At 63.6% G+C, this 448,502-nt stretch carries 426 protein-coding genes, 1 tRNA gene and 6 pseudogenes (2 of these 433 only partly in view); 252 read left to right on the forward strand and 181 right to left on the reverse strand.

Annotated elements, in window-relative coordinates; translation table 11 throughout:
* The 5 genes from ACSQ3O_RS10945 to ACSQ3O_RS10965 all read left to right on the forward strand — a co-directional run.
* On the forward strand, positions 1-2,423 hold the 3' portion of the coding sequence (locus ACSQ3O_RS10945; protein WP_436138877.1) for a hypothetical protein. Its footprint begins 31 nt before the window's first position; 2,423 of the gene's 2,454 nt are visible here — the last part of the coding sequence; its start codon lies off the left edge, out of view; its stop codon occupies positions 2,421-2,423.
* Positions 2,424-2,426: 3 nt separating this feature from the next.
* Positions 2,427-4,160, forward strand: coding sequence for a hypothetical protein (locus ACSQ3O_RS10950; protein ID WP_436138878.1), 1,734 nt, complete (start codon positions 2,427-2,429; stop codon positions 4,158-4,160).
* A gap of 92 nt (positions 4,161-4,252) precedes the next feature.
* Positions 4,253-5,899: an IS21 family transposase gene (istA, locus tag ACSQ3O_RS10955; protein ID WP_374258795.1), complete on the forward strand. Its 1,647-nt coding sequence runs from the start codon at positions 4,253-4,255 to the stop codon at positions 5,897-5,899.
* Positions 5,900-5,904: 5 nt separating this feature from the next.
* Positions 5,905-6,669, forward strand: a complete 765-nt coding sequence (istB, locus tag ACSQ3O_RS10960) for an IS21-like element helper ATPase IstB (RefSeq protein WP_374258801.1) — start codon at positions 5,905-5,907, stop codon at positions 6,667-6,669.
* A 69-nt stretch (positions 6,670-6,738) separates the two neighbouring features.
* Positions 6,739-7,146 carry a hypothetical protein gene (locus ACSQ3O_RS10965; protein WP_436138879.1) on the forward strand — a complete coding sequence of 136 codons (408 nt, stop codon included), beginning with the start codon at positions 6,739-6,741 and terminating at the stop codon, positions 7,144-7,146.
* Between the two features lies 1 nt (position 7,147).
* Here the strand turns inward: ACSQ3O_RS10965 and ACSQ3O_RS10970 are convergent, their stop codons facing one another.
* The 3 genes from ACSQ3O_RS10970 to ACSQ3O_RS10980 form a co-directional block, all read right to left on the reverse strand.
* Positions 7,148-7,390, reverse strand: coding sequence for a hypothetical protein (locus ACSQ3O_RS10970; RefSeq protein ID WP_436138880.1), 243 nt, complete (start codon positions 7,388-7,390; stop codon positions 7,148-7,150).
* Between the two features lie 57 nt (positions 7,391-7,447).
* Positions 7,448-7,675, reverse strand: a complete 228-nt coding sequence (locus tag ACSQ3O_RS10975; RefSeq protein ID WP_436138881.1) for a hypothetical protein — start codon at positions 7,673-7,675, stop codon at positions 7,448-7,450.
* 182 nt (positions 7,676-7,857) lie between these two features.
* The gene (locus ACSQ3O_RS10980; RefSeq protein ID WP_436138882.1) at positions 7,858-8,295 is read right to left on the reverse strand and encodes a Panacea domain-containing protein; all 438 of its coding nucleotides are present in this window, start codon (positions 8,293-8,295) and stop codon (positions 7,858-7,860) included.
* Between the two features lie 868 nt (positions 8,296-9,163).
* Here ACSQ3O_RS10980 and ACSQ3O_RS10985 point away from each other — a divergent pair.
* A complete protein-coding gene (locus ACSQ3O_RS10985) occupies positions 9,164-9,655 on the forward strand; it encodes a hypothetical protein (protein WP_436138883.1) in 492 nt (163 codons plus the stop codon).
* Between the two features lie 238 nt (positions 9,656-9,893).
* On the opposite strand, the gene ACSQ3O_RS10990 is transcribed toward ACSQ3O_RS10985, so the two are convergent.
* Together ACSQ3O_RS10990 and ACSQ3O_RS10995 are read right to left on the reverse strand one after the other, a co-directional pair.
* Positions 9,894-10,883, reverse strand: a complete 990-nt coding sequence (locus ACSQ3O_RS10990; RefSeq protein ID WP_436138884.1) for a hypothetical protein — start codon at positions 10,881-10,883, stop codon at positions 9,894-9,896.
* Positions 10,884-10,937: 54 nt separating this feature from the next.
* Positions 10,938-11,507 (reverse strand): hypothetical protein, encoded by a 570-nt coding sequence (locus ACSQ3O_RS10995; protein ID WP_436138885.1) that lies wholly within the window; start codon positions 11,505-11,507, stop codon positions 10,938-10,940.
* Between the two features lie 356 nt (positions 11,508-11,863).
* Between ACSQ3O_RS10995 and ACSQ3O_RS11000 the strand changes: the two genes are divergently transcribed.
* The 23 genes from ACSQ3O_RS11000 (at position 11,864) to ACSQ3O_RS11110 (ending at position 32,979) form a co-directional block, all read left to right on the forward strand.
* Positions 11,864-12,448, forward strand: coding sequence for a DUF4124 domain-containing protein (locus ACSQ3O_RS11000; RefSeq protein WP_436138886.1), 585 nt, complete (start codon positions 11,864-11,866; stop codon positions 12,446-12,448).
* Between the two features lie 287 nt (positions 12,449-12,735).
* Positions 12,736-13,032: a type II toxin-antitoxin system RelE/ParE family toxin gene (locus tag ACSQ3O_RS11005; protein WP_436138887.1), complete on the forward strand. Its 297-nt coding sequence runs from the start codon at positions 12,736-12,738 to the stop codon at positions 13,030-13,032.
* A 52-nt stretch (positions 13,033-13,084) separates the two neighbouring features.
* Positions 13,085-13,417, forward strand: a complete 333-nt coding sequence (locus ACSQ3O_RS11010; RefSeq protein WP_436138888.1) for an addiction module antidote protein — start codon at positions 13,085-13,087, stop codon at positions 13,415-13,417.
* A gap of 88 nt (positions 13,418-13,505) precedes the next feature.
* On the forward strand, positions 13,506-14,417 hold the full coding sequence (locus ACSQ3O_RS11015; protein ID WP_436138889.1) for a hypothetical protein: 912 nt from the start codon (positions 13,506-13,508) through the stop codon (positions 14,415-14,417).
* Positions 14,418-14,648: 231 nt separating this feature from the next.
* On the forward strand, positions 14,649-15,449 hold the full coding sequence (locus ACSQ3O_RS11020) for a hypothetical protein (RefSeq protein WP_436138890.1): 801 nt from the start codon (positions 14,649-14,651) through the stop codon (positions 15,447-15,449).
* Between the two features lie 12 nt (positions 15,450-15,461).
* Positions 15,462-16,553 (forward strand): hypothetical protein, encoded by a 1,092-nt coding sequence (locus ACSQ3O_RS11025; protein WP_436138891.1) that lies wholly within the window; start codon positions 15,462-15,464, stop codon positions 16,551-16,553.
* Positions 16,554-16,555: 2 nt separating this feature from the next.
* Positions 16,556-17,245, forward strand: coding sequence for a hypothetical protein (locus ACSQ3O_RS11030; protein ID WP_436138892.1), 690 nt, complete (start codon positions 16,556-16,558; stop codon positions 17,243-17,245).
* Positions 17,239-18,408, forward strand: a complete 1,170-nt coding sequence (locus ACSQ3O_RS11035; RefSeq protein ID WP_436138893.1) for a hypothetical protein — start codon at positions 17,239-17,241, stop codon at positions 18,406-18,408. The genes ACSQ3O_RS11030 and ACSQ3O_RS11035 overlap by 7 nt, the downstream gene beginning before the upstream one ends.
* On the forward strand, positions 18,405-20,513 hold the full coding sequence (locus tag ACSQ3O_RS11040) for a hypothetical protein (protein ID WP_436138894.1): 2,109 nt from the start codon (positions 18,405-18,407) through the stop codon (positions 20,511-20,513). Before ACSQ3O_RS11035 ends, ACSQ3O_RS11040 begins: the two co-directional genes overlap by 4 nt.
* Positions 20,510-20,947, forward strand: a complete 438-nt coding sequence (locus ACSQ3O_RS11045) for a hypothetical protein (RefSeq protein WP_436138895.1) — start codon at positions 20,510-20,512, stop codon at positions 20,945-20,947. The genes ACSQ3O_RS11040 and ACSQ3O_RS11045 overlap by 4 nt, the downstream gene beginning before the upstream one ends.
* Positions 20,948-20,950: 3 nt before the next feature.
* The gene (locus ACSQ3O_RS11050; protein WP_436138896.1) at positions 20,951-22,756 is read left to right on the forward strand and encodes a hypothetical protein; all 1,806 of its coding nucleotides are present in this window, start codon (positions 20,951-20,953) and stop codon (positions 22,754-22,756) included.
* Positions 22,757-22,815: 59 nt separating this feature from the next.
* The gene (locus tag ACSQ3O_RS11055; protein ID WP_436138897.1) at positions 22,816-23,172 is read left to right on the forward strand and encodes an LtfC-like domain-containing protein; all 357 of its coding nucleotides are present in this window, start codon (positions 22,816-22,818) and stop codon (positions 23,170-23,172) included.
* Complete coding sequence (locus tag ACSQ3O_RS11060) at positions 23,169-23,669, forward strand: hypothetical protein (RefSeq protein ID WP_436138898.1); 501 nt, start codon at positions 23,169-23,171, stop codon at positions 23,667-23,669. The genes ACSQ3O_RS11055 and ACSQ3O_RS11060 overlap by 4 nt, the downstream gene beginning before the upstream one ends.
* Positions 23,670-23,678: 9 nt before the next feature.
* Entirely contained in the window at positions 23,679-24,185 is a 507-nt protein-coding gene (locus tag ACSQ3O_RS11065) for a hypothetical protein (RefSeq protein ID WP_436138899.1), read from the forward strand.
* Between the two features lie 4 nt (positions 24,186-24,189).
* A complete protein-coding gene (locus tag ACSQ3O_RS11070; RefSeq protein ID WP_436138900.1) occupies positions 24,190-24,789 on the forward strand; it encodes a hypothetical protein in 600 nt (199 codons plus the stop codon).
* Between the two features lie 7 nt (positions 24,790-24,796).
* Positions 24,797-25,390, forward strand: a complete 594-nt coding sequence (locus ACSQ3O_RS11075; RefSeq protein WP_436138901.1) for an SPRY domain-containing protein — start codon at positions 24,797-24,799, stop codon at positions 25,388-25,390.
* Positions 25,391-25,458: 68 nt separating this feature from the next.
* The gene (locus ACSQ3O_RS11080) at positions 25,459-25,728 is read left to right on the forward strand and encodes a hypothetical protein (RefSeq protein ID WP_436138902.1); all 270 of its coding nucleotides are present in this window, start codon (positions 25,459-25,461) and stop codon (positions 25,726-25,728) included.
* Positions 25,725-26,333, forward strand: coding sequence for a glycoside hydrolase family 108 protein (locus ACSQ3O_RS11085; RefSeq protein ID WP_436138903.1), 609 nt, complete (start codon positions 25,725-25,727; stop codon positions 26,331-26,333). The genes ACSQ3O_RS11080 and ACSQ3O_RS11085 overlap by 4 nt, the downstream gene beginning before the upstream one ends.
* On the forward strand, positions 26,330-26,695 hold the full coding sequence (locus ACSQ3O_RS11090) for a hypothetical protein (RefSeq protein ID WP_436138904.1): 366 nt from the start codon (positions 26,330-26,332) through the stop codon (positions 26,693-26,695). The genes ACSQ3O_RS11085 and ACSQ3O_RS11090 overlap by 4 nt, the downstream gene beginning before the upstream one ends.
* A complete protein-coding gene (locus ACSQ3O_RS11095) occupies positions 26,692-26,967 on the forward strand; it encodes a hypothetical protein (RefSeq protein WP_436138905.1) in 276 nt (91 codons plus the stop codon). Before ACSQ3O_RS11090 ends, ACSQ3O_RS11095 begins: the two co-directional genes overlap by 4 nt.
* Before the next feature lie 676 nt (positions 26,968-27,643).
* A complete protein-coding gene (locus ACSQ3O_RS11100; RefSeq protein ID WP_436141107.1) occupies positions 27,644-31,900 on the forward strand; it encodes an RHS repeat-associated core domain-containing protein in 4,257 nt (1,418 codons plus the stop codon).
* On the forward strand, positions 31,897-32,280 hold the full coding sequence (locus ACSQ3O_RS11105; RefSeq protein ID WP_436138906.1) for a hypothetical protein: 384 nt from the start codon (positions 31,897-31,899) through the stop codon (positions 32,278-32,280). The genes ACSQ3O_RS11100 and ACSQ3O_RS11105 overlap by 4 nt, the downstream gene beginning before the upstream one ends.
* Positions 32,281-32,676: 396 nt before the next feature.
* The gene (locus tag ACSQ3O_RS11110) at positions 32,677-32,979 is read left to right on the forward strand and encodes an HNH endonuclease (protein WP_436141108.1); all 303 of its coding nucleotides are present in this window, start codon (positions 32,677-32,679) and stop codon (positions 32,977-32,979) included.
* On the opposite strand, the gene ACSQ3O_RS11115 is transcribed toward ACSQ3O_RS11110, so the two are convergent.
* On the reverse strand, positions 32,958-33,278 hold the full coding sequence (locus ACSQ3O_RS11115) for a hypothetical protein (protein WP_436138907.1): 321 nt from the start codon (positions 33,276-33,278) through the stop codon (positions 32,958-32,960). The two genes, ACSQ3O_RS11110 and ACSQ3O_RS11115, sit on opposite strands and share 22 nt — an antisense overlap.
* Positions 33,279-33,358: 80 nt before the next feature.
* Here ACSQ3O_RS11115 and ACSQ3O_RS11120 point away from each other — a divergent pair, with 80 nt between their 5' ends.
* On the forward strand, positions 33,359-33,649 hold the full coding sequence (locus tag ACSQ3O_RS11120; RefSeq protein WP_436138908.1) for a hypothetical protein: 291 nt from the start codon (positions 33,359-33,361) through the stop codon (positions 33,647-33,649).
* Complete coding sequence (locus ACSQ3O_RS11125) at positions 33,646-33,924, forward strand: hypothetical protein (protein WP_436138909.1); 279 nt, start codon at positions 33,646-33,648, stop codon at positions 33,922-33,924. The genes ACSQ3O_RS11120 and ACSQ3O_RS11125 overlap by 4 nt, the downstream gene beginning before the upstream one ends.
* A gap of 556 nt (positions 33,925-34,480) precedes the next feature.
* Here ACSQ3O_RS11125 and ACSQ3O_RS11130 read toward each other — a convergent pair.
* Positions 34,481-35,173 carry an SOS response-associated peptidase family protein gene (locus ACSQ3O_RS11130; RefSeq protein ID WP_436138910.1) on the reverse strand — a complete coding sequence of 231 codons (693 nt, stop codon included), beginning with the start codon at positions 35,171-35,173 and terminating at the stop codon, positions 34,481-34,483.
* A gap of 36 nt (positions 35,174-35,209) precedes the next feature.
* Between ACSQ3O_RS11130 and ACSQ3O_RS11135 the strand changes: the two genes are divergently transcribed.
* Positions 35,210-35,659 carry a LexA family protein gene (locus ACSQ3O_RS11135; RefSeq protein WP_436138911.1) on the forward strand — a complete coding sequence of 150 codons (450 nt, stop codon included), beginning with the start codon at positions 35,210-35,212 and terminating at the stop codon, positions 35,657-35,659.
* Between the two features lie 27 nt (positions 35,660-35,686).
* Positions 35,687-36,484 (forward strand): annotated as a pseudogene (locus ACSQ3O_RS11140) (Y-family DNA polymerase); the annotation flags it as partial.
* A 231-nt stretch (positions 36,485-36,715) separates the two neighbouring features.
* Here ACSQ3O_RS11140 and ACSQ3O_RS11145 read toward each other — a convergent pair.
* Both ACSQ3O_RS11145 and ACSQ3O_RS11150 read right to left on the reverse strand, forming a co-directional pair.
* Positions 36,716-37,153 (reverse strand): hypothetical protein, encoded by a 438-nt coding sequence (locus tag ACSQ3O_RS11145; protein WP_436138912.1) that lies wholly within the window; start codon positions 37,151-37,153, stop codon positions 36,716-36,718.
* A 58-nt stretch (positions 37,154-37,211) separates the two neighbouring features.
* Positions 37,212-39,164 (reverse strand): hypothetical protein, encoded by a 1,953-nt coding sequence (locus tag ACSQ3O_RS11150; protein ID WP_436138913.1) that lies wholly within the window; start codon positions 39,162-39,164, stop codon positions 37,212-37,214.
* A gap of 271 nt (positions 39,165-39,435) precedes the next feature.
* Here ACSQ3O_RS11150 and ACSQ3O_RS11155 point away from each other — a divergent pair, with 271 nt between their 5' ends.
* The 6 genes from ACSQ3O_RS11155 (at position 39,436) to ACSQ3O_RS11180 (ending at position 45,681) form a co-directional block, all read left to right on the forward strand.
* Positions 39,436-39,768, forward strand: coding sequence for a hypothetical protein (locus tag ACSQ3O_RS11155; RefSeq protein WP_436138914.1), 333 nt, complete (start codon positions 39,436-39,438; stop codon positions 39,766-39,768).
* A gap of 78 nt (positions 39,769-39,846) precedes the next feature.
* Positions 39,847-40,821: a DUF932 domain-containing protein gene (locus tag ACSQ3O_RS11160; RefSeq protein ID WP_436138915.1), complete on the forward strand. Its 975-nt coding sequence runs from the start codon at positions 39,847-39,849 to the stop codon at positions 40,819-40,821.
* Positions 40,822-40,963: 142 nt separating this feature from the next.
* Complete coding sequence (locus ACSQ3O_RS11165) at positions 40,964-41,992, forward strand: YqaJ viral recombinase family protein (RefSeq protein WP_436138916.1); 1,029 nt, start codon at positions 40,964-40,966, stop codon at positions 41,990-41,992.
* 329 nt (positions 41,993-42,321) lie between these two features.
* Positions 42,322-43,968 carry an IS21 family transposase gene (istA, locus tag ACSQ3O_RS11170; protein ID WP_374258795.1) on the forward strand — a complete coding sequence of 549 codons (1,647 nt, stop codon included), beginning with the start codon at positions 42,322-42,324 and terminating at the stop codon, positions 43,966-43,968.
* 5 nt (positions 43,969-43,973) lie between these two features.
* Complete coding sequence (gene istB / locus ACSQ3O_RS11175) at positions 43,974-44,738, forward strand: IS21-like element helper ATPase IstB (protein WP_374258801.1); 765 nt, start codon at positions 43,974-43,976, stop codon at positions 44,736-44,738.
* 28 nt (positions 44,739-44,766) lie between these two features.
* Positions 44,767-45,681 carry a recombination directionality factor gene (locus ACSQ3O_RS11180; RefSeq protein WP_436141109.1) on the forward strand — a complete coding sequence of 305 codons (915 nt, stop codon included), beginning with the start codon at positions 44,767-44,769 and terminating at the stop codon, positions 45,679-45,681.
* Between the two features lie 56 nt (positions 45,682-45,737).
* Here ACSQ3O_RS11180 and ACSQ3O_RS11185 read toward each other — a convergent pair whose 3' ends face one another.
* The 11 genes from ACSQ3O_RS11185 to ACSQ3O_RS11235 form a co-directional block, all read right to left on the reverse strand.
* Positions 45,738-48,824, reverse strand: a complete 3,087-nt coding sequence (locus ACSQ3O_RS11185; RefSeq protein WP_436141110.1) for a type III restriction-modification system endonuclease — start codon at positions 48,822-48,824, stop codon at positions 45,738-45,740.
* Positions 48,825-48,897: 73 nt separating this feature from the next.
* Complete coding sequence (locus tag ACSQ3O_RS11190; RefSeq protein ID WP_436138917.1) at positions 48,898-51,897, reverse strand: ATP-binding domain-containing protein; 3,000 nt, start codon at positions 51,895-51,897, stop codon at positions 48,898-48,900.
* A 135-nt stretch (positions 51,898-52,032) separates the two neighbouring features.
* Positions 52,033-54,078 carry a site-specific DNA-methyltransferase gene (locus ACSQ3O_RS11195; protein ID WP_436138918.1) on the reverse strand — a complete coding sequence of 682 codons (2,046 nt, stop codon included), beginning with the start codon at positions 54,076-54,078 and terminating at the stop codon, positions 52,033-52,035.
* Between the two features lie 17 nt (positions 54,079-54,095).
* Positions 54,096-56,042, reverse strand: a complete 1,947-nt coding sequence (locus tag ACSQ3O_RS11200) for a GmrSD restriction endonuclease domain-containing protein (protein WP_436138919.1) — start codon at positions 56,040-56,042, stop codon at positions 54,096-54,098.
* Entirely contained in the window at positions 56,039-56,833 is a 795-nt protein-coding gene (locus ACSQ3O_RS11205; protein ID WP_436138920.1) for a DUF4391 domain-containing protein, read from the reverse strand. The genes ACSQ3O_RS11200 and ACSQ3O_RS11205 overlap by 4 nt, the downstream gene beginning before the upstream one ends.
* Positions 56,830-60,066, reverse strand: a complete 3,237-nt coding sequence (locus ACSQ3O_RS11210; RefSeq protein WP_436138921.1) for a helicase-related protein — start codon at positions 60,064-60,066, stop codon at positions 56,830-56,832. Before ACSQ3O_RS11210 ends, ACSQ3O_RS11205 begins: the two co-directional genes overlap by 4 nt.
* A gap of 45 nt (positions 60,067-60,111) precedes the next feature.
* Positions 60,112-60,498: a type II toxin-antitoxin system RelE/ParE family toxin gene (locus ACSQ3O_RS11215; protein ID WP_436138922.1), complete on the reverse strand. Its 387-nt coding sequence runs from the start codon at positions 60,496-60,498 to the stop codon at positions 60,112-60,114.
* 28 nt (positions 60,499-60,526) lie between these two features.
* Positions 60,527-60,820, reverse strand: coding sequence for a type II toxin-antitoxin system Phd/YefM family antitoxin (locus ACSQ3O_RS11220; protein WP_436138923.1), 294 nt, complete (start codon positions 60,818-60,820; stop codon positions 60,527-60,529).
* A 132-nt stretch (positions 60,821-60,952) separates the two neighbouring features.
* Positions 60,953-61,621, reverse strand: coding sequence for an inovirus Gp2 family protein (locus ACSQ3O_RS11225; protein WP_436138924.1), 669 nt, complete (start codon positions 61,619-61,621; stop codon positions 60,953-60,955).
* Positions 61,622-61,840: 219 nt separating this feature from the next.
* On the reverse strand, positions 61,841-62,023 hold the full coding sequence (locus tag ACSQ3O_RS11230; protein WP_436138925.1) for a helix-turn-helix transcriptional regulator: 183 nt from the start codon (positions 62,021-62,023) through the stop codon (positions 61,841-61,843).
* 84 nt (positions 62,024-62,107) lie between these two features.
* Positions 62,108-62,362: a hypothetical protein gene (locus ACSQ3O_RS11235; RefSeq protein ID WP_436138926.1), complete on the reverse strand. Its 255-nt coding sequence runs from the start codon at positions 62,360-62,362 to the stop codon at positions 62,108-62,110.
* A 329-nt stretch (positions 62,363-62,691) separates the two neighbouring features.
* Here ACSQ3O_RS11235 and ACSQ3O_RS11240 point away from each other — a divergent pair, with 329 nt between their 5' ends.
* The gene (locus tag ACSQ3O_RS11240) at positions 62,692-63,618 is read left to right on the forward strand and encodes a hypothetical protein (protein WP_436138927.1); all 927 of its coding nucleotides are present in this window, start codon (positions 62,692-62,694) and stop codon (positions 63,616-63,618) included.
* A gap of 73 nt (positions 63,619-63,691) precedes the next feature.
* Here ACSQ3O_RS11240 and ACSQ3O_RS11245 read toward each other — a convergent pair whose 3' ends face one another.
* Positions 63,692-64,948 carry a tyrosine-type recombinase/integrase gene (locus ACSQ3O_RS11245; RefSeq protein WP_436138928.1) on the reverse strand — a complete coding sequence of 419 codons (1,257 nt, stop codon included), beginning with the start codon at positions 64,946-64,948 and terminating at the stop codon, positions 63,692-63,694.
* Positions 64,949-65,285: 337 nt separating this feature from the next.
* On the opposite strand from ACSQ3O_RS11245, the gene ACSQ3O_RS11250 reads away from it, so the two are divergent.
* Positions 65,286-66,101: a DUF1624 domain-containing protein gene (locus ACSQ3O_RS11250; protein WP_436141111.1), complete on the forward strand. Its 816-nt coding sequence runs from the start codon at positions 65,286-65,288 to the stop codon at positions 66,099-66,101.
* 141 nt (positions 66,102-66,242) lie between these two features.
* Here ACSQ3O_RS11250 and ACSQ3O_RS11255 read toward each other — a convergent pair whose 3' ends face one another.
* The 6 genes from ACSQ3O_RS11255 to ACSQ3O_RS11280 all read right to left on the reverse strand — a co-directional run bounded on the left by ACSQ3O_RS11255 (position 66,243) and on the right by ACSQ3O_RS11280 (position 70,967).
* Positions 66,243-67,028 (reverse strand): foldase protein PrsA, encoded by a 786-nt coding sequence (locus tag ACSQ3O_RS11255; protein ID WP_436138929.1) that lies wholly within the window; start codon positions 67,026-67,028, stop codon positions 66,243-66,245.
* A gap of 69 nt (positions 67,029-67,097) precedes the next feature.
* Positions 67,098-67,364, reverse strand: coding sequence for a BolA family protein (locus ACSQ3O_RS11260; RefSeq protein ID WP_298452186.1), 267 nt, complete (start codon positions 67,362-67,364; stop codon positions 67,098-67,100).
* A 14-nt stretch (positions 67,365-67,378) separates the two neighbouring features.
* The gene (locus ACSQ3O_RS11265) at positions 67,379-67,918 is read right to left on the reverse strand and encodes a septation protein A (protein ID WP_137746530.1); all 540 of its coding nucleotides are present in this window, start codon (positions 67,916-67,918) and stop codon (positions 67,379-67,381) included.
* Positions 67,919-67,941: 23 nt separating this feature from the next.
* A complete protein-coding gene (msrB, locus tag ACSQ3O_RS11270) occupies positions 67,942-68,355 on the reverse strand; it encodes a peptide-methionine (R)-S-oxide reductase MsrB (RefSeq protein WP_436138930.1) in 414 nt (137 codons plus the stop codon).
* Positions 68,352-69,836, reverse strand: a complete 1,485-nt coding sequence (locus tag ACSQ3O_RS11275) for a protein adenylyltransferase SelO (RefSeq protein ID WP_436138931.1) — start codon at positions 69,834-69,836, stop codon at positions 68,352-68,354. The genes msrB and ACSQ3O_RS11275 overlap by 4 nt, the downstream gene beginning before the upstream one ends.
* 78 nt (positions 69,837-69,914) lie before the next feature.
* A complete protein-coding gene (locus tag ACSQ3O_RS11280; protein ID WP_249368001.1) occupies positions 69,915-70,967 on the reverse strand; it encodes an AraC family transcriptional regulator in 1,053 nt (350 codons plus the stop codon).
* A 194-nt stretch (positions 70,968-71,161) separates the two neighbouring features.
* Between ACSQ3O_RS11280 and ACSQ3O_RS11285 the strand changes: the two genes are divergently transcribed.
* A complete protein-coding gene (locus tag ACSQ3O_RS11285; protein ID WP_436138932.1) occupies positions 71,162-72,868 on the forward strand; it encodes a carboxylesterase/lipase family protein in 1,707 nt (568 codons plus the stop codon).
* A 34-nt stretch (positions 72,869-72,902) separates the two neighbouring features.
* Here ACSQ3O_RS11285 and ACSQ3O_RS11290 read toward each other — a convergent pair whose 3' ends face one another.
* A complete protein-coding gene (locus ACSQ3O_RS11290) occupies positions 72,903-73,589 on the reverse strand; it encodes a Crp/Fnr family transcriptional regulator (protein WP_436138933.1) in 687 nt (228 codons plus the stop codon).
* A gap of 276 nt (positions 73,590-73,865) precedes the next feature.
* Between ACSQ3O_RS11290 and ACSQ3O_RS11295 the strand changes: the two genes are divergently transcribed.
* From ACSQ3O_RS11295 to ACSQ3O_RS11390, 20 genes are all read left to right on the forward strand, one after another.
* Entirely contained in the window at positions 73,866-75,509 is a 1,644-nt protein-coding gene (locus ACSQ3O_RS11295; RefSeq protein ID WP_137746535.1) for a 3-(methylthio)propionyl-CoA ligase, read from the forward strand.
* A gap of 187 nt (positions 75,510-75,696) precedes the next feature.
* Positions 75,697-76,929, forward strand: a complete 1,233-nt coding sequence (locus ACSQ3O_RS11300; RefSeq protein ID WP_137746536.1) for a branched-chain amino acid ABC transporter substrate-binding protein — start codon at positions 75,697-75,699, stop codon at positions 76,927-76,929.
* Between the two features lie 70 nt (positions 76,930-76,999).
* Positions 77,000-77,953, forward strand: a complete 954-nt coding sequence (locus ACSQ3O_RS11305; RefSeq protein ID WP_137746537.1) for a branched-chain amino acid ABC transporter permease — start codon at positions 77,000-77,002, stop codon at positions 77,951-77,953.
* A gap of 4 nt (positions 77,954-77,957) precedes the next feature.
* Positions 77,958-79,280 (forward strand): branched-chain amino acid ABC transporter permease, encoded by a 1,323-nt coding sequence (locus ACSQ3O_RS11310; protein WP_436138934.1) that lies wholly within the window; start codon positions 77,958-77,960, stop codon positions 79,278-79,280.
* A 2-nt stretch (positions 79,281-79,282) separates the two neighbouring features.
* Positions 79,283-80,068 (forward strand): ABC transporter ATP-binding protein, encoded by a 786-nt coding sequence (locus ACSQ3O_RS11315; RefSeq protein ID WP_124514469.1) that lies wholly within the window; start codon positions 79,283-79,285, stop codon positions 80,066-80,068.
* A gap of 1 nt (position 80,069) precedes the next feature.
* Entirely contained in the window at positions 80,070-80,765 is a 696-nt protein-coding gene (locus ACSQ3O_RS11320) for an ABC transporter ATP-binding protein (protein WP_063460507.1), read from the forward strand.
* A gap of 190 nt (positions 80,766-80,955) precedes the next feature.
* Complete coding sequence (locus tag ACSQ3O_RS11325) at positions 80,956-83,055, forward strand: 3-hydroxyacyl-CoA dehydrogenase NAD-binding domain-containing protein (RefSeq protein ID WP_436138935.1); 2,100 nt, start codon at positions 80,956-80,958, stop codon at positions 83,053-83,055.
* 35 nt (positions 83,056-83,090) lie between these two features.
* Positions 83,091-84,266, forward strand: coding sequence for an acetyl-CoA C-acyltransferase (locus ACSQ3O_RS11330; RefSeq protein ID WP_137746540.1), 1,176 nt, complete (start codon positions 83,091-83,093; stop codon positions 84,264-84,266).
* 321 nt (positions 84,267-84,587) lie between these two features.
* A complete protein-coding gene (locus tag ACSQ3O_RS11335; protein WP_436138936.1) occupies positions 84,588-85,061 on the forward strand; it encodes a hypothetical protein in 474 nt (157 codons plus the stop codon).
* 48 nt (positions 85,062-85,109) lie between these two features.
* On the forward strand, positions 85,110-86,963 hold the full coding sequence (locus tag ACSQ3O_RS11340; RefSeq protein ID WP_436138937.1) for an acyl-CoA dehydrogenase: 1,854 nt from the start codon (positions 85,110-85,112) through the stop codon (positions 86,961-86,963).
* A 2-nt stretch (positions 86,964-86,965) separates the two neighbouring features.
* Positions 86,966-87,166, forward strand: a complete 201-nt coding sequence (locus ACSQ3O_RS11345; protein WP_436138938.1) for a hypothetical protein — start codon at positions 86,966-86,968, stop codon at positions 87,164-87,166.
* A 134-nt stretch (positions 87,167-87,300) separates the two neighbouring features.
* Positions 87,301-88,092: an SDR family oxidoreductase gene (locus ACSQ3O_RS11350; protein WP_298452153.1), complete on the forward strand. Its 792-nt coding sequence runs from the start codon at positions 87,301-87,303 to the stop codon at positions 88,090-88,092.
* A gap of 154 nt (positions 88,093-88,246) precedes the next feature.
* Positions 88,247-88,678 carry a PaaI family thioesterase gene (locus ACSQ3O_RS11355; RefSeq protein ID WP_137746545.1) on the forward strand — a complete coding sequence of 144 codons (432 nt, stop codon included), beginning with the start codon at positions 88,247-88,249 and terminating at the stop codon, positions 88,676-88,678.
* Positions 88,679-88,773: 95 nt separating this feature from the next.
* Positions 88,774-89,790, forward strand: coding sequence for an NADP-dependent oxidoreductase (locus ACSQ3O_RS11360; RefSeq protein WP_436138939.1), 1,017 nt, complete (start codon positions 88,774-88,776; stop codon positions 89,788-89,790).
* Positions 89,791-89,933: 143 nt separating this feature from the next.
* Positions 89,934-90,386: a GNAT family N-acetyltransferase gene (locus tag ACSQ3O_RS11365; RefSeq protein WP_436138940.1), complete on the forward strand. Its 453-nt coding sequence runs from the start codon at positions 89,934-89,936 to the stop codon at positions 90,384-90,386.
* Positions 90,387-90,429: 43 nt separating this feature from the next.
* The gene (locus ACSQ3O_RS11370; protein ID WP_436138941.1) at positions 90,430-92,106 is read left to right on the forward strand and encodes an isovaleryl-CoA dehydrogenase; all 1,677 of its coding nucleotides are present in this window, start codon (positions 90,430-90,432) and stop codon (positions 92,104-92,106) included.
* A 23-nt stretch (positions 92,107-92,129) separates the two neighbouring features.
* A complete protein-coding gene (locus ACSQ3O_RS11375; protein ID WP_436138942.1) occupies positions 92,130-93,065 on the forward strand; it encodes a glutathione S-transferase family protein in 936 nt (311 codons plus the stop codon).
* 255 nt (positions 93,066-93,320) lie between these two features.
* The gene (locus tag ACSQ3O_RS11380; RefSeq protein WP_436138943.1) at positions 93,321-94,226 is read left to right on the forward strand and encodes an SDR family oxidoreductase; all 906 of its coding nucleotides are present in this window, start codon (positions 93,321-93,323) and stop codon (positions 94,224-94,226) included.
* A gap of 50 nt (positions 94,227-94,276) precedes the next feature.
* Positions 94,277-94,867, forward strand: a complete 591-nt coding sequence (locus ACSQ3O_RS11385) for a methylated-DNA--[protein]-cysteine S-methyltransferase (protein WP_137746550.1) — start codon at positions 94,277-94,279, stop codon at positions 94,865-94,867.
* A 213-nt stretch (positions 94,868-95,080) separates the two neighbouring features.
* On the forward strand, positions 95,081-96,121 hold the full coding sequence (locus tag ACSQ3O_RS11390) for a diguanylate cyclase domain-containing protein (RefSeq protein WP_436138944.1): 1,041 nt from the start codon (positions 95,081-95,083) through the stop codon (positions 96,119-96,121).
* Positions 96,122-96,242: 121 nt separating this feature from the next.
* On the opposite strand, the gene ACSQ3O_RS11395 is transcribed toward ACSQ3O_RS11390, so the two are convergent.
* From ACSQ3O_RS11395 to ACSQ3O_RS11405, 3 genes are all read right to left on the reverse strand, one after another.
* Positions 96,243-97,325 (reverse strand): DUF72 domain-containing protein, encoded by a 1,083-nt coding sequence (locus tag ACSQ3O_RS11395; protein WP_436138945.1) that lies wholly within the window; start codon positions 97,323-97,325, stop codon positions 96,243-96,245.
* Between the two features lie 62 nt (positions 97,326-97,387).
* A complete protein-coding gene (locus ACSQ3O_RS11400; RefSeq protein ID WP_137746552.1) occupies positions 97,388-97,792 on the reverse strand; it encodes a hypothetical protein in 405 nt (134 codons plus the stop codon).
* A 198-nt stretch (positions 97,793-97,990) separates the two neighbouring features.
* The gene (locus ACSQ3O_RS11405; RefSeq protein ID WP_260669033.1) at positions 97,991-98,284 is read right to left on the reverse strand and encodes a DUF4148 domain-containing protein; all 294 of its coding nucleotides are present in this window, start codon (positions 98,282-98,284) and stop codon (positions 97,991-97,993) included.
* Between the two features lie 285 nt (positions 98,285-98,569).
* Between ACSQ3O_RS11405 and ACSQ3O_RS11410 the strand changes: the two genes are divergently transcribed.
* The 4 genes from ACSQ3O_RS11410 to ACSQ3O_RS11425 all read left to right on the forward strand — a co-directional run bounded on the left by ACSQ3O_RS11410 (position 98,570) and on the right by ACSQ3O_RS11425 (position 104,495).
* Positions 98,570-100,942: a Tex family protein gene (locus tag ACSQ3O_RS11410; protein WP_436138946.1), complete on the forward strand. Its 2,373-nt coding sequence runs from the start codon at positions 98,570-98,572 to the stop codon at positions 100,940-100,942.
* 72 nt (positions 100,943-101,014) lie between these two features.
* A complete protein-coding gene (locus ACSQ3O_RS11415; RefSeq protein ID WP_436138947.1) occupies positions 101,015-101,842 on the forward strand; it encodes an HDOD domain-containing protein in 828 nt (275 codons plus the stop codon).
* Positions 101,843-102,096: 254 nt separating this feature from the next.
* Positions 102,097-103,155, forward strand: a complete 1,059-nt coding sequence (locus tag ACSQ3O_RS11420; protein WP_436138948.1) for an acyltransferase family protein — start codon at positions 102,097-102,099, stop codon at positions 103,153-103,155.
* 146 nt (positions 103,156-103,301) lie between these two features.
* Complete coding sequence (locus ACSQ3O_RS11425) at positions 103,302-104,495, forward strand: patatin-like phospholipase family protein (protein WP_436138949.1); 1,194 nt, start codon at positions 103,302-103,304, stop codon at positions 104,493-104,495.
* Between the two features lie 47 nt (positions 104,496-104,542).
* Here ACSQ3O_RS11425 and ACSQ3O_RS11430 read toward each other — a convergent pair whose 3' ends face one another.
* Both ACSQ3O_RS11430 and ACSQ3O_RS11435 read right to left on the reverse strand, forming a co-directional pair.
* A complete protein-coding gene (locus ACSQ3O_RS11430) occupies positions 104,543-107,404 on the reverse strand; it encodes a bifunctional diguanylate cyclase/phosphodiesterase (protein ID WP_436138950.1) in 2,862 nt (953 codons plus the stop codon).
* Positions 107,405-107,621: 217 nt separating this feature from the next.
* Positions 107,622-108,758: an iron-containing alcohol dehydrogenase gene (locus ACSQ3O_RS11435; protein ID WP_436138951.1), complete on the reverse strand. Its 1,137-nt coding sequence runs from the start codon at positions 108,756-108,758 to the stop codon at positions 107,622-107,624.
* Positions 108,759-108,855: 97 nt separating this feature from the next.
* On the opposite strand from ACSQ3O_RS11435, the gene ACSQ3O_RS11440 reads away from it, so the two are divergent.
* The 3 genes from ACSQ3O_RS11440 to ACSQ3O_RS11450 all read left to right on the forward strand — a co-directional run bounded on the left by ACSQ3O_RS11440 (position 108,856) and on the right by ACSQ3O_RS11450 (position 111,620).
* Entirely contained in the window at positions 108,856-109,725 is an 870-nt protein-coding gene (locus tag ACSQ3O_RS11440) for a 2-keto-4-pentenoate hydratase (RefSeq protein WP_436138952.1), read from the forward strand.
* Between the two features lie 66 nt (positions 109,726-109,791).
* Positions 109,792-110,754 (forward strand): alpha/beta hydrolase, encoded by a 963-nt coding sequence (locus tag ACSQ3O_RS11445; protein WP_436138953.1) that lies wholly within the window; start codon positions 109,792-109,794, stop codon positions 110,752-110,754.
* A gap of 8 nt (positions 110,755-110,762) precedes the next feature.
* A complete protein-coding gene (locus ACSQ3O_RS11450) occupies positions 110,763-111,620 on the forward strand; it encodes a YbgC/FadM family acyl-CoA thioesterase (RefSeq protein ID WP_436138954.1) in 858 nt (285 codons plus the stop codon).
* A 73-nt stretch (positions 111,621-111,693) separates the two neighbouring features.
* Here the strand turns inward: ACSQ3O_RS11450 and ygfZ are convergent, their stop codons facing one another.
* The gene (gene ygfZ, locus ACSQ3O_RS11455; RefSeq protein ID WP_436138955.1) at positions 111,694-112,602 is read right to left on the reverse strand and encodes a CAF17-like 4Fe-4S cluster assembly/insertion protein YgfZ; all 909 of its coding nucleotides are present in this window, start codon (positions 112,600-112,602) and stop codon (positions 111,694-111,696) included.
* Positions 112,603-112,647: 45 nt separating this feature from the next.
* Between ygfZ and mltG the strand changes: the two genes are divergently transcribed.
* The 6 genes from mltG (at position 112,648) to ACSQ3O_RS11485 (ending at position 117,346) form a co-directional block, all read left to right on the forward strand.
* On the forward strand, positions 112,648-113,634 hold the full coding sequence (gene mltG / locus ACSQ3O_RS11460) for an endolytic transglycosylase MltG (RefSeq protein ID WP_436138956.1): 987 nt from the start codon (positions 112,648-112,650) through the stop codon (positions 113,632-113,634).
* A 28-nt stretch (positions 113,635-113,662) separates the two neighbouring features.
* The gene (gene tmk / locus ACSQ3O_RS11465; protein ID WP_137748003.1) at positions 113,663-114,340 is read left to right on the forward strand and encodes a dTMP kinase; all 678 of its coding nucleotides are present in this window, start codon (positions 113,663-113,665) and stop codon (positions 114,338-114,340) included.
* On the forward strand, positions 114,337-115,344 hold the full coding sequence (locus ACSQ3O_RS11470) for a DNA polymerase III subunit delta' (RefSeq protein WP_436138957.1): 1,008 nt from the start codon (positions 114,337-114,339) through the stop codon (positions 115,342-115,344). Before tmk ends, ACSQ3O_RS11470 begins: the two co-directional genes overlap by 4 nt.
* Positions 115,345-115,359: 15 nt before the next feature.
* Positions 115,360-115,719: a PilZ domain-containing protein gene (locus ACSQ3O_RS11475; RefSeq protein ID WP_015013859.1), complete on the forward strand. Its 360-nt coding sequence runs from the start codon at positions 115,360-115,362 to the stop codon at positions 115,717-115,719.
* Between the two features lie 149 nt (positions 115,720-115,868).
* Positions 115,869-116,675, forward strand: coding sequence for a TatD family hydrolase (locus ACSQ3O_RS11480; protein WP_298452101.1), 807 nt, complete (start codon positions 115,869-115,871; stop codon positions 116,673-116,675).
* A complete protein-coding gene (locus ACSQ3O_RS11485; protein WP_436138958.1) occupies positions 116,672-117,346 on the forward strand; it encodes an ankyrin repeat domain-containing protein in 675 nt (224 codons plus the stop codon). Before ACSQ3O_RS11480 ends, ACSQ3O_RS11485 begins: the two co-directional genes overlap by 4 nt.
* Before the next feature lie 27 nt (positions 117,347-117,373).
* On the opposite strand, the gene msbA is transcribed toward ACSQ3O_RS11485, so the two are convergent.
* Positions 117,374-119,179, reverse strand: a complete 1,806-nt coding sequence (msbA, locus tag ACSQ3O_RS11490) for a lipid A export permease/ATP-binding protein MsbA (RefSeq protein WP_436138959.1) — start codon at positions 119,177-119,179, stop codon at positions 117,374-117,376.
* Between the two features lie 182 nt (positions 119,180-119,361).
* On the opposite strand from msbA, the gene tolB reads away from it, so the two are divergent.
* The 5 genes from tolB (at position 119,362) to ACSQ3O_RS11515 (ending at position 123,006) form a co-directional block, all read left to right on the forward strand.
* Positions 119,362-120,681 carry a Tol-Pal system beta propeller repeat protein TolB gene (gene tolB / locus ACSQ3O_RS11495; protein WP_137747998.1) on the forward strand — a complete coding sequence of 440 codons (1,320 nt, stop codon included), beginning with the start codon at positions 119,362-119,364 and terminating at the stop codon, positions 120,679-120,681.
* A gap of 44 nt (positions 120,682-120,725) precedes the next feature.
* Positions 120,726-121,268 carry a peptidoglycan-associated lipoprotein Pal gene (gene pal / locus ACSQ3O_RS11500; protein ID WP_298452089.1) on the forward strand — a complete coding sequence of 181 codons (543 nt, stop codon included), beginning with the start codon at positions 120,726-120,728 and terminating at the stop codon, positions 121,266-121,268.
* Positions 121,268-122,059, forward strand: coding sequence for a tol-pal system protein YbgF (gene ybgF / locus ACSQ3O_RS11505; RefSeq protein WP_436138960.1), 792 nt, complete (start codon positions 121,268-121,270; stop codon positions 122,057-122,059). Before pal ends, ybgF begins: the two co-directional genes overlap by 1 nt.
* Complete coding sequence (locus tag ACSQ3O_RS11510; RefSeq protein ID WP_436138961.1) at positions 122,059-122,868, forward strand: tRNA threonylcarbamoyladenosine dehydratase; 810 nt, start codon at positions 122,059-122,061, stop codon at positions 122,866-122,868. The genes ybgF and ACSQ3O_RS11510 overlap by 1 nt, the downstream gene beginning before the upstream one ends.
* Before the next feature lie 62 nt (positions 122,869-122,930).
* Positions 122,931-123,006, forward strand: a tRNA-Lys gene (locus tag ACSQ3O_RS11515).
* A gap of 352 nt (positions 123,007-123,358) precedes the next feature.
* On the opposite strand, the gene ACSQ3O_RS11520 is transcribed toward ACSQ3O_RS11515, so the two are convergent.
* A complete protein-coding gene (locus ACSQ3O_RS11520; protein WP_436138962.1) occupies positions 123,359-123,964 on the reverse strand; it encodes a hypothetical protein in 606 nt (201 codons plus the stop codon).
* 95 nt (positions 123,965-124,059) lie between these two features.
* Between ACSQ3O_RS11520 and istA (ACSQ3O_RS11525) the strand changes: the two are divergent.
* Positions 124,060-124,701 (forward strand): annotated as a pseudogene (istA, locus tag ACSQ3O_RS11525) (IS21 family transposase); the annotation flags it as partial.
* Positions 124,702-124,760: 59 nt separating this feature from the next.
* Here istA (ACSQ3O_RS11525) and istB (ACSQ3O_RS11530) read toward each other — a convergent pair.
* A complete protein-coding gene (gene istB / locus ACSQ3O_RS11530; RefSeq protein ID WP_374258801.1) occupies positions 124,761-125,525 on the reverse strand; it encodes an IS21-like element helper ATPase IstB in 765 nt (254 codons plus the stop codon).
* Positions 125,526-125,530: 5 nt separating this feature from the next.
* Positions 125,531-127,177: an IS21 family transposase gene (gene istA / locus ACSQ3O_RS11535; RefSeq protein WP_374258795.1), complete on the reverse strand. Its 1,647-nt coding sequence runs from the start codon at positions 127,175-127,177 to the stop codon at positions 125,531-125,533.
* Between the two features lie 158 nt (positions 127,178-127,335).
* Here istA (ACSQ3O_RS11535) and ACSQ3O_RS11540 point away from each other — a divergent pair.
* The 5 genes and pseudogenes from ACSQ3O_RS11540 to ACSQ3O_RS11560 form a co-directional block, all read left to right on the forward strand.
* Positions 127,336-128,232 (forward strand): annotated as a pseudogene (locus tag ACSQ3O_RS11540) (Mu transposase domain-containing protein); the annotation flags it as partial.
* Complete coding sequence (istB, locus tag ACSQ3O_RS11545) at positions 128,222-129,025, forward strand: IS21-like element ISThsp10 family helper ATPase IstB (protein WP_436138810.1); 804 nt, start codon at positions 128,222-128,224, stop codon at positions 129,023-129,025. The pseudogene ACSQ3O_RS11540 and the gene istB (ACSQ3O_RS11545), both read left to right, overlap by 11 nt.
* Positions 129,022-129,543, forward strand: a complete 522-nt coding sequence (locus tag ACSQ3O_RS11550) for an E2/UBC family protein (RefSeq protein ID WP_436138963.1) — start codon at positions 129,022-129,024, stop codon at positions 129,541-129,543. The genes istB (ACSQ3O_RS11545) and ACSQ3O_RS11550 overlap by 4 nt, the downstream gene beginning before the upstream one ends.
* Positions 129,543-130,949 carry a ThiF family adenylyltransferase gene (locus ACSQ3O_RS11555; protein WP_436138964.1) on the forward strand — a complete coding sequence of 469 codons (1,407 nt, stop codon included), beginning with the start codon at positions 129,543-129,545 and terminating at the stop codon, positions 130,947-130,949. The genes ACSQ3O_RS11550 and ACSQ3O_RS11555 overlap by 1 nt, the downstream gene beginning before the upstream one ends.
* Positions 130,950-130,953: 4 nt before the next feature.
* Positions 130,954-131,409 carry a DUF6527 family protein gene (locus ACSQ3O_RS11560; protein WP_260668066.1) on the forward strand — a complete coding sequence of 152 codons (456 nt, stop codon included), beginning with the start codon at positions 130,954-130,956 and terminating at the stop codon, positions 131,407-131,409.
* Positions 131,410-131,669: 260 nt separating this feature from the next.
* Here ACSQ3O_RS11560 and ACSQ3O_RS11565 read toward each other — a convergent pair whose 3' ends face one another.
* From ACSQ3O_RS11565 to ACSQ3O_RS11580, 4 genes are all read right to left on the reverse strand, one after another.
* Entirely contained in the window at positions 131,670-132,098 is a 429-nt protein-coding gene (locus ACSQ3O_RS11565; protein WP_436138965.1) for a hypothetical protein, read from the reverse strand.
* Between the two features lie 24 nt (positions 132,099-132,122).
* Entirely contained in the window at positions 132,123-132,386 is a 264-nt protein-coding gene (locus tag ACSQ3O_RS11570; protein WP_436138966.1) for a hypothetical protein, read from the reverse strand.
* 142 nt (positions 132,387-132,528) lie between these two features.
* Positions 132,529-132,663 carry a hypothetical protein gene (locus ACSQ3O_RS11575; RefSeq protein ID WP_280179011.1) on the reverse strand — a complete coding sequence of 45 codons (135 nt, stop codon included), beginning with the start codon at positions 132,661-132,663 and terminating at the stop codon, positions 132,529-132,531.
* A gap of 22 nt (positions 132,664-132,685) precedes the next feature.
* Positions 132,686-132,907 (reverse strand): hypothetical protein, encoded by a 222-nt coding sequence (locus ACSQ3O_RS11580; RefSeq protein WP_436138967.1) that lies wholly within the window; start codon positions 132,905-132,907, stop codon positions 132,686-132,688.
* Between the two features lie 114 nt (positions 132,908-133,021).
* Between ACSQ3O_RS11580 and ACSQ3O_RS11585 the strand changes: the two genes are divergently transcribed.
* Positions 133,022-133,327: a helix-turn-helix domain-containing protein gene (locus tag ACSQ3O_RS11585; protein WP_295939315.1), complete on the forward strand. Its 306-nt coding sequence runs from the start codon at positions 133,022-133,024 to the stop codon at positions 133,325-133,327.
* 32 nt (positions 133,328-133,359) lie between these two features.
* Here the strand turns inward: ACSQ3O_RS11585 and ACSQ3O_RS11590 are convergent, their stop codons facing one another.
* Entirely contained in the window at positions 133,360-134,238 is an 879-nt protein-coding gene (locus ACSQ3O_RS11590) for a hypothetical protein (RefSeq protein ID WP_436138968.1), read from the reverse strand.
* 299 nt (positions 134,239-134,537) lie between these two features.
* Here ACSQ3O_RS11590 and ACSQ3O_RS11595 point away from each other — a divergent pair, with 299 nt between their 5' ends.
* Entirely contained in the window at positions 134,538-134,771 is a 234-nt protein-coding gene (locus tag ACSQ3O_RS11595) for a hypothetical protein (RefSeq protein ID WP_108499592.1), read from the forward strand.
* A 108-nt stretch (positions 134,772-134,879) separates the two neighbouring features.
* The gene (locus tag ACSQ3O_RS11600) at positions 134,880-135,161 is read left to right on the forward strand and encodes an H-NS histone family protein (protein WP_436138969.1); all 282 of its coding nucleotides are present in this window, start codon (positions 134,880-134,882) and stop codon (positions 135,159-135,161) included.
* A 755-nt stretch (positions 135,162-135,916) separates the two neighbouring features.
* On the opposite strand, the gene ACSQ3O_RS11605 is transcribed toward ACSQ3O_RS11600, so the two are convergent.
* From ACSQ3O_RS11605 to ACSQ3O_RS11620, 4 genes are all read right to left on the reverse strand, one after another.
* A complete protein-coding gene (locus ACSQ3O_RS11605; RefSeq protein WP_436138970.1) occupies positions 135,917-136,897 on the reverse strand; it encodes a recombination directionality factor in 981 nt (326 codons plus the stop codon).
* A 143-nt stretch (positions 136,898-137,040) separates the two neighbouring features.
* Positions 137,041-138,054, reverse strand: coding sequence for a YqaJ viral recombinase family protein (locus ACSQ3O_RS11610; protein WP_436138971.1), 1,014 nt, complete (start codon positions 138,052-138,054; stop codon positions 137,041-137,043).
* A 165-nt stretch (positions 138,055-138,219) separates the two neighbouring features.
* Positions 138,220-139,221 carry a DUF932 domain-containing protein gene (locus ACSQ3O_RS11615; protein ID WP_436138972.1) on the reverse strand — a complete coding sequence of 334 codons (1,002 nt, stop codon included), beginning with the start codon at positions 139,219-139,221 and terminating at the stop codon, positions 138,220-138,222.
* A 214-nt stretch (positions 139,222-139,435) separates the two neighbouring features.
* Positions 139,436-139,732, reverse strand: coding sequence for a hypothetical protein (locus ACSQ3O_RS11620; protein ID WP_436138973.1), 297 nt, complete (start codon positions 139,730-139,732; stop codon positions 139,436-139,438).
* A gap of 525 nt (positions 139,733-140,257) precedes the next feature.
* On the opposite strand from ACSQ3O_RS11620, the gene ACSQ3O_RS11625 reads away from it, so the two are divergent.
* A complete protein-coding gene (locus tag ACSQ3O_RS11625; protein ID WP_436138974.1) occupies positions 140,258-140,611 on the forward strand; it encodes a hypothetical protein in 354 nt (117 codons plus the stop codon).
* A 211-nt stretch (positions 140,612-140,822) separates the two neighbouring features.
* On the opposite strand, the gene ACSQ3O_RS11630 is transcribed toward ACSQ3O_RS11625, so the two are convergent.
* The 3 genes from ACSQ3O_RS11630 to ACSQ3O_RS11640 form a co-directional block, all read right to left on the reverse strand.
* On the reverse strand, positions 140,823-141,221 hold the full coding sequence (locus ACSQ3O_RS11630; RefSeq protein WP_436138975.1) for a hypothetical protein: 399 nt from the start codon (positions 141,219-141,221) through the stop codon (positions 140,823-140,825).
* A 76-nt stretch (positions 141,222-141,297) separates the two neighbouring features.
* Complete coding sequence (locus tag ACSQ3O_RS11635; RefSeq protein ID WP_436138976.1) at positions 141,298-141,699, reverse strand: hypothetical protein; 402 nt, start codon at positions 141,697-141,699, stop codon at positions 141,298-141,300.
* A 140-nt stretch (positions 141,700-141,839) separates the two neighbouring features.
* The gene (locus ACSQ3O_RS11640) at positions 141,840-142,178 is read right to left on the reverse strand and encodes a DUF4148 domain-containing protein (RefSeq protein WP_436138977.1); all 339 of its coding nucleotides are present in this window, start codon (positions 142,176-142,178) and stop codon (positions 141,840-141,842) included.
* A 796-nt stretch (positions 142,179-142,974) separates the two neighbouring features.
* Here ACSQ3O_RS11640 and ACSQ3O_RS11645 point away from each other — a divergent pair.
* Together ACSQ3O_RS11645 and ACSQ3O_RS11650 are read left to right on the forward strand one after the other, a co-directional pair.
* Positions 142,975-143,391 carry a disulfide bond formation protein B gene (locus tag ACSQ3O_RS11645; protein ID WP_056419932.1) on the forward strand — a complete coding sequence of 139 codons (417 nt, stop codon included), beginning with the start codon at positions 142,975-142,977 and terminating at the stop codon, positions 143,389-143,391.
* Positions 143,388-144,044 carry a DsbA family protein gene (locus tag ACSQ3O_RS11650; protein WP_116750446.1) on the forward strand — a complete coding sequence of 219 codons (657 nt, stop codon included), beginning with the start codon at positions 143,388-143,390 and terminating at the stop codon, positions 144,042-144,044. The genes ACSQ3O_RS11645 and ACSQ3O_RS11650 overlap by 4 nt, the downstream gene beginning before the upstream one ends.
* 23 nt (positions 144,045-144,067) lie before the next feature.
* Here ACSQ3O_RS11650 and ACSQ3O_RS11655 read toward each other — a convergent pair whose 3' ends face one another.
* Complete coding sequence (locus tag ACSQ3O_RS11655; protein WP_056419714.1) at positions 144,068-146,452, reverse strand: heavy metal translocating P-type ATPase; 2,385 nt, start codon at positions 146,450-146,452, stop codon at positions 144,068-144,070.
* Positions 146,453-146,681: 229 nt separating this feature from the next.
* Here ACSQ3O_RS11655 and cadR point away from each other — a divergent pair, with 229 nt between their 5' ends.
* Entirely contained in the window at positions 146,682-147,173 is a 492-nt protein-coding gene (gene cadR / locus ACSQ3O_RS11660) for a Cd(II)/Pb(II)-responsive transcriptional regulator (protein ID WP_056419711.1), read from the forward strand.
* A 3-nt stretch (positions 147,174-147,176) separates the two neighbouring features.
* On the opposite strand, the gene ACSQ3O_RS11665 is transcribed toward cadR, so the two are convergent.
* Positions 147,177-148,514 (reverse strand): heavy metal sensor histidine kinase, encoded by a 1,338-nt coding sequence (locus ACSQ3O_RS11665; protein WP_082493263.1) that lies wholly within the window; start codon positions 148,512-148,514, stop codon positions 147,177-147,179.
* Positions 148,511-149,197, reverse strand: coding sequence for a heavy metal response regulator transcription factor (locus tag ACSQ3O_RS11670; RefSeq protein ID WP_056419925.1), 687 nt, complete (start codon positions 149,195-149,197; stop codon positions 148,511-148,513). The genes ACSQ3O_RS11665 and ACSQ3O_RS11670 overlap by 4 nt, the downstream gene beginning before the upstream one ends.
* A 157-nt stretch (positions 149,198-149,354) precedes the next feature.
* Here ACSQ3O_RS11670 and ACSQ3O_RS11675 point away from each other — a divergent pair, with 157 nt between their 5' ends.
* The 7 genes from ACSQ3O_RS11675 (at position 149,355) to ACSQ3O_RS11705 (ending at position 158,225) form a co-directional block, all read left to right on the forward strand.
* A complete protein-coding gene (locus ACSQ3O_RS11675; RefSeq protein ID WP_056419708.1) occupies positions 149,355-149,693 on the forward strand; it encodes a DUF4148 domain-containing protein in 339 nt (112 codons plus the stop codon).
* Positions 149,694-149,735: 42 nt separating this feature from the next.
* Complete coding sequence (gene czcI, locus ACSQ3O_RS11680) at positions 149,736-150,095, forward strand: cation efflux protein, CzcI family (RefSeq protein WP_056419705.1); 360 nt, start codon at positions 149,736-149,738, stop codon at positions 150,093-150,095.
* Positions 150,096-150,252: 157 nt separating this feature from the next.
* Positions 150,253-151,608: a TolC family protein gene (locus ACSQ3O_RS11685; RefSeq protein ID WP_056419702.1), complete on the forward strand. Its 1,356-nt coding sequence runs from the start codon at positions 150,253-150,255 to the stop codon at positions 151,606-151,608.
* 2 nt (positions 151,609-151,610) lie between these two features.
* Entirely contained in the window at positions 151,611-153,221 is a 1,611-nt protein-coding gene (locus ACSQ3O_RS11690) for an efflux RND transporter periplasmic adaptor subunit (protein ID WP_312844638.1), read from the forward strand.
* A 15-nt stretch (positions 153,222-153,236) separates the two neighbouring features.
* Positions 153,237-156,422 carry a CusA/CzcA family heavy metal efflux RND transporter gene (locus tag ACSQ3O_RS11695; protein ID WP_436138978.1) on the forward strand — a complete coding sequence of 1,062 codons (3,186 nt, stop codon included), beginning with the start codon at positions 153,237-153,239 and terminating at the stop codon, positions 156,420-156,422.
* Between the two features lie 60 nt (positions 156,423-156,482).
* Positions 156,483-156,863, forward strand: coding sequence for a hypothetical protein (locus ACSQ3O_RS11700; RefSeq protein ID WP_056419692.1), 381 nt, complete (start codon positions 156,483-156,485; stop codon positions 156,861-156,863).
* A 429-nt stretch (positions 156,864-157,292) separates the two neighbouring features.
* Positions 157,293-158,225: a cation diffusion facilitator family transporter gene (locus ACSQ3O_RS11705; protein WP_056419686.1), complete on the forward strand. Its 933-nt coding sequence runs from the start codon at positions 157,293-157,295 to the stop codon at positions 158,223-158,225.
* A 534-nt stretch (positions 158,226-158,759) separates the two neighbouring features.
* On the opposite strand, the gene ACSQ3O_RS11710 is transcribed toward ACSQ3O_RS11705, so the two are convergent.
* The 3 genes from ACSQ3O_RS11710 to ACSQ3O_RS11720 form a co-directional block, all read right to left on the reverse strand.
* On the reverse strand, positions 158,760-159,287 hold the full coding sequence (locus ACSQ3O_RS11710; protein WP_056419680.1) for a DUF4148 domain-containing protein: 528 nt from the start codon (positions 159,285-159,287) through the stop codon (positions 158,760-158,762).
* 98 nt (positions 159,288-159,385) lie between these two features.
* Positions 159,386-159,757 carry a DUF4148 domain-containing protein gene (locus ACSQ3O_RS11715; protein ID WP_056419676.1) on the reverse strand — a complete coding sequence of 124 codons (372 nt, stop codon included), beginning with the start codon at positions 159,755-159,757 and terminating at the stop codon, positions 159,386-159,388.
* A 225-nt stretch (positions 159,758-159,982) separates the two neighbouring features.
* Positions 159,983-160,381, reverse strand: coding sequence for a YkvA family protein (locus tag ACSQ3O_RS11720; RefSeq protein ID WP_056419922.1), 399 nt, complete (start codon positions 160,379-160,381; stop codon positions 159,983-159,985).
* A gap of 707 nt (positions 160,382-161,088) precedes the next feature.
* On the opposite strand from ACSQ3O_RS11720, the gene ACSQ3O_RS11725 reads away from it, so the two are divergent.
* The 8 genes and pseudogenes from ACSQ3O_RS11725 to ACSQ3O_RS11760 all read left to right on the forward strand — a co-directional run.
* On the forward strand, positions 161,089-161,784 hold the full coding sequence (locus ACSQ3O_RS11725) for a MobA/MobL family protein (protein WP_436138979.1): 696 nt from the start codon (positions 161,089-161,091) through the stop codon (positions 161,782-161,784).
* 469 nt (positions 161,785-162,253) lie between these two features.
* Complete coding sequence (locus ACSQ3O_RS11730) at positions 162,254-163,504, forward strand: tyrosine-type recombinase/integrase (protein WP_436138980.1); 1,251 nt, start codon at positions 162,254-162,256, stop codon at positions 163,502-163,504.
* A 3-nt stretch (positions 163,505-163,507) separates the two neighbouring features.
* The gene (locus tag ACSQ3O_RS11735) at positions 163,508-164,641 is read left to right on the forward strand and encodes a hypothetical protein (protein WP_436138981.1); all 1,134 of its coding nucleotides are present in this window, start codon (positions 163,508-163,510) and stop codon (positions 164,639-164,641) included.
* 312 nt (positions 164,642-164,953) lie between these two features.
* Positions 164,954-165,247: a hypothetical protein gene (locus ACSQ3O_RS11740; RefSeq protein ID WP_056419743.1), complete on the forward strand. Its 294-nt coding sequence runs from the start codon at positions 164,954-164,956 to the stop codon at positions 165,245-165,247.
* A gap of 509 nt (positions 165,248-165,756) precedes the next feature.
* Positions 165,757-165,984: a helix-turn-helix transcriptional regulator gene (locus ACSQ3O_RS11745; RefSeq protein WP_082493275.1), complete on the forward strand. Its 228-nt coding sequence runs from the start codon at positions 165,757-165,759 to the stop codon at positions 165,982-165,984.
* Between the two features lie 325 nt (positions 165,985-166,309).
* Positions 166,310-167,581, forward strand: coding sequence for a DUF3987 domain-containing protein (locus ACSQ3O_RS11750; RefSeq protein ID WP_436141112.1), 1,272 nt, complete (start codon positions 166,310-166,312; stop codon positions 167,579-167,581).
* A 797-nt stretch (positions 167,582-168,378) separates the two neighbouring features.
* Positions 168,379-168,429, forward strand: a pseudogene (locus ACSQ3O_RS11755) (hypothetical protein); the annotation flags it as partial.
* A 261-nt stretch (positions 168,430-168,690) separates the two neighbouring features.
* Positions 168,691-168,963: pseudogene (locus ACSQ3O_RS11760) on the forward strand (DNA polymerase V subunit UmuC); the annotation flags it as partial.
* 145 nt (positions 168,964-169,108) lie between these two features.
* On the opposite strand, the gene ACSQ3O_RS11765 reads toward ACSQ3O_RS11760, so the two are convergent.
* Positions 169,109-170,218, reverse strand: coding sequence for an IS5 family transposase (locus tag ACSQ3O_RS11765; RefSeq protein WP_436138591.1), 1,110 nt, complete (start codon positions 170,216-170,218; stop codon positions 169,109-169,111).
* Between the two features lie 2 nt (positions 170,219-170,220).
* Between ACSQ3O_RS11765 and ACSQ3O_RS11770 the strand changes: the two genes are divergently transcribed.
* Together ACSQ3O_RS11770 and ACSQ3O_RS11775 are read left to right on the forward strand one after the other, a co-directional pair.
* Complete coding sequence (locus ACSQ3O_RS11770; protein ID WP_436138982.1) at positions 170,221-170,649, forward strand: hypothetical protein; 429 nt, start codon at positions 170,221-170,223, stop codon at positions 170,647-170,649.
* A 28-nt stretch (positions 170,650-170,677) separates the two neighbouring features.
* Positions 170,678-171,418, forward strand: a complete 741-nt coding sequence (locus tag ACSQ3O_RS11775; protein WP_326938734.1) for a DUF4113 domain-containing protein — start codon at positions 170,678-170,680, stop codon at positions 171,416-171,418.
* Between the two features lie 60 nt (positions 171,419-171,478).
* On the opposite strand, the gene ACSQ3O_RS11780 is transcribed toward ACSQ3O_RS11775, so the two are convergent.
* The 5 genes from ACSQ3O_RS11780 to ACSQ3O_RS11800 all read right to left on the reverse strand — a co-directional run bounded on the left by ACSQ3O_RS11780 (position 171,479) and on the right by ACSQ3O_RS11800 (position 176,803).
* The gene (locus ACSQ3O_RS11780; protein WP_436138983.1) at positions 171,479-172,537 is read right to left on the reverse strand and encodes a tyrosine-type recombinase/integrase; all 1,059 of its coding nucleotides are present in this window, start codon (positions 172,535-172,537) and stop codon (positions 171,479-171,481) included.
* Between the two features lie 91 nt (positions 172,538-172,628).
* On the reverse strand, positions 172,629-173,393 hold the full coding sequence (gene istB / locus ACSQ3O_RS11785) for an IS21-like element helper ATPase IstB (RefSeq protein WP_374258801.1): 765 nt from the start codon (positions 173,391-173,393) through the stop codon (positions 172,629-172,631).
* Positions 173,394-173,398: 5 nt separating this feature from the next.
* Positions 173,399-175,045 carry an IS21 family transposase gene (istA, locus tag ACSQ3O_RS11790; protein WP_374258795.1) on the reverse strand — a complete coding sequence of 549 codons (1,647 nt, stop codon included), beginning with the start codon at positions 175,043-175,045 and terminating at the stop codon, positions 173,399-173,401.
* 92 nt (positions 175,046-175,137) lie between these two features.
* Positions 175,138-175,416 carry a hypothetical protein gene (locus ACSQ3O_RS11795; protein WP_436138984.1) on the reverse strand — a complete coding sequence of 93 codons (279 nt, stop codon included), beginning with the start codon at positions 175,414-175,416 and terminating at the stop codon, positions 175,138-175,140.
* A gap of 319 nt (positions 175,417-175,735) precedes the next feature.
* On the reverse strand, positions 175,736-176,803 hold the full coding sequence (locus tag ACSQ3O_RS11800; protein ID WP_436141113.1) for an AI-2E family transporter: 1,068 nt from the start codon (positions 176,801-176,803) through the stop codon (positions 175,736-175,738).
* A 239-nt stretch (positions 176,804-177,042) separates the two neighbouring features.
* On the opposite strand from ACSQ3O_RS11800, the gene ACSQ3O_RS11805 reads away from it, so the two are divergent.
* The 5 genes from ACSQ3O_RS11805 to ACSQ3O_RS11825 all read left to right on the forward strand — a co-directional run bounded on the left by ACSQ3O_RS11805 (position 177,043) and on the right by ACSQ3O_RS11825 (position 184,650).
* Positions 177,043-179,922, forward strand: coding sequence for a 2-oxoglutarate dehydrogenase E1 component (locus ACSQ3O_RS11805; RefSeq protein WP_298456906.1), 2,880 nt, complete (start codon positions 177,043-177,045; stop codon positions 179,920-179,922).
* Between the two features lie 52 nt (positions 179,923-179,974).
* On the forward strand, positions 179,975-181,249 hold the full coding sequence (gene odhB, locus ACSQ3O_RS11810) for a 2-oxoglutarate dehydrogenase complex dihydrolipoyllysine-residue succinyltransferase (protein ID WP_436138985.1): 1,275 nt from the start codon (positions 179,975-179,977) through the stop codon (positions 181,247-181,249).
* Between the two features lie 90 nt (positions 181,250-181,339).
* Positions 181,340-182,767: a dihydrolipoyl dehydrogenase gene (lpdA, locus tag ACSQ3O_RS11815; RefSeq protein ID WP_436138986.1), complete on the forward strand. Its 1,428-nt coding sequence runs from the start codon at positions 181,340-181,342 to the stop codon at positions 182,765-182,767.
* Positions 182,768-182,851: 84 nt separating this feature from the next.
* Positions 182,852-183,949, forward strand: coding sequence for a cell division protein ZapE (gene zapE, locus ACSQ3O_RS11820; protein ID WP_436138987.1), 1,098 nt, complete (start codon positions 182,852-182,854; stop codon positions 183,947-183,949).
* Complete coding sequence (locus tag ACSQ3O_RS11825) at positions 183,946-184,650, forward strand: hypothetical protein (protein ID WP_436138988.1); 705 nt, start codon at positions 183,946-183,948, stop codon at positions 184,648-184,650. The genes zapE and ACSQ3O_RS11825 overlap by 4 nt, the downstream gene beginning before the upstream one ends.
* 142 nt (positions 184,651-184,792) lie before the next feature.
* On the opposite strand, the gene ACSQ3O_RS11830 is transcribed toward ACSQ3O_RS11825, so the two are convergent.
* Entirely contained in the window at positions 184,793-185,599 is an 807-nt protein-coding gene (locus tag ACSQ3O_RS11830) for a PP2C family protein-serine/threonine phosphatase (protein ID WP_436138989.1), read from the reverse strand.
* A gap of 156 nt (positions 185,600-185,755) precedes the next feature.
* Here ACSQ3O_RS11830 and ACSQ3O_RS11835 point away from each other — a divergent pair, with 156 nt between their 5' ends.
* The gene (locus tag ACSQ3O_RS11835) at positions 185,756-185,911 is read left to right on the forward strand and encodes a YdcH family protein (RefSeq protein ID WP_436141114.1); all 156 of its coding nucleotides are present in this window, start codon (positions 185,756-185,758) and stop codon (positions 185,909-185,911) included.
* Entirely contained in the window at positions 185,911-187,971 is a 2,061-nt protein-coding gene (locus tag ACSQ3O_RS11840) for an ATP-dependent DNA helicase (protein WP_436138990.1), read from the forward strand. Before ACSQ3O_RS11835 ends, ACSQ3O_RS11840 begins: the two co-directional genes overlap by 1 nt.
* Here the strand turns inward: ACSQ3O_RS11840 and ACSQ3O_RS11845 are convergent.
* Positions 187,934-188,731 carry an outer membrane protein assembly factor BamD gene (locus ACSQ3O_RS11845; protein WP_137747907.1) on the reverse strand — a complete coding sequence of 266 codons (798 nt, stop codon included), beginning with the start codon at positions 188,729-188,731 and terminating at the stop codon, positions 187,934-187,936. The genes ACSQ3O_RS11840 and ACSQ3O_RS11845 overlap by 38 nt on opposite strands.
* A gap of 195 nt (positions 188,732-188,926) precedes the next feature.
* Here ACSQ3O_RS11845 and dnaE point away from each other — a divergent pair, with 195 nt between their 5' ends.
* The 3 genes from dnaE to clpA all read left to right on the forward strand — a co-directional run bounded on the left by dnaE (position 188,927) and on the right by clpA (position 195,339).
* Positions 188,927-192,466: a DNA polymerase III subunit alpha gene (gene dnaE / locus ACSQ3O_RS11850; RefSeq protein ID WP_436138991.1), complete on the forward strand. Its 3,540-nt coding sequence runs from the start codon at positions 188,927-188,929 to the stop codon at positions 192,464-192,466.
* 98 nt (positions 192,467-192,564) lie between these two features.
* Positions 192,565-192,933, forward strand: a complete 369-nt coding sequence (gene clpS / locus ACSQ3O_RS11855) for an ATP-dependent Clp protease adapter ClpS (RefSeq protein WP_029414237.1) — start codon at positions 192,565-192,567, stop codon at positions 192,931-192,933.
* A gap of 57 nt (positions 192,934-192,990) precedes the next feature.
* Positions 192,991-195,339: an ATP-dependent Clp protease ATP-binding subunit ClpA gene (clpA, locus tag ACSQ3O_RS11860; protein ID WP_436138992.1), complete on the forward strand. Its 2,349-nt coding sequence runs from the start codon at positions 192,991-192,993 to the stop codon at positions 195,337-195,339.
* Between the two features lie 216 nt (positions 195,340-195,555).
* Here clpA and ACSQ3O_RS11865 read toward each other — a convergent pair whose 3' ends face one another.
* Complete coding sequence (locus tag ACSQ3O_RS11865; protein WP_436138993.1) at positions 195,556-196,914, reverse strand: lytic murein transglycosylase; 1,359 nt, start codon at positions 196,912-196,914, stop codon at positions 195,556-195,558.
* A 213-nt stretch (positions 196,915-197,127) separates the two neighbouring features.
* Between ACSQ3O_RS11865 and sbcB the strand changes: the two genes are divergently transcribed.
* From sbcB to ACSQ3O_RS11880, 3 genes are all read left to right on the forward strand, one after another.
* Entirely contained in the window at positions 197,128-198,573 is a 1,446-nt protein-coding gene (gene sbcB / locus ACSQ3O_RS11870; RefSeq protein WP_436138994.1) for an exodeoxyribonuclease I, read from the forward strand.
* A 160-nt stretch (positions 198,574-198,733) separates the two neighbouring features.
* On the forward strand, positions 198,734-199,981 hold the full coding sequence (locus ACSQ3O_RS11875) for a cystathionine gamma-synthase family protein (RefSeq protein ID WP_436138995.1): 1,248 nt from the start codon (positions 198,734-198,736) through the stop codon (positions 199,979-199,981).
* A gap of 40 nt (positions 199,982-200,021) precedes the next feature.
* On the forward strand, positions 200,022-201,341 hold the full coding sequence (locus ACSQ3O_RS11880) for a protein kinase domain-containing protein (protein WP_436138996.1): 1,320 nt from the start codon (positions 200,022-200,024) through the stop codon (positions 201,339-201,341).
* A 241-nt stretch (positions 201,342-201,582) separates the two neighbouring features.
* Here the strand turns inward: ACSQ3O_RS11880 and ACSQ3O_RS11885 are convergent, their stop codons facing one another.
* The gene (locus ACSQ3O_RS11885) at positions 201,583-202,323 is read right to left on the reverse strand and encodes a hypothetical protein (protein ID WP_436138997.1); all 741 of its coding nucleotides are present in this window, start codon (positions 202,321-202,323) and stop codon (positions 201,583-201,585) included.
* 234 nt (positions 202,324-202,557) lie between these two features.
* Positions 202,558-205,206, reverse strand: coding sequence for an SIR2 family protein (locus ACSQ3O_RS11890; RefSeq protein ID WP_436138998.1), 2,649 nt, complete (start codon positions 205,204-205,206; stop codon positions 202,558-202,560).
* 495 nt (positions 205,207-205,701) lie between these two features.
* On the opposite strand from ACSQ3O_RS11890, the gene ACSQ3O_RS11895 reads away from it, so the two are divergent.
* The 3 genes from ACSQ3O_RS11895 (at position 205,702) to ACSQ3O_RS11905 (ending at position 207,948) form a co-directional block, all read left to right on the forward strand.
* A complete protein-coding gene (locus ACSQ3O_RS11895) occupies positions 205,702-206,193 on the forward strand; it encodes a hypothetical protein (RefSeq protein ID WP_436138999.1) in 492 nt (163 codons plus the stop codon).
* 112 nt (positions 206,194-206,305) lie between these two features.
* On the forward strand, positions 206,306-206,929 hold the full coding sequence (locus ACSQ3O_RS11900) for a superoxide dismutase (protein ID WP_436139000.1): 624 nt from the start codon (positions 206,306-206,308) through the stop codon (positions 206,927-206,929).
* A 128-nt stretch (positions 206,930-207,057) separates the two neighbouring features.
* On the forward strand, positions 207,058-207,948 hold the full coding sequence (locus ACSQ3O_RS11905; protein ID WP_436141115.1) for a ZIP family metal transporter: 891 nt from the start codon (positions 207,058-207,060) through the stop codon (positions 207,946-207,948).
* An 80-nt stretch (positions 207,949-208,028) separates the two neighbouring features.
* Here ACSQ3O_RS11905 and ACSQ3O_RS11910 read toward each other — a convergent pair whose 3' ends face one another.
* On the reverse strand, positions 208,029-209,258 hold the full coding sequence (locus ACSQ3O_RS11910; protein ID WP_436139001.1) for a nucleoside recognition domain-containing protein: 1,230 nt from the start codon (positions 209,256-209,258) through the stop codon (positions 208,029-208,031).
* A gap of 221 nt (positions 209,259-209,479) precedes the next feature.
* Here ACSQ3O_RS11910 and ACSQ3O_RS11915 point away from each other — a divergent pair, with 221 nt between their 5' ends.
* The 10 genes from ACSQ3O_RS11915 to ACSQ3O_RS11960 all read left to right on the forward strand — a co-directional run bounded on the left by ACSQ3O_RS11915 (position 209,480) and on the right by ACSQ3O_RS11960 (position 220,813).
* Positions 209,480-210,193, forward strand: a complete 714-nt coding sequence (locus tag ACSQ3O_RS11915) for a YebC/PmpR family DNA-binding transcriptional regulator (protein ID WP_137747896.1) — start codon at positions 209,480-209,482, stop codon at positions 210,191-210,193.
* A gap of 64 nt (positions 210,194-210,257) precedes the next feature.
* Positions 210,258-210,572 (forward strand): DnaJ domain-containing protein, encoded by a 315-nt coding sequence (locus ACSQ3O_RS11920; RefSeq protein ID WP_298456865.1) that lies wholly within the window; start codon positions 210,258-210,260, stop codon positions 210,570-210,572.
* Entirely contained in the window at positions 210,569-211,144 is a 576-nt protein-coding gene (locus ACSQ3O_RS11925; protein WP_436139002.1) for a hypothetical protein, read from the forward strand. Before ACSQ3O_RS11920 ends, ACSQ3O_RS11925 begins: the two co-directional genes overlap by 4 nt.
* Positions 211,145-211,150: 6 nt before the next feature.
* Positions 211,151-211,915, forward strand: a complete 765-nt coding sequence (locus ACSQ3O_RS11930; RefSeq protein ID WP_137747893.1) for a hypothetical protein — start codon at positions 211,151-211,153, stop codon at positions 211,913-211,915.
* 165 nt (positions 211,916-212,080) lie between these two features.
* Positions 212,081-213,367: a hypothetical protein gene (locus ACSQ3O_RS11935; RefSeq protein ID WP_436139003.1), complete on the forward strand. Its 1,287-nt coding sequence runs from the start codon at positions 212,081-212,083 to the stop codon at positions 213,365-213,367.
* A 181-nt stretch (positions 213,368-213,548) separates the two neighbouring features.
* Positions 213,549-214,757, forward strand: coding sequence for a GGDEF domain-containing protein (locus ACSQ3O_RS11940; protein ID WP_436139004.1), 1,209 nt, complete (start codon positions 213,549-213,551; stop codon positions 214,755-214,757).
* 169 nt (positions 214,758-214,926) lie between these two features.
* Complete coding sequence (locus ACSQ3O_RS11945; RefSeq protein ID WP_436139005.1) at positions 214,927-215,556, forward strand: DUF1569 domain-containing protein; 630 nt, start codon at positions 214,927-214,929, stop codon at positions 215,554-215,556.
* A gap of 289 nt (positions 215,557-215,845) precedes the next feature.
* Complete coding sequence (locus ACSQ3O_RS11950; protein ID WP_436139006.1) at positions 215,846-216,940, forward strand: HlyD family secretion protein; 1,095 nt, start codon at positions 215,846-215,848, stop codon at positions 216,938-216,940.
* Positions 216,937-219,678 carry a ribosome-associated ATPase/putative transporter RbbA gene (rbbA, locus tag ACSQ3O_RS11955; protein WP_436139007.1) on the forward strand — a complete coding sequence of 914 codons (2,742 nt, stop codon included), beginning with the start codon at positions 216,937-216,939 and terminating at the stop codon, positions 219,676-219,678. Before ACSQ3O_RS11950 ends, rbbA begins: the two co-directional genes overlap by 4 nt.
* 1 nt (position 219,679) lies before the next feature.
* Entirely contained in the window at positions 219,680-220,813 is a 1,134-nt protein-coding gene (locus tag ACSQ3O_RS11960) for an ABC transporter permease (RefSeq protein WP_298456838.1), read from the forward strand.
* A gap of 152 nt (positions 220,814-220,965) precedes the next feature.
* Here ACSQ3O_RS11960 and ACSQ3O_RS11965 read toward each other — a convergent pair whose 3' ends face one another.
* The gene (locus tag ACSQ3O_RS11965) at positions 220,966-222,234 is read right to left on the reverse strand and encodes an amidohydrolase family protein (RefSeq protein WP_436141116.1); all 1,269 of its coding nucleotides are present in this window, start codon (positions 222,232-222,234) and stop codon (positions 220,966-220,968) included.
* A 128-nt stretch (positions 222,235-222,362) separates the two neighbouring features.
* Between ACSQ3O_RS11965 and ACSQ3O_RS11970 the strand changes: the two genes are divergently transcribed.
* Positions 222,363-222,755 (forward strand): VOC family protein, encoded by a 393-nt coding sequence (locus tag ACSQ3O_RS11970; protein WP_436139008.1) that lies wholly within the window; start codon positions 222,363-222,365, stop codon positions 222,753-222,755.
* A gap of 17 nt (positions 222,756-222,772) precedes the next feature.
* On the opposite strand, the gene ACSQ3O_RS11975 is transcribed toward ACSQ3O_RS11970, so the two are convergent.
* The 11 genes from ACSQ3O_RS11975 to ACSQ3O_RS12025 form a co-directional block, all read right to left on the reverse strand.
* Entirely contained in the window at positions 222,773-223,246 is a 474-nt protein-coding gene (locus tag ACSQ3O_RS11975) for a hypothetical protein (RefSeq protein WP_436139009.1), read from the reverse strand.
* A complete protein-coding gene (locus ACSQ3O_RS11980) occupies positions 223,243-224,166 on the reverse strand; it encodes an ABC transporter permease (protein WP_436139010.1) in 924 nt (307 codons plus the stop codon). The genes ACSQ3O_RS11975 and ACSQ3O_RS11980 overlap by 4 nt, the downstream gene beginning before the upstream one ends.
* Positions 224,167-224,280: 114 nt before the next feature.
* On the reverse strand, positions 224,281-225,342 hold the full coding sequence (locus ACSQ3O_RS11985) for an ABC transporter permease (RefSeq protein WP_137747884.1): 1,062 nt from the start codon (positions 225,340-225,342) through the stop codon (positions 224,281-224,283).
* A 56-nt stretch (positions 225,343-225,398) separates the two neighbouring features.
* Positions 225,399-227,009: an ABC transporter ATP-binding protein gene (locus ACSQ3O_RS11990; RefSeq protein ID WP_436139011.1), complete on the reverse strand. Its 1,611-nt coding sequence runs from the start codon at positions 227,007-227,009 to the stop codon at positions 225,399-225,401.
* Positions 227,010-227,975 (reverse strand): 5'-methylthioadenosine/S-adenosylhomocysteine nucleosidase, encoded by a 966-nt coding sequence (locus tag ACSQ3O_RS11995; RefSeq protein WP_436139012.1) that lies wholly within the window; start codon positions 227,973-227,975, stop codon positions 227,010-227,012.
* 138 nt (positions 227,976-228,113) lie between these two features.
* Positions 228,114-229,124: a BMP family protein gene (locus tag ACSQ3O_RS12000; protein ID WP_436139013.1), complete on the reverse strand. Its 1,011-nt coding sequence runs from the start codon at positions 229,122-229,124 to the stop codon at positions 228,114-228,116.
* A 226-nt stretch (positions 229,125-229,350) separates the two neighbouring features.
* Positions 229,351-229,980: a uracil phosphoribosyltransferase gene (upp, locus tag ACSQ3O_RS12005; protein WP_094291073.1), complete on the reverse strand. Its 630-nt coding sequence runs from the start codon at positions 229,978-229,980 to the stop codon at positions 229,351-229,353.
* Between the two features lie 36 nt (positions 229,981-230,016).
* Positions 230,017-231,045 carry a threo-3-hydroxy-L-aspartate ammonia-lyase gene (locus ACSQ3O_RS12010; RefSeq protein WP_436139014.1) on the reverse strand — a complete coding sequence of 343 codons (1,029 nt, stop codon included), beginning with the start codon at positions 231,043-231,045 and terminating at the stop codon, positions 230,017-230,019.
* A gap of 208 nt (positions 231,046-231,253) precedes the next feature.
* Complete coding sequence (locus ACSQ3O_RS12015; protein ID WP_436139015.1) at positions 231,254-232,099, reverse strand: enoyl-CoA hydratase-related protein; 846 nt, start codon at positions 232,097-232,099, stop codon at positions 231,254-231,256.
* A gap of 129 nt (positions 232,100-232,228) precedes the next feature.
* Entirely contained in the window at positions 232,229-233,044 is an 816-nt protein-coding gene (locus ACSQ3O_RS12020; RefSeq protein WP_436139016.1) for a glycine-rich domain-containing protein, read from the reverse strand.
* 170 nt (positions 233,045-233,214) lie between these two features.
* A complete protein-coding gene (locus ACSQ3O_RS12025) occupies positions 233,215-234,762 on the reverse strand; it encodes a helicase HerA-like domain-containing protein (RefSeq protein WP_436139017.1) in 1,548 nt (515 codons plus the stop codon).
* A 79-nt stretch (positions 234,763-234,841) separates the two neighbouring features.
* On the opposite strand from ACSQ3O_RS12025, the gene ACSQ3O_RS12030 reads away from it, so the two are divergent.
* The 7 genes from ACSQ3O_RS12030 to rng all read left to right on the forward strand — a co-directional run bounded on the left by ACSQ3O_RS12030 (position 234,842) and on the right by rng (position 241,759).
* A complete protein-coding gene (locus ACSQ3O_RS12030) occupies positions 234,842-235,561 on the forward strand; it encodes a YebC/PmpR family DNA-binding transcriptional regulator (RefSeq protein WP_137747876.1) in 720 nt (239 codons plus the stop codon).
* 114 nt (positions 235,562-235,675) lie between these two features.
* A complete protein-coding gene (gene purD, locus ACSQ3O_RS12035) occupies positions 235,676-236,956 on the forward strand; it encodes a phosphoribosylamine--glycine ligase (protein WP_137747875.1) in 1,281 nt (426 codons plus the stop codon).
* Positions 236,956-237,927, forward strand: coding sequence for an oxygen-dependent coproporphyrinogen oxidase (gene hemF / locus ACSQ3O_RS12040; protein WP_436139018.1), 972 nt, complete (start codon positions 236,956-236,958; stop codon positions 237,925-237,927). Before purD ends, hemF begins: the two co-directional genes overlap by 1 nt.
* Before the next feature lie 203 nt (positions 237,928-238,130).
* Positions 238,131-238,991, forward strand: coding sequence for a ribosome silencing factor (gene rsfS / locus ACSQ3O_RS12045; RefSeq protein ID WP_436139019.1), 861 nt, complete (start codon positions 238,131-238,133; stop codon positions 238,989-238,991).
* Between the two features lie 67 nt (positions 238,992-239,058).
* Positions 239,059-239,526 (forward strand): 23S rRNA (pseudouridine(1915)-N(3))-methyltransferase RlmH, encoded by a 468-nt coding sequence (rlmH, locus tag ACSQ3O_RS12050; RefSeq protein WP_436139020.1) that lies wholly within the window; start codon positions 239,059-239,061, stop codon positions 239,524-239,526.
* 102 nt (positions 239,527-239,628) lie between these two features.
* Positions 239,629-240,243, forward strand: a complete 615-nt coding sequence (locus ACSQ3O_RS12055) for a Maf family protein (RefSeq protein ID WP_436139021.1) — start codon at positions 239,629-239,631, stop codon at positions 240,241-240,243.
* A 25-nt stretch (positions 240,244-240,268) separates the two neighbouring features.
* The gene (gene rng, locus ACSQ3O_RS12060; RefSeq protein ID WP_137747870.1) at positions 240,269-241,759 is read left to right on the forward strand and encodes a ribonuclease G; all 1,491 of its coding nucleotides are present in this window, start codon (positions 240,269-240,271) and stop codon (positions 241,757-241,759) included.
* Positions 241,760-241,783: 24 nt separating this feature from the next.
* Here rng and ACSQ3O_RS12065 read toward each other — a convergent pair whose 3' ends face one another.
* Positions 241,784-242,392: a glutathione S-transferase family protein gene (locus ACSQ3O_RS12065; RefSeq protein ID WP_436139022.1), complete on the reverse strand. Its 609-nt coding sequence runs from the start codon at positions 242,390-242,392 to the stop codon at positions 241,784-241,786.
* A 94-nt stretch (positions 242,393-242,486) separates the two neighbouring features.
* Here ACSQ3O_RS12065 and ACSQ3O_RS12070 point away from each other — a divergent pair, with 94 nt between their 5' ends.
* On the forward strand, positions 242,487-243,440 hold the full coding sequence (locus tag ACSQ3O_RS12070; RefSeq protein WP_436139023.1) for a helix-turn-helix transcriptional regulator: 954 nt from the start codon (positions 242,487-242,489) through the stop codon (positions 243,438-243,440).
* 30 nt (positions 243,441-243,470) lie between these two features.
* Here the strand turns inward: ACSQ3O_RS12070 and ACSQ3O_RS12075 are convergent, their stop codons facing one another.
* Positions 243,471-244,202 carry a TorF family putative porin gene (locus tag ACSQ3O_RS12075; protein WP_436139024.1) on the reverse strand — a complete coding sequence of 244 codons (732 nt, stop codon included), beginning with the start codon at positions 244,200-244,202 and terminating at the stop codon, positions 243,471-243,473.
* A 362-nt stretch (positions 244,203-244,564) separates the two neighbouring features.
* On the opposite strand from ACSQ3O_RS12075, the gene ACSQ3O_RS12080 reads away from it, so the two are divergent.
* The 13 genes from ACSQ3O_RS12080 (at position 244,565) to ACSQ3O_RS12140 (ending at position 259,371) form a co-directional block, all read left to right on the forward strand.
* Positions 244,565-244,663, forward strand: a complete 99-nt coding sequence (locus tag ACSQ3O_RS12080; RefSeq protein WP_056414695.1) for a potassium-transporting ATPase subunit F — start codon at positions 244,565-244,567, stop codon at positions 244,661-244,663.
* Position 244,664: 1 nt separating this feature from the next.
* Positions 244,665-246,470: a potassium-transporting ATPase subunit KdpA gene (gene kdpA / locus ACSQ3O_RS12085; RefSeq protein WP_436139025.1), complete on the forward strand. Its 1,806-nt coding sequence runs from the start codon at positions 244,665-244,667 to the stop codon at positions 246,468-246,470.
* 9 nt (positions 246,471-246,479) lie between these two features.
* Positions 246,480-248,579, forward strand: a complete 2,100-nt coding sequence (gene kdpB, locus ACSQ3O_RS12090; RefSeq protein ID WP_436139026.1) for a potassium-transporting ATPase subunit KdpB — start codon at positions 246,480-246,482, stop codon at positions 248,577-248,579.
* 10 nt (positions 248,580-248,589) lie between these two features.
* Entirely contained in the window at positions 248,590-249,162 is a 573-nt protein-coding gene (gene kdpC / locus ACSQ3O_RS12095) for a potassium-transporting ATPase subunit KdpC (RefSeq protein ID WP_436139027.1), read from the forward strand.
* 46 nt (positions 249,163-249,208) lie between these two features.
* Positions 249,209-251,980 (forward strand): DUF4118 domain-containing protein, encoded by a 2,772-nt coding sequence (locus ACSQ3O_RS12100; RefSeq protein ID WP_436139028.1) that lies wholly within the window; start codon positions 249,209-249,211, stop codon positions 251,978-251,980.
* Positions 251,981-251,988: 8 nt separating this feature from the next.
* Positions 251,989-252,693 carry a two-component system response regulator KdpE gene (gene kdpE / locus ACSQ3O_RS12105; protein WP_298456784.1) on the forward strand — a complete coding sequence of 235 codons (705 nt, stop codon included), beginning with the start codon at positions 251,989-251,991 and terminating at the stop codon, positions 252,691-252,693.
* Between the two features lie 121 nt (positions 252,694-252,814).
* Entirely contained in the window at positions 252,815-253,207 is a 393-nt protein-coding gene (locus ACSQ3O_RS12110) for a hypothetical protein (RefSeq protein ID WP_436139029.1), read from the forward strand.
* Between the two features lie 87 nt (positions 253,208-253,294).
* Positions 253,295-253,417, forward strand: coding sequence for a hypothetical protein (locus ACSQ3O_RS12115; protein ID WP_436139030.1), 123 nt, complete (start codon positions 253,295-253,297; stop codon positions 253,415-253,417).
* Positions 253,414-254,532: a peptidase C39 family protein gene (locus ACSQ3O_RS12120; RefSeq protein ID WP_436139031.1), complete on the forward strand. Its 1,119-nt coding sequence runs from the start codon at positions 253,414-253,416 to the stop codon at positions 254,530-254,532. The genes ACSQ3O_RS12115 and ACSQ3O_RS12120 overlap by 4 nt, the downstream gene beginning before the upstream one ends.
* 1 nt (position 254,533) lies before the next feature.
* A complete protein-coding gene (locus ACSQ3O_RS12125; protein ID WP_436139032.1) occupies positions 254,534-256,069 on the forward strand; it encodes a RimK family protein in 1,536 nt (511 codons plus the stop codon).
* 342 nt (positions 256,070-256,411) lie between these two features.
* Positions 256,412-257,386, forward strand: coding sequence for a quinone oxidoreductase family protein (locus ACSQ3O_RS12130; protein WP_436139033.1), 975 nt, complete (start codon positions 256,412-256,414; stop codon positions 257,384-257,386).
* A gap of 37 nt (positions 257,387-257,423) precedes the next feature.
* Positions 257,424-258,374, forward strand: a complete 951-nt coding sequence (locus tag ACSQ3O_RS12135; RefSeq protein WP_436139034.1) for a LysR family transcriptional regulator — start codon at positions 257,424-257,426, stop codon at positions 258,372-258,374.
* Between the two features lie 94 nt (positions 258,375-258,468).
* A complete protein-coding gene (locus ACSQ3O_RS12140) occupies positions 258,469-259,371 on the forward strand; it encodes a DMT family transporter (RefSeq protein ID WP_436139035.1) in 903 nt (300 codons plus the stop codon).
* Between the two features lie 168 nt (positions 259,372-259,539).
* Here the strand turns inward: ACSQ3O_RS12140 and ACSQ3O_RS12145 are convergent, their stop codons facing one another.
* The 6 genes from ACSQ3O_RS12145 to lptF form a co-directional block, all read right to left on the reverse strand.
* Positions 259,540-259,956 carry a hypothetical protein gene (locus tag ACSQ3O_RS12145; protein WP_436139036.1) on the reverse strand — a complete coding sequence of 139 codons (417 nt, stop codon included), beginning with the start codon at positions 259,954-259,956 and terminating at the stop codon, positions 259,540-259,542.
* Between the two features lie 10 nt (positions 259,957-259,966).
* Positions 259,967-261,133 (reverse strand): pyridoxal phosphate-dependent aminotransferase, encoded by a 1,167-nt coding sequence (locus ACSQ3O_RS12150; RefSeq protein ID WP_436139037.1) that lies wholly within the window; start codon positions 261,131-261,133, stop codon positions 259,967-259,969.
* A 66-nt stretch (positions 261,134-261,199) separates the two neighbouring features.
* Positions 261,200-262,141, reverse strand: coding sequence for a CysB family HTH-type transcriptional regulator (locus ACSQ3O_RS12155; protein ID WP_056062356.1), 942 nt, complete (start codon positions 262,139-262,141; stop codon positions 261,200-261,202).
* A 74-nt stretch (positions 262,142-262,215) separates the two neighbouring features.
* Positions 262,216-262,587: a sirohydrochlorin chelatase gene (locus tag ACSQ3O_RS12160; RefSeq protein WP_436139038.1), complete on the reverse strand. Its 372-nt coding sequence runs from the start codon at positions 262,585-262,587 to the stop codon at positions 262,216-262,218.
* Positions 262,588-262,614: 27 nt separating this feature from the next.
* On the reverse strand, positions 262,615-263,733 hold the full coding sequence (gene lptG, locus ACSQ3O_RS12165) for an LPS export ABC transporter permease LptG (RefSeq protein WP_137747855.1): 1,119 nt from the start codon (positions 263,731-263,733) through the stop codon (positions 262,615-262,617).
* Positions 263,730-264,845, reverse strand: a complete 1,116-nt coding sequence (gene lptF, locus ACSQ3O_RS12170) for an LPS export ABC transporter permease LptF (RefSeq protein ID WP_436139039.1) — start codon at positions 264,843-264,845, stop codon at positions 263,730-263,732. Before lptF ends, lptG begins: the two co-directional genes overlap by 4 nt.
* Positions 264,846-264,918: 73 nt before the next feature.
* Between lptF and ACSQ3O_RS12175 the strand changes: the two genes are divergently transcribed.
* The 4 genes from ACSQ3O_RS12175 to ACSQ3O_RS12190 all read left to right on the forward strand — a co-directional run bounded on the left by ACSQ3O_RS12175 (position 264,919) and on the right by ACSQ3O_RS12190 (position 268,744).
* Entirely contained in the window at positions 264,919-266,442 is a 1,524-nt protein-coding gene (locus ACSQ3O_RS12175) for a leucyl aminopeptidase (protein ID WP_436139040.1), read from the forward strand.
* Between the two features lie 19 nt (positions 266,443-266,461).
* Entirely contained in the window at positions 266,462-266,896 is a 435-nt protein-coding gene (locus ACSQ3O_RS12180; protein WP_137747852.1) for a DNA polymerase III subunit chi, read from the forward strand.
* Positions 266,896-267,486, forward strand: a complete 591-nt coding sequence (locus tag ACSQ3O_RS12185) for a hypothetical protein (RefSeq protein WP_436139041.1) — start codon at positions 266,896-266,898, stop codon at positions 267,484-267,486. Before ACSQ3O_RS12180 ends, ACSQ3O_RS12185 begins: the two co-directional genes overlap by 1 nt.
* Before the next feature lie 130 nt (positions 267,487-267,616).
* Complete coding sequence (locus ACSQ3O_RS12190) at positions 267,617-268,744, forward strand: branched-chain amino acid ABC transporter substrate-binding protein (protein ID WP_137747850.1); 1,128 nt, start codon at positions 267,617-267,619, stop codon at positions 268,742-268,744.
* Positions 268,745-268,891: 147 nt separating this feature from the next.
* Here ACSQ3O_RS12190 and ACSQ3O_RS12195 read toward each other — a convergent pair whose 3' ends face one another.
* Both ACSQ3O_RS12195 and lexA read right to left on the reverse strand, forming a co-directional pair.
* Entirely contained in the window at positions 268,892-269,899 is a 1,008-nt protein-coding gene (locus ACSQ3O_RS12195) for a D-2-hydroxyacid dehydrogenase family protein (RefSeq protein ID WP_298456758.1), read from the reverse strand.
* Positions 269,900-271,095: 1,196 nt separating this feature from the next.
* On the reverse strand, positions 271,096-271,770 hold the full coding sequence (gene lexA, locus ACSQ3O_RS12200; RefSeq protein ID WP_137747847.1) for a transcriptional repressor LexA: 675 nt from the start codon (positions 271,768-271,770) through the stop codon (positions 271,096-271,098).
* An 83-nt stretch (positions 271,771-271,853) separates the two neighbouring features.
* Here lexA and ACSQ3O_RS12205 point away from each other — a divergent pair, with 83 nt between their 5' ends.
* From ACSQ3O_RS12205 to ACSQ3O_RS12215, 3 genes are read left to right on the forward strand one after another with little or no spacing between them, the layout of a single operon-like run.
* On the forward strand, positions 271,854-272,813 hold the full coding sequence (locus ACSQ3O_RS12205) for an asparaginase (protein ID WP_436139042.1): 960 nt from the start codon (positions 271,854-271,856) through the stop codon (positions 272,811-272,813).
* Positions 272,814-272,827: 14 nt separating this feature from the next.
* Complete coding sequence (locus tag ACSQ3O_RS12210) at positions 272,828-273,247, forward strand: hypothetical protein (RefSeq protein WP_436139043.1); 420 nt, start codon at positions 272,828-272,830, stop codon at positions 273,245-273,247.
* 35 nt (positions 273,248-273,282) lie between these two features.
* Complete coding sequence (locus tag ACSQ3O_RS12215; protein WP_436139044.1) at positions 273,283-273,753, forward strand: DUF6152 family protein; 471 nt, start codon at positions 273,283-273,285, stop codon at positions 273,751-273,753.
* 169 nt (positions 273,754-273,922) lie between these two features.
* Here the strand turns inward: ACSQ3O_RS12215 and adk are convergent, their stop codons facing one another.
* From adk to ACSQ3O_RS12245, 6 genes are all read right to left on the reverse strand, one after another.
* Positions 273,923-274,579, reverse strand: coding sequence for an adenylate kinase (adk, locus tag ACSQ3O_RS12220; protein ID WP_137747844.1), 657 nt, complete (start codon positions 274,577-274,579; stop codon positions 273,923-273,925).
* Between the two features lie 199 nt (positions 274,580-274,778).
* The gene (kdsB, locus tag ACSQ3O_RS12225) at positions 274,779-275,609 is read right to left on the reverse strand and encodes a 3-deoxy-manno-octulosonate cytidylyltransferase (RefSeq protein WP_137747843.1); all 831 of its coding nucleotides are present in this window, start codon (positions 275,607-275,609) and stop codon (positions 274,779-274,781) included.
* Positions 275,606-275,788 carry a Trm112 family protein gene (locus ACSQ3O_RS12230; protein ID WP_008905871.1) on the reverse strand — a complete coding sequence of 61 codons (183 nt, stop codon included), beginning with the start codon at positions 275,786-275,788 and terminating at the stop codon, positions 275,606-275,608. The genes kdsB and ACSQ3O_RS12230 overlap by 4 nt, the downstream gene beginning before the upstream one ends.
* 46 nt (positions 275,789-275,834) lie before the next feature.
* Positions 275,835-276,965 (reverse strand): tetraacyldisaccharide 4'-kinase, encoded by a 1,131-nt coding sequence (lpxK, locus tag ACSQ3O_RS12235; protein WP_436139045.1) that lies wholly within the window; start codon positions 276,963-276,965, stop codon positions 275,835-275,837.
* Between the two features lie 5 nt (positions 276,966-276,970).
* A complete protein-coding gene (locus tag ACSQ3O_RS12240; RefSeq protein WP_298456742.1) occupies positions 276,971-277,417 on the reverse strand; it encodes an ExbD/TolR family protein in 447 nt (148 codons plus the stop codon).
* Positions 277,418-277,434: 17 nt separating this feature from the next.
* Positions 277,435-278,082: a MotA/TolQ/ExbB proton channel family protein gene (locus tag ACSQ3O_RS12245; protein ID WP_137747840.1), complete on the reverse strand. Its 648-nt coding sequence runs from the start codon at positions 278,080-278,082 to the stop codon at positions 277,435-277,437.
* Positions 278,083-278,434: 352 nt separating this feature from the next.
* Between ACSQ3O_RS12245 and xseA the strand changes: the two genes are divergently transcribed.
* Positions 278,435-279,760, forward strand: a complete 1,326-nt coding sequence (gene xseA, locus ACSQ3O_RS12250; protein WP_436139046.1) for an exodeoxyribonuclease VII large subunit — start codon at positions 278,435-278,437, stop codon at positions 279,758-279,760.
* 191 nt (positions 279,761-279,951) lie between these two features.
* Entirely contained in the window at positions 279,952-280,533 is a 582-nt protein-coding gene (locus ACSQ3O_RS12255) for a superoxide dismutase (RefSeq protein ID WP_137747838.1), read from the forward strand.
* 165 nt (positions 280,534-280,698) lie between these two features.
* On the opposite strand, the gene ACSQ3O_RS12260 is transcribed toward ACSQ3O_RS12255, so the two are convergent.
* Together ACSQ3O_RS12260 and ACSQ3O_RS12265 are read right to left on the reverse strand one after the other, a co-directional pair.
* Complete coding sequence (locus tag ACSQ3O_RS12260; RefSeq protein WP_436141117.1) at positions 280,699-281,187, reverse strand: DUF192 domain-containing protein; 489 nt, start codon at positions 281,185-281,187, stop codon at positions 280,699-280,701.
* A 256-nt stretch (positions 281,188-281,443) separates the two neighbouring features.
* Positions 281,444-281,647: a hypothetical protein gene (locus ACSQ3O_RS12265; RefSeq protein ID WP_137747837.1), complete on the reverse strand. Its 204-nt coding sequence runs from the start codon at positions 281,645-281,647 to the stop codon at positions 281,444-281,446.
* Positions 281,648-281,874: 227 nt separating this feature from the next.
* On the opposite strand from ACSQ3O_RS12265, the gene icd reads away from it, so the two are divergent.
* Positions 281,875-283,134, forward strand: coding sequence for an NADP-dependent isocitrate dehydrogenase (gene icd, locus ACSQ3O_RS12270; RefSeq protein WP_436139047.1), 1,260 nt, complete (start codon positions 281,875-281,877; stop codon positions 283,132-283,134).
* Positions 283,135-283,225: 91 nt separating this feature from the next.
* Here icd and ACSQ3O_RS12275 read toward each other — a convergent pair whose 3' ends face one another.
* Positions 283,226-284,137, reverse strand: a complete 912-nt coding sequence (locus ACSQ3O_RS12275; RefSeq protein WP_298456731.1) for a LysR family transcriptional regulator — start codon at positions 284,135-284,137, stop codon at positions 283,226-283,228.
* Positions 284,138-284,242: 105 nt separating this feature from the next.
* Here ACSQ3O_RS12275 and gstA point away from each other — a divergent pair, with 105 nt between their 5' ends.
* The 6 genes from gstA to ACSQ3O_RS12305 all read left to right on the forward strand — a co-directional run bounded on the left by gstA (position 284,243) and on the right by ACSQ3O_RS12305 (position 291,676).
* Positions 284,243-284,863, forward strand: coding sequence for a glutathione transferase GstA (gene gstA / locus ACSQ3O_RS12280; RefSeq protein ID WP_436139048.1), 621 nt, complete (start codon positions 284,243-284,245; stop codon positions 284,861-284,863).
* Positions 284,864-284,874: 11 nt separating this feature from the next.
* On the forward strand, positions 284,875-285,093 hold the full coding sequence (locus ACSQ3O_RS12285; protein ID WP_063460376.1) for a tautomerase family protein: 219 nt from the start codon (positions 284,875-284,877) through the stop codon (positions 285,091-285,093).
* Complete coding sequence (locus ACSQ3O_RS12290; protein WP_436139049.1) at positions 285,090-285,470, forward strand: nuclear transport factor 2 family protein; 381 nt, start codon at positions 285,090-285,092, stop codon at positions 285,468-285,470. Before ACSQ3O_RS12285 ends, ACSQ3O_RS12290 begins: the two co-directional genes overlap by 4 nt.
* Positions 285,471-285,740: 270 nt before the next feature.
* A complete protein-coding gene (locus tag ACSQ3O_RS12295; RefSeq protein WP_436139050.1) occupies positions 285,741-287,594 on the forward strand; it encodes a PAS domain S-box protein in 1,854 nt (617 codons plus the stop codon).
* Positions 287,591-287,986, forward strand: a complete 396-nt coding sequence (locus tag ACSQ3O_RS12300) for a response regulator (RefSeq protein WP_137747831.1) — start codon at positions 287,591-287,593, stop codon at positions 287,984-287,986. Before ACSQ3O_RS12295 ends, ACSQ3O_RS12300 begins: the two co-directional genes overlap by 4 nt.
* 18 nt (positions 287,987-288,004) lie before the next feature.
* Positions 288,005-291,676: an EAL domain-containing protein gene (locus ACSQ3O_RS12305; protein WP_436139051.1), complete on the forward strand. Its 3,672-nt coding sequence runs from the start codon at positions 288,005-288,007 to the stop codon at positions 291,674-291,676.
* A gap of 73 nt (positions 291,677-291,749) precedes the next feature.
* On the opposite strand, the gene ACSQ3O_RS12310 is transcribed toward ACSQ3O_RS12305, so the two are convergent.
* The 7 genes from ACSQ3O_RS12310 to ACSQ3O_RS12340 form a co-directional block, all read right to left on the reverse strand.
* Positions 291,750-292,625 carry a DUF4377 domain-containing protein gene (locus tag ACSQ3O_RS12310; RefSeq protein ID WP_436139052.1) on the reverse strand — a complete coding sequence of 292 codons (876 nt, stop codon included), beginning with the start codon at positions 292,623-292,625 and terminating at the stop codon, positions 291,750-291,752.
* A 108-nt stretch (positions 292,626-292,733) separates the two neighbouring features.
* Positions 292,734-294,170 carry an ABC transporter ATP-binding protein gene (locus ACSQ3O_RS12315; RefSeq protein WP_436139053.1) on the reverse strand — a complete coding sequence of 479 codons (1,437 nt, stop codon included), beginning with the start codon at positions 294,168-294,170 and terminating at the stop codon, positions 292,734-292,736.
* Entirely contained in the window at positions 294,167-295,009 is an 843-nt protein-coding gene (locus ACSQ3O_RS12320; RefSeq protein ID WP_436139054.1) for an ABC transporter permease, read from the reverse strand. Before ACSQ3O_RS12320 ends, ACSQ3O_RS12315 begins: the two co-directional genes overlap by 4 nt.
* Positions 295,006-295,974, reverse strand: coding sequence for an ABC transporter permease (locus tag ACSQ3O_RS12325; protein WP_436139055.1), 969 nt, complete (start codon positions 295,972-295,974; stop codon positions 295,006-295,008). The genes ACSQ3O_RS12320 and ACSQ3O_RS12325 overlap by 4 nt, the downstream gene beginning before the upstream one ends.
* Complete coding sequence (locus tag ACSQ3O_RS12330) at positions 295,971-297,584, reverse strand: ABC transporter substrate-binding protein (RefSeq protein ID WP_436139056.1); 1,614 nt, start codon at positions 297,582-297,584, stop codon at positions 295,971-295,973. The genes ACSQ3O_RS12325 and ACSQ3O_RS12330 overlap by 4 nt, the downstream gene beginning before the upstream one ends.
* Positions 297,585-297,602: 18 nt before the next feature.
* Complete coding sequence (locus tag ACSQ3O_RS12335) at positions 297,603-299,783, reverse strand: TonB-dependent siderophore receptor (RefSeq protein WP_436139057.1); 2,181 nt, start codon at positions 299,781-299,783, stop codon at positions 297,603-297,605.
* A gap of 164 nt (positions 299,784-299,947) precedes the next feature.
* Positions 299,948-300,337, reverse strand: a complete 390-nt coding sequence (locus ACSQ3O_RS12340; protein ID WP_436139058.1) for a DUF2946 family protein — start codon at positions 300,335-300,337, stop codon at positions 299,948-299,950.
* Between the two features lie 226 nt (positions 300,338-300,563).
* Between ACSQ3O_RS12340 and ACSQ3O_RS12345 the strand changes: the two genes are divergently transcribed.
* Complete coding sequence (locus ACSQ3O_RS12345; RefSeq protein WP_436139059.1) at positions 300,564-301,886, forward strand: hypothetical protein; 1,323 nt, start codon at positions 300,564-300,566, stop codon at positions 301,884-301,886.
* Positions 301,887-302,080: 194 nt separating this feature from the next.
* On the opposite strand, the gene mmsB is transcribed toward ACSQ3O_RS12345, so the two are convergent.
* The 6 genes from mmsB to ACSQ3O_RS12375 form a co-directional block, all read right to left on the reverse strand.
* Positions 302,081-302,983 carry a 3-hydroxyisobutyrate dehydrogenase gene (gene mmsB, locus ACSQ3O_RS12350; RefSeq protein WP_436141118.1) on the reverse strand — a complete coding sequence of 301 codons (903 nt, stop codon included), beginning with the start codon at positions 302,981-302,983 and terminating at the stop codon, positions 302,081-302,083.
* A gap of 101 nt (positions 302,984-303,084) precedes the next feature.
* On the reverse strand, positions 303,085-303,486 hold the full coding sequence (locus tag ACSQ3O_RS12355; protein WP_436139060.1) for a DUF488 domain-containing protein: 402 nt from the start codon (positions 303,484-303,486) through the stop codon (positions 303,085-303,087).
* A gap of 34 nt (positions 303,487-303,520) precedes the next feature.
* A complete protein-coding gene (locus tag ACSQ3O_RS12360) occupies positions 303,521-303,976 on the reverse strand; it encodes a TfoX/Sxy family protein (protein ID WP_436139061.1) in 456 nt (151 codons plus the stop codon).
* A 281-nt stretch (positions 303,977-304,257) separates the two neighbouring features.
* Positions 304,258-305,424, reverse strand: a complete 1,167-nt coding sequence (locus ACSQ3O_RS12365; protein WP_436139062.1) for an acyl-CoA dehydrogenase family protein — start codon at positions 305,422-305,424, stop codon at positions 304,258-304,260.
* 42 nt (positions 305,425-305,466) lie between these two features.
* Entirely contained in the window at positions 305,467-305,883 is a 417-nt protein-coding gene (locus ACSQ3O_RS12370) for a lysozyme inhibitor LprI family protein (RefSeq protein ID WP_436139063.1), read from the reverse strand.
* A gap of 162 nt (positions 305,884-306,045) precedes the next feature.
* Positions 306,046-307,569, reverse strand: a complete 1,524-nt coding sequence (locus ACSQ3O_RS12375; protein WP_436139064.1) for a CoA-acylating methylmalonate-semialdehyde dehydrogenase — start codon at positions 307,567-307,569, stop codon at positions 306,046-306,048.
* Between the two features lie 116 nt (positions 307,570-307,685).
* Here ACSQ3O_RS12375 and ACSQ3O_RS12380 point away from each other — a divergent pair, with 116 nt between their 5' ends.
* The 4 genes from ACSQ3O_RS12380 (at position 307,686) to ACSQ3O_RS12395 (ending at position 310,914) form a co-directional block, all read left to right on the forward strand.
* Positions 307,686-308,585 carry a LysR family transcriptional regulator gene (locus tag ACSQ3O_RS12380; protein ID WP_137747814.1) on the forward strand — a complete coding sequence of 300 codons (900 nt, stop codon included), beginning with the start codon at positions 307,686-307,688 and terminating at the stop codon, positions 308,583-308,585.
* A gap of 96 nt (positions 308,586-308,681) precedes the next feature.
* Positions 308,682-309,614: a patatin-like phospholipase family protein gene (locus ACSQ3O_RS12385; protein WP_436139065.1), complete on the forward strand. Its 933-nt coding sequence runs from the start codon at positions 308,682-308,684 to the stop codon at positions 309,612-309,614.
* An 82-nt stretch (positions 309,615-309,696) separates the two neighbouring features.
* Positions 309,697-310,158 (forward strand): YiiD C-terminal domain-containing protein, encoded by a 462-nt coding sequence (locus ACSQ3O_RS12390; RefSeq protein ID WP_436139066.1) that lies wholly within the window; start codon positions 309,697-309,699, stop codon positions 310,156-310,158.
* 189 nt (positions 310,159-310,347) lie between these two features.
* Complete coding sequence (locus ACSQ3O_RS12395) at positions 310,348-310,914, forward strand: hypothetical protein (protein ID WP_436139067.1); 567 nt, start codon at positions 310,348-310,350, stop codon at positions 310,912-310,914.
* 74 nt (positions 310,915-310,988) lie between these two features.
* On the opposite strand, the gene ACSQ3O_RS12400 is transcribed toward ACSQ3O_RS12395, so the two are convergent.
* Complete coding sequence (locus ACSQ3O_RS12400; RefSeq protein ID WP_436139068.1) at positions 310,989-312,143, reverse strand: ISAs1 family transposase; 1,155 nt, start codon at positions 312,141-312,143, stop codon at positions 310,989-310,991.
* A gap of 220 nt (positions 312,144-312,363) precedes the next feature.
* Here ACSQ3O_RS12400 and ACSQ3O_RS12405 point away from each other — a divergent pair, with 220 nt between their 5' ends.
* From ACSQ3O_RS12405 to ACSQ3O_RS12420, 4 genes are all read left to right on the forward strand, one after another.
* Positions 312,364-313,254 (forward strand): sulfotransferase family protein, encoded by an 891-nt coding sequence (locus ACSQ3O_RS12405; RefSeq protein ID WP_436139069.1) that lies wholly within the window; start codon positions 312,364-312,366, stop codon positions 313,252-313,254.
* Positions 313,251-319,400: a DUF4347 domain-containing protein gene (locus tag ACSQ3O_RS12410; protein WP_436139070.1), complete on the forward strand. Its 6,150-nt coding sequence runs from the start codon at positions 313,251-313,253 to the stop codon at positions 319,398-319,400. The genes ACSQ3O_RS12405 and ACSQ3O_RS12410 overlap by 4 nt, the downstream gene beginning before the upstream one ends.
* Positions 319,401-319,465: 65 nt before the next feature.
* Positions 319,466-320,221 carry a hypothetical protein gene (locus ACSQ3O_RS12415; protein ID WP_436139071.1) on the forward strand — a complete coding sequence of 252 codons (756 nt, stop codon included), beginning with the start codon at positions 319,466-319,468 and terminating at the stop codon, positions 320,219-320,221.
* A 232-nt stretch (positions 320,222-320,453) separates the two neighbouring features.
* Entirely contained in the window at positions 320,454-321,020 is a 567-nt protein-coding gene (locus ACSQ3O_RS12420) for a hypothetical protein (RefSeq protein WP_436139072.1), read from the forward strand.
* 168 nt (positions 321,021-321,188) lie between these two features.
* On the opposite strand, the gene ACSQ3O_RS12425 is transcribed toward ACSQ3O_RS12420, so the two are convergent.
* The 6 genes from ACSQ3O_RS12425 to ACSQ3O_RS12450 all read right to left on the reverse strand — a co-directional run bounded on the left by ACSQ3O_RS12425 (position 321,189) and on the right by ACSQ3O_RS12450 (position 327,507).
* Positions 321,189-322,823 (reverse strand): DHA2 family efflux MFS transporter permease subunit, encoded by a 1,635-nt coding sequence (locus ACSQ3O_RS12425; protein ID WP_436139073.1) that lies wholly within the window; start codon positions 322,821-322,823, stop codon positions 321,189-321,191.
* A 16-nt stretch (positions 322,824-322,839) separates the two neighbouring features.
* Complete coding sequence (locus ACSQ3O_RS12430) at positions 322,840-324,162, reverse strand: efflux RND transporter periplasmic adaptor subunit (protein WP_436139074.1); 1,323 nt, start codon at positions 324,160-324,162, stop codon at positions 322,840-322,842.
* Positions 324,163-324,229: 67 nt separating this feature from the next.
* On the reverse strand, positions 324,230-325,648 hold the full coding sequence (locus tag ACSQ3O_RS12435; protein WP_436141119.1) for an efflux transporter outer membrane subunit: 1,419 nt from the start codon (positions 325,646-325,648) through the stop codon (positions 324,230-324,232).
* 132 nt (positions 325,649-325,780) lie between these two features.
* On the reverse strand, positions 325,781-326,299 hold the full coding sequence (locus ACSQ3O_RS12440; protein WP_436139075.1) for a MarR family winged helix-turn-helix transcriptional regulator: 519 nt from the start codon (positions 326,297-326,299) through the stop codon (positions 325,781-325,783).
* 212 nt (positions 326,300-326,511) lie between these two features.
* Positions 326,512-327,159 carry a zeta toxin family protein gene (locus ACSQ3O_RS12445; RefSeq protein WP_436139076.1) on the reverse strand — a complete coding sequence of 216 codons (648 nt, stop codon included), beginning with the start codon at positions 327,157-327,159 and terminating at the stop codon, positions 326,512-326,514.
* Positions 327,160-327,165: 6 nt separating this feature from the next.
* Entirely contained in the window at positions 327,166-327,507 is a 342-nt protein-coding gene (locus ACSQ3O_RS12450) for a TA system antitoxin ParD family protein (RefSeq protein ID WP_436139077.1), read from the reverse strand.
* Between the two features lie 147 nt (positions 327,508-327,654).
* Between ACSQ3O_RS12450 and ACSQ3O_RS12455 the strand changes: the two genes are divergently transcribed.
* Positions 327,655-328,608, forward strand: a complete 954-nt coding sequence (locus tag ACSQ3O_RS12455; RefSeq protein ID WP_436141120.1) for a ketopantoate reductase family protein — start codon at positions 327,655-327,657, stop codon at positions 328,606-328,608.
* Positions 328,609-328,621: 13 nt separating this feature from the next.
* On the opposite strand, the gene metE is transcribed toward ACSQ3O_RS12455, so the two are convergent.
* On the reverse strand, positions 328,622-331,015 hold the full coding sequence (metE, locus tag ACSQ3O_RS12460) for a 5-methyltetrahydropteroyltriglutamate--homocysteine S-methyltransferase (RefSeq protein WP_436139078.1): 2,394 nt from the start codon (positions 331,013-331,015) through the stop codon (positions 328,622-328,624).
* Positions 331,016-331,123: 108 nt separating this feature from the next.
* On the opposite strand from metE, the gene ACSQ3O_RS12465 reads away from it, so the two are divergent.
* A complete protein-coding gene (locus ACSQ3O_RS12465; protein WP_436139079.1) occupies positions 331,124-332,062 on the forward strand; it encodes a LysR substrate-binding domain-containing protein in 939 nt (312 codons plus the stop codon).
* Position 332,063: 1 nt separating this feature from the next.
* Here the strand turns inward: ACSQ3O_RS12465 and ACSQ3O_RS12470 are convergent, their stop codons facing one another.
* A complete protein-coding gene (locus tag ACSQ3O_RS12470) occupies positions 332,064-332,468 on the reverse strand; it encodes a nuclear transport factor 2 family protein (RefSeq protein WP_436139080.1) in 405 nt (134 codons plus the stop codon).
* A 93-nt stretch (positions 332,469-332,561) separates the two neighbouring features.
* Between ACSQ3O_RS12470 and ACSQ3O_RS12475 the strand changes: the two genes are divergently transcribed.
* Positions 332,562-333,428, forward strand: a complete 867-nt coding sequence (locus tag ACSQ3O_RS12475; protein WP_436139081.1) for a LysR family transcriptional regulator — start codon at positions 332,562-332,564, stop codon at positions 333,426-333,428.
* 111 nt (positions 333,429-333,539) lie between these two features.
* Here ACSQ3O_RS12475 and ACSQ3O_RS12480 read toward each other — a convergent pair whose 3' ends face one another.
* From ACSQ3O_RS12480 to ACSQ3O_RS12495, 4 genes are all read right to left on the reverse strand, one after another.
* Positions 333,540-334,508: a 2-hydroxyacid dehydrogenase gene (locus tag ACSQ3O_RS12480; RefSeq protein WP_436139082.1), complete on the reverse strand. Its 969-nt coding sequence runs from the start codon at positions 334,506-334,508 to the stop codon at positions 333,540-333,542.
* A gap of 73 nt (positions 334,509-334,581) precedes the next feature.
* Positions 334,582-335,046 carry a nuclear transport factor 2 family protein gene (locus tag ACSQ3O_RS12485; RefSeq protein ID WP_436139083.1) on the reverse strand — a complete coding sequence of 155 codons (465 nt, stop codon included), beginning with the start codon at positions 335,044-335,046 and terminating at the stop codon, positions 334,582-334,584.
* A 148-nt stretch (positions 335,047-335,194) separates the two neighbouring features.
* Positions 335,195-336,106, reverse strand: coding sequence for a 5-dehydro-4-deoxyglucarate dehydratase (gene kdgD, locus ACSQ3O_RS12490; protein ID WP_436139084.1), 912 nt, complete (start codon positions 336,104-336,106; stop codon positions 335,195-335,197).
* 44 nt (positions 336,107-336,150) lie between these two features.
* Positions 336,151-337,122: a Bug family tripartite tricarboxylate transporter substrate binding protein gene (locus ACSQ3O_RS12495; RefSeq protein ID WP_137749021.1), complete on the reverse strand. Its 972-nt coding sequence runs from the start codon at positions 337,120-337,122 to the stop codon at positions 336,151-336,153.
* Between the two features lie 389 nt (positions 337,123-337,511).
* On the opposite strand from ACSQ3O_RS12495, the gene ACSQ3O_RS12500 reads away from it, so the two are divergent.
* Both ACSQ3O_RS12500 and ACSQ3O_RS12505 read left to right on the forward strand, forming a co-directional pair.
* Complete coding sequence (locus ACSQ3O_RS12500; protein ID WP_436139085.1) at positions 337,512-338,639, forward strand: lactonase family protein; 1,128 nt, start codon at positions 337,512-337,514, stop codon at positions 338,637-338,639.
* A gap of 96 nt (positions 338,640-338,735) precedes the next feature.
* Entirely contained in the window at positions 338,736-339,734 is a 999-nt protein-coding gene (locus ACSQ3O_RS12505) for a Bug family tripartite tricarboxylate transporter substrate binding protein (RefSeq protein ID WP_436139086.1), read from the forward strand.
* 111 nt (positions 339,735-339,845) lie between these two features.
* Here the strand turns inward: ACSQ3O_RS12505 and ACSQ3O_RS12510 are convergent, their stop codons facing one another.
* Positions 339,846-340,121, reverse strand: coding sequence for a helix-turn-helix domain-containing protein (locus tag ACSQ3O_RS12510; protein ID WP_298455772.1), 276 nt, complete (start codon positions 340,119-340,121; stop codon positions 339,846-339,848).
* Between the two features lie 287 nt (positions 340,122-340,408).
* Here ACSQ3O_RS12510 and ACSQ3O_RS12515 point away from each other — a divergent pair, with 287 nt between their 5' ends.
* Positions 340,409-342,427, forward strand: coding sequence for a tetratricopeptide repeat protein (locus ACSQ3O_RS12515; RefSeq protein WP_436139087.1), 2,019 nt, complete (start codon positions 340,409-340,411; stop codon positions 342,425-342,427).
* A gap of 33 nt (positions 342,428-342,460) precedes the next feature.
* Here the strand turns inward: ACSQ3O_RS12515 and ACSQ3O_RS12520 are convergent, their stop codons facing one another.
* The 13 genes from ACSQ3O_RS12520 to ACSQ3O_RS12580 all read right to left on the reverse strand — a co-directional run bounded on the left by ACSQ3O_RS12520 (position 342,461) and on the right by ACSQ3O_RS12580 (position 356,183).
* The gene (locus ACSQ3O_RS12520) at positions 342,461-343,729 is read right to left on the reverse strand and encodes a hypothetical protein (protein ID WP_436139088.1); all 1,269 of its coding nucleotides are present in this window, start codon (positions 343,727-343,729) and stop codon (positions 342,461-342,463) included.
* A gap of 89 nt (positions 343,730-343,818) precedes the next feature.
* Positions 343,819-344,208 carry a hypothetical protein gene (locus ACSQ3O_RS12525; RefSeq protein ID WP_436139089.1) on the reverse strand — a complete coding sequence of 130 codons (390 nt, stop codon included), beginning with the start codon at positions 344,206-344,208 and terminating at the stop codon, positions 343,819-343,821.
* Positions 344,209-344,225: 17 nt separating this feature from the next.
* Positions 344,226-344,603: a Fur family transcriptional regulator gene (locus ACSQ3O_RS12530; protein ID WP_436139090.1), complete on the reverse strand. Its 378-nt coding sequence runs from the start codon at positions 344,601-344,603 to the stop codon at positions 344,226-344,228.
* Between the two features lie 94 nt (positions 344,604-344,697).
* Positions 344,698-345,039 carry an EthD family reductase gene (locus tag ACSQ3O_RS12535; RefSeq protein ID WP_436139091.1) on the reverse strand — a complete coding sequence of 114 codons (342 nt, stop codon included), beginning with the start codon at positions 345,037-345,039 and terminating at the stop codon, positions 344,698-344,700.
* Positions 345,040-345,150: 111 nt separating this feature from the next.
* On the reverse strand, positions 345,151-347,007 hold the full coding sequence (locus ACSQ3O_RS12540; protein WP_436139092.1) for an ABC transporter ATP-binding protein: 1,857 nt from the start codon (positions 347,005-347,007) through the stop codon (positions 345,151-345,153).
* A 124-nt stretch (positions 347,008-347,131) separates the two neighbouring features.
* Positions 347,132-347,599: a CopD family protein gene (locus ACSQ3O_RS12545; protein WP_137745382.1), complete on the reverse strand. Its 468-nt coding sequence runs from the start codon at positions 347,597-347,599 to the stop codon at positions 347,132-347,134.
* Positions 347,600-347,697: 98 nt separating this feature from the next.
* Positions 347,698-349,059 (reverse strand): sensor domain-containing protein, encoded by a 1,362-nt coding sequence (locus ACSQ3O_RS12550; protein ID WP_137745383.1) that lies wholly within the window; start codon positions 349,057-349,059, stop codon positions 347,698-347,700.
* A 158-nt stretch (positions 349,060-349,217) separates the two neighbouring features.
* Positions 349,218-350,078: an isocitrate lyase/PEP mutase family protein gene (locus ACSQ3O_RS12555; RefSeq protein WP_137745384.1), complete on the reverse strand. Its 861-nt coding sequence runs from the start codon at positions 350,076-350,078 to the stop codon at positions 349,218-349,220.
* A 68-nt stretch (positions 350,079-350,146) separates the two neighbouring features.
* A complete protein-coding gene (gene prpF, locus ACSQ3O_RS12560) occupies positions 350,147-351,343 on the reverse strand; it encodes a 2-methylaconitate cis-trans isomerase PrpF (protein WP_436139093.1) in 1,197 nt (398 codons plus the stop codon).
* A gap of 52 nt (positions 351,344-351,395) precedes the next feature.
* The gene (locus ACSQ3O_RS12565) at positions 351,396-351,866 is read right to left on the reverse strand and encodes a hypothetical protein (RefSeq protein ID WP_436139094.1); all 471 of its coding nucleotides are present in this window, start codon (positions 351,864-351,866) and stop codon (positions 351,396-351,398) included.
* A 64-nt stretch (positions 351,867-351,930) separates the two neighbouring features.
* The gene (acnD, locus tag ACSQ3O_RS12570; protein WP_436139095.1) at positions 351,931-354,600 is read right to left on the reverse strand and encodes a Fe/S-dependent 2-methylisocitrate dehydratase AcnD; all 2,670 of its coding nucleotides are present in this window, start codon (positions 354,598-354,600) and stop codon (positions 351,931-351,933) included.
* A 24-nt stretch (positions 354,601-354,624) separates the two neighbouring features.
* Positions 354,625-355,788, reverse strand: coding sequence for a bifunctional 2-methylcitrate synthase/citrate synthase (prpC, locus tag ACSQ3O_RS12575; RefSeq protein WP_436139096.1), 1,164 nt, complete (start codon positions 355,786-355,788; stop codon positions 354,625-354,627).
* A complete protein-coding gene (locus ACSQ3O_RS12580) occupies positions 355,785-356,183 on the reverse strand; it encodes an acyl-CoA thioesterase (RefSeq protein WP_137745388.1) in 399 nt (132 codons plus the stop codon). Before ACSQ3O_RS12580 ends, prpC begins: the two co-directional genes overlap by 4 nt.
* 124 nt (positions 356,184-356,307) lie before the next feature.
* Here ACSQ3O_RS12580 and ACSQ3O_RS12585 point away from each other — a divergent pair, with 124 nt between their 5' ends.
* The 7 genes from ACSQ3O_RS12585 (at position 356,308) to ACSQ3O_RS12615 (ending at position 371,253) form a co-directional block, all read left to right on the forward strand.
* Positions 356,308-357,768 (forward strand): short-chain fatty acyl-CoA regulator family protein, encoded by a 1,461-nt coding sequence (locus ACSQ3O_RS12585; RefSeq protein WP_436139097.1) that lies wholly within the window; start codon positions 356,308-356,310, stop codon positions 357,766-357,768.
* Between the two features lie 311 nt (positions 357,769-358,079).
* Entirely contained in the window at positions 358,080-361,103 is a 3,024-nt protein-coding gene (locus tag ACSQ3O_RS12590; protein WP_436139098.1) for a bifunctional diguanylate cyclase/phosphodiesterase, read from the forward strand.
* 308 nt (positions 361,104-361,411) lie between these two features.
* Complete coding sequence (gene smc / locus ACSQ3O_RS12595) at positions 361,412-364,936, forward strand: chromosome segregation protein SMC (RefSeq protein WP_436139099.1); 3,525 nt, start codon at positions 361,412-361,414, stop codon at positions 364,934-364,936.
* 151 nt (positions 364,937-365,087) lie between these two features.
* On the forward strand, positions 365,088-366,197 hold the full coding sequence (locus ACSQ3O_RS12600) for a cell division protein FtsZ (protein ID WP_436139100.1): 1,110 nt from the start codon (positions 365,088-365,090) through the stop codon (positions 366,195-366,197).
* 14 nt (positions 366,198-366,211) lie between these two features.
* Entirely contained in the window at positions 366,212-368,299 is a 2,088-nt protein-coding gene (gene ligA / locus ACSQ3O_RS12605) for an NAD-dependent DNA ligase LigA (protein ID WP_436139101.1), read from the forward strand.
* A 48-nt stretch (positions 368,300-368,347) separates the two neighbouring features.
* On the forward strand, positions 368,348-370,651 hold the full coding sequence (locus ACSQ3O_RS12610) for a penicillin-binding protein 1A (RefSeq protein WP_436139102.1): 2,304 nt from the start codon (positions 368,348-368,350) through the stop codon (positions 370,649-370,651).
* A 467-nt stretch (positions 370,652-371,118) separates the two neighbouring features.
* Positions 371,119-371,253, forward strand: coding sequence for a hypothetical protein (locus ACSQ3O_RS12615; RefSeq protein WP_436139103.1), 135 nt, complete (start codon positions 371,119-371,121; stop codon positions 371,251-371,253).
* A gap of 263 nt (positions 371,254-371,516) precedes the next feature.
* On the opposite strand, the gene ACSQ3O_RS12620 is transcribed toward ACSQ3O_RS12615, so the two are convergent.
* From ACSQ3O_RS12620 to ACSQ3O_RS12630, 3 genes are all read right to left on the reverse strand, one after another.
* Positions 371,517-372,074 carry a hypothetical protein gene (locus ACSQ3O_RS12620; protein WP_436139104.1) on the reverse strand — a complete coding sequence of 186 codons (558 nt, stop codon included), beginning with the start codon at positions 372,072-372,074 and terminating at the stop codon, positions 371,517-371,519.
* 129 nt (positions 372,075-372,203) lie between these two features.
* On the reverse strand, positions 372,204-372,755 hold the full coding sequence (locus ACSQ3O_RS12625) for an NUDIX hydrolase (RefSeq protein WP_436139105.1): 552 nt from the start codon (positions 372,753-372,755) through the stop codon (positions 372,204-372,206).
* A gap of 123 nt (positions 372,756-372,878) precedes the next feature.
* The gene (locus tag ACSQ3O_RS12630) at positions 372,879-373,574 is read right to left on the reverse strand and encodes a fumarylacetoacetate hydrolase family protein (RefSeq protein WP_436139106.1); all 696 of its coding nucleotides are present in this window, start codon (positions 373,572-373,574) and stop codon (positions 372,879-372,881) included.
* A gap of 152 nt (positions 373,575-373,726) precedes the next feature.
* Between ACSQ3O_RS12630 and ACSQ3O_RS12635 the strand changes: the two genes are divergently transcribed.
* The 3 genes from ACSQ3O_RS12635 (at position 373,727) to ACSQ3O_RS12645 (ending at position 375,814) form a co-directional block, all read left to right on the forward strand.
* Positions 373,727-374,182 (forward strand): MarR family winged helix-turn-helix transcriptional regulator, encoded by a 456-nt coding sequence (locus ACSQ3O_RS12635; protein WP_063460880.1) that lies wholly within the window; start codon positions 373,727-373,729, stop codon positions 374,180-374,182.
* A gap of 85 nt (positions 374,183-374,267) precedes the next feature.
* Positions 374,268-374,936: a maleylacetoacetate isomerase gene (gene maiA, locus ACSQ3O_RS12640; protein ID WP_436139107.1), complete on the forward strand. Its 669-nt coding sequence runs from the start codon at positions 374,268-374,270 to the stop codon at positions 374,934-374,936.
* Positions 374,936-375,814, forward strand: a complete 879-nt coding sequence (locus ACSQ3O_RS12645) for a polyphenol oxidase family protein (RefSeq protein WP_137745398.1) — start codon at positions 374,936-374,938, stop codon at positions 375,812-375,814. Before maiA ends, ACSQ3O_RS12645 begins: the two co-directional genes overlap by 1 nt.
* Here the strand turns inward: ACSQ3O_RS12645 and ACSQ3O_RS12650 are convergent.
* On the reverse strand, positions 375,734-376,075 hold the full coding sequence (locus ACSQ3O_RS12650) for a hypothetical protein (RefSeq protein ID WP_137745399.1): 342 nt from the start codon (positions 376,073-376,075) through the stop codon (positions 375,734-375,736). The genes ACSQ3O_RS12645 and ACSQ3O_RS12650 overlap by 81 nt on opposite strands.
* A 125-nt stretch (positions 376,076-376,200) precedes the next feature.
* Between ACSQ3O_RS12650 and ACSQ3O_RS12655 the strand changes: the two genes are divergently transcribed.
* From ACSQ3O_RS12655 to phbB, 3 genes are all read left to right on the forward strand, one after another.
* The gene (locus tag ACSQ3O_RS12655; RefSeq protein ID WP_436139108.1) at positions 376,201-377,901 is read left to right on the forward strand and encodes a PHA/PHB synthase family protein; all 1,701 of its coding nucleotides are present in this window, start codon (positions 376,201-376,203) and stop codon (positions 377,899-377,901) included.
* 79 nt (positions 377,902-377,980) lie between these two features.
* On the forward strand, positions 377,981-379,159 hold the full coding sequence (locus ACSQ3O_RS12660) for an acetyl-CoA C-acetyltransferase (protein ID WP_137745401.1): 1,179 nt from the start codon (positions 377,981-377,983) through the stop codon (positions 379,157-379,159).
* A 327-nt stretch (positions 379,160-379,486) separates the two neighbouring features.
* Positions 379,487-380,224, forward strand: a complete 738-nt coding sequence (gene phbB / locus ACSQ3O_RS12665) for an acetoacetyl-CoA reductase (protein ID WP_137745402.1) — start codon at positions 379,487-379,489, stop codon at positions 380,222-380,224.
* 501 nt (positions 380,225-380,725) lie between these two features.
* Here phbB and ACSQ3O_RS12670 read toward each other — a convergent pair.
* The 6 genes from ACSQ3O_RS12670 to dapC all read right to left on the reverse strand — a co-directional run bounded on the left by ACSQ3O_RS12670 (position 380,726) and on the right by dapC (position 388,480).
* On the reverse strand, positions 380,726-382,765 hold the full coding sequence (locus ACSQ3O_RS12670) for an ABC-F family ATP-binding cassette domain-containing protein (protein WP_436139109.1): 2,040 nt from the start codon (positions 382,763-382,765) through the stop codon (positions 380,726-380,728).
* 111 nt (positions 382,766-382,876) lie between these two features.
* The gene (prmB, locus tag ACSQ3O_RS12675; protein ID WP_436139110.1) at positions 382,877-383,806 is read right to left on the reverse strand and encodes a 50S ribosomal protein L3 N(5)-glutamine methyltransferase; all 930 of its coding nucleotides are present in this window, start codon (positions 383,804-383,806) and stop codon (positions 382,877-382,879) included.
* On the reverse strand, positions 383,803-384,999 hold the full coding sequence (gene dapE / locus ACSQ3O_RS12680) for a succinyl-diaminopimelate desuccinylase (RefSeq protein WP_436139111.1): 1,197 nt from the start codon (positions 384,997-384,999) through the stop codon (positions 383,803-383,805). Before dapE ends, prmB begins: the two co-directional genes overlap by 4 nt.
* A gap of 162 nt (positions 385,000-385,161) precedes the next feature.
* The gene (locus ACSQ3O_RS12685; RefSeq protein WP_137745406.1) at positions 385,162-386,325 is read right to left on the reverse strand and encodes a PilT/PilU family type 4a pilus ATPase; all 1,164 of its coding nucleotides are present in this window, start codon (positions 386,323-386,325) and stop codon (positions 385,162-385,164) included.
* Between the two features lie 70 nt (positions 386,326-386,395).
* Positions 386,396-387,229, reverse strand: a complete 834-nt coding sequence (gene dapD, locus ACSQ3O_RS12690) for a 2,3,4,5-tetrahydropyridine-2,6-dicarboxylate N-succinyltransferase (protein WP_298455880.1) — start codon at positions 387,227-387,229, stop codon at positions 386,396-386,398.
* 45 nt (positions 387,230-387,274) lie between these two features.
* A complete protein-coding gene (gene dapC, locus ACSQ3O_RS12695) occupies positions 387,275-388,480 on the reverse strand; it encodes a succinyldiaminopimelate transaminase (RefSeq protein WP_298455883.1) in 1,206 nt (401 codons plus the stop codon).
* Positions 388,481-388,647: 167 nt separating this feature from the next.
* Between dapC and ACSQ3O_RS12700 the strand changes: the two genes are divergently transcribed.
* Positions 388,648-390,132, forward strand: a complete 1,485-nt coding sequence (locus ACSQ3O_RS12700) for a methyl-accepting chemotaxis protein (RefSeq protein ID WP_436139112.1) — start codon at positions 388,648-388,650, stop codon at positions 390,130-390,132.
* Positions 390,133-390,184: 52 nt separating this feature from the next.
* On the opposite strand, the gene rsxB is transcribed toward ACSQ3O_RS12700, so the two are convergent.
* The 3 genes from rsxB to ACSQ3O_RS12715 form a co-directional block, all read right to left on the reverse strand.
* Complete coding sequence (rsxB, locus tag ACSQ3O_RS12705) at positions 390,185-390,835, reverse strand: electron transport complex subunit RsxB (protein WP_436139113.1); 651 nt, start codon at positions 390,833-390,835, stop codon at positions 390,185-390,187.
* A gap of 38 nt (positions 390,836-390,873) precedes the next feature.
* Complete coding sequence (locus tag ACSQ3O_RS12710; RefSeq protein WP_436139114.1) at positions 390,874-392,484, reverse strand: polyhydroxyalkanoate depolymerase; 1,611 nt, start codon at positions 392,482-392,484, stop codon at positions 390,874-390,876.
* Positions 392,485-392,647: 163 nt separating this feature from the next.
* Entirely contained in the window at positions 392,648-393,733 is a 1,086-nt protein-coding gene (locus tag ACSQ3O_RS12715; RefSeq protein ID WP_137745412.1) for a GTP pyrophosphokinase, read from the reverse strand.
* A 232-nt stretch (positions 393,734-393,965) separates the two neighbouring features.
* Between ACSQ3O_RS12715 and ACSQ3O_RS12720 the strand changes: the two genes are divergently transcribed.
* Positions 393,966-396,761 (forward strand): bifunctional diguanylate cyclase/phosphodiesterase, encoded by a 2,796-nt coding sequence (locus ACSQ3O_RS12720; protein WP_436139115.1) that lies wholly within the window; start codon positions 393,966-393,968, stop codon positions 396,759-396,761.
* Positions 396,762-396,782: 21 nt separating this feature from the next.
* Here the strand turns inward: ACSQ3O_RS12720 and dusA are convergent, their stop codons facing one another.
* The gene (dusA, locus tag ACSQ3O_RS12725; RefSeq protein WP_436141121.1) at positions 396,783-397,805 is read right to left on the reverse strand and encodes a tRNA dihydrouridine(20/20a) synthase DusA; all 1,023 of its coding nucleotides are present in this window, start codon (positions 397,803-397,805) and stop codon (positions 396,783-396,785) included.
* A 188-nt stretch (positions 397,806-397,993) separates the two neighbouring features.
* Between dusA and ACSQ3O_RS12730 the strand changes: the two genes are divergently transcribed.
* From ACSQ3O_RS12730 to ACSQ3O_RS12800, 15 genes are all read left to right on the forward strand, one after another.
* Entirely contained in the window at positions 397,994-399,013 is a 1,020-nt protein-coding gene (locus ACSQ3O_RS12730; RefSeq protein ID WP_436139116.1) for a tyrosine-type recombinase/integrase, read from the forward strand.
* 43 nt (positions 399,014-399,056) lie between these two features.
* Entirely contained in the window at positions 399,057-399,335 is a 279-nt protein-coding gene (locus tag ACSQ3O_RS12735; RefSeq protein ID WP_436139117.1) for a hypothetical protein, read from the forward strand.
* Positions 399,336-399,426: 91 nt separating this feature from the next.
* Positions 399,427-400,035, forward strand: coding sequence for a hypothetical protein (locus tag ACSQ3O_RS12740; RefSeq protein ID WP_436139118.1), 609 nt, complete (start codon positions 399,427-399,429; stop codon positions 400,033-400,035).
* Positions 400,036-400,167: 132 nt separating this feature from the next.
* Positions 400,168-400,434 (forward strand): helix-turn-helix transcriptional regulator, encoded by a 267-nt coding sequence (locus tag ACSQ3O_RS12745; protein WP_436139119.1) that lies wholly within the window; start codon positions 400,168-400,170, stop codon positions 400,432-400,434.
* The gene (locus tag ACSQ3O_RS12750) at positions 400,434-400,895 is read left to right on the forward strand and encodes a CHC2 zinc finger domain-containing protein (protein ID WP_436139120.1); all 462 of its coding nucleotides are present in this window, start codon (positions 400,434-400,436) and stop codon (positions 400,893-400,895) included. Before ACSQ3O_RS12745 ends, ACSQ3O_RS12750 begins: the two co-directional genes overlap by 1 nt.
* Positions 400,892-402,019, forward strand: coding sequence for an AAA family ATPase (locus tag ACSQ3O_RS12755; protein ID WP_436139121.1), 1,128 nt, complete (start codon positions 400,892-400,894; stop codon positions 402,017-402,019). The genes ACSQ3O_RS12750 and ACSQ3O_RS12755 overlap by 4 nt, the downstream gene beginning before the upstream one ends.
* Positions 402,020-402,114: 95 nt before the next feature.
* Complete coding sequence (locus ACSQ3O_RS12760) at positions 402,115-402,261, forward strand: hypothetical protein (RefSeq protein ID WP_436139122.1); 147 nt, start codon at positions 402,115-402,117, stop codon at positions 402,259-402,261.
* A 135-nt stretch (positions 402,262-402,396) separates the two neighbouring features.
* The gene (locus tag ACSQ3O_RS12765) at positions 402,397-403,629 is read left to right on the forward strand and encodes a phage major capsid protein (protein ID WP_436139123.1); all 1,233 of its coding nucleotides are present in this window, start codon (positions 402,397-402,399) and stop codon (positions 403,627-403,629) included.
* Between the two features lie 11 nt (positions 403,630-403,640).
* Positions 403,641-404,171 (forward strand): HK97 family phage prohead protease, encoded by a 531-nt coding sequence (locus tag ACSQ3O_RS12770; RefSeq protein ID WP_436139124.1) that lies wholly within the window; start codon positions 403,641-403,643, stop codon positions 404,169-404,171.
* Positions 404,168-405,391, forward strand: coding sequence for a phage portal protein (locus ACSQ3O_RS12775; protein WP_436139125.1), 1,224 nt, complete (start codon positions 404,168-404,170; stop codon positions 405,389-405,391). Before ACSQ3O_RS12770 ends, ACSQ3O_RS12775 begins: the two co-directional genes overlap by 4 nt.
* Positions 405,388-405,909 (forward strand): HNH endonuclease signature motif containing protein, encoded by a 522-nt coding sequence (locus tag ACSQ3O_RS12780; RefSeq protein ID WP_436139126.1) that lies wholly within the window; start codon positions 405,388-405,390, stop codon positions 405,907-405,909. The genes ACSQ3O_RS12775 and ACSQ3O_RS12780 overlap by 4 nt, the downstream gene beginning before the upstream one ends.
* Complete coding sequence (locus tag ACSQ3O_RS12785) at positions 405,906-406,319, forward strand: terminase (RefSeq protein WP_436139127.1); 414 nt, start codon at positions 405,906-405,908, stop codon at positions 406,317-406,319. The genes ACSQ3O_RS12780 and ACSQ3O_RS12785 overlap by 4 nt, the downstream gene beginning before the upstream one ends.
* Positions 406,316-407,818 carry a terminase large subunit gene (locus tag ACSQ3O_RS12790; protein ID WP_436139128.1) on the forward strand — a complete coding sequence of 501 codons (1,503 nt, stop codon included), beginning with the start codon at positions 406,316-406,318 and terminating at the stop codon, positions 407,816-407,818. Before ACSQ3O_RS12785 ends, ACSQ3O_RS12790 begins: the two co-directional genes overlap by 4 nt.
* 192 nt (positions 407,819-408,010) lie before the next feature.
* Positions 408,011-408,292, forward strand: a complete 282-nt coding sequence (locus ACSQ3O_RS12795) for a head-tail connector protein (RefSeq protein WP_436139129.1) — start codon at positions 408,011-408,013, stop codon at positions 408,290-408,292.
* On the forward strand, positions 408,289-408,606 hold the full coding sequence (locus ACSQ3O_RS12800) for a phage head closure protein (protein ID WP_436139130.1): 318 nt from the start codon (positions 408,289-408,291) through the stop codon (positions 408,604-408,606). The genes ACSQ3O_RS12795 and ACSQ3O_RS12800 overlap by 4 nt, the downstream gene beginning before the upstream one ends.
* Here ACSQ3O_RS12800 and ACSQ3O_RS12805 read toward each other — a convergent pair.
* Entirely contained in the window at positions 408,603-408,833 is a 231-nt protein-coding gene (locus tag ACSQ3O_RS12805) for a hypothetical protein (protein WP_436139131.1), read from the reverse strand. The genes ACSQ3O_RS12800 and ACSQ3O_RS12805 overlap by 4 nt on opposite strands.
* Before the next feature lie 177 nt (positions 408,834-409,010).
* Between ACSQ3O_RS12805 and ACSQ3O_RS12810 the strand changes: the two genes are divergently transcribed.
* A complete protein-coding gene (locus ACSQ3O_RS12810) occupies positions 409,011-410,213 on the forward strand; it encodes a tyrosine-type recombinase/integrase (RefSeq protein WP_436139132.1) in 1,203 nt (400 codons plus the stop codon).
* 22 nt (positions 410,214-410,235) lie between these two features.
* On the opposite strand, the gene ACSQ3O_RS12815 is transcribed toward ACSQ3O_RS12810, so the two are convergent.
* The 18 genes from ACSQ3O_RS12815 to ACSQ3O_RS12900 are packed head-to-tail and all read right to left on the reverse strand — an operon-like array spanning position 410,236 to position 417,351.
* Positions 410,236-410,496, reverse strand: a complete 261-nt coding sequence (locus tag ACSQ3O_RS12815) for a hypothetical protein (protein WP_436139133.1) — start codon at positions 410,494-410,496, stop codon at positions 410,236-410,238.
* Positions 410,497-410,509: 13 nt separating this feature from the next.
* Positions 410,510-410,773, reverse strand: coding sequence for a pyocin activator PrtN family protein (locus tag ACSQ3O_RS12820; protein WP_436139134.1), 264 nt, complete (start codon positions 410,771-410,773; stop codon positions 410,510-410,512).
* The gene (locus ACSQ3O_RS12825; RefSeq protein WP_436139135.1) at positions 410,770-411,132 is read right to left on the reverse strand and encodes a hypothetical protein; all 363 of its coding nucleotides are present in this window, start codon (positions 411,130-411,132) and stop codon (positions 410,770-410,772) included. The genes ACSQ3O_RS12820 and ACSQ3O_RS12825 overlap by 4 nt, the downstream gene beginning before the upstream one ends.
* Entirely contained in the window at positions 411,129-412,028 is a 900-nt protein-coding gene (locus ACSQ3O_RS12830; RefSeq protein WP_436139136.1) for a hypothetical protein, read from the reverse strand. The genes ACSQ3O_RS12825 and ACSQ3O_RS12830 overlap by 4 nt, the downstream gene beginning before the upstream one ends.
* The gene (locus ACSQ3O_RS12835; RefSeq protein WP_436139137.1) at positions 412,025-412,246 is read right to left on the reverse strand and encodes a hypothetical protein; all 222 of its coding nucleotides are present in this window, start codon (positions 412,244-412,246) and stop codon (positions 412,025-412,027) included. The genes ACSQ3O_RS12830 and ACSQ3O_RS12835 overlap by 4 nt, the downstream gene beginning before the upstream one ends.
* Before the next feature lie 5 nt (positions 412,247-412,251).
* Positions 412,252-412,470: a hypothetical protein gene (locus tag ACSQ3O_RS12840; RefSeq protein WP_436139138.1), complete on the reverse strand. Its 219-nt coding sequence runs from the start codon at positions 412,468-412,470 to the stop codon at positions 412,252-412,254.
* Complete coding sequence (locus ACSQ3O_RS12845) at positions 412,467-413,513, reverse strand: phosphoadenosine phosphosulfate reductase domain-containing protein (RefSeq protein ID WP_436139139.1); 1,047 nt, start codon at positions 413,511-413,513, stop codon at positions 412,467-412,469. Before ACSQ3O_RS12845 ends, ACSQ3O_RS12840 begins: the two co-directional genes overlap by 4 nt.
* Positions 413,510-414,049, reverse strand: coding sequence for a hypothetical protein (locus ACSQ3O_RS12850; protein WP_436139140.1), 540 nt, complete (start codon positions 414,047-414,049; stop codon positions 413,510-413,512). Before ACSQ3O_RS12850 ends, ACSQ3O_RS12845 begins: the two co-directional genes overlap by 4 nt.
* Positions 414,046-414,342 (reverse strand): hypothetical protein, encoded by a 297-nt coding sequence (locus ACSQ3O_RS12855; RefSeq protein ID WP_436139141.1) that lies wholly within the window; start codon positions 414,340-414,342, stop codon positions 414,046-414,048. The genes ACSQ3O_RS12850 and ACSQ3O_RS12855 overlap by 4 nt, the downstream gene beginning before the upstream one ends.
* Positions 414,339-414,974, reverse strand: coding sequence for a hypothetical protein (locus tag ACSQ3O_RS12860; RefSeq protein WP_436139142.1), 636 nt, complete (start codon positions 414,972-414,974; stop codon positions 414,339-414,341). Before ACSQ3O_RS12860 ends, ACSQ3O_RS12855 begins: the two co-directional genes overlap by 4 nt.
* Entirely contained in the window at positions 414,971-415,612 is a 642-nt protein-coding gene (locus ACSQ3O_RS12865) for a hypothetical protein (protein ID WP_436139143.1), read from the reverse strand. The genes ACSQ3O_RS12860 and ACSQ3O_RS12865 overlap by 4 nt, the downstream gene beginning before the upstream one ends.
* A 4-nt stretch (positions 415,613-415,616) precedes the next feature.
* The gene (locus tag ACSQ3O_RS12870) at positions 415,617-415,796 is read right to left on the reverse strand and encodes a hypothetical protein (protein ID WP_436139144.1); all 180 of its coding nucleotides are present in this window, start codon (positions 415,794-415,796) and stop codon (positions 415,617-415,619) included.
* The gene (locus tag ACSQ3O_RS12875) at positions 415,793-416,017 is read right to left on the reverse strand and encodes a hypothetical protein (RefSeq protein ID WP_436139145.1); all 225 of its coding nucleotides are present in this window, start codon (positions 416,015-416,017) and stop codon (positions 415,793-415,795) included. The genes ACSQ3O_RS12870 and ACSQ3O_RS12875 overlap by 4 nt, the downstream gene beginning before the upstream one ends.
* Positions 416,014-416,382 (reverse strand): hypothetical protein, encoded by a 369-nt coding sequence (locus ACSQ3O_RS12880; protein WP_436139146.1) that lies wholly within the window; start codon positions 416,380-416,382, stop codon positions 416,014-416,016. The genes ACSQ3O_RS12875 and ACSQ3O_RS12880 overlap by 4 nt, the downstream gene beginning before the upstream one ends.
* A gap of 36 nt (positions 416,383-416,418) precedes the next feature.
* Positions 416,419-416,685, reverse strand: coding sequence for a hypothetical protein (locus ACSQ3O_RS12885; protein WP_436139147.1), 267 nt, complete (start codon positions 416,683-416,685; stop codon positions 416,419-416,421).
* Complete coding sequence (locus tag ACSQ3O_RS12890) at positions 416,682-416,843, reverse strand: hypothetical protein (RefSeq protein ID WP_436139148.1); 162 nt, start codon at positions 416,841-416,843, stop codon at positions 416,682-416,684. Before ACSQ3O_RS12890 ends, ACSQ3O_RS12885 begins: the two co-directional genes overlap by 4 nt.
* Entirely contained in the window at positions 416,840-416,998 is a 159-nt protein-coding gene (locus ACSQ3O_RS12895) for a hypothetical protein (protein WP_436139149.1), read from the reverse strand. Before ACSQ3O_RS12895 ends, ACSQ3O_RS12890 begins: the two co-directional genes overlap by 4 nt.
* Positions 416,995-417,351, reverse strand: a complete 357-nt coding sequence (locus tag ACSQ3O_RS12900; protein ID WP_436139150.1) for a hypothetical protein — start codon at positions 417,349-417,351, stop codon at positions 416,995-416,997. The genes ACSQ3O_RS12895 and ACSQ3O_RS12900 overlap by 4 nt, the downstream gene beginning before the upstream one ends.
* A 436-nt stretch (positions 417,352-417,787) precedes the next feature.
* Here ACSQ3O_RS12900 and ACSQ3O_RS12905 point away from each other — a divergent pair, with 436 nt between their 5' ends.
* Positions 417,788-418,072 (forward strand): TM2 domain-containing protein, encoded by a 285-nt coding sequence (locus ACSQ3O_RS12905; RefSeq protein WP_436139151.1) that lies wholly within the window; start codon positions 417,788-417,790, stop codon positions 418,070-418,072.
* 90 nt (positions 418,073-418,162) lie between these two features.
* Here ACSQ3O_RS12905 and ACSQ3O_RS12910 read toward each other — a convergent pair whose 3' ends face one another.
* Entirely contained in the window at positions 418,163-418,693 is a 531-nt protein-coding gene (locus ACSQ3O_RS12910) for a helix-turn-helix domain-containing protein (protein WP_436139152.1), read from the reverse strand.
* Between ACSQ3O_RS12910 and ACSQ3O_RS12915 the strand changes: the two genes are divergently transcribed.
* Both ACSQ3O_RS12915 and ACSQ3O_RS12920 read left to right on the forward strand, forming a co-directional pair.
* Positions 418,692-419,003, forward strand: a complete 312-nt coding sequence (locus ACSQ3O_RS12915; RefSeq protein ID WP_436139153.1) for a transcriptional regulator — start codon at positions 418,692-418,694, stop codon at positions 419,001-419,003. The two genes, ACSQ3O_RS12910 and ACSQ3O_RS12915, sit on opposite strands and share 2 nt — an antisense overlap.
* Positions 418,996-419,355, forward strand: a complete 360-nt coding sequence (locus ACSQ3O_RS12920; protein ID WP_436139154.1) for a hypothetical protein — start codon at positions 418,996-418,998, stop codon at positions 419,353-419,355. The genes ACSQ3O_RS12915 and ACSQ3O_RS12920 overlap by 8 nt, the downstream gene beginning before the upstream one ends.
* Here ACSQ3O_RS12920 and ACSQ3O_RS12925 read toward each other — a convergent pair.
* Entirely contained in the window at positions 419,345-419,608 is a 264-nt protein-coding gene (locus ACSQ3O_RS12925) for a hypothetical protein (protein ID WP_436139155.1), read from the reverse strand. The two genes, ACSQ3O_RS12920 and ACSQ3O_RS12925, sit on opposite strands and share 11 nt — an antisense overlap.
* Before the next feature lie 198 nt (positions 419,609-419,806).
* The gene (locus tag ACSQ3O_RS12930; protein WP_436139156.1) at positions 419,807-420,061 is read right to left on the reverse strand and encodes a hypothetical protein; all 255 of its coding nucleotides are present in this window, start codon (positions 420,059-420,061) and stop codon (positions 419,807-419,809) included.
* Between ACSQ3O_RS12930 and ACSQ3O_RS12935 the strand changes: the two genes are divergently transcribed.
* From ACSQ3O_RS12935 to ACSQ3O_RS13070, 28 genes and pseudogenes are all read left to right on the forward strand, one after another.
* A complete protein-coding gene (locus ACSQ3O_RS12935) occupies positions 420,060-420,572 on the forward strand; it encodes a phage regulatory CII family protein (RefSeq protein WP_436139157.1) in 513 nt (170 codons plus the stop codon). The two genes, ACSQ3O_RS12930 and ACSQ3O_RS12935, sit on opposite strands and share 2 nt — an antisense overlap.
* Positions 420,573-420,923: 351 nt before the next feature.
* Positions 420,924-421,832: a hypothetical protein gene (locus ACSQ3O_RS12940; RefSeq protein ID WP_436139158.1), complete on the forward strand. Its 909-nt coding sequence runs from the start codon at positions 420,924-420,926 to the stop codon at positions 421,830-421,832.
* Positions 421,833-422,045: 213 nt separating this feature from the next.
* Positions 422,046-422,294, forward strand: a pseudogene (locus tag ACSQ3O_RS12945) (YdaU family protein); the annotation flags it as partial.
* A 276-nt stretch (positions 422,295-422,570) separates the two neighbouring features.
* Positions 422,571-423,014, forward strand: a complete 444-nt coding sequence (locus ACSQ3O_RS12950; RefSeq protein WP_436141179.1) for a hypothetical protein — start codon at positions 422,571-422,573, stop codon at positions 423,012-423,014.
* Positions 423,007-423,471 (forward strand): hypothetical protein, encoded by a 465-nt coding sequence (locus ACSQ3O_RS12955; RefSeq protein ID WP_436139159.1) that lies wholly within the window; start codon positions 423,007-423,009, stop codon positions 423,469-423,471. The genes ACSQ3O_RS12950 and ACSQ3O_RS12955 overlap by 8 nt, the downstream gene beginning before the upstream one ends.
* Positions 423,472-423,678: 207 nt before the next feature.
* Positions 423,679-424,224 carry a hypothetical protein gene (locus ACSQ3O_RS12960; RefSeq protein WP_436139160.1) on the forward strand — a complete coding sequence of 182 codons (546 nt, stop codon included), beginning with the start codon at positions 423,679-423,681 and terminating at the stop codon, positions 424,222-424,224.
* Complete coding sequence (locus tag ACSQ3O_RS12965) at positions 424,221-426,278, forward strand: phage terminase large subunit family protein (protein WP_436139161.1); 2,058 nt, start codon at positions 424,221-424,223, stop codon at positions 426,276-426,278. Before ACSQ3O_RS12960 ends, ACSQ3O_RS12965 begins: the two co-directional genes overlap by 4 nt.
* Positions 426,272-426,640, forward strand: a complete 369-nt coding sequence (locus ACSQ3O_RS12970; RefSeq protein WP_436139162.1) for a hypothetical protein — start codon at positions 426,272-426,274, stop codon at positions 426,638-426,640. Before ACSQ3O_RS12965 ends, ACSQ3O_RS12970 begins: the two co-directional genes overlap by 7 nt.
* Positions 426,641-426,705: 65 nt before the next feature.
* Positions 426,706-427,263: a hypothetical protein gene (locus ACSQ3O_RS12975; protein WP_436139163.1), complete on the forward strand. Its 558-nt coding sequence runs from the start codon at positions 426,706-426,708 to the stop codon at positions 427,261-427,263.
* Positions 427,260-428,750 (forward strand): phage portal protein, encoded by a 1,491-nt coding sequence (locus ACSQ3O_RS12980; RefSeq protein ID WP_436139164.1) that lies wholly within the window; start codon positions 427,260-427,262, stop codon positions 428,748-428,750. Before ACSQ3O_RS12975 ends, ACSQ3O_RS12980 begins: the two co-directional genes overlap by 4 nt.
* A 122-nt stretch (positions 428,751-428,872) precedes the next feature.
* A complete protein-coding gene (locus ACSQ3O_RS12985) occupies positions 428,873-430,741 on the forward strand; it encodes a phage major capsid protein (protein WP_436139165.1) in 1,869 nt (622 codons plus the stop codon).
* A gap of 43 nt (positions 430,742-430,784) precedes the next feature.
* Entirely contained in the window at positions 430,785-431,084 is a 300-nt protein-coding gene (locus ACSQ3O_RS12990) for a head-tail joining protein (protein WP_436139166.1), read from the forward strand.
* Positions 431,081-431,521 carry a hypothetical protein gene (locus ACSQ3O_RS12995; protein WP_436139167.1) on the forward strand — a complete coding sequence of 147 codons (441 nt, stop codon included), beginning with the start codon at positions 431,081-431,083 and terminating at the stop codon, positions 431,519-431,521. The genes ACSQ3O_RS12990 and ACSQ3O_RS12995 overlap by 4 nt, the downstream gene beginning before the upstream one ends.
* 25 nt (positions 431,522-431,546) lie before the next feature.
* Positions 431,547-432,197, forward strand: a complete 651-nt coding sequence (locus tag ACSQ3O_RS13000; RefSeq protein WP_436139168.1) for a phage tail tube protein — start codon at positions 431,547-431,549, stop codon at positions 432,195-432,197.
* Positions 432,198-432,340: 143 nt separating this feature from the next.
* Positions 432,341-432,676: a hypothetical protein gene (locus tag ACSQ3O_RS13005; protein WP_436139169.1), complete on the forward strand. Its 336-nt coding sequence runs from the start codon at positions 432,341-432,343 to the stop codon at positions 432,674-432,676.
* 89 nt (positions 432,677-432,765) lie between these two features.
* Complete coding sequence (locus tag ACSQ3O_RS13010) at positions 432,766-433,101, forward strand: DUF1799 domain-containing protein (protein ID WP_436139170.1); 336 nt, start codon at positions 432,766-432,768, stop codon at positions 433,099-433,101.
* A gap of 6 nt (positions 433,102-433,107) precedes the next feature.
* Positions 433,108-436,914 carry a phage tail length tape measure family protein gene (locus ACSQ3O_RS13015; RefSeq protein ID WP_436139171.1) on the forward strand — a complete coding sequence of 1,269 codons (3,807 nt, stop codon included), beginning with the start codon at positions 433,108-433,110 and terminating at the stop codon, positions 436,912-436,914.
* A 39-nt stretch (positions 436,915-436,953) separates the two neighbouring features.
* Positions 436,954-438,546, forward strand: coding sequence for a hypothetical protein (locus ACSQ3O_RS13020; protein WP_436139172.1), 1,593 nt, complete (start codon positions 436,954-436,956; stop codon positions 438,544-438,546).
* Positions 438,543-439,496 (forward strand): hypothetical protein, encoded by a 954-nt coding sequence (locus ACSQ3O_RS13025; protein WP_436139173.1) that lies wholly within the window; start codon positions 438,543-438,545, stop codon positions 439,494-439,496. The genes ACSQ3O_RS13020 and ACSQ3O_RS13025 overlap by 4 nt, the downstream gene beginning before the upstream one ends.
* Complete coding sequence (locus ACSQ3O_RS13030; protein WP_436139174.1) at positions 439,493-440,158, forward strand: hypothetical protein; 666 nt, start codon at positions 439,493-439,495, stop codon at positions 440,156-440,158. The genes ACSQ3O_RS13025 and ACSQ3O_RS13030 overlap by 4 nt, the downstream gene beginning before the upstream one ends.
* Positions 440,155-441,294, forward strand: coding sequence for a WD40/YVTN/BNR-like repeat-containing protein (locus tag ACSQ3O_RS13035; protein WP_436139175.1), 1,140 nt, complete (start codon positions 440,155-440,157; stop codon positions 441,292-441,294). Before ACSQ3O_RS13030 ends, ACSQ3O_RS13035 begins: the two co-directional genes overlap by 4 nt.
* A gap of 2 nt (positions 441,295-441,296) precedes the next feature.
* Positions 441,297-441,779 (forward strand): hypothetical protein, encoded by a 483-nt coding sequence (locus ACSQ3O_RS13040; protein ID WP_436139176.1) that lies wholly within the window; start codon positions 441,297-441,299, stop codon positions 441,777-441,779.
* A gap of 2 nt (positions 441,780-441,781) precedes the next feature.
* Positions 441,782-442,399 carry a hypothetical protein gene (locus ACSQ3O_RS13045; RefSeq protein WP_436139177.1) on the forward strand — a complete coding sequence of 206 codons (618 nt, stop codon included), beginning with the start codon at positions 441,782-441,784 and terminating at the stop codon, positions 442,397-442,399.
* Positions 442,400-442,433: 34 nt separating this feature from the next.
* Positions 442,434-442,808: a hypothetical protein gene (locus ACSQ3O_RS13050; protein ID WP_436139178.1), complete on the forward strand. Its 375-nt coding sequence runs from the start codon at positions 442,434-442,436 to the stop codon at positions 442,806-442,808.
* Positions 442,805-443,089, forward strand: a complete 285-nt coding sequence (locus tag ACSQ3O_RS13055) for a hypothetical protein (protein WP_436139179.1) — start codon at positions 442,805-442,807, stop codon at positions 443,087-443,089. Before ACSQ3O_RS13050 ends, ACSQ3O_RS13055 begins: the two co-directional genes overlap by 4 nt.
* Positions 443,083-443,631: a glycoside hydrolase family 19 protein gene (locus ACSQ3O_RS13060; RefSeq protein ID WP_436139180.1), complete on the forward strand. Its 549-nt coding sequence runs from the start codon at positions 443,083-443,085 to the stop codon at positions 443,629-443,631. The genes ACSQ3O_RS13055 and ACSQ3O_RS13060 overlap by 7 nt, the downstream gene beginning before the upstream one ends.
* Complete coding sequence (locus ACSQ3O_RS13065; RefSeq protein WP_436139181.1) at positions 443,628-444,035, forward strand: hypothetical protein; 408 nt, start codon at positions 443,628-443,630, stop codon at positions 444,033-444,035. Before ACSQ3O_RS13060 ends, ACSQ3O_RS13065 begins: the two co-directional genes overlap by 4 nt.
* A gap of 9 nt (positions 444,036-444,044) precedes the next feature.
* Positions 444,045-444,443 carry a hypothetical protein gene (locus tag ACSQ3O_RS13070; protein WP_436139182.1) on the forward strand — a complete coding sequence of 133 codons (399 nt, stop codon included), beginning with the start codon at positions 444,045-444,047 and terminating at the stop codon, positions 444,441-444,443.
* Positions 444,444-444,718: 275 nt separating this feature from the next.
* On the opposite strand, the gene ACSQ3O_RS13075 is transcribed toward ACSQ3O_RS13070, so the two are convergent.
* The 6 genes from ACSQ3O_RS13075 to ACSQ3O_RS13100 form a co-directional block, all read right to left on the reverse strand.
* Complete coding sequence (locus ACSQ3O_RS13075) at positions 444,719-445,444, reverse strand: hypothetical protein (RefSeq protein ID WP_436139183.1); 726 nt, start codon at positions 445,442-445,444, stop codon at positions 444,719-444,721.
* 30 nt (positions 445,445-445,474) lie between these two features.
* Positions 445,475-445,639, reverse strand: coding sequence for a DUF4113 domain-containing protein (locus ACSQ3O_RS13080; RefSeq protein WP_436139184.1), 165 nt, complete (start codon positions 445,637-445,639; stop codon positions 445,475-445,477).
* On the reverse strand, positions 445,636-446,061 hold the full coding sequence (locus ACSQ3O_RS13085) for a type II toxin-antitoxin system HicB family antitoxin (RefSeq protein ID WP_436139185.1): 426 nt from the start codon (positions 446,059-446,061) through the stop codon (positions 445,636-445,638). The genes ACSQ3O_RS13080 and ACSQ3O_RS13085 overlap by 4 nt, the downstream gene beginning before the upstream one ends.
* Positions 446,062-446,124: 63 nt before the next feature.
* A complete protein-coding gene (locus ACSQ3O_RS13090) occupies positions 446,125-446,358 on the reverse strand; it encodes a type II toxin-antitoxin system HicA family toxin (RefSeq protein WP_436139186.1) in 234 nt (77 codons plus the stop codon).
* Between the two features lie 34 nt (positions 446,359-446,392).
* Positions 446,393-447,691 (reverse strand): Y-family DNA polymerase, encoded by a 1,299-nt coding sequence (locus tag ACSQ3O_RS13095; protein WP_436139187.1) that lies wholly within the window; start codon positions 447,689-447,691, stop codon positions 446,393-446,395.
* A gap of 17 nt (positions 447,692-447,708) precedes the next feature.
* Positions 447,709-448,155, reverse strand: coding sequence for a LexA family protein (locus tag ACSQ3O_RS13100; protein ID WP_436139188.1), 447 nt, complete (start codon positions 448,153-448,155; stop codon positions 447,709-447,711).
* A gap of 35 nt (positions 448,156-448,190) precedes the next feature.
* Here ACSQ3O_RS13100 and ACSQ3O_RS13105 point away from each other — a divergent pair, with 35 nt between their 5' ends.
* Positions 448,191-448,502, forward strand: the 5' portion of a protein-coding gene (locus tag ACSQ3O_RS13105; protein WP_436139189.1) for an SOS response-associated peptidase. The gene runs 378 nt beyond the window's last position; only the first 312 of its 690 coding nucleotides appear in the window; the start codon lies at positions 448,191-448,193; its stop codon lies beyond the right edge, outside the window.

Consider the following 448,502-nt stretch of genomic DNA (forward strand, 5'->3'; position numbering starts at 1 on the left):
TTGCGCAACTCCCCCAACACCTCGCCGATGGTGGCTCCGTTGGCTTCGGCGGCCGTGGCCTCAGTGGCCTGCGCGACCTGATCTCCAAAATGGCCGCCATGGGCTACCAGCAGGTGGCCCCAGCTCCGGCACCGCCCCCGGCCGCCGATCCACGCAACGCCCAGCTTCAGGCCATGATCCCGCGCATGGAGGCGATGGGATACAAGCAGCAGCCCCAGTTTCTGGCCAAGGGCGGCTTGGTGCGCGGCCCAGGCACCGGCACAAGCGATTCCATCGAAACCGAGGCTGAGCCTGGCACGTTCATCATGCCGGCCGACTCCACCGAGGCCATTGGCCCGAGCGCGCTGGAGAAGATGGGCACCATGCCCGTGCGCCTGAGCGATGGCGAGTTTGAAATCCCACCGGCGCAGGTGATGGCCATCGGCGCGGCCGTGCTCAAGGCCATGAAGGACGCCACACACGCCCCCGTGCACGGTGTCGATGGTGGCCAGACCGACGAAGAGGTGGGCGAGGTTCCAACGGACCGCCTTGCGGAGCTGCCGCAGTTCGCCGATGGCGGCCTGGTCGGCAATGAAGTCACCCGCGTGGGCAACAGCTACAGCGGTGGCAGCGTCTCGGGCGGCATCGCCGTCAACGGCCAGGCCCCCGGTGGGACGGTCAGCACGTCTTCCTGGACATCGCCAGCACCGGCCCCGGCGCCCGCTCCCTCGCCAACCATCGTGGCGACGAATACCGTGGCACCTGCAGCACCTGCAGCACCTGCAGCACCTGCAGCACCTGCAGCATCGCCAGCGCCTGCGGCCCCCATGGGCTGGGCGGAGCGCAACGCCCAGCGCAGCAATGAAGTGACGGCCAGCTCCATTTTGGACAGCCCCGAGCGCCGCGCGGCACAGGCTGCCCTTACACCGCCGCCCGCGCCTGCACCCGTTGCTGCACCAGCTTCGGCGCCGCAAGAGCCAGGGGCTACGGGGTTTCAGTCCGCCACTCAGCGCCTGGGCACTCTGCCTCGGGCCGGGCAGCCTGGTGCTGGATATCAGCCCCGGCGGTATGCGGACGGAGGGGTGGTGCAGGACGATCTGCAAAAGCGCCTGGCACAGATCCCAACTGGCGGCCCTGCTGGCTGGACTGGTGGCGGCGCGCCTGCTCCCGTGGCGCCAGCTCCAGCACCCGTTCAAGTCGCGGCTGCCCCTGCGCCCCTGCACGCAGCCCCTGCAGCTCAGGCGGGCGCACTGTCGCGCGCCGCATCGATGGCCACGGCGCCAGCACCCGTGGCTCCTGCTGTGTCCGCAATGAGTGCACTGCCCGCCGCAGACCCGAGCCCACAAGGTGAAGCGGCCGCCATGGGCTTGGCTCGCCGTGGTGCAGCCGATGCCATGGCATTGATGCCGAACGCGCCAGCTCCGCTGCAGGCGCCCACCATCCGCCACAGTGGCAACGACTGGGCCGCCCGCAATGCCTTGCGCAACGCGGAGGTGTCTGCCAGCTCGATCACCACAAACGGCGGTAAATGGGACCAGACCGGGGGCAAGAATCCCGCAGCGCTCACCTACCAGGCGGCCCTGGCGAATGACAACGCCCAGCGTGCCGCAGAGCCTGCCGCTGCGCTCGCTACGATGCGCGAACAGGGTGACACCCACCGCGCAGGCCTGCAGGTAGCCGCGTCCAGCGCCAACGCAGCGGCCGACCGCATGGGCGCCATGGACCGCACTCTGGTGACGGAGCGCGGGAACAACACGCGGGCCGAGATCGCCGCCACCGGCGCAACGGAAGCCGCGCGCCTGAAGGCCCAGCAGGACAACAAGCCACCAGCGGGCTACCGCTGGGCGGCGGGCGGGAAGTTGGAGCCAATCCCCGGCGGGCCTGCTGCCGATGGCAAGCCGCTGACCGAAGACCAGGCCAAGTCGGCAGGCTATGCCCTGCGCATGGACAACGCGCTCAAGCTGATCGATGACATCGGCAAGACCAACCCTGGAGCCATCCGCCCCGGGCTACTGACGGCGGCCAATAACGCGCTTCCCGAAGGGCTGGCCAACCAGATCCGCCCCGAGTCTCGCCAGCGCGTGGAAGCCGCTCAGCTGGATGCCCTGGACGCGGCCCTGACCCTGAACACGGGCGCCGCGTACACCCGCGAGCAGCTGCAGGGCCTGAGCCGCTCGTACTTCGCCCAGCCAGGCGACGACGACAAGACCGTTGCCGACAAGGGGAATCGCCTGCAGAGCCTGATCGACACCGCCCGGTTGCGCGCCGGGGAGAAGGGCTCTGCGATGACAGACGCAGCCCAGGCCAAGAACGCGGGGCGCACGGGCGCCGCTCCGGCTGCTGGTGCGCCAGCACTGCCTAGTGGCATGACTCGCCAGGTGGGCACGTCGGGTGGGCGGCCGGTCTACGAAGACGGCCAGGGCAACCGTTTCATCGGAGGTTGATGCATGGAACTGAAGCCATTCACTGGCGAGCTGGACGCCCCATCCCCTTTGCCCGCCACAGCGCCTGCACCTGCAGGGCTGACGCCGTTCACCGGGCAACTCGACGCCGAACCCACCCCAGCACCCGCTGCGCCCACCCGCTCCGCAGCAGAGAGCGCGGCGCGCGGCTTTGGCATCGGGACACGCGGATTGGTGCAAGGTCTGGTGGACCTTCCTGCAACCGTCACCGACAATCTGGTGGCGAAGCCCGTCAACGCCGTACTCGACGCGGTGCGCGGCAAGGACAACGGTCCGCGCATGAAGATGCTGGGCGAGGCCACTGGAGTCCTGCTGACCAAGGCGGGGTTGCCCACGGCAGAGACCGCCAGCGAGCGCGTGGTGCAGGACATCAATCGGGGCGGTGGCTCAGCGGTCTCCGGCATCGGCTTGGGCGGGGCCTTGGCGCGCGGCGCAGGTGCCGCCGCGCAGTCTGCCCAAGTGGCTGGGCGGGTCTTACCACCGCCGCCGAGCACTGTGACGGAGGCCGTTGGGCGCTCTTTGGCTGCGGCCCCGCTCACTCAGGTGGCCAGTGGAGCTGCAGGGCAGGGCGCTGCTGCACTCACCCGCGAGGGTGGCGGCGGAGAGGGCGCGCAGCTCGTCGCCAATGTCGCTGGTTCGCTGGCGCCATCGGTGCTGCCTTTCGCCGCGCAAACCGCAGTGCGCGGTGCGCTTCGTGGGGGCGAGGCTGGCCGCCAGCGCGTGGCGGAGAACATCAAGGTGTTCGAGGAAGCCGCAGGCACGACGCCCACGCTGGGCCAAGCCACGCAGTCCAGAACGCTGCAGGCGGCAGAAACAGGCCTTTCCAACGTCATCGGTGGGTCGGGCCTGATGGCGCGGCGTGCCGAAGCGCAATCCAAGGCTCTCGAAGACAGCGTGCAGCGCCTGTCACAGGAACTCGCGCCCGACGCCACGGGCTGGGGCGCTGGTGAGGCCATCACGCGCGGCGTGAATGCGTTCAAGGACTCGATCAAGACCACGCAGAAGCAGCTCTACGGCAAGCTGGACGAGTTCATTCCAGCAAACACGCCGGTCAGCGTGAACCGCACCCAGGAGGCGCTGAAGGCATTGAACGAGGGCATCGAGGGCGCTCCCAACCTGTCCCAGTTCTTCCGAAACGCCAAGATCGGCAACATCGAGCGGGCCATGCTCAAAGATGTGGAGGGCGCCACCCTGGCGAACATCGCGCCGGGGATGTCTTCCACGGGCGTGGCGCCTGCGGCAGGCCAACTGCCTTACCAGGCAATCCAGAAGCTCCGCACGTTGGTGGGCCAGGAGATCTCGGAAAACTCGCTGACATCCGACGTGCCCCGCTCGAAGTGGCGCGCGCTCTATGCGGCGCTGAGCGACGACCTCGGCACGGCCGCCGAAGCCGCCGGGCCCCAGGCACAGCAAGCGTGGAGCCGCGCCAACCAGTACACCAAGGGCAGCATGCAGCGCCTCGATCAGCTGGAATCCATCGTGAACCGCGAGGCCCCGGAGCGGGTGTTCAAGGCGGCCACGAGCGGCCTGGCAGACGGGGGCACGCATATCCACCGGCTGATGAAATCCATGTCCGAGGAAAACCGCCGCGAGGTGGCCGCCGCCGTGTTGCAGCGCCTGGGCCGCGCCCGGAACAGCGCCCAGAACGAGATGGGCCCCGGCGGCCACCCAAACTGCCCCACTTATGGCCACCCAAACTGCTCCACCTGGCCGGGGTGAGTTGACCCATTGATTTCGGTGAGTCAGGCGCCTCAGCTCTGACGTGCAGGACGTAACTTCCACCCCCTTGATCACAAGGGGGGATTCACGAGGTGAACGTCTTGAAGCCACATCTACAAACCACGATCTGGACGCTCCTGCGCGCGGGTAACACCCAGCGCGAGATTGAGCGCCGCACCGGCATCTCCCGCCACACCATCCGCGCCTGGGCTAAGCGCTTTGAGGCCCAGGGCGATCCGCCGCCCCCGTCGCCTGACGATTCAAACTGCCCCGGGGTGGCCACCGACCTGGTTGTGCCCCTGGCCAGCCAAACTGCTCCACCCCGGCCACCGGCTTTACTGCTGGCGCCTGCGCCGGCGGCCACCTCGCTGTGTGAGCCCCACCGCGCCTTCATCGAAGCTCAGTTGCGCTTGGGCCGCAATGCCACGGCCATCTACCAGGACCTGGTCGATGCCCACGGCTTTGCTGCACGCTACAACTCCGTCAAACGCTTCGTGGCGCGCATCCGGGTGCGTGAGCCTGAGCAGTTCGACCGCCTGAGCTTCCTGCCCGGCGAGGAGATGCAGGTGGACTTCGGCGAAGGCGCGCCCACCCGCGTGCCCGGCACCGACCGCTGGCGCAAGCCACGCCTGTTCGTGGCCACGCTTCGGTATTCGCGCCGCAGTTTCCGCCGCGTGGTCTGGAATTCTGGCCAACAGGTCTGGGCCGAACTGCACGAACAAGCCTGGCGCTACTTTGGCGGCTCGTGCCGATACGTGGTCCTGGACAACCTCAAGGAAGGCGTGCTCAAGCCCGACCTGTACGAGCCCGAGCTCAACCCCGTGTACGCCGCCACCCTGGCACACTACGAGGTCGTGGCCGACCCGGCGCGGGTACGTGACCCCAACCGCAAGGGCAGTGTCGAGAATGCCATTGGTCACACTCAGGCCACGGCACTCAAGGGCAAGCGCTTCGAGACCATTGAAGAACAGAACACCTACCTGGAGCACTGGGAGACCAAGTGGGCGGCCTCTCGCATCCACGGCTCAGAGCGCCGCCAGGTACAGGCCATGTTCGAAGAAGAGCGGCCCCACCTGCAGCCCTTGCCCACGCTGCCCATGGCGTACTTCCGTGACGAGCAGCGCACCGTGTGCGACGACGGCTGCGTGCGCGTGGCCCATTGCAGCTACGCCGCGCGGCCGGCGCACATTGGCACCAAGGTGCTGGTGCGCATCTTCGAGCGCCGCCTGGAGATTCGCGACCTACAGACCCAGGCCCTGCTGCGCACGCACACCTTGGCCGAGCGGCCAGGCACCGTGGTGCTGCCCATGGACGAGCGCGTCTTCAACCCCTCCCGCGAGACCCTCCACATCCTCAAGCAGGCCGATGCCATCGGCGTGGACGCCGCCCGGCTGTGCCAGATGCTGTTTGCCATCGAAGGCCGTGTGGGCCAGCGCAAGCTGTGGGGCATCGTGCACCTGGCCGACCGCTATCCACGCCAGATGGTCAACACCGCCTGTGCCCAGGCCATCGACGACGGTGTGCACAGCTACCGCCACGTCAAGGCCATCACCGAACGCCTGGTGGCGCAGGCTCTGGCCCAACTCGATGCCGCCCCGACAGCGACGCAGGCCGCACCCGCGAGCACCACGCAAACGCACGACCTCATCCGCAACCCACAGGAGTACGGCGAACTCTTCGCCATGGCCACAGCGGCCACGACACCCGCCATCACACCTCAAGGAGATTTCTTCGCATGACCGCCATGACCCCCCACGACATCGAGGCCACCCTGCGCAAGCTGCGCCTGTCAGGCATGGCTGAGACCCTGCAGACGCGCCTGATGCAGGCCCAGGCCGCTCAGGAGCCCTTTCTGGATACGCTCTCAGCCTTGCTGCAAGACGAACTCGACCGACGCCACAGCAGGCTGATGGCACGTCGCTTCAAGCTCTCCGGCCTGGATGAGAAGCCCTCCCTGGCCGACTTCGACTGGCGCTTCAACCCAAAGCTGCCGCGCGCAGCCTGCTTCGAGTTGCACACCTTGAAGTTCCTCAGCGAAGGCGCCAACGCCCTGATCGTAGGCAAGCCCGGCACCGGCAAGAGCCACATCGCCAAGGCCGTGGCCTACCAAGCCACCTTGCTCGGTCATGACGTGTCCTACATCGAAGCTGACAGCGAGTTCGCTCGCTATGCGCTGGCCGACGCCGACGAGCGCGCCAGTCTGCTCAAGGGCTGGGTGGCGGCCGACTTGCTGGTGCTCGATGACCTGTTCCTGGCAAGGCGCATCAGCGAGCATGCCGCCGAGTTGCTGCAGGCCCTGGTCCACCAGCGTTACAAGCTGCGCCGCTCCATCGTCATCACCTCCAACCGCGTCGTGCAGGACTGGGGTCGCTACCTGGGCGACGCGACCATGGCCACCACCATCCTCGATCGCCTCATGCACCGCTGCGCCATGCTGGAGTTCGAGGGCAAGAGCTACAGGCTCAAAGAGGCTGCTGCACGCCTGATCATCACCTCAGACCCCGCATAATCACCCCGTCCTGCCTGGAGCAGTTTGACTGGCCAACAGTGGAGCAGTTTGGGGTGGCCATCGGGGGAGATGGGGGACGCCTTCAGCGCGGAGACCTTCCTCACCAACCTTGCCGCGATGTCGGGCCCGGCGCGCACGGCGTTGTTCGCGAACTCGGGATTCCCTGGCCTGCGCCAGAAGATTGAGACCATGGGGAAGATGGCGGCCAACCGGCGGGAGGGCTCGCACGTGTTTGCCAATCCTTCTGGCACGGCGCGTCAGATCGGCCTGGGGGCGTGGGCCAGTACGCTGATCGGTGGGCTGGCGTCCGGGAACCCGATGGTGATAGCTGGAGCGCTGTCTACCCCCGTGATTGCCAACGCTGCGGCAAGGAAAGCCACGTCACCGAAACTGGTGCGGAGTCTGGCCGAGCGTGCGCAACTCAGCAAAGCTGCAGGACCTTCAGCGCTTGCTGCAGGTGCCAGGGAGGACGAGTAAGTTACTTGCGGCCGGCGCTGGCGATGGCGCCAGTCGCGTAGGCCACGCCGACGATGCCAACAATCCAGGCCACCAAGGTGACGGACACGCTCATGAAGGTAACGAGGCCGATCCCAGCGAGAGCCAGGATGAAGACCAGCAGGCCGCCGAAAGATCGCCAGGCGTCATTCGTCGCCTCGCTTTTGGCGTGGCCGCGCAGCAGCTCTTCCGACTCAGCGAGGGTGCGGGGTGGTTTGTAGGCCATGGGCGGAATGTAGCAGGTGGGACTCAGAATGCAAAAAGTCCCCCTGGCACGGCCTAGTCAGTGCTCGTACAAGTTGAAGGCCCTGTCGAGCCAAACCACATGGAACACTTCGGCAGTTCGAAATCCGACCATTGGCGCCATTCCATTGAACCTGAAGGCGTAGATGGTCACGTCATCGGTAAGTACGCTGGGGAACGTGCCTTTGATCGACTTTCGAGCAATGGCCTCAAAACCTTGCTTGTGACGGTTGGCCTGCGAGAGTTGTTGCCAGGTCAGCTGGCTCATCTCGTGAATCCTGTCTGCAAAGGCCGCCTTTTCATCTGTTGTGCACTTCGACAGGCAGTGGTCCTTTTGGAGGTGCTCAAGACAGAACTTAGGGCGTTGCAGTTGCGAGGTCCCGGTACTTGAATCGCTCGCACGCATCCGTACGCCGACTGCCGGCTTGGGCTGCTTGATCTTCCCCACGGTCAGTGAACAAGCGTAGCAAAAAAGTCCCGCATTGCCCCGTGTTGAATAACTGTATCGGCACCACGTTCATAGGCGGCAATCCACGGAGCCTCTTCGTGCGTCATGTTGCGGAGCTTCCACGCAGAATACTGACCGTACACCTGATAGACCTCATCCAACAGGTCCTTTTCGTCCTGAGTGAGGGCGTCAAGGTCGCAATTCGTACGAGGGATGGGCGCAGATCCGTGACCCTTGTACTCATGGTAAACATCGACCACAACTGGTCCATGCGTCCACGCGCGGATTTCGTTGTTAAACAGTGGACGATTGAACAACGCAAGGTGAAAACCCTGAGCGTAGTAGAGCAGCTTCTGCAGCTTCAAATTGGACACATCATCTCCAGCCTCTTCTTCGGCAAGCGAGAGGAAGTATCGAGCGACGTTCGATACATCGGCCATAGACAAATCTCCAGTTCTGAACTTTTCCACACATTAGTCGCATGTTATCCACAGGCAACCCACAGCATATGTTGAATCATACATGGGAAGTTAGTTCAGCCGAACTACTGGATTGCTCCGAGAAACGCGTGAAAAATCCTCTTTCAAGAGCTTGTTGCATTTGGTCAACTGAGCTTTCTCGCGTTTGGGCTACGCGGCGGGTCTTAACTTGTCGGCTATGCTGGGACGGTGTCTTGCGGCGGCTCGAAGGGGCGATTGACCCGTCAGGGCACGTCACAGCAGCAGTCGCCTGACCTGCCGGTACCAATTCCAGCTCCTCGATCTTGGGGACTTGTCGCAGCATCGCTTCCGCATCCCTCTGAAGAGAACAACCAGCCTCATGCGCGCTGTCTAAAGAAGTCATCGTCGCGTCCGTACATCGGGGGCAATGGCTCAACGCGGCTCCTCGGACCCGCGCTGGGACGATGTGACGGTGTGTCCGTCTGACGCATGGCGCGCTGCCAATGGGGTAGACCTGCGGATACTTTTCCCCGATCAACAAGCGGGGACGCATTGACTACCAAAAGTCGCCAGTGTCGTCTATAGCGCCGTGAGCCTCTTGGCGCCATGGACGGAGGAGCACGGCTCTACAAAAATTGCAAAGGCACGCCAAACGTCATGTTTTTCCGTGCTTTTTGGGGGTGTTTTGAGGGGGCGGCCCTGCCAGACTTCTTCCTGAAGAAGAGTTGCTTGCAGCTTTCCTTGAGATGCGACCGAATTGGGCGTTTTTCGAGGGTGTTTTTTTGGAGCCAAGCTCTATGCTCGATCCGTATGCGAGCAAAGAAAAGTCGATGGAATCAACTTTGTTTTTTGGTACCCAGGGGCAAGAATGGACCCCAACAAGGCGAAACGGCCAAGCAGCTTGGACCCTGCTGGCCGTTTCTATGAATCAATCAATGCACTCGAAGGATTCGGTATGGATGCTACATCATTGACCCGTTCAGCGGAAGCGGTGGGGTCTCGCACGCCAAAGGAAGGGCTACCCACCTTCCAGCAGGTGGTCACATTGGCGCTGGCCAAGGCGGAGATGAGCCTCTCCGGGCTCAAAGAGATCCGCTGCAACGATGAGCGCTGGGACGACGCCGACAGCGATATCGATTTCGCCGTGTCTCTCGCGCGAGCCCACGTCCAGCGGATGATGGCCACGGAGTATCCAGACTACGACACCTTCGCTGCGGAATGGCTCCAGGTCGCCAGCGCGGTCAATCTGGGCAAGCGGCTCTTCAGCCGCCAAGACTGCTGGTACGCCCGGCGACTCCACACGGTGTGCGGAATGTTCGAGCAGGCGAGGAGCATGGTGGAGTTTGTTGCGGTCGCCTGATCCTGTCCGCAGTTCGTGGGCTTTTTCTCTCTCCTCGTGGGATTCGCTGTCCGGATTGGCTCAGGCGACCATCAGCGCCATGAACCTTGATGCGCCCTTGCGTCCGCGCAGCAGTTTTCCCGACTCAGCGAGGGGGCGGCGTGGTCTGTAGGCCATGGGCGGAATGAAGCAGGGTGATAGCGCGGGTGGGGTGATCTCTGGCTTGGCAAGCGGGAGTAGGTCTCAGGCCTTGCGTGCCTCAGCCTTCTTTTTCTCCACCAGTGCCAGCATCGTGTTGAACACCGGAAGTTGAAGTGGCGGTGGCAGTTCTGACCCCTGAAACGAGCTGTCCGGAAGGGTTGTCCCGAGGAGGTGTCCCGGAGAAAGTAACTTCTTCGTGGGAGCCTGGCTCAGCTTTGACCTCGGGAATCCGGAGTGTGTCAATGTATTCATGACATTTGATGACAGCTTGGGTGTTTGTGCGAGTGTGGTTGGCTTCAGCCTCCAAGTAAATATCCGTCAGGTGGTCAACGACGTTCGGGAAGAGTGTCATCGCCCCGCCATCTTTAACCGAGACCACTGCGACATCTGTTTCCCTGCCTACGCCCGGCGCTACTTCGGCCCTTTTCTTGGCAGCGAAAGTCAAGTAAACACCAGCGTCAATGCTGATCTCAGGGGTATGCCCGGCGAACATGAGGCTGGATTCGGCTTGGTACTGACCAACCCCTATTGCTACGAAGCCAGTGTCATTGTGGCAAGCGACCCGGCCATTCACTACGGAGTACAGGTGTGCGCGCAAATAGCCCGCGCTGGCATCGATACCTATGAAGATTGCCGAGCATCCACTCATTGGAAATGACAGCAGCTCTCGCGTGAGTTCTGTAACGATTGACTCGTTCATCAACCTTTGGTTTTGTATGAAGGTTGCCGAATTAAGCCCGAGGGGTGACAGGTAGTGCCGCTCAGCCATGCGCCGCTTCGCTTCGGTGTACGCCTGTCCATATGCATCCGCGATATTCTTGACAGTCTGCACATCAGGCTCTTCCGATGAAGCATCCACGATAGTGCGAACTTCGTTCAGCAATTCGGTGTGGAGCGCCACATCCCCCGCAATAAGCGCCACCACTTGTTTCGTCAAATAGTGGACTTTGGTGCGGGTCGTCTGGTTGTCCGGTGTTGAGATCATCCGGTCAGCGGCAGCAACCACCGCGCTTCCATCCGCGCAAATTGCGGCTACACAAACTGTCATGCTTTCCCTCGTTCTTCCAGTCCATCGGCGGGCCACTTTGGCATCCGCTGCTGCTCAAAGCATTTCGAGGATCTGAGTGCTGAATTTCTCTTTCTCAGCAGAAATTGCATTCAGCTCGTCCTGTACCTTTTTTATTTCATTCTGAAGATATGGAATAACATTACTGGTGCTACTTGCCGCCATTATTTGTTTACTCAATTCCATCGCTCGAGAGTTCAGCGCAGGTTCACGACGAGACAGGACGTCGTGCATGGCAGTGAGTGCTGCCAGTCGCACAGAATCCATGCTGGCCTTCGCTTGTGCTTGTTGTGCACTTGCTGATTCCTCAAGTGCCTTACGCGTTTCAGCCAACTCTTGCTTTTGAATGCGAATCGACCAAGCAAGCAATGCTAGAGCGGCCAACGACACTACGGGGTTGACCAGACCTCCGAAGTAATCGCCCATTTGCCCTAGTTCAGCCAGTCTAAATTTTTCGGAATCCCCGGGCAGAAAGCGTTGTGCTTTTGCAGTGACGTAAAAAAAAGCGGTTGTTGTCATGGCGGCCAACACCAAAAGAACGATTAATGCAGGTGCCCAATTGGTAAACCTACGCCACAGATCGCCTGGATTTTTCTTTGTTTCCATGGAATGTCCTCCTGATCCCCAATGTAGCACTCGCCCCAGTAGGGCGGGCCGAACATTCGTGCGGTAGCACAGTGCAGCCACGACAAATGCACTACTCCGCTACACACGTAAAGCGCGGGCCAGATACGCCAGCCGGGCGCGCACCATGTTGGATTTGACTGGAATGGGCCGTACATCGAAGCGAACGATGGAGGCCGCCCTTGCTGTGAATGCCATCTTTGCGGGCATGATCGTCGGCCTTCTGCTGTCGCTGTGGCCGCCTGGCGACGACGGGCCGCTCTGACCCCGCAACCCGCGCCGCGCGGGCTTTTTCCCGCCTAGGCTCCGCTGCTACAGTGCTTCCCAGGAGGGGACCAATGACCACAACCGAGCTCGCCATCTTCATCGCGCTCTCGCTGGCTGCCACCGTGGCCGGCGCCCAGGTGCACCGCTGCGAGGACGCCACGGGCAAGCTCATGTTCTCGGATCGCCCCTGCGATGCGGGGCAATCGGGCGGTCAGATCCTGCGGCAGCGCACGCAGGCGGAAATCCAGCAGGAGCGCCAGCAAGCCTACGAGGCCGAGAGTCGCAAGCAGGACCGCCGTTTCGCGGAGCAGGAACGGGAACTCGCTGAGCAGGAACGCCGGATGCTCATGCAGCAGACCCAGCCTCCGGTAGACGACTGGCAGACCCGCAAGAACCGCGAGAACGCTGCGACCTCGGCCGGGAGCATTGCCAACAACGGCAGCCGCTGGGACGCCAAGGCCGAAGCCGAGCGGGCGGCGCAGCGTCGCGAGGAGTCGCGCAGGCGCCAAGCCGCACAGAAAGAGTTCATGCTTACGTGCACGGGCGGTATCTGCACAGATGAATACGGAGCCTCCTACTCTGGCTCGGGTGCGACTCTCTTCAGAAGCGACGGGCGCACATGTTCCGTGACTGGAAGCGTGGCCTACTGCCAGTAGCGATGTAGCTCCCGTAGTGATCGCGACTGCGCTCCGGTGTGCCACCGCCGCAGGGAAAGGCGCCCGACCAAATGCAAAAGCCCTCGTATGAGGGCTTTTTTTCGTTTTGTTTTTGTTACGAGTGCCGCTGCGCGAGGGGTGTTGCAGAGCTTTTCGCATTCGGCTACAATGTCAACCGTGGTTCACACTTCGTGTGCCACGTTTTAGATCTATCTTTTAAACCTCAAAGGAAGCAATTATGCAAAATATAAAACCTTACAGGAGATTCGATTGTCGAATATCTTCACATGAGCAAAAAACTTGATGTAGAGCGATCAGCGAAATTCAGCGAATATGTCCATGGTCTGAAAGATCCAGTTGGAAAAGCGAAAATTCTTTCTCGACTGAAGCGATTGGAAAATGGAAACTGGGGTGACGTTGGCCCTATTGGCGACGGGCTCTCTGAGCTTGTAATTGACTATGGCCCAGGATACAGGGTTTACTGTAAGCGGGTTGGCGACAAGGTGGTGGTTCTTGGTGGTGGAACAAAGAATCGACAGCAGGCGGACATAGATGCCGCAAAAGCAGATGCAAAGCTGCTATGAACATCAGACGGGCCTTGGCCCGTCTTTTTGTACTCTTATTTAAGGAATGAAAATGCAATCCAACTTCGAGAGAGGTTTAGAACTCAAGGCGTTTGACGCCTCTGAGTTTCTAGGCTCTCCTGAAGACTGCGCAGCCTATCTTCAGGAGTTTTTAAACGATGAAGAAGACCAAGCACTACTATTCAGTGCAATCGGAGACGTTCTCAAAGCGCAGCGGAGAATGTCGCAAGCATCTAGAGAGCTGGGTTTAAGTCGAGAAGGGCTATACAAGTCCCTCAGCGAAAAAGGTAATCCTAGCTTTCACACAGTCGTTCACACGCTTAAGCTACTTGGCCTAAGCCTTTCAGTGCATCCAACAAATGCACAAGACGCCGCAACAGTCTGAGTTGACTACTCTGATTTTGTGCCCCCAATAGGTTTCGCTTCTTCGCGAAACCTTGGGCAATCTGTGCACCTCACCAAGGACCAGCACAGTGCCCCAAGACGCTCAACCGCGCCCCGCGCGCGACCAAATCCCCGCGGCCGGATATCCCCCGGCACCTTCCGCAGATCCGCCGCCACTGTCCGCCGCCGCGCGCATGAGCCAAGTGGCTGGCGTAGTGGCTGATCGCGGATTCCAATCCGATGTCGCCCGCAGCCTGTCCGATGTGGCAGGCCGCACTGCAGCCAACATCCTCGGCGGCCCTGTGGACCTGGCCGCACTGGCCCTGCGCCCGCTGGGCTACCAGCACCCAGCGCCCGTGGGTGGATCGGAGTGGATAGGGCAGGGCATGGAGGCTGCAGGCGTCGTCACGCCGGAGCGACGCCCAGCGGCCGAGGCTATGGCCACGCTGGTTTCGCCTGGTGCGATGGTCGGCGCAGCGCGAGGGCTTTCTCGCTTCGCGGACATGGGCCCGGCAGTCGCACCTTCGGCTGGGCGGATCGGAGCAGGCGCACCGGCAGTGAATCAGATGGGCGCGATCTCCCCTGAGGGCAAGGCGCGGCTGCTGGCGGACCTGCAGGCGGGGAAGGGAAGCGGTACATATCGGCTCGGGGATGTGACAGAGGGGCAGGCCAACCAATTGAGGCGCGCCGGCCTCAAATCGACTAGTAACGACGTGCTCATGACGAATGACGCGCTCCGTCATCTTCACGACAAGCGGGTGATGCTGGAAGGCTACTCGCCGGAGGAGGTGTTGCGTTTTGCGGAGCAGGCAATGGCGAAGCGCTCGCGTGTTGACTTCGATCCCGGAAAGGCGCGGCAGCAGCCGTCTTTGCTCAACGAGGGGATGCGCGATCTCGTTACGGGCAAGCGCTACGACGCCCGCATGCCACTTGGGAGCGTGGGTGATGCTTTTGACGCCAGAAGCGCGGTGCCGGACGGTTTGCCGCCCAGAAAGAAATAAGCCCCAGGTCTTGCGAACTGGGGCCTACTGGTCTGCACGGCATGGTGGGGTTGGATGCCCACTACTGGAGTTGTCCCGTCAATGCCGAGCGAACACTACCGACCGGGGGCGCCGATGCGGTAACCAAATTGTAGCGCTGAGCACTGAAATCCACAAAGTGGCGATCCCCCCTGTAGGGTTCGCGCCAACTGCCGTGCCCGGGAACACTGTGCCCTACACAGGAGTCCAGACATGGCAAACAGCGCATACCCCAAGGGTGCCCAGAGGATTCTGAGCGCCGGCATCAATTTCGCGGCCCACACCATCAAGGCGGCCCTTGTCACCACGGCCTACACCTTCAGCGCCGCCCACGAGTTCCTCTCGGAAGTGGGCACGCGCGTGGGCACCGACCAGGAGCTGCTGAACAAGAGCATCACGGGCGGCGTGCTTGATGCCGATGACTTGGATTTCGGAGCCATGGCCCCGGGGAACACCATCAAGGCGGTCATCGTCTACCGCGACACGGGCAACGCCTCGACTTCGCCGCTGCTGTTCTACTTCGATGTGGTCACAGGCCTGCCGTTCGCCACCAACGGCGGTGCTGTAACCATCCCCTGGGATACGGGGGTCAAGAAGATCGCCCGTCTCAAGCTCCCGGTCTTCCCCAAGGGCGGGGAGAAGATGTTCTCTGGCGCCATCAATTTCGAGACGGACACGATCAAGGTTGCGGCCATCCCCGAAGCCTATGTGTACGACCCCGCCGACGAGTTTCTGGCAGACCTGGGCGCCGTGATCGGCACGGCCCAGACCCTCGCTGGCAAGTCGGTCACGGGCGGCGTGTTCGACGCCACCGATATCGACTTCGGAAACCTCGCCGCTGGCTCGTCCATCGGCTCGCTGGTGTTCTACAAGGACACCGGCAGCACAGCGACCTCGCCCCTGCTGCTGCACGTCACCGACGTGACTGGCTTCCCGGTTGATACCAACGGCAGCGGCGTGTCGATGCGCTGGTCCAACGGCGCGGCCAAGATCCTCAGCCTGATCCCGGCGTAAGGGGGGCGCCCCATGCTCCACACCTTTGCCAACAACGCGACGGCCAAGATTGCTGCCGGGCTCACGAATGTGGCCACGACCTTCACGGCCGAGGACGAGCCGCCCGTGTACCGCTTCACCTACCTGAACGACCCTGCTTCTGGGCTCATTCAGGTAGCGACCCTGACGAACCCGGCCGCCCCGGGCGTGCATGAGATCGTGCACATCACCGAGCACAACGGCACGGTCTTCACCGTCGTGCGCGGGCGCGAGGGCACGTCTGCCGTGGCCTGGGCCGCCGACACCATCATTTCGGCCCGGGTGACGGCCGCCATGCTGGAGTCATTCGCCCAGAACCGGGAAAGCACCACAGGGAACAACGGCGCCTTGGCGCTTGGCACCACCGAACAGGCTGCGGCCGTGCGGGCCTACAAAGGGGTGGCCATCAACGCAATCGGCAACGGCGTTGAGGATGCATGGCTGATTGGTGGCACACCAGTTCTCCAGCGCGTGGCAGCCACCAGCGTAACCCTGATGGACCGGCACATGACCCCGGACGGCACAGGCGCTACGCCGACCGTTGACCTGGGAGTTGCGCCCACTTGGGCCACGGCCACGTCGTACAGCGACGGCGCCATCGTGCAGCCCACGACGCCTGACGGACTTCAGTACCTGCTCTGGATGACCGACCCGAGCAGCGGGCCCCTGACCTCCGGCGCCACCGAGCCTGACTTCTCCGGGCCGGGCGGATCGTCCATGGAGTTCGACCCGGGCGGCGGATTCGACAACTTCTGGACCTGCCTCAACCTGGCCACCGGCATCACGCAGAACCTGCCCATGGCGGGCGTGCGCTTCTACCCGAGCGAAGTGGGCTTTATCTGCTTCGAGCGGGGCGCAGGCGTGACCACCGACCCGGTGATTTCCATCGGCACCACGGCCACGCCCACCAAGTACGCCAATGCGGTGACGCTCACCGGCCTGGGCACGAACCAGATCCACCGCATCGCCGTGACCGACAGCGACGGCGTGGGCGGGCTGAAGTTCACGCTGGACACCCCGGCTGCCGGTGGCGTGTTCCGGGGGCGCTTCTACTTCAAGGGCACCTTCGTCCAGTCCGAGAGCTGACCATGGGCTACCCCCTCATCAACGGCGCGGAGATCAACGGCACCGACAGCGACGGCGTGCAGACCGAAGGCATTGAGCTGGTCACCGCCGGAGTGCCCGCGATCGCCTGGGCCCTTGATGTGGGTGGCGCGCAGCCGTTGGAGCTGGGCGAACACACCTTCCAGATCGGCTTCAATGTGGCCCCCTCACCGGCGGGGCTGGACCTGGTGCACACCGGGCTGCACAGCGTCTTCATGGGGCAGCCGGGCGCTGATGTCACCTTGTTCGCCCCCGGCGCGCGGGTGCTGGAGCTGGGCGGCCTGGCTATCGATGCAGGCGGCATCACCGTTGATGCGGGCAGCGCTCAGCCATTGGAGCTGGGCGGTCCAGGGTTCGGCTTCGTTGGCCTCGCCGCTGGCGCGCATGTGCTGGAGCTGGGCGAGGCGGGCACCGATTTCTTTGCCGAGGCTTCCGGTGCGGTGGCCCTGGAGTTCGGTCTTTCCGTGGCGCGCTTCCGCTTGGCGCCCAGCGGCATAGAGCTGGGCCGCAGCGGCACGCACGCGCTGGTGGCGTCGGGCGTCCTGGTCGAGGTCGGCGGCGCTCATGTTCTGGAACTCGGCGCCCCTGGTCAACCCCGCTTCACGGCTTTCGCGCGCCAGGCCTTCCCGTTGGAAATGGGGCACCACGCCGCGAGTAGAGGATCCGCATGCTGACCTTCGAGAGCTTCACCGGGATCAACAACGTTCTGCCTGCCCACCGCCTGCAGGGCGCCGACTTGATCAAGGCCACCGATGTGAACATTGGCCAGACCGGAGAAATCACACGGCGCCAGGGGTTCACCGAGGTTTCTGCGCTGTGCCACAAGAACCTGTTCGATGGCCAGGGCTTCATGCTCTCGACCGCTGGCAACCAGCTGGTGGCCACGCACCCGGGCGGCGTGCGGCATGTGGTCCATCCAGCCATCGGCCCGGAGCGTCTTTGGTACTGCAATCTGCCTGACGGGCGAACGGCGTTCAGCAATGGGCTGATCCAGGGCACCACGGACGGATTCGTCAGCCTGGACCGGAGCGTGCCTGAGCCGACTGGCCTGGGCGCGCCCGACACGGCTTTCGGCGAACTCTTCCCGGGGGCCTACCGCTACTACCTGACCCACGTTCGCCTGGCGGATGGCGCAGAAAGTCCGGCCCTTGGCTCCGCCCCCGTCACCATCGTCTCGGGTGGGCTGCGCATTGACGGCCTCCCGCAGCTGTCTGGCCATTCGCTCAGCGTGTACCTGAGCAACGAGAGCGGGGAGGGCGCCTACCTTGTGGGCGCGGGCATCACGGGCGACATGTTCCAGTTCGGCGGGAAAAATGCGCAGCTGGTGACCGCATGCAGGACCATCGGCGTGCGGCCCTTCCCGGTGGGCACGATCACAGCCTACTGGCGCGGCCGTGTGCTGGTTGCACAAGGAGACGTTCTCTGGGCCAGCCGCCCGTTCGCGCCGCACCTGGCCGACTGGCGCGACTTCAAGCCCCTGAAGGACCGCATCACGGCCATCCAGCCTGTGGACGATGGTGTTTTCGTGGGCACCGACAAAGAACTGGTGTTCCTGGCCGGGACGACCTGGGAGAGCCTGACCTACCGCAGCACCCGGCGCGGGCCCGTTGTCCTGGGCTCCGGGGTATCAGCCCCGGGCGACCAGCTCCGCGTCGGCGATGGCGCCGGCAGCGGGGACGCCATGCTCTGCATTGCAGGAGGGGAGATCGTGGCCGGGTTTGCCGGTGGGGTGACCAGCAGCCTCACGCAGAACCGCTACAAGACGACTGCGGCCGAGGTCTGCGTGACCTTTCGCGTGGTCGATGAAATCCCCCAGTACGTCGCGGTTCCGCAATGAGCCTCTGGAATGCCTACAGCTTCGACCCCAAGGGGCAGCCTGTGACCGGACGCGCACCGGATGCACTGCGCGTGCTCGGCGGGCAGGCAACGGCCGCACAGTTGACGATGGCACAGAGCGCCTTTGCGTCCTACTGCATGCGCGCACGGTTCTCCGTGGTGCCTAACCCCACGGAGCTGGGTCGCCTTCCTGACGGCACCCCTTACCGCATTGTCACCGTGGGCAACTCGACGGTGATGGAGATCCAGCCGGGCGGCGCGGACGTGGAAGACAAGAGCATTCGCGGCATCCTGGCAACCCACACAGCCGGTGACGTGTCGCGAGCCTGGCTGATCACCCCGGGCGGCAAGTTCCGCGCCCCCGACAACACCTGGAAGATCAAGCTGCTGCCGGAGATTCCGGCCTCCGGGCAGCGCTACTGGTATCCAGCGGCAGGAAACAAGGGCTTCGTGAGTGAGTTCGCGGCGCATGCCCGGGGCGGCAAGCCGCTGCTCCTTGGCGGCAACCTGGGGCCCGCCTTCACATACATCGGGGGCGGTCGGCGCTTCACCTGCACGCCCGCCTTCAACTGCGAGGAACGGCTGGACACCCAGGCCGAAAGCGACGGCGAGCCGAAGACATTCACGCAGCCGCCGATCTACAGCTACCTGCCCGCTCCCCCCGGGCACGGCGGCGGGCTCGATGAGAACATCTGCGTGCACCCAACGGGGAACCGATTCATCCGGCCGCTGACCACCGGCTACCTTCGGCGGTTCGTGCAGATTGGGATAAACCTGACGATCATGCGCGTGACCCGCGCCTTCAACAGCGCGCCACGGCAGGTGATGCTTTGGTACGAGACCTATGTCTTCACCGGCCCGGCCGCCAGCTCCGTGCCCGGCACCTTGCCGACCGTGTCCGCAGCAGAAGACCCTGTGCCTGAGCTGCAGCTCGACTGCGTGCCGCCGGACGCTGTGACGCTGACGGCCGACGGTGTGTTCGACATGACGAAGCACCGGGCGTGCCGCTTCGCCCAGACCAGCGACTACAACATCGCGGCGCCTGCGCCGCCTCCAACGCCCGGGGGCGCCATCGGGACGGAGTCGGGCTACTGGGCCTGGACGGCGCAGCAGCAGCGCAGCGTCCACTGGGAAGGCCTGGTGCTGGTCACCAAGCTCAATGACCTGGGCCAGGTCACCCACGATACCGAGAAATACGCCGAGGAGCACCGCGCCGAGCAGGTGCACCGCACCGACACCCACCGCACCTACAGCTGGGGGTTTGCTCCGACATGGTCCCGGGGCGACATGCAAACGGCCGAAGAAACGCGGGCCAGCACGATTACACGGCGAGACCGCCGCATCCTCACGCGGGTCATCGACGGCTTGGAGCTGGTGGTTCAGGACTCCCTGATCGATGAGGTTGCGACCCAGGAAACCCACTTCGAATACACGCGCCTGCCCTATGCCGAGTCGTTCACCTGGGAGCGTACGCAGAACGCCAGCATCTCTGTGACGCTGCGCCATCCCATCTTCATGAGCAGCCTGCTGCGGGCCAAGATGTACCTGGAGTACACGCTGCAGTGGACCAAGAGCGTGGCCTACGAGTCGAGTGACCTGGATACCCCGTTCCCACCTGCCGTGCCGTACGTGACACACCATCTGATCGGCGAGTCGCGCGGTACGGAGGTGCTACGCATCCCGTTCGAGAGTGCCAGGCCACCGATCATTGACGTGCTGCACAACAACCTGAACGAGCCCGGCGTTACCCCCGCCGAGGGATCAGTGTGGCTGGACACGTCGCCGCCGGGCCTGCCTAGCCTCGGTGACTACAACTACGCGATGGACCTGGACTACTCGCCCTTCGATTCGGGGATCGGAGTGGGCGTGCCATCGCAGACCAATGAGATTGGCGGGACCGATGCAGTGCGGTTCACCGTGGACGGGGAAATCACATCGTCTGTGCCCAAGGACCCCCGCACCGCAGCGGCTGTGGTGACAGTGCACATCGGCTCGGCACAGCGCCTGCACTACGTCGTGGACATGCGGGGCATCCGCCCGCTCTCCGAGCAGTTTCCCGATCTCGACCCATCGCACCCCGAATGGTTCGTGGAGAAAGTCGTATGAACGCCATCGTCTGCAACACCCTCACTGGCGCGGTGTCCGAATACACGCGCTACGCATTTAATAGCATTACCGCCACGCACGGCGGAGGCCCAACCGGGCTTTTTGAACTGGTCGGGAGCACCGACGACGGGCTGCCCATCGTCGCCGACCTGGCGCTCCCGGCAACGCTGCGCGAATCGACCCTCAAGAAGATCCCGAGCATGGTGTACCTGGCCATGCGCGGGGCGGGGAGCGCGGACCTGGTGGTGTTCGGCAATACCCAGAACTGGACCTATCGGTTTCCATTGCGCGACAGCGGGCAGACCAGGTGCCCGGTGGGCAAGGGTATTCGGGAAAACTACCTGGGGTTTGGTCTGCGCACCCCAGACGGGCAGGCATTCATGCTGGACCGGGTGGAGGTGCTGCTTCACGAGTCAAAGACACGGAGGATTTAAATCATGGCCGAATTCGATTTCAACGGTCCCGCGAGCATCGTTGAGGACAAATACACGCGCTCCATCGACCTGGCCGATGCGGCCACGGAGTCGGTGGAGGGGTTCCAGGAGGCGCTGAACAAAAGCATCTACCTGCCCCCCACCTTCAGCCTGAAGTGGGAGACGCTACCAGCACCGAGCCTGCCCGAGGTGCCGGATCTCCCAACCCTGCCGACCATCAGCCTGCAGGTGCCAGACCAGATGCCGCGCGAATTGAACACGCCCCTGCCGTCGATTGGCATTGACGACTTCGACGTGTCGCCCCCGGCGCTCAATTTCTCGGCTGCCCCCGTCCTGACCATTGGTACTGCGCCATCGCTGCCTGAAGTGCGGGATGTGGCCGTGCCCGACGCCCCGGTGGTCGTGCTGCCAGATGCACCGGCGTTTCTGTCCCTCACCACGCACACCTTCGGCGGCGTCAACCTGCATGAGGACTGGCTGGACAAGCTGGACGACATCCCCACACTCACGCTGCTGGAGCCGGTGCCGTTCTCCTATTCGCCCGGGGCGCGGTACGCATCGGATCTGCTGGACAACCTCAAGGCCACGTTGCGGGCCCGGCTGGCGGGGGGCACCGGCCTGTCGGCCGCTGTAGAACAGGCCATCTGGGACCGCGCCCGGGAGCGTGAGAACCTGGCCGGGCTGGCCCGTGAGCAGGAGGTGCTGCGCGGCGCTGAGGCGCTGGGCTTCCCGCTGCCTTCTGGGGTGCTAGCCGGGCAGCTCGCAGATGCGCGCCGCGAGACGGCGGACAAGGTTTCCAGCCTGTCGCGCGACATCGCGATCAAGCAAGCCGAGATGGAACAGCAGAACCTGGAGCGGACCATCCAGTTCGCTTCGCAGCTTGAAACCACCCTGCTGGAGGATGCCTACAAGCTGGAGATGCTGGCCTTCGAGACAGCGAAGACCGCCGCCGACAACGCCATTGCCGCGCACAACGCGCAGATCGAATACTTCAAGGCATTGCTGGTGGGCTACCAAGCGTATGCCGGTGCCTACGACACGGTCATCAAAGCCGAGCTGAACAAGGTCGAGGTCTTCAAGGCCCAGCTGCAGGCGGAGCAAACCAAGGCCGACATCAACAAGTCCCTGGTGGATCGCTACCGGGCCGAGATCGACGGGGCCATGGCCACCGTGGAGATTTACAAAGCCCGCGTGGGGGCGGCTCAGACGCTGGTCGAACTGGAGCGGTCCCGAATCCAGGCCGGCGCGGAGCAGGTGCGCGCATTCGTCGCCACGGTGAGCGCAGAGACGGCCAAGGCCGACCTGTACAAGTCCACCGTGGAGGCGGAATCTGCCAAACAGGAGGCCTACCGCTCCCAGGTGCAGGCGTACAGCTCCAAGGTGGGGGCGCAGGCCGAACGTGCCCGGGCCGAGGTGGCGCGCTACCAGGCGCTGATTTCTGCGAAGCAATTGGAGTGGGATGGCTGGCGCGCCCGCCTGGCGGCCGCCAGTGCAACGGTCGAAGCCACAGCCCGGCAATCCAGCGTTCTGCTGGATGGCTACCGCATCGGCGCTGCGGCCGTGGAAGCGCAGGCGGGCAGCTACATGCGGCGCTGGGAAGCCGACATCAAGCAGTATGAGGCGGGGCAGTCAGTCACCTATCAGGTGGCGAAGATGAACACCGACGCCGTGCTGCATACGAACGATGCCCGCATGGATGCGGCGAAGGTGGGCCTGACCACGTCGTCGCAGCGTCTGGCCAGTGCTTGGGCCATGGTGTCAGCGTCGGCGCAGATCAGCGGCAGCTCGTCCCTCACGCAGACCATTTGACCGGGGCATCCCCCCTGTAGGGTTCGACGGCGTGGCGGGGCGCCGGAACACTGCAGGGCATGCTGACCCCCGCCAAGCGAAAACTCATCATCTACAAAGGCGCCAAGTTCGATCCAGGCTGGACCTGGAAGGCTGATGGCGTGCCTGTGGACCTGACCGGCTTCACTGCGCGGATGCAGGTGCGTGCTGATGTGGACTCGCCCGATGTGCTGCTCGACCTCACCACCGAGAACGGCGGGATCGTCTTGGGCGGTGCTGCGGGCACCATCGATTTCTGGGTGGGAGCTACCGAGACCACCAGCATCACCTGGGAGGGCGGTGTGTGGGCGCTTGAGATCCAGTATTCGGCCGACCCCGACGATGTTGACCGCCTCATGGAGGGCGGGATTTCCGTTTCGGCGGAGGTGCCCCGGTGACGGACGTTCTGATCGAGCGCGAAACCCTGGTCCTTGTTGAGGAGGCCAGGCAAGGGCTTCTTGTCGAAACCCGAGAGCGCGTGGAGATCGTGACGGAGGCCAAACAGGGCCCCAGGGGCGCTCAGGGCATCCAGGGCCCGGCGGGAGGCGTCACCACCGTCACCGTCGGCGGCACGCCGTTGAGTGGCCACAGCGGAGTCGCAGTGGATGCCTCTGGCCTGCTTGTGGAGGCCGATTGCACCAACCCCGCGCACCTTGGGGCTGTGCTGGGCCTCCTGACCAGCGCCCACAGCCCCGGCGATCAAGCAGTCGTGCAAACCGCATTCACGGTAGAGCACGTAGGCTGGACGTGGACACCTGGGCCGGTGTTCGTTGGCGCGGCGGGCCAGCTCACTCAATCGATACCGGGCGGCGCAGTTTTCTCGCAAGTGGTTGCGCATGCGCTGTCCGCCACGCTTGTCCTTGTGGACGTTCAACCCCCCATCACCCTTGCATAGGAGCCCACCATGGCCGCAAAGAAATTTCTCCGCTTCATCAACGGCATCTTCACCGAGGTGTTTGGTGTGCAGACCTCGACTGGCGCAGCCAACGCTGGCGACATCGTCGCGCTGGATGACACCGGCCGACTCGACAACAGTCTGATGCCGGTGGGCATCGGCGCCGACACGAAGTCCATCACCACAAGCGAGGCCCTGGCCGCAGGCGACTGGGTGAACATCTGGAATAGCACGGGCGCCAAGGCACGCAAGGCCGACGCGACCACCGCTGGCAAAGAGGTGCACGGCTTTGTGCTGGCCGCAGCCTCCAGCGGTGCCAGCGCGCTGGTGTACTTCGAGGGCACGAACACCCAGGTCACTGGCCAGACGCCTGGCCCCGTGTTCCTGCAGACGACGGCTGGGACTGGCGGAGCGACCATTCCGAGTGCTTCTGGCAACGTGGTGCAGCGCATTGGTGTGGCCCTCAGCGCTACCGAAGTGAACTTCGAGGGCGGCCCGGCGGTCACGCTGGCGTAACGGCATGGCAGAGCGCAAGCCATTGGCTTCTGTCGGCGGCGGCATCGTTGAGATGCCCGCCATTGACACTCTGCCTGTCGCAAACATCCCTGCGGTGGTCGCGGCCCAGACCAACGCGGCAACGAGCAAGGCCACGCCTGCGACGACGGACGAAATCCCGCTGGCCGACAGTGCCGCTAGCTTCGGTCTCAAGAAGCTCACCTGGACCAACCTGCGCGCAACGGTTCTGGCCTGGATCATCACCCAGGCCAACGCCTGGACCGGCCTGCAGACCTTCCGGGACCTGCGCGAGACCATCGTTACCGCGAACACCAGCACGGCCTACACCATTAACCTGGCCAACGGCACGCTGTTCAGCCTCACGCTCACGGGCAACTGCACCTTCACGTTCCCCACGGCAACGTCGGGCAAGCAGTTCACGGTGCTGCTCAAGCAGGACGGCACGGGCAGCCGCACGGTGGCATGGCCGTCGAGCGTGCGGTGGGTGGGTGGTACAGAGCCGACCGTCACTGCCACGGCGGGTCAGACGGATGTGATTTCGTTCATCGCCGATGGCACCTACTGGCTGGCTTTTGTTGCCGGTCAGAACTACACCCGGAGCTGATCCCGCAATGTTCCTCACCACACGGGCGCTCATTTCGGTGAAAGGTGCGCCGCCGCCGGTCTCTGGCTTCGCAACGCTCGACCCCTTGCGGACTGGTGCTGCTGCGGGCCTCACGGGTGGCAACTTGAGCCTGACCACGAATCTGTTTGGCTCTTCGGTTTCAAACATCGGAAAGTCTTCGGGAAAGTGGTACTTCGAGGTCAAGTGCGTGGACGCATCTCAAAAGGCCACCTTGTTCGGGGTGGTGCGCTCATCGCTCTACGACAAAGACATCTACCCCGGCGCGCCCAACAACGGCTGGTGCTACTACTTTTATAGCGGCGACATCTACGCAAATGACGTGGTGACGGCCTATGCACCTAACCCGGACTATGAGGAATGGGTGGGTTGCTACGTGAACCTCGATGACTGGGAGATCGGCTTCATCTCGAACGGGGTGGACCGGGGCATCGCCTTCAGTGGGCTGCCCAACGATACCTATTGCGCGATCTTGGGCAATGGTTCCTCCATCACGGGCGGCATCCAGACCATCAATTTCGGCGCCACCTCGTTTGCCTTTACGCCGCCCGCTGGATTCAACGCGGGGTGGTTCAACCCATAGGAAGGATATGGTGCGATCCCCCCTGTAGGGTTCGACGGTTTTGAGGGGCGACGGAATCATCCGGGCTCATGAAAGACCAAATTCTGCACCCCGACTCGGCCATGACGGCAAAGAACATCGTCAACTGGCTGGCCGCCTTCCTTGGGCTGGGCACATTCCTCGGAGTGGTGAACCTCGCCGTGGGCGTTCTGTCGGCCGCGTGGTTGGGCGTGCAGATATATGGCTACCTCGCGCACGAACTGCCGATGAAGCGCATGCGCAAGCAAATGCTCAAGCGTGACTTGGAGCGCGGCGCCACGCAGCCAGCAGAGCTGGGCGAGCTGGGGGCCGACAAGTGAGCCGCGCAAAAGTCTGGTCTTCCCTCGGGGCCGCAGTCCTGGCAATCGTGGCGGGAGTGTTTGCGGTCGAGGGCGGCTACGTCAACAACCCCGCCGACCCGGGCGGCGAGACGAACCACGGTGTGACTGTGGCCGTGGCGCGCGATGCCGGGTACACCGGCCCCATGCGCGAGCTGCCCAAGGAATTCGCCCAGCAGCTCTATGCCAAAGACTACATCGAGCGGCCGAACTTCCACCGCGTGATCGCCATGTCCCCCGCCGTAGGTGAAAAGCTGGTGGACGCAGGCGTGAACGCTGGGCCCGGTCGCTCCGCGCGCTGGTTCCAGCAGAGCCTGAACCACCTCAGCCGGGGCGGCGCCGACTTTCCAATGGTGGCGGCAGATGGCCAGATCGGTGCCCAGACCTTGGCCGCCTACAAGGCGCTGGAGCGCAAGCGCGGCCGCATCAAGGCGTGCGAGCTGACATTGAAGCTGGTGGACGCCCAGCAGGGCGCGCACTACATGAGCCTGAACAAGCCAATGTTCAACGTGGGCTGGGCCGACCACCGCCTGGGCAATGTGCCTCTGGCACGCTGCGCTGATTCCGTGGCCGGAGGTATGCCATGAACCCCATCTTGATCGCCCTGGCCATCAGCGTTGCCGCGAATGCTGCCTTTGGCTGGGCCTACCTGAGCCAGCGCGACGACACTGCCACTGCCAAGGCTGACTTGCGCGCCATGGAGGGCCAGCGCGACGGCGCCCGCCAGACGGCCAGCGCATGCAGTGACAGCGTGGACGACCTGCGCGAGCTTGCGGACAAGCGGGCCCTCAATGCCGCCCCTGCCCGGGCCGCAGCTGCCAGCGCTGCCCAGGGGCACAACCAGCGGGCCGACCAGATTCTGTCCACGCCCGCCCCGGTGCCAGGCGACGTGTGCGCCAGCGCGCAGGCCCGGGTCGATGACTGGCTGAAGGGGAGGGCGAAGCCATGAAATTAGCTATTGCTTTGATAGCTGCTTGCGCCTTATCGGCATGCGGTACACAGGGAAATCATTTGGAAGTTCCGCGCGTGAACGTCGCCGTGCCCGTGGCCTGTCAGGAGCACACGCCAGCCCGCCCGGTGATGCCCACAGAAGCCCTGCGGCCGGGCGCCACGGTGGACCAGTATGTGCAGGCGTCAGCGGCAGAGATTGAACGCCGCGAGGGCTACGAACTGCAGCTTGTTGCTGCACTGGCGAACTGCACAAAGCCAATCAGGCCTTGAGAGCGCTATCTTCAGCTCCAAGTCGTAGCCCTTGCTGCCAGCGGGCGGGCTCGCTCTGTGCGGGAATCTGAAGCTATACAGATACATAAATTTACATGCAGCGGGGCTGAATCTCTTGCCTCGTGGCTGCGCGCTCTCTACAGTCTGGCGCACCAAAGGGAGGGAAGAATAAATGCAACGTCTTGAAAAAAGACGCGGTGGCTTGCGTGCGCTCGCAGCCATTGCAGGGGGCTATCTTGCGGTTGTGGGCGCTGTGGCGTTTGGCACGCCAGCAGCCTTTGCGCAAAACCAGCCATTCGCTGCGTCGGCCCCGCTGGGGGCGGCATCAGCGCCCATGCCGCCACGCCTTCTGACCGGCCCCGTCCGGCTAAGGAATCTCACCCGCAATGGTTCGCTTGAGGTGATTTATCCCAACACCTCCCTTACCTCCTGCCCAGCCAATGAAACACTGAAGTACTTCTACTACTGGACCGATACGCCGGAACTGCGAGGCCCGGACTGGTGCGGCGCAGCGGAAGCCAGCGTTGCATCAGGGAACAGGGACCCCTCTCAGCCAACGCACAAGCCTATTTGGCTGGTCAGCTGCTTTCCAGGAGACCACTGGATTTATGCGCACGGATACCTGGACTCACCAGGACAAGCGCCCTTTGTGAGCGACAAACAACGTGAAATCAGCATGGTCTGCACCAGAGAGCTGGACCCGCCAGAATCAACGCCACCACCGCCTTCGGAACCGCCATCACCGCCGCCGCCCACTCTGCCGGATGCCGCTGGCCCGCCTGGATCCTCGGATTCGGGGGGGTGCAAAAAAAGCTCCCACACCTACTCGGGCGGCAGCACACCCAACCCAATCATTCCTGCAACAGGCGACAAGAATCAACCCTTCAGCGACGTCATCGGTCAGGGCCCCCATGCCCTGAACTGGTCGCGCACCTACCGCAGCCTTTACGCCAACAGCCGCGCAACTTATGTACTGCCACTGGTAGGCATGTCGCCCGGGTGGGGCCACAACCACAGCGCCAAGCTCAAACCCGCCGGCAGTGCCCTCAATTGGAGCGACGGCACCGCACAGACCCTCGTCATGGGCAATGGAGACCTGCAGCGGTTCACCTATTCCGCATCCACCGCCACCTGGCAAAACCAGAACGGCAGCAAGAGGCTGCAGACCAATGCCAGCGGCTGGCTCTACACCGATCTGGACGCGGACCGCAAACTGCAGTTTTCTGCCACGGGGCTGCTGCAAAGCGTCACAGGCCGCAACGGTTGGGTGACCACCTATGGCTATGTGCAGATCAACAGCATTCCCATGCTGAAAACGGTGACCAACCAGTTTGGCCGCAAACTGCAGCTCAACTACAACACCAAGGGCCAGCTGGTCTCGGTGGCTGCGGGCAGCAAGGTGCAGGTGAGCTACGAATACGACACATCCGATCGTTTGTTGACGGCGCGCTATGCCGACAACACCACCAACACCTACCTCTACGAACACCCCAGCTACCCCCATGCCCTGACCGGCATCGTGGACGAAAACAACCAGCGTTTCGCCACCTACGCCTATGACGACGTGGGCCGGGCCGTCAGCACCGAGCATGCCGGTGCGGTCGAGCGCTACCAGGTCGGCTACCCCGCCAGCAGCGGTGGGGCCACCACCATCACCGACCCCCTGGGCACGGTGCGCTCTTTCAACTACAGCGCCAGCCTGGGCCAGCTCGCCGTTACCGGCGCAGACAAGCCCGACGGCCTGGGCCTGCGCGACGCCGCCAGCCGCGTACAAAGCCCCCTGGGCCTGGTCACCGCCGAGACGGACTTCCTGGGCACCACCACCAGCTACGCCTGGGACACCGCCCGCCGCCTGCCCACCGCCGTCACCGAAGCCGCAGGCAAACCCGAAGAGCGCACCACCGTCACCAGCTGGCACCCCCAGTGGCGCCTGCCCGTCTCTGTGAGCGAGCCCGGCCGCACCACCAGCTACACCTACGACAGCGCGGGCAACCCCCTCACCCAGACCATCACCGACACCGGTGCGGGCATGGGCAGCGGCATCGCCCGCACCACCAGCTGGACGTACCACCCCTCGGGCCTGGTCGCTACCGAAACCGCCCCCAACGGCGCCGCCACCAGCTACCAGTACGACAGTGCAGGCAACCTCACCAGCAGCACCAACGCCCTGGGCCATGTAGACACCTACACCCACGACACCAACGGCCGCGTGCTCACCCACACCGCGCCCACCGGCCTCGTGACCACCTACACCTATGACGCCCGGGGCCGCATGCTCACTGCCAACCGGGGTGGGCAGACCACCCGGCTCACCTACCGCCCCTCGGGGCAGGTGGCCACCGTCAGGTTGCCCTACGGCCACACCATCACCTACACCTACGACGCCGCCCAGCGCATGACCGGCTGGAGCGACAACCGCAACAACAGCGGCACCTACACCCTGGACGCCATGGGCAACCGCACCCGCGAAGAAGTGCGCAACGCCCAGGGCCAACTTGTGTGGCTGCTGGCGCGCAGCATCAACAGCCTGAACCGCGTGGAAAGCACCACCGTGGGCGGCCAGCAAACCACCACCCATGGCTTTGACGCCAACGGCGAGACCGTGCGCAGCACCAACGGCGCCAACGAATCCACCCACCTGGGCCTGGACGCCTTGCGCCGCATCAAGACCATCACCAACGCTGCCAACGCCACGGCATCCCTGAACTACAACGCCCTGGATGCCGTCACCCAGGCCAGCGACTTCAAAGGCGTAGGCACCACCTACGCCCGCGACGCCCTGGGCAACGCCACCGGCGAATCGAGCCCCGACAGCGGCCTGCAAAGCAGCCAGTACGACGCGCTGGGCCTGCCCAGCACGGTGACCGACGCCCTGGGCCAGGCCACCCACATCGACCGCGACCTGCTGGGCCGCCCCACGCTTATCACCCGGCCGGGCGGCACCACCACCACCCTGCGCTACGACCTGGCGGGCCCCGCCTACAACCAGACCGACCAGCCCAACGCCAGCAAAGGCGCCTTGAGCGAAGTCGTGGACGCCAGCGGCACCATCACCTACCAGCGCGACCACTTCGGCCGCGTCACCGCCAAGACCCAGACCCTGATCAGCGGCACCGCCCGCAGCGTGGGCTATGCCTACGCCGCCAGCGGCCTGCTGGCCAGCACCACCTACCCTGGTGGGCAAGTGCTGCAGCATGTCTACAACAGCACCGGCCTGCTCACCGGCCTGACCTGGGCGGGCCAGAGCCTGGTGAGCAACATCACCTGGAACCCCCTGGGCCAGCCCACCGGCTGGCGCTGGAACCTGCCCGGCGCCACGGCCGCCATCCCGGCCACCCGCAGCTACAACACCGCAGGCCAGCTCACCGCCACAGAGTTCAGCAGCTACCAGTACAACAGCGCAGGCCGCATCACCAGCCTCACGCAAAACCTCTGGAAGCCCGGCAGCACCAACCCGCTGCAAAGCACCCTGGCCCGCGCCGACACCACCTGGACCGTGCAGTACGACACCCTGGGCCGCATCACCCAAATGGGCGACAGCGTGCGCACGACCACCTACCAGTACGACGCCAACGGCAACCGCACGGCCAGCGTGCAGACCACCACAGGCACACCGGCCGCCACCAGCAGCATCAGCCGCGCCTACGGCACCGCCGCAGGCCACAACCGGCTGCTGGGCTTTGAGCAAACCGCCACCGCTGGCGGCAACAGCGCCACCACCAGCGTCAGCTACCAGTACAACGCCGCAGGCGATTTGCTGGGCGATGGCCTGCGCAGCTACGCCTACGACAGCCAGGGCCGCATGGAAAGCGCCACCACGGGCGAAGGGGCCGACGCCCCCAAAACCAAGTACGCCCACAACGCCCTGGGCCAGCGCGTGTTCAAGACCGAGCCGCTGTACAGCGCCGCAGGCAAAGCGGGCAGCGGCAAGAACCTGAACAACCTGTTGGCCGATGACGGTGACGAAGGCAAGGACCCCCAGGGCGAACAGCCCGGCCTCATCCAGCAACTGCTCAACTTCTTCTTCAGCAAACTCTGGAGCCCCGCCACCAGCGATGCCGAAAAGCTGGGCTGGACCTATGTGTACGCAGAAGACGGCAGCCTGCTGGCCGAATACGGTGAAGGCAGCGCCGCCACCTCAGGCAGCGCGCAATACCTCTGGCTGCCCACGGCCAATGGCCCCATGCCCATTGCGGCAGTGGTCAACGGCCAGACGTATGCCGTGCACAGCGACCACCTGAACACCCCCAGAAAACTCACCCAGGCCAATGGACAGGCGGTGTGGCAGTGGGCGTACAGTGCGTTTGGGGATGAGCAGCCGACCACGGCGGCCAAGCGGTTTACGAGTGAGATGACTAACCCGACGACGGGCACGACCAGCTTTCCGGATGTCACGTTCAACCTGCGGTATCCGGGGCAGTACTTTGATAAGGAGACGGGGCTCCATTACAACTACTTCCGCACGTATGCGCCGGGTACGGGGCGGTATACGCAGGGGGACCCCATCGGGCTTAACGGGGGGGGGAATCGGTTTGCCTATGTTGGGGGAAATCCGGTCAGTAGGATTGATCCCCGTGGAAAATTTGCGATTGTGCTCCCCCTTGTACCGATAGTCATTACTGGAGTAGACATTGCTATCGGTGCAGGTTTGGCGGGTGTCGGCTATGGCCTGGATTTAGTTTTTAACAAACCACGGAAGCCGGGAAATGAATCTCGCCCGATTGATGCACCTCCAGGAACTATCCCAATAGATCAAAGTGGGCTCGGCCGAGGTGATATTCACGACATCAAGGATGGCGTTGGTGCCGGTCCGCGTGACTGGACAGGCATCGCTCCAAACGGCGATGTAATAACCAGTGACCCTGACGGGAATGCAATAAACAATGGTCCAGCAGATGGTTATACACAAGGATCCACAGGGTTGTGCAAATGAAAAAAGATTTCTTTCTCTCGTTGCGCCTGAAAAAACAAGATGGTGATCTGAGTTATCTTGCCAATATTTTGGGGCTCAATATCAAAAAAATGTGGAGCAGTGGTGATAGTCTGTCGAATAATAGGGTTGCAAACTATTCCTATTGCGTTTGTGAGATCGAGCAAAGTGAAAATATTGATCTTGGGAAGGCAATTGAAAATATTGTCGTCGCGCTAGTGGCGAAAAATCATGAGATTGAAAATTTCTCGAATGCTGGGGGGTGTTTAAATTTATTTGTCAGTCTCGATTCAAAAGAATTCTCCGGTGCTACGCTTGATAGCGCTCAACTTAAATTAATGGGTGATTTGCGAATATCTTTGGATATAGATAGATTGAATTAAAGCGCAATGGGTCATGCAATGGGGGCGGGTCTTGCCTTTTCGCTAAACCACATAAACCGAAATGAGACCAGTCATCACGTCATCACGTCATCCCGCGCTGGCGCCTATGCCCATCTGCGTGACGCTAGTTGAGAACCGGAATATTGAAGAGGCCCGCACAGCGCGGGCCTTTTTCGTTAGAATTTGACCGTTCGGGTCCGCGACCCCGACCGCGTGAGCTGTATGGCTCCGCATAGCCGGTATAAAGCGTAACGCCCGGCGCCCGCGGCCGAGGCGTGTGCACCGGCGGGAATAGCTTGTTCAACCAAGTCTGTTCCTGCCATGACGAAACTGGCCTCACTTCGCCGCAAGGCATTCCAAGCTCAAAACTGCCGCTGCTACTACTGCCAGCTCCCCATGTGGGATGGTGATGGCGAAGCCGAGTTTGTGGAGCGATTCCACCTCACAGTGGCCCTGGCTCGTCTTCTGCGTGCGACCGCTGAGCACCTGGACGCTCGCCAGGATGGGGGCCGGGACACTGCGGCAAACATCGCTGCAGCGTGCCTTCACTGCAACTCCATGAGGCACAAAGGGCGTCCGTGTTCCGCGCCTTCGCCAGCGCAGTACCGCAAGCGAGTGCAGGCCAGGATCGCGGTGGGCAAGTGGCACCCCGCAATCAAGCACTTGCAGAAGGCTGTTCAGGTGGGCATCTTGTCGTAGTCAGCCAGCGTCATTTCCGTTCCGTCATGGGCCACCAGCACGCCGGCCGTCGTCGCAGACACCTCAACGGGGCGGTCGAAGAACTTGCCTTTCGTATGCGTGTAGCCGGGCAGCGAGGCGCCGCCGTAGAGCTGAGTCAGTTCGAGGTCATCGGCCTGCTTCTGGGTCAGAACCAGTTTCTGTGGGGTGGCCCCGGGGTGCGTCTTCCAGTGCACGCGGAAGGCGTTTGTCACCCGGCGGTGACTTTCAGCCATTCCGGGGTTGTGAGGGGGGAGGTCTATGATGTTTTGGGCTGCCATGTGTCCGATTTTGCCTACGCCGCAGCGGCTGACGGCTTGTTGTGATACTGGTTTTGCATCCAGTGGTGCAGAATCCCAGGATGCCCCTCGATCAGATCGTCCAAACCGCCATCGCCCTGCTGGGCCCGACTGCCATCTGGCTTTCACAGAGCCGGAGCGTGCGGTTCCAGCGCTGGGCCTGCATCGTTGGCCTGGCGAGTCAGCCGTTCTGGTTCTGGGCGGTTTGGGATAGCGGGCAATGGGGTGTTGCTGTGGTGGCGGTGGTGTGCGCTCTAGCCTGGCTCAAGGGGTTGTGGGTGCACTGGATCGCGCCACGTCCACCAGCGGGCGTGGGTACTGTGGCACTGCCACCGGAAAGCAGGCTGAAATGATCGAGTTCGGTGTGGACAACGGGATCCTGGTGAAAATTCGGGGCGACGACATTGCGGCTGGGTCCCACCTGTTGCCGCCAGCTGGCCCTGGCCAATCACCCAAGCTATCGGCCGTGGTGGACACGCCAAATTTAGGCCCCGTGCGCATCACCTACCGCCTGGGAAAGAGCCCGCGCCGAAGGGTGAATCTGTGGTTTTGGACCGCCTTCCATGCCGAGAAAGAGCCGCAGGAATCTGCGCAAATCGTGTCTAACCCAGAAAATTCACCAGAGTGAAAAAAGTACTCTTCAATATGCTCGGGCGTTAGACGATAATCGCGTAAGCTGTTGATTTTAAAGATTTGGCTAACTGCTTTGGGAGCAGAGGGTCGCGAGTTCGAATCCCGCCCTCTCCGCCAATTTTTTATATAAATCAACAACTTACGACGCTTGTTGGTTTCTGACCCACATAAAAACCCACTTAAAATTTTGGGTTGGGTCTATCACACCGTGCACAGCTTTCGCTCCAGATGTCGCGACTGGGCGGGCGATACGACCCACTTTCCTAAAGAGGTCATCGAAAACGCCCTGGCCCATCAACTCAAAGACAAGGCCGAAGGCCGCTTATGCGCGTAGCACGCAATTGGCCAAGCGACGGGAGTCGATGGAGGCTTGGGCGCTGTATTGCTCGACGCCGCAGGTCGGCGTCGAATTGAAAACTTCCAAGTACTCCGGGATCGCCGATCTGATTCGGAAGACGCTACCGCTGCCTCTCGAGCTCGGCCACATCGACCGGGTCGGCGTGTGGCTGCGACTCTAAAATGCGCTGTCAGAGGAAAAATTGCAGACCGTTTCACAAAGAAACCGGCAGTTCTGCTTCGACTGTCGGGTCCAGTGGTCCGTGCTGAAACCGCTCTATCGCAGGCAACTGAATCAACCCATCGGCCAGCTCAACAGCGCCATGTAACCAGGTATCCCAGTCGCCCTTTTCCAGGGGCACAACAGTGCGCTTGTCCTGCAGGTTCGGCGGGCGCTTGGGGTCTGGTCGGTGCATCAGGTTTAGCACCGGTGTGTGATCGCAGTTTTGGGTGATCATGGTGTAGCTGGCCAACACCTCGCCCGTGGCCGGGTCGGTCCATTCACTCCACAGGCCCGCCAGGCCCCAGGGCTCGCCATCGGCGCGTGAGAACTGCCAGGCGATGTGCTTGCCAGTGCCCCAGTACGGTTCGGCGTAGCGTTGCGCCGGGATGATGCAGCGCTGCCCCTTTCGCCATGGCCCCCCGCAAGTCCACGACTTCATCATGCCCTCGCGCCTGGCATTGACGGTGCTCAGGCGCTTGCCGTCCTTGCCCGTTGGAATGTGCGTTTTGGAGTTGGGCTGGATCATGCCCCACTGGCCTACCACCAGTTCGCGCCCTTCGCCTTTGGCACGCAGGAAGGGTCCCCGATAGAGCGGGCTCATCTTGTCGCGCCACTCCGCCTCGGGCACGTCCCCGAAGTGGAGAGCCAACTTGTCGCGGTCAGGAACCTCGTAGTAGGTACACATGGCGGCATTCTGGCAGTCGGTCGCTATACTGTAAATATGCACAGTGTTTTTGATTCCCCCATGCCCGTGCCGTTTGACACGGCGGCGCTGGTGCTCGCATTGCCCATCTGCGGAGTGAGCGTGCGGGCGGGGTTTCCATCGCCAGCAGATGACTTTGTGGTGGATCGGCTAGACATCATGCAATTGCTGGTGAAACACCCGCAGGCCACGTATTTTTGGCGCGTGCGCGGCGACTCTATGCGTGAGGCTGGCATTGATGATGGCAGCATCATCGCGGTGGACCGCGCCGTTCGTCCCAAGCACGGCTGCATAGTGGTGGCGTTGGTGGATGGCGAATGCACGGTGAAGTACCTGCACCAGCGCGCCGGACGCATGAAGCTGAAGGCTGCCAACCCCACCTATCCCGACATCATCCCGCGCGACAGTCAGACCATCGAGGTCTGGGGTGTTGTACGGGGCTGCGTGAAACTGTTCCTCACATCCTAAATTCAGGGCTCTTGCGAGTGCACTGGTATGTATGCCCTTGTTGATGGGAACAACTTCTATGTGAGCTGTGAGCGCGTGTTCCGGCCCAGTCTCAACGGGCGACCCGTGGTGGTGCTGAGCAACAACGACGGCTGCGCCATCGCCCGCAGCAATGAAGCCAAGGCCCTGGGTATCAAGATGGGGGCGCCGTGGCTCCAGATCCGCCATATGGAGGAAACCCACGGCCTGGTAGCGCTGAGTGCGAACTTCACTTTGCACGGCGACATGAGCGACCGGATGATGAGCCTGGCGGCAGGCCTGGGGCCCACGCAAGAAATCTACAGCATCGATGAATCGTTCATCGGCCTGCAGGGCGTGCACGGCGATCTGACCAAGCGCAGCCAGGCCATCCGTAACCGCATCAACCAGTGGGTGGGCATCCCTTGCAGAGTCGGCCTCGGCCAGACCAAGACCCTGGCCAAGCTGGCCAACTACATCGCCAAAACGGCAGAGCGAAAACCAGGCAGCTACCCGACTGAGCTGGCGCAGGTGTGCAACTTGGCCGCCCTGCCAGCCCAGGATCTAGACGACGTGTTGCGGGCCACGCTGGTGGAAGAGGTCTGGGGTGTGGGTCGCAAGATCGCCACGCAGTTGCATGAGGGGGGCGTGCACACCGTGTTGGACCTGGCGCGTTTGGACCCAGCCACCGTGCGCAGGCGCTGGAGCGTCGTGTTAGAGCGCACCGTACGCGAGCTGCAAGGCATGGAGTGCATCGACCTAAACGACGCGCCTGCGCTCAAGAAAGAGATCGCATGCACACGGTCGTTCGGCACGGGGCAGACCGATGGCAGATTCGTCCCGGGGCTTTCCTCCAGCCCTCACCTGGTGAAGAAACACCGCTCGGCGGTTCGGGACGGCGAGAACCACCCTCAAAACTCCTGGCGTTTCCGCGTTGTAGTCGCCTAGCAGACAGCGGCATCCATGGACGTTTGACCGGATTCAGGAAATGCGATCTCCCGACGTAGCCTGCTCGCGATCATTGACACTTTTATCCATTCATATTTTCTTGCGATAGCATTAAATATCTATAACGTCGCCTTCATTTCTATTTTTCAATTGCTGCATTACGTTCGCCGCCTGCTTAAGAGGAGACTCTTTTACAATATCGACTATTAGTGAAAGCGCCGCATCGACTTGCTTGTCATTTCCGCTTAACAACCCGGCGTCAAGCATATTAAAACAGCGATCGAAATTATCTCGCCTTTCAGAAAACGACATTATAAAATAATCGCGCAACAACTGCGATTTTTCTCGTATTTCAGCAATATCAACTTCTGCTTTTTTTTGAATGGCAGTGCGCTTTGTCAACTCTTCTTCTTTGATCTGCAAATACTGTTGCCTTGCGCGAACAACCTCCATGAATCCTTGGGCAATATTTAGCCCATCTTTGCCAGGAACTATTTTTCCGAGCCCCTTCGAAGGTTGAGAGGCAAGGAATTTAGAAGAGTTTTTCATACGCACTCCAAAAATGAACGACGCTGAAGTAGTCTATTCGTGAAAATTCCATGTTTTCTTAATTCTGACAATGCCCATTGTCAAGATCATGCCCTATTGTTAGCGAATCTAATTTCACTGCTGAGAACAAGCTTTTTGCCAATTGAGAAAATTTAGTCCGCTCGCAGTTAAATTTATTATCCGTAACCCACTCCTCACCTTCTATCGCAACCATAGCTTCGGCCCATTTATTCGCAGCCTCAAGTGCGGCATCCTCAACCATGACAACCTCTGCCATGACCTCAATGGAATCCAAAGCCCTTGGCCCACTCCAATGAGCGTAAACAGAGGGATCATATGCATTACCGCAATTTATCAGACAATTCGCTGAGTAGGACATCGTATCGCCCAGAATTTTCTCCAAATTCGCAAACGTGAGCGTATTCAATGTCGTATCAGCTGCCTCGCTCCAAACAAAATTTCCGATTTTCGCATGGCAAGCGGGAGTGATCTTCACATTCAGTGCTCGAATTGTTTTTTGATCGCCATTGTTCAAATAAGCTGCTACCTCGCACCCATCGATCTCATAGGTTCTTACCGCATCATTAGGTTGTATGTATTTTGCAGACCCAGCTATTTTCTCGAAATATGACAAAGACATTCCGATAGAAGCTTTTTGAAAAACTTGATCAATCAGGGATTTTTTACTAGAAACAGATACGGGAACTTCGACGTTTTGAACAGGGGTGGACACCGATTGCTGGAAAGATGGGATGATAGACAGATTATCGAATTTTCTCCCTACCATCCAATACACTGTCACCAGGATTAGCGCCAATGCGCCGATCAGACCAATTGCAAATATTTTTGTATTTACAGCCTCTTCTTTTACAGGGGACTGCTGGACTACTACGCTTTGAGACTCATTGCATTCCGGGCATATTCGAACAAAGGAAGAAATAGCATTGCCACAGCTGAGGCATTTCTTTTGTTCAGAATCAATATTCTCAACATTTACTATCCCTGCTATTTTCGTCTTAAAACCCGGAGAGGCTGCACCCGTACTATCCAGCAATGGCTCCCCAATGACGGCCTTTATAGATTTTCCAAGGTAAATTATTTTTTCAAGTTTTTCTTCTTTAATTTGATTTATTTTCGCCTGATAGTTTCTGCCGCGTAGTTTCACAAGCCAACTTCGCCACCCACTGTCTTTGCGCAAGTGCTTTTCGTAATCCAATTTTATAATGGCAAAACGCTGGACTAATTCAGCGAGAACATATCGAGTTTCATCAATGTTTGATTTTATTGCATCAAGGAGCAATGTTGGGGCATTAAGTTCAGCGATGGCAATATCGACTTCTGCTTTATATTCTTCAGCTTTGGTCAATGCCTCTTCAGCCTTACTAGCAAGTGCATAGCCAGCAATCGCTAGAGCGGGCCCCGCGACTAGCCCACCCAGCACCCAAGTTCCGCCTGCAACGCCCAGCCCTCCGGTTGCTAAGCTACCGCCCCCTAGCCATGCAAGTGTCGCATTTGTTGCAGCTGCGCCCGAGAGGCTCGATATTGCAGTACCAGTAGATGCGCTCGCTAGTAATCCCACAGTCCCATAAGCTCCGAAAGCTCCGGCTGTGCCAGCAGCAATACCCTGCATCGAACCATTACCAACGTCTAAAGCGGATATTCGCGTTAACTCCGTCTCAATAATTTCAACCTCGCGAACATCGATGGAAAGAATATGCTCATCAATGCCCTCAATCGAAGATCTAGCATTTCTTATCTGCTGTACAACATAGCCAAGCGTCTGCTTGAAGACTTGGGTCTTATATTGCCCAAGCCCTTCAAGCTCTGAATTAACATGCTCTCGTCTTTCATCCAACTCTTTTATTTTTTCATCGTAATGACGCTGGGCTTTTTCGCCGATTAGGCGAGCTTTTTCAAGGCTTTTCTTGGCATCAAATCCTTTTTTGAGACCTAGCGCCCCTGTCGCAAGCGAGGCAGCACCTAAAGCTAAAGGAATAAGCGGGAGAACCATTAATTTCCTCCGGGAGGATAAATTATTATTATCCTCAATTAACTTCTCATCTGGAAGCAATCGAGGTCACTGGAAAATCAGTGTAACATTCTATTTCAAAAAAACCACGAGCTCTGCATCTGGAGATTCTTCAGTTACACATATAAGCGTTGCCAACTAGGTAAACGCCCCCCTGACCAACCTCTCGTTGGTCTGATTTCACCCCACCCACAAGCCCGGTGCACGTTCGCGTGCCCCGGGCTTTTTTTGCGTCCATCGCAAGGAGCTTTTCATGACTGTTTGTCCTATCTGCAAATCCACCCACGTGACCACCCGCCAAGTCGGCCGTGATACTGGAAGAACCCTTGGCGGTGTCGCCGGAGCGGCCAGCGGAGCCGCCAGCACCTGGTCCGGTGCCCAGGTCGGCGCGTCCTTCGGGGTGGTCGGTGGACCTGTCGGCATCGCGCTCGGCGGTATCGCCGGTGCCCTGCTGGGCGGTCTGCTCGGCGCGACGGCAGGCTCGGTTGCTGGCAGCCGCTTGGGCGATGTGGTTGACGAGCACTACCTCGGCAACTGCGAATGCCAGAACTGCGGAGCTGTGTTCACCAGCCCCTCCCGTGCTTGATCTGCACCCAGACCTGCAGCTTCCGCTGGAGGCTGCTGCCTTCTCCTCTATTTCCATCTCCATTTCGAAAGAACTCCCATGTCACACCTCATCGAAACCATGGCCCATGTCGACCAGACCCCTTGGCACCAACTGGGCAATGCCCTGCCCAAGAAACAACCCATCGACGTCTGGGCCCAGGCCGCAGGCATGCAATGGCATATCCGGGAGACGCCCGTGCGCTACCTGGCCACTGACGACAGCTCCAACCTATACGGCGAAGCCATGGAGTTCCCCGACCAGAAGGTGCTGTACCGCAGCGATACCAAGGCCCCTTTGTCCGTGGTGTCGGGCCGCTACCAGGTGGTCCAGCCCAAGGAAGTGCTGGAGTTCTACCGGGATCTCACGGAGGTATCCGGCTACGAACTGGAAACCGCCGGTGTCCTCAAGGCCGGACGCAAGTTCTGGGCACTGGCCCGTACCGGGAAGACCTCGGCCCTCAAGGGCAACGATGTGGTCAACGGCTACCTGCTGCTGGCTACTTCCTGCGACGGCAGTCTCGCCACCACCGCCACGCCCACCACGATCCGGGTGGTCTGCAACAACACGCTGTCCATCGCCCTCAGTGGTGCCTCCAGCGCGATCAAGGTGCCTCACAGCACAACCTTCGATGCCCAAGCCGTGAAGAAGCAGTTGGGCATTGCAGTCGCCCAGTGGGACAGCTTCATGTACCGCATGAAGACGCTCTCGGAGCGCAAGGTCAAGAGCCACGAGTCCATGAACTACTTCCTCAAGGTGCTGTGCCAGACGGATGCCCACGCCGACCAGGCCATGGGTCTCACGAACGAGCGTGCCCTCAAGAAGGTGCAGGCCATGTACGAGGGCCAGGGCCGTGGCGCTGAACTGCAGGCAGCCAAAGGCACCGCCTGGGGCCTGTTGTGCGCCGTCACCGAATTCGTGGACCACGAGCGGCGCGCTCGCAGCCAGGAATATCGGCTCGACAGTGCCTGGTTCGGCCAGGGTGCCGCCCTCAAGCAACGCGCGCTGGAACAGGCGCTGCAGTTGGCATCGTGAGTGCCAGGTTCAACGATCCAAAGCGCCGAAGCAAAAGAGCCTTCCTTCCATTCTTTCCACTCCTTCCGCAGCAAAGCCCCGGCCCTTGAATGGGACCGGGGCTTTTTGTTGTGCGGGAGTTTCGATACCTCAAGGAGTCACCATGTCTCATCCCTCTGTTCATACGGCTTCAGTTCCTGTTCCGTCGTCCTCTGCAATCCCCAAGGCACGGCCCGCTTTGAAGCTGGTCAAGACCAACACCCTCAAGCGCGATGATTGGCTGGCAGTCCGTAAGGGCGGTATTGGCAGTTCCGATGCTGCCGCTGCGGTGGGCCTGCATCCCTACAAGTCCCAGCTGCAGCTGTGGATGGAGAAGACTGGGCGTGATGCCGGTCTGCCGGTGGTCGATCCCAATGATGACCAAAGTCCGATGTACTGGGGCACGCTCCTCGAACCCATCGTGGCGGCGCACTACACCCGGCGCACGGGCAACCGGGTGCGGCGCGTCAATGCCGTGCTGCAAAACCCTGAACATCCCTGGATGCTGGCGAACCTCGACCGTGAGGTCATCGGTGCCCCGGATGTCCAGATTCTGGAGTGCAAGACGGCGGGCATCAACGGGGCCAGGCTGTGGCGCGATGGCGTGCCCGAGTATGTGCAGCTGCAGGTCATGCACCAGCTCGCAGTGACCGGCAAACAGGCGGCGGATGTGGCCGTGCTCATGGGGGGACAGGAACTGCAGGTGTTCCGGATCGAACGGGATGCCGAGATGATCGCCCAGCTCATCCAGTTGGAGCAGCAGTTCTGGGGCTATGTGGAGCGGGACCAGGAGCCCCCGGCCGATGGCTCCGACTCTGCGGATCTGGCACTGCGTTGTCTCTATCCCCGGGACAGTGGCACCACGCTGGATCTCTCGACCGATCTGGAGATGTCGGGCGTGTTCTCTGACCTGCTGGCGGTGCGCGAGGTCATCACCACCCAGACCGCACTGGAGGCACAACTCAAGCAACGCATCCAGCAGCGCATGGGCGAAGCTACGCGGGCGGTATTCGAGACCGGGGAAGTGTCCTGGAAGCGCAGCAAGGACGGATCCGTCCTGGACACCGCGCAGTTGCTCAAAGACCGGCCCGAGCTGGCACAGGCCTATTCACTCACCAAGCCGGGCAGTCGGCGGTTTCTGGTGCAGCAGTAGTCGGGCGAGGTAGGCGCCAGAGCTCCCCCCACCATACCCATCAACCACTCACAGCGGACCTCCACCAGATCGGTGCGGGTCCGCTTCTTTTTGTCTTGAAAGGATTCACCATGCTCAAAGGTTTGGCATTGACACCCCCGGTCATTGGCCGGATATCGATTGGCAAAGTCGTGCCCCGGCGGCCACCCAAACTGCCCCACTTATGGCCACCCAAACTGCTCCACCTGGCCGGGGTGAGTTGACCCATTGATTTCGGTGAGTCAGGCGCCTCAGCTCTGACGTGCAGGACGTAACTTCCACCCCCTTGATCACAAGGGGGGATTCACGAGGTGAACGTCTTGAAGCCACATCTACAAACCACGATCTGGACGCTCCTGCGCGCGGGTAACACCCAGCGCGAGATTGAGCGCCGCACCGGCATCTCCCGCCACACCATCCGCGCCTGGGCTAAGCGCTTTGAGGCCCAGGGCGATCCGCCGCCCCCGTCGCCTGACGATTCAAACTGCCCCGGGGTGGCCACCGACCTGGTTGTGCCCCTGGCCAGCCAAACTGCTCCACCCCGGCCACCGGCTTTACTGCTGGCGCCTGCGCCGGCGGCCACCTCGCTGTGTGAGCCCCACCGCGCCTTCATCGAAGCTCAGTTGCGCTTGGGCCGCAATGCCACGGCCATCTACCAGGACCTGGTCGATGCCCACGGCTTTGCTGCACGCTACAACTCCGTCAAACGCTTCGTGGCGCGCATCCGGGTGCGTGAGCCTGAGCAGTTCGACCGCCTGAGCTTCCTGCCCGGCGAGGAGATGCAGGTGGACTTCGGCGAAGGCGCGCCCACCCGCGTGCCCGGCACCGACCGCTGGCGCAAGCCACGCCTGTTCGTGGCCACGCTTCGGTATTCGCGCCGCAGTTTCCGCCGCGTGGTCTGGAATTCTGGCCAACAGGTCTGGGCCGAACTGCACGAACAAGCCTGGCGCTACTTTGGCGGCTCGTGCCGATACGTGGTCCTGGACAACCTCAAGGAAGGCGTGCTCAAGCCCGACCTGTACGAGCCCGAGCTCAACCCCGTGTACGCCGCCACCCTGGCACACTACGAGGTCGTGGCCGACCCGGCGCGGGTACGTGACCCCAACCGCAAGGGCAGTGTCGAGAATGCCATTGGTCACACTCAGGCCACGGCACTCAAGGGCAAGCGCTTCGAGACCATTGAAGAACAGAACACCTACCTGGAGCACTGGGAGACCAAGTGGGCGGCCTCTCGCATCCACGGCTCAGAGCGCCGCCAGGTACAGGCCATGTTCGAAGAAGAGCGGCCCCACCTGCAGCCCTTGCCCACGCTGCCCATGGCGTACTTCCGTGACGAGCAGCGCACCGTGTGCGACGACGGCTGCGTGCGCGTGGCCCATTGCAGCTACGCCGCGCGGCCGGCGCACATTGGCACCAAGGTGCTGGTGCGCATCTTCGAGCGCCGCCTGGAGATTCGCGACCTACAGACCCAGGCCCTGCTGCGCACGCACACCTTGGCCGAGCGGCCAGGCACCGTGGTGCTGCCCATGGACGAGCGCGTCTTCAACCCCTCCCGCGAGACCCTCCACATCCTCAAGCAGGCCGATGCCATCGGCGTGGACGCCGCCCGGCTGTGCCAGATGCTGTTTGCCATCGAAGGCCGTGTGGGCCAGCGCAAGCTGTGGGGCATCGTGCACCTGGCCGACCGCTATCCACGCCAGATGGTCAACACCGCCTGTGCCCAGGCCATCGACGACGGTGTGCACAGCTACCGCCACGTCAAGGCCATCACCGAACGCCTGGTGGCGCAGGCTCTGGCCCAACTCGATGCCGCCCCGACAGCGACGCAGGCCGCACCCGCGAGCACCACGCAAACGCACGACCTCATCCGCAACCCACAGGAGTACGGCGAACTCTTCGCCATGGCCACAGCGGCCACGACACCCGCCATCACACCTCAAGGAGATTTCTTCGCATGACCGCCATGACCCCCCACGACATCGAGGCCACCCTGCGCAAGCTGCGCCTGTCAGGCATGGCTGAGACCCTGCAGACGCGCCTGATGCAGGCCCAGGCCGCTCAGGAGCCCTTTCTGGATACGCTCTCAGCCTTGCTGCAAGACGAACTCGACCGACGCCACAGCAGGCTGATGGCACGTCGCTTCAAGCTCTCCGGCCTGGATGAGAAGCCCTCCCTGGCCGACTTCGACTGGCGCTTCAACCCAAAGCTGCCGCGCGCAGCCTGCTTCGAGTTGCACACCTTGAAGTTCCTCAGCGAAGGCGCCAACGCCCTGATCGTAGGCAAGCCCGGCACCGGCAAGAGCCACATCGCCAAGGCCGTGGCCTACCAAGCCACCTTGCTCGGTCATGACGTGTCCTACATCGAAGCTGACAGCGAGTTCGCTCGCTATGCGCTGGCCGACGCCGACGAGCGCGCCAGTCTGCTCAAGGGCTGGGTGGCGGCCGACTTGCTGGTGCTCGATGACCTGTTCCTGGCAAGGCGCATCAGCGAGCATGCCGCCGAGTTGCTGCAGGCCCTGGTCCACCAGCGTTACAAGCTGCGCCGCTCCATCGTCATCACCTCCAACCGCGTCGTGCAGGACTGGGGTCGCTACCTGGGCGACGCGACCATGGCCACCACCATCCTCGATCGCCTCATGCACCGCTGCGCCATGCTGGAGTTCGAGGGCAAGAGCTACAGGCTCAAAGAGGCTGCTGCACGCCTGATCATCACCTCAGACCCCGCATAATCACCCCGTCCTGCCTGGAGCAGTTTGACTGGCCAACAGTGGAGCAGTTTGGGGTGGCCATCGGGGAGTCGTGGAGAAGAACGGTAAGCGCTTGCCGGAGAAGGATGACGAATTCACCATCACCAGCCAGGTGCAGAACCGCGATGGATGGGTGAACCATCCGCTCGATGAGCAGTTGCGCAAGGACAAGAGCACCAAGCTGCGCAGCATTCCGGTGCGCCTGCTGTTTGACGATCCAGACCTGAGTCTGCGGGCGAACTACACGATGTTCGACCGGTCCACCGGACGGCCCCTGTGCGTGGGCAATGGGGAGACCTGCAAGCGGGCCACCCTATCCGGGATGCAGAGCTTTGCATGCCCGTCACCACAGGCATGCCCTCTGGCCGAAGGCGGCAACTGCAAGCCCTATGGACGCCTGAATGTGCGTATCGACGTGGAGGGAGCCGGGAGTGATGAACTGGGCAGCTTTGTGCTGCGCACCACCGGGTTCAACAGCATCCGCACGCTCTCGGCCCGGCTGCGCTACTTCCATGCGGCGTCGGGTGGCTTGTTGTCCACATTGCCGCTGGAGCTACGTTTGCGCGGGAAGTCCACCACGCTGTCGCACCGCGCGCCGATCTACTACGTGGACCTGTCGCTCAGGGCGGAGACAACGCTGGCGCAGGCCATCACGAGTGCCCGGGTCGAATGGGAGGCACGCAAAGCGGCGGGGATGGACCAGGCGGCACTGGATGAAGCGGCCAGGGCCGGGTTTGCGCTTGGGGAGCTTGAGGAATCCGAGGAAGATGGGGCTGCCGTGGTGGAGGAGTTTTATCCGACCAACGTAGAAGGCCAGGACATCGGTGACTATGGTCGCGATAATCGGGGCAAGCCGGATTTGGTTGAGAAGCTGAGGATGAAGGCCACCAAGAATCAATTTCCTGCGGCTGATAGTTCAGCATGAAGAGACGCACCACACGGACCCCTTACGAGGGTCCGTGTGGTGGCAAAGAATGTTGCTTAAGTCTTTAGAGGTCGCTCGACGTCCAGCACGCCATCCACATTCCTGAACTTGCCATAGATCGCCGGGTTTTCACCCACCGCCAGCGCCTTGAAGTGCGCCGCGCCGCATTTGATCTTTCCGCTCTCCAGGTCACGCAGGTCGTCATCGAACAGGCTGCTTTTGGTTTCCACGACAAAGTACAGGCGCTCCTGACCATCGCGCTCCACCAGCACCGCCCAGTCGGGGTTGTACGTTCCCAATGGCGTAGGCACCTTGAACCAGCCTGGCAGCTTGGCATAGACCTTAATGGCCTCATTGCGCTCCAACGCCTCGGCGAAATCACGCTCGACCGTTGAGTCATACACCACGTGTTCGTAAACCGATTTCGTGGTGTCCTGCACCAGGTTCTTCAGGTAGCCCGTCAGCTCTTCGGTCTCGAAAAGCTCCTGGGCATAGAAATGCTCATCGCCAAGTCGCTGGTACTTGATGCCGTCCACCAACGCCTGCCGCTTGCACCGGTTGATGGCATCGGCAGCCAACTCGATGAACTGTTGCGGGTTGCGTTTGAAGTCGTTCAGTCGCGTGCTTTCGGTCAGGATGCGAGCAATTGTTTTGCGGGTTAGGTGTGTCCGATCCTGCAGCTCCGTCAGAACGTCAGGCAGTTCAATGTCACCCTCATTCAAGGTGATCGAATCAGACACTGAAAGCAGGGACGCATCGACGCCAGCCTTGTTAATCGCCATGCCGGCCTTTTTCCATTGCAGCCGTGTCTTGGCAACGGGAGGGACGTCGTTCAAGGCTTCAATGCAGCGTTCGATCAGCTTCTCGTTGTCAAACTGCACCCGGTACGTGGTTTTGTGTTTGATGCGATCCCACAGGGCGCGGAATTCTGGGCTGATGAGCACCGACTTACGCACGGCAATCTGCTTGCGATCATCGGCGTTCTTGACTTCCAGCTTGCCAGAAAGCTTCTTGAGCACCGCGACGACTTGTTGACGTTGTGCCTCGAACTCATTGGGCAACGACAGGGTGCCATCCTTCAGCGCAGTTTTTAACGTGTCCTGCACCTTACCCTTGTCGTTGATGTAGCCCTGTGCCTTCAGGTGTGCCCACAAGGTCTTGGAGGCCTCAAAGCCCATTGGCTGTAAGTCACCGGCAGCTTGCACCACTGCAATGCCAGCGAACTCGTGGTCTTGCACCACGCCAAACAGAATCCCGGTGTCTTTCTCGATGTCTTTCTGCAGGTTTTCGGCGAACTGCTCATAGCTTTCGGTGGCGATCACCGTCAGCGTGTTGACCTCAAATCCGCGCAACCGCTCACCCTTTTGGTTCACGCACAGCCGCAAGCCTCGGCCAATCGTCTGCCTGCGCCAACGCTCGGTTTCGCGGGTGGAGAAATTGCAAATCTGGAAGACGTTGGGGTTGTCCCAGCCTTCCTTCAGGGCAGAGTGCGAGAAGATGAACTTCAATGGCGACTCAAAGCTCAGCAGCTTTTCCTTGTCGCGCATGATGAGGTTGTAGGTGTCATCGTCAGCCGCTGTGCTGCCACTGGTGTCCTTGACCATCTCCACCGTTTTGCCACCGATCTTTTTCTTGTCGATGGAGAAGTAGCCGTTGTGCACCTCGTGGGCGGCCATGCTCAGGTCCACCTCGGTGAACAGGCTTTGGTAGTCGGGGTGACGTGCCCAGCGTTTGTATTCTTCCTCGAACATCAAGGCGTAGTCCCCCTTCACCGGGTTGCCTTGGTCGTCGTACTGCCGGTATTTCGCCACCTCGTCGATGAAGAACAGGCTCAGCACCTTCACCCCCAGCGGGCGCAGCCGTTTTTCCTTGTCCAGGTGCTCCTTGATGGTGCGGCGGATCATTTCGCGTTGGATGGCACTGGCGTCGACATCGCCCCAGGCTTCACCCACCCGCAGGTACACCTCGCTGCCAGGCACTTTCAGCTCCAGGTACTGATCGCCCTTAGCGGTACGGATCTCACCAATACGGATGTCGGCGTACAGCGGGCGGCCCGTCTCCTGTTCCAGGTCAAAACCGTCTTGCACTGTGATGACATCACGACGCACCACACCGGCTGCGTTCTCACGATCCACTTCGATGCTGGCCGTGATGACGCCGCGCTTATTGCTGACCACCAGCAGCTTGACGTAGGGCTTGTTGTTGCCCCCTTGCACCGTGGCTGCAGCCACCTCGATCTGCTTCACCAGCCGCTGCTCATACGCATCCACGGCATCCAAGCGGTACACCATGTTGTGCTTGTCAACGTGCGTAGCCGAATAGCGCAAGGTGCAAAGGGGTGACATGTGGGCCAAGGCCTTCTTGCCTTTGCCGTCAATGCCGCCGTCCACGCTCTGCGGCTCATCCACGATCAAGATGGGTTGAGTGCCGCGAATGAGGTCGATGGGGCGCTCTCCGCCCGTTTTCTCACTGGCGCGGTACATCTTGTTCTTGGACTTTTCCCGGCGTTTGGCCTCGTCCGACTCTTCTGCCAGCGCGGCAGCTTCATCCCCGAACTTATTGATGGCGCCGACCGTGATGACCATGATCTGAATGTTCGGGCTGGTCGCAAAGTTACGCACCTGGCCGAGCTTGTCCGAGTCGTACTGGAAGAACTCGTAGCCTTTGGCACCGGGGTACAGAGCCTCGAAGTGCTCACGGGTGATCTGCAGTGTCTTGTTCACCCCCTCTTTGATAGCGACCGATGGCACCACAACCACGAACTTCGTGAAGCCATACCGCTGGTTCAACTCGAACACGGTTCGCAAGTACACGTAGGTCTTGCCCGTGCCGGTCTCCATCTCCACGGTGAAGTCCAGCGGCAGGGACGCCGACAAAGGCTGAGACGGTGGCAGGCCATTGCGAAGCTGAACCTGTTGCAGGTTGGCATTCAGCTCTTCATCGACCACCAGTTGCAGCGCATTGCCAATGCCGCCACTTTCGGTGAAGTGCTTGCCCTCAAAGCTCTGCTGAGCGTCCCCACCCAGCGCCTGTGCGGTGACCGTGAAAACCGAGCGGCAGACCTCCTGACCACGGAACAGGTCACACACAGCCTCGATGGCCTCCCTTTGGTAAGGCAGGTCGGATTCAAAATGCAGCTTCATGTTCATGCCACGCTCTGGTCAACGCGTACTTGCGAGGGCCGGAGTCGAATTCTTGTGAAGATTGTCTTGCGCGTCATGGACGCCCCGCCAAGTCTTGATAGACGGCACGCACTTCGGCCAGCTGCGGCGCCAAGGTCTTGGTTCCAGACAGCAGTACAAGGTTTTGTCGTGCGCGCGTGATACCTACGTACAGACGATTGATATGCGACGCGTTACTGAGGTCGTATTGGTCAACACCAGCCAACAGCACTACGTCGAACTCCAGCCCCTTGGAGTTCGCCACATCAGCGAAATGGCGAACATGCCGCCGGGCCAGATTTACCTTCTCTGAAAGCTCCGCCTCAACCATGCGTTCACGAAGCTCTACTTCTAGGCGCTTGTAGACCTTTGCGGCTGTCACAGAGTCGGGGAACAGCACAGCCACGGTTTGGTATCGCTTAGCAGAGACCAAAGCCTCAAGAATGCGTGCGTCCATGAGTTCATCTGTCTCGCACACTTGAATACGCGGACGTATCAGGGTCGCACCTTGTTGTTTGGCCTTGTCGGCCAACGCGGGCGGCGGAGGTTCCCCGCCTTGCAAGACGGCACGGAAGCTGGCGCTGAACAGGGCCAATCCTGGCGCTTCGGCTTGGCGAAGGTTTTCGGTCAGCTTCACATGAGGCACAGGTTGGCCTGGGAAACAGGCCTTCAGATCAATGCTGCTGCCATGGTGCAGCTTTTGTGCGATATCTCCCACGACCGTTACCGCTCGGTACTTGGGGTTCGCCTGCTCGACCATCAGAAAGACCTGCTGTTCAGTGAAGTCTTGAACCTCGTCCACAAACACGGCTTGATAGAACGTGGGTTCCTGCAGCTGCCTCAATCCACCTTGTTTCAGGCCTCGGCCCATCAAATGGCTCAAGCACAGCAGGAGGTCAATGTCTTCGTCTGCCAACTTGAACTTGCTCAGCTGCGCATAGAGTCGCTGGGCAAGGTCAGCATCCGGGAACATGCCTGCGGACGACTGCAATGCAGCAAGGTATTGGTCGGCTACGCTCGCCAGCGGCTGCAGCAGTTTGCGGCGTACAACACGTCGAAATACAGCGTCTGGTGTGCTGTTTCGCGGTTGACCGGGTCCTGGCGGCTCTCCCGCGCCATCTGCTTCTTCTTCGGCCAGCTCTTCTTCGGCCTTCTCATCCATCACAGGCAACAACGGTAGCTTGGCGCGGCCCCAGCCCAGCATTCGCGGTAAGCGGTGCAAGGCTCCGTCCACGGGTGCATAAATCAGCTCCGTGGCCTCGGGCAGCAGTCGCATGAAAAGGTGATTCACGTCAGACGCCACTGCATAAACATTCTTGCCTGATGGCTCGCGGGCGATCACTTTGCCGGACGCCATCAGCGCCCTTGTCTCGTCCGACCAAGCCAAAGGCTCGCCAGTCGTCGTCAGCAATTGCAATGAGGCGTCGATAGGTCCATTTGCATCAAGGAAGACCAAACGCTGACCCGATGCAAAGTACAGCGCAGCTTTGTGCTCCACCAGCTTTCGTGCCAAGGCGTTCTCATCTGGAGCGAACAGAGTTTTGTCATCCACACGGGTCCAAATCACTTTGGCCCCCATTACCCGCTTGCGAACGTCCTCGACTTTGTTCAGTAGCCGAGTTGCGAGGCGATCCAGAGCAAATGCGCCTTGACGCGGGGGCTGAGCCAGTTCGTTTGCCACTTCTTGGAGGTCGTGTTGCAAGTGTTCAAGCGCAACTTTGGCAACCCGCACCACCTTGGCACGGACATCCGGTTCAAAGGGCTCTGCCAACTCCATTGTGTTGGGCAATGCTGCGATCAATTGAGTTGAAATTTGCCTGGCTATGGCTTGGTCTGCGGCGTGCAACCACGCCATGGTTGACGCTGCATGCGCATTGCGTGCTTCGGTGTATCCAACCCATCGTCGCCCCGGAACCGAGCTGCGGGTCAGGCTGCGATGTTCACGAAGCCGGGTCTGCAGCTCCTTGTATTCATGCACAGGAAGATTGGGCAAGTCGATACGGCGACAGGTCTCTTGCAGGTATTGAATCAACTCGCCCGTGCGAACAAAGCCGACACAACTCTCTTGCGAGAACTGCCCCGCAAAGTCTGCAGACCAGTAATCTTGGTCTTGCCCCACCACATCACGGAACAGCTGTTCATCCGTGACGCTTGCCGCGTTGAAGGTGGTCAGCATCTTCGTGCGACCCAGTGCCGCTGAAGTCTTGCCGGAGCCGGCAATACCTTCTACGAACATCGCACCCACAGGCGAACGCGCGATGATCTGGTTTTGTTCAATGGTCTGGTGAGTGAAGAAACGCTCGCTCAGGCCAAAGTACTCTTCTTGCTTGACCGGGGGTTCATCAGGATTCCAGTCTTCGTCGCCATCAATCTCCAGCTCGGTTTCAGCGTCGTCTGCTTCTTCCACAACGGTGAACTCCGCAATCTGGACTTCAGCAGGCGGCAGTTCAATGACTGGTTCTGGTGTGGCGGCGGGGGCGACTGGTCGGACTTCTGCTGGCTGCTCAGCTTCGGTCGGCACCGACGGCTTGGCTGGCTTCTTCTTGCCGATGAAGGCCCGCAAATCGGTAACAGCATCCTTGCCGTCGTCGCCCAAGATGCCCATGTGCAAGAAGTTGCGCACATTGGGCTCAAAGTCCGGGCCTCCGAAGCGGTCAAATGAACGAACTTCGATGATGCGGTAGTCGCCCCAAAGCTTGCTTCGGCCTTCGTAGCCAGGCTGAAAAATGGTGGCGACCCGCCCCACGGGGGAGTGGGGCGTACAGTAGCCAGATGCTTGGTTTGGGTAAACAGCTTCAGTGGGGCTAAGGCGAAATTCCAGCCGCCCTTTCAGCTCAGTGTCGATAACAACCGTCTTTGCATAGGCACTGCGGCGAAGCTGTTTGTACAAAGGGGCGCTAGAGTGAGAAACATATCCGCGGGTATCTGCAAAGCCGCCGAGCGCGTCAAGGTTTTGATCCTCGTAGATCATCCGGTCGGCGTAGTCGATCACGCCTTCCAAAATGGCAATCTCTTCCGCGCTGTAGGCGCGCTTATTCTTGTCGCTCAGAGCCATGTTTCTTCCCTTGCTTTAGTCTCTAGTTTTTTGTCGTCAAAAGGCCGTTCTGCGAATGGCGTCGGTGGTCCGCTACCGACCAGCGGTTGACAACCGACTCCATCAGAAGCGTATGAACAGTGGTGCGTCCATGCATCACAAGCTGCGCACGTGCTTCACGCCGTGCTGCTCCAAGACGGCGGCCAGATTGCTCTTGGCAATGTCGTTCTCGAACGCGCTGTCCCGGAAGACGGCTGTGGTGTCACCCACGGTGCCTTGCTCCTCGCGCCAGGCGGCCATACCCAGTGCCAGCGCCTCCGCTTCAGACGCCTTGATGCTTTCAGCCAGGCAAGCCATCAGCACGCCCGCGCCGACGCTGCTGACCTGCTTGCCCGCGATTTCGCGTACTTCGATGGGAACGCAGAGGTCCAAGCCCAGCTTGAGAAGGATTTCGTAAAGAATGTCGTCGCTGGAACGGCCCGCTTCGAGGTGTTCAAGGTGATCTAGCAAGGAGGACTTGAGGTCATTGGCTTTGGGGCTCCATGCACGGATGTTGGAGGTGTCGAGCTTGAAGACCCTAAACCCAACGTCACCCGAAAAAATGGGATTTTCATTCTTTACTTTCGCCCCAGACCTACGAATTCTCTCCTTGGTTAATTCGGCAATATTGCGTTTTAGCCCAAGCGCATCACAAACGTTCGCTGATGCCTTTTGTCCTTTATCAGTGGGATCAAGAGGTTCAGGCAGCTGAACACACACAAATCGCCTAGATTGCCCATCAATGGCATTTTGCTGCATGACAGCCTGAGCCGTTGAGCCCGATCCAGAGAAAAGGTCAAGAACAATATCTGTGCCGCTTGTGCCAAGCAAAATACAGGTACGCAAAAAATCAATTGACTTCGGAAAATCAAAAGACTCGCCTGGCAGCAATTCTTTTAAAGCCCTCTTGCCACTATCGGTTGAGAACTCGCCACCCAACCAGATTGATTTTGGCTTAGAAGTCCTTTCGATGCTCTCTTCATCGTCATCATCACTTTCATCGGGCTCATCATCTACTGCAATTGAGGGGTCAAGGTAAACTCGATGCTCAACATCCAAGCGACCATTTCGCGTCGATTTTTTAGGATGCATCCAGTCCAAGTGAGCTTTGACTTTTTCGATCCCCCATCTCCAGCACCCTTCCGATCCATCGCCGCGCATAGGTAAGATTTCTATATCAGTATCGGAGGATCGCTCTAATGAAACTGTCCCCTGGTTTTCGTTCCAATAAATCGGAAAAAACATCTTGGGTCGATCTTCTCGTCTATCTGGACCACCGCGTTTGCGAAGGTCACGAAGCGCGTATTTAAAACCTTTATCATCGGTATATTTGAAGGCAGCCCGCTGCTCTTCCGTCAAGGGCAACCCATTTGAAACGAAACTAGGCGCTGCATATACCACTACATATTCGTGACAGGCAGCAATATGCTTCTTATCATTTCGTCCCTTCATGTTGTTCACAACACTGATATTTGCAACAAAATTTTCTTCACCGAAAATTTCATTAGCCAATGAACGGAGATGATTTAGCTCACGGTCATCAATAGAAATGAAAACAACCCCATCTTGACTCAACAACGACCGAGCGAGTTTCAGTCTCGGATACATCATGTTTAGCCAGTCGGTATGAAAACGCCCACTGGCCTCCGTATTCTTACGAGATGCCAAAGAACTGATTCTTTCTCCACCAATGTCCCGCCACCCCATCAGCTGCTGATAGTTTTCGATGTTGTCTTGAAAGTTATCCGGGTAAACAAAGTCCTTGCCGGTGTTGTAAGGCGGGTCGATATAGATGAGTTTCACCTTGCCCGCATAGCTCTTCTGCAGCAGCTTTAGCACCTCAAGGTTGTCACCCTCGATCATCAGGTTTTGCGTCGTTTCCCAATCTACGCTTTCCTCCGGGCAAGGGCGTAGGGTGCCGGTACTCGGCGTCAGCGCAATTTGCCGCGCCTTGCGTTTGCCATGCCAGTTCAAGCCGTACTTCTCATCCCCGTCGTAGGCAGTGGCATCACCCACCAGCGCCTTCAGCACGTCCACATTGATGGCCGCAGTTCCTCCGGTTTCTGTCAACAGTTCGGGAAACATGGCCCGCAGCTTGGCAATGTTGTCGGCCACGATGTTCGCGGACTGCGCTTCAGGGCTTTGAGCTTCTATTTTTTGCATGGTCATGGTTTCGTGCGTCAGGCAGCTTTTTCCAGCGCCAGGATGTCTTTTTCGATGTAATCACGGAAGGCTGCTGCGGAGGTGAAGCAGCGGTAGCCAGCACCGCTCGCCAGCGCGATCATTTCTGCTGACTCGTCGAGTAGAACGGCCACAGGCGCTGACAGCTCTTCTTGAATGCCGTTCGGCCAGGCCAGGTCAAAGACGGCCATTTGCTCACCAGTCACCGGGTCAGCAAAGTCAAAGTTCATCTCGCCCTGCGCCAACCCCAAGCTGGCAACCCAATCGTTCAAGGCCGTCAGTTGCGCCTCTTCCGCGTCGCTGCTCACGCCTCCAGGCACCGGGGTGCTCAGCGGCTTCCTCGCAGCGGCCCCCTCCAGCCAATGCGTTTCACCATGCAGCAACTCCTCCATGCGCTTGTTGGCTTCAGCGGCTAGCAACTCTTTGCGCGCTTCCAGGAAGTCGCGGTAGTTCTTCATCTTCCAGAGTTCTGTGTCCATCGGTATCCACTGCGTAGCCAGCGCACCAGGATGGCGTTTCTCGAACTCGGCGAAGTATTCTTCGGGGAGGCGGTCGCTGATTTCCAGGTTGGTCTGTTTGGTCTGGAAGCAGAAGTTCGCCAGGGCGTTCACCTCGGCACGCTTGTGGTCGAGCTTGTAAAGCTGCGCCTTGGGGAAGATGTGATGCACTTCTAGCTTGCTCATCTTGCCCAGCAGGTTGGCTTTGAGTTCGATGCCGGTGCCCCAGTCACGGGCACCACCCATCCGGGTGAGCATGTACAGCACGGGGTAGAAGCGTGCCCCGAGGCTCCAGCCGGTGAAATGCTCGGGCTCTACGCGCAGGCCGCCACGCCAAAAGCGCAGCTTGGTCAAAAGCCCATCAATGCCGCCGCTTTCCAAGGCCGCCAGGTCTTCATCGATGGTGGATTCGGTATTGCCGGAATAGCGCCCCCACATGCCGGCCTGTGCAAACCAGAAAAGCAGCTTGTCACGCTGTTTCTCATCCAGTTGACCCTTGTTTTGGTCGAGAAAGCGCACCATGACTGGTATGGCAAAGCGGCCGAAAAGCACTTGCTCGTGGTCGAGCCCAAGACGCCCACCGATCAGGTTGAGGGCGGTGTCAATCGCTTTGGTGGAACGCTTCAAGCCGTCTTGAATGTCATCGGCAGTCTTGTCGTCGAGGTGGCTGAACTTGGCTTCGCCGGTCAGCACGGTATTCAGAGAGCGCAGCAACCAGTCGAGGTTGAAGTTGAAGTCAGCTTGTGCCCAGGCTTTCAGCTTGGTTTTCATGGTGGCGCGGGCTTCCGGCCAATCGGCACAGATCTTCGCCAGGGCCAGGTCGCCCTTGGACAACTTGGTGCCGCCGCTGTTCACCCGGTTGAAAATATCCACCACCACATCCAGGGACTTGTCGGCCCCGGTGACCTCTTCGATGTGCAGGTCCACATCGGAGATGCCCAGCAACTGGCTCAAGCGCCCTACATAGACACCGATTTTGGGCGCCAGCTCAGGCTGTTGAGTGAGCTTGGTGACAAACCCGCCCAAGCCAGCGGTGCCAGCCTGCATCAAGGCACTGACGTCAACCCAGAGCGGGTCACCTTCCATTTTCAATGGCTGGTAGAAAGCAAACGTCTCGTTCTCCAGATGAAAGTGCAGACCAGAAAATGCCTTGGCGTTGCCGTCGAAGAATCTAGGCGGTTTGCCACGGATCACGCCGTACAAAGAAGTCATCCGTTGCTGGCCGTCGAGCAGCAGTTTGACGATGCCGGAGACCACAGGGCCATCGCCGCGATGTGCTGCAGTCTTGGCCTCTGTCGCCCAAACCAGGAGCCCACCCACGGGGTGGCGGCGGTACAGGGAGTCAAACAGACCTCGCACCTGATCGCCGCTCCAAACGTAGCCGCGCTGGAACTCTGGCAAGGCCATGTGGCCGCTGTCGATGTGGTCGAGGATGGTTGAAATCTTCATGTGTTCTCCATGCCGAGCAGCCCGAGCTGTTCGGTCTTTTCTTTCTCAAGACGTTTGAGCGCCATATTCAGTTCAACCTGCCGTGACATTTGCTTTTCCTTGGCAGCAATAGCCTTGATCCGGGCAATTTCAGCCTGCAGTTTTTTAACATGCAGAAGTGCTTGATGCCGCGCAGCCGCCTGTTCGGGGGTAAGGGATGCAGAAAAGACGCCCGTGATGAGCGCAGCCTTTAATGCGATCACGGTGTCCATCCAGCCTTGATACAGCGCATGGAGGGACAGGTGAGGCTGCTGGTCGAGAGAAAGGGCACTGGTGAACCGTTGCAACAGATCTGGCTGCGATGAGGAATCCAAGCTGACTTCCAACAAATCACCGTCTAACACCGTCTTGTCGGCTTCGTTTTGTGCCCAGCGTTTATGTGCCAAGGAGATGCACAACTCGTCCTCGCAGCGGATCGTCAAAAAAGTGGGATACGGTATGGCGCGGTGAACCAGCTCAGCGATGCGGCTCGCCTTGCCCAAGGGGCGCAAGTTAATGTTCAGGACAGCGATTTCGAGGTAGTCCCGCACCGCGTCTTGGTACGCTGGGATGCCAACTGTCACGGGCTTTAGCGCGGCAAGCCAATGAATGTCTTCGATGCCGTCCGAAATCAGTCGTTTGTCGGCAGCGGTTGGTGCCCCCGATTCAATCAGCATTTTTTTTGGCACGCGCTGATTCACCATGGCAGACGGCGGAAGCCTCATGCCGGAAAGAATCTGCTCGGGAGTCAGGTGCTCAGGGGTACCGCTCACGCCTCCGCTCCCTGGGCATGGCCGGGGACAACCACCAGATAGGCCAGCACTTCAAAGTCATTCGAGCCAGCAAACTCGCCCTTCATGGCATGGGTGCCGCCAGGGGAGAACAAGCTGGCGATAGCCCGCTCTTCTGACTTGCCAACGATGGATGACACTGCGGCAGACAAGAGCTTTTGTGCGTGGCGCATGTCTTCGCCTTGCTTGGTGGCACGGTCGAACTGGGCGCACGCGGATGCGTCAGGCAGGTCTCGGCCAAGGCTCAGGCGCTTGAGCCGATCCAAGATGCGCTTGGCTTGCGTGTAGGCCAACAGCACGGTGCCGTCCTCCCCCACGTGCACCAAGTAATGCGGCGCAAGGGGGTAGCCGGGATCGATGGCTTTTTCAGCCGCCGCATCCTCTGCCCGCAGGCAAAAAATGATGCCAGGGGGTATCTCTGCATCGATGCTGGTGGTGACCGCAAAGCAACCCAATGGCAGGGACTCCAGCTTGCCGGGATGCGCTTTGACGAACTCGGCCAGGTCAATGCGGAAGTCGGTGAGTGTCAGGTCGGTGATGGCAACGCCGCTGGACAGGTCTTCCAAATCGATGACGGTTTCTTGCAGCTTGAGCAACTGGTTGCGCCGGTACTCCAGATCGTTCATCTGGTTGCCGGACTGCTGCTCGATGATGTTTTCCTCGCCTGTGGCGGAGATGTCGAGTAGCACCATGCGGCCACTGACGCGCTGCTCCAGGTTGATGTACTCCTCCAGCTCCATGTTGGGCCAGAAGTTGACCAGTTGAATGCGGCCATTGGTGGAGCCGATGCGGTCGATGCGGCCAAAACGCTGGATGATGCGAACAGGGTTCCAGTGAATGTCGTAGTTGATGAGCCAGTCGCAGTCTTGCAGGTTCTGGCCCTCGCTGATGCAGTCCGTGGCGATCAACAAGTCGATTTCGCCTTCACAGGCCAACTCCTCGGGGCGCTCTTTCGAGCGTGGCGAGAAGGCTGTCAGGATGCTCGTCAGATCACGCCGCAAGCTGGGAAGGGTGGTTTGGTTGCGACCAGACCCGGTGACCAAGGCCGTTTCAAGACGCAACTCTGCTTTGGCCCATCCAGCCAGTTGCTCGTACAGGTAGGTGGCAGTGTCGGCGAAAGCCGTGAACACCATGACCTTGCGGTTTCCGGGATTGATGGGGTTCTTGCACTTGCTGGCGATTTGCTCCCGCAGTTTCAGCAGCTTGTCGTCGCGTGCAATGCTGACTTGCTCTGCCGCCGCATACAGCGTGGCAAGGCGGTTGCGGTCCTCGATCAGGTCTTGCTTCCAGCGCAACAGATCAACATCGCCCAACAGCACCTTGACCTTGCGACCAACCAGCAAAGTTTCAAAGGCCGGGTCATCGATGTCCACGTCTTCGATGTCCAGCTCTTCGATCTCCTCACTGTGCGCTTCGATCTGTGCCAGTGTTTTTTCGACGTCCTTAAGCTGGCGATGCACCGTCAATGCAAATGACGACACCGCACTTTCCATGCGCTTGAGCACGTTGACGCGCAGCAGGTGTATCAGGCTTTCTTCTCGGTCCACCTGTCGGAAGAAGCTCTCGCCACCACGAATCTGGGTGCTGTACTTGGCGTCGTAGGCAGCCTGCTTGTGGGGCAGTACATAGCGCAGCGGAGCGTAGGCGGCGAGGTTGAGCCGCTTGATTTCCAGGTTGATGTCCCGGATCGAGCGAAACTCGCCAGCCCGGTCTACATCCGCCTTGATGTTGATTGGGGACAAGCGGTCAGGGAAGCGGCCTGTTTCGCTCGTGCCGTAGTACTTTTCAATGTGACGACGGGAGCGGGCAATGGTCAGGTGGTCGAGCAAGGCGAAGTAGTCAAAGCCAAGCATCTCCACCAGCAGCGAAGGTGTCTTTTCTTCGTTGGGTAACTCAAGCCAGCGGTTGAAGGCCTTCTGCGCCCGCCGTGTGGTGCTGTCGATGCTGGCAATGCCGTGCTCAAACAAGGCGGTGTCATCGCCTTCTGTGACGAAGGAGATCTGGTTTCGCAAATCGGCCAAACGGTTGTTGACCGGCGTGGCCGACAGCATCAGCACACGGGTCTTCACACCCTCGCGGATGATCTTTCGCATCAGCCGGTCATACCGGGTCTCGTTGCCTTGGCGGGGCGATTTCTTGTTGCGGAAGTTGTGCGACTCGTCGATCACCACCAGGTCGTAGTTGCCCCAGTTGATGTGGGACAGGTCGATGTCGCCGGAATGACCGCCGTCACGTGACAAATCGGTGTGGTTGAGCACGTCATAGTTCAGGCGATCAGGAGCTAGAACGTTGCGCCGGTCGTTGGCCTTGTAGAGCGTCCAGTTGTCCCGCAGGCGTTTCGGGCAAAGCACCAGCACTCGGTCGTTGCGTAGCTCGTGGTACTTGATGATCGCCAGCGCCTCGAACGTTTTCCCCAAGCCAACGCTGTCAGCGATGATGCAGCCGCCAAACCGCTCCAGCTTGTCAATGGCCCCCACGACGCCATCCCGCTGGAACTTGTACAGCTTCTTCCAAACCACTGTGTTGCGAATGCCTGTGGCCGATTTGACGATGCGCTCCTCGTCAAGACCGTCACCGCTGGAGGCAAACAGGCGCTGCAGCATCAACGCATACACGCTGGTGGCGTCTCGATGGGCAGAGAGGCTTTTGACCGCTGCGATCAGGTCGGCTTTAGCTTGGGGGTGTTCCTTCAGCGTGGCCCATTGCATGTCAAACCACTGGCTGAGCATTTGCGCTTCAGCAGGGGTTTCGGACGCCTGAATCAAGCTGAGAGGGTTGCCTGGGGTGACCCCCAAGCCTTCGCTGCTGAACGAAAAGGAGCCGAGTGCAGCCTGTTGTGCGGAGCCTTGTGAATCCCTCAGAACCAACGTGCCCTGGGGAATGGGACCGCTGGCGTGACGAACATCGGCTTTGCTTTCAAGCCAGGCAGCCAACTTTCTCGCAAGCCAGGGAGCTTGCAACTTGTTTCGGGAGGCTCTGTCAGCCGCCGTCCCCAACAAGCCCAGTTGCTCCTGCTCTGCGCCCTTGGTCGGGGCAGTAGAGCTTGGTGGCACCACCAGGCGTGCATTCGACAGGTGAGGCAGCTCAGTCAAGACTTCGGAGAAGGCATAGAGCGAGAAGGATGGCGACACCATGTCCATCCGATGGTTGGGCTTGAGCCACGGACGGATCAGGTCCAAAACCCGATCAGATCCAGCGTTACTGACAAACTTCATTGCGCCCCCCCTCGCTCGACATCCCGTTGATTCTTTTTGCTTCGCTCACGCACCGCCTCCCCAATGCCCCTCGAAGTCGAATGACAGTTGCTTGTGGTGCTTGATCGACAGCAGGAAAAGGGTGTCTTCAACCTGCACATACAGCACCAGGTAGTGGCTCATCACGTACTCACGCAAGCTGGTCAACGAGGTGCCCACCAGAGCAGCCAGCTTGGATTTCAGTGCGGCAGTGGCGTTGGTGGCCTCAGCAGAGCCGACAGCACGGTTGAAAAAAGGTCGGCCTAGCTCTGGAAACCGTTCCAAGTTGGGCAGCACCGTGCCGAGCAACTCGTCGATCAGTCCGTCGAATGCCTGAGGAGCTTCTGCCTCGGTCAGGAACTGTTCGATGTCGGCCAGGTTCAGCTCGAAGTTGGCGGTGAGCTTGATGGTCACGCGGTTGGTCATCTGATGCCAACGTTACTCAAGCGGCTGCGCGTCGTTTCTTGATGGCTGTCAGTGCTGCGCGCGCATCTTGGGTGCGTCCTGCCGCCACGTCATCCAGGCCCTTGGATGCTTCGTCGATCAGCAGCAGGTGGATGCGCTCGCGCTCTAGCTGGTGGTAGTAGTCGAGCCGCTTCGCGTCAATGATGGCGATGTAGGCCTCACCGTTTTTGGTGATGAGTTTTTCAGCACCACCCCTGACATCCTCAGCCAGCTCAGAAAAGTTGGCACGAGCGTGGGACAGGGGGATCACGTCGCTGACTGAGATTGCCATGGGGGCCTCCGGTTGACGAAGATGGTGCAAAATTTTGTACATCTTACACGCACCGGGCGAGGAGAACGCGTCTGCGATAGGGTGGATAAGTACTCTGTATGCAGCACCCCGTTCGTCACCGGACACTGCAACTCAGTTCCTGCTTGCCCCGTAACCGTGGCGCCCCTCCCCATACTGCTTCGTCCTTGCCTTGCAAAGATAGCTGGCACGATGAAAGAACGCAGCGAATGACTCGGGATCATCGCGCAGGATCATGTACGACGGATTCTCCGGAAAGTGCACCAGGATCTTGGACCTCTCCACGCTCTCGCCCAAAGCACTGGACCACGCTTCCCAAACTCGATGGGCCATGTTCGCTGCCGATGACTGGTAGCTACCCAGCCAGTTGAAAGCATCCCCATTCAGGAGGAAAACGACATGGTAGTGAACCCTCCCGCAGCCACCAACCTCCCTGACCCAGAAGTAACGCACCTTGGTTCCATGAGTGTAGGAGCCCGTCTTGGAAGCCACCGCACGGTTATGCCGAATCTTGGCCTTGAATGATTCGATGAACCTGGACACGACAGAGTTGCAGAACTCATCGTGACGACCCCTGGTTTCGGCAGGAAAATGCAGATCCACCCTGAAGGCAAAAACTCTTCGATACTGATGAATTGCCTTGTCCAGCACCTCATGCAATACCCGAAGATACTCCTCAATCATGGGGTAGTGCCCATTCATCACGGGCAACGACTGGTACACCCCATCAATGTACAGGCGATGATTCTTGTTTATCTCAAAATCACTGTAAAACACGTTCACCTCACATAAGCCCCCTTGACTGCGCGGTGGCTGATATATTTGCCGCGCCTGGGTGTATTACCGGCATAGGTTGTCCATATCTCTATATCTATCTATACTACCAATACCGAGGCAAAAACAGTCCAGAACAACAGCAACATGGGCACACCAAAATAGCCAATCTCTGGGGTTATTCATAAAAATCAATGGCCAATCTGCTCTGGAAAAATAGGAATCGGCTTAAGAAAGCCGCGATTCCATTTTCTGGCGCAGCCACCGATCCACCTCCTCCTGGATCCAGCCGACAGATTTGACGCCGAGCTTTATGGGCTTGGGGAAGAGGCCCTTACTCATGTACAGATACAACGTGGACCGTGGCAGTCCCGTCAATTCACTCACTGCAGGTAGTCGCAAGATACGCATGGCGTTCACTCGAAGTAGTTTGTCCAACGCATGCGTCCCATAATGATTTTTTACACTTGATGACTCCGTATTGCCATACGACCACTATCGCGTCGTGCATGAACCCCTGAGCGTGCAGCTTCCCGAAGGATCAAAGCCGCATGATGCTGACGCGTTCTCGAATACGCTCAATACTGCAAAAACCCACCAACTGCCGTACAGCTGATTTTCAAATGTGGCATCTTCCGTGACCAGATCAGGAAGATCGAATACCTCTTCCAAGAGGCCGAGCTGATAAGCCCTTTTATCAAGCGTGAGCAGATCCCCGGGATCCAGCAGGGCATTGCCGGTATCTAGCATGCTGCACCATAGTTTTATGTGTAGGAGCGCCTTGGCCGTTGTCTCCGCGTTGGGGGGTCGGCGGTGGCGTTCACATACGATGCGGCGGTGGCCTCCAAACACCTTCAATGAGGGGAGCGGCACTCGTCGCTTGGGATGCGTTCGCTAGTGGGCAAGAAGCCCCGATGAGGAACCGTGGCCAGGGCTGTGAACAACGCGTAACCCCAACGACGCCTACCAAGCTAAGGAATTCACAGCTAAAAGCATCTAGCAACCTATCTAGATGCAATCTATAATTCATCAGAAGGAAATCATCCATGTATCTAAAGAACCTCTTCCGAGAATCTTGAATGCCATTTAAAGTACACGATGAGCTTGCACGGATCATTGGCACACCCATTGAGTCAAGCAGAATTCACTCACTGCTATGGTTTGCGCTGGCGCAAAGCGATAAACAATTTATTGACATTCATTCGATATCAACATTCAATAGAGATGAGCTTGCCTCATTCATAAAAAACATTGGCACCCTTAGTGGAGGATGCCAATGGGCGCCAGTCAAATTAGTCCCCGATACACACTTAAGCTGGATTGAAGACAGTCAACGTCAATCACACTGGTTAATTTATCAACTGGTCTTGCATATTTCAGCTTTCAAAGAAAAAGCCGCGCAAGCAGGAATGCATCATCAACCATTAACCAACCCATTCCCACCTCGCCACTTGACGGGAAGAAATCTAAGCATTGCATATTTGGACTATTTTTCTGCACATTACTTTTCAACGATTGACGAAAAAATAAATTTCATTGAAAGTTTGCAATTAATTTGGCAAAATCACACCAAAACAGACCGGTATTTTTCATGGTTAAATAGGAACGATGCAAGTTCCAGAATTGAATTTTTCTGGGAGTGGCTAACAAAAAAGAATCCCGAAATAACCCAAAATCGACCGTTTTTCAAAACCTATGAAGGCGTTTTGGAATTTTTTGATAACCCTGCATTTACCGAGTCAGCCAAAGAGCTTTTCAATAAAAAAGCCAACAACATGTGGGCTCAAAAACAGCGCAGAGAAAATTCCAAGAACAAGAGACAATGCAACTTTGTCCTCGCAGAGAAAACGGTATCAAAGCTTGAAAAGCTAGCTGCAAAACATCACCTGACACGCACAGAAATAATCGAGCTAATCATCAATGCCGAAGCCGAAAAAGAAACATACATCCGTGAACGCCTCAGCCGTAGGCAATTGCTGTTAGGCTCACCCGAGCCTACCGAATAAAAAAAGCAGCCTGTGTCGTTGATCGACACAGGCTGCTTTCAGTTTCAAAACACTTGTATTTGCCGCTGGCCGCTCAGTTGGCAGGCGGTGAATTGCAATAGTTGGCCCAGTCGGACATCAACCCTGCACGCTTAGCCAAAAGGTCGCCCCGCTGGTAGGCTGCTTCAACGCCGTCAGCCAATCTATGTGCCAGAGCGTGCTCGCACACTTCACGGGGATAAGTGGTTGTCTCCCCAGCCCAGTCCCGAAAGGTGGAGCGAAATCCGTGCTGCGTTAGACCGCTTTGCCCCATGCGACGCAATACGGCCGTCAAGGACATATCGGAGAGTTGTCCTCCCCTGGGTGCGAGAAAGACGTGCTCGGTGTTTTCTTCACGCGGCAGATCCTTCAACAGCTTTATAACTTGGCTGGCGAGAGGCACTCGATGTTCTTTGCCAGCTTTCATGCGCTCGGCGGGGATTGTCCAGATTTTGTTTTGCAGGTCGATTTCTGACCACTTGGCGCCACGTACTTCGCCTGAGCGTGCTGCGGTGAGGATCGCAAATTCCAATGCGCGGGCGGAGACGCCTTCTTTGGATCGCAGCTCAGCCATGAACGCGGCCATCTCGGCATAGGGCAGTGCCGCATGGTGCTCGACCTTTTGCACTTTGTTGCGAGCGGGTAGCTCGTGTTCAAGGTGGCCTTTCCAGCGCGCCGGGTTGTCTCCCTGGCGGTATCCCCGAAATGCCGCCCAATCCAAAATGGATTCAATGCGTCCCCGCAGTCTGCTGGCCGTCTCTGTCTTGTTAAGCCACAGGGTTTCGCCGGGCTTGCCCACGGATTGCTGGAGCACGTCCAGCACCATTCCCGTATCGACCGACGCTACCGGCAGGTGGCCCAATTTCGGATAGACATAGGTCGCCAGCGTGTTGGTCCACTGCTGGACGTGCTTGTCGTTTTTCCAGGCGGCGCGATTGGCATCAATGTAAGCCGTGGCGCAGTCTTCGAAGGTCTTGGTTTTGGCGATCTCCAGGGCAGATTGGGCTTTGACAGTCTGGCGCTCCTGAACGGGGTCGATGCCATCACGCACTTGTTTTCTGAGTTCACGGGCGCGTTCGCGTGCCTCGGCCAGTGACACCTCGGGAAAGCTTCCCAGTCCAACGTCCCTGCGGTGCACCGTCGCTTGACCATCTTTGCCCAGGCGCGTGCCCACGGCGATGCGCAGCACCCATGCCCGTGATCCGCCCAGAATGCGAAGATGCAGGCCGTCCACGCCGCCAACTGCGTGACGGCCTTCGGTTTTAAGCTTGGTGACTGCCAGCGCTGACAGCTCCTTGGCTTTTCTTGGCATGGCTATCTCCGTCGAACTATCTGCCCCACATCTTATCCCACATAAAGATCTGGATTTGGTGAGAATCGGTTGGACATCGGCAGACAGACGGAATCTGCAACCTATTGATTTAAAATAGTTTTTTATTCTCAGTGGATTGTTTTAGACGTCAAAAAGACGGACGCCGCTCCGACCAATGTTTGAAGGCCTTGCAGCATATGCTGCAAGGCCTTTTTTCTTGCCTGTTGCGGTGCGGGGCAAGCAAGTGACAGGGGTAAACGTCCTTACCATTGGGGCGTCCCGGATGGAGCCGAAGCCTGGGGAGCATCCGTTCAATTGCCGTCTGATCGGTCACGCCATGAAACGTCCTCTGCCCGTCTCCCCATCTTCCGCCTCCAGCCCATGGACGGGCACCCCGACCAACACCGGCCAGCGTTATGACGCGGTGGATGCCCTGCGAGGGTTGGCGATGGTGTGGATGACCGCCTTCCACTTTTGTTTTGACCTGAGCCATTTTGGTTTTTGGCCGCAGAACTTCCGTGTGGACCCGTTCTGGACCACGCAGCGCACCTTCATCGTGAGCCTTTTTCTTTTCTGCGCTGGGCTGGGGCAGGCCATTGCTTGGCAGCAGGGGCAGGGGTGGCTGCGTTTCGGGCGCCGCTGGATGCAGATCGCGGGCTGCGCGTTGTTGGTGACGCTGGGCTCTTTTGTCATGTTTCCGCAGAGCTTCATCTACTTCGGGGTTTTGCACGGGATGGCCGTGATGCTGCTCATTGCCCGGTGCACATCTGGCTGGGGGTGGTGGCTGTGGCTGGCGGGGCTGGTGGCGGTGGCCCTGCCGCCCCTGGCGCAGCATCTGCTTACGGGCAGTTGGATTGAGGCAGCACCGTGGTTCAACGGCCGGGTCCTCAACTGGCTGGGGTTGGTATCCCGCAAGCCTTTCACTGAAGACTATGTGCCCGTTTTCCCTTGGTTGGGCGTGATGTGGTGGGGGCTGGCTGCAGGCCAGTGGGTGCTGGCCCACCACCGGCCGGTGCTGCTGTCGCGGCCGCTGCCCGGCATCGTTCGGCCCCTGTCGGTTCTGGGGCGCTGGAGCCTGAGTTACTACATGCTTCACCAACCGGTGATGATTGGACTGTTGATGGCGGTGGCCTGGTGGCTGGGTAGGTCGTAACTGCCGACTGGCTCACGGAAAGAACAAGCGGTTCTAGGGAGAACTGCCGGTGCCAGATGAATCATTTTCAGCGGGCATAAAAAAACGCGGCCTGGGCCGCGTTTTTTGAGGGGCATCCCTGCGGATGCCGGTCTGGCCTGATTACTCGACCTTGGCCTTGGCGCGCAGGTCTTCCTGGAACTTGGCCAGTTTTTGCTGTTGCAGCTGTTGGGCCACCTGGGGCTTGACTTCGTCCAGCTTGGGCAGCTGTGCTTGGCGCACGTCGTCCAGACGGATCACGTGCCAGCCAAACTGGCTCTTCACCGGGGCGTCGGTCATCTTGCCCTTTTCGAGCTTGACCAGGGCTTCAGAAAACTCGCCCACATAGCTGGATGGATTGGCCCAATCCAGATCGCCGCCCTTGGCGCCAGAACCTGGGTCCTTGGATTGCTTTTTGGCGATGTCTTCAAACTTGGCGCCCTTCTTGACGGACGCGATGATGGCCTTGGCGTCGGCTTCCTTCTCCACCAGGATGTGGCTGGCCTTGTATTCCTTGCCACCGTTGGCTGCCACGAACTTGTCGTATTCAGCCTGGATCTCGGCGTCGGTCACCGGGTTGGTCTTTTGGTAGTCGGCGAAGAGTTCGCGAATCAGGATGCTCTGTCGGGCCAGTTCCATTTGGGCCTTGTAGTCGGCCGAAGCTTCCAGGCCGCGCTTTTGGGCTTCCTGCATGAAGATTTCGCGGGTGATGACTTCGTCTTTGATCTGGCCTTCGATATCGGGCGTCACGGGGCGGCCCGAGCGCTCCACCTGCTGCTTGAGCGCCTCAACGCGCTCTTTGGGCACGGCCTTGCCGTTCACGATGGCGATGTTCTGGGCGGAAGCGGGCAGGGCTATCGTGCCCAGCACGGCAGCGGCCATGAGGCCGGACAGGAGCTGTTTCTTCATGCGAAATCCAAAAAATGAGAGGTTGTTTTGTGCCAGCTGAAATCCGGCACGGTGCTATCTGTGGCCGGTTCAGAGAACTTCAATGGCGAGGGCGTGGACGCCTTGGTCAATAAATTCTTGCAGCGCATCATACACAAGGCGATGCTGCGCCACCCGGGGCTTGCCTGTAAACAAAGGTGACGAAATCCGGACCCGAAAATGGGTGCCGAAACCGGTGCCGTTGGCCCCGGCGTGGCCCGCGTGGGCGGCACTTTCGTCCAGCACTTCGAGGCTGGTGGGCACCAGCCGCTGGGCGAGGGTCTGGTGCATCTGCTGGGCGAGGGAAAGATCGGTCATGGGAATCCTCCGGCTCAGGCTGCAGGCTCGTCGCCCTTGAGGTGCGGCGCGATGTAGATGCCCTGGCCTACCAGAAAGACCAGCGGGAAGACGTAGCCCCAGAGCTTGAAGTCCACCCAGGCCTCGGTACTGAAGTTGACCACCACATAGGCGTTGATGGCGGACATGAAAGCGCAGTAGACAATCCACGCCACATTCAGCCGCAGCCAGACGCGGTCGGGCAGGTCGAGCTGGCTGCCCAGCAGCATCTTGAGGAAGTTCTTCTTCATCGCCCACAGGGCCACGGCCAGCGCCAGGGACATGGCGCCGTACAGCACCGTGGGCTTCCACTTGATGAAACGGTCGTCCTGCAGCACCAGCGTGAGCGTGCCGAACAGCAGGATGAGCACCAGCGTGACCTTGTGCATGGTCTGCAGGCGGCGGTCCATCGCGTAGATCAGGCCCATCTGCACCACGGTGGCCGCCATGAGCACAGCTGTGCCCACGTAGATGCCATAGAACTTGTAGGCCCCGAAGAACAGCAGGATGGGGAAGAAGTCGATCAGGATTTTCATGGAGTCGGGGAAATTCTCGGCGGTCAGCCCTTGTCGGATTCGAAGTCGAGCGACGCAGAGTTCATGCAATAGCGCAGGCCGGTCGGTGCCGGGCCATCTTCAAACACATGGCCCAGATGGGCCCCGCATTGTGCACACACCGTCTCGGTGCGGACCATGCCGTGGCTGCGGTCCACGATTTCGGTGATGGCGCCGGGGATGGCTTCGGAAAAGCTGGGCCAGCCGCAGCCGGCGTCGAACTTGGTGTCCGAATCGAACAGCTTGGCATCGCAGCAGATGCAGCGGTAGCTGCCGTCGGCCCAATGTGTTTCGTACTTGCCGGTGAAGGGGCGTTCGGTGGCGGCATGGCGCGTGACCTGAAAGGCCACGGGCTCAGCCCCCTTGTCGCGCAGTACGGCTTGCCATTCGGCGTCGGTCTTTTGAACAGGGTAGGTCATGATGAGCAGCTGATCTCGATGGAAGACGCCCAGTCGGGCGGGAAAGCGGCGTAGGCCTCGTGTCCCGGGTGCTCGTCGAAGGGACGCTCCAGCAACCGCTGCAGGGTTTGGAGTTCGCTGAAGTCGCCAAGTTTCGCCGCACGGATGGCCTGTTCGCCCAGGTGGTTGCGCAGCACGAACTGGGGGTTGGTTTTGAGCATCAAATGAGCTGCTTCCGCCCGACCATCATTTCCTGATAGCTCTGAATATGATAGCAACCATGCGTCGAAGGCCGCGCGATCGGCAAACAGGTCGCGCACCGGCTCGAAGTTGTTCTGCCCCACCGCATGCGAGAGGCGGCGCCAGAAGATCGTGTAGTCCACGCCATTTTTGGCAAGCAGCAGCAGGATGCCGTCGATGAGCGCTGCGTCTTGTTCGCGCACGGCCACCAGACCCAGCTTGGCGCGCATGCGGGCCATGAACGCCTCAGGGAACACGGTCTTGTAGGATTCCAGCGCCGCCTTGGCCAGTTCCTCGTCGCCGATCAGCGGCAGCAAGGCCTGCGCCAGGCAGAAGAGGTTCCAGTACGCCACATTGGGCTGGCGGTTGTAGGCATAGCGGCCCTGTGTGTCGCTGTGGTTGCACACATGCCCGGGCACGAACGCGTCCAGAAACTGGAACGGGCCGTAGTCGATCGTGAGGCCCAGGATGCTCATGTTGTCGGTGTTCATCACCCCATGGCAAAAGCCCACGGCCTGCCACTGGGCCATGAGGCGTGCGGTGCGCTCGCTCACGGCTTGCAGCAGGGCGGCATAGGCATTGCCACTGAAGTCCGGGGTGTCCCGGCATTCGGGGTAGTAGCGGCCGATCACGTAGTCTGCGAGCGTCTGCAGCTGGGCCTCTTGGCCGCTGGCGGCAAAGTGCTCAAAGTGGCCAAAGCGCACAAAGCTCGGGGCTACGCGGGTGACGACGGCTGCGGTTTCCACTTCCTCGCGCCGCACCGGCGCAGGCGAGCCGGTGATGCACAGCGCGCGCGAGGTGGGGATGCCCAGGCCATGCATGGCCTCGCTGCACAGGAACTCGCGGATGCTGGAGCGCAGCACCGCGCGACCGTCGCCCATGCGGGAGTAGGGCGTGCGGCCCGCGCCCTTGAGCTGGACTTCGTGGCCGCCGGCTGTCTCTCCCAGCAGGATGGCCCGGCCATCGCCCAGTTGCCCTGCCCAGACGCCAAACTGGTGGCCGCTGTACACGCTGGCCAGGGGGCGCGAGCCCGCCAGCAATGTGTTGCCAGTGAAAGCCTGCAGCGCTTCATCGCTGCCCAGCCAGGATGTGTCGAGCCCGATCAGGCGGGCCACGTCGGGGCTGGAGCCCACCCAGTGCGGCGCGGGCAGCGGGGTGGGGCGCAGTTCGGTATGGAAGGCGGGGCCCAGGTCGGCAAAAGCGTGGTTCCAGGCCAGGCCCAGGTCGGTGGTGGTCTCGCTGTGGTCGGCGCTCAGATTCATGGCCCCAATTGTCTCGCACCGTGGATGGCACAAGGCGGGCAAGGCCATGCGGCGTTGTTGCTGCGAATCCTCCAGCGCTCAGGAGGTGGGCGCCGCCGCTTCGGATTCCGCCTGCGGCAGTTGCGCGCGGTACTGGCCGGGTGGCATGCCAAACCAGCGCTTGCAGGCACGGAACAGGTTGCTCTGGTCGGCAAAGCCCAGCAGGTCGGCGATTTCGGCCAGGCTGCGGCGTTCGTCGCTCAGGTGCTGGCGCGCGAGTTCGCAGCGGGTGTCATCCAGCAGTTGCTGGTAGCTCACGGACTCAGCCTGCAGGCGCCGCTGCAGGGTGCGGTCAGTGAGGTGCAGGCGTGTGGCAATGTCCTCGCGCCGGGGCTCGCCCAGGTGCAGAACGCGGGCGATTTCGGTGCGCACCCGGGTGCTGGCCAGGGTCTGGCCGAGCTGGCCCAGCTCGGTCTCGACCAGCCGCTCATGCAATGCCCACAGGCTGGGGTTGTGTGTGGGGATGGGGGCTCGCAGGTCGGCTTCCGACAGCAGAAAACGGTTGGCAGGCTGCTCAAAACGCGGCAGCAGCCCAAAGGCTGCGCGGTAGCGGCTGTCCTCGTGCGGTGGTGGCGTGGTGAGGTCCATGGCCAGGGGCACCAGATCGCGCCGGGTCAGCCAGCAGCACAGCGTGAACAGGGTGAGCACTGCAAACTCAATGCGCTGGCGTGGAATGGGCCGGGTGGCGCCGATGTGGCTGAGTGCCAGCCAGTAGCCCTGGCCGCGCGGGTCGCGCTTCATTTCAAAGGTGGTGGCGTCCGAGATCAGGGCCATTTGCCGCTGCAGATGCTCGAAGCCGATCAGCAGGTTGGGGCCGGAGGCCAGTGCGTAGCCCACCAGGTCCACATTGCCGTAGCGTGACGCCAGATCGCGCGCCAGGCCCAGGCCCGGCTGGCCGTAGCGGGTGGCTGCAGCTTCCCACAGGCGACTCACGCGGTCCACGTCCACGCGCGTCTGTGTCTGTGGCTGCTGCTGCAAGGCCTGCAGATCGATGCCTGCCTCGGCGCACAGCTCGACCGCTGGCAACCCCTCAGCGGCAAACATGTCTGCGATGCCGCGCACCCACGCAGCGGAGCTGGTGCGCTGTGTCATGGGTGGCTCATGGGTGGTGCGCCCGCTCAGGGTTTACGCGGGGATGGTGTTCTGAAGTCACTGTTTTGGCGTGGTTGCGATAGTGGGCTGGCGGCGAAGCATTCACACAATCGTCGCCGAGGTCGGGCCCTGCCGCAAGTGTGACGCTTCGCTGAGGTGCGACCCATTCCTAAAAACCCCAAAGGAGACAAGACATGATCAATTTGCGCAAGCGTGTGCCGTGGCTCGGGGCCGCAGTGGCTGTGTTGGCATTGGCTGGTTGTGGTGGTGGTTCGGGCTCTGCACCCGAAGTGCGCGAGACGGTGTATGGCACCGTGCGGGGCGTGGACGATGGTGCTGTCACAGGCACCTACGCCTGGAAGGGGCTGCCATTTGCCCAACCCCCGGTGGGTGACCTGCGCTGGCAGCCGCCTGTGGAGCCCGCCGCCTGGACTGGCGAGCGCAATGCCACGCGCTTTGGCAATGCCTGCCTGCAGATGGGGCGCCTGTACGGGCCGGGTGCCAACAACCGGTTTGATGACACCATCGGCCAGACCCTGGGCACCCCGGTAGGCCAGGAAGACTGTCTCACCCTCAACATCTGGCGCCCTGCCAACACGCAAGACAAGCTGCCCGTGTTGTTGTTCCTGCATGGCGGCAGCGCCATCTCGGGCTACACCGCAGACCCGGTGTACGACGGCGCCGCGCTGGCGCGCAAAGCGAATGCCGTGGTGGTCACGGCCAACTACCGGCTTGATGTGCTGGGTTTCTTCCAGCTGCCGCAACTGCACAGCGGCAGCCAAACGTACACGGGCAACTATGCCCTGCTGGACAACGTCGCAGCCCTGCGCTTTATCCAGCGCAACATCGCCAAGTTTGGCGGCGACGCGGGCAATGTGACGTTGATGGGGCAGTCTGCGGGCGCCATCAATGCGCTGGCGTTGCTCACGGCGCCGCAGGCTGCAGGCCTATTTCACAAGATCGTGCCCATCAGTGGCGGCATCTCGCTGGCCAGCAACCTGCCTGCGGGCTCCATTCCCACGCTCAACCCGGCGTCCAAATACGCCGCCCAGTCGGGGGCACTGCTGGCCGCCCTGGCACTCGCCGACGGCCTCGCGCCCGACGCCGCGGCCGCAGCGGCGCTGGTGGCGGGCTGGACGCCTGCCCAAACCGCAAGCTACCTGCGTGGCAAGGACGGCCGTGTGCTGCTGCAAACCGTGCTGCAGAAGGGGCTGACGGGCTCCGGGCCGATTCCGGATGGTGTGGTGGTGCCTGCCAATCCGATTGCCGAGATAGCGGCTGGCCACTACCACAAGGTGCCAGTGTTGTCAGGCTACACCCTGGACGAGGCCAAGCTTTTTGCACCGTTTCTCGCGCTGCTGGGGGGCAAGCCGGGCCTGAAGATCAGCGATGCCGAGCGTTTTGCGATGACGCAGGGTTTCAATCCAGACGCGCCGACCACGCTTTCGGTGGCCGACATCATCGACCCGTCCTACCTGCCAGTCACTGCGCCCACCACAGGCTACAACGCACGCATGAAGCTGCTGGGCAGCGTGTTTTTTGAGCCCAGCCGTGACAACCTGCTGGGCACATTGCGTGCCCAGCAAACCGAGGTGTGGAGCTACCAGTTCAACTGGGCCCAGCAGCCTGCGCCTTGGGCGGATGTGTATGGGGCGGCGCATGGCTTCGACCTGCCTTTCGTGTTTGGCAACTTCGGCCCCTCGTTGCTGGCCAAGGCGGCCAACAGCACCGCCAACCAGCCGGGGCGCCAGGCGCTCTCGGGCGTGATGATGGACAGCGTGCGCGCCTTTGTGCACACCGGCAACCCCAACCACGCAGGCCTGGGCCAGGAGTGGCAGCCTTGGCCACGCAAGTTCATCTTCGACGCCGACCAGAAGGCCGCACGCCTGAGCGTTCAGTGAAGACTCGGCGCCTGATGCTGTCTGCTATCTCTCTTCATGCTGCAGCCGTGGCCGTGAGGTATGCCCCCAGTGCCTCGTCATCCACGATGGCCACCTTGCCGAAATCCAGCGACACGATGCCCAGCTCTTCCAGCGCGCGCAGCACGCGGTTCACCGTCTGTCGCGACAGGCCCACCAGTTGGCCCAGCTCGTCCTGCGTGAGGTTGAGCCGGCGTGTGCTGCGCCAGAACAGGCGGCTCAGGTACAGCGCCACGCGGTGCTCGGGCGACTGCGTGCGGCCTGCCTCGATGATGGTCATGGCCTGTCCAAGCCGCATGTTCAGGTGCAGAACCAGAAACTGGTTGAACGCCAGGCTGCTTTCACGCAGCGTGGCAAACAGGGGCAGCGGCAGGCACAACAGCGTGGTGGGCCGCAGTGCCACCACGTTGTACTTGCGCGGCTCGGGCTTCATGGCCGAGCCTTCTCCAAACCACTCGCCATCGGGCACGCCGATGAACGCCGACGACCGTCCTTTGCTGGCAGGGCTTTGCAGCATCACCAGGCCCGACAACACGGCATGCCAGCCCTCTACCGCATTGCCTGCGGGCATCATGACGGCTCCCTTGTCGCCCTGCACGGCAAACACCTCATTGCGCAGGCGTTCCTGCAGCGCGACAGGAACGCTGGCAAACCAAGGCTGGGCCGAAATGAAACGCGGAGCAGGAGGGAGGGTGCTGAGCATGTGCGCGATTGTCGCTGCACCGTGGCACAGGGTTCAGGGTTATCCCTTGGGCTTTGTCAACGGGACGACAGGTGTTGGCAGCGGCGCATGGGCGGCGCACACTGGCGGCCTGCCGTGGGGCGTTGGGGGTTGTGCAGCCACGCTGTTGGTGAGGCGTGCAGTGCCTGGGGCGCTGGCGGGTTCCGAAAGCCTCGTTCCATGACTTTGGAGACACCTCAGGCCCGTGCCTCGCGCTACCATGATCTTTCCCTTCACTACAACATCCAAGGAGCACCCATGCTGGGTCTGATGCAGAGTCAACCGTTGCTGATCTCGTCGCTGATCGAGTTCGCAGAACGCCACCATGGCGACGCCGAGATCGTCTCCCGGCGGGTAGAGGGTGACATTCATCGCTACACCTACCGCGACCTGGCGGCACGCTCACGCCGCCTGGCCAATGCGCTGGACGATCTGCAACTGCAGTTCAGCGACCGCGTGGCCACGCTGGCCTGGAACGGCTACCGCCACATGGAGATGTACTTCGGTGTTTCCGGCTCGGGCCGTGTGCTGCACACGGTCAATCCGCGCCTGCACCCCGATCAGATCGCCTGGATCGTTAACCACGCCGAAGACCAGGTGCTGTGCTTCGATCTCACCTTCCTGCCCCTGGTGCAGGCCGTGCACGCCAAGTGCCCCACTGTGAAGAAATGGGTGGCTTTGTGCGATGCCGACAAGCTGCCTGCAGACTCTGGTGTTCCCGGCCTGTCGAGCTACGAAGATTGGATTGGCGCCCATTCGACCGACTACGCCTGGCCCGAGTTCGACGAGAACTCGGCATCGAGCATGTGCTACACCAGCGGCACCACGGGCAACCCCAAGGCGGCGCTGTACAGCCACCGCTCCACCACGCTGCACGCCTATGCGGCTGCGCTGCCCGACGTGATGTGCCTCTCGGCCCGCGACTCCGTGCTGCCGGTGGTGCCCATGTTCCACGTCAACGCCTGGGGCATTCCGTATTCGGCCGCGCTCACGGGTTGCAAGCTGGTGTTCCCCGGTCCGGCGATGGACGGCAAGTCGATCTACGAACTCATCGAAGGTGAGAAGGTTACCTACGCTGCAGGTGTGCCCACCGTGTGGCAGATGATGCTGGGCCACATGAAGCCTGCGGGGCTCAAGTTCTCCACGCTGCGCCGCACGGTCATCGGTGGATCGGCTTGCCCCCCCGCCATGATCCATGCGTTCAAGGAAGACTACGGTGTAGAGGTGCTGCACGCCTGGGGCATGACCGAAATGAGCCCGCTGGGCACGCTGTGCACGCTCAAGAACAAGCACCTGGCCATGTCCAAGGATGAGCAGATGAAGGTCCTGCAAAAGCAGGGCCGTGCGATCTATGGCGTGGACATGAAGATCGTGGGTGGCGACGGCAACGAGTTGCCCTGGGATGGCAAGACCTATGGCGATCTGTTGGTCAAAGGCCCGTGGATTGTGGGCAGCTATTTCAAGGGCGAGGGCGGCAATCCGCTCATCAAGGACGCGCAAGGTCGGGGCTGGTTCCCCACGGGCGACGTGGCGACCATCGATGCCGACGGCTTCATGCAGATCACCGACCGCAGCAAGGACGTGATCAAGTCGGGCGGCGAGTGGATCAGCTCCATCGACATCGAGAACATCGCCATGGCGCATCCTGCGATTGCCATGGCAGCCTGTGTGGGCATGCCGCACCCCAAGTGGGACGAACGCCCCATCGTGGCGGTGGTCAAGCGCCCTGGCACCGAAGTCACACGCGATGAGCTGCTGGCGTTTTATGAGGGCAAAACCGCCAAGTGGCAGATCCCGGATGACGTGGTGTTTGTGGATGCCATTCCGCTCGGTGCCACCGGCAAGATGCTCAAGACCAAACTGCGCGAGCAGCTCAAGGATTACAAGCTTCCGGGCCTGTGATCAGGGAGGGGCAATGCATGGGCGCGCATCGCTTGCGAAGGCCTTTTTTTGCACTGCCCCAGGCTGGTGCGCGCTCGGGGGAGCGCAGCGCCAGTCACGTGTGCGACGCTGGTAGGGGCAATCCCTGAGCATCGCTTTGTTGCAACGCGGTACGCTGCGTTGTGTCGATTCACTAGGAGACAAAACCATGAAATTTGCTATTAAGGCTGTAGCAGCCTCGGTAATCTTGGCGGCCGCTGGCGGGGCCTTCGCTCAAAAGGGCGAGACAGTGAAGATCGCTTGGCTGGACCCCCTTTCGGGCCTGATGGCAGCCGTCGGAACGAACCAGCTCAAGAGCTTCCAGTTCATCTCCGAAGAGTTCAACAAGAAGAACGCCGCAGGCGTCAAATTCGAGATCATCGGAATCGACAACAAACTCAGCCCACAAGAGACCACCAGCGCCCTGCGCTCGGCCATGGACCAGGGCGCACGCTACGTGGTGCAAGGCAACGGCTCTGGCCCTGCGCTTGCCATCATGGATGCGCTGGAAAAGCACAACGCACGCAATCCCGGCAAGGAAGTCCTGTTCCTGAACTACGCCGCCGTGGATCCCGATCTCACCAACAGCAAGTGCAGCTACTGGCACTTCCGCCTGGATGCAGACACGTCCATGAAGATGGAAGCGCTGACGACCTACATGAAGGACTTGCCCGAGGTCAAGAAGGTCTACCTGATCAACCAGAACTACTCGCACGGCCACCAGGTCTCGAAGTTCGCCAAGGAAATGATGCAGCGCAAGCGCCCCGATGTGCAGTTTGTCGGCGACGACCTGCACCCTCTGGCCCAGGTGCGCGACTTTGCCCCGTACATCGCCAAGATCAAGGCATCGGGTGCCGACAGCGTGATCACCGGCAACTGGGGTTCTGACCTCGCGCTGCTGATCAAGGCCGCCAATGATGCAGGCCTGAACAACGTCAATTTCTACACCTACTACGGTTCCGTCACTGGCAGCCCCACGGCCATGGGATCGGCCGCCGCAGGCCGCGTGTACATGGTGGCCTATGCCCACATGAACTTGCCCGGCGAGCTGAACAAGATCGTGCTGGACTACAAGAAGAAGTTCAACGACGACATGTACACGGGCGCCGTGTACCACGCGTTCACGATGCTGTCGGAAGGCTTTGCCAAGGCCAAGTCCACCGACCCCGTCAAGGTGGCTGCTGCGTTTGAAGGCATGAAGTTCAAGAGCTTCAATGGTGAAGTCGAAATGCGCAAGACCGACCACCAGCTGCAGCAGGGCCTGTTCATCTCCAAGTGGGAAAAGGCGGGTGGCAAGTACCCGATCGACTCTGAGAACACCGGCTACACCTTTGTGCCAGTGAAGTACTACGAGCCCTATGTGGCCAGCACGCCCACGTCGTGCCAGATGAAGCGCCCGTAACTCCTGCGTGACCGCTTCGAGGCCCGACCTGGCTCGGGCCTTTTTTTTACCCCTGCAGTGAAAAATTCCAATGAATCCTGAGTTTTTCGTGATCTCTTTGCTGAACGGAGTGAGCTACGGGCTCCTGCTGTTCATGCTGAGTTCCGGCCTCACGCTGATCTTCAGCATGATGGGCGTGCTCAACTTTGCACACACCAGCTTCTACATGCTGGGTGCCTACTTTGCGTTCACCATCTCCGGGGTGGTGGGCTTCTGGCCAGCGCTGGTGATCTCTCCACTGGTGGTGTTCGTGCTGGGGGCGGCGTTCGAGCGCTATTGCCTGCGCCGCGTGCACAAGTTTGGCCATGTGCCGGAGCTGCTGGTCACCTTCGGGCTCTCCTACCTCATTCTGGAAGTGGTGCAACTGGTGTGGGGCCGTTCCACTGTGCCCTACGGCCTGCCAGAGCAACTGCAGGGGCCCCTGTTTTCGTTGTATGGCACGCAGTTCCCCAAGTCGCGTTCGTTCGTGATGCTGGTGGCCCTGCTGATGCTGGTGTCCGTGTGGCTGCTGCTGACTCGCACGCGCATCGGCCTGGTGATTCAGGCGGCGCTCAAATACCCCGAGATGGTCGAGGCGCTCGGCCACAACGTGCCGCGTGTGTTCATGCTGGTGTTTGGCGGTGGCGCTGCCCTGGCCGGCCTGGCTGGTGTGATCGGTGGCAACACCTATGTCACCGAGCCCGCGATGGCGGCCTCGGTCGGCTCCATCATCTTTGTGGTGGTGGTGGTGGGGGGCATGGGTTCTCTGGCGGGAGCGTTCATCGCCTCGCTGCTGATCGGGGTGGTGCAGACCTTTGCGGTGGCGCTCGACTACTCGATGATCCACGTGTTCAAGGCCGTGGGCGTGGCGGTGACGGACCAGACCTTCGGCTACCCGCTGCTCAAGCTCACGATCTCCCAGGTGGCGCCCATCCTGCCGTACCTGTTCCTTGTGCTGATTCTGATCTTCCGCCCCAAGGGCTTGCTGGGTACGCGGGAGGATTGATGCCATGAATTCGACTACCAACACTGTCTCCAGTGCCACCGCGCACTACCGGTTCAAGCCCTGGAATGTGGGGAGGATCGTCATCTGGTCGCTGTTTGCGATTGCCTTGATTGTGGCGCCCATGCTGTTTCGCAGCAGCCTGGCGCTGACCATGCTCTCGCAGATCGGCTACCTCATCATCATCTGCCTGTCCTACAACATGTTGCTGGGGCAGGGCGGCATGCTGAGCTTCGGCCATGCGGTGTACACCGGCCTTGGCTCGTTCATTGCCATCCATGCCATGAACATGGCTGGCAAGGGCAGCTTCCACATCCCGCTGGTGCTGATCCCTCTGGTGGGTGGGCTGGCCGGGGCCTTTTTCGCCATCATCCTGGGCTTCGTGACCACCAAGAAGTCGGGCACGACGTTTGCCATGATCACGCTGGGCATTGGCGAGCTGGTCGCGTCGATGGCCCTGATGTTCCCCGAGTTCTTCGGTGGCGAAGGGGGCATCACCACCGACCGGGTGTATGGCAAGGCCTTCTTTGGCCTGAATTTTGGCTCGGGCATGCAGGTCTACTACCTGATCGCCGCCTACTGCTTCGTGTGCACGGCAGCGATGTTTGCCTTCACCGGCACGCCACTGGGCCGCATCCTGAACGCCGTGCGCGACAACCCCGAGCGTGTGGAGTTCATTGGCTACAACACGCAGCGGGTGCGCTACTTCGCCTTCATCATCGCGGGCTTTTTCGCCGGTATCGGCGGAGGCCTGGCCACGATCAACTTCGAGATCGTGACCGGTGCCGACAGCCTGAATGTGGTGCGCTCCGGCGGCTACCTGCTGTTCACCTTCCTGGGCGGGGCCACGTTCTTCTTTGGTCCGATCATCGGCGCCGTGCTGCTGGTGCTGGCCTCGGTGTTGCTTTCCGAGTTGTCCAAAGCCTGGCTGCTGTACCTGGGCCTGGTGTTCCTGTTCATGGTGATGTACGCCCCCGGCGGCGTGGCCAGCCTGATCATGATGAACCTGCGCCTGGCCAAGTTCGGCAAGCTGCGCCAGTTGTGGACTTCGTATCTGGCGCTGGGTGGCACGGCCCTGGTGGGGGTGCTGGGCGCGGCCTGCATGATCGAAATGACCTACCACCTGCAGCTCAATGCAGCTCTCGGGTCAGAACTCACGTTCCTGGGCGCCACGCTCAATGCCAAGGGCTTCACCAGCTGGTTTGGCGCCGTGTTCGTGATGGTGACGGGCTTCGCCTTGTTCGAGATGTGCCGACGCCAGTTTGTGCGCCAGTGGGGCCGTATCCAGGAAGAAATAGAACATGAAATCAAGCGTGGGGAGGCTCTGTAACCATGGCGGCTGACAACGCAACCTATGCGCTCGAACTGCGCGACTTGCGCAAGAGTTTTGGCAAGACCGAGATCATCCGTGGCGCCAACCTGGCGGTGGCGCCGGGCGAACGTGTGGCCATCATCGGCCCCAACGGTGCGGGCAAGTCCACGCTGTTCAATCTGATCAGCGGGCGTTTTGCGCCCACCAGCGGTGACGTGATCCTGAACGGCCAGCGCATCAATGGCATGGCGCCGTACGAGATCAACCGGCGCGGCCTCTCGCGCAGTTTCCAGATCACCAACATCTTCCCCAAGCTGTCGGTGTTCGAGAACCTGCGCTGTGGCGTGCTCTGGAGCATGGGCTACAAGTACACGTTCCTGCGCTTCCTGTCGAACCTGCACGATGCCAACGAGCGTGCCAAGCAGCTCATGGAGATGATCAAGCTCGACAAGAAGCGCGACACGCTGGCGATGAACCTCACGTATGCCGAGCAGCGCGCGCTGGAGATCGGCATCACCATCGCGGGCGGCGCCAATGTGATCCTGCTGGACGAACCCACGGCCGGTATGAGCAAGACCGAAACCACGCGCTTCATCCACCTCATCAAGGAAGTGACCGAAGGCCGCACGCTGCTCACGGTGGAGCACGACATGGGCGTGGTGTTTGGCCTGGCCGACAAGATCGCCGTGGTGGTCTATGGTGAGGTGATTGCCTTTGACACACCGGACAAGGTGCGCGCCAACCAGCGCGTGCAAGAGGCCTATCTGGGCTCGGTGGTTGCGGACGAGCAGGGGGCGGGACACTGACATGCTGAAAATCGAGAATCTCCACGCCTACTACGGCAAGAGCCATGTGCTGCATGGCGTGACCTTCGACGTGCAACCCGGTGAAATCGTGGCCCTGCTGGGGCGCAATGGCTCCGGCCGCTCCACGACTGCCAAGGCCATCATGGGCCTGGTGGACTGGGAGGGCACCCTCAACTGGAAGGGGCAGGACCTCAACGGCAAGAAGGCCTACGAAATCGCCCACCTGGGGGTAGGCTACGTGCCCGAAAGCCGCGATGTGTTCCCCAACCTCACGGTGCACCAGAACCTGATGCTCGGTCAGAAGGGCAGTGGCAAGAACAGCCGTTGGTCGTTTGACGACATGTACGATATGTTCCCCCGCCTCAAGGAGCGCCAGCACACCGAGGCGGGCGTGATGTCGGGCGGCGAGCAGCAGATGCTGACCCTGTGCCGCACGCTGATGGGCGACCCTGACCTGATCATCATCGACGAGCCCACCGAGGGCCTCGCGCCCAAGATTGTGGAGCTGGTGGGGCAGTACCTGCAGACCATCAAGTCGCGCGGCATTTCGGTGCTGCTGATTGAGCAGAAGCTGACCATCGCCATGAAGATCTCGGACCGTGCGCTGGTCATGGGGCATGGCTCGATCGTGTTCCAGGGCACACCGGACAGTTTGCGGGCCGACAACTACATCCGCAAGGAATGGCTTGAAGTCTGACGATTTCTGAAAAACCATGGCTAAAAGAGGCGCCCGATAGCTGAAGGCGCCTCTTTTTTTGCGCTACCAAATGTTGCACTGCAAACCCCCTTGTCCCGCCCGGGACAAATTGACACGCCAAATGGGTTTGAAGTCTCTACAATAAAAACGCACGATCGTTCTTTTTCACTTTCCAAGGAACAACAGCACCATGACCGCTGAATACAAAGTCCACGGCTCCGTTGCCGTGATCTCCATGGCCAACCCTCCCGTCAACGGACTCGGTCTGGCGACCCGCCAGGGCATCGTGGACGGCCTTGGCCGTGCCAATGCCGATGCAGCGGTCACGTCCATCGTGATCACCGGTGCCGGTGGTGCGTTTTCTGGCGGCGCCGACATCAAGGAGTTCGGCACCGACAAGTCGCTGCAAGAGCCCAACCTGCTGTCGGTGATTGCCGCCATCGAAAATTCGGCCAAGCCCGTCGTGGCCGCCATGCACAGCGTTGCCATGGGCGGCGGCCTGGAGCTGGCCCTGGGCTGCCACTACCGCATTGCAGCGCCTGGTTGCTCCATCGCACTGCCCGAAGTCAAGCTGGGCCTGATCCCCGGCGCAGGTGGTACGCAGCGCCTGCCGCGCGTGATCGGTGTTGAAGCCGCGCTCAACCTCATCGTGAGCGGCGAGCCCGTCAAGAGCGAAATGATTGGCGCCGTGCCCGGCCAGAAGCTGTTTGACAAGATGGCCGCGTCGGCCGAATCGCTGGCGGCAGAAGCCCTGGCATTCGCGCAAAGCGTGGCCGATGCTCGCCCGCTGCCCCTGGTGCGCAACTTTCCCTGCAAGCACCCCGAAGGCGATGCGTACTTCCAGTTCGCACGCAACATGGTCAAGGGCATGGCCAAGAACTTCCCCGCGCCCGCCAAGTGCGTGGACGCGGTCGAAGCTGCCACCAAGAAGAAGTTTGCCGAAGGCATGCTGGTCGAGCGCGAGATCTTCATCAACCTGATGTGGACGCCCGAGTCGCGCGCGCTGCGCCACCTGTTCATGGCAGAGCGTGCCGCCAGCAAGATCCCTGATGTGGCCTCCGACACCCCCAAGCGCGACATCAAGCTGGTGGGCGTGATTGGCGCGGGCACCATGGGCGGCGGCATCTCCATGAACTTCCTGAACGCGGGCATCCCCGTCAAGATCCTGGAAATGAAGCAGGAAGCCCTGGACCGTGGCGTGGCCACGATCAAGAAGAACTACGAAGCCCAGGTCAAGAAGGGCAAGCTCAAGCAGGACAAGTACGAGCAGCGCATGGCTCTGCTGAGCACCACGCTGAGCTACGACGACTTCAAGGACTGCGACCTGATCATCGAAGCCGTGTTCGAAGAAATGGGCGTCAAGGAAGCCGTGTTCAAGCAGCTCGACGCTGTGGCCAAGCCCGGCGCCATCCTGGCTTCCAACACCTCCACACTCGACGTGGACAAGATCGCTGCCTTCACCAAGCGTCCGCAGGACGTGGTGGGCATGCACTTCTTCAGCCCCGCCAACGTGATGAAGCTGCTGGAAGTGGTGCGCGGCAAGGAAACCGCCAAGGACGTGCTGGCCACCGTGATGGCCATCGGCAAGAAGATCAAGAAGACCTCCGTGGTCTCGGGCGTGTGCGATGGTTTCATCGGCAACCGCATGATCGAGCAGTACAGCCGCCAGGCCGGTTTTCTGCTGGACGAAGGCTGCACGCCCCAGCAGGTGGACAAGGCCATCGAGAAGTTCGGCTTTGCCATGGGCCCGTTCCGCATGGGAGACCTGGCCGGCAACGACATCGGCTGGGCCATCCGCAAGCGCCGCGCCACCGAGCGTGCCGACATGAAGTACAGCCGCACTGCCGACAAGCTGTGTGAACTGGGTCGCTTCGGCCAGAAGACCGGCGCAGGCTGGTACGACTACCAGGCCGGCAAGCGCGATGCGATCCCGAGCGACCTGGTCAACAAGATGATCGAAGACCACCGCAAGGAGCTGGGCATCACGCCGCGCAAGATTTCGGACGAAGAAATCGTGCAACGCCTGGTGTTCGCCCTGGTCAACGAAGGCGCGCACATCCTGGAAGACGGCATTGCCAGCAAGTCCGGCGACATCGACATGGTGTACCTGACCGGCTACGGCTTCCCCATCCACCGTGGCGGCCCCATGCACTACGCCAGCGAAGTGGGTCTGTTCAACGTGGTGCAGGCCATGGACCGTTTTGCCAAGAACCCGCTGGATGACGCAGCGTTCTGGAAGCCCGCTCCGCTGCTGGCCAAGCTGGCCGCCGAAGGCAAGGCCTTCCAGTAAGCCGCATCCACAGACACCGAATCAAAGGAATTCACATGACCTCCGCAGTGATTGTTTCCACCGCCCGCACGCCACTCGCCAAGAGCTGGAAGGGTTCGTTCAACATGACGCACGGCGCCACCCTGGGCGGCCATGCCGTGCAGCACGCCGTACAGCGCGCTGGCATCGACGGTGCTGACGTCGATGACGTCATCATGGGCTGCGCCACGCCCGAAGGCGCCACGGGCAGCAACATCGCGCGCCAGATCGCGCTGAAGGCCGGCCTGCCCATCACGGCATCGGGCGTCACCGTCAACCGTTTCTGCTCTTCGGGCCTGCAGACCATTGCCATGGCTGCCCAGCGCATCATCGCGGGCGAGGCCGATGTGTTTGTGGCTGGTGGTGTGGAAAGCATCTCCTGCGTGCAGCAAGAGATGAACCTGCACATGATCCAGGACCTGGCCCTGGCCAAGCAAAAGCCCGAGATCTACTGGAGCATGCTGCAGACCGCCGAACAAGTAGCCAAGCGCTACAACATCGGCCGCGAAGCCATGGACGAATACGGCGCTGGCAGCCAGCAAAAGGCTTGCGCTGCGCAGGCTGCCGGCCTGTTCGACGCCGAAATCGCTCCCATCACCGTGACGGCCGGTGTGGCCGACAAGACGCTGGGCCTGATCACCAAGCAAGTCACGGTGAGCAAGGACGAAGGCACCCGCGAAGGCACGACGGTGGAGGCCATCAGTGGCCTGCGCTCGGCATTGCCTGGTGGCCTGATCTCGGCGGGCAACGCCAGCCAGTTCAGTGACGGTGCTGGTGCCTGCGTGCTGACCAGCGAAGACTACGCCAGCAAGAAGGGCCTCAAGCCCCTGGGCCGTTTCCTCGGCTTTGCGGTGGCGGGTTGCGAGCCTGACGAAATGGGCATCGGCCCCGTGTTTGCCGTGCCCAAGGTGCTCAAGAAGTTGGGCCTCAAGGTCGAGGACATCGACCTGTGGGAGCTGAATGAAGCCTTTGCCGTGCAGGTGCTGTACTGCCGCGACAAGCTGGGCATCCCGGCCGATCGTCTGAACGTGAACGGCGGCGCTATCGCCCTGGGCCACCCCTATGGTGTGTCGGGCCAGCGCCTCACGGGCCACGCGCTCATCGAAGGCAAGCGCCGTGGCGCCAAGAAGGTGTGCGTGACCATGTGCATCGGCGGCGGCATGGGCGCAGCAGGCATTTTTGAAGTGTTCTGACCACTGCAGCGCCTGAGCAAGCCACCGCCCAGCGCACTGGCGGGGCCTCGCCCGAGGCCCGCACTGCGCAAGAGGGGGGCGTGCTGGGTGCTGCCGAAGGGTAGGCGGCCATGGGGTTCCCGTGTGACCGCCGGGAGGCATGTGACTGCGGCCCGGTGCCGTGATGGAGGAAGGGAAGGGCGGCAGGCTACAAATTGTTGCCTTGTGGAAATCGTCCGGTGCCTGCGGGCAGCGGTGGCGCGGGCAGAATCCGGCGCGGCCGCTGGCCTGCGCGGAGCTGATTCACGCTCCACTCCTTTCCTTCCCCAAACGGTACATCCCATGCGTTGCACGTCTTTCCTTCGTTTTTCTGCTGCACTGTCGGTGCTTGCCTTGGCCTGCGGTGCCCATGCCCAGAGCTTCAAGCTCCAGCTGCCGCTGGAGTCCGATCCGGACGTGGTACTGCAGGAAGTCGTGGTCGATGCCAAGCAGACCCGCGTCACGCTGCTGGTGAAGAACGGCACCAACGAGGCGTTCGAGGCCTGCGCGCAGCCCACGGGCTCGCCCGATGCGTTCACCCTCAAGGACCTGGGCAGCGGCACGGTGCTGCAGCAGCAGTCCATCAGCGGGCTAACGCTGTGCAATGTGAAGATGGATGTGGTCAAGCCCGGCCGCAGCAAGTTTCTCAAGATCACTTTCCCGCCGCTCCCTGCAGCTGCCACGCGCCTGCAGCTTGGAGAGGCCAGCTGCCAGCCCAGGCCCGATTCGGACATGGAGTTCTGGTGTTTCAAGAACATCGTGCTGCCCGCACGCTGACCTTCGCATCGCGCAGGAGGCCGGGTATGCAGCATCCAAGGAGACCTCATGACCCTGCGTTCCACGCTCGACTTCCTGCTCTACGACTGGCTTGATGCCCAGTCGCTCACCGTCCGCGAGCGCTTTGCGGACCATTCGCGCGAGACCTTCGATGCAGTGCTCGACACCTGCGAGCGCATCGCGCGCGAAAAGTACGCGCCCTTCAACCGCACCGTAGACACCGAGGAGCCGCATTTCGATGGCGAAAAGGTGATCCTGCCCCAGGCGACCTACGAGGCCCGCAAGGCCTATGCAGAATCCGGCCTGCTGTCGGCCGCGCAGGACTACGAGATCGGCGGCATGCAGCTGCCCTACGCGCTCGAAGCGGCGGCCAACAGCTTCTTCGCAGTGGCGTCGATCAGCATCGGCTCCAACCTGCTCACCTCGGGCAATGCCAACCTGCTGATGGCGCACGGCACGGCGTTGCAAAAAGAGGTGTTTGCACTCAATGAATTCAACGGCCGCTGGTCGGGCACCATGTGCCTGTCGGAGCCGCAGGCGGGCTCGTCGCTGTCGGACGTGGCCACGCGCGCCGTGCCCGATGGTGCCGACTTCGAATCCGACCCGCTGGGCCCGCGCTACCGCCTCACGGGCAACAAGATGTGGATCAGCTCGGGCGACCATGAGCTGACCGAGAACATCGTGCACCTGGTGCTGGCCAAGATCCCCGGGGCGGACGGCAAGCTGGTGCCGGGCACGCGCGGCATCTCGCTGTTCATCGTGCCCAAGAAGATGGTGGATGCGCAGGGCCAGTTGACCGGCGTGCGCAACGATGTGGCGCTGGCGGGCCTGAACCACAAGCTCGGCTGGCGCGGCACCACCAACACGCTGCTCAACTTTGGCGAAGGCAAGTTCCCGGTGGAGGGGCAGGCCGGCGCCGTGGGCTACCTGGTGGGCCAGCCGGGCAAGGGCCTGGCCTGCATGTTCCACATGATGAACGAGGCGCGCATCGGTATCGGCATGGCTGCCACCATGCTGGGCCTGGCGGGCTACTACGCCAGCCTGGACTACGCCAAGAACCGCCCCCAGGGCCGCCCGGTGCAGGGCCCCAAGGACGGCGCCGCGGCCGTGGTCAAGGACGCCGCGCAGCCCCAGGTGCGCATCATTGAGCACGCGGATGTCAAGCGCATGCTGCTGGCCCAGAAGTCGTATGGCGAAGGCGCGCTGGCGCTCAACCTGTTCTGCGCGAAGCTGGTGGATGAGCAGCACACGGGCGACGCGGCAGTGGCCGACGAGGCGCGGTTGCTGCTCGAAGTGCTTACCCCCATCGCCAAGAGCTGGCCCAGCGAGTTCTGCCTGGAGGCCAATTCGCTGGCCATCCAGATCCACGGCGGCTATGGCTACACGCGCGACTTTCCGGTGGAGCAGTACTGGCGCGACAACCGCCTGAACATGATCCACGAAGGCACGCACGGCATTCAGGCCATGGACCTGCTGGGCCGCAAGGTGCTGATGGAAGGCGGGCGTGGCCTGCAGCTGCTGGCCGGGCGCATCAACGCCACCATCGAGCGCGCGATCCAGGTGCCTGCGCTGGCCGCCCATGCCAACGCGCTGGGCGCCGCCCTGCAGCAGGTGGGCGCCGCCACCAAGGCCGCCTGGGCCACGGGCCAGCCGGCTGATGCGCTGGCCAATGCCGTGCCCTACATGCAGGCCTTTGGCCACACGGTGCTGGCCTGGGTGTGGCTGGACCTGGCCCTGGCCACGCTGGCCCAGGATGCCGCGCTGGCCCAGCCCGCGAGCGTCGGTCGCATGGGCGCGATGCGCTACTTCTTCCACTACGAGCTGCCGAAAATCGGCGCCTGGCTGCAGGTGGTGAGCACACGCGATGCGACCTGCGCCAGCTTTCCCGAGGATGCTTTCTGACCATGGCCGCACCCCATACGTTGCAGCGTCTGCACAAGCTGATCTGGGTACTGATCTATGGCGGCCTGCTCACGCTGGTGCTGGGCCTGGCCACAGAGCGCTCTGATGCCGCGCTGGGCTGGAGCATGGTGCTGGGCGGTGGCCTGGCGGCCGCTGTGGGCGTGGTGCTGATTGCCGTGCGCGCGCGCCTGAAGACAGACTGACCACGCCGCCCGGGCCAGGCCGACACGGGGGCGACACAATGGCCTCGCGTTGCGCCGCACAATCGGCGCTGGACACCAACGGGCGCCACGGGCGACCGATACCGAAAATAATCCGATACACCCAAGGAGACACCATGACACGCACCATCCAACAACTGTTTGACCTGACCGGCAAAACCGCCCTTGTGACGGGCGGCTCGCGCGGCCTGGGCCTGCAACTGGCCCACGCGTTGGGCGAGGCGGGCGCCAAGATCGTGCTCAGCTCGCGCAAGGCATCCGACCTGGAAGAAGCGGCTGCCGACCTGAAGGCCGCCGGCATCGAAGCCAGCTGGATCGCCGCTGACTGCGCCAAAGAAGACGATATTCGCCGCCTGGCCGACGAGACCTTGCAACGCCTGGGCCATGTGGACATCCTGGTCAACAACGCTGGTGCGGCCTGGGGCGCCCCGGCCGAGGACCACCCCGTGGACGCCTGGGACAAGGTGATGAACCTGAACGTGCGCGGCTATTTCATCCTCTCCCAGCACATCGCCAAGCACAGCATGATCGGCCGCCGCAGCGGCAGCATCATCAACGTGGCCTCCATCGCGGGCCTGGGCGGCAACCCCAAGGGCATGAACACCATCGCCTACAACACCTCCAAGGGCGCGGTGATCAACTTCACCCGCGCGCTGGCGGCCGAATGGGGCGCGTACAACATCCGTGTCAATGCGATCTGCCCCGGCTTCTTCCCCAGCAAGATGACGGTCGGCACCCTGAAGGCCATGGGCGAAGAGGCGCTGGCCGCACACGCGCCGCTGGGCCGCCTGGGCGACGACGAAGACCTGAAGGGCCTGTGCGCGCTGTACGCTTCGGATGCGGGCAAGCACATCACCGGCCAGTGGCTGGCGGTGGATGGGGGTGTGAGCATCGTTACGGGAGGGTGAACATCCCCCTGAGCGGCTGCGCCGCTTCCCCCTTCTCTCGAATCGCTGTGCGATTCGGGAAGGGGGACGACGCAATCGCTGCGGGGCGGCCCTTGCTCTGCGTCCCTCGCCTGGGCTGCGCCAGTTGCGACCTACTTTTCCAAAGGAACAAACCTTGATCAGTTTCGGTGTCGAAATCCCCTTTGTCAGCCACCTCGGCTTCACGCTGCACCGCATGGAGAAGGGCGAGTCCGAGCTGCGGTACGAGGCCAAGCCCGAGCACCTCAACTCGTTCGACGTGACCCACGGCGGCGCGTCGATGACGCTGCTGGATGTGACCATGGCCACCGCTGCGCGCAGCGAGACGCCGGACATGGGCGTGGTCACCATCGAGATGAAGACCAGCTTCATGCAACCCGCGCGCGGGCCGCTGGTGGCCAAGGGGCGGCTGATTCACCGCACCGCCACCATGGCGTTTACCGAGGGCACGGTGTACGACGCGCAGGGCCGCATCTGCAGCCACGCCACCGGCACGTTCAAGTACGTGCGGCGCCTGCCGGTGGACAACCGCAGCACCAACGGGCTCAAGGTGATTTCCACCGATTGAGCCCGTTTTTTTGAATAAAAATGGCCGTTTCCGCGCAATGGATAAGCGCTGATAGCTATTAAATTGATAGTGTTTTCACACTGAAGGAGCCTCCCATGCCACGCAATCAACAAATCGTTCTCGACAACCGCCCCCACGGCGAGGCCGTGGCCAGCAACTTCAAGCTGGTGGCGGTGGACACCCCCGCGCTCAAGGATGGCGAAGTGCTGGTGCGCCACCACTTCCTGAGCCTGGACCCCTACATGCGCGGCCGCATGAACGAGAGCAAGAGCTACGCCGCATCGCAGGCGCTGGGCGAAGTCATGATCGGCGGCACCGTGGGCGAGGTGGCCGAAAGCAACCACCCCAAGTACGCCGTGGGCGACAAGGTGGTGGGCATGGGCGGCTGGCAGGAATACAGCGTGGTCAATGCCGAGCAGCCCGGCGCGCTGCGCAAGGTCGATACCACCCATGTGCCGCTGTCGCACTACCTGGGCGCCGTGGGCATGCCGGGCGTGACGGCCTGGTATGGCCTGGTCAAGATCATCGCGCCCAAGGAGGGCGACACCGTGGTGGTGAGTGCCGCCACCGGCGCCGTGGGCAGCGCCTTTGCCGCGCTGGCCAAGGCCCGTGGTTGCCGTGCGGTGGGCATTGCGGGCGGTGCGGACAAGTGCAAGTACGCGGTGGACGAGCTGGGCTTTGACGCCTGCATCGACTACAAGGAGCACAGCGATGTGAAGGCCATGTCCAAGGCGCTCAAAGAAGCCTGCCCCAACGGCATTGATGGCTACTTCGAGAACGTGGGCGGCTGGATCATGGACGCCGTGATGCTGCGCATGAACGCCTTCAGCCGCATTGCCCTGTGCGGCATGATCGCGGGCTACGACGGCGCACCGCTGCCCATGGCCAACCCCGCGCTCATGCTCATCAACCGCATGAAGGTCGAAGGCTTCATCGTGAGCGAGCACATGGAAGTCTGGCCCGATGCGCTCAAGGAGCTGGGCACCCTGGTGGGCACGGGCAAGCTGCGTCCGCGCGAAACCATTGCGCAAGGCATCGCCGCCGCGCCCGAGGCCTTTCTCGGCCTGCTCAAGGGCAAGAACTTCGGCAAGCAACTGGTCAAGCTGGTATGAAGCCCCCCCTGAGCCGCTTCGCTTCTTCCCCCCCCAGGGGGGACGCCGCCAGTGCGGCGGGGCGGCCCTTGCACGGCGGCCCTGGCCTGGTTCGCGCCAGTTGCGCAGGCCTTGCTGAATGACCCTCTGCGAGGAATGCGCCAATGATGCTCCGTTGGGTTTGGGCCCGCTTCGACGATCTGGGCGTGCATGCGCTGCATGACGCCCTGGCGCTGCGCTGCAAGGTGTTCATCCTGGAGCAGGGCCCCTACCAGGACCCGGACGAGGCGGACAAGCAGTCCTACCACCTGCTGGGCTACGACGAGGCCGGGGTGGCGCAGGCCTGCCTGCGCGTGGTGGACCCGGGCGTGAACTACCCCGAGCCCTCCATCGGCCGCGTGGTCACTGCCCGGGAGGCGCGTGGCAATGGCACGGGCCGTGCGCTGATGCAGGAGGGCATTGCCCGCTGCAGCCAGGCATGGCCGGGCCGGGGCATCCGCATCAGTGCGCAGGCGCACCTGCAGGGCTTTTACGGCAGCCTGGGCTTTGAGGCTGTCTCTGACGAGTACCTGGAAGACGATATCCCCCACGTCGAAATGTTGAGACGCGCGGACTGACGGATTTCACCGCCCCGCGCACCCCGCTTGTGAAGGAGCCGACATGACCTTGCCGACCGTATCCCTGGCGCGTACCCATGATGTCTTCAACCAGAGCACGCCGTGGGCGGATGTGAACCTGTTCACCGCCAACCAGCCCTTGCGGGATGCGCTGCGTTTGCATGCCCCCGGCTTGCCGTTGGCGGGCCTCACGGCGCTGGGTGCCGAGATGGGTTCGGCCGAGATGCTGACCCACGCGCGTCTGGCCAACACCTACCAGCCCCAGCTGCGCACGCACGACCGCTTCGGCCACCGCACGGATGTGGTGGAGTTCCACCCCAGCTACCACGCGCTGATGGGCGCTGCGCTGCGCCATGGCCTGCACGCCACGCCCTGGTCGCGCCAGGACACGGGCCACGCGCATGTGGAGCGCGCGGCGGGCTTCATGCTGTTCACCGAAACCGAGCCCTCGGTGCTGTGCCCCGTGTCGATGAGCTACGCCGTCACACCCGCCTTGCGCGGCAATGCGGCCGTGTGGACGGACTGGAGCCAGGGCCTCGCGGCCACGCAGTACGACCCGCGCCTGGCGCTGTTCTCGCAGAAATCCGCGCTCACCATGGGCATGGGCATGACCGAGAAGCAGGGCGGATCGGACGTGCGCGCCAACACCACGCAGGCTGTGCCGGATGGCGACGATGCCTGGGGCGCGCGCTACCGCATCACCGGCCACAAGTGGTTCTTCTCGGCGCCCATGTGCGATGCGTTCCTGATCCTGGCGCAGGCGCCCGGCGGGCTCACCTGTTTCTTCCTGCCGCGTGTGTTGCCTGATGGTGGCGAAGGTGCGGTCAACACCATCCGCATCCAGCGCCTGAAAGACAAGCTGGGCAACCACGCCAACGCCAGCTCCGAGGTCGAGTTCATCGACGCGATGGCCTGGCGTGTGGGCGAGGAGGGCCGGGGCGTGGCGCAGATCCTGGAGATGGGCACCATGACGCGCCTGGACTGCGCCCTGGGCACCAGCGGCCTCATGCGCCAGGCGCTCAGCATTGCGCTGCACCACACGCGCCAGCGCTCGGCCTTTGGCAAGAAGCTCATCGAGCAACCGCTGATGCGCAATGTGCTGGCCGATCTTGCTCTTGAAAGTGAAGCGGCTACCGCACTGTCCATAAGGCTTGCGAGTGCGTTTGACAACAAAGACAAGAGTGAACATGAGGCCGTGATGGCCCGCCTGCTCACGCCCGTGGCCAAGTTCTGGGTGTGCAAACGCGGCAGCGTGTTTGCGCAAGAAGCCATGGAATGCCTGGGCGGCAACGGTTATGTGGAAGAGGGCGGCGAAGGCACCATGGCCCGCATCTACCGCGAGATGCCGCTCAATTCCATCTGGGAAGGCGCGGGCAACATCATGGCGCTGGACCTGCTGCGCGCCGTGCGCCGCGCCGACACTGCCGCGGCCCTGGCCGACGAACTGGCCCCCGCACGCGGCGCGCACCCGGCGCTGGACCGCATGGCCAGTGCGCTGCCCTTGCGTGTCGATGCGATGACGACGGAAGCCGAGGCCCGCCGCCTGGCGCAGGACGTGGCCCTGGCCGTGCAGGCCGCGCTGCTGTACCGCAGCGCGCCTGCCAGTGTGTTTGGCGCCTTCTGCGATTCGCGCCTGGGCGGCGACTGGGGCTACAGCTTCGGCACGCTGGGGGCGGGCGTGGACCTTGATCCCTTGCTGGACCGCGCCTTGCCCGCCTGACCCTATTATTTCGGAGACCCACGATGTCCCACCTCATCCTGCACCACTACCCCTCGTCCCCCTTCTCGGAAAAAATCCGCCTTGCACTGGGCTACAAACAACTGGCCTGGAAGTCCGTGATCATCCCCAGCATTGCGCCCAAGCCCGATGTGGTGGCGCTCACGGGCGGCTACCGCAAGACACCGTTTTTGCAGATCGGTGCCGACATCTATTGCGACTCGGCCCTGATTTGCGATGTGCTGGAGCACGAGCAGCCCGAGCCCGTGCTGTACCCGCCGCATCTGAAGGGGGTGGCGCGCGTGTTTGCGCAGTGGGCCGACAGCACGCTGTTCTGGGCCGCCATGGCCTACAACCTGCAGCCCAAGGGCGCCGCAGCCATGTTTGCCAACCTGCCGCCCGCTGCAGCGCAGGCCTTTGGTGAAGACCGCCGCGAGATGAGCGCAGGCATGCAGCGCCTGCGCCCGGCAGATGCCACTGCCGCCTACCGCTCGTACCTGCGCCGCATTGCGCACATGGCCGAAGAGCACGACTTTCTGTTTGGCGCTGAGCCATGCCTGGCCGACTTCGCGGCCTACCACCCGCTGTGGTTCACGCGCCAGTGTGTGCCCGTGATGGCCGACATCTTTGCCGCCACGCCCGCCGTGCTGGAGTGGATGGACCGCATGGCCGCCCTGGGCCACGGCCGCATGGAGAAGTTCAGTGCGCAGGACGCCATCACCGTGGCTGCCGGCATGGACCCGTTGCCTTTGGCGGACGATGTGTTCCAGGACGAACACGGCATCCCCCTGGGCACGCAGGTCGCCATCTCTGCCGAGAGCTTTGGCACCGAGCCCACCGAGGGCGAGCTGATCGCCGCCACCCGCACGCGCTACACGCTGCGCCGCACCGACCCGCGCGCGGGCACCGTGCATGTGCATTTCCCCCGCATCGGGTACGTGCTGCGGGCTGTGAAGGCCTGAACGGCGACGCTGCGCGACATCTTTGGCGGGGTGCTGCTAGCCAAACCTTTCCCGGTCACCCCACCTCCGCCCGTTCGGGCTGAGCCTGTCGAAGCCAGGGCGAGCCTCGCGAGCACCCTTCGACCAACTCAGGGCGAACGGTTGGGGTGGTGAGGACGACGGGGCCATGAAGACTCGGTGACCGCACGGATGCACAGACCCATGCCCAACCGCTGAACCCTCAAAAACAAACACCATTTCAAGGAGACACAAACCATGATCGACAACTTTGCTGGCAAAACCGCCGTCCTCACTGGCGCAGGCTCGGGCTTTGGCCTGGAATGCGCGCGCATTGGCGCCCGCCTGGGCATGAACCTGGTGCTGGTCGATGTGCAGCAGGACGCGCTTGACGCCGCAGCCGCCGAGGCACAGGCCGCAGGTGTGCAGGTGCTGGCGCGCAAGGTGGACGTGTCGAACGCCGCCCAGATGGAGCAACTCGCCGCCGATGTACAGCAGCGCTTTGGCGCGCCGCATCTGGTCTTCAACAACGCAGGCGTGGGTGCGGGCGGCCTGGTGTGGGAGAACTCGGTCAAGGACTGGGAATGGGTGCTGGGCGTGAACCTGATGGGCGTGGTGCACGGCGTGCGCCTGTTCACGCCCATGATGCTGGCGGCTGCCAAGGCCGACCCGGCCTGGCGTGGCCACATCATCAACACCGCCAGCATGGCCGGGCTGCTGAATGCACCCAACATGGGCATCTACAACGTGAGCAAACATGCCGTGGTGGCACTGTCCGAAACGCTGCACCAGGATTTGTCGCTCGTCACCGATCAGGTCACGGCCAGCGTGTTGTGCCCGTTCTTCGTGCCCACCGGCATCAGCCAGAGCCACCGCAACCGCCCGGGCGACCTGCCCGCCGAGAAGCCCACCAAGAGCCAGCTCATCGGCCAGGCCATGAGCGACAAGGCCGTGGGCAGCGGCAAGGTGACTGCGGCCGAAGTGGCGCAGAAGGTGTTCGACGCCGCCGCCCAGGGCCAGTTCTACATCTACAGCCACCCCAAGGCCATTGCCTCGGTGCAGACGCGCATGGAAGACGTGATGCTGGGCCGCAACCCCACCGACCCGTTTGCAGGCAAGCCCGAGGTGGGTGCGCAGCTGCGTGCAGCTTTGAGGGCTGAATAGGCACCCTCCGCGCTATCCATATGCCTTTTTTGCTATTAAATATGTAGCTTATGCCAGTGCAGGCACCCACCCCCCTTGGAGAGCAGCATGCAGCCAGTGGCTACGCGCTGTTCCCCACGGCCATCGGCCACTGCGGCATAGCGTGGCAGGGCGCGCTGCTGGTGGGCGTGCAGCTGCCCGAGGACACGGGCGAGGCTCAGACACGCGCGCGCATGCAGCGCCGGTTTCCGCAACTGGCCGAATGCGCCATGCCGCCCCAGGTTGCTGCCTGGGCCGCGCGCGTGGTGGCCACGCTGCAGGGCGCGCGCGACGACCTGTGCGACGTGCCTCTGGCCCTTGATACCGTGCCGCCCTTCAACGCCCGCGTGTACGCACTGGCCCGCCGCATCCCGCCTGGCAAGACCATGACCTATGGCGAGATGGCGGCGCAACTGGGTGAGCCCGGCGCCGCCCGTGCCGTGGGCCAAGCCCTGGGCCACAACCCGTTTGCACCCGTGGTGCCCTGCCACCGCATCCTGGCCGCCAACGGCAAAACAGGTGGCTTCTCTGCCGGTGGCGGTGCGGCCACCAAGATGCGCATGCTCGACATCGAGGGCGCCTTTGCCCACGACACCCTGGCACTGTTTGCGCCCAGGGACTGACCTTGAACAGGCTCTCAGGCCCCGCAAGCGCGGGGGCTGGAGCAGGGAAGTTCCGTAGTTTCTGTCGTCTGGGGTGGGTGTTACATTCAAACGAAGGTCTTTGAAAGCGCCTGCCACTGCGGGGACCATGTGCGCCCCACGCGTCGGTGCAATGCTTTTGAGGCTTCAACGCCTTCCCTGCACCCAACGAAGACCCGACAAGGACACCAACGCATGTCACCAGAACGCGAGCGCCTCGCCCGCATGCTCTTTGACGAGTACATCGGGATGTACGCCGCACGCGACCAGCGGTTGCTGGACCGCTTCAGCGAGAACTTCAGCGGCTTTTCGGGCAGCAGCGACAAGCTGGTCAAGACCCGTGCCGACTGGATCGAGACCACGCGGCAGGATTTTCTGCAGGTGCCCCAGCCCATCGTGATCGAGATGCTGGACCTGTTCACCCAGGACCTGGGCGCGGACCTGCTGGCCGCCACTGCCTTCTTCCACATCCACCTGCCCATCCCCGATGCACTTTTTGCGCGGGAGACGGCGCGCAAGGTCGTGCTGTTCCGGCGCGAAGGGGGGCAGGGTGGCGGTGAGGGCGATTGGAAGATCGCACATGTGAGCGTCTCCATCCCCTTCGGCACAGCCCATGGCGACGAGGTCTACCCCATCGAAGAAGTGCGCCAGCGCAACCGCGAGCTGGAGGCGCTGGTGGCCGAGCGCACCCAGGCCCTGGCCCAGGTCAACCACCGCCTGGAGCTGCTGAGCAATACCGACGGCCTCACCGGCATTGCCAACCGCCGCCACTTCGACGACGCGCTCGCGCACGAATGGGCGCGCGCCCAGCGGGCCGCTGCGCCCCTCGGCCTCATCCTGCTGGATGTGGACGTGTTCAAGCACTTCAACGACCACTATGGCCACCTGGCCGGGGACGCCTGCCTGCGCGCCCTGGCCACCACGCTCGCCCAGGTGGGCGCACGGCGCGAGGGCGAGCTGGCCGCCCGTTTTGGCGGCGAAGAGTTTGTGGTGCTGCTGCCCGGCTCCGACCTGGGCGCCGCTGCCGAGGTGGCGCGCCATATTCAGGCAGCGATCCACCAACTGGCATTGCCCCACGAAGGCGCACCGCACGGCATCGTCACCGTGAGCTTTGGCGTGGCCAGCCTGCAGCCCCAGCGCGACCAGTTGCCCGAAGAACTGGTGCGCCGCGCCGACCGCGCCATGTACCGCGCCAAGCAGGGCGGGCGCAACCGGATCGAGCTGGCGACTGCCTGATGTCCTGGCACCTCTTCGCGCCTCTTTGCGTTCACTGAGTCGGCGCAAAAACTGTTCGGGCTGAGCCTGCTGAAGCCCTGCGCTGCATGTGGGGGCTCCAGCGCCAGTGCGCCGGTAGGTCCTATTGCAGCCCCAGCTTCACGATCCCTTCTGCGACCCCCCGCACCGTCAGCGGCGCACTGCCCTCTGCATGGTTGCTGATGGTCACCAGCGCGTTCTGCCCCCGGCCCGTGATACCCGCAATCACCGCTGCCAGCGCCGCCCGCGTTTCCAGGTCCGGGTGGTGCAGCCGGTCGTAGGGTTCATACAGCCGCTCGGCATCTTCATAGCCATAAGGGCCATGCACCGGGTTCAGGTTCCAGCGGCACACCAGGGGGCCGGGCCACAGCGCACGCAGCATGGGCAGCTGGGCCTGCAGGGGCGGCATCTTGGCGTGCAGGCCCAGGCAGTAGGTAGCGCCCGCCTCGCGCAGCACGGCGGCAAAGTCGGGGGTCAGCCATTCGGGGTCGCGCACCTCCACCGCAATCACGCCATCGGGGGCCATCGGCGCGAGGGCTGGCAAGGCGAGCAGCATGGTGCGCAGGCGCTCCAGCAGCGAGGGCATGCGGTCCAGCTGCGCTAGCGGCAGGGGGCTGAGCTGAAACACCAGCGCCCCCAGCTTGTGCCCCAGGCCCTGCAGCGCAGGCTCCACACATTCGCTGCGCGCCAGCTCGGGGCTGAGGAACGCCGGGTTGGACTGGCGGCCCCGGCCATCCTCGCTGCGCACCAGTGCGTCTGTCACCACACTCGGTGCCTTCACCACAAACCGGAAGTCATCGGGCACCTGGGACGCATAGCGCTCAAACTGGCTTGCCGTGAGCGGGCGGTAAAAGCTGCGGTCAATGCTCACCGTACGCATCAGCGGGTGCTGCGCATACACAGCCAGTCCTTGTTTGGAGAGCTGTGCGTCGGAGTGTTCCCCCTCCCACACGAGCCCTTTCCAGCCGGGGTAGGTCCACGACGACGTGCCCAGCCGCAGCCGCGTGGGCAGGGCGGCGGCCAGGGCCTTCAATGCCTCGTCGGCAGCGATGGGGGCCACCACGCCAGACCGCTTGCGCCGCGCGGGAGCCTCGGCCTCCGGGGTGGGTTTTGGGGTGGACGCCTGCGCCGCAACATCTCCCACAGGGGGCTTGGGCAGCGCGTCACTAAACAGGTCGTCTTGCATGCGCAGTCAGTCAATCAGTCCGTCGGGCGTGAGGCCGGTGGGGCGTCGTGTGGCCGATGCCTTTAGAAGCCGCCAAACAACCCTCCTTCGTCAAGCAGGTCAAACGTGATCTGCGGCTGCGCATCCATGCTCTTCTTGATCGCCGCCGGAATGGCCTGCCGCGTCTTGCGGCACAGCCCCGGCTGCTCATGCACGAGGATCGCAATGCCACGCAGGCTGCGCACCTCATGCGGGCTTTGGGTGATCGACAGGCGAATGCCCAGCTGCTGCTCCATGCGCTCCTGCATCCTGCGCAGGTCTGCCAGGCTGCCCAGGTTCTCCAGCCGCTCCAGCATCTTTTTCTCTTCGGTGCGCGTGAGCATCAGGATGCGCACGTCGCCGCCCGGCGTCTGCAGCAAAGCATCCCGGTCGCAGACGCAGGTGCCGGGGGGGCATTCGGTGCGGATGGGGAAGGGGGGGAGGGACATGGGGCGTGAAAGAGCGGCTGGCCATTTTATGAAGGGCCGAAAGCGCCGTGTTCCCCACCAACAAAAAAGGCTCCCGATGGGAGCCCAGTTTGCTTGGCCAGTGTGGGGAGTGGGTGCTTGTCCAAAACACCTCCCATGGCAGCAGCACCCGCACCGCGCGAAGTGCCACCGCCATGGGAAGTCCCGCAACTGTGTCAATTACATGGCGCTGAATTCGCCGTGGGGGATCTGGCCGGTGCGCACGGCTTCGGCAGCCTGGGCACGCACTGCAGCGCGGTCGGCGTTGGACTTGTAGGTCACCACGCGCGAGCCTGCGGGTTCCATGTTGTGGGTCTTGGCTTCCACTACGGCTTCGGCTTGCACTTCAGCGCGGGTGCGGTTGGTGTCGAACTTCAGGGCGAATTGCGAGCCATCGGCTTCGTCAGCGTGGGCACCAAAAGCGGCGAAAGCGGCAACAGCAGCGACGGAGAGGAAACGGGCGGTCTTGTTCATGATGAATATCCTTGAAAGTGAAAAAAGCGTCTCAAAAAAGCCGGGTCAAAAACCATTCCTGAACCGGTTCGGTGAGTCGCCTTGCGGGTTCGGCTCATCGATGGGTTGAACTGTACGCCGATGGTGTTTACGGAAAAACTGCCCGGTCGCGAACTAACTGTTCCAGTACTGAAAACAATCGGCAGGCCGCTTGCAGGTGGGCCGGGGAATGGCCAAACCGCCTGTGGCAAACTCCCGCGCTTCGCTTTTCCATCGTTTGACCGCGTCTCAGAGAGTCCGTCCCCCATGCAGCAGATCGTTCGGCAGTTGGCCGCAGAAATCAAAGTCAGTGAATCCCAGGTGCGCGCAGCGGTGGAGCTGCTGGACGGTGGCGCCACGGTGCCCTTCATCGCCCGCTACCGCAAGGAGGTGACAGGCGGGCTGGACGACATCCAGCTGCGGGAGCTGGAGGCGCGCCTGTCGTACCTGCGCGAACTGGAAGACCGCCGCGTGGCCGTGCTCAAGGCCATCGACGAGCAGGGCAAGCTGACCGATGCGCTGCGCGCCGCAATTGCGACCGCACCCACCAAGCAGGAGCTGGAAGACATCTACCTGCCCTTCAAGCAAAAGCGCCGCACCAAGGGCCAGATCGCCCGCGAGTTCGGCATCGAGCCGCTGGCCGACAAACTGTTTGCCGACCCCACGCTGGACCCCGCTGCAGAGGCCGCAGCGTTCACGAAACCGCCGGAAGTGCTGGACGACGGCAAGCCCGGTGCCGATTTCTCCACCGTGCCCGCCGTGCTCGACGGCGTGCGCGACATCCTGAGCGAGCGCTGGGCCGAAGACCCGGCCCTGGTGCAGAACCTGCGCGAGTGGCTCTGGGCAGAAGGCCTGCTGCGCAGCAAGAAGGTGGACAGTAAGAACGAGAATGACCCCGAGGTCTCCAAGTTTCGCGATTACTTTGACTACGACGAGCCTATTGGCCGCGTGCCGTCGCACCGCGCGCTGGCGGTGTTCCGGGGCCGTGGGCTGGAGATTCTGGAAGCCAAGCTGGTGCTGCCGGTGGAGCCCGAACCTGGCAAGCCCAGCGTTGCCGAAGGCAAGATCGCCCTGCACCTGGGCTGGAGCCATGCGGGCCGCAAGGCGGACGACCTGATCCGCAAGTGTGTGGCCTGGACCTGGCGCGTGAAGCTGAGCCTCTCGACCGAGCGCGACCTGTTCGCCCGCCTGCGCGACGATGCCGAGAAGGTGGCCATCAAGGTGTTTGCCGACAACCTGCGCGACCTGCTGCTGGCCGCGCCTGCCGGGCCGCGCGTGGTGATGGGCCTGGACCCCGGCATCCGCACTGGCGTAAAGGTGGCTGTGGTGGATGCCACCGGCAAGCTGGTGGAGACCGCCACGGTGTACCCGCACGAGCCCAAGCGTGACTGGGATGGATCGCTGTTCACGCTGGCCAAACTGGTGGAAAAACACGGCGTGAACCTGATCGCCATTGGCAACGGCACGGCCAGCCGCGAGACGGATAAACTGGCCGCTGACCTGATCAAGATGGCCGCCAAGGCCGAGCGCGCTATCGAGAAGGTGGTGGTGAGCGAGGCGGGCGCTTCGGTCTATTCCGCCAGCGAATACGCCAGCCAGGAGATGCCCGATGTGGACGTGAGCCTGCGCGGCGCCGCCTCCATCGCCCGCCGCCTGCAAGACCCGCTGGCCGAGCTGGTCAAGATCGACCCCAAGAGCATCGGCGTGGGCCAGTACCAGCACGATGTGAACCAGAGCGAGCTGGCCCGCACCTTGGGCACGGTGGTGGAAGACTGCGTGAACTCCGTGGGCGTGGACCTGAACACGGCCAGCGTGCCGCTTTTGAGCCGCGTTTCGGGCCTGTCCGGCAGCGTGGCCAAGGCCGTGGTGCGCTGGCGCGAGGCCAACGGCGCCTTCAAGAGCCGCAAGCAGCTGATGGACGTGGCCGGCCTGGGCGCCAAGACGTTTGAGCAGAGCGCGGGCTTTTTGCGCATCCGGGGCGGCGAGAACCCGCTCGACATGACCGGCGTGCACCCCGAGACCTACCCCGTGGTCGAGCAGATCATGGAAAAGACGGGCAAGCCGGTGGCCGAGATCATGGGCCGCGCCGACATGCTCAAGACCCTGAAGCCGGAGCTGTTTGCCAACGAGAAGTTTGGTGTGATCACCGTCAAGGACATCCTGGGCGAGCTGGAAAAGCCCGGCCGCGATCCGCGCCCGGACTTCAAGGTAGCACGCTTCAACGACGGCGTGGAAGACATCAAGGACCTGAAGGAAGGCATGGTGCTGGAGGGCACGGTGAGCAACGTGGCCCAGTTTGGCGCCTTTGTGGACCTGGGCGTGCACCAGGACGGCCTGGTGCACGTGAGCCAGCTGGCGCACAAGTTCGTGAACGACGCGCGCGAGGTGGTCAAGACCGGCGACATCGTCAAGGTCAAGGTCATGGAAGTGGATGTAGAGCGCAAGCGCATCGGCCTGTCGATGAAGCTGGACGCAGCGCCGCGCCAGCAGGGCGACCGAGGCGACCGGGGCCCGCGCGACAACCGTTTTGAAGGGGCAGGCCGGGGCTACGCCCAGCCGCCACGCCGCGCCAACGAGGCGGCCCAGCCGTCGGCCATGGCGTCGGCATTTGCGAAGTTGCAACAGGCCAAAGGCCGGTAACTGCGGGCTGGCGGATGGGCCCTGCCGGGGGCCATAATCGCCAGCACCCCATCACAACCGGTGCCCTGTCCCATGGAGTTGAACGCACTGCTGGCCCAACCTGTGGCACTGCCCAGCCTGCCGCGCGCCGTGGCGCTGCTGATGAGCGAGCTGGCCCAGAGCGAGCCCAGCCTGCGGCGCCTGAATCAGCTGTTTGGCACCGACCCGGCCCTGGCTGCGCGCCTGCTGGAGCTGGCCAATTCCCCCACCTTCCAGTTGCCGCGCCAGATTGCGGGCATCCCCGAGGCGTTGGCGCTGCTGGGCATCGCCCAGTTGCGCACCCTGGTGTCGTCAGCCCCGCTGGGCACCACCTCGCGGTCGGTGCCGGGCGTGAACATGCAGCAGTTCTGGCGCTACAGCCTCAACACCGCCAAGCTGGCCCGCTCGCTGGCCGGTATCGTGCACCAGAACCAGATTGCCGCTTACACAGCGGGCCTGCTGCATGCAGTGGGCGAGCTGGTGATTCACCTCGTCGATCCGGAAAAAGCCCAGTCGGTCAACACCCTGGTGGCGCCGTTCGACCTGCGCCGCGACAAGATCGAGCAGCGCATCTTTGGCTACAGCTACGGCCATGTCACAGCGGGCTGCGCGCGCCGCTGGCAGCTGCCCGAGGTGGTGATCGACGCCCTGCAGTACCAGAGCGCACCGTTTGACAACAAGGCCTACGAGCCCCTGGCGGGCGTGATCCACCTCGCCGCCTGGCGCGCCCGCGCCCGAGAGGCCGAGCTGAGCGAGAAAGAGCTGGCTGTGTCCTTCCCCGGCGAGGTGGGCCTGACGCTGGGCCTGGACATCGACATGGTGTTGCAGCAGGATCCCATCGACTGGACGGCCAAGCCGGAAGTGGCAGATTTTGTGGTCTGATTTTCTGGCCTTTGACAGGCTGGAGTACTCGCCGTCGTTTCTGCATGTGTCCTTCGGTGGCGGACGTTGCGTGGTTGAGGAAAGGGCTCTCACGCTCCTTCTGTGTCTATTTCAGAAAGAATTTTGATTTTGTGATTTTGAATATTGCATGCCGCAGGTTAAAGCACTGGACTTCTCGCTGCTTGAGTTCAATAAAGTATTCTTGCTGACCCGGGTAATATTTTGATGCGTGGATAAATTGAATAAAAAGAACGATGAATAGAATTTTGGGGTGGGATTTTCTTCGCGGCCTGTGCGCGCTGGCAGTGGGCGGATACCATCTGTCGATGTGGCTGGATCTTGGGTATTTCCACTCTTTTGGTAGCTATGGCGTCTACCTTTTTTTTGTGCTCTCTGGCGCTAGCTTGATGTATGCCTATGGGGGGCAGCTGGAGGACAGAAGGTTTGATTTCAAGAAATTTCTTCTGCTGCGTTATTTTAGACTGGCACCGCTATATATTCTTTTGATGCTGCTGGTCTTGCCGTGGAAAATAATCAAAGAAGGCGCAACGCTTGCATTGTTGAAAAAATTTCTCTTGAATGGATTTTTTGCTTTTGGATTTTTTGATCCTGCGTCCAGTTCGATGCTTGTTGGTGGGTGGTCGTTAGGTATTGAGGCGATATATTATTTGATGTTTCCTCTTCTGGGGTTCTTGGTTTTAAGGGGGAAGTGGTTTTTTGTGGTGTTTCCTGTTTTGCTTCTTGTGCAAATGTGGTGGGTGACCAGTACTATCGGATCACAGGGGGGGTATCAGGAAAATATCGTTGCACTTCACCAGCCACAAGCCTTTGTTGCATATTTTTTTGGTGGGTGTTTTCTTGGATTTTTGCGGCGCAAAGAAATAACTCCCTCTCTGCCCAATCAGATGGTGGTTGCGTTGGTTGCTGGTGGATTCTTTGCAATTGCTGCGATCAATCCCGCAGATGCAGGGGACGAGTTGCTGGGTGTGCGGGGTGTTGTCGGGTTTGTTGTGTGCTTTTTTCTGGTATGGCTCATCGGAGGGTTGAGGCTCGAAAACCGATTCGCAAAGGCAGCTGAGTTTTTGGGCGATGCCACCTATGGTCTTTACCTCATTCACCCAGTTGTTTTTTTTGGAGTGGCATGGGTGATTCTTCCGAGAGCAGGCTGGGGCGATCCCTTGTCCTGGAGCCAAGGCGCGCGCTGGGGGCTGGTCTTGTTGGTTTTGGCGATGGCTGTTGTGTTGGCTTTGCTGAGTGAGAGGTTTTTTGAAAAACCGATACGGAACAGGGCGAAAGCGCTCTTTGCCAAGTGATTCCTTGCGGAGTGATGGCTGAGTTTTTTGCCCATCTCAGCGGTCGTTGATTGGCTTGGTGTTTGCAATCGGTTGTCGTTCTGACGAGGCCCCTGCAGACGCCCGTCTGACTGCTGTTGTACGGGGGCTTTGCGACAATCACCCCCATGAAAGCACTGCGCATCCACGCCGGCCCCCGCGCCCGGCAACACCTTGAGCACCACGGCCTACAACCCGGCGATGTGGGCGTGATCCCTGCTGCGGCGGGAGGGCCCAAGGGGCTGATTCTGGGGCCGCTGGACCGGTTCATTTTTGGGCAATGGCTGCCGCAGTCGCAGCAACCCGTGCACCTGGTGGGCGCATCGATTGGCGCGTGGCGCATGGCCACGGCCTGCCTGCAGCAATCGGTGGCGGCGTTTGAGCGGCTGGAGCACGACTACATCCACCAGGACTACGAGTTGCCTCCGGGCAAGAAGCGCCCTACGGCGGCCCATGTGAGCGAGCGGTTTGGGCGTAACCTGGATGCGTTTTATGGCGGGCGGGTGGATGAGGTGCTGAGCCACCCGCGTTATCGTCTGCACATCATCACCTCGCGAGGACGGCACCTGCTGGGGCGCGAGCATGGCGTGGCAACGCCGCTGGGCTACCTGGGCGCTTTCCTGACCAACACCGTCCACCGCAAGGCCATGGGGGCCTGGCTGGAGCGGGTGGTGTTCTCGTCGTCGGGTGCGGAGTTGCCCTTTGCCACAACCGACTACCGCACCCGGCAGGTCGGTCTGAGTGCGGACAACTTCATGCAGGCCCTGCAGGCCAGTTGTTCGATTCCGTTTGTGTTGCAGGCGGTGCACAACATACCGGGGGCACCCCGGGGTGCGTACTGGGACGGCGGCATTACTGACTACCACCTGCATCTGGCCTATGGCAGGTTAGGCTCTGATGCTGCGAATTTGATAGCTGAAAAGGCAATGGGGGAGCGCGGAGACGGCCTAAAAACCTTGAAAGATGAGGAGGCGCAGGCCACGGACACGGCCTTGGAGGCAGCCCCGGGTTCTGCGGGCATCGTGCTGTATCCGCACTTTCAGCACCGGGTGGTGCCGGGTTGGCTGGACAAGGGCCTGAAGTGGCGCCACCGGGCCACGCCCGCGCTGGACAACATGGTGGTGCTGTCGCCCAACCCCGACTGGGTGCGTGCGCTGCCCAATGCCAAGCTGCCAGACCGCAATGACTTCACCCACTACGGCACCGACAGCCGCGCGCGCGCCAGGGCCTGGCTGGGCGCCACCAGCGCCAGCCAGCAACTGGCGGATGAATGGGCCGAGTGGCTGCAGCGGCCGGACATGGGGGCCGTGCATCCGCTGTAGGCGGGGTGGGCGTGGACTGAGCGCTTCGCTGACCAGGTCCTAGCGCATCAAGCCGACGCAGGGCGCCGCGTGGCTGCGTCCTGCACCGCCCGGGCGGCGTGGCGGGCCGCATGGTCGCGTGCCCAGTCCAGCACCTCGTGGGCGGGCATGGGCCGCGCAATGCCGTAGCCCTGTGCCCGCTCGCAGCCCAGTTCGAGCAGCCGGGCTGCGTGTTCGGCGGTCTCCACGCCTTCGGCCACCACATGGCGGTGGAAGGCGGCAGCCAGGGCCACGATGGCCTGGACCAGGGTGAGGTCGTCGCCGTCCTCCAGAATGCCGCGCACGAAGGACTGGTCGATCTTGATCGTCTCTGCGGGCAGGCGCTTGAGGTAGGAGAGCGATGAGTAGCCGGTGCCGAAGTCGTCTAGTGCAAACCGCACGCCCAGGGCCTGGCAGCTTTGCATCATGCTGCGCATGTACTGCATGTCTTCGAGCGCGGCAGATTCGAGGATCTCCAGCTCCAGCCGGGTGGGCGACACTTCAGGGCAGGTGTGCAGGATGTCCTGGAGGCGCGGCACGAAGTTGGGCCGGTGGAAGTGGGGCGCGGCGATGTTGACACTGACCTCCCATTGCATGCCCGCGTCGGTCCATTGCCGCATCTGGGCCAGGGCCTGGCGCAGCACCCATTCGCCCAGCTCGACCTGCAGGTCGGTGTCCTCCACCAGGGGCATCACATGCTGCGGGCCCAGCAGCCCTTCCTCGGGGTGTTGCCAGCGCAGCAGGGCCTCCAGCCCGATGATCTCGCCTGTGCGCAGGTTGACCTTGGGCTGGTAGTGCAGCACCAGCTCGCCCGCGTGCAGGGCCTGCGCCACGCGGGTCTGGCGCGTGTGCTGGGTCTGCACGGCATGGTCTTGCTGCACGTCGAACACATGCAGCTGGTTGCGGCCGAAGCTCTTGGCCTGGCACATGGCCTGGTCGGCGTGGCGCAGCAGGGTGTCGGGGCTGGCGTTGTCGTGCGGGAACACGGCCACACCGATGCTCACCGTGGTGTTCACGTCGCGGTTGTCGATGGCATAGGGCGCGGCCAGCTGCTGCATGAGCACGGCCAGGCGGGCTTCGATGGCCGGGACATCGGGCTGTTCGCCCAGCAGCAGCACGAATTCGTCGCCGCCCATGCGCGCCACGGCATCGCTGGGGGTGATGAAGGCCCCCAGGCGCCGGGCAGTTTCCTTGAGCAGGCGGTCGCCCACGCGGTTGCCAAAAGCGTCGTTCACGGCCTGGAAATGGTCCAGGTCCAGCATGCACACGGCCAGCAGCAGGCCCTTGTTGCGGGCCACGAACAGCGCGTGGGTGAGGCGTTCGGCCAGGGCTGTGCGGTTGTAGAGTCCGGTCAGCGGGTCGTGCCGGGCGTGCCAGGAGATCTGGTGGCGCAGGTTGCGGGCTTCGGTCACATCGCGGAACACCAGCACGCAGCCCACGGCCAGGCCGTTGTGCTGGCGGATGGGTGAGGCGGTGTATTCGATGGCGTAGCGTTCGCCCGAGCGGTGGATCAGCACCTCGTGTGTGGCCTGCTGCAGCGCACCGGGCAGGCTGTCGCGCTCGGCGGCCGTGCTGGCGTTGCGGCTGGCGGGTTCTTCATACAGGCGGAACACATCGTCCAGCTGCCGCCCCACGGCCTGCAGGGCGGTGAAGCCGGTCATGAGCTGTGCGGCCTCGTTGATGGTGTCGATGCGCCCTGCCAGGTCGGTGGTGATGACGCCGTCGCCAATCGAGGCCAGGGTGACTTCGGCGCGTTCTTTTTCGGCCTGCAGGGCCTCTTGGGCGCGCTTGCGCTCGGTCACGTCCACCAGGGTGCCGATGGTGCCCGCCAGCGCACCGCTGGTGCTGGTGAAGGGCGCTTCGTAGTACGCCATGTACAGCGGCGGCAGGAGGGTGGCGTGGACGGGGTGGATGGCCACCACGTTGTCCTGCGCATTGGCCACCTGGGCCGAGTGTTCGGGCGCCAGGGCTTCGGGCATGGGCGAGGCGTGGTGCGCGCCGGTCGGGTCCACCGGGGCCTGGAAGAGCCGCTGCCAGGCGCGGTTGGTGTCGCCGTAGGTGCCATCCGCATGGCGCACGAACACGGGCAGGGGCAGGGCGTCGATCAGTTGCCGCGTGAAATGCAATTGCTCGCTTTGCTGGCGCTGGGTTTCGTGCAGCGACAGCACCAGCGACTGGACCTTGCCCGCCATGTCGTTGAATGCCTTTGCCATGGCCCGGGATTCGAGGGTGCCGGTCACCTCCATGCGGGTGCCCAGGTAGCCCTGGCGGAAGGCATTGGTGGCCTCGGCCAGCCGTCGCAGCATGCGCGCATTGGCCCGCAGCAGCAGGGTGAGCAGAAACAGGATGGTGAAGATGTTGAGCGCCGAGATGCGAGCCTGGACGATCACCGTGCCCCAGACCCGGTCCACCAGCGGCTGGGTTTGCAGGGCGATGGTCAGCCGGCCCGGGGTGCCATCGGCCAGACGCTGCGCGGCCTGTTGCAGGGGCTGGGGGATGTTCAGCCAGCGGGCGAACCAGGCTGGGGCCGCCGGGGCGGTGGGGGCGGGGGCGTGCACTTCGGTGGCGGGCAACGCGGGCTGCTGGGCCGACTCTGAGGGCTCCCACCGGAGCGCCTGCACGCCGGGGCTCAGGTGGGTGATGCCATCGCGCAGGATGCCTGCAATGGCATCGGCATCCGGGGTGGGCGTGGTCGCCAGGCGCGGCAGGAGGTAGTCACTGGCGCGGCGCAGCTCGGCCGCCGCGTGGCGGTGGACTTCGCTGGTTTCGGCCTGCAGCAGGTAGTGGTAGCGCACGCCACTGACCAGCAGGATGATGAGCACAACGGGGACGTAGAGCCGGGGATACGTGCCCCGCAGAAGCCAGGTGCTGAGATTTGCAGTGCGCGTCATCGGCGGTGGCCCTCTCCCCCATCCCAGGTAATGAATCGTTAATTAATGGTGAACCGGAGCGAGTCTAGCCGCTGGGGCTGCGCGGCCTGCCTTTTGATCGAAGCTTGGTGGGGGAGTGTGGCAAAGTTGTGACATTTTGTAATGATCAACACCGTGCCACCGGTGCCATAGCCCGCGCGTGGGTCGGAAGACCGGCGGCGGGCGATGCGCGATGCCGTCAGAGCGACTGCGCCAGCATGTCGCGGTATTCCTCGGGCGTGGCGATGCGCGGGTTGGTCTTGTGGCAGTGGTCGGCCATGGCGCCCTTGATGATGTCGTCGAACATGCTTTCGGTCACCCCCATGGCGGCCAGGCCCGTGGGCAGGCCCAGGCGGGCGTTCATGTCGCGGATGGCTTCGGGGATGTCGCCTGCGCTGGCCAAGCCCATGGCGTGGGCCATGCGCTCCAGGCGCTTTTCCTTCTGCACCGACTCCGCCTGCGCGTTGAAGCGCACCACGGCGGGCAAAAACATGGCGTTGAGCGTGCCGTGGTGCAGGCGCGGGTTCACGCCGCCCAGGCTGTGGCTGAGCGAATGCACGGCGCCCAGGCCCTTCTGGAAGGCCATCGCGCCCTGCATGCTGGCGCTCATCATGTGCAGGCGTGCGTCGCGGTCGCTGCCGTTTGTGGTGGCCTGCGCGATGTTCGCCCAGCCGCGTGTGAGGCCGTCCAGCGCAATGCCGTCGGCGGGCGGGTTGAACGCGGCGGACATGAAGGTTTCCATGCAGTGCGCGATCGCGTCCATGCCGGTGGCCGCCGTGAGCATGGGGGGCAGGCCAAGCGTGAGTTCCGGGTCGCAGATGGCGGTCTTGGGCACCAGGTTCCACGAGTGAAAACCGAGCTTGCGGTGGTCATCTACGATGATGATGGCGCCGCGCGCCACCTCGCTGCCGGTGCCGCTGGTGGTGGGCACGGCAATCAGCGGCGCAGCGCGGTCGGTGATGCGCGGCGAGCCGCCTTCGATGGTGGCGTAGTGGGTGAGGGGGCCTTCGTGCGTGGCGGCAATCGCGATGCCCTTGGCGCAGTCGATGGCCGAGCCACCACCCACGGCAATCAGGCCATCGCAGCCCTGGGCCTTGTACATGTCCACGGCGGCGCGCACAGCGGCTTCTGTGGGGTTGGAAGGGGTCTGGTCAAACACGGCCACCGACATGCCGGGCAGCGCATCCAGCGCCTTTTGCAGCACGCCTGCGGCCTTCACGCCAGGGTCCGTCACGATCAGCGGGCGGGTGATGCCCACACGCTCGCACTCTTGTTTCAGCAGCTGGACGGCGCCGAATTCAAACTGGATCTGGGTGACGTAGTAGATGAAAGCCATGGTGCAACAGGATGTGTGAATGGGAGTGCCAGCGATTACGATAGCTCGCCAGCCTTTGATACAGGTTTCAAACCCACTTTATAAGGAGGAGACACGCGTGAAAACGAAGCAAACCCTGATGGCGGCCCTGGTGGTCGTCGCATCTGTGACAACCGCCCAGGCCCAGTGCCTGACCGATGCGCAGGCTGCCGACCTGGTGGCCAACTACGTGGCCAAGACCCCTGCCGCCAATCCTGAGAACCTGTCTGACGCCGATGGCGCCTGCACGCGCGGCAAGGTCAACGCCTTGCTGGCCCAGCGCATGGGCAAGGTGATTGGCTACAAGGCCGGCCTGACCAACCCCGCCGTGCAAAAGCGCTTCAATACCGACAAGCCCGTGTGGGGCAAGCTCTATGAAGGCATGGTGCTGCCCAGTGGCGCCACGGTGGACCCCGCATTTGGTGCCCGCCCGCTCTACGAGGCCGACATGCTGGTGCGCGTGAAAAGTGCGGCCATCAACCAGGCCAAAACCCCCATGGACGTGCTGGACGCCGTGGACCAGATCATTCCGTTCATCGAGCTGCCCGACCTGATGGTGCAGGCCCCGCCCAAGCTCAACGGCGCAGGCGTGACCGCCATCAATGTGGGCGCGCGTCTGGGTGTGGCCGGTGCACCCATTGCGGTGCCTGTGTACCGGGCCGAACGTTTTGCGATGCTGAAGGCCCTGGCTGACATGAACGTGTCGTTGACCGATGGCACCGGCGCGCGCCTGGGTGGCGGCAAGGGCAGCGACATCCTGGACCACCCGCTCAATGCGGTGGTGTGGCTGGCAGGTGCGCTGGCGCAGGAGGGCCTGGCCATGCAGCCGGGTGATCTGATCAGCCTGGGTTCGTTCTCTGCGTTGCTGCCGCCCAAGGCTGGTTTGTCGGTGACGGCCACCTACGACGGCCTGCCCGGCGCTGCGCCCGTGCGTGTGACCTTCAAGTAAGCCCTTCCCCATGGCCCGCCGCTGCGCGGGCCATTGTTTGTCTTTCTGCCATCGAGACCCCGACCGTTGACCGACCTGCACATCCACCACACCCGCCTGACCCCGCAGATGCGCAGCGTGCTTGAACGCATGGCGCGCGCCGGGCACCCGCCGCTGCACACGCGCACGCCGCAAGAGGCACGCATTGCCTACCAGGCGGGCGCGGACGTGCTGGAGGTGCCCAAAGCCGCGTTGGCGCGGGTGGAGGACCTGCAGATCCCCACCCGCGATGGTGTGATGCTGCCCGCGCGGCTGTATGCGCCCAGCACCGACAAGGGGCTGCCCGTGCTGCTGTACACGCACGGCGGGGGCTTCACCATCGGCAACATCGCCACGCATGACATCCTGTGCCGCGAGTTGGCACGTCTGGCCGGTTGCATGGTGGTCTCGCTGGACTACCGGCTGGCACCGGAGCACCGCTTTCCCACGGCCAGCAATGACGCCTGGGATGCCTTGCAATGGCTCGCTGCCAACGCCGAGGGCCTGGGCGCTGACCCCCAGCGCCTGGCCGTGGGTGGTGACAGCGCGGGGGGCACGCTGGCTGCAGTCAACGCCATCCTGGCGCGCGATGCAGGCCTGCCTCTGGCGCTGCAGCTGCTGATCTACCCCGGCTGCGCGGCGCATCAGGACACGCCTTCGCACGCCACCTTTGCGCGCGGCCTGGTGCTGGAAGAGCCCGCCATCAGCTGGTTCTTTGGCCACTACGTGACCACGCGCGAGGAGCGTGAGGACTGGCGTTTTGCCCCGCAGCTGGCGCCGGATGTGGAAGGCGTGGCACCCGCGTGGATCGGCCTGGCCGAATGCGACCCGCTGGTGGACGAAGGCGTTGACTATGCCGACAAGCTGCGCCTTGCGGGTGTGCCGGTGGACCTGGACATCTACCGGGGCGTGACCCACGAATTCATCAAGATGGGCCGCGCCATTCCCGAGGCGCGCAAGGCCCACGCCGACGCAGCCCGTGCGCTGCGGCTGGCTTTTCACCTGGAGTAAATAGACCCATGCAACGCAGTGATTTCCGTTGTTTCCACCGCCTGCGCGTGCGCTGGGCCGAGGTGGACATGCAAAAGATCGTGTTCAACGCGCACTACCTCATGTATGTCGATACCGCCATGTCCGAGTACTGGCGTGCGCTGGCGCTGCCGTACGAGGCGAGCATGCTGGCGCTGGGCGGCGAGATGTATGTGAAGAAGGCCACGGTGGAGTACCACGCCTCGGCGCGACTGGATGACACGCTGGATGTGGGTCTGCAGTGCACGCGCATTGGTAACTCGTCGTGCCTGTTCACGGCGGGCATTTTCTGTGGCGACCGGCTGCTGATTTCGGCCGAACTGGTCTATGTGTTTGCCGACCCGGCCGCGCAGACCTCCCGCCCCGTGCCGCCCGCACTGCGCGCGATCTTTGAAGGCTTTGAAGCAGGCGCCGAGATGGCCGAGGTGCGCACCGGCGACTGGAACACCCTGGGCCGCGATGCAGGCCGCGTGCGCACCGATGTGTTTGTGCACGAGCAGGGCATCCCGGCCGAGGTCGAGGCCGACATGCACGACATCTCGGCGCGCCACGCCGTGCTGTACAACCGGCTGGGCATGCCCATTGCCGCAGGCCGCCTGCTGCAGCAGTCGCCCGGCGTGGGCCGCATCGGCCGCATGGCGGTGGACCGGTCCGTGCGCGGTGCGCAGTGGGGCCGCCAATTGTTGGATGCGCTGGTGGACGCTGCGCGTGCCCGGGGCGATGCCGAGGTGCAACTGCACGCCCAGAGCAGTGCCGAGGGCTTCTACCGCCGGGCGGGGTTCACCGTGGTGGGCGAGCCGTACGAAGAAGCGGGCATTGCGCACATTGCGATGGCGCGGCGCCTATAGGCAGTGGCAGTTGATTGCTATTGAAAAGTGAGCTGCTTGCGCATGGTGGGCGCGCGCAAAAGCCCATTTTTGTTCAAATATCTTCAAGCAAAGGGTAGGGCAGGGGCTGCAGCGACAGGGCCACGCCGCCTTCTGCGCCCACCTGCAGTGCGCCCTCTTGGGCGGCGCTGATCTGCAGCGACACGATGGCAGCAAAGCCACCGCCTGGCGCGGCGGCCACCTGCACCACGGTGCCGCAGGGTTGCTCCAGGTCGCTGGTGCTGAACACCTCGGCCCCCACCGCCACCTCGGCTGCCGCGTGGGCAATGTAGGCACGGCGCTTGAGCGTGCCCCGGAACTGGCTGCGGGCCACCACTTCCTGGCCGGGATAGCAGCCCTTCTTGAAGTTCACGCCACCCACCGATTCGTAGTTGAGCATCTGGGGCACAAAGGCTTCGACCACGGGCGTGGTCAGCGTGGCGACGCCGCTCTGGATTTCGCTCCAGAGCCACAGGGCCGTGTCCAGCACGGGGCCTTCGGGGGCCGGGTCTGATGCCGGGGCCACCCACAGTGCGCGGGGCTGGCCGCCGGCCGGATACAGGTGGACCAGCGACGCACCGCCCGCGTCCGCCTTGGCCCAGGCGGGCTGCCCGCCTGCGGGGACGGAGCCTCCTGCCAGGCCGTACAGCGCAAAGTCACCGGTGGCATCTGTCAACTTGGCCTTGGCGCGCAGCACAAACATCGACAGGCGCTTGAGCGTGGGTGGCAACAGGTCGCGGCTGCAGACCAGCAGCACCTCGGTGGCGCTGCGCTTGAAGCCGATGAAGCTGGCCTGCATGCGGCCCTTGGCCGACAAAAAGGCCGCAAGGCGGGCCTGGTCCATGCCCAGCAGGGCGAAATCCTGGGTGAGCTGGCCGTGCAGAAACTTGGCGGCGTCTTCGCCTTCCACGCGAATCACGCCGAGGTGGGACAGGGGGGCAATGCCATTCAAGGGGTAGGTCATCGCTGAATTATGATGCCCTGATTCATACATATTGGTAGCAGGGTTGTGCGACGTTTACTGGCTTTGATCGTGTTGGTGGGGATCGCACTGGGCGGCGCTGCCTATTGGTGGCTGCACCAGCCGCTGGACCTGGGACCCGAGCCGCTGGAGCTGGCCATCGAGCCCGGCACCACGCCGCGCGGCGTGGCCCGCGATGTGGTGGCGGCTGGGGTGAAGACGGATGCGCGCCTGCTCTACGCCTGGTTCCGTGTCTCAGGGCAAGACCGCGCCATCAAGGCGGGCAACTACGAAATCCCGCCCGGCACCACGCCCATCAGCCTGCTGCAAAAGCTGGCCCGGGGCGAAGAGGCGCTGCGCGCGCTCACCCTGGTCGAAGGCTGGAACTGGCGCCAAGTGCGCCAGGCGCTGGCCAAGGAAGAGCAGCTCAAGCGCGACTCCGCCACCCTGTCCGACGAAGCGCTGATGGCCCAACTGGGCCGCCCCGGCGTGGCGCCCGAGGGGCGGTTCTTCCCGGATACCTACACCTACGCCAAAGGCTCCAGCGACATTGCCTTGCTGCGCCGGGCGATGCATGCCATGGACCGCCGCCTCGAAGCCGCCTGGGCGCAGCGTGCGGCCGACACGCCGCTGAAATCGGCGGACGAAGCACTGATCCTGGCCAGCATCGTTGAAAAAGAAACTGGCAAGGCCAGCGACCGGGGCCAGATTGCGGGCGTGTTTGTCAATCGCCTGCGCGTGGGCATGCTGCTGCAGACCGATCCCACGGTGATCTACGGCCTGGGTGAGAAGTTTGATGGCAACCTGCGCAAGCGCGACCTGCAGACCGACACCCCCTGGAACACCTACACCCGCGCGGGCCTGCCGCCCACGCCCATCGCCATGCCTGGCAAGGCGGCGTTGCTGGCCGCCGTGCAGCCGCAGGCCACACGCGCGTTGTACTTTGTCGCCAAAGGCGATGGCAGCAGCCACTTCAGCGCCTCGCTGGAGGAGCACAACCGCGCCGTCAACCGCTACCAGCGCGGGCAGCAGTAATCCGATGGCTCCGTCAACCAAGGCTCCCATGTCACGACCCGGTCTGTTCATCACCTTTGAAGGTATCGACGGCGCAGGCAAGTCCTCGCACATCGAAGGCCTGGCCGCGGCGTTCCGCACCCAGGGCCGTACCGTCACCGTGAGCCGCGAGCCCGGCGGCACGCCACTGGCCGAAAAGCTGCGCGAGATGGTCCTGAACGACCCGATGGATGCGCTCACCGAGTCGCTGCTGATCTTTGCGGCCCGCCGCGATCACCTGCGCAACGTGATCGAGCCCGCACTGGCCCGTGGCGACGTGGTGCTGTGCGACCGGTTCACCGACGCCACTTTTGCCTACCAGGGCGCAGGGCGAGGCTTTGATCTGGAAGTGCTATCAATATTGGAGCGCTTGGCGCAGACGGGACTGGCGCAGGACCCTCTTTTGATGCGTGAACCCGATCTGACGGTGTGGTTTGACCTAGCCCCCGAGGTGGCGGCCGAGCGCCTGGCCGGTGCGCGTGTGCCCGACCGCTTCGAGGCCCAGCCGGTCGAGTTCTTCCGCCGCGTGGCCCAGGGCTATGCCGACCGCGCCGCTGCGGCGCCCCTGCGTTTTGCGCGCCTGGATGCTGCGCAGGAGCGCCACCGCGTGTGGCAACAGCTCACCAGCGTGTTTGTGCGCAAGGGCTGGCTGGCCATCATGGTGGCCACGCAGGGAGGGCCGCAATGAGTGAAGCTACCGTGGCTTTGGCGCCCTGGATCGCCGTGCAGCGCACCAGCCTGCTGGCCCAGCGCGGCCATGCCTGGCTGCTGCAGGGGCCGTCGGGCCTGGGGCAGTACGCCTTGGGGCTGGAGATGGTGCGCGCCTGGTTATGCGATGCGCCTACGGAGCAGGGCGCCTGCGGCCAGTGCGGCAGCTGCCACGCCATCGATGTGCGCACCCATGCCGACCTGTGTGTGCTGATGCCCGAGGTGCAGATGATGGCGTTGGGCTGGCCTCTGTCGGAAAAAGCCCAGGCCGACATCGACGACAAGAAGCGCAAGCCCAGCCGCGAGATCCGCGTGGAAGCCATGCGCGATGCGGTGGAGTTTTCGCAGCGCACCTCGGCGCGTGGCAAAGGCAAGGCCGTGCTGGTCTACCCGGCCGAGCAGATGAATCATGTGACGGCCAACGCGCTGCTCAAGACGCTGGAAGAGCCACCGGGCGACGTGCGTTTTGTGCTGGCCAGCGAGGCTGCACACCAGTTGCTGCCCACCATCCGCAGCCGCTGCCTGGGGCACACCATGGTCTGGCCGGCAGAGGCCGACAGCCTCGCGTGGTTGCAGGACCAGGGCCTGGCCCGGGATGCGGCGGCGTCGTTTCTGCGCGCGGCAGGTGGGCGGCCCGAAGATGCCCTGGCGCTGGCCCAGTCCGGCCGCAGCCCGCAGGCCTGGTCTGCCTTGCCGCAGGCGGTGGCACGGGGCGATGTGACGGCGCTGGGCGACTGGGCTCCGGCCCAGGTGATCGACGCGCTGCAAAAGCTCTGCCACGACCTGCTAGCCGCCAGCGTGGGCGCTGCACCGCGCTACTTTGCGCAGGCCGACCTGCCCAAGACGCCGCCGCTGGGCGCGCTCACGCGTTGGTCGCGCGCACTGGCCAAGGCCGCACGCACCGCAGACCATCCTTTCAATACCGGCCTCATGCTGGAGGCGCTTGTCGCCCAGGCGCGAAACACCCTACACTCCAAACACTAAGCCGCACCCCCACTCATGAGCAGTCCATCCACCGCGCCCCGTCCCAGCGTCATGCAGCTGGCCATCAAGGAAAAGGCCGCGCTCTATGCCGCCTACATTCCTTTTTTTGCCGAAGGGGGCATCTTTGTGCCCACCCAGCGCGACTACAAGCTGGGCGACGATGTGTATGTGCTGCTGACCTTGCCGGACGACACCCAGCGTTACCCCGTGGCAGGCCGTGTGGCCTGGGTGACGCCCGCCCGTGCCGCAGGCAACCGCACCCAGGGCGTGGGCATCCAGTTTCCCAAGGACGAAAAATCCCGCCAGCTCAAGGCCAAGATCGAGGAATTGCTGGGAACTGCGCTGGGCTCGGACCGTCCTACCCAGACGATCTGACCGCGCCACCGCCGCCCCCGTGCCGACCTGCGCTGGCTGGTCGGCTTTTTTGTTTAGGACTTGCGCAAACAAGGATGCACCGCCGGTTTCTATAAGGAAACCACCTTGCTGAAGCGCGTTTTGCGCAAGTCGCGTTGTTTTGTTATCCCATGTTCACCGATTCGCACTGCCACCTCAACTTCCCGGAACTGGTCAGCCAGTTGCCCGCCATCCGCCAGGCTATGGCCGAGGCGCAGGTCACCCGGGCCCTGTGCATCTGCACCACCATGGAAGAGTTCGAGGGCGTGCATGCCCTGGCCCTGGCCCATGACAACTTCTGGAGCACGGTGGGCGTGCATCCCGACAACGAGGGCGTGACGGAGCCCAGCGTGCAGGACCTGCTGGACCGCGCGGCCCTGCCGCGCGTGGTGGCGATTGGCGAAACGGGCCTGGACTACTACGGCATGGAAGACCGCAAGGGCGGGCGCAGCATTGCCGACCTGGAGTGGCAGCGCGACCGTTTCCGTACCCACATCCGAGCGGCGCGGGCCTGTGGCAAGCCGCTCATCATCCACACGCGCAGTGCCTCCGACGACACGCTGGCCATCCTGCGGGAAGAGGGCGAGGATGGCGCGGGTAACGTGGCGGGCGGTGTTTTCCACTGCTTTACCGAATCGATGCAGGTGGCGCGGGCCGCACTGGATCGCGGCTACTACATTTCCTTCTCGGGCATCGTCACCTTCAAGAGCGCGCAGGAGCTGCGCGACGTAGTGGCCTTTGTGCCGCTGGACCGCATGCTCATCGAAACCGACAGTCCCTACCTGGCCCCGGTGCCCTACCGTGGCAAGACCAACAACCCGTCGTATGTGCCCCATGTGGCCCGGCAGGTGGCAGAAACCAAGGGCTTGGGGCTGGAGGTGGTGGCTGAGGCCACCAGCCGCAATTTCGACCGCTTGTTCCCGGGGGTGATGGCATGAGCCTTCAACGACGTTCCGCCCTGGCCGCTGTGGCGCTGGGCCTGGTGTCTGCCCGTGCCTGGGCCGGTGCCTATGAAGACTTTTTTGTGGCCATCCTGCGCGATGATGGCGATGCGGTCACTGCGCTGCTGCGCCGGGGTTTTGACCCGAACACGCGCGATCCCAAGGGGCAGGTGGGACTCACGATTGCCTTGCAGAACGGCGCGAACAAGGCCTTTGCTGCACTGCTCGCATCCCGTCGGGTGAATGTGGAAGCCCGCAATGCCCAGGATGAAAGCCCGCTCATGATTGCTGCGATCAAGGGCAATGTGGACGCGGTGAAGGCGCTGATCGCGCGCGAGGCCGATGTGAACAAGACAGGCTGGGCGCCGTTGCACTACGCCGCATCGGCGGGGTCGCCGCAGCACGCGCTGATCATTGCGCTGCTGCTGGAGAACCACGCCTACATTGATGCCGCTTCGCCCAACGGCACCACGCCCCTGATGATGGCTGCGCACTATGGATCCATCGAGGCGGTGCAGTTGTTGCTGGAAGAGGGGGCCGACCCCACGCTCAAGAACCAGCTGGGTTTGACGGCGACGGACTTTGCCCTGCGCGTAAGCCGCACGGAGTCGGCAGAAAAAATTGCCGCCGCCATCCGGCGGCGCCAGCCCAACCGGGGCAAGTGGTAGCGAAAGGCGGCTAGACGCCGCCTGCACTCAGTTTGGTGCGGTTGCGCTGTCGGCGGCGGGGCGTGCCTGCAGGCGCGCATACAGCCCGCCTTGTGCCATCAGCGCGCTGTGTGTGCCTTGTTCGGCAATGCGGCCGCGTTCCATGACGACCACGCGGTCGGCGTGCTCGATGGTGGACAGGCGGTGCGCAATGACCAGCGTGGTACGGCCTTGCATCAGGCGCTGCAAGGCGTCCTGCACCAGCCGTTCGGATTCGGTGTCCAAGGCCGATGTGGCTTCGTCCAGGATCAGGATGGGCGCATCCTTGTACAGGGCCCGCGCAATGGCCAGCCGCTGGCGCTGCCCGCCTGACAACTGCGTGGCGTTGTGGCCCACGATGGTGTGGATGCCCTGCGGCAGTCCGGCGACATGCCCGGCCAGATTCGCCGCCTCCAGGCAGTCGCGCACCCGTTGCTCGTCCACCGTGCTTCCCAGTGCCACATTGGCGGCAATGGTGTCGTTGAACATGACCACGTCCTGGCTCACCATCGCAAACTGCGAGCGCAGCGACCCCAGGTCCCAGTCCTGGACGGGGTGACCATCCACCAGGATGTTGCCCTCCGCTGGCGCCATAAAACGCGGCAGAAGGTTGACGAGCGTGGTCTTGCCCGCACCGGACGGGCCGACGAGTGCCACGATCTCTCCAGGAGCCACGGTCAGGCTGATCTGGTCCAGGGCGGGGGCGTGGTCTGGCCCGAAGGACACCGTGACCCGCTCCAGCACCAGCTCGCCCCGGACCCGTTCGGTGCGGTACTGGCCGCCACTTTCGGCACCGGTGTCGCCCAGCAAGGCCAGGCCGCGCTCCAGGGCTGCCACACCGCGTGTGATGGGGCTGGCGACATCGGCCAGGCGGCGGATGGGGGCGATGAGCATGAGCATGGCCGTGATGAAAGCGGCAAAGCCACCCACGGTGACACCCTTGGCATCCACCGCGCCGCGGCTTTGCCACAGCGCAATGCAGATCACCACGGACAGCGCTGCGGCAGCCAGCAATTGGGTGAGCGGCGTCATGGCTGCGGAGGCGATCGTGGATTTGATGGCCAGCCGCCGCAGGCTGTGGCTGAGGCCTTCAAAGCGCCGGGCCTGCCCTTCTTGTGCGCCGTGCAGCCGGACCATGCGGTGGGCCAGCACGTTTTCCTCCACCACGTACGCCAGTTCGTCCGTGGCCTGCTGGCTGCTTTTGGTGAGGTGGTACAGCCGCTTGGACAGCGTTTTCATGATCCAGGCCACACCGGGCACCACCACGGCCACGATCAGGGTCAGCTGCCAGTTCAGGTAAAGAAGGTAGAACAGCAGTGCGACCAGCGTGAATCCGTCGCGAGAAATCCCCATCAGCGCCTGCACGAGCAATGTGGAACCGGTCTGGACTTCATAGACGACGGTGTTGGACAGCGCACTGGCCGACTGGCGGCTGAACAAGCCCATTTCTGCGGCCAGCACCCGCTCGAACAACGAGGTGCGCAGGGAGAGCATGCCTTCGTTGGCAATGCGCGCGAGGGCGTACTGGCCCACGAACTGGGCGAGCCCGCGCACAAAGAAAATCCCCAGAATGGCCAGCGGCACCATCCACAGCTCCAGGCTGCCTTGGGTAAATCCTTGGTCCAGCAGAGGCTGCAGCAGGGCGGGAATCAGGGGTTCGGTCACTGCCCCCACGAGGGTAGCGGCAATCGCCAGGCCCCAGGCCAGCCGTTGGCCGCCAAAGTAGACGGATAGCCGCTTCAGGCGCGTGGTCAGGCTGGGCGGCGGCGAGGAGGGGGCGTTGGCAGGCGCGGAGCCTGTGTCGGTGGCATGCATGTGGCCCGGATTCTAAGGTTGTGCTCCCTGGGGCGGGCCTGCGTTCTGGGGACAGGCCCGGCACGACGAAGTGCGCGGCATGTGAATTCCATATGTACGCACAGTTTGTCACAGGGGGTTTATCGCTGTGTGTACCATTCGGGGTTGCCCTTCGGCATTTGTTCGTCCACTGCTGGATGCCAATGACCACAGATCGAATCTCCAAACATCTTTCCTTTGCGGCTTCGCCGCTTCCTTCGCGCCGCCAGTTGTTGGCTGCGCTCATCGCAACCCCCTCTCTCCCGGCCCTGGCGCAGTTTCGCGTCGAGGTGACAGGCGTGGGCCTCACCCAGTTGCCGATAGCCATTGCCCCCTTCCGAGGCGAGGCGCAGGCTCCCCAGAAGATCGCGGCCATCATCCAGGCCGACCTGGAGCGCAGTGGGCAGTTCCGCGCCATCGATGCTGCGGGTGCGGCGCTGGACGAGACCGCCCGCCCTGATGTGGCGCTGTGGCGGCAAAAAAGCGCAGATTCACTGGCCACCGGCAGCGTGACACGCCTGGCGGATGGGCGCTTTGATGTGCGCTTTCGCCTGTGGGATGTGGTCAAGGGGCAGGATCTGGGGGGGCAAAGTTTTGTGGTCACCCAAGGCGACCTGCGCCTTGTGGCGCACCGCATTGCCGATTTCATCTACGAAAAGCTCACGGGCGAACGCGGTGTTTTCTCGACGCGCATTGCCTATGTGACCAAGACCGGCCCCCGCTACAGCCTCTGGGTGGCGGACGCCGATGGTGAAAACGCCCAGTCGGCACTGTCGAGCCCCGAGCCCATCATTTCGCCGGCATGGTCGCCCAACGGTGGCCAACTGGCTTATGTGTCCTTCGAGTCCCGCAAGCCGGTGGTGTATGTGCACGATGTGGCGTCGGGCCGCCGTCGCCTGATTGCCAATTTCCGTGGCTCCAACAGTGCGCCTGCCTGGGCCCCCGACGGGCGGTCGCTGGCGGTCACGTTGAGCCGTGACGGCGGCTCGCAGCTCTACACCATCGACGCCAACGGCGGTGAGCCGCGCCGTCTGATGCAAAGCTCCGGTATCGACACCGAGCCCGTGTTCTCGGGTGACGGCCGCAGCATTTATTTCGTGAGCGACCGTGGCGGCGCACCGCAGATCTACAAGGTGGGCGTGTCGGGCGGCAATGCAGAGCGCGTCACCTTCACGGGCACTTACAACATCTCGCCCACAGTCAGCCCGGACGGGCGCTGGCTGGCCTACGTTTCCCGCGTGGGTGGAGCTTTCAAGCTGCATGTGATGGACCTGTCCACAGGCACTGTCAACGCTGTGACCGACACCATGGCAGATGAAAATCCCAGCTTTGCGCCCAACAGCAGGCTCATCGTGTACGCGACCCAGCAGCAGGGGCGTGAAGCACTGATGACCACCACGCTCGACGGCAAGATCAAGGCCCGCCTCGCGGGGCAGGCGGGTGATCTTCGCGAACCGGACTGGGGTCCGTTTCAAAAGCAATGAACTTATCGATATTTTCAGTTATCAAGCCTTCAGGAGAAATTTGGATGATCAAACGTTTTACCCTTGCCCTTACCGTTGTTGCACTGGTGGCTGGCTGCAGTTCCGGTGTGAAGCTGGACGATGTGCCCGTCGAAGACAAGAATGCCACCTCCACCATGGGTGGCGCCAATAGCGGGGCCAATTCTGGCAATACCTCGCAGAGTGGCGTTGCCGGTGTGGACCTGGGTCAATCGGGGCGTGATGGTGCAGGCCCCGTGGGCGTGGCGCGCGTCGTCTATTTCGACTACGACAGCTATGTCATCAAGCCCGAATTCCAGTCTGTGATCGAGGCGCATTCCCGCTTCATCAAGGCAACCCCCAGCCGCAAGGTCATGATCGAAGGTCATACCGACGACCGTGGCGGCCGCGAGTACAACCTGGCGCTCGGCCAGAAACGTGCAGAAGCCGTCCGCCGTTCGCTGGGGCTGCTGGGCGTGCCGGACAGCCAGGTGGAAGCCGTGAGCTTTGGCAAGGAGAAGCCAGCTGCCCAAGGTGGTACGGAAGATGCGCACGCGAAGAATCGCCGTGCTGAACTGTCCTACCGTTGATGCGGGTCACTACTGTGGTGTTCCCTCTTCGGCTACTGGCGGTGGCCGCATTGGCGGTGACCTTGCTGCCATCGGCCCAGGCCGCCATCTTTGAAGACGGAGAGGCGCGTCGCGCCATCCTGGAAATGCGCCAACGCGTGGATGGATTACAGACGTCCAACCAGCGTTCGGCAGAAGAGTTGCGCAAGCTGGGTGAGGAAAACGCCCAGTTGCGCCGCAGTCTTCTGGATCTGCAAACGCAGATAGAAACCCTGCGGGCCGAGCAAGCCAAGCTCAACGGGCAGAACGAACAGTTGCTGCGCGACGTGGGAGACCTCCAGCGACGCCAGAAGGACATTGCCCAAGGGGTGGATGAGCGGCTTCGGCAGTTCGAGCCTGTCAAGGTGGCGGTGGACGGCAAGGAGTTCCAGGCCGACCCCGCCGAAAAGCGGGATTTCGAGGCTGCTTTGGCGGTCTTCCGGTCTGGAAAATTCCCTGAAGCCAGCACGGCGTTTGCCGGGTTTGTGCGGCAGTATCCGCGCAGCGGTTTTGTGCCGTCGGCGCGCTTCTGGCTGGGCAACGCCCAGTACGCCACCCGCGAGTACAAGGAGGCCATTGCCAACTTCAAGCAGATGCTCAGCGATGCACCTGGACACGCCCGGGCGCCCGAAGCTGCCTTGTCGATTGCCAACTGCCAGATTGAACTCAAGGACACGCGCACTGCGCGCAAGACGCTGGAAGACCTGGTCCGCGCCTACCCTCAATCTGAGGCCGCTGTGGCGGCCAAAGAGCGGCTGTCCCGCTTGAAGTAATGCCGGGCGAAGTGATGTCGTCCGGTGCGTCTGCGCCGGAGGAATTGGGGGCTGTGCTGGAGCGCCGGTTTGGCGGACTGGCGCGGCTGTATGGCGTGCAAGGTGCGGCCCAGATTCGTCGGGCGCATGTTGCCGTCATTGGTATTGGGGGCGTTGGCTCGTGGGCCGTGGAGGCGCTCGCGCGCAGCGGTGTGGCGCAGATCACTCTGGTCGATCTGGACCATGTGGCCGAGTCCAACATCAACCGCCAGATTCATGCACTCACGGACACGGTGGGGCAGGCCAAGGTGCTGGCGATGCGCGACCGTATTGCCCAGATCCACCCGGATTGCACCGTCCATTGCATTGAAGAGTTCGTTGAGCCCGCCAATTGGCCTGGATTGTTGACAGCGCCTGTGGATGCGGTGATTGACGCGTGCGATCAGGTGCGAGCCAAAGTGGCCATTGCTGCATGGGCGCAATCTGCCCGGGTGATTCACATCGTCGTCGGGGCAGCCGGGGGCAAGCGCCATGCGCACAAGGTCGATGTAGACGATCTGGCTCAGACCAGCCACGACCCTTTGCTGGCCCAGCTGCGCTACCAGATGCGCAAGCACCACCGTGCACCGCGTGAAGGCAGGAAGATCGGCGTGATCTGCGTTTTCAGCCGCGAAGCCGTGGCGCCTCCGGATGCGTCCTGCAATATCGAAGGTGATGGCACGCTGAATTGCCACGGCTATGGCTCCGTGGTGGCAGTCACGGCCACCTTTGGCCAGTGTGCCGCAGGGTGGGTGCTCGACAAACTTGCGACGACTTCCAAGTTGGGTTAAAAAAGACGCTATAATCCAAGGCTTTGCAGCAGTCTGATCAGCTTGGATTGATGCAATCGGTTGGGACGTTAGCTCAGTTGGTAGAGCAGCGGACTTTTAATCCGTTGGTCACAAGTTCGAATCTTGTACGTCCTACCACCAACACCCTGTAAACAGCGAAAAGCCTGCTATGTAAAACATAGCAGGCTTTTTTGTTTTTTGAGTCGGTGACAGTCTGGTGACAGTTTCAAAGCCAATGAGCGGCAATTCCGACTCGCGCACCATGAACCTAGAACAGGGTTAGGCCGGCTTTGGACGGGGCGTCTAGGACGAGGGCGTGAATCATGAGTTCACAGTCGCCCTGACAAATGCTAGCTACGAGATGGGTATAGCCGCCGATCCATATCACCCTGGGCTCAGACGGCAAGTGGAATGACAGGCGCTAGCCACTATCACCGGCAAACAACAACAGTGTTTGCCGGTGAGGAATCGCTGAATTCGCGATATCCACTCAAGCGGCGGCTCGTTCGAGTGGTCGTATGCAATAGGACTCCAAGCTACGAATGAGGGACTCTGGTGTATCAACAGCTTTTGGTGTGTGCGCAAAGATGTGGGCGGGTCGCTCACGGCGATCAAACCAGATGGATTCGTCAGACTTTTGCGTCGGACGCGTTTCCGCGAGCCATACGATGGTGTCTGCCCCTTGCTCATCTCTTCTGAGAACCGACTTGAGAATTGCGCGGAAGCGTGGCATAGAACGCCCAACTGCAGCGGTGTCTACCCAGCCAGGATGCATCGCGTAGAACCGAAGTTTTGAGTCGGCAAACTTCTGGCGCCAGTGCTGAGTCATAACAACTTGCGCACGTTTGGACAGTCCATAGGCGCGTACTCCAAGATACCCATCTCCAGTGATGTTCAGATCGTTCACCACCAGCATGTGGTTGTACATACCACCGGAAGACACTTCGATCACCGTGGCGTCATCGCGGAGAAGTCCACGACTCAGCATTTCTCGGGTGAAGAGGTAGTGGCTGAGGATATTGGTTGCGAAGGATGTCTCAAGCCCCTCGCCCGCAATGATCAGCGCGCCGCGGTCCTCCAGGATGTTGATTTCCACGCAGAAGTGACCCACTAACCCCCGGGATTTCCATCCAAACCTGACCCACGTACTAACCCTAACCTGCTGCTTTGTTGAGCAGCAGGAGACCAGGAGTGATAGACGTGGCAACACTGAGTGTCATCAGGCGCTGGGCCCTGCGAGAGCAGCTGTCCATCAGGGAGATCGCCCGCCGCACGGGCCTCTCGCGCAACACCATCCGCAAGTACCTGCGCGCCGGCGAGGCCGAGCCGCACTATGCCAAGCGGGTCAGTCCATCCAAGCTCGATCCCTTCGCCTTGAAGCTCGCCGGCTGGCTCAAGACGGAAGCGGGCCGGTCCCGCAAGCAGCGGCGCACCGTCAAGCAGATGTACGCCGATCTGCGGGGCCTGGGCTATACCGGCTCCTACAACCGCGTAGCGGCCTTTGCCCGCCTCTGGCACGAGCAGCGCCTTGTGGCCCAGCAGACCACCGGCCGCGGCACCTTCGTTCCCCTGGCCTTCGGTCCGGGTGAGGCTTTCCAGTTCGACTGGAGCGAGGACTGGGCTGTTCTCGCCGGCGTGCGCACCAAGCTGCAGGTGGCTCACTTCAAACTCAGTCACAGCCGGGCGTTCTACCTGCGTGCCTATCTTCTGCAGACGCACGAGATGCTGTTCGATGCCCACAACCATGCGTTCGTCGTGCTGGGCGGTGTGCCCCGCCGAGGCATCTACGACAACATGCGCACCGCCGTAGACCGCGTGCGCCGGGGCCCCGATGGCCACCCCAAACTGCTCCACTGTTGGCCAGTCAAACTGCTCCAGGCAGGACGGGGTGATTATGCGGGGTCTGAGGTGATGATCAGGCGTGCAGCAGCCTCTTTGAGCCTGTAGCTCTTGCCCTCGAACTCCAGCATGGCGCAGCGGTGCATGAGGCGATCGAGGATGGTGGTGGCCATGGTCGCGTCGCCCAGGTAGCGACCCCAGTCCTGCACGACGCGGTTGGAGGTGATGACGATGGAGCGGCGCAGCTTGTAACGCTGGTGGACCAGGGCCTGCAGCAACTCGGCGGCATGCTCGCTGATGCGCCTTGCCAGGAACAGGTCATCGAGCACCAGCAAGTCGGCCGCCACCCAGCCCTTGAGCAGACTGGCGCGCTCGTCGGCGTCGGCCAGCGCATAGCGAGCGAACTCGCTGTCAGCTTCGATGTAGGACACGTCATGACCGAGCAAGGTGGCTTGGTAGGCCACGGCCTTGGCGATGTGGCTCTTGCCGGTGCCGGGCTTGCCTACGATCAGGGCGTTGGCGCCTTCGCTGAGGAACTTCAAGGTGTGCAACTCGAAGCAGGCTGCGCGCGGCAGCTTTGGGTTGAAGCGCCAGTCGAAGTCGGCCAGGGAGGGCTTCTCATCCAGGCCGGAGAGCTTGAAGCGACGTGCCATCAGCCTGCTGTGGCGTCGGTCGAGTTCGTCTTGCAGCAAGGCTGAGAGCGTATCCAGAAAGGGCTCCTGAGCGGCCTGGGCCTGCATCAGGCGCGTCTGCAGGGTCTCAGCCATGCCTGACAGGCGCAGCTTGCGCAGGGTGGCCTCGATGTCGTGGGGGGTCATGGCGGTCATGCGAAGAAATCTCCTTGAGGTGTGATGGCGGGTGTCGTGGCCGCTGTGGCCATGGCGAAGAGTTCGCCGTACTCCTGTGGGTTGCGGATGAGGTCGTGCGTTTGCGTGGTGCTCGCGGGTGCGGCCTGCGTCGCTGTCGGGGCGGCATCGAGTTGGGCCAGAGCCTGCGCCACCAGGCGTTCGGTGATGGCCTTGACGTGGCGGTAGCTGTGCACACCGTCGTCGATGGCCTGGGCACAGGCGGTGTTGACCATCTGGCGTGGATAGCGGTCGGCCAGGTGCACGATGCCCCACAGCTTGCGCTGGCCCACACGGCCTTCGATGGCAAACAGCATCTGGCACAGCCGGGCGGCGTCCACGCCGATGGCATCGGCCTGCTTGAGGATGTGGAGGGTCTCGCGGGAGGGGTTGAAGACGCGCTCGTCCATGGGCAGCACCACGGTGCCTGGCCGCTCGGCCAAGGTGTGCGTGCGCAGCAGGGCCTGGGTCTGTAGGTCGCGAATCTCCAGGCGGCGCTCGAAGATGCGCACCAGCACCTTGGTGCCAATGTGCGCCGGCCGCGCGGCGTAGCTGCAATGGGCCACGCGCACGCAGCCGTCGTCGCACACGGTGCGCTGCTCGTCACGGAAGTACGCCATGGGCAGCGTGGGCAAGGGCTGCAGGTGGGGCCGCTCTTCTTCGAACATGGCCTGTACCTGGCGGCGCTCTGAGCCGTGGATGCGAGAGGCCGCCCACTTGGTCTCCCAGTGCTCCAGGTAGGTGTTCTGTTCTTCAATGGTCTCGAAGCGCTTGCCCTTGAGTGCCGTGGCCTGAGTGTGACCAATGGCATTCTCGACACTGCCCTTGCGGTTGGGGTCACGTACCCGCGCCGGGTCGGCCACGACCTCGTAGTGTGCCAGGGTGGCGGCGTACACGGGGTTGAGCTCGGGCTCGTACAGGTCGGGCTTGAGCACGCCTTCCTTGAGGTTGTCCAGGACCACGTATCGGCACGAGCCGCCAAAGTAGCGCCAGGCTTGTTCGTGCAGTTCGGCCCAGACCTGTTGGCCAGAATTCCAGACCACGCGGCGGAAACTGCGGCGCGAATACCGAAGCGTGGCCACGAACAGGCGTGGCTTGCGCCAGCGGTCGGTGCCGGGCACGCGGGTGGGCGCGCCTTCGCCGAAGTCCACCTGCATCTCCTCGCCGGGCAGGAAGCTCAGGCGGTCGAACTGCTCAGGCTCACGCACCCGGATGCGCGCCACGAAGCGTTTGACGGAGTTGTAGCGTGCAGCAAAGCCGTGGGCATCGACCAGGTCCTGGTAGATGGCCGTGGCATTGCGGCCCAAGCGCAACTGAGCTTCGATGAAGGCGCGGTGGGGCTCACACAGCGAGGTGGCCGCCGGCGCAGGCGCCAGCAGTAAAGCCGGTGGCCGGGGTGGAGCAGTTTGGCTGGCCAGGGGCACAACCAGGTCGGTGGCCACCCCGGGGCAGTTTGAATCGTCAGGCGACGGGGGCGGCGGATCGCCCTGGGCCTCAAAGCGCTTAGCCCAGGCGCGGATGGTGTGGCGGGAGATGCCGGTGCGGCGCTCAATCTCGCGCTGGGTGTTACCCGCGCGCAGGAGCGTCCAGATCGTGGTTTGTAGATGTGGCTTCAAGACGTTCACCTCGTGAATCCCCCCTTGTGATCAAGGGGGTGGAAGTTACGTCCTGCACGTCAGAGCTGAGGCGCCTGACTCACCGAAATCAATGGGTCAACTCACCCCGGCCAGGTGGAGCAGTTTGGGTGGCCATAAGTGGGGCAGTTTGGGTGGCCGCCGGGGGCCGGGGCAAGGAGAGAGATGTCAACGCACGCTTTGCTGCCATGGTCAGTCACTTCCTGTTCGAGGCAGAGTTCTGCAACCCGGCTTCGGGCTGGGAGAAGGGCCAGGTAGAGAAGAACGTGCGCGACGCCCGCCATCGCCTGTGGCAGGTGGTGCCGCCATTCCCGAGCCTGCCCGATCTCAATGCCTGGCTTGAGGAGCGCTGCGTGGCGCTGTGGCACGAGATCGAGCACGGCAAGCTGCCGGGCACCGTCGCGGATGTCTGGGCCGAGGAGCGGGCAGCCTTGATGCCTGTGCCAAGGCTCTTCGATGGCTTTGTGGAGCACACCAAGCGCGTCTCGCCCACCTGCCTGGTCCACTTCGAGCGCAATCGCTACAGCGTGCCGGCACCGTATGCCAATCGGCCGGTGAGCCTGCGGGTCTACGCGGATCGCCTGGTGGTCGCCGCCGAAGGCCAGATCGTGTGCGAGCACCAGCGTCTGATCGAGCGTAACCACCATGGTGCGGGACAGACCGTGTACGACTGGCGCCACTACTTGGCGGTGCTGCAGCGCAAACCAGGAGCTTTGCGCAACGGCGCTCCGTTCCTAGAACTGCCAGCGGCCTTCAAGCGACTGCACGCCACCTTGCTCAAGCAACCCGGCGGCGACCGGGAGATGGTGGAGGTTCTGGCTCTGGTGCTGCACCACGATGAACAAGCTGTGCTCGCTGCAGTGGAGTTGGCACTGGAGTCAGGGGCTGCCAGCAAGACCCACATCCTGAACGTGCTCCACCGCCTGCTGGACGGTAAGCCCGCCCCAGCACCGGTCACCTCGCCCCAGGCCCTCAAGCTGTCTGTGGAACCCCAGGCCAACGTGCTGCGCTATGACCAATTGAGGGAGGTGCGCTATGCGTCATGACCCTGCCATCGCTTCCATCGTGATCATGCTGCGCGAGCTCAAGATGCACGGCATGGCCCAGGCGGTTGCGGAACTGGCTGAGCAAGGTGCGCCGGCCTTCGAGGCAGCACAGCCCATCCTGTCCCAACTGCTCAAGGCTGAGACCGCCGAGCGGGAGGTGCGCTCGGTTGCTTACCAATTGAAGGTGGCCAGGTTCCCCGCGTACCGGGACCTGGCAGGCTTCGACTTCGGCCACAGTGAGGTGAACGAGGCACTGGTGCACCAGTTGCACCGGTGTGAGTTCCTGGAGGATGCCAACAACGTGGTGCTGGTGGGCGGGCCGGGCACAGGCAAGACCCACATTGCCACAGCCCTCGGAGTGCAAGCCATTGAACACCATCACCGAAGGGTGCGGTTCTTCTCCACGGTAGAGTTGGTCAATGCGCTGGAAGAAGAGAAGGCCCAAGGCAAGACAGGGCAGATGGCCCACCGGCTTGCATATGTGGATCTGGTGATTCTGGACGAGTTGGGCTACCTGCCGTTCAGTGCATCAGGAGGCGCCTTGCTGTTCCACCTGCTGTCCAAACTCTACGAGCGCACCAGCGTCGTGATCACCACCAACCTGAGCTTCAGCGAATGGGCCAGTGTGTTCGGGGATGCCAAGATGACCACGGCATTGCTGGACCGGCTCACGCATCACTGCCATATTCTTGAGACCGGCAATGACAGCTACCGGTTCAAGAATAGCTCCGCACAGCAACCACCACAGACCACCAAGAAGGAGAAGGCGACCAAGAACTTATCCACAACGTGAGCGCAAAGCTCACGAACCAGGGTGGGTCAAGATTCGATGGAAATGGTGGGTCAGCTTTGCGTGGAAATCAACAGCTCGACCTCAGCAAGCCGGGCATCGAGCGCTTCATCACGCTGATCCGCGACACGACGGAAGGACTCGCGGCGCTGCCGGAGGCCGATCAGCGCTATCTGGACAGCCACGGCTTCGCCGTGGAAGTGGTCGGTGACGGCATGCACACGGGTGTTGTGCTGAAGCAGATGCAACTGCCGCAAGGCAAGTTCAACCACCCTGCGGCCGACGTGTTGGTGATCCTCCCGCCCGGCTATCCCGACGTGGCACCGGATATGTTCTTCTGCGACCCCTGGTTGACGCTGGTGTCTGCTGATCGCTACCCGACATGTGCGGATCAGCCGCACGCCTTCATGGGCCGCAACTGGCAACGCTGGTCTCGCCACAACACCAGCTGGCGGCCGGGTGTCGATGGCCTGCACACGATGATCAAGCGCATCGAGCACGCACTAGCGGAGGCCAAGTGATGTCGGCCGCAGCGCTGGACATCATCTTGCTTGAATCCCATGAAGCGGCGCTGCGCACGCTGCTTCACCGGGAAAACGGCACTGAGGCAGCCGCCTATGTGCTGTTCGGCAAGGCCGAGATCGCAGCAGACCCGTGGTCCAAGCAGCCACGCATCCGCCTGATCTCGCACGAGGTGGTGCCGATCACGTCAGACGAAATGGTTTCGTCCTCCTCGACGCATGTGACGTGGTCGACGCAGGGATTCATGCGGCTGCTGGGCTTGGCGCAGCACCGCAACCTCGTTCCTGGGCTGGTTCACACACATCCTGGGGCCAAGGCGTTCTTCTCCGACCAGGACGACCGCAACGAAGCTGAGCTAGCGCGCACCACCTTCAACAAGGGCACACAGGGGCTTGCCAGCATGGTCTTCGGCCAGGACGAAGCCATCGTGGGGCGCCTGTGGACATCGGCCAAGGCATCCACGCAAGCCTCATCGATCTCCATTGTCGGAAGCCAGATCAAGATCTGGCGTGAGGATGCTGGGCACGAAGACACGGCGTTTTTGGCTCGGCAAGCAGCACTGTTCGGCAAAGGATTCAATCCGATCGTGCGGGCGCTGCGCGTCGGCGTGATCGGTTGCGGCGGTACGGGCAGTGCCGTGGCTTCGCTGCTGACTCGGCTGGGGGTCGGTCACCTGGCGTTGATGGACAACGACACGATCGACACGACCAACCTCAATCGTGTTCACGGTTCACGCGCTGCAGACGTACCTGCCAAGCTGGCCAAAGTGGACATCCTCGCACGCGAAATCGAGGCGTGCGGTTTGGGCAACCACGTAGTCACCCGGCGGGCGTGGGTGGGCGATCCATCGCTGCGTGACGTTCTGCGGTCTTGCGACGTGCTTTTCGGCTGTACCGATGACAACCAGGGGCGTCTCACGCTGAACCGGCTTTCCCACTACTACGGGATTCCGCTGATCGACGTGGGGTTGCGTATGCGGTCGGCCAAAAGCGGCGTGGACTACGACATGACGGGCCGAATCACGACCATCCGACCAGGCAACCCTTGCCTGATGTGTCTTGGCGTCGTCAACGCCCAGCGTGCTGCAGCCGAAGGTTTGCAGCGCAATGATCCTGCGGAGTTTGAGCGCCGTAAGGCTGAGGCGTATGTGGCAGGCGGTGGCGATCCAGCACCAGCAGTGGTCACATTCACCACCAGTATTGCTTGCGCTGCAGTTGATGAATTGATCCAGGGTTTGACAGGTTTTCGCGGCCCAGGCGGCATGGCGCAAAACCGCATTCGCCGATTCGACCGTGTGGAGGAACGCTCCACGACGTGCCGACCAGTTCCGACCTGCCCTGTTTGTGGAACCGAGGCCATCTGGGGCCGTGGTGACGTGAACCCCTTTCTTGGCGTGATTGGCTGATTGTATGAAGCGTCTTTTCGCATTGATGTTGCGCAGCCTCGGCCTTCTGGACTTCAACTTCCTCGTTAAACGAGTGGCTCGACACCCGGGCAAGACCGAGATTCCTGCGGGTGAGCTGTGGCTGGTGGTGGACGGCGGCGTCAAGAAATGGGCATGCTTGGGTTGCCCAGGCGGATGCGGTGTGCAGATATCACTGTCATTGAATCCCGAACGTCGTCCACGCTGGGAAGTCGATCAAGACTTTTGGCAGCGACCTACGGTCTCCCCGTCTATTCATCAGCAGAGAATGTGCCGATGTCATTTTTGGATCCGGAGTGGGTTGATTGAGTGGTGCAAGACTGAAGTTGAATTGCCGGATGCAGCCTTGCAAACGGCTCAGGCGGGTTTCCGAACGAAGCAGCCGATCGACTCAGCGGACCCCGAACGGCAGGTTTCGGCGGCGGCCGTCACTCGACGATGAAAGCTGAGCGTCTGCAACCAGCCTAAAGCAGCCGTATCGACCATTTTTCAGCTGCATTCATTCGCTTCATCACATCCAAAGCAATCACCTCCCACTGGAAGCTCTCGCTTCTTATCTTTTGTGGGACGACCATCAGCGCCACCCCCCGAGCTGCGTTCACATCTGCTCAGACCAAAAAAAAGAAGCCACAATAAAAAAGGGACCAGGCCACAGCCTAGTCCCCTTCAACAAGTAGTGGCCAACGCCACATTCGCCAGGCCTCACCCCAGCCTGCACAACTCCATGTTTACCTTGACGAGCTCTGACTCGTGAACCCACCCGAGGGTGGAGTTCGGACCAAACTCGGCGTCATGGACTCCCTTCAACTGCACCCACTCCTGAAACCGCCCCACCACCCGCAAGGTAAACCCCTTCATCAGGATCATCTTGGGCTTGGTGTCCTCGTACGGCACAGCAGTCTCAAATACCCGCGTGCCTACAAACACCGTACGGTTCTTCACCTCCTTGCTCAGCGGCCGCACGCAAGCCGAAGTCTCCGGCTGTGGTGACTGCGCCCATGCGCCTTGCACCAGCAACGTACACAAAAGGCCGCCAGCTAGCAATAGGGCAGGGCAGGTAACTCCCTGGAGGTGCCTAGGAATTGCTTTCGTTCCAACATCTTGAACCTGCTTATTTCTTGTTGTCTTCATTGCATATCTCCTTTCCGCGCCAGATCAGCGCCCGTGTTTCTGAACACACTCGATCAAAGCCTTCGCAAAATCTGCCTGCAGGGTCTGCAGCGGAATCCCGCCCCGGCTCTCCGCAAACTCATCCAGGTTCTTGAGGTCGTAGCGCTCGCCCATCTTGTCCACCGCGCACTGACAGGTCTTCTTGCTGCTGCCCCCATCAGTGCAGCCCTTGACCATCATTCGTTCCGTCTTGGAGCCAGAACACCCCACCAAAGCCAGCACGGCACCCAACGTGAATGCTGTGATCACACCCCTGGACCCACGGATCCAGCTTTGCAGACCCACTGGCTGCGCCCCGGTCATTCCGAATCGCATAACCCCTCCTTGTGTAAAAAAACGCACGCCCAGCCCTCCAGGCGCGCTCATCGTTCTGTTCCCAACTCAAAGCCCCTCACCGCTTGCCACTATTGGCCATCCCAATCAGCAGCCAGAGCACGATCACTCCCAGCCCAAACCAGAAGCCCAGCGAGGCAAAGAACAGATAGACCATCAACCCACCCAGAATCAGCTGAGCCAAGAAAGCCATGGCACTCGCTCCTTGCTGGTTCTCAACTGGCCATCACAAACGCCACCATGGCCACGATCAGCAAGCTCCCGATGAACTTGCCCAGACCCGGCAAGACCACCACCGGCCACACCAGCCCCTGACCCAGGTGGTAGGCAAAACTCCGGTAGGGCTCATCCCCCCAGTTGTTCGCATAAACCGCATACAGCAGCCCGATCAAGAAATACCCCACCAACACCCAACGACCCCAAGCAACCCGCTTCATGGCAATTCCTCCTAAAGTTGAAGCACTAAAAAAATCCCCGTTCCCACATGGAGTAGCTTCATAAGTGAAGCAAACTCCGTAGATGCAAAGAAGGCAAAACCGCATCCTCCTGCGGTGTCTGCCAAACCCACGCCCCCGACCCATCTGCCCGACCCGGGCAACGTGCGCGAAGTCCTCGCGTACTGGATTCGGCTACTGCGTGTAGAAAAAGGCTGGTCCCAAGAGCGCCTGGCTCACGAGTGCGAACTCGACCGCACCTATGTCTCGGCGGTTGAGCGCTGCCGCTGGAACATCGCCCTGGCCAACATCGAGCGCCTGGCGCAGGCCCTGGGCGTGGAGCCCTGGACACTGCTCAAACCTCCAGAGCAAGCGATCAAGCCCGCACGCAAAGCCGCCCGAAAGACCCCCGCCAAAGCTTGAACATGCGGCCGAACGCAAAGGTACAAGCTCCTTCATTGCGAAGGCACCGGCTTACCGTCCAGCGTGAGTGCCCCCTGCTGGTACACAAACTCCACTAGCTTCTGAGCAGCCTTGCGCTGCTCTTCCTCTGGCTCAAACGGCCCTGCAAACCCCAGCATCCGGATGGACAACCTGGGTGCCTGGTTCCGCTTCTCCTCGACCACCGCAAACACCCGGTCGGAGCAGGATCCAAACTTCGGAGACACCTGCACCCCCTGCGCCGACACCACCAGCACCTGGAACAGGGCAGGGCAGGCGGTGCCTGATCCGCTTTGCAGCAACAGCACATCTTCTGCACCCACCGGGGCGTTGCGCATGATGCGCATGGATTCCTCCTGAGACGGTAGAACGGTTTGCCCGTTCAAAACAACCGAAGAATCTCTCTCCTGCACAGCCACCACCCCAAACCGGGTCTTGACCTGCATCTCAGGCTCTTCGAGCGCCGACTCCACGCGGGCAGGACCCGCATCAATCATCCCCAGCCAAGCCGACGGTGACACGCTGAACCCCAGTTCCGTCAATACCGTCGTGGCAGGTGTCTGGCTGTCCATAGGTCTGGCCCGTACCCCCTCTACCAAACAGGGCATGTTCTGCACACACTGCGACAAAAGCCGCTGTCCCAGCGCACTCTTTGGATCGAACACAAACGCCACCAGATCTCCTGTCTCCGGGCTGACCTCGAACACCGCCCCCTGTTCCCCTCGGCGATCCAAGACCCCACCGATCTCCAGAAACCCCGAAACCGTTTGCACCGGCAACTCCGGCGCTTGCACTTCGGCCTCCTTGCGCTGGCACCCTGCCAGCAACCCGGCCGCACCTACCAACGACAACGCCGCCAACGTCACCACTACCCGGCTGCGCGCAAGTCGCATCCTTCCTCTCATGGACTGCATAGAACTCCCTCTCCATTGGTAAATGATATGTGATGCAAATGCATCAATTGAACGCCAGCCAGACAACTTCGGTTGACCGATTGCTGAACGGGCAGGGATGGGGAAGTGGCTGCGAGATCTTTGCCGCAGCTCAGCCGCTACCGTGTGAGATGTTCCATATGGAGCGAGAACATCCCTGCCCGTGACCAGCTTCCCCCGTGGACCTGCACAAACTCCGTTGCCTTGGTACGATCCAAAGCGCACGCAACGAAGACCCCCACCAAGAACAGATCCCCTGAGTGAAGAACCTCAGCGCCTCCATCTCGATGAACCCGTCCACCGCCAGGAACTGCTGCGGCTACTGTGGTGCCACCAGCTACCACCGCGTGCTCGCACGCGATGACGCCGGAGTCATGCGCTACACCGAAGCCCTGCGTTGCACAGGTTGCGGCCGGGAATACGCCAACCTGCAGGTATGGCGCCAGGGCGACACCCAAGACGCCACGACTCCTCCCGTTGCAACTGCCAACTGAGCATTCCTGGGCTCCGGTTCGCGTAGAGTGCTTCCTGTGCCTAAAGGGTCCTCCTTGGACCCAATCACAACACTCCAGCACTCCAGCACTCACTCCCAACGCACCCCCATGTCCAGCTACGCCGAACTCCTCGCCCAGAAAAAACTCCTCGACGAACAGATCGCCAACGCCCAAAAGGCCGAGTCCGAACAGGCCCTCCAAACCGTCCTGCAACTCGTTCAGGAATTCGGATTCACTGCCCAGCAAGTCTTCCCCTGGAAGCCGAGCAAACCCAAGAAGAAGGTAGAAGCCAAGTACCGGGATCCTGAGACCGGCGCCACGTGGACGGGCCGGGGCAAGCCGCCCCAGTGGATTGCCGGCAAGGACCGCACGCCCTTTGTGATTGCCTGATCGGGACTGCAAAAGAGCCAGGCAGCGTCTAGACACTGCCTGACGTACCGCCAGATCACTGGGCGCTCTAGCCCTTGCCGGGAGACAGTGAGATCGCCGAGAGGACGAACCCGCAGTCCAGGTTGCCCTCCACCGTCCGCGCCGACCACACGTTACGACACTCCGCCACCCGTACAGCCGCCTCGTGGTACGGATAGGCCCCTGGAACCAGGCACTGGTTGTGCCCCAATCCCCATCCGGGATGCACCTGGGTGTCCACGACGAGGAGTCCGGACGCCTTCGTGCACACCACACTGCCTGATCCATCCCCCACCGGACTCCAAGGTCCCTCCACCCCCACTACCAACCTCCATTGAGGAGGAGGGCAGGGCCGGCGAGGAGCTCCCCGCACCTCCCTGGCAATCGACTGCCACAGCAGCAGCACCAGACCACCCCGGTGAACCGCGTCGTGGCACAGCGCCAGCAAGTCTGAAGGTGCTTGCTCCCAGACGAGCTGAGCATGGAGCCCCGGCACAAGTCGCTGTGCATGGCGTAGTACCCCAGCTGCACTGGTCACAGTTGGTACTGCTACCCGCTGGCCGGTGAGCAGGGCCACTGCCTGCTGCAGTGCCACTGCCCCCGTGCGATGCGGCGGTGCTCGGTGCCTCACCAGAATCCCAGGAAGCACCTTGGCACCTGGTGCTGAATCCGGCCCACTGCGATAGCAAGGCACCGTCTCCATCACCAGTCCCACGGCATAGCGCCGAACCAGCCCTTCAGGCACCTGCATGGGAAACCCCAGGATCACCTGTTGCGATGGCACGCACTCCCAGCGCTTCCTGCTTGCGATGCAGTTTGCCGCGCAGCGAGATCGGTGCAGGTGTTTGGTCTGCTCCACCCTCTCTATCTCCCTCCGCATCGGAATCCGGATAGAACTCTTCGACGACCCCTACCCCTTCCTCTTCCGATTCCTCGAACTCCCCTAGGGCCAAACCCTGGCGTGCCGCTTCATCGAGCGCCACCTGATCCAGACCCAGCGCAGCCTGTTGCTCGCGTTCCTGCCGTGTCAATGCCACGACCTGGGCCAAGCTGCTTCCCGCTCTCAGCGTCAGATCCACGTAGTAGATCGGCGTGCGGTGTGACAGCGTCGTGGACTTGCCCCGCAGCCGAAGCTCCAAGGGCAATCCCGCCAACAATCCACCCGACACAGCAAACAGATACCGCAGCCGAGCCGACAGCGTCCGGATGCTGTTGAAGCCCGTCGTCCGAAACACAAAGCTGCCCAGTTCATCGCCACTCATACCCGCCATACCTGCTTCGGTATTCCCCTCAGCCTCCACCCGCACATGCAGCCGTCCATACGGCTTGCAGTTCCCGTCTTGGGCCAGCGGACACACCGCAGGCGAAGGGCAGGGCAGGGACTGCATCCCCGACAGGGTCACCCGCTTGCAGCTTTCTCCATCTCCAACACACAGAGGTCGTCCCGTGGCCCGATCAAACATTGTGTAGTTCGCCCTGAGGCTCAGGTCCGGATCGTCAAACAGCAGCCGCACCGGAATGCTGCGCAGCTTGGTCCCCGGCTCCTTGCGCAACTGGGCATCTACCGGATGTAGCACCCACCCCTCCTTGTTCTGCACCTGGCTGGTCAGCGTGAACTCATCGTCCTTCTCAGGCAGGCGACGTCCTGCCTTCTCCACCACCCGCCCAATCGCAATGCGCCCGATCACGGGCGGTGTCAAAGCCAAACCTTTGAGCATGTGAATCTCCTTCTTGATTGTGAAAACACCCCCCAAAACACAACGGGCCTCACCGTCACCGATGAAGCCCGTCTGGGGAATACGTGTATGAAAATGAAATGAAAGAACGAACCTGTGGCACCAATCGTCCAGTTCGCCCAGCCTCAGGTCTGCACCAGAAACCTCCGACTCCCAGGCTTGGGTACCGTGTAGGCCTTCACGATCTCCGGCTGCTCCTTGGCCAGCCGCGCGGTATCGAGCTGCGTCCCATCCCGGCTGCGTTTGAAACTGACCTCCCCGTTCTCAAACACCGCCCGGCTGGAATCCCCCATGCGCTGTTGAATCGTCTGCTTGAGCTGGGCTTCCAGCGCCGTGTTGGTAGCCAACACCTCCCGCACCACCAGCAGGTCAGAAAACACTGCCCCCATCACCAGGTCATGTTTGAGATTCAGGGTGAAGCCCGTGTCTCTTGGATACAGCGCCCGCAATGCCCGGTCTGCTGAATCCGACCCATCGGCCGGCGGCGCCTGGCCCCGCTCCACATAGCCCCAGAACTCCCGCTCCAGGGTGATGAGTTGGGCAATCAGCTCCTCATCCCGCTCGATCCGGAAAATCTGCAGTTCCTGACCCCCGAGCAGCACCGCCACATCCGCAGCCTGTTTGCCCGTCACGGCCAACTGGTGCTGCACCTGCAATTGCACGTACTCCGGCACCCCATCCCGCCAGAGCCAGGCGCCCTGAATGCCGGCTGTCTTGCACTCCAGCAATTGGACATCCGGCGCCCCCAGCACCTCCCGGTCGATGTTGGCCAGCATCCAGGAATGCTCGGGATGCTGCAGCACCGCGTTGATGCGCCGTACCCGGTTGCCCGTACGGCGGGTGTAGTGCGCAGCCACGATGGGCTCTAGAAGCGAACCCCAGTACATCGGACTGAGATCGTCCGCACCCCCATCACCCGGTGGAGCGACATGGGCACGGCCGGTCTTCTCCATCCAGAGCTCCAGCTGCGACTGGTAGGGATTGAGCCCCACAGCAGCCGCAGCATCCGAACTGCCAATGCCTCCTTGACGGACCTGCAGCCACTGATCGCGATCCAGGTCTTGGGTCTTGACCAGCCGAAGGGCAGGGCGGGGTTTGGTGAGGGATGTCCCCACCGGTGAAACAACAGGTTGAACCATGTTGACTCCTTGAATGTGAAAAAAACGAATACCAGCACCGCCCCCAGAAAAACAAAGACCCCGGTCCACTGAAGGAGCCGGGGTCTATGCCGTTAAGGGCGATGGAGGTGAATGGATAAGGCGCGAGACAAAAAACAGGATGTGCCGCCAGAACGGCAGGCACCATCACGACGCCAACTGCAAGGCCTGCTCCAGAGCCCGCTGCTTGAGCGTGGCCCCCTGACCAAACCAGGCACTGTCCAGTCGGTACTCCTGACTGCGCGCCCGGCGCTCGTGGTCCACAAACTCGGTGACGGCGCACAAGAGGCCCCAGGCCGTGCCCTTGGCGGCTGCCAACTCCGCGCCCCGGCCCTGGCCCTCGTACATGCCCTGCACCTTCTTGAGGGCACGTTCGTTGGTCAGACCTGCAGACGCATCCGCATGAGCATCCGTCTGGCACAGCACCTTGAGGAAGTAGTTCATGGACTCATGGCTCTTGACCCTGCGCTCGGACAAGGTCTTCATGCGGTACATGAAACCGTCCCACTGGGAGACGGCAATCCCCAACTGCTTCTTGACCGCCTGCGCATCAAAGCTGGTGCTGTGGGGCACCTTGATCGCGCTCGATGTTCCGGACAGCGCAATCGAGAGGGTGTTGTTGCAAACCACGCGCACCGTCGTCGGTGTGGCCGTGGTGGCCAAAGTCCCGTCGCAGGACGTGGCCAGCAGCAGATAGCCATTGACCAAATCGTTGCCCTTCAAAGCTGAGGACTTGCCAGTGCGAGCCAGAGCCCAGAACTTGCGCCCGGCCTTGAGAACCCCGGCCGTCTCCAGCTCATAACCAGAGACTTCCGTCAGATCCCGGTAGAACTCCAGTACCTGCTTGGGCTGCACCACCTGGTAGCGGGCGCTGACCACCGACAGAGGAGCTTTGGTATCGCTGCGGTACAGCACCTTCTGATCGGGGAACTCCATGGGTTCGCCATAGAGGTCCGAGACAGAAGAGGATGTACCGACTGCAGAAGCAGATTCCGTGGCCATGTAGCGCACGGGGGTCTCACGGATGGTCCAGTCCATGCCCGCTTCACGGGCCCAGACATCGATGGGTTGTTTGGCGGGCAGTTGCTGACCCAGGTTGTGCCAAGGGGTCTCACCGACATAGGCCATGGTTTGAACGAGATGTGCCATTGAAATACTCCTTGAAGAAATGGAAGAAAGAACAAGAAAACGAAAGACCGACAACACGAAAACCACCCACCCATAGCTGCGCCACTGCGTGTCTCCGAAGAGCACACGGCTGGAACAAGGAACCAGGGCAGGGGAGTGAGAGAGGAAGAGAGAAACGAAAAGCCAAAGAAGCGCGAGGCCGAGGAGTCAGCAGGACGAGGACCGCCGAAACACCTCACTCGCGTGGAGGGCCAAAGGTGTGGCCGCATTCCAGGCAGCGGTAGTTGGCGAGGCAGTTCTGATCGACGGCTTCACCGATCTTGCTGCCGACTTCGCAACCGATGGCGCCGCCCACCAGGCCACCGAGGGCGGCACCGGCGAGACCGCCAAGGACGGATCCTGCAGGACCGGCGAATGCGCCGAAAGTAGCGCCCAGTCGGGCACCGCGCAGTGCACTGGCGGCACCACTGGCAGCGCCTGCGATAGCGCCGACAGCGCCACCAGCAGTGCGACCGAGGTCGCGGGATTCCAATCGTGGGGATTGGCATTGGGGACAGGTGAGCATGGGAATCTCCTTGAAAGAACATGCGGGTGAAAGAACCAGAGAACCGAGACGGAAAGACCAACCGGCGGCACCAAAGCAAAAGCCCCGGGTGCGTGAACACACGGGGCTGAAGAGGCGGCAGATGGCCGAGCCGAGAACCCGGAAAGACAGAAAACTCTGACCAAGACGGCATAAAGCCCGGCAGCTCGAAATGAGCGTGCCGGGCTTTATGGTCGTTGAACCGCTGCCAAGGGGCAGACGTTGGTCAGGTCACAGGGGTGATATGTGACTGAAGAAATTTAGGATCGAAGGGAAAGCTTGGTACGACCGCCCACATTGCGGTCAGATGAGCCTGTTTTGGCGGCGTCCAATATTCCGCTGGCATGTCAATTCAGCACGATTTCCTGGGTTGGTGGAATGCGCGCCACATGCCTTGGGTCACATCAAACCGTAGCACAATGGACTCGCTACAACCTATGGGAGGCATTTGTGGGGATAAAACTCAGTGGATATGTGAACGTCACCTACATCAAAACTGAAGCTGTCGATGATGACGACGACCACGATGAATCCGGTCAGAGCAAAGTGGAGCGCAAAGAGTATTTGGAACAGCTAGATGCGACGGATTTTTTTGTTGAGAGTGGCGGCGAATCCGTGCGTGACAAAGAGGACGGAACTTGGTCATGCGAGGCTTTGTTCAAAGCCTTTGGCGATGGCTATGAGGTAACTTACATTCTTTCTTTTGTCGGCGACCAACCTCATGTGAAGAAGTTAGACGGTCGGCCGACGGAGGATGGTACTTCTGAGGTGAAGGTAAAGGGGTTCCTTACCGCCACACACGAAATTCCAGAAGAAGACGAAGAGTAGGTCTGACGAGCGCTGCACAAGAGATGCCACTTTCAGGTGCAGCCATGTTTGATCATGCCTTGCCGATCACTACTCAATTGCAAGCGGTTGTTCATTTGCGGTCACGACGCACTGTTTGACCGAGCGCATGATGGAAATGGCGTGGATGGACCTGTCCTGGTCCTGAATAGCAAAGCAGTGGCGCCCGTACTTTCCTTGGATCACGCGAATCTCAAAATCTGTTGTTTGAGGACTCAGAGTCGGCTGCGCGCTCGAAGCGTTCGCTGCGCAGCTGACGCTTTTGCGCGGCAGGGAGCTCCTGCATCACACCGATGCGCCGCATGGTCATGAAATCGCGCGACAGGCTCAGCCGCTCAGCCCCATTCACCGGGAGGTTGTCCACACCGAACTTGAGGACGGGGTCTGGCAACTGGCCCGCAGCGACGGCCATATTCCGCGATGCGGCCGTCGAGGCACGGTTGGCCGCGAGTTGTAGCGAGCGCGTGGCAGCCAGGGCCAACGCTTCGCGCAGGGTCAGGGGTTCATCGGGCGCACCGGCCCAGGCGGGCAGGCCCAATGCTGCCGCCATGGCAGCAGCGGCCCACCAGCGGGCCGAAATCAAACAAGACATGTCATCTCCAGACAACGAAGAACAAGCCGCCGGGGCACTCGAAGTGCCTCAGGCAACGCTCAGACGGTCTGGGATGTCAAATGCGAAAGCAGCAGTGCTGCACTGCCAAGGGCGGGGCCGTTGTGCGCTTCAAGAGCGGCGCCTGCGTGGGCGCCTCCTCTAAGATGGCAGGCGCAATGAAGGGTGTGTAGGCGATATCCGCCACGGCAGCGGATGCCAGCGCAGGCAGCTCGTACTTGTCTGCGGTTTGCTGGCTGGCTTGGCAGTGGGCCTGGCACAGATGGGGTTGCTCGTCGTCCATGCGCAGCGACATGGTCTCGGCGCAGGGCATTCCGGCTTCGGCCATGGCCGCCACCTCGGCAACCCGGGAAGACTGCGCACCCGGGCAGGCGTAGCTTGCCACCGCCAGCTGCATGAACAGCAGGCTGAACAGTGCAAGAAACACTGTGATCAGGCGAGTGCGGCGGTGGCGGACCATGGGATAAGTGTAATGGACGGCTTCGCGCTACAAAAGTTCTCTGCACGCCAGCGGCGCAAAATGCTGAGCAGGGCCGATCAAGCAAAGACTTGGATGCATTGCCGGCACACAAGAAGTGCGAGGCCGGCAAAAGAGCAAGTTCAGGGAGCCGGTACCGCAGCAACGGGCGCGCCGACACGGCGCAGGGACCAGCTCGGATGTTTTTGCGACCGCTCAAGGTCCGCCAGCACCTCGTCCCGTGTCGCAGCCTTGCCCTTCACTGGGACGGGAGCGCCAAACCGATGGTATTGCCACAGCCCGTCTTTCTTGGACTGTTCCATCTCTGCCAGGACCTGGTCGCGCGACTTGCCCGCCTGCGCGTGTTCGGGATGCGTCGTGTATCCCATCTCGGTGCTCGCGGGGTGGATCACGCTGCTGGCCAGGGCCGGGGCAGCGACCGCGGCCAGCGACAAGGCGGTCAGGAAAGTGCGGACTGTCATGTGTATCTCCTTGGGTTTGAATGAACGTGGCCCGTCATCTGCGCCGCTGTAGGGCCAGCAGACGGGCCACGTGTGACAGTTTGCTGAGCGCATGCCGACAGCTTGCGCACCGCAGGATTACAAGTTTGTTATGTTCATAGCGCCCACTCGGGCGTGCCGTGTGGCCCGCACGGCCGGCGCGCCTGCATGCTTGCGCGCGTGCCGACTGCGTTCGAGACGCCAGTACAATTTTCTGGATGCGCTCCCCACTGCTTGTTCTTTTGCTGGTGCTTTTGCCGCTGCAATTGGTCTGGGCTGCAGTGGGGCCGCACGACAGCGCGCCGGAGTACGGGGTTTCGCTCATGACAGCACGGCACTTGTGCGAACACCACCAAATGGGCCTGGCTGCGGCCGACGAGAAGCGGGCTCGGGAGTCAGCTCGAATGGGCACTGCCGCTATCGAAGTGGAGTGCGGCACATGCCACGCCCAGGGTCCAGAGGCGCTGCCCGCGCGGCGCGGCGTTTGCGCGGCCGTCGGGCAGGAGCACTTTGGCATTTCTATCAGAGCGCGCTGGTCCCCAGTGCCTGCCAGCCGTCCCGAACGTCCTCAGTGGCACGCCCTGGCCTGACCAGGGTATCGCCCAGCAATCCACTGCGATCCCTGCCAAGCGTGCCGCCCCCTGTGGGCCGGCCTTGACGCATGCCTTCGGGATCTCTTCATGTCCATAGCCATTGGGCCGCCTGGCCCGCAAACCACCGCAAGTAGTCCTGCGACACCCCCTTGCTGCACTCCCCTGAGGATGCAATGGAGGCACCGATGAAAAGGACCTCATTGCTGCTTCTAGCCGCCTGGTTGACCGCTGTTGTGGCAACTGGCTGCGCGCTGTTCATCGGCGAGGTGATGGGCATGGCCCCCTGCGTGCTGTGTTGGTATCAGCGCATTGCCATGTTCCCCTTGGCATTGGTGCTGGGCATGGCCTTTTACAGCGATGACCGCCGGGGAGCGGTCTATGCCTTGCCCCTGGCGATTGCAGGCGCGGCCGTAGCGGGGTACCACAGCCTTCTGGCTGCAGGCCTGGTTCCCAGGGCATGGGTTCCATGCGCTGTAGGAGTGTCCTGCGCCGATCAGAAGCTCGACTTTTTCTATGGCATTGAACTGCCCTGGCTTTCCTTGACGGCGTTCATTGTTATCGCCGTTTCACTCTGCCTTTATCTGCGCAAAACAGCAAAATGATCCACCGCAAATACATCATCGCCCTCGTGCTGGGCGTCGCACTTGCCGCCTTCGGGGTAGGTGCGAGTCTCTACCAGAGCCGTGTGCACAGCAAGCAAGAGCAGCAGGCCTCCGAGCAGTCTGAGCGGCTGGTGCGCATGCATTCGCCGGTCATCGGTCCCCGCGAGGCGCCCGTGACAATTGTCGAATTCTTCGATCCCGCGTGTGAAACCTGCCGCGCTTTCTATCCGGTCGTGAAAGATCTCATGAAGCAGTATCCTACCCGGGTACGGTTGGTCATTCGGTATGCGCCGTTTCACCAGGGCTCGGGAGAGGTGGTCAAGCTGCTGGAGTCCGCCCGGCGGCAGGACAAGTACCTCCTGGTCTTGGAGTCCCTGCTGGCGGCACAGCCACAGTGGGCAGACCATGGAAGTCCCAATCTGGCATTGGCCTACAGTGCGGCCGAGCAGGCAGGTCTGGACATGGCGAGAGCTCGGGCCGACATGGCATCGCCCACGCTGGAAGCGATGCTGCAGCAGGATGTGCAGGACCTGACTGCCCTCAAGGTCGACAAGACCCCGACCTTCTTTGTGAATGGGCGGCCATTGCCCAGCTTTGGCGCCAAGCAACTGGCTGAGCTGGTAGCCCAGGAGGTCTCCAAGGCGGGCAAATAGGCATCGTGCGTCCCGGGTAATCGCTAGTGGGAATGGGCATGCTCCTTGGGCTGCGCAGGCTGGGCCTTGGCGGCAGGCTCGACCCGCGTGCCGCGAAGCAGGCGCAGTCCATTGCCCACGACCAGCAAGCTGGCCCCCATGTCCGCAAAAACGGCCATCCACATGGTCGCAGTGCCCACCACCGCCATCACCAGAAAAACGCTCTTGATACCCAGCGCCAAGGTGATGTTCTGCCAGAGAACGGCATGGGTGCGCTTGGACAGGCGCACGGTCTCGGCGACGCGCTGCAGGTCATCGTTCATGATGACCACGTCGGCCGCTTCCATCGCTGTGTCGGTTCCCGCACCGCCCATGGCAAAGCCGATGTCGGCCTGCGCCAGCGCCGGCGCGTCATTGATGCCATCGCCGGTCATACCGGTGGCGCCATAGCGCTTTTGCATCTCCTTGATAGCATCAAGCTTGGCTTCGGGCAGCAGATCTCCGCGGGCATCATCAATGCCGGCCTGCGCTGCGATGGCCTTTGCAGTGGCCGTGTTATCGCCTGTCAGCATGACCGAAGTCACTCCCAGTGCCTTGAGATCGGCGATGGCCTGTTTTGAGGTCTCGCGAATGGTGTCCGCTACCGCGAAGAGCGCCAGGACGCGCGATTCGTCTGCAAGAAGGGTGACCGTGCGACCTTGCTTTTCGTGGATGGCCAGCTCCGCCTCCAGTTCCGGCCCGCACAATCCCTGCTCGTGAATCAGCCGGTGATTGCCCAGCACCAGGCGCGCACCATTGACCCAGCCCTCGACACCGCGCCCCGGCAAGGCCTTGAAGCTCTCAGCCTCTGGGCCTTGCGCCTCCAGGCCCTGAACAATCGCCTTCGAGACCGGGTGATCGGATCGGGCCGCCAGGCTGGCCGCCATCAGCTGGATTGCGGACTCATCGCCGGCACCCCACACCTGCCACTTCACCAACTTGGGTTTGCCCTCGGTGATGGTGCCCGTCTTGTCCAGCGCAACGGCCTTCAGGAGCCGGGCGTCTTCCAGGTAGGTTCCGCCCTTGATCAGGATCCCGCGGCGCGCTCCCGCGGCCAATCCGCTGACCACTGTGACGGGTGTGGAAATGACCAGAGCACATGGACAGGCGATCACCAGCAGCACCAAGGCCTTATAGAGCGCCTCCAGCCAGGTCAGGCCCATCAGGAAAGGGGTCAGCACCGCTACCGCCACGGCAATGGCGAAGACAGCCGGGGTGTAGATCGAGGCAAAGCGGTCGACGAAGCGCTGCGTCGGTGCACGCGTGCCCTGCGCCTGCTCCACGGCCTGGATGATCCTGGCCAGGGTGGTGTTGCTGGACAAGGCAGTAACCTCAAACTCCAGTTCACCAGTTTCGTTGATGGTCCCTGCGAACACCTGGTCGCCAGGCGCTTTGTCCACTGGAATGCTCTCTCCAGTCACCGGCGCCTGGTTGATGGCCCCGTTGCCCTTGGTCACCTTGCCGTCCAGGGGCACCCTCTCGCCTGGCTTGATGCGCACGGTTGCTCCAATGGCCACCGAAGCCACCGGTGTAGCAGACCACGACCCATTTGCTCCCAGAACCAGTGCCTCTTCCGGCGCCAGTTCCAGCAAGCCCTTGATGGCGTTGCGGGCCCGGTCCACTGCCTTGGCCTCGATGAGTTCGGCAATCGCATACAGGGCCATCACCATGGCGGCCTCGGGCCACTGACCGATCAGGAATGCCCCGGTGACTGCCACCGACATCAGCGCATTGATGTTGAGCTTGCCGCGCAAAAGTGCCGCAATGCCTTTTTTGTAGGTGTCGATCCCCGCCAGCCAGATCGCCACGGCGGCGATGGCCATGCCCGCCACCTTCCAGACCATTTGGTCCGGTGCAAAGAACGACAAGACCTCTGCCCCAGTCGCGAACACCAGCGCAGCCACCAACCGGGTAATGCCACCTGCAAAACCATGTCCATGGTCGTGGTCGTCGGCTGCTCCGCCCGCCTGTCCACCCTCGGAGCTGGCCACAGGCTGCGGATCGAAGCCCGCTTTCCGGATAGCGTCGAGTGCCAACGGGAAGGTGCTTTCCTCTGCGTCGATCTTCAGCGTCCGTGCGCCCAGCTGAAAACCCAGGGAGCGGATTCCACCCAGAGGTTCCAGCGCCCGGCGAATCTCCGCCTCCTCGGCACTGCAGTCCATGGTCGCTATGCGAAACACCCGGCCCTGGCCACCCTGAGTGTGTGCCGCAGTAGACACCGGCTGTGGATCGAAACCCGCCTTGCGGATGGCATCCAGCGCCAAGGGCAAGACACCATCCTCTGCATCGATCTTCAGCGTGCGCGCGCCCAGTTGGAAGCCCAATGACCGGACTCCCTCTAGAGGTTCCAGCGCCCGGCGGATCTCTGACTCCTCGGCGCTGCAGTCCATGGTGGCGATGCGCAACAGCGTGCCTTTGCCTGGGCTGCTTGCGGCGGCAGGAGGCGAGGCAACGGTACTGGAGCAGCCCGAGGAGCAGCAGGTGTCATTAACGCTAGAGGAAGTGCTGGTTTCTGATTTCATGGCCTAATTGGAAACCCTGTAGTGACCTTAAAGTCAAGCGACTCCCCAAATCTCGCCGCCTTGTCCTACGGAAACCAGATTTTGCAAAGGACGCTTTATGAAAATCGGCGAACTTGCCAAGGCCACCGGCACGCAGACTGAGACCATCCGCTACTACGAGCGCGAGAACCTGCTGCCGATCGCGATGCGCACAGAAAGCAACTACAGGGTCTACGACAGCAGTCATGTCGAGCGTCTGGCCTTCATCCGCCATTGCCGATGCCTGGATATGACCCTCGATGAGATCAGGGTGCTGTTGCATTTCAAGGACGCTCCGGATGAAAACTGCGGCGCGGTGGACGCACTTCTTCAGGAGCACATCGGGCACGTGGTGTCTCGCATCCGGGAACTCCAGGCACTGGAGTCGGAATTGCGCAGCTTGCAGCAGCAGTGCTCACCAGGCCACCTCGCCGGTGAGTGCGGCATCTTGGGCGGCTTGGCCACTGCGGCACTTCAACACAATCACATGCAGCCCAGCGAGGCCCACCCGCCAGGTGCTCATCATGATATTGGCGTGGCTCCGAGGCAGCGGGCCAACAAACGACGCTGATTTTCAGTGAGCGCGAATTTCTAACCCGACACTTGTCACCCCATTCTCTGACTTGGCCACCGGCTTGCCCTGGTGCATGCGGGCAATCGCGCCCACGATGGCCAGACCCAGGCCGTGGTTGCTCTGCCCATGGCTGCGAGCAGGATCTGCCCGGAAAAACCGGTCAAACAGCTGGGGAAGTATTTCGGGATCGATGGTGTTGCCGTAGTTGGTGACGCTGATCAACACGCGGTCCTCGTCACCAGTTCTCAAGTTGATCTGAACGATGGAGCCGGTGCTCGCGTAGCGGGTTGCGTTTCCCAGCAGGTTGGACAATGCCCGGCGCAACAACGGCACATCGAAGGTGCCATGCGCATCGCCGACCACTTTCGCGGTGAGACCCGCCTCGGCCAGCGCTGCCTCGTGGTAGTCCAGCACGTCGGCCGCCACCGATGCCAGGCTAGCCACGGGCGCGCGACGCGCTCCCACGCCCCGATCTGCCTGGGACAGGAACAACATGTCGTTGACGATACCGGTCAGGCGATGCAGCTCCTCCAGATTGGACGCCAGCACCTCGCGAATATCCGCTTGCTCGGGGCGCCGCAGCGCCAGTTCATTGTTGGCAATGAGCGTGGCCAAAGGCGTGCACAACTCGTGCGCCACGTCCGCATTGAAGCCCTCCATCTGGGAGTAGGCCTTTTCAATGCGAGCCAGGAGTGCATTGAACTGGTCGATCAGCGGCACGAGTTCAAGGGGCTGCTCCGCGCCATCGAGCCGCTGGTGGAGGTTGTCCGCCGAAACGGCGCGCGTCTGGCTGGCCAGTCTTCGAACGGGCGCCAGGCCCAGGTTGACCAGGGAGAAGCCGCCCAGCGAAACCACGACGGCCCCGCCAATGGCTGCCACCAGCAATGTGACTGCAAGACGGTGCAGCAACTGGTTGTCGGTCTGGATGTCCAGCGACAGCTGGACGCGCAAACTCTTTGAGGCCGTCTGGCCCGAAGCCAGTGCCACTTCGAACTGCCGCTGGCGCCAGACCGTCTTCGCATTCTGGTTGCGGGTATGGGCGTAGAGGATGGCCCCATCGGCCTGCGCGACTTCAAGCGAAAGATCTCCGTGCCCTACCAGGAAATCATCGAGCTTGTGAGCAAGGTCTTCCGAATCCCCGTGCTCCTTGCCGTCCACCAGCAAGTGCCGGATGACGTTTTCCTTTTGCGCCAGCGTTTCCTCCTGTCGATCTCGGAAGTTGAATTCGGTCACCAGGTAGACGGCCAGACAGACCAGCCCGAGCCCGGCAAAGCTCTGAAGTGCCAGCCACCACGACAACCGCTGGCGCAATGAGCGATGTTGGATCAGGGCCTTCATCCGTTGCGCTCTTCCATGACGTACCCCATACCGCGGATGGTGTGCAGAAGCGCGGTGTCAAAGGGCACATCGATCTTGGTACGCAGGCGCCGTATGGCGACCTCCACCACGTTGGTATCGCTGTCGAAGTTCATGTCCCAGACCTGCTCGGCGATCTCCGTGCGGGACAGCACTTCTCCCTTCCTTCTCAGAAAAAGGGTCAACAGCAGGAACTCCTTAGCAGTTAACTCCAAGCGCTGACCGCCTCGGGACGCCTTGCGCCGCACCAGGTCGACATCCAGGTCGGCCAAACGCAGTTGCGTGGGCTCTGCCGCGACCCGCGCACCTTGGGTGCGCCTGAGCAGAACCTGGATGCGGGCGCTCAACTCGGAAAACGCAAAGGGCTTGACCAGATAGTCATCCGCACCCGTCTGAAGTCCGAGCACCCGATCCTCGACACTGACCCTGGCTGTGAGCATCAAGACAGGGGTCTGCCTGGTCTTGCGAAAGGCCGTCAGCAGGCTGAAGCCGTCGATCCCTGGGAGCATCGCGTCCAGCACCAGCAGATCGTGGCCGCCTTCAAGGGCCATGTGTAGGCCGTCCACCCCGTTATGGGCGACGTCCACCACATAACCGACCTCTCCGAGGCCCTTGCGCAGGTACTCGGCCAGCTTGACCTCGTCTTCAATGAGCAGAATTTTCATGGTGCCATTCTCGAAGAATGCCGCCTGTTCGTAGATTACGAATTTGTCATCTGGCTGTTGGCGCCTTGTCGAGGTCCGATTTTTACAGTACCCCCTGTGTCGAAAGGCATAGCCGCGGTAGATCGCCGCTGGCTCATTCGAATCAAGGGACCACACCATGACCGTTCGCAAACCCCTCGCACTCTCCCTGATTGCCCTGGCCATTGCGGCCCCAGGCTTGGCATCTGCTTCGGCGCTCTACCATCCAGCCGGTGGCGAAGTGGGAATGACCACCCATCCCGACCACGTCCAAAGCAACGTGTCCCGTGGCGAAGTGCTTCAGTCTGTAGAAGCCGCGCGCAAGGACGGTACGCTGGCGATCTTGTCTCGCGGTGGTGCACTGCCTGTCAAAGCAACGGGTGGCTCCAAGACGCGTGAGCAGGTGCAGCAGGAGTACCTGAACATGTCAGCCGCTGAGAAGCAGCGCAACCAGGAACTGTACGGCGCGGGCGGCTGATCGGCACACGAAGTCTTCTTGACCGCGTGCTAGACTCAAAAAATGCGCCGCCTGATCGTCGTTTTTATGCTTGCATTGCTCCCGTTCCAGTTCAGCTGGTCCGCGGTGGCTGCTTATTGCATGCACGAGAACTCGACCGACCAGGCCCAGCACCTTGGGCATCACGAGCACAAGCACGAAGCCAAAAGCGGGGTCGGCCAAGCCGACAAGACCAGCCAAGGCACCGACATGTCCGATGTCGACTGCTCGGTTTGCCATGGTGCCGGCATCGGGGCCCTCAACTGGTCCTGCGCCAAACATCGCGTCTCCCATGACAGCCGCGTGGACTCACCGTCGGGCGAGCGCCTGGCGGCTGTAACGCCCACACCTCCCGACCGCCCACAGTGGCCCGTCCTCGCCTGATCGGCGGGGGCATCTCTCCTTCTTTCAGTCAGTCGTGACCGCCCCTTGGCGGCTGCAGTTGTGCGTGTCGCGGCTGCACTGACTGACGAGTTGCCAGGCAGCTGCACGGTTGCCACCCCGCCGATTCCCTCGTGTTTTGAAATCACTGGAGAATCGGATGTTCAAGGGTATTTACCTTCAAGGAAAGCCGCACGCATGGGGCGGCCGCACGAAATTCAGGCTCGCAGCAGGTGCCGCGGCCATATTGCTGACCTTCTCGGGCGGGGCCTCTTCTCAGGGCATGTCGCAAGGCACAGTCGGTGGAGTACAGGCGCCCCAGACTGCCGCGGTGTCTCCCGCTGAGCCTCTGTCGCTGGCCAAGGCCATCGAGTTGGCCTTGGACGGGAATCCAGAGGTGGCTGCCGCTACCCGCCAGTTGGAGGCAACAGAAGGGCAGATTCTTCAAGGGCACTCACGCCCCAATCCCGAGCTTGCCTATTCGCTGGAAGACGCACGCTCCAAAACACGTACGCAAAGCTGGCAACTCAACCTCCCCGTGGAATTGGGTGGAAAGCGCGCAGCGCGTACCAAGGCGGCCGAAAAATCACGCGAGCAGGCACAGGCCCAGCTCGCTGAGCTGAAGGCCACCGTGCGAGCCAATGTGGCCGCAGCCTACTTCGACGTCCTGACGGCGCAGGAGCGATTGGCGCTCGCCAAAGACAGCGTGGCATTGGCCAAGTCGTCAACGGATACCGTAGCCAAGCGCGTAGCCGCTGGCAAGGTATCACCTGTGGAAGAGTCCAAGGCCCGCGTTGCGGAAGCCGGCGTTCGCGTCGAGCTCGCACAGGCAGCCAGCGAACAACGCAATGCACTGTCTCGCCTGTTTGCGCTGTTGGGACAGATCAACGCGCCGTTCACCGTCCTCGAGGGCAAAGCCGACCACCTTCCCGCGGTACCGCCCCTCGCCGATCTTCAGCCCTTGATTTCTTCTTCGCCAGGCGTTGTCCTTGCGCGGATCGAGGTGGATCGGCGCCAGGCCCTGACTGCACTGGAGCAAAGCAAGCGCGTGCCCGATGTCACCGTCAGCGTCGGCATGCAGCGCAGCAACGAGACCCAACGCAACGTCCTGCTGTTTGGTGTCTCCGTGCCTCTGCCTGTGTTTGACCGCAACCAGGGCAACCTGCTGGAAGCTCTCAAGCTTGAGGACAAGGCCCGCGACGAGTTGCAAGCGGCCACGGTACGCCTGCACAGCGAAGTGGCGCAGGCGCGCGAACGCCTTTCGACCATCACTGCGGAGATCCAGTCGCTGCAACAGGACGTTCTGCCCGGCGCGAAGTCGGCCTACGACGCGGCCACCATTGGCTTCGAGAACGGAAAGTTCAACTTCCTGGAGGTGCTCGATGCCCAGCGCACCTACTTCACCGCCAAATCCCAGTACCTCAAAGCCCTGGGCGAGGCACACCGCGCGGCGGCGGATGTCGACCGCCTGCTTGGGGCCAGCACGGTTTCCGGATTGATCGCAACGCACAACTGAGCATGACAATGAACATCAGCACATCCTCCATCAGCAAAAAGCATCTCATCGCTATTGCCGTTGTCCTCGCGCTAGGGGTCGGGGCAGGAGCCTTCATCCTACAAGGCGGCGGCAAGCCCACTGCAGTCGCCGCCGAGGGCGATGGCCACGGCCACGGCAGCCATACCGAGGCCAAGGGGCACGGTGATGGAGAACACCACGGCAAAGGCGGTGAAAAAGGCCACGACGACGACAAAGGCCACGCCGATGGCGAGCACCATGAAAAGAGCCAGGCCAAGGGCCCCCACGGTGGCACAGTGTTCAAGGAAGGCGACTTCAGCCTGGAAGCATTGCTGTCCGAAGACGGTGGCGAGCCTCGGCTGCGGATCTGGCTGTCCGACAAGGACAAGCCGCTCCCCCTGAACACGGTAACGGTCACGGCAACAGTGACCCGCCCCACAGACGACAAGCAAAACCTGACGTTTGCCGCGGAAAAGGACAGCCTGGTCAGCCGCGAGATCGTCGCCGAACCCCACGCGTTCGACATCGAGATCATTGCGCAGACGGCCACCGAACCTTTCATGTTCGTGATGAGCAAGGAAGAGGGAAAGATCGAACTGACCGATGCCCAGATCAAGGCCGCCTCCATTACGGTGGACTCTGCGTCGGCAGCCAACATCAAGACGGCGCTGCTTTTGCCCGGCGAGATCCGGCTAAACGAGGACCGGACATCGCACGTGGTTCCCCGTCTGGCGGGTGTGGTGGAGAGTGTCAGCGCCAGCCTGGGCCAGGTCGTCAAAAAGGGGCAGGTTCTGGCCGCCATTGCGAGCCCGACCGCTTCGGAGCAGCGCAGCGAGCTGCAGACGGCGCAAAAGCGCCTGGCGCTGGCCAAGACCACCTACGAGCGGGAAAAGAAGCTGTGGGAGCAGAAGGTCTCCGCCGAACAGGACTACCTGCAGGCCAGGCAGGCGTTGAGCGAAGCGGAGGTCGCTGTTGCCAACGCCAATCAGAAGCTCAGTGCGCTGGGCCTGTCCACCTCGTCCGTGTCCGGACTGAACCGTATCGAACTGCGCGCGCCCTTTGACGGCATCGTCATCGAGAAGCACCTGAGTCTTGGCGAGGCCGTCAAGGAAGATGCGGCGGTGTTCACCATCTCGGACCTTGCCACGGTGTGGGCTGAGATCAATGTTCCTGCAAAGGATCTGCCGTCGGTGCGGGTGGGCGAGAAGGTCACCATCAAGGCCACCGCCTTCGATGCCTCCGCCACGGGTACTGTCGCTTTCGTGGGCGCGTTGATCGGTGAGCAGACCCGTACCGCCAAGGCCCGCGTCGTTCTTGATAACCCCAAGGGCGCCTGGCGCCCCGGCCTGTTCGTCAACGTCGAGGTGGTGTCCGAAGAAACGGCAGCGCCTGTGACCATCTCGGCCGACGCAGTCCAGAACGTCGGAGAAAAGCCCGTGGTCTTCCTCAAGGTCGACGGCGGCTTCATCGCCCAACCTGTGAAGCTGGGCCGAAGCGATGGCAAGCGCATCGAGGTCCTGTCGGGCCTCAAGCCCGGCATGCCCTACGCCTCGACAGGCAGCTTCGTCGTGAAGTCCGAACTCGGCAAGGGATCTGCCGAACACACGCACTGATCCCGGAGCCCATACATGTTTGAAAAACTTATCCGATTCTCGATCGAGCAGCGATGGCTGGTGCTGCTGGCGGCCCTGGGCATGGCGGCGCTGGGCGTCTTCAGCTACCAGAAGCTGCCCATCGACGCGGTCCCCGACATCACCAACGTCCAGGTTCAGATCAACACCCAGGCCGCCGGTTATTCGCCTCTGGAGACCGAGCAGCGGGTCACGTATCCCATCGAGACAGTCATGGCCGGCCTGCCGAACCTGGAGCAGACCAGGTCGCTGTCACGGTACGGACTGTCGCAAGTGACCGTCATCTTCAAAGACGGAACCGACATCTATTTCGCGCGCCAGTTGGTCAATGAGCGCATCCAGGAAGCCAGAGACCGGCTGCCCGCCGGCATCACGCCAGCCCTGGGGCCCATCTCAACCGGTTTGGGCGAGATCTATCTGTGGACCGTCGAAACCAAGGATGGGGCCAAGAAGCCCGATGGCAGTCCCTACACCCCGACCGACCTGCGCGAGATCCAGGACTGGATCATCAAGCCGCAGCTGCGAAACGTTCCTGGCGTGACCGAAATCAACTCCATTGGCGGCTTTGCCAAGGAGTACCAGATCGCCCCCATCCCGGAACGACTGGCCTCGCTGGGCGTGACGCTGCAAGACGTCGTCACGGCACTGGACCGCAACAACGGCAACGTGGGCGCTGGGTATATCGAAAAGCGCGGCGAGCAGTACCTGATTCGCGCCCCTGGACAGGTCAAGTCGCTGGAGGACATCGGCAACGTGATCCTCAGCAGTGCCAACGGTGTTCCTGTGCGCGTGCGCGACGTGGCCGACGTGGGCATTGGCCGGGAGCTGCGAACGGGTGCCGCAACCGACAACGGGCGCGAGGTGGTTCTCGGCACGGTGTTCATGCTGATCGGAGAAAACAGCCGGACCGTCTCGCAGGCAGTGGACAAGAAGATGCTGGAGGTCAACAAGAGCCTCCCAGAGGGCGTGCACGCGGTGACGGTCTATGACCGCACCGTGCTCGTCGACAAGGCCATCAATACCGTCAAGAAGAACTTGCTGGAAGGCGCGGTACTGGTGATCGTGATCCTGTTCCTCTTTCTGGGCAATATCCGGGCCGCAGTCATCACGGCAATGGTCATCCCCTTGTCGATGCTCTTCACGTTCACAGGGATGGTCCACTACAAGGTGAGTGCCAACCTGATGAGCCTGGGGGCCCTGGACTTCGGCATCATCATTGACGGAGCTGTGGTGATCGTGGAGAACTGCGTTCGGCGGCTCGCCCATGCGCAGGCGCACCACGGCCGGCCGTTGACGCGGGCCGAGCGCTTTCATGAAGTGTTCCTGGCATCCCAGGAGTCGCGCCGCCCATTGCTGTTCGGACAGCTCATCATCGTGGTGGTGTACCTGCCCATCTTCGCGCTGACGGGCGTGGAAGGGAAGATGTTCCACCCCATGGCCTTCACGGTGGTTGCCGCTTTGGTGGGCGCGATGATCCTTTCTGTGACCTTCATCCCGGCAGCTGTGGCCCTCTTCATCGGCAATCGGGTCAGCGAGAAGGAGAACTTTTTGCTGGGCCACGCCAAGCGCCTGTACGGCCCCATGCTTGATCGCGTGATGGGCGCCAAAACGCTGGTTCTCACCATTGCCGCGGTTGCCGTGGTCCTGTGCGGACTGATCGCGACCCGCATGGGCAGCGAGTTTGTACCCAACCTCAATGAAGGCGACTTCGCGATCCAGGCACTGCGCATTCCGGGCACCAGCCTTTCCCAGTCGGTGGCGATGCAGCAGCAGATCGAAAAGACGCTGAAAGCGAAGTTCCCCGAAATCGAGCGCATCTTCGCCAGAACCGGTACTGCGGAGATTGCTTCGGACCCCATGCCGCCGAACATTTCGGACGGGTACATCATGCTCAAGCCGATGGATGAATGGCCCGAGCCTCGAAAGACCCGTGATGAGCTGCTCGCGGCGATCCAGGAAGTCATTGGCAAGATCCCCGGCAACAACTACGAGTTCTCCCAGCCCATTCAGCTGCGATTCAACGAGCTGATCTCAGGGGTGCGCAGTGACGTGGCCGTGAAGATTTTCGGTGACGACATGGACGTGTTGAACAAGTCCGCTGAAGAAGTCTCCGCCATGCTGCAAAAGATCCAGGGCTCCTCCGAGGTCAAGGTCGAGCAGACGACGGGCCTTCCGATGCTCACGGTGAACATCGACCGCCAGAAGGCAGCGCGCTACGGGCTGAACGTTGCCGACATCCAGGACACCGTGGCCACGGCCATCGGTGGTCGTGAGGCCGGCACCATGTTCGAGGGGGACCGCCGGTTCGACATCCTGGTTCGCCTGCCTGAGGCGCTTCGCAATGACCTGGAAGGCATGAAGCGGCTACCCATACCGTTGCCGCGGTCTGCCGGTGGCACGGAAGCCAAGACGAATTTCATCCCATTGGGTGAGGTCGCATCGTTCGAGCTGGCACCCGGCCCCAACCAGGTCAGCCGAGAGAACGGCAAGCGCCGCATTGTCGTGAGCACCAACGTGCGCGGACGGGATGTGGGCTCGTTCGTTGCAGAGGCCGAGCAAGGCCTGGCGCAGATCAAGATCCCCACCGGCTACTGGACGAGCTGGGGTGGCACCTTTGAGAACCTGCAGTCAGCCACCAAGCGCCTGCAGATCGTTGTACCGGTCTCCCTGCTGCTGGTCTTCGTGCTGCTGTTCGCGATGTTCGGCAATGCCAAGGACGGTTTGCTGGTCTTCACCGGCATCCCATTCGCATTGACAGGGGGCATCCTGGCGCTGTGGCTTCGGGACATTCCGATGTCCATCTCCGCGGCCGTTGGCTTCATCGCGCTCTCTGGGGTGGCAGTGCTCAACGGCCTGGTGATGATTTCCTACATCCGCAGCCTGAGGGAAGGCGGTGTCGGCCTGGACGAAGCGATCAGGGATGGCGCCCTGACCCGCTTGCGCCCGGTGCTGATGACCGCCCTGGTGGCCTCGCTGGGATTCATTCCCATGGCCATCGCCACAGGCACCGGCGCGGAAGTCCAGCGTCCTCTGGCCACCGTGGTGATCGGTGGAATTCTTTCATCCACGCTGCTCACGCTGCTCGTGCTGCCGATTCTTTACCGGCTGGCCCACAGGCCCGATGAAGAAGCCGAGGACGTGTCTGCCGAGCCCTCCCACCCGGACGCACCGAAGCCTGTGTAGTCAAAGGCGGTCCCGCTGATCGCGGGACCTTCCCATTTCTCCAACCCCAAAGGAACTGCCATGAAACTCTCCCACCTCTTTCTCGCCCTCACGGTATCGATCTCTGGCGCAGCCATCGCGGCTGACAACCACGGCCACGACGTCAAGCCGATGCATGGTGGTGCTGTGGCGGAAGCCAAGGACGTCGAGTACGAATTCGTCGCCAGTGCCGACAAGCTGCAGCTCTTCATGCGCGACCACGGAAAACCCGTTGCCGTGGCGGGGATGACCGCCAAGGTCACCCTGCTGGCCGGCAGCGAGAAGCAGGAGGTTCAACTCCAAGCCGGTGAGGGCAAGTTGGAAGCCGCGGGTAGCTTCAAGGTCCCCGCCGGTACCAAAGCCGTGGTCGCCGTCTCGAAGGCCGGCAAGTCGGTCGCCTCGGTCCGCTTCACGCTGAAGTAACACCAACGCCGCCCGAAGCATCGCTCCAGTCCATGCGAACGACACCGCAGTGGCGGGTCCGTACCGCCCCTCGGCGCTGTGCATGTCCTTGCCCTTAGAGGCAAAAAGGAGCGATCCATGTCAATGCAGGCGGCCCAGGGTGGGCTTTTCGCCAAGCTGTTCTGGATCTGGATCAGCTTGTTGGTCTCTGTGTTTGTGTTCTGGCGGCTGCGGCACATGTGGCTCAAGCGCCATCCCCCGATGGACGTTCGAACCAAGTACAGCCGGCGACTGGCCAAGAGACTGAGGGACCGGCAAATAACGCGCTTGAAGTGCCGGACCACGGGTAAGCCTCGGCACCGGCGACGTCACTGAGCGCCAAGGCCGGACGAGGACCGCGGACTGAACGCGGTCGATGACATCACCAGACTGAATCTGAGGAGACAGACCATGGGAAAAGGTTCCGACCACGCTTTGCCAGCGGCAGGAAACGAAAAGGCTTTGCGCTACGCGCTGATGCTCACCGGCGGTTTCATGCTGGCAGAGGTCATTGGCGGCGTCATGCTCAACAGCCTGGCTCTGCTGTCCGATGCCGCACACATGTTCACCGACGTGGCGGCGCTGGCCATTGCGCTGGCGGCCATTCGGGTCGGGCGCCGGGATGTCGACGACCGGCGCACCTTTGGCTACCACCGATTTGAGATCCTGGCCGCCGCGTTCAATGCCTTACTCCTGTTTGGCGTTGCGGCGTACATCCTTTATGAGGCGTGGCAACGCTGGAGCAACCCGCCGGCAGTCCAGACCACTGGGGTGCTGGTGATCGCTGTACTGGGCACGATCGTCAACCTCGTGAGCATGCGCCTTCTGTCCTCAGGCAAGGATTCCAGCCTCAACGTCAAAGGAGCCTACCTTGAAGTCTGGAGCGACCTGCTCGGCTCGATTGGGGTCATCGTGGGGGCGCTGGTCATTCTGTTCACAGGGTGGAACTGGGTCGACACCGTCATTGCCGTGGCCATCGGCTTGTGGGTGCTGCCGCGCACCTGGATCCTCCTGAAAGAGACGCTCAACATCCTGCTCGAAGGCGTCCCCGAAGGCATCGATCTGCCTCAGCTCAAGCGTGCGCTCCTGGACCTGCCAGGGGTGGTGTCCTTGCATGAACTGCATGTCTGGGCGGTCAGCAGCGCCAAGACCAGCCTGAGCGCTCACGTCGTGTACAACCCGCAAGCGGCAGACCCTGGCACCATGCTGGCCGCCGTCAACCAGTTGCTGGCGAAGCAATTCGAGATCACCCACACCACCATTCAGTTGGAAACCCAAGCCTGCGGTACGGCTGCCGCCGGCACTTCGAATGCTGGTGCGGATCACTGGAAAGCACCCGTGTGATTTCCGCGTGGACGACCACCCTCCGTTCCTGCTTTGCACAGCGCTGGGCAAACAGGTGGCGCCTGCCAGCGCTGTGTGTCGTGGCCATGCTCGCCGCCGGCTGCGCCACCCCCGTGTATGAAAACTCCCTACCGTGGGCGGAGGGTTGGCGCGTGGGCAAAGTCAGCAGGGTTGAAGCCACTGCTCAGGACCTGGCGTTCTACAAGCGCCGGTGCAAGGCCGATCAGTTAGATCGTGCGCAAGAGCGGTTCGCCATTGTTCAGTGGAGAGAGGTGGGTCGGTCGCGCTGGACCGTTGCGCGTCTGCCTGCAGATGTAGCCGTGGTTGCTGGAGAGCCGGTCTACGTCAAGGTTTGGGATTGCTCGGCAGCCCTCGTCAAACGTGAGATGAACTAGAGCACAGGCGAGCTCAAGTCGGCCGATTCAGATACCTCACCGGTCGCACCCGGTGTGCACGAGTGAACGGCGCTGGTGCCCACCACCACGGAGCGTGAGGGCGGGCCAGCCCAGCGCGACTGGGCTCTGGATCTGATGTTCAGAGATCGCGGCCATTGGAGTGGCCCGATTGCGCGGCCGTCGAGCCCGCGTGGTGCTGGTGGTATTGGCCAGGGTAGATTTCATTGAGCTTGCGGCCGTCCTCGCCGGCGGCCATCAGGTCCCCGGTGTGGATAGCCTCTGCCAGTTCCTCCTTGACCTGCTCGCGTGTCTTGCCTGCTTGCGCCATCTTGGACGGATACAGGTTGGGCTGCAGTTCATTGAGCCGTGATCCGGATTCCCCGGCGGCAAGCATGTCACCGCTGCGAACAGCCTGCTCCAGTTCCGCGCGCACCTGGTCCCGGGTCTTGCCCAGCACCGGGGTCTTCAACTGGTAGCCACCGGAGTTGAGCTCACTGACTTTGGCGCCGATTTCCCCGCCGGCCATGATGTCGCCGCTGCGCAGGGCTTGCGAGAGCTCGGCTTTGACCTCCTCGCGTGTCTTGGACTGGGCGCCATGGCTGGCATCGAAAGCGAATGCAGGGGCTGCGCTCAGCGCGAGGATGATGAGGGTGGTCTTGAGTTTCATGTTGGTCCTTAAGGTCAATGGTTGGAAGCGAAAATTTGTGCCTTGGATGGGCGGAGTCGATTGCATTGCGTGTGCCAGGCCCGAGGGCCCTCAGCCGGTCACGGCGCCTGGTGGGCTTCGACCCAGCCGATCTCGCCGCCCAGGTCGCGCACGCCATTCGTAGTGGCGGGGCCCTTTTGAGCAGCTTGAAGTTCATCCAGAACCTGTTGCCTGCTCTTGTTTGACACCGGTGCTTTGACCAGTGGATAGGTGGCGGGGTAGCCGCGGCTGATCCAGTGCAACGAACCGTTTTGCTGCGCAACGAGCACGTTTTGCTGGACGTCTTCACGGCTGACGGTGCGGCCCAGGTGAGATGGCACGAAAGTGGCACCTTCTTCCTGGCTAGGACTGGTGTGAAACGCGGTCGAAGCGAAAGACGCCGTAGCAGTGGCTGCCAGGCTGAATGCGATGAGGGCGAAACGAGCTTTCATGGGGTCTCCTTGAGCACTGAACGCCCGGGTGGGAATTCAGGAGGCACAACCTTCTTGCACCTCGGAGACAAGTCTAGAAATCCGGCACCCACATGCCGCTGACCGCAGCATTACAGTTTTGACAGCACTGTGTCTAAGCGTAGCCACGGAGGTTCACAAAGGCCTATGCCGCAAAGCCTGCGGCGGAGAAGCGCCTTCCCGAGGCGATTCGCGCAAGTCCGTCCCTCAGCCAGTCATGCCCGACTTCCACCAATACCAGGCGCCCAAGCAGGCAGCGAGCCACAGTAGTACAACAACGACTGCGCCGACTTTGCTGGTCGGCTTTGCTGCTTTGGAAGCCATCCACTCATCGGCTTGTGTTCTGCATTCAGCCAGGACGTCCGCCGGCAAAAGTTTGATAGCGACCCATATCAGGCCGGGGAGCAGCAATACATCATCCAAGTACCCCAGCACTGGTATGAAATCCGGAATCAGGTCGATCGGGCTGAGCGCGTACGCCACGACAAACACTCCAAGGGCCTTTGCGTACCAGGGGGTGCGTGGATTCTTTCCTGCAAACCACAGCGTCACTCCATCGCGTTTGATCCGCCTTGCCCAGGTTCTTAGATCGCATGTGATGCTCATATCGATAGCATGCCATTCAAACCTAGCTAAGAGAAGCTATGTCAGCCCAAAGACACCAAGCTAGATTTGTTCGATCTCGCTTGGTACTTCAGCGCATGTATCGTTGACGATGGAATGATTGACGACCTGGAAGTTTTGATGGTAAAGAGCTTCGCGAACAACCTGCTCAACGTGCGTATGGAGACATTTGCTCACTCCAAGCATAGGTTTTAGAAAGCATCAAAATCAGTACATACTCATTTATCTGATTATAAAATCCACAAGACTTTCAAGAGCATGTAATAACCCGGCACCGAGCCTTTATAAAGGCAGCGGTATAGAGCACCCACACCTGTGACCTCATTGCCATAACAGAGAGCCTTATCACCCAATAGGGGTTCTAGCATCTAGGCTTGGTTGCTCTCATCTAGCGAATGCTTGTTCGCTGTGTAACAGCCTATCAGTAATTTTTTACTGTGAATCTCCCTATGTTATGGATAAGAACAAGGTAGGTGTAGCAAGGTGCATGTAGGAGTGGATGACTCATTGGACCTACGGTCATGTAATCTCTCTCTCAAATAGCACAGGAATAAACACGCGCACTTACCGTTTCTCACCGTAGTGAGTAATCAGCGCGCCTAAACGCACTGCATTTCCTCCTTGTTTATATCTAAAGCACGCCCCTTTGAGGGGCATTTTTACTTTTGGCAGTGAGAAAGGGTATCACCATGACCTACCACCTGAGCGTGAAGACGGGAGGCAAGGGCGCTGCAGCGCGCCATGCAAAATACATAGGACGTCGCGGAGCCTTTGAGAGCAAAAGCGAAGACCTCGTGGACACGTTCTCCGGCAACCTTCCGGGTTGGACCAGTGGCGATACCACCAAGTTCTGGCAGACCGCCGACAAGTACGAGCGTAGCAACGCTGCCGTGTACCGCGAGTACGAGGGCGCCTTGCCAGCCGAACTAACCCATGCACAAATGCGCGAGGCTCTCGAGGAGTGGATGCAGCACGTCGCACCCAATAAACCCTATGAAGTTGCCATCCATGAGCCCGTTGCCGCCCTTGGTGGAGTGCCACAACCGCATTTCCATGCGATGGTTTCGGATCGGGTACTCGATGGAATCGACCGCCCGGCGGAGCTGCATTTTCGACGCTACAACCCCAAGAAGCCGGAAGCAGGGGGCAGCAAAAAAGACAGCGGTGGCCGCACACCCTTGGCCTTACGCAACGAGTTGAAGGAAACACGCAAAGCGTTTGCCGATCTCTTGAATCGGCATTTGACAGCGAATGGACATGCCCCGCGGCTCGATCATCGAAGCCACCAGGAGCGAGGACTCTCCGCCGAGCCGGGGCGGCACCTCGGACCTGCCAGGGTCCAGCGACTGCGGACGGCACAAGCGCAGGCTGCGACATCGCCGTAGGCTAAAAACACGGAATTTCTGCTGACCTGACAGCAGAAATTCCGTGTTTTGAGACACAGAGGCCTTCAATTTTCGCTCGAAGAACGCCGTGAGCCGAGGTGACTAAAAAGCTCTTGGCGGTCTTGGCTGCGCAAACTGCACCAGATCGATCTGCGCCTCACGTCCAAGGTTTTCCAAGAAGCGCCGTCACACGCCAAAGGACTAAAGGTAGGTGGATTGGTAGAACGGCGAACACCACCGCAAGCAACCTAGCTGCAGGTCGGCGGAGAAAAGCCTGCCGCCTCAGTGGTCCAGCGGCATCCTGCAGAGTGCATTGGGCGCCACGTGTCACTGTCCAACCAATCGCCACAATGGTAGTGTGGGTTCAGTTGATGTCCATTGGAATCCTAAAACGTCCAACCTGATCCAGTGTTCATTGGTAGAAAGGATGGAGCTCAGGTCCCTGGCAAAATCCGCTGCCCAACTCGTGGTGAAGGCGATCATGGCTCGGAAAGCGAAGGACTTAACTGCCCTTGAAGTGTCACGACTGACCTGCCAGGGCCACCATGCCGTGGGAGGCGTTGCAGGGCTTTACTTGTATGTCACGGGCTCTGGTGCGAGATCCTGGGTGCTGCGCATCATGATCGGCGATAGGCGGCGGCACATGGGCCTTGGGAGTTTTCCAGAAGTCACACTCGCGCAAGCCAGATCAAAAGCCCGTGAAGCCAAAGACTGGCAGGATCAAGGGGTCGATCCGATTGAGCGTCGGACCGCACTCATGACCTCTTTGAAAGCACAGCAGGTGCTACCCATGACGTTCGAGCAGGCAGCCAATGCCTACATCGCAACACGCGAGAGTGAATGGAAGAACCTCAAGCACCGCAGTCAGTGGTCTTCCACTCTCAAGATCTACGCATATCCTCATATTGGAAATACGGCAGTTCAGGACGTATCGACTGAGCAGGTACTGTCCATCCTCAAACCGATATGGACCACCAAAGCAGAGACAGCTTCGCGCCTTCGGGGGCGGATTGAAGCAGTACTGGATTGGACGACCATTGGGGGACAGCGTAGTGGCGACAATCCAGCTCGATGGAGAGGGCACCTAGACGCGTTGCTGCCTCGACCATCCAAAGCCCGGGAGATCCAACTCCACGGCGGACATCCGGTCACCAACATGCCAGAGTTCATGTGCAACCTCCGCCGTCGCCCAGGAACTGCAGCACGTGCCCTCGAGTTTTGCATTCTCACTGCAGTCCCTAGCGATTGGGTGCTCATGGCCCGATGGGGTGAGATTGATTTGAGAGCTGGTGTCTGGACGGTGCCCGCTGAGCGTGCGGCGTTGGATGAACCGTATCGAATCCCACTTAGTAGCAGTGCGATATCTGTACTGAAGTCAGAGGTGCTTCACATTCCGCCAGACACTCGCTTGGTCTTTGCAAAGGACAAAGAATCATCCCTCTCAGAGGCGATACTGGTTGACGTATTGAAACGGTTGAGTCTGGAGCTCTATCCCGACGACTTCAGGCGCACTTTCCGAGACTGGGCTGTTAATAAGGCCCGGTACCCCCAGAAACTCGTAGATATTTCATTGGCGAGTGCTGCCAAGAGAAATGAAAAATCATTAAAACCTGATGACGTTGAATTGGGGCAGAGAAGGGAAATGATGAACGAATGGGACCAATTTATCATGCAAAAAGCGTCGAAGATCGCTTTTCCGTTTGCTTTGAGAGCCTTTTGATCTATGAGCTCAGCCTATAAAGATGCCTCTAGTCGCTTAGAAAACATCGCTGGAAAATTCGGCTTTGCCCCTAAAAAGGTGCTCGCCAATTTATTGGAGCACGGTTTCAAGTTTTATGTTCAGATTCCGAGTGACCTTGTTGCGGTAGCTGTTAATAAACAGATCTTCGATGGCCATGGTGTGGATAACCGGCAAGCGTATGCAGTGCTGAATCACATCAGGCCATTCGTTCTGAAGTCAGCTCGGATGCTTGAGATTGATGCCGCAGGATTGCTGAACGCCAAGGATTTTTGGTGCACGGATTTTGCAATCGCTCTTCAACTCGAGGCGAAGCGCTGGGCTGCCTGCGATATTTTTTCAAGTTCATCTGAAACTGGCCGCCGCCTCACATTGGGTGGTGCAAATATCATTTTGCAACTCCGCCCATCCTCTGAAGAGTATTTTGGGGAGCGTTACAGTGATCTCCGGACTGCGGAGCCAATTCAGATAACCATTGATAATCTTCATGTGCATCCAGAGAAGGTGGGTGATGCGGAAGCTTTATTGCATGTTGACGGCAAAGAAGTCGATCCTCTATTGGATTTGAGTGCGCCTCACTTTTCAGAGGCTTTGATCGTACTGTGGGATATTTTTAGGGAGACCTGGTTCCTTCGAGACCTAACAGTTCAGGAAGTCCGTGATTGGAAACGCTCAGCCATCGTTGAATTGAAAGCCAGGTCGGAAGTTTTTAATTCGGCAAATTCAAGTGAAACAGCATTAAAATTTATTACTCCCCGTGACCTTGATTTGTATAAACGAAAGTGGACGGATGGCATTGTAAAGCCCGCCGAGAACGGCGAGATTGATCCTCGTTTCGATTGTCTATTAAAAGCCTCGGATCATTTTTGGAAGCCGTATTTTGAAAAATCCGCTAAAAGTAATGGGCAAGTAAAAATTAAGAAGGCGAGCCAGAAAAATATTGCTCAGTACATTCTGGATTCCAATGGTGAACTGTTCACTCAGGTTGAGAGTAAAGTGGCGGCTATGATTATTAATCCTTTTCCTGATCTTGCAAAGCGGAAGAATCGCAAGAAGCCTTTGGAGGTAATCAAGCAGAATAAAACAATATTTGGTCCTAAGGTGCTGTCCGATTTATGATGCCTGTATTGCCAGAAATTTTCTGATCTCATCAGCCTCGCAGTGGAAAATTGTGGTTGAGCGCAATGTCTGCAACTCCATTGTCAATGTTCTGCCTAAACGACAAACAGACCAAGAGCCTATTGAGCCAAAACTGATGAATTCGCGTGAGAGGGTCTTTACACCACGCGCCGAGGCGAGACTTGATGTGCTCGATTAGGATCATGCCGACCTCACATGCCGATTGGGGCTAGCGCCGAGTTCGCCTCGTTTTGATGTCCTGTTGTTGCCTGCCGACGTACTCCCCGCATCTGTCGTACCGAGGCGCGCGGCGTGTTCTACACATTGGGCAAAGTCCAACAGCTTGCGAAGTGTTCCAGGGATCTTGACGAGGTCACGGTGGCGAGCCTTGCTATGCCCGGACTTGTTATTGATCAATTGAAACGCGCGTTCGACTTTGAAACCGATGGGGGCGTTGACCAGCACAGATTGTCTTGGATTTGCGGTTCGCGCGCTTGTGTGCTGCATCTTGCGCTTGCCGTACTGTTTGACTGCATGCCCGTTGACTTCGATGCCCTACTGGTCATCGCGCTAGCTCATTCCCTGCTGGTTCACGTCGGCCACTAAATCTGTAGGTCTCCACGCACAAACACATGCGCTTGTGTCACGTCCTTGAAGTTGGCCGCTTTACTCACAGCCGAGCATGAGCCCCAAGCCCGGGTCTCCCCTTGTGCGCCTGCTATTTCTGAGATCCCAGTGGCTGCCCTATTGGTCAGGTACTTCGTTGGGGACTCGTCGGATTCAATTGCTTAGATTGCTTCTTCGTCACATCTCACCCGGGGTGCCAGAGTTGTGCAATTCCCCCTTGGTGACAAGCCTGACCGGGGTCATTGAGCGCATGCGGTCCTCTATGTATGACTAGCCGTTTGCTGACCTCTTCAGCTCATCTCCTCGTTATATGGCGGCAGAGATCTTTAGTTGCCAGGAAAGCAGAGTAAGAACCAAGAAGTTGTATGCCCGGCTCGTAGGCTTACGTGGCCTATGCTCACAGTGCTGGTATTTTATACAGTGAAAATTCCGAAGATGACGCTAAGTTGAGCTTTGGCGACCATTGAGTCTCTTTGAAAGGAGTCGCAATGACCACAACAACTTCCGGCATCTGCCGGTTAAACGAGCTAAAGGCTCTCACCGGCTTAGGCCGTTCCACGATCTATGCCAAGGGAAACCCCCGCAGTCGTCAGTATGACGAGAAGTTCCCGCGGAGAGTGCGCTTGGGGACCGCCAATAGCCGATCTGTTGGCTGGCCTCGGGCAGAGGTTCTCGCGTGGCTTGATCTGACGGCTACAACGCGACGTGTGGTGTGACTATGCACAAACCGCAAACCCCTAACGCGCTAGTTACTAGACGCTACATCACGACCGCCGACAATCAGGTCTTTGAACCTGGGCCGTATCCCGTTGAGCAATTTCCAGATCTCTTACGTGAAGTCTTAATTGAAATTTCCCAACGGCGGGGCTTGAAGCCCCAGCTTATCGGAGGAGCACTCCTTGCTGCTTGCGCCGCTGCGCATCAACCTGCCATCAAGGTGCAAGGGTCCAATGCCCAAACTGTCGGATTGAACTTGAGTGTCCTGACAATCGGGATTCGCGGAGCGGGTAAGACGACCGTCGATGATTTGCTTTTTTTTTCCTGAGAGAGTATCAGAGTGAGCAAGATAAAATTCATGAAAAGGCGTTGAAGACGCACGAAATTAAAATTCGAATTCATAAAATAAAGGTTCGCTTAATCGATAAATTCATTAATCAATGCGTCAATCAAGGTAAGGACTATGATGATTATGAAAGAGATCAGGAGGAACTCCAGGAAAAAGAGCCGCGACTGCCAAAGGAGGAAAATGTATTAATTCAGGATGCAACTCTTGCTGGAATTCTTGAGGTTTTGAACAAAGGAATTCCTGTAACTACCATCAGTATTGCGGAGGCAGAGAGATTTTTTTCTGGTAAATCCAAAGGAGACTTGGCGACGCTCAATGATCTTCACGATCCTTCCTCACATATGTCTGTTCTTCGGAAGGGATGTAAAATGGTATTTGAGGAGCCTGTCGTAACTCAAAACTACTCGATCCAACATGATGCAGTAAAAAAGTACATTCAGCGGTCTCGTGAAATGGGCAATGTTGGGCGTGCCCTCATTTGTGAAATTTCCGAGATCCCTGAGACAGTTGCAGAATCCAATGCTCCCTTTAAGGCTCTGCCATTGCTTCAGGCCAAGCTAGCAGATTTTTTAAGTATTGGAATGAGGAGAAGGCATGATGATAATTTTAAATTTGATGTTATCATGACTTCTCCGAGCGCCGACATGATGTTTGTTGAGTATTTCGCAAAGCTGCGTGAGTCCATCAAACCGGGAGGGCGCTTTAGCGATGTTGATGATGCTGTCGCGAAGATGAGAGCTAATGCCCTAAAAATCGCAGGGATTTTTCATCTGATGGAGGGAAAAACTGGATTCATCGAAGGCGACACCATGAAAGCAGCGCTCCACGTTTGTACTTGGTATCTGCTCGAGTTCCAACGCCTCTTTGGCCGAATCGGTGAACTGAGCGACGAGCAAACCTACGCACGAGTGCTTGAGGAATGGCTATGGGCTCGCTTCAAAGTAAAAAGGGCCATGTTCAACGTCAGAGTGGGGGAGGTCAGGGACATGGGGCCTAATTGTTTCAGGCCACCGAAGCGAGAGAATTTGGACTTGGCGATCCGCGCGCTGGAAAAGAAAGGTGTTGTTGAGGTGCAGGATATTAGGGGGGAAATGCAATTGAAAATTAATCGCGAGTATTTTCTGACAAATCCAGCCCCTGGCAATGTGCTGAATCTGATGAAGGATTTTGCTTACTTGGACAGTCCGAACGGACGGTATGGCCTTGGATCCAGAAGTTACCAGCCGCCGACGATTGGGAGGGGCTGATATGTGGGTAGGGGCAACTGTAGATGGTTGCCTCCTTCCCTCGGTGCTCTTCAGCCTAGGATTGAGTTGCAATGGACCGCAGTTGTTGCTGGCGATGCCGACGATGACACTCCCAAAGCCGCCTTGTCAGGCGGCTTTGTCATTGTGGGGCGCTCATCTTTTCTATCGCTCTAAGTATGGAGGCAATGTTGCGTCCGATGGCTCACCAAGCGTCCTTGCGAAGCTAGTTGATGCTGCGCCCGCCGAGGTGTTGATAGCAACGCACGAGTGTCCCGCGTGCACGACCCGGTCCAGATTCAATAGCAGCCAACAGGGTGCGATCAGATAAAGGGAAAGGGTCTCAGGCCACTGATAGGTTAGGCTGAGATGGAACTGGCTGAAAACACAGTGTTTCTGTATACTGGATAAACAATCAGTATTTCATCCAGCCTTATCCGGAGCATGCCATGACCGTCCAGCAAAAGTACCGCCAGTACAGTACGCCTCCTCGCGTGTCTTCGCCCACATGGCTGCGAAAGGTCTGGGGCTGGCTGTGAGCATTGGCCATACGGTGTGGCAGATGCATCGGGCCGACATCCACGTGAACTCGTGGATGGGTCCGCGACAGTGTTCAGTCTGTGCGGGATCCGCATCGACTTGGCCAGGACTGACTCATGTAAGGTGAGGTTCCATGGCCACTGGTAGGCCGGGGGGCTGACTCCAGCGTTCCGATATTGGTCGGCGATTTGCGTCCTAGCTCCGTCCAGGCCGGGTTCCCATCGCCCGCAGAAGACAATATGGTTCAGCGTGTGGATCTGATGGCCGAACTGATTAAACATCCACAAGCCAGCTTCCTGCTGCGCATCCGTGGGGAGTCCATGCGTGATGTCGGCATCTTTGACGGGGACGTGGTGTTGGTAGATCGCGCCATCACCCCCCCGCTCTGGTCATGTGGTCGTCGCTGTTGTCGAAAACGAATTCGTCTGCAAAACCTTGCAGATAAGGGCAGGGCGCATCAAACTCAAAGCCGCCAACCCCACGTACCCCGACCTCGTTCCCAAAGAAAGCCAGACTGTTCAGGTGTGGGGCGTCGTGGTAGCCGCCATCAAACAGTTCAAGGCCTGACCAACGTGTACGCCCTGATCGATGGCAATAATTTCTACGTGTCCTGCGAACGCGTATTCAGACCGGACCTTAACGACCGTCCCGTCGTGGTGCTGTCCAACAATGACGGCTGCGCCATCGCCCGCAGCAACGAAGCCAAAGCGCTGGGTATCAAGATGGGGGCCCCCTGGTTCCAGATCAAACATCTGGAAGAAGAAGCTGGTCTGGTAGCCCCGTCAGCCAACTTCTCTCTCTACGGAGATATGAGCGACCGCATGATGAGTCTCGTGGCGGGATTAGCAGGCTGCTGAAATACTCCCCTTGCCCACGAGTATCTTCCTCGACCCTCGCGCATTTCTCGCGCCAGTTTTCCGTATCTTGAAATTCAGCGCTCCATACTGGCGCTTTTTACCCTCGCACGCCCGATTTTTTGCCCTTTTGCCCTCATGCCTGCCCCTGCAGGCGGATTTGCCCCAGGCTGCGCAATCGCGTGAGGTTGTAGCCCGCCATCGTCAGCACAAACATCTGGTCCACTTTTTTGATCCCGCGCACCAGCACCTGACGCATGTGCCCCACCGTCTTGGCCCAGCCAAAGCCTTGTTCGATCAGCTTTCTCTTTTGCTGCGAGATGGCGTAGCCTTCGCTGTCTGCAATCGCGTCAGTAACTGCCGACTGGCGCCCCGACTTGTTCTGCGCTACATGGGGCAGCACGTTCATCTCCTGCAGGGCTTCGATGAATTCCTTGGCGTCGTAGCCTTTGTCTGCCCCCAGGGTGATGGTGATGGGTTCATCGCCGGGCAGCGCCTGGCGGGCATCGTTGATCATGGCCTTGGCCGCTTCACGTTCTGCATACCCGTCAGCCTGGGTGACCACGGCACTGACCACCAGGCCGTGGCGGTTGTCGGTGAGTGTGTGGCCCATGAAGCGCAACTCGCTGGCCGTCTTGCCCTTGCGGTACAGCCTTGCATCCCCATCCGTAGTGGATTCATGGGTGTCGTTGCTGCGCTTTTGGTCTTTGAAGTTGCCCGCGTTGGCGTTGCCGTCATCGTCCGTGCGGTCTTTGCGCACGAAGCTCTTGTGGCCCGCCCAGGCCTGGATCAGGGTGCCATCCACGCTGAAGTGCTCGCCCGAGAGCAGTTCCTGCTCCTGGGCTTGTTGCACGATCTGGTTGAAGAACTCGATGACGGCATCGTGCTCGATCAGGCGCTCCCGGTTCTTGCTGAACACGGTAGGAACCCAGACTGCGTCGTCCATGGCCAGGCCGATGAACCAGCGAAACAGCAGGTTGTATTGGGTCTGCTCCATGAGTTGGCGTTCTGAGCGCACGCTGTAGAGCACTTGAATGAGCATGGCCCGCAGCAGCTTCTCGGGGGCAATGCTGGGACGCCCGCCTTTGATGTCGGCCGCGTACATCTGACCAAACAGGTTGTCCATGTTCGCCAGGGCCTTGTTGACCATCACGCGGATCATGCGCAGGGGGTGATCAAGGGGCACGAAGTCATCGAGGTGGCGCATGGTGAACAGGCTCTCGGTGAAGGTGTCGGCTCCGCGCATGGATGGCTCTTTCTTCTATCTCATCGGTGGGGTGTGCCTCGATTGTCCTGGCAAGGCGGCAGCTGGGCAGTGACGTTGGGGAGTATTTCAGCAGCCTGTTAGGCCACCAGCAGGAGGTCTATTCCATCGACGAGAGCTTTATCGATCTCGCAGGCATTCGGGGAGACATGATCCGAAGAAGCCGACTCATCAGGCAGAGGCTATTGCAATGGACCGGCATCCCCACCTGCATCGGTATCGGCCCCACAAAAACCCTGGCCAAACTGGCCAACCACATCGCCAAAACTGCCGAACGCAAACCCGGTGTCTATCCCGAGCGCTTTCCAGGTCATGGTCCAGACGGCTCCATCGCCCAGATTTGCCACCTGGGGATACTCAGTGACGACGACAAACGAACCTTGTTCGAACGCACCGCTGTGACTGAAGTCTGAGGGGGTGAGGCCACAAATCGGCAGACAGTTGAAAGACATCGACATCGCCACCGTTCAAGATCTGGTGCAACTCGACCCAGTGGTGGTTGCCAGACGTTGGTCAGTAGTTCTGGAACGCACCGTGCGAGAGCTGCAAGGCATACTCTGCATAGACTTGGAAAACGCCCCCTTGCCTATACAGCAGATCGCCTGCACCCGCAGCTTCGGTCACCCTGTGACTGAACAGGCAGAACTGGCGCAGGCGATTACAGAGTTCGCGTCGCGTGCTGCTGAAAAGCTCCGGCGCCAAAAGCAGCAGGCCAGCCAGATTCTCACCTTCGTGAGAACCAGCCCGTTCAGGCGTCAGGACGATCAATACTCCCTTTCCATGGCCTTGGCTCTGGTGCGTCCCACGCTGAACACCGGTGTGCCGGTCAACGCCCCATTGGAAACCCTCAAGGCCATCTATCGCCCAGGCTTCAACTACGCAAAAGCCGGAGTATTGCTGTTGGACCTCATGCCGGAAGGATTTGTGCAGGGTGAACTGGCCTGGGGTGAGCCTTCATCCGCAACGGGCCGAGACACCAAAGACCGCAGTCGAGTGATGAGTGCTATCGACAACCTGAACACCCGCTATGGCCGAGGAACTGTCAAACTGGCAAGTGGTGGTATCGAACATGGCCGCTTGCTCCAACTAGGAGCCGTACAATCCAGCTGGAAGATGAAGCAGGAGAGGCGCACGCCGCGCTACACCACCCACTGGCAGGAGTTGGCTGTCGTTAAAGGCTGACTGACCTGCTTCGGTCCGGACGAATCAATTCCGCCAGAAGGCAGAACAGCGGATACTCCTTCATGCGGAACTACCCTCAGGTGCATCCAGTAGGAGGAACAAGGTTTCAAGCGCTTGCCGCTTCTCTTCCATATAGTCATGCCCGTCATAGTGACGGTTCTGTACCCCGCTGATACCGTGCGACTGCAAGCGGCCACGATCATCTGAGCTGATACGAGCGCGGGCAAGAATGGTCTCCACACCTGAACGAATACGCTTTGCTTGGAAGTCGGCCAGCGTGGTGGCATCGACTGCCCACGCGCTCAGTGTGGTCGCGGCAAGGTGAGTAACGCCGTTGTCGGTGCTCAAGGCATAGGTGCCTTGTGGCTCGCACTCCTGCAGCGCAGTCGCTGCTTGAGGAATCAGCGGCACCGTATGTGGGCGGGGAGGCTTGCCAGGTCTACCCTTGCCATCGAAGAGCACGATGCTTTCAGCCGTTACGTTTTCCGTACGCAGTTTCACCAGTTGCGCGATGCGTTGCCCACCAGTTAGGAGATGTAGCCTCAGGACCGCACCCCGAAATCCTGGCAGGAGCTTGATGGCTTGCCAGTAGGAACGAAGCTCCTCAGTTGTCAGGGGGTGCTTGTCAGCCTTGTTGGCGCTTTCGTCGGGTTCTGTGTCTGCCGCAGGGTTGTGGGTGACGTTGTAGCTTTTGAACTTCACCGGAATGCTGGGTTTGGAGCGTGCAGCCTTCGCGGTCTGGTATGCAGCCCTGATATAGCTGCGCAGCTTGTTACTTGTGCGAGCTTTTCCCTGCTCAATTACCTGGCGCATCATGTCTGCTATCTGTTCTCCAGTCACTTCATTGGCAGGCAGGGCAGCGATCTTGGGCCATGCCTCCAGCACATGCAGCTTGAAGATGCTTCGGGCGTCACTGTGCGAATCGCGTTCCAGGGCTTTCAGGTGGTCGCAGTAGTCAGTCAACAGCGCCTGCAATGTGAACTTTGCAGCTTCCAGCTTTGCTGTTTCGGCCTTGTCCTTCGCCTCCTGCTCCGCCGCCTTCACGCCAGCGAATCCACCGTTGGCTAGATTGGCATGGTGCTGCTCTGCAAGGGCCTCCGCAGCACGCATTGCGGCCAAGACAGAAAACCCCTTGCCTGTCGGCCCCCGATGGCCACCCCAAACTGCTCCACTGTTGGCCAGTCAAACTGCTCCAGGCAGGACGGGGTGATTATGCGGGGTCTGAGGTGATGATCAGGCGTGCAGCAGCCTCTTTGAGCCTGTAGCTCTTGCCCTCGAACTCCAGCATGGCGCAGCGGTGCATGAGGCGATCGAGGATGGTGGTGGCCATGGTCGCGTCGCCCAGGTAGCGACCCCAGTCCTGCACGACGCGGTTGGAGGTGATGACGATGGAGCGGCGCAGCTTGTAACGCTGGTGGACCAGGGCCTGCAGCAACTCGGCGGCATGCTCGCTGATGCGCCTTGCCAGGAACAGGTCATCGAGCACCAGCAAGTCGGCCGCCACCCAGCCCTTGAGCAGACTGGCGCGCTCGTCGGCGTCGGCCAGCGCATAGCGAGCGAACTCGCTGTCAGCTTCGATGTAGGACACGTCATGACCGAGCAAGGTGGCTTGGTAGGCCACGGCCTTGGCGATGTGGCTCTTGCCGGTGCCGGGCTTGCCTACGATCAGGGCGTTGGCGCCTTCGCTGAGGAACTTCAAGGTGTGCAACTCGAAGCAGGCTGCGCGCGGCAGCTTTGGGTTGAAGCGCCAGTCGAAGTCGGCCAGGGAGGGCTTCTCATCCAGGCCGGAGAGCTTGAAGCGACGTGCCATCAGCCTGCTGTGGCGTCGGTCGAGTTCGTCTTGCAGCAAGGCTGAGAGCGTATCCAGAAAGGGCTCCTGAGCGGCCTGGGCCTGCATCAGGCGCGTCTGCAGGGTCTCAGCCATGCCTGACAGGCGCAGCTTGCGCAGGGTGGCCTCGATGTCGTGGGGGGTCATGGCGGTCATGCGAAGAAATCTCCTTGAGGTGTGATGGCGGGTGTCGTGGCCGCTGTGGCCATGGCGAAGAGTTCGCCGTACTCCTGTGGGTTGCGGATGAGGTCGTGCGTTTGCGTGGTGCTCGCGGGTGCGGCCTGCGTCGCTGTCGGGGCGGCATCGAGTTGGGCCAGAGCCTGCGCCACCAGGCGTTCGGTGATGGCCTTGACGTGGCGGTAGCTGTGCACACCGTCGTCGATGGCCTGGGCACAGGCGGTGTTGACCATCTGGCGTGGATAGCGGTCGGCCAGGTGCACGATGCCCCACAGCTTGCGCTGGCCCACACGGCCTTCGATGGCAAACAGCATCTGGCACAGCCGGGCGGCGTCCACGCCGATGGCATCGGCCTGCTTGAGGATGTGGAGGGTCTCGCGGGAGGGGTTGAAGACGCGCTCGTCCATGGGCAGCACCACGGTGCCTGGCCGCTCGGCCAAGGTGTGCGTGCGCAGCAGGGCCTGGGTCTGTAGGTCGCGAATCTCCAGGCGGCGCTCGAAGATGCGCACCAGCACCTTGGTGCCAATGTGCGCCGGCCGCGCGGCGTAGCTGCAATGGGCCACGCGCACGCAGCCGTCGTCGCACACGGTGCGCTGCTCGTCACGGAAGTACGCCATGGGCAGCGTGGGCAAGGGCTGCAGGTGGGGCCGCTCTTCTTCGAACATGGCCTGTACCTGGCGGCGCTCTGAGCCGTGGATGCGAGAGGCCGCCCACTTGGTCTCCCAGTGCTCCAGGTAGGTGTTCTGTTCTTCAATGGTCTCGAAGCGCTTGCCCTTGAGTGCCGTGGCCTGAGTGTGACCAATGGCATTCTCGACACTGCCCTTGCGGTTGGGGTCACGTACCCGCGCCGGGTCGGCCACGACCTCGTAGTGTGCCAGGGTGGCGGCGTACACGGGGTTGAGCTCGGGCTCGTACAGGTCGGGCTTGAGCACGCCTTCCTTGAGGTTGTCCAGGACCACGTATCGGCACGAGCCGCCAAAGTAGCGCCAGGCTTGTTCGTGCAGTTCGGCCCAGACCTGTTGGCCAGAATTCCAGACCACGCGGCGGAAACTGCGGCGCGAATACCGAAGCGTGGCCACGAACAGGCGTGGCTTGCGCCAGCGGTCGGTGCCGGGCACGCGGGTGGGCGCGCCTTCGCCGAAGTCCACCTGCATCTCCTCGCCGGGCAGGAAGCTCAGGCGGTCGAACTGCTCAGGCTCACGCACCCGGATGCGCGCCACGAAGCGTTTGACGGAGTTGTAGCGTGCAGCAAAGCCGTGGGCATCGACCAGGTCCTGGTAGATGGCCGTGGCATTGCGGCCCAAGCGCAACTGAGCTTCGATGAAGGCGCGGTGGGGCTCACACAGCGAGGTGGCCGCCGGCGCAGGCGCCAGCAGTAAAGCCGGTGGCCGGGGTGGAGCAGTTTGGCTGGCCAGGGGCACAACCAGGTCGGTGGCCACCCCGGGGCAGTTTGAATCGTCAGGCGACGGGGGCGGCGGATCGCCCTGGGCCTCAAAGCGCTTAGCCCAGGCGCGGATGGTGTGGCGGGAGATGCCGGTGCGGCGCTCAATCTCGCGCTGGGTGTTACCCGCGCGCAGGAGCGTCCAGATCGTGGTTTGTAGATGTGGCTTCAAGACGTTCACCTCGTGAATCCCCCCTTGTGATCAAGGGGGTGGAAGTTACGTCCTGCACGTCAGAGCTGAGGCGCCTGACTCACCGAAATCAATGGGTCAACTCACCCCGGCCAGGTGGAGCAGTTTGGGTGGCCATAAGTGGGGCAGTTTGGGTGGCCGCCGGGGGTCGGCTTCAGGCTTTTGGGCGGTGCGCTCGGGTCGTATATGCCGATCACTTCGCGAGCAGTCTTGCCGTTGATCGTGACGCGCCAGTAGAAGGTGACGGCACCAGATGCTAGTTTTCGTACCTCCAACGATCCTGACGGGATCACTTTGCCCATTTTCAGGAACTGCCCTGGCGACAGTTCGTTGATACTTTGTCCGCTGGTTTTCGTAGCCATGATCTAAGTCCGTTTGCCACCCTGGTGACAGTCTGGTGACAGTTTGAGCGTGAATGGTATCACCCACTAACGGACTGATTTGGACAATAAATCTATTAAAAACAAAGGTTTATGGTGCTGGTGACAGTCCAGCAATGTCCATTGTTGTCTAGCTTTTAGGGACTTTTAATCCGTTGGTCACTGGTTCGAATCCAGTACGTCCTACCACCAATTCATTGCACGCTGTAAGCGTGTGCAATTTCAAAGGCCTCCCTGTGGAGGCCTTTGTTTTTTCGGCTGGGCTGATTGCAAGCGCCGCCGAAGGTGGCGGCGTTTTGCGTTACGGGCTGCTCATGGAGTCGGTGTGGCTCGGGGCAAAAAGGTCCCAACTGGCCATGAACAGCGCGGCGATAACGGGGCCGATCACAAAACCTGTCAGGCCGAAAAGTCCCATGCCTCCCAGGGTGGAGATGAGAACGATGTAGTCGGGCATCTTGGTGTCCTTGCCGACCAGGATGGGGCGCAGGATGTTGTCCACCAAGCCAATCACGCCGATGCCGAATGCGGTCAGCACGGCACCTTGCCACACAGCGCCGGTTGCCAGGAAGTAGATGGCAACCGGCACCCAGATCAGGCCTGCACCCACGGCGGGCAACAGCGATAGGAAAGCCATCAGCACGCCCCAGAGGACGGGGCCCTGAATGCCCAGTGCCCAGAAGATCAGGCCGCCCAGCGCGCCTTGGGAGGCGGCCACCACAATGTTGCCCTTCACCGTGGCACGGATCACGGTAGTGAATTTGCTGACCAGTTGCCGTTTGTGGGCGTCGTCCAGTGGCGTGGCCTGGCCAATTCGCTGCGCCAGGCTCGCGCCATCACGCAGCAGGAAAAACAGGAGATACAGCATGATGCCGAAGCCAACGAGGAATTCCAGGGTGTTCTGGCCAATGCTCAGTGCTTGTGTTGCCACGAATTGGCTGGCCTGGACGGCGACGGAGGAGAGCTTTTGCTGCAACTCCCCGATGCTGGTGAGATTCAACCGGTCCAGCAGATTGGCGGCCCATGCAGGCAGGGCTGCAATCACTTGCTGTAGATACAGTCCGAAATTGAGCTGGCCTGAGCGTACCCGCTCGTAGATGACGCTGGCTTCCTGGACCAGCGAAACGGTGATGGCTGTCATCGGCAGGATCACGATCACCAGGCAAAGCCCCAGTGTGCACAAAGCCGCCAGGGTAGGGCGCTTGGGCATGCGCTTGAGCAGCTTGCGGTGCAGTGGGGCAAACAGGATGGCCAGTATGACGCCCCAAAAGACGGCGCCGTGAAACTGCCAGAGGATGGCCCCGAAGGCGATGGTCACGGCAATCAGCAACAGCAGGAAGGCTTTGTCTTGGAGGTGGTTGGGTGTCGTCATGTCGCTTTGAAGCAATGGGGTACCCGGAATGTACGCGAGGCCCGAAAGCGTCAACTTGCCCATGCCGGCGGAGATGCGCATGTCCCCTTGGTTGGGCGATTGCCCGTTCGGTGGCACAATACCGCCCGTACCAAGGCCCTTCCCCAGCCACAGTCGCATCCGCCAATCGGTTCAGCCGTGTCGCGGAAGGTTTCTCAACCAGCTAATGCTTTCCCAAGGAAAGCGGAGGTCAGCGGAATATGAGCGATACGACATCCGTCTATCAAGCCTACCAAGGCAACACCTACCTCTTCGGCGGCAATGCGCCCTATGTCGAAGAGATGTACGAAAACTACCTTGCCAATCCAGGTAGCGTGCCAGACAACTGGCGCGAGTACTTTGATGCCCTTCAGCATGTGCCCGCAGTGGACGGCAGCAATGCCAAGGACGTCCCCCACCTGCCAGTCATCAATGCCTTTGCAGAGCGCGCGAAGCAGGGCGGCACCAAGGTTGTTGTTGCCACTGGCGCGGACTCTGAGCTGGGCCGCAAGCGCACCGCAGTTCAGCAGCTGATCGCCGCTTACCGCAATGTGGGCCAACGCTGGGCCGACCTGGATCCGCTCAAGCGCACCGAGCGCCCCGCGATCCCCGAACTCGAACCGTCTTTCTACGGTTTTAGCGACTCTGACCAGGAAGTGGTGTTCAACACCAGCAACACGTTCTTTGGCAAGGAATCGATGCCGTTGCGCGAGCTGATCAATGCCCTGCGCGAAACATATTGCGGCTCCATCGGTGCCGAGTACATGTATGCCACCGACCAGAACCAGAAGCGCTGGTGGCAGGAAAAACTCGAAAAAATCCGCAGCAAGCCCAGCTTTGGTGTGGAAAAGAAAAAGCAGATTCTCGACCGCCTGACGGCTGCCGAGGGTCTTGAGCGTTTCTTGCACACCAAGTACGTTGGCCAGAAGCGTTTCTCCCTTGAAGGGGGCGAAAGCTTCATCGCCGCGATGGACGAGCTGATCCAGTCTGCGGGCGCCAAGGGCGTGCAGGAAATCGTGATCGGCATGGCCCACCGCGGCCGCCTGAACGTGCTGGTGAACTCCCTGGGCAAGATGCCTGCGGACCTGTTTGCCGAATTCGACCACACGGCCCCTGAAGACCTGCCATCGGGCGACGTGAAGTACCACCAGGGCTTTAGCTCGGATGTGACCACCCCCGGCGGCCCGGTCCACCTGTCGCTGGCGTTCAACCCCTCCCACCTGGAAATTGTGAACCCCGTGGTCGAAGGCTCGGTGCGCGCCCGCATGGACCGCCGTGCCGACCCCCAGGGCAAGCAAGTGCTGCCCGTGCTGGTGCACGGCGACGCGGCCTTTGCCGGCCAGGGCGTGAACCAGGAAACCCTGGCGCTGGCCCAGACCCGTGGCTATTCCACAGGCGGCACGGTGCACATCATCATCAACAACCAGATCGGCTTCACGACCTCCGATCCGCGCGACGCACGCTCCACGCTGTATTGCACCGACATCGTGAAGATGGTCGAGTCGCCCGTGCTGCACGTCAACGGCGACGATCCTGAAGCCGTGGTGTTGGCCACCCAGCTCGCCTTGGAGTTCCGCATGGAATTCCAGAAGGACGTGGTTGTGGACATCATCTGCTTCCGCAAGCTGGGCCACAACGAGCAGGACACGCCTGCCCTGACGCAGCCGCTGATGTACAAGAAGATCGGCCAGCATCCTGGCACGCGCAAGCTGTATGCCGACAAGCTGGCCGCACAAGGCCTGGGCGAGTCGCTGGGCGACGACATGGTCAAGGCCTACCGCGCTGCCATGGACGCGGGCAAGCACACGGTCGATCCGGTGCTGACCAACTTCAAGAGCAAGTATGCCGTGGACTGGAGCCCCTTCCTGGGCAAGAAATGGACGGACGCTGGCGATACGGCCATCCCCTTGGCCGAATGGAAGCGCCTGGCCGAGAAGATCACCACGATCCCCGAAAGCGTGACGCCGCACCAGCTGGTCAAGAAGGTGTACGACGACCGCGCTGCGATGGGTCGTGGCGAGATTCCCGTGGATTGGGGCATGGGCGAGCACATGGCGTTTGCTTCGCTGGTGGCCAGCGGCTACCCCGTGCGCCTGTCGGGCGAAGACTGCGGCCGTGGCACATTCACGCACCGTCATTCGGTCATCCATGACCAGAAGCGCGAAAAGTGGGACATCGGCACCTACACGCCCCTGCAGAACGTGGCCGAGAACCAAGCGCCGTTCGTTGTCATCGACTCCATCCTGTCCGAAGAAGCCGTGCTGGGCTTTGAGTACGGCTACGCATCGAACGATCCCAACACCCTGGTGATCTGGGAAGCCCAGTTCGGCGACTTTGCCAATGGTGCGCAGGTCGTGATCGACCAGTTCATCGCCTCGGGTGAAGTGAAGTGGGGCCGTGTCAACGGCATCACGCTGATGCTGCCTCACGGCTACGAAGGCCAGGGCCCCGAGCACAGCTCGGCACGCCTGGAGCGTTTCATGCAGCTGTCGGCCGATGCCAACATGCAAGTGGTGCAGCCCACCACGGCCAGCCAGATCTTCCACGTGCTGCGCCGCCAGATGGTGCGCGATCTGCGCAAGCCGCTGATCATCATGACGCCCAAGTCGCTGCTGCGTAACAAGGATGCGACATCGCCGCTGTCCGAGTTCACGAAGGGTGCTTTCCAGACGGTGATCCCTGAGCAAAACGACGCCATCGTGAAGAAGGCCGCCAAGGTCAAGCGCGTGATCGCTTGTTCGGGCAAGGTGTACTACGACCTCGTGAAGAAGCGCACCGAGCGTGAAGACGACGACGTGGCCATCATCCGCGTGGAGCAGCTCTACCCCTTCCCCCACAAGGCGTTTGCTGCAGAACTCAAGAAGTACCCCAACGCCACCGACGTGGTGTGGTGCCAGGACGAGCCACAGAACCAGGGCGCCTGGTTCTTCATCCAGCACAACATCCACGAGAACATGCTGGACGGCCAGAAGCTGGGCTACTCCGGCCGTGCCGCTTCGGCATCGCCTGCCGTGGGTTACTCGCATCTGCACCAGGAACAGCAAAAGGCGCTGGTCGATGGCGCGTTTGCCAAGCTCAAGGGTTTTGTCCTGACCAAGTAAGGCCAGCACCCCCTACCGAACACAGAACAGAACCCTACTGAAAGAATTCAAAATGGCTATCGTAGAAGTCAAAGTCCCCCAGCTGTCCGAATCCGTGGCCGAAGCCACCATGCTGACCTGGAAGAAGAAGGCCGGTGAAGCCGTGGCCGTGGACGAAATCCTGATCGAGATCGAAACCGACAAGGTCGTGCTCGAAGTGCCCGCACCGTCGGCCGGCGTGCTGGCAGAAATCATCCAGGGCGACGGCGCCACGGTGGTGGCCGACCAACTGATTGCCAAAATCGATACCGAAGGCAAGGCCGGTGCGGCCGCTCCTGCCGCCGCTGCTGCAGCACCCGCTGCTGCCACGGCGTCGGCTCCTGCCCCCGCACCAGCGGCTGTTGGTGGCTCCAAGGGCGACGTGGCGATGCCCGCTGCTGCCAAGCTGCTGGCTGAGAACAACCTGTCCGCATCTGCCGTGGCCGGCAGCGGCAAGGATGGCCGCGTGACCAAGGGCGATGTGCTCAGCGCCGTCGCTGGCGGTGCAGCCAAGGCTGCTGTGGCTGCTCCAAGCGCCATCCCCACGGGCGTGCCCACCAAGGCACTGCCTCAGGTGTCGGCCCCGGCCGCCAAGGAAGACCTGGGCGATCGTCCTGAGCAGCGCGTGCCCATGAGCCGTCTGCGCGCCCGCGTGGCCGAGCGTCTGCTGCAATCTCAATCGACCAACGCCATCCTGACCACGTTCAACGAAGTGAACATGGCGCCAGTGATGGACATGCGCAAGAAGTTCCAGGACACCTTCACCAAAGAACATGGCGTGAAGATCGGCTTTATGAGCTTCTTCGTGAAAGCTGCCGTGCACGCCTTGAAGAAGTACCCCGTGCTGAACGCCTCGGTCGATGGCAATGACATCGTCTACCACGGCTACTTCGACATCGGTATCGCCGTGGGCTCGCCCCGTGGCCTGGTGGTGCCCATCCTGCGCAACGCAGACCAGATGAGCTTTGCCGATATCGAGAAGAAGATCGCCGAGTTCGGCAAGAAGGCCGCTGAAGGCAAGCTGGGCATTGAAGAAATGACCGGCGGCACGTTCTCGATTTCCAACGGCGGCACCTTCGGCTCGATGATGTCCACGCCCATCATCAACCCGCCCCAGTCGGCCATCCTGGGCGTGCACGCCACCAAAGACCGCGCCGTGGTTGAGAACGGCCAGATCGTGATCCGCCCGATGAACTACCTGGCCATGTCTTATGACCACCGCATCATCGACGGCCGCGAAGCCGTGCTGGGCCTGGTGGCGATGAAGGACGCGCTGGAAGACCCATCGCGCCTGCTGTTCGACATCTGATCCCCTGATCGCATTGACCCACCCGCGTGGCCCGGCCTCTGGTCCTGCCCGCCGGTGGGTCTTTCTCCAACTGACTGAACGAGATTTCCCATGAGCAAACAATTTGATGTGATCGTCATCGGTGGCGGCCCTGGCGGCTACATCGCAGCAATCCGCGCCGCCCAGCTAGGCTTCAACGTCGCCTGTATCGACGAATGGAAGAACGACAAGGGCGGCCCCGCGCCCGGCGGCACCTGCACCAACGTGGGCTGCATCCCTTCCAAGGCGCTGCTGCAGTCGTCCGAGCATTTCGAGCATGCCAACAAGCACTTTGCCGAGCACGGCATCACGGCCACCGGCGTCAAGATGGACGTGGCCAAGATGATTGCCCGCAAGGACACCGTCGTGAAGCAGAACAACGACGGCATCCTGTACCTGTTCAAGAAGAACAAGGTCAGCTTCTTCCATGGCCGTGGCTCGTTTGCCAAGGCCGTCGAAGGTGGCTACGAGATCAAGGTGGCGGGCGCCGCCGAAGAAACGCTGACTGGCAAGCAGATCATCATCGCCACCGGCTCCAACGCCCGTGCGTTGCCCGGCACTCCGTTTGATGAAGAACTGGTGCTGTCCAATGACGGCGCGCTGCGCGTCGGCGCGGTGCCCAAGAAGCTCGGCCTGATCGGCTCGGGTGTGATCGGCCTGGAAATGGGCTCGGTGTGGCGCCGCCTGGGCGCTGAAGTCACCATCCTCGAAGGCCTGCCGACCTTCCTGGGTGCGGTGGACGAGCAGATCGCGAAGGAAGCCAAGAAGGCGTTTGACAAGCAGGGCCTGAAGATCGAGCTGGGCGTGAAGGTCGGCGAGATCAAGACCGGCAAGAAGGGCGTCTCCATCGCCTACACCAGTGCCAAGGGCGAAGCCCAGACACTGGATGTGGACAAGCTCATCGTCTCCATCGGCCGCGTGCCCAATACCATCGGCCTGAACACCGAAGCCGTGGGCCTCGCCCTGGACGAGCGCGGTGCCATCGTGGTGGACGGCGACTGCAAGACCAACCTGCCCGGCGTCTGGGCGGTGGGCGACGTGGTGCGTGGCCCGATGCTGGCGCACAAGGCCGAAGAAGAAGGCGTTGCCGTGGCCGAGCGCATCGCCGGTCAGCATGGCCACGTCAACTTCAACACCATCCCCTGGGTCATCTACACCAGCCCCGAGATCGCATGGGTGGGCCGCACCGAGCAGCAGCTCAAGGCCGACGGCGTCAAGTACAAGGCGGGCAGCTTCCCGTTCCTGGCCAACGGCCGCGCACGCGCACTGGGCGACACCACCGGCATGGTCAAGATGCTGGCCGATGCCGAGACCGATGAGATCCTGGGCGTGCACATCGTGGGCCCGCAGGCCAGCGAGCTGATCTCTGAAGCCGTGGTTGCCATGGAGTTCAAGGCCAGCAGCGAAGACATCGCACGCATCTGCCACGCACATCCATCGCTCTCTGAAGCCACCAAGGAAGCGGCCCTGGCCGTGGACAAGCGCACCCTCAACTTCTGATATCTGAATAAAAAACGGCTCCTGCGCCTGCTGGTCAAGCGCGGGTAGCTATCAAATTCATAGTATCGGAAGGGCGTCCATCCCGTGACAGTCAAACAGGCTTACCTGGCCGAGCTGGCCGCTAAAGGCTACCAAAGCGACCCGGCCCAACTGCGGGCTGTGGATGCGCTGCAGCGCTGCGCCGATGAGTGGGCCGCCTACAAGGCGCGGCGCTCCAACGCGCTCAAGAAGCTGATCAACCGGCCCGACATTCCGCGCGGCGTGTACATGTACGGCGGGGTGGGGCGGGGCAAGAGCTTCCTGATGGAATGCTTTTTTGATGCCGTGCCCCTGAAGCGCAAGGTGCGTCTGCACTTCCACGAGTTCATGCGCGAGGTGCACCGCGAGCTGGTGGCTCTGCAGGGCACACAGAACCCGCTGGATGTGCTGGGTGAGCGCATCTCCAAGCGCTACAAGCTCATCTGCTTCGATGAGTTCCACGTGGCAGACATCACCGACGCGATGATCCTGCACCGTTTGCTGGTAGCGCTGTTCGATAACGGCGTGGGTTTTGTCACCACCTCCAATTTCAAGCCGGACGATCTGTACCCCGGCGGCCTGCACCGCGACCGCATCCTGCCCGCCATTGCACTGCTCAACGAGAAGCTGGAAGTGGTGAACGTGGACAACGGCACTGACTACCGCCGCCGCACACTGGAGCATGTGAAGCTGTACCACACGCCCCTGGGCCCCGAGGCCGATGCCGAGATGGGGCAGGCGTTCGACCAGTTGGCCGAAGTGCACGATGAAGACCCGGTGCTGCACATCGAGCAGCGCGAGATCCGCGCGCGGCGCAAGGCGGGTGGCGTGGTGTGGTTCGACTTCAAGACGCTCTGCGGCGGTCCGCGTTCGCAGAACGACTACCTGGAGATTGCCACGCAGTTCCACACCGTGTTGCTTTCGGACGTGCCCTACATGCCCGTGAGCATGGCATCGCCCGCGCGGCGTTTTACCTGGCTGGTGGATGTGCTGTACGACCGGCGCGTCAAGCTCATCCTGTCGGCCGCCGTGCCGCCCGAGCAGCTCTACACCGAGGGGCCGCTGGCGCACGAGTTTCCGCGCACGGTGTCGCGCCTCAACGAAATGCAATCCAAGGAGTTCCTGGACCTGGAGCGCCGCATGGTGGATACGGGGCTCACATGATGATGCAGCGTGGATGTTTTGCAGCGGCGCTTACCGCCTTGTTGGTGCTGCCAGCGGCTCCTGCCTGGGCCCAGGCCACCGATGGAACGCCGGACAGCACACTGACCGCTGAGGTTGCGCACCGCAGGGTGGAGCACGACCGCATCCGCCACGAACGCGAGGCGCTGGCCACCGCGCGCCAGAGAGATGAAGCCGCCTGCTACAAACAGTTTGCGGTGGAAGATTGCCTGCGTGGCGTTCGCACCAAAGCACGCGAAGCGGGCGACCGGCTCCGCGCCCAAGAGGTGGAGTTGAATGACGCCGAGCGCAGGGAGAAAGCAGCCGAGCGCCTGCGTTCCATCGAGGAAAAGCAGAAGGCTGTGCCGCCCCCGGCATCCAGAGGGCAGGGCACGGACGCCACGGTCCGCAAGACCCCGGCAGACCCCGCAAATACCAAGGCACAGCGGGAGCACGATGCAGAGCAACGCGCGCAGTTGCAACGCAACCGGGCCCAGCAGCATGACAGCGAGCAGGCTGCTCGAGCAGCCGTTCAGGCAGACCGCGCAAGCCAGGCACGTGTCCGCCATGCGGAAACCTTGAAGGCGGCGGACGAGCGCCGTGCGCGGGTCGAGAAATCCCAGGCCGATGCCGCAGCAAAGGGGCACCCACCTGCCGCACCGCTGCCAGCACCGACGCGGGCTGCATCCAGCCCGGCGCGTTGAGCGCCTGGCAAGGATGCGGGGCCAGTGGCGGCCCGCTGGCCCGTCGATTGATGGAGGTGGCTATTGCCCCCGTAGGTAACTTGGCTGCCCGGTGGCCTGTGCAGCCCTCACAACAGTGCGTAGTGGTCTTTAGAGCGTTGGGTTAGGCGCGGCCTGTGTCGATGGGCATGAGGCGTGCGATCTTCTTTTCTTCGACCAGGGCTTCTATCTTCACGATGACCAGCGACAGGTTGTCGCCACCGCCCCGGGCCCGGGAGCGCGCTTTTTCAATCAGGAACTCGGTGGCTTCGCGGGGGGACAAGGAGTCCACCACCGAGGCCAGTTCGGTGGGCGAGAAGTAGTGCCACACCCCGTCGCTGCAGGCCAGCAGCACATCGCCCGGTTGCAGCTGGGGAATCACATGGGTGGTGATGGGCGGATCGCTCTCGGTGCCCAGGCAGCCGACCAGGATGTTCGAGTGGGGGTGGTTGTTGGCCTCGGCCTCGGTCAGCTCGCCCCGGTCCACCAGCGCCTGGACATAGGAGTGGTCGCTGGTGCGGAACACCATGCGGGGCCCCTGGAAGTGGTAGATGCGCGAGTCGCCTGCATGCACCCAGTGGCAGTCGCCCCGGGGGTTGATGAGGAAAGCGGCAATCGTGCTGTGGGGTTCCTGTTCCGCCGAAATGGCCGTCAGCCGGATGACAATGTGGGCCTCTTCAACCATGTTCTTGAGCATGGACACCGCATCGTCGGTGTCGGGCGAGTAGCGCTCGAACAGCTGCCGCGCGGTCATCATGACCTGATCCGATGCCTTGCGGCCACCGCTGCGGCCGCCCATGCCGTCGGCGATCACGCCCAGCACGCAGCCATTGTGCCGGTCGTGGGAGATCAGGGCGACCTGGTCTTGCTGGTATTCCCGGTCGCCCTTGTGGATGCCGGTGGACGCGATGAGGCGAAACGCTTTGGTCATGCTGGTGATTGTGGGGGCGCGCGCACAAACGCTCGTCGTGGAAAACGGGCCAAGCGCGTATTATCCGCCCGCCTGTGGCATTTTCGCCATGCTTGCGGCGCTCTTGCCTTGAAACCCAGTCTTCACTCTCCCCACCGACAACTGATCGAATTGCGCATGGAGCACGCGGATCTGAATGCGTTGATCGATCGTTGCGCACCCGAGGCGGCGCCCGATGAGCTGACGTTGCGGCGGCTGAAAAAGCGCAGGCTGGCGTTGCGCGACGCCATGGACCGGCTGGAGCGCGACCTCCAGCCGCAAGAGCCAGCCTGATGGCGCTCATGGACATGGTGTCGGAGGTGTTTGCCTCCGGTGGCGTCTTGCAGCGGGCGGACACGCATTTCCAGCCCCGCGAAGGGCAGACCCAGATGGCCTGTGCCGTGGCGCGGACCATCGAAGCGGGGGGCGCCCTCGTCGTGGAGGCTGGCACCGGGGTGGGCAAGACCTTCTCTTACCTGGTTCCGGCGTTGCTCAGTGGCGAGCGTGTGCTGCTGTCCACCGCCACCAAGGCACTGCAAGACCAGCTTTTTGCACGCGACCTGCCCTGGTTGGTGGACACGCTGGGCATGCCGGTGCGCATGGCGTTGCTCAAGGGGCGCTCCAGCTACCTGTGCCTGTACCGCATGGAACTGGCGCGCCAGGACGTGCAGGCACAGGACCGGGGCGTGGCGCGTGTGCTGGCCAAGGTGGAGGGCTGGTCGCACCACACCCAGTCTGGCGACCTGGCCGAGCTGACGGGGCTGGATGATCGCTCGCCCGTGATTCCCCTGGTCACCTCCACCCGCGAGAACTGCCTGGGATCGCAGTGCCCCCGGTTCCGTGAATGCCATGTGCACAAGGCGCGGCGCGAGGCGCTGGCGGCCGACATTGTGGTCATCAACCACCATCTGTTTTTTGCTGATGTGGCGGTGCGCGAGTCGGGCATGGCAGAGCTGTTGCCCACGGTGCGCGTGGTGGTGTTTGACGAGGCGCACCAGATCAATGAGACAGGGGTGCAGTTTTTAGGCACCCAGTTGTCCACGGGGCAGGTGATAGATTTCAGCCGGGACCTGCTGGCCGCAGGCCTGCAGCACGCCCGCGGTCTGGCGGACTGGGTGGGGCTGTCTCGCCTGGTGGAGTTGTCGGCGCGGGACCTGCGCCTGGTGGCCGGTGCGGCGCCCGGTGGCGCCAAACTGCGGTGGGCGGACGAAACCCCGGAGGGGATTCCCGAATGCGACTGGCGCGATGCCCTGCGCAGCGTGGCGCTGGCTTGTGTGCAGGCCCAGGAGGCGCTGGACACGGTCAGTGAGATTGCGCCGGACTTTGTGCGGCTCTATGAGCGAGGCTCGGAGCTGCTGGCGCGGCTGGCCCGGTTTTCAGCCCCTGCCGATTCTGAGGGGGTGCGGTGGGTTGATGTGGGGGCGCAACTGCGGCTGGTGGCGTCCCCGCTGGACATTGCCGATGCCATGCGCACGCGCCTGTTGGCGGCGCCTGCAGAGGCTTCGGAGAACGAGGAGGGCGACGGCTGGCCCGAGGCCCCTGCCGCCGGCCCGGGGCGGGCGTGGATCTTCACGTCGGCCACCCTGGGCGATGACGAACGCCTGAGCTGGTTCACCGAGCGGGCCGGGCTGCAGGAGGCTGAAATCCTGCGGGTGACCAGCCCCTTTGACTATCCCGCCCAGGCCGCGCTGTATGTGCCCCGCCAGCTGCCTGCGCCGGCCGACCCTGCGCACAGCCCGGTGCTGGCGAAATGGGTGGGCGATGCTGCAGAGCGGCTGGGGGGGCGCACCCTGGTGCTCACCACTACCTTGAAGGCTTTGCGCACCGTGGGCGAAGCCCTCCAGAAGCGGTTTGCATCGTCAGGCGCCCTGGAGGTGCTGGTGCAGGGCGAATGGCCCAAGCGCAGGCTGATGGAGCGTTTTCGTGAGGGCGCCGGGCATGGTCAGCCGGGGTGTGTGCTGGTGGCGTCCGCCACCTTTTGGGAAGGGTTTGATGTGCCCGGGGATGCGCTGCAGCTCGTGGTCATCGACAAGCTGCCTTTCCCGCCACCCGGCGACCCATTGGTCGAAGCGCGCACCCAGCGCATTGAAAAGACCGGGGGGAAAGCCTTCAAGGCCTATGCATTGCCGGAAGCGGCCGTAGCGCTCAAGCAGGGGGCCGGGCGCCTGATCCGGCGGGAGTCGGACCGGGGCATTCTGGTGGTGGGGGACACCCGCCTTGTCACCATGGGCTACGGCAAGCGCCTGCTGGCTGCATTGCCGCCCATGCGGCGGCTGGAATCTGAAGAGGCTTTTGGCGAAGCCCTTCAGGCGTTGCTTACCAGACCTTCCACCACGGATCCGACTTTCCCTTGAAGCCGCCGCTCAGGTAGGGGCTCTGGGGGTAGGACTTGTCCATGACGCGGCGCGCATCGTCACGCAGCTGGGTCATGCCCAGGGCATCATATGACTGAATGAGGATGTACAGCGCTTCTTCCAGCGCTGGCACGCCCTGGTAGTCGGCCACGGCCACCTGGGCGCGGCTGATGGCGGCCACATACGCACCACGCTGAAAGTAATAGCGGGCCACATGCACTTCGTACTGCGCGAGCGAGTTGACGATGTAGGTCATGCGCTGGCGCGAGTCCTGCGCGTAGCGCGAGTCAGGGAAGCGGGTGACCAGTTCGCTGAAGGCCTCGAACGAGTCCTTGGCGGCTTTCTGGTCGCGCTCGGACAGGTCCTGGCGGGAGATGAACGAGAACAGCCCCAGGTTGTCGTTGAAGTTCACCAGGCCCTTGAGGTACAGCGCGTAGTCGAGCGCAGGGCTGGCGGGGTGCAGCTTCATGAAGCGGTCCAGCGTGGCGATGGCCTGGGCTTTTTCGCCAGCCTTGTAGTGCGCGTAGGCCTTGTCGATCTGGGCCTGCTGGGCCAGAGGCGTGCCTGCGGCACGGCCTTCGAGCTTTTCGAGCAGGGGAACCGCCTTGTCATAGGCGCCGCTGCTCATTTCGTCCTTGGCTTCCGAGTGGATGCGGTTGGGGCTCCAGCCAGCCGTTTTGTCTTCGGTGGTGCTGGAGCAGCCTGCCAGCAGACCAGCAAGCAGCAGGGCGGAAACGAGGGGCAGAGGGGCACGCAGCATCGCAAGCAGCTTTCAGCAAATGAGGGAACAGGTGCACGCAGGGCTTTGTGGGGCCAGGGCGTGTGTTGCGCTTCCGGCCCAAGGCCCACGGGCATCTTGAACAGAAAAGGCATTGTACTGGTGGCTGTTGTCGCCCAGCGGCGCCGTGAGCCTGGCTTTCGGCCAGGCAGGTGCGGGGCTTTCTACAATGGCTCCATGTTTGTTCACTTGCGCCTGCACACCGAATTTTCCGTCGTGGACGGTACCAATCGAATCGATGAGGTGGCCAAGGCGGCCGCCAAGGACGGCCAGCCAGCCTTGGCCATCACCGATCTCAACAACCTTTTTGGCGCGATCAAGTTCTACAAGGAAGCCCGTGGCAAGGGCGTCAAGCCCATCCTGGGGGCTGAAATCTTCCTGGAAGGCGAAGCAGGGGCCGCACCGTCGCGCATGATCGTGCTGGTGCAAAGCCGCCAGGGCTACCTCAACCTGTCGGAGTTGCTGGCCCGTGCCTGGACGCGCAACGTGGTCAAGAACCTGGCGCTGTGTACCTGGGCCTGGCTGGAGGAATTGTCCGAGGGGCTGATTGCGCTTTCGGGTGCCCAGGCGGGCCCGGTGGGGCAGGCCCTGCTCAAGGGCGATGAGTCCGGCGCGGCCGACCTCGCACTGCGCCTGGCAGGGATTTTCCCGCACCGCTTTTACATGGAGTTGCAGCGCGCCGGCCGCGTTGACGACGAAAGCCATGTCGCGGCTGCAGCCCAGCTGGCGGCTCGCCTGAACCTGCCGGTGGTGGCCACACACCCGGTGCAATTTGCCACGGCAGACGACTACGAAGCCCATGAGGCCCGCATCTGCATTGCTGAAGGCGAAATCCTGGCCAATCCGCGCCGGGTGCGCAAGTTCACCCGCGACCAGTATTTCAAGTCCTCGGCCGAGATGCAGGCCCTGTTCGCCGATGTGCCCTCGGCCCTGGCGAACACGGTGGAAATCGCCCAGCGCTGCAACCTCACGCTGGTGCTGGGCAAGCCGCAACTCCCGGACTTCCCCACGCCCAATGGAATACCCATCGATGAGCATTTCCGCAATGCTTCCTTCGCAGGGCTGGAGGAGCGCCTCAAGTTGCTCTTCCCCAAGGAGGCCGAGCGCGACCAGCAGCGTCCGCGTTATGTGGAGCGGCTGGAGTTCGAGATCGGCACCATCCTCAAGATGGGCTTCCCGGGCTACTTCCTGATCGTGGGCGACTTCATCCAGTGGGCCAAGGAAAACGGCTGTCCCGTGGGGCCGGGTCGGGGCTCGGGTGCAGGCTCACTCGTAGCCTATGCGCTCAAGATCACCGACTTGGATCCGCTCGAATACAACTTGCTGTTCGAGCGTTTCCTGAACCCTGAGCGGGTCTCGATGCCCGACTTCGACATCGACTTCTGCCAGGGCAACCGCGACCGCGTGATCGACTACGTGAAGGAGAAGTACGGCAAGAACGCTGTGAGCCAGATTGCCACCTTCGGCACGATGGCGGCCAAGGCGGCCATCCGCGATGTGGGCCGTGTCATGGACATGAGCTACACCTTCTGCGACGGTATCTCCAAGCTGGTGCCGGGCAAACCGGGCATGTCGTACACCTTGCAGTACCCGCCCGAGGTGAAGAAAGAGGGCGATAAGAACAACTACGCGCTGGAGCTGGAGCCCATGCTCTACGAGCGCGTGCGCAAGGAAGAAGACGTCAAGACCGTCATCGAGATGGCGCAAAAGCTAGAAGGCATGACGCGCAACATCGGCATGCACGCCGGGGGCGTGCTGATTGCGCCGGGCAAGCTCACCGACTTCTGCCCGCTGTATCAGCAGCCGGGCAGCGAATCGGCCGTGAGCCAGTACGACAAGGACGACGTGGAGGCTATTGGCCTCGTGAAGTTCGACTTCTTGGGCTTGGCCACGCTCACCATCCTGGAGATTGCGCGCGAGTTCATCATGAAGCGCCACAAGGGCCAGGAGAACTTTGCGTTCGAAACCATTCCGCTGGATGACGGCCCCACCTACCGGCTGTTCTCCGAGGGCAAGACCGAGGCCGTGTTCCAGTTTGAAAGCCGGGGCATGCAGGGCATGCTCAAGGAGGCCAAACCCAGCCGCCTTGAAGACCTGATTGCTCTGAACGCGCTCTACCGTCCAGGCCCCATGGACCTGATCCCCACCTTCGTGAACCGCAAGCACGGCAAGGAACCGGTGGAGTACCCACACCCGCTGGTCGAGCCCGTGCTGTCGGAGACCTACGGGATCATGGTGTACCAGGAGCAGGTGATGCAGACCGCCCAGGTGCTGGGCGGCTACAGCCTGGGCGGCGCCGACATGCTGCGCCGGGCCATGGGCAAGAAAAAGGCCGAGGAGATGGCCGAGCACCGCGAGATCTTCCGCAAGGGGGCGGCCGAAAAGGGCATCAACCAGGAGAAGGCCGACGAGGTGTTCGACCTGATGGAGAAGTTCGCGGGTTACGGCTTCAACAAGTCGCATGCCGCCGCGTACTCTCTGCTGGCGTACCACACGGGCTGGCTCAAGGTGCATTTCACCGCTGAGTTCTTCTGCGCCAACATGACCGTGGAAATGGACGACACCGACAAGCTCAAGGTGTTGTACGAGGACGCGGTCAAGCACTTCGGCATGACCTTCGAACCACCGGACGTGAACCGGGGCAAGTACCGGTTCGAGCCGGTCACGGACAAGATCATCCGCTATGGCCTCGGCGCCGTGAAAGGCACGGGCCAGCAGGCCATCGAAGCCATGGTGGCGGCGCGCGAAGGGCGGGGCGAGGGCCCCAACGGCTCCACCACCGGCCCCTTCAAGAGCCTGTTCGATTTCTGCCTGCGCGTGGACAAGGCGCGCATGAACAAACGCACTGTGGAAGCGCTGATCAAGGCGGGTGCGTTCGATTCGATCAACATGAACCGCGCCGCGATGGTGGCATCCATCGACCGGGCTTTTGACTTTGCAGCAGCCACGCTGGCCAATGCGAACCAGGGCGGGTTGTTCGACATGATGGGCGACGATGCCCATGGCTCCAGCACGCAAGAGCCAGACCTGGTGGAAGCACTCCCCTGGGGCATCAAGGAGCGGCTCACGCTGGAAAAAACGGCGGTGGGCTTTTATCTCTCCGGCCATCTTTTTGACGAGGTGGTCACCGAGGTGCGCCGCTTTGTGCGCACCCAGATCGATGAACTGCTCGACAGCCGCGAACCCCAGGTGCTGGCCGGGATCATCAGCGACTTTCGGGTGATCAATGGACAGCGGGGCAAGCTGGCCTTGTTCAAGCTGGATGACAAGTCCGCCGTCATCGAAGCATCGGCCGACGAGGCCTTGATCAACACCTACCGCAACCAGCTCAAGGAAGACGAGTTCGTGGTGATGATGGGGCGCCTGCAACTGGACCACTTCAGTGGTGGCCTGCGCGTGAAGGTGCAGCAGGTGTGGGATCTGGCGGGCGCACGCTGCCGGTTTGGAAAGTACCTGCATGTGGCGGTGGGCGACAAGCTGCCTGATGTCCCGCGTCTGGTGCAGGAGTTTCCGGCCCGGCGCGAGGAAAGTGCCGAGGGCGAAGTCGCCGTGCATGGCCTGCGGGTGCGCATGGGGGTGCGCTGCAAGGCCGAGGACGCGGCGGCAGTGGCCGAGCTGCAACTGGGCGAAAACGCACGGTTTTTCCCGTCGGATGCAGCCTTGGCGGCATGGACTGCGCAGGCGGGCCCGGGGGCGGCGAGCGTGGTGTACGAATAACGCGGGGGAAGTGGCTGCCTCTGTGGCAGCCATGGCTTGAAAAATACCGGGTCAACTCCCAACTTCTTCTGCGGCAGCCCCCTGCGCGGGTCGCTAGAATGATTTTCATGGCAACAAAACCACCCTCACCCCCCACCGCGCCGCCCGTCACACGGCCAGCGCGGGATGATGGCGGTTCGGTCGTGCTCGAAAGGCGCACCCAGAAGACCCAGCCGCCCCAGATGTACCAGGTGGTCATGCTAAATGACGACTACACCCCCATGGAGTTCGTCATCGTGGTCCTGCAGGAGTTCTTCAGCAAGGACCGTGAGCAAGCCACCCAGATCATGTTGAAAATCCATCTGGATGGCAAAGGCGTCTGCGGGGTGTATTCCCGCGACGTCGCCGCTACCAAGGTGGAACAAGTGCTTGACGCCGCCCTCAAGGCTGGCCACCCACTGCAATGTGTCAGTGAACCTGTTGAATAACAGGTCTTTTGTCCCGATCTAAAGTTATCCCTTCCACGCAAGCACAAAGGAGTTCACATGATTGCCCAGGAACTGGAAGTCAGCTTGCACATGGCCTTTGTTGAGGCCCGCCAGCAGCGCCACGAGTTCATCACCGTGGAGCATCTGTTGCTTGCATTGCTCGATAACCCCAGCGCAGCGGAAGTGCTGCGCGCATGTTCGGCCAACATCGATGATCTGCGTTCATCGCTGTCGAACTTCATCAAAGACAACACCCCCCAGGTCGCCGGGACCGATGAGGTGGACACACAACCCACGCTGGGCTTCCAGCGCGTGATCCAGCGCGCCATCATGCACGTGCAGTCCACGGGCAATGGCAAGAAAGAGGTGACGGGTGCCAACGTGCTCGTGGCCATCTTCGGCGAGAAGGACTCGCACGCCGTGTACTACCTGCACCAGCAGGGCGTGACGCGCCTGGACGTGGTCAACTTCATCGCCCACGGCATCAAGAAGGGCGAGCCACCAGAACCCGCCAAGGCTGAGAACCAGGCTGAGGGCGAAGAAGGCGGTGGTGGTGAGCGCAGCGAAAAGGCCTCGCCCCTGGAACAGTTCACCCAGAACCTGAACCTGGCGGCCAAGGACGGCAAGATCGACCCGCTGATCGGCCGCCACTACGAGGTCGAGCGCACCATCCAGATCCTCTGCCGCCGCCGCAAGAACAACCCGCTGCTGGTGGGCGAGGCTGGCGTGGGCAAGACGGCGATTGCCGAGGGCCTGGCCTGGCGCATCACGCAGAACGACGTGCCCGAGATCCTGGCCGAGGCCACGGTGTATTCGCTCGACATGGGCGCGCTGCTGGCGGGTACCAAGTACCGGGGGGATTTCGAGCAGCGCCTCAAGGGCGTGCTCAAGTCGCTCAAGGACAAGCCCAATGCCATCCTGTTCATCGATGAGATCCACACCCTGATCGGTGCGGGCGCAGCCTCGGGCGGCACGCTGGATGCGTCCAACCTGCTCAAGCCGGCGCTCTCCAGCGGCCAGCTCAAGTGCATCGGCGCAACCACTTTCACGGAATACCGTGGCATCTTCGAAAAGGATGCTGCCTTGTCCCGCCGCTTCCAGAAGGTGGACGTGGTTGAGCCCAGCGTGGCCGAGACCATCGACATCCTCAAGGGCCTCAAGAGCCGCTTCGAAGAGCACCACAGCGTGAAGTACGCCGCTGCGGCCCTGCAGGCTGCGGCTGAGTTGAGCGCCAAGTACATCAACGACCGCCACCTGCCCGACAAGGCCATTGACGTGATCGACGAGGCCGGTGCCGCCCAGCGCATCCTGGTGCCCAGCAAGCGCAAGAAGACCATCGGCAAGGCAGAGATCGAAGAGATCGTGGCCAAGATTGCGCGCATTCCGCCCGCCAATGTCAGCAACGACGACCGCAGCAAGCTGCAGACGCTGGAGCGTGACCTCAAGAGCGTGGTGTTCGGCCAGGACAAGGCGCTCGAAGTGCTCGCTTCTTCCGTGAAGATGGCACGCTCGGGCCTGGGCAAGGGCGACAAGCCGATTGGCTCCTTCCTGTTCAGCGGCCCCACGGGCGTGGGCAAGACCGAAGCGGCCAAGCAGCTCGCCTACATCATGGGCATCGAGCTCATCCGCTTCGACATGTCGGAGTACATGGAGCGCCACGCTGTGAGCCGCCTGATTGGCGCGCCCCCCGGCTATGTGGGTTTTGACCAGGGTGGCCTGCTGACCGAAGCCATCACGAAGAAGCCGCACGCGGTGCTGCTGCTCGACGAGATCGAGAAGGCACACCCGGACATTTTCAACGTGTTGCTGCAGGTCATGGACCATGGCACGCTGACGGACAACAACGGCCGCAAGGCCGACTTCCGCAACGTGCTCATCATCATGACCACGAATGCCGGCGCCGAGACCATGAACAAGGCGACCATTGGCTTCACCAACCCGCGCCAGGCGGGCGACGAGATGGGCGACATCAAGCGCCTGTTCACGCCCGAGTTCCGCAACCGGCTGGATGCCATCGTCAACTTCAAGGCCCTGGACGAGCAGATCATCCTGCGCGTGGTGGACAAGTTCCTGCTGCAGCTGGAAACGCAACTGGCCGAGAAGAAGGTGGAAGTCACCTTCACCGACCAACTGCGCAAGCACCTGGCCAAGAAGGGCTTCGATCCGCTCATGGGCGCACGCCCGATGCAGCGCCTGATCCAGGACACCATCCGCCGCGCGTTGGCCGACGAGCTGCTGTTTGGCCGCCTGACCGAAGGTGGCCGCCTGACGGTGGACATCGAGATGAAGACCGATGACAAGGGCTTGGAGACGCCCGAGGTGTTGCTCGACATCCAGCCGCTGCCCAAGAAGGAGCGTTCTGCCAAGTCGGAGCCTGCCGAGCCAGAAGAGGCCACGGCAGACTGACCCGGCGGTCACCGCCAGTGTCGAGCGCCTTTCGGGGCACCGCCTGACAAACAAAAAACCCACGGTGAATGCCGTGGGTTTTTTGTTTTCTGGCCCCGTAGGTGGCCCTTGGGCCTTCCAATCCTGCTGTTGGGCCCCACGGGACCCGCTGCTAGCCACTGCATCCATCCTGAGGCCCAGGAGGCGTGTGCTCCAGACCCGTGGATCAGCGCAGTATCAAGGGGTTTGCAGCCGCTGCAACAGCTCCACCGTCGGATAGCCGTCTGCCGCCATGCCCAGGCTGCGCTGATAGCCGCGCAGCCCGGCGCGCGTGGCAGGGCCCATCACACCGTCGGGCGTGCCCGCTGCAAAACCTTTGCGGTTCAGTGCCTCCTGCAGCGCCTGCATCTGCGTGCGGGACAAGGGCTCCAGGTCGCGCGGCCAGGCGCCGATGACCGGAGCACCGCCGCCAATCTGGCGGGACAGCAGGGCCACTGCCAGCGCGTAGTTCACCGAGTTGTTGTAGCGCAGGATGGCCCGGAAGTTCGCTCCCACCACAAAGGCCGGGCCGCGTGCGCCCGCCGGGGCGGTGATGGAGGCTGCACCCAGGGCAGGCAGTGGCTGGCCGTCGGCTGAGCGCACGCCTTCTGCCTCCCACTGCGCCGTGGTCTGCCGCACGGCGGGGTCGGCCCGGGCGTGGTCGAAGTGGGGCGGCAGCACCACTTCGGCGCCCCAGGTCTCGCTGGCCTGCCAGCCAGAGCGTGCAAGGAAGTGCGCGGTAGAGGTCAGCACATCGGGGATGCTGCCCCAGATGTCGCGCCGCCCGTCGCCATCGGCATCCACGGCGTAGGCCAGAAACACCGATGGCAGAAACTGCGTGTGCCCCATGGCGCCCGCCCACGAGCCCAGCATGCGCTCGGCTGCAATGTCGCCCCGGTCCACGATGCGCAGCGCCGCCAGCAGCTCGCCCTGGGCCCAGGCGCGGCGGCGCCCTTCGTAGGCCAGGGTGGCCAGCGCGTCCACGGTGCGGAAGCTGCCAAAGTTGCTGCCGTAGTTGCTCTCCATGCCCCAGATGGCGGTGACCACTGTGGCAGGCACGCCGTAGCGCGCGGCAGCGGCCTCCAGCGTGGGGCCGTGTTCGGCCAGCTTGGCCTGGCCCTGGGCTACGCGCTGGGCCGATACAGCGCTGTCGAGGTAAGCCCAGGGCGTGCGCGAGAACTCGGGCTGGGCCCGGTCCAGCTCCACCACACGCGGCTGCCACTGCGCCTGGCCCAGCACATCGCGCACCGTGTTCGGCTGGATGCCCGCCGCCAGGGCCTGGGCCGCAAACTCGATGCGCCAGGCTGCAAAACCTGCGGTGTGGTCATTGGAATCGGTCACCGATGGGGCCGCGCCTGTGGGCGCAGGGGCCGACGCAGGCACTGGATGGGGGGGCGCGGAAGGTGTGGGGGAGGGCGCGGGGACTGCAGAACAACCCGCCAGCGCCAGGCCCGCGAGCCAGACCGCCAGCGGCGTGGACCCTGCAGGCAGCGGGCGGTGGGGCGAGGCGATGGTGGGGCGGGAGTTGGTGTTGGAGTTGGGGAGGGGGCAATGCATGGCGCCATTGTCCCGCGCGGCCACGCTGCGGCCGGGCCGCAGGTGTATCACCTAGTGAGCGCCATGCAGCCACGGGTTATGATTTGCTATTATTTGTATAGCTATAAAGGCATGATGGACAGGCGGTAGGGGCCTAAAAAGCCTGCAAATCCGGTTACAGTTGCGCCTCCACCCCGCCGACATCCCCGTCCCGCCCCTGTTTGCTGACCGACCATGGCTGCCCACACCTTCCTCTGGCACGACTACGAAACCTTCGGGGCCAACACGCGCCGCGACCGCCCGGCGCAGTTTGCAGCCATCCGCACGGATGCCGACCTCAACGAGATCAGCGAGCCGCTGATGATCTACTGCCAGCCGGCCAACGACTACCTGCCCGATCCGCAGTCCTGCCTCATCACCGGCATCACCCCCCAGCTCTGCCTGGAAAAAGGCCTGCCCGAGCGCGAGTTTGCCAACCGCATCGAGGCCGAGTTCGCCCAGCCCGGCACCATCGGAGTGGGCTACAACACCATCCGGTTCGACGACGAGATCACGCGCTTCATGTTCTGGCGCAACCTCATCGACCCCTATGCGCGCGAATGGCAAAACCAGTGCGGCCGCTGGGACTTGCTGGACGTAGTGCGCATGACCTATGCGCTGCGGCCCGAAGGCATCGCCTGGCCCAAGAAGGAAGACGGCGCGCCCAGCTTCAAGCTCGAGCACCTCTCCAAAGCCAATGGCCTGCTGCACGAGGCCGCGCACGATGCGCTGTCGGACGTGCGCGCCACCATTGCGCTGGCGCGGCTGATTCGCCAGCACAACGCCAAGCTGTTTGACTTTGCCCTGGCACTGCACAAAAAAGACCGCGTGGCCGCTGAGCTGCGCTTGCCCGCCACGGCCATCACGGCGCGGCCGTTCTTGCATGTGTCAGGCATGTTCCCCACCGAGCGCGGCTGCCTGGGCGTGATGTGGCCGCTGGCCAGCCACCCCACCAACAAGAACGAGCTGATCGCCTGGGACCTGGCCCACGACCCGCGCGAACTGGCCGCGCTGAATGTGGAGGACATCCGCTTGCGCATGTTCACCCGCTCGGCCGACCTGCCCGAGGGCGTCACACGCCTGCCCATCAAGACCATCCACCTCAACAAATCGCCCATGGTGGTGGGCAATGTGAACACCCTCACGCCCGCGCTGGCGCAGCGCTGGGGCATCGACCTGACCCAGGCCGCGCAGCACGCCGAGGTGGCGCGCAGCCTGCCCGACATGAGCGGCATCTGGCCCGCCGTGTTCGCCCGGCCCGCTGAGCCCGCCCCCGATGTGGACCAGGACCTGTACGGCGGCTTCGTGGGGAACAACGATCGCCGCTATCTGAACGACCTGCGCAGCATGTCCGGCGCCAAGCTGGCCACCGCCCGAACGGGTTTTGACGACCCGCGCCTGACCGAGCTGGTCTGGCGCTACCGGGCGCGCAACTTTCCGCAGACCCTCACGCCTGAGGAGCAAGAGCGCTGGGAGGCCCACCGCGCCGCCTGCCTGTTCGACGGGCAGGGCGGGGCGCGCACGGTGGAGCAGCTGTTCACCGAAATCGATACCCTGTCGGAGACCGCTGACGACGAGCGCACGCAGGACATCCTGGGGGCCTTGTACGATTACGCCGAGCACATCGCACCGGAGCGGTAGCTCCCCCTGAGGCGCTGGCGCGCCTTCCCCCCAGAGGGGGGACGCACCCCGGTGGCCTGGCAAAGCCAGCTCCACGGGGGCGCTGGCGTAGAGATCGCGCCAGTGTTAGTTGCCCCGCCTTGCACGTAGACCAGTAGAAACAGAGCAGCCGCAGATTTTTATGACGACACCGCAAAACCGCAGCTTCACCACCCAGATCGTGCACGCCGACCGCCTGGGCGGCGCCGAGCAGGGCGCCATCCACCAGCCCATCCACACCTCGGTGCAATATGGCTATGAGAAGGTCGAAGACCTGATCGCCGTCTTCCAGGGCACGGCCAAGGGCGGCTTCAACTACGCGCGCCAGGGCACGCCCACCACGGCGGCGCTGGAGGCCAAGATCACCAAGATGGAGCGCGGCCACGGCACCATCGTTTTCTCCACCGGCATGGCGGGCATCTGCGCCGTGTTCCTCACGCTGCTCAAGGCGGGCGACCACCTGGTGGCCAGCCAGTTCGTGTTTGGCAACACCAACAGCGTGCTGGGCACGCTGGCCGATCTGGGCATTGAAGTCACCACGGTGGATGTGACCGACGCCGCCAACGTGGCCGCCGCGCTGCGCCCCAACACCCGCATGGTGTTTGTCGAAACCATCGCCAACCCCGGCACCCAAGTCCCCGACCTGGAAGGCATTGGCGCGCTGTGCCAGCAGCATGGCGTGCTGTACGTGGTGGACAACACCGTGGCCTCGCCCTACCTGTTCCGCGCCGCCACGGTGGGCGCGGGGCTGGTGGTCAACTCGCTCACCAAAAGCATCGGCGGCCTGGGCGACGCGCTGGGCGGTGCGATCACCGACACCGGCCTGTACGACTGGTCGCGCTACCCCAACATTTTTGCCGCCTACCGCAAGGGCGACGCCAAGGGCTGGGGCCTGCAGCAGCTGCGCAAAAAGGGCCTGCGCGACATGGGCGGCACGCTGTCGTCCCACGCCGCCCACCAGCTCGCCCTGGGCGCCGAAACCCTGGCCCTGCGCATGGACCGCACCAGCGCCACAGCCCTGGCGCTGGCGCAGTGGCTAGAGGCCCACCCGGCCATCGCGCGCGTGCTGTACCCCCTGCTGCCCTCGCACCCGCAGCATGCCTTTGCCAAAAAGCACCTCAAGGCAGGCTCGTGGCTCATGTCGTTCGAGCTGCGCAACCCCGACCAATGCCTGCCCGTGTGCAACCGCCTGCAGCTGCCCATCAAGGCCACAGGCCTGGCCGACACCCGCACGCTCATCATCCCGGTGGCGCACACCATCTTCTGGGAGGCCGGCCCCGCCGTGCGCGCCACCATGGGCATTGCCGACAGCATGATCCGCCTGTCGGTGGGCCTGGAAGAGGTGGAAGACCTGCTGGCCGATTTCGAGCAGGCGCTCGCCGGAGCCTGATCCGCCGCCTTCACCGCCCACCCACGCCGGGAGCCCCGCCATGGCCACTGTCACCTCTGCACCACCCGCCAGCATCGGCAAATACCGCATCGAGCGCGAACTGGGGCGGGGCGCCAGTGGCATTGTGTATCTGGGGCTGGACGGCTTCCGGGGCCGCAAGGTGGCTATCAAGCAAACCCACTCACACCTGCTCAAGGTGCCCGAACAGGCCGAGCGCTACCGCAAGCTGCTGCGCAACGAGGCCGCGCTGTCGGGCCGCCTGCGCCACCCCAACATCGTGCGCCTGCTGGATGCAGACGAGGAAGCGCTGCCGCCCTACCTGGTGCTCGAATACGTGGACGGCCAGCCGCTGTCCGACTTTGCAACGCCTGATGCGCTGTTGCCCGTGCCCCAGGTGCTCGACATCGCATTCAAGTGCTGCAACGCCCTGGACTACGCCTGCCGCGAAGGCCTGGTGCACCGGGACATCAAGCCTGCCAACCTCATGCTGGCGCGCGATGGGGATGTGAAGCTGACTGACTTCGGCGCGGCGCTGTCGCTGCGCAGCGATGCCACGCAGCTGTCGGGCCTGGTGGGCTCGCCGTCGTACATGTCGCCCGAACAGGTGCGCGAGCAGGACCTCACCCACCACAGCGACATGTTCTCGCTGGCCGTGGTGGTGTACGAGCTGCTCACCGGCCGCCGCCCGTTTGATGGCGACACCGATTTCGCCACCCTCTACAAGATCAGCAACGACGCCCCCACGCCCCCCAGCCTGCTGCGCGCGTCGCTGCCCCCGCATGTGGACGAAGTCCTGCTCCGCGCCCTGGCCAAGCAGCCCGCCGACCGTTTTGCCACCTGGCCCGACTTTGCCCAGGCCCTGCTCGCCGCCCACCGGGGCCTGCCCCGTCAGCGCTCGCAAGACACCGAGGCCGAACGCTTCGCCCGCCTGCGCGCACTGCCGTTTTTTGCCGATTTTCACGACGTCGCCCTGTGGGAGCTGATGCGCCTGGGCAGCTGGCGCCGCCTGGAGCAGGGCACCGTGCTGATGCGCGAGAACACGCCGGGCGATTCGTTCTGCATCCTCATCGAAGGCCAGGTCGCCATTAGCCGCCAGGGCTGGAACCTCAGCACCCTGGGCCCCGGCGTCACCCTGGGCGAAATGACCTACCTGCGCCCCGAAAACAAAATGCGCACCGCCTCCGCCGTGGCCGAGACCGAAGTGCTGGTGCTCAAGGTCCGCAACCCGGCGCTGCGCGAGGCGTCGGAGGATTTGCAGTCGCGGTTTGACAAAGCCTTTATCAAGCTGCTGGTGGGGCGGTTGATTGCCACCAATGAACAGTTGGCGGAGTGGGAGCAGGGGTTGAGTGAGCCGGAGTGAGTGGGTGGGCGAGTTGCCCCGGCTTCGGTGATGTGGAACTATGAAATTTATAGCTGCTAGCGCTTGACGGATAAGCGATAGAGGCCCAAAAAGACGAAATTTAAGAGTGAATGAAGAGTTTTTGCAGGAGCGAATACAAATTTATCGAAATGCTAATCGTCGAGCAGTTCGTTAGCACTACCAACGTCGGGTAGTAATCGCCGGATTCCCCGCCGCGCCCGCGCGAAGGTCGGCTGGCACCTCAATCTAGAAGATAACGACGGCCATGCCGAGAACCTGCCTGTCGAAGAACTGTCTGAAGATTCTTCAAAAGGGTATGCTTTGCTGCGGAAACCAGAGGCAACAGTCGTTCAGAGACAAACTGTTCGGTTGCTGTTCTTCCCAAAATATGGCCGTACCATGAATAACTACTCTCAATGCGACCTAAATCAGCCAACAAGAATGAAACCGCATCTGCGCTAAAGTCGTCAGTCGTAAGGCCATCCTGGTGTCGGAGAATTGAATTGGATAGTACAAATCGATACTTCGAGCCAGATTGATTGAACTCTTTCACGAAGGCTTGCTGCGCTTCTTTGCTCAAACAAGCAGAGAACAACCAAGAAATTCGATCAAAAAATATAGGGTGCGTCTCACGATCAATTTCGTCAGCGAGCCAATCCAGCCACCATTCGATTGGGCCAATCTCAATGCGTCCGAGTGGACAATTCACCGCACTATAAATCTGGTTGAGAAGAGCCAAGGCGAGATTTGCATCACGCAATTTCAGTAGTTGAACAAAAAGTACCTCGTTTCCGGCCCAGTCGACATCAATCTGTTCAAGAAGACTTGTCTGCTCCTCCCTGCGTTGTTCGAGGCTCATACTGGAGATTTCACGCAAAGCCTCGAACAATAAGGCACTCGTCGTTTCTGCCGTGCAATACAGTAGGCACGCCTTCAAAATACCGGATCTCTCTGCCGCCCGAGTTTTAACAATCTCTGCCATATCTGCCCGGCCAGAACAGAGAAATTTGAGTGCCTTTAGTGCCCAAGAGTCATTATCGGGATTTTCTACGAAAGAAATAAGTCGATCTAGATGCTCGGAAGTGAATGAAGTCCATGATAGATCGTGTGTAGTTTCACCATGGCCAGCGATAAAATAAATCGCAGTGGCGGATTTTTCAACGCCGCGGAGCAGCAGATCGCCCGCTAGCTCAAGTGCCGCAGTAGAACGATGCTTTCACAGAATATTGCATAAAACACGCGCATGAATCTCTGGCACGGGCGTGGAAAGCTCATTCGGCAGAAATTCATTCTTAATGATGGAAATGTCAATATCTGCGAGAAATTCGGCGACGCCGCTCGTGAAACCATGGAAGGCGTGCTCGTCAGAGTCGGGTGTGCACTCTTCCGAAATGGAGTTGGCCAATTTGAGGAGCTTTGTAACGTCCTCTGGCGCCGAAAATGGTTTGAGGGCCTTTGCAAGACCATTGCAGCAATAGTTGTAGTCGGATCGAGCCTCAACAAACTCGTGAAAAAGTTCATTCTTAATTCCTGGACCTTTCATGGCGATGAGCCGCTTAACGGCCGCCCCGCCAATTGTGTTCCGAAGCTTCATCAGTGACCGCAACTGCGGCTCATGGACTTTTGAAAGCGGAAGGCTTGACTCAAAAATCCACTCAATCCGGCTTTCAAATGGCCCAAGGCGCTTATTTCTTTCGGGGATAAGGGAGAGAAGCTTTGACACGACATCATCACGCCCGTCTTCAAGATATTTCGCGGCATTCATGGCAAGGGCGAGGTCAGCATCGACTACGTCATTGAAGAACGCCTCAGCGTGCGATGGTGGTAAGAGGCTGAGGGCGAGGAACAATGCCTGATCCCACCTCGTTAATGTCAACTTTTCCCTGAGGATTTGTGGAGTTGTTCGATAGCGGCGAGCAAGCTCTTTGGCTGCGAGGTATTCAGTAACTGATTGATGAACGAATGCAATCCTGGCGCCAGCGTGTGGAATCAGAACCGAAACTGAGATGAGCCAATTAGCAATATCTAGAGCATCAATACCGACTAATCCTGCCGCTTCTGAATTCGTCTTTAGTACCCGGATAAGATCCGATAAAGGGTAGGCTTCTTCTCCGCGATTAATCGCATCGTATGCGACGATAGAAAGAATTTCTTCAATTTCAAAGCATCTGCCAAATCTCTTCGCAGATGCTTCCTCAATATTTGAAAAAAACGATTGGTAGAAATCCTTGGGATGCGCCTCCTTTGGCAAGCTTACGACACCGCTTTTGACAAGCTGAAAATAGAAGGGTTTCTGCAGCAGTCGTCTAAACTCGCGGTCAAAACGACCATCGGTGTTAATCCCTATATTTTTTAGTTCGACAGAAACAATTGCTTCATCAATTTCGTCGAGGCAGTAGGCTGGGAAGCCCAATTTTCCTAGGCCATCATTCGTTCTTGAGCTGATTATCATGGAGGACAGCCCCACGCTTTCCGTGAATTTGGCGAAGTCTCCTTCGTAGCTGCCGCTCTCCCAATACTCTCTGGGCATCTCGTTGAATGAGTCCAAGAATAACTTTACCCTAAAGCGTTGCGCCATCTCAAAAAATTGCAAACTCGGCGGCAGCGTTTGGTTAACTAAATCCGCGAGGTCTCCGCGATAAAGTTTAAGGTCAACGAAGATGGGAACGACTGCGGAAGACTTGTCGAACGGTTCAGAGAGGCACACTTCATGAAGTTCTTCGGCTAATCGGGCTGCAGCTTGCCGAAGCGCATATGTCTTTCCTGCTCCTGGCAATCCAACTAGAACAGCTCGCTTGGGTCCATCATCCAAGAAATTTTCAACTGCGCAGTGATCGAATTTATCAGGTCGGCGGTACATACCATACCTCGTCTGATTTGCGGATTCAACATGCACTCGAATGGGCAACTCTGGACTCATTTTCGTTGTGCGTGCCAAGCGCGCTGCGTGTCGCGCCAATGAAAGAACCATATCAGGAGTGCATTCCTTATTGCTTACTTCAACAAGGGCTGGATTAAGTACAGCTGGCGCAGGTTCGAGGAGTGAATCAAGAAGCGCGAGCAGACCGGTATGATCTTTCTTGCCGTCAGGGCGTGTGTTTGTAGGGTAATTGGTAAGGTGGATGCCGTAGTTTCGTCTCCAGTAGTCACACTCTGCTTCAGCTACATCGGCCATAATTGCGTAGTGGTCACGAGTTCCGCCCTTGTACGTATTAGCAAGAAGGTCACGGATATAAATAAAATCCGGGTCTCGTAACCCAAACCCTAGATAAACGACTGGGCGACTCGCTAGCAGCATTCTTAGAGATTCCAGTGCGTTCTGGCGTTCTCCTTGGGGGAGCAACTGCCGGTACTGCTCTCGAGTCAGAATAATGCTGTCGCTGTCCGCCGCGTCTCCGTGAGGCTTAAACACAAAGTCAATAGCGCGGGCATGAACGATCTCGGCAGTTTCAGTGAGATGCCGATTTGTAATCGCTGGGCGGTAAAACCGATCTGGCTGCCATTGCCTTAGAGCCTCCTCAAGAAGGTTATCGTAATTCGTCGTGACAAAGCAACGCGTTCCCAGAGAGACGATCTTGCGGTGAATTTCATGGGGCTTAGCTACGCCATATCGACACGTAGCTCGAATGAAATCACCGATCTGTTGCTTGGTTAACTTATCGAATCCGTAGCTAGCTGCTTGTAAAAGGTCACCTCGCTCCGCCTCGGCTCGAATAAGGTCTGCTTGCGCACCCGCCGTTTCCACGAACTTCGCGAGTTCTTCAATCAGGCCTGACCACGACGGTAGCCCTGACCACAACGATATCCCCGATCCAATGAATAGGACAGTATCTTCCTGAGTAAGTATCTGCTTCAGTTTTTGCATATTTCAGCTCTGGGGATGATTCACTTGTAGCGTCAGCGTTTTCGGTCTTCGCGAGAGCGAAGGAGACGGGAATCTGTTGGTCTTGGAAAGGGTGGCCACGCGGTTCACGAGGACGGCCTCAATGCCCTCACGGCGAAGAGCATAGCCGGGCGCTTCTGCTCCTTGAGCCGATAGTCCTTGCTGTTGATCGAGTGACAGCACCTGACCGCAAGCGGTCGCAGGACCGCTCGACGATAAGCCTTTGGTTTAACACGCCAGAACGTCGCAATAAGCCGCGCGCCATCATGTCTTGCATCCACAGTCCTAATTTACTATTAAAAGTATAGCTACTACCGCTTTATATATAAGCGCTAGACCCCAAAAACACTCGAAAATACAGCATAAATCACAATCTGCGCCTTAGGGCTAGACAAAACGAATGAGAATTAATATCATTTGATCGCCTGAGTACGCACACCCCGTCCACCGCAAAAGGCTCCTCCAAGGAGTTTTGCCATGGACCTGGGCACATCGCAGCCAAACCAATCCACCCCTGTCAGCAGTTTTCCGCCCGCACCGGCCACCTTGCCGTTGTGGGAGCGCACCATGCAGCGCGCGCGTGGCGCAGCGCGCTTGGGCCAGATGGCGATGGCCCTGGCGTATCAGCAGCAGGCGCTGGCGCTGTCGTTGCGCGTGCTGCAGCAGGTTCCCCCGGCGGGGCGTGAGGACGATTGCGTTGCCGCGCTGGTGGTCTCCCACCTGAACGTTGCCGACCTGCAGGCGCAGGCTGCCGAGCTGGATGCGGCTGCGCATCTACGGTGCCGGGCGCATGCACTGGTATCGGGGTTGCTGGCCGATGGCCGCCACAGCCCGGCGCTGCGCCAGGCGGCCGTGCGGCACAGCCGCGAAACCCTGGCCGCCTTGTTGGCCCATGTGGCCCACCACGGCTCGCACCCTGCCATTGCCCAAGCGCTGGCCAGCCAGCGTGGCGTGGGGCTGCAGCATTGACTGAGCAGCTGCGGGCACCGCAACTGCCGGTCGCAACGATTGCATTCGCCTGTTTGTTCGTTCGTTCCTTTCGTCCTTCCTTCCCTCGTTCTTACCTCTGCCTGAAAGCACCATGCCCTACACGCTGCCCGCCTTGCCCTATGCCTATGACGCGCTGGAGCCCCACATCGATGCCCGCACGATGGAGATCCACCACACGAAGCACCACCAGACTTACATCAACAACCTGAACGCCGCGCTGGCGGGCACGGCGCATGCCGATCTGCCCGTTGATGAACTGGTGGCGGGTCTGTCGCTGTTGCCCGAGAACCTGCAAGGCCCGGTGCGCAACAACGGCGGCGGGCATGCAAACCACAGCCTGTTCTGGAGCGTGATGTCGCCGCAGGGCGGCGGCCAGCCGCAGGGCGATCTGGCGCGGGCAATCGACACGGATCTGGGGGGCTTTGATGCGTTCAAGGGCGCGTTCACCAAGGCGGCGCTCACGCGGTTTGGCAGCGGCTGGGCCTGGCTGTGTGTGGGCGCGGCGGGCCAGCTGGTGGTGGAGAGCACGGGCAACCAGGACAGCCCGCTGATGGCGGGGGCGATGTCGGGCAACACGCCCCTCCTGGGGCTGGATGTGTGGGAGCACGCCTATTACCTGCAGTACCAGAACCGCCGCCCCGAGTACATCGCGGCCTTCTACAACGTGATTGACTGGGCCGAGGTGGCCCGTCGCTTTGCGCTGGCCCGGGCGTGACGGCTTCGCCCAGCGATTCCTGTCCCTGGACCCACCTTTTGCCCACACCCGGAGCCGACGCCATGCAGATGCCGCCCACTTCGCCCGACACCGTTCTGGAACCCGCTGCGCCCACCACCGTGCCCACCATGCCGCCTGCAGGGCGCGGCGTGGCTTTGCGCGGGCGGCAGTGGCTGGGCCTGGGCATTGTGCTGCTGGGCATCGTGGCCGCTGCGGCCCAGGCGTGGCAGTGGATTGTGGGCCAGCCCGCTGTGGAAGCAGCCTGGTGGGGCGGCCTGGCGGCTGCGCTGGCCACGGCGCTGGGCACTGTGCCGGTGCTGCTGGCGCAAAGGTTGTCCGAGCGCACGCAGGACACGCTGTTTGGCTTTGGCGCGGGCGTGATGCTGGCTGCCTGTTCGTTCTCGCTCATCATCCCGGGCATCCACGCGGCACGCGCGGGTGGGGCCAGCGCCTGGGGGGCCGGGGGCACGGTGGGCGCGGCCATTTTGCTGGGCGCGCTGGTGCTGCTGTGGATGGAGCGCCTGCTGCCGCACGAGCATTTCATCAAGGGCGTGGAGGGCGCCCCGGCGTCGCGTACGCTGCAGCGCACCTGGCTGTTTGTGTTTGCGATTGCGCTGCACAACCTGCCCGAAGGGCTGGCCATTGGCGTGGCGCATGCGGGCGGCGACCCCTTGCGCGCCAACGCGTTGGCCACCGGCATCGCCATCCAGGATGTGCCCGAGGGCCTGGTGGTGGCCATGGCGCTGCTGGCTGCTGGCTACCGGCGCGCGCTGGCGGTGGGGCTGGGCATGGCCTCAGGCCTGGTCGAGCCCCTGGGCGCCGTGCTGGGGGCGGCGGTGGTTAGCGCATCGGCCAGCCTGCTGCCCTGGGGCCTGGGGTTTGCGGCCGGGGCCATGCTGTTTGTGATCAGCCACGAGATCATCCCCGAGTCGCACCGCAAGGGCCACGAGGCCTGGGCCACGGGCGGGTTGATGCTGGGGTTCGTCATCATGATGCTGCTGGATACTGCGCTCGGGTAGATTGAGATTGCTATTAAATTAATAGCTGGTAGCGCTTTATGGATAAGCGATAGGGGCCAATTTGACCCCTATTTAGGCACTCAGCCGAAGAATGCGTAGCAGACCGCGATGGCGGCCACCACGCCCGCCAGCTCGGCCAGCAAGGCGCAGCCCACGGCGTGCCGCGCACGCTGTATGCCCACCGCGCCAAAGTACACGGCCAGCACATAAAACGTGGTTTCGGTGCTGCCCTGGATGGTGGCGGCGGCCAGGGCGGCAAAGCTGTCCACGCCCTGGGTCTGCATGGTTTCGATGAGCATGGCACGCGCCGCGCTGCCCGAGAACGGCTTGACCAGGGCGGTGGGCAGGGCGTCCACAAACCGGGCGTCCGCGCCCAGCGTGGTCACGCACCAGCGGATGCCGTCGAGCACATAGCCCAGCGCGCCCGAGGCGCGGAACACGCCCACCGCGCACAGCATGGCCACCAGGTAGGGCAGCAGGCCCTTGGCCACATCAAAGCCTTCGCGCGCGCCTTCGATGAAGGCCTCGTACACCGGCACCTTGCGCCACGCGCCCAGCGCCACAAACAGCACGACCAGCGCAAACAGCGTGAGGTTGCCCAGCAGCGACGACAGCGAGGCCAGGGCCGCAGCGCTGAGTGTGGTGAGCAGCGCCATGAAGCCGCCCAGCACCAGCGCCACGGGCAGCAGGTAGGCCAGCACCACGGGGCTCCACAGCGGCAGGCGCTGCACCACGGCCACGCTCAGCAGCCCCACCAGGGTGGACGCGGATGTCGCCAGCAGGATGGGCAAAAAGACCAGCGTCGAGTCGGGCGCGCCCTGTTGCATGCGGTACATGAAGATGGTCACTGGCAGCAGCGTGAGCGAGGACGCGTTGAGCACCAGAAACAGGATCTGCGCGTTGGTGGCGGTGTCGGGCTGGGGGTTCAGCTCTTGCAGCGCCTTCATGGCCTTGAGGCCCATGGGCGTGGCGGCGTTGTCCAGCCCCAGCGCATTGGCCGCAAAGTTCAGCGTGATCAGCCCCAGCGACGGGTGGCCGCGTGGCACCCCGGGCATGAGCTTGGCAAACAGCGGTGCCAGCCAACGCGCCAGGGCGTCCACCAGGCCCGCCTTCTCGGCAATGCGCAAAAAGCCCAGCCACAGCGTGAGCGTGCCAAACAGCAGCACCATCACCTCGACCGAGAGCTTGGCCATCTGGAACAGTGCCTGCACCATGGCCGAAAAGATATCGGCATTGCCGCCCACCAGCCACTGGGCCAGCGCGGCGACCGCCGCCGTCAGGAAGAAGCCGAGCCACAGGGTGTTGAGCATGGGAGGGGAGCGCTGAGGGGCGGGTGAGGGTGGGCGTGTGGCCGAGGTTACACGCTGCTGAGGGCAGGGCGGGGCCGTTGGCAGCCGGTTTGGCGTCGCCACGACAGCGCCAGGGTTGTGTGCCTGGGGGGATTTTGGGGCGCCGGGTAAACTATAGGGTTTTTGCCGCGCGGGATGGCCCCCGGCAAACACCCCCCAACCCACACACAAAGGTAACCCCCATGGGCGCGCAGTGGAAAGCAAAAGGCAAGGCTCTGGTAGCCGATGCCAAGGGCAAGCTGTTTGGCAAGCTGGTCAAGGAAATCACCGTGGCCGCACGCGGCGGCGCCGACCCGGCCAGCAACTCGCGCCTGCGCCTGGTGGTCGAGCAGGCCCGCAAGGCATCGATGCCCAAGGACACACTGGAGCGCGCCATCAAGAAGGGCTCGGGCACCGGCGCTGATGCCGTGAACTACGAGCGCGTGATCTATGAAGGGTATGCACCGCACCAGGTGGCGGTGATGGTGGAATGCCTCACCGACAACGTCAAACGCACGGCGCCTGAGATGCGCGTGCTGTTTCGCAAGGGCCAGTTGGGCACCTCGGGCTCGGTGGCATGGGATTTCGACCACGTCGGCATGATCGAGGCCGAGCCTGCCGTGGCAGGCGCTGACCCTGAAGAGGCCGCCATTGAAGCGGGCGCGCAAGACTGCGAGCCAGGCGATGAAGAGGGCACGACCACTTTTTGGACCGACCCGGCTGAACTGGACCTGGTGAGCCGTGCGCTGCCCGCCCACGGTTTCAACGTGCTGTCGGTCAAGCTGGGCTACAAGCCCAAGAACCCGGTCAACCCCGCCAACCTCACGGCCGAGCAGCTCGAAGAGGTGGAGAGCTTCCTGGCCGCCATCGACGGCAACGACGACGTGCAGAACGTGTTTGTGAGCCTGGGCGGCTGATACACGGCCGCAGGCCCGTACGGCCTGCGCCACCGCCACCGGCTTTCACGCAACCTACCTTTTCATGACTGCAGACCACTACGCCGCCCTCGGGCTGGCGGCCAATGCGTCGCTGGCCGACATCAAGAAGGCCTTTCGGCAGAAGGCCTCGTTCTATCACCCCGACCGCAACGACGCGCCCGACGCTGCCCAGCGTTTTGCCCAGGTGCAAAAGGCCTACGAGGTGCTGTCGGATGACGAAGCACGCCAGGCCTACGACGACAACCGCCGCCGCAACCTGCTGGACGACCCGCTGCAGACCGCACAAGAGATCTGGCAGGCCTACAGCGCGCGCATTCTTTCTTCTTCCTCTACGTCTTCTCCTTCCTCTCCCCTGTGAAACTTTCTCCCTACTTTCATGACCTGCGCTCCGCCTACCAGGCCGAGCTGGACGACCTGGTGTCCGACTCCGAAGGCAACGATGTGCTTCGCAAGCGCCTGGCAGAAAAGCGCAACGAAATCGCCTTTCTGGTGCAGATGATGGAGCTGGCCCCCGAGATGGTGGCCGTGGTGTTTCACCGGGGCTTTCGCTTCACCAAGCCCGCTGCGGTCGAGCACCTGCTGGGCCAGCCCGTGGATGCCTTGCCCGACTGGCACAGCCTGACCCACGCTGTGGCGCTGGAGCCCTGGGCGCAAAGCCTGGCGCAGACCGTGCTGCGCGAGCCCCAGGGCGCGCGTTTTCTGGCCGTGGCTGTCGGGCTGGAGTACCTGCAGCAACACGCCCGCATGGCCCCCGCCGCCGCAGTGCATGGCGACGCCGATGCCGAGGACGACGGTGAAGACGCCGCCGAACACGACGACGACTACAACGCCTTGAGCGCCGACGACGCGGTGGACCCGCACAACAGCCGTACGCGCGAAGAGTCCAGCGCCAACTGGCTGGCCGACGCAGGCTTTGAGCGCAAGGAGTGACCGACCATGAGCAGCAGTAACCAACATCTCGCCCTGATCACCAAGACCACCAGCCTGATCGCGGCCGGTGACATCGTGGGCGCCGAGTCGGCCCTTGCCGAGCTGGCCGACACCGACGGCGACGGCGCGCTGATGGTGGTGCTGGACCAGCTCGCGCCCAAGGACATCCTGGCCGTGATGCGCGAGTACGACGACTCCAAGGCGTCCGTGGTCAACATGCTGGTCACGCCCGAGCAGTTTGCGCGAGCCATGGTGCTGGAAAAGCAGTACAAGGACCTCACCCACACCCACCTGCGCAACATGGTCAACGCCGTGGTGTTTCGCGACGATGCCGACCCGGTGGAATTCCTCACCGCGATTGGCGATCTGGAAGGCGGCGCCGAGGCCCTGGCCAACTACTTTGCCGAGAAGTGGAGCCGCATCGAAGCCTTTGCCCGCACCGGCACGTTCGACGCGGTGGAAGACTACGGTGTGACGCTGACGGACGACGAGCTGCTCGCCTCCGGCTATGTGCAGCCGCGTGTGGACCAGGACGAAGTGGCCGACCGCGACTGGATGCAGATGGCCTGGCTGCTGCGCTACGAATGCCGCGACCTGTTCATCGAAATGCTGCTGGTGCTGCGCGCCAAGGCGCGTGCGTTTGACCTGGGCCTGGAGGAGGGCGACGACGCGCCCGCCGAAGAGGACGACGGCAAGTTCGAAACCAGCGAGACCGACCGGGGCAAGGCCACGCCCGCGGCCCGCGCCTCTGACGAAGAATCCGCGATCTAGAGAACATCCCCCTGTGGCGCTGCGCGCCTTCCCCCTTCTCTCGAATCACTGCGTGATTCGAGAGAAGGGGGACACCGCCCTTGCTGCGGGGCGGCCCTTGCTCGGCGGTCCTGGCTTGGGCCGCGACAGTTGCAAAGAGCGTGAGCAACGCGATGGAGTACCTGCATGACCTTGCCCCCTACGACTGCTTCTGATTCGCCAACGGGCACTAACGCCCTGCAACTCCACGACGCGCGCCCTTTCTTTGAAAAGGCGCTGGTCTACGGCGTGCAGCACGGCATCCTGGGTGCAGACCGGCTCGCGGCCATCCACACCGATGCGCCCAAGGGGATGGTGCAGATTGCGCGCTACTTTGGCAGCGAGTTTCTGCGGCCCGAGCTGGAAAAAGCGCGGGACCGCATGGTCAACCTGATCAGCCTGTACCTGCTGGAGACCACAGGCGGCGACCTGGCCGAGGCGGCGGTCTCGCTGCGCGACAACTCCTTTCTGTCGCGCTCCAAGGGCGGCTCGGACATGCTCAAGCGGCTGATCGCCATGCCCGAGAGCAGCAACTTCGGCATGGCCGGGTATGCCGATGCCGAAACCCCGCTGCTGGCCGCCTGGTCGCTGCGCAGCCATGCCGACTACCGCGCCGAGCTGGCACGGCGCAGTCAGATTGCCCAGTCGATTGCGGCTGCCGAGTGGCTGGCCGCGCAATATGACCTGGACACCGACGAGCTGGAATCCGCCGGTGCCGACGCCGAGGCCGTGGTCCGCACTGGCCTGCTGATGCAGGCCCTGGCCCCGCAGGCCATGGCGGCGGGCGAATGGCCCAGCGCACCTGCATTTGAAAAACTGGTGACGGGCCTGCGCAAGAAAAAGTTGCCCGTGCTCACGGCACTGCGCCTGCCTCCCGGCCTGCCCGCAGAGCTGCACGATGCTGTGGCGGCGCACTGCAGCGCCGTGCTGGCCGACCTGCCCAAGCTGCTGCAATCCACCACGCCGCTGCGCACACTGCTGCGGCCCATGGGCACGTTTCGCGCCCGCTACTTTTTGCTGGACGACCCGCTGGCCGAGGTCGAAGCCTTCCACCACAGCCTCGACGCGCTGGAAGAAGACGCCGAACCGCCGCAACCCGCCAGCAAGACCTGGCTCAAGACCACCGACGGCAACGACGACGAACATTCGCTGCTCACGCTGTTCCTGTGCCTGGCCGCCGGTGTGCCCAAGAAGACCTTGCTGACCGAAAAAGCCGCCGCCAGCCTGGTGCGCAAGGCGCGCAAATCCGGCCTGCAGCCCGCGCTGGCGGCCGACTTCATCCGCGCCCATGCGTCCGGGGTGCACCAGCAGGACTACCTGACGCTGTGGGCCAGTTTTGTGCAGGACGCCGAGAAAACCTTGCTCAGCGACATGGACTACCAGATGCATGACGCCCTGGCGCTGCTGCGCCGGGAGTGCAATGTGGCCGGGTAGCCTGCCCGGTCGATTGGTGCGGGGCCGTGGAGCTGCCGCGCTACATGTGCATGCTCCGGGGCCCGTAGGACGTGAATACGTCCTTAACCCAGGTCAAGGAACCCTGCCCGCGCCCGCAACCCGGGGCAGTGCGCGGCGGCGACGCGGTTAACATGCAGGGCGCCTGCCCGCTTTTCACCCCGTGCACACCCCCACACTCACCGTCCTTGCGGCGCTCTTGACCGCACTCGTCACCGCCGTGCTCTACGCCGTGTGGCATTTCAACAAGAACATTCCGGGCCTGCGCCTGTGGGTGTTGTCTTTCCTGTGCAGCTCGGTTTTTACCGTGAGCCTGCTGCTGCGCAGCTGGCTGCCCGAGGTGCTGGGGGTTGTCATCTCGCAGGGGTTTGTAGCGCTGGGGGCCTATCTGTGCCTGCTGGCTGGCCGCATGTACATGGGGCGGCGGCCGTTTTCGCACCTGTATGCGGTTGCTGCTTTGGGGGCACTGCTTGCGTTGTCGGTGGTGTTCACGGAGGTGTATCCGCACGTGGGCATGCGCTTTGTTCTGATGGGACTGGGATCGGGTGTCTGCTACCTGCTGACAGCGCGCACCCTGACTGCGGGGGGCATTCACCGCGTGCCAGCGCGTTATTTGTTGGCTGGTGTGCTGTGCCTGCACGGGCTGTTCGTTCTACTGAGGCCCGCATTGTTCACGTTGGGGGGGACTGCGTCCGACGACGGGGGGCTGGGTGGTGGGCTGATGGCGTCTGTGCCTCAGTTCATTCTTCTGGAGGCTATCGTCGCTACCGTCCTGCTGGGCTTTGGAGCGCTGATCCTTACGAACGAGTTCATCACCAACGAGCTGCGCCACCTGGCCGAGGTGGACCCGCTCACCAGCGTCTTCAACCGCCGCGCATTTCTGACGCTGCTGGACAAGGCCGTGAGCAGCGCCCAGCGCACTCAGACGCCAGTGCCCGTGCTGGTGCTGGACCTGGACCACTTCAAGACCATCAACGACACCTGGGGCCACCGTGCGGGTGACGATGTGCTGCGCCACTTTGTGGCTCTGGCCATCCGCTGCCTGCGCAAGGAGGACGTGATGGGCCGGCTGGGGGGCGAAGAGTTCGCCATCTTTCTGCCTAACGCGGGGGCCGAAGGCGCGCATGCCGTGGCCGAGCGCCTGCGGGTGCTGGTGGAGTCCCAGCCCGCAGCGGCGGGGCCGCAGTCCATTGCGCTCACCGTGAGCATTGGCATCGCCCTGTGTGGCCAGGGCGATTCGGCAGGTGCGGTGCTGCAGCGGGCCGATGAAGCCATGTACCTGGCCAAGCAGCGCGGCCGCAACCGGGTGGAGATGGCGGCACCGCCAGGGCTTGCCGCCCGCGCTGCGGCGGCCCCGGCGGCAGCCACCTGAACGGCGTCTCGGCGCCTCCACGACAAACCTCAGCGGCCCCGCCACAAAGCGGCGCCAGTGTCGGCTGTCCGACCTTCGGGGGCCCCTGCGCAGCCAGGGCCTGCCGCAAAATTGCGGGTGTTTTCGTGCGATCCGCCCGTTCCACCCCCTTCACCCCAGCGCAAACCCCATGGCAGCCACACCCCCCAGCCACCCCACGGGCCCCCACAGCACGGGCGCCCGTCCGCCCGCCGCGCCCCGCAGGGCATTTCTCAAGACCGGCGCGGGCCTGGCCACCGTGGGGGTGGCGGCAGCGGCCGCTGCCGGGGCTGGCTGGTTGCTGCACAAGCCGGGTAACGACCGGCAACTGGTCTATGCCACCGTGGCCGACGCCATGCGGGAGGTGGAGCGCCTGGCCAGCGCTGCGGTGCAGCCGCTGCCCCCCGCCACGGCCTGGAACTGGTCGGAAACCCTGGTGCACTGCGCACAGAGCATCGAGTTTTCGCTGCAGGGTTTTCCGGCGCCCAAGTCGGCCCTGTTCCAGAACACGCTGGGCGCCGCAGCCTTCACGCTGTTTACCCAGCGCGGGCGCATGAGCCACAACCTGGCCGAACCCATCCCCGGCGCCCCTGCGCTGGACGCAGCAGCCGAGGCCCAGGCCGCCCTGGCCCGGCTGCGCCAGGCGGCCCAGGACTTTGCCGCCCACACCGGCCCCTTGCAGCCCCACTTTGCCTACGGCGCCCTCAACAAGGCGCAGTACGAACAGGCCCATGCCATGCACCTGGCCAACCACCTGTCGGCATTTGATGTGGTGGCGTAGCTATATTTTTGATAGCTATCAAGGCATATCAGGCAGGCGGAAAGGTCGATTTTTGCCTGTACTTCTCCGGTGATGACCCATGGCAGGCCCTGCAACCCAGGTGCCTGCAGACCGGTGGGCGCCCGAGGCCCTGGAGGCGGCCTGTGGGGGCCTCTGTGCAGGGATTGATGCAGGTCAAGAGACCGCGTGGCAGGGCTTGGGGCAGCCCGGGAGGTAGGGCTACCATCCTTTAACGGGTCTGGCCCCGCGCGCAGCGCGGGTTTGCACCAGCACCCCGCAAGGATGACCCATGACCAAGCGATGGACGATAGTTGCGGCCCTGGCCGTTGTGCTGGCGGGGGGCGCTGTGCTGCTGCGCTGGGCGCCTTGGCAGCCCCAGGGCCCCGGCCCCGGTTTTTTCAGCGGCAATGGTCGCATCGAGGCCACCGAGGTGGCCGTGGCCACCAAGCTCGCGGGGCGGGTGCAGGAGATGCTGGTGGACGAGGGCGCCTTCGTCTCGGCGGGCCAGCCCGTGGCCCGCATGCAGATCGACAGCCTGCAGGCCCAGCGCGACGAAGCCGTGGCGCGGCTGCAGCAGGCGCAACTGGCCATCGACAGCGCCCGTGTGCAGGTGGCCCAGCGCGAAAGCGACCACCAGGCCGCTCTGGCCGTGGTGGCCCAACGCGAGAGTGACCTGGACACCGCCCAGCGGCGCCTGCCGCGCTCCGAAAAGCTGGCGCGCGAAGGCTTCTTCTCCAGCCAGCTGCTGGACGACGACCGCGCCAAGGTGCACAGCCTGCAGGCGGCATTGACGGCCGCACGCTCCCAGGCCAAGGCCGCGCAAGCGAGCATTGGCGCCGCGCGCACGCAGGTGACCAGCGCCGAGGCCAATGTGCGCGCGCTGCAGGCCACGCTGGCGCGCATCGACGTGGAGCTGGCCGACAGCGAACTCAAGGCTCCGCGCGACGGGCGCGTGCAGTTTCGTGTGGTGCAGCCGGGCGAAGTGGTGGGCGCGGGTGCACGCGTGCTGCAGCTGGCCGACCTGACCGACGTGTACATGACCTTCTTCTTACCCGAGACCGTGGCGGGCCGCGTGGCGCTGGGCAGCGAGGTGCGCATCGTGCTCGACGCCGCCCCCGGCTTTGTGATCCCCGCCAGCGCGTCGTTTGTGGCCAGCACCGCGCAGTTCACCCCCAAGACGGTGGAGACCGCCAGCGAGCGGCAAAAGCTCATGTTCCGCGTGCGGGCGCACATTCCCAGGGATCTGCTGGTGCGCCACCGCGAACAGGTCAAGACCGGCCTGCCCGGTGTGGCCTGGCTGCGCATGGACCCGAACGCCCCTTGGCCGCCGCAACTGGCGGTCAAAGAAAGCATGCAACCAGCAGCCCCCCAGGCCGCACAGTGACCGCACCTGTTGTCACCCTCACAGGCGTGGGCCAGCGCTACCGCCGCACCGTGGCGCTGGAGGGCATCGACCTGCAGCTGCCCGCCGCCTGCATGGTGGGTTTGATCGGGCCGGACGGGGTGGGCAAATCCAGCCTGCTGGCGCTGGTGGCCGGGGCCAGGGCGGTGCAGCAGGGGCAGGTGATGGTGCTGGGCGGCGACATGGCCGACAGCCGCCATCGCAACGCCGTGTGCCCGCGCATTGCCTACATGCCGCAGGGCCTGGGCAAGAACCTGTACCCCACGCTGTCGGTGGAAGAAAACCTGCAGTTCTTTGGCCGCCTGTTTGGCCACGACACGGCCGAGCGCCGCCGCCGCATTGACGACCTGACCCGCAGCACCGGGCTGCACCCGTTTCTGGCGCGGCCTGCAGGCAAGCTCTCGGGCGGCATGAAGCAAAAGCTGGCCCTGTGCTGCGCGCTTATCCACGACCCCGACTTGCTCATCCTGGACGAGCCCACCACCGGCGTGGACCCGCTGGCCCGTGCCCAGTTCTGGGATTTGATCGCCCGCATCCGCGCCAGCCGCCCCGGCATGAGCGTGCTGGTGGCCACGGCTTACATGGAAGAAGCCCAGCGCTTTGACTGGCTTGTGGCCATGGACGAAGGCCGCATTCTGGCCACGGGCACGCCTGCCGAGCTGATGCAGCGCACCGGCCACGCCAGCCTGGAGGCCGCCTTTGTGGCCCTGCTGCCCGAGGCCAAGCGGCGCGGGCACCAGCCGGTGGTCATCACGCCTTTGCAAGCCGACGCTGCAGCAGAGATCGCCATCGAGGCCCAGGGCCTGACCATGCAGTTTGGCGACTTTGTGGCGGTGGACCATGTGAGCTTTCGCATCCAGCGCGGCGAGATTTTTGGCTTTTTGGGCAGCAATGGGTGCGGCAAGTCCACCACCATGAAAATGCTCACCGGCCTGCTGCCCGCCACCGACGGCAAGGCCTGGCTGTTTGGCCAGCCCGTGGACCCCAAGGACATGGCCACGCGCCGCCGCGTGGGCTACATGTCGCAGGCGTTTTCGCTGTACAGCGAATTGTCGGTAGAGCAAAACCTGGTGCTGCACGCCCGGCTGTTCCATGTGCCAGAGGCCGAGGTGCCCCGGCGCGTGCAGACCATGCTGGAGCGGTTTGACCTGCAGGCCGCCCGCAGCACGCTGCCCATGCAGCTGCCGCTGGGCATGCGCCAGCGCCTGTCATTGGCCGTGGCCATGGTGCACCAGCCCGAGCTGCTGATCCTGGACGAGCCCACCTCGGGCGTGGACCCGATAGCGCGCGACAACTTTTGGCGGTTGATGGTGGAGCTGGCACGACGCGACAAGGTCACCATCTTCATCTCCACCCACTTCATGAACGAGGCCGAGCGCTGCGACCGCATCTCGCTCATGCACGCGGGCCGTGTGCTGGCCAGTGCGGCCCCGACCGACATCGTGGCCCGGCGCGGTGCCGCCACGCTCGAAGAAGCGTTCATCGGCTACCTGGTGGACGCGGGCGGTGGCGCGGCTGGCCCGCCGAATGTCGAACCGGCTCCGTCGGCCCCGGTGGACGCCGCCCCGGCACGCCCGACCTGGGCGCAGCGCCTGCGCCAGAGCCTTGGGCGCATCCACAGCACGCAGTGGCGCGAGGCGCTGGAGCTGCGGCGCGACCCGGTGCGCGGCGCGCTGGCGCTGCTGGGCTCGCTGATCCTGATGTTTGTGATGGGCTATGGCATCAGCATGGATGTGGAGAAGCTGCGCTTTGCGGTGCTGGACCGCGACCAGTCGGCCGCCAGCCGTGCCTACACCCTGAACTTGGCGGGCTCGCGCTATTTTGTGGAGCGCCCGCCCATCACCAGCCACGCAGAGCTGGACCAGCGCATGCGCTCGGGCGAAATCTCGCTCGCGCTCGAAATCCCGCCCGGTTTTGCGCGCGACCTGGAGCGCGGCCAGCCTGTGCAGATCGGTGCCTGGGTGGACGGCGCCATGCCCCAGCGCGCCGAGACGGCCATGGGCTATGCGCTGGGCATGCACCAGGACTGGCTGGCCCAGGCCATCCAGAGCCGCACGGGCATGACCCCGCGAAGCCTGGTCGAGGTGGAAACCCGCTACCGCTACAACCCCGATGTGCGCAGCCTGCCCGCCATGGTGCCCGCCGTGATCCCGCTGCTGCTGCTCATGCTGCCCGCCATGCTCACCGCCTTGGCCGTGGTGCGCGAGAAGGAGCTGGGCTCCATCATCAACCTGTACGTCACGCCCACCACGCGCACCGAGTTCATGCTGGGCAAGCAGTTGCCCTATGTGCTGCTGGCGCTGTTCAACTTCGGGCTCATGTGCCTGGCGGCTGTCACGGTGTTTGGCGTGCCCATGACGGGCAGTTTTGGCACGCTGGCGCTGGCGGCGCTCATCTTCAGCTTCTGCTCCACGGGCATGGGCCTGCTGGCGTCCACGGTCACGCGCAGCCAGATTGCAGCCATGTTTTTTGCCATGGTGGGCACGCTGATCCCGGCGGTGCAGTTTGCGGGCCTCATCAACCCCGTCTCCGCCATGACGGGCTTTGCGCGCTGGGTGGGCGAGGTTTACCCGGCCAGCCACATGTTCACCATCAGCCGGGGCGTGTTCAACAAGGCCCTCACGCTGCAGGACTTGCAGGCCGAGTTCTGGCCCATGCTGGTGGCGGTGCCGGTCATCGTCGGCGCGGCGATCTTGCTTTTGCGCAAGCAGGAGACCTGACATGGCACTGCGTGGACGCTGGTCGAACATTTTCCGCCTCGGCATCAAGGAGCTGTGGAGCCTGTGGCGCGACCCGGCCATGCTGTTCCTCATCGTCTACACCACCACGCTGGCGGTGTATTCCGCTGGCAAGGCGCAGCCTGAGACGCTGTACCACGTGCCCATCGCCATCGTGGACGAGGACGGCTCGGCCCTGTCGCAACGCATCGCCAGCGCCTTCTACCCGCCCCAGTTCACCCGACCGGCCATGGTCGGCATGCACGAGGTGGACCCGGGCCTGGACGCGGGGCGCTTCACGCTGGTGCTGCACCTTCCCGCCCATTTCCAGCGCGACGTGCTGGCGGGCAGGGCACCCTCGGTGCAGCTCAATGTGGACGCCACGCGCAACGGCCAGGCGTTTGCCGCCAACGGCGCGGTGGCGCAGATCGTGCAGCTGGAGGCCGCCGAGTTCGTGCAGGGCCACCGCAGCGTGCCCACCCAGCCGGTGGAGCTGGCGGTGCGTGCGCGCTTCAACCCGGCGCTGACCCCGGCGTGGTTCGGCTCGCTCATGGAACTGATCAACATCGTGACCATGCTCTCCATCATCCTCACCGGTGCCGCGCTGATCCGCGAGCGCGAGCATGGCACGGTGGAGCACCTGCTGGTCATGCCCGTCACCCCCGGCGAAATCATGCTGGCCAAGGTCTGGGCCATGGCGCTGGTGGTGCTGGTCGCTACCTGGGTGTCGCTCACGGCGGTGATCCGCTGGGCGATTGGGGTGCCCATCGAGGGCTCGGTGCCACTGTTCTTGCTGGGCGCCACGCTGCACCTGTTTGCCACCACGTCCATGGGCATCTTCATGGCCACGGTGGCGCGCAGCATGCCGCAGTTTGGCTTGCTGATGGTGCTCATCATGATGCCGCTGCAGATGCTGTCGGGCGGAGTTACCCCACGCGAGAGCATGCCGCTGTGGGTGCAGTACGGCATGGCGCTGGCGCCCACCACGCACTTCACCGAGCTGGCCCAGGCCATCCTCTACCGGGGGGCGGGCTGGGCGGTGGTGTGGCCGTCGCTGGTGTGGCTGCTGGGGATTGGGGCCGTGCTGTTCAGCCTGGCGCTGGCGCGGTTTCGCAAGACCATTGCGCGCATGGCTTGATGACTATGCTCTCATTTGCGTAGCTGTCAGTGCATGACAGACGCGCGGTAGAGGCCAATTTTTCGTCAAACCGCAGGTTGGTTTGCGCCCTTCGGGCTCACCCGACCTGCGGGCGGGCGCGTGCACCACCGCTGTGGGTGCGGCAGCCGCTGCTACAAAAAGCTCACGCTGCCCGGCCGTCCCGGCAGGTGCAGTTCGGCCGCCGGCCTGGGCTGGCTGGCCACCCGCTGGCCGCGCCGCCACACCCCCAGGCGCGCTGCGCGCAGGCGGATCGCGTCCACGGGGTTGCGCGCATGCAGCAGCACCAGGTCTGCATGGCAGCCGGGCGCAATGCCATAGCCCTCCAGCCCCAGCAGGCGCGCGGGGTTCACTGTCACCGCATCAAAACACTGGCGCATCGCCGCCTGGCTGGTCATCTGGCCCACATGCAGGCCCATGTGCGCGGCCTCCAGCATGTCGCCGCTGCCGCCGCTGTACCAGGGGTCGAGCACGCAGTCGTGGCCAAACGCCACCGTCAGGCCTGCGGCCATCAGCTCGGGCACGCGGGTCATGCCCCGGCGCTTGGGGTAGGTGTCGTGACGACCCTGCAGCGTGATGTTGATGAGCGGGTTGGCCACCACACCCAGGTCGGCCTCGGCCATCAGCGCCATCAGCTTGCTCACGTAGTAGTTGTCCATGCTGTGCATGGAGGTGAGGTGCGAGCCCGTCACGCGGCCGTGCAGGCCCAGGCGCTGGGTTTCAAACGCCAGGGTTTCGACATGGCGCGAGTGCGGGTCGTCGGATTCGTCGCAGTGCATGTCCACGCGTTTGCCGCGCTCGGCCGCCAGTTCGCAGAGGATCTTTACGCTCTCAGCCCCCTGGGCCATGGTGCGCTCGAAGTGCGGAATGCCGCCCACCACGTCCACACCCATATCGAGCGCGCGCTGGATATTGGCTAGCCCGCCAGGCGCGCGTAACACGCCGTCTTGCGGAAAGGCCACCAGCTGCAGGTCCACGTAGGGCGCTACGCGCTGCTTCACATCCAGCAGCGCCTGCACCGGCAGCAGGCTGGGGTGGCTGGTGTCCACATGGCTGCGGATGGCCAGCAGTCCGCGCGCCACGGCCATGTCGCAGTACTGCAGGGCGCGTTGCACGATGGCGTCGTGCGTCAGTGTGGGCTTGAGTTCGCCCCACAGCGCAATGCCTTCGAGCAAGGTGCCGCTCTCGTTCACGCGCGGCTGGCCGTAGCTCAGGGTCGAATCCATGTGGAAATGCGCGTCCACAAACGGAGGGCTGACCAGCAGACCATCTGCATCCACCGTTTCATGCGCGGGGGCTTGCAGGCCTTCGGTCACTTCGGTGATGCGGCCGCCCTGCACGGCGATGGACATGTTCTGGCGGCCGTCGGGCAGGGTGGCGTGGGTGATGAGCAGGTCAAGCATGGCGTGGGCGGTGGGCGTGGGGGTGTTGGTTTTTTTCAAGACCGGGGCCGGTTCTGTGCCTAAGCTCTGGGTCTTGCTGTGCGCATTCGTCAATGTGTCAGCGCATCCATTTTTACAAAGGCGGTTTTATGCAGTTTGGCTACACGATCCTGTACGTGGAAGACGTTCCCAAGACCATTGCTTTTTACGAACGAGCTTTTGGCTTGGTCCGCCGCTTTGTGCACGAGGCAGGCGACTTTGGCGAGCTGGACACAGGCGCCACAGCGCTGGCGTTCTCGTCGCTGCGGCTGATGGCCGAGCTGGGCAAGAACCCGCAGCGTGCATCGGCCGATGCGCCCAGTTTCGAGATCGCATTCACCACCGCCGACGTGGCCGCTGCCGTGCAGCGTGCGGTGGGGGCCGGTGCGCGGCTGGTGCAGGCGCCCGCGCAGATGCCCTGGGGCCAGACCGTGGCCTATGTGGCAGACATCAACGGCGCGCTGGTGGAGTTGTGCACGCCCATGGGCGCACCCAGTGCTTGATTCACGGCGCCTGCGCATCAGCGCCTCTGGCGGGTGCGAAAACGCACTTCGCCCGGTGGGTGCCCCGCATCGATGGTGATGCGCGACACGCTGTTGTCATGGCCCGACTCCGCCCGCGCCGTGAAGCGAATGCCCCGGCGCGTGGCCAGGCAGTTCATCTGGCTCAGGCTGATGGAGGCATGGTCGTTGTTGATGGCGGCAAAGCCTTCGGTGTGAACGGCGGTGGCGCTGTCGGTGCTGTCACGCACGATCCACTGCAGGTACAGGAACGACTGCGCATGGCGCGTGGCATGCACGATGCGGTACACGCCATCCCCTTGGCCCGGCTGCGCAGGCGCAGGCCACTGGCCGCAGACCTTGATCCAGTCCACGTCGGGCGAGGTGGCGAAGGATTCGTAGGGCAGGTCCATGCCCAGCGCATGGGCGTGGCCTGCGCAGGCCAGCAGCGCACCGGCCAGCCAGCGCCCCATGCCGTGGCGGATGTGCTTCACCGTTCCCCCTTGCGATACGGCTTCATCAGCGCCTGCGGATACGCCGCCTTGCGCGCCACCAGCACCAGCGCCAGGATGGACAGCAGGTAGGGCAGCATCAAATACACCTGGTACGGCAGCCACGCATCACCCGCCTGCTGAAGGCGCAGCTGCAGGGCATCAAAAAAGGCAAACAGCAGCGCACCCAGCAGCGCCTTGCCGGGCCGCCACGATGCAAACACCACCAGCGCCACGCAGATCCAGCCGCGCCCGTTGATCATGTTGAAGAAAAACGCGTTGAACGCCGACAGCGTGAGGAACGACCCCGCCACACCCATCAGTGCCGAGCCTGCCACGATGGAACCCGTGCGTGTAGCCGCCACCGAAATGCCCTGGCCCTCGGCCGCCTGCGGGTTCTCGCCCACCATGCGCACCGCCAGGCCCAGCGGGGTGCGCATCAGCACCCAGGCCAAGAGCGGCACCAGCAGCAGCGCCAGCAGCGTGAGGGGTGTCTGGGCAGAGAGGATGGGAATGCCCAACCATTCCATCGGCGCAAAGGGCTCAATGGTGGGCGGCGTGTTCACCTTGGGGAAGCTCACCCGGTAACCGTAGTAACTGAGCGCCGTGGCCAGCAGCGTGATGCCGAGGCCAGACACATGCTGCGACAGCGCCAGCCCCACGGTGAGCCACGCGTGCAGCAGGCCAAACACGGCGCCGGTGAGCGCTGCCACCAGCACACCCGTCCACAGCCCGTAGCCCGCATACACCGTGAGCCAGCCGGTGAAGGCGCCCGCCACCATGATCCCTTCAATGCCCAGGTTGAGTACGCCCGCGCGTTCGCACAGCAGCACGCCCAATGTGCCGAGGATGAGCGGGGTGGCCACGCGCAGGGTGGCGATCCAGAACGCGGGGTTGGCGAGGATGTCGAGCAGTTCGGTCATGCGGCTGCTCCGGCATGGTTTGCTTTGTTTTTGATAGCTAAAAAGGCATGGTGGACGCGCGGTAACAGCCTATTTTTTTTGCATTTTTGGTGCACGTGCTTGTTCATGGCGTCCTCACTTCCAGCGCACGCGGTACTGCGTCAGCAGCCCGGCCACCAGCACCGCAATCAGCGACGTTGCCACGATCACATCCGCAATGTAGGTGGGCACACCCACCGCGCGGCTCATGCTGTCGGCCCCCACCAGCACGCCCGCCACAAAGGTGCCCGCCGCGATCACGCCCAGCGGGTGCAGCCCCGCCAGCATGGCAATCACGATACCGCTGTAGCCGTAGCCGGGCGACATGTCGAGCGTCACATAACTCGTGCGGCCCGCCACCTCAATCGCGCCCGCCAGCCCGGCCAGCCCGCCCGAGAGCAGGGCGACCAGAACGACCGTGCGGGTGATCGGCACACCCGCAAAGGCGGCAGCGCGTGCATTGGCCCCCGCAGCGCGAATATCAAAGCCCGGCACCGTGCGCGCCAACAGCGCCCACAGCATCACCGCCAGCGACACGGCCCACAGCAGCCCCGTGTGCAGCCGCGTCTGCGGCACCAGCTTTGCGAGTTCCAGATCGCCCTGCAGCGCCACGCTCTGCGGCCAGCCCATGGAGAGCGGGTCTTTCATCGGCCCGTCGAGCAGGGCCGACACCAGCAACAGCATGATGAAGTTGAGCAGCAGCGTGGTGACCACCTCGTCCACCCCCAGCCGTGCCTTCATCAGCGCCGGGCCCAGCAGCAGCGCGGCGCCCGCCAGTGCTGCCGCCAGCATCATGAGTGGGAAAAGTACATAGGGCGACCATTCCAGCCCTGTGCCGCCATGCATGCCACCCACGGCCACAGCGGCCAGCGCACCGGCGTAGAGCTGCCCCTCGGCGCCAATGTTGAACAGCCGCGCCCGGAAGGCCACGGCCGCTGCCAGCCCGGTCAAGATCAGCGGCGTGGCGCGGGTGAGGGTTTCGGTCAGTGCGAACACCGAGCCGAATGCGCCCTGCAGCAGGAGCGCATAGGTCTGCCCCACGGGCGCGCCAGCCCACAGCACCAGCAGTGCGCTGACGAGCAAAGTGAACACCACGGCGCCTACCGGCGCTAGCACGTAGGCGGCGGGGGAGGTGTGGTTGCGTTTTTCGAGTCTCATGGGTTTTGTCGCTCTTCTCGTGACTTCACCGATTCAGGTCCACTCGCACGAACCGTTCACGCTGAGCTTGTCGAAGCGCCGCGCAAGGCTTCGACAGGCTCAGTCCGAACGGCAGGGGGAGCGCCCGCCATGGCCAGTCCAATGGCTTCGCGTGTCCAGTCTTCCGTGGGCCGGGCCTCGCTCAAATGCCCGTCATGCATCACCGCCACGCGGTCGCCCAGCGCCAGCACTTCGTCCAGGTCGTCAGAAATCAGCAGTACGGCGGCTCCCGCATCGCGGGCGTTGATGAGCTGCTGCTGCACAAACATCACCGCGCCAATGTCCAGCCCCCAGGTGGGCTGGTGGGCCACGATGAGTTGGGGCGCGGGAGCCGAATTACCCGCCGCGTCCTGCGGCGGCATCAGCGCCCGGCCCAGGATGAGCTTTTGCATGTTGCCGCCCGACAGCGACCGAGCAGGCGCATCGGCTCCGCCGCCACGCACGTCAAAGGTCGCGGCCACGCGCTGCGCATGTTGGCGGGCCGCCCGGCGCTTGACCCAGAAGGCGCGGAACCACGGGTGCGCAAACCAGGGGCCGCGCAGGCGTTCGGCCACAGCGTTCTCCCACACGGGCAGGTCACCCACCACGCCCACGGCGTGACGGTCTTCGGGGATGCGGGCCACGCCCTGGCTGACCAGCCATGCGGGGCGGGCTTGAAACGGTGCGCCGCGCAGGGTGACCTGGCCGGTGGTGGCTGCGCGCACGCCACACAACACATCGGCCAGTGCCACCTGGCCGTTGCCGCTCACGCCCGCAATCGCCACGATCTCGCCTGCGCGCAGGGTGAGGGAGACATCGTTCAACCGGTCGCGCCCAGCGGGTGCGGTGCTGACGTTGGTCAGGGTGCAGATGGGATCGCCCACGTTCTTGGCGGGGCGGCGTTCGGCCGCCTCAATCGCATGGCCCACCATCCATTGCGCCAACAGCCCCTGCGTGGTGCCATGCGCAGGCGCCTCGGCCACCAGCTTGCCTTGGCGCAGCACGGCCACTCGGTGCGATACGCGCAGCACCTCGCCCAGCTTGTGGCTGATGAAGATGATGGACAGGCCCTGCGCCACCATCTGCGCCAGGGTGTCGAACAGCGCCTCGCTCTCCTGCGGGGTGAGCACGGCGGTGGGTTCATCCAGGATGAGGATGCGGGCGCCCCTATAGAGCGCCTTGAGGATTTCAACGCGTTGGCGTTCGCCCACCGAGAGGTTGCCCACCTTCGCATCGGGGCTGACCGGCAGGCCAAACTGCTGCGATACGGCCAGCAGCTTGGCGCGTGCCTCGCTGCGGCGCGAGAACGGCTGCCACAGCGGCTCGCTGCCCAGCAGCACGTTGTCCAGCACCGTGAGGTTGTCGGCCAGCGTGAAGTGCTGGTGCACCATGCCAATGCCCGCCGCCAGCGCCGCGCGCGGCTGGCCGGGCGGCAGGGGCTGGCCGAAGACTTCAATGTGACCTTCGTCGGCCACGTAGTGCCCGAACAGGATGGACATTAGCGTGGACTTGCCCGCACCGTTTTCGCCCAGCAGGGCCAGCACTTCGCCGCGTGCCAAGGTCAGGTTGATGCCGTCGTTGGCGACGAGCTTGCCGAAGCGCTTGGTGATGCCCGACAGGCGCAGGACAGGGGCGGTGGACTCTGCCATTTACTTCCAGTTGGCTAAAAATGCCCGCAGCACCTTGGCCGAATTGGCGGCCGCCACGCCCATGAAGGTGCCCATCTCGTTCTCGCCCTCGCCACCACCGGCCAGATCGCTCAGCGACCTAAAGGCGATGTAGGGCACGCCGTTGCTGTGCGCCACCATGGCGGTGGCGGCGGTTTCCATGTCGAGCACGTTGGCCTCGAAGGTCTTGAACGCGTATTCACGGAAGGCCTTGTTGTCTACAAACGCCTGGCCCGAGACGCCGTTGCCACCCACCACCAGTTGCGGGCGCTGCTTGAGGCAGGTGGCGGCCAGGCAGTGCTCCAGGCCCACGTTCTGCAGGCTGCGGGCGGTGGCCAACATCTTGGGGTCGGCTTCAAACCAGAACTTTTTGGAGAGCTTGGGCTGGGCGGCCGAGCGCACTTCCACGGGGCGCGGGTGCATCATGCCGAAGGCGGGCATCGTCAGCTCGCTTTTCATCCAGGCGGGGGCGCTGTACTGGCCGGGCTTGTCTTCGCGCGCCATCAGCCATTCCATGTACTGGCCCCACTGCGCGGGCACCGTCACGTCGCCAATGTGCAGGCTGGGGTTCACGCCGCCCGCAATGCCGCTGAACACCACATGGCTCACGTTGAAGCGGTCCAGCACCAGCTGGGTGTTCATGGCTGCGTTGGTCATGCTGATGCCGGAGAGGAACACCACCACGGGCTTGCCTTCCAGCGTGCCGGTGGTGAACTCCACGCCGTTGACGCTGTGCTTGGCGGGTTGCTGCACCTGGGGTAGCAGCACGGTCAGCTCGGGCGCAAAGGCAGAGATGACGGCGATGCGGGGCGTGTCGTCCAGCCGCACAGCCGTCTTGCCGGGCGCGGTGGTGGTACAGCCTGCCACCACGGCGGCGAGGGCGAGGGCGCCCAGCAGGCGTGTGCACCGGGCGATCAGGGAGGGCTTGGCCGTGGGGATGGATTGCATGGGGGTGGTGCCTCGTCAAAGAAAACAGCGGTGCGTGCAGTCAACGCTTCAAAACAAACAGGCCACCGCTTTGCCGGGGTGGCCTGTGCACAGACTGGAACAGGGGCGGGCAGGGGGGAGCGCCCGCACGTTCAGTGCTTACTTGGCCGTCGATTTGGGCTGGCTGTCGTCCACCTTCACGGTGAACTTGCCCGCCAGGATGTCGGCCTGCTTGGCCTTGACCTTGGCCACGATGTCGGCGGGCACCTTTTTCTCGAACGTGCCCAGGGGCGCGAGTTCAGAGCCCTTGTGTTTCATCATCGAGTACGGGCCGTAGTCCTCGGCGGTGAACTTGCCGTCCTTCACCAGCTTGAGCGCGCGGTCGATGCTGGGCTCCATGTGCCAGATGGCGGACGCGACCACCGTGTCGGGGTACTGTGGCTGGGTGTCGATCACGTTGCCGATGGCGAGCTTGCCTTTTTCCTTGGCCGCGTCGCTCACGCCAAAGCGTTCGGCGTAGAGCACGTCGGCACCCTTGTCGATCATGGCAAAGGTGGCTTCCTTGGCCTTGGGTGGGTCGAACCAGCTGTTGATGAAGGTGATGGTGAACTCGACCTTGGGATTGGTCTCTTTGGCGCCCGCCATGAAGGCGTGCATCAGGCGATTCACCTCGGGGATGGGGAAGCCGCCCACCATGCCGATCTTGTTGGACTTGGTCATGCCGCCAGCCACCATGCCGCTGAGGTAGGCAGGCTCCTGGATGTAGTTGTCGAACACGCTGAAGTTGGGTGCCTGCGGCTTGCCGGAGGAGCCAAGCAGGAAGGAGGTCTTGGGGAAGTCCTTGGCCACCTTGCGGGCGGCGGCTTCCACCGCAAAGGCTTCGCCCACGATGAGCTGGTTGCCACCGGTGGCGTACTCGCGCATCACGCGCTCGTAGTCGGCGTTGCTCACGTTTTCGCTGGCCTTGTATTCGATCTCGCCGCGCGCTTCGGCGGCCTTGAGCGCCTTGTGGATGCGGCTGACCCATTGCTGCTCAAAAGGCACCGTGTAGATCGCCGCGACCTTGAGCTTGGACTGCGCTGTGGCCAGCGACGGCGCCATCGCCATGGCGGCCGAGAGGGCCAGGGAGGTGCAGAGCAAGCGTCCGGTGAAAAGGCGGCGAGTGGTCATGGTGGGGTTCCTTCAGACAAATGAACAAAGGGATTGGAGGTGCCTTTGTCAAGCAAGGAGCGCGCCAGTAGGCCCCTCGGACTGCGGCAAACCGCTGGCAAGTCTGCCAGAGGAAAGCCACCAGGTGGTAAAAATCTGCGGAGGTAGATGAGCCACCATGAAAAAAAGCCACCGCCGGGCTTCATGGCCCTGCGGTGGCTGGTGCACGCCCTGGCGCGCTGCGCTCTTATTTGGTGCCAAAAATCCGGTCGCCCGCATCCCCCAGCCCCGGCAGGATGTAGCCGTGGTCGTTCAGCTCGCGGTCGATGGCGGCGGTGAAGATCGGCACATCGGGGTGCGCCTTCTGCAGCGTGGCCACGCCTTCGGGGGCGGCCAGCAGGCAGACGAACTTGATGGAGCGGGGGTTGAGTTTCTTGAGCCGGTCCACGCAGGCGGCCGCCGAGTTGCCGGTGGCCAGCATGGGGTCCACTACGATGATGTCGCGCTCGTCCATTTCAGACGGCATCTTGAAGTAGTACTCCACGGGCTGCAGCGTGGCCGGGTCGCGGTACAGGCCAATGTGGCCCACGCGCGCGCCGGGCACCACGTTGAGCATGCCGTCCAGAAAACCGTTGCCTGCGCGCAGGATGGAGACCAGCACCAGCTTCTTGCCGTCGATGACCTTGCCGGTCATGGTCTCCAGCGGGGTTTCGATCTCGATGTCCTGCAGCGGCATGTCGCGCGTGACTTCGTAGGCCATCAGGGTGGAGAGCTCGCCCAGCAGGCGGCGGAAGCTGTTGGTGCTGGCGTCCTTTTTGCGCATCAGCGTGAGCTTGTGCTGGACGAGGGGGTGGGTGATGACGGTGACGTTGCTCATGGCTGGAAGTAGGGTTTTGCTTTTTTGAAACGGGCGTCAGTCTGCCAGAAACCGCGAGTAGCGCGGCAGATCGACGTTGCCGCCGCTCACGATCACACCCACGCGCTCGCCTTGCAGCAGCTTGGCGCCGTTGTCTTCCCCCGAGAACGCCTGCGCGCCCGCAAAGGCCAGAGCGCCCGTGGGTTCGACGACCAGCTTCATGCGCTGGGCAAAAAAGCGCAGGGCTTCGATGAGCTGCTGGTCGCTCACGGTGACGATGTCTTCGACATGCTCGCGGATGATGGGGTAGGTGAGTTCTCCCAGGCTCGGGGCCTGCGCACCATCGGCAATGGTGTGTGGGTTGGGGATGCGCACGAGGTGGCCCGCGCGCAGCGACTGCTGGGCGTCGTTGGCCGTCTCGGGCTCGACGCCGATCACCTTGCACCGGGGCGCGAGCGCTTGTGCTGCCAGCAGGCTGCCCGAAAGCAGGCCCCCGCCGCCCAGGCAGACAAACAGGTAGTCGAGGTCGGGCACCTCCTGCAGCAGCTCCAGGGCGGCCGTGCCCTGGCCTGCAATCACATGGGGGTGGTCGAACGGCGGGATCAGCGTCATGCCCCGCTCGTTCGCCAGCTGGCGGCTGATGGCCTCGCGGTCTTCGGTGTAGCGGTTGTAGGTGACCACCTGGGCACCGTATTCGCGCGTGGCGGCCATCTTGGAGGAGGCGGCGTCTTCGGGCATGACCACCAGGGCGGGCATGTCCAGCAGCCGGGCCGACAATGCAATGGCCTGCGCATGGTTGCCGGCCGAGAAAGTGAGCACGCCATGTTCGCGCTGCGCATCGCTGAACTGGGCGAGGGCGTTGTAGGCGCCCCGGAACTTGAAGGCGCCGGTGCGCTGCAGGTTCTCGCACTTGAAGAACAGCTTGGCGCCCAGCCGCTCGTCGATGGTGTTGCAGCGCATCACCGGCGTGTGGTGCGCCACGCCCGCCAGCCGCCGGGCAGCAGCGGCCACGTCGTCATGGGTGGGCAGGCTCACAGGAGGGGGCATGCTGGGCACGGTCATGGTGGCGTCCTCGCTGCGGGGCATGGGCCGCCCCGGGTTGCCACATGATAGCCCTATGGGCCCGATTTGGGCATAAAAATAGCTGCTAGCGTCTGATGGGTAAGCGCTGGCAGCTATGAATTTGGTAGTGAGCGAGGCGTTTCTGTGTCTTCTTCTGCCTTGCCCCTCGGCCCCAGGAGATAGGGCGATCGGTGGTCCTTGGGGCTGTCTCTGCGCCGGCCCCCCTGTTTCGTCAGCCCAGGTCGTTGAACCGGATCAGCGGCGTGAGCGAAGGGAACTCGCCCGCCCGTTTTTGCTTCATGGCCGTGACGGCCTCCATCACGTGCCGGTTGCTCCAGATGGCGCCCTGCAGCCAGCCCATCTGGCGCAGGCTGTCTTCCACGCTGTGGTCGCGCGCGTAGTTCACGGCCTGCTTGGTGCCCCAGATGGCGACGGGGGGCTTGCTGGCAATCTCTTGCGCGCATTGCAGCGCGGCGGCCAGCATGGCCTCAGGGGTGTCGAAGACTTCGTTGACCAGGCCGTAGCCCTGTGCCTTTTGTGCGCCCAGGCGGCGGCCTGTGTAGGCCAGCTCTTTGACCACGCCCAGCGGGATGAGCTTGGGCAGGCGCTGCAGCGTGCCCACGTCGGCCACCATGCCGATGTTGATTTCCTGGATGCAGAAGAACGCGTCGGCCGTGGCGTAGCGCACGCAGGCCGTGGTCACCATGTCCACCGCGCCGCCGATGCAGCCGCCCTGGATGGCCATGATCACGGGGATGCGCAGGCTTTCGATGCGGGTGAAGGTGGCCTGCATGTCGGTGAGCAGGTCAAAGATGGCGGCGCGGCCTTCGGGGCTCTGGTCGTCCATGGTGATGGCGCCGCCAAAGGTTTCGAGCGCCATGCCCGCGCTGAAGTGTTTGCCGGTGCTGCTGACGACCAGCGCACGCGCCTCGCCGCTTTTGTTCAGCTGGGCCAGCACCTCGTCCAGCTCGCGCCAGAAGGTGGGGTGCATGGTGTTCATGGCCTCCGGGCGGTTCAGCACCAGGTGGGCCACATGGTCGGTGATGCTGAGGGAGAAGCAGGTGAGGGTGGTGTTCATGGGCCGTCACTGTAGACCCGCTGGCCGCTGGCGGGTCGTCGCCTGGGTGACTTGGATCGTTTTTGGCCGTCTCCGCCTGTCTGTATTGGGTTGATTGCTATGAAAAGAGGAGCATTTTTAGTGGCCGAGTCAGTCTCCCCCCCCGCCGCAGCCACCACCGCCATCTCCCCCGCCGTCCCCTCCATCCCCGCCACCACCGTCCGAGCTTTCGGCGCCGCCAAAGTCGCCTGAGCTGCCGCTGTAGCTGCCGTCCGAAAAGCTGGTGCCGCAGTAGCTGTCGCCACCGCTGCCGCCCGCGTCGCTCTTGCGGGCAATGTCGGAGCAGTCGGGCACGTAGGTGAAGCCCCCGGCAATGGCGAACTTGGCATCCAGCGCAAACAGCAGGGGCAGGCGGCTGGGGGCCTTGGGGTCAATGGATTCCTCCTTGCACACCCAGTACCAGCAGCGGCGCAGGCCGTCGTTGTGGCGGGCCTTTTTACCCAGGGCCTCGGCCGGGGTGTGGTGCAAGAAGAAGCCCAGGGCGTTGTGGCACCACAGTTTGTAGGCCTGGGTGTGCAGGATGAACTCATGCCACAGCGCATCCACGGCCTTCGATGGCATGGCCACAAAGTCCTTGTTGCTGCGCAGGCAGGCCATGAAGAACTGGCGCAGGCCGCGTTCAACCAGGTCGCAGTCGCGGGGGCTCAGGTGGGGGTAGGTCTCGCGCAGCTTGCGCTGCAGAAAGCGGGGCAGGGGGGCTTCGCGGATGTAGCGCTCGCGCACGGCGGTGGTCCAGCGGATGAGGATCACGGTGACCAGCACCGTGGCAAACACATACAGCAGCCAGATCCACTGGAGCTTCCACACCCCGGCAAACACCCCGATGAAAGCCAGCACCCACAAAATGATGGCCGCCTGGACCACTTTGTTGCCCCAGCGCACCAGGGCGTGTTCGACTCGTTGCATTGTGTCCCTCCTTGTTGTTGTGTGTTTTGGCCATTGCACGGCCGCAATGTGACCGAATCGTGACAAACGCATGGCATTGTCGCCAGCCTGTCACAAGGCCACCACACCTGGGGAGGGTTGGGGCGGCAACGGGCGGGGGCTGCAGGGCCCCGTCGCGCCGCCCCTTCTCTTCAGCGGCGCTTGCTGCCGCCGCCGAAGATGCCGCCCAGCACGCCGCGCAGGATCTCCTTGCCCACGTTGGTGCCCACCGTGCGCACGGCCGACTTGGCCATGGTCTGCACCAGCCCGTCCTTGCGCCCGCCACGCGGTCCGGTGGTGCCAAAGAGCAGGTCGTTGAGGAAGCTGCTCTCCTGCGGCTGGGCTCCGCCTGGCGCCGTGCCGATGGGGCTGGCGCCGCCTGTTGTGCGGCTGGCAGGCGTGCCCGCGGGTGCGGGCGGCGCGTTTTCGGCACGGCCCTTGAGCTTTTCATAGGCGGATTCGCGGTCCACGGTGGTTTCGTACACACCGGCCACCAGGGAGCTGGCCATCAGCGCCTGGCGCTGCTGCGGGGTGATGGGGCCGAGCTGGCTGCCCGGGGGCAGCACGAACACCCGCTCAGTCACGCTGGGGCGGCCCTTGGCGTCCAGAAAGCTCACCAGGGCCTCGCCCACGGCCAGCTCGGTGATGGCGGTCTCGATGTCCAGGCCCGGCTTTTGCCGCATGGTGGTGGCCGTGGCTTTCACGGCTTTCTGGTCGCGCGGCGTGAAGGCGCGCAGCGCGTGCTGCACCCGGTTGCCCAGCTGGGCGAGCACGCTGTCGGGAATGTCGAGCGGGTTCTGCGTGACGAAATACACCCCCACGCCCTTGGAGCGCACCAGGCGCACCACCAGCTCAATGCGCTCGATGAGCACCTTGGGAGCTTCGTTGAACAGCAGGTGGGCCTCGTCGAAGAAGAACACCAGTTTGGGCTGGTCGGGGTCACCGATCTCGGGCAGTTGCTCGAACAGCTCCGACAGCATCCACAACAGGAAGGTGGCGTACAGGCGCGGCGAATTCATGAGCTTGTCGGCCGCCAGGATGTTGACCACCCCGTGGCCGTCCACCGTCTGCATGAAGTCCTGGATGTTGAGCATGGGCTCACCAAAGAACTCGCTGCCGCCTTGCTGCTCGATCTGCAGCAGGCCGCGCTGGATGGCGCCCACGCTGGCGGCGCTCACGTTGCCGTATTCGGTCGTGAACTCCTTGGCGTTGTCGCCCACGAAGGTGAGCATGGCGCGCAGGTCCTTCAGGTCCAGCAGCAGCAGGCCGTTGTCGTCAGCAATCTTGAACACCAGGTTGAGCACGCCCAGCTGGGTCTCGTTCAGATTGAGCATGCGGCCCAGCAGCAGCGGGCCCATGTCCGACACCGTGGCGCGCACCGGGTGGCCCTGTTCGCCAAACACGTCCCACAGCGTGGTGGGGCAGGCCAGGGGGGTGGGCAGCTCCAGGCCGCGTTCCTTGAGCACGCCAGCCAGTTTGTCGCCAATCTTGCCCGGCTGGCTGGCGCCGGTGAGGTCACCCTTTACGTCGGCCATGAACACCGGCACGCCAATGCGCGAGAAGTTTTCGGCCAGGGTCTGCAGCGTCACGGTCTTGCCTGTGCCGGTGGCCCCGGTGATGAGCCCGTGGCGGTTGGCCAGGCCGGGAAGCAGGTGGCATTCGGTGGTGTCGTGCTTGGCAATCAGCAGGGGTTCGGCCATTTCGGGTTTCCTCGGGGGTACAGGTTCGGCAAAAAGTAAAATCCGCCAGCTAGATTAAATCAATACAAAAGGACTTCTCGTGGCAGGACACAGCAAATGGGCGAATATCCAGCACCGCAAAGGGCGGCAGGATGAAAAACGCGGCAAGATCTGGACCCGCATCATTCGCGAAATCACCGTGGCTGCCCGTGCGGGTGGCGGTGATCTGTCTGCCAACCCCCGCCTGCGCCTGGCGGTGGACAAGGCCAAGGCGGCCAACATGCCCGCCGACCGCATCAAATACAACATCGATAAGGCCACGGGCAACGCCGAAGGCCTGACCTACGAAGAAATCCGCTACGAAGGCTACGGCATTGGCGGCGCCGCCATCATGATCGACACCATGACCGACAACCGCGTGCGCACCGTGGCCGAAGTGCGCCACGCGTTCAGCAAGCACGGCGGCAACATGGGCACCGAAGGCTCGGTGGTGTTCCAGTTCAAGCACTGTGGCCAGCTGATTTTTGCCCCCGGCACCAACGAAGACAAGGTGATGGAAGTGGCGCTGGAAGCGGGCGCCGAAGACGTGGTGACCGACGAAGACGGCGCAGTGGAGGTGCTGACCGCCCCAGCAGACTTTGAGGCCGTGAAGAACGCACTGGAGGCCGCAGGCCTGACGGCCGAGGTTGCGGGCGTGACCATGCGGCCTGAAAACACCATCGAGCTGACCGGCGAAGATGCTGCCAAGATGCAAAAGCTGCTGGACGTACTGGAAGACCTGGACGACACCCAGGAGGTCTACCACAACGCGGCGCTGTGACTTTGCACCCGTAGATCACCGCTTTTTTCTTGCCCTGACCTGTTTTCCGACTGATATTCCCCCGAACCCTGCCCGGCAGCGCATCGCTGCGGGCCAGGTTCACCAAAGGTTCCTATGAAAGTACTTGTGATTGGTGGCGGCGGCCGTGAACACGCGATGGCGTGGAAACTGAGCCAGTCCCCCAAGGTGACCAAGGTGTTTGTGGCACCCGGCAACGGTGGCACGGCCTTGAACCCCAAGCTCGAAAACGTGGCGATCTCTGACGTGCGCGAACTGCGTACCTGGGCCCAGGCCGAGAAGATCGCTCTGACCGTGGTGGGCCCTGAGGCCCCCCTGGCCGCCGGTGTGGTGGACGAGTTCCGCGCCCATGGCCTGCGCATCTTCGGCCCCACCAAGGCTGCGGCCCAGTTGGAAAGCTCCAAAGCGTTCAGCAAGGCCTTCATGCGCCGCCATGGCATCCCCACGGCCGACTACGACACCTTCACCGACCCCGCTGCGGCCCACGCCTTTGTGGACCGTTTGGGTGCGCCCATCGTCATCAAGGCCGACGGCCTGGCTGCGGGCAAGGGCGTTGTGGTGGCGATGACGCTTCAGGAAGCCCACGACGCCGTGGACTTCATGCTGGTGGACAACAAATACGGCGTGACGCACAACGAAGGCGGCGCGCGGGTCGTGATTGAGGAATTCCTCGAAGGTGAAGAAGCCAGTTTCATCGTGCTGTGCGATGGCAAGAACGTGCTGGCCCTGGCCACCAGCCAGGACCACAAGCGCCTGAAGGACGGCGACGAAGGCCCCAACACCGGTGGCATGGGCGCCTACTCGCCCGCACCCGTGGTCACGGCCGACGTGCACGCCCGTGCCATGCGCGAGATCATCCTGCCCACCATCCGTGGCATGGAAAAGGACGGCATTCCTTACACCGGCTTCCTGTACGCCGGGCTGATGATCGACGCGAAGGGCCATCCCAAGACGCTCGAATTCAACTGCCGCATGGGTGACCCCGAAACCCAGCCCATCCTGATGCGCCTGAAAAGCGATTTCAGTGATGTGATGGGCGCTGCGGCCGACGGCAAGCTCGACCAGATGGAACTGCAATGGGACCGTCGCACCGCGCTGGGCGTGGTGATGGCCGCCCACGGTTACCCCGAGGCTCCGCGCAAAGGTGACCCCATCACCGGCCTGCCTGCTGAGGCGGACGATGCCGTGGTGTTCCACGCGGGCACGCAGCTCAAGGACGGCGTGGTCAGCGTGACGGGCGGCCGGGTGCTGTGCGTCACCGTGCTGGCCGACAGCGTCAAGCAAGCGCAGCAACGTGCGTACGACGTGGCGCGTGGCATCCAGTTCGATGGCGCGCAGTACCGTCGTGACATCGGCTTCCGTGCCCTGAAAAGCTGATGGCAGACGCGCAAAGCCTGAACGCAGCCGACACGGTGGCCCATGTGCGTGGCTACCTGCAGGGCCTGCAGTCCCGCATCACCGATGCGCTCGAAGCTGTCGAAGGCGAGGGCGGTGCCCGCTTTCTGGCCGACGCCTGGAGCAAGCTGCCGGGTGAGCCGCTGCAAGGCGATGGCATCACCAAGATCCTCGAAAACGGCAGGGTGTTCGAGCGCGCCGGGTGCGGCTTCAGCCATGTGCGCGGCCCGCAGCTGCCGCCCTCGGCCACGCAGCACCGGCCCGAGTTGGCGGGGGCGCCCTTCGAGGCCATGGGCGTTTCGCTGGTGTTCCACCCGCGCAACCCGTATGTGCCCACGGTGCACATGAACGTGCGCATGATCGCCGCCGGTCACCCCGGCCAGGCGCCCACCTGCTGGTTTGGCGGTGGCATGGACCTCACGCCTTACTACGGGTTTGAAGAAGACGCAGTGCACTTTCACCGCACCTGCCGCGACGCGCTGGAGCCGTTTGGCGATGACAAGTACCCGCGCTTCAAACAATGGTGCGATGAATACTTTTACCTGAAGCACCGCAGCGAACAGCGCGGCGTGGGTGGTGTGTTCTATGACGACTTCTCGGAGCTGGGCTTTGAGCAGAGCCTGGCGATGACCCAGTCGGTGGGCGACGCTTTCCTGAGCGCCTACCTGCCCATCGTCGAGAAACGCCAGGGCATGCCCCATGGCGAGCGCGAGCGCGACTTCCAGCTCTACCGCCGGGGCCGCTATGTCGAGTTCAACCTGGTCTGGGACCGGGGTACGCACTTCGGCCTGCAGTCGGGTGGTCGCACCGAGTCCATCCTGCTGTCGATGCCACCGCTGGTGTCTTGGTCGTACCAGCGCGCTGACGCTGCCGATTCGGCCGAGGCCGCATTGCTGCAGCGTTTTCTGGTGCGCCGCGACTGGCTGGACAGCGGGGCTGCGACAGCGCCCTGACGGGGTAAAAAGCGCAAAAGCTATAATTTCAATAGCTGTCCGCGCTTTTTACACAGGCGCAAGAGGCCAAAAACACTCCAAACCGACGCTGCGCCAGGGTGCAACACCCGCGCAACAACACGCAATATCCAAGGCGCAGCCCTATTGGTTGCACGCCATGTTGCGCGCTATATTGATTCCATTCCCTCTCTAACCACCGCCTGATGACCACCTCCACCAAATCGGAAACCGCCGCCAAAAAAGACGTCACCAAACTCCAGCGCGCCATTGTTGATGGCCTGGAGGACGTCAAGGCGCAAGACATCCAGGTCTTCAACACCGAGCATCTCTCGCCGCTGTTTGAACGGGTGATCGTGGCATCGGGCACCTCCAACCGCCAGACCAAGGCCCTGGCCGCCAGCGTGCGCGATGCGGTCAAGGAAGCGGGCTTCTCCAAGCCCCGCATCGAAGGCGAAGACAACGGTGAATGGATCATCGTGGACTGCGGCGCGGCCGTGGCGCACATCATGCAGCCCGCCATACGCCAGTACTACCGTCTGGAAGAGCTGTGGGGCGACACCCCTGTGCGCCTGAAGCTGGGTGCTGCCAAGCCCCAGTCCAGCGCCGCCACCGAGCTGGCCGAGAAGAAGTCGGCCCAGAAGGCCGCCAAGTCCGGCGCGAAGGCTTCTGCCAAGGCGCCCGCCAAGAAGACCGCAGCCCCCACGGTAGCCGCCCGTTCGGGCAAGGCCACGGTCAAGGCCGTCGCCAAGACCGCTGCGAAGACTGCCGCCAAAACGCCAGTCAAAGCAGCACCCAAGCCAGCGGCAAAAACAATGGCCAAAGCGGCACCCGCCAAGACGGCAGCCAAAACCACCGGTACGGTGGCTGCCAAGAAGCCCGCAGCCACCAAGACGCCTGTCAAGACGGTGGTGGTCAAGCCCGTGGGCGCCAAAAAGCCCGCAGCCAAGAAGTCGTCACCTGCTGCCAAGGCCCCCGCACGCGCAGCAGCCAAGCCTGCTTCCGCACCGGCCAGCAAGGCGGCGGCCAAGCCTGTTGCCAAGAAGGCCCCGGCCCGCAAGGGTTGATACGCGGCCGCAGAGCGCCCAGGTGGGTGCGCTGCGGCAACCATCCCCCACGCATCCAGGTTGATCCATGAAGCTGCTTATCGTGGCGGTCGGGCAGCGGGTGCCCGATTGGGCACAAACGGCTTATGACGACTACGCCAAACGTTTTCCGCCCGAACTCAAGGTCGAACTCAAGGCCGTCAAGACCGAGCCACGTGGCTCCAAGACCCTGGAGACGCTGTACGCGGCCGAGCGCGAGCGCATCGAAGCGGCCATCCCGCGTGGCACGCGCGTGGTGGCGCTGGACGAGCGTGGCACCAACCTCACCACCAAGGCCCTGGCCGAACGCCTCAAGGGCTGGCAGCTGGGGGGCGACGATGTGGCGCTGGTGATTGGCGGCCCCGACGGGCTTGACCCTGCCTTTCGCCAGACTGCACATGAGCGCATCCGCCTGTCGGACCTGACCCTGCCCCATGCCATGGTGCGCGTGTTGCTCATCGAGCAGCTGTATCGGGCCTGGTCGGTGAATGCCGGGCATCCTTACCACCGCGAATGATGCGGGACAGGGTGGTTGTGCTACTTCCAAATGCTATTATTTTTATAGCTTCTGGCGCTTGATGGGCAGGCGCAGGGGCCGATTTTTATTCAAAATCTGTTCATGCCAGACTTCATCTACCTCGCCTCCCAAAGCCCGCGCCGTCGTCAGCTGCTCGAACAGCTGGGTGTGCGCCATGAGTTGCTGCTGCCCAATGTGGAGGGCGACGAAGCCGAAGACACCGAAGCCATCGAGGTGGTGCTGCCCGGCGAAGCGCCCACGGCCTATGTGGAGCGTGTCACGGCGCTCAAGCTGGATGCCGCCGTGGCCCGCCGTGGCCGCCGTGGCCTGCCGGATGCGCCCATCCTTTGCTCCGACACCACCGTGGCCCTGGGCCGCACCATCTACGGCAAGCCCGACGATGCCGCCCATGCCGCGCGGATGCTGGCCGAGCTGGCAGGCCACGAGCACCGCGTGCTCACGGCCGTGGCTTTGCAGGTGGGTGCCAAACGCCTCACGGCGCTGTCGGTGTCGCGCGTGACCTTTGCTGCCATGACGCCCGCACAGATCGATGCCTATGTGGCCACGGGCGAGCCTCTGGGCAAGGCCGGGGCCTATGGCATCCAAGGCCGGGCGGCTGCCTATGTGGAGCACCTGGCGGGCAGTTATTCGGGCATCATGGGGCTGCCCATGTACGAGACGGCACAACTGCTGCGCGCGGCGGGCTTCCCTCTATAAGCAAAAATAACACGGTTACCCTGCCATGCAACAAGACATCCTGATCAACTGGTCACCGCAGGAGACGCGCGTGGCCGTGGTGGAGCACGGCGCCGTGCAGGAGCTGCACATCGAGCGCACGCTGGAGCGGGGCCTGGTGGGCAACGTCTATCTGGGCAAGGTCTCGCGCGTGCTGCCTGGCATGCAGTCGGCCTTTATCGACATCGGTCTGGAGCGCGCGGCGTTTCTGCATGTGGCCGATGTGTGGCAGCGCCAGCCCGATGGCGAGCCGCCCGCCTTTGCGCGCAAGACCGAACCCCAGGTGCCCATCGAAAAGCAGGTGTTCGAGGGCCAGGCGCTCATGGTGCAGGTCATCAAGGACCCCATCGGCACCAAGGGCGCGCGCCTGTCCACGCAGATCAGCATTGCAGGCCGCCTGCTGGTGTTTCTGCCGCAGGACGACCATGTGGGCGTGTCGCAGAAGATTCCGCCTGCCGAGCGCGACGCACTGCGCGCGCGCCTGCAGGCGCTGGTGGGTGACAAGGCCTCGGGCGGCGGAGGGGGCTTCATCCTGCGCACCAACGGCGAAGACTCTACGGACGAAGAGCTGGCCGAAGACATTGCCTACCTGCGCAAGACCTGGGCGCGCATCAAGGAGGCATCGCTCAAGCTGCCCGCGATGTCGCTCTTGCACCAGGATCTGGACCTGCTGCAGCGCGTGCTGCGCGATCTGGTGGGTGACCACACGCAGACCATCCGGCTCGATTCGATGGAGCAGTTCCAGCGCCTGCGCGCGTTTGGGCAGGAGTTCATGCCCGCAGCTGCTGGCAAGCTGCAGCACTACAAGGGTGAGCGCCCCATCTTCGACCTGTACTCCATCGACGAAGAAGTGGCCAAGGCCCTGGGGCGCCGGGTGGAGCTGAAGTCCGGCGGCTACCTGATCGTGGACCAGACCGAAGCGCTGACCACCATCGACGTGAACACCGGCGGCTACGTGGGTGCGCGCAATTTCGACGACACCATCTTCAAGACCAACCTGGAGGCCGCGCAGGCCATTGCGCGCCAGCTGCGGCTGCGCAACCTGGGCGGCATCATCATCGTGGACTTCATCGACATGGTGCGCGAGGACCATCAGCAGGCCGTGTTGTCGGAGTTCAAGAAGCAGCTCGCGCGGGACCGGGTCAAGACCATGTCGTCCGGCACCTTCTCGCAGCTTGGCCTGGTGGAGATGACACGCAAGCGCACGCGAGAATCCCTGGCCCACATGCTGTGCGAGCCCTGCGAGGCCTGCCAGGGCAAGGGCAGCGTGAAGACTGCGCGCAGCGTGTGCTACGACATCCTGCGCGAGATCCTGCGTGAAGCGCGCCAGTTCAACCCGCGCGAATTCCGCGTGGTGGCGTCGGCGCGGGTGGTCGAACTCTTTCTTGACGAAGAAAGCCAACACCTGGCCGGCCTCTCGGATTTCATCAAGAAGCCCATCTCGCTGCAGGCCGAAAGCGCGATGGGGCAGGAGCAGTACGACATCGTGCTGCTATAGCCGCACCTTGATCGACTGAGGGCGTCAGGCCTCGATCTGCATCGCCGGGCGGGCCTGTACCCGGGCCAGCCAGGCTTGCACATGCGGGTGTGCGTTGACGGGGGCGCCCAGGTACAGGCTGTAGCCCACCACTGAGCCCACCACCAGATCCACCAATGAGTAGTTGGCACCCAGCATCCAGGGTTGCTGGGCCAGCCGCGCGTCCAGCAAGGCAAGCAGCTCGCTCAGCTGGCGCAGAACGGCTTCGGCCTGGGCGGCGTTGCGCCAAACCTCCTCGCCCTGGGTTGCAACATGCAGGCGCCCCACCAGCGCGCCATAAGTCACATACGACCAAGTGCACCAGGACAGGGCCTGCAACGTCTCGGGCGTGCCGCCAGCAGGCCACAGACCGCGCTCCACGCCAAAGCGGTGGCCCAGCCAGAGGTGGATGGCCAGGGCCTCGAACATGGGGGCGCCATCCACCGTCAGGGTGGGCACCTTGCCGTTGGGGTTCAGGGCCAGGTACTCGGGGCGGCGCTGCTCGCCGGTGCGGATGTCGATCTTGATGCGTTCGTGGGGCACACCCAGCTCTGCCAGGGCACAGGCGATGGGGGTGGCGCTGGACATGGGGTGCCAGTACAGGACGATGGACATGAGAACTCCTTGGTGGTGGAAGAAAGAAAAGGTGTTGCCACTGTAAGAACCATTGGGGACAATTTCAGTCCTCAATAAAAAGTACAGTGGCCCCATGCTCAGTTCATCGACCCGCCTGCTGCGCCTGCTCTCGCTGCTGCAAACCCGCAGCCACTGGATGGGTCCCGAGCTGGCCGAGCGCCTGGAAGTGCATCCGCGTACGCTGCGGCGCGACATCGATCGCCTGCGCCAGCTGGGCTACCCCGTGCATGCCAGCAGCGGCGTGGCGGGGGGTTACGCCTTTCGCGCAGGGCAAGCGCTGCCGCCGCTGCTGCTGGACGATGACGAGGCTCTGGCCGTGTCGATTGCGCTGCGCACCGCCACCGCCGGTGCGGTGGGGGGCATTGAAGAGCCCGCATTGCGGGCGTTGGTCAAGCTGGAGCAGGCCATGCCGGCACGCCTGCGCAAGCGTGTGGACGCTTTGCGTTCGGCCATCCTGCCGCTGGACCGCACGGGGCCGGTGGTCGAGGTGTCGTTGTTGGGCACGCTCGCATCGGCCTGCCGCGACCAGTTGCGCATTGAATTCCATTACGAAGACGGCCAGGGCCGCAGCGCGCAGCGTTCCGTGGAACCGCAGGGCGTGGTGCACACCGGCCAGCGCTGGTACCTGGTGGCATGGGATCGGGTGCGCAACGACTGGCGCACCTTCCGCATCGACCGCATCGTGGGCGACCCGCAGGTGGGAGCGCATTTTGCGCCCCGGGCCGCGCCTGATGGGGGTGATCTGAAGGGCTATGTGTCGCGCTCCATCTCCGCTCCGCGCCATGCCGAACAGGCGCAGGTGGTGCTGCACGCGCCCTATGCGGTGATGTCGCGCCGCATCCCGCAGTCCGCTGGTGTGGTATCTACCCTGGACCAGGGGCAGCGCTGCCAGCTGGAATGCGCAGCCAACGATTCGCTGGTGTATTGGCTGATGGCCCTCGATGTTGAGTTTGAGGTGCTGGCACCCGCGTCGCTCAAAGAGCGGTTGCGGGTGGCGGGGGAGCGGGCGCTGCGGTGCGCGCTGTGAAAGTCCGTTGCTTGTCCGTGGAGGACGGGGTTACAGGGTTTTGGTCAGCGTGACGATCACGCGCGACTTGTTGACATGGCCGAAGAAGGCCTTCTTGTTGGCGCCGACCACAGCCGCACCCAGCGACAGGCCGCCGCCGAAGTCGTAGGCACCGCCCACGCTGTAGTCCATGTAGTTGGGCACGCCCAGGTCCTTGATGTCGCTGGCAAAACGCGTGAAACCCACCGAGGCCTTCACGGTGACGCTGGGCGCCACTTCCTGCGCAAAGCCGAAGTTCAGGTAGCCGGTGTTGCGGCCCTTCAGGCCCGAGCCGGACTTGGCACCGGCAAAGCCGAAGTAGTCCTTGGAGAGGGTGTGCGAGTACTTGGCGGTGAAGGGGCCCAGGGTGGCCGCGCCATACAGCTCGGTGGTGTTGCCGTTGCTGTTGCCGGGGTAGATGTAGGTCAGTGCGCCCACATCGAAGTCGGCGCCTGCGGCCTTGAACTTGTAGCCGCCGTACAGGTCGGATTCGAGCGAATTGTTCGCCAGCCAGTCCACGCTGGAGTTCCAGTTGCCCACGTACCAGCCGGAGTCACCGAAGGCGTAGTCAAAGCCGCCTTGCAGGGCGGGCTTGACGGCCTTGGCCTTGGTGGCGTCCTGGTCCTGGCCACGGAACTTGTAGTTGGTGGTCAGGCTGACGTTGCCGGTGAGCTGGGCACTGGCCAGCAGGGGCAGTGCGGCCAGCAGGGCGGCGGTGATGGCTTTGTAAGAAGAGGCGTTCATGGCAGCAATGTTTGAGAAAAGAACAAGAGCGCAAGCGTAGAAAAACCCGCGTATAAAGTTCGCAAAAATTGCGCCCCTTCGCGTCAATGTTGCGCAAGTCAGCAGCCGCCGGGCGCGTTGGCTTGTGAGCTGCATCCCCCGACGACGCCCTCGCCAGGCCCGCGTTTTTACGCCGTTTTTACGGCGTCCCCCACAGTCTGTGCACACTTTTTACGGCCTCCTTCTCAGAATCAAACACCTGTTCTGATGCAGGAGTTGTCGATGGACGTGATATGGATGGCCGCGCTGGCGGCGTTGTGGGTGGTCATGGCTGAGGCCGTGGTTTTGCTGGGCAAGTTCGGCCCGGCCAAGGGGGAGCGTTCATGATCGGCATGGAAATGCTCTATGGCTTTGGCGCCATCGTGGCCTTGGTGCTGCTGGCCTACCTGGTGTTTGCGCTGATCTGCGCGGAGGAGTTCTGAGATGGATACCTCTGCCTGGAGCCTGCTGGGGCTCTTCCTGATCGTGCTGGGCGTGCTGGCGTGGCCGCTTGGCAAATGGCTGGCTGCAGTCTGTGATGGCCGCCTGCCAAGGTGGATGCATGCCATCGAAAAACCCTTGTACAAGCTGGCCGGGGTCGCGCCGGATCAGATGATGCACTGGCGCAGCTATGCGCTGGCGCTGCTGGCTTTCAATGCCATCGGTGCTTCTGCGGTGTATGGCCTGCAGCGTTTGCAGCACCTGCTGCCGCTCAATCCGCAGGGCATGGCCGCAGTGTCGGGCGATTCTTCGTTCAACACCGCCATCAGCTTTGTTTCCAACACCAACTGGCAGGGCTATGGGGGCGAGTCCACCATGAGCTACCTCACGCAGATGCTGGGCCTGTCGGTGCAGAACTTCTTCTCGGCGGCCACCGGCATCGCCGTGGCGTTTGCGCTGGCGCGCGGTTTTGCAGCGCGCCGCACCGATGGCCAAGGCTTTGTGGGCAACTTCTGGGCCGATGTCACGCGCATCACGGCATGGGTGCTGGTGCCCATCGCGTTTGTGATTTCCATCGTGCTGGTCGGGCAGGGCGTGATCCAGAACTTTGACGCCTACAAGGATGTGGCGACGCTGGAGACTACGGCCTATGAAGTGCCCAAGCTCGACGCATCGGGCCAGCCGGTGGTGGGCAGCAATGGTGCGCCGGTGATGGAAGCCAAGACCAGCAACACCCAGACCCTGGCCATGGGCCCGGTGGCATCCCAGGAAGCCATCAAGATGCTGGGTACCAACGGCGGTGGCTTTTTCAATGCCAACTCCGCCCATCCCTATGAGAACCCGACGGCCCTGACCAACTTCGTGCAGATGCTGGCGATTTTTCTGATTCCCGCTGCACTGTGTTTTGCATTCGGCCGCGTGGTGGGCGACCAGCGCCAGGGCTTTGCGATCCTGGCGGCCATGACGGTGATGTTTGTGGTGGCCGTGATCGCTGTGGTTTCCGCTGAGAAAGTCGGTAATCCGCAATGGGTGGGCCTGGGCGTGGAGCAAACCGCCAGTGCCCTGCAAGCGGGGGGCAACATGGAAGGCAAGGAGGTACGGTTTGGCATCAATGCGTCGGCACTGTTCGCTGCAGTGACCACTGCCGCCTCATGTGGTGCCGTGAACTCCATGCACGACTCCTTCACGCCCCTGGGCGGCATGGTGCCGCTGGTGCTGATGCAACTGGGCGAAGTGGTGTTTGGTGGCGTTGGCACGGGCCTCTACGGCATGCTGGTGTTTGCCATCCTCGCCGTCTTCATGGCGGGCCTCATGATTGGCCGCACACCGGAGTACCTGGGCAAGAAGATCGAGGTGCGTGAGATGAAGCTCACCTCGGCGGCCATCCTGGTCACGCCCATTCTGGTGCTGGTGGGCACGGCGATTGCCGTGGCCACGGACGCGGGCAGGGCGGGTATTGCCAACCCGGGTGCGCACGGGTTCTCTGAAATTCTGTATGCGCTGACGTCTGCCGCCAACAACAACGGCAGCGCCTTTGCGGGCCTGTCGGCCAACACGCCGTTCTACAACGTGCTGCTGGGGCTGGCGATGTGGCTGGGCCGTTTCGGCGTGATCGTGCCGGTGCTGGCGATTGCGGGTTCGCTGGCGGCCAAGAAGCGCTTGCCTGTCACGGCGGGCACCATGCCCACACACGGTCCCTTGTTTGTCACGCTGCTGATCGGCACCGTGCTTCTGGTGGGGCTTCTCAACTATGTGCCCTCCCTGGCTCTGGGGCCGATGGTGGAGCACCTGATGCTCCGGGTTCAGTGAGGTATGGCAATGACCAAGAAAAAAACTTCTTCCGTTTCGCTGCTGGATGCAGCGTTGATCAAGACCGCGCTCTGGGGCGCGCTGGCCAAGCTCAGTCCGTTTGTGCAGTGGCGCAACCCGGTGATGTTCATCGTGTACATCGGCAGCATCTTCACCACGCTGCTGTGGCTGCATGCACTCAATGCGCCTGAGGATGCGAGCATGCGCCCAGCGTTTGTACTGGCCATCACGGTCTGGCTGTGGTTCACCGTGCTGTTTGCCAACTTTGCCGAAGCGCTGGCCGAAGGGCGCAGCAAGGCGCAAGCCGCATCGCTGCGCGGGCTGCGCAAGGAAACCTGGGCCAAGAAGCTCAAGGAGCCTGTGCACGGTGCTGCGTTTTTGCCCGAGCTGGCCACCAACCTGCGCCGGGGCGATGTGGTGCTGGTGGAGGCGGGCGATGTGATCCCGCTGGACGGCGAGGTGATCGAGGGCGTGGCCTCGGTGGACGAGAGCGCCATCACCGGCGAATCGGCCCCCGTGGTGCGCGAGTCCGGCGGCGATTTTTCTGCCGTGACCGGCGGCACCCGGGTGTTGTCCGACTGGCTGGTGGTGCGCGTGGCGGTGAATCCGGGCGAGTCGTTCCTCGACCGGATGATCGGCATGGTGGAAGCCGCCAAGCGCCAGAAAACGCCCAACGAGATCGCGCTGACCATCTTGCTGGTGGCGCTGACCATCGTGTTCCTGGTCGTTACCGTGACCCTGCTGCCGTTTTCGATTTTCAGCGTGCAGGCGTCGGGCGCGGGCACGGTGGTCTCGCTGACCGCGCTGGTGGCCCTGCTGGTGTGCCTGATCCCCACCACCATTGGCGGCCTGCTGTCTGCCGTGGGGGTGGCTGGCATGAGCCGCATGATGCAGGCCAATGTGATCGCCACCTCGGGCCGGGCCGTGGAGGCCGCAGGCGACGTGGACGTGCTGTTGCTGGACAAGACCGGCACCATCACCCACGGCAACCGCCAGGCCAGCGCATTTCTGCCTGCGCCGGGTGTGTCCAAGGAGCGGCTTGCGCGCGCCGCCTTGCTGGCGTCGCTGGCAGATGAAACGCCTGAAGGCCGCAGCATTGTGGAGCTGGCCCGCCGCGCTGGCGTGGATGGCCAGAACCCGCAGGGCGTCAAGCTGGTGCCCTTCACAGCCCAGACCCGCATGAGCGGCGTGGACTTGCCCGCAGGAGAGGGACAGCCGGAATCTGCGGGCACCATGCTGCGCAAGGGCGCCGTGCTGGCACTGGCCAAGCATGTGGAAGCCCTGGGCGGCAAGATGCCTCAGGATGTCATGAGCGCGGCCGACCAGGTGGCCTTGCGCGGCAGCACGCCCCTGGCGGTGGCCGAGGGCAGCCATGTGCTGGGCATCGTCGAGCTCAAGGACATCGTCAAGGCGGGCATCAAGGAGCGCTTCATCGAGCTGCGCCGCATGGGCATCAAGACCGTGATGATCACCGGCGACAACAAGCTCACGGCAGCGGCCATCGCGGCCGAGGCGGGGGTGGACGACTTCCTGGCCGAAGCCACGCCCGAAGACAAGCTGGAGCTGATCCGCAAGTACCAGGCCGAAGGCCGCCTGGTCGCCATGACCGGCGACGGCACCAACGACGCCCCTGCGCTGGCCCAGGCCGACGTGGCCGTGGCCATGGGCAGCGGCACACAGGCCGCCAAGGAGGCGGGCAACATGGTGGACCTGGACTCCAACCCCACCAAGTTGCTGGAGGTGGTGGAGACCGGCAAGGCGCTCTTAATGACACGCGGCTCGCTCACCACGTTCTCGATTGCGAACGACGTGGCGAAATACTTCGCCATCGTGCCTGCCATCTTCGTGTCCACCTACCCGCAGCTGTCCGCGCTCAACGTCATGCAGCTGGCAAGCCCTTCGTCCGCCATCCTGTCGGCTGTGATCTTCAATGCGCTGGTGATCGTGTTCCTGATTCCCCTGGCCTTGCGCGGTGTGCGCTACCGCCCGGTGGGTGCGGCTGCGCTGCTGCGTCGCAACCTGGCCATCTATGGGCTGGGCGGGCTGCTGGTGCCGTTTGTGGGCATCAAGCTGATTGACTGGATACTTGTGGCCGTCGGGCTGATCTGAGGAGATTCTGATGAAAAACATTCTTCGCCCCGCGCTGGTGCTGTTTGCCTTGTTGAGCGTGCTGACCGGGCTGCTGTATCCGCTGGTGGTGACGGGCGCCGCCCAGGCGGTGTTCCCCCAGCAGGCGGCGGGCAGCCTGGTGCAGCGCAATGGACAGACCGTCGGTTCGTCGCTGATTGGCCAGAACTTTTCCGACCCCGGGCATTTCTGGGGCCGCCCATCGGCCACGGCGCCCATGCCGTACAACGCGGCGGCGTCCAGCGGTTCCAACCAGGGGCCGCTCAATCCGGCGCTGGCCGATGCCGTGAAAGCGCGCGTGGAAGCCCTGCGCGCGGCCGACCCCGGCAACACGGCCCCCGTGCCGGTGGATCTGGTCACGGCCTCGGCCAGTGGCCTGGACCCACACATCAGCCTGGCTGCGGCGCAGTACCAGGCAGGGCGCGTGGCGCGGGCCCGCAGCCTGCCGGTGGCCAGCGTGAATGCCGTGATTGGCAAGCATGCGGAGCAGCCGCTGTGGGGGCTGCTGGGTGAACCCCGGGTGAACGTGCTGGCACTGAACCTGGCGCTCGACGGCTTGCGCTGACGTGCGCTGACATGCTCTGGCTTTTGGCACCGATACTCGTTGATGCATGACTGACATCCAGCGCCCCGACCCCGATGCTTTGATTGCGCAACTGCGCGCCCAGGAAGAGCAGACCCAGCGGGGCAAGCTGCGCATCTACTTTGGTGCCAATGCCGGGGTCGGCAAGACCTGGGCCATGCTCAGCGCCGCGCAGCGCGAGCGGCGCGCCGGGCGCGACATCCTCATCGGCGTGGTGGAAACCCATGGCCGGGCCGAAACGGCTGCGCTGCTGGAGGGGCTGGAGTCGCTGCCCCTGAAGCAGGTGGAGTACCGGGGCCGGATGCTTTCCGAGTTCGATCTGGATGCGGCCCTGGCCCGCAAGCCTGCCATCTTGCTGGTGGATGAACTCGCGCATTCCAACGTGCAGGGTTCCCGCCACGCCAAGCGCTGGCAGGATGTGCAGGAGCTGCTGGCCGCTGGCATCGACGTGTGGACCGCGCTCAATGTTCAGCATCTGGAGAGCCTGAACGGCACGGTGGGGGCCATCACCGGTGTGCGTGTGCACGAAACGGTGCCCGACACCGTTCTGGACAACGCCGATGAAGTGGTGCTGGTTGATGCCACGCCCGACGAGCTGATCGCCCGCCTGGGCGCTGGCAAGGTCTACGTGCCCCAGCAGGCCGAACGCGCGGCGCAGAGCTTTTTCCGCAAGGGTAACCTGATCGCCCTGCGGGAGATTGCGCTGCGGCGCACGGCGGAGCATGTGGAAGACGATGTGCTGGGCTGGCGGGTGGAGCAGTCGGGCGCTTCCGGCAGCCGCGTGGCCAGTGCCTGGAACACCTCGGGCAGCATCCTGGCCTGTGTCGGGCCCCATGAAGACGCGGCACAGACGGTGCGCACAGCCGCCCGCCTGGCGGGGCAGCTCAATGTGAAATGGCATGCCGCTTATGTTGAAACGCCAAGGCTGCAGCGCTTGGGCGCAGTCCAGCGCGACAAGATTCTGGCCGTGCTGCAACTGGCGCAGGAGCTGGGAGCCGAAACGGCCGTGCTCACCGGCGACCGCGTGGCGCCCGCCTTGGCGGCCCAGGCGCTGCATCTGAACTGCGCCACCCTGGTGCTGGGGCGCCCCGCCGCGCGGGCGGGGTGGCGCAAACTTCTCGCATCCAAAGGTGTTGCGCGCGAGTTGGCCGAACGGGCGCCATCACTCGACATCGTCGAGGCAGCGCATGCGGGTAGCTCGCGGCGCCTGCCCCGGGCGCTGTGGGACCGCCATGTGGGACTGGAAGATGACGGGGATGTGGGCGAGCCCGGCGCAGGGCGCTATCGCTGGCAGGGGTTTTTGTGGGCGCTGGGCGCCAGCGTTGCCGTTACGTTGCTGGCGACACCGCTGCATGGTTTGCTGGAGCTGACCAACATCGTGATGCTTTACCTGGTGGGGGTGGTCGCGGTGGCCATGCGCTTTGGGCGCGTGCCCGCAGCGATGGCGGCGTTGCTGAACGTGCTGGCGTTCGACTTCTTCTTCGTCTCGCCGCGCCTGTCGTTCGCGGTGAGCGATGTGCAGTACATCGTCACCTTTGCGGTGATGCTGGGCGTGGGGCTGCTGGTGGGGCAGCTCACAGCCGGGTTGCGGTTTGCCGCCGGGGTGTCGATCAGCCGGGAGCGGCGGGCCCAGTCGCTGTTTGAGTTGACGCGCGAGCTGTCTGCGGCGCTGGAGACCAGCCAGGTCATCGAGATCGGCGCGGCGGCCGTGCAGGGGCACTTCGGGGGCCGCGCCGTGGTGGTGGCGCTGGACGCGTCGGACCGCCTTCAGTACCCCGACGATTTGCCGCCGGGCTTCGACAAAAGCGTGGCGGACTGGACGCTGCGCCAGGGCCAGAGCGCCGGGCTGGCAACCAGCACCCTGGCCGCGCAGGCCTGGCGCTACGTGCCGTTGAAGGCCCCCATGCGCGTGCGTGGTGTGCTGGCGCTGGAACCCGCCCAGCCCCGCTGGCTGCTGATCCCCGAACAGGCGCAGCAACTCGACACCCTGGCCCGGCAGATCGCCATTGCCCTGGAGCGTGTGCACTACGTGGACATTGCGCAGCAGGCCGTGGTGGACATGGAGTCTGAACGGCTGCGCAATGCCCTGCTGGGCGCGGTGTCGCACGATGTGCGCACCCCCCTCACGGCTCTGATCACGCTCGCCGAATCGCTGCGGAGCGCGCCGCCGCAAGAAACCGGCGCCGTGGCCAAGGCCATCGTGCACCAGGCGCACCAGCTCAATGCGCTGGTCAGCAACCTGCTGGACATGGCGCGCCTGGAGAGCGATGTGTCGGGGCTGAGCGTCCATCTGCGGCGGGACTGGCAGTCGGTGGAAGAGGTGGTTGGCTCTGCCATCCGGGCCGCCCGACCCGCGCTGGGCGACATGCCTGTGCGCACCGAGGTGCCCGCCGACTTGCCGCTGGTGGAGTTCGACCCTGTGCTCATCGAGCGCGTGCTGGTCAATCTTCTGGAGAATGCGGCCAAATACGGCGCGGGGCCGGTGGTGGTGAAAGCATCCACCACAGACAACATGCTGGTGCTGAAGGTGCGGGACCATGGCCCGGGCCTGCCCGCCTCGGTGCGTGGCAAAGAGCACACCCTGTTTGAAAAATTCACCCGGGGCCAGGCGGAATCCGCGACCCCGGGCGTGGGCCTGGGGCTGGCGATCTGCAAGGCCGTCGTGCAAGCGCATGGGGGCACAATTTCTGCCGCCAGCGTGGAAGGGGGCGGGGCAGAATTCACGGTGACCCTGGCGCGGCGCGAGCCGCCGCCCGACCCCGGTTTGAGTGAGATGGAGCGGGGCGTTTCTGCCCCCTGAAGAAAACAATGCAGATACGTACCGTTTTGGTGATCGAGGACGAGCCGCAGATCCGGCGCTTTGTGCGCAGCGCGCTGGAGGCCGAGGGCTGGCAGGTGCACGAGGCGGGAACCCTGCGCGAGGGGCTGTCGGCTGCTGGCACCCGCCACCCCGACCTGCTGGTGCTGGACCTGGGGCTGCCCGATGGCGACGGGGTAGAGCTGATCCGCGACGTGCGGGGCTGGTCCGCCGTGCCCATCATCGTGCTGTCTGCACGCACCGATGAGACCGACAAGATCGCCGCACTCGATGCCGGTGCAGACGACTACCTCACAAAACCCTTTGGCACCGGCGAGTTGCTGGCGCGGGTGCGGGCCAACCTGCGCAGGCCCCGCGCCGCCACCGGCAACGGGCTGGTGCAGGAGGCGGCGGAGCCCCTGTTCCATTTCGGCGATGTCGAGGTGGACCGCAGTGCGCGCCTGGTGCGCAAGGCGGGTGCGGAGGTGCACCTGACCCCCACCGAGTACCGCATGCTCATGGTGCTGGTGGCCAATGCGGGGCGGGTCATCACCCAAAAGCAGCTGCTGCGCGAGGTGTGGGGGCCCATGCGGTCGGACCAGAGTCACTACCTGCGCATCTACATGGGTCATCTGCGCCAAAAGCTGGAGGCCGACCCCGCCCAGCCCCGCCATCTGCTCACCGAGTCTGGGGTGGGATACCGCCTGGCGGTGTAGGGCAGGCGGCAGCCTGCGTTCCCGCGCACGTGCTGGCTAGCCCCGCTGGATTGACAGCGATTTGATGTTGACCCCCGCATTTTTTACGAACGATTTACGCCGGATTTCCTAGACTGAAAGCATGTTCAACACCGGCCACAAGTGCCCCCTGCCGGGGGCTCCGTGTGGTGAAAACATGCTGATGAAGAGTTGTCCCAGTATGGGCTTGCACCGGGTTTACCTGTTGCCTCTGGGGGAGAGTGATGGCGATCCCACCGGGTTGGTGCTGGTTCCGTTCATCACGCCGTATGCCGATGGGCAAAGCCTGCGTGCAAGGCTGCAGGCTGTGCTGGGGCGGCAGCTGCGCGGATACAGCCTGGCGTTCGACGTGCCCCGTCACACGGCCAAAGGCACTCTGTACATTCACCGGCGCGACCTGGAGAGTGCCAAGCGTTGCCTGGCCTCTGGCCTGCCGCAACTCGAAATCGGTTGTGCGGCCAGCGTTTCTTGCGCGGGGGCGCTTTCATGCCATTGAACCATTGCAGCGCGCAAAGGTGCCAAACCATTGAGGCTGGCTCTATGCGCTGCGCCCTGCGTGGCGTGGGCCCGGAGCTGCTGCGCCATGGCTGATTGGATCGCATTGCTGATGGCCGTGCTGGTGCTCGTGGTTCCGATCGGGGTGGGGTGGGTGGCATTGAAGCTGTCTGACCGCAAGGCGCAGCGGCCCCGTGGGGACTGCCCGTGAAGCGACAACCATCGACGGATGCGCGGGGCGTCGCAACGGCGGGTCCTGCAGATTTGCCCGCACTGGAGCAGCTGGAAAACACCGCGTTCGCCAGCGATCGGATTTCGCGCAGGAGCTGGGGGCGTCTGTTGTTGAGCCCCTCGGCCCGCGTGCTGGTGGTCCGATCCGGACAGACATTGGGTGGGGCCTGCGTGGTATTGCGCCGCGAAGGGTCGTCTGTGGCACGCCTGTATTCCATTGCGGTGGCGCCGTCCGTGCGGCGCGCGGGCGTGGCCAGCGGGCTGCTGGCGGCGGCAATCCAGGATGCGCGTGATGCGGGCTGCGCGGTGCTGCGCCTGGAGAGCAGGGCCGGCAACTTGGCGGCACACCGTCTGTTCGCGCGCCACGGTTTTGTGCACACCGGTTGCAAAACCGCTTACTACGAGGATGGCGAACAGGCCCTGCGCTTTCAGAAGGACCTGTTCGATGGCGCATTGGCCCAGGCAGCGGCGTCGTACCAGGTGCGCCACTATACGCAGACGCTGGACTTCACCTGCGGCCCCTGTGCCCTGCTGATGGCGATGTCCGCCATGGACCCGGCCATGCCGGTGAATCAGGCGGCCGAGATCCGCCTGTGGCGCGAGGCCACCACGGTGTTCATGGCCGCAGGCCATGGCGGGTGTGGGCCTTTTGGGTTGGCGCATGCCGCGCTGGCCCACGGCTTTGAGGTGTCGGTGTATGCGGCTGCCGGTGCCTCGCTGTTCATGGACAGCGTGCGCGACCCCCGCAAGAAGGACGTGATCCAGTTGGTGGAGAACGACTTCAGGGCAGCGCTGGAGGCGCGCCAGGTGCCTATCCATGCGCGGCCCGTGTCGCCCGACAGCGTGATCGAGCAGCTGCGGGCGGGGCGTCTGCCCATTGTGCTCATCAGCTTGTGGCGCCTGCACCGGCAGAAGACGCCGCACTGGGTGGTCATCACAGGCTTTGATGGTGCGGTGTTTCGCCTGCTGGATCCCATGACACGTTCCGGTGATCCGGACGGCGGTGTGTCCATCAGCTGGAGCGAATTCAAGAAAGTCGCAAGGTATGGGCGCCGTGGGCGCACTGCGGCCGTCATCCTTTCTGGAAAGAAATAAATTGTCCTCAGAACATGTCATCGTGGTGGAGAAGCTGGCCGACTTTCGATGGAGCCAGCCCGACATCAAGGTCATCACGGCAGAGCAATTCGTTGCCGAGCAGCCGCTGCACCGTGGGCGCGTGCGCAAGGTCACCAACCTGTGCAGGAGCTACTGCTACCTCAGCATGGGCTATTACTGCTCGCTGCTGGCCGAGGCGCGTGGTGACCGCGTAACGCCCAGCGTGGACACCATCCTGAGCCTGCAGCGCAAACGCATCGAGCCATCGGCGCTGGCGCAGCTGAACCGGCTGATTGGCCCGCTCAAGGAGATCCCGCGCTCGGTGAACACACTGACGCTGCATGTCTTCTTCGGGATCATGGACGACCCGTCACTGGCTGCGCTGGCTCGCAAAAGCTTCGAGCTGTTCCGTTGCCCGCTGATGGAGGTCACGCTGGAGAGGCAGGAGCAGTCGGCCCATTGGCAGATCGGTGGCCTGCAGGCGCTGGACCTGCGCGATGTCGATGCCGCGCGCGACGAGGTCTTCGTACAAGCCCTGCTCCAGTACACACGGCGTAGCTGGCGCCCCATGATCGCAATGCCCCAGCCGCGCATGGACCTGGCGGTGCTGCACGACCCGCACGATCGCTTGCCGCCGTCCAACCTCAAGACCCTGCGCAAGCTGGTCGATGTGGGGCAGGAGATGGGCATTGCCGTGGAGCTGATCGAGAAAAAGGACTTGGCGCGGTTGACCCAGTTTGATGCACTCTTCATCCGCGAGACCACGGCCGTGACCCACCACACCTTCCAGTTTGCGCGCAAAGCCATGGCGGAGGGCATGCCGGTCATCGACGACCCCGCGTCCATCCTGCGCTGCACCAACAAGGCTTTTCTGGCTGAACTGCTGCGCGAGCATGCCATCGCCACCCCGCTCACGCACATGGTCAGCCGCCGCACGCTGGCCGACATGCAGCACCGGCTGGCCTACCCGGTGGTGGTGAAGGTGCCGGACGGTGCGTTCAGCCGCAGTGTGAAAAAGGCGGAGAACTTTGAACAGCTGCATGGCATCGCCCGGGACATGCTCAAGGAGTCGGAAATCATCCTCGTGCAGGAGTTCATGTACACCGACTTCGACTGGCGCATCGGCGTGCTGGCAGGCCAGGCCATCTTTGCAGCGAAGTACTTCATGTGCGACGGCCACTGGCAGATCCTGCAACACACGGCCAACGGCAAATACACCGAAGGCCGGGTGCAGGCCGTACCGCTGGACCAGGTGCCTCCGCAGGTGCTGGCGGCGGCAGTCAGCTCTGCCCGTCTGGTAGGCAATGGTTTTTATGGCGTGGATCTGAAGGCCACGGCGTCCGGGGTGTACGTGATCGAGATCAACGACAACCCGAACCTGGATGTGGGGGTGGAGGACGCCGCCCTGGGCGATGGCTTGTACCGCTTGCTGCTCACGCATTTCCTCCGGCAGGTGGAGCAGCGCTTCAGCACCAACCGGGTGGTGGGCGGCTTGGATCACCAGCCCGCCTTGGGCCTGGCGGTGGCTGCGGGCTAGTGCGCGTTTTCCGTGGGCGCGTCGGCACCTGACGTTGGCCTGTTTGCTAAGGGAGGGTGTGGGCAGATGGTGGGGCTGCTCACACCCGCTCTTTCTATCGCGACGGAGTGAATCCATGATTTGCTATTAATTGGATAGCTTAAAGCGCATGATGGATGCGCGGAGGGCCGCATTTTTCTTGTGTTTTTGCGCTGGCCTGCGCTGCGCTCACCAACGGGCTTCCCACCTGTGCCTTGGGGTTTCGTGCAGCCGATGCAGGAGTCAACTGCAGGCCAGCGGATTGATCAGCCCGGCGGCAAAACCTACGCTCGGGGCATGAAATTCATCCCCAAGGAAAGCCCCATGGCAGTGAGCGTTCGGATCAATGCGGCAGGTGGGCCAGAGGCCCTGCGACTGGAGGCGGTTGAGCCTCAGGTGCCCGGCCCCGGGCAGGTGTGGCTCGAACAGGCGGCCATTGGCGTGAACCCGCTGGACGCGGGCCAGCGCAAGGGGGCGGTAGCCATCCCGTTCCCGTCCGGCCTGGGGCTGGAGGGCGCAGGGCGGGTGGTGGCCGTGGGCCCTGGGGTGCTGAATGTGGCGGTGGGCGATCGTGTGGGCTATGCCACCGGGCCGCTGGGGGCCTATGCCAGCGCCCGCCTGTTCCCGGCCGAGCGGCTGGTCAAGCTGCCCGATGCGCTGGGTTTTGATGAGGCGGCGGCGGTGCTGTTCAAAGGCATCACCGCGCAATACCTGCTCAAGACAACCTATGCCGTCGTGCCCGGAACCAAGGTGCTGATCTATGGGGCGGGCGGGGCGCTGGGGCAGCTCATGTGCGCCTGGGCCCGGCACCTGGGTGCGTTGGTGATGGGAGTAGTCTCCAAACCCGAGAGCGTGGAGCGGGCCCGGGTGGCAGGGTGCGACGCTGTGTTTGTCTTTGACCCCGCCACCTTGCCCGCGCAGGTGCTGGAGGCCACGCAGGGGCACAAGGCGGACGTGGTGTATGACCCCATGGGGCGGGTCACGCTCAACGCGTCGCTGGACTGCCTGCGTCCGCGTGGCCTGCTGGTGTCGTTTGGCGCCACCTCGGGCCTGCCCGCCCCCATCGAGGTGGGCACGCTCAATGCCAAGGGCTCGCTGTTCCTCACCCGCCCGTCGCTGGCCGCGCACACGGCCACGGCGGCGGAGTACCAGGAGCGCGCCCAGGACGTTCTGCAGGCCGTGGCCAGCGGCATCATCACGCCGCACATCTGGCGCCGCTATGCGCTGGCCGATGTGGCGGTGGCCCACGCCGACCTGGAGCAGGGGCGATCGCAAGGTGCGATCATCCTTACCCCGTGACCTTGTGTGGTGCCACGCCGTGGCGCCTTGATCTTTGATGGACCTGCTCGACAGCCAGCATGCCGATGAGTTGGCGACCCTTCTTGCCCTGAGCGATGCGGGCTCGTTCGCTGCCGCGGGCCGCGCCCTGCAGCGCCACCCCTCGGTGCTGTCCAAGCGGCTGAACGCGCTGGAGCGCCGCCTGGGCGTGCGGCTGGTGGAGCGCACCACCCGCCAGCTACAGCTCACGCACGCAGGGCTTCAGCTGGTGGAGAAAGTGCGCGAGGCCATGGGCCTGATCGCACAGGCGCAGACAGAGGCGGCCGAGGGCGCACAGCAGGTGCGCGGGCGATTGCGCGTGTCGGTGCCAGCGGCCATGGGGCGGCGGCTGCTCAGCGCCATGCTGGCGGAGTTTGCGCTGGCCCATCCGCAGGTCACGCTGGAGGTGGAATACGCCGACCGGCTGGTGGACATCGTGGGCGAGCGCTTTGACGCCGCCATCCGCATTGGCAAGCTGGCCGACAGCGGGCTGGTGGCCACGCGGCTGTGCAGCCACCGGCGCATCATGGCCGCAGCGCCGTCCTATCTGCAGCAGCATGGCATGCCGCAGGCGCCCGCCGACCTGATGCAGCACCAGTGCCTGGGTTTCACGGGCCTGGCGTCATACCCCGAATGGCAGCTCACCTCACGCGCGGGCGCCAGCCACACGGTGGTGGTGCACAGCAGCCTGGTGAGCAATGACAACGAAGCGCTGCTCACTGCCGCCACGCTCGGCGCGGGCATCCTGGCCGGGGGCGACTGGCTGATCCAGCCTTGTATCGACGCAGGCCAACTGGTGCGTGTGCTGCCCCAGTGGCAGCTCAATGCCGATGCAGGCATCTACCTGGTGCGGCCCTCGGGCCGGTTCAGCACGGCGGCCATGGCGGCGTTTCGTGCGTGGGTGGTGGACTGGTTTGCGGCCAGGGCACGTGCGGACGAAGCACCGGGCGCCGGGCAGACGCTGCGATGATCGGCCGCGTCCTCTCTCTGTCTTGCCCACCGCCTCGGGCCTTTCTTCCTGTCTGGCCTGGCTGCCGCAGCCAGGCGCTTTGTTTCCACACTCCATGACCCAGGCAACACACCATCCATCCCCCGTGTCGAATCCGCTGGATTCACTCGTCCCATTGCTGTTTGTCGCACTTTGGAGCACGGGTTTCATCGGTGCCAAGCTGGGGCTGCCGTATGTGGAGCCGCTGACCTTTCTAGCGCTGCGCTTTGCCATCGTCACCGTGCTCATGCTGGCCGTGGTGGCGGTGGTGCGTGCGCCCTGGCCACCGGCGGGCAGCGCCTGGGGCCACATCGCGGTGTCGGGCCTGCTGGTGCATGGCGTGTACCTGGGCGGGGTGTTTATGGCCATTGGGCACGGGCTGCCGTCGGGCATCACGGCACTGGTGGTGGGCTTGCAGCCGCTGTTGACTGCACTGGTGGCGGGCGCCTTGCTGGGCGAGAAGGTGCGGCCCGCGCAGTGGGCGGGGCTGGGGCTGGGGTTCGGCGGCGTGGCGCTGGTGGTGGCGGGCAAGGTGGCCACAGTTCCGGCGGGCGCTCTGGTGGGCATGCTGCTGCCTGCCGTGGTGGCGTTGCTGGGCATCACGGCGGGCACGCTGTACCAAAAGCGCTTTTGTCCTTCGTTCGATCTGCGCACGGGCTCGGTCATCCAGTACCTGCCCTGCGCCATCGCCATGGCTGCACTGGCCTATGCCACCGAGTCCATGGCCATCACATGGACGGGTGAGTTTGTGTTTGCGCTGGGCTGGCTGGTGCTGGTGTTGTCGCTCGGCGCGGTGAGCCTGTTGAACCTGCTGATTCGCCGGGGCGGCGCGGTGAACGTGGCCAGCTTGTTCTACCTGACACCGCCCACCACGGCCCTGATCGCCTGGGCCATGTTTGGCGAGACGCTCACCGGTTGGGCGCTGGTGGGGATGGCGTTGGCGGCGGCGGGTGTGTGGCTGGCGCGGCAGACGAGATGAGGGGAGGGCACTGCCATGCCACTCTGTAGAAAACGCAGGGTTGGTGTGGCAGCCTGGGTGACGTGTAGCGAGTTTGCTATTGTATTTGTAGCTGTTTGCGCTTTGTGGATGCGCGCAAAGGCCACTTTTTCTTGAATTTTTGCTTGCTGCTGAATGATATGGGCCCTGTCAGGCAGCGGGGTGCACGGCAACGATGTTCAGTGGCCCCGAAATGGAGAGCCCGCTGAAACCCATGGAGGATTCCAGCGCAGACACATGGCCGCCCTCCGCCCACACATCCACCAGCGCATCTTTCGCTCCAAACTGGCAGGCAATGGTGGCGACGCGGAATGTGTCCGTGCGAGCAAAGAGAAGCGGTGCCGGCCATCGGACCTGAAACCAGCGTTTGCACTGGAATTCGATGCGCTTCCAGTCGGATGGGCGGCGAATGTGGTTGATGCAGTCCACCTGCTTCGCCAGCAACACCGCCTCAGCCGGTGGCAGCGCGGAAGCGGTGGCTTGGAGCAGCGCTTTCTCGAACGGCAGCAGCTGGTTGGTGGGCGTCGGCGCGACGATGGGCCGGAGAGACCCGGTCAGTGCAACCATGGCACTGGCCTCAGAGTTTGCGCAGCCGTTCCAGCGCCGCCCGCAGCGTCTCGTCCTTCTTGGCGAAGCAGAACCGCACAACACGCTGGTCAAACCCGTCGCCATAAAACGCCGACAACGGAATCGCCGCCACGCCCACCTCGCGGGTCAGCCACTGGCAGAAATCGGCCTCGTTCAAGTCGCTGATGGCCGAGATGTCCACGCACTGGAAGTAGCTGCCGGTGCTGGGCAGCAGCTTGAAGCGTGAGCCTGCCAGCCCTTCGCGGAACAGCTCGCGCTTGGCCTGGTAGAACGCGGGCAGTTGCAGGTAGGGCGTGGGGTCTTGCAGGTAGGCGGCCAGCCCGTGCTGCACGGGGGTGTTGACAGTGAACACATTGAACTGGTGCACCTTGCGGAACTCGGCCGTCAGCGCGGCAGGGGCCGCCACGGTGCCGACCTTCCAGCCGGTGACGTGGAAGGTTTTTCCAAAGCTGGAGACGATGAACGCGCGGGCGGCCAGGCCTGCAAAGCGCGCGGCGCTCTGGTGCTCGGCGCCGTCGAACACCATGTGTTCGTACACCTCGTCGCTGATGAGCAGGATGTCGGTAGGGGCGAGCAGGTCTTCGAGCTGGCGCATTTCCTCGGCCGTCCAAATGGTGGCGCTGGGGTTGTGCGGGCTGTTGATGATGATGGCGCGGGTGCGGGGCGTGATGGCCGCGCTGATCTTGGCAAAGTCAGGGCGGAAGGTGCCGGGCGTGAGCGGCACGCGCACCGCCTTGCCACCGGCCAGCTCGATGTTGGGCACGTAGCTGTCGTAGCAGGGGTCGAGCACGATCACTTCGTCGCCCGCGTGCACGATGGCCAGGATGGCGGTGATGATGGCCTGCGTGGCGCCTGCGGTGATGGTGATTTCGGTGTTGGGGTTGTAGGCGCGGCCGTGCAGCGCCTCGATCTTGCGGGCAACGGCTTCGCGCAGGGCGGGCACGCCGGGCATGGGCGGGTACTGGTTGTGCCCAGCCTGCATAGCGGCGGTGACGGCGTTCACCAGTTCGGGGGCGCACTCAAAGTCGGGGAAGCCCTGGCCCAGGTTGACGGCCTTGTGTTCGGTGGCCAGGGCGGACATCACGGTGAAGATGGTGGTGCCGACGTTGGGCAGCTTGCTGGGGAAGGCGGGTGTGCGGGCGGTGGTGGAGGTCATGGCGCAGCAGCTTGAAATGCGGGGAAATTCGGGAAGAGTGAGGGGGCTTCTGGTGGGGAGCGCAGGTCAGAGTTCGTAGTCGTTGACATGGCCCGTCATCGCGCGGGCAATCAGCTCGCGGCTCAGGCGGTCGCTGAGCAACTCGGCAAACTTGTAGACAAAGTTGCGCAGGTAGGCGCCGCGTTTGAAGGCCACGCGGGCCACGCTCTGGCCGAACAAGTGGCCCACGGGGCGCACGGCCAGGTCGCCCACCGGGTCATCGCGCATGGCCATCTCGGCCACGATGCCGATGCCCAGGCCCAGGCGCACATAGGTCTTGATCACGTCGGAGTCGATGGCTTCGAGCACGATGCGGGGCGTGAGCTTGCGCGCCGCGAAGGCGTGGTCGATCTTGCCCCGGCCGGTGAAAGAAGGGTGGTAGGTGATGAGGGCCTCATGGGCCAGGTCATCCAAACCAATGCGTTCCTTTTGCGCCAGCGGGTGGTCGTTGGGCACGACCAGCACGTGCTGCCATTCGTAGCAGGGCAGGGTGACGAGTTCGGGGTAGTCGGCCAGCGACTCGGTGGCCATGCCGATCTCGGCCACCTCGTCGATGATCATGCGGGCCACTTCGTGAGGCGTGGCCTGGTGCAGGCTCACGTTGACCTTGGGATAGGCCTCGCGCAGGCGGGCCACGGGCACCGGCAGCACATAGCGCGCCTGGGTGTGCGTGGTGGCGATGCTAAGGGTGCCGCTGTCTTGCGCGCTGAACTGCTCGCCAATGCGCTTCAGGTTGCCGACCTCGCGCATGATGACTTCGATGCTCTTGAGCACATGCTGGCCGGGCTCGGTGATGCGCTTGAGGCGCTTGCCGTGGCGGGCAAAGATGTCCACGCCCAGTTCTTCTTCCAGCTCAATGATGGCTTTGGAGACGCCCGGCTGCGAGGTGTGCAGGGCCTTGGCGGCTTCGGTCAGGTTGAGGTTGCGGCGCGCCGCCTCTTGAACGAAGCGGAATTGGTGCAGGTTCATATCTGATATCGCCTAAAGATTTGCATCATTATGCTGCAATCGTCTAAGCGCTATCGGGCACCTTCACAGAATTTTCAGTCCCCCGGAGCCTCGCAGGCAATGTCCGCCATCAGGGCCGTCATGCGTGGGTCTTCGCCGATCGCGGCCTGGACGTGGAACTGCACGCCGGGGTGGGCGGCATGGAGTTCCTGCACCAGCACGGGCAGGTCTTCGCGTGCATGTTTGCCCGTGCCGAGGAACATGGGCACCACGGTGACGTGGGTGGCGCCCAGGCTGACGAGCTGCTGGGTAGCATCTGCCAGGCTAGGGGTGCACAGCTCCAGATAGGCGCACGCCACGGGGCGTGTGGGGTGCTGCGCTGCAATGCGCGCGGCCACGGCTTCGATGGGCGCGCGCCACAGCGGGTCGCGGGAGCCGTGGGAGAACAGGACGATGGCGTTGTGCATGGGGTGTGGAATGGCGTGCTGCCGCAGTCAGCGCCGCAGCACCAGCCAGCCGAAGGCGGCCAGGGAGAGCACGGAATAGATCAGCCCCGGCGCCGCCGCCGTGAGCATGGGCGACCAGTTCTGCAGATTGCCTGCGTAGCCGAACACGTTATTGAGCAGGAAGAAGCTGATGCCCGCCATCACGCCGCCAAACACATAGCCCGCAATGCCGCCCGAGCGGAAATGCAGATAGGCAAAGGGCAGGGCCAGCACCACCATCACCAGGCAGGAGAGGGGGTAGAACACCTTGCGCCAGAACTCGATCTCGTACTTCTGGGCCGATTGGCCGTTGGCGTTCAGGTGCCGGATGAACTGGAAAAGGTCCAGCGTGGCCATGCGGTCGGGCTTGAGCAGGGAGGCGGCCACCATGTCGGCACTGATGCGCGTGGGCCACTGCAGGCTGGGGGTGTCGAGGTGTTCGACGCGTGCTTCACCCTTGTCGTCGGTGGCGCTGCGGTGTTCGAAGCGGCTGCGTTGCACTTTCTCCAGTGCCCAGGCGCCATCCGAGCCGAACTGGCCCGACGCGGCCCGGGTCTGCGAGGCGAGGCGCCCTTTGTCGTCAAACTCGAAAATGCGCACATCCAGCATGCCGCCATTGGGGGTTAGCGCGCGCACGTTGACGGCAAAGGAGTGGTTGTCCTGCCGTTCCTTGAGCCACGCTCCTGTGGCGCCAGTAGTCAGCTTGCCGAGATAGCGCACCTTGATGAGCTGGGCGGTGCGGTCCGTCAGCGGTGCCAGGTAGTCGCCCACGGCAAAGGTCAGCACCACAAACACCCCGCCCAGGGTGACCAGGGTGCGCAGTGCGCGCCAGGGCCCCATGCCGCTGGTGCGCATGATGGTGAATTCGGAGCTTTGGGCCAGCCGCGCCATCACAAAGATGGTGCCGATGAGCACGGTGATGGGGAGCAACTCGTAGAGGTGGCTGGGAATGCTGAGCACCACAAACAGGAGCGCGTGCGATAGCTGGTAGCCCTCGGACCCTGTGCGTCCCACCCAGCGCAACTCATCGACCAGGTCAAAGAAGAAGAACAGTGCCAGGAATCCGACCGTGACGAAGGTGACGGCGGACAGGGCTTCGCGGTGGATCAGGCGGCGGATGGTCTTCATGCGGGCTGCCCTCCTGACGCCTGTGCAGGCCGTGGCGACAGCAGGCGCCGCACGGTCCACTGGTTGTGTCGCACGGCCAGCACCAGCAGCGACACGGCCAGCATGCCGCCATGCAGCAGAACCATGAAGCTCACCAGGCCCAGCCGCCCCGCACCCACCCAGCTTTGGCCCAGGGTCATGAGGTTGTAGTAGACGATGAACGCGAACAGTGCAAACACCAGGCTGGTGCTGCGTGCGGCGCGCGGGTTGGCGCTGGCCACGGCCAGGCCCAGCAGCACAAAGTTGAGGGCGGCCAGTGCCAGGCCCAGGCGCCAGCCCAGTTCAGCCTGGTAGGCGGGCAGAGGGCGCATGAGCAGTTCGAAGGTGGTGCGTGTCTTCACCGCCAGCTCTTCGGCGGAGCCCGGTGATGCGGTGCCAATGCGGGTCCCGTATTCGGAGAAATCACTGATCTTGACGCCAGGCTTGTCGCGCGAGGTCTCCAGCCGCTGGCCGTTGCTCAGCAGCACCATGCGCTCGCCTGCCTGGGTCTCCAGCCGTGCGCTGCGGGCCGAGGTGACGGATTCACGTGTGCCGTCGTTGGCTGCAATGAAGACGTTGTTGGCGGCCTGGGTGTCGGGGCTGTCCTTGTCAATGAAAAACACCCGGCTACCGTTGGATGACTCCTGGAATTCACCGGGTGCGATGCGGTCGATGTCGCTGCGCTGCTCGTAGCGGGTCTTGAGTTCCTGGATCTGCGAGTTGGCCCAGGGCCAGACCAGGAGGGACAGCACGGCAATCACCACCATCACGGGCCAGGCAAACCGCAGCAGCGGCTTGACCAGGCTCATCAGGCCCCGGCCGCTGGCAAACCAGATCACCATTTCGCTGTCGCGGTACATGCGCGAGAGGGTGCCGACCACGGCAATGAACAGACTCAGGCTGAGGATGATGGGCAATTGCCCCAGGACGGTGAAGCCCATGACCAGCATCACGTCGGAGGGGCTCACACTGCCTTTGGAGGCCTGGCCGAGCGTGCGGATGAGCATCATGGTCATGACCACGGTCACCAGCACCACAAGCGTCGCGCCGAAGCTGCGTGCCAGCTCTTTGCGAAGGGATGAATCGAATAACATTGGCTCAGCGCGTGCTATGCATTTTTGCGAGCGCATCAAAGCGCATGGCCCGCTCAAAAGGAAAACACCGATTATGAACTTTGATCTCAAGACCCTGGATTTGACGGCGGCTGCTTCGGAAAAATGCGACCTGCTGGTGGTGCTGATTCCGGAAGGTTTCAAACCGGGGGCGGATGCCCTGTCTGCCCTGGTGGCGCTGGCGCTCAAGAACGGAGATCTTTCGCTGAAGGCTGGCAAACAGCTGCAGCTGTACCAAGTGCCCGCTGTGGCTGCGCGCCGCGTGGTTCTGGTGGGTGGCGGCGATGGCGCTGCGCGTGCGGTGCGGCAGGCCGTGCTGGCAGCGGGCGGCGCAATCAAGGCCCCACACACCAAGCGGGTGGTGTTGTGCTGGGCAGGCGCTGCTGCGGCGGATGCCGTGGGCGCCGCCGTGCAGGCGGTGGCCGAGGCCAGCTACGTCTACACCACCACCAAATCGAAGGCCGAGGCCCGCAGCCTGGGGCGTTGTGTGATCGGTGTCGCCAGTCCCGCCGATGTGCGAGAGGGTTTTGACAGCGGTGTGGCGTTGGTGGCGGGGGTGGAGTTTGCCCGCGAATGGGGCAACCGCCCGGCCAACCATGCAACGCCCAGCCTGCTGGCCGATGCCGCCAAGACGCTGGCCAAGCTGCCACGCATCCAGTGCAAGGTGCATGGCCCGGCAGAGGTCAGCCGCTTGGGCATGGGCGCCTTCATGGCCGTGGCCCGTGGTTCCGAAGAGCCTCTGCGGTTTATCGAGCTGCGCTACAACGGTGCTGCCAAGGACAAGGCGCCGGTGGTGCTGGTGGGCAAGGGCATCACTTTTGACACGGGTGGCATCTCGATCAAGCCCGCGCCCGAAATGGACGAGATGAAGTTCGACATGTGTGGTGCGGCCAGCGTGCTGGGCACGTTCCGCGCGCTGGGCGAACTGCAGCCCGCCATCAACGTGGTGGGACTGATACCCGCCTGCGAGAACATGCCCGATGGCCGTGCGGTGAAGCCCGGGGATGTGGTCACCAGCATGAGCGGCCAGACCATCGAGATATTGAACACCGACGCGGAAGGGCGCCTGGTGCTGTGCGATGCATTGACCTATGCAGCCCGCTTCAAGCCTGCCGCAGTGGTGGACATTGCCACCCTGACCGGTGCCTGTGTGATTGCGCTGGGCGGTGTTCGCAGCGGCCTGTTCGCCAACAACGATGGCCTGGCTGCAGCGCTGCAGCAGGCGGGTGAATCCGCGCAAGATCCCTGCTGGCGCATGCCCCTGGACGACGACTACGCCGATGGCCTCAAGAGCAACTTTGCCGACATGGGCAATGTGGCCGGGCGTGCGGGTGGTTCGATCACGGCCGCCAAGTTTTTGCAGAAGTTTGTGGGCGACATGCCCTGGGCGCATCTGGACATTGCTGGCACGGCCTGGCGTGGCGGTGCCGCCAAGGGGGCCACGGGTCGCCCTGTGGGGTTGCTGGTGCACTACCTGCTCGGCCAGGCGCAAGCAAAGGCGGCCGGCAAAGCAGCATCCGTGCCGCGCGCGGCTGCCAAGCCGACGGCGAAGCGCACGCCCCGCTCCAAAGCGGCTTGATGGGTTGCCTGGGCTCACCATGACCGAGGTTGCCTTCCACTTCAATGCGCCCGACAAGCTGGCCTATGCGTGCCGTTTTGCGCGCAAGGTACAGCGCAGCGGGGCGCGCCTGGTGATCACGGCCCCCACTGAGGCGCTGGAGACCCTGGATCGCATGCTCTGGGCCCTGGCGCCGCAGGACTTTGTGGCCCACTGCCGCAGCGATGCGGACGAAGAGCTGGTTCTGGCATCTCCGGTGTTGTTGGCGGTCGATGTGCGTTCGGCGGCGCACCATGAGGTGCTGCTGAATCTCCACGCCGAGGTTCCGGAAGGTTTTGGTCGGTTTGACCGGCTGGTGGAAGTGGTCAGCGCCCATGATGAAGCCGACCGTGCCGGAGCGCGTACGCGCTGGCGCCACTATGCCTCGCGGGGTTACGCCATCACGCGCCACGATCTGGTGCTGAAAGGCGGCTGATGGCTACGCCGCCCAAAGGTCCCCCCCGTTTTGTGCCCACCCTCACCGAAGTGGTGCAGGTGCCGGGCACACCGCCGGCGTCCAAGCCGGTGGAGCCCCGGGCGCGTACCACCGTCATGCCACCGCCGCACACCCCTGCGCCCGCAGGCGTTGTGCGGCAGCCCGGTGGTGTTTCATTGCCTGCCATGCCCCGGCACGGGAGCGCACCGGTGGCTGCAACTGCCGGTGGGTTGAGTGGTGTGCGGATACATGCCAGCGGCGCTCAGGTGCCGGGAAATCCGCCCCATCCACCGCATCCGCCGGGTATCCAGGCGCGTGCACCAGACACCACCCCGCCGCCAGTGGCTGCGGTGGTGGCACGGCCCATGCCCGAAGGCATGGAGGAATACATGGTGCACCGTGTCATGCAGCGTGTGGACGTTGTGCTGGATCAACGTCTGCGCGAAGCGATCGCCACGGTGGTGCAAGAACAGACAAGATCGGTGCTGCCCAGGCTGCGGGAAGAGATTGAATCGGTGGTCCGCCACGCGGTGTACGAGGCCGTGGCGGAGGAGCTGGCCAGCGGCGCGCCCAAGGCTGGCAAGGGATGACAGGGTATTCCCTTGTGGTTTCCCCCGCATTTAATCGTGTTCCCTAATGATCTGGCCCGTAAATTGCGATATGTTCGCCTGCGTTGAGACACAAGAACATTCTCAGCGTTTATCTTTACTGGAGATTGATATGCAATTGAAGTTGAAACTGACCGTGGTTGCTGCTATCGCAGCTGCAGCTGGTGTGGCCTCTGCACAAGAGCAGGTGGTCAAGATCGGCCACGTGGCTCCGGTTTCCGGCGCCCAAGCCCACTACGGCAAGGACAACGAAAATGGCGCCCGCATGGCCATTGAAGAGCTGAACGCTCAAGGTGTCACCATCGGTGGCAAGAAGATCAAGTTCGAACTGGTCGCTGAAGACGACGCTGCTGATCCAAAGCAAGGCACCGCTGCCGCACAGAAACTGTGCGATGCCAAGGTGGCTGGCGTGGTTGGCCACCTCAACTCCGGTACCACCATCCCCGCTTCCAAGGTCTACAACGACTGCGGCATTCCCCACGTCACCGGTGCTGCCACCAACCCCAACCTGACCAAGCCCGGCTACAAGACCACCTTCCGTATCATCGCCAACGACAACGCCCTGGGCGCTGGTCTGGCGTTCTACGCTGTGGACACGCTGAAGCTGAAGACCGTCGCCATTATCGACGACCGTACCGCTTACGGCCAAGGCGTGGCAGACGTGTTCAAGAAGACTGCTGCAGCCAAGGGCATGAAGGTGGTGGACGAGCAGTTCACGACCGACAAGGCCACCGACTTCATGGCGATCCTGACCGCCATCAAGGCCAAGAACCCCGACGCCATCTTCTACGGCGGTATGGACCCCCAAGGCGGCCCAATGCTGCGCCAGATGGAACAACTGGGCATGGGCAACGTGAAGTATTTCGGTGGTGACGGCATCTGCACCTCTGAAATCGCCAAGCTGGCTGCCGGTGCCAAGACCCTGGGCAACGTGATCTGCGCCGAAGGTGGTTCTTCGCTGGCCAAGATGCCTGGCGGTACGGCCTGGAAGGCCAAGTACGACGCCAAGTATCCCAACCAGTTCCAGGTGTACAGCCCCTACACCTACGACGCCACGTTCCTGATCGTGGACGCCATGAAGCGTGCCAACTCGGTGGACCCCAAGGTCTACACGCCTGAGCTGGCCAAATCCAACTTCAAGGGCGTGACCTCCACGATCGCCTTCGAACCCAACGGCGAAATGAAGAACCCAGCGATCACGCTGTACGTTTACAAGGACGGCAAGAAGACCCCTCTGTAATGGAGCGTCTTCATTCTGCGGGGCGCTGAGGCGCCTTGTAGACAACAAAAAAGGCTTCCTTCGGGAAGCCTTTTTGTTGGAATGAACGGATATGCGGACCCTCGGTCTGCGCCCCTGTCTTTAGCGGAGTAGTGGGCTGCTGTGGTCCTACCGGCGAACTTGCAGTGAGCCAGGGTTAACGATGTTGGTTGGTGTGCCCTTGATGAAGTTCACCACGTTGTCGAAGGCCGCACCAAAGTAGAGCTCGTAGCTGTCTTGTTCGACATACCCGATGTGGGGCGTGCAGATGCAGTTCTCCAGGCGCAGCAAGGCGTGGCCTTGCAGGATGGGTTCGCTTTCGAAGACATCGACGGCAGCCATGCCGGGGCGTCCCCGGTTGAGGGCTGCAATCAATGCGTCGGGTTCAATGAGTTCGGCGCGCGAGGTGTTGACCAGCAGGGACGTGGGCTTCATGCACGACAGGTCTTCCAGCGAAATGATGCCCCGGGTCTCGTCATTCAGACGCAGATGCAATGAGATGACGTCGCACTGTGAAAAGAACTCCTCGCGTGTGGTGGCGGCTTGGTAGCCATCTGTGAGTGCCTGTGCGCGCGAACCCTCGCGGCCCCAGACGCGCACATTCATGCCGAAAGCCCGGCCGTAACCCGCCACCAGTTGCCCGATACGTCCGTAGCCCCAGATGCCGAGTGTTTTTCCACGCAGCACATTGCCCAGCCCAAAATTGGCAGGCATGGACGCGGTCTTCAATCCGGACTGCTGCCAGGCGCCATGTTTGAGGTTGGAGATGTACTGCGGCAGCCTGCGCATGGAGGCCATCACAAGTGCCCATGTCAGCTCGGCAGGCGCCACAGGCGATCCCACACCTTCTGCCACGGCGATCCCGCGCTCGGTGCAGGCTGCCACATCAATGTGACTACCGATCTTGCCTGTTTGGGCAATGAGTTTGAGGCGGGGCAGCTTCTCGACGAGCTGGCGCGTGATCTGCGTGCGCTCCCTCACCAGCACGATGATGTCTGCGTCTTTGAGCCGCACAGAGAGCTGGCCCAGTCCCTTGACGGTGTTGGTGTAAACCTTGGCGGTGTACGCGTCGAGCCGGGAAGCGCAATGCAGCTTGCGCACTGCATCCTGGTAGTCGTCGAGGATCACAATGTTCATCCCGACATTGTGCCTTGGCGGGAACTGCGCACCGCACCGGGTGGCCGCTTGGCGCACCAAAATCCCCGGCTTTTGGTGACGGAGTGTTGGTGCGCCACGGTGGTGCTCACGCAGGCGCCTGTGGCCCGGTGGATCTGCTATCCAGGCTGGTGCACCGCCTGGTAGGGCGGCGTTGACGAGGTGTCTGCTCCAAGGGGCTGCTGTACCTGATGGATTGTCAGGGTCCGTTCAAGGGCTGTTCTTGGGGGCCGAGTGATAGCAAGCGTTCATCCTTCAGGCATGCGCTGCATCCCATTTGGCGGCACGAGCAAGGCGGGCAACAACGAGCGCAGCCACCAGCTGCCATGCCCTTGAGATCGCGCTGTAAAGAGCCGAGCTTGCGGGGGGGGGGGCAGCCCATCTTCGCTTCTGATCGGTGCAGCTTGCGGTGTGCGTCCCGCATACACCGCCTGGGTGGCGCAGCGAGTTCCATGAACGGGTTTTGGACAGGCGCTAAGCCCGCATGGCCTCAGAGGCCACCATGCGATCCAGCTCTGCACATACGTCGGCCATCCGGCCTGCAATCACCAGGCGACCTGTGCCAGCGTCAGACACTCGCCGCACGACTTTGGGCGACCGCAGGCTGCTGGCATGGGGATCGGTGGGCAGTGCTGAAAAAAATGCGTGGCGGTGGCTGCCCATGGGGGTGGCCATGGGCAGAAAAGATCTGCCTGCTGGCGCAGGCTGTCGATTGGGGGTCTCGGATGGGCGAAGTGGAGGCTTCACCGTGAAAGGCCAGTTGCCACGCAATGGCCGTGGGCCCTGCTGCGGGGTAGGTGGGCGCGGGCGTCCTACTACTGCGACGTTTGCGTCCACTGCGGTATCTGCACGCGCAGGGTGTACCAACAGGCGCTTCAGGCCGCGCAGCGGATTTTGCAAGGCGGTAAGGGTAAACAAGGCAATTCCCATGTGAAAACTCCGAAGGTCGGGGGTTGAACACAGGCAGGATTGCAAAGTGATTTCATGCCATGCTTTTTTGCCGATGGCTGGAGGGCGCGATGACCCCTGCGGCGCGCGGGAGTGGCACCACAAGGCAAATCAACAGCGCCGCTTTTGCATCGGCTGGTGGCATGGCATGGGGTCTGCACCGCAGGGCTGGTGTGCTGTTTCAGCCCACCAAACGCCCGCCACCCGCAGTGCAGCCCAAAAGGATGGGGCTACATCAGCATGGTGTTGCGGATGAGCCCCACGGCCAGGCCTTCGATTTCGAAGGGCTCGCCGGGCTGGACCACGATGACCGGGTAGTCGGGGTTTTCGGGCAGCAGCTCGATGGCCGTGGCCGTGCGGCGCAGGCGCTTGACGGTGACATCGTCACCCAGCCGGGCCACGATGATCTGCCCGTTGCGGGCTTCGCGGGTGGACTGCACGGCCAGCAGGTCGCCGTCCATGATGCCGGCATCGCGCATGGACATGCCGCGCACCTTGAGCAGGTAGTCGGGCTTGTGCTGGAAAAGGCTGTTCTCCACGCTGTAGGTCTGGTCCACATGTTCCTGCGCGAGAATGGGCGACCCTGCTGCCACGCGCCCCACCAGGGGCAGCACCAGTTGCGACAGGCCTGGAATAGGCAAGTTGAACTGGCTGCCACGTGCAGCGTTGATGGAGCGCACCGTATCGCCACGCAGGCGAATGCCCCGCGATGTGCCGCTGACCAGTTCGATCACACCTTTGCGGGCCAGGGCCTGAAGGTGTTCTTCGGCCGCATTGGCCGATTTGAAACCCAGCTCGGCCGCGATTTCTGCGCGGGTAGGGGGTGCACCGGTGCGTGCAATGGCGGTCTGGATGAGGTCCAGAATCTGCTGCTGGCGGGCGGTGAGTTTGGGGTTGTCGAGCATGGTGGTTTCCGGTGGCGGCGGTTACAGTGGCGAACAACTGTTTTTTAATCCAGTAACTGTATTTTTCACCAGTTTTTCGGAGTATGCAAGTGAGTGGGCAAAAAATTGTGGTTTTGGGCACCGGGGGCACCATTGCAGGCACCTCGGCGCAGGCAGGAGACAACATCGGCTACACCGCCGCCCAGGTCGGTGTGGAACAACTGCTGGCCGCCGTGCCGGGCCTGCAGGCGCTGGCTGGGGGCATGCTGGTGGCCGAGCAGGTGGCCCAGGTGGACAGCAAGGACATGGATGACGGCGTATGGCGGGCGTTGGCCCAGCGCTGCGCACACCATTTGGCAGACCCGGATGTGCGGGGGCTGGTTATTACCCACGGCACTGACACGCTCGAAGAGACTGCCTGGTTTCTGCAAGAGGTGCTGAGCACCAATAAGCCCGTGGTACTGACCTGCGCCATGCGCCCTGCGACGGCTCTGACACCCGATGGTCCGCAGAACCTGCTGGACGCCGTGGCCGTGGTGCTGGCCCCTGATGCCACCGGTGTGGTGGCGGTGGCAGCCGGAGAAGTGCATGCCGCACGGCATGTCCAGAAGGTCCACCCCTACCGGGTGCATGCATTTACCTCTGGCGATGCGGGCCCGGTGGGCTGGGTGGAAGAGGGGCGGGTGCGTCTTATGCAAAATTGGCCTCTACCGCCTGTTGGACGTGCTTCTTCTGCTATCAAAAGAGGAATGGAAGCTACCGAATGGCCTTGGGTGGAGGTGGTGCTGAGCCACGCAGGGGCACGGGCCCAGACTGTGGATGCGCTGGTGCATGCCGGTGTGCGAGGCCTGGTGGTGGCCTGCACCGGTAACGGGACCATTCACCATGCGCTGGAAGCCGCCTTGCTGAGCGCGCAGCAGGCCGGTGTGCGGGTGGTGCGGGCCACCCGGTGCGCCGAGGGCCAGGTGCTGCCCAAGCCTGGCGACCAATTGCCGGATTCTCAGGGGTTGTCGCCGGTGAAGGCGCGGGTGGCGCTGCTGCTCGACTTGCTGCAGGCAGGCTGACGGGACGGCTGTCGATGTTTGCGGCACTCAAGACGCATGCCTGGGCCTACCCGGCGCTGGAAGTCGTGCACATCGTGGGCATCGCGCTGCTGCTGGGCAACCTGGTGCTGCTGGAGCTGCGGGTGTTTGGCCGGGGGGCAGCGCTGCCGGTGAAGGACCTGGCGCGGCTGAGCCTGTCGCTGGCGCTGTGTGGTTTCGGGCTGGCGGCCGCCTCGGGTCTGCTGATGTTTGCCACTCAGCCCGCCGAGCTGCTCAGCAGCCGGGCATTCACCTTGAAGATGCTGTTGTTAATGCTTGCCGGGTGCAATGCGGCATGGTTTCATGGGCGCGGCTCGCTCACGCGGCTGGATGGCCTGGCCCGCGCGCAGATGCTGGCTTCCACGGTGGTCTGGTTGGCCGTGGTGGTGTGTGGCCGCTGGATCGCCTATTTGTGAAGCCTGTCCGGTTCCTTTTTCCTTGAGGAGTCCCTATGAACTTGCCGCGCCGCCACCTGCTGCTTGCCGCCTCCGTCTGGCCCCTGGGGGCGCAGGCGCACCATGGCTGGAGCAGTTTTGACCCGGACCGCCCCATCTATCTGGAAGGCACCGCGCGCAAGGTGCGCTGGCAGAACCCCCACGCTGAACTGTCGCTGGAGCTTGCTGCCAACCTGAAGCTGCCTGCCGATCTGGCGCAGCGCCCGGTGCCAGCGCAGACTGCGCCGGTGGATGGCCGGGCGCTGTTGGCCAAAGCCGTGCTGCCCAACCGCAAGGACCGGCTCTGGGAGGTCGAGCTGGCGCCCCTCACACGCATGCAGGCATGGCAGGTGCAGGAGATTCGGCCAGGCGCCCTGGTGTCGGTGGTGGGGTTCACCTTGCGCGAAGAGAAGGGGGATCCGGTGCTGCGTGCCGAATACCTGTATGTCGATGGCAAGGCCTATGGCCTGCGGTCCAGTCCGGCCTGACGGGACCGCGATACAAGACTGGTGAGATGCCGCGCCGGTGAGCGCCTTGGCACCATGAAAAAAGCGACGCCCTTGCGCAGGGCGTCGCCGGGACCGCTCTATCAGCGCGGTGGATCTGTGAGGCGGCGGCAGGCGGTGTGTTGCGTCTGCCTTCCCCCGCCGGTGCGTCTTAGCTGGCCAGGGCCTGCAGTGCGCGTGCCGTGATTTCGTCCACGCTGCCCGTGCCGCTGATGGCGCGGTACTTGGGGGCTGCGGCGGGTTCGGCCTTGGCCCAGTTGCTGTAGTAGTCCACCAGCGGGCGCGTCTGGTCGCTGTAGACCTGCAGGCGCTTCTTGACGGTTTCTTCCTTGTCGTCCTCGCGCTGGATCAGCTCTTCGCCCGTGATGTCGTCCTTGCCTTCGACCTTGGGGGGATTGAACTTGACATGGTAGGTGCGGCCGCTGGCGGGGTGTGAGCGGCGGCCGCTCATGCGTTCGATGATGGCGTCAAAGGGCACGTCGATTTCGAGCACATAGTCGAGCTTGACGCCTGCCGCCTTCATGGCGTCGGCCTGGGGGATGGTGCGGGGGAAGCCGTCGAAGAGGAAGCCCTTGGCGCAGTCGGGCTGCGTGATGCGTTCCTTGACCAGACCGATGATGATGTCGTCACTGACCAGGGCGCCCGAGTCCATCACGGCCTTGGCCTGCAGGCCCAGGGGGGTGCCGGCCTTGACGGCGGCACGCAGCATGTCGCCGGTGGAGATTTGCGGGATGCCGTACTTCTGGCAGATGAACGTGGCTTGCGTGCCCTTTCCGGCGCCAGGCGCGCCCAACAGAATCAGTCTCATGGAAGTCCTCGAAGGTTAGAAATCGGGTGGCGCCGCTGGCGGGGACGTTCGAAGGGCGCCTGTAGCCGTTCTGTGCGCCCGGGATGCGGTGCTCTCGTTGCGGTCGAGGATAGCATGCGACCACCTTGCGCTGACTTACATGGGCGACTGTCTTCCCGCCGCCGCACCACAGCGGGGCGGTGCGGGTGGGGCGAGGTGCTCAGCGGAACAGGCTGCGCACCCGCTCCAGGTCTTCGGGCGTGTCCACGCCCGGGCCTGGGGCCGTTTCGGCCAAGTGCACGGCAATGCGGTGGCCATGCCAGAGGGCACGCAGTTGCTCCAGCGCCTCGACCGCCTCGGTCGGTGCCGGGGCCAGTTGCGGGAACTGCCGCAAGAAACCGGCGCGGTAGCTGTAGATGCCGATGTGCCGCAGCGGTGCAAACCCCGCCAGCGCCGCCACACCCGGGGCCGCAGCTTGCGCAGCGCCCTGCCACCAGGCGGTGCCCACATGGTCGCGCGCAAAGGGGATGGGCGCGCGGCTGAAGTAGTGCGCCAGGCCCCGTGCGTCCAGCACCACCTTCACCACATTGGGGTTGGTCACGTCGGTCAGTGAGGCAATGGCATGGGCTGCCGTGCCCATGCTGGCTTCGGGCCGCTGCGCGTCGCTGTCCTGCAGCAGGCCCGCCACGGCGTTGATGAGCGCCGGGTCCATCAAGGGTTCGTCGCCCTGCACGTTGACCACGATGTCGTCGCCGTCCAGACCCAGCTGCGTGCAGGCCTCTGCCAGGCGGTCGCTGCCGCTGGCGTGGTCGGGGCGGGTCATGATGGCCTGCACGCCATGGGCTGCGCAGGCCTGCAGGATGCGGGCATCGTCAGCGGCCACCACCACGCGGGAGGCGGCACTCCGCGCTGCGCGCTGGGCCACACGCACCACCATGGGCAGCCCGGCGATGTCGGCCAGCGGCTTGTCGGGCAGGCGGCTTGACGCCATGCGCGCCGGGATCAGCACCGTGAAGGGGCTGGCGGCTGCCGGGGTGGCTGTGGCGCTCACTGCTCCAGTTCCTCGTCGGTGAGGGTGCGGGCTTCGTTTTCCAGCAGCACCGGAATGCCGTCACGCACGGGGTAGGCCAGCCGCGCGCTGCGCGAGACGAGTTCCTGCGCCTCGCGGTTGTAGGTCAGGGGGCCTTTGGTGACGGGGCAGACCAGCAGTTCAAGCAGTTTGGGGTCCATGGGGCAGGGCTTTCCGGGAGGGTTCAGCAGGGTGGGGCAGGCCCATTCAGGCAGGGGGGGATGATAGCGGCGGCCTGTGTGCTGCGGCCTTGGCGATCAGTGCCGACAGCTTGGCATCCAGCGCGGCAAAAAAGCGGGGGTCGATGTGCACGGCCAAGGGCACGGCCAGCACGTTGGGGTGCAAGGCCCATAGCTTGACGGCATCTTTTTCGGTGCAAATCACGGCCTTCCGCGCATTCAGTGGGCGCTTCCAGCTATTGAAATCATAGTGATCCGGGAGAGCCTCGGTGTGTTCCAGGGTCAGTCCTTCGGACTGCAGCATGGCAAAGAAGTCACCGGGCCGCGCCACGGCTGCCAGCGCGTGCAGAGGCTGGCCGCGCAGTTGCGCCAGCGGCACCTGGCTGCCATCGGACCGCACCGCCCAGGGCACCAGGCGGCGCTGCAGGCCGAAGACTGCGGTTGGGGCGGGGGCGGATGATCCAACGGGCGCTGCGTCGCCCGCATGCAGCACAAAGTCCACGGGGCGTGGCCAGGGCTCGCGCAGCGGACCTGCGGGCAGCAGCCAGCCGTTGCCTACGCCCTGGTCGTTGAAGATGCAGATTTCCAGGTCGCGCTTCAGCGCCAGGTGCTGCAGGCCGTCGTCGCAGACGATCACATCGGTGCCAGGATGTGCCGCCAGCAGTGCGCGCGCGGCCGCGATGCGGTGCGGCGCCACAAACACCGGCACGGCGGCATCGCCCGCGAAGCTGCGTGCGATCAGCGCGGGCTCGTCGCCCACTTCAGCGGCCGGGCTGTTAGGCAGTACCGCTCGGCAGTCCTGGGTGCTGCGACCATAGCCGCGTGAGATCACACCCACCCGCAGGCCCTGTGCCTGCAGATGTGTCACCAGCGCGATGACCACCGGGGTCTTGCCTGCGCCCCCGGCAATCACGTTGCCCACGACGATCACGGGGCGGCCTGGGTGCTCAGCGTGCAGCAGGCCGATGCGGTAGAGCGTGCGGCGCAGCGCCACCAGGGCGCCATACAGCAGCGAGATGGGCCACAAGGCCCAGGCGGCCCAGCCGCGCTTTTGCCAGATTTGTTGCAGGCCTTGTTCGGCGGTGGCGCGCCCGGCAGGCGGGCGGGAGGAGGATGAAGGGGGCGCTGCCGGGGGCGGCTGTGGCCCGGGGGCGCCCATGCGCGTCAGCGGCTGGCCGCGCCGGTCGCGCGTGCGGACGCAGACGACGACTGTGTGGCAAAGGTGATTTGCGTGAGGCCCACGCGGCGCGCTGCCTCCATCACCGTGACCACGGACTGGTGCGGAGCCATGGCGTCGGCGCTGATGATGACCACGCTGCCAGGGCCCGCCGTGGCTGCACCGCGCAGGGCTTGGGCGATGGAGTCCACACCCTTGCCGTCCACGCCGTTCTTGTTGACCGCATAACGGCCATCGGCCGCCACGGCGACGATGATTTCCTTGGGGTGGTCGCGCTGCTGCTCGGCGTCGGCCACGGGCAGGGTGAGCTGCAGCTCGGTGAACTTGCTGTAGGTGGTGGTCAGCATCAGAAAGATGAGGATCACCAGCAGCACGTCGATGAACGGGATCAGGTTGATCTCCGGCTCTTCCTTGGCGCGGGGGCGGAAGTTCATGGGGCTTGGGGTTGGCTTTACTTGGCTTTGCGCAGACGCAGGATGTGGCGCACGAATTGCTCCGAAGCCAGCTCCAGCGTGAGCAGATACGCATCCACGCGGGCGCGGAAGTAGCGCCAGAAGATCAGCGCCGGGATGGCCACGATGAGGCCAAACGCCGTGTTGTAGAGCGCAATCGAGATGCCATGCGCCAGCTGGGCCGGGTTACCGCCTCCCATGGCCTGGCCCACGCCACCGCCGCCCGACTGCGAGCCAAAGATCTCGATCATGCCGATCACGGTGCCCAGCAGGCCCAGCAGGGGCGCGGCCGAGGCGATGGTGGCCAGGGCCGAGAGGTACTTCTCCAGCCGGTGCGCCACCGCGCGGCCCGTGCCTTCCATGGCGGCGCGCAGGTCGGTTTCGCTGCACTGGGGGTTGCTGTTGAGGGTGCGCAGGCCGCTGGCCAGCACTTCGCCCAGGGCCGAGTTCTGCGCCAGCTGGTTCACCACATCGGGGGTGGGCAGGGCCTTGGACGACACGGTGATCGCTTCATCCAGCAATTTCGGGGGGGCGACGCGGGCCGTCTTGAGGGCCACAAAACGTTCGAAAATCAGCGCCATTCCCAGGACGGAACACGCAATCAGGGGCCAGATCGGCCAGCCTGCGGCTTGTATGATGGACAGCAAATCTCTCTCCGCGCAGATGAAAGCAATCGGCGATTATGGCCCAGCTTGCGGGGGCTGCCGAGTCACAAACCGTTACCTTGCTGCGCATGCCCCCCGCCGCCCCGCTCACCCACAAAATCTGTGGATAACTTTGTGGGCAACCCCTGTTTCAGGCCTTGCAAAGTGGCTCCACGCCGTGCTTGCAACAGATTGATGAAAAATTGCGCAATGAAAAGTCCTTATAAATCAATGACTTGTACGTCCGCTGGTGTTTTGCGGGCAATTTTTGGTTATGTGCCTGTGGTAACCGCCGTTGGCCAGATTCTGTGGAGTACTTGCGCGGCGCGCGCGGCGCAAACGCCCGCCGTTTCTCATGTTTGAGCGCACCAACCCAGGCGTGGCGCCGCGTGTGTGGGAAGTTGGCGCGCTGTGCCGCGCCATTGCTGATGCGCTGGAGGCCCGCTTCAATCCTGTGGCGGTGCGCGGCGAGATAACGGGCTTCTCGCGCGCATCCAGCGGGCATTGTTATTTTTCGATCAAGGACGCCAACGGCCAGCTGCGCTGCGCCATGTTCCGACGTGCCGCCAGCCTGCTTGACTTTTCGCCGCGCGATGGTGAATTGGTGGAGGTGCGGGGGCGCCTCGGTGTGTACGAGGCGCGCGGCGACCTTCAGTTCATCGTGGAGAGCATGCAGCGCGCGGGGCAGGGCGCGCTGTTTGAGCAGTTCCTGCGCCTGAAGGCCCAGCTGGATGCCGAAGGCTTGTTCGACACCGCCCGCAAGCGCCCGCTGCCGCTGCAGCCACGGGGCATTGGCCTCGTCACCTCGACCGGTGCAGCTGCATTGCACGATGTGGTGACTGCGTTGCGCCGCCGGGTGCCGCACATTCCGGTGGTGCTGGTGCCAGCGCAGGTCCAGGGGGCGGCCGCGCCGCCATCGATTGTTGCGGCGCTATCAAAACTGTATCTGCTTGCGCAAGCGGGGCGGGCGGAAGAGGGCAGTTTGCCTTCCCATCCGCCCATCGATGTGATCCTGCTGGTGCGCGGTGGCGGCTCCATCGAAGACCTGTGGGCCTTCAACGACGAACAGCTGGCCCGCACCATCGTGCAAAGCCCCGTGCCCCTCATCAGCGGCGTGGGGCACGAGACCGACTTCACCATTGCCGACTTCTGCGCCGACCTGCGCGCGCCCACGCCCACGGCTGCGGCCGAGCTGGTGGCGCAGCCGCGCGATGTGTGGCTGGGTGCATTGGGCTTGCTGGCTGGGCGCCTGGCCGATGGCGTGGAACGCCAGCTTGACGCGCGCCACCAGCGGCTGGACCAGGCCGCCGCGCGGCTGGGCCGCCCCTCAGGCCTGGTCGCGCGCGAGCAACTGCAGCTGGCCCGCCTGGCCCAGCGCATGCGCCATGGTGTGCTCCTGAAAATGCAGCGCATGGGCCAATCCCAACAGGCGCTAGAGGCCGATTTGCCCCAAAAACTGCAGCGCGCCGTGGCGCAGCACAGCGAACGGCTGGAGCGCGCCGCCCTGCGCCTGGACCTGCTGGACCCGCGCCTGGTGCTGCAGCGCGGCTATGCGCTGCTGGCCGACACCGATGGGCGGGCGGTGACCAGCGTGCGGCAGGCGCCGCTGGGTGCTGCACTGCGCGCCACGCTGGCCGATGGGGCGGTGGATCTGACGGTGGCGCCCCCGCGCTTGTTGTGAGCGTGCAGGGGCAGGAGGACCCAGGCAGCCGAATTTTTCGGGGCATTGGGGTCCATCGATGTCTCCCTGAGCCTGCACAGGTCACCTGATGTTCCTACAATGCCCCCTCGCGCTGTGTCCGACTGCATTGCTCAGGAAAGAACCTGCGGCAGACGGCATCCCAGAATTTCAAACCACGAGGAAACACCACCATGGAACACACCCTTCCCCCGCTGCCCTACGCCATCGACGCCCTGGCTCCGAACTACAGCCAGGAAACCCTGGAGTACCACCACGGCAAGCACCACAACGCCTACGTGGTGAACCTCAACAACCTGCAAAAGGGCACCGAGTTCGAATCCATGACGCTCGAAGAGATCGTCAAGAAGTCGAGCGGCGGCATCTACAACAACGCTGCGCAGATCTGGAACCACACCTTCTTCTGGAACTGCATGGCCCCCCAGGGTGGCGGCGAGCCTTCGGGCGCACTGGCTGCAGCCATCAACGCCAAGTGGGGCAGCTACGCCGCCTTCAAGGAAGCCTTTGTGAAGTCTGCCGTGGGCAACTTCGGTTCGGGCTGGACCTGGCTGGTGAAGAAGGCCGATGGCAGCGTGGACATCGTCAACACCGGCGCCGCCGGCACGCCCCTGACCACGGCCGACAAGGCCCTGCTGACGGTGGACGTGTGGGAACACGCGTACTACATCGACTACCGCAATATGCGTCCCAAGTTTGTCGAGACCTTCCTCGACAAGCTGGTGAATTGGAAGTTTGCTGAAGCCAACTTCGCCTGATCCAGAGCGTCAGGCTGCCGGGTTGTGTGCCCGGCGGCTGAGCAACAAAAAACGGCCCTCGGGCCGTTTTTTTGTTGGTGCTTTAAAAATTTTTAGGCCGTTTGCACGCGTCCATCAAGCGATATTTGCTATTCAAATAATAGCAATTGAGGCGCCGCGGAATGGTCATTTGCGGCTGAACGGCGCACCGGCCAGTTTGGCGCCTGCCTTGATGCCCTTCTTGGCAAACCAGCCCTGGTTCATCTCCAGCACAAACCGCACGGGCTTGGCCGAGCAGTGGGAGTCCAGCGTCTGGGGCTTCATGTCGGCCAGGTTGACGATGGTGCCGTCGTCATCCACAAACGCGGCTGTGAGCGGCAGCAGCGTGTTTTTCATCCAGAAGCATTGCTGCGCAGGCTGTTCAAACACAAACAGCATGCCCTCGTGCTGGGGCATCTCCTTGCGGTGCATGAGCCCTGTCTGGCGCTCCTGGGGGGTTGCGGCCACCTGGGCGTCGATGCGGTGCATGCCAGCGGTCAGCTCCACGCGCTGCAGATTCAGCTGCGGGCCTTCCTGGGCCTGGACGGCGGTGGTGGGGGTGGCCACCAGGGCACCAGCCACCAGCAAGGCACCCCAGGCCCCGGCCACGTGGCGGGCGAGGCGGGGAATGCCCATGGCTGCGCGCAGGGCGCCAAACGGAAGGGTGGGGGTAGCGCGTGAGGCGGTCATGGGCGAGGCTTTCTGGTCAACGGAAAACAAGGCAAAACAGCGGGCGGGGCCAGGAGGGGACTGCACGGGGAGCAGAAAGTTCTGGCTGTGCAGGCAGGGAGGGGCTGCCGCACCAAAGAAAACGCCCGCAGATGCGGGCGATTTTGAATCAGTGAAGGCCCGAAAACCCGGGGGCGGGTGGCTCAGGCCTTGCGGGACTGCTTCAGGCGGCCTTGTGGGCGGTCTTTTTCTTGGCGACCTTCTTGGTGGCCTTTTTCTTGGCGACCTTCTTGGTGGCCGGAGCCGTGGCCTGGGCCGTCATGGGGGCTGCAGCAGGAGCGGTGGTGGTGGGGGCGGCCGCAGGTGCCTGTGCAAAAGCACCAGCAGTGAACAGACCGGCCACGAGGACAGCGAGGAGTTTTTTCATATATGCCGATTCCAGTGTGAACGAAGGTTGAAGGGCCGTGCGAAAACCGCACGGCTCCACTCGCAACGATAGCAGCGCCCAGCGCGTTGACAGGGTCTTGGATGAAAAATTTTGTCATTAGAATGGTTTGAAACCACACCGCCGCGCCGTTGGCGGTGCTCCCTTTTCTTGCTTTTTCCCCTTCATCGACCGAATTCCATTCGGCGCATACCGGAGACTCCCCACCCATGACCACCTACCAGCACATCGTGGTGCCTGCCGCAGGCCAGAAAATCACCGTCAACGCCGACATGTCCCTGAATGTGCCGGACGAACCCATCATTCCCTTCATCGAAGGCGATGGCACCGGCCTCGACATCACGCCGGTGATGATCAAGGTGGTGGATGCCGCTGTGGCCAAGGCCTATGGCGGCAAGAAGAAGATCCACTGGATGGAGGTGTACGCGGGTGAAAAATCCACCAAGGTCTATGGCCCTGACGTGTGGCTGCCCGAAGAAACCCTCGCGGTGCTGCGCGAGTATGTGGTGTCCATCAAAGGGCCGCTGACCACGCCCGTGGGCGGCGGCATTCGTTCGCTCAACGTGGCGCTGCGCCAGGAGCTGGACCTGTATGTCTGCCTGCGCCCGGTGCAGTACTTCAAGGGCGTGCCTTCGCCGCTCAAGGAGCCCGAGAAGACCAACATGGTGATCTTCCGCGAGAACTCGGAAGACATCTACGCCGGCATCGAGTTCGAAGCCGAGTCCGACAAGGCCAAGAAGCTCATCAAGTTCCTGCAGGACGAGATGGGAGTGAAGAAGATCCGCTTCCCCAACACTTCCGGCCTGGGCGTGAAGCCCGTGTCCATCGAAGGCACCGAGCGTCTGGTGCGCAAGGCCATCCAGTACGCCATCGACAACGACAAGCCCAGTGTGACCATCGTGCACAAGGGCAACATCATGAAGTTCACCGAAGGTGGCTTTCGCGACTGGGCCTATGCGCTGGCGCAGAAGGAGTTTGGCGCCGAGCTGATCGACGGCGGCCCCTGGTGCAAGCTCAAGAATCCCAAGACGGGCAAGGACATCACCGTCAAAGACAGCATTGCCGACGCCTTCCTGCAGCAGATCCTGCTGCGCCCGGCCGAATATTCGGTGGTGGCCACGCTCAACCTCAATGGCGACTACATCTCCGACGCGCTGGCGGCCCAGGTGGGCGGCATCGGCATTGCGCCCGGCGCCAACATGTCCGACTCGGTGGCCTGCTTTGAAGCCACCCACGGCACCGCGCCCAAGTACGCGGGCAAGGACTATGTGAACCCCGGCTCCGAAATCCTCTCGGCCGAGATGATGCTGCGCCACATGGGTTGGACCGCCGCCGCCGACCTGATCATCAGCTCGCTGGAAAAGTCGATCGCCTCCAAGAAGGTGACCTACGACTTCGCCCGCCTGATGGACGGCGCCACGCAGGTCAGCTGCTCGGGCTTTGGGCAGGTCATGATTGCCAACATGTAGTCCTGGCTTCGGGGCGGCTCAAAACGCCTCATAAAAAGAACCCTGGTACGTTGATCGGACCAGGGTTTTTTGTTGGTGCAGCCTCAACGCCTCAGTGCCCCAGCGCACGCACCAGGTAGTCAATGAGCACCCGCACCCGCAGGGGCATGTGCCGATTGCCGGGGTAAATCAGTGAAAACGGCCGCGAGGCGCCCGCGTGCGCGGTCAGCACCTCGACCAGCTGGCCGCTGCGCAGATCGTCCTCGACCAGGAAGCGGTAGGTCTGTACCAGCCCTGCGCCCGCGCGGGCCAGCGTAACCTGGCCCAGGATGTCGTCGGCGCAGCGCAGCTTGCCTTGCGTGGGCCATTCGACGGTCTGACCGTCGCGCAGCAGCAGCCAGGGCACGACCTGCCCGCTGCTGGGCAGCACAAACTGCACACATTCATGCTGTGCCAGTTCCTCGGGCGCGTGGGGTGCGCGGTAGCGCTGGAGGTAGGCCGGCGCAGCAACCACAACCAGGTCAGCGTCCTCCAGCTTGCGGGCCACCAGGCTCGAATCGGGGGGCGTGCGGCCCCGGATGGCGAGGTCAAAGCCTTCTTCGGTGAAGTCCACATTGCGGTTGGACAGCTGCAGCTCGATCTCGATGTCGGGGTACTTGGTGCTGAAGGCCGGCAGCAGCGGCAGCACGCGGTGGTGCCCATACGAGGTGGGCAGGCTCATGCGCACCAGGCCTGCGGGCTTGAGCTGCTGGCCCGATGCCTCGCGCTCGGCCTCGCTGAGTTGGGTGAGCGCCTGGCGGCACTGATCGTAGTAGCGCTGACCGACCTCCGTCAGCCTCACCTGGCGTGTGGTGCGCATGAGCAGGCGCACGCCCATGCGCTCCTCCAGCCGTGCTACGGACCGGCTCACGGCCGCTGCCGTGAGGCCCGTGGCCTTGGCCGCCGCCGTGAACCCCTGGTGCTGCGCCGTGAGGCAGAACAACTCGATGCTGCCCAGGCGGAGATTGTCGAATTGCCGGTCCATTATTGATTTCTGTGTAATTTGTGATTTGAAATTAATCTAGTTTATTGTCAATTTCATCACAAATACAGTCACTGCATCACCAACCCAGGACATAAGGAGTCCCCGATGCAGACCTCTATCAAGCTCTATTACGCCCCCGGCGCATGCTCGCTGGCCACACACATTCTTCTGCGTGAAACCGGCACCCCCTTCACGCTGGAGAAGGTCGATACCGGCAAGCACACCACCAGCGGCGGCGGTGACTTCTATGCCATCAGCCCCAAAGGCCAGGTGCCGGTGATCGAACTCCCGGACGGGACGCGGATCACCGAAGGGCCGGTGGTCGCCCAGTACGTCGCCGACCGTGCGGGTGCCCACACCCTGATGCCGCCTGCGGGCACCCTGGAGCGATATCGCGTCATGGAATGGCAAAACTACGTGACGGCCGAGCTGCACAAGTCCTTCACGCCGCTGTTCCACAGCGATGTGGATGCCACAGCCAAGAAGGCCCTGGCTGGGGTGCTTTACAAAAAGCTGGTCTGGCTTGACGGGCAGCTGGCGGGCAAGAGCTACCTCACGGGTGACGCCTTTACCGCTGCCGACGCCTATCTGTTTGTGGTGCTCGGTTGGGCCAAGTTTGTGCAGATCGACCTGGGCGACCTGCAGCACATCGGCAGATTCATGGCACGCGTGGCGGCCCGCCCCGAGGTCCGTGCAGCGATGCAAACCGAAGGCCTGGTGGGCTGAGGACGCGAGCCATGCCCTATATCAACATCCAGATCACCCGCGAGGGCGCATCGCGTGAACAAAAAGCCCAGCTGATCCGTGGCGCGACCGACCTGGTGGTGCAGGTGCTGGGCAAGAACCCGGCCACCACCTTTGTTGTGATCGAAGAGGTGGACACCGACCACTGGGGCATCGCGGGTGAAACCGTGACCGTGCTGCGCGAGCGGGCCAGACAAGGCGGCGCGCAATGAACAGCGCCGCCGACTTTGCCGCCATCCACGCGGTGCTGGAGCTGTACCTCGACGGCCTGTACCACAGCGACACAAAGCGACTGGCCCAGGTGTTCCATCCGCAGGCTCTGTATGCCACGGCGGTGGGTGAGCAACCCATCTTCTGGCGCATGCACGAATACTTCCCAGTGGTGGATGCACGCCCAGCGCCGTCTGCAAGCGGCCAGGTGCGCACGGACCGCGTGCTCTCCATTGACCTCGTGGGCCCCGTGACGGCGCTGGCCAAGCTGCAGTGCTCCATTGCGCCCAAGCACTTCATTGACCTGCTCACGCTGCTCTGGCTGGACGGGCGCTGGCAGATCGTCTCCAAGGTCTTTCACTACGACATACGGAATTGAGTCACCAAGAGCCTGTTTGCGATCCCCTGGGAGATCGTAAACAGGCTCTAAGGACGCCCCGGCATCCCTCGACATCGCCCCTGAGGCCCTTGCGGCATCAGGGGCTTTTCGGTGGCTGAAGCCCTGTGGTGCAACGGCTTGTGCCCGGGGCCTTGGGCTGGCACTTCTGTGTTGGTGTTTTCATGCGTTCCCACCTAATATGGTTTGGCACCCTGGCAGTGCGGTGCGGGGAAGGAACACCACTTGGAACAAAAGGCACAAGAGGGCGGCATGGGATCCAAACTTTCTGTCGCGTACTGGGAGCAAAACCCCGACGCCCTGCTGGTACTGTCCCCGGAGGGGCTGGTGCTGGAGTGGAACCCGGCCGCTGAATCGATCTTTGGCTACCGGCAGGCCGATGTGCAAGGGCGCTCCCTGCTCGATCTCATCGTGCCCAAGGACCGGGCCCATGAAGAAGACCTCATGCGGGCAGAGGCCGTGCGCCTGGGGAGTTCGGTGCGAGAGACGGTGCGCCGCCGCCAGGATGGCACGCTGGTCCACATCAATGTGTCTACCAAGGCGGTTCTCGATGCCAGCGGCCAGTTGCTGTACTTCCTGTCGAGCAAGAAGGACGTGACCCAGCTCAAGGTGGAGCGCGAGGCCAAGCTGCTGGAGGCGCGCTTTCGCGATCTGCTCGAATCCACGCCCGACGCCATTGTGATGGTCAATGTGACGGGGCGCATCGTGCTCGTCAATTCGCAGGCCGAGCGGGTGTTTGGCTACGCCCGCACCGAATTGCTGGGCCAGGCGGTAGAGATGCTGTTGCCCCATCGCTACCGGGGCGCCCACCTGGGCCACCGCAGCGGTTTTTTTGGCCAGCCGCGCACGCGCACCATGGGCGCGGGGCTGGAGCTGCATGGCCTGCACAAGGACCGGGGCGAGTTCCCGGTAGAGATCAGCCTGAGCCCCATCGATACCGAAGAGGGCACCATGGTGATGAGCGCCATCCGCGACATCACCGACCGCAAGCGGGCCGACCAGAAGTTCAAGGACCTGCTCGAAGCCGCGCCCGACGCCATGGTCATCGTCAACCGCGAGGGGCGCATCGTGCTCGTCAACTCGCAGGCCGTGAAGCTGTTTGGCTGGAGCCGCGACGAGCTGCTGGGCCAGCCCATCGAGCTGCTGGTGCCCGAGCGCTTTGGGGCCCGCCACCCTGACCACCGGCACCGTTTTTTTGCCGAGCCGCGCTCGCGTTCCATGGGCGCGGGGCTGGACCTGTATGGCCTGCGCAAGGACAAATCCGAGTTCCCGGTCGAGATCAGCCTGAGCCCGCTGGAGACCGAAGAAGGGCTGTTTGTATCGAGCGCCATCCGCGATGTGACCGAGCGCAAGCGCATCGAGCAGGTGCTGCGCGACAAGAACCTGGAGCTGGAGAACGCGGCCCTGGTCAAGGACCGGTTTTTGGCGAGCATGTCGCACGAGCTGCGCACCCCGCTCAATGCCATCATCGGCTTCACCGGCACGCTGCTCATGAAGCTGCCGGGGCCCCTCAATCCCGAGCAGGAAAAACAGCTGCGCATCGTGCAGACGGGCGCCAAGCACCTGCTGTCCCTCATCAACGACCTGCTCGATGTGGCCAAGCTCAGCGCCAACAAGGTGACGCTGAACCTGGAGCTGGTGGACTGCAAGGCCCTGATCGAGGAGGTGTCGGCCACCCTGGAGCAGGAAGCCCGGCGCAAGGGGCTGGCGTTTGCGGTCCAGGTGCCGACGCAGGCCGTGGCCCTGCAGACCGACCGGCGGGCGCTGAGCCAGATCCTCATCAACCTGGTGGGCAATGCCATCAAGTTCACGCAGGAGGGCCGGGTCGATGTGGTGCTGCACGAGCTGCCCATGCCCGACGGCGGCCGCAGCGTGCAACTGCGCGTGCAGGACACCGGCCCCGGCATTGCGCTGCAGGAGCAGCCGCGCCTGTTCGAGGCCTTCTCGCGCGTGGAGAGCGCCGACCGCCGCCACCACGAAGGCACGGGCCTGGGCCTGCACCTGAGCCGCAAGCTGGCCGAAGCCCTGGGGGGCACCCTGGGCTTTGACAGCGAAGAAGGGCGCGGCAGCACCTTTGTCCTTGAACTCCAGGAGCGCAGCGCATGACCCGAGCCACCATCCTGGTCATTGAAGACGACGACGCCAGCCGGCAGCTGGTGACCTATCTGCTGGAAGCTGCAGGCCACCGCGTGCTGGCCGCCGAGAACGGTGCCGTGGGCGTGCGCATTGCGCTGGCAGAGAGCCCGGACATCATCCTGTGCGATTTGCAGATGCCCGTGATGAACGGCTACGAGGTGGCGCGCAGCCTGCGCACCAGCATGCTGTGGCGCGTGGTGCCGCTGGTGGCGGTCACGGCGTTCTCGATGCCGGGCGACCGCGAAAAGGCGCTGGATGTGGGTTTTAATGACCATCTGTCCAAGCCCATCACGCCCGAAACCTTCGTCCAGCAGGTCGAGGCGTTTCTGGGGCCCCCTTTCAATCCCCCCGCCGAGGGCTGACACTGGAGCAGGCGTTGCATGGCCAAGATCCTCGTCGTTGACGACCTTCCTGCCAACCGGGCGCTGGTGGTCACGCTCATCGGGCACAGCGGCCACCAGGCCCTGGAAGCCTCCGATGGCGCCGAGGCGCTGGAGCGGGTACGCGCCGAGCGGCCCGACCTGGTGATCTCCGACATCCTGATGCCGACCATGGACGGCTACGAGTTTGTGCGCCAGTTGCGGGCCGACCACCACCTGTCGGCCACGCAGGTGATCTTCTACAGCGTGCACTACCGCGAACAAGAGGCGCGCAGCCTGGCACTGGCCTGCGGGGTCACGCAGGTGCTGGTCAAGCCCTGCGAGCCGCAGGACATCCTGGCCGCCATCGAGCAGGCGCTCACGCAGATTGCACCCCGGCCCTCGGTGGAGCTGGAGCATGGCTTCCAGACCCGGCACCTGCAGCTCATGACCGACAAGCTCACCGGCAACATGGCCGAGCTGGAGGCCATGAACCGGCGCCTGGCGGCGCTGACCGACCTGAACCTGCAGCTTGCCTCCGAGCGCGACCCGCAGGTGCTGCTGGCCAACGTGTGCAGGGGGGCACGTGCACTGGTGGGCGCGCAGTATGCGGTGCTGTGTGTGGTGCGCAAGCACAGCGACAGCACCATCGCCTGCTCCAGCGGCATCGAGTCGGCCCACCCCGGTCCGCAGGACACACCGCTGGACCTGCCCGTCGTCTCGCACGGCCTGCTCGGGCAACTGCGCGCCGAGCGCCGCTCCGAGCGCGTGACCAACCCCAGCGGCAACCCCAGCGTGATCGGCTTGCCTGAGGGCTACCCACCGCTGCACACGGGGCTGATCGCGCCCATCACCTCGCTGTCGTTCTCGTACGGCTGGATCTGCCTGGCCAACAAGGAGGGGGCCGAAGCCTTCAGTGCCGACGATGAAAAAGTCCTGGCCATCCTGGGCGCGCAGGTGGGGCGCATCTATGAAAACGGCAGCCTCTACATGGAGATCCAGAAACACGCCGAGCAACTGCAGGTCGAAGTGTTCGAGCGCCAGCGCGCCATGGAAGAGCTGCGCGCCAGCAAGGCCAGCCTGCGCCGGGCGCAGGCCCTGGCCAAGATCACCCACGTGATCAGCGGGCGCGACGGCGCGTTCGAGAGCTGGCAGGACACCTTGCCCGACATTCTGGGCCTGCCCGCCGACCGCGTGCCCCGGTCTGCGCGCGACTGGCTGGAGCTGGTGCACCCCCACGACCGGGGAACCTTCCGCCACCACGCGTTGTTGGCTGCGCGCCAGCAAATGCGGGTGGACTTCACCTACCGCGTGCTGACCCCATCCGGTGGGCTGCAGTACCTGCGGCAGGTGATGGAGCCGCTGGAGGACGAGGCGGGCCGGGGCGAGGGCGGGCGCTGGTTCAACACCATCCAGGACGTGACCAAGGAAAAACGCGCCGAGGAAGAACTGCACGAAAGCGACCGGCGCTTCAACACCATGCTCGACAAGGTCGAGATGATCTCGCTGATGCTCGATTGCGAAGGCCAGATCACCTACTGCAACGACTACCTGCTGCGCCTGACGGGCTGGCAGCGCGAAGAAGTGTTTGGCCGCAACTGGTTTGAGCTGTTTGTGCCGCCCGAGACCGCCCATGTGCGCGACGTGTTTGCCGACCTGCTGGCCGACCGGCCCTCGGCCTGGCACTACGACAACGAAATCCTCACCCGCTCGGGCGAGCGGCGCCTGGTGCATTGGAACAACACTGTGCTGCGCTCGGTGGGCGGGCAGGTCACCGGTGTGGCCAGCCTGGGCGAAGACATCACCGAGCGGCGCGATGCCGAGCGCAAGATCAAGCGCCTGAACCGCGTGTACGCCATGCTCAGCGGCATCAACACCCTGATCGTGCGCGTGCGCCAGCGCGACGAGCTGTTCCGCGAGGCCTGCCGGATCGCTGTGGACCATGGCCACTTCCGCATCGCCTGGATTGGCCGCGTGGACCGCGCTGCGCGGCGGGTGCTGCCGGTGGGCGTGTCAGGGGCCGAGGCCGACTTTATCCACAACATCCACGACCGGTTGGGCCTGTTCGACGTGCCCACGCCCGGCGAAAGCCTGGCCTCCGCCGTGGTGCGGTCGGGGCGGCCGGTGCTGTGCGACGACATCACCGGCGACCCGAGTGTGATGCTGCGCGACCAGCTGCAGGCGCGCGGGGTGGCCAGCATTGCGGTGCTGCCCATCCTGGTGGGGCAAGAGGTGGTGGCCGTGCTGGCCCTGCTGGCGGACGAGGTGGGCTTTTTCGACGACACCGAGATGAAGCTGCTGCAGGAGCTGACCGGGGACATCGGCTTTGCCATGGACCACCTCGACAAGGAAGACCGCCTGAGCTACCTGGCCTACTACGACGAAATCACCGGCCTGCCCAACCGCACGCTGTTCCTCGAACGCACCGGGCAGCACCTGCGGACCCGCGAATCCGCCAAGGCGCTGCAAGGCGTGGCGCTGATGGACATCAGCCGGTTTCGCATCGTCAACGACACCCTGGGGCGCCAGGTGGGCGACGAACTGCTCCAGCAGGTGGCCTTGCGGCTGCAGCATGCAGCGGGCAACCTGTACGACGTGGCGCGCATCGGCATCAACAGCTTTGGCATCGCCGTGACCGAGGCCCGCGACGCGGGTGCCGTGGCCGTGGCGGTGGATCTGCTCATGCGGGCCTGCTTCGACACCCCGTTTGTGGTGGGTGGCACCGAGCTGCGCATGGCCGCCAAGGCCGGGGTGGCCCTGTATCCCATGGATGGCGCCGACGCTGAAACACTGCTGCGCAACGCCGAAGCCGCAGTCAACAAGGCCAAGGCCGCGGCCGACAGCCTGTTGTTCTACACCTCCGAGATGAACACCCGCGTGGCCGAGGCGCTGAGCCTGGAAGGGCGGCTGCGTGCGGCGCTGGAACAAGGCCAGTTTGTGCTGCACTACCAGCCCAAGCAGCACCTGGCCAGTGGCGCCATCGCGGGGGCCGAAGCCCTGATCCGCTGGAACGACCCACGCAGGGGCCTGGTGCCCCCCGCGCAGTTCATCCCCATCCTGGAAGAAACCGGCCTGATCTACGACGTGGGCCGCTGGGCGCTGCGGCAGGCGCTGGCCGACAACTTGCGCTGGCGCCAGGCGGGCCTGGCCCCGCTGCGGGTGGCCGTGAATGTCTCCATCCTGCAGCTGCGGCACCAGGGCTTCATTGCCGAGGTGCGTGACGCCGTGGCCCACGACGCCCTGGCCGCCCAGGGGCTGGAGCTGGAGATCACCGAAAGCATGGTGATGGACGACGTGGAGCGCAGCATACGCAGCCTGCACGCCCTGCGGGAGATGGGCATCAGCATCGCCATCGACGACTTCGGCACCGGGTTCTCGTCGCTGAGCTACCTGGCCCGGCTGCCGGTGGACACGCTCAAGATTGATCGCTCCTTCATCATGGGCATGGCCTCGGGGCCCCAGGGGCAGTCGCTGGTGTCCACCATCATCAACCTCGGGCATGCCCTGCGCCTGAAGGTGGTAGCCGAAGGGGTGGAGACCGAAGACCAGTCGCGGCGGCTGGCGCAGCTGGGCTGCGACGAGATGCAGGGCTATCTGCTCAGCAAGCCGCTGCCTGCCGGCCTGTTCGAGCAGCGCTTTCTGCGCGCGGCAGCGCCCTCGGCGGTACCTGCTTCAGTGCCTGTTTCGCCGTAGTGCTATTTATTTAATAGCATAAATGGCATGCTGATAGCGCGGTAACGGCATTTTTTGCTTGAAGTTTGAGGCTTCAGCGCACCCGTTCGGTCTCTACCACCATGTCCAGCAGATAGGCATGGCTGGGGGCATCGGCAGGCAACTGCCCATTGCGTGCCAGCGAGTAGCGCTGCACGCGCACCACATTGCGCATGCCTGGCTCGTGGCGGTAGCCCTCGATCTCGCCCTGGAAGATGCGCCACTCGCCCACCCCTTGCCGCACGCCGTTGTCGGCATAGCGCACATCACGCACGCGCAGGCACTGGGCCTGGGGCATCAGCGGGTGGTTGCAGGCCACGCGCTCGGGGGCCACTTCCAGAAACAGGCGTTCGCCTGCCGTGCCAAAACGCGTGGCGGGCGTGGGGGCGCCTGCCAGCTCCCAGCGGCTGCCGTCGGCAAACCACAGGGTCAGCTGCGGCGCGCTGGTGGCGGTGGCGCCCCGCAGTTCCAAACGCTGGGCCTGGGGCAGCAGGCTGGCCACACGCTGCTCCAGATCCATCAAGTCGCGCTCGGCGCAAGCGCGTTTGGTGGACACGAACTGCCCCACCTGCAGGTTCGGGCCGCTCAGCATATAGCCCGCGCCCATCATGTTGCACAGGTTCTGCACCGACAGCCGCTGCCCCTCAAAGTGCAGGCGCAGCGCCCGCTTGCCCGCCAGCAGCCAGCCGGGTGCCGCCTTGCCCCGGGCATCGAGGGCAGAGACCAGGTCCCAGTCGTAGGCCTGCAGCGTGTGGGCGGAAGACGATGGGGAGGATGTGGAAGAAGGGGAAGGAGAGGGGGGCTGCGTCATGGGGGCTCCCTGGGGCTGGCTGCTGCAGGCCGCCAGCAGGGTTGCAAGGGTGGCGGCCGCCAGGGCCTTGCCAAAGGCGGGGCGCCCGCCGCTGAGGGTGTGGGGTCGTTTCAGATGCATCCCACCACCTTAGCGGAAAAGCGCCCCGGCCTGGGTAGGAGGAGGGCGCTTGGGGGCGAGCGCCTGGGGCGTTTCCTGCCTGGCCTCCTGCCTACCCTCTGCATGGAGTCACGCAGCGCAGGTCAGTGTGTCGCCCTGCGCAAAATCCAGCGTGCGCGTGCCCACGGCGGCGGCCAGGTGTGGGTCGTGGGTCACCAGCATCAGCGCGGCGCCCGTCTCTTGCACGGTGCCCATCAGCACCTGGATGGCCTCCTGCTGCGTGATCGGGTCCAGGCGCGAGGTGGGCTCGTCGGCAAACAGCAGGGCCGGTTGCGCCACCAGCACCCGCGCCAGCGCAATCCGCTGCAGCTCGCCGCCAGACACCTGATCGGGCCTGCGGGCCAGCAGGTCTTCGGGCACGCGCAGCTGTGCCAGGCGCTGCTGCACGGCCTTCCATTCGCAGCGGTGCAGCCGGGCGGCATCGCGCAGCGACTGGGCCAGGCTGATGTGCGGGGCGAACGAACTGACCGGGTCCTGGTACAGCTTCTGAAACGCATGCGGGCGTAGCCTGGCGCTGCGCTCCACACGGCCCGTGTCGGGCGCCACCAGGCCCAGCAGCACATTGCCGAGCGTGCTTTTGCCGGTGCCACTGGGGCCCTGCACGGCCAGGCGTTCGCCGCTGCGCAAGTCCAGGTCCAGCGGCGCAAACAGCTTTTGTGTGCCATAGGCTTTGGAGATGCCCCGCGCCTGTACGACGGGCTCGCCCGTCACGGAGTCGGCAAAGGGCAGCCAGCGGGCCGGGTCCGCCTGCAGCAGCTGGCGCGTAAACGCGTGCTGCGGCGCTGCGGCCACGGTGTGGATGTCGCCTTGCTCCACCGCCTGCCCGTGGCGCAGCACGATGACCTGGCCGCCCAGTGCCTGGGCCACCTCCATGTCGTGGGTGATGGTGAGCAGGCAGCCGCCCGCCTGCAGCACGCCCCGGAACAGCTCCACCATGCGGCCGCGCCAATGAGCGTCGAGCCCCTTGGTGGGCTCGTCCACCATCAGCACCGGCGCGCCACCGGCCAGGGTGATGGCGGCCACGGCGCGCTGGGCCATGCCGCCCGACAGTTGCCAGGGGTAGTGGCTGCCTGCGCTGCCCAGGCCCGCAGCGCTCAGCGCCTGTTTGGCCTGTGCGCTGGCGGAGTCAGTGGATTGCTGGTGCAGCACGCGGTACACCTCGGCCAACTGCGGGGCCACGCGGGCCAGGGGGTTGAGAGCCAGCGAGGGTTCTTGCGGCAGCAGCGCCAGCTTGCGGCCCCACAGGGCGCGGCGGGCGGCGGCGTCTTCGGCGCGGGTGGTGGCGCCATCCAGCGTGATCTGGCCCCTGGCCTGCAGCGCGGGCGGCAGGTTGCCCATGATGGCCTGGGCCAGCAGCGATTTGCCCGCGCCGCTTTCGCCTACCAGCGTGAGCGCCTCGCCCGCACGCAGGCTGAAGCCGATGTCGCGCAGCAGCCGCTTGCCGCCCACCTGGATGCCCAGGCCTTCCACAGCCAGCAGGGCGTCGGATTTCAAAGGCGTGGTCATGCGGTCTCCCGGTCGGGGTTGAGCAGCATCATCGCTGCCACCAGCCACACCAGCAGGGTGGTGGGGGCAGCAATAAGCCAGGGGGCTTCTTCGTAGTAGGGCATGGCCTCGGTCATCATCAGGCCCAGCTCGGGCGTGGGCGGCTGCATGCCCACGCCCACAAAGCCCAGCGCCGCCAGCGCCAGCACGGCTTGGGATGTAGTGAAGGCCAGCAGCGTGCCCAGTGTGGGCGCCAGCGCGGGCAGCAGGTGGCGGCGGAGCACATAGCCGCGCCCAAAACCCAGCAGGCGCGATGCCTGCACCGCGTCGCCCGCCAGCACGGGCCGGGCCACTGCACGGCTCACGCGGAAGTACTCAACCCACAGCGCAGCCGACAGGCCCGCATACAGCGCCCACAATGCACCGGGCGCCAGGGCGGCCACCAGCAACACCAGCAGCAGACCAGGGATGGCCAGCACCGAGTCCGACAGCATGAGCAGCGCACGCTCGGTGCGCCCACCGCGCCACGCGGCGACGATGCCCAGCAGCGTGCCGGGCACGGCGGCGCTCACGGCCGCCAGCAGCGCCATGCCCAGCGACAGCTGCGCCGCATGCGCCAGCCGCGCCAGCGCCGAGCGGCCCAGCACATCGGTGCCCAGCCAGTGCTGGGCGCTGGGGGGCGCCAGGGTGTTGCGCAGGTCTTGCACCACCGGGCTGGCGCCCACCAGCCAGGGGCCGAGCAGGGCAAACAGCGCCAGCAGGCCGAGCAGGGCCAGGCCCAGTGTGGTGCGCAGCGGCCAGCGGGGCTGGGCCACCACGTCGCCCACGGGCGATGAAAGAGTGGAAGTCATGGCGTTCATGCGGCCACCTTTTGCGCATGCCGGGGGTCCAGCGCCAAACACGCCGTATCCACCAACAGGTTAAAAGCCACAAACAGCACACCCATGCACAAGGCCGTGCCTTGCACCACAGGGATGTCGCGCCCGAACACGGCATGCACCAGCGCATGGCCGATGCCGGGCCAGGCAAACAGTGTCTCCACCACCAGCGCGCCCTCCACCAAAAACAGCGCCTGCACGCCCAGGTAGGCCGTCACCGGCACGGCCGCATTGCGCAGGCCGTGGCTCACCAGTGCCTGCCAGTCGCTCAGGCCCTTGGTGCGCGCAAACTCAAAAAAGGGCGACACCACCACCTCGCGCATCGCAGCGCGGGTCACCCGCGCCAGCCCGGCAGCCAGGCCCAGCCCCAGCGTGAGTGCGGGCAGCACCAGGCTGGCCTGGCTCTCGTCACCGCCCGCAGGCAAAAAGCCCCACTGCACCGCCACCAGCAGGATGAGCAGCACTGACAGCAAAAACGGCGGCAGCGCGCGCAGCACCACGGCCATCAGCCAGCTGGCCTTGTCCACCCAGCCCTGGGGGCGTAGCCCGGCCCACACGCCCACCGGCACGCCCACGGCAAAGGCAATCGCCAGCGCGGCGGCCGACAGGCGCAGCGTGGCGCCCAGGTGGTGCGTGACCTCGTGCCACACCGAGCGCTGCGACACCAGCGACTGCCCCAGGTTGAAGGTGGCCATGTCGCGCCACCAGTGCAGCAGCGCCAGCCAGCCGGGGCGGTCCAGCCCCAGCTCTGCGCGCACGGCATCGGCGGCGGCGTTGCTCACCAGGTCGTAGCCATAGCGGCCCGCCGCCACGCGCATGGCCAGGTCGCCCGGCAGGGCGCGCACCATCAAAAAACACAGCGTGCCGATCAGCAGGGACACGGCCAGCACCTGCACCAGCCTGCGGCCGACCAAGGCGGCCCAGGGTTTTGAAGTCAAAGGGTTCATGGGTTGTTCCACTCCATGCCGGTCAGGCGGTAAGAACGCTCCAGCGGGTCCAGCGTGACGCCCGCCAGCCGGGGCGCCACGGCCACATGCTGGCGGTACCACGCCACGGGGATCACGGGCAGCTCGGTTTGCAGGGTGTGCGTAATGGTTTGCCGCAGCGCGCGCGTGCGCTCGGGCGTGGTCTGGGTGCGCGCCAGCGCTTGCAGGGCCTGCACCACGGCATCGCTGTGCCAGCCCATGGCGCCCCAGTCGCCGCCCTGGGCGGCAAAGTCGGCCGCCAGCGTGCCCGTGGGGTCGGGCACGTTGGCGTAGTTGCGCGCAGCCAGCGCCAGTTGCAGGCTGCCGTCGCGGTGGCCCCGGGGCACGTCGCCTGAGTTGCCGATGCTCACCTTCACCGCAATGCCCGCCAGGCGCCACTGCTCCTGCAGGGCCGTGGCAATCAGCGGCAGCTCGGGCCGGTCCACAAAGGTGCGGATCACCAGATGCAGCGGCTGGCCCTGGGCATCGCGCAGGCCGTCGCCGTGGCGCTGCCAGCCTGCGGCGTGCAGTAGGCGCGCGGCGGCTTCGGGGTCGTGCTGCAGCGGGGGCATGTCGGGGTTGTGCCACGCGCCCAGCGTGGGCGGCAGCAGCTGCGTGGCGGCCAGCGCCTCGTCGCCCATCAGCGCCAGCGCAATGCCCGCGCGGTCGATGGCCAGGCTCAGTGCCTGGCGCACGCGCACATCGCGCAGCGCTGGCAGGCCCGCATTCAGCTTGACGATGACGGTGCGCGGCAGCGTGACCGAGGCAATGCGCACCGGCGTGCGGCGCGCCAGTGCGGGGTTTTGTGCATGGCGCTGCAGCCGCCGCAGGCTGGCCGGGTCCAGCCCATAGGCCAGGTCGGCCTGGCCGCTTTCGGCCATCAGCGCGCGGGTTTCGGCGCGGCTGGCGGCCAGGTAGCGCACGGCGGCAATGGCAGGGCGCGGGCCGTCGTAGGCGTCAAACACCACGGTCTCGACCTGCTGCGGTGGCACCAGCGCCGCAATGCGGTAGGGGCCGCTGCCAATGATGCTGCGCACCTTGCCATCGGCCCCATAGCTGGCCGGGGCCAGCACCATGGTGCTGGAATGCGCCAGCAGCGCGGGCAGGGCGGTGTAGGGGCGTTGCAGGCGAATCAGCACCGTGCCTTCGTCGGGCGCGGTGATGGACTCGATGGGCGCCTGGCTCAGCAGCGCGGGCGCCACCTGCGCGGCCTGCAGGCTGCGCACCACGGCGGCGGCGGTCACCGGCGTGCCGTCATGAAAACGCGCCCCGGGCCGCAGCTCAAACTGCCACACCAGCCCATCCGCCGACCGGCGCCAGAGCCGTGCCAGCGCGGGCCGTGGCTGGCCGTCGTCGGCCGCGTCCAGCAGGGTTTCGGTGACCTGCATGCGCGTGAACACATAGCCGCTGCTGGCGGGCGCCAGGCCGCTGATCTCCCACGGGCCGACCATTTGCAGCGGTGCGGGGGCGGAGGCGGGTGGTGTGCCCTGCGCCCAAGTGGCGGGCAGGGCGCCCGCCGCCAGCGCGGCCACAGGGGCCTGCAGGGCGCTGCGGCGCGTCAAGGGTTTGGGGACGGCTGAAAGTGTTGTCATGCAGTTCACCGGCACCACTCAAAACTTCGCTTGCAAACCCACCGTGACCGTGCGCGCCGCCCCCGGCGCCACCCACACGCGGCTGTACGAGCTGGTGTAGTGCACCTTGTCAAACACGTTGTCCACGTCCAGCGACAGGTTCAGCGTGGGGCTCAGGCGCCAGTACGCCATCAGCTTGGCCGTGGTGTAGCTGGGCAGCTCAAACGCGGCGGTGCCCGCATTGGCCTCGGCCTGCGTGCGGGCCTGGCCCAGGCGTTTGCCCATGTGTGTCACGCCACCGCCCACGCCGTAGCGCTGGCCGTTGGCCAGTGCGTTTTCGTACACCGCCAGCACACTGCCGTTGACCTTGGGCACGTTCAGCAGGCGGCCGCCCACTTCCAGCGTGTTGTCGCGGGTCACTTCCACGTCGTTGAACACCAGGCTGGCGTTCACCCGCCAATGCGCGCTCACGCGGCCCGACAAGTCCAGCTCCAGCCCCCGGCTGCGCACCTCGCCAGCGGCGGCCGAAAAGCCTGCGTTCAGTGGGTCGCTGGTCAGGGCGTTGCGTTTTTTGATGTCAAACAGCGCAGCGGTGGCGCCCAGGCGCTGGTCGGCGCTTTCCCACTTGGCGCCCAGTTCCAGCGCACGGGCTTTTTCGGGGTCGAAGGCGTTGCCTGCGGCGTCGCTGCCCGTGTTGGGGCGGAACGACGTGCCCGCGTTGGCATACACCGTCACACTCTGCAGCGGCAGCCAGCTCACGCCCAGGCGCGGAGACACGGCCGAGGGGCTTTGCGCCGTGGTGCGGTTGGTGATGCGGTTTTGCAGGCTCTGGTCGTAGTGGTCGGCCCGCAGCCCGGCCATCACGCGCCACTGCTCACCCAGCTTCAGGGTGTCTTGCACATACAGCGCGGTGTTGCGCTGCTTCTCCAGCGTGTCGGTGTTGCGCCCCGGCGTGGGCTGCGCCTGGCCGTAGACGGGGTTGAAGATGTCGATGGCATACGGCGCGGCAGCGCTGGGGTTCACCCGCAACATCACCGAATCCATGCTGAACCGGAAGCTCTCCACCCCCATCAGCAGCTCATGCTCCAGCCCGCCCGTGCGCAGGTTGCCCTGCAGCTCGGCCTGCACCGCTACGTCGTCCGACTGGTAGTCGCGAAAGCGCCGCTGGCGCGTCAGCGTGCGGCCATTGGCCTGCAGCGCCGTGGCCTCGGTCGAGAAGCCCTCCAGCCCCGTCTCGCGGTATGACAGCCCCACGCGGCTGCGCCAGTCGGGGTTCCACTCGTGCGACAGCACCAGCTGGTGCGTCTGGTTGGTCACCTTCACATCGCCATCGGCGGGCTCGCCCAAGAAGCGGCTGGCAGGCACCGCGCCCAGGCGGTTGTTGACCGCCACCACGCCCCGGTCCAGCGGCGTGGCGTGGCGCAGGTATTCAGAGGTGTATTCGAGCACCGTGTCGGGCGAGAGCTTCCAGGTAAAGGCCGGGGCCACCACCTGCCGCTGCGCGCGCACATGGTCGCGAAAGCTGCCCTTGTCTTCCACCGCCACATTGAGGCGGTAGGCCAGCCGGTCGTTGATGGGGCCGGTGGTGTCCAGCGCCGCGCGGCCCAGGTTATTGCTGCCGGCATAGGCCTCCACCGAATGCGCGGCCTTCCACAGCGGCTTCTTGCTCACGATATTGAGCGTGCCGCCGGGCTCGCTGCTGCCATACAGCGCCGCGGCCGGGCCTTTCAAAAACTCGATGCGCTCCACCCCCGCCAGATCGCGCGGCGCGTTGAACCCCCGGTTGGACGAAAACCCGTTAAGCAGCGTCGCCATGCCCGTGTTCTCGTTGCCCGGCAGGCCGCGAATGGCGATGTTGTCCCACAGGCCGCCAAAGTTGTTCTGGCGCGAGACCCCGCCCACATAGTCCAGCACATCATCCAGCCGCGTGGCGCCCAGGTCGTCCAGCGTCTGGCGCGACATCACGCGCACGGATTGCGGCAGCTCGCGCAGCGGCAGGCTGGTCTTGGCGCCCTCGGCCTCGTCGGCGTAGTAGGTGCCCGAGGCACTGCGGCCCACCACGTCCACGGCAGACAGGGTGGGCGGAGTGACCACATCGCCGTCTGCAGCCCAGGCGGGGTGGAGGGAAGCCAGCAGGGCAGCCGCCGCCAAGGCCGTCAAGGTGGGGCGGGGCAGGGGCACAGGGCGTGAAGAAGAAACAGAGGAAGAGGGGGAGCGCATGGCAAACCAGTCCAAAAAAGCAGATGAGCGCAAAAACGGGGCCCGGCGCGCCTGGAGATGGGGCGCACAAGGTTGCGTGCCCGCACACAGCCACGGGGCGGTGCAGGGGCGAGAACGAGAGGGGGTGCGCTGAAGAGCGCAGGCTGGCTGAGGCCTGACGCGTGTCAGGCCCGCTGGGCTGGCGGGGGATCGCGTGCTGCAAACGGCCAGCGCACCTGCTGGGCCGTGAAGGGGTCTGCGCCTTGCGGCGCGATGGCGCCAGGTTCAGCGGGGAGTTGCAGGCGCGCCGGTGCATGCGCCAGCCCCGCCTCCAGCGCGTGGGTCAGGCACCAGGCGCAGGTGGTGTGTGTCTCTTCGCTGTGTTCGTCGCTGGCTGCGGAGCGGGTTGCCGCGTAGGCATCCACATCGCCTGCGGTTGCCGAGGCCGTGGCGCTGCGCACCAGCTCCTGAATGTGCCGCGCCTCATGCAAGGGCGCACCCGCCAGCGCGTTGAACAACGCCACCAGCAGAAGCATGATCTGGAAAGGCAGGGCGGGGGTGTTGCGGCGCAGCATGAGGGGATGCGAATCATACTCAAGTGCGGGCAGAGGGGGTGAGCTGCCATGTCTTGGAGTTTGGGAGGGGCGTTTGGGGGCAAACTTGAGCTTGCCATCTGCGAGCACTGTTGTTATCAACGAGGTATTGCGCCTGCACGCCAAAAAGCGGAACTTCTTACGCAACCGAGGCTATTTGGCAAGTTTGCGGGATATATTTAACATATTTCTAGGGAGATAATAATTCATGCCAAAAAAGCAAGAACTCGTTGTGGTCGAGCCATCAAAGCTTGATCTCCTGACCAAGGAAGAAGCCGCGCTGGTCTCGAAAGAGATACTGAACGTTCGCGAGGAGGTGCAGGATTGTCCGTACTTGGGAGAGGCGCTCAAAGTACTACCAGTGCGCGGCTACCGTAGTGCGATAGGTGCATACTGGAATGCGGTCGTCGATGACCTTCGTCAGAAAATAATCCATCGCAGCCTAGATTTGTTCAACAAAGAGATCAACCCCAAGAAGAAGATCGAGAAATACGAAGATTTTCAAGACTACGTTATTGATAATGATCTGATCGAGGGGGCATACAAGATTGGAGTCCTCAGTTGGGAAGCTCGTAAGTTAATGCATCAGGCTCGCGAGACAAGAAATCTCTTTGATGGGCATCCAAAGAGTTCCGACCCCGGTTTGCTCAAAGTTCTGAATCTTATATCAGATTGCAACAAGTATGTCCTATCCCAGGAGTTTCCGCCGTCAATAATAGATATATCCACGTATCTACAGATGATGGATTCGGCAGACTTTGCGCGTAATCACGTGGCGGTTGATCAGGCATTCATAGATCTGCCAGCCGTTTATAAGACTGAACTGTCGAATCGACTGTATACAACGTACTGTAGTGAAAGTATTTCCACTGACCTTCGTGGAAATATCGAATTCTGTGCACCAATCCTATGGTCTTCGTTGACGAAGGATGATAAAAAGCAGATCGGCAAGCGATTTGACAAAGACATACTTGAGGCGAATTCAAGCAAGATTGAGCGTGGGCTTGGCTTTATAAAGCTTGTAGGTGGTTTGATGTACATCAATTCAGCAAGTCGCAAGGTGATCATTGCACCATTAATCAAGTCGCTTGAAAGTGCACTTGATGATTGGGAGGAAGAGGGAACCCTTGCGCGACAGCTACAGCCGCTTGCCCGGTTTATTCCTGACGATCTTCGTCAGTCCTTTGTTCAGGCGATCACCCGAACATATGTAGGGTACAAAGGAAGCAGTTCCAGCTTTTCTCGGACGAACTTCTATTCAAATGCCGCAGCCTCCCATATTAGAGAGATGTTTCAGTCATTCGACTCAGCATCGACGGATTGCTTTGTTGAAACAGTTAAACAAGACTCTTTGCTTCGTCGGCGAATTAAGGAGAAAGGACAATTGAATCGACTGCGGATACTCGGAAATATTCTGTTGGAGAGTGAAATCGCATCAGATGATGCCTCATATTTTCTTGAGGCACTGTGTGATGAAGACGCGACTGAGGAGTTCTTTACGCATGTTTTGCCGAAGCTCAAGAAAAATTAGCCACTAATTTCGGAAAACCTAAAATAATCTCCGCGATTTGCCCGCTCAATTCAATCGTCAGGAAAAAACTATGTGGCGATGAGAAATTATTGAGTACCAGTTGTTCTTTGTTGCTACAGCAGCTTTCGCCACTCTGATCAGTCCATGCTAAAAACGCCAGCAAGCGCTGGCGTTTTTCTGTGACGGAAGAGCGATTACCCCTTCTGCACCATCTTGATAATGCTGGAAAAATCCAGCGCCCCATGCCCCGCCAGGCTGTGTGCCGCATACAGATTGCGCGCCATGCCCCCCAGCGGCGTGGCGGCCTTCACCGCCATCGCGTTCTCCTGCGCCAGGCCTAAATCCTTGAGCATCAGGTCCGTCCCAAACCCGCCCGCGTAGCCCTTGCTGGCAGGCGCCGTTTCCATCACGCCAGGGAAGGGGTTGTACTTCTCCAGCGCCCAGTTGCCGCCCGAGCTGCGGCGCATGATTTCGCTCAGTACCTTGGGGTCCAGGCCGTTGGCTACGCCCAGGGCGATGGCTTCGCTGGTGCCGGCCATCAGGATGCCCAGCAGCATGTTGTTGCAGATCTTGGCCGTCTGGCCTGCGCCCACGCTGCCTGCGTGGAAGATGTTGGCGCCCATTTTTTCGAGCACGGGGCGGGCGCGTTCCAGGTCGGCGGCGTCGCCACCCACCATGAAGGTGAGGGTGCCTGCAATGGCGCCGCCGGTGCCGCCCGACACGGGCGCGTCGATAAAGGCGACGCCCTTGGCCTTGGCGGCGTCGGCCACCTTGCGGGAGGTGGCGGCTGCGATGGTGGAGCAGTCGATGATCAACGTGCCTGCGGGCAGCTGGGTCAGCAGGTCGCCCGCACCCAGGAACAGGCCGTCCACGTGCTGGCTGGCGGGCAGCATGCTGATGACGACTTCGGCGCCTTGCACGGCGGCCTTGGCATCAGCGGCGATGGGCACGCCGTCTGCGGCCAGCTTGTCGCGCGCGGGTTGCGAGAGGTCGAACGCGCGCACTTCGTGGCCTGCCTTGTGCAGGTTGTGTGCCATGGGGCCGCCCATGTTGCCGAGGCCGATGAATGCGATTTTCATGGTGTGTTGCTCCTGGATGTCGTTGTGATGGTGAAAGGGAATGGGGTACGGGTTTGGTATGAATTTGATAGCTAGAAAGGCATATCCATTGCGCGGTAACGGCCTAAAAAGCTTGAAATCTAGGGGCTGATGTCGGCCCCACGGCTTGCCAGCTCGGCGCGCAGCACCGACCGGTGGCAGCGCGCTTCGTCCTCGCAGTAGCAGCCCAGCGACATCGCGCTGTGGTGCGACAGCGCGGCTAGCAGGTCCAGCGTGCGGCTGGCTTCGGGCAGGGCCAGTTCCTTGCGGAACTGTTTGACGAAAGCCTCCCACGCCTTGTCGCCTTCTTGGCCGGTGGGCACCTGCTGGCCCTGGGCCATGAGGTCGGCGCTGGGGGAGAGCAGGGGGTACCACACGTCGTAGTAGTCGCGGCTCGCAAACTCGGCCTTGGGCACACCACGCGGCGGGCGGCGCACGGTGCCGATGCGGGTACCTTCCCCGGCGGCGCGCGGGGTGCCAAGGCGGACGATGCGTAGGGGCATGGTGGGGCTCCGGGTAGTAGTAGGTGAGGGCGGCTCAGTCGTCGGCTTCGAAGATGCTGTGCTTCTTTGCAGCGGTTTTTTTCGGCGTCTTGCGGGCGGCGGATGGCGCTTTTTTGCCCGCCGCTGGGGAGCCGGTCTTCTTGCGTGGCGATGCTTTGGCCAGCGGGTTGTAGGCCAGGGCTTCTTCCAGCCAGTAGTTCCATTGCGCGCGGGTGGCGTAGCCGTTGGGCTCCACCCAGAAGTAGCCCTGCATGCCGCCGCCGGGCGAGAGTTCGCGGGTGTTCTGCATCTCCTGCAACTCGCCATGGCGCTCGGGCGGCAGGCGCACCAGCAGGTCTTCGCCCTTGATGCCGATGCACAGCTTGCCGTCCACGAAGAAGCAGTAGCAGCCGAACATGGTCCGCTCGTCCACATCGCTGCGGTGCGCGAGCGCGCTGCGTACGGCGTCGATCAGGTGCAGGGTTTCGTCGGAGAGGGGGCGGGCGGGCATGGTGGCTGGTTCAAATGGCGCTGGCTAGATACCTGTCTCAGAGGGCTGTCGCTCCCTCTCCCCTTGTGGGAGAGGGCCGGGGAGAGGGGGGGGAAACCGGCGCGGTGTTGGTGCGGCCCCCTCTCCCCAACCCTCTCCCGCGAGGGGAGAGGGGGTAACTCCCGGCGCTGCTGTGGGGGCGTGGACTGGTTTTTCCATCTGAGACATGTATTTCATGAAGAAAATTGGCCGTTACCGCCCGTTGGATAAGCGCTGGTAGCTATGAAAACAGGAGTAAATGCTCAGCGGATCACCTCCGTCGCATCCCCATCCAGCATGCGCCGCGCAATGATGACCCGCATGATTTCGTTGGTGCCTTCCAGGATCTGGTGCACGCGCGCGTCGCGCAGCAGGCGCTCCAGCGGGTACTCACGGATGTAGCCGTAGCCGCCGTGCAGTTGCAGGGCGTCGTTGATGACAGTGAAGCCTGCGTCGGTGGCAAAACGCTTGGCCATGGCGCAGTAGGTGGAGGCGTCGCGCGCACCGGCGTCCAGTTTGCTCGCGGCCAGGCGCACCATCTGGCGGGCGGCCACCAGCTCGGTCGCCATGTCGGCCAGCTTGAACTGCAGGGCCTGGAAGCTGGCGATGGGTTTGCCGAACTGCTTGCGGTCTTGGATGTATTGCTGGGCGGCGTTGAGCGCGCCTTGTGCGGCGCCCACTGAGCAGGTGGCGATGTTGATGCGGCCGCCGTCCAGGCCCTTCATGGCAATCTTGAAGCCTTCACCCTCGCGGCCCAGCAGGTGGTCGGCGGGGATGCGCACGTTGTCGAAGCTGATGGTGCGCGTGGGCTGGCTGTTCCAGCCCATCTTCTGTTCCTTTTTGCCGTAGCTGATGCCGGGCGTATCGGCGGGCACGGCAAAGGCGCTGATGCCGCCCGCGCCCGATGCTGCATCCCCAGTGCGGGCCATGAGCACCAGCACGTCGGTGCTGCCCGCGCCGCTGATGAAGGCCTTGGCGCCGTTGATGACGTATTCGTGGCCCACCAGCTCGGCGCGGGTCTTGAGCGAGGCGGCATCGGAGCCCGCGCCGGGTTCGGTCAGGCAGTAGCTGGCGAGTTTTTCGCCGGTGGTGAGCAGCGGGCCCCAGTGGTCGCGCACGGCGGGCGTGGCCCAGGTGCCCAGCATCCAGGTGGCCATGTTGTGGATGGTGATGAAGGCGGTGGTGCTGGGGTCCACGGCCGCCATTTCTTCAAAGACCAGCGTGGCATCGAGCCGGGGCAGGGCGAGGCCACCGGCGGCTTCGGGGGCATACAGGCCACAAAAGCCCAGCTCGCCCGCCTTGGCGATGGCTTCTTTGGGGAAGATGCCTTCCTCGTCCCAGTGCGCGGCGTGGGGGGCGAACTCAGCTTGTGCAAAGTCGCGGGCCGTCTGGGCAAAGGCGCGTTGTTCTTCGGTGAGTTCAAAGTCCATGGTGTTCTGTCTCTTGGCTTTTTGTTGTTCTGGTGGCCTTGCTCAGGGCTTGGCGGACGGGTGGTCCAGCGTCAGCCAGCGCATCAGGCCCTTGCGGCGCGCCTGGGTCTCGGCCGTGAGGCACTCGTGGTACAGGCGCGGCCACTGGGGTTGCGACTCGTTGCTGCGCTGGGCCTGTTTGCAGCGGGTAGTGCGCTCGCGCTGCCAGGCGGTGTGCTCCTGCCGCAGCTGGGGCCGCTCGTGGGCCGACAGTGCGCGCATCACGTCGCCGTAAAGGACTGCGATCTCGGTATCGGCCGCCTGGAAGGCTTGCACGGCGCAGGCGTTGGTCTCTTCGACGGTGCCACTGGGTTTGCAGACGGCGCCGGCCTGCGCGTGGGCATCTGCACCCACCAGCATCACGCACGCAGCACCGAAGACCATGGCCCATCCCCGCATCGTTGTCTGAAAAGTTTGCATGCCCCGCTTTTACCACCGCGCGCAGTCGTTGAAACCGGCGCGGCCCAGGCCAGTGCCACCGTGCAAGAGCCGCCATCCAGCGATTCAGGCACGGGTGGCGTCCCCCTTCCGCATCGCGCAGCGATGCAGAGAAAGGGGGAAGCGGCGCAGCCGCTCAGGGGGTTACTTCAAGCTAATCGTGGTATTGACACCATGCGAGATGGTGCTGTCATCAAACCAGCGCGCCGTCACGGTCTTGGTCTGCGTGTAGAACAACACGACCTGCTTGCCGTAGGGGCCCAGGTCGCCCAGCTTGGAAGCGCGCGAGCCCGAGAACGAGAACAGCGGCACTGGCACAGGGATTGGCACGTTGATGCCGACCTGGCCCACGTCGATCTCTTCCTGGAACTTGCGCGCGGCCGCACCCGACTGGGTGAAGATGGCGGTGCCGTTGCCGTTGGGGTTGCTGTTGATGAACTCGATGGCTTCGTCAATGTCGGCAGCGGCCGACAGGCACAGCACGGGGCCAAAGATTTCCTGGTCGTAGATGCTCATGCCGGGCTTGACGCCGCTGAACACCGTGGGGCCCACGAAGTTGCCCTTTTCGTAGCCAGCCACCTCCGGGTTGCGGCCGTCCAGCTCCAGCGTGGCGCCGTCGGCAATACCGCGCTCGATCAGGCTTTGCACGCGGTCCTTGGCGGCGCAAGACACCACGGGGCCCACGTCCGTGCCCTTTTCGACACCGGCGCTCACCTTCAGGGTCTTGGCCTTGGCGACCAGCTCGGGGATCCACTTTTGCGCTTCACCCACCAGCACCACCACCGACAGCGCCATGCAGCGCTGGCCTGCGGCACCGAAGGCGGCACCAGCCAGAGCGTTCAGGGTTTGTTCCTTGTTGGCGTCGGGCATCACGATGGCGTGGTTCTTGGCGCCCATCATGCATTGCACGCGCTTGCCGTTGAGGCTGGCGCGGTTGTAGACATGCGTGCCCACCTTGGTGGAGCCCACAAAGCTGATCGCCTTGATGTCCTTGTGGTCGCAGATGGCGTTCACAGCGGCTTCGCCACCGTGGATCACGTTGAGCACGCCAGGGGGGATGCCGGCTTCGAGCGCCAGCTCGACCAGGCGCATGGTCACCATGGGGTCTTGTTCAGACGGCTTGAGCACGAAGGTGTTGCCCGTGGCGATGGCCATGGGGAACATCCACAGCGGGATCATGGCCGGGAAGTTGAAGGGGGTGATGCCAGCGCACACGCCCAGGGGCTGCATCAGCGTGTAGGTGTCTACGCCACCGGCCACGTTGTTGGCCAGCTCGCCCAGTTGCAGGTTGCCGATGCTGGCAGCGTGTTCGACCACTTCGAGGCCACGGAACACATCGCCTTCGGCATCGGGCAAGGTCTTGCCTTGCTCGGCCGTCAGGATGGCAGCCAGTTCGGCCATGTTTTCGCGGATGAGTTGCTGGTACTTCAGGAAGATGCGGGCGCGGGCGCCGATGGGGGTCTTCTTCCAGGTCTTGAAAGCCTCTTGGGCTGAGGCCACTGCGGCGTCGATTTCTTCAGGGGTGGCAAAGGGCACGCGGGCCAGCACTTCTTGTGTGGCGGGGTTCACCACATCACGCCACTGCGTGGTCTTGGACTCGACGAACTTGCCGCCGATCAGCAGTTTGACGGTGGGGGCCAGTGCGGCCACGTTGGTGGGTGCGTTCATGCGTTTGTCTCCTGGGTTGGCACGCGGCGGTTTGCCGACGAATGGCGCATCGTATCTGTGCAAAATTGCTGAAGCAATAGACAATGCTGCACTTTGGTTTTGCAAATTTGCACATCATGGATTGGGACAACCTGCGTTACTTCCTGGAGCTGGCCCGCTCTGGCACCCTGGCCGCCGCCGCCCGCCGCGCGGGGGTGGAGCACACCACCGTGGCCCGCCGCATCCAGGCGCTGGAAAAGCAGATGGGCGCCGCCCTGTTTGCGCGCGAGGCGGGCGGCCACCGGCTGACCGAGGCCGGGCGCCAGCTGCTGCCCGCCGTGGAGGCCATGGAAACCGCCGTGCTGGGCGTGGAGCGCGCTGCCCCGGCGCAGGCGGGGGCGGGGCCCTCGGGCCTGGTGCGCGTGGGGGCGACCGAGGGGTTTGGCACGCTGATCCTGGCGGCGCACCTGGCGCGGCTCACGCAAAAGCACCCGCATCTGTCCATCGACCTGCTGGCGTTGCCGCGCATGCTGCACCTGTCGCGGCGCGAGGCGGACATCGTCATCTCGCTGGAGCGGCCCACGCGCGGCTCGGTCATCGTCACCAAGCTGGCGGACTACACGCTGCACCTGTACGGCCAGCGCGAATACCTGGCCCGCCGCCCCCTGGTCGCCACGCGCGAGGACCTGCGCCACCACGCGTTTGTGAGCTACGTGGACGACCTGCTGTTCACCAAGGAGCTGCAGTTTCTCGACCAGCTCTACCCACCCGAGCGTTTTGCCATGCGCAGCACCAGCGTCACGGCCCAGTACGAGGCCGTGCGCGCCGGGGCCGGGCTGGCCGTGCTGCCCGCGTTTCTGGCCGACACCGACCCGGTGCTGGCCCGCGTGCTGCCGCAGGAGGCGCGCTTTACCCGCACCTTCTGGATGAGCATGCCCGCCGAGGCCAAGCACCTGGCGCGCATGCAGGCGGTGTGGAGTTTTTTGAAGGAAGTGGGGCAGGGGGAGAGCGGGCGGCTGCGGCCGGACCGGCGGTAGGTTCTGGACGGTTACCCATCGCCCGCAAATTTTTCTTGGCATGTGTTGGAGCGCCGCCTAGCATCCGAGCCACCTATCCGCACACAGGAGGCGCCCATGACCAAGTACCGAATCCTCAGCCTGGACGGCGGCGGCCTGCGCGGCCTGATCACGGCGCGGCTGCTGGCCCGGCTCAATGCCGATCCGCAGGTGCCGGGGTGGCTCGACACCGTGGACCTGTTTGCAGGCACCTCCACCGGCGGCATCTTGGCGCTGGGCCTGGCCTCGGGCAAGACCCCTGAGGAAATCTGCACCGTCTACAAGGAGCGCGGCGGCGTCATCTTTGACGACAGCTTCTGGGACAACGTGCGTGACCTGGGCAAGACGGTGGGGGCCGACTACTCCAGCAAGGGACTCAAGGCAGAGTTGAAAACCGTATTTGGCGATTTGAAGCTGCGCGACCTGGCCCGCAAGGTGGCCATCCCCACCTTTGACCTCGACAACGAGGAAGTGCCCGCCAAACGCACCTGGAAGCCCAAGATTTTTCACAACTTCAAGGGCGCGGACTCCGACGGCGAGCAACTGGTGGCCCACATCGCCCAATACACCAGCTCGGCGCCCACCTACTTCCCCTCGGCCGACGGCTACATTGACGGCGGCGTGTATGCCAACAACCCCAGCATCGTCGCACTGGCCCAGGCGATTTCGCGCCACAACCAGCCCGCCGAACGCGCCGCGCTGGACGAGGTGGTGATGCTGTCGCTGGGCACGGGCGTGAGCCTCACCTACATCAAGGGCCAGACGCTGGACTGGGGCTATGCGCAATGGGCACAGCCGCTCATCAATGTGCTGATGGACGGCGTGGCGGGCATCTCGGACTACCAGGCCCGGCAGCTGCTGGACGACCGCTATCACCGCCTGCAGATCGTCTTCCAACCCAGCGAGACCATTGCGCTGGACGCCGTGGACAAGCTGGGCCGCATGGACGAAATTGCCATGGGGCACCCGCTGCAGGGCACGGTGGATTGGCTGCGGGACGTGTGGCTCTGAGCCTGGGGGAGGCGGTGAGGGGTTCGGTGTGTCTGTATCAAAATCGCGCCACCACAACTCACCGGCTCCCCCGGCGCGCACCGTGAATGCTTCTGAACTCCAGGCCTATCTGCACCAGCACATTCCCCTGTCTCACGCGATGGAGGTGAGTGTGGTCGAGGCGTCGCCCCATCAGGTGGCGCTGAGCGCGCCCCTGGCGCCCAACATCAACCACCGCGACACGGTGTTTGGCGGCAGTGCCTCGGCCGTGGCCATTCTGGCGGCATGGTCCATGTTGCACCTGCGGCTGTCGGCCGAGGGGCTGGGCAGTCGGCTGGTGATCCAGCGCAACACCATGGATTACCTGGCGCCGATGGCGGGCACCTTCACGGCCGTGGCGCAGGCGCCGTCTGCACAGGTGTGGCAGCCCTTTGCGCGCATGCTGCAGCGCAAGGGCATCGGGCGCATCGTGCAGGCGTCGGTGCTGCATTACCAGGGGCAGCCTGCGGGGCAATTGGAGGGGGAATTTGTGGCCTTCGGGCCTGGCTACCTGTCACCGGCCTGAGGGGGCACACGCCCCGGGCGCCACGGCGCCTGCCTCGGGTGATCCCGCAAAGTGGGCCCAGGAGCCCCGTTTTATCGCGCCACCACCCGCCTGCTGCGCCGCACACGCTCCGATCACAGGGCGAAGCGGTGGCTTGCGGGATGTTTCCCGGCACGGCACCGGAATATCGCCGCGCAGGAGTTCAAGGCGATGTCACCTCTTCTTTCCGGTCTTGCATCCGTAGCCTCGCTGGTCTTCAATGCTGCGTCCAGCGGGGCGGCCAAGTCTGCGGCGCCCCGGCGCGGCAGCGATGCGGAGCAGGCCCAGCCCTCGGCGGTGGTCACGCTCAGCCCCCAGGCCGAGGCGCTGGCGGGGTTTGCGGGCAAGGGCATCCTGGTGTCGCAAGGCAAGCTGGATGGGGCCCTGGGCGCCGTGCAGCGGGGCAGTGGCGGTGGCCTGGTGCGGCAGCCTTCGGCGGGGGGATCGGTGTCCACGCAGGACTTCAAGGCGCTGCTCAGCGAGTTTGGTGCGGACGATGCCCAGAAGGAGCAGATTGCCGCCGGGTTCGACACCAGCAAGGACGGCCGCATTTCGCACGAGGAGTTTCTGCAGGGGCTCGCCAGCACGTCGATCACCCGGCAGGGCAATGATTTTTCGCAGGCCGTGCTGCAGCTGATGGACCGCAGCGGCATTGCCGACGGTGTGGTGAGCCAGAGCGAGTTTGCCGCGCTGGCCACGGCGTTTGCCAACGCAGAAAAGCGGGTGGGGGCTGCATAGGCCCATTGCGGGCCGTGTGGCGCATCCTCAATACAAAAGCGGCTCCGAGGAGCCGCTTTTGTTATCGATGATATTTAAAAGATAGCTAACTCTTTTTTACAGGGCAATCGCATCAAAACAGCGATGCCCAAGAGTCGCTCCAAATAGCCCAGACTCCACCCCGCCCGCTTGCGCTTGGCCTGCAGGCCGATCTTCACCGAGGTGTCATTCTTGAGCACCTGCAGCGCCATGCGTCGCAGCACCGTTTGGTTGTGCGGACTTTGATCCTTGTATGACTGCGCCGCATCCTCGCGCATCGCTGCGTCCAAGCTCCAGTGCAACTGGTTCTCCACGCTCCAGTGCGCGCGGATGCTGTTCGCCAGCACATGTGCCTGGGTGTGTGCAGGCAGGCTGCTGATGTAGTAGCTCACCTCTTCGCTGTCCGGCTGGCACGCCTGCTGGCGCTGGCGCACGACCTGCACCACGCTTGCCAGCCCCGGCCAGTGGGCTGCCGCTCGCTGCAACCCCTCGGGCACAGGGCTGAGCCGGTAGCTGCGTAGTTCCCGGCGCCCGTGCCCGCTGCAGCTCTCGGTATAGGTGTTCTCCTCGAGCCGCTCCTGGCTACCCTTGTCTTCAAAGTGCTTTTGCACCACTTGGTTCATGTGCCGCTGATTGCCCTTGAGCGACAGCACATAGTCCGCGCCATGCTCATGTAGTTGCTGGGCGATGCTCTTTTGGCAGCTGATGGCATCAATGGTGACGATGCAGCCTTTGAGGTGCAGCAAGCGCAGCAACTCGGGGATGGCTGTGATCTCGTTGCTCTTGCCATCGACCTTGCACTGGCCCAATAGCAATCCCATGTCTGCTGCCCAGGCGCTGACCATGTGCAGTGGCCTGCGAGCATCTCCTTTGCTGCTGCCACGCACGCTTTTACCGTCAATGGCCACCGTGCCGTGAACCCTGCCTGCCACCTGGGCGAGCCATTGTTGGCTGGCCAGCTCCAACTTGTTGGCATCGAGCAGGCGAAGCACCCGTGCAAAGGTATCGTGCGAGGCAATGCCCGAGGGCCGTGGCACCAAGCGCTCAAACCAGTCTTGGTGCTGCTGACCGAACTCGGCCATCTCTACGCAGTTCTCTGCGCCTGCAATGGTGGCGCACAGCGCCACTACCAAGATCGATTGCAATTCGTGGCGGCGTGTGCGCTGCACGCGGGGATCGGGGATGTTTTGCAGGTATTGCAGCAGGCTCATCTCTACAGCGTTTGGCAAATGACTCAAGCGCTGCAGTGTCGCCGGGTTTAAGGCGCACTTTTAGATGCGATTGCCCTGCCGATGACACCTGTTTGCAATAGAAAATATAGCGGCTTCCATGCCTGGTTACGGGAGGAGCGCTGACCATCAAACAAAACGGCTGGGCTACAACTGCTGGGGCAGTTTGCCCATGACTTAAGTAAGGTTACAGTCTGTTCCCATGAATGATTTTTCCGTAAAGGCCGCTGCTGCCCCGCCGAAATCTCCCCGATACCATTTCATTTCCGGGTTGCCGCGCGCGGGTTCTACGCTGTTGGCAGCAATCTTGCGTCAAAACCCTCGCTTTCAGGCGGGAATGTCCAGTCCGGTTGGGGCCTTTGTGAACTCCATCCTCACGCAAGTCAGTGCGGGTAGCGAATTCGCCACGCTGGTCGACAACACACAAAGAAAAGACCTGCTCACCGGCTTGTTTGATTCCTACTACCGCCAAGACCGTGACAAGGGCGTCATCTTTGACACCAACCGCATGTGGTGTGCCAAGCTGCCCACGCTTCTGGATCTGTTTCCCGATGCGAAGGTCATTGCCTGTGCACGCAATGTGGCCTGGGTGATGGACAGCATCGAACGGCAATACCGTGGCAACCCGTACGAAAACACCAAGCTATTTGGCAACAACATGGGGCGCAGCACCGTGTACCAGCGGCTGGAGGGGCTGGCGCAACACGACCAGTTGGTGGGTTTTGCCTGGGCTGCCTTGCGCGAGGCGTTTTATGGTGAACATGCCAAGTCGCTGCTGATCATCGACTATGACTTACTGGTGCAGGCCCCGGACAAAGTCATGGAATTACTTTACCAGTTCATTGGTGAAGATCCGTTCGAGCATGATTTCAATTCCGTTGAATACGATGCCCAAGCCTTTGACGAGCAACTGGGTGTGCCGGGTTTACACCGCGTTAAGCCTAAGGTGGAGTACACGGAGCGGCGCACCATCATTCCGCCTGACCTGTTCGATAAATACGCCAAATTGTCTTTCTGGACTGATCCCTCCGGCAGCGCGGCCAACGTTATCGCGCCCCGATCCACGAACACTGCGAAAGAAAGCCAAGCATGAGCACGCACAATACAACACTTGATCTGGCTATTCGCAGCGGTCTGGACACGCAAGCAGGCGCTGGCGTGAACGACGGGCACGCAGCGTTGAATGCAGCCAGCCTGGCTATCGTGACGGACCCCTTGCTCGGAGCACCGCTTCCTTCGCTTGACGTGCCGGGCGCGACGCGCGTCGAGGTGGTTTTCATCGAGAGCAACGTTGGCGACCTGGAAACCCTGCTCAAGGGCATCGACCCCAGCAGGGAGGTGCACGTACTCGATGCGAGCCAGGATGGCTTACAGCAGATGGCGTCCATTCTGGCAGGACGCTCGGGTATCGACGCACTGCACATTATTTCGCATGGCCGGGAAGGCGCTGTCAACCTGGGGGCGCTCGCGTTGGATGCTGGCGCGGTGGGCGAGCATGCCGGCCAGTTGCAGGCTATTGGCAAGAGCTTGAACCACGGCGCGGACATATTGCTCTACGGCTGCGATGTGGGTGCTGGGCAGGGCAAGGAATTGGTCAATGAACTGGCGACCATCACGGGCGCGGACGTTGCGGCATCGACCAACCTGACCGGTAACGCCAAACTGAATGGGGATTGGGACCTAGAGCTCAAGACGGGCAACGTTGAAACACAGTCAGTAGTCAGCCCGGAGTTGTCAGCTCTTTATGCCGGTGTGTTGAGCATTGCAAGCGCAACCCTTGTCTTTACCAGTGGCTCCTCGAATTTCGCCGATGCGGGCGGAACAGGCAATGCGACGAAAAACGTCATATATAAAGTCAGTGGCAACTCGAGCTACCAGTTGGTCATTGATGGTGCCAACACAGGTGTTTACGCGGATCCGACCAGCAGCTATGTGAACATCGATTTCACCAACACCCAGGCCGAAACGCTGGTGACCTTCTCGTTCCAGGGAGGGCAGATGTTTTCGACCACCGGGCTGAAGGTGCAATCGAACTATGCGCAGACCCTGATATTCAAAGGGTATGACAGCGGTGGTTCGCAAATTGGGACCACGCAAAATTTTGCGTTCGCTGGGGGCCAAACCCAGACGCTCAGCTTTACTGGATTGACGAACATCTCAACGCTGAAGATGACGTCCACGGGAAGCAGTGGGCACGTTCGGTATCTGACGCTGGATGATTTTGTGCTGGCCAATATACAGTTGGCGTCGCCCACGATCGCCAGCGCCACTTACGACGCCAGCACAGGAACCCTGTTGGTCACGGGCGTCAACATGGTCACCGGCGACACCATCGACGTGAGCAAGCTGAGTGTGGCCGGCCAGGGCGGCAGCTACACCCTCACCAGCCCCAACGTCACCGCCTCCAGCGCCACCTCGTTCACCGTCACACTCAACGCCACAGACAAAATCAACGTCAACGGTATCCTGAACAAGAACGGCACCTCGGCGGTGGACACCACCACCTTCAATCTGGCGGCGGCGGCCAACTGGGACTCTACGCAGAGCGCTGCAGCCGACCTGACCGGCAACGCTGTCACGGTCAGCAACGTTGCAGCCCCCACCATCACCAGCGCCACCTTCGACGGCGCCACCAACGTGCTGGTGGTCACCGGCACGGGCCTGGTCAAGACGATCGGCGCCACCAACGACATCACCGTCGGCAAACTGACTATCACCGGCGAAGGCGGCGCCACCTACACCCTGTCCACCACGGGCAACGTAGAGGTCACCTCGGCCACCAGCTTCTCCATCACCCTTTCTGGCGCAGACATCGCTGGAGTCGGTGCCCTTCTCAACAAGAACGGCACCTCGGCACTCAGCAGCACCACCTACAACCTGGCGGCGGCCGACGACTGGGACAGTGTCATCACCGGCGGCAACATCGCCGACCTCACGGGCAACGGCATCACCGTCTCCAACGCCGCTCCCCTTGTTACCAGCGCCACCTACGACGCCTCTACAGGCTCCTTGGTGGTCACCGGCGCCAACATGGTCACCGGCGACACCATCGACGTGAGCAAGCTGAGTCTTGCAGGCCAGGGCGGCAGCTACACCCTGACCAGCCCCAACGTGACGGCCGCCAGCGCCACCTCGTTCACCGTCACGCTCAACGCCGCCGACCAAGTCAATATCAACGGCATTCTGAACAAGAACGGCACCTCGGCGGTGGACACCACCACCTTCAATCTGGCCGCCGCCGCTTCGTGGGATGCCAGCCGCACGACATCCGCCGACCTCACCGGCAACGCCGTGACGGTCTCCAACGTTGGCGCCCCCACCATCACCAGCGCCACCTTCGACGGCACGACCAACGTGCTCGTGGTCACCGGCACCGGCCTGGTCAAGACGATCGGCGCCACCAACGACATCACCGTCAGCAAACTGACGATCACCGGCGAAGGCGGCGCCACCTACACCCTGTCCACCACGGGCAACGTAGAGGTCACCTCGGCCACCAGCTTCTCCATCACCCTTTCTGGCGCAGACATCGCTGGAGTCGGTGCCCTTCTCAACAAGAACGGCACCTCGGCACTCAGCAGCACCACCTACAACCTGGCGGCGGCCGACGACTGGGACAGCGTCATCACCGGCGGCAACATCGCCGACCTCACGGGCAACGGCATCACCGTCGCCAACGCCGCTCCCCTTGTTACCAGCGCCACCTACGACGCCTCTACAGGCTCCTTGGTGGTCACCGGCGCCAACATGGTCACCGGCGACACCATCGACGTCTCCAAGCTCAGCCTCACCGGCCAGGGCGGTAGCTACACCCTCACCAGCGCCAACGTCACGGCCGCCAGCTCCACCAGCTTCACGGTCACCCTGAACGCAGCCGACCAGCGCAACGTCAACGGCATCTTGAACACCAACGGCACCACGGCCGTGGACACCACGACGTTCAACTTGGCGGCAGCCGCCAGCTGGGATGCCAGCCGCACCAGCAGCGCCGACCTCACGGGCAATGGCGTCACCGTCTCCAACGTGGCAGCCCCCACTATCACCAGCGCCTCCTACAACGTTGCCACCAATGTCCTGACGGTCACCGGCACGGGCCTGGTCAAGACCATCGGTGCCACCAACGACATCACCGTCAGCAAGCTCACCATCACCGGCGAGGGCGGTGCCACCTACACCCTGTCCACCACGGGCAACGTAGAGGTCACCTCGGCCACCAGCTTCTCCGTCACCTTGGTTGGTGCAGACATCTCTGGCGTGAACGCCCTGCTCAACAAGAACGGCACCTCCTCGGCCGGCAGCTCAACCACCTACAACATCGCTGCCGCCGACGACTGGAACAGCGTCATCACCGGCGGCAACATCGCCGACCTCACAGGCAACGGCATCACCGTCAGCAACGCCGCGCCCACCGTCATCAGCTCCACCTACGACGCGAGCACAGGAACCCTGGTGGTCACTGGCGCCAACATGGTCGCCGGCGACATCATCGACGTGAGCAAGTTGAGTCTTGCAGGCCAAGGCGGCAGCTACACCCTCACCAGCCCCAATGTCACCGCAGCCAGTGCGACCAGCTTCACGGTCACGCTCAACGCCGCCGACAAATTGGCCATTAACGGCATCCTGAACAACAACGGCACCAGCGCGGTGGACACCACCACCTTCAACCTGGCGGCAGCCGCCAACTGGGATGCGAGCACCACATCGAGTGCAGACCTCACCGGCAACGGCGTGACGGTATCGAACGTTGCGGCCCCCACCATCACCAGCGCCACCTACGATGCCAGCACCCACGTGCTGACCGTGACCGGCACCAACCTGGTCAAGACCGTGGGCGCCACCAACGACATTACCGTCAGCAAACTCACCATCGTTGGCGAAGGCGCAGCCACCCGCACCCTGAGCACCACAGGCAATGTGGAAGTCACCTCGGCCACCAGCTTCAGCGTCACCCTCTCGGGTGCAGACATCGCAGCCGTAGAAGCCCTGCTCAACAAGAACGGCACCACGTCCACAGGCGGCAGCACCTACAACCTGGTTGCTGCGGACGACTGGAACAGCGTGATCACAGGCAGCGACATCGCTGATGGCACCAACGCACTCACCGTCAGCAACGTTGCAGTACCGGCCATCACATCTGCCACCTACGACGCCAGCACCGGAGCGCTTGTCGTGACGGGCACCGGGTTCTCCAGCCTGGCGGGGGCCATCAATGACATCGTGGCCAACAAATTCAGCCTGCAAGGCGAAGGAGGTGCCAGCTACACACTGACCACCACGGCCAACGTGGAGATCACCTCTGCCACCAGCTTCACCCTGAGCCTGAGCGCGGCGGACAGGGCGGCTGCCAACCTGATCCTGAACAAGAACGGCACCAGCTCCACCAGTGCCAACACCTACAACCTCATCGCCGCAGAAGACTGGAGCGCGGGTGCAGACGCTGCGGTGGTCATCGCCGACCTCACCGGCAACGGCGTTACGGTCAGCAACGTCGCAGTCCCCACCGTCACCAGCGCCACCTACAACGTAGGCACAGGCGTGCTGGTCGTGACCGGCACAGGACTCACCTCCGCGGCAGGAGCCTTGAACGACATCATTGCCAACAAGCTCACCTTGCTGGGCCAGGGGGGCGCGACCTATGTCTTGACCGATACCGGCAACGTCGATATCACCTCAGCCACCAGCTTCACCCTGACCTTGTCGGCCACCGACAAGGCCGCAGTCGCCCTGCTGTTCAACAAAGACGGCACAGCCTCCCTGGGTGGGACCACCTACAACCTGGCCTTCGCCGAAGACTGGGCAGCAGGCGCCGACCCTGCCGTGGCCATCGCCGACCTCACAGGCAACGGCGTCACTGTGGCCGGCAACGACCCGAACGCCCCCGTATTCGCATCAGCCAGCGCCAACGGCGCCAGCCTGGTGCTGACCTACACCGACGCCAGCGACCTGGACGCCGTCAACCCGCCAGCTACAGGCGCCTTCGCCGTGGTCTCCGGTGGAATCGCCAACACCGTGACCGGCGTGGCCGTGAACGCTGCCGCTAAAACCGTCACCCTGACCCTGGGCACCCCGGTGGATTATGGCCAGAGCGTCACCGTCGCCTACACCGACCCCACGGCAGGCAACGACGCCAACGCCATCCAGGACATCCAGGGCAACGACGCCGCCAGCCTGGGCGTGACACCGGTCACCAACAACACACTGGACACCACCCCCCCGGTGGTGAGCACAGCCACCGTCACCGCCAACCAGCTGGTCCTGAGCTACACCGAAGCGACCACACTGGACGCCGTGAACACCGCGCCCATTGGCGCCTTTGCGGTGACGGCGGGAGGCTCTGCCAACGCCGTCACTGCCGTAGCGGTCAACGCAGCCGCTAAAACCGTCACTCTGACCCTGACCTATGTAGTAGGCGCCGGCCAGACCGTCACCGTCGCCTACACCGATCCCACAGGCGGCAACGACGCCAATGCTGTCCAGGACGCAGCAGGCAATGACGCAGCGAGCTTCGCCGCGCGGCCCGTGACCAACCTCACCCCCGCAGACCCTGACCCGACCCCGGTCCCCCCTGTGCCCACGCCTGACCCGGTACCCGGAGTGCCGGACAACGACGGAGTACCTAACGCCATAGAAGACCTGACCCCAGGGATCCCTGGCCCCGGTGGCACCACAACCCCCGGGGACGGCAACGGAGACGGCGTCAGGGACAGCGAACAGCCGGGAGTGGCCTCGACAGGCTTCGTGCTCAGCCCCACAGGGCAGAGCAACCCCGGAAGTGCGCCACCCACCTTCACGACACTGGTGGCCAGCAGCACCAATGGCAAGGTGGGCAGCGGCAACGACAATGCACGCATCACGAGCCTGGTGCAAAAGGATGCACCGACGGGGCTGCCAGCGGGCCTGCAAATGCCGATAGGGCTGGTGAGCTTCACGGTGCAGCTTGGAGCGGGCAAGACAGGAGAGAACTTCAGCCTGTACGTAGACCCGGCGCTGGGGGTGAACGGCTACTGGAAGCAGGACAGCCACGGGCAATGGGTGAACCTTGCGAGCGAGCCGTATGGGGGCAAGATGGTGATGGAAGGGGGGCGGGTAAGGCTGGACTTCCACATCGAGGACGGAGGGCAGTTCGATGCGGACGGCAAGGCGGACGGCATCATCACGGACCCAGGGGCGCCAGGGCACATGGCGCTGTCGATTGTGGGGCTGGCGCCGGATGTGGGATCCCATCCTTTCTGGTTCTGAGTAGCCCCGCATACTGGCAATAGCCTCGTCCTGACAGATCTGACAACATGAAACGGAGAACATCGATGACAACCAACACGCCCATGGCGGCACCTCGGCGCGCTTTGCGCAAGCTGCCTGCAGCAGCACTCGTCCTGAGCAGCCTGCTGGCGGCTTGCGGAGGCGGTGGTGGGGGCGATGCTTCCGGCCCCACCATCGACCCCGCCCAGCTCAAGGGACGCTGGGTCACCGCTGCAGGCGTGGCACCGGCCACGACCGCCGTGGTGGTGCCCGAGGCCAACGGAACCGCCAGCGCCTGGCTGCTGGCCCAGGACGCCAGCCGGCTGGTCAAGCTGGTGGTGCGCAGTGACAGCAGCGCCAACGGGAAAAGCTACGCGCTGGGGCAAGCCAACGCCACAGGCCAGGCGGTGACAGGCCAGGTCAACGCGGCACTTGCGGCCAGCCCCAAGACGATTGCATTCACGGGCCTGAACACGGGGACCTTGACCCAGAGCGATGCACTGGCGACCCCTGCAGTCCAGGCAGAAGTGCAGGGCAACTGGAGTGCCACATTGGGAGGCAATGCCCAGACTGTGCAGTGGAGTCTTGCGGCGACCGGCAGCATGACAGGGAGCTCGACCACGGGGTGTTCTTACACGGGCAACGTAGCGGCGATGGCCAGCACGGCTGCGTACAGCGTCAGCTTCAACGAAAGCTGCGCGGACGGGAGCAAGACTGCATTCAATGGGGTGGGTACGCTCAACGTGGCCAAGAATGGGCTGACGGTGGTGGTGACGAGCGCGGACGAGACCCGAGGGACTGCGGTCTTCTTCGCAAAGTAGGGGCTTGAACGCTAGCGTTTCAGTTCTAGCAAGGAACAATCTGGCGCCCTTGCCCATTGTTTGACACCCAGCGATACGGGCTTCTATGCATCGAGGTGGTAGGCAAAGCGATGCTTTATCGGGTCATTGCTTTGGGAGCAGCCCGTTACTCTGAGCACACTGGGCGAGAAATGGTGACTGCTGATCTGTGTATTGCAGTGGGCCGGATGTCGCCGCGCAGGAGTTCAAGGCGATGTCACCTCTTCTTTCCGGTCTTGCATCCGTAGCCTCGCTGGTTTTCAACGCTGCATCGAGCGGGGCGGCCAAGCCTGCAGCGCCCCGGCGCGGCAGCGATGCGGAGCAGGCCCAGCCCTCGGCGGTGGTCACGCTCAGCCCCCAGGCCGAGGCGCTGGCGGGGTTTGCGGGCAAGGGCATTCTGGTGTTGCAAGGCAAGCTGGATGGGGCCCTGGGCGCCGTGCAGCGGGGCAGTGGCGGTGGCCTAGTGGGGCAGCCTTCGGCGGGGGGATCGGTGTCCACGCAGGACTTCAAGGCGCTGCTCAGCGAGTTTGGTGCGGACGATGCCCAGAAGGAGCAGATTGCCGCCGGGTTCGACACCAGCAAGGACGGCCGCATTTCGCACGAGGAGTTTCTGCAGGGGCTCGCCAGCACGTCGATCACCCGGCAGGGCAATGATTTTTCGCAGGCCGTGCTGCAGCTGATGGACCGCAGCGGCATTGCCGACGGTGTGGTGAGCCAGAGCGAGTTTGCCGCGCTGGCCACGGCGTTTGCCAACGCAGAAAAGCGGGTGGGGGCTGCATAGGCCCATTGCGGGCCGTGTGGCGCATCCTCAATACAAAAGCGGCTCCGAAGAGCCGCTTTTGTTATCGATGCTATGCAAAAGATAGCGAACTTTTGTTTTCTATAGCGCGGAGAGGGCGGTTTTTCCTCTTGAAACGCTCTGGTTCACCTCGGCTCGCACTGGTTTGCGCTAGTGCGCACCACCCGCATCGGCAGCACCACCGCCACCCGCTGTCCTCGCCGGGCGCTTGGTGAGCCAGATCAGCCCGATCAGCAGCAGGAACAAGCCCGCCGAGCCCAGGAAGATGTCGTTGGCCGCGCGCGTGAACGCCTGCTGGTCGATCAGCCGGTTGATCTGTGCCAGCGCCTGCATCTGCGTGAGGCCGGACGCGGTGAGGTTGTCCAGCGTTTGCGCAAACACTCCCTGGCCCTGCACCAGCCCTTCAGTCAGGTGGGCATGGTGCATGGCGGCGCGGCTTTCCCACAGCGTGGTGGCAATCGACGTGCCCATGGCCCCGGCGGTGATCCGCACGAAGTTGCTCAGGCCCGCAGCGGCCGGGATGCGCTCTGGCGCAATGCCTGCCAGCGTCAGCGTGGTGAGCGGGATGAAGAAAAACGCCATGGCCGCGCCTTGCAGCAGGGTGGGGATCAGGATGTGGATGAAGTCCGTCTGCACTGTGAACTGCGAGCGCATCCACAGCACCGTGCTGAACACGATGAACGCCCCGGTCGCCATGCGGCGAGGATCCCACTGTCCCACCTTTTTGCCCACCAGCGGGGTGAGCAAAATGGCGAAGATGCCCACCGGCGCCAGCGCCATGCCGGCCGAGGTGGCGGTGTAGCCCATCCACTGCTGCAGCCACAGCGGCAGCAGCACCACGTTGCCAAAGAAGAGGGCGTAGGCCACCGACAGCGCCAGCGCGCCAAAGGTGAAGTTGCGGCCCTTGAAGAGCTTGAGGTCCACCACCGGGTGCTTTTCGGTCAGCTCCCACACCAGGAAGACTGCGAACGCCACCACCGCCACCACGGCCATGGTGATGATCTCGCCCGAGGCGAACCAGTCCAGCTCCTTGCCCTTGTCGAGCATGAGCTGCAGCGCACCCACCCACAGCACCAGCAGGCTGAGGCCCACGGTGTCGATGGGCAGCTTGCGGATGGGCGTTTCGCGCTGGCGGTAGATGCCCCAGGTGAGCAGCCCGGCCAGCAGGCCCACCGGCACGTTGATGTAGAAGATCCACGGCCAGGAGATGTTGTCGGTGATCCACCCGCCCAGCAGCGGCCCCACCACGGGTGCGACTAGCGTGGTCACGCCCCACAGCGCCAGAGCCGTGCCCGCGAGGGCCTTGGGGTAGCTGGCCAGCAGCAGGGTTTGGCTGAGCGGAATCATCGGCCCTGCAACCAGGCCCTGCAGCACGCGGAAGAACACCAGCGCCTCCAGCGACGAGGCAAAGCCGCACAGCCAGGAGGTGAGCACAAAGAGCAGCACGCTCATGGTGAACAGCCGCACCGCGCCGAAGCGCTGCGTGAGCCAGCCGGTGAGCGGCACCGAGATGGCGTTGGCCACGCCAAAGCTGGTGATGACCCAGGTGCCCTGGCCGGGGCTCACGCCCAGGTCACCGGCAATGGCGGGGATGGAGACGTTGGCGATGGACGAATCCAGCACGTTCATGAACGTGGCCAGCGACAGGGACAGCGTGCCCAGCAGCAAGGCGGTGCCCTGCAGCGGTGGGTAGGCCGCAGGGGGCCCGGGCGGGGCAGGGGTTTGTGTTGCAGCAGGCGCCGAACGGGCGGGCGCCTGGTCTGCAGTGGGGTTGGCGGCAGTCATGCTCTACGCACCCTGTTCACTGCACCACAGGCGACTGCACTGCCGAGGCCACAGGGGCCGAGGCATGTTGCTGGCTTTGTGCGGGCGCTTTGCCCACCTTGGGCGATGCCACGGCCACGGCCGCCTTGCCGCTGCGGCCCAGGTTGGCGGCGATGATGTGCGCCACTTCGTCGTCGGCGGCCTTGAACTGCGCATCAAACACTGCAGTGGCGGCCACGGGCGTGGTGCGCTGGGTGTCGGCCAGGGTCTTGCCGCTCTGGTCGGCCGTGTTCACCTTGACTTCCATCGACAGGCCCACACGCAGCGGATGCTCGGCGACCTCCTTGGGGTCCAGGGCAATGCGCACGGGCACGCGCTGCACCACCTTGATCCAGTTGCCGGTGGCGTTTTGTGCGGGCAGCAGTGCAAACGCAGCGCCGGTGCCCGCGCCCAGGCCCGTCACGGTGCCGTGGTAGGTGACCTTGGTGCCGTACACATCGGCTTCCAACTCGGCCGGTTGGCCGATGCGCAGGGTCTTGAGCTGGCTTTCCTTGAAGTTCGCGTCCACCCACAGGTCGTTCAGAGCGACCAGCGTCATCAGCGGAGCACCGGCTTGCACGCGCTGGCCCACCTGCACGCCGCGCTTGGCCACGTGGCCGTCCAGCGGGGCGACCAGCTGGGCGCGCTGCACGGCCAGGTAGGCCTCGCGCACGCGGGCCGAAGCGCGCTGCACGTTGGGGTGCTGTTCGATGGAGGTGCCTTCGGTCTGCGTCTGGCTGGCGGCCAGTTGTTCTTGCGCGGCCAGCACGGCCGACTGGGCTGCGGCTACGGTGCTCTTGGCGGCGGCCAGCTGCGCGGTGGCGTGCTGGAACTCTTCCTTGCCCACGGCGCCGCTGGCCATCAGCGGGGTGCGGCGGTTCACATCGTCTTGCGCACGGGCGGCATCGGCCTGGGCGCGGGCCAGATCGGCGCTGCGCAGGCTGACCTGCGCCTTCAGTGTGGAGTTGTTGGCGTACAGGGTGCGCACTTCGCGCACCGTCTGCGCCAGCTGGGCCTCGGCCTGTTCCAGCGCCACGCGGGCGTCAGCGGGGTCCAGCTTGACCAGCAACTGGCCGGCCTTCACAAAGTCGGTGTCGTCTGCGCCGATGGACACCACGGTGCCACCGATCTGCGGCGTGATCTGCACCGCGTTGCCCGCCACGTAGGCGTTGTCGGTGGTCTCGACATGGCGGCCATTGGCCCAGTGCCAGCCGCCCCAGCCAATGGCCACCAGCGCGACGGCGGCGGCGATCAGGGTGAGGCCGCGGCGGCGGGCGGTGTTGGACTCGTTGGCGGTGAGGGGTTCGCTGTTGGCGGTCATGGCAATGGTCTTTCTGGAATGTGTTGTTATGTGTTTTTGAATAGGGCGGTGGGGCGTTCTGGGCCGGTCAGTGCGCGGCGGCGGTGTGCAGCACGGCCGTGTCGTCCGTCCAGCCGCCCCCCAGGGCCTTCATCAGCACCAGGCGGGTGTCGAGCTGGCGGGCGCGCAGGTCCACGGCCAAGCGGCGCTGGGCCAGTACCTGGCTTTCGGTGGAGAGCACCACCAGGTAGTTGCCCAGGCCCGCGCGGTAGCGCTCCTGCGCAAAGCGGTAGGCCTTTTCGGCACTGGCCACGGCTTCGTCCTGCAGCGCCTGCTGGCGGGTGAGCGACTGGATGGAGGCCACGGCGTCGCCCGCTTCCTTCACCGCATCGAGCACGGCGCCGTTGTACTGGGCGATGGCAGCGTCCAGCTCGGCCGCGCGGCCGCCCAGCTGGGCGCGCAGACGGCCGCCGTCAAAGATCGGCAGGCGCAGTGCGGGTGTCACGCCCATCTGGCGTGAGCTGCCGTTGAACAGCCGGTCCAGCCCCAGCGAGTTCAGGCCAATGAACGCGCCGATGTTGATGTTGGGATAGAACTCGCTGCGCGCGCTGTTGACGCCTTGCGTTGCCGCCTCCACGCGCCAGCGGGCGGCCACCACATCAGGGCGGCGGCCCAGCAGGTCGGCGCCCAGCACCTCGGGCACAGCGGTGGGTTGCAGCGCGGTGAGTCGGGGCGTGAGCTGAGGCAGGGCGTCGGGCGCCTGGCCGGTCAGCACGGCCAGCTGGCGGCGGCCCAGGGTGATCTGCTCGTCGAGTGCCTCGATCTGGGTGCGGGCGTCGGGCACGGCGGCTTGGGCCTGGGTCAGTTCGACCTGACTGTCCAGGCCTGCTGCGGTGCGCTCTTGCGTGAGCTTGCGTTGTTCTTCGCGCTGCTCCAGCGCGCGCGTGGCCACGTCGCGCTGGGCCACCAGCCGGGCCAGGGCCACGTAGCTACGGCCTACCTGGGAGGCCAGCGTGTTGGCGGCGGCGGCCGCATCGGCCTGGGCGGCACGGGCTTGGCCCAGCGCGGCCTGCAGCTCGGCGGCATGCTGGCCGAAGAAGTCGGGCGACCAGCTCAATGTGGCTTGCACGGTGCCGCTGTTGTAGGTGTTGCCTGCTACCGGCGCGGGCACCAGGCCGTTGGCGGTGTAGCGCTGGCGGGTGGCGTCCACGCCCAGGGTGGCTTGGGGGCCGTTGGCGGCTTCGCGCACCTGGCTCAGGGCGATGGCCTGCTCCAGCCGGGCACGGCTCACGGCCAGGCTGGGGTTGCCTTGCAGGGCGGTGTCGATCAGGGTGTTGAGCTGCACATCGCCCAGCGTGGTCCACCACTGGCTGGGGGCCACGGTGTCGGTGGCTGCGGCATTCAGGCCCACGGCCGACGGGGTGGTTTGTGCGAGTGGGGTGTGGGCCGGGCCGGGGCTGGCGCAGCCCACCAGCACCAGGGCGGCGGCCAGGGCCAGGGCCGACATGGCGAAATGCGCGGCCAGGGCCGAATGGGCGGAGGGCTGGGGAGTGGCTGAGTTCACGGGGTTCTCCAGATTGGTTTTGGGGTGTTGTGTGGAGGAGCGGATGGGTGGAGGACGGCGGCGCCGGGTGCTGGTTCAGTCGGCGTTGGCTTCGGCGCCGCGCTGCTGGCGCAGCGCCTCGCCGTTGGCCAGCATGCGGCGCAGCAGGCGCAGCAGCAGTTGCCATTCGTCGGGGCTGAAATCGCTCAGGTGGCCGTTGAGCACATCGGCCAGCACGGGCGGCACCTTGGCGGCGGCGGCCTGGCCTTCGGGCGTGAGCGCCAGTTGCACCACGCGGCGGTCGGTGGTGGAGCGCTGGCGCGCCACCAGGCCCTTGGCCTCCAGCCGGTCGAGCGCGCGGGTCATGGAGGCCGGGTCGGTCTCCAGGTCGCGCGCCAGGCTGGCCACTGTCGTCTGGGAGCACAGCGAAATCTTGAACAGCGGCAGCCACTGCGCATAGGTCAGGTCGTGCAGCGCCAGTTGTGCATCGGCCTGGGTGCGGATGGAGGTCATCACCTTGCGCATCAGGTAGCCCACGCTGTTTTCGGGCTCAAGCTGGCTGGCGCTGTAAAAGCCCGTGCCGGTGGGCGAAGGTGGGGAGGCTGGGGAAGTCATGGGCGTGAATTTAATTGACTAGACAATGATTGTCTTGGCAATCAGTTAACGACCGTGACAAGGGCAGGGTTTTTACTGAGATGAATTGCTATATAAAATATAGCTAACTGTGAATGCTGGCGGGCGGTGGGGCCACATTTGGCACATGAATGTGGCTGTGGAGGGGCGCTGTTGCCGCAGCAGCCGCTCGGGAGCTGGCGCAACCCTGTCGGTTATTTCCCGGTCAGGCGCTGCGCCCAGGTGGGCAGCGGCTGGGCCAGAGGAGTGACGTTGGTGGGCGAGCACACGGCCACCAGTTGCGGCCCGGTGCTGGTGCCGGTCGCCTCGGCGGCGTCATACAGATAGGACACATCTGCTTGCCGCACGGCCTGGGCCAGGTTGTCCATGGTGCGCGGGTAGCGGGCCAGGATGCGTTCGGGCGGCACGGTGTGCCCGCCTTCGCGCACGCGTTGCGCCACGCGGGCCAGCAGCCGCGCCGGGTCGTCCAGCGCCACGATGTAGAGCGCCACTGTGTAGCCGCAGCGCTGGGCTTCTTCGATAAGCGCCAGTTTGGAAGGGTGCGAAAACACGGTTTCGCTGGCGAAGTCGGCGCCTTCGCGCAGCAGGGTGGCACGGCGGTCGTCGGCCCATTGGCGGGCGGCTTCGGACCGGGCCTCGGGATCGGCGATGTGCTGCAGCTGCGCCTGTTCGTACAGATCGGCGTTCACAAACTCCAGCGGCGGGCCCAGGATGCCTTCGCGCACCAGCGCGCGGTAGAGCGTGGATTTACCCGCTCCGTTCGGACCCGCCAGCAGATGGAACCAGCGGGGTGGCGTGTTCTGGCGGGACGGCGGAGAAGGCTGCCGTGCGGAGGCCACCATGCAGTGTCAGGCGATGGATGTAGCCGCTTTGGCCTGGTTTTCCTGCACCACCTCGCGCACTCGCTGCGCCAGGGTGCCGCGTGTCTGTGCGGCCAGCAGACGGGCGGTGAGGGCGTCTACCGACGTGGGTGCCGCCAGGGTGGCCGTGCGCGCGGCAGCGGCTTCGTACTGCTCGATGGCGCTGCGTGCCTCTTGCACGCTCAGGCCCGTGTGTTCCACGATCTGGCCCAGCGTGGCCCAGTATTCAATCTGGCTGGCCACCGAACGGCGCATGGGCTGCGCGGCCTGGCGGGCCTGCTCCACCAAGTGGGCGGGCAGCTTGACGGAAGAAAAGGCGGTGGCTGACATGGCGATCTCCTGATTGGCGCATTTTGCGCCAATCAGGGTGGGTCTGCAACGGTGGCAGATGAGCGAGGCCCCTCGCCGCAGGGTTTTTGGGGCGATACCATGCGTTCACCGTTGTTCCTCCTGCTGCATCTACCTGCAGAGCGCGCCATGACCGAGTTCGCCCCAATCCCTGACCCTGATTCAACCACCCCAGCCTTGCGTTTTGCCGTGATGGGCGCGGGCGCCGTGGGCTGTTACTTTGGTGCCTTGCTGGCCCGTGCTGGCCATGCGGTCACGCTCATCGGGCGGCCCGCCCATGTGCTGGCTGTGCGCGACCATGGGCTGCGGCTGCAGACGGCGACGATGGATGTGCAGGTGCCCCTGGCCGCCAGCACCGAGGCCAGTGCCGTGCAGGGCGCAGACGTAGTGCTGTTCTGCGTGAAGTCGTCCGACTCGGAAGACGCCGCGCAGCAGATGCGCCCCCACCTGGGCCCCGGCACGCTGGTGCTGACCTTGCAAAACGGCGTGGACAACGACGAGCGCGTGCGCGCCGTGCTGGACGGCAGCACCCCCGTGGCTGCCGCAGTGGTCTATGTGGCCACCGCCATGGGCGGCCCAGGGCATGTGGTGCACCATGGCCGGGGCGAGCTGGTGATTGCACCTTCGCCACGCAGCGACGCGGTGGCCCGCCAGCTCACGGCAGCGGGCATCCCTACCCAGGTGTCAGACAACGTGCGCGGTGCGCTCTGGGCCAAGCTGGTGCTCAACAGCGCCTACAACGCGCTGTCGGCCCTGTCGCAGCAGCCCTACGGCCCGCTGGTGCAGGTGCCCGGCGTGACGCAGGTGATTGCCGACATCGTGGCCGAGTGCCTGGCCGTGGCTGTGGCCGATGGGGTGACGATTCCGGGCGATGTGCAGGCGGCGGTGCGTGGCATTGCCAGCACCATGCCCAGCCAGTATTCGTCCACCGCGCAGGACCTTGCGCGGGGCAAGCCCACCGAGATTGACCACCTGAACGGGTATGTGGTCAAGCGCGGCGCCGCACTGGGGGTGCCGACGCCGCTGAACCACGCGCTGCAGGTGCTGGTGAAACTGGCCGAGATGAAGCGCGCTGCAGGCTGAGTTTCGGACGCGGTCAGGCCAGCGCCGCTTCTTCCAGCAGCCGCTCACGCACTGCCTGCGCCGCCTGCACCATGTGGTGCAGGGCAGCCTCGGTCTCGGGCCAGCCCCGGGTTTTGAGACCACAGTCGGGGTTCACCCACAGGTGTTCCACGGGCACGACCTCGGCGGCTTTTTCCAGCAGCGCGGCCATCTCCTGCACGCCGGGCACGCGGGGCGAATGGATGTCGTACACGCCGGGGCCGATCTCGTTCGGATACTTGAAGTCACCAAAGCCCTGCAGCAGTTCCATGTCCGATCGGCTCGTTTCAATCGTGATCACATCGGCATCCATGGCCGCGATGGCAGGCAGGATGTCGTTGAACTCGCTGTAGCACATGTGGGTGTGGATCTGCGTGTCGTTGCGCACGCCGCTGGCACTGATGCGGAAGGCGCGCGTGGCGCGGTCCAGATAGCTCTTCCAGCCCGCGCGGCGCAGCGGCAGGCCTTCGCGGATGGCTGGCTCGTCGATCTGGATGATGGCGATGCCTGCGGTCTCCAGGTCGCACACCTCGTCGCGGATCGCCCAGGCGATCTGGTCGGCCGTGGTGGCGCGGGGCTGGTCGTCGCGCACAAAGCTCCATTGCAGGATGGTGATGGGGCCGGTGAGCATGCCTTTCATGGGTTTGGCGGTGAGGCTTTGCGCATACTGCGTCCAGGCCACCGTCATGGGCGCGGGGCGGGCCACGTCGCCGTAGATGATGGGCGGCTTCACGCAGCGTGAGCCATAGCTTTGCACCCAGCCGTTGGCGGTGAAGGCAAAGCCGTCGAGCTGCTCGCCAAAGTATTCGACCATGTCGTTGCGCTCGGCTTCGCCGTGCACCAGCACGTCAATGCCCAGGGCTTCCTGCTTACGCACGGCCAATTCGATTTCGGCCTGCATCTTCTGTTGGTAGTGGGCCGCATCCAGTGCCCCGCGCTTGAAGGCGGCGCGTGCAGCACGGATCTCTGCCGTCTGCGGGAACGAGCCAATGGTGGTGGTGGGCAACAGCGGCAGCTTGAGCCGCGCACGCTGGGCCTTTTGCCGGGCAGGGAAGGCGCTGGCGCGCTGGTCGGCGCCTGGCGCGGCGGCAGCAATGCGGGCCGCCATGGTGGCGCGGTGCACGCGCGGGCTGGCGCGGCGGGCGGCCAGGGCGGTGCGGGCCGCGTGCAGTTCGTCATCCACTGCCGCCTCGCCCTGCGACAAGGCGGTGGCGAGCACGCGCAGCTCATCGAGTTTTTCCACCGCAAACGCCAGCCAGGACTTCACCTCGGTGTCCAGTTGCGTTTCGGCATGCAGGCTGAACGGCACATGCAGCAGCGAGCACGACGGCGCCAGCCACAGCTCGCCTTGGTGCTTGTCGGCCACGGGGCGAAGTTTTTGCAGCGCCGCATCCAGGTCGGTGCGCCAGATGTTGCGACCGTCCACAACGCCCACCGACAGCACCTTGTGCGAGGGCAGCCAGTCGGCCACGCCCACCAGTTCGTCGGGTGCGCGCAGGGCATCCACATGCAGCCCGGCCACGGGCAGCTGGCAGGCCAGGCGCAGGTTTTCGGCCAGGGGCGAGAAGTAGGTGGCCAGCAGCAGCTTGGGCGCGCTGCGGGCCAGTTGCCAGTAGCTGGGCTCAAAGGCGTGGCGCCACGCATCGGGCAAGTCCAGGCCCAGGATGGGCTCGTCGATCTGCACCCATTCCACACCCTGGGCCTTCAGGCGTGCCAGCACGGTTTCGTACACCGGCAGCAGCGACTCCAGCAGGCTGAAGCGGTCAAAGCCCGCCGTCTTGGATTTGCCCAGCCACAAAAAGCTCAGCGGCCCCAGCAGCACGGCCTTGACGCGGTGGCCCAGCGCCTGGGCCTCGGTCACTTCGGCAAACAGGCGCTCGCTGGCCAGGTGGAACTGGGTGTGGGCGCTAAATTCGGGCACGAGGTAGTGGTAGTTGGTGTCGAACCACTTGGTCATCTCCAGCGCGGGCTGGCCGGTGGTGTGGTGTTTTGCAGTGCAACCGGTGCTGCAGCCCGCGTGGTCGTCGGCCGCCTGAGCAGACACGCCCCGCGCCATCGCAAAGTAGCGGGCCAGTTCGGGCGTGTGGGCGTCAAAGCCAAAGCGGGCAGGCTCGCAGCCTAGCAGCTGGATGTGGTTGGCCACATGGTCGTACAGCGCAAAGTCGCCCACGGTCACAAATCCCAGGCCCGCATCGGCCTGCGCCTGCCAGTGAAGCTGGCGCAACTGAGCGGCGGTGGCTTGCAGCTCGGCCTCGGTGCTGTCGCCGCGCCAGAAGGATTCGAGCGCGAATTTCAGCGCGCGCTGCGCCCCCATGCGCGGAAAGCCCAGGGTGTGCGTGAGCACGGGGCGGTGGGTGGCGGCGGTTACGGCAACTGCGGCGAGCGACATGGTGATTTCCTTCTTCTGAATGGAGCAATGCAATGAAGGCACCGATGGTCGCGCGGGCTCGTTTATTATTCAAACGAAAGTTTTAGTCGATCAACTTGAAAATTAATAATGAACCAGTCGATTCTGGAAGTGCGCCACCTGCGCACGCTGGTCGCCCTGCGCGACAGCGGCAGCCTGGTGCGGGCCGCGCAGCTGCTCAACCTCACGCAGTCGGCGCTGTCGCACCAGATCAAGCTGCTGGAAGACCGCTACGGCCAGCCGCTGTTTGAGCGCAAATCGGTGCCGCCGCAGTTCACCGCCGTGGGTGAGCGGCTGCTGGCGCTGGCCGATGCCGTGCTGCCGCAGGTGGAAGGGGCCGAGCGCGACATCGCCCGCCTGGTGCTGGGGCAGGGCGGGCAGATGCGCATTGCGGTGGAATGCCACACGTGTTTTGACTGGCTGATGCCCGCGATGGACGCCTTTCGCACCCGCTGGCCCGAGGTGGAGCTGGACATCGTGAGCGGCTTCCATGCCGACCCCGTGGGCCTGCTGCACCAGGGCCGGGCCGATGTGGCCATCGTGTCGGAGGTGGATGGTGACGAGGCGGGCGTGGACTACCACGCGCTGTTTGGTTTCGAGATCCGCGCGCTGCTGGCCAACACGCACCCGCTGGTCGGCAAGCCGCACCTGGTGGCGCAGGACTTTGCCGACCAGACCATCATCACCTACCCCGTGCCCGACGAGATGCTGGACCTGATCCGCCAGGTGCTGGAGCCCGCCGGGGTGCGCCCCCCGCGCCGCACCACCGAGCTGACGGTGGCCATGCTGCAGCTGGTGGCCAGCGGGCGCGGCTTGGCGGCGCTGCCCCTGTGGGCGGTGCAGAGCTATCTGGACCGGGGGTATGTGACGGCGCGGCCCATTGCGACAGGGCCTGGCGACAAAGGCCTGCGCGGCGAGCTGCATGCTGCCTGCCTGCCCAGCCTGTCGGCCAAGCCGTACCTGCAGGATTTTGTGCAGGTGACGCGGGAGACGAGTTTTGTGACGCTCAAGGGCGTAGAACTTTTGTAGCCTAGTCCGGCGCGTACTTGTCGCCCACCTCTTCGCGCAGCGGGTCGGTGTCATAGACGATGTTCATGTCCCGGATGCGGGTGCTGCCCGCATCAAACGTGAACACATCCACGCAGGTGAAGGTCACCTCGCGGCCGTCGTTCAAGGTCCAGTCGTAGCGGAAGTAGGCGGCGGCCCGCACGGCGCCGCCGTTGTCGGGTTGGGCGGAGACGAACAGATCCAGCACCGTGATCACGCTGCCGCTGGAGGCCTGGGCCAGCTTCTTGAAAAAGTCGCTCGCGCGTATCGTGCCAAGGAAGGGCGAATGCACCACGCCATCGTCCTCAAAACAGGCAATCAGCCCGTCGGTGTGGCTGGCGTGCAGGTGGGCGAGGTAAGTGCGGACGGTGTCGAGTGGTGTGGTCATGGGCAGGAGCGTGGTGGAGAAAGATGCCCAGAGCTTCGCCGCGCCTGGCGGCTGCGGCAAGAGACAATGGCGCCTCATACATAAAAGCTGCTTATGTATTTGCGCTACCTGCACTACCTCCAATCCGTCATCGACCAGGGCTCGTTTGCGCGCGCGGCGCAGGCCTGTGGGGTGTCGCAGCCCGCCATCAGCCAGGGAATGAAGGCGCTGCAGGCGCAGTTCGACACGCCCCTGCTGGTGCGGGACGGGCGCCGTTATGTGCCCACCGACCTGGCCCGGCGTGTGGTGGCCGAAGGCGCGCCGCTGGCCCAGCGCATCGACGCCTTGCCGCAGGCCCGCCGGGCCGCCGTGGACCCCAAGCGGTTGCGCGTGGGGCTCACGGCGTCCGCCGCGCTGGTCTGTGGGCCGCTGCTGTACGAGACCTGGTGTCTGCCGCAGCCCCAGCGTTCACTGGAGATGACCACCACCGACGAGGGGAGCCTGCTGACGGGCCTGCTGCATGGCAGTTTCGACGCCGTGATTGCGCCCCGGCCGCGCCAGTTTGCCCACCCGGATGTAGTGCAGTGGCGCTTGTACGAGCTGCAGCCGCAAATTTATGCACGGCGGCGCCACCCGCTGGCGCAGGCCCGGTCACTGGCCGATTTGCAAGGCGCCGGCTGGGGCTGTGTGGGCCCCAGCGTGAGTGGCCCGGTGGACGTATTGACCGAGGCACACCGCGTGCGGCGCATGTCCGCACCGCGCATGGCTGTTCGCTGCCCGGACTTTGCCAGCCTGCTGAACCTGGTGGTGGGCTCCGACCTGCTGGCGGTGGTGCCACACCCCGCGCTGCTGGGGGCTGCGGCAGAGCAGGTCGCCCCGCTGCAATTGGCCGAGGCGCTGCCGCTGTATGGCATGTGGCTGTTCGAGCGCAAGGCGCGCAAGCCCCGCCTGGGGCCGGAGGTGTTTGCGGGGCGGGTATGAGGCCTGGTGGGGCAGGGCGCCTGGGTGCCTCGCCTGAGGCTATTTATTTGATAGCTATTCAGGCATGATGGACGCGCGCAAGCGGCCAAAAAAGCTTGAAAAAATCAATGATCAGCCAGCCACCGTGCCTGGCACGGGCACCCGCACTGCGCCCGAGGTGTAGAACGCATGCAGGTTCTCCAGCACCAGGTCGGCCATGGCGCGGCGGGTTTCGTGGGTGGCGCTGGCGGTGTGGGGGGTGAGCACCACGTTGTCCAGCGCCATCAGCGCGGCGGGCACATGGGGTTCGTTGTCGAACACATCCAGGCCCGCCCCGGCGATGCGGCGTTCGGCCAGCGCTTCGATCAGCGCCGCCTCATCCACCACGCTGCCACGCGCCACGTTGATGAGGTAGCCGTTTGGCCCCAGGGCGGCCAGCACCTCGCGGTTGACCAGGTGGCGCGTGCCCGCGCCGCCCGCCACCGTCAGCACCAGGTAGTCGGCCCATTGCGCCAGGGCGGTCAGCGACTCGAAGTAGGAGAGGGCGCAACCCTCGGCCGGGCGGCGGTTGTGGTAGCCCACCTCCATGCGGAAGCCCGCCGCGCGCTCGGCCACGGCCTGGCCGATGCGGCCCATGCCCACGATGCCCAGGCGCTTGCCCGACACCTGCGTGCCCAGCGCAAACCGGGCCTTCGGCCATTGGCCCTGGCGCACAAAACGGTCGCTGGCGGCAATACCGCGCGACACATCCAGCATCAGCGCAAACGCCATGTCGGCCACGCAGTCGTTGAGCACGCCGGGCGTGTAGCCCACCTGCACTTCGCGCGCCTTGGCTGCATCGATGTCCAGCGCGTCGAAGCCCACGCCAAAGCTGCTGATGACCTGAAGGCGTGGCAGGGCCGCGATGACCTCACCCTTCAGGCCAATGGCTGCGGTGGTCACCACCCCGGTGAATTCCGCACCGTGCGCCGCCAGAAAGCCCGCTGGGTCGGCCTGGTCGGCCAGGCAGGCCACGCTGTAGCGGGCGGCGAGTTCGGCTTCAAGGGCAGGCAAAGGCAGGCGGCCGATTTGCAGGATGCGGGGCTGGGAGGTGGTGGTCATGGGGGCTGTGATGGATTTCGGGGTGCGGCGTTATCAAAACAAAGGGCCGCGCGCGGCGGCCCTGCTGGCTACATCATGCCGCCGTTCGCACGGCCTGGCGGGCCAGCAGCTTCCACTGGCCGCCTTGCTGTTGCCACACACCCAGGATCTTGATCTGCACCTTGCCGGGCTTGCCCGAGTCGTTGGTGTCGGCCGTGAGGGTGTGGCGCACGATGGCAGAGCTGCCCACGACCTTGATGGACTGGTCGGTGATGGCGATGGTCACGAAGTCGGACTTGCCTGCCACCAGGTCGCCGATGAAGCTGTCCTTGGTGTCCACGCGGCCACCCGAGTGGCCGTAGCTCAGTTCGTCGGCGACGAGGGCAGACAGTGCTGCGGGCGTGGGGTCGATCATGGCCACGCGCAGTTTTTCTGCGGCCGCAGCCACTGCCTGTTCGGCCGATGCCGAGGACGCGGGCGCCTGTGCATTGGCGGCGCAGCCTGCCAGCGTGGCAATGGTGACGGCGGCGGCCGCTGCGAGAACGATTTGCTTGAACATCTTGTCTGTCTCCGTTGTTGTGTTGGGTTTTGGGAATGGGCGTGCCACGACTGCCCCCGGGCCTGTGCACGGCCAGGCACGGGGTGTTGGTTTTCACTGGGAGCAAAAAAAGAGGGCCTGGAAAACCAGGCCCTGCGCCAGCCGGTTGTTACTGCGGGCCGAGCTTCTTGATGAGCGCAGCCAGCTCTTCCACCTCATGGGGCTTGAGGTCCGTCAGCGGCGCGCGCACCGGCCCGCCGTCATGGCCCACGATGCGTGCACCCGCCTTGATGATGGACACGCCATAACCCTCCACCCGGTTGCGGATGGCCAGGTACGGCATGAAGAACTCCTTGAGCAGCCGGTGCTGCGTGGCCGTGTCGTCTGCCGCCACCGCCTTGTAGAACTCCATGGCCGTCTTCGGGATGAAGTTGAAGACGGCTGACGAATACACCGGTGTGCCCAGCGCCTTGTAGGCCGCCGCATACACCTCGGCGGTGGGCAGGCCGCCCAGGTACGAGAAGCGGTCACCCATCTTCATGTAGATGGAGGACATGGTCTCGATGTTGCCCACGCCGTCCTTGAAACCGATCAGGTTGGGGCAGCGCTCGGCCAGGATGGCCAAAGAGTCGGCCGTGAGCTTGGTGCGGTCGCGGTTGTAGACGATCACACCGAACTTCACGCTGTTGCAGACCTGGGCCACATGCTCGATCAGGCCCTCCTGGCCCGCTTCGGTCAGGTAGTGGGGCAGCAGCAGGATGCCGTGGGCGCCCAGGCGCTCGGCCTCTTGCGCATGGGCAATGGCCGTGCGGGTGGGGCCACCGGCACCGGCAATGATGGGCACCTTGCCCCGGCAGGTGTCCACGGCCGTCTTGATGACTTCGCTGTACTCGGGGCCCGACAGGGAGAAGTACTCACCCGTGCCACCGGCGGCAAACAGGGCGCTGGCACCGTAGGGGGCCAGCCACTCCAGGCGCTCGATGTAGGACTTGGGGCGGAAGTTGCCTTGCGCGTCGAAGTCCGTGATGGGGAAAGACAGCAGGCCGGAGCCCATGATGGTTTTGAGGTCTTGGGGGGTCATGTCAGTGCGGGGCGATGAGAAGAAAAAGAGGGTGGCGCGAAGAATCAGTCGAGCTTGATGTTGGCGGCCGTCACCACGCTGGCCCAGCGTGCGCGTTCCTTGGCGAAGAACTGGTCCTGCTCGGTGGGGGTCATGGTCACCACCTCGGCGCCCTGGCCTGCGAGGCGCGAGCGGATCTCGGGCGCGCGGATGGCGGTGATGAGGGCCTTGTTGAGCTTTTGCACCACGGCCTCGGGCGTGCCGCGTGGCAGCAGCACACCTTGCCAGGTGCCGGATTCGTAGCCGGTCACGCCTTGCTCGGCAATGGTGGGCACGTTGCCGATCAGCGGCATGCGGGTGGACTTGGACACGCCCAGCACCTTGAGCTTGCCGTTCTGCACCTGGGGCAGGGTGGCCAGCATGCCGTTCATCAGCACCTGGGTCTGGCCCGCCACGGTGTCCTGGATGGCGGTCACGCCGCCCTTGTAGGGGATGTACTGCCAGCGTGCGCCGCTGGCGCGCTCCAGCGCCACACCGGCCAGGTGGGGCGCGCTGCCCGTGGCCGTCACGGCAAAGTTCAGGTCGTTCTTCTTGGAGTAGGCGATCAGCTCCTTGAGGTTGTTGACCGGCACCGAGGGGTGCACCACCAGCAGGTGCGGGGAGTAGGCCAGCATGGTCACGCCGCGCAGGTCCTTGGAGGGGTCGAACGACAGCTTGGTGTAGACCGAGGGGCTGATGGCCAGTGCGCCCACGTCGCACAGCAGCATGGTGTAGCCGTCCGGATCTGCCTTAGCCACGAAGTCAGCGCCCAGGTTGCCGTTGGCGCCGGGCTTGTTCTCGACGATCACGCTTTGCTTGAGCGATTCGGACAGCACCTGGCTGATGGAGCGCGCAATGATGTCCGAGCTGCCGCCGGGCGGGTAGGGCACCACGATGCGCAGGGTCTTGGCGGGCCAGTCGGCCGTCTGGGCGGTGGCAGAGGCGGCAGCCAGTGCGGCGGTGCAGGCCAGGAGGACGGCGCGGCGGTTCAGGGTCATGGAATGTCTCCGTTGGTTCAGGTTGTTAGTCATCGTACAACTGTCGTCATCAAAAGACAACCGGCATAGAAGAAAAGAAGCCGAATCTGCCCAAAAATCAGGGTAACTACTGATCTTTCGAGGCCGTGTCAGGCGTGGATTGCCTTTGAAACAGAGCATCAGGCGCTCACAAAAACTGCGGGTAATCCCTTTACTGGATTCAAGCCAGTTGGATCCACAATTGCCTTTATGTTGTATGACGACATATAACAAATGGGCCTCGAAAGCCTCTGGCCTTGGGTCGGAAGGGCCACCGGCCTGCACCAAGGGCACACCACCCCACACCGAGACATCGCATGTCTGGGGCCCCCGGCCCGCAGGCATTGCCCCACCAGAAGAAGGAAAACCGCATGACCGCTGCACATCGCACCTGCCCACGCACCGGGCACCTCGCACGGCTAGGACGCTTGGCACTGCTGGCCCCCTTGGCCCTGGCAGCGGCGCTGGCTGCACCCAGCGCCGGGGCAGCCACCTGGGTCTATGTGTCCAACGCCGACAGCCAGGATGTGTCGGTGTTCGAGCTGGACCGTAGCGCGGGCGCCCTGAAGCCGGTGGACACCACGGCGCTGGGTGGCATGGCCATGCCCATGGCCGTGAGCCCGGACAAGAAGGTGTTGTATGTGGCGCTGCGCTCGCAGCCGTTTCGGGTGGTGAGCCTGGCCATCGACCCGGCCAGCGGCAAGCTGCGCAAGCTGGGCGAGGCCCCGCTGGCCGACAGCATGGCTAACATCGACACCGACGCCACCGGCCGCTGGCTGTTTGCGGCCTCGTACCCCGGCCACAAGATCACGGTCAACAGCATTGGCAAGGATGGGGCGGTGGGCGCAGTGCAGCAGCTCATCCCCACGGCGCCCAATGCACACGCCATCCACGCCGATGCGGCCAACCGCCATGTGCTGGCCACCAGCCTGGGGGGCGACAACCTCTCTGCCTGGCGCTTTGATGCCGAGACCGGCAAGCTCACGGCCAACGAGCCCGCGCTGACCACCGTCACCCCCGAAAAATCGGGCCCGCGCCACTTTGTGTGGGACAAGGCCCAGCGCAGCCTGTACCTGCTCAACGAGCTGGATGCCTCGGTGCATGTGATGGCCTACGACAAGGAGCGCGGCACGCTGCGCTCGGTGCAGCGCACCACCACGCTGCCCGCAGGTTTTGCAGGCAAGCCCTGGGCGGCCGACCTGCACCTGTCGCCCGACGGCCGCACGCTCTATGCGTCCGAACGCACCTCCAGCACGCTGAGCAGCTTCCGTGTTGATGCGGCCACCGGCCAGCTGCAGCCGCTGGGCCAGGTGCCCACTGAAAAAACCCCGCGCGGCTTTGCGGTGGATGCGTCAGGCCGCTTCCTGATTGCGGCGGGGCAGGACTCGCACCACGTCGCGCTGCACCCCATCGACCCCGCCACCGGCATCCCGGGCGCCGCCACGCGACTGCCTGCGGGCAAGAACCCCAACTGGGTCGCGATTGTTGACCTGCCATGAACCTGCACTGATACGGACTGGACGCCAGTCGCCATGCCACGGCGGCCCCGTCCTCCCGCCCCCATTCACCATTGACACACCAGGAGACTTTTGACCATGCAACAACGACGCAGACACCTCATCCACACGGCGGCCCTCGCCGCTGCCGTGGGCCTCATCGGCCTGCCTGCCGCCGCCCAGGGCACCTGGCCCACGGGCAAGACCATCAGCTATGTGGTGCCCTTTGCCGCAGGCGGCACCACCGACACGCTGGGTCGCCTGATCGGCCAGCAACTGGGCACAGCCCTGGGGACCACCGTGGTGGTCGAGAACAAGGGCGGCGCAGCGGGCAGCATCGGATCGGAAGCCGCCGCACGCGCGGCGCCCGATGGCTACACGCTGCTGGGCGGTACCGTCAGCTCGCATGCCATCAATGTCAGCCTGTACCCCAAGCTGGGCTACGACCCGATCAAGTCCTTCAGCCCGGTCACGCTGATCGGCACCAACCCCGTGGTGCTGGTGGTGTCGGCCAACAGCCCGCACAAGACGCTCAAGGACGTCCTGGCCGCTGCCAAGGGCAAGGAAGGTGGCCTGTCGTCCGCGTCCGCCGGCACCGGCAGCTCGCAGCATCTGGCCGTGGAATTGCTGGCCTACAAGTCGGGCGTGAAGTTCACCCACATCCCCTACAAGGGCAGCGGCCCGGCCATCCAGGACGTGATCAGCGGCCAGGTGGACATGATGTTCGACACCACCGTGGTCGCCGCGCCGCACATCCAGAGCGGCAAGCTGCGCGCCATTGCTGTGACCTCGCCCAAGCGCCTGGCATCGATGCCCGACGTGCCCACCGTGGCCGAGTCGGGCGTGAACGGCCTGGCCGACTTCCAGGTGCAGTCGTGGCAGGCCATCTTCGTGCCCGCCTCCACGCCAGCACCCATCATCTCGCGCCTGCATGACGAGATCCGCAAGATCCTTGCCCAGCCCGACATGCAGAACCGCCTGAAGGGTTTTGGCATGGAGCCTGCCGACCTCAACACCACGCAGATCGCCGCCTTCCAGAAGGCCGAGGTGGAGAAGTGGGCCCAGGTGATCAAGGCGGCCAATATCAAGGTGGATTGACCCCACAGCTGCGCGCCATCACGCGCAGTCCTTTTTATCTCCCTGTGAAGACTTTGCGGAACTGCCTTCGGGCCGTTCCGCTTTTTTATGGTGTCAGCGCCTGTGCGCTGGTCAGTCGGTGGTGGCGGTGCTGCCGCCGCTGCCTGTCGGGCGCGCCGCCAGCACAAAGTCGGGGTGCTGGCCCGTTAGCAGCAGAAACATCGCAAACACCGGGCCCTGCATGTTGCGCTCGTCGCTCATGCTCTCCAGCGCCTGCCAGGTGCGCGACTGCACTCCGCCCCGGCTGCCGGTCTGCAGCGGGTAGCCCATGAGTTCGGCTGCCTGGGCCTGGCTCAGCCCGGCGGCGGTGCGGGCGGCCTTGAGCTGGTCACCGGTGGGCACGGGCATGGCGAGGGAGAGGGCTGGAAGTGGTGGCTGGGACATAGATTTGCTATGAAAATGGGAGCTATTTGGGCATGATGGACGCGCGGAGAAGCCCATTTTTACCCAAAACTGCGTGCTGACCTCCCGGTGTGGCGCTGGTGCGTCACTGGACAAAACGGAGGGGTGCGCTGGTGCGTCACGGCAGGAGGTCGCTTCTAGAATTCGTTCGCCCTTGACGCAAGGCAAACAAATGGCAAGCGAAGGGCAAGACGACAACAAGCCGCACCTCAGCGGCATCCGAGGAGGGACCTGTGAGTTACACCATCCAGATCTGGGAAAAGCCCGCCGATTGGCCCTGGCCCACCACCAAGGCCGAGGCGGACGCGCAGTACGAGCGTGCGGAGGCGGGCCCCCAGGTGCCGATGAACCCCAAGTTCGTTGCCTGGGCACAGGCTGTCGAGCAGCGCTCTCCCGGGTTCTGGGACGTCTACCTTGGCGGCCCGGAAATGACCGACCCCACCTTTGGCGTGGGCATCAACACCCGCGCTTCGGAATGGGGCCCGCCGTTCGACGATGGCTGGGAGCAGGCCGTGCGCCTGGGCCTGAACCTGTATGACCCGCAAAGCGGCGTGCATTACCTGGCCAACGGCGATGCGCCCGAAGAGCCCGACCTGCCGGTGCAGCGTGCAGCGCGCGCCCGCAAGGCGGGCGAGGATGCCACCGCCTGGGCCGAGTACCGCCGCTGGGCCGCGCGCGGCAACCCCCACGCCCTCTATGCCCTGGGCCGCGCCTTGCGTTTTGGCACCATGGGCCAGCGCAGGCACTTTGACCTGGCGGCCGCGCTGCAGCTGATGGGCGCCCACGATGCCGAGACCCGCAAAGATGCCCAGGCGTTCTTCCAGCGGTTTCCCGACGAGGCCAAGGCCCGCATCCAGGTGCTGATGGCGCGCCTGAAGTCGGCTCCGGGCGAGCAGCTGCTGCAGATCATCGACAACGACCGCAAGGCGGTGGACGACGCCGTGGCCCGCAGCGAGCAAATGGCGCTGTATTCGCGCAAACGCATCGAAGCCACCGATGCCCTGGAGCCCGCCGCAGCGCAGGGGCACGAGGTCGCGGCCTTCCTGCACGCGCTGGATGTCGTGATCGGCTGGGAGCAGCCCAACTTCGAAAACGCCCGCACCTGGTGCCAGCGCGCGGCCGAATGGGACCACGAGCCCGCCAAGCGCCTGCTGGCCGTGATGCACGAGCGGGGCTGGGGCGGCACTGTGGACGCGCAAGAAGCCGCGAAGTGGAACGCCGCCGCACAAGAGCAACGGCAGCGGGCCCAGAAAAAGCAGCAGGCACGGGAAGAGGCTGAATCGCCCGGTGGCCTGAGCCTGGCGCCCATGTCGTCAGCCTCGCCAGGCTCGCATGCATTGGCAGCGGCTGCGCCGGTGGCCTGGACGGGCAACCCCCTGCGCGACCTGCCCGGCTGGTATGCCCGCGAGGGCGACCCGCACGCCGCCTTCCACCTGGGCACCAGCGACGAACACGGCCGCTATGGCGGCCCGGTGAACCTGGCCCAGGCCCGCGCCTGGTACGCCCAGGCGGCAGAGGCGGGCCACGCCGACGCCACCTACAACCTGGGCACCTTCATCGAAAGCGGCAAGGGCGGCCCCAAGGATGCGCAGGTGGCCAAGGCGCTGTTCATGCTGGCCAACACGCGTGGCACCACCATGCAGGTGGCCGACCTGCGCATCAAGCCCGAGGAGCAGAGCCCCGTGCGCGCCCTGGTGGCCGCCTTGCGCGAGCCAGGGCGCCTGCGCGAGGTGCTGCAGCAGCGTGGGCTGGCGGCCGCCGTGGCAGCAGGGGGCAGGGCACCCGCCGCAGCGGTGGGGGCGGTGGCCACCGCCGGGCTGTCGGCATCGGACTGGGGCCGGGCGGGCGGTGCGGCGCCGCAACCCGCTCGCCCTGCGCCATCCGCCCCGCGCCCGGCGCCCGGCCGCACAGGCACCCCACGGGGCGATGACGACGATGAGGACGAAGAAGCAGATGCGGGCCGTGGGGGCTCCGGTGCTCGCACCGGCTTCTCACTGCACCTGGGCCATGTGGCGCTGGTGGTGGGGGTGGCCAACGTGCTGCTGCTGATGGCCTTCTTCAAGCCCGGGACGAGTTTCCGCATGGGCATGTTCGGTCTGGGCCTGGTGGCTGCTTTTGGCGCCTGGCGCACCGCGCGCGACTTTGACTGGTCGCCCCTGGGGCGCGCCGTGGCGGCGCTGCTTGCCGCCATCCCGCTGCTGGGCATGGCGGTGTGCCTGGGGCTGCTGTTCAAGGCCGCGCGCGAACGGTAGGTGCTGGGGCCTCTGCGGCCTTGGCCCCTGCACCTACCGCGCGATGCCCAGCCAGGCCAGGTAGGTGGGGCGGAAGTCCAGGGCTATGCGGCGCGCCACGTCGAGCGTGGTGTTGTTGATGGCCACCAGCTGGCGCGCGCCGGGGTCGGAGAGGTAGACCTCGTCACGCGCCTCGTTGGTCGCAAACGCCGGGAACGGCGCCGCCGTGGGCATGGCCGCAATGGCGCCCGCGATCGACTTCTTCACCACCCAGCCGCTTGCACCCCGCTCCAGCGCATGCAGGGTGCCGGTGTCATCCAGCACAAAGAAGGTGCGCCCCGCGCGGTCAAACCCGTGCGCGCGGCGCAGGCGCCCGTCGGCCCACCCGGGGATGGCAATGGTGGTGGCTTTGCCGGCCGCCGCATCGATGTCGTAGAAGCGGGTGGTGGAAGGCGTCCCGGCGTTGCCGATGCCGATGAACCGTGCCCCCAGCTGGGGGTGGCCCGCGATGGTGCCCACGCCCGTGGGGGTGGCGATCTTGGTGGCTGCGGCAGCGCCCGCAGCCTGGGGCGACACGGCCAGCACGCCGTCCGAGCAGCCGCTCACGGTGGTGCCACCGCTGGTGAAGCTGCCATGCATGCCGGGGCACTGCGTATCCAGGCGCCGCACAAGGGTGTACTGCGTGCCCTGGCGGCTGTAGATCTCGGCCTGGGTGGGGCCGGTGGCTTCGGGTGCGCGGTAGGTGGCAATCAGGAAGCTGCCATAGGGCTCGGCAAAACCGTGCATGGGCTGTGCAAAGCTGATGCTCGCGCCTACGCGGCCCGCGCCCAGGTCGGCATCCTTGAAAACGCTGGCCGAGGCCACGGCCGATGGCGCACGGCCGTCCATGAAGATGCTGGCCTGGCCTGCACGGTCGTCGTAGTGGGTGGGCTGCGGGCCGTTGATGCGGAAACTCAACAGCTTGGGCGCGGCCTGGTAGTCGTGCAGGTGGTCGCCGTGGTCTTCCTGCCAGAGCCCGGCATCGGCGATCTGCACCGTGTCCTGCGTCCGCTGGAAGGCCAGCGCGTAGCGCCGACCGGGGCTGGCATACACGGCAGACGGTGGGTTGGCGAGGGGGAAGTTCGCCACCACGGCGCTGCTGTCCAGGTCGTAGATGCGCAGCGCGGTGGCGGCGTCCTCGGCCATGGCCAGGCGGCCTGCGGTGTCGATGCGGGTGTTGTCGTGCGGGGCTTCGCTGCTGCTGCCGCCACTGCCGCCGCCGCAGGCGGCCAATGCCAAAACGAGGGACAGCGCCAGGCCGCCCTGAAGGGATGAATGTTTCATGGTTTTTCTCACTGAATGGGTCGATGTGGCCCGGCGGGGCGCTTGCACGCCGGTGCATGCCCGCTGGCCACCAATTTGCGGACAAGGGATCAGTGAAAAAGGGGCGGCCCGCGTGCGTCAAACAGCGTGGCCCAGCGCGCCACACAGGCACCCTCCAGCCGCCGCAGCCGGGGCATGGACGGGGGCAGCACGGGCGGGTAGGCAGGCCCGGCCGCCACGGTGCCTGGCTGCTGGCCCAGGGCGTCGAACAGGCGGCAGTCCCCGGCGTCTTCGTGGGAGTCGAACAAGGGCTCCAGCACATTCTGGGGGTGCGCCAGGCCCTGTGCCGTTGCGTGGGCCCGTGCGCCTGTATCGGCATGCGCGGGGTGGGTGTTGGCATGGGCGAAGCTGTGCACCACGCCCAATGTTTGCGCGCCCAGCACACACAGCAGCACGAAGGCCAGCCACCAGGGGGCCCCCGGCTTCTGTGTGCGGGTCATTGCGCGGGCTCTGGTGTTCATGCCCTGGGCGTGCAATCCGCGCACAGGCCGTACAGCGTCAACTCATGGCGTTGCACGGTGAACCCCCGGGGCGCCAGGCCCTGCAAATCGCCCGGGCAGGCGTGCACATCAAAAACACGCGCGCACTGCGTGCACTGGAAGTGGTGGTGGTGCGATTGGCCCGCAGGCTCGTAGCGCGGGCTTTCGCCGGGCAGCGACACCGCCTCGATGCTGCCATCCTCCAGCAGCGCCTTGAGGTTGCGGTACACCGTGGCCAGGCCCAGGCCTTCCACTGATGCCCGGGCGTTGTCCAGCACCTCCTGTGGCGACAGGGGGCGCTGCGCGCCAGCGATCACCGCGTAGATCGCTGTGCGTTGCCGGGTGAATCGTTCCATGGTTGGGCTGCAGGTTGCTCTTAATGAGAATGAATTATCAATCAAATCCAAGGCACCGCAGCCATCACCTGCCGCGCAGGCAGGCAAGCCGAGGCTATGCCGCCACGGCAGGGCCAGACACATCGTGTGCCAGCATCTGGGCGAAGTACGACTCGGGCACGATGTTGGTGTAGTTGGGGATGTCGGCCGAAAGCTCGGCCATGGTCTGCTTGGCCGCCACCTGGGCCTGTTTCAGGTCGCTGAAGAACGCATTGGTCAGCGCCACCACCTGGCCCGGACGCGGTTCGCCGGGGTAGAGCACGCGGTCGCTCTCCAGCCGCACCAAGCCCAGGGGCTGCAGCGCCGCGCGGGCAATGCGCATGTGCTCGCTGTGGTAGTAGTCGTGGTTGAAAGTGGCGCCCTCGCGCCAGCGGTACACCGCTGTGACCTTGATCATCGGACCATCTCCTGGGGGTTCCGGGCCACCATGGCCCGGGCGTGGCCGCAACGGTAGGCGCGGCAGGGGCCGCGCACAGCCGCGTGGGCGACACGGTGTCACCCAGGCGGCTCAGTCCTCGTCTGACTCGCCCAGGAACCCGCCGCTCTGGTGCCCCCACAGCCGCGCATACACGCCGCCCTGGGCCAGCAGCTGTGCGTGGGTGCCTTCCTCGACGATGCGGCCCGCGTCCAGCACGATGAGCCGGTCCATCGCCGCAATGGTGGACAGGCGGTGCGCGATGGCGATCACGGTCTTGCCTTCCATCAGGCCGTCCAGGCTTTGCTGGATGGCGGCCTCGACCTCGGAGTCGAGCGCGCTGGTGGCTTCGTCCAGCAGCAGGATGGGTGCGTCTTTCAGCATCACGCGGGCGATGGCCACACGCTGGCGCTGGCCGCCCGAGAGCTTGACGCCGCGCTCGCCCACCTGGGCGTCGTAGCCGGTGCGGCCGTGCAGGTCGCTCAGGGTTTCGATGAATTCGGTGGCCTCGGCGCGGCGCGCGGCGGCGTGCATGTCTTCCTCGCTTGCATCCGGGCGGCCGTAGAGGATGTTGTCGCGCATGGAGCGGTGCAGCAGCGAGGTGTCCTGCGTGACCATGCCGATGTTGCGGCGCAGGCTGTCTTGCGTGACCTGGGCGATGTCCTGCCCGTCGATGAGGATGCGGCCCGCGTGCACGTCGTGAAAACGCAGCAGCAGGTTGACCAGCGTGGACTTGCCCGCGCCCGAGCGTCCAATCAGGCCAATCTTTTCGCCGGGGCGGATGGTGAGCTGCAGCGCATCGATGACGGGGCGCCCCTTGCCCGAGGCGCCGCCCTGGCTCTCGTAGGCAAAGCTCACGTTATCAAAGCGCACCTCGCCGTGGGTGACCTGCAGGGGCTTGGCATCGGGCACATCGACCACCATGCGGGGCTTGGTCAGCGTGTTGATGCCGTCCTGGATGGTGCCCACGCTTTCGAACAGCGTGGTCATCTCCCACATCACCCAGTGGGCGTGGCCCGATACGCGCAGCGTCATGGCAATGACGGCGGCCACCGCCCCTGCACCCACTTCGCCCAGTGACCAGAGCCACAGCGCCGTGCCGCAGGCGCCCAGGATCATCGCCACCACCAGGGCCTGGTTCACGATTTCGAACAGGCTCACGAGGCGCATCTGTGCGTAGCCGGTGAGCTTGAACGCATCCATGGCAGCGCGCGCAAACTCGGATTCGCGCCGCGTGTGCGAGAACAGCTTGACGGTGGCGATGTTGGTGTAGGCATCGGTGATGCGCCCAGTCATCACCGAGCGCGCGTCGGCCTGCGCCTTGCCCACCTTGCCCAGGCGTGGCACAAAGTACCAGCAGGCCAGGCCATAGGCCACGATCCAGAGCGCAAACGGCACGATCAGCCGCGCATCGAAGCCCGCCAGCAGCACAAGGATGGTGACGAGGTAGATGCCCATGCCGATCACCACATCGGTGGTGGTGAAGATCATGTCGCGCACGGCCAGGGCTGTCTGCATGATCTTGGTGGTGATGCGGCCCGCGAACTCGTCGGCATAAAACGCCATGCTCTGGCCCAGCATCAGACGGTGGAAGTTCCAGCGCAGGCGCAGCGGGAAGTTGATGGCCAGCACCTGGTGCTTGAGGCTGGTCTGCCAGGAGACCAGCACCAGCGTGCCCATCAGCAGCGCAACAATGCCCAGGATGGAGCCTTTGCGCTCTGCCCACAGCGCATGGGGCGCCACGGAAGACAGCCAATCGACCACGTGGCCGAGCACTGCAAACAGCAGGGCCTCGAACACTGCAATGGCGGCAGACAGTGCCGCCATGGCGACCACGTAGCCGCGCAGGCCACGGGTGCAGTCCCACACAAAGGCCATGAAGTCCTTCGGGGGCAGATGGGGTTCGGCAGGGGGATAGGGGGGCAGGCGGCTTTCGAAATACTTGAACACGTAGCAAGGCTCCTTGTTACCCGATGGTAGAGGAGCCGCAGGACCAGGGTGTGTCAGCAGCGACTTGCCCGCGCCTGGAGTGGGTGCACTGTGGCCCCCAGCATGCGCAATGCGTTGCCGTGGGCTACATCAGCAGGGTAACGACCACGATGGCCACGCCCAGGCCCAGGTTCACAGCCACCCATTGGCGTATGGCGGCCATGGCCTGGCCGCCCGCAGGCCAGTCGGATGCGGCCACTGCCCGCTGCAGGCGTCTAAAGAGCGCAAAGCGGATATGGCCGAAGATGGCCATCATCAAGATGCCCAGCGTGGCCATGACAGTCCAGTCCAGCGGCATCGTAAAACTTCCGCCTGATTGCGCCGCCTGCCGCGCGACGTTGCCGATCATCCACAGCCCGCTGACCAGCACCACCACCACCGCCACGCTGACCGCGCCCAGAAAACGCTGCAGCACGTCATGCATCAACCGCAGGCGTTGTGGTGGCTCCAGCGACTGCGCCGCTGGGCGCAGGAAGAAATGGGCAAACACCATGCCGCCGATCCACACGATGATGGACAGGACATGGGCGAGCTTGAGGGCGTTGTAGAGCATGGGTGAACCTTGTGGGGGGCCGGGGGCCGCAGCGCCTGCTGCGGGCGGGCCCGGATTGTGCCGCGAACAATTGCTGCGCGGGTGCTTGGCCTTGCCCGTCAGAGGGGCTGGGCCTCTGCCTGCTGCGCCACCCGCACCTGGTTGCCGCCGCTTTTTTTCGATAGGTACATGGCCTCGTCGGCGTGGCCCAGCAGGTGGTGTTCCTCGCCCCCGTGTTCTGGGTAGATGGCGACGCCAATGCTGGGCTGGATGTTCAGGCGAATGCCTTCCAGATCGAACGGCTGGGCAAAGGCCGACAGGATCTTGTCGGCCACGGTGGCGGCGTGGTCGCGCGCCAGGCCGCTTTCGAGCAGCACCACAAACTCGTCGCCCCCCAGGCGGGCCACGGTGTCGGAGCCGCGCACGCATTCGAGCAGGCGCTGCGCCACGCGCTGCAGCAGCAGGTCGCCCATGGCGTGGCCCAGGGTGTCGTTGACGTCTTTGAATCGGTCCAGGTCGATGAACAGCAGCGACAGCAGGCGCTGGTCGCGCCGGGCCCTCGCCAGGGCGGTCTTGAGGCGGTCCAGAAACAGCTGGCGGTTGGGCAGGTGGGTGAGCTGGTCGTACTGGGCCATGTGCTCCAGGCGCTCGTGCATCTGCTTGCGCTCGATGGCTGCAGCCACCTGGGTGGAGACGAACTGCAGCAGGTCCTTGTCCTTGTCGGTGTAGCGGCCCTGTTCGGTGTAGCTCTGCAGCACCAGCGCACCGATGGCGCCTTTCTGGGTTTGCAGGGGCACGCCCAGCCAGTACAGGGGCGGGCGCTGCTGCGGGGCGGGCGGTGGGTGGGCCGTGCGGTTCTCAGGGGTCAGCAGCAAGGTGCAGCCATTGCTGATGACTTCGGCACACAGCGCATCTTGGGCCAGCGCCATGGGGGAGGGGGCAGGCAATGACTCGTTGACGTGGTAGGGGAAGCTCAGCGAGTCGGCCTGCGGGTCGTACAGCGCCACCGCGAAGTTGGTGGCGGGCAGCAGCCGCCCGATGATCTGGTGGATGTGCTGGAACAGCGCCTGCAGGTTCTGTGTGGTGTGGGCCGCCTCGGAGATCGCATAGATCACGGCCTGCATGGATTCGGTGAGGCGGCGCTCGGTGATGTCGTGCGCCACGGCCAGCCGCACCTGCTGCTCGGGCAGCCAGCGGGCCGTCCAGCGGATGTGGGCAATGGTGCCGTCCTTGCGCAGGTAGCGGTTCTCGAACTGCAGCTGCAGGTTGCCTTCGGTCACGCTCCTGGCCTGGCGCTGGGTGATGGCGAGGTCATCGGGGTGAACCATGTCCAGCATGCGCTTGCCAACAACTTCTTCGGGGCGGTAGCCAAAAATGCGTTCAAACGCGGGGCTCACAAAAACGATGGTGCTGTCTGCATTGACGAGGCAGACGGCATCGAGCATCAGGTCCACCACGTTCAAAGAAGGAATGCTGTGCATGGGCGGCGCGCGCAAGGTGCTGGGAAGAGAACACCCATTGTGCCGCGCGCATTGCGTTTGTCGCCGCTTTTGTGGCGCTGTGTGGATAAACAAATACGCCCCATTCCGTCTGCCGTGCCGTCCCCGTCCCGTTGGAGACAGGGCACAGGCGCCGGATCTCAGGTGTACCTGGCTTCTAGCGCATCCCACTCGGTCTTGCGCACCAGCCGCTGGCGCTCGGCAAAAGGTGCCACCAGGGCGGGGTCTTCGTCGATGCGCTGGTTGTCGCGCAGCACCGTGAGCGCCTTTTGCATGCCCGCCACTGCGCCCTGCAGCGCCGCGTTGGCGTAGAGCACCAAGCCATAGCCCAGGGTGGCCAGTTCGTCGGCGCTGGTGATGGGCGTCTTGCCGCCGATCACCATGTTCATGAGCTGGGGCGCTGCCAGCCGCTGGGGCAGGGCGCGGATCTCGTCCAGCGTGGTGACGGCTTCGACAAACAGGATATCGGCGCCAGCCTCCTCAAAGCGCCGGGCACGCTCCACCGCCGCCTCGAAGCCTTGTGTGGCGCAGGCGTCGGTGCGGGCCAGGATGAGGGTGCCCGCGTCACGGCGCGCATCCACGGCGGCCTTGATCTTGCCCAGCATTTCATCGGTGCTGATCACCTCTTTGCCGTTGAAGTGCCCACAGCGCTTGGGGCTGACCTGGTCTTCGAGCTGGATGCAATCCGCCCCCGCGCGCTCCAGCACACGCACCGCGTGGTAAGTGTTGAGCGCGTTGCCAAAGCCGGTGTCTGCATCGACGATGAGCGGCAGCTCTACCGCGTCGCGGATGCGCGCCGTGTGGTCGGCAATGTCGGTGAGGCCCATGAAGGCCTGGTCAGGCAGGCCGAACCACATGTTGGTCACGCCCGCGCCGGTTACGTAGAGGGCTTCAAAGCCCAAGTCGGCTACTACGCGGGCCGAGAGGGCGTTGAACGCGCCCGGCACGATGACGCCCCGACGGGCCTGGGCCAGGGCTTTGAGTTGTTGTTTGGTGTTCATGAATTGCTGGAGAATTGATTTGCTATATTTTTGATAGCTATAAAGGCATGATGGACAGGCGGAAGAGGCTAAAAATTCTTAGAAAATTCGCCGGGCACCCTCACCCAACCCTCCATCAGGATGCGTGCGCTGCGGCTCATCAGGGCCTTGGTCACCTTCCACTGGCCCTTGATTTGCGCAGCCTCGGCTCCCACGCGCAGGGTGCCCGAGGGATGGCCAAACCGCACGCTGCTGCGCACGCCACCGCCTGCCGCGAGGTTGACCAGCGTGCCGGGGATGGCTGCCGCCGTGCCAATGGCCACCGCCGCCGTGCCCATCATGGCGTGGTGCAACTGGCCCATGGAGAGCGCGCGCACCAGCAGGTCGATGTCTTTGGCGTCAATGGTTTTGCCGCTGGAGGCTGTGTAGCTCGCAGGCGGCGCAACGAACGCGATCTTGGGCGTGTGTTGGCGGGTGGCGGCCTCGCCCAGTGCATGGATCAGCCCCATGCGCAAGGCGCCGTGGGCGCGGATGGCCTCGAAGCGCGCGATTGCCGCCGCATCGCCATTGATCGCGCCTTGCAGCTCGGTGCCGGTGTAGCCCAGCTCCTGTGCGTTGAGAAAAATGGTGGGGATGCCCGAGTTGATCAGCGTGGCGGCGAAGCTGCCGACGCCGGGGACCTCCAAGGTGTCCACCACATTCCCGGTGGGGAACATGGCGCCCCCTGCGTCGCCATCGTCCGCCGGGTCCATGAACTCCAGTGCCACCTCGGCGGCTGCAAAAGTCACGCCGTCCAGCTCGAAGTCGCCCGTCTCCTGCACCTGTCCGTGGGCCATGGGCACATGCGCCACGATGGTCTTGCCGATGTTGGCCTGCCAGATGCGGACGGGGAAGGTGCCGTCCTGCGGAAGGCTCGCCGCATCGATCAGCCCCATGTGGATGGCGCAGGGCCCCACCGCCGCCGAGAGGTTGCCGCAGTTGCCACTCCAGTCCACAAAGGGCTGGTCGATGGACACCTGGCCAAACAGGTAGTCCACGTCGTGCCCCGGCCGCGTGCTGCGCGACAGGATCACTGCCTTGCTGGTGCTCGACGACGCATTGCCCATGCCGTCGATTTGCTTGCCATACGGGTCGGGGCTGCCCAGCACGCGCAGCAGCAGAGCGTCGCGCGCGGGGCCGGGTTGCTGGGCCGGTGCAGGCAGGTCGTCAAGGCAGAAGAACACGCCTTTGCTGGTGCCGCCGCGCAGGTAGGTGGCGGGGATTCGGATTTGAGAGGCAGTAAGCATGGTTAGAAAAACTTAGGCAGGCCGCCGTCGCCGGATGGTGGGTGCGGTTGGGTCAAAAGAGCGGCAGTTGTGTGCTGGACGGGTCGGGCGGCGCGGGCTGCAATGGCCAACGGCCGATGGTTTCGTAGCTGTAGCTGCCGCTCTCGTCGTTGCGGCCCACCACCAGCAGGATTTCGTCGATGGTCCAGACAATCGGGTTCATCTGTGTAGGGCCCAGGCGTGTTGGCGCCCAGTAGCTAATGGTGGTGTGTGGCGTGTGGCCTGTTTTCGTCGCCAGCCCTTCTGTGCTCAGCGCGTGCCGGACTGCCGCTAGCAAGGCATCGAAGCAGTGCGGCCTTCCACGGGCCCGGAAGGACCATTGGATGGTTGTTTTGCCCTGATCTTTGTACACCCCGTCTCGAATGCGATTGAGCACCAGCGTGCATGCGCGCGCCTTCACACCGGCGCCTGCGCGCAGCATTTTCTGGCGCATTTCCGGGGTGTCCCCATAGCGGTCCGACAGAGTCTGGTGCCAGTTGTCCATGGGAGACAAGGTACTTTGCTCCAGCCCATTGCGTGCAATGGCGATCCACATCGCTGCAGTCACCTCAGGCGGTGGCTTGGCCATGAAAATCAGCCGGGAGCCTCTCATGGCCGCTGCCTCGCTCCACGTTGCTGGCGGCCAGAAAGTCCTGCGCAAAGCGCTGTAGGACTCCCCCGGCTTCGTAGATGGAAACCTCCTCGGCCGTGTCCAGGCGGCAAGTCACGGGTACTTTGGCGCATGCCCCATTTTGACGGCGGATGAGCAGCGTGAGGCAGGCGCCTGGCGCGCGGTGGCCCTCCACGCCATACACCTCCGTCCCATCCAGCCCCAGCGTGGTGCGGTTCACCCCCGCCCCAAACTCCAGCGGTAGCACCCCCATGCCGATCAGGTTGGTGCGGTGGATGCGTTCAAACCCCTCGGCCACCACCACCTCCACCCCCGCCAGCCGCACGCCCTTGGCGGCCCAGTCGCGGCTGGACCCTTGGCCGTAGTCGGCGCCCGCGATGATGATGAGCGGCTGGCGGCGGTGCAGGTAGGTTTCGATGGCCTCCCACATGCGCATCACCTGGCCCTCGGGCTCCACGCGGGCCAGCGATCCTTTTTGGACCTTGCCATCAACCACAGCCATCTCATTGACCAGTTGTGGGTTGGCAAACGTGGCGCGCAGGGCTGTGAGGTGGTCGCCCCGGTGGGTGGCGTAGGAGTTGAAGTCCTCCTCCGGCACGCCCATGCGCGCCAGGTATTCGCCCGCCGCGCTGCCGGGCAGGATGGCGTTGGACGGTGAGAGGTGGTCGGTGGTGATGTTGTCGGGCAGGATGGCCAGCGGGCGCATGCCCTGCAGGGTGCGCGGCTGGGCAGCCAGCGCGCCGATGCCCTCGGTGTCCCAGTAGGGCGGGCGGCGGATGTAGGTGGACTGTGGGCGCCAGTCGTACTGCGGCGACACGCGCTCGCCATCATCCTGCTGGATGGCAAACATGGGTTCGTACACGGCGCGGTAGTGCGCGGGTTGTACTGCCGCTTGCACCACGGCGTCGATTTCTGCATCGCTGGGCCACAGGTCCTTGAGCCGGATGGGGTGGCCGTCCACCACCGCCAGCACATCCTTTTCGATGTCAAACCGCACCGTTCCCGCAATGGCGTAGGCCACCACCAAGGGGGGCGAGGCCAGAAACGCCTGTTTGGCGTACGGGTGGATGCGCCCGTCAAAGTTACGGTTACCTGAGAGCACGGCGGTGGCGTACAGGTCGCGGTCGATGATCTCCTGCTGGATCGCAGGGTCCAGCGCACCGCTCATGCCGTTGCAGGTGGTGCAGGCAAAGGCCACGATGCCAAAACCCAGCGCCTCCAGGTCGGCCAGCAGACCGGCTTCTTTCAGGTAAAGCTCCACCGCCCGGGAGCCCGGCGCGAGCGAGGTCTTGACCCAGGGCTTGCGCGTGAGGCCCAGCCGGTGCGCGTTGCGCGCCAGCAGCGCGGCCGCGATCACGTTGCGCGGGTTGCTGGTGTTGGTGCAGCTGGTGATGGCGGCGATGACCACGGCTCCATCGGGCATCGTGCCTTCGCCCGGCGAGGGCATAGCCCAGGGGCCTGCAATGCCCCGGGAGGCCAGGTCGGACGTGGCCACGCGCGCATGTGGGTTGGAGGGGCCAGCCAGGTTGCGCACCACGGTAGACAGGTCAAAGCGCAGGGTGCGGTCGTACATGGCGCCGTTGAGCGCATCCGCCCGCAAGCCAGCGGCTTTTGCATAGGTCTCGACCAGCTTCACTTGGCTGGCCTCGCGGCCGGTCAGCCGCAGGTAGTCCAGCGTCTGCTCATCGATGCTGAACAGCGCCGCCGTGGCGCCATATTCCGGCGCCATGTTGGAGATGGTGGCGCGGTCGCCAATGGTGAGCCTGGCGGCGCCCTCACCAAAGAACTCCAGGTAGGCGCCCACCACCTTTGCCTTGCGCAAAAACTCGGTGAGCGCCAGCACCACATCGGTGGCGGTGATGCCGTCCTGGCGCTGGCCGGTCAGCTCCACGCCCACGATCTCGGGCAGCCGCATCATCGATGCGCGGCCCAGCATCACGTTCTCGGCCTCCAGGCCGCCCACGCCGATGGCGATCACGCCCAGCGCATCCACATGCGGCGTGTGGCTGTCGGTGCCCACGCAGGTGTCGGGGTAGGCCACGCCCTGGTCGGCATGGACCACGGGCGACATCTTTTCCAGATTGATCTGGTGCATGATCCCGTTCCCCGCCGGGATCACATCCACGTTGGCAAAGGCCTTTTTCGTCCACTCGATGAAGTGAAAGCGGTCTTCATTGCGGCGGTCTTCAATGGCGCGGTTCTTGGCAAACGCATCGGGGTCGAACCCGCCACATTCCACGGCCAGCGAATGGTCCACGATGAGCTGAACCGGCACCACGGGGTTCACCTGGGCCGGGTCGCCGCCCTCCTTGGCAATCGCATCGCGCAGGCCCGCCAGGTCCACCAGCGCCGTCTGGCCCAGGATGTCGTGGCACACCACGCGCGCGGGGTACCAGGGGAAGTCGCGGTCGCGCTTGCGCTCGATGAGCTGGCGCAGGCAGTCGTTGACGATGGCCGGGTCGGCGCGGCGCACGATGTTCTCGGCGTGGACCCGGGCGGTGTAGGGCAGGGTGGCCCAGGCGTCAGGCTGCAGGGCTTCGACAGCGGCGCGGGCGTCGAAGTAGTCCAACTGCGTGCCGGGCAGCTGCTTGCGATACAGGGTGTTCATGGGCGTGGGGCTGGGGGCGTTGTTTTACTTGCGGTCTTGAATGGGCACAAACACCAGGTCTTCGGGCCCGGTGTAGTTCGCGCTCGGCCGGATGATCTTGTTGTCGATGCGCTGCTCAATGATGTGCGCCGCCCAGCCGCTGGTGCGTGCAATGACGAACAGGGGCGTGAACATGGCGGTGGGCACGCCCATCATGTGGTAGCTCACGGCGCTGAACCAGTCGAGGTTGGGGAACATCTTTTTCACCTCCCACATCACCGATTCCAGCCGCTCGGCAATGTCGAACATCTTGGTGCTGCCCACCGCGTGCGACAGGCTGCGTGCCACGCCCTTGATGACCACGTTGCGTGGGTCGCTCACCGTGTAGACCGGGTGGCCGAAGCCGATCACGACCTCCTTGGCCTCCACGCGGCGGCGGATGTCGGCCTCGGCTTCGTCGGGGCTGTCGTAGCGCTTCTGGATCTCGAAGGCCACCTCGTTCGCGCCGCCATGCTTGGGGCCGCGCAGCGCACCGATGGCGCCGGTGATGGCCGAATACATGTCGCTGCCCGTGCCTGCCACCACGCGGGCGGTGAAGGTGGAGGCATTGAACTCATGCTCGGCGTACAGGTTGAGCGAGGTGTGCATGGCGCGCTCCCAGGCCGCACTGGGTGCTGTACCGTGCAGCAGGTGCAAAAAGTGCGCGCCGATGGAGTCGTCATCCGTCTCCACCTCGATGCGGCGGCCCGAGCTGGCCCAGTGGTACCAGTAGAGCAGCATGGAGCCCAGCGATGCCATCAACCGGTCTGCAATGTCACGGGCGCCGGGCAGGTTGTGGTCGTCCTTTTCGGGCAGCGCGCAGCCCAGGGCCGAGACCCCCGTGCGCATCACGTCCATCGGGTGGCTGGCGGCGGGCAGTTGCTCCAGCGCCTGCTTCACACTCATCGGCAGGCCGCGCAGGGCCTTGAGCTTGGCCTTGTAGGCACGCAGCTCGGCGCGTGTGGGCAGCTTGCCGTGCACCAGCAGGTGGGCAATCTCTTCAAACTCGCAGACCTCGGCAATGTCCAGGATGTCGTAGCCCCGGTAGTGCAGGTCGTTGCCCGTGCGGCCCACGGTGCACAGGGCGGTGTTGCCCGCTGTCACGCCCGACAGGGCCACGGATTTCTTGGGCTTGAAGCCCGGGGTTTCAACGGTGGTGGGGGTGGTCATGGGGTCTCCTCCGGGTTCAGATAGGCGTTGGCGATGGGCGTGGGGCGGCCTTTGGCGTCCACGGCCACCATGTCGAAAACCCCTTGCAGCACGGCCTCTGGCGGCGAGCCCAGCGTGGCGGCCAAGCCGTTCACGCACACGGTGAGCGAGCTGCGGCCCATGCGGCTGACCCAGGCGCGCAGCGTGAGCACATGGCCCACGGGCACGGGGGCCAGAAAACGCACATCGGTCACGCCCGCCATCACCACGTCGCGCGCTGCGGCACCGCGTGCCGCCAGAAACGCCGCCTTGGCCATGAGCTGCAGGGCGTTGCCGCCAAACAGCGTGCCGTAGTGGTTGGCTTCGGCGGGGAAGACGATTTCCGTCAGCTCGACGGTGCCGTGAGGGGTTGTCATGATTCGCAATTTACGCACAATGGCACCCATCTGTAAGGGCTGAATTGGCGAATGATTGCGAAGGCGGCATCTGTGATTTGCAAAGTTTGCGAATTTTTGAGACCGCTCCGTTGCGAAAGAATCAATGAAAAAAACCTTCATGGGGGTGCGCCTGCGCCGCCTGCGCGAAGAGCGCGGCATGACCCAGGTGGCGCTGGCGCGCGCGCTGGACCTGTCGGCCAGCTACCTGAACCAGCTGGAGCAGAACCAGCGTCCGCTCACCGTGCCGGTGCTGCTCAAGATCAACGCCGTGTTCGGCGTGGATGTGCAGCGGTTCTCCGACGACGACGAGGCGCGCCTCATCACCGGCCTGCGCGAGGTGCTGGCCGACCTGCCCGCAGGTGTGGGCGGGGAGGGCGCGGGCGATGCTGTGTCGCTCGCCGAAATCCGCGAGCTGGCCGCCGGCATGCCCGCCGTGGCGCGCACACTGCTCGCGCTGCACCAGCGGCACCGCCAGGCGCTCGAACGCCTGGCCGCCCTGGGCAACGACCGGGGCGGGGAGGGCGCCATGGCCCACCACCCACCCATGGCCTATGAAGAAGTGCGCGACTTCTTCTTTGCACGCCAGAACCACATTGCCGAGCTGGACGACGCGGCCGAGCAGTGCGCCGCCGACTGGGGCCTGCTGCCCGGTCGTACGGACGAGGCGCTGGCCCAGCGCCTGCTGGCCGCCCATGGCGTGCGGGTGGTGGACGTGGCCGACCTGCCGGGGCAGGCGCAGCGCGTGTTCCAGGCCGACACCGGCGTGCTGCAACTGGCCGTGGGGCTGGAGCGGGGGCAGCGGGCGTTTCAGATGGCGACGCAGCTGGCGTTTCTGGAACAGGGCGCCGCGCTGCAGCATTTGGCCGACGCGGCCGGGCTGTCGAGCGACCAGGCCCGCGCGCTGGCGCGCATTGGCCTGGCCAACTACTTTGCGGGGGCGCTGGTGCTGCCCTACACCGCCTTTTTGCAGGCGGCAGAGGCCGCGCAGTACGACATCGACCGGCTGGGCCAGCAGTTTGGCGTGGGTTTCGAGACCGTGTGCCACCGCCTGTCCACCCTGCAGCGGCCCAGCGCGCGGGGGGTGCCGTTCTTCTTCATCCGCGTGGACCGGGCGGGCAACATCAGCAAGCGGCAGTCGGCCACCCACTTTCACTTCAGCAAGATTGGTGGTACCTGCCCACTGTGGAACGTGTACGAGGCCTTTGCCCAGCCAGGCCGCATCGTGCCGCAGGTGGCGCGCATGCCCGACGGACGGGCCTACCTGTGGGTGGCGCGCACCGTGTCGCGCAGCGGGGGCGGTTGGGGTGTGCCGGGCAAGGAGTTCTCGGTGGCGCTGGGCTGCGACATCCGCCATGCGCCGCAACTGGTGTATTCCCGGGGGCTCCATCTCGCCAACCCCGAGGCCGCCGTGCCAATCGGCATGGGCTGCAAGGTGTGCGAGCGCGATGCCTGCCCGCAGCGCGCGTTTCCGCCCATCGGGCGCGCGCTGGACGTGAACGAGAACCGCAGCCGGTTTGCGCCTTACCCGGTGGCCACAGGGCCCGCCGTGACTGCCCGGTCATGAAAAACGCTCATCATTTCATAGCTTGCAAGGCATGACAGTGTTGCGGCAGCAGCACTTTTTTCTTGAAAAATGCGCCGTAACAAAATGTTGGTCCCGCTGGGCCGGGATTGCCGCTATCCTGCGCACTTTCCATCGGGCCGGGGCATGTACCGGCCAGGCATCTCAAAGGCACTTTTCTGAATCTCCTGGGTTCTTCCCCTTCGATTGCATCGCCCCCACCAGGCCGCTATAGGCATTGGCTGTATGGCTTGGCCGTGGCCGTGTTGGGGTTGGGGCTGAGCCTCTGGCTGGGCAGGCACCAGGCGGATTCGATGGCACAAATCAACGATGCCCGCTTCACGCAGGAGACGCGGGCGTTCTCCGACGCTCTGGGCCAGCGCATCACCGGGCACACCGAGGTGGTCAACGGCCTGCGCGGCCTGTTCACCGCCAACCCGCATCTGTCGCGCCTGGACTTCGAGCGCGCTGCCAGCGAGATGGAGGTGGGCCAGCGCTACCCCGGGGTGCGCAACCTGTCGTTCACGCGCTGGGTGCCGGGGCCGGAGCGCGAGGCCTACGAAGCCCGTGTGCGGGTGGACACCTCGCTCTCGCCCGATGGGTTCCCTGATTTCAAAATCCACCCGCCGGGCGAGCGCGCCGAATACTTTGTGGCCGAGTACCTGTGGCCCATGGTGGGCAACGAAGGGGTGCTGGGCCTTGACATCAGCGCCCAGCCCACCAATCTGGCGGCCATGCGCTACAGCCGCGACAGCGGGCAGACCGTGGTGTCGGCGCCGTTCGACCTGATCCAGGAAGAAAAATACCGCCAGGGCATCGTGATCCGCGTGCCGGTGTTCGACCCCACGGCGGGCACAGCCGAGCAGCGTTTTGTGGGGGCCGTGGCCTCTACGCTGCGGGTGTACGACCTGGTGCAGGGCCTGGGCAGCCAGGGGTTTTTGAATGGCATTGCCGTGGCCATGACCGACCAGGGCCCGGTGCGCACGGATTCGAACGAGACCACCGTGCGCCAGTTGCTGGAGCAGACCGCGCCCGGCCTGCTCGGCGCCCAGCCCCTGGTGCGCGATCTGGTGGTGCACGACCGGCGCTGGCAGCTCACGTTCTACCCCACACGCTCGTTCCTGGCGCCGCCCGAGGCGCGGCTGCCGCTGCTGGCGGGGCTGGCCGGGGTGCTGGTGTCGCTGCTGCTGGCGTCCACGGTGGGGCTGCTGGTGCGCCAGCGCACGCTGGCGCTGGTGCGCGCCCAGGTGTCCGATGCGGCGCGGCGCGAGAGCGAGGAGCGTTTTCGCGCGCTGTTCAACCAGGCCACCGTGGGCGTGGCACAGGTGGATTCCGACACCGGGCAGTTCCTGCGCCTGAACCAGCGCTATGCCGACATCCTTGGCTACAGCATGGACGAGATGGTGGGCAAGACCTTCCAGAGCCTCACGCACCCCGACGACCTGGCTGCCGACATGGCCCAGGTGCGGCGCCTCAAGAGTGGCGAGTTGCCCGAGTACCGTCTGGAAAAACGCTACATCCACAAGGACGGGCATGTGGTCTGGGGCGACCTCACCGTGTCGTCCATGTGGATCACCGGCCACCACATCGCCGTGGTGCAGGACATCACCTCGCGCAAGAGCATGGAAGAAACCCTGCGCGCCAACGAACAGCGCCTGCGCAGCATCCTGGAGCGCCTGCCCATGGGCCTGTGTGTGGTGCAGGACGACGGCCTCATCAGCTTCCGCAACGAACGGTATGTGCAGATCTGCGGCTACACCCAGGAAGAAGTCCCCGACGTCAACACCTGGTGGCAGCGCGCCTACCCGGACGCTGCGGAGCGCGATGCCATTCGGCAAAAGCTGATCGATGCCCGAAACCAGGGCGTGATCCCCGCCGCCGAGTACACCATCCGCTGCGCCGACGGCAAGCTCAAACCGGTGGAGATCTCCGGGATCTTTGTGGAGGGCGGGCGCCTGATCACCATGCAGGACCTGAGCCAGCACAAGGCCGCCGAGGAAGAGATCAACACCCTGGCGTACTACGACCCGCTCACCCGCCTGCCCAACCGGCGCCTGTTGATGGACCGCCTGCAGCAGGCGCTGGCCACCAGCGCACGCCACCACCGCAGCGGTGCGCTGCTGATGCTGGACCTGGACAACTTCAAGACCCTCAACGAAACCCGGGGCCATGACAGGGGCGATGCTTTGCTTTCGCAGGTGGCGCACCGCCTGCGCGGCTGTGTGCACGAGGATGACACCGTGGCCCGCCAGGGCGGCGACGAGTTTGTGGTGGTGCTGGAAGACCTCGGGGGCAGCCCCGAAGAGGCCGCCGCGCGCGGCGAAGAAGTGGGCCAGCGCATCCTGTCCGTGCTGCGCGAGCCTTACCAGCTCGATGGCGACACGCACCACAGCTCGCTGAGCATGGGCGTCACCGTCTTCAGCGGCATGCATGAGACGGCGGACGAGCTGCTCAAGCGGGCCGACCTGGCGCTCTACCAGGCCAAGGACGCGGGCCGCGACACCCTGCGCTTTTACGACCCCCGCATGCAGGCCGCCGTGAGCGCGCGGGCCGCCCTGGAGCTGGACATGCGCACCGGCCTGGCCCAGGGGCAGTTCGAGCTGTACTACCAGCCGCAGATCGACCACGGCCACATCATTGGCGCCGAGGCCCTGCTGCGCTGGCGCCACCCGCGCGACGGGTTTGTCTCGCCCGCCCACTTCATCCCGCTGGCCGAAGAGACCGGCCTCATCCTGCCGCTGGGCGAGTGGGTGCTGAAGACCGCCTGCCAGTGCCTGGCCACGTGGGCCCAGCAGCCCGCGCTGGCGCCGCTGAGCCTGGCAGTGAACGTGAGCCCGCGCCAGTTCCACCAGAGCGGCTTTGTGGCCCAGGTGCTGGCGGCCCTGGCAGGTGCCGGGGCCGACGGCCGCCAGCTCAAGCTGGAGATGACCGAAGGCCTGCTGCTGGAGGACGTGGAAGACACGATCGACAAGATGGGCCAGCTCAAGGGCTATGGCGTGGGCTTCTCGCTCGATGACTTCGGCACCGGTTATTCGTCGCTGAGCTACCTCAAGCGCCTGCCGCTGGACCAGCTCAAAATCGACCAGAGCTTTGTGCGCGATGTGCTCACCGACCCCAACGACGCTGCCATTGCCCGCACCGTGGTGGCCCTGGGCACCAGCCTGGGCCTGCGCGTGATCGCCGAAGGGGTAGAAACCGAGGCCCAGCGCGAGTTTCTGGAGCGGCACAACTGCCACGCCTGGCAAGGCTACCTGCTCAGCCCGCCGTTGCCCCTGGCCGAGTTCGAGGCCTTGGTGCACCGCACCAATATTGCAGGCGGGGCGTTACCCCCGGTTTGACGACCGTGCCGGGCCTGGGGCAGGGCGCGGGGCTTTTATGGCGCCCGGCCCGCCAAGTTTGGGGCATATGGTTGATTCAAAATTGATAGCTAAAAAGTCATAATGGTCGCGCGCAGAGGCATGTTTTAACCAAATGTTTCCGCCGCCAGCGGCGTAGGGAGGCCTCCCAACCCGCCAGGCACCGGATGCAGGCAGGCGGCGCGGTATCATTCCGCCGTGGCTGCGCCCGCGTGTTCCCTGCCCGGAGCGCCCGCCCGGCGCCCCTTTCTGTCCCCGCTTCCCCCCAATTTTTGCCCGCCTCCTGACCCGTGCGTCTTACCTCCATCAAGCTTTCCGGCTTCAAGTCGTTCGCTGAACCCACCAACTTCATGCTGCCCGGCCAACTGGTGGGCGTGGTGGGCCCCAACGGCTGCGGCAAGTCCAACATCATGGACGCGGTGCGCTGGGTGCTGGGCGAGAGCAAGGCCAGCGAGCTGCGCGGCGAGAGCATGCAGGACGTGATCTTCAGCGGCACCACCACGCGCAAGCAGGCCAGCCGCGCGAGTGTGGAGCTGGTGTTCGACAACTCCGACCACCGCGCGGGCGGCCAGTGGAGCCAGTACGGCGAAGTGGCCGTGCGCCGCGTGCTCACGCGCGATGGCACCAGCAGCTACTACCTCAACAACCAGCCCGTGCGCCGCCGCGACGTGCAGGACGTGTTCCTGGGCACGGGCCTGGGGCCCCGCGCCTACGCCATCATCGGCCAGGGCACCATCAGCCGCATCATTGAAAGCCGCCCCGAGGAGCTGCGCCTGTTCCTCGAAGAGGCTGCCGGTGTCTCCAAATACAAAGAGCGTCGCCGCGAGACCGAAAACCGCCTGCACGACACGCGCGAGAACCTCACGCGGGTCGAAGACATCCTGCGCGAGCTGAACGCCAATCTCGAAAAGCTCGAAAAGCAGGCCGAAGTCGCCGCCAAATACAACGCGCTGAACTCCGATGCCACGCTCAAGCAGCACCAGCTGTGGTTCCTGAAGCGGGCCGACGCCGAGGCCGACCAGACCAAGGTGCGCCTCGATGGCCTGCAGGCCGTGAACGACCTTGAATCGCGCATGGCCGACCTGCGCGCGGTCGAGTCCGACCTCGAAACCATCCGCCAGGCCCACTACGCCGCCGGTGACCAGGTCAACCAGGCCCAAGGCAAGCTCTACGAAGCGACCGCCGAAGTGGGCAAGCTTGAAGCCGAGATCCGCTATGTGGTCGAAGGCCGCCAGCGCGTGGAGCAGCGCCTGGTGCAGCTGGCCGAGCAGATTGCCCAGTGGCAGGCCCGCAAGGAAGACGCCGACGTGGAGCTGGAAAACCTGGCTGGCGCCGGTGTGGACGCCGAAGAACGCGCCGAGCTGCTGGCTGCCCAGGTCGAAGAGCAGGCCATGCAACTGCCCGACCTGGAAGAAGCCCTGCGCCAGGCCCAAAGCCGCACGGCCGAGCAGCGCAGCAGCGTGGTGCAGGTGCAGCAGCAGATTGGCGTGCTGGCCGCCGAGCAGCGCAGCTTTGACGAGCAAAGCCGCCAGCTCGATGCCCGTTTTGAACGCCTGCGCACCGACCGCAATGCCCTGGCCGCACCCGACGAAGCCCGCCTGACCAACCTGCGCGAGCAGCTCGATGAGGCGCAGGAAATCGCCGAAACCACCGAGGCCCGCCTGCACGAGCTGCAGGAGTCTGTACCCCAGCTCGACGACGACCGCCGCACCCGCCAGCAGGCCGTGAACAGCGAAAGCGCGCGCCAGGCCGAGCTGTCTGCCCGCATGGAGGCGCTCAAGGCGCTGCAGGAAAAGGTCAAAATCGACGGCAAGCTGCGCCCCTGGCTCGCCAAACACGGCCTCGACGGCCTGCAAGGCCTGTGGAGCCGCATCCACATCGAACCCGGCTGGGAGAACGCACTCGAAGCCGCTTTGCGTGAACGCCTGGGCGCACTCGAAGTCGGGCGCCTGGACATGGTGCGCGGCTTTCTGGGATCAGGCGGCACCGATGCGCCCCCCGCGCGCCTGGCCTTCTACAGCGCCCCGGCTGCAGGCCAAGCCGAAACCCCGTCCCAGCACCAGCGTCTGTCCGACCTGCTGCGCCTGAACGATGCCGGCCTGCGTGCCGTGCTCACCGACTGGCTGCAGGGCTGCACCACCGCCCCCACGCTCGATGAAGCCCTGGCCCGTCGCAGCCAGCTGCAGCCCGGCGAAGTGGTTTACGTGCCCACGGGCCATGCGGTCAGCGCCCACAGCGTGAGCTTTTATGCGCAGGACTCCGAGCAGTCCGGCCTGCTGGCCCGCGCACAGGAGATCGAGCACCTCGAAAAGGAACTGCGCGCCCAGGCCCTGATTGCCGAAGAGTCGCGCACCGCGCTGGTCCGCGCCGAGGCGGCTTATGCCGATGCCTCGCAGCGTCTGGTCTCCGCACGCCGCGAAGCCACCGAGGCCCAGAGCCGCGCGCACGAGCTGCAGGTCGAAACCCTGCGCCTTTCGCAGCTGGCCGAGCAGACCCGCGCCCGCAGCGCACAGATCGACGGCGATCTGGCCGAGGTCGAGGCCCAGCTGGCCGACCTGCAAGAACGCCGCGTGGCCGCCGAGGCGCGCTTTGAAGAGCTGGACATGCAATTGGCCGACAGCCAGGAGCGTGAGGCGCAGCTGGGCGACAAGGTGATCGAGGCCGAGCGCAAGCTCACCGCATGCCGCGAGCAGCAGCGCACGCTGGAGCGCCAGGCACAAGAGGCCACGTTCTCGCAGCGCAGCCTGGAGGCGCGCCGAGGTGAATTGAACCGCTCCATCGAAACCGCCACGCAGCAGGCCAAGGCCCTGGCTGACGAGGAGCAGCGCGCCCGGGACGAACTCGCCCGCCTGTCCGACGCTGCGGCCCAGGGGGGCCTGCAGGCCGCACTGGACGTGAAGATGGAGCGCGAAAAGGCCCTGGCTGCCCAGCGCAGCGAATACGACGACCTGACCACTAAGCTGCGCGCCAGCGACGAGCGCCGCATGCAGCTGGAGCGCGCTCTCGACCCGCTGCGCGCGCGCATCACCGAGTTCCAGCTCAAGGAACAGGCCGCACGCCTGGGCCTGGAGCAGTACACCACCTTGTTGCAGGACGCCCAGGCCGACCTGGACGCCGTAGCGCGCTCCATCGAGGAGGGCAATGTGCGTGTGGGCGGCCTGCAAAGCGAAATCGACCGCCTGCACCGCGAAATCGCCGCACTCGGTGCCGTCAACCTGGCCGCGCTGGATGAGCTCAAGCTGGCCAGCGAGCGCAAGGTGTTCCTCGACGCGCAGACCGCCGACCTGACCGAGGCCATGAACACGCTGGAAGACGCGATCCGCAAGATCGACGGCGAAACGCGCCAGCTGCTCTCGGGCACCTTCGACACCGTGAACGCGCACTTTGGCCGCATGTTCCCCGAGCTGTTTGGTGGCGGCCAGGCCAAGCTCATCATCACCGGCGACGAAATCCTCGACTCCGGCGTGCAGGTGATGGCCCAGCCACCCGGCAAGAAGAACCAGACAATCCACCTGCTGTCGGGGGGCGAGAAGGCCCTCACGGCCATTGCGCTGGTGTTTGCCATCTTCCAGCTCAACCCCGCGCCGTTCTGCCTGCTGGACGAGGTGGACGCGCCGCTGGACGACGCCAATACCGAACGTTATGCCAAGCTGGTGTCCAGCATGAGCAAGGGCACGCAGTTCCTGTTCATCAGCCACAACAAGATCGCGATGGAAATGGCCGAGCAACTGATCGGCGTGACCATGCAGGAGCAGGGCGTGTCGCGCATCGTGGCGGTGGACATGGAGTCCGCTTTGTCGATGGTGGATGTATGAGCTTGCCCCCTGAGTCGCTTCGCGCCTTCCCCCTCATGGGGACGACGCCCTCGCTGCGGGGCGGCCCTTGCTCGGCGTCCCTCGCACGGGCCGCGCCAGTCCGATGCGTCATGGGCGTGGGCAATGCAACGGTTAGCCGAAAATTCTTTCTATGAGCACATTGCAACTGAGTCTGGCCATCATCGGTGGCCTGGTGCTGGCCCTGATCGTGGCCTACAACACCTGGACCTCGCGCCGCAACGCGCCCAAGCGCGCCCTGCCGCAGGACAGCGAACATGTGGCAGAACCTGCACTGCGCCAGGAGCCAGGCTTTGATGCTTCCGCCGCAGTGCCCAGCGGCGAATTCCAGGGGCTGGACCGGGGCCCCGACCCCTCCGCCCACGCTGTGGACGCAGACGATGCGCTGCAACTGCCCGTGCCCCCGTTCTCGGCAGAGCGCCGCCCCGGGCTCGACCCGCTCATCGACGTGATCGCCTCGCTGCAGCCCGAGCATGTGGTGTCCGGCGACGCCGCCCTGGCCGCGCTGCCGCCCACCCGCCGCGCAGGCAGCAAGCCCTTTGCCATCGAGGGCCTGAACGAAGCCACCCAGCAGTGGGAAACCCCGGCCCCCGGCCAGCGCTACCAATCCTTCCAGGCGGGCGTGCAACTGGCCAACCGCATGGGTGCGCTCAACGAGATCGAATTCTCCGAATTCGTGGTCAAGGCCCAGGCCTTTGCCGACGCCATCAACGCGGCCCCCGACTTCCCCGACATGCTGCACGAAGTGGCCCGTGCCCGCGAACTGGACCAGTTCGCCAGCGACCACGACGCCCAGCTCATGTTCATGCTGCGCGCCCGCCAGGCTGCGTGGAGCCCTGGCTATGTGCAGCAAAACGCCGCCCGCCTGGGCTTTGTGCCCGGCGCCATGCCCGGCCGCCTGGTGCTGCCCGCCAGCACCCCGGGCCTGCCGCCCTTGCTCACGCTGGGCTACGACACCCAGGCCGCACTGGCCGACGACCCCGACCAGTCCGCCATCCGCGACATCACCCTGAGCCTGGATGTCGCCCAGGTCCACCGCACCGAGCAGCCCTTTGCGCGCCTGCGCGACGTGGCCGCCGCCCTGTGCCAGGCCATGGACGGCGTACTCTGCGACCAAAACGGCGCGCCGCTGCCCGCGATGGCCATGGATCCGATCGCTGCCGACCTGGAACTGCTGTATGACCAGCTCGATGGGCGGGACCTGTCGGCGGGGTCGGTGCTGGCGCGGCGCCTGTTCAGTTGAACGCTGGTGCGGCCATGACCGAGAGTTTGGATCTTTTTTCGGCCCCAGCGCCCGTGGATCAAGCGCAACCAGCTATCAAAATCAAAGCACTTCGCGACCAGCTCAACCAGTGGGCCCACCAGTACTACGTGCTGGACGAGCCCACCGTGCCCGACGCCGAATACGATCGCGTGTTCCGCGAGCTGCAGGCGCTCGAAGCCGCGCGCCCCGATCTGGTCACCCCGGATTCGCCCACGCAGCGCGTGATTGGTGCGGTGATGGAGGGCCTGGCCCCCGTGCGCCACACGGTGCCCATGCTCAGCATCCACACGGAGACCGACACCGAGGCCACGGGTGCCCAGGCGTTTGACGCGCGCGTGCGGCGCGAGCTGGGCCTGACCGACGCCGACCCCGCCATCGAATATGTGGCCGAGCCCAAGTTCGACGGCCTGGCGATGAGCCTGCGCTATGAAAACGGCCGCCTGGTGCAGGCCGCCACGCGCGGCGATGGCGAGGTGGGCGAGGATGTGACGCACAACATCCGCACCATTCGGCAAATTCCGCTGACCTTGCCCGACGGCGTGCCTTCTTTGCTCGAAGTGCGCGGCGAGGTCTACATGCGCCGCGCCGACTTCGACGCGCTGAACGAGCGCCAGCGGGAGCAGGGCGGTAAGACCTTTGTGAACCCGCGCAATGCGGCTGCAGGGGCCGTGCGCCAGCTCGACTCCAACATCACGGCCCAGCGGCCCCTGAGCTTTTTTGCCTACGGCCTGGGCGCGATCACGCCGCCTGCCGAAGGCGGGCCGGTGTTCCGCACGCACTACGAGATGCTGCAGACGCTGAAATCCTGGGGTTTTCCGGTCGCAGCGCAGGTACAGATTGCGGTAGGTGCGACTGAATTGGTAGCGTTTCACCAGCAGGTGGGTGCCAGCCGCGATGCGCTGCCGTACGACATCGACGGCGTCGTCTACAAGGTCAACTCGTTGCGACTGCAGCGCGACCTGGGCTTCAAGACCCGCGAGCCGCGCTGGGCCGTGGCGCACAAGTACCCGGCGCAGGAGATGGCCACCAAGATCGAAGGCATCGATGTGCAGGTGGGCCGCACCGGCAAGATCACGCCCGTGGCACGCCTGGCGCCGGTGTTTGTGGGCGGGGTCACCGTCACCAACGCCACGTTGCACAACCTGTTCGAGATCCGCAAGAAGGGCGTGCGCGTGGGCGACACCGTCATCGTGCGCCGCGCGGGCGATGTGATCCCCGAAGTGGTGGGCGTGATGCCGGGCAACCGCACGGGTTATGTGCCCAACTTCCGCATGCCCACGGCCTGCCCCGTGTGTGGCAGCGCCGTGGTGCGCGAAAAGGGAGAGGCCAACCACCGCTGCACGGGTGGCCTGTTCTGCGCCGCGCAGCGCAAGGAAGCCATCCTGCACTTTGCCGCCCGCCGCGCCATGGACATCGAGGGCCTGGGCGACAAGCTGGTGGACCAGCTGGTGGACGCGAATGTCATCCGCACGTTGCCCGACCTGTACCGGCTGGGCCTGACCTCGCTGATTGCGCTGGAGCGCATGGCCGAGAAATCGGCGCAGAACGTGCTGGCCGCGCTCGAAAAATCCAAGCAGACCACCTTGCCGCGCTTTTTGTTCGGCCTGGGGCTGCGCCACGTGGGCGAGGCCACGGCCAAGGACCTGGCGCGGCACTTTGGCACGCTGGACGCCATCATGGACGCCAGCGTGGAGCAGTTGCTGGAGGTGAACGACGTGGGCCCCGTGGTGGCACAGAGCCTGCACACCTTCTTCCAGCAGCCGCACAATCGCGAGGTGGTCGAGCAACTGCGCGCCTGCGGCGTGACCTGGCCCGAAGGCCCGGTGGCCGAACGTGCCCCGCAGATCCTGGCGGGTAAAACCGTGGTGCTGACCGGCACCTTGCCCACGCTCAGCCGTGATGCGGCCAAGGACATGCTGGAGGCCGCTGGCGCCAAGGTGGCCGGTTCGGTCAGCAAGAAGACCAGCTACGTGGTGGCAGGCGCCGAGGCGGGCAGCAAGCTGGCCAAGGCCGAAGAGCTGGGCGTGCCGGTGCTGGATGAAGCAGGCATGCTGGCCCTGCTGTCGGGCACGGGCGCCTGACGCCCCCTGTTTTGCACTTTTTTGCGCTCCTTTTTCTCAGGGTTTTTGATGCGCACCTTGTTGCTTTCTCTCCAGGCCCGCGCTGCGGCCCTGTTTCGCTGGCTGTCCGGCCTGTTCGCCTGGATGCCCCGGCCACTGCGCCGCGCGCTGCTGTGGGGCACCCTGGCGGTGCCTGCCGTGTTGCTGGCCTACACGCTGGTGCTGATCCCGTTCACACCTTCCATCAGCGACATCCGCAAGGCCAAGAGCGAGCTGCCCGCGCAGCTCATGTCGGTGGATGGCAAGCTGCTGGCCGAGTACCGCTGGGCCAACCGCGAATGGGTGGAGCTGAACGAAATCTCGCCCAATGTGGTGAATGCGCTCATCGCCACCGAAGACCACCGTTTTTACGACCACTTCGGGCTGGACTGGAAGCGCACGGCATCGTCGGTGGTGCACACGCTGCGGGGTGATCCGCAGGGCGGCTCCACCATCACGCAACAGCTGGCGCGCAACCTGTTTCCGGACGAGATCGGCCGCTCGCGCGTGTTCCCGCAGGCGCTCACGCGCAAGCTCAAGGAGGCGATCACCGCCCTCAAGATCGAGGCCTCATACACCAAGGACGAGATCCTGGAGACCTACCTCAACACCGTACCGTTTCTGTACAACGCCTACGGCATCGAGATGGCCGCGCGCACGTATTTCGACAAATCGGCCGACAAGCTCAACGTGCTGGAAAGCGCCACGCTGATCGGCATGCTCAAGGGCACGGCCTACTACAACCCTGTGCTCAACCCCGAGCGGGCGCAGGCGCGGCGCAACACGGTGCTGTCGCAGATGGTCAAGCGCGGCAAGCTCGAAGCCAAGCAACTGGAAGCGCTGCAAAAGCGCCCGCTGCGCGTCAACTTCGAGCGCCAGACCGAGGTGATGGGCCCCGCACCGCACTTTGCGATGCAGCTGCGCAAGCAGCTCATCGAATGGGCCGACAGCCATGGCTACAACCTGTATGCCGATGGCCTGGTGATCCGCACCACCATCGACTCGCGCCTGCAGGCCATCGCCAACCAGGCCGTGGCGCGGCAGGGCCGGCAATTGCAAGGTGTGGCAGACACGGCCTGGTCGCAGCGCAATGGTTGGGGCCCGAACAACGAGCTGGTGCAGACGCTGGTGCGTGAAAGCGCTGAATACCGCGTGGCCGTGGACAAGGGCGAGGCCCCCGAGGATGCGCTCAAGGCGCTGCTGGAGGACACCAGCTTTCTGCAGAAGCTGCGGGCAGAAAAGACGCGGGTGCAGGCCGGGTTTCTGGCGCAGGACCCGGTCACCGGCCATGTGCTGGCCTGGGTAGGCAGCCGCGACTTTGCGCAAGACCCGTTCGACCATGTGCAGGCCGCGCGGCGCCAGCCGGGTTCCACCTTCAAACCCTTTGTGTATGGCGCAGCCTTTGCGCAGGGCGCGTCACCCGAAGACACGCTCATGGATTCGGCCGTGGAAATCCCCCTGGGCGGCGGCCGCGTGTGGCGCCCCACCGATGGCGGCCCGCCCAGCGACGAACCCATGACGCTGGCCGACGGCCTGGCGCGGTCCAAGAACACCATCACCGCCCAGGTCATGCACCAGGTGGGCCCGGCGCGTGTGGCCGAAGTGGCGCGGGCCCTGGGCGTGCGCCAGTCCAAGCTTGAAGAGGTACCCTCGCTTGCGCTGGGCACGAGCCCGGTCACGCTCAAGGAAATGGTGTCGGCCTACAGCTCCATCGCCAATCTAGGGCGCTATGTGGAGCCGGTGCTCATCACCCGCATCGAAGACCGCCATGGCAAGGTGCTGGAGACCTTTGCCCCGCCTGCCTCTGAGGCGGTGTTCGACGCCCGCGCCGCGCAGATCCTGCGCAACACCATGCGTGGCGCCATCGACTACGGCACGGCCACCGCCATCCGCAGCCGCTACGGCATCCAGGCCGACGTGGCGGGCAAGACGGGCACCACCCAGGACAACACCGACGGCTGGTTCATCCTGATGAATCCGCGTGTGGTGGTGGGTGCCTGGGCGGGCTTCAATGACGGCCGCATCACCCTGCGCAGCGACCATTGGGGCCAGGGCGCCCGCAGTGCGCTGCCCATGGTGGGCGAGTTCATGCAGCAGGCCATCCGCAGCAAGGTGATCGATGGCAACGACCGGTTTGTGGACGAGTTCGATACCCGCCCGGTGCCCGCGCCCGACAGCTCGCTGGACACCATGCGCGACTGGATCCGGGGGCTGTTCCGCAGCGACCCGCAGCAGCCCTCCCTGCCCGGCGGCAGGCCCCCACAGGGCGCACCGGGCATCCCCAGCCCGTCGGCGCCGGTCCCAGTGCCTGCCGAGGAGCGGGTGGGCGGTTGATCGCCGCTTGGTATCGCTGGGGCAGTTGAAAGCGGGGACTCGTTGCGCTTTCGGGCGAGCCTCTGCAAATCCAAAAACACCGGTGTGGTCGAAGCCCTTGCGCCTGTGGGGGGCTGCGTATCACCATCTACCCTGTGCGTGCACGGCGCAGCAGGCATCGTTTCGCAGGAGCACGGGTGAACCCTTTCGGGTATCGAGGACCTTCGCGATAGGTGTGTAGCCTGACTGAGTGATTTTGGCCTGGACAAGCGCATCAACGTTCTGGAGAAGATCTTCGAGGTGGACACCAATTAGAACGCCATGCAACTGCTGGATACATCGATCACTTCATTGATGCAGACTGGCTGACGCAGAAGGAATTCGAAATCACAAAGATCCCATCAGGATGGAACGCGACGGGATCTCCGTGGCCAAGCATCGGCTGGGGAGGAACACGCCTCTTCAGCGTAGCCTAGGAGATTGTCTATTTGCATCATAAAAAGCGGAATGGGAGTACCTGCCCGCTGGGCCTGTCTGGAGACCTAGTCTGTCTGTCCACGAGGCTTATGGCGGTCGCCGCTGTACGCGACGCCTCGATCGCCAAGTACGCCTACAAAGAATGACACCATGACCCACGAGGAGTAGTCGGTGGGCATTGTGGCGGCGGGCCGAGCCAGCCACTTCGCGCCAGCCCTGGTCGATCCATGTCAGGCTGGCGAGGTCGAGTTCCTGGCTATCGCCCAAGTCTTTTCCGATAAGCCAATGGAACCTAGCTGCAGATGGCGCCCTCCGAAAAAGAACCTAGTCGCGCGGGTGGCCATCTCTGGTCATTATTGGCGCAACCCGCACAGTTCAAATTGAGCAGGTCTTGGTCAACAGTAAAGACCTATCGCTCAAAGTAATTTACCGGTGGAACGTTCTGCCAAGGGCATGCGGACTGGGTCAGTGTGCTGATAGACAAAGTCGTCCATGCGCGGCCCTCTTTGGGATAGCCGTAGGCACACACGCCATATCTGTAGGTGGCAAGGTTTTTTGCTCCTTCCGGGAGGCCTTGGTAGAGGGATTTGTCCACGTGCAACACAATGGCTGCATCGGTTTCTTTCAGTGGGTTTCTCAGGGCGCCTGCCAGCGTTGTCCGCTGCGATTCAGGGACTTCTGTTGTCCAATTGTCGGCAACGCGGATCGGAAACGGCTTATCGACGTAGCGCAATGCCAGATAGGCATCACCCGTTGAGGTCTCTGAAAAAAATGCTATTCCAGAGTCGTTGCTAATCTCCGGGTTGACGATGGTGCAGGCAACGAGAGGCTCCTCTTTGGAGGCCCAGCCCGCTGAAGAAACATTCAATAGTTGGCTATCTGGAAATGGGCGCATGACACACGCCCCAGTGGTTGCAGAGGCCGCCTGCGAGAGAAGCACGATGGAAAGGATGAAAGGGTATTTCATGCATGTACCTTTGTGGATGACTGGAAAACAATATCGGAATCTAGGCAGATGTCCATTTCATTACCAAAACCTCTTGATTGGACCTGCCCTCGGGACGTTTGGTTGGGGTGGCTTTGTCGGTCTGCTGTGCTATTCAATATCAATGCAATGCAGGCCAAAGGCTCCGGCCTTTTGGTCTGCAAAGTAGGCCACCAGCGTTTCCTTCACGGTGCGGAACGCCAGTTCGTCCCAGGGCACCTCGTCTTCGGTAAACAGCCGTGCCTCGATGGTTTCGTAGCCCGGGTTGAACTGGTCGCTGAGCAGCGTGGCCCGGTAGAACAGATGCACCTGGCCCACGCGGGGGACGTTGAGCAGGCTGAACAGGGGGCCAATCTCGATCTGTGCACCCGCTTCTTCGTCCGTCTCGCGCGCGGCGCCCTGGGCCGTGGTTTCGTCCAGCTCCATGAAGCCTGCGGGCAGCGTCCACTTGCCCCAGCGCGGCTCGATGTTGCGCTTGCACAGCAGGATGCGGCCATCGGGCAGTGCGGGCACGGTGCCCACCACGTTCAGCGGGTTTTCGTAGTGCACCGTGTTGCAGGCGGGGCACACCGCACGCTGCTTGGTGTCGCCGTCGTCCGGCAGCCGATAGACCACGGCGGTGCCGCAGGCGCGGCAGTGTTTGATGGGGCTGCGGAAAGTCATGCGGGGATTTTGATCTAAAAATGGCCTCTGCGCGCGTCAGGTAAGCGCTGATAGCTATCAAAAAATGAGTGTTTGGAGCCTGGATACGATCCTGTCGGGATCGCAGGCAGGCTCCAAGCGGGCCTACACCACGCTCAGGCGCAGCGTGCCCAGGCCTTCCACGCCGCCTTCCAGCACATCGCCGCGCACCACGGCGCCCACGCCTTCGGGGGTGCCCGTGTAGATCAGGTCGCCAGGCTGCAGCTCCCACGCGGCCGACAGGTGCTCGATGGTTTCTGCAATGTTCCAGATGAGCTGGGTCACGGTGCTGCGCTGCCGGCCGGCACCGTTCACCTGCAGCCAGATGGCGGCGTTGGCCACGTCACCCGCCTGCTCGGCCGGGGTGATGGGGCCAATCGGCGCGCTGGCGTCAAACCCTTTGCCAATGCACCAGGGGCGGCCCTGTTTCTTCATGTCGTTCTGCAGGTCGCGGCGCGTCATGTCCAGGCCCACGGCGTAGCCGTAGATGTGGCTGAAGGCGTCGGCGGCTTTGATGTTCTTGCCGCCCTTGCCAATGGCGACCACCAGCTCGATCTCATGGTGCAGGTTGGCGGTCAGGCTGGGGTAGGGCAGCTGGCCGGTGTCACCTGCGTTGACCACCACGATGGCGTCGGCGGGCTTCATGAAGAAGAAGGGCGGCTCGCGCCCGGTGAAGCCCATTTCCTTGGCGTGTTCTTCGTAGTTGCGGCCCACGCAGTAGATGCGGTGCACGGGGAAGTGGTCGGCGCTGCCCACCACTGGCACGCTGGGCACGGGTGCGGGAGAAAACACATAGCTCATGTCGGTCGGTCTTTCAGGTTTTCTATCTATCTGGGAGTGGGTTGCGGCCCTGGGTGGTGCGGAACCCGCGAGGGTGAAATCGGGCGGGGCTAGGCCCCGTGGCAGTGTGCCATGGCTCTTGGCCGCTTGCTGTGGGCGCTACACTCGCGCCCATGGCAAAGAGCTTCGATTTCCACAATACGCCGGGCCACCTGGTGCGCCGCGCCCACCAGCGGACCGTGGCGCTTTTCATGGAAGAAACCGCCGGGTTCGACGTGACACCGGTGCAGTTCGCCATCCTGCACGAGCTGCTGGCCCAGCCGGGCGAAGACCAGGTCACGCTGGCGGCGCGTGTTGCATTTGATGCGGCGACTTCGGGATCCGTGATCGGGCGGCTGGAAAAGCGCGGCTGGATCCGCCGCGAGCCTGACACCCGCGACCGCCGCCGCAAGCTCCTGTGGATCACGCCCGAAGGCGAAGTGGCCGCGCTGCAGATGCGCGATGCCGCCCAGCGCGTGCAGGAGCGGCTGATGGCCCCGCTCAATGCGCAGGAACGCGTTGATTTGATGTCCATCCTGTCCAAGGTCGTCTACAACCACCAGGATCCGGCGGGTACCTCGGGCGCCTGACCTCTGCTCTTGGCCGCCGGGGCGCCGCCGCAGCGACGTTTCCCGGTCCCTCCACCGGTTCATCGATTCATTGACGGGTTTTCCCATGCAGCTCTTCAACTACTTCCGTTCCTCTGCCTCGTTCCGTGTGCGCATCGCGCTGCAGATCAAGGGCCTGTCCTATGACTACCTGCCCGTGCACCTCGTCAAGGGTGAACACAAGGCCCCTGAATACGCCAGCCGCATCGGTGATGCGCTGGTGCCCACGCTGGTCACAGATGGAGGTACGGCGCTTACGCAGTCGATGGCCATCATCGAATACCTGGACGAAACCTACCCTACGCCTGCCTTGCTGCCCGCCACACCACTGGCCCGTGCCCGGGTGCGCGCCCTGGCGCAAATGGTGGCGTGCGAGATCCATCCGCTGAACAACCTGCGCGTGCTCAAGCACCTGACGCGTGAACTGAAGGTGGACGAGGACGCCAAGAATGCCTGGTACCGCCACTGGGTGCGCAGCGGCCTCGAAGCCTTTGAGCGACAGCTTGCGCTGCTGGCACAGGAGCGCGCCGCCCAGGGGCTGGCGCCGTCGGTGCTGTGCTGGGGCGATACGCCCACCTTGGCCGATTGCTGCCTGGTGCCGCAGATCTTCAACGGCCAGCGCTTCAATGTGAACCTGGACGGTTTGCCGCTCACCATGGGCGCGTTTGATGCCTGCATGACACTGCCCGCGTTCCAGCAGGCGCAGCCTTCGGCCTGCCCTGACTTCGAAGCCTGATGCATTCCCCCCATGCGTCGGGTGGTGTGAGCGCCGATTGGCTGGTGCCCGACTGGCCCGCGCCGCCGGGCGTCCAGGCGCTGTGCACAACGCGCGCCGGTGGCGCCAGCCAGCCCCCGTATGACAGCCTGAACCTGGGCACCCATGTGGGCGACGACCTCGCCGCCGTGGGGGCCAACCGGCAGGCCCTGCAGGCGGTCTTGCAGGCCCGCACCCCCTTGGCGCGGCCCGTGTTTTTGAACCAGGTGCACGGCCAGGGCGTGGTGCAGCTGGATGCGCACACCCCCGATGGCACCGAGGCCGACGCCTGCGTGGCCACCGCCCCAGGCGCCGTCTGCACCATCATGGTGGCCGACTGCCTGCCTGTGTTGTTGGCCCACCGCAGCGGCCAGGCGGTGGCCGCTGCCCACGCAGGCTGGCGTGGGCTGGCGGGTGAGGGCGGGCACGGCGTGCTGGAGTCTACATTTGCACATTTTTGTGCCCTTGCGCGCGCCCCTATTGCCTCGTTTGCTATCAAAAATGGAGCAAAAGACGTGGAAAACAGGGCGGCTGCGGACACACTGGCCTGGCTGGGCCCCTGCATCGGCCCCCAGGCGTTTGAAGTGGGATCCGAGGTGCGCGCGGCGTTCTGTGACACCGACGCCGCCGCGCAGGCTTTTTTTGTGCCCCGCGAAGACGCCCCGGGCAAATACCAGTGCGACCTGGCAGGCCTGGCCCGCAGGCGGCTGCGGGCCCTGGGGATCACCCAGATCTACGGCAACAACAGCACGGTCCCGTGGTGCACCGTAACCAACGCCTCACGGTTCTTTTCGCACCGCCGCGACGCTGCCGTGCTCGGCGCTAGCGGCCGGTTTGCTGCCTGCATCTGGCGTGGCTGATTCGGCCGCCGTGGCGGTTGTGGCGCCTGCGTTCGCCGCTGCTTGCTCTGCATCGTAGGCAGCTTGCTCGGCGGCTTCGCGCGCCTTGATGGAGCGCTTGCGCGACGGCGTACCCAGGATGTAGACCAGGATGCCCATGGGCAGCACGCCATACAGCACAAAGGTGATCACGGCGCCGAGCAGCGTGCCCGTGGAGCTGGTGGCTTCGGCCACGGCCATCATGAGGGTGACGTAGGTCCAGGCGATGACGATGAGGTACATTGAATTGTGTTCACTGCAAGTGCCGGATCCGTTGCCATGCGCCCATGGGTCGGCAACAATGAACCCGAGGGGGAGATCGATGCGGTCTCCTGCCGCCGCGAGCGATCAACCATTGAGGAAAGAGCATGAATTCTGAATCACCCTGGGCTGAGAGCGCCCAGCAGTTCCAACAGATTTTCGGGCAAAGCTGGTCGCAGGCGCTGCAATCGTTTCAGAAGATGGACCTGGGCGCGCAAATGCCCATGGCTCCGGCGCTGCAGCTTTCGCAGCCCAAACTGCAGGCACTGCAGCAGCAATACCTCAAGGAAGCCCAGGAGTTGTGGGCCCAGGGCCTGCAGGGCGCACCCGAGGTCAAGGACAAGCGCTTTGTCGGCGAAGGCTGGGCCAGCAACCCGGTGGCCGCATTTTCGGCAGCGGCCTACTTGCTGAATGCACGTACGCTGATGGGCCTGGCCGAGGCGGTGGAGGCCGATGAAAAAACCAAGGCCCGTATCCGTTTCGGCGTGGAGCAGTGGATGGCCGCCATGGCGCCGAGCAACTTCCTGGCCTTCAACGCCGAAGCGCAGAAGAAAGCCATCGAGACCAAGGGCGAGAGCATTGCCAAAGGCATGCAGAACCTGCTGCACGACATCACGCAGGGCCATGTGTCGATGACCGACGAAAGCCTGTTCGAGGTGGGCCGCAATGTGGCCACCACGGAGGGCGCGGTGGTGTACGAGAACGAGCTGTTCCAGCTGCTCGAGTACAAGCCCCTCACAGCCAAAGTGTACGAGCGGCCCTTCCTGCTGGTACCGCCTTGCATCAACAAGTTCTACATCCTCGACCTGCAGCCCGAGAACTCGCTGATCCGCTATGCCGTCGAACAAGGCCACCGCACGTTTGTCGTGAGCTGGCGCAACCCCGATGACAGTCTGGCCCACAAGACCTGGGATGACTACGTGGAAGACGGCGCCATGGCCGCCATCGATGTGGTGCAGAACATCACGGGGGCGGAGCAGATCAATGCCCTGGGTTTCTGCGTGGGCGGGACCATCCTCAGCAACGCGCTGGCCGTGCTGGCGGCGCGCGGCGACGAGCCCGTGGCCAGTGCCACCTTTCTCACCACGCTGATCGACTTCAGTGACACCGGCATCCTCGATGTGTTCATCGACGAGGCCTTCGTCAAGTTCCGGGAGATGCAGATGGGCAATGGCGGGCTGATGAAGGGGCAGGACCTGGCCTCGACCTTCAGCTTTCTGCGCCCCAACGACCTGGTGTGGAACTACGTGGTGGGCAACTACCTCAAGGGCGAAACGCCGCCGCCGTTTGACCTGCTGTACTGGAACAGCGACAGCACCAACCTGCCGGGGCCGTTCTATGCTTGGTACCTGCGCAACTTCTATCTCGAAAACAACCTCATCAAACCGGGCAAACTGACCGTGTGCGGCGAGAAGCTGGACCTCAACGGGCTGGCGCTGCCTGTCTACATCTATGGCTCGCGCGAAGACCATATCGTGCCCGCCACGGCAGCCTACGCATCCACCCAGGTGCTGCCGGGCAAGAAGCGGTTTGTGATGGGTGCCTCGGGCCACATTGCGGGCGTGATCAACCCACCCGCCAAGGGCAAGCGCAGCCACTGGATACGTGCCGATGGCAAGTTCCCCAGCACGCTGGACCAATGGCTGGAAGGCGCCACGGAACACCCCGGCAGCTGGTGGACCGACTGGTCGGGCTGGCTCAAGGGCCATGCGGGCAAGCAGGTTGCTGCGCCCAAAGGCTATGGCAAGGGCACCAAGTTCAAGGCCATCGAGCCCGCGCCGGGCAGCTACGTTAAGCAGAAATCCTGATACGCAAAAGTCCTGACCCGCCCCGACTTTCTGCACCGCGAAAATGACCCAGCAACAACCCCAACCACAAGGACATTCCATGGAAGACATCGTCATCGTTTCAGCCGCCCGCACTGCTGTGGGCAAGTTTGGTGGCGCGCTGGCCAAGACGCCCGCGAGTGAACTGGGCGCCATCGTGATCCGCGAAGCCATTGCGCGCGCAGGCCTGTCGTCCGACCAGATCGGTGAAGTCATCATGGGCCAGGTTCTGACCGCTGGCGTGGGCCAGAACCCCGCGCGCCAGGCATCGATGAAGGCCGGTGTAGCCAAGGAAACCCCGGCGCTGACCATCAACGCCGTCTGCGGCTCGGGCCTGAAGGCCGTGATGCTGGCCGCTCAGGCCGTGGCCTGGGGTGATAGCGAGATCGTTGTGGCCGGTGGCCAGGAGAACATGAGCCTGGCGCCTCACGTGCTCAACGGCTCGCGTGACGGCCAGCGCATGGGCGACTGGAAGATGGTCGATTCCATGATCGTCGATGGCCTGTGGGACGTGTACAACCAGTACCACATGGGCATCACGGCCGAGAACGTGGCCAAAGCCTATGGCATCACCCGCGATATGCAGGATGCCCTGGCCCTGGGCAGCCAGCAAAAGGCGGCCGCCGCACAGGACGCTGGCAAGTTCGCTGATGAAATTGTGGGCGTGAGCCTGGCGCAGAAGAAGGGCGACCCTATTCTCTTTAACGCCGACGAGTACCTCAACCGCAAGACCAACGCCGAAGCGCTCGCAGGCCTGCGTCCTGCTTTCGACAAGGCAGGCAGCGTGACGGCGGGCAACGCCTCGGGCCTGAACGACGGCGCCGCCGCCGTGGTGGTGATGAGCGCCAAGAAGGCGGCAGCCCTGGGCCTCAAGCCCCTGGCCCGCATCGCGGCCTTCGGCACCAGCGGCCTGGACCCCGCCACCATGGGCATGGGCCCCGTGCCTGCGTCGCGCAAGGCCCTGCAGCGCGCAGGCTGGAACGCTGCCGATGTGGACCTGTTCGAGCTGAACGAAGCCTTTGCCGCTCAGGCCTGCGCCGTGAACAAGGAGCTGGCCATTGACCCCGCCAAGGTCAACGTCAATGGCGGTGCCATTGCCATTGGCCACCCCATCGGTGCGTCTGGTTGCCGCATCCTGGTGACGCTGCTGCACGAGATGCAGCGCCGCGACGCCAAGAAGGGCCTGGCCGCGCTGTGTATCGGTGGCGGCATGGGCGTGTCCCTGGCGCTGGAGCGTTGATGGACTGAAACGACCCGCTAGGCAGCGCCTGCGGGCATCTGGCCACCTGGCGCAGATGCTCTGGGCGCGGTTTCTTGGTGACAAGCCGCGTTGGTGCAACGCGGCTTTTTTGTTTCTGATCGTTGTGTGCCCCCTTGAGGTGCATCAGGCCCTGAAGGCCTTGCTCTGCACCAGAAACGTGACTCCGAGGAGGGCCTGCCTTGTGTCAGATGTGTGACGCATGCCGATATGCCAAAAAGGAAAGGGCTTCAGTGTTTTCCTTCACGGCGGGGCCTGATTTCTTCGGTAGAGTGGGTGCTGGGCAAATCACTAACAAGGAGAAATCACATGAGCCAGAAAGTCGCGTATGTCACCGGTGGCATGGGTGGTATCGGAACCGCCATCTGCCAACGACTGCACAAGGAGGGCTTCAAGGTCATCGCCGGCTGTGGCCCTACCCGTGATCACGCCAAGTGGCTGGCAGAGCAAAAGGCCCTGGGCTACACCTTCTATGCGTCGGTGGGCAATGTGGGCGATTGGGACTCCACGGTCGAGGCCTTTGGCAAGACCAAGGCCGAGCACGGCACCATCGACGTGCTGGTGAACAACGCCGGTATTACCCGTGACCGCATGTTCCTCAAGATGTCGCGCGAAGACTGGGATGCGGTGATCGAAACCAACCTCAACAGCATGTTCAACGTCACCAAACAAGTGGTGGCCGACATGGTGGAAAAAGGCTGGGGCCGCATCATCAACATCAGCTCGGTGAACGGCGAAAAGGGCCAGGCCGGCCAGACCAACTATTCGGCGGCCAAGGCCGGCATGCACGGCTTCTCGATGGCCCTGGCCCAAGAACTGGCCACCAAGGGCGTGACGGTCAACACCGTGAGCCCGGGCTACATCGGCACCGACATGGTCAAGGCAATCCGCCCTGATGTGCTGGAAAAGATTGTTGCTACTGTGCCCGTCAAGCGCCTGGGTGAACCCAGCGAAATCGCTTCGATCATTGCCTGGCTGGCTTCGGAAGAAGGTGGCTATGCCACGGGTGCCGACTTCTCCGTCAACGGTGGCCTGCACATGGGCTGATCGGTCTCAGGGTCCATGGACCCTTTGAGAAAACAAAAAACCCCGCAATGCGGGGTTTTTTTATTGGGAGGAGCAGAGGGGGGAAGGGGCTGCCTACGGACCTTTCGTCGATGGGATCAAGCAATGGGCCGCGGAGTCAATGCGTTTTTCATGCTGTGGCATGGTTTTTGCATTGGTGCAGTGACGGTCATTGCGTGCGCTGCGAATGAGGAAACGGGCTGCTGCGTCTTCGTTCAGAAGCGGGCCGGGGCGCGCTTGCGATCGCGTTCGTCTTCGGGCCAAGCGGACAAGATTGCGGTGGTGTTCATGCTGGAAAACTCCTGTGATGTACCAACAACGCGGCCCATTCACAGTCCGTTGACAGCGTTTCGCAAAAAAATGCAACCGCAAGTGCCCGTAGGTGGAAGAGGTAAATTGCTATAAAAAGAGTAGCTAAAAGGGTATGAATAGCGGGCGTAAAGCTCGGAAAACACCACCCTTTGTTTACATGAATTTACATCCTCAGGCGGCTGCTGCCGCAGAAATTTCTTCGAGGGCAGAAGAAATTTCCAACCAGCGCTCTTCGAGTTGGGCAGTTTCGTCGTTCCCGACTTTCAGGCGCCGGCCGCATTCGGCGATCTCTGCGGGGGGCAGGGATTCGGTCAATTTGTGCTCCAGGCTGGCCCGTTCGGTGGACAGCACCGCCAGGCGCTTGTCGATCTGCTCCAGCTCCTTTTTGAGGGGGCGGGTCTTTTCGGCCAGTTGCTGGCGTGTCTGGGCGTCGATCTTGCGCTGCTCGCGGCCGTCCCGTGCCGCAGGAGCCGGAGCTGGTGCGTGCGCGGGCGCTGCAGGCGCTGCGGGGGTTGGCGACGGGGCGGTGGCTTTGGGGGCTGCGGGGGGCGCGTCGGTCGCCTGGGCCTGTTCTGCCTGACGGGCTTCTTCGCGCAGGCGCTTGGATTCTTCGAGCAGGTAGCGCTGGTAGTCGTCCAGATCGCCGTCAAACGGCCCCACCACGCCCCGGCCGACCATCCAGAAGTCCTCGCACACCGAGCGCAGCAGCGCACGGTCGTGGCTGACCAGCATGACGGTGCCGTCGAAGTCGTTGAGCGCCATGGCCAGGGCCTCGCGGGTGGCCAGGTCCAGGTGGTTGGTGGGCTCGTCCAGCAGCAGCAGGTTGGGGCGTTGCCAGACGATCATGGCCAGCACCAGGCGGGCCTTTTCGCCGCCGCTCATGGTGCCTACGGCCTGCTTGACCATGTCACCCGTGAAATTGAAGCTGCCCAGGTAGCTGCGCAGGTCCTGCTCGCGGCTCGGTTGCTTGGCATCCGGCCCCAGCTCCTTGGCCAGGCGGATCATGTGCTCCAGTGGGTTTTCGGCGGGGCGCAGAACGTCCAGCTCCTGTTGGGCAAAGTAGCCGATATTCAGGCCCTTGCCTTCGGTGATGCTGCCGCCCAGCGCCTTCATGGTGCGCGCAATGGTCTTGACCAGCGTGGACTTGCCCTGGCCGTTGGCACCCAGGATACCGATGCGCTGCCCCGCCAGCACTGAGCGGTTGACGCCCGTGAGGATGGTGGTGGGCACGCCCTCGTCGTCCACATAGCCAAACGACGCATCGCTGATGGCCAGCATGGGGTTGGGCAGGTTGGCAGGCTCCTTGAACTCGAAGGTGAAGTCCGCCTCGGCCAGCACCGGCCCGATTTTCTCCATGCGCTCAAGCTGCTTGACGCGGCTTTGCGCCTGCTTGGCCTTGCTGGCCTTGGCCTTGAAGCGGTCGATGAACTTCTGCAGGTGGGCCATCTTTTCCTGCTGTTTGGCAAAGCTGGCTTGCTGCAGTTCGAGCTGCTGGGCACGCAGCTCTTCAAACTTGCTGTAGTTGCCGCCGTAGCGGTTCAACTCACCCTGCTGGATTTGCAGAGTGACATTGGTGATGGCGTCCAGGAACTCGCGGTCGTGGCTGATCACGATCATGGTGCCCGCATAGCGCTTGAGCCAGGCTTCGAGCCAGACCAGCGCGTCCAGGTCCAAGTGGTTGGTGGGCTCGTCCAGCAGCAGCAAATCGCTGGGGCACATCAGCGCGCGCGCCAGCTGCAGGCGCATGCGCCAGCCGCCAGAGAAGCTGTTGACCGGCTGATCCAGTTCGCTCACGCGAAAGCCCAGCCCCAGGATGAGCGCCTGGGCACGGGCCACGGCATCGTGTGCACCTGCGTCATGCAGGTCCGAATAGGCATGGGCAATGGCCATGCCATCGTCGCTGGCCTCCGCTTCTGCCAATTGCTGCTGGACTTCCGCCAGGCGGGTGTCACCCTCCAGCACGAAGTCGGTGGCGGACTGGTCGGTTTCGGGCATGTTCTGCGCGACCTCGGCCATGCGCCAGCTGGTAGGGATGTAGAAATCGCCCCCATCCTCGTGCAGCTTGCCGCTGAGCAGCGCGAACAGGCTCGACTTGCCCGCGCCATTGCGGCCCACCAGGCCGACGTTCTCGCCGGGGTTGATGGTGGTGGACACGCTGTCGAGCACGACTTTGGTGCCGCGCCGCAGGGTAACGTTCTTGAGGGTGATCATCCGGAATTCAGAAAAAAGCACACCCGCACGGGGCGGGTGGCATGAAAAATCAGGGGGGCCAGCGCGATTGCAAATGGCGTGACCGCTGCAAAGGCGGCGGCGCGCAACCCTCTATTGTGCCGTGAGGCGGGCTTGGGCTGCCAAGGCCTGCCGGGTGACCAGCAAAACCTGGTCTTCTCCCGCGCTGGTATCAAGCCAGAAAACAGGCAGTTGGGGGAACGCGGCTTCGAAGTACGGGCGCTCGTTGCCGATCTCCAGGATGATCACGGCGTCCCCCGTCATGCATGCGGGCGCGGCGTCAAACAACTGGCGCACGAAGTCCATGCCGTCCGCGCCACCGGCCAGGGCAAGTTCGGGTTCGGCACGGTATTCGTTGGGCAGCGCGGCCATGCTGGCGGAGTTCACATAAGGCGGATTGCACAGGATCAGGTCCCAGGGGCCGGGCAGGGCGGCGAGGCCATTGGAGAGCTGCAGCCGGATGCGGTCCTGCAGGCCGTGTTTGTCCACGTTGATGCGGGCTACGGCCAGGGCGTCGGGCGAGATGTCGGCGCCGGTCACTTCCACCTCGGGCCAGGCCATGGCGGCCAGCACGGCCAGGCTGCCGTTGCCGGTGCACAGGTCCAGCACCTGGCGGGTGTTGTCGCTCAGGAATCCGTCCACGCTGCCATCGGCCAGCAGTTCGGCGATGAAGCTGCGCGGCACGATGGCGCGTTCGTCCACGTAGAAGGGCACGCCCTGCAGCCAGGCTTCGCGCGTGAGGTAGGCAGCCGGTTTGCGCGTGCGGATACGTTCATCAAAAAGTGTAGCAACCAGAGCAAGCTGGTCAGGCGGTACGGCCTGATTTTTGATGGAATCTGGCGCCTCCGAGAGGTCACTGTCCAGCGGCAGGCCCAGGCGCCACAGCACCAGCCAGGCGGCTTCGTCATGGGCGTTGGTGGTGCCGTGGCCAAAAAACACCCCGGCCGAGGTCAGCCATTGGGCGCCAGATTCGACCAGCGCGCCGACGGTGTTGCCGTTCAGGGGATGGTTGGTGCTGCTCATGCTGCTGGCGCCATGCCCGCCGCCAGGGCCTGCGCATGCAGGTTCTCCAGCGTGCGGCGGTAGATGTTCTTGAGCGGCTCGATGTCGGCCACCACCACATGCTCGTCGATCTTGTGGATGGTCGCGTTGGACGGGCCGAGTTCGATGACCTGCGGGCAGATCTGGGCAATGAAGCGGCCATCGCTGGTGCCGCCGGTGGTGGAGAGTTCGGTGGTGATGCCCGTCTCGACGCTGATGGCCTGTTGCACGGCGCTGACCAGTTCGCCCGGCGTGGTCAGGAAGGGCTGGCCGCCCAGCGTCCAGCGCAGGTCGTACTCCAGGCCGTGTCGGTCCAGCACGGCGTGCACGCGCTGCTGCAGGCCTTCGGCAGTGGATTCGGTGGAGAAGCGGAAGTTGAAGTCGATCACGACCTCGCCCGGGATCACGTTGGTGGCGCCGGTGCCGCCATGCATGTTGCTGATCTGCCAGCTGGTGGGCGGGAAGAAGGCATTGCCCTGGTCCCACACGGTAGCGGCCAGCTCGGCCAGCGCGGGCAGGGCCTGGTGGATGGGGTTGCGTGCGAGTTGGGGGTAGGCGATGTGGCCCTGGATGCCGCGCACGCTGAGTTTGCCGCTTAGTGTGCCGCGCCGCCCGTTCTTGATCATGTCGCCGGTTTTTTCGACCGAGGTGGGTTCGCCGACGATGCAGTAGTGCAGCGGCTCGCCGCGCGCCTTGAGCTGCTCGACCACGACCTTGGTGCCGTCCACCGAGGGGCCTTCTTCATCGCTGGTGAGCAGGAAGGCGATCTGGATGAGGGGTTCAGGCGTGGCTGCCAGGAACTCTTCCACTGCGACCACAAAAGCGGCAATCGAGGTCTTCATATCGCTGGCGCCACGGCCGTAGAGCTTGCCGTCCTTGTGTGTGGGCACGAACGGGTCGCTGCTCCACTGGGCCAGTGGGCCCGTGGGCACCACATCGGTGTGGCCCGCAAATACTACTGTTTTGATAGCTGCTTGGGCAAGCTGGTCGCGCGGTGAGGGCCTTTTTGCCCATAAATTGCTGACGCGGAAGTCGGCGGGGCCGCAGTCCAGGCGTTCGCACACGAATCCCAGTGGAGCCAGCCGAGCGGCCAGCAGGTCGAGGCAGCCCGCGTCCTCGGGGGTGATGGAGGGCAGGGCAATGAGCTGTTCAGCCAGGTGCAGGGTGCGGGACATGGGAGGGGTGGAATAACAATCAGTGGCGTTTGAAAAAACGGTGGCTCGAAGCGCTGCACAAAAAACTGGCGAATGCGGGGCGAGGGGCTCCGAGCGATGGCCGCCCCGCAGCGAGGGCGTCGCCCCCCGGGGGAAGGCGCCGAACACGACTCAGGAGGGACTCTACGCGGCGGGTTTGACGTCCAGCACGATTTCGGTAAACGACGGCGCATCGTCGGGTGTGTCGCGCGCTTCCTTCTGGGCCTTGGCGGCGTTGGCGGCCAGGGAAAAGTCGTTCTGCAGGCGCCACATGAGGTTGGTGGGCGAGTCGGCGTAGGACATGCCCTCCTTGCGGTCGATCTTGGCGTCCATGATGAGGTGGGCCAGGGCCTCCTCGAAGGTCTGCGAACCCTCGGCCATGGATTTTTCCATGGCCTCCTTCACGCCCGAGAAGTCGCCTTTTTCAATCAGGTCAGACACGAGCTTGGTGTTGAGCATGACCTCCACGGCGGGGGCGCGGCTTCCGTCCACGGTGCGCACCAGGCGTTGCGAAATGATGGCCTTCATGGCGGATGCCAGGTCGCCCAGCATGGTGGGGCGCACTTCGACGGGGTAGAAGCTCAGGATACGGTTGAGCGCGTGGTAGCTGTTGTTGCCGTGCAGCGTGGCCAGGCACAGGTGGCCCGACTGGGCATAGGCAATCGCGGCCGACATCGTTTCGCGGTCGCGGATTTCGCCGATCAGGATCACGTCGGGCGCTTGGCGCAGCGCGTTTTTCAGCGCGGTTTGCAGGGACTGGGTGTCACTGCCGATCTCGCGCTGGTTGACGATGGATTTCTTGTTCTTGAACTGGTATTCGACCGGGTCCTCGATGGTGAGGATGTGGCCGGTCATGGCCTCGTTGCGGGTGTCGATCATGGACGCGAGCGAGGTGCTCTTGCCCGAGCCGGTGGCCCCCACCATGAGGATCAGGCCGCGCTTCTCCATGATGAGTTCACGCATCACCGGCGGCAGGCCCAGGGTGTCGAACTCGGGGATCTGCTGCGAGATGAAGCGGATCACCACCGCATAGCTGCCCCGCTGGCGCATGGCGCTGACCCGGAAGCGGCCCACGCCGCTGAGCGGCACACCCATGTTGAGTTCGCCTGTTTCTTCCAGCTCCTCGATGCGGTCCGGGGGGACCACTTCGGAGAGCAGGTTGCGCGGCGCATCGGGCGGCAGGATCTGGTTGTTGATGGGCACGCACTCGCCGTTGATCTTGATCAGCGCGGGGGCGTTGGCCGACAGATAGACGTCGGAGGCTTTTTTCTCTGCCATCAGGCGAAGAATTCGTTCCATCGTGCTCATGGTGTTTCCCTCTTGTTGTCAGTCTCTGTCGGCGGGGCGAACGGCCCAGGCCGTCCGCCGGTCCACATCATCAGTCGCGCAGCAGGTCGTTGATGCTGGTCTTGGAGCGGGTTTGCGCGTCCACCTGCTTGACGATGATGGCAGCGTACATGCTGTAGGGTGCGCCATTGGCGGCTGTCTTGGGCAGGTTGCCGCTGACCACCACCGAGCCAGAGGGCACGCGGCCGTAGCTGATTTCGCCGGTGGCGCGGTTGAAGATGGGGGTGCTCTGGCCCAGGTACACACCCATGCCCAGCACGGAGTTCTCTTCGACCACCACGCCTTCAACCACCTCGGAGCGGGCGCCGATGAAGCAGTTGTCTTCAATGATGGTTGGGCCCGCCTGCAGGGGTTCCAGCACGCCGCCAATGCCCACGCCGCCGGACAGGTGCACGTTGGCGCCGATCTGCGCGCACGAGCCCACGGTGGCCCAGGTGTCCACCATGGTGCCTTCGCCCACATAAGCGCCGATGTTCACGTACGACGGCATCAGGATCGCGCCCTTGGCGATGAAGCTGCCACGGCGGGCCACGGCTGGGGGCACCACGCGCACGCCGGTGGCCTTCATTTCCTCTTCGGACAGGTGGGCAAACTTGGTCTGCACCTTGTCGTAAAAGCCCAGGTCACCGGCCTTGACGACTTCGTTGTCCTTCAGGCGGAAGGACAGCAGCACGGCCTTCTTGATCCACTGGTGCACGGTCCACTGGCCCACACCTTCGCGGGTTGCCACGCGCAGCGTGCCGTTGTTCAGTTCGGCGATCACATGCTCGACGGCGTCCTGGATTTCCTTGGGTGCGGCGGCGGGCGAGAGGCTGGCGCGGTTGTCCCAGGCGTTGTCGATGATGGTTTGCAGTTGTTGGGTCATGTTGTTGTCTGTCAGTCGGTCAGTCTGTGGATCAGGATTCAGAAATCAGGCCGTGCGGGCTTGGATGAACTGCACGATGCGCAGTGCAGCCTCCACGCATTCTTCGGCTTCGGCCACCAGGGCCATGCGCACGCGTTGGGCGCCAGGGTTGCTTCCCTGGGCCTCGCGGGCCAGGTAGCTGCCGGGCAGCACCGTGACATTGTATTGAGCCAGCAGGGCGCGCGCGAACTCGGCATCGTCCATGCCCAGGGCTTCGGGCACCTTGGCCCAGAGGTAGAAACCGGCGTCGGGCAGGGCAACTTCCATCACGCCGGCCAGCAGTGGCGTGACCTGGGCAAACTTCTTGCGGTACAGCGCCCGGTTTTCCACCACATGCTTTTCATCGCTCCAGGCAGCGATGCTGGCTGCCTGCACGATGGGGCTCATGGCGCTGCCATGGTAGGTGCGGTAGAGCAAAAAGGACTTGATCAGGGCCGCGTCGCCCGCCACAAAGCCGCTGCGCATGCCGGGCACGTTGCTGCGTTTGGACAGGCTGGTGAAGGAGATCAGGTTCTTGAAGTCGCGCCGGCCTAGCTGTTCAGCGGCCTGCAGGCCGCCCAGGGGCGGCTCGTCCCGGAAATAGATTTCGCTGTAGCACTCGTCCGAGGCGATCACGAAGCCATAGCGGTCGCTCAGCTCAAAGAGTTTCTTCCACTCGCTCAGGGGCATGACGGCGCCGGTCGGGTTGCCGGGTGAGCACACGAATAGCAGCTGCGTGCGCTCCCACACCGATTCGGGCACCGTGTCCCAGTTCACCGCAAAGTTGCGCGCCGGGTCGCTGGGGGCGTAGTAGGGCTGGGCGCCTGCCAGCAGTGCCGCACCTTCGTAGATTTGATAGAACGGGTTGGGGCAGACCACCAGGGGCTGGCCCTGGGAGGGGTCGATGATGGTCTGGGCAAAGGCAAACAGCGCCTCGCGCGAACCGTTCACGGGCAGGACCTGGGTGCCCGGGTCCAGGGTGAGCGCATAGCGCTGGTTCAGCCAGCGTGTGAAGGACTCACGCAGCCGGGGTTCGCCCGCCGTGGCGGGGTAGCTGGCCAGTCCACCCAGGTTGTTACTAAGTGCATCCTTGATGAACTGCGGTGTAGGATGGCGCGGCTCGCCCATGCCCAGGCTGATGGGGCTGTAGGCCGCCGGGGGCGTAACCCCCGCAAAGAGTTGCCGCAGCCGCTCGAACGGGTAGGGCTGGAGGTGGGAGAGCAGGGGGTTCATGGAGCCACATTATGGGCGATGGCCACTGTGCAAAGGCCGGCGCGCCGGGTGTGGTCAAGTCGTCAGGCGCTGCTGTGAATGTGGGGCTGTCGCCGCCCCTGCGTCAATCCGACGTAAGAGCTGGGACATAGCATCCGCCGCTGGAAAGGACCATAACAGGAGACAAGATGTCTGGATTTCTACCACTGCGTCCCGGACTCTGGTGGATGCGCAGATGGCACCTGCTCGGCAAACTGGTGACGTTGGGAGTGTTGATGGCTGTGGCGCTGGTTGCAACCGCTGCGGCGCCAGCATGGGGTGGAGCCGTGGGCGCTGTAGCCTTGTTGTATGGGCTGCTGTCCCTGTACCTGAGCCTGTCGTCCGACTTGGAGGGGTTGTCCCGCGCCATGCAGAAGACCACACATGGCGATCTGAGTGCCCGTGCCGATGTTTACGGAAGGGATGAAGTGGGGGCCATGGCGCAGTCACTGGATCGGATGGTGCTCACCCTGTCGTCCATGGTGGCTGATATCCGCAGCAATGCGGCGCTGGTGGCCCACGCGGGCCAGAGCCTGGCGCAGGGCAACCGGTCGCTGGCTGATCGTACCGAGCAGCAGGCTGCCAACCTGGAGCAAACCGCCGCCAGCGTGGAGCAGCTGTCCTCAGCTGTGCAGAACAACGCTCACACGGCCCGCAGTGCCGACGCGCGGGCCGCCGATGTGCGCAAGGCCGCCGATGCGGGCGCAGAGGCCATGGCCCGGGCGGTGCAGTCGGTGGAAGCCATTCAGCAGAGTGCGCGCCGCATGACCGAAATCATCGGTGTCATCGACAGTATTGCTTTTCAGACCAACATCCTGGCGCTGAATGCCGCCGTGGAAGCCGCCCGCGCGGGTGAGCAGGGACGGGGTTTTGCGGTGGTGGCGGGTGAGGTGCGCACCCTGGCCAAACGCTCTGGTGATGCCGCACGCGAGATCCGCGAGCTGATTGGCGCTTCGGTGAGCCAGGTTGAGGCCAGCGCCGGGCTGATTCGTTCCGCCGGGGACGGCATCGCCAACATGGCGGGCGGTATCCGCAGCGTGGCCGCGAGCATGACGGAAATATCGGGCTCCAGCGCAGAACAGAGCACCGGCCTGAGCGAGGTGAGTTCCGCTGTGCGGCAGCTGGACCAGATCACCCAGCACAACGCGCAGATGGTGGGCCATGCCGTGCAACAGGCCGAGGCTTTGGAGCAGCGTGCGTCCACCCTGGCGCGGGCGGTGGCGGCGTTCCGGCTGCAGCAGGGCACGGCCGATGAGGCCGTGGCACTGGTGCAAAAGGCTGTGGCCCTGCACAAGACCACCTCGCAAGACCAATTTCTGCGTAGCCTGACGGACAAGAGCCAGCCCTTCCACGACCGGGACATGTATGTGTTTGTGCTGGACAGCGCGGGCACCTACCGTGCGTTTGGCGGTAACCCTGCCAAGGTGGGCACCCGCGTGCAGGACATTCCGGGCATTGCAGGCGACCGGCTGGTGAGCGACATCGTGGCCCAGGCCGACCGGGCCCCGGGCTGGGTGGAGTACGACATCAACAACCCGGCGACGGGCGCCGTGCAGACCAAGATGTCTTACGTGAGCCGCGTGGGGGACTTGTACGTGGGCTGCGGGGTCTACAAGACTCTGGCGGCCCGTTGAAAGGCTGATTTGCTCCCGGCACCCTGATCGATCGGGGGCGGGAGGGCACCGCTCAGCGCGGGTTTTGTTCCCTGCGTTGCCGGGCGCGTTCCATGGCGGCTGCAATGGCGGCCTTGCGCGCGTCGGCGGCGTTGGCACCGCTGGTGGTGGTATCGGTGGCGCTGCCGACCTGCTCACCCATCGCTTCTGCAGGGTCTTCTTCTGCATCCTCCAGGGGCACGCGCTGGCGATGTTGCTGGTAGCGCTGGCGTGCCTGCTGGGCCAGGGGGGCGGACCATGCGGCCCAGCCGGTGGCCGAGCCACTCACGGTCTCCAGCTGGATGCAGTCCACCGGGCATACAGGGATACATAACTCGCATCCCGTGCAATAGGGCTCGATCACCGTGTGCATCCGCTTGTGGGAACCCACGATGGCGTCCGTGGGGCAGGCCTTGATGCAGAGCGTGCAGCCAATGCACCAGGCTTCGTCAATGAAGGCCACGGTGCGTGGCCCTTCCACACCATGCTCGGCGCTCAATGGCAGCACGGCCAGGCCAGTGATGGCCGCCAGGCGCACCACACCCTCAGCGCCGCCGGGCGGGCATTGGTTGATGGCGGCTTCGCCGCTGGCAATGGCCTGCGCATAGCTGGCGCAGTCGGGATAGCCGCAGCGTGTGCACTGCGTTTGCGGCAGCGCAGCGTCGATCCGCGCTGCGAGGTCCATCGGGGCAGAGTGTGGTGTCTGGGTCTCGGGCGGGCGGATCAAGCCTTGCGCGCCTTGCTGCTGCGGCTGGCGCTGCGGGCAGGGGCGGCCGTGGCTGTCGTGGCCTTGGCTGTGCCTGCATCGGCCTGCACCGGCTCAGCGGCGGCCCCCGTGGCTTGCGCAGCGCCCTCAGGCTTGACCCAGCGCGTTGCCACCGCTGCAGTGGGTGCTGCGGCTTGGGCCACCCCGCGTGCGCGGGTGGCGGCAGATGGGGTGGCCTTTACTGCTGGCTTGGGCTGCGGGCTGGTGGCCTTGGGCTTGGCTTTGGCGGGGGCTGCCACTGCCGCAGCGGGCGCTGTAGTCTTGGCCACCGGCGCGGCGGCCGGCTTGGCCTCACTCACGCGGGGCAGCTCGTGCTCCAGAATGAATGCGCGGACCTTCGGGTACACCAGATCGCGCCAGCGGCGGCCGCTGAAGATGCCGTAGTGGCCTGCGCCCTTGGCTTCCAGGTGGCGTTGTTCCTTGCGCACGATGCCGCTGCACAGGTCGTGGGCGGCTTCGGTCTGGCCCGAGCCTGAGATGTCATCCAGCTCGCCCTCGACCGTGAACAGGGCGGTGGCGGTGATGTCCTGCGGGCGCACGCGCTCAATCTTGCCTGCGGGCGAGCGTACATCCCAGGTGCCGTTGACCAGCTTGTAGTCCTGGAACACTGTCTGGATGGTTTCCAGGTAGTAGTCCGCGTCCATGTCCAGCACGGCGTTGTATTCGTCGTAGAACTTGCGGTGGGCTTCGGCGCTGGCGTCGTCGCCCTTGATCAGGTCCTTGAAGTAGTCGTAGTGGCTGGACGCATGGCGGTCCGGGTTCATGGCCACAAACCCGGTGTATTGCAAAAAGCCGGGGTACACGCGACGGCCTGCGCCCGGGAATTTCTCCGGCACGCGGTAGATCACGTTGTTCTCAAACCATTCGTAGCTGCGGTTCGTGGCCAGGTTGTTCACGGCGGTGGGCGACTTGCGGGCGTCGATGGGCCCGCCCATCATGGTCATGGTCAGCGGCGTTTTTTCGCCCCGGCTGGCCATCAGCGACACGGCCGCCAGCACCGGCACGGTGGGTTGGCACACGCTGATCACATGGCAGTTGCCGTACTGGCCTTGCAGGTGGCGGATGAACTCCTGCACGTAGTTCACGTAGTCATCCAGGTGGAACTCTCCCTCGGCCAGCGGCACCAGGCGGGCGTTCTTCCAGTCGGTGATGTAGACCTTATGGTCCTTGAGCATGGTGCGCACGGTGTCGCGCAGCAGGGTGGCGTAGTGGCCCGACAGCGGCGCCACGATCAGGACCACGGGCTGGCCCTTGAGTTTGGTCAGCGTAGCGGGGTCGTCTGAAAAACGCTTGAAGCGGCGCAGCTCGCAGAACGGCTTGTTGACTTCGATGCGTTCATGGATGGCGACACCTATGCCGTCCACATCCACGGTGTGGATGTCAAAGGCGGGCTTTTCGTAGTCTTTGCCCAGGCGGTAGAGCAGGTCGTAGCCCGCAGCCATGCGCTGGGCGGCAGAGGTCTGGCTCAGCGGCGACACGGGGTTGCTGAACAACTTGGAAGCCGCCTGCGCAAAGTCTGTAAAGGGCTCCATCAGGGAGCGCTGGGTTTCGTAGATGTGATACAGCATGGGGCGAAACTCCGTTTTGTTGCAGTGCAATATAGCAGCACTTGGTAACAAGCGCATGGAGTAAAACCACCAATGCCAAGTCGCCTATGTGACATGCGACGCCGCTGGGCGGCAGGGCTTGGCACGGGGTTACAGATGCAGCCCCCAACCCAACCTGGCTCCGTCAATGGGGCCGGGGGTCGGTGTTGTCGAGCAGCCAGGCCTCGAACGATTCGCGCGCCGAATTGCGCAGCGCCGGGCGGAAGGCGGTCTTGTTGCTCAGGTACAGGCAGTGCCGGATCACCGTGTAGGGGTTGAAGCTGGCCTGGGGGTTTTGCTCCTCAAAGTGCAGCTTGTAGCGCTTGACCACACCGATGGTCTCGCGCATCAGGGTGTTGAAACGCGCGCGGGTCATGCGCGGTGACCAGGCCTGGATGTCGTCCACAAAGCCATCGACCTTGGACGGCTCGAACTCGAAGTCCTTGAAGAAATGTGTGGCGATCTTCAGGAAGGTAAAGGCGTTCAGCTCGCTGCTGCCGCCTGCCGCCTTGCCTGCAGCTTGCGCGTCGGCGGCTGCATCGGGCACCGGGTCGGCGGTTTCGTCGGGGGCCTGCAGCAGTTCGGCTGCTGTGGCATCGCGGATCTGGCGGAACTCCCGGTCGGCCAGCTCGAAGAGGGCCGACAGCACATTGATGCGCCGCTTGAGTTGCTGCGGAATCGACTTTTTGTACTTGATCTTGTGGTCCAGAACGCTCCACGAGTCCTGGATGATGGTGCGCACCTGCAGCTCAAACGCCCAGTGGGCATAGGCTGCATGTTCCGGCAGGTCGCGCTCGGAGGCGCCCAGGCGCAGGTCCAGGTGCAGGCCCTTGTAGCCAAACGACGCCTCGGTGCTCTCCACAGCCGTCACCTTGTCCGTGACCTCAATTACCGCAAAACGCTCGCGCATGGTCTGCGCTACCTTCTCCAGCTCGTCCTCATACAGGCACACCACCCGCACGCCGATGAGGTCGGTGATGTAGCTCTGGATGTCGTAGGGAGTGTTGTTTTCTTCCAGTGCCGGGCGGTACTTGCGCACGAACTTGCGGATGCATTCGTCGGCATCCTTCACACGGCCTTCCACCTTGGCGATGTCAATGCCCCCGGCCTGCGCCACCGCAGCCCCCACCAGGCCGGTGATGGCTGTGCACGCGGCCTCCAGGGCTGGGGCCTGCTGCGCATAAAAGCTGCGGAAGTGGGAGGCCTCCAGGTCGAAATCAAGCGATGGCATGCGGCGTTGTGTCTTGGGGATGAAAAAGTGTGCGGGGGCAGTGTGCCGGTGGCCCAAGCATATCCGCCAACACCCTGTAGCAGGTCATGCCGGGGTGAGCGCAGCCAGTGGGGGCGTGGGGCGATTTATTCCTTCGCAGCGTGGTGCTGGTGTCCATAATGGTGCAGGCGAGTCCATCGCCTTTTTTCGTGCTTGCCTTTCTCTTTTTTGACTGATTGCCAGACGAACCGCAATGACACCACCTCCTCATGAAGGCGACGAGCCATCCACCATCGGTCCCGCGCAAGCGGCGCCCCGCGTGGAGTCGCTGACTGGGGCGGCCAGCCACCGCTGGCTGCCGGTGGTGCTGCCACCCTTGATGGCCTTGCTCACGCTGGGGCTGACCTACCTGTACTGGCAGGGAGAGGAGCAGGGCGGCCGGGCCAAGCGGGAACAGAATTTTGAAGTGGCGGCCGACCAGATCGCCTCCAACCTCAAGGACCGCATGACCACCTACGAGGTGGTGCTGCGCGGTGTGAAGGGCTACTTCGAGGGCTCCGAGCGCATTGATCGCAGCGAGTTCCAGGCCTACATCAGCGCCTTGCAGCTGGAGGCCACCCGCCCCGGGCTGCAGGGGGTGTCGCTGATTCTGCAGTTCCCTGGCACAGCGCTGGCCAGCCACGTGCAGGACATGCGTCAGCGTGGCTTCGAGCACTACACCGTGTGGCCCGAGGGTGGGCGTGCCGTGATGGCCCCCATCACCCACATCGAACCCCTGGCAGGCGACAACCTCAAGGCGCTGGGACTGGATGTTCTGACCATCCCAGCCGCCAAGGAGGCGCTGGACCGGGCCCGCGACACCGGGGCGCTGGCGCTGTCGGGGCCGCTGACACTGATGCAGGACAGCAGCCCGGGGCTGGTGATGTACCTGCCGCTGTACCGCCCCGACGCCCGCACCGACTCGGTCGAGGGGCGCCGCGCGGGGCTGGCGGGCTGGGTGTCGGCACCTTTTCGCGTGGCCGACGTGGTGCAGGGTATGGCGGGCGAGTTTGATGCCGACATTGCCCTGCAGATCACCGACAGCACCGCAGGCAGCGCCACACCGGACGACACGGCCACGCGCCTGTTCAGCAATGTGGGCGCAGAGCCCGCCCCCTCCGGCCTGCGGGCCCAGAGCGAGCTGGACCTGGGCGGGCGCCGCTGGACGCTCCAGCTGTCGCCCCACGCCGCGTTCCTGTTGCGCTTTCAGAATGGCGGGCACCACGCTGTCGCCCTGGTGGGGGTTGCGCTCAGCCTGCTGCTGGCCTGGTTCACCTGGTTCCTGGCCACCGGCCGCGAGCGCGCGGTGGCGCTGGCGCATGGCATGACGGCCGAGCTGCGCGCCACGCGCGACGACCTGGAGAGCACGCTCAACGCCATCCCCGACCTGCTGTTCGAGCTGGGGCTGGACGGCCGCATCCACCACTACCGCTCGGCCCGGTCGGACCTGCTGGCCTTGCCGCCCGAGATGTTCCTCGGGCGCCTGATGAGCGAAGTGGTGCCGCCCGAGGCTGCGGCGGGCTGCCATGCCGCGCTGGAGGCCGCACACCACACGGGCTACTCGGCGGGCCACCAGTACCGGCTGGAAGTGGGGGGCGCCACCCACTGGTTCGAGCTGTCCATCGCCCGCAAGGACGCCACCACGCCGGGCGACGGCGCCCGGTTCATCGCCCTGTCGCGCGACATTACCGAGCGCAAGCAGGCCGAAGCGCGCTCGCACCAGCTGGCCTACTTCGACGGCCTCACCGGCCTGCCCAACCGGCGCATGCTGCTGGATCGCATGGAGCATGCCTTGCACAGCGCCCTCAAGGCCGCCCAGGTGGGGGCTGTGCTCTACATCGATCTGGACAACTTCAAGCAGATCAACGACGCGCGCGGCCATACCGTGGGCGATGCACTGCTGATGCAGGTAGCCCAGCGCCTCACCCAGCAACTGCGCCCTGGCGACACCGTGGCCCGGCTGGGGGGCGACGAGTTTGTGGTGCTGGTGCATAACGTAGCGTCCGACATGGACTCCGCCGGGCGCGCGGCCCTGCTGGTGGCCGAGGCGATCCGGGCTGCCCTGGAAGCGCCCTACACCATTGCCACCCACCTCTACAGCACCACGGGCAGCATTGGCATCACGCTATTTCCCAAGCGCGGCGATGGTGTTGAAGACCTGCTGCGCGAGGCCGACACCGCCATGTACCGCGCCAAGGACCTGGGCCGCAACCGCATCCGTTTCTACGAAGCCGCGATGCAGGCTGATGTGCAGGAGCGCCTGGCCCTGGAGCAGGACCTGAAAAAAGCCCAGGCCGAAGGGCAACTCGCCGCCTTTGTGCAAAGCCAGGTGGATGCCTCGGGCACCGTGGTCGGCGGCGAGTTGCTGATGCGCTGGGACCACCCGGTGCGCGGCAACGTGCCGCCCAGCCGCTTCATACCGATTGCCGAGGCTTCCGGCCTCATCCTGCGCATGGGCGACTGGATGATCCAGCAGGCCTGCGAAACCCTGGCGCGCCTGCAGGCGGCGGGGCGTGAGCTATCGCTGTCCGTCAACGTGAGCCAGCGGCAGTTCCGCCAGGATGATTTTGTCGAGCGTGTGCGCCACGTGCTGGCCCACACCGGGGCGCACCCCGGCAACCTGATCCTGGAAGTGACGGAAAGCCTGCTCATCGAAGACCTGGACGACACCATCGCCCGCATGACCGAAATCGTGGGCCTGGGTGTGCGCTTTTCCATCGACGACTTTGGCACCGGCTATTCGAGCCTGGCCTACCTCAAGCGCCTGCCGCTGTTTGAACTCAAGATCGACAAGAGTTTTGTGCAGGACACGCCCGACGACCCCAGCGACACCGCCATCGTGCAGTCCATCCTGTCGGTGGCCAGCCACCTGAACCTGCGTGTGGTGGCCGAAGGGGTGGAGACCCGCGCCCAAGCCAGCTTTCTGGTGGAGAACCAGTGCGAATGCCTGCAGGGCTATCTGTTCGGCCGGCCCGAGCCGCTGGCGGTGTGGCTGGCGCGACAGGTGTAGCGCCGCATATTGCGCCCGCCTTTATCCGGCCTCGGCGCCAGCCTCGGCCGGATGCCCAAAGGCGAAGGTGCCATAGGTTTCCATCGCCAGCGCATGCACCTCGCGTGCAGGCCGGTTTTTGAGCAGATGGTTGCTCCACACCTGGCGCCAGATGCGGGCGCCGGGCAGGCTGTGGCGCAGGCCCAGCATATGGCGGGCGATGTGGGGCCAGGGGGTGCCGTGCTGGGCGGCCTCGCGTTCCATGTACTCGACCATGGCCAGCTCCACCTCTTCGCGGGTCAGGGAGCAGGGGGCGCCACCGTAGTAAAGCTGGTCCCAGCGCGCCAGCCACCAGGGGTTGTGGTACGCCTCGCGGCCGATCATCACGCCGTCCAGGTGGTCGAGCTGTTCCAGCACCACGTCATCGGTCTGGATGCCGCCATTGATGGCAATGGTGAACTGCGGAAATTCGGCCTTGAGACGGTGCACCACCTCGTAGCGCAGGGGCGGGATGTCGCGGTTTTCCTTGGGGGAGAGGCCTTGCAGCCAGGCATTGCGTGCGTGCACGATGAACACGGTGCAGCCCGCCTCGGCCACGGTGCCGATGAAGTCGCGGACAAAGCCGTATTCTTCCACCTTGTCGATGCCGATGCGGTGCTTGACGGTGACGGGCACGCTGACCACATCCTTCATGGCCTTCACGCAGTCGGCCACCAGCTGGGGCGCTTTCATCAGGCTCGCGCCAAAGGCGCCGCGCTGCACGCGGTCGCTGGGGCAGCCGCAGTTGAGGTTGACCTCGTCATAGCCCCATTGCTCACCCAGCCGGGCGGCCTGGGAAAGTTTGTCGGGCTCGTTGCCGCCCAACTGCAAGGCCACGGGGTGCTCTTCGGCGTTGAAGCGAAGGTGGCGCTCAGTGCCGCCATACAGGATGCCGCCTGCGTTCACCATCTCGGTGTACAGCAGGGTCTGGCGGGTCAGCAGCCGGTGAAAGTACCGGCAGTGGCGGTCGGTCCAGTCCATCATCGGCGCAACCGACATTCTCCATGGGCTAAGTGATTGATTTATAACGGTATTTTCCAAGAGACAAACCGATGATTTCTATCGTGTGCAAGATAAAGTGCACACGATGTGCACACAAAGGGCCTTAAAAGTGCAGAATCTGGGCATCAACCGATGCACACGACTGCACACACATGGCGACATTTTCTCAGTTACCGTCCGGCAAGTGGCGCGCCCAGATAAGAAGGGCGGGCATGTACCGTGCCGCCACCTTCGCCACCAAGCGCGAAGCCAAGGATTGGGCGACACAGATTGAGGCTCAGGCAAGCCACATCGCCGCCGGTGGATATGCCCCGGTGCCCAAGGGCGCCACGCTGGCCGACCTGATCGAAAAGTACACCGAGGCCAGCACCAAGTTACCCGGCAAGACGAAGGAGGCCACGCTCGCCATGCTCAAGCGCGAGCTGGGCAAGGTGAAGCTGTCCAACCTGAACGCCGTAGTGCTGCGCGACTTCATCGACCGCCGCCAGGACGATGGGGCAGGGGGCGTGACCATCGCCGCTGACTTGTCCTATTTGTCGGCGGTGCTCAAGTGGGGCCGACACGCCCGCCAACTGGACTTGCCCGAGCGCCTGGCACTGGAGGCGCGCGCCAGCCTCACGCACCGGGGATTGAGCACCCGAGGCAAGGAGCGCGAGCGGGAGCCTACCGACGACGAGCTGGCCCGCATCTATGCCCATTGGGCGACGAAGGCGCGCCAGAAAATCCCCATGCAGACGGTGTGCCAGTTCGCACTGGCCACGGGCATGCGCCAGGGCGAAATCACCCGCCTGGAAATCGAGGATGTGGACCGCCAAGGCAAAACGGTGGTGATCCGCGACCGCAAGGACCCGCGCAACAAGACCGGCAACAACCAGACGGTGCCGCTATTGCCAGATGCTTGGGCCATCGTGGAGCCCATCATCAAGGAGCGCGAAACCGGGTTCCTGTTCCCCTACGACGAACGCAGCATTTCGGCATCGTTCACGCGGGCCTGCACTGCCCTGGGCATCGAGGATTTGCACTTTCACGACCTGCGCCACCGCGCCGCCGCCCAGTTTTTCCGCATGGGCCTGGGCATCCCGCAGGTGGCGCTACTGACAGGGCACAAGACCTGGGCCATGCTGCGCCGGTACACGGCCATCAAGCCCGAGGATGTGCACGAAGCAATCAAGAAACCGGCAACCCCTGCACCGGACAAAGCAGGGCAACAAGACGGCGAACGGGAAGCCTGAGAACGACCCGCCCGCCTGACCATCACCAAAATGAGGTTTGAAAATGGCTACTGAAACTGTAAACCAACAACGCGACGACGACACCGAGGACCGGGCAAACGAGGCCGCAGCACTGGGGGATTTGGTGCTATGGATAAGCCAGGCGCGCGACCTTCTAGGCGAGATCCGCAATGCCGCTGGATTTGAGGGATCGTCGCTGGGCGCAGCGCTAAAGCGCCTCGATATTCGATATCACACAGCCGACTGGAATGCTGGGGACGCTGGCGACGGACTGGCTTATGTTCTCCACCGTCAAAACTATCTGATCAAGTCGCTGGCCTGACCCAATTCGCCAGCCCTAGCGCGACGGCGCGAAAACCCGTTTCCCCTGACGGGCTGGGCTGGCACTTTTTCAGGGCGCATGGGGGAACGAGATGGGCAAAACGGAAGTGTCTTCGGAAGAACGGGAAAAGCGCGCTAAAAATAGAGAAGAGGTGCTTCGCGAATATTACCGTAAGCGCGAAGAAGAGTTTAATAGCCCAGAAATGGTTGCGCGTAGAAAATGGCTAATTGAAATATGTGATAACGATATTCAAAAACTTGCTCAATTTGCCGTTTCGATGATGAATAATGAATCAGCTCTACATAAAGAAAATGAAGAGCTGGTTAAAAAATTGAACGACATATATTTCTTGGCGTCAGGTCTTTCATCTGAAAAATCGAAAGCGAAACCGCATCAGAAATTTAACATTGCACGAATTACGCTAGAGCATGAGCCGGATAATCCCATCGCTTTGACGTTCATGGCGGCAATGAAAACCAGTAAAACGCTCGCAGCAAAGGCGAACGCTTACAAAGGGCATTCTGAAAATCACGCGATTCGGAATGAGATATTCGCTTGGCTCGACACCAATTTCCGACCTGGCATGAGTCTTAACGATGCCGCAGCTCAGATGGCAAATAAAGTTGTGCCGCTCAAGTACGAGGCAGTCCGGCGCCATTGCACGGCGTGGAACAAGGCTCGGAAGGCTGAAGACACATAGCGTCTGCTAGCCTAGTAGATACCTTGCTGGCACACCAACTATGCTGCCAGTCTGTGCAATTAACAACCAGTGTTGTTTATCTGACCATTACCCATCAATCACTTTTGGCCTACGCCAGAAAGGTAATGGGAAATGGAAGCCACACTGCAACCCGCCTCAGAAAACCAACTCGACCGCCTGCGCACACTAGCCGATAAGCTCGACTGCCTGACAGAAACGGACATCATGCTGCTGGGCAAGCTGTCCCAGAGCACCGTGGAAGCCTGGCGCAAGCGCGGCACCGGCCCCGCCTATATCCTGCTGGGCAATCGCTATTTGTACCCGCGCAAGGCGGTGGCGAAATACCTGGAGGGCATTACCCGCGAGCGCAATAGCGTGGCCGCAAAGGAGGCCCTGTAATGGGGTTCGACCGCCGCAATCTCCCCGACGCGGTGGGTTACTACGAGTCCGAAGGCTTGAAGCTGACCGGGCGCGGTAAATGGCGCACGACCGAGTGCAAATTCCACGGCGGCAGTGATTCCATGCGGATCAACACCGACAGCGGTGCATTCGCGTGCATGGCTGGCTGTGGTGCGCGTGGCGGCGATGTGCTGGCCTACCACATGGCCCAGCACGGCCTGGAGTTCGTGGAAGCCGCGAAGGCCCTGGGCGCTTGGATTGACGACGGGCGCCCAGCCACCCAGCATAAGCCCGCACCACTGTCCCCGCGTCAGGCGCTGGAGGTGCTGGCAGTGGAAGCCAACCTGGTGGCCATCGCAGCCGGAAACGTTGCGCACGGCGTGGTGCTGTCGCAGTTGGACCTGTCCCGCGTGCTGACTGCATCGGGCCGCATCACTCGCCTGGTGGAGGTGTTCGCATGAATGCACGCACCATCGAGGAGTACAACGCAATGGCATCGAAGCTGGACGAAGTCGGCCCAGCATTCCCGGCCCTGGCAGACATTGAAGATCAGCCGACCGCACCACCTCCGCCCAAGGCGATGGACTTGCACCAGCTCGCAGGGCACAAGTTCAAAGAGCGCACGCCACTGCTGGGCAACCTGCTGCACTCGCAAGACCTCGCCATGGTCCACGCTGGGCGCGGCATCGGCAAAACGCATTGGGCGCTGTCTGTGGCCTTTGCCGTGGCTACAGGAGGAACCTTCCTTCGGTGGACGGCACTTAACGCCCGCAAGGTGCTGTATCTGGACGGCGAATTGCCTGGGCAGGTCATGCAAAAGCGCCTTGCAATGCACCTTCCTGACCGTGAACCGCTGCCAGGCTATTTCCGCACCTTCACGCCCGACCTTCTCGACAGCGAAACGCTGCTGCCCGACCTTGCAACCGCACGCGGCCAAGAAGCGATCAACAGCATGATCGAGGAAGACACGGCCCTTGTGGTTTTGGACAACCTGAGCGCCTGGGCAAGAAGCGGCGGGCGCGAGAACGACGCGGAATCGTGGGCACCAATATCGGCATGGCTTCTTGGCCTGCGCCGCCGAGGTATCGCGGTTTTGCTGGTGCACCACTCCGGCAAAGGGGGCGAGCAGCGCGGCACCAGCAAGAAAGAAGACTTGCTGGACGTGGTGTTGAAGCTGGCCCGCCCTTCCGACTACGACCCGAAGGAAGGCTCTGTCTTTGTCATGGAGTTCACCAAGGCCCGCAACCTGATCGGGGAAGACGCGGAAAGCCTGGAGCTTGCCCTCAAGGTTGACGAAGGCACCAAGCGCGCCACATGGTCTTGGAAGACAGCGACCGAGGGGACCTTCTCCCGCGTGGTGGCACTGGCAAATGACGGCCTGAAACAGCACGAAATTGCCGAGGAACTGGGGGTCAATAAGTCCAACGTGAGCCGCGCCATGAAGAAGGCCAGGGAGCTGGGGTTGATCTCAAAGCAGCCCGATGCCAAAAGTTGCGTTGTTGCGCGTACTAAGGCAACGCAACCGCGCAACTTTTACGAAACCAGCGATGTGGAGGATGTGGAGCCGCTGGAGGTGGAGCCATGACACTGCGGGAAGCCCTCCTGAATGCCATCGGTGAAAGTTGCGCAGTTGCGCCACCTACTGCAACGCAACAACGCAACTTTTCTACAGACCCCACGTTGGCCGCGTTACTCGACGCAGCCATGCACGCCGCTGGCCACTGGAAAGACGATCCCGAGGAATGGCGCAGGCAGTGCCTGGAGGTGCCACCGCACCAACGGGCCGACCTGCTGGACCATCTACAGAGCCAGTACCCGAAGCCCTGACCCGAAACCGGCCCCGCGCCGGTTTTGTTTTGTCCACTCGATAGATATTTGCTATCGCATTGAAATTGTGATAGCTTTAATGCTATCGCAACCCGCCCGCCGATAGCGTGGGCCAATCTTTGAAAGACCCTCGCTATGCAACTCGCAGCCATTCGTGAAGCCCGCGCCGCCAAGGTGGCCGAAGCCCGCCGCATCCTCGCCACCGCCGAAACGGAAAAGCGCAGCCTGAACCCCGCCGAGCAATCGGCCTTCGACAAGTTCAAGGCAGAAATCACCAGCCTGGAGGCCGACGAACAGCGCGCCACCTTCATGGAGGACTGCGAGCGCCGCGCCGCTGGTGATCCGGTGGGCGACCGCTCTTTCTCCGCAGTACAGCGCCAGGTCAACGTGGTGGAAGTGATCCGCGCGCAGATGGAAGGCCGCAACCTGTCCGGCGCCGCTGCCGAGTTCGCGCAGGAAACCGAGCGCCGCACCGGACGCAAGGCGCAGGGCGTGTTTGTGCCGCTGTCGGCCATCGAGTCTCGCGCCGTGAACACCACCAGCACCGCGCCCGAGCTGGTGCCCACCATCCACCGCGCAGACCAGTACATCGAGCCCTTCCGCAATTCGCTCCTGGCCCGCCGCCTGGGCGTGCGCGTGCTGTCGGGCCTGTCCGGCAATCTGAGCATCCCCAAGCACGGCACCGGCACCACCGTTGGCTGGGTGGCTGAGAACGCTGCATTGCCCACTGGCGATATGAGTTTCGACGGCGTGACCCTCGCCCCCAAGCACGCGGGCGGCATCACCGAACAGTCCCGCCAGCTCATCATGCAAAGCTCGCCTGACATTGAGCAGTTGGTGCGTGATGACCTGTCTTTCATGCTGGCCCAAGCCATCGACAGCGCCTTGATTAAGGGTGGCGGCACGAATGAGCCGGTAGGCGTGCTGTCCACCAGTGGCATCCAGACCGCCAGCCTGTCCACCCTGAGCTGGCAGAACGTCCTGGCCATGCTGCAAAAGCTGGACATCGTGAACGCCAGCGCCGCCAACATCGTGGCCAGCACCAAGGCCAAGGCCAAGCTGGCCGGAACCCTCAAGGCCGCAGGCATCGCCGGTTACATCATGGAAGGCGGCAAGGTGGGCGACCTGCCCGCGTACTTCTCCAACCAAGTCGCAGAAAAGACCGGCACCCCGAACACTGGCCGCGTGATCGCTGGCGACTGGAGCCAGGTGATGCTGGGTATCTGGTCCGAGGTGGACATTCTGGTGAACCCCTACGCCGAAGGCGCCTACAGCAAGGGCAACGTGCTGATCCGCGCCATGGCCACGGTGGATGCCGCAGTGCGACACCCCGAGGCGTTCGTGGTGGCCGACGACCTGGCCATCTAAGGAGCTGCGAAATGTTGGAGCTTCGCGGACACGGCACGCTCAAGGCGACCGGCAACAAGACATTGACCGGCTATGCCGCCGTGTTCAATTCCGAGGCAGTCCTGGGAGACTTTTCAGAGGTCATCCGGCAAGGTGCCTTCGCCAAATCGCTGGCGACGGGCTCCAACATTCGCGCCCTGTATCACCACGACGGCACCGCGCTGCTGGGCACGACCCGAGGCGGCACGCTGCAACTGAGGGAGGACTCGCATGGACTGGCTTTCACCCTTGCCCTGCCTGACACCAGCCATGGGCGTGATCTGGCCATCCTGGTGGACCGTGGCGACGTGGCTGGATGTTCCTTCGGGTTCAGGGTGCGCGACGGTGGCGACCGCTGGGAGCAACGCGGTGCGCAATTGGTGCGCGAGCTGCTGGACGTGGACCTGGTGGAAATCACCCTCACGTCAGACCCAGCCTATCAAGACACCACGGTAGCCATGCGCAGCCGCCCGCATCAACGGGGCTTTGTTGACCTGAACCGCGCATGGATGGACACCGTATGAACATCATCACCCGCGCTCTGTCTGCCATCGGCCTGGAGCGCCGCAGCGTCTCCGGCGGTGATCCGTACTGGAGCAACTTCGCCAGCCTGCGCAATGGGCCGGTGAACGACAAGACCGCCCAAGGCGTCAGCGCTGTCTATGCCTGTGTGCAAGCCATCGCAGAGACAACGGCATCCCTGCCGCTGATCCTGTTCAAGCGCAACGGCGACGACCGCGAGCGCGCATCAGACCACCCGCTTTACAAGGTGCTGCACGACCAAGCGAACCCTGAGCAGACCGCCCTGGAGTTCCGCGAGTACATGCAAGCCGCCGTGCTGCTGCGCGGCAACGCCTTTGCCCGTATCGTGCGCGGCTGGGATGGCCAGGTGCGGGAGCTGTGGCCGCTGTCCCCTGATCGCGTCTCAGTGCTGCGCGTGGGCGACAAGCTGGCCTACGACTACACCGACACCAAGGGCATCGTTCACCGCCTGCTGGCCCATGAGGTGCTGCACCTGCGCCACCGCCTGGGTGATGACGGCGTGCTGGGTATCTCGCCCATCGCCGCAGCCCGTCGCGTGGTGGAGCTGGCCATTGCCGAGGGTGAGCATGGGGTGAACACCTTCACCAACGGCGCAAAGATGCTGGGGGTGCTCAAGTTTCCCGGCAAGCTCAAGCCCGAACAGCGCACCGCCATTGCCACCAGTTGGAGCAGCCAGCACGCAGGAGGCGCCAACAGTGGCCGCACTGCCATTCTGGAAGAAGGCGTGGACTTCCAAGCCCTATCCATGACGCTGGAGGATGCCGAGTGGATCGCCGCCCGCCAGTTCAGCGTGGAGGAAGTGGCCCGCCTGTTCCGCGTGCCGCCCACTGTGATCGGGGACTTGCGAAACGGCAACTACTCCAACAGCGTGGAGATGGCCCGCCAGTTCGTGACCCAAACCCTACGTCGCCACCTGGTTGCATGGGAGCAAGGCATTGCAGCCAAGTGCCTGACAGACACAGGCCGCCGCATGTACTTTGCCGAGCATCAGGTGGAAGGTTTGCTACGCGGCGACAGTGCCAACCGTGCCGCCTTCTACAGCTCCGGCATCAGCGACGGCTGGATGCTCAAGTCCGAAGCCCGCAAGCTGGAGAACCTGCCCGCCATCAAGGGTCTGGACGACGAAAAAGAGGCTGGGCACTCAGTACCCACCCCTGCGCCGCTGCCCTACCCGAGCAAACAACAAGAGGCGACGGCGTGAAGATGCTGGACCCCTGGAAGGCCCGAGGCTTGAAGATGGCCGACGACCTGCCGCGCAAGCCTTTGACCATTGCGGACATTCGCACCAAGCGCTGGACCAAAAAGGGCAACGGGCGACTGCTGCCGCTCAACTCCGAAGCCTGGTATCGACTGCGCCGCACGGTACTGGCAGAGGTGCCGCTGTGCCAATACTGCCCGCCAGGTGTCATCACGCCTGCCACTGAGGTGGACCACAAGAACAACGACCCGGCCGACAACAGCCGCGAGAACCTGGTGAGCTGCTGCAAGCCTTGCCACTCCATCAAGACGATGGCCGACCTGTACGGCAGACCGGCACGCCTGGGATGCGATGTGGACGGCTGGCCTATCAACCCCTCGCACCACTTCAACGAGGCCGCTGTGCGCCCGCCTGGTGCCCTTGCCGCGCCCGTTGATGAGAAATCACCAGCGGTCGATGGCCCTGAACCGACCTGTACCCCTTACGTTAACGCTGACTGCTTAAAAAATAGGCAATCATGAAGCTGACCCCCAAGCGCAAGCGCTCAGACTCCGCCGCCGCCGCTGTCGCCGCGGCCCAAGCCGCTGCCCTGCCGCCCCTGGATCCGCCCGCCCATGTGCTGGTGCCACCTGCTGCGCGCCCGTTCTGGGATGCCATCGTGCAGGCCCGCCCGCGCGACACCTGGAACCCGGTGGACATGGCCAGCGCCGCGAACCTGGCCCGCGTGCAGTGCGCTCTTGAAGCGGTACTCATTGGCTCAGATGAGCATATGAAGCTGTCACGCCTTGCCCTTGCCCTGACCCGCGCCATTGCCGTCAACACGGTGGCCACGGTGGGCCGCTCTGCCGACATTGCCAAGGGTGCCGAGCTGGAACGCGCCGCCCGCCAGGATGATGGCGACGACCTGATCCCGAGGCTGCGCGCGGTATGACCCGAGCCGAGCGAGTTATCGAGTTCATCCAGCGCTATTGCCCGGTGCCCGATGGCGCGCAGGTGGGCCAGCCGCTGGTGCTGGACGACTTCCAAAAAGAGTTCATCCGGGACGTGTACGACAACCCCCACGGCACGCTACGGGGCATTCTTTCCATAGCAAGGAAGAACGGCAAGACCGGCCTGATTGCGGGCCTGCTGCTGGCCCACCTGGTAGGCCCCGAGGCCAAGCAAAACAGCCAGATCGTTTCCGGCGCCATGAGCCGCGATCAAGCCTCGCTGGTGTTCAACCTCGCCTGCAAGATGGTGCAGCTATCGCCCAAGCTGACGGCCATTGTGCGGATCGTGCCATCGGGCAAGCGCTTGCTGGGCCTGCCGCTCAACACTGAGTACAAAGCCCTGGCAGCGGACGGCAAGACCGCGCACGGACTCTCTCCCGTGCTGCTGATCGGCGACGAATGGGGCCAGGTGCGTGGCCCACAGAGTGACTTTATCGACGCGCTGCTGACCAGCCAGGGAGCACACGCAAACCCGCTGCAACTCATCATCAGCACTCAGGCGGCGAACGACGCGGATTGGCTGTCAGCGCAGATTGACGACGCCAGGGCCAGCAAAGACCCGCGCATCGTCTGCCATGTGTACGAAGCGCCAGCCGGGTGTGACCTGCTGGACGAGAGCGCATGGCGCGCAGCAAACCCCGCCCTGGGCACGTTCCGCAGCCTGGACGACCTGCGCGAGCAACTGACGCAGGCCCAGCGCATGCCGAGCATGGAGAACACCGCCCGCAATCTGCTGCTGAACCAGCGGGTATCGACTGTCTCCCCATTCATCAGCCCGGACGTGTGGAAGTCCTGCAATCGGGCATTCAGTACCCAATTGGACGGCCCGGTGTTTGCGGGCTTGGACCTGAGCGCCCGGACTGACCTCACGGCCCTGGTGATCGTGGGCCAGGTCGATGGCGTGTGGCATGTGGTCCCGCACTTCTGGACGCCTGAAATCGGCCTGGCCGACCGTGCCCGCCGTGATCGTGCCCCCTATGACGTGTGGGCGCGCCAGGGCCTTCTACACACCACACCCGGCGCCACGGTGGACTATGAGCACGTCGCGCAGGACATGGCCGCGCTGCTGTCCGAGCTTGACGTGCAGGCCGTGGCCTATGACCGCTGGCGCATCGAGCTGCTGCGCAAGGAGCTGGACAAGATCGGCGCGGACCTTCCCCTGGTGGAGTGGGGCCAGGGCTTTAAGGACATGGCGCCCGCGCTGGATGCGCTGGAAGCCGAGCTGCTGAATGGGCGCATCGCCCACGGTGGCCACCCGGTGCTGACCATGTGCGCCGCCAATGCCGTGGTGACCAAAGACCCGACCGGCGCGCGCAAGCTGGACAAGGCGAAGGCAACAGGACGGATTGACGGATTGCAGGCCCTGGCGATGGCCATGGGCGTGGCATCCAGAGCAGAGCAAGCGCAGTTCGTGGGGTTTGACGCCTTCACGTTCGTTTGATTCACCCTAGCCTGGGGGGCCGCAAGGAAAGCCAGGACGCGGATTAGTCGGAAAGTGCCGCGTTTCAGGAAAAACCCCGACAGCCAGCGAGTGGGCTTCACGGACGGCGTGCAGAAGTGAGTGATTCACCAATGCGGGCCTGGCCCTGACCTTTCACCACGGCGCTGGCACCCCTACAACCGAGGAACCGACATGGCCGCACTATTGACCCTGGACGAAGCGAAGCTGCACTGCCGCATTGACCACGACGACGAAGACGCTCTGCTGGGCGCGCTGATCGCCACCGCCACCACCGCCGTGGCCGACTACATGAACGTCACCAGCGTGGACAGCACTGCCGCCGCTCCGGTGAAGTCTGCCGCGCTGCTGCTGGTGGGCACGCTGTACGAACACCGGGAGAGCGTGAGCGAACGCCCGTTCAGCAAGAACCCGGCTTTCGAGGCTCTGCTGAACCCCTATCGGGTGCATTCATGAAGGCGGGCGACCTTGACCAGCGCGTGACGGTGGAGCGCTACACAAGCACCGAGGACGAGCTGGGCCAGCCCATCGAGTCCTGGGCGCCCCTGTTCACCTGCTGGGCCGCCGTGGAGCCGTTGACGGGCCGGGAGTACCTCGCCGCTCAAGCTGCTGTCAGTGAGGTGACGGCCCGCATCAGGATGCGGTTTCGCCCATGGATGACCGCTCAGGATCGCGTGGTCCACAACGGCACCACCTACGGCATCGAGAGCCTGGTGGATGTGCGCTCAGGCAATCGGGAGCTGGTGTTGATGTGCAAGGCGGTGGGCTAACTGAGTTCCCGGTACAGGTTGGCCCAGTGCACGCTGGTCACGCGGGATCTGTCTTCGATGTAGCGCCGTGCAAATTCGTCTGACACCTGGGTGTCCCATTCCCGAAATTTCTCCGGTGAACCGGCCACATCGAACAGGTGAGCCCTGGCAAAAGCAAGGCACTCATCGTGCCGCGAGTTGAAACCAGAGGCATGGAGCACGCCCGCAACCATTTCAGTCTTTGTCATCTGTCGTCCTCGATTCCTTGGGATGGTATCGCGGACGATTTCGCCTCACAAATGCCTTTTTGCATGCACACGGACTGCACACGCTAGCCATGAAACCCGCATGGATGTTGGCTAATCGCAACTATCCATCATGGGGGCGATGGACATGCGCCAGGGGCTGTATTGGTGCGGGTTTCCTTGCTGCGCAAGGCTTTGGGCGGTGTTCTCGGTCATTTCGGCGTTGTCTGGTTTTCCATCGTTTGGCCCCGTTTTTCCCGGTTTTTGGTCTGGCGGTGCTACAGTGAGTGCTACAAATTTGGGCTTGTAGCACCGCACCACATGGGCACTATCACTGCGCGCAAGCGCGCCGACGGCACGACCTCTTACACCGCGCAGATCCGCATCAAGCGGGATGGCAAGGTGATCCACAGCGAGGCGCAAACGTTCAGCCGCAAGGTGCTGGCCGAGGAGTGGAAGCGGCGCCGGGAGTCGGAATTAGAGGCGGTGCGCGCCAGCGGGAAACCCTTGGTCAAGGGGGTAACGCTGGAAACGTTGATCGCGGATTATGTCAGCGCGGCCAAAAACGTGACCACCTGGGGGCGTAGCAAGACTGCAGATGTGAACCGGCTCAAAACCTCAGACATAGCCGCCAGGGATGCCACCAAACTGACCGCGCAGGACTTTATGGAGCATGCCCGGCTGCGGCGGTCTGTGGATGGAGCGGGACCGGCCACGGTGCTCAACGACTTGATCTGGCTGCGCCAGGTGCTGATGCACGCAGCTGTGGCGCGTGACCTGCCGGGGCCGCTGGTGGCGCTGGATAGGGCGCGTGAGGAGCTGCTGCGCGTGCGGGTTGTGGCCAAGTCGCGGCAGCGGTCGCGCAGGCTGGCGGCAGATGAGGAGGCCAAGCTGCTGGCCTATTTTGAAAGCCGCGACGCGCGGGCTGAGATACCGATGGCCGACATCATGCGGTTTGCGCTGGCCACCACGCGGCGGCAGGAGGAAATTTGCACCCTGCGCTGGGCCGATGTGGACAAGGACAACGGCGTGGCCTGGCTGGATGATGTGAAGCACCCCCGCCACAAGAAGGGCAACCGGCGTAGCTTCCGGCTGCTGGCGGCGGCGATGGAGATTATTGAGCGGCAGCCCAAGGCGACGGGCAAGGCGGCTGCGCTGGTGTTTCCGTACAACCCAAAGTCAGTGAGCGCGGCATTCACCCGGGCGTGCAAGCTGTTGGGGATTGAGGGCCTGCATTTTCATGACCTGCGGCACGAGGCCACAAGCAGGCTGTTTGAGCGGGGCTACTCGATACAGGAGGTGGCCCAGTTCACGTTGCATGAAAGCTGGGCCACCTTGAAACGTTATACGCACCTGCGGCCTGAGAATGTGCCAGAGCGTTAAGGGTGGCAGGAGCTAGGCTTTCCTACTCCAGAGTGATGCGAATGCCTGGTTCGTCTCGCTCAGACAGGCAGGGTACCTTTTGAATGCGCAGGCGAAGGTTGCTGACTTTATGCAACTGCATGCCCATCAGGTTTTCCCTTCGTGAATCATCCCAGCTCATGGTGAGGCCTGCGGGCGAAAGAAGCGCTGCCATTTCTTCGCTTGAGAGATTGGTTGCCTTCGAAAAATCGCTGAATTGTTGTTTGCGATCACTCGGGGTCATGGCGTGGCGCGCTACATTCATGCGGCATTGTCGCCTACAGCGGGGTGGCCGCTGTTTGCATGCGCTCCCAGTCCTTGCGGGCTTGTTCCTTCGCGGCGTCGAGGTGGGTGGCCAGCTGGTGCGCGTCCACCAGCCACGGGCTCTTTTGCGAGCCGATGCGGAAGGCGGGCACGGGCAGGCGCTGGCGGCCGGCGTACTCCTCGGCCTTCTTGGGGGTCAACCCGAACAGGCTGGCGCACTTTTCCACTGGGATCTGGGCCGTGCCGTATTCGGCCATGAGGGCGAAAAAGGTGTTCATGCTGCTTGCTCCTCATCCGGCGGCGAAAACTCCCAGTTGCAGGGAATCGCGGGGCGGTCTGCGGTGCCCCACTGGCTGGCCAGCCAGCCCGCGCACAGCTTGGGCGTGCCGTCCGCGTAGCGGTCCACGTGGCAGGCAAAGGGCTTTTGCTCCAGCACGGCCTTGGTCACGTCTGCCATGGTCTGCAGGCAGCCGTTGGGCACGGTTCCCGGGCGGAAGGCGCAGGACTTGCAACGCTCGTCGGGCTCGCCCTCGGCCACGAGGTGGGCAATGATGGGCTCCACCATGCGCACCCACTGGGCGCCGATGGCGCGGCCCTCGGGGCTGACTCGGCTGTGGTCTTTGGTGGGGTCGGTCATTGGCCGTCCTTTTGTCGGGTGGCCAAGGCTGCGTTCACGAACGCGCGTTCAAACTCATTCAGGTATCGGATGGGCAGCCCCCTGCGCTGAAGCTCCCACAAGCCGTAGCCAGTCATTACTAGCTCTGCAGTCGGGTCGAGTTCTTCAAGGAGTGGGATGCGATTGATCGCGGTTGGCGTGGCTGCTCCCGCAGGCTGGGCCTTAGCTGCACGCCATCCGGCCAAGATGTATTCGGTGGGGCTGGCGTCGTCGCTGGCGCTGGTTCGAGCGGAGCGAGCAATCTTTCGCAACTCGTCGCCGCTCGGCAGCGCTCCAGCAGGCTGTGAGGACACCTTCACAAAGCGCTGCGCCCACTGGGTCAGGTGGTCAGCCCACCATGCGCTGCTGCCGATGATGGTGTCGTCTGGCATGTTTCGCTGCACCCACTCGCGGAACCCATGGGCGTCGAATGCGGCTCCCGCAGGCTGGGCTCGCAGTGCTTCGACTTGGGCGTCATTTGCAGGCGCAGCCGCCATGGTCCCCATCAGGTCGTACACCTCGGCGGTCCAAGCGCCGTAGGCCTCGGCCAGCACGGCATTCATCGCTGGCCGTCGATTCAGGATGTCGGCCAGAAGTGCGACGTTGCCCTGGGCGTGCTGGTGGGCTGCGTGCAGCCGGTCCACGCGCCGCAGGTTCTCGGTGGTGGTTGAGCCTTCTCCATTGATGCATGCGTTCAGTGCTTCAATGGTCCGCTGCTGCTCGTTGAGCAATGCGTGCTGGCGGCGCAGGTGGGTGGCGGCGTCTTTCAGCGGCTGTGGGTTGAACCCGTAGGCGGGAAGTTGGCCCGCAAAAGAATCAAGCCCTTCGGCGTGTGCCAGCGCTTCCGGCAGTTCTGCCGCTCCGGTGGTGTTGGTCATGGCTGGTCTTTCGTTTCTTCAAAGCTCGCAAGGTCTGGTGCCAAAACCTCGCACCAGCACATGCCGGGCGCCTCCACTTTGGCGAACTGATGCCATGCACGCGGGTCGCCTGGGTAGCGCTTGGCGCCCATGTAAACCAGGCGCTCGGGCTGGCCTATCCAGTTGTAAAAGCCGCCGACTGATGGTGTGATTGCTTGCCTTTGGGGTGCGGTGTTCATGGCTTTCAGCCCTCTCTCGGTGTGTGAAGTTCCCTGATCGCATCGGCCGCATAGGCCAGTTCGCGGGCGCGGCGCAGGGCGTCGGCGATCAGTGCCTCGGCGTTGCGCTTGAGGTCGCGGATGACGTGGCGCTCAGGGTTGTCCAGGCCGATGCCGTTGTCCATCGCTCGCACGGCGGCCAATGTCTCGACGGCAGCGTCGGCAAGGCTTTGCTGGTTGCTCATGCCGCCACTCCATAAATCTGCGCCTCGTGCCCAAAATTCGCCCGCACCAGCGCCTCGGCCTGGGTGGTGGTATCGCTTTGTTCGCATAGACCGTAAGAGCTGCTGCAGCCTCCGGTACCGTCGTTTTCCACCTCGTCCAGCAGGTTGAACTGCTTGCCGCCCCGGCTGGTCTTGGACCACTCCACGCGGGCCCAGACGTTCAGATCGGCAAACACTTCTCGGCGGTCGCGGGCAGTGTGGCTGTCGGCAAAGAATGTGGAGAACCCGCGCTTGCTGCACATGCTGACGATCCATTCCCAGTCGGCAATGCGCTCCAGGTGGTGGGGCCAGCGGGCGGCGATTTCGCGCAGCTCCTCTTTGCGGCAGTTGATGCAGGGCATGCAGCCCACGCGGCCCATGTTTTGCAGGTACAGCGGGTTGGGCTTGATGCCCCGGGCTCGGGCAAAGTCAAATACCTGCTGTGCAGTCCATGCCGCGATGGGGCGGAAGATCCACAGGCCGCCGCCGACGCGTTCGTACAGCTTGGCATTGCGTCGGGCTTCTGATTCGTCGCGGCGCACGCCCTGCCAGCTGATGACGCGGTGGCCAGCCTCCATTAGCTCCAGCTGGTACTCCACGGCCATGTTGCGTTTCAGCTCTTCGGTGCAGAACTGCGCCTTACGGCTGGGGAAGCGGCCCTTCCACATGCACAGGTCGAGGAACGGGTTGCCGCTGGGGTACATCACAGCCAGGGCGCGGCGCTTGGCCTTGTTGGACCAGCGTAGCTTGCGGCCTTTGCGGTCGCGCCCAGTGCGTGTGTCTCGGGCGATGAACATGCGCTTGGCTGCCAGCTGCCGGGTGAAGTCGGCCTTGAGGCGGTTGATCTTGATGCCGAGGGTGGCTTCCAGATAGTCCAGGTAGGTGTAGACCTCTTCGTGTTCGTTGCCGGTGTCGCAAAAGATGGCGCGGATGGAGTTGGCTGGGCAGTTCTCCAGGGCGATCAGTAGCGTGGCAAGGCTGTCCTTGCCAGAACTCACCGATACGACGTGCATTGTTCGGCTCATGCCCCGCACGTCTCCACATGGGCGCTCATCGCCAGCTCAGGCCGCAGCGCTCGCTCCATGCTGGCCGTGCCCACATCGCCGCGCCGCAGCTGGTACTCCAGCTCCAGCGCGCCAGCGGCCAGGCTGGATTCGGATAGGCGGGGTAGCAGGCGCTCGATGGCGGCCAGGCCGCTGGTGATGGCGCCGCGCTGCTGCTTGAGTGCGGCGGGCGTTGCGGCCACATCGGCCAGGGCATTGGCGGTGCCCAGCAGGATGCGGGCCTCGGGGGTGTCGCCAAGGCCGTGCAGGCCTGTGGCATGCGCCACGGTGAAGATAAGGCGGCCCATGGCGTCGGCCAGCTGGGCGGTGTCGTCGCCCATGTAGGCGTGAATGCCAGCGCGGGTTCGCAGTTCGCGCACTTCGTCCATGATGCGGGAGCGCACCAGCGCTTGGGCAATGCGGTTGTGCGCCAGGTCATTCTCGGTGGCGCGGGTGCCGTGTGGTGTGTAGCGCTGGCCGTGCTTGAACTTGGCGGCGCGTTTTTGTTCGCGGTTCATGGCTGGGGTACCTCTTGAATGCGTCCATCGGGGTAGTGCAGCCGGTTGCCCACGCGGCTGGGCAGCGCGAAGGCTGCAAAGCGGCCATCGGTCAGGCCGGAGTTGCGGCCCAGCTCGGGGCAGGGGTAGGCGCCGCTGCGCAGCATGTCGCTGCGGTCGCGGCTGGCTTGATCGATGCGGGCGGCTTCTGCCTGGCGGCGGGCGGCTGCTGCGGCCAGGGTGGCGGCGCGCTTTTGCATGTGGGTCTGGTGGCGGGCGTCGAAGCTGCCGGGCTTGGGGGTGGGGTGGGTCATGGCAGCTTCCTGAATTCGACTGCCCACACCCAGGGGTTGGCGGCCCAGCTGGCTGGGCCGTTGATGGATTCCCACAGCGCGCGAAACATGGTGCGCGGGACCGTCTCGCCTGGGACGCTGGTCATGGGGCAACCGATAGCGGACGGCAGTGCGCCGCAGCCTTCGGCAACGCAATCGGCGTCGCTGATGTCTTGCAAGCGCTCCACGCGCACGCGGGTGATTTCCAGGGTGATGCGGCTGGCCCAGCGGGGCATGTGGATGCTTGGGCGCCAGCCTTTTGCTCCTTCGCCAAAAGTCGCTGCGTATTCGATGCGGCGGCACTCGGCTTGATCGGGGACGTATTGCGCGACGCCGTACGTTGTGCAGTCGTCCCACGGGGCGCTGGTCTTCACGATGCCGCGCCACGTCTCGCGCACCCAAAGACGGTCGCCGGGCTGGCCGTAGTGGCATCCTTTACCCATTCTTTCGAGCTGGTATTGCAGTGCAGCGGGGTGGCCATCCCAGGTTGTGATGGTGTTGTCGGTAACCATTTGAGGTGCTGGCTTCACCACCCGCCGCGTCTGCGTCTTGCTGCCATCCAGCAGCGCGCGGACCATGGTCCCGCTGAAAAGGATGGGGCGTTCTTTGCTCATGCCGCCACCTCGCCGTGCACCCCACACTGCGCCGTCAGCACCCGGTACCGCTCCAAAAACGCATCGCGGTGGTGCCGCCAGCTCATGGCGGCGCGCACGGGGCTGTTGAGGTCCACGTTGTCCAGCGGCCGCACTTCGGCGCCGGGGGTGTCGATGACGGGCCAGAGCTTGTTGCGCTGGGGGTCATAGGGCATGAGGTCGCGGCGCTCGGTGGCCAGGGCGGCCAGGTCGGCATGCTTGACGGCGCCCTTGTAGGCGGCGTGTGCGGTCTTGAGGTGGTACTGGGTGCGCACCAGGGCGGCCAGGGGATTCTCAAACTCCAGCCAGGCGGCGCCCAGGGCCCATTTGACGGGGCTGGCGGCGTCGCCGCTGAGGCATTCGTGCGCGTCGTGCATGAGGCCCAGGCGCTGCGCATGGTGGTCGAAGCCCTGCGCGGCCAGGATGTCGGCCACCAGCAGGCTGTGCTCTGCCACGCTGTAGGGCCGAGCGGCGTGGCCGGTGTAGCGGTTGATCTGCGCGAGGCTGTGGGCAATGACCTCGATGCGCGGCACCTTGCCGTGCACCAGCAGGTGGATGCCGGATATGGGCTGGTCGGTGCCGTCTTGGGTGACGATCCAGGGGGCGGTGGTTGCAGTCATGGCTTCACTTCACGTTGCTGAAATCGGCTTGCATCACTACCTTGATGGGGATGCCGAAGTCTTGGGCGGCGATCTTTTCCAGCGCGGAACAGATGGCTTCGTAGTGATTGGTGGTGGGCTGGTTGGTCTTGATCAGCGCCTGGGTTGCCTCGGCCAATGCGCGGCGGTCGGGTGCGCTGCTCATGTCGTTGCGCACTCGATTGGGGTGGTGGGCCGGGCCGTTGGCAGCGCCAGCAAATACACCGCCTTGAAGTGGTCGGCGGCTGCGGTGCCGAAGGGGTAGGGGCAGGCGTCGTTGATGCTCTGGCCCTTGCCTGCCGCTTCGGTGGCCTGCTTTTCGATGGCGGCTTTGCTGACGATCATGGGAATGGCGGGGTTGTTGGATGCGAATACGAGCTGGCTCACGCTGTGGCCGCCTCGGTGTTTGCAGTGCTGGCCCCCGCCCGGCGCGGCAGCAGCCGCAGGCGCAGCACGCGGCCGCGCAGTTCGGGCATGGGTGGGTGGGATTGCGGGCCGGGGTGGGCGCGCAGGCGTTCCAGCGCCACATCCAGCGGGGTGCCTGCGGTGAGGTCGCCGCGGTGGGCCGTCCAGAAGTCTTGGGCCTCGGGGCCTGTCCACTGCACGCGGTAGGCCTCCTTGATGTCTTTGCCGGTCTGCGGGTTGCGGCCCAGGTTGTCCACCAGCACCAGTTCCAGGCGGAACGCGCCCGCGCTGTCTTGGTCCACGGTGGGGCGCTGCTTGCTCATGAAGAGGGTGCCGGTGTGGTGCATGGTGGTATGAAATTGATAGCTAAGAACCCAAGCCCATCAGGCGGGCGCGCAGGCTTTGATTGCAAACACGACGACCAGCACCAGCGCCACTACGCCCAGGGCGAAGCCCAGCAGCTCCATGGCGCTGGCGGGTTCGTCGCCCAGTGGGTCGGTGGTGGTGGGCGCGGGCAGCTCGCAGGCCTGCGGGCAGGGGCACGCGGTGCGGCCCTGGTGGCAGTGGTTGGCTTTGCACGCGGGCAGGGCGGGGCGCTGGCGGGTGCGGCGCTCGGCGGGCTGCGCGGTGGTGTGGGTGGGGTTGTTCATCGCAGCCATCCCAGCAGCACGGCGGCGCCCAGGCCCAGCATGAAGCCGGTCACAGTGCCTTGCCACCAGCCCACCGTCCAGGCCGCGTCGGCGTTCTGGCTGCGCAGGGTGGGCAATGCGGTGGGCTTGCGCAGGTGTTGGTGTGCGGGGTTCTTCATGCCAGCACCACCGTGGTGATCGGGGCGGCCGTGGCTGCGTGCACGCCGTGCAACTCCATGGCGTCAATGCAGGCCATACCCGCGCTGGAGGCCATGGCGATGAATTCCAGGCCCGCGCAGCGCACCAGATAGGCGTGCAGGGTGGGCCGGGTCACGCAGCGCCCCTTGCTTGCCGCAGCATCGCTGTGAAGTAGATCGCGCAGCGCTCGCCATGCTCGGCGGTTGCGGCAGCGCGGCATTCTTCTGCCGTCATGAACGCGGTCGGGTCTGTGCGGTAGTTCTCTTCCCAGAGGGTGAAGGCGTCTGCGAAGGCGCGCATGGTGTCGTGCGCGACCGCTGGAATGTTGGCGGTGAAGGACAGGGCCTTTTTGGCGTCTTCAACCAGACTGGCGAGCATCCCGGGGCCGATGGTTTCGGCGGCGGGGTTCAGGTGCTCAACACGGTGCGCGAGCTTGAGCAGCGCTTCGATGTTGATGTTGCCCGCAGCGGGCTGAGTGGTGGTCTGCATCGTTCCTCCAGGGCGCCGGGGTGGCGCGTGGAGGGAATATCACATACGTGATTCTTCTTGTCAATACAAACGTGATATTTCGTGCCGAATTTGTGTTTTGCCCTCTGAAACCAGGGTGCTATGCTGCAATCAGTAACAGTTGGAGGGGCTGATGGGCAGCAACGATGCTTGGGCTGAAGCGCTGGATGAGGCTGAATCACCAGAGCGCCGCGACAAGGGCCTGTGGGCCCGGTGCTTCGCTGAGAGTGGCGGTGATGAGGCCAAGGCTAAGGCGGCCTATGTGTCGGCTAAGGTGGCGGCAGTCACGCCAGTAGCTGCGCCAGCGCCGCGTCCTGTGCGTGACGGGTATTGCCCGAACTGCGGGGAGGACTGCAGCATTCATGCCCTCAGGTGTACCAACTGCAGTACGGAATTCACGGGCGACGGCCCTAGGCCGGTGGCAAAGCACCCGCAGCCACCGCCTGACGCGCCGCTGCGCCAAAGCGGCACGCAGCTGGTGAAGTCAGCCAAGAGCCGAGGCATTTACATCATCCTGGGCCTGTTCTTCGGCTTGCTGGGGGTGCACAACTTCTATGCCGGACGCCTGGGCATCGGCCTGGCTCAGCTGCTCATCACGTGCATCCTGGGCTGGTTCGTGGTCGGGCTGTTCATCACCGCCATTTGGGTGCTGATTGAGCTTTTCACCGTCACGAAGGATGGCGCTGGCGATGCTTTTGCATAGGCCGCAGGCTTGCCATCGATCAAGCTGCGGTAATTTAAGCCTTTACTTTCCGCGCCAGCTGCGGAAACATAAAGATACGGGCCGTGGTAACTAAGCGGCCCGCTTTGCTTTGGAGCCCACCAGCGCTTGAATGTGCGCGCCGATCTCTTCGGCCTGGTCGGGTTTGCGTGCCACGGCTGCCAGCATTTCTGCAATAGCGGCCCGCCTAACGTCGTCTATCCCGCTCAGCAGTGTCCCGATCTGGGTGACGTGGTGGGCGATGTCGTTCTTGATGCCCCTGGGTGGTAGGTAGTCGGCCTGCACATCCTGGATGGCGTGGCCACGGATGTCGGCATCGGCAAGCCGTGAGCCTTTGCCGGACTTCAACCACTCTGCATTGACGCCCACAGCCCTGGCAATGGCCAGCAGCTCGCGCGGGTTCTTGCGGATGCCGCCTTCGATGTTGGCGATGGTGCCCTGGGTGACGCCTGCTTTTTTGGCGAGTTCATCCTGGCGCAGCCCTGCGGCTTCGCGTGCGCTTTTGAGTCGTTCGGCTATGGTTATCACCGATGTGATTGGACAGGATCGGTCTAACACGTTGGTATTTGCCGAAATATCACGATCGTGATTTAATGCGGCCATGGAATCACTGCAAAGAGCCATCACGATCCTCGGTGGTCAGGTGCACCTCGCCGAGGCGCTGGGGGTAGTCCAATCGGCTATTTCCGGATGGCTGAAACGCGGCAAGGTGCCCGTGAAGTACTGCGCGGCCATCGAGCGGGTAACCCAGAACCAGGTTACCCGGCGTCAACTTTGCCCCGACGACTGGCAAGACATCTGGCCCGAGTTGGCCGAATCCCGATCCATCACACCCGCCGCGCAGGCCATCCAAGCGCCTGCAGCTATCAATTCCGAAGCGCTCCACACGGGGCAGGAGGTGGCCCATGTCTGACGCACAGAACGCCCCATGTGCTGGCGCAGCTGAGCTGCCATGCTTCACGCCGCTAACCACGAAGGTGGGCATGGCAGCAGCCAAGGCCGTCGGCATCGACCCAGGCAAGGTCGTGGATGTCAACTTCGAATTTGGCCCGCCTGGGCATGCGTACGTGGTGGCTCGGTACCCGCTGGACGATGCAGCTATGGCGCGAGTGCTGGAGGCGCTGGCGGCTATTCCTGTGGCTGGACAACCTGGTGCCGTGCCAACAACGACGGATGTTTTTGCCGAGCTGAGGGCTATCCGGCTTTTGCTGGAAGGGCTTTCGGACGGCGGTGTGGCCATCCGTACTCGGTCCGCTAACTCGTGAGCTTGTCGATGCGCCGCAACTCCGCCAAGGCGGCTGGAATGAAGGAGTCCAAGGGGTGGCCTTCCAGCCAGCTTTTGGCTGCAGCATCCTGCACTTCGAACATCGGCTCGTACATCTTTCCTGATTCCGAAGGCCGAGCATTGAGCTTGCAAAAGGTCGCCATGTGGCGCTGTTTGGCCTCTTGGCGCAGTTCTTGGGCCAGCGTGCGCACGGTGTTTGCAAAGCTGAGTCGCTGCATTTCTGATTCGTTCATGTCCGCCCTCCTTGGCGATGGTTGTGTGAGAGCGTCCATCGTATGCCAGGGCAGGGCGGGCGCCCATTCCTGTTTTGCCACCCCGCCAGGCCAGCAGCCGCGCTGCCGGGCTACTCCATTCCCATTCACAGGCGCTGTGCGCGCAGGCAAGTGCGCGCAGCTTCGTGCGGTGGCGTGGTGGGGTGCTTTCTCTGTGGGTCATTCGCACACCATGTCGGTCAGTGCCTCCAGCGCGCGCAGCGGGGCGGGTGCCACGCTGCCGGTGGCGCGCATGCGGCTGGCGGCGGTGTCCAGCCATTGGCCCAGGTCATCAATGCTGAGGGTGCCCTGTGCGTCCATCACAAAAAGCATCTGCTGCACCAGCAGCTCCAGCGCAGCCACGCGGTCGGGCAGGGCGTTGGTGGCGGTGGGTGCTGGTGCTGCCGTTGCGCAGCTGGAGGTTTGATTCGTCATGAGAGCAACTGTCTCAATTCCGCGCGGCTTTGCCTATGGCGAAGATGAGCCGCTACCGTCCACCCGGCCCGATGTGCTGGTGGCCGTGGGGGCCATGCTGGAGGGGCGGCTGGAGCGTGTGGCCAAGAGCATTGGCATGTCGCCCAGCACCCTGCAGAAAAAGGTGAGCCTGTTCACTGACACGCATCACCTGTCGGTGAGCGAACTGCAGATGATCCAGCACGCCACGGGCTGCATTGCGCCCACCGAGGTGCTGGCCGCTGCAGAGGGCTATGTGTGCGTGCAGGTCAACCCGGCCCAGGTCACCAGCGTGGCCGAGTTCCTGGCCACGGGCGCGCAGCTGTTTGGCGACCTGGCCAAGGCCATGCAAGAAGAGGCCGGCCACGACCGCCCCGTGACGCCCAACGGCCACAAGCGGGTACAGCACCTGGTGCAGGAGCTGATGGGGCACATCAATGCGGGCAATGCGTTTGTGGCGGGGCGTGTGCCTGCGCGGGTGGGGGCGGTATGACCAGCGCGCGCAAACGCAAAAAGCAGGTGTACCGGGCCATGGGTCGTGTCTTGGCTCGGCGGCACTTTGTGTCTCGCATGGTCCGGCGATTTGTGCGCCGAAAGCTTGTGCTTCCAGTCGTCCGTGCCTTGATGGGGTCGTTCCCGTCGGGTTCATTTTTCTCGGGCCCTGGTGTGGTGGGCGGGCTGTACACGCGCAGCGGTGATGATGTGCAGCGACTGGGAAAGCTTTCCAGCTGCGGCCTTTCTGGCGAGTTTGAGTGCATCAAAGCACCCGCCTCTGGCTGGTGCGCCATCGGTGACCGCGAGTGGAATCTGATGCGCAGGTATGTGCGGGTGGGGGAGTAGAAGCATGCAACTCAACATCACCATCAAAGGCTTCGAGCGTGTGAAGGCGCAGATGGAAGCGCTGTCTGGCGCGCAGCTGCGCGAGGCCGCTGCCAAGGCGTTGAACGACGCGGGCCACCAGGTGCGCCGTGATATGCAGCGCGAACTGACGCAGAGGTTTGACCGGCCGACGCCGTTCATCGTGCGGTCGCCAAAGGTGTTCCAGGCCACGGCCGACGACCTCGTGGTGACGATTGCACCAACGCTACACACAGACAAAAACGCCTTTGTGCGCGGCGGAAAGGTCGGCGTGGATCCGCAGCAGGTTTTGCAAGCACAAGAGTTTGGTGGATTGCGCCGCGACAAGCGCAGCGAGTCTGTCTTGCGTCGCGCTGGCATCCTTCCGGCTGGCTGGCAAACGGCTATACCAAGACAGCCATTTCCCGGCAGCGATGACGGTAACGGAAACCTCAAGGGTCCATTCCTTCGGTCGGTATTGGCGTTTCTGCAGGCATTTGCTGTTGGACAGGGTCATTACGCCAACATGGGTGCTGATGCAAAGGACCGCGTGCGGCGGTATGGCAAAGGCACATTAACAAAAGCCGCTCAAAGGCAGGCTGGGCCATTCCGAGGCCGGGCTTACTTCGTTGCCTATGGGAGGGCCGAGAGTCCTTTCGGCAAGGGGATTGTTCGCAATTCTGGAGGGCTCGCCTATGGAAAGTCTCGAACTGCACATTTGGCGGCGGGTATCTGGGCCAAGTTGGGCGAGGGTAAGGGTGAGCCTCGCCCTGTATTGATGTTCATAAAGCCTGGCAAGGGCTACACGCCGCGAATTGATCTGGATGGTCTGGGCAAGAGCGCAGCTACGCAGGACTACCTGGCGCGGCGGCTGCGGTTTCGAATTCGTCAAGCTGCGGAGGCTCTTGGTGGCTGATCAAGCTCAAAACAATCTGGATGCCGCCCGCTGGGTGGATGCAATGGTGTGCCCGCTGACTTTGGGGGCAGCGCAGGCCCAGGCGGCGGTGCGCGACGGGAGTGCTGGGCGCTCTGTGGGTGGCCCATTCAGCGGCGATGAGGGCGGTTGTCCTTTGAGCGCTGATGAGCTGCGCATCCTGCGGCGCGAGGTGAATGTGATGGGGGGTGTTCTGTGAACCACTATCCCCACCACATTGGTGATTTCAACAATGCGACCCGACATTTAACGTTCGTTGAACGGGCGTTGTACCGGGAGCTGTTGGATTTGTATTACGACACCGAACGCCCGTTGAACGCTGACGTAACGAAGATCGCACGGCGCGTGCTGGCGCACACCGACGACCAGCGCGAGGCACTGCAGGTGGTGTTGGATGAGTTCTTTGTGCTGAGTGAGGATGGTTGGCACAACGACCGTTGTGACCGTGAGATTGCAGAGTTCCATTCAAAAAGAGAGCAGCAAAGCCAAGCGGGGCGGGCATCTGCGGCCAGAAGGAAGCGGGGCGGGCCACCTGCAGCGGGCGCTGCACATCCGTCTGGCGGTGCGCCAACGGGTGGCGGTGGTGCTGCTGGTTCTGGTTCAACGCCCGTTGAACGCCCGTTGAACGGGCGAACCACCAACCAGAACCAGAACCAGAACCATATAAAAGAGACTTCGTCTCCAAAAGCCGACGACGGTGCAACGCCCGTTCCATCGACCGTGCAACCGGCAGACAGCACGGTGCCGAAGTCGGAGGGCGAGTGGGCTGTGCTGTTCGGCTCGGAGTTCGGCGTGGAGGTGGACCACACCGACCTGCAGGACCGAAAGAAGTTCTGGCCCAAGGCGAAGGCGTGGGTATCGGCCGGCGTGACGCTGGGCCAGATGCGCGCAGCCGTTGCCAAGGCGCGGGATGAAGCCACCGAGGGGATTGCGTACCTGCCTGCGTACGTGGACAGGGTGCTGGCCACCATGAGCGCCCCGCCGCCTGAGTCCCGCACCGAGGCGGCAGCGCGTGCCCGCATGCAGCAGGCCGCGCCCCTGGCTGCAGCTCAGGCTCCATCGCACGTGGCGCCCGCTGCCATGGCTGATGGGTACCAGTTTTTCAAGGAGCAGGCTGCAGGTGCACGCGCGCTGCTGCCGGTGGCGGAGGTGGCCCATGCATGACCAGGCCCCCGACTTCGTTGTGCAGATCCATTCGGCCCTGGCCGTGCGCTACGGCCGCCGATGGCTGGCCATGTGGGCAGGGCTGGACATGGAGCTGGTGCGCGCCGATTGGCGCCGTGTGCTGCGCGACTATGCGGCCAACCCCACGGCGGTCATGCATGCCCTCGACAACCTGCCGGAGCATGTGCCCACGGCTTCGGACTTCCGCACGCTGTGCGCATCAGGCCCGCGCCCTGCTTGGCAGCCGCTGCCGCCGCCTGTGACCAGTGCGCAGGGCAAGGCGGTAATGCGTGAGCTGTTGGCTCGACTGCAGGCGCCCAGCGAGACGCAGCCTAAGGCATGGGTCGATGTGATTTTGGACAAGGTGGCCAGGGGCGAACACGTATCGCGCGCAGCCCGAGAGTCGGCTAATGCCGTTCGCGCGCGCCGGTGGGTGCGCGGGGAGAGCGAGCTTTGATGGCGTCCACCCCCTTCCCCTGCGAACACTCCATGGGTGTTGTTTCAGCACCACGACTCCCCCCCGTCTCGGGTCCTCCCCCTCACCCCCCAGGTGCGGGTAATTCGAGCCGCCCTGTCGGACTGTTGCGGGTGAGTGCTAAGGGGGTTAAGTGAATATGGTGTATGGCTTTGATGCTACGTTGTTGATAGCAATTGAGGGGTGCAAGTGAAAGTTTTGCCGGTGCTCGACCAGGTGATATCGCAGGCTGAGTTCGCCCAGATCATTGGGGTGAGCGAGGCGCGCGTGTCGCAGATGGTGAGCGAAGGCTTGATTGCCCGGGGCGATACCGCTGCGGGCTGGGTGGTGGCCTATTGCGAGCGGCTACGTGACCAGGCGGCAGGGCGGCTGGGCGAGACCTACGGCCTCGACCTGGTGCAGGAGCGCGCGGCCCTGGCCCGTGAGCAACGCGAAGGCCAGGCGATCAAGAACGCCATCGCACGGCGCGAGTACGCCCACGTGGGCCTGCTGGCTGACGTGCTGGGCCAGGCAGCCAGCGCGGTGGTGGACCGCTTCGACCAGTTGGAGGGCACCCTGCGCAAGGCCTGCCCCGATCTGCCCGACGAAGCCAAGACCGCAGTGCTGCAGGTGATCGCCTCGGCCCGCAATGAGTGGATCCGCGCCACCGAGCGGCTGGTGGCTGACAGCGTGGACGCCATGCTGGCCGAGGGTGCCACCGAGGAAGAGCCCTACAGCGAGGGCTTGTCCACATGACCACCATGCCCATGCTGCACGCCGAAACCGCCGCCGCCATCAAGGCCGCCGTGCGCATGGGCCTTGAGAGCCTGCGGGCAGAGCCGCCCCAGCGCCTGGGCGACTGGGCGCGCGACCACTTCAAGCTGGCAGGCGAAAGCAGCCACCAAAAGGGCGCCTGGGAGGCCTGGGCCTTCCAGGTGGGAATTCTCGATTTCATGAGCGATGACCGCATTGAGGATCTGGCCGTGCGCAAGGCCAAGCGCGTCGGCTACACGAAGATGGTCACCGCCTTCGTGGCCTACAACATCGCCCACCGCCGCCGCAAACAGGCGCTCTGGCAGCCGACCGACGATGACCGCGACAGCTACGTCAAGAGCGAAATCGACCCGCTGCTCGACCCGCTGACCGGCGTGCCCGCCATCAACAAGGCCCGCAAGCTCGACAGGTCCTCCGAGGAGACCATCAAGTTCAAGCCATTCCGCGACAGCGTGCTGCACCTGCTGGGCGGCAAGGCGGCCCGGGCGTACCGCCGCATTACCGTGGCCGTGGCCATCTTGGACGAGTGGAGCGCCTTCGATCAGCAGATCGAGAAATCCGGCGACCCTGGCGGCCTGGCCAAGGGACGCCTGGAGGGCGCGCCATACCCCAAGTTCGTCGGCGGCAGCACGCCGCGCCTGAAAGGCCTGTGCCATGTCGAGCGAGCGTGCGACAACGCCGAGGGCATGGTGCGCTTTCACATCGACTGCCCACGCTGCGGCCTTGAACACCCGCTGATCTGGGGCGGCAAGAACCTCGCCCACGGGTTCAAGTGGACACGCGGCAAGCCTGAGACTGTGCACCACGTGTGCCCACACTGCCGCGCATCCATCACCCAGGCTGACTACCTGGCGGGCGGCGTGCCGCTCGATGGCGCCTGGGTGTGTGAGCGCACCGGCAAGCGCTACGGCCAGGACCGCATCTGGCGCGACAGCAAGGGCATGCCCTGCAACCCGCCGCGCACCCTGGGCGTGCACGTGTGGACGGCCTACAGCCCGCAGCGGGCATGGTCCGATATCGTCACCGAGTTCGAGAACGCCCTGAAGGCGCTGGAGGCTGGCGAGGTCGGCCCCATGCAGCTCTTCGTCAACGAAACCCTGGGCGAGACCTGGGAACTGGCTGGCGAGCGCACCGACGAGCACGCCCTGCAGGCCCGGGCCGAACCCTACAAGCTCTGCACCGTGCCCAAGGGCGGCCTGTACCTCACCGCCGGCGTGGACGTGCAGCGCAACCGGTGGGAAATCACCGTCTACGCCTGGGGGCGCGGCATGGAGTCCTGGGTGGTCGATGTGATCTTCATCGAGGGCAACCCGGCGGTGGACGAAGAGTGGGACGCCGTCACCCACCAACTGCAGCGCCGCTACACGCAAGAATGGCACGGTGGCACCCTGGGCATCAGCGCCACCAGCATCGACTCATCCGACCAGACGCAGGCCGTCTACAACTGGGTGGCCAAGGCCCAGCACATCTTGCCTGGGCTGCGCGCCATCAAGGGCGACGGCAACGAAGCCACCAACATCCTCGGCGCCAGCAGCGCGCAGGACATCAACTGGCGCGGCAAGAAGGTGCCCAACGGCATCAAGCTCTGGCGGGTGGGTGTGGACGCCGCCAAAGACCTGCTGCTCGGCCAGCTCGCCATCGACAAACCCGGGCCGGGTTACGTGCACTTCAGCGACGAGCTGCCGCGCGAGTTCTTCGAGCAGCTCACCGCCGAGCAGCGCGTGCTGGCCAAGATCAACGGCCGCGAGGCCTACCGCTGGATCAAGCGCCGCCCCCGCAACGAACAGCTGGACAACCGCAACTACGCATTGCACGCAGCCATGGCCAGCGGCTTGCACCGCTATGACGACGCCCGCTGGCAAAAGCTGGAGGCCGCCGTGCAGCCCGCAAATCATGATCTATTTGCTACACAAAGCGTAGCAACAAAGCCAGAAGAGACAAGCGCTGCCGAAGAAAAAGCACCCGTGCAGCACAAGCCCAACCCCTTCGCATCGCGCGCCAACCGCAGGCCCACAGCCTCCACCGTCTCATGGTAAAACCCGCCGCCCCAGCCACCACGCCCGCAACACCCCAGCTCGATGGGCTACTGCTCGCCGACGGCCCCACCGCCGACCAGCAAGCCCTGGCCGCCGTGCAGCACAGCGACGATGTTGTGGAGTACACCCTGCGCTGCGTCATAGCCCTGGCGCCTAAGCTCAACGCAGCAGTGCTGCGCGCGGCCGAGGCCCAGGTGCGCGAGGTGTTCGGCGGCGATGAGGTGTGGGTGGGCCGCCGGCCTGACCTTCTGAGCCGCAACGACGCCATCCGCCGCGACTACCTTGCAGGCGAGCGCGTGGCCCTGCTGTCGCGCCGGTACCAGCTCACCCAGCGGCGCATCCTGCAGATCCTCAAAACGTGAAATTTCACCCCTTACAGATTTCACCCCGCCCGGCCTAGATTGCAGCCTGCAACACCACGCGCGCCATGGCCACCACACCCACCACAGAACCCTCCACCGTCAACGCAGGCGACACCGTGCTTTGGCGCCGCACGTTGGCCGACTATCCCGCCAGCGACGGCTGGGCTCTGGCATACACCCTGCTCAGCGCCACGGCCAAGATCAGCATCAGTTCAGCCCCCGACGGCGCCGACCACCTGGTCAACGTGGCCCCTGGCGTTTCTGGTACCTGGGCCGCTGGAGACTACGCCTGGCGCGCCCAGGTCAGCAAGGCGGGGCAGGTGTTCACCGTGGCAGAGGGCCGCATCACCGTGCGCCCCAGCTTCACAGCAGCCACCACGCTCGACACCCGCAGCAGCGCCCGCAAGGCGCTGGAGGCCGTCAAGGCCTACCTGGCCGATGCCAACAACATCAAGGCGTCAGAGTATGAAATCGCAGGCCGCCAGCTGCGGCGCTACACCCTCAGCGAGCTGTGGGCCCACCATGACAGGCTAGTGACCGAGGTGCGCAACGAAGGCGCGGCAGACCGCATTGCCGCAGGCCTACCCAGCAACACCCGTGTTTATGTGAGGTTCGGCCAATGACCAGCATGATCAACCGTGCGCGCCAGTGGCTCAGCCGCACCGTCGCCCCCGCCGACCACCGCACGCGCCGATTCCAGGCCGCCCGCATGGACCGGCTCACCGCCGACTGGATGGCCACTGCGCAGAGCATCAACGAAGAGCTGCGCAGCGACCTCGACGCACTGCGCTCGCGCGGCCGCCAGCTGGGCAACAACAACGACTACGCCAAGAAGTTCGTCGGCATGGTCAAGGACAACATCATCGGCCCCGGGGGTGTGCGCCTGCAGGTGCGCATCGAAGACGCCCCAGGCAAGCCCGACCGCTTGGCCAGCCAGGCCATCGAGCGCGGCTGGAACGAATGGCAAGCCGTCGCCGATATCGCCGGGCACCAGCACTTTCGGGACATGTGCGAAACGCTGGTCGGCGGCCTGCCGTCTGATGGCGAGTTTCTGGTGCGCATGGTGCGCGGGGCTGACGCGGGCAACCGCTTCAACTTCGCCCTGCAGCTCATCGACGTGGACCGCATCGACACCACCTACAACGGCCGCCACGGCGCCAACACCGTCATCATGGGCGTGGAGGTCAATGCCTACCGCCGCCCGGTGGCCGTGCACATCTTTGCGGCCCACCCCAACGACGGCCAGCACAGCAGCCGCCAGCGCATCCGCCTGCCGTTGGACGATGTCATCCACGGCTTCAAGGTAGAGCGACCCGAGCAGCTGCGCGGCATTCCCTGGATGGCCGCAGGCATGCTCAGCCTGCACCACCTGGGCAACTTCAAGTTGGCGGCGCTGCTGGCGGCAGAGCATGGCGCCAACCATTACGGCTTCTTCACCACGCCCGACGGACAGTCGCCCATCGGCGCCCCGGACTCCGCCGGCGGCGAGGCAGTCACCGTCAGCCAGCCCGGGTACTACGACACGCTGCCCACCGGCGTGCAGTTCACGCCCTACGACAGCAAGTACCCCGAGCAGAACTTCGGCCCCTTCGTCAAGACCACGCTGCAGCGCATTGCCAGCGGCTGGGGTGTGGCCTACCACTCCCTGGCCAACGACCTGGAGGGCGTCAGCTTCTCCAGCATCCGCAGCGGCACGCTCGAAGAGCGCGACCGGTGGATGAGCGACCAGCAATGGTTCATCGACGTAGCGCTGGAGCGCATCTACCGCGCCTGGCTGCAAATGGCCCTCCTGTCCGGCGCCATCACCATGCCCAACGGCAGCGCGCTGCCCGCCTCCAAGCTGGAAAAATTCAGCCGGCACGAATGGCAGCCCCGCCGCTGGGAATGGGTGGACCCCAAGGCCGATACCGAGGCCAACATCCTCAAGGTGCGCGCAGGCCTCATGAGCCCGCAGGACCTTTGCAGCGCCATGGGCTACGACTTCGAGGACACGCTCGACGCCATTGCGGCCGCCCAAAAGTTGGCCAAGGAAAAGAACGTGCAGCTACCTGCCTACGACGCACTGCCGGGGGCGGGTGCTGGCGCAGCGGCCGCGCTGCCTGCGCCGTAGCGCCATCGTCACCCCTATGTAAGGCCCGCCCCGTGCGGGCCTTTTGCTGTGTGGTGCGCTGTGCAAGTAGGTGAAATTTCACCCCTTACAAATTTCACCTCACCCCGCTTGCAATAGCGGGCATGAGCAGCACAGCACAACTCCCCGAAGCCGTCGCGCGGCACCTGACCAAGGGCCGCGCAGAGCGTGCATTTCTGGTTGAGCGCCAGGCCATTGACGAAGAAGCCCGCACCGCTGTGCTGGCCTTCGCCAGCGAGCTGCCTTACGAGCGCTACTGGGGCGTGGAGATTCTGGACTGCACGGCCACCAGCATGCGCCAGGGCCGCCTGCGCAGTGGTGCCAACCTGCTTTGCGACCACGACACCCGCGATGTCGTTGGCGTTATCGAATCTGTCGAGATCGGTGCGGACAGGGTTGCCCGCGCCGTGGTGCGCTTCGGAAAAAGCGCTCGTGCAGAGGAAGTGTGGAACGACGTGCGCGATGGCATCCGCCGCAACGTGTCTGTCGGCTACATGGTCCACAAAGCGCAGCTGGTCGAGACCGTGGACGGCGTGGAAACCTACCGCGTCACCGACTGGGAGCCCTTTGAAGTCTCGCTTGTCAGCGTACCTGCTGACGCATCCGTCGGCGTAGGCCGCAGCCTCGATGGCGCTGAAACCCCAGCGTCAGACGCAGCCCCCGCGCCGCAAGCCACCACCCCCACCACAACCCCATCCGAACCCGAGGTGAAAACCATGCCCGATCCCGTAGTCGAAGTCATCGAGCAGCGCAACCACGCTGCCGAAATCTCCAAAATTGCCCCCAGCATCCCAGGCGGCGCCGAGCTGGCCATGGATGCCATTCAGCGCGGCCTGACCGTTGAGCAGTTCCAGCGCGAGGCCATTGCCAAGATGGCCAGCAAGCCCGTGCCCACCGCCGATATCGGCATGGAAAAGGGCGAGGTCAAGCAGTACAGCCTGATGCGCGCCCTGAACGCGCTGGCCAACCCCACCGACGCCGCCGCGCAGCGCGCAGCTGCTTTCGAGCGCGAGTGCTCCGATGCAGCCGCCGCCAAGGTGGGCAAGCAGGCACGCGGCTTCATGGTGCCTAACGAAGTGCAGCGCCGCGACCTGGTGGTGGGTACTCCCACAGCGGGCGGCAACATGGTGGCGACGGATCTGCTCACCGGCAGCTTCATCGACATCCTGCGCAATGCCATGGTCATCGACGGCCTGGGCGCGCGCATGCTCACCGGCTTGGTGGGCAATGTGGCCATCCCCAAGCTCACCGGCTCGGCCACTGCCTACTGGGTGGCTGAAAACTCGGCGCCCACCGAAAGCCAGCAAACCGTCGGCCAGGTCACCCTGACCCCCAAGACGGTCGGCGCCTTCACCGACATCGCCCGCCGCCTGCTGCTGCAAACCAGCCTGGATGTCGAGGCCATGGTGCAGAACGACCTCGCCACCATCCTGGGCCTGGCCATCCAGCAAGCCGCCATCAACGGCACGGGTGCATCCAACCAGCCCAGCGGCATCCTGACGCAGATCGCATCGCCCACCGTGGTGGCAGGCACCAACGGTGCTGCACCCACCTGGCAGAACGTCATCGACCTGGAGTCTGCCGTGGCTGTTGCCAATGCCGACGTGGGCACGCTGGCCTACCTCACCAACGCCAAGGTGCGCGGCAAGCTCAAGGCCACCAGCAAGGTGTCGGGCCAAAACGGCTTCATTTGGGAAGGTGGCGACACCCCCGTCAACGGCTACCGCGCAGCGGTCACAAACGCCGTGCCGTCCAACCTCACCAAGGGCACCAGCTCTGGCGTGTGCTCGGCAGCCATCTTTGGTAACTGGGCTGACCTGGTGATCGGCATGTGGGGCGGCCTGGACCTGATGGTGGACCCCTACACCGGCAGCGCTGCGGGCACCGTGCGCGTGGTGGCCCTGCAAGACGTGGATGTTGCCCTGCGTAACACCGTGTCCTTCGCCACCGTGGTGGACCTGCTGACCGTCTAAGCCAGCGCCACGCCCACAGCCCACCACCGCCCAGGCCCCCAGCATGTTCACCGAAGACATCAGCGCCTTCTTCAGTACCGCAGATTTCGCCACCACGGCGAGCTTTGCCGGTGGTGCCGATGTGCCTGTCATCTTCGACGCGGCTGCAGTGCAGGGCTCGGTGGGACCGCTGGGCATGGTCAGCGCCATGCCTGCCATCACCTTGCCCAGTGCGCAGGTGCCCGCCAGCCCGGTGGGCGTCATCGTGGTGGTGACTGTGGATGGTGCAACGGTCTCCTACGTGGTGGCCGACGCCCAGCCCGACGGCACCGGCATCACCCGCCTGCTGCTGGAGGTCGCATGACCGCCCCCACCGTCTTCGCCCAGGTGCTCGGCGCCATGCAGGAATCCCTGCAGGCCGCCGCCCCAGTGTCCCCCAACGTGTTCCGCGCCCGCGCCCGGGTGGTGCCGCAGCAGATGGCCACGGCCATCGTTGTGCGGCCTGCCCAGGCAGAGCGGGATGCATCGGTGGGGCAGGGCGCCATGGCGCTGTGGCTGACGGCTGTGGCGGTGGAGTGCTACGCACGCGGCACCGTCTCCAGCCCGGTGGATGTGGCGGTGGACGAGCTCATGGGCGCGGCCGTGCAGCGGCTGATGCAAGACCCATCCCTCGGCGGCCTGGTGGGGTCCATCGACCCCCAGGGCGTGTCCTGGGATTTCGACGTGGACGGCGAGCAAACCGCCTGCGCCACGGTGACTTTCTACGTGCGGCACGCCACGGCGTCTGCGTCTTTCTTCTGACTTTTCACCAATCGAGGTAAACGAAATGGGACAACCAATTTTCTGGACCAACGTGGGTATCGATGTGCAAACGGCCTTGGGCACCGCCATCTCCCTCTCGGCCATCAGCAAGGCGACCACGGGCGTTTGCACCTACACGGGCGGAACCAACCCCGCAAACGGCGACTACATCGTGCTCGCGGCAAGCGGCATGAGCCAGGTGAACGACCGTCCGTTCCGTATCGCCAACGTCAACACCACCACCAAGACGTTCGAGCTTGAAAACGAAGACACCACCAGCTACGACACGTTCATCAGCGGCAGCTTCCAGATCATCACCTTCGGTGCATCGTTCAACAGCGTGCAGCAGATCAGCCCCAGCGGTGGCGACTACGAAAAGGCCGATGTCACCACCATCCACGACCAGGTGCGTAAGAACGTGCCCACCATCGCTGCGCCCCTCACGCTGGGCATGACCAACTACTTCGATCTGACCGACCCCGGCTTTATGGAGTGCAACAAGGCCTACAAGTCCAAGACCAAGCGCGCGATCCGCCTGCGCTTCGGTACGGGCGCAAAGATGCTCATGGTCGGCTATGTGGGCGCTGCTGGCGTGCCCACCGGCCAGGCCCAGGGCGTGGTGCAGACCCCTGTGTCCATCGAGGCCCAAAACCTCCCCACCGTCTACGCGAGCTGATCGCGCAGCGCGCATGCCGCACCCCGGTATGCGCTCGGTTTCGTGCGCGGCACGGTGGGCTGTAAGGCCTGCTGGCTCCGTCTTTGCCCGAGCGGGCACGCCGCGCACTCCCTTCCTATCGGGCCTTTGATCGGGCTTCTCCCATGTCTATCTCTCTCGTCGTATCTCCCAAGGTCAAGTTCCCTGTGAAGGGGAGCATCAAGGACGAAAGCGGTGTTGATAAACCGTTCGACTTCACCCTCACCTGCAAGCGCCTCGACACCGATGAAATCCAGGCCAAAAAAAACGAAGACGGCTCCTACATCTATGCCGACTTCATGGCGGGTGTCATTGAAGACTGGTCCGGCGTCAAGGACAAAGACAACCAGGCCGTGCTCTACACCACCGACGCGTGGCAGGCCCTGAGCAAGATCCCCGGCGTGGCTGCGCTCGCCTGGCAAGCCTACATGCGCGAGAACGGTGCCAAGGAAAAAAACTAGCCCAGGTCGCCCGCCGGATCGCTGAGCACAACCATGCGCGCCACTCTGCCCAACAGCCACAGCAGCCGGGTCCAGACCCGACCAGCCCCATGGGCGGGCTGCTCTCTCAGCTGGCGGCTGTGGGCGCGTTTGACGCGCAGAGCGAGCCAGACCCCGGGGGCGACATCGTGTACCTGTGGCCCGAATGCGTTGATGCCTGGGGCCACTGGCAGCAGCTGCAAACCCAGTGGCGTACCGGCGTGGCTGGCGCCACGGGCCTCGACTACACCGGCGTGCGCGCCTACCTGGACGAGCAAGGCATCGAGCCCGGCCCCGAGCGGCGCGAGCTGTTCGCCTGCCTGCAGGCCTGCGAGTTCGCAAGCCTTGAAGCGTGGTCCGAGCTGCGCGCAAAAGAACCACGGCCACCACCCCCAACCAACCGGTAACGCTGCATGACCGCACCCATTGGCATCACCCTCAGCCTCGATGGCGTACAAGCCACCGAGCAAGGCCTGCGCCGTGTGGCTGGCGGGGTGGACGCCGTTGGTGTGTCCGCCAAGCAGACGGCCGCCGCATTGCGTGGCGTGCCGGCACAGTTCACCGACATCGTCACCAGCCTGGCCAGCGGACAGCAGCCGCTCACCGTTTTCCTACAGCAGGGCGGCCAGCTCAAGGACATGTTTGGCGGCGCGGGCAATGCGGCCAAGGCGCTGGGAGGGTATGTGGCGGGGCTGATCAGCCCCTTCACGCTGGCTGCAGCGGCGGGGGTGGCTCTGGCCGTGGCGTACAAGCAGGGCAGTGCCGAGGCTGATGCCTACGCCCGCTCCATCGCCCTCACGGGCAATGCCGCTGGCGTCACCGCCTCGCAGCTGCAGGGCATGGCAGAGCGCGTGTCGGCCGTTGCGGGCACCCAGTCCAAGGCTGCCGAGGTGGTGGCCCAGCTGGTGGGTACTGGCAGCGTTGCATCGCAGAGCCTGGAACAGTTCACCGCCACCGCCATTCGGCTGGAGCGCAATGCAGGCGTCGCGGTGAAAGACACGGTGAAAGAGTTTGCCGAGCTGGGCAAAGAGCCTGTGGAGGCCGCCAAAAAGCTCAACGAGCGCTACAACTACCTCACGGCGGCGGTCTACGAGCAGATCAAGGCGCTGCAAGAGCAAGGCAAGGCCAGCGAGGCTGCAGCACTCTCCCAGCAATCCTACGACAAGGCTATGAGCCTGGTGGCGTCCACGCTGGAGGGAAGGCTGGGCTACATCGAGCGTGCCTGGCGCGCTGTGGGCGATGCGTCCAAGTGGGCATGGGACAAGATGCTCAATGTGGGCCGTCCGGACACGCTGAAGGACCAGCTCGACCGCGCCCGCGCAAACCTTGAGCAGCGACTGAACACGCCCTTGGCGGTGGACAACCCCGCCATGCGCGCGTCCCGTGAAAAGGGCATCGAGGCGCTGCGCAACGAAATCAACCTGCTGCAGGAACAGGAGCGCATGATGCGCCGGGGCGCAGACGCCCAGGCAGACCGCGCAAAGGCTGAAAAAGCGGGCATTGATGCAGCCGATGCGCTGCTCAAAACCCAGGACAAGGGCCTCACCAAGCAGCAGCAAATGAACGCTGCGCTCAAGGAATACCGGTCGCAGCTGGAGGCCCTGCGGGCCGTCAACCCCAACTCTGCCCGCCTGGCCCCTGATGCCGTGGCCCGAGGCGAGCGCGCCATCCGCGACCAGTTCAAGGACCAGGCCGGCGCATCCACCGGCGAGTCCGAGCTGGCCACCATCAAGGCAAAGATCACCGAAACCGAAAAGTACATCGAGGCCCTGCGCACGCAAGGCCTGGAGGGTGCCAAGCTCAACGACGGCGAGCGCATGGCCCTCAAGATCAAGGAAGACCTCAAGACCAGCATCACCGGCACCGCCCGCGCCAACAAAGAGCTGGCGCTGGTAGAGGCTGAAAAGCTCGGCTTGGTGCAGCGCGCCGCAGCGGCTGAAGAGCAGCGCCAGAAGGCCGTCAAAAAGTCCACCGACGAATACGCCAAGCTGGTCGAGAGCACCTTCAAGGCCGCTGATGCCCTGCAAGACCAGGCAGACAAGCAGCAGGCCGCCAACGCCGTGTACGGCAAGGGCGCCGCCGCCATTGATGAACTGGCCCTGGCAACCCTCAAATCCCGCATGAGCGAGGCGCAGGCCTCGGACAGCTTCAGCGAAAAGTACATCGCCGCGCTGGAGGCCCAGATCCAGGCGCAGGAGCGCCTGAACGCCGCCCGCGCCGAGGGCCGGTTCAAGGAGATGAACGAATCGCTGGACCGCGAGCTGGCTGCAGCCAACCAGCAGGCCGCGCTCTACCAGGACGAGCTGCGCCTCACCGGCCTGTCGGCCCTGGAGCGCGCCAAGATCGTGGCCCTGCGCCAGTCTGAGCTGGAGCTGGCCCGCGACCTCGAAAAGATCGAGCAGGGCGGATTCAAGGACGCAGAAAAGGAGCAGCTGCGCATCATTGCCCGCGAAAAGCAGCGCGTGGCGGGCTCGGCCGCCGTCAACAAGGTCATTCAGGACGATTTCACCCGCACGTCAGAAACCATTGAGCGCTCGCTCACCGACGCGCTGCTGCGCGGCTTCGAGTCGGGCAAGGGTTTCGCCAAGAACCTGCGCGACACCATCGCCAACATGTTCAAGACGCTGGTGCTGCGGCCCATCATCAGCGCCGTGGTCAACCCGGTGGCGGGTGCCCTTACCGGCGCGCTCGGCCTGGCTGGTACGGCCAGTGCTGGCACCTCTGCGCTGGGGGCGGTCAGCACCGCCGCCAGCGGGGCATCGTTGCTGGGTAATGCGGCGGGCCTGCTGGGTGGTGCTGGCACGGCAGCCGGCTACGGCTTTTCGGCACTCATGTCGGGCAACGGGCTGGGCGCGCTGAGCGGTGGCCTGGGCATGCTCACATCCGGCGGCCCAGCGGCCATCATGGCTCAGGGCGCCGGGATGATTGCTGGGGTGTTGGGCCCCATCGCCCTGGGCATCGGCGCCCTCACGGCCATCATTGGCAAGACCAAGGGCGAGACCCGCACCGGCGGCCAGTTCGGCGTGGCCTTCGACGGCAGCGTGACCAACCAGCGCCGGGGCCAGACGTACACCATCGAGGGCCAGCAGTTCGACCGCGACTTCACCAACGGCCTGCAGACCGCGCTGAAGGACGGCATTGCCTACCGCCTGGAAGGCGACCCTGTGGCGCAAGAGTCGGCCATCCGCGAGGCGGTGGCGGGTACGGCTAGCGGCATCAATGGCTTCTTGAAAGCCCTGGGCAGCTCTGCCACCCTCACCGGGTTCTCTGCGGGCTTTGAAACCAGCATCAAGGATCGGGGCGGCAACTTTGCAGGCGGGGTCTTCAACACTGGTGCCACCTTCGGCGAATCCGGCAAGGGTGATAACTACGCTGGCACGCTGTACGAGAAATTCAGCACCAACAGCCCCGACTTCAAGACCGCGCTGGAGAACTTCACCCTCGACCTCAAGCAGTCCACCATCCAGGCCCTGCAGACCGTCACCGATATCCCACAGGCGGTGCAAAAGCTGCTCAAGGGCGTGGACGCTGAGGGCCTGACCGAAGACGCCGCCAACAAGCTGCTGGAGACCATCAACGCCCAGATCGTCGGCGTGACCCAGTTCAAGGACGCCCTCAAGGGCATGGGCCTGGACACCGTGGCCGCGCTCAGCTTTGATGCGGCCGCAGGCCTGGCAGAGGTTTCTGGCGGGTTCGACAAGCTGCTGGGCAACCTGCAAACCTACTACACCAACTTTTTCAGCGGCGAAGAGCAGCGGGCCAACCTGCAGCGTTCGCTGGCAGAGCAGCTGTCTACCCTGGGCCTGCAGCTGCCCGACATCAACGCCACCAACGCCCGCGACCAATACCGCGCCCTGGTGCAGGGGGCTGAAAAAGACCTTAGCGAGTCCGGCCGCAAAACCTACGCCACGTTGTTGGCCCTGTCTGGCGCTTTCGCATCCATCACCGAGGCCGCAAAGACCACCACCCAGACCCTGGAGCAGCAGCGCCAGGCCTACTACGGCGCCCTGCAAGATGCGGTGTCAGCCCGCAACAAGTCCCTGCAAAGCCAGCTCAGCGCAGCGCGAGAGGTGGAAGGGGCCCTCGACAGCCTGTTCGGCATCCTGCGTAGCAATGTGCGCGACCTGTATGGCGAGGTGGACGGCACGCGCGGCATGCTGGCCAGCCAAGGCAATGCGTTCATCGACCAGGCACTGGCCACGGCCAAAGCGTCGGGCTAACTGCCAGACGCCGAGAAGCTGGCCGAGGCCATCAGTGCGGTGCGTGGCGGTCTGGATGGTGGTGCCTACACCACGCAGTTCGCATCCGACCGCGACCGCCTGGTGCTGGCCGGCAAGCTGTCTGGCCTGGAAGGTATCGCAGAAAAGCAACTCACTGACGCCCAGCGCACGGTGCGCGCACTTGAAACGCAGATCGAGCAGAACGAGCAGGTGCTCGACTACTGGAAGCAGCAGATCGATATCGACAACGGCACCTATCAGGGCATCCTGAGTGTCGAGTCGGCCATCCAGCAGCTGAGCGGCATCATGGGCGGGGGTGCTGGAAGCACCCGTCCCACGGCCGCCACTGGCAGCTTGGGCGGCGATATTTCCGGCCCCGCCTATCGCGACCGGGGCACTGTGGCGCGCGCTGAGTACGGCGCAGATGTGGCCCTGTCAAGTTTCGACAAGTTCAAGGCCTGGTATCAAGGCCTAGCCACCAATGCCAACGTGGGCGCGCTACAAAGCGCAGGCTACCAGGTGCCCGACTGGATGCGCGTGGGCGGCATGGCCGGTGACAGCACCGACAAGGAGCTGTTCGGGTCGTACCTGTATTTCAAGAACAACCCGCAGTTCGCCAAAGACTTCGAGCAGGTCATGACCACCGGCCGCTCCAGCCTGCCCACCGATGGCAGCACCCTGGTGCGCAGTGACCTGTCAAAGATGCCTGCCGACGTGGCGGCCTACTTCCAGAGCGACCGCAACAGCCTGCTGAGCTATGAGAGCTTCGGCCTTGACCCAGTACTGGCCTACAAGCTCTACAAGGACGGCCCCGAGCAGTTCGGCCTGAACCTCTCGCGCGAGAACTTCACCGAGTGGCTGCGCACCCACAAGTGGACCGAAGGCGGCGTCATCTCTGCCAACAACACGCTGGACACGGCCAAGGGCTACGCGGGCTACAACCTGGCGCGCTACGACACCAGCACCGGCAACATCGTCAACCTGGACGGCTCCATCTACTCGCCAGACGGCAAGTACCTGGGCATGGCCGGGCGCGACCTGATGGCCAGCGTGTACGGCTCGGCCTTCCTTGGCACCTCGGGCGGCAGCTACGGAGATGCAACGCGCTCGGCGCTCTACAACAGCCAGGTGCAGGGCGGGGCGACTGAGGCGGACTACTACGGCGCCATCAAAACCAACCTGGACGCAGCTATCGCGGGCGGCATGTCGGCCCAAGGCATTGCCGACGCCATCACGCAGACCGGCGCCTCCATGGCAGACGTGGCTGCAGCCTACGGAATCACCGTGGCCCAGCTGGAAGAAAACCTCCGCGCAGGCGGCGCCACCAATATCCCCAGGTTTGCTGATGGCGGCATGCACGCCGGTGGTCTGCGAATTGTGGGCGAGCGAGGTTGGGAAATGGAGGCAACGGGTCCTGCTCGAATCTGGAACCAACAGCAGCTGTCTCAGGCTTTGGGCGGCGATACAGGCCGGCTCGAAGCGCTGATTGAGCAATTGCTCGCAAAGGTCGCCAGTCTCGAAGCGGCTGCCAACGAAACCGCAGACAACACCCGGCCGCTTCCGCAGCTTGGCCGCCAGTTCGACACCGTAACCCTTGGCGGCACTGTGATGCGCCAAAAGGCCGTCGCATGAACATCCTTCTCCCCAAGGCCATCACTAGCGCCATGTTCGGCGCCGGGACCAACATCCCGGAGGTGGACTCGTCGATCACGCCAGCTGAGGTGCAATGGGTCTCTGGAGGGTCATTCGCCAAAGGCACTCGGCGCACCCTGAATGGCTACTGGTACGAGGCCGTTCAGGACATGACCACCAACCCTGCCAATACGATTCAGCCGGGCACGGCTGGAGCCGAGGGCTACTGGCTGAAGGACGAAGGTGCTCCCACCAACCGCATGGCGCCCTTTGACAAGTACCTGTTCACCAAGGCGCGGCGCGCTGGCTCGGTGGTCTACGAGCTGACACCAGGGTTCATCAATGGCGTTGCCATCTATGAGATGGAGGCCGACCACCTCAACATCACGGTGAAGGATGGCGCCACGGACCTGATCACCCCCGTGGACATCGAGCTGTGGGAACAGGCCCCGGGCCTGTGGGAGCTTCTGTTCGGCGAGCTGTCGCGCGGCACGTACTACGCCCTGAAAGACATCCCGCTCAACCCTAACGCAAAGATCAAGATCACCATCAGTCGCAACAACCCGGCCGTGGAGGCTGCTGTTGGCTTCATCAGCGTGGGCAACTGGAAGACGCTGCTTGCGCCACTTGCGCAGGCGAGCGGTGTGCTGTACGGCGTCGAGGCCACCACGCGGGACTACTCGTACAGCCAGGAATACAAGGATGGCACCTACATCGATGTGGAGGGGCGCAAAGCCACCGACATCAACCTGTCCTGCGTGATCGACGCAGCCAGCGCACCGTCTGCCAAATCCCTCTTGGAGCAGATTCTTGGCAAGGCTGTGGCCATTGAGGTCAGCGAGCTGCCGAGGTATTCCCACCTGGCCACGGTGGGCAAAGTCACCGGTTCTGTCCGGTCCGTCAACTGGCCCACCGCTCAGGTGGACCTGCAAATCAAAGGCAACGTATGACCAGTCCTGTCGCGCCAGATGCGGCGCCGTCCGTGCCGGAATTCCCGGCACTCGGAGACACCTCTTACAACACCAAGGCCTACAACTGGGGCAGCTGGATGCCCAGCCTTGTGACCTGGGTCACAGGGGCGGTGTCCAAGGCATACCAGAACGCGCTGAGCGCTTTCGAGAGCGCCACGGCATCGGCTGCCAGCGCAGCTGCATCGGAGGCCTCGGCAGTCACATCCATGGCGGGCTCCAACTTCAAGGGGGATTGGGCCGGACTGACAGGAGTGCTGAACAAGCCGGCATCTGTCGCTTACGCAGGGCGCGTCTGGCTGCTGCTCGACAACCTGGCCGACGTCACAGCCGCAGTGCCTGGTGTGTCTGCCAGCTGGCGTGCGTATGACGTTTTCCTGCCTCTGGTGCAGGTGACTGGAACGGCGCAGACGGCCGTGGCCGGATACCACTACTCGCTGAACAACGCGGCGGCCACCACCATCACATTGCCCGCGTCCCCCGCAGAAGGCGCCATGGTGTGGATCACCGTCGCCAATGGCCGGTACGACAACAGCATCGCCCGCAACGGCAGCACGATCATGGCGCTGGCCGAGGACATGCTGCTCGACAACCCCATCTCGTACCAACTCCGATTCATCAACGGTTCCTGGAGGCTCCTATGAGCGCAGCAAGTCAGTTTGGCGGCGGCATAACGCTTGGCTCCACTGGGAAGGGCTACGGCCTGACAGAGCCGCAATGGGTGCGCGCGGATGGTCGCGCACTCACGCGCGCCGGGTATCCGCGCCTGTCCACCAAGTTTCCCTTTGGCCGCCTCACGGGCACGATCCGCACGCTCGGCAGCACCCCCAGCAGCTACAGCGTGGCAGCCAGCCCGACCTACTTCGTCACCCCATTGGCTGCTGGAAACCCGGGTATGCAGTATTCGACCGATGGCGCAACGTGGTCTTCTGCATCCCTCTCGACGCCGTCGGCATCGGTGGCGTGCGTCATCTGGGCTGGCGCGCGGTTTTGCGCTGTCAACACAACGACCACGCAGCCATTCGTCACTACAGGCGACAACCCGAATTCGACATGGACGTCCACTTCTGGCGGCATCAACAGCGTCCCCGCTGGGCTGCTGAATTTGCTGGCCTACGGCTCGACTCCGGCGCGAATCGTCAGCATCGGCGGTTCTTCAGGCACCAGCGTGTACACGCTCGACAACGGTGCAACGGCCTGGACCAACCGCACTGGGCTGACGTCGCTGAATCGGCGCGGCGTCTGCTGGTCCGGACAAAAGTTCTTCATCGTGTGTGAGAACGCCGCTGTGGTCAGCTCGTCCACGGACGGCATCACCTGGGCTGAATCCCAGATCCCCGAGGCCATCGCAGCGTCGTCCGGCGACATCGCCAGCAATGGCGCGGGTGTCATCGTCATGACAGGCGCAGCGTCCGGGCTGTGGGTCAGCTCTGACCACGGCGTGACCTGGTGCGCTGTCGGAATCCCTACGGTTGCAAGCTCCACTGCCTGGAAGGTGACCTACTCGGGCGACCGGTTTTTCATCCCCACGGCTGCAGGTGTGGCTATGTCCATGGACGGCAAGGAGTGGTTTGTCGAATCCCAGTCTCTGCAGGCCCGTGCACTCAACTCGGGGTTTGCCAAGAAGGGATCGGCCATCGTGCAGATCCAGGCCAGCGCGACGGCCTACTCGTTCACCGAGTCTGCAACTGATTTCTGCGTGCCCATGCTGCAGAGCTACGGCCCCGCAGTGTCTGGCAACCCCGTCGCTTCCGAACCCGTATTCATCAAGGCACTGTGACCATGACCACCTTGCACCATTACGACCTTTGGGGCTGGTACTCGCCCGCCGAAATCCCCGGCCGCAGCACTGACGTTGACCCCGGCAGCGTGCCTTCCGCCCGCGTTGTGGGCCAGCCTTGGCCCAACTGGATCGGCACCGAGTGGGCGATGCACGACTATGTGGAGCCGCCAGCCATCGAGCCGCCCGCCCCGCCAGCGGTGCCCCGCAAGATCACGCTGGGTGCATTTCAGAAGCGCCTTGTGCCTATGCGTGTCCATGCCATTGATACGAGCACGCATTCGAAATGTGTGGCCTTGCGCAGCTATTTGAGCCGCCTGACCCATGTTGATTTGGAAGACCCTGACTTGCCGCTCATGCTGGGCATGCTTGTGGCTGCAGAGCAACCTGCCGCCAACCCGGAGTTTCCCGGGTCCGGACCTCTGACTGCCGACGAAGCGGCCCAGATCATCGCCGCCCCGGTGCAGCCGCAGGAGGTGCCTTGACCATGATCGGACAACTGAGCCTCCAGTCCAACGACCTGGACTTTCGCTACCTGCCCTCCAAGCTGCAGGCCAGCACACCCGGCTACGCCGAACTGCGCGCCGTGGTGGACGTGTCGCGGTACTACGCCAAGGGCGGGCACCACATCGTCTTCGCGCTGGATTGCGAAGGCGGGCAGGGCGCCTACAACCCACACTGCGGCCCCATCTACCGCCACGGCGACAACCTGTTTGCCACGGCGCGCGGTGTGATCGTGCTGGGTGACGGCACCGTGATGTATGAGCGCTGGAACGGCACCTTCGCCCCCGAGCTGGTGCCCATCAGCAACAACGTGCCAGGCACCTTTGACCCCGCCGCGCACCGCTGCCTCACGGTGCGCGTGCGTGGCCACTACGCGGGCGGCGTGTCCGTGCGCATCCGCAGCGGCATCGGCGGCCCCGTGGTGTTTGACGGCACGCTGACCACCGCCGCCTGGGCGTGGCCGGGCCACATGCACGCCTGCGTGGCTGCCATCGCCCTGGGCTTCGTGGCCCCCAAAGACACCGGCTGCACCGAGCAGATCCTGCCGCGCAGCGCACCCGATGCCGAGCTGGGCTTTGCGGCCTTCTCGCGGGTGGTTTGAGGCGCCGGACGAACAAGAACAACCGAGGGAGAACATGCCGGAACCAACTTCAACATCAGGCATCAGTCTGGCCGCCGTTTCCATCGCGCTGCTCGGGCCAATGGCCGGGCCTTACGCCCTGATCGTGTTCGCGGCACTGGCTGGGGCGCTGTGGCCTCTCAGCGCGGCCGACACCATGACACGCGCAGCCGGGGCTTGGCTGCTGCTGCGCTGCACGCTAACGGCAGTGGTGCTCACGTCCGCGCTGTCGTTGGTGCTGCAGAACCAGTGGCAGATCCCCGCCAATGAGGCCCTGGCCCCCGTGGCGTTCGCCATCGGAGCCCTGGGCAACGGTTGGCGCCCGGTCTTTGAGGCTGTCGGCTCTGCCCTGCAGGCTGTGCTTTCCCGTGCTGGAGGGCCTAAGCCATGAACACCTTGCTGATCGCTCATGAGGTGGCGTGCCTGCTGCTGTTCTTCACGGTTTTCTGTCGAATGCAGAAAACAAATCGGCGCACGCGCGCTGCCATCCGCCTTTCGTTCTGGGTGCTGGGTACCGTGGCCGCCCTTGGCATGGCCTGGCCACTGATGGGCTGGCCGCTGCCGTGGTTCGGGGTGCTGCTGGCCCTGGCCATCGTGCAGGTGCAGTGGGTCACATCGCATTACTGGTCGGGCGGAACGCCTGGGCAGTTCAACAGGGGGAATTCATGCTGACTGCAAACCAACTCCGCGCCGCTACCGGCTGCACCGCTGCCCGGGCTGATGAATGGCTGCCGCACATCGCCAAAGCCTGCGAGACCTTTGCCATCAACACGCCCGCCCGGCTCGTGGCCTTCCTGCCCCAGATCGGCCACGAATCCGGCCGCCTGGTGTACGTGCGCGAAATCTGGGGCCCGACGCCCGCCCAGCAGCGATACGAGGGCAGGGCGGACCTGGGCAACACCCAGCCCGGGGATGGCAAGCGCTACATGGGGCGCGGCCTCATCCAGACCACCGGCCGTGCCAACTACCGCGCCACCCGCGACGGCCTGGCCGCCTACATGCCCAACGTGCCCGACCTGGAGGCCATGCCCGCGCTGCTGGAGCGCCCCGACCTGGCAGCCATGAGCGCCGCCTGGTTCTGGCACAGCCGTGAGCTCAACACCTTTGCCGACCTGGGCGACTTCATCCGCATCACCAAGCGCATCAATGGCGGCACCAACGGGCTGGCCGACCGGCTGGCGCTGTATGAGGCCGCAAAGGCGGTGCTGCTGTGATCCCGCTGCCCACCCTCAGCCCCATCTTGATCGCCCTGGCAATCAGCTTGGCCGCCAACGGCTTGCTGGGCTGGGCCTACCTGGGCCAACGCGACGACACCGCAGTGGCAAAGACCGCGCTGCGCGACATGGAAGGCCAGCGCGACGGCATTCGCCAGGCGGCCAGCGCCTGCAGCGACAGTGTGGACGACTTGCGCGAACTGGCCGACAAGCGCGCCCGCGATGCTGCTCCGGCCCGGGCCGCCGCTGCCAGCACCGCGCAGGGCCACAACCAGCGTGCCGACCAGATCTTGGCCGCGCCCGCCCCGGTGCCCGGAGACGTGTGCGCCAGCGCCCAGGCGCGGGTGGATGACTGGCTGAAAAGCCGCAACAAACCGATCCGGACGGAATCCGGGGCCAACTGAAAGAACGCGATGACCAAAACTGTTTTTGCTCACACTCCGCCGGGCGCAGACTTCCCGCCATTCGTGAACCTGTCCCGCCAGGAGGGTGGTGCTTACGCCCTGACCGTGCGCAGCAAGGGGAGAGGCGGGCGCGACCTGGGCAGCATCGAGCTGTCGCCGGAAACTGTCGAAGCGCTGGCGACAGATGCACTTGCGGATCTGCATCAGGAGTCTGCAGCCCCTGTCGTCACCGATGAAATGGTGGCCCGCTTTTTGGGCTGGAAGCTGCCGCCGGACTTCTACCCCGATTGCCATGTCAGCTTCGATCGGGCTGCCACTGGCGCTGGTAGCTGGCCCGTCGGCACCAACCTGCTTACCGCGGTGCAGGCGCGCGCCATGCTGGAGCACGTCCTGGGCATTGGGTCATGAAAAGCCTGGCGGCGATCGCCGCAGCTGCCTGCCTGCTGCTGGCCGGTTGCGAGACCGCGCCCCGCGTGGAAATCCAGCGCGTGAATGTGGCCGTGCCAGTGGCCTGCCGAGAGAAAGAGCCCGAGCGCCCGGTGATGCCCACTGAGGCTCTGCGGCCGGGTGCCACAGTGGATCAATTCACCCAGGCGGCCCAGGCAGAGATTGAGCGCCGAGAGGGTTATGAGACTACTTTAGTGACTGCTTTGCGTGCTTGCTTAAGTCCGTTGAAATAGTAGCTATTCTTTTTCATCAGGCAGGTATTTTAAAAATATTCCATCGCTATGAGCTTGCTTGCCTGCTGCATGTAGGTGATTTATTAATATTGGGAGGCTCTTGTATGTTTCGTCAATATGCATTTTGGCGTCTTGAACGGCATTCATGTTTGTTCCATAAATAAGTTCACCCATTGCAATTTTCGCGGTCTCTGGGTTGATTTTCTCGTCTCTTTTTATCATTTTTTCCATCAGTGGTTGGAATTTGTTGACGTAAAATTCATTTCTTCTCTTTATGCTTTCAATCGTTTGGAAGAACCGTTCTTCTTCTATGGAAATATCCATTAATAATTGTGGATTATTTTCGATTAAGAAATTAATGCTTCCATAGTTTATTTTTAGATTGCTGTAGTCTGGTGGCATCATGGCTGGCAGGCTGAATGCACGATGTGCGTCTGTGGGGAGGGCGTCATAGTCCATTTTGTATATAGCGACTGCATTTGCAAATCGAATTAGCAAAAACAGCACATTGTTTATTGCTTCAATTTCCTCTTTTGCTTTTGCTTTTGCTTCTTTTTCTTGGTTTAATCTAAATGCGAATGTTGCGCCAAAAAATGTTGCAATAAGCGACATTGCCGCCGTGCCAACTTCTTTTGCGGTTATGTATTCTGTGCGTATCAACAGAATTGCAGTTAATAGCAATGATGCGGCGGCGACCGCATATGTTGTTTGCGAATTTGATATTTTCATACAGATTAATACGTGATGTTTTTCGGTAAATTATGCCCGCGCCACCGGCACATCCTCCCACCGCGTCGTGTACTGCGGCGTGCGTCTTTCCTGCTTCATCCCCCAGTCCTTGCCCCGGTTGGTGCCGCCCGTGGCGCCTGAATGCACGGTGCCTTTGCTGTAGCGCTGGTTGAGCGCATCCAGCGCGCGTCTCATTTGGCTGGTCTGACCTGCAGATCCATTTGATACCCCATCGCGGCCATTGCAGCCGCGATGGTGTCGATCTTCGTTGCGTGCTTCAAGTCAAAAACGCGCGTCATCTCCTGGGGCTTGATGCCCAACGCCCTGGCTACGTCCACGGGCTTCGCGCCGGATTCCAGCCTGGCATTGAGCAGCGCCACCTTGGCGGCCACTGACAACGGCAGCGCCACGATCCGCTCGCCCTTGATGGGTTTGCTGGGCGTTGGCACGGGGCGGCCGTCGTCAAAGTAGAACTCCATTGCGGTCACCAGCGCATCAAGCGCCATGGCCTCGGCTTCCTCCAAGGTGTCGCCTTCGGTGATGGCCTCGGGCACGTCCCGAAAGGTCACGGTAAAGCCGCCCTCGGGGGCGGGATCAAAAAGCGCTGGAAACTTCATAAACTACCCCTGGTAGGCAGTGCTTGCGTGCGAACTGAGGCAGGCCCTTTCGGGCCCCCTCTCTCATTTGATGTTGAGTTGCTTCAAGATGGCTTGTCTAGTTCCTTCTTTAAGCTCCTTACTGGGGTGTCTTGGCAAAACCGTTTGCAGTCCGTTGAGGGTGACCTTGGTGTGTCTCTTTCCCTCTTCAAACGTTGCTCCCTGTTTTGCAAGCAACCTCTTCAGTTCGCTTGCTTTCACTGCCTGCCTTTCTGTTGTTGCGATGGGTGAATTATAAACATAAATGTTTATTTGCACAAGCAAAAATGTTTATTTTTCTGAGGCTGCAGAACTAGGCCCGCGCCACCGGCACATCCTCCCACCGCGTCGTGTACTGCGGCGTGCGCCTCTCTTGCTTCATCCCCCAGTCCCTGCCCCGGTTGGTGCCGCCCGTGGCGCCTGAATGCACAGTGCCCTTGCCATAGCGCTGGTTGAGGGTGTCCAGTGCCACCATCAGCTTGGTGCGGTCCCGGTGGTCTTCTTCCTCAAGATCCAGTTCCCCCTGCAGCACGCTGCCCGGCACCAGGTCCAGCAGCATCACCCCTGCCTTGGCCATCTTGTAGCCGGGCTCATAGATGCGCCGCATGCCTGCAGTGGCGGCCCACACCAGCTTGCCGGTGTCGGCCGTGGGGCGGCGCAGTGGCACCACGATGCTGCGGTTGAACCGGGGCCCGGGGCGGAAGGGGGATGTGTGGCAGAACACCAGCAGCTGGCTGGCCAGGCTGCCTTGCTTGCGCAGCTTCTCGGCCGCGCGGCTGGCGAACTCGCTCACGGCCTCCACCAGCGGCGGCAGCTCCGTCACCGCATGGCCGAATGACCGCGTGCACGCAATCTCTTTCTTGGGGGCTGGTGCGTCGTCCAGGTCGATGCACTGCATGCCCTGCAGCTCGCGCACCGTTCGCTCCAGCACCACGCTCCAGCGCCTGCGCACGGTGGCCGGGTCCAGCCGCGCCAGGTCCAGCACGGTGTGCACGCCGCCCTCATGCAACTGCGCGGCGATCTTGCGGCCCACGCCCCACACTTCTTCCACCAGCGTGGCCTGCAGCACGTCGTCCAGGTCCTGGGCGGGCAGGGCGGTGAGGTTGCACACCTGGGCCAGCTCGGCGGGGTAGCTGCCTGGTTTGCGCTCGGCCGTCTTGGCGATGTAGTTGGCCAGCTTCGCCAGTGTCTTGGTATGCCCGATGCCAATGCCGCAGGGGATGCCCACCCACTGGTTGATGCGGTCGCGTATGGCCTGGCTGCGTTTGGTCAGGTCGCCGCGCACGCCCTGCAGGCCGATGAACGACTCATCGATGCTGTAAACCTCCTGCGTGGGGCCCAGGCCCGCCGCCAGGCTCATCATGCGGTCGCTCATGTCGCCGTACAGGGTGAAGTTGGCGCTCAGCGCCACCAGGCCGTGGGTTTCCTCCATGTGGCGGATCTGGAACCACGGCGCCCCCATCTTGATGCCCAGTGCCTTGGCCTCGTTGCTGCGGGCGATGGCGCAGCCGTCGTTGTTGCTCAGCACCACCACCGGGCGCCCGTTCAGGCTGGGGCGGAAAACCCGCTCGCAGCTCACGTAGAAGTTGTTGCCGTCCACCAGCGCATACATGCTGGCCTCCCATCTGCTCAGGTGGGGAACAGCTTCACGCACCCGCTCACTACACCCCACACCTCAATGGTCTGGCTGTCGCGGGGGATGATGTCGGGATAGGTGGGGTTGGCCGCGCGCAGCTTGATGCGGCCGGCACGCTGGTGTAAAAACTTCACCGTGCACTCGCCGTCCACAATGGCCACCACGATGCTGTTGTGCTTGGGCTTGATCGCCCGGTCCACCGCGATGATGCTGCCGTCGTCAATGCCCGCGTCGCGCATCGAGTCGCCCCGCACGCGCCAGAAGTAGGTGGCCTGGGGGTGTTTCACCAATAACTGCATGATGTCCAGCCGCTCCACCGCAAAGTCATCGGCAGGCGACGGAAACCCCGCGCGCACGCTCACGCCGCATACTGGCAGCGCAAGCGCCTGTGCCGCTGTGTCCAGGGGCACCGGGAGCGGGGAATCAAAAACACTGTGCATAATCACAGTATAAATCCAACTGCCAGGATGTTGCCATGTGCACCTACTACGAAGTCCCGGGCCGTGAGCAGCTGGTGCTGCACTTTGGCGACGTGCCCGAAGAGGAATGGCGCGACAAGATGAGCCCGCTGTACCGTGGCCCTTTCCTGCGGGCCAAGGGCGACGCGGGCCGCGAGCTGGTGGTGGGCCAGTGGGGCATGATCCCGCCGCACTCCAAAACGCACATCCCCACCGGCAAGGACGGCAAGCGCCTGGCCACCGTCAACGCCCGGCGCGAAGGCATGGCCAAGTCATGGACCTACGGCGGCCCCTGGCGCAAGGGGCAGCGCTGCATCATCCCGGCGCAG

Source organism: Acidovorax sp. LjRoot74 (genome assembly GCF_964254355.1).
GTDB lineage: Bacteria > Pseudomonadota > Gammaproteobacteria > Burkholderiales > Burkholderiaceae_C > Acidovorax.

Excerpts from the sequence above, each read along its gene's own strand:
- ACSQ3O_RS12925 (WP_436139155.1), bottom strand. The coding sequence starts at position 419,608 with ATGAACGAATCAGAAATGCAGCGACTCAGCTTTGCAAACACCGTGCGC.
- ACSQ3O_RS12190 (WP_137747850.1), top strand. The coding sequence starts at position 267,617 with ATGCAATTGAAGTTGAAACTGACCGTGGTTGCTGCTATCGCAGCTGCA.
- ACSQ3O_RS12415 (WP_436139071.1), top strand. The coding sequence starts at position 319,466 with ATGACAACCAACACGCCCATGGCGGCACCTCGGCGCGCTTTGCGCAAG.
- ACSQ3O_RS11865 (WP_436138993.1), bottom strand. The coding sequence starts at position 196,914 with ATGCATTGCCCCCTCCCCAACTCCAACACCAACTCCCGCCCCACCATC.
- ACSQ3O_RS11720 (WP_056419922.1), bottom strand. The coding sequence starts at position 160,381 with ATGAGCATCACATGCGATCTAAGAACCTGGGCAAGGCGGATCAAACGC.
- ACSQ3O_RS12565 (WP_436139094.1), bottom strand. The coding sequence starts at position 351,866 with ATGGACAACTGGCACCAGACTCTGTCGGACCGCTATGGGGACACCCCG.
- ACSQ3O_RS11450 (WP_436138954.1), top strand. The coding sequence starts at position 110,763 with ATGCAACGCAGTGATTTCCGTTGTTTCCACCGCCTGCGCGTGCGCTGG.
- ACSQ3O_RS11725 (WP_436138979.1), top strand. The coding sequence starts at position 161,089 with ATGACCTACCACCTGAGCGTGAAGACGGGAGGCAAGGGCGCTGCAGCG.
- ACSQ3O_RS11675 (WP_056419708.1), top strand. The coding sequence starts at position 149,355 with ATGACCGTTCGCAAACCCCTCGCACTCTCCCTGATTGCCCTGGCCATT.
- ACSQ3O_RS11630 (WP_436138975.1), bottom strand. The coding sequence starts at position 141,221 with ATGTCTTGTTTGATTTCGGCCCGCTGGTGGGCCGCTGCTGCCATGGCG.
- ACSQ3O_RS12510 (WP_298455772.1), bottom strand. The coding sequence starts at position 340,121 with ATGCCCGTGCCCACCGGTGACCAGCTCAAGGCCGCCCGCACCGCCGCC.
- ACSQ3O_RS12195 (WP_298456758.1), bottom strand. The coding sequence starts at position 269,899 with ATGAACATTGTGATCCTCGACGACTACCAGGATGCAGTGCGCAAGCTG.
- ACSQ3O_RS12305 (WP_436139051.1), top strand. The coding sequence starts at position 288,005 with ATGGCCAAGATCCTCGTCGTTGACGACCTTCCTGCCAACCGGGCGCTG.
- ACSQ3O_RS11380 (WP_436138943.1), top strand. The coding sequence starts at position 93,321 with ATGATCGACAACTTTGCTGGCAAAACCGCCGTCCTCACTGGCGCAGGC.
- dapC (WP_298455883.1), bottom strand. The coding sequence starts at position 388,480 with ATGAACCCCCTGCTCTCCCACCTCCAGCCCTACCCGTTCGAGCGGCTG.
- ACSQ3O_RS11320 (WP_063460507.1), top strand. The coding sequence starts at position 80,070 with ATGCTGAAAATCGAGAATCTCCACGCCTACTACGGCAAGAGCCATGTG.
- ACSQ3O_RS12475 (WP_436139081.1), top strand. The coding sequence starts at position 332,562 with ATGTATTTGCGCTACCTGCACTACCTCCAATCCGTCATCGACCAGGGC.
- lpdA (WP_436138986.1), top strand. The coding sequence starts at position 181,340 with ATGAGCAAACAATTTGATGTGATCGTCATCGGTGGCGGCCCTGGCGGC.
- ACSQ3O_RS11710 (WP_056419680.1), bottom strand. The coding sequence starts at position 159,287 with ATGAAACTCAAGACCACCCTCATCATCCTCGCGCTGAGCGCAGCCCCT.
- czcI (WP_056419705.1), top strand. The coding sequence starts at position 149,736 with ATGCGCCGCCTGATCGTCGTTTTTATGCTTGCATTGCTCCCGTTCCAG.
- ACSQ3O_RS11735 (WP_436138981.1), top strand. The coding sequence starts at position 163,508 with ATGAGCTCAGCCTATAAAGATGCCTCTAGTCGCTTAGAAAACATCGCT.
- ACSQ3O_RS11715 (WP_056419676.1), bottom strand. The coding sequence starts at position 159,757 with ATGAAAGCTCGTTTCGCCCTCATCGCATTCAGCCTGGCAGCCACTGCT.
- ACSQ3O_RS12645 (WP_137745398.1), top strand. The coding sequence starts at position 374,936 with ATGCATTCCCCCCATGCGTCGGGTGGTGTGAGCGCCGATTGGCTGGTG.
- ACSQ3O_RS12980 (WP_436139164.1), top strand. The coding sequence starts at position 427,260 with ATGACCAGCATGATCAACCGTGCGCGCCAGTGGCTCAGCCGCACCGTC.
- ACSQ3O_RS11935 (WP_436139003.1), top strand. The coding sequence starts at position 212,081 with ATGACCTTGCCCCCTACGACTGCTTCTGATTCGCCAACGGGCACTAAC.
- rlmH (WP_436139020.1), top strand. The coding sequence starts at position 239,059 with ATGAAGCTGCTTATCGTGGCGGTCGGGCAGCGGGTGCCCGATTGGGCA.
- ACSQ3O_RS11650 (WP_116750446.1), top strand. The coding sequence starts at position 143,388 with ATGATCCACCGCAAATACATCATCGCCCTCGTGCTGGGCGTCGCACTT.
- ACSQ3O_RS12215 (WP_436139044.1), top strand. The coding sequence starts at position 273,283 with ATGAACTTGCCGCGCCGCCACCTGCTGCTTGCCGCCTCCGTCTGGCCC.
- istB (WP_374258801.1), top strand. The coding sequence starts at position 43,974 with ATGACCCCCCACGACATCGAGGCCACCCTGCGCAAGCTGCGCCTGTCA.
- ACSQ3O_RS11395 (WP_436138945.1), bottom strand. The coding sequence starts at position 97,325 with ATGCAAGACGACCTGTTTAGTGACGCGCTGCCCAAGCCCCCTGTGGGA.
- ACSQ3O_RS11580 (WP_436138967.1), bottom strand. The coding sequence starts at position 132,907 with ATGAAGCGGGTTGCTTGGGGTCGTTGGGTGTTGGTGGGGTATTTCTTG.
- ACSQ3O_RS12820 (WP_436139134.1), bottom strand. The coding sequence starts at position 410,773 with ATGAACACCTTTTTCGCCCTCATGGCCGAATACGGCACGGCCCAGATC.
- purD (WP_137747875.1), top strand. The coding sequence starts at position 235,676 with ATGAAAGTACTTGTGATTGGTGGCGGCGGCCGTGAACACGCGATGGCG.
- ACSQ3O_RS12330 (WP_436139056.1), bottom strand. The coding sequence starts at position 297,584 with ATGACAACACTTTCAGCCGTCCCCAAACCCTTGACGCGCCGCAGCGCC.
- ACSQ3O_RS12015 (WP_436139015.1), bottom strand. The coding sequence starts at position 232,099 with ATGAACACCACCCTCACCTGCTTCTCCCTCAGCATCACCGACCATGTG.
- upp (WP_094291073.1), bottom strand. The coding sequence starts at position 229,980 with ATGAGCAACGTCACCGTCATCACCCACCCCCTCGTCCAGCACAAGCTC.
- ACSQ3O_RS11665 (WP_082493263.1), bottom strand. The coding sequence starts at position 148,514 with ATGAAGGCCCTGATCCAACATCGCTCATTGCGCCAGCGGTTGTCGTGG.
- ACSQ3O_RS12940 (WP_436139158.1), top strand. The coding sequence starts at position 420,924 with ATGCAACTCAACATCACCATCAAAGGCTTCGAGCGTGTGAAGGCGCAG.
- ACSQ3O_RS11565 (WP_436138965.1), bottom strand. The coding sequence starts at position 132,098 with ATGAAGACAACAAGAAATAAGCAGGTTCAAGATGTTGGAACGAAAGCA.
- gstA (WP_436139048.1), top strand. The coding sequence starts at position 284,243 with ATGCAGACCTCTATCAAGCTCTATTACGCCCCCGGCGCATGCTCGCTG.
- ACSQ3O_RS11895 (WP_436138999.1), top strand. The coding sequence starts at position 205,702 with ATGGACCTGGGCACATCGCAGCCAAACCAATCCACCCCTGTCAGCAGT.
- ACSQ3O_RS12750 (WP_436139120.1), top strand. The coding sequence starts at position 400,434 with ATGGGGTTCGACCGCCGCAATCTCCCCGACGCGGTGGGTTACTACGAG.
- ACSQ3O_RS12660 (WP_137745401.1), top strand. The coding sequence starts at position 377,981 with ATGGAAGACATCGTCATCGTTTCAGCCGCCCGCACTGCTGTGGGCAAG.
- ACSQ3O_RS12625 (WP_436139105.1), bottom strand. The coding sequence starts at position 372,755 with ATGACTTTCCGCAGCCCCATCAAACACTGCCGCGCCTGCGGCACCGCC.
- ACSQ3O_RS13000 (WP_436139168.1), top strand. The coding sequence starts at position 431,547 with ATGGGACAACCAATTTTCTGGACCAACGTGGGTATCGATGTGCAAACG.
- ACSQ3O_RS11025 (WP_436138891.1), top strand. The coding sequence starts at position 15,462 with ATGCTCCACACCTTTGCCAACAACGCGACGGCCAAGATTGCTGCCGGG.
- ACSQ3O_RS12230 (WP_008905871.1), bottom strand. The coding sequence starts at position 275,788 with ATGGACCCCAAACTGCTTGAACTGCTGGTCTGCCCCGTCACCAAAGGC.
- ACSQ3O_RS11420 (WP_436138948.1), top strand. The coding sequence starts at position 102,097 with ATGAATAGAATTTTGGGGTGGGATTTTCTTCGCGGCCTGTGCGCGCTG.
- ACSQ3O_RS11370 (WP_436138941.1), top strand. The coding sequence starts at position 90,430 with ATGACCTTGCCGACCGTATCCCTGGCGCGTACCCATGATGTCTTCAAC.
- ACSQ3O_RS13060 (WP_436139180.1), top strand. The coding sequence starts at position 443,083 with ATGCTGACTGCAAACCAACTCCGCGCCGCTACCGGCTGCACCGCTGCC.
- ACSQ3O_RS12210 (WP_436139043.1), top strand. The coding sequence starts at position 272,828 with ATGTTTGCGGCACTCAAGACGCATGCCTGGGCCTACCCGGCGCTGGAA.
- ACSQ3O_RS11765 (WP_436138591.1), bottom strand. The coding sequence starts at position 170,218 with ATGCGCGGAGCCGACACCTTCACCGAGAGCCTGTTCACCATGCGCCAC.
- ACSQ3O_RS12150 (WP_436139037.1), bottom strand. The coding sequence starts at position 261,133 with ATGACCTCCACCACCGCCCGCACACCCGCCTTCCCCAGCAAGCTGCCC.
- maiA (WP_436139107.1), top strand. The coding sequence starts at position 374,268 with ATGCAGCTCTTCAACTACTTCCGTTCCTCTGCCTCGTTCCGTGTGCGC.
- ACSQ3O_RS11335 (WP_436138936.1), top strand. The coding sequence starts at position 84,588 with ATGCGTTGCACGTCTTTCCTTCGTTTTTCTGCTGCACTGTCGGTGCTT.
- ACSQ3O_RS11065 (WP_436138899.1), top strand. The coding sequence starts at position 23,679 with ATGGCCGCAAAGAAATTTCTCCGCTTCATCAACGGCATCTTCACCGAG.
- ACSQ3O_RS11415 (WP_436138947.1), top strand. The coding sequence starts at position 101,015 with ATGGAGTTGAACGCACTGCTGGCCCAACCTGTGGCACTGCCCAGCCTG.
- ACSQ3O_RS11130 (WP_436138910.1), bottom strand. The coding sequence starts at position 35,173 with ATGTGTACCTACTACGAGGTTCCTGACCGCGACAAGTTGGCTCTCCAC.
- ACSQ3O_RS11590 (WP_436138968.1), bottom strand. The coding sequence starts at position 134,238 with ATGCGACTTGCGCGCAGCCGGGTAGTGGTGACGTTGGCGGCGTTGTCG.
- ACSQ3O_RS11045 (WP_436138895.1), top strand. The coding sequence starts at position 20,510 with ATGAACGCCATCGTCTGCAACACCCTCACTGGCGCGGTGTCCGAATAC.
- ACSQ3O_RS12880 (WP_436139146.1), bottom strand. The coding sequence starts at position 416,382 with ATGCACCACACCGGCACCCTCTTCATGAGCAAGCAGCGCCCCACCGTG.
- ACSQ3O_RS12635 (WP_063460880.1), top strand. The coding sequence starts at position 373,727 with ATGGCAAAGAGCTTCGATTTCCACAATACGCCGGGCCACCTGGTGCGC.
- ACSQ3O_RS11340 (WP_436138937.1), top strand. The coding sequence starts at position 85,110 with ATGACCCTGCGTTCCACGCTCGACTTCCTGCTCTACGACTGGCTTGAT.
- ACSQ3O_RS12835 (WP_436139137.1), bottom strand. The coding sequence starts at position 412,246 with ATGAACACCGCACCCCAAAGGCAAGCAATCACACCATCAGTCGGCGGC.
- msrB (WP_436138930.1), bottom strand. The coding sequence starts at position 68,355 with ATGACCTACCCTGTTCAAAAGACCGACGCCGAATGGCAAGCCGTACTG.
- ACSQ3O_RS11770 (WP_436138982.1), top strand. The coding sequence starts at position 170,221 with ATGGCTCTTTCTTCTATCTCATCGGTGGGGTGTGCCTCGATTGTCCTG.
- ACSQ3O_RS13035 (WP_436139175.1), top strand. The coding sequence starts at position 440,155 with ATGAGCGCAGCAAGTCAGTTTGGCGGCGGCATAACGCTTGGCTCCACT.
- ACSQ3O_RS12315 (WP_436139053.1), bottom strand. The coding sequence starts at position 294,170 with ATGACCACGCCTTTGAAATCCGACGCCCTGCTGGCTGTGGAAGGCCTG.
- ACSQ3O_RS12365 (WP_436139062.1), bottom strand. The coding sequence starts at position 305,424 with ATGGACTTTGAACTCACCGAAGAACAACGCGCCTTTGCCCAGACGGCC.
- ACSQ3O_RS11690 (WP_312844638.1), top strand. The coding sequence starts at position 151,611 with ATGACAATGAACATCAGCACATCCTCCATCAGCAAAAAGCATCTCATC.
- ACSQ3O_RS12885 (WP_436139147.1), bottom strand. The coding sequence starts at position 416,685 with ATGAACAACCCCACCCACACCACCGCGCAGCCCGCCGAGCGCCGCACC.
- ACSQ3O_RS12855 (WP_436139141.1), bottom strand. The coding sequence starts at position 414,342 with ATGACCCACCCCACCCCCAAGCCCGGCAGCTTCGACGCCCGCCACCAG.
- ACSQ3O_RS11000 (WP_436138886.1), top strand. The coding sequence starts at position 11,864 with ATGACCACAACCGAGCTCGCCATCTTCATCGCGCTCTCGCTGGCTGCC.
- ACSQ3O_RS11635 (WP_436138976.1), bottom strand. The coding sequence starts at position 141,699 with ATGGTCCGCCACCGCCGCACTCGCCTGATCACAGTGTTTCTTGCACTG.
- ACSQ3O_RS13070 (WP_436139182.1), top strand. The coding sequence starts at position 444,045 with ATGACCAAAACTGTTTTTGCTCACACTCCGCCGGGCGCAGACTTCCCG.
- ACSQ3O_RS12535 (WP_436139091.1), bottom strand. The coding sequence starts at position 345,039 with ATGATCAAGGTCACAGCGGTGTACCGCTGGCGCGAGGGCGCCACTTTC.
- ACSQ3O_RS11030 (WP_436138892.1), top strand. The coding sequence starts at position 16,556 with ATGGGCTACCCCCTCATCAACGGCGCGGAGATCAACGGCACCGACAGC.
- ACSQ3O_RS11235 (WP_436138926.1), bottom strand. The coding sequence starts at position 62,362 with ATGCTAGATACCGGCAATGCCCTGCTGGATCCCGGGGATCTGCTCACG.
- lpxK (WP_436139045.1), bottom strand. The coding sequence starts at position 276,965 with ATGGGCGCCCCCGGGCCACAGCCGCCCCCGGCAGCGCCCCCTTCATCC.
- ACSQ3O_RS11120 (WP_436138908.1), top strand. The coding sequence starts at position 33,359 with ATGCCCCTCGATCAGATCGTCCAAACCGCCATCGCCCTGCTGGGCCCG.
- ACSQ3O_RS12335 (WP_436139057.1), bottom strand. The coding sequence starts at position 299,783 with ATGCGCTCCCCCTCTTCCTCTGTTTCTTCTTCACGCCCTGTGCCCCTG.
- ACSQ3O_RS11220 (WP_436138923.1), bottom strand. The coding sequence starts at position 60,820 with ATGGCAATCTCAGTCAGCGACGTGATCCCCCTGTCCCACGCTCGTGCC.
- ACSQ3O_RS10995 (WP_436138885.1), bottom strand. The coding sequence starts at position 11,507 with ATGGAAACAAAGAAAAATCCAGGCGATCTGTGGCGTAGGTTTACCAAT.
- ACSQ3O_RS11575 (WP_280179011.1), bottom strand. The coding sequence starts at position 132,663 with ATGGCTTTCTTGGCTCAGCTGATTCTGGGTGGGTTGATGGTCTATCTG.
- ACSQ3O_RS11610 (WP_436138971.1), bottom strand. The coding sequence starts at position 138,054 with ATGGTTCAACCTGTTGTTTCACCGGTGGGGACATCCCTCACCAAACCC.
- ACSQ3O_RS12900 (WP_436139150.1), bottom strand. The coding sequence starts at position 417,351 with ATGCAGACCACCACTCAGCCCGCTGCGGGCAACATCAACATCGAAGCG.
- ACSQ3O_RS12550 (WP_137745383.1), bottom strand. The coding sequence starts at position 349,059 with ATGCACAGCATTCCTTCTTTGAACGTGGTGGACCTGATGCTCGATGCC.
- ACSQ3O_RS12505 (WP_436139086.1), top strand. The coding sequence starts at position 338,736 with ATGCAACAACGACGCAGACACCTCATCCACACGGCGGCCCTCGCCGCT.
- ACSQ3O_RS12775 (WP_436139125.1), top strand. The coding sequence starts at position 404,168 with ATGAACATCATCACCCGCGCTCTGTCTGCCATCGGCCTGGAGCGCCGC.
- ACSQ3O_RS11900 (WP_436139000.1), top strand. The coding sequence starts at position 206,306 with ATGCCCTACACGCTGCCCGCCTTGCCCTATGCCTATGACGCGCTGGAG.
- ACSQ3O_RS11700 (WP_056419692.1), top strand. The coding sequence starts at position 156,483 with ATGAAACTCTCCCACCTCTTTCTCGCCCTCACGGTATCGATCTCTGGC.
- ACSQ3O_RS12655 (WP_436139108.1), top strand. The coding sequence starts at position 376,201 with ATGAATTCTGAATCACCCTGGGCTGAGAGCGCCCAGCAGTTCCAACAG.
- ACSQ3O_RS11360 (WP_436138939.1), top strand. The coding sequence starts at position 88,774 with ATGCCACGCAATCAACAAATCGTTCTCGACAACCGCCCCCACGGCGAG.
- ACSQ3O_RS12670 (WP_436139109.1), bottom strand. The coding sequence starts at position 382,765 with ATGATCACCCTCAAGAACGTTACCCTGCGGCGCGGCACCAAAGTCGTG.
- ACSQ3O_RS11430 (WP_436138950.1), bottom strand. The coding sequence starts at position 107,404 with ATGACGCGCACTGCAAATCTCAGCACCTGGCTTCTGCGGGGCACGTAT.
- ACSQ3O_RS12080 (WP_056414695.1), top strand. The coding sequence starts at position 244,565 with ATGATCGGCATGGAAATGCTCTATGGCTTTGGCGCCATCGTGGCCTTG.
- ACSQ3O_RS10980 (WP_436138882.1), bottom strand. The coding sequence starts at position 8,295 with ATGGCCGATGTATCGAACGTCGCTCGATACTTCCTCTCGCTTGCCGAA.
- ACSQ3O_RS11835 (WP_436141114.1), top strand. The coding sequence starts at position 185,756 with ATGGAGCACGCGGATCTGAATGCGTTGATCGATCGTTGCGCACCCGAG.
- ACSQ3O_RS11510 (WP_436138961.1), top strand. The coding sequence starts at position 122,059 with ATGCCGGGCGAAGTGATGTCGTCCGGTGCGTCTGCGCCGGAGGAATTG.
- ACSQ3O_RS11145 (WP_436138912.1), bottom strand. The coding sequence starts at position 37,153 with ATGAAAAACTCTTCTAAATTCCTTGCCTCTCAACCTTCGAAGGGGCTC.
- ACSQ3O_RS11250 (WP_436141111.1), top strand. The coding sequence starts at position 65,286 with ATGAAACGTCCTCTGCCCGTCTCCCCATCTTCCGCCTCCAGCCCATGG.
- ACSQ3O_RS12630 (WP_436139106.1), bottom strand. The coding sequence starts at position 373,574 with ATGAGCTATGTGTTTTCTCCCGCACCCGTGCCCAGCGTGCCAGTGGTG.
- ACSQ3O_RS12910 (WP_436139152.1), bottom strand. The coding sequence starts at position 418,693 with ATGGCCGCATTAAATCACGATCGTGATATTTCGGCAAATACCAACGTG.
- ACSQ3O_RS11910 (WP_436139001.1), bottom strand. The coding sequence starts at position 209,258 with ATGCTCAACACCCTGTGGCTCGGCTTCTTCCTGACGGCGGCGGTCGCC.
- ACSQ3O_RS11200 (WP_436138919.1), bottom strand. The coding sequence starts at position 56,042 with ATGAAGATTTCAACCATCCTCGACCACATCGACAGCGGCCACATGGCC.
- ACSQ3O_RS11560 (WP_260668066.1), top strand. The coding sequence starts at position 130,954 with ATGAAGCGTCTTTTCGCATTGATGTTGCGCAGCCTCGGCCTTCTGGAC.
- ACSQ3O_RS12450 (WP_436139077.1), bottom strand. The coding sequence starts at position 327,507 with ATGTCAGCCACCGCCTTTTCTTCCGTCAAGCTGCCCGCCCACTTGGTG.
- ACSQ3O_RS12300 (WP_137747831.1), top strand. The coding sequence starts at position 287,591 with ATGACCCGAGCCACCATCCTGGTCATTGAAGACGACGACGCCAGCCGG.
- ACSQ3O_RS11295 (WP_137746535.1), top strand. The coding sequence starts at position 73,866 with ATGCTGGGTCTGATGCAGAGTCAACCGTTGCTGATCTCGTCGCTGATC.
- prpF (WP_436139093.1), bottom strand. The coding sequence starts at position 351,343 with ATGCTTACTGCCTCTCAAATCCGAATCCCCGCCACCTACCTGCGCGGC.
- ACSQ3O_RS11325 (WP_436138935.1), top strand. The coding sequence starts at position 80,956 with ATGACCGCTGAATACAAAGTCCACGGCTCCGTTGCCGTGATCTCCATG.
- ACSQ3O_RS11880 (WP_436138996.1), top strand. The coding sequence starts at position 200,022 with ATGGCCACTGTCACCTCTGCACCACCCGCCAGCATCGGCAAATACCGC.
- ACSQ3O_RS12850 (WP_436139140.1), bottom strand. The coding sequence starts at position 414,049 with ATGAACCGCGAACAAAAACGCGCCGCCAAGTTCAAGCACGGCCAGCGC.
- ACSQ3O_RS11315 (WP_124514469.1), top strand. The coding sequence starts at position 79,283 with ATGGCGGCTGACAACGCAACCTATGCGCTCGAACTGCGCGACTTGCGC.
- ACSQ3O_RS11485 (WP_436138958.1), top strand. The coding sequence starts at position 116,672 with ATGAGCCTTCAACGACGTTCCGCCCTGGCCGCTGTGGCGCTGGGCCTG.
- ACSQ3O_RS11365 (WP_436138940.1), top strand. The coding sequence starts at position 89,934 with ATGATGCTCCGTTGGGTTTGGGCCCGCTTCGACGATCTGGGCGTGCAT.
- pal (WP_298452089.1), top strand. The coding sequence starts at position 120,726 with ATGATCAAACGTTTTACCCTTGCCCTTACCGTTGTTGCACTGGTGGCT.
- ACSQ3O_RS12585 (WP_436139097.1), top strand. The coding sequence starts at position 356,308 with ATGAAAAAAACCTTCATGGGGGTGCGCCTGCGCCGCCTGCGCGAAGAG.
- hemF (WP_436139018.1), top strand. The coding sequence starts at position 236,956 with ATGGCAGACGCGCAAAGCCTGAACGCAGCCGACACGGTGGCCCATGTG.
- lexA (WP_137747847.1), bottom strand. The coding sequence starts at position 271,770 with ATGCTCGACAACCCCAAACTCACCGCCCGCCAGCAGCAGATTCTGGAC.
- ACSQ3O_RS13005 (WP_436139169.1), top strand. The coding sequence starts at position 432,341 with ATGTCTATCTCTCTCGTCGTATCTCCCAAGGTCAAGTTCCCTGTGAAG.
- ACSQ3O_RS12145 (WP_436139036.1), bottom strand. The coding sequence starts at position 259,956 with ATGGTTGCACTGACCGGGTCTCTCCGGCCCATCGTCGCGCCGACGCCC.
- ACSQ3O_RS11075 (WP_436138901.1), top strand. The coding sequence starts at position 24,797 with ATGTTCCTCACCACACGGGCGCTCATTTCGGTGAAAGGTGCGCCGCCG.
- ACSQ3O_RS12435 (WP_436141119.1), bottom strand. The coding sequence starts at position 325,648 with ATGTCGGCCCTGGCCCTGGCCGCCGCCCTGGTGCTGGTGGGCTGCGCC.
- ACSQ3O_RS13095 (WP_436139187.1), bottom strand. The coding sequence starts at position 447,691 with ATGTATGCGCTGGTGGACGGCAACAACTTCTACGTGAGCTGCGAGCGG.
- ACSQ3O_RS11290 (WP_436138933.1), bottom strand. The coding sequence starts at position 73,589 with ATGCTCAGCACCCTCCCTCCTGCTCCGCGTTTCATTTCGGCCCAGCCT.
- ACSQ3O_RS11950 (WP_436139006.1), top strand. The coding sequence starts at position 215,846 with ATGACCAAGCGATGGACGATAGTTGCGGCCCTGGCCGTTGTGCTGGCG.
- ACSQ3O_RS11190 (WP_436138917.1), bottom strand. The coding sequence starts at position 51,897 with ATGGCTCTGAGCGACAAGAATAAGCGCGCCTACAGCGCGGAAGAGATT.
- kdgD (WP_436139084.1), bottom strand. The coding sequence starts at position 336,106 with ATGACCCCCCAAGACCTCAAAACCATCATGGGCTCCGGCCTGCTGTCT.
- ACSQ3O_RS11105 (WP_436138906.1), top strand. The coding sequence starts at position 31,897 with ATGAAAAAAGATTTCTTTCTCTCGTTGCGCCTGAAAAAACAAGATGGT.
- ACSQ3O_RS12070 (WP_436139023.1), top strand. The coding sequence starts at position 242,487 with ATGCTCAGTTCATCGACCCGCCTGCTGCGCCTGCTCTCGCTGCTGCAA.
- ACSQ3O_RS11135 (WP_436138911.1), top strand. The coding sequence starts at position 35,210 with ATGCACAGTGTTTTTGATTCCCCCATGCCCGTGCCGTTTGACACGGCG.
- ACSQ3O_RS12180 (WP_137747852.1), top strand. The coding sequence starts at position 266,462 with ATGACCGAGGTTGCCTTCCACTTCAATGCGCCCGACAAGCTGGCCTAT.
- ACSQ3O_RS12735 (WP_436139117.1), top strand. The coding sequence starts at position 399,057 with ATGGCTACTGAAACTGTAAACCAACAACGCGACGACGACACCGAGGAC.
- ACSQ3O_RS11425 (WP_436138949.1), top strand. The coding sequence starts at position 103,302 with ATGAAAGCACTGCGCATCCACGCCGGCCCCCGCGCCCGGCAACACCTT.
- ACSQ3O_RS10990 (WP_436138884.1), bottom strand. The coding sequence starts at position 10,883 with ATGACAGTTTGTGTAGCCGCAATTTGCGCGGATGGAAGCGCGGTGGTT.
- icd (WP_436139047.1), top strand. The coding sequence starts at position 281,875 with ATGACCACCTACCAGCACATCGTGGTGCCTGCCGCAGGCCAGAAAATC.
- ACSQ3O_RS12790 (WP_436139128.1), top strand. The coding sequence starts at position 406,316 with ATGACCCGAGCCGAGCGAGTTATCGAGTTCATCCAGCGCTATTGCCCG.
- rsxB (WP_436139113.1), bottom strand. The coding sequence starts at position 390,835 with ATGGACCTCGCAGCGCGGATCGACGCTGCGCTGCCGCAAACGCAGTGC.
- ACSQ3O_RS12410 (WP_436139070.1), top strand. The coding sequence starts at position 313,251 with ATGAGCACGCACAATACAACACTTGATCTGGCTATTCGCAGCGGTCTG.
- ACSQ3O_RS12000 (WP_436139013.1), bottom strand. The coding sequence starts at position 229,124 with ATGACCACTCGCCGCCTTTTCACCGGACGCTTGCTCTGCACCTCCCTG.
- ACSQ3O_RS12525 (WP_436139089.1), bottom strand. The coding sequence starts at position 344,208 with ATGACCCGCACACAGAAGCCGGGGGCCCCCTGGTGGCTGGCCTTCGTG.
- ACSQ3O_RS12420 (WP_436139072.1), top strand. The coding sequence starts at position 320,454 with ATGTCACCTCTTCTTTCCGGTCTTGCATCCGTAGCCTCGCTGGTTTTC.
- prmB (WP_436139110.1), bottom strand. The coding sequence starts at position 383,806 with ATGAGCAGCACCAACCATCCCCTGAACGGCAACACCGTCGGCGCGCTG.
- ACSQ3O_RS12745 (WP_436139119.1), top strand. The coding sequence starts at position 400,168 with ATGGAAGCCACACTGCAACCCGCCTCAGAAAACCAACTCGACCGCCTG.
- metE (WP_436139078.1), bottom strand. The coding sequence starts at position 331,015 with ATGTCGCTCGCCGCAGTTGCCGTAACCGCCGCCACCCACCGCCCCGTG.
- ACSQ3O_RS12785 (WP_436139127.1), top strand. The coding sequence starts at position 405,906 with ATGAAGCTGACCCCCAAGCGCAAGCGCTCAGACTCCGCCGCCGCCGCT.
- ACSQ3O_RS12240 (WP_298456742.1), bottom strand. The coding sequence starts at position 277,417 with ATGAACTTCCGCCCCCGCGCCAAGGAAGAGCCGGAGATCAACCTGATC.
- ACSQ3O_RS11875 (WP_436138995.1), top strand. The coding sequence starts at position 198,734 with ATGACGACACCGCAAAACCGCAGCTTCACCACCCAGATCGTGCACGCC.
- ACSQ3O_RS11905 (WP_436141115.1), top strand. The coding sequence starts at position 207,058 with ATGCCGCCTGCAGGGCGCGGCGTGGCTTTGCGCGGGCGGCAGTGGCTG.
- ACSQ3O_RS10985 (WP_436138883.1), top strand. The coding sequence starts at position 9,164 with ATGGACCCCAACAAGGCGAAACGGCCAAGCAGCTTGGACCCTGCTGGC.
- clpS (WP_029414237.1), top strand. The coding sequence starts at position 192,565 with ATGATTTTCATGGCAACAAAACCACCCTCACCCCCCACCGCGCCGCCC.
- ACSQ3O_RS12455 (WP_436141120.1), top strand. The coding sequence starts at position 327,655 with ATGACCGAGTTCGCCCCAATCCCTGACCCTGATTCAACCACCCCAGCC.
- ACSQ3O_RS12975 (WP_436139163.1), top strand. The coding sequence starts at position 426,706 with ATGGCCACCACACCCACCACAGAACCCTCCACCGTCAACGCAGGCGAC.
- ACSQ3O_RS12860 (WP_436139142.1), bottom strand. The coding sequence starts at position 414,974 with ATGAGCAAAGAACGCCCCATCCTTTTCAGCGGGACCATGGTCCGCGCG.
- ACSQ3O_RS12765 (WP_436139123.1), top strand. The coding sequence starts at position 402,397 with ATGCAACTCGCAGCCATTCGTGAAGCCCGCGCCGCCAAGGTGGCCGAA.
- sbcB (WP_436138994.1), top strand. The coding sequence starts at position 197,128 with ATGGCTGCCCACACCTTCCTCTGGCACGACTACGAAACCTTCGGGGCC.
- ACSQ3O_RS12965 (WP_436139161.1), top strand. The coding sequence starts at position 424,221 with ATGACCACCATGCCCATGCTGCACGCCGAAACCGCCGCCGCCATCAAG.
- ACSQ3O_RS11090 (WP_436138904.1), top strand. The coding sequence starts at position 26,330 with ATGAACCCCATCTTGATCGCCCTGGCCATCAGCGTTGCCGCGAATGCT.
- ACSQ3O_RS12110 (WP_436139029.1), top strand. The coding sequence starts at position 252,815 with ATGTTCAACACCGGCCACAAGTGCCCCCTGCCGGGGGCTCCGTGTGGT.
- ACSQ3O_RS12865 (WP_436139143.1), bottom strand. The coding sequence starts at position 415,612 with ATGACTGCAACCACCGCCCCCTGGATCGTCACCCAAGACGGCACCGAC.
- dnaE (WP_436138991.1), top strand. The coding sequence starts at position 188,927 with ATGTTTGTTCACTTGCGCCTGCACACCGAATTTTCCGTCGTGGACGGT.
- ACSQ3O_RS12135 (WP_436139034.1), top strand. The coding sequence starts at position 257,424 with ATGGACCTGCTCGACAGCCAGCATGCCGATGAGTTGGCGACCCTTCTT.
- ACSQ3O_RS11020 (WP_436138890.1), top strand. The coding sequence starts at position 14,649 with ATGGCAAACAGCGCATACCCCAAGGGTGCCCAGAGGATTCTGAGCGCC.
- ACSQ3O_RS12205 (WP_436139042.1), top strand. The coding sequence starts at position 271,854 with ATGCAAGTGAGTGGGCAAAAAATTGTGGTTTTGGGCACCGGGGGCACC.
- ACSQ3O_RS12075 (WP_436139024.1), bottom strand. The coding sequence starts at position 244,202 with ATGAACGCCTCTTCTTACAAAGCCATCACCGCCGCCCTGCTGGCCGCA.
- ACSQ3O_RS11040 (WP_436138894.1), top strand. The coding sequence starts at position 18,405 with ATGAGCCTCTGGAATGCCTACAGCTTCGACCCCAAGGGGCAGCCTGTG.
- ACSQ3O_RS11345 (WP_436138938.1), top strand. The coding sequence starts at position 86,966 with ATGGCCGCACCCCATACGTTGCAGCGTCTGCACAAGCTGATCTGGGTA.
- ACSQ3O_RS12405 (WP_436139069.1), top strand. The coding sequence starts at position 312,364 with ATGAATGATTTTTCCGTAAAGGCCGCTGCTGCCCCGCCGAAATCTCCC.
- ACSQ3O_RS12710 (WP_436139114.1), bottom strand. The coding sequence starts at position 392,484 with ATGCTGTATCACATCTACGAAACCCAGCGCTCCCTGATGGAGCCCTTT.
- tolB (WP_137747998.1), top strand. The coding sequence starts at position 119,362 with ATGACCACAGATCGAATCTCCAAACATCTTTCCTTTGCGGCTTCGCCG.
- ACSQ3O_RS11125 (WP_436138909.1), top strand. The coding sequence starts at position 33,646 with ATGATCGAGTTCGGTGTGGACAACGGGATCCTGGTGAAAATTCGGGGC.
- ACSQ3O_RS12915 (WP_436139153.1), top strand. The coding sequence starts at position 418,692 with ATGGAATCACTGCAAAGAGCCATCACGATCCTCGGTGGTCAGGTGCAC.
- ACSQ3O_RS11260 (WP_298452186.1), bottom strand. The coding sequence starts at position 67,364 with ATGACCGATCTTTCCCTCGCCCAGCAGATGCACCAGACCCTCGCCCAG.
- ACSQ3O_RS12800 (WP_436139130.1), top strand. The coding sequence starts at position 408,289 with ATGAAGGCGGGCGACCTTGACCAGCGCGTGACGGTGGAGCGCTACACA.
- ACSQ3O_RS12465 (WP_436139079.1), top strand. The coding sequence starts at position 331,124 with ATGAACCAGTCGATTCTGGAAGTGCGCCACCTGCGCACGCTGGTCGCC.
- ACSQ3O_RS11555 (WP_436138964.1), top strand. The coding sequence starts at position 129,543 with ATGTCGGCCGCAGCGCTGGACATCATCTTGCTTGAATCCCATGAAGCG.
- istB (WP_374258801.1), bottom strand. The coding sequence starts at position 125,525 with ATGACCCCCCACGACATCGAGGCCACCCTGCGCAAGCTGCGCCTGTCA.
- ACSQ3O_RS11410 (WP_436138946.1), top strand. The coding sequence starts at position 98,570 with ATGCAGCAGATCGTTCGGCAGTTGGCCGCAGAAATCAAAGTCAGTGAA.
- ACSQ3O_RS13050 (WP_436139178.1), top strand. The coding sequence starts at position 442,434 with ATGCCGGAACCAACTTCAACATCAGGCATCAGTCTGGCCGCCGTTTCC.
- ACSQ3O_RS11230 (WP_436138925.1), bottom strand. The coding sequence starts at position 62,023 with ATGCGTATCTTGCGACTACCTGCAGTGAGTGAATTGACGGGACTGCCA.
- ACSQ3O_RS11035 (WP_436138893.1), top strand. The coding sequence starts at position 17,239 with ATGCTGACCTTCGAGAGCTTCACCGGGATCAACAACGTTCTGCCTGCC.
- ACSQ3O_RS11280 (WP_249368001.1), bottom strand. The coding sequence starts at position 70,967 with ATGACACAGCGCACCAGCTCCGCTGCGTGGGTGCGCGGCATCGCAGAC.
- ACSQ3O_RS12805 (WP_436139131.1), bottom strand. The coding sequence starts at position 408,833 with ATGACAAAGACTGAAATGGTTGCGGGCGTGCTCCATGCCTCTGGTTTC.
- ACSQ3O_RS11010 (WP_436138888.1), top strand. The coding sequence starts at position 13,085 with ATGCAATCCAACTTCGAGAGAGGTTTAGAACTCAAGGCGTTTGACGCC.
- ACSQ3O_RS12100 (WP_436139028.1), top strand. The coding sequence starts at position 249,209 with ATGACTGACATCCAGCGCCCCGACCCCGATGCTTTGATTGCGCAACTG.
- kdpC (WP_436139027.1), top strand. The coding sequence starts at position 248,590 with ATGAAAAACATTCTTCGCCCCGCGCTGGTGCTGTTTGCCTTGTTGAGC.
- ACSQ3O_RS12275 (WP_298456731.1), bottom strand. The coding sequence starts at position 284,137 with ATGGACCGGCAATTCGACAATCTCCGCCTGGGCAGCATCGAGTTGTTC.
- ACSQ3O_RS11840 (WP_436138990.1), top strand. The coding sequence starts at position 185,911 with ATGGCGCTCATGGACATGGTGTCGGAGGTGTTTGCCTCCGGTGGCGTC.
- ACSQ3O_RS12590 (WP_436139098.1), top strand. The coding sequence starts at position 358,080 with ATGGCACAAATCAACGATGCCCGCTTCACGCAGGAGACGCGGGCGTTC.
- ACSQ3O_RS12370 (WP_436139063.1), bottom strand. The coding sequence starts at position 305,883 with ATGCAAACTTTTCAGACAACGATGCGGGGATGGGCCATGGTCTTCGGT.
- ACSQ3O_RS12445 (WP_436139076.1), bottom strand. The coding sequence starts at position 327,159 with ATGGTGGCCTCCGCACGGCAGCCTTCTCCGCCGTCCCGCCAGAACACG.
- ACSQ3O_RS11185 (WP_436141110.1), bottom strand. The coding sequence starts at position 48,824 with ATGAAGCTGCATTTTGAATCCGACCTGCCTTACCAAAGGGAGGCCATC.
- ACSQ3O_RS12115 (WP_436139030.1), top strand. The coding sequence starts at position 253,295 with ATGGCTGATTGGATCGCATTGCTGATGGCCGTGCTGGTGCTCGTGGTT.
- rng (WP_137747870.1), top strand. The coding sequence starts at position 240,269 with ATGCAACAAGACATCCTGATCAACTGGTCACCGCAGGAGACGCGCGTG.
- ACSQ3O_RS12730 (WP_436139116.1), top strand. The coding sequence starts at position 397,994 with ATGTACCGTGCCGCCACCTTCGCCACCAAGCGCGAAGCCAAGGATTGG.
- adk (WP_137747844.1), bottom strand. The coding sequence starts at position 274,579 with ATGAGACTGATTCTGTTGGGCGCGCCTGGCGCCGGAAAGGGCACGCAA.
- ACSQ3O_RS11470 (WP_436138957.1), top strand. The coding sequence starts at position 114,337 with ATGAGTGAAGCTACCGTGGCTTTGGCGCCCTGGATCGCCGTGCAGCGC.
- ACSQ3O_RS12295 (WP_436139050.1), top strand. The coding sequence starts at position 285,741 with ATGGGATCCAAACTTTCTGTCGCGTACTGGGAGCAAAACCCCGACGCC.
- ACSQ3O_RS13085 (WP_436139185.1), bottom strand. The coding sequence starts at position 446,061 with ATGAAGTTTCCAGCGCTTTTTGATCCCGCCCCCGAGGGCGGCTTTACC.
- ACSQ3O_RS11305 (WP_137746537.1), top strand. The coding sequence starts at position 77,000 with ATGAATCCTGAGTTTTTCGTGATCTCTTTGCTGAACGGAGTGAGCTAC.
- phbB (WP_137745402.1), top strand. The coding sequence starts at position 379,487 with ATGAGCCAGAAAGTCGCGTATGTCACCGGTGGCATGGGTGGTATCGGA.
- ACSQ3O_RS11995 (WP_436139012.1), bottom strand. The coding sequence starts at position 227,975 with ATGCAATCCATCCCCACGGCCAAGCCCTCCCTGATCGCCCGGTGCACA.
- tmk (WP_137748003.1), top strand. The coding sequence starts at position 113,663 with ATGTCACGACCCGGTCTGTTCATCACCTTTGAAGGTATCGACGGCGCA.
- ACSQ3O_RS11965 (WP_436141116.1), bottom strand. The coding sequence starts at position 222,234 with ATGCTTGACCTGCTCATCACCCACGCCACCCTGCCCGACGGCCGCCAG.
- ACSQ3O_RS10950 (WP_436138878.1), top strand. The coding sequence starts at position 2,427 with ATGGAACTGAAGCCATTCACTGGCGAGCTGGACGCCCCATCCCCTTTG.
- ACSQ3O_RS12375 (WP_436139064.1), bottom strand. The coding sequence starts at position 307,569 with ATGAACGCACCCACCAACGTGGCCGCACTGGCCCCCACCGTCAAACTG.
- istB (WP_374258801.1), top strand. The coding sequence starts at position 5,905 with ATGACCCCCCACGACATCGAGGCCACCCTGCGCAAGCTGCGCCTGTCA.
- ACSQ3O_RS11055 (WP_436138897.1), top strand. The coding sequence starts at position 22,816 with ATGCTGACCCCCGCCAAGCGAAAACTCATCATCTACAAAGGCGCCAAG.
- clpA (WP_436138992.1), top strand. The coding sequence starts at position 192,991 with ATGATTGCCCAGGAACTGGAAGTCAGCTTGCACATGGCCTTTGTTGAG.
- ACSQ3O_RS13075 (WP_436139183.1), bottom strand. The coding sequence starts at position 445,444 with ATGAAAATATCAAATTCGCAAACAACATATGCGGTCGCCGCCGCATCA.
- ACSQ3O_RS12555 (WP_137745384.1), bottom strand. The coding sequence starts at position 350,078 with ATGAACACCAAACAACAACTCAAAGCCCTGGCCCAGGCCCGTCGGGGC.
- ACSQ3O_RS11745 (WP_082493275.1), top strand. The coding sequence starts at position 165,757 with ATGACCACAACAACTTCCGGCATCTGCCGGTTAAACGAGCTAAAGGCT.
- ACSQ3O_RS12430 (WP_436139074.1), bottom strand. The coding sequence starts at position 324,162 with ATGACCGCCAACAGCGAACCCCTCACCGCCAACGAGTCCAACACCGCC.
- ACSQ3O_RS12700 (WP_436139112.1), top strand. The coding sequence starts at position 388,648 with ATGTCTGGATTTCTACCACTGCGTCCCGGACTCTGGTGGATGCGCAGA.
- ACSQ3O_RS12955 (WP_436139159.1), top strand. The coding sequence starts at position 423,007 with ATGCATGACCAGGCCCCCGACTTCGTTGTGCAGATCCATTCGGCCCTG.
- ACSQ3O_RS11960 (WP_298456838.1), top strand. The coding sequence starts at position 219,680 with ATGGCACTGCGTGGACGCTGGTCGAACATTTTCCGCCTCGGCATCAAG.
- ACSQ3O_RS12140 (WP_436139035.1), top strand. The coding sequence starts at position 258,469 with ATGACCCAGGCAACACACCATCCATCCCCCGTGTCGAATCCGCTGGAT.
- ACSQ3O_RS12480 (WP_436139082.1), bottom strand. The coding sequence starts at position 334,508 with ATGACCACCACCTCCCAGCCCCGCATCCTGCAAATCGGCCGCCTGCCT.
- ACSQ3O_RS12600 (WP_436139100.1), top strand. The coding sequence starts at position 365,088 with ATGAGCACATTGCAACTGAGTCTGGCCATCATCGGTGGCCTGGTGCTG.
- ACSQ3O_RS13010 (WP_436139170.1), top strand. The coding sequence starts at position 432,766 with ATGGGCGGGCTGCTCTCTCAGCTGGCGGCTGTGGGCGCGTTTGACGCG.
- ACSQ3O_RS11050 (WP_436138896.1), top strand. The coding sequence starts at position 20,951 with ATGGCCGAATTCGATTTCAACGGTCCCGCGAGCATCGTTGAGGACAAA.
- ACSQ3O_RS13100 (WP_436139188.1), bottom strand. The coding sequence starts at position 448,155 with ATGCACAGTGTTTTTGATTCCCCGCTCCCGGTGCCCCTGGACACAGCG.
- ACSQ3O_RS12920 (WP_436139154.1), top strand. The coding sequence starts at position 418,996 with ATGTCTGACGCACAGAACGCCCCATGTGCTGGCGCAGCTGAGCTGCCA.
- ACSQ3O_RS12130 (WP_436139033.1), top strand. The coding sequence starts at position 256,412 with ATGGCAGTGAGCGTTCGGATCAATGCGGCAGGTGGGCCAGAGGCCCTG.
- ACSQ3O_RS12685 (WP_137745406.1), bottom strand. The coding sequence starts at position 386,325 with ATGAGCACGATGGAACGAATTCTTCGCCTGATGGCAGAGAAAAAAGCC.
- ACSQ3O_RS13025 (WP_436139173.1), top strand. The coding sequence starts at position 438,543 with ATGAACATCCTTCTCCCCAAGGCCATCACTAGCGCCATGTTCGGCGCC.
- ACSQ3O_RS12020 (WP_436139016.1), bottom strand. The coding sequence starts at position 233,044 with ATGCAACGAGTCGAACACGCCCTGGTGCGCTGGGGCAACAAAGTGGTC.
- ACSQ3O_RS11405 (WP_260669033.1), bottom strand. The coding sequence starts at position 98,284 with ATGAACAAGACCGCCCGTTTCCTCTCCGTCGCTGCTGTTGCCGCTTTC.
- cadR (WP_056419711.1), top strand. The coding sequence starts at position 146,682 with ATGAAAATCGGCGAACTTGCCAAGGCCACCGGCACGCAGACTGAGACC.
- ACSQ3O_RS12830 (WP_436139136.1), bottom strand. The coding sequence starts at position 412,028 with ATGACCAACACCACCGGAGCGGCAGAACTGCCGGAAGCGCTGGCACAC.
- ACSQ3O_RS13015 (WP_436139171.1), top strand. The coding sequence starts at position 433,108 with ATGACCGCACCCATTGGCATCACCCTCAGCCTCGATGGCGTACAAGCC.
- ACSQ3O_RS13055 (WP_436139179.1), top strand. The coding sequence starts at position 442,805 with ATGAACACCTTGCTGATCGCTCATGAGGTGGCGTGCCTGCTGCTGTTC.
- ACSQ3O_RS12025 (WP_436139017.1), bottom strand. The coding sequence starts at position 234,762 with ATGGCCGAACCCCTGCTGATTGCCAAGCACGACACCACCGAATGCCAC.
- ACSQ3O_RS12155 (WP_056062356.1), bottom strand. The coding sequence starts at position 262,141 with ATGAACCTGCACCAATTCCGCTTCGTTCAAGAGGCGGCGCGCCGCAAC.
- ACSQ3O_RS12840 (WP_436139138.1), bottom strand. The coding sequence starts at position 412,470 with ATGAGCAACCAGCAAAGCCTTGCCGACGCTGCCGTCGAGACATTGGCC.
- ACSQ3O_RS12265 (WP_137747837.1), bottom strand. The coding sequence starts at position 281,647 with ATGAAAAAACTCCTCGCTGTCCTCGTGGCCGGTCTGTTCACTGCTGGT.
- ACSQ3O_RS11275 (WP_436138931.1), bottom strand. The coding sequence starts at position 69,836 with ATGAATCTGAGCGCCGACCACAGCGAGACCACCACCGACCTGGGCCTG.
- ACSQ3O_RS11800 (WP_436141113.1), bottom strand. The coding sequence starts at position 176,803 with ATGACGACACCCAACCACCTCCAAGACAAAGCCTTCCTGCTGTTGCTG.
- ybgF (WP_436138960.1), top strand. The coding sequence starts at position 121,268 with ATGCGGGTCACTACTGTGGTGTTCCCTCTTCGGCTACTGGCGGTGGCC.
- ACSQ3O_RS12485 (WP_436139083.1), bottom strand. The coding sequence starts at position 335,046 with ATGTTCAAGCAAATCGTTCTCGCAGCGGCCGCCGCCGTCACCATTGCC.
- ACSQ3O_RS11150 (WP_436138913.1), bottom strand. The coding sequence starts at position 39,164 with ATGGTTCTCCCGCTTATTCCTTTAGCTTTAGGTGCTGCCTCGCTTGCG.
- ACSQ3O_RS11695 (WP_436138978.1), top strand. The coding sequence starts at position 153,237 with ATGTTTGAAAAACTTATCCGATTCTCGATCGAGCAGCGATGGCTGGTG.
- kdpE (WP_298456784.1), top strand. The coding sequence starts at position 251,989 with ATGCAGATACGTACCGTTTTGGTGATCGAGGACGAGCCGCAGATCCGG.
- ACSQ3O_RS11600 (WP_436138969.1), top strand. The coding sequence starts at position 134,880 with ATGTCCAGCTACGCCGAACTCCTCGCCCAGAAAAAACTCCTCGACGAA.
- ACSQ3O_RS12755 (WP_436139121.1), top strand. The coding sequence starts at position 400,892 with ATGAATGCACGCACCATCGAGGAGTACAACGCAATGGCATCGAAGCTG.
- lptF (WP_436139039.1), bottom strand. The coding sequence starts at position 264,845 with ATGTTATTCGATTCATCCCTTCGCAAAGAGCTGGCACGCAGCTTCGGC.
- ACSQ3O_RS12990 (WP_436139166.1), top strand. The coding sequence starts at position 430,785 with ATGTTCACCGAAGACATCAGCGCCTTCTTCAGTACCGCAGATTTCGCC.
- ACSQ3O_RS11310 (WP_436138934.1), top strand. The coding sequence starts at position 77,958 with ATGAATTCGACTACCAACACTGTCTCCAGTGCCACCGCGCACTACCGG.
- ACSQ3O_RS12065 (WP_436139022.1), bottom strand. The coding sequence starts at position 242,392 with ATGTCCATCGTCCTGTACTGGCACCCCATGTCCAGCGCCACCCCCATC.
- xseA (WP_436139046.1), top strand. The coding sequence starts at position 278,435 with ATGTTTGAGCGCACCAACCCAGGCGTGGCGCCGCGTGTGTGGGAAGTT.
- ACSQ3O_RS11805 (WP_298456906.1), top strand. The coding sequence starts at position 177,043 with ATGAGCGATACGACATCCGTCTATCAAGCCTACCAAGGCAACACCTAC.
- ACSQ3O_RS11115 (WP_436138907.1), bottom strand. The coding sequence starts at position 33,278 with ATGGCAGCCCAAAACATCATAGACCTCCCCCCTCACAACCCCGGAATG.
- ACSQ3O_RS11195 (WP_436138918.1), bottom strand. The coding sequence starts at position 54,078 with ATGCAAAAAATAGAAGCTCAAAGCCCTGAAGCGCAGTCCGCGAACATC.
- kdpA (WP_436139025.1), top strand. The coding sequence starts at position 244,665 with ATGGATACCTCTGCCTGGAGCCTGCTGGGGCTCTTCCTGATCGTGCTG.
- ACSQ3O_RS11240 (WP_436138927.1), top strand. The coding sequence starts at position 62,692 with ATGCCATTTAAAGTACACGATGAGCTTGCACGGATCATTGGCACACCC.
- ACSQ3O_RS12160 (WP_436139038.1), bottom strand. The coding sequence starts at position 262,587 with ATGCACAACGCCATCGTCCTGTTCTCCCACGGCTCCCGCGACCCGCTG.
- ACSQ3O_RS12995 (WP_436139167.1), top strand. The coding sequence starts at position 431,081 with ATGACCGCCCCCACCGTCTTCGCCCAGGTGCTCGGCGCCATGCAGGAA.
- ACSQ3O_RS12285 (WP_063460376.1), top strand. The coding sequence starts at position 284,875 with ATGCCCTATATCAACATCCAGATCACCCGCGAGGGCGCATCGCGTGAA.
- ACSQ3O_RS11285 (WP_436138932.1), top strand. The coding sequence starts at position 71,162 with ATGATCAATTTGCGCAAGCGTGTGCCGTGGCTCGGGGCCGCAGTGGCT.
- ACSQ3O_RS11920 (WP_298456865.1), top strand. The coding sequence starts at position 210,258 with ATGACTGCAGACCACTACGCCGCCCTCGGGCTGGCGGCCAATGCGTCG.
- ACSQ3O_RS12320 (WP_436139054.1), bottom strand. The coding sequence starts at position 295,009 with ATGAACGCCATGACTTCCACTCTTTCATCGCCCGTGGGCGACGTGGTG.
- ACSQ3O_RS11210 (WP_436138921.1), bottom strand. The coding sequence starts at position 60,066 with ATGAAGTTTGTCAGTAACGCTGGATCTGATCGGGTTTTGGACCTGATC.
- ACSQ3O_RS11640 (WP_436138977.1), bottom strand. The coding sequence starts at position 142,178 with ATGACAGTCCGCACTTTCCTGACCGCCTTGTCGCTGGCCGCGGTCGCT.
- msbA (WP_436138959.1), bottom strand. The coding sequence starts at position 119,179 with ATGCATGCCACCGACACAGGCTCCGCGCCTGCCAACGCCCCCTCCTCG.
- ACSQ3O_RS11685 (WP_056419702.1), top strand. The coding sequence starts at position 150,253 with ATGTTCAAGGGTATTTACCTTCAAGGAAAGCCGCACGCATGGGGCGGC.
- ACSQ3O_RS11945 (WP_436139005.1), top strand. The coding sequence starts at position 214,927 with ATGGCAGCCACACCCCCCAGCCACCCCACGGGCCCCCACAGCACGGGC.
- ACSQ3O_RS12815 (WP_436139133.1), bottom strand. The coding sequence starts at position 410,496 with ATGAATGTAGCGCGCCACGCCATGACCCCGAGTGATCGCAAACAACAA.
- ACSQ3O_RS11825 (WP_436138988.1), top strand. The coding sequence starts at position 183,946 with ATGATGATGCAGCGTGGATGTTTTGCAGCGGCGCTTACCGCCTTGTTG.
- ACSQ3O_RS11605 (WP_436138970.1), bottom strand. The coding sequence starts at position 136,897 with ATGCTCAAAGGTTTGGCTTTGACACCGCCCGTGATCGGGCGCATTGCG.
- ACSQ3O_RS12255 (WP_137747838.1), top strand. The coding sequence starts at position 279,952 with ATGGAACACACCCTTCCCCCGCTGCCCTACGCCATCGACGCCCTGGCT.
- istB (WP_436138810.1), top strand. The coding sequence starts at position 128,222 with ATGCGTCATGACCCTGCCATCGCTTCCATCGTGATCATGCTGCGCGAG.
- ACSQ3O_RS12740 (WP_436139118.1), top strand. The coding sequence starts at position 399,427 with ATGGGCAAAACGGAAGTGTCTTCGGAAGAACGGGAAAAGCGCGCTAAA.
- ACSQ3O_RS12055 (WP_436139021.1), top strand. The coding sequence starts at position 239,629 with ATGCCAGACTTCATCTACCTCGCCTCCCAAAGCCCGCGCCGTCGTCAG.
- ACSQ3O_RS11165 (WP_436138916.1), top strand. The coding sequence starts at position 40,964 with ATGTCTCATCCCTCTGTTCATACGGCTTCAGTTCCTGTTCCGTCGTCC.
- ACSQ3O_RS13040 (WP_436139176.1), top strand. The coding sequence starts at position 441,297 with ATGACCACCTTGCACCATTACGACCTTTGGGGCTGGTACTCGCCCGCC.
- ACSQ3O_RS12930 (WP_436139156.1), bottom strand. The coding sequence starts at position 420,061 with ATGACGAATCAAACCTCCAGCTGCGCAACGGCAGCACCAGCACCCACC.
- ACSQ3O_RS12185 (WP_436139041.1), top strand. The coding sequence starts at position 266,896 with ATGGCTACGCCGCCCAAAGGTCCCCCCCGTTTTGTGCCCACCCTCACC.
- ACSQ3O_RS11970 (WP_436139008.1), top strand. The coding sequence starts at position 222,363 with ATGCAGTTTGGCTACACGATCCTGTACGTGGAAGACGTTCCCAAGACC.
- ligA (WP_436139101.1), top strand. The coding sequence starts at position 366,212 with ATGACCGAGAGTTTGGATCTTTTTTCGGCCCCAGCGCCCGTGGATCAA.
- ACSQ3O_RS12620 (WP_436139104.1), bottom strand. The coding sequence starts at position 372,074 with ATGAAATACCCTTTCATCCTTTCCATCGTGCTTCTCTCGCAGGCGGCC.
- ACSQ3O_RS12325 (WP_436139055.1), bottom strand. The coding sequence starts at position 295,974 with ATGAACCCTTTGACTTCAAAACCCTGGGCCGCCTTGGTCGGCCGCAGG.
- ACSQ3O_RS13045 (WP_436139177.1), top strand. The coding sequence starts at position 441,782 with ATGATCGGACAACTGAGCCTCCAGTCCAACGACCTGGACTTTCGCTAC.
- ACSQ3O_RS11070 (WP_436138900.1), top strand. The coding sequence starts at position 24,190 with ATGGCAGAGCGCAAGCCATTGGCTTCTGTCGGCGGCGGCATCGTTGAG.
- ACSQ3O_RS11795 (WP_436138984.1), bottom strand. The coding sequence starts at position 175,416 with ATGGCTACGAAAACCAGCGGACAAAGTATCAACGAACTGTCGCCAGGG.
- ACSQ3O_RS10975 (WP_436138881.1), bottom strand. The coding sequence starts at position 7,675 with ATGAGCCAGCTGACCTGGCAACAACTCTCGCAGGCCAACCGTCACAAG.
- ACSQ3O_RS11615 (WP_436138972.1), bottom strand. The coding sequence starts at position 139,221 with ATGGCACATCTCGTTCAAACCATGGCCTATGTCGGTGAGACCCCTTGG.
- ACSQ3O_RS11980 (WP_436139010.1), bottom strand. The coding sequence starts at position 224,166 with ATGACCGAACTGCTCGACATCCTCGCCAACCCCGCGTTCTGGATCGCC.
- dapD (WP_298455880.1), bottom strand. The coding sequence starts at position 387,229 with ATGACCCAACAACTGCAAACCATCATCGACAACGCCTGGGACAACCGC.
- ACSQ3O_RS11155 (WP_436138914.1), top strand. The coding sequence starts at position 39,436 with ATGACTGTTTGTCCTATCTGCAAATCCACCCACGTGACCACCCGCCAA.
- ACSQ3O_RS11160 (WP_436138915.1), top strand. The coding sequence starts at position 39,847 with ATGTCACACCTCATCGAAACCATGGCCCATGTCGACCAGACCCCTTGG.
- acnD (WP_436139095.1), bottom strand. The coding sequence starts at position 354,600 with ATGAACACCCTGTATCGCAAGCAGCTGCCCGGCACGCAGTTGGACTAC.
- ACSQ3O_RS12520 (WP_436139088.1), bottom strand. The coding sequence starts at position 343,729 with ATGAAACATTCATCCCTTCAGGGCGGCCTGGCGCTGTCCCTCGTTTTG.
- ACSQ3O_RS12345 (WP_436139059.1), top strand. The coding sequence starts at position 300,564 with ATGCCAAAAAAGCAAGAACTCGTTGTGGTCGAGCCATCAAAGCTTGAT.
- ACSQ3O_RS11300 (WP_137746536.1), top strand. The coding sequence starts at position 75,697 with ATGAAATTTGCTATTAAGGCTGTAGCAGCCTCGGTAATCTTGGCGGCC.
- ACSQ3O_RS12380 (WP_137747814.1), top strand. The coding sequence starts at position 307,686 with ATGGATTGGGACAACCTGCGTTACTTCCTGGAGCTGGCCCGCTCTGGC.
- ACSQ3O_RS11255 (WP_436138929.1), bottom strand. The coding sequence starts at position 67,028 with ATGAAGAAACAGCTCCTGTCCGGCCTCATGGCCGCTGCCGTGCTGGGC.
- ACSQ3O_RS11830 (WP_436138989.1), bottom strand. The coding sequence starts at position 185,599 with ATGACCAAAGCGTTTCGCCTCATCGCGTCCACCGGCATCCACAAGGGC.
- ACSQ3O_RS12360 (WP_436139061.1), bottom strand. The coding sequence starts at position 303,976 with ATGCCCGCCCGCCCCCTCTCCGACGAAACCCTGCACCTGATCGACGCC.
- ACSQ3O_RS12530 (WP_436139090.1), bottom strand. The coding sequence starts at position 344,603 with ATGGAACGATTCACCCGGCAACGCACAGCGATCTACGCGGTGATCGCT.
- ACSQ3O_RS12935 (WP_436139157.1), top strand. The coding sequence starts at position 420,060 with ATGAGAGCAACTGTCTCAATTCCGCGCGGCTTTGCCTATGGCGAAGAT.
- ACSQ3O_RS11890 (WP_436138998.1), bottom strand. The coding sequence starts at position 205,206 with ATGCAAAAACTGAAGCAGATACTTACTCAGGAAGATACTGTCCTATTC.
- lptG (WP_137747855.1), bottom strand. The coding sequence starts at position 263,733 with ATGAAGACCATCCGCCGCCTGATCCACCGCGAAGCCCTGTCCGCCGTC.
- ACSQ3O_RS11655 (WP_056419714.1), bottom strand. The coding sequence starts at position 146,452 with ATGGACTGCAGCGCCGAGGAGTCAGAGATCCGCCGGGCGCTGGAACCT.
- ACSQ3O_RS11330 (WP_137746540.1), top strand. The coding sequence starts at position 83,091 with ATGACCTCCGCAGTGATTGTTTCCACCGCCCGCACGCCACTCGCCAAG.
- ACSQ3O_RS12395 (WP_436139067.1), top strand. The coding sequence starts at position 310,348 with ATGTCACCTCTTCTTTCCGGTCTTGCATCCGTAGCCTCGCTGGTCTTC.
- ACSQ3O_RS11350 (WP_298452153.1), top strand. The coding sequence starts at position 87,301 with ATGACACGCACCATCCAACAACTGTTTGACCTGACCGGCAAAACCGCC.
- ACSQ3O_RS11930 (WP_137747893.1), top strand. The coding sequence starts at position 211,151 with ATGAGCAGCAGTAACCAACATCTCGCCCTGATCACCAAGACCACCAGC.
- ACSQ3O_RS12770 (WP_436139124.1), top strand. The coding sequence starts at position 403,641 with ATGTTGGAGCTTCGCGGACACGGCACGCTCAAGGCGACCGGCAACAAG.
- ACSQ3O_RS12260 (WP_436141117.1), bottom strand. The coding sequence starts at position 281,187 with ATGGGCATTCCCCGCCTCGCCCGCCACGTGGCCGGGGCCTGGGGTGCC.
- ACSQ3O_RS12870 (WP_436139144.1), bottom strand. The coding sequence starts at position 415,796 with ATGAGCAGCGCACCCGACCGCCGCGCATTGGCCGAGGCAACCCAGGCG.
- ACSQ3O_RS12310 (WP_436139052.1), bottom strand. The coding sequence starts at position 292,625 with ATGCATCTGAAACGACCCCACACCCTCAGCGGCGGGCGCCCCGCCTTT.
- ACSQ3O_RS12985 (WP_436139165.1), top strand. The coding sequence starts at position 428,873 with ATGAGCAGCACAGCACAACTCCCCGAAGCCGTCGCGCGGCACCTGACC.
- ACSQ3O_RS12010 (WP_436139014.1), bottom strand. The coding sequence starts at position 231,045 with ATGCCCCGCAGCGAGGACGCCACCATGACCGTGCCCAGCATGCCCCCT.
- ACSQ3O_RS11705 (WP_056419686.1), top strand. The coding sequence starts at position 157,293 with ATGGGAAAAGGTTCCGACCACGCTTTGCCAGCGGCAGGAAACGAAAAG.
- ACSQ3O_RS12795 (WP_436139129.1), top strand. The coding sequence starts at position 408,011 with ATGGCCGCACTATTGACCCTGGACGAAGCGAAGCTGCACTGCCGCATT.
- ACSQ3O_RS11095 (WP_436138905.1), top strand. The coding sequence starts at position 26,692 with ATGAAATTAGCTATTGCTTTGATAGCTGCTTGCGCCTTATCGGCATGC.
- ACSQ3O_RS11845 (WP_137747907.1), bottom strand. The coding sequence starts at position 188,731 with ATGCTGCGTGCCCCTCTGCCCCTCGTTTCCGCCCTGCTGCTTGCTGGT.
- ACSQ3O_RS12610 (WP_436139102.1), top strand. The coding sequence starts at position 368,348 with ATGCGCACCTTGTTGCTTTCTCTCCAGGCCCGCGCTGCGGCCCTGTTT.
- ACSQ3O_RS12825 (WP_436139135.1), bottom strand. The coding sequence starts at position 411,132 with ATGACCGACCCCACCAAAGACCACAGCCGAGTCAGCCCCGAGGGCCGC.
- ACSQ3O_RS12355 (WP_436139060.1), bottom strand. The coding sequence starts at position 303,486 with ATGCCCCTACGCATCGTCCGCCTTGGCACCCCGCGCGCCGCCGGGGAA.
- ACSQ3O_RS11475 (WP_015013859.1), top strand. The coding sequence starts at position 115,360 with ATGAGCAGTCCATCCACCGCGCCCCGTCCCAGCGTCATGCAGCTGGCC.
- rsfS (WP_436139019.1), top strand. The coding sequence starts at position 238,131 with ATGACCACCTCCACCAAATCGGAAACCGCCGCCAAAAAAGACGTCACC.
- ACSQ3O_RS11100 (WP_436141107.1), top strand. The coding sequence starts at position 27,644 with ATGGTCTGCACCAGAGAGCTGGACCCGCCAGAATCAACGCCACCACCG.
- ACSQ3O_RS11400 (WP_137746552.1), bottom strand. The coding sequence starts at position 97,792 with ATGTCCCTCCCCCCCTTCCCCATCCGCACCGAATGCCCCCCCGGCACC.
- ACSQ3O_RS12890 (WP_436139148.1), bottom strand. The coding sequence starts at position 416,843 with ATGAAGAACCCCGCACACCAACACCTGCGCAAGCCCACCGCATTGCCC.
- ACSQ3O_RS11885 (WP_436138997.1), bottom strand. The coding sequence starts at position 202,323 with ATGGCAGAGATTGTTAAAACTCGGGCGGCAGAGAGATCCGGTATTTTG.
- ACSQ3O_RS13080 (WP_436139184.1), bottom strand. The coding sequence starts at position 445,639 with ATGAGACGCGCGCTGGATGCGCTCAACCAGCGCTACAGCAAAGGCACC.
- ACSQ3O_RS13030 (WP_436139174.1), top strand. The coding sequence starts at position 439,493 with ATGACCAGTCCTGTCGCGCCAGATGCGGCGCCGTCCGTGCCGGAATTC.
- ACSQ3O_RS11080 (WP_436138902.1), top strand. The coding sequence starts at position 25,459 with ATGAAAGACCAAATTCTGCACCCCGACTCGGCCATGACGGCAAAGAAC.
- ACSQ3O_RS11385 (WP_137746550.1), top strand. The coding sequence starts at position 94,277 with ATGCCAGTGCAGGCACCCACCCCCCTTGGAGAGCAGCATGCAGCCAGT.
- ACSQ3O_RS10970 (WP_436138880.1), bottom strand. The coding sequence starts at position 7,390 with ATGGCCTACAAACCACCCCGCACCCTCGCTGAGTCGGAAGAGCTGCTG.
- ACSQ3O_RS12545 (WP_137745382.1), bottom strand. The coding sequence starts at position 347,599 with ATGCTCTACAACGCCCTCAAGCTCGCCCATGTCCTGTCCATCATCGTG.
- dapE (WP_436139111.1), bottom strand. The coding sequence starts at position 384,999 with ATGTCCCGCACCCTGCACCTGGCTGAACAGCTCATTGCCCTGCCCTCC.
- ACSQ3O_RS12400 (WP_436139068.1), bottom strand. The coding sequence starts at position 312,143 with ATGAGCCTGCTGCAATACCTGCAAAACATCCCCGATCCCCGCGTGCAG.
- ACSQ3O_RS12425 (WP_436139073.1), bottom strand. The coding sequence starts at position 322,823 with ATGACTGCCGCCAACCCCACTGCAGACCAGGCGCCCGCCCGTTCGGCG.
- ACSQ3O_RS11915 (WP_137747896.1), top strand. The coding sequence starts at position 209,480 with ATGGGCGCGCAGTGGAAAGCAAAAGGCAAGGCTCTGGTAGCCGATGCC.
- ACSQ3O_RS12715 (WP_137745412.1), bottom strand. The coding sequence starts at position 393,733 with ATGCCATCGCTTGATTTCGACCTGGAGGCCTCCCACTTCCGCAGCTTT.
- ACSQ3O_RS12385 (WP_436139065.1), top strand. The coding sequence starts at position 308,682 with ATGACCAAGTACCGAATCCTCAGCCTGGACGGCGGCGGCCTGCGCGGC.
- ACSQ3O_RS11480 (WP_298452101.1), top strand. The coding sequence starts at position 115,869 with ATGTTCACCGATTCGCACTGCCACCTCAACTTCCCGGAACTGGTCAGC.
- istB (WP_374258801.1), bottom strand. The coding sequence starts at position 173,393 with ATGACCCCCCACGACATCGAGGCCACCCTGCGCAAGCTGCGCCTGTCA.
- ACSQ3O_RS11245 (WP_436138928.1), bottom strand. The coding sequence starts at position 64,948 with ATGCCAAGAAAAGCCAAGGAGCTGTCAGCGCTGGCAGTCACCAAGCTT.
- ACSQ3O_RS10965 (WP_436138879.1), top strand. The coding sequence starts at position 6,739 with ATGGGGGACGCCTTCAGCGCGGAGACCTTCCTCACCAACCTTGCCGCG.
- ACSQ3O_RS12495 (WP_137749021.1), bottom strand. The coding sequence starts at position 337,122 with ATGACCCTGAACCGCCGCGCCGTCCTCCTGGCCTGCACCGCCGCACTG.
- kdpB (WP_436139026.1), top strand. The coding sequence starts at position 246,480 with ATGACCAAGAAAAAAACTTCTTCCGTTTCGCTGCTGGATGCAGCGTTG.
- odhB (WP_436138985.1), top strand. The coding sequence starts at position 179,975 with ATGGCTATCGTAGAAGTCAAAGTCCCCCAGCTGTCCGAATCCGTGGCC.
- ACSQ3O_RS12650 (WP_137745399.1), bottom strand. The coding sequence starts at position 376,075 with ATGTACCTCATCGTCATCGCCTGGACCTACGTCACCCTCATGATGGCC.
- ACSQ3O_RS12580 (WP_137745388.1), bottom strand. The coding sequence starts at position 356,183 with ATGACAACCCCTCACGGCACCGTCGAGCTGACGGAAATCGTCTTCCCC.
- ACSQ3O_RS12470 (WP_436139080.1), bottom strand. The coding sequence starts at position 332,468 with ATGACCACACCACTCGACACCGTCCGCACTTACCTCGCCCACCTGCAC.
- ACSQ3O_RS12845 (WP_436139139.1), bottom strand. The coding sequence starts at position 413,513 with ATGAGCCGAACAATGCACGTCGTATCGGTGAGTTCTGGCAAGGACAGC.
- ACSQ3O_RS11985 (WP_137747884.1), bottom strand. The coding sequence starts at position 225,342 with ATGAGACTCGAAAAACGCAACCACACCTCCCCCGCCGCCTACGTGCTA.
- ACSQ3O_RS11265 (WP_137746530.1), bottom strand. The coding sequence starts at position 67,918 with ATGAAAATCCTGATCGACTTCTTCCCCATCCTGCTGTTCTTCGGGGCC.
- ACSQ3O_RS11375 (WP_436138942.1), top strand. The coding sequence starts at position 92,130 with ATGTCCCACCTCATCCTGCACCACTACCCCTCGTCCCCCTTCTCGGAA.
- ACSQ3O_RS11435 (WP_436138951.1), bottom strand. The coding sequence starts at position 108,758 with ATGGCTTTCATCTACTACGTCACCCAGATCCAGTTTGAATTCGGCGCC.
- ACSQ3O_RS12500 (WP_436139085.1), top strand. The coding sequence starts at position 337,512 with ATGACCGCTGCACATCGCACCTGCCCACGCACCGGGCACCTCGCACGG.
- ACSQ3O_RS12175 (WP_436139040.1), top strand. The coding sequence starts at position 264,919 with ATGAACTTTGATCTCAAGACCCTGGATTTGACGGCGGCTGCTTCGGAA.
- ACSQ3O_RS11670 (WP_056419925.1), bottom strand. The coding sequence starts at position 149,197 with ATGAAAATTCTGCTCATTGAAGACGAGGTCAAGCTGGCCGAGTACCTG.
- ACSQ3O_RS11005 (WP_436138887.1), top strand. The coding sequence starts at position 12,736 with ATGAGCAAAAAACTTGATGTAGAGCGATCAGCGAAATTCAGCGAATAT.
- ACSQ3O_RS12440 (WP_436139075.1), bottom strand. The coding sequence starts at position 326,299 with ATGACTTCCCCAGCCTCCCCACCTTCGCCCACCGGCACGGGCTTTTAC.
- ygfZ (WP_436138955.1), bottom strand. The coding sequence starts at position 112,602 with ATGACCTACCCCTTGAATGGCATTGCCCCCCTGTCCCACCTCGGCGTG.
- prpC (WP_436139096.1), bottom strand. The coding sequence starts at position 355,788 with ATGACCACCCCCACCACCGTTGAAACCCCGGGCTTCAAGCCCAAGAAA.
- ACSQ3O_RS11110 (WP_436141108.1), top strand. The coding sequence starts at position 32,677 with ATGTGGGATGGTGATGGCGAAGCCGAGTTTGTGGAGCGATTCCACCTC.
- ACSQ3O_RS11390 (WP_436138944.1), top strand. The coding sequence starts at position 95,081 with ATGTCACCAGAACGCGAGCGCCTCGCCCGCATGCTCTTTGACGAGTAC.
- ACSQ3O_RS11645 (WP_056419932.1), top strand. The coding sequence starts at position 142,975 with ATGAAAAGGACCTCATTGCTGCTTCTAGCCGCCTGGTTGACCGCTGTT.
- ACSQ3O_RS11990 (WP_436139011.1), bottom strand. The coding sequence starts at position 227,009 with ATGGCAGAGTCCACCGCCCCTGTCCTGCGCCTGTCGGGCATCACCAAG.
- ACSQ3O_RS12290 (WP_436139049.1), top strand. The coding sequence starts at position 285,090 with ATGAACAGCGCCGCCGACTTTGCCGCCATCCACGCGGTGCTGGAGCTG.
- ACSQ3O_RS12720 (WP_436139115.1), top strand. The coding sequence starts at position 393,966 with ATGACACCACCTCCTCATGAAGGCGACGAGCCATCCACCATCGGTCCC.
- ACSQ3O_RS12970 (WP_436139162.1), top strand. The coding sequence starts at position 426,272 with ATGGTAAAACCCGCCGCCCCAGCCACCACGCCCGCAACACCCCAGCTC.
- ACSQ3O_RS12340 (WP_436139058.1), bottom strand. The coding sequence starts at position 300,337 with ATGCTGCGCCGCAACACCCCCGCCCTGCCTTTCCAGATCATGCTTCTG.